Source organism: Candidatus Accumulibacter phosphatis (genome assembly GCF_000024165.1).
GTDB lineage: Bacteria > Pseudomonadota > Gammaproteobacteria > Burkholderiales > Rhodocyclaceae > Accumulibacter > Accumulibacter phosphatis.
This window is the reverse complement of record NC_013194.1, coordinates 2812626-3268037: the sequence shown is the minus strand read 5'-3', so window position 1 is coordinate 3268037 and position 455412 is coordinate 2812626. Positions and strand designations below refer to the sequence as shown.

371 protein-coding genes, 2 tRNA genes, 1 other RNA gene, 7 pseudogenes and 1 riboswitch (1 of these 382 cut by a window edge) are annotated in these 455412 nt (G+C 65.0%); of the genes and pseudogenes, 186 read left to right on the top strand and 195 right to left on the bottom strand.

Annotation, left to right across the window (positions count from 1 at the left end; all coding sequences use genetic code 11):
• Positions 1-651: the 3' portion of a DUF3047 domain-containing protein gene (locus CAP2UW1_RS14040; RefSeq protein ID WP_199931471.1), read on the top strand. It extends 129 nt beyond the left edge of the window; the window shows 651 of its 780 coding nt (coding positions 130-780); the start codon falls outside the window, past its left edge; the stop codon is at positions 649-651.
• 46 nt (positions 652-697) lie between these two features.
• Here CAP2UW1_RS14040 and CAP2UW1_RS14035 read toward each other — a convergent pair whose 3' ends face one another.
• Positions 698-1600 (bottom strand): Tim44 domain-containing protein, encoded by a 903-nt coding sequence (locus CAP2UW1_RS14035; RefSeq protein ID WP_015767280.1) that lies wholly within the window; start codon positions 1598-1600, stop codon positions 698-700.
• Positions 1601-1705: 105 nt separating this feature from the next.
• Positions 1706-2722, bottom strand: coding sequence for a transcriptional activator NhaR (gene nhaR, locus CAP2UW1_RS14030; RefSeq protein ID WP_015767279.1), 1017 nt, complete (start codon positions 2720-2722; stop codon positions 1706-1708).
• A gap of 110 nt (positions 2723-2832) precedes the next feature.
• Between nhaR and CAP2UW1_RS14025 the strand changes: the two genes are divergently transcribed.
• From CAP2UW1_RS14025 to CAP2UW1_RS14005, 5 genes are all read left to right on the top strand, one after another.
• Positions 2833-3219: an HPF/RaiA family ribosome-associated protein gene (locus CAP2UW1_RS14025; RefSeq protein WP_015767278.1), complete on the top strand. Its 387-nt coding sequence runs from the start codon at positions 2833-2835 to the stop codon at positions 3217-3219.
• 114 nt (positions 3220-3333) lie between these two features.
• The gene (gene htpX, locus CAP2UW1_RS14020; RefSeq protein WP_015767277.1) at positions 3334-4212 is read left to right on the top strand and encodes a protease HtpX; all 879 of its coding nucleotides are present in this window, start codon (positions 3334-3336) and stop codon (positions 4210-4212) included.
• 151 nt (positions 4213-4363) lie between these two features.
• The gene (moaA, locus tag CAP2UW1_RS14015; protein ID WP_015767276.1) at positions 4364-5443 is read left to right on the top strand and encodes a GTP 3',8-cyclase MoaA; all 1080 of its coding nucleotides are present in this window, start codon (positions 4364-4366) and stop codon (positions 5441-5443) included.
• Between the two features lie 72 nt (positions 5444-5515).
• The gene (gene moeA / locus CAP2UW1_RS14010) at positions 5516-6811 is read left to right on the top strand and encodes a molybdopterin molybdotransferase MoeA (RefSeq protein WP_015767275.1); all 1296 of its coding nucleotides are present in this window, start codon (positions 5516-5518) and stop codon (positions 6809-6811) included.
• A 61-nt stretch (positions 6812-6872) separates the two neighbouring features.
• The gene (locus CAP2UW1_RS14005; RefSeq protein ID WP_015767274.1) at positions 6873-8402 is read left to right on the top strand and encodes a mechanosensitive ion channel family protein; all 1530 of its coding nucleotides are present in this window, start codon (positions 6873-6875) and stop codon (positions 8400-8402) included.
• 30 nt (positions 8403-8432) lie between these two features.
• On the opposite strand, the gene miaA is transcribed toward CAP2UW1_RS14005, so the two are convergent.
• Complete coding sequence (gene miaA / locus CAP2UW1_RS14000) at positions 8433-9389, bottom strand: tRNA (adenosine(37)-N6)-dimethylallyltransferase MiaA (protein ID WP_015767273.1); 957 nt, start codon at positions 9387-9389, stop codon at positions 8433-8435.
• Positions 9386-11233: a DNA mismatch repair endonuclease MutL gene (gene mutL, locus CAP2UW1_RS13995; protein ID WP_015767272.1), complete on the bottom strand. Its 1848-nt coding sequence runs from the start codon at positions 11231-11233 to the stop codon at positions 9386-9388. Before mutL ends, miaA begins: the two co-directional genes overlap by 4 nt.
• A gap of 78 nt (positions 11234-11311) precedes the next feature.
• On the opposite strand from mutL, the gene CAP2UW1_RS13990 reads away from it, so the two are divergent.
• The 5 genes from CAP2UW1_RS13990 to CAP2UW1_RS13970 are packed head-to-tail and all read left to right on the top strand — an operon-like array spanning position 11312 to position 16291.
• The gene (locus CAP2UW1_RS13990; protein WP_015767271.1) at positions 11312-11950 is read left to right on the top strand and encodes a DedA family protein; all 639 of its coding nucleotides are present in this window, start codon (positions 11312-11314) and stop codon (positions 11948-11950) included.
• Positions 11951-12003: 53 nt separating this feature from the next.
• Complete coding sequence (purN, locus tag CAP2UW1_RS13985) at positions 12004-12657, top strand: phosphoribosylglycinamide formyltransferase (protein ID WP_085953043.1); 654 nt, start codon at positions 12004-12006, stop codon at positions 12655-12657.
• A 12-nt stretch (positions 12658-12669) separates the two neighbouring features.
• Positions 12670-13704, top strand: a complete 1035-nt coding sequence (locus CAP2UW1_RS13980) for a DUF3108 domain-containing protein (protein ID WP_015767269.1) — start codon at positions 12670-12672, stop codon at positions 13702-13704.
• A gap of 2 nt (positions 13705-13706) precedes the next feature.
• Complete coding sequence (locus CAP2UW1_RS13975; protein WP_015767268.1) at positions 13707-14963, top strand: RsmB/NOP family class I SAM-dependent RNA methyltransferase; 1257 nt, start codon at positions 13707-13709, stop codon at positions 14961-14963.
• Positions 14960-16291 carry a mechanosensitive ion channel family protein gene (locus CAP2UW1_RS13970; protein ID WP_015767267.1) on the top strand — a complete coding sequence of 444 codons (1332 nt, stop codon included), beginning with the start codon at positions 14960-14962 and terminating at the stop codon, positions 16289-16291. The genes CAP2UW1_RS13975 and CAP2UW1_RS13970 overlap by 4 nt, the downstream gene beginning before the upstream one ends.
• Before the next feature lie 614 nt (positions 16292-16905).
• Here the strand turns inward: CAP2UW1_RS13970 and CAP2UW1_RS13965 are convergent.
• Both CAP2UW1_RS13965 and CAP2UW1_RS13960 read right to left on the bottom strand, forming a co-directional pair.
• On the bottom strand, positions 16906-18309 hold the full coding sequence (locus CAP2UW1_RS13965; RefSeq protein ID WP_015767266.1) for an ATP-binding protein: 1404 nt from the start codon (positions 18307-18309) through the stop codon (positions 16906-16908).
• On the bottom strand, positions 18296-19018 hold the full coding sequence (locus tag CAP2UW1_RS13960) for a winged helix-turn-helix domain-containing protein (protein ID WP_015767265.1): 723 nt from the start codon (positions 19016-19018) through the stop codon (positions 18296-18298). The genes CAP2UW1_RS13965 and CAP2UW1_RS13960 overlap by 14 nt, the downstream gene beginning before the upstream one ends.
• Positions 19019-19197: 179 nt before the next feature.
• Here CAP2UW1_RS13960 and radC point away from each other — a divergent pair, with 179 nt between their 5' ends.
• Complete coding sequence (gene radC / locus CAP2UW1_RS13955) at positions 19198-19875, top strand: RadC family protein (RefSeq protein WP_015767264.1); 678 nt, start codon at positions 19198-19200, stop codon at positions 19873-19875.
• A 295-nt stretch (positions 19876-20170) separates the two neighbouring features.
• Positions 20171-20474: a transfer-messenger RNA gene (gene ssrA, locus CAP2UW1_RS24575) on the top strand.
• A 152-nt stretch (positions 20475-20626) separates the two neighbouring features.
• Here ssrA and CAP2UW1_RS13950 read toward each other — a convergent pair.
• The 3 genes from CAP2UW1_RS13950 to CAP2UW1_RS13940 form a co-directional block, all read right to left on the bottom strand.
• Positions 20627-20983: a hypothetical protein gene (locus CAP2UW1_RS13950; RefSeq protein ID WP_015767263.1), complete on the bottom strand. Its 357-nt coding sequence runs from the start codon at positions 20981-20983 to the stop codon at positions 20627-20629.
• A gap of 411 nt (positions 20984-21394) precedes the next feature.
• The gene (locus CAP2UW1_RS13945) at positions 21395-22894 is read right to left on the bottom strand and encodes a bifunctional aminoglycoside phosphotransferase/ATP-binding protein (RefSeq protein ID WP_015767262.1); all 1500 of its coding nucleotides are present in this window, start codon (positions 22892-22894) and stop codon (positions 21395-21397) included.
• Positions 22895-22897: 3 nt separating this feature from the next.
• On the bottom strand, positions 22898-25576 hold the full coding sequence (locus CAP2UW1_RS13940) for a cation-translocating P-type ATPase (RefSeq protein ID WP_015767261.1): 2679 nt from the start codon (positions 25574-25576) through the stop codon (positions 22898-22900).
• A 310-nt stretch (positions 25577-25886) separates the two neighbouring features.
• Here CAP2UW1_RS13940 and CAP2UW1_RS13935 point away from each other — a divergent pair, with 310 nt between their 5' ends.
• Positions 25887-26189, top strand: a complete 303-nt coding sequence (locus CAP2UW1_RS13935) for an ion channel (protein WP_015767260.1) — start codon at positions 25887-25889, stop codon at positions 26187-26189.
• A gap of 89 nt (positions 26190-26278) precedes the next feature.
• On the top strand, positions 26279-26428 hold the full coding sequence (locus CAP2UW1_RS25625) for a hypothetical protein (protein ID WP_199931470.1): 150 nt from the start codon (positions 26279-26281) through the stop codon (positions 26426-26428).
• A 41-nt stretch (positions 26429-26469) separates the two neighbouring features.
• Here the strand turns inward: CAP2UW1_RS25625 and CAP2UW1_RS13930 are convergent, their stop codons facing one another.
• Positions 26470-28131 carry a hypothetical protein gene (locus tag CAP2UW1_RS13930; protein WP_015767259.1) on the bottom strand — a complete coding sequence of 554 codons (1662 nt, stop codon included), beginning with the start codon at positions 28129-28131 and terminating at the stop codon, positions 26470-26472.
• A gap of 17 nt (positions 28132-28148) precedes the next feature.
• Complete coding sequence (locus tag CAP2UW1_RS13925; protein ID WP_015767258.1) at positions 28149-29093, bottom strand: fructosamine kinase family protein; 945 nt, start codon at positions 29091-29093, stop codon at positions 28149-28151.
• Between CAP2UW1_RS13925 and CAP2UW1_RS26130 the strand changes: the two genes are divergently transcribed.
• Entirely contained in the window at positions 29077-29706 is a 630-nt protein-coding gene (locus CAP2UW1_RS26130; RefSeq protein WP_412566824.1) for a hypothetical protein, read from the top strand. The two genes, CAP2UW1_RS13925 and CAP2UW1_RS26130, sit on opposite strands and share 17 nt — an antisense overlap.
• A gap of 181 nt (positions 29707-29887) precedes the next feature.
• Here CAP2UW1_RS26130 and CAP2UW1_RS23905 read toward each other — a convergent pair whose 3' ends face one another.
• The 7 genes from CAP2UW1_RS23905 to CAP2UW1_RS13885 form a co-directional block, all read right to left on the bottom strand.
• The gene (locus CAP2UW1_RS23905) at positions 29888-31339 is read right to left on the bottom strand and encodes a diguanylate cyclase (RefSeq protein WP_015767256.1); all 1452 of its coding nucleotides are present in this window, start codon (positions 31337-31339) and stop codon (positions 29888-29890) included.
• Positions 31336-32409, bottom strand: a complete 1074-nt coding sequence (locus CAP2UW1_RS13910; RefSeq protein ID WP_015767255.1) for a GGDEF domain-containing protein — start codon at positions 32407-32409, stop codon at positions 31336-31338. Before CAP2UW1_RS13910 ends, CAP2UW1_RS23905 begins: the two co-directional genes overlap by 4 nt.
• Before the next feature lie 149 nt (positions 32410-32558).
• Complete coding sequence (locus tag CAP2UW1_RS13905) at positions 32559-34703, bottom strand: putative bifunctional diguanylate cyclase/phosphodiesterase (RefSeq protein WP_015767254.1); 2145 nt, start codon at positions 34701-34703, stop codon at positions 32559-32561.
• Positions 34703-37096, bottom strand: a complete 2394-nt coding sequence (locus CAP2UW1_RS13900) for a response regulator (RefSeq protein ID WP_015767253.1) — start codon at positions 37094-37096, stop codon at positions 34703-34705. Before CAP2UW1_RS13900 ends, CAP2UW1_RS13905 begins: the two co-directional genes overlap by 1 nt.
• Before the next feature lies 1 nt (position 37097).
• The gene (locus CAP2UW1_RS13895) at positions 37098-37655 is read right to left on the bottom strand and encodes a YfiR family protein (protein WP_015767252.1); all 558 of its coding nucleotides are present in this window, start codon (positions 37653-37655) and stop codon (positions 37098-37100) included.
• 10 nt (positions 37656-37665) lie between these two features.
• On the bottom strand, positions 37666-39705 hold the full coding sequence (locus CAP2UW1_RS13890) for a TonB-dependent receptor plug domain-containing protein (protein ID WP_015767251.1): 2040 nt from the start codon (positions 39703-39705) through the stop codon (positions 37666-37668).
• A gap of 208 nt (positions 39706-39913) precedes the next feature.
• Positions 39914-41248 (bottom strand): MATE family efflux transporter, encoded by a 1335-nt coding sequence (locus CAP2UW1_RS13885; RefSeq protein WP_015767250.1) that lies wholly within the window; start codon positions 41246-41248, stop codon positions 39914-39916.
• A 179-nt stretch (positions 41249-41427) separates the two neighbouring features.
• On the opposite strand from CAP2UW1_RS13885, the gene paaK reads away from it, so the two are divergent.
• The 6 genes from paaK to CAP2UW1_RS13855 all read left to right on the top strand — a co-directional run bounded on the left by paaK (position 41428) and on the right by CAP2UW1_RS13855 (position 49167).
• Positions 41428-42741: a phenylacetate--CoA ligase PaaK gene (gene paaK, locus CAP2UW1_RS13880; protein ID WP_015767249.1), complete on the top strand. Its 1314-nt coding sequence runs from the start codon at positions 41428-41430 to the stop codon at positions 42739-42741.
• Positions 42742-42930: 189 nt separating this feature from the next.
• Positions 42931-44496 (top strand): DUF3300 domain-containing protein, encoded by a 1566-nt coding sequence (locus CAP2UW1_RS13875; RefSeq protein WP_015767248.1) that lies wholly within the window; start codon positions 42931-42933, stop codon positions 44494-44496.
• Between the two features lie 37 nt (positions 44497-44533).
• Entirely contained in the window at positions 44534-45472 is a 939-nt protein-coding gene (locus CAP2UW1_RS13870; RefSeq protein ID WP_015767247.1) for a DUF2950 domain-containing protein, read from the top strand.
• A gap of 178 nt (positions 45473-45650) precedes the next feature.
• Entirely contained in the window at positions 45651-47477 is a 1827-nt protein-coding gene (locus CAP2UW1_RS13865; RefSeq protein ID WP_015767246.1) for an ABC transporter ATP-binding protein, read from the top strand.
• Positions 47478-47503: 26 nt separating this feature from the next.
• Entirely contained in the window at positions 47504-48562 is a 1059-nt protein-coding gene (locus CAP2UW1_RS13860) for a phospholipase D-like domain-containing protein (RefSeq protein ID WP_015767245.1), read from the top strand.
• A 59-nt stretch (positions 48563-48621) separates the two neighbouring features.
• Positions 48622-49167, top strand: a complete 546-nt coding sequence (locus tag CAP2UW1_RS13855) for a DUF4124 domain-containing protein (RefSeq protein ID WP_015767244.1) — start codon at positions 48622-48624, stop codon at positions 49165-49167.
• 66 nt (positions 49168-49233) lie between these two features.
• On the opposite strand, the gene CAP2UW1_RS23900 is transcribed toward CAP2UW1_RS13855, so the two are convergent.
• The 5 genes from CAP2UW1_RS23900 to nirB form a co-directional block, all read right to left on the bottom strand.
• Positions 49234-51537, bottom strand: a complete 2304-nt coding sequence (locus tag CAP2UW1_RS23900) for a mechanosensitive ion channel domain-containing protein (protein WP_015767243.1) — start codon at positions 51535-51537, stop codon at positions 49234-49236.
• A 351-nt stretch (positions 51538-51888) separates the two neighbouring features.
• Positions 51889-53571: a bifunctional protein-serine/threonine kinase/phosphatase gene (locus CAP2UW1_RS13845; RefSeq protein WP_015767242.1), complete on the bottom strand. Its 1683-nt coding sequence runs from the start codon at positions 53569-53571 to the stop codon at positions 51889-51891.
• Positions 53572-53651: 80 nt separating this feature from the next.
• Complete coding sequence (locus CAP2UW1_RS13840; RefSeq protein ID WP_015767241.1) at positions 53652-54863, bottom strand: nitrate/nitrite transporter; 1212 nt, start codon at positions 54861-54863, stop codon at positions 53652-53654.
• Between the two features lie 22 nt (positions 54864-54885).
• Complete coding sequence (gene nirD, locus CAP2UW1_RS13835; protein ID WP_015767240.1) at positions 54886-55194, bottom strand: nitrite reductase small subunit NirD; 309 nt, start codon at positions 55192-55194, stop codon at positions 54886-54888.
• Between the two features lie 17 nt (positions 55195-55211).
• Positions 55212-57641 (bottom strand): nitrite reductase large subunit NirB, encoded by a 2430-nt coding sequence (nirB, locus tag CAP2UW1_RS13830; RefSeq protein WP_015767239.1) that lies wholly within the window; start codon positions 57639-57641, stop codon positions 55212-55214.
• 416 nt (positions 57642-58057) lie between these two features.
• Between nirB and CAP2UW1_RS13825 the strand changes: the two genes are divergently transcribed.
• Positions 58058-58918 carry a CsgG/HfaB family protein gene (locus CAP2UW1_RS13825; protein WP_049778670.1) on the top strand — a complete coding sequence of 287 codons (861 nt, stop codon included), beginning with the start codon at positions 58058-58060 and terminating at the stop codon, positions 58916-58918.
• Positions 58919-58990: 72 nt separating this feature from the next.
• Positions 58991-59338, top strand: a complete 348-nt coding sequence (locus tag CAP2UW1_RS13820) for an ArsC family reductase (RefSeq protein ID WP_199931469.1) — start codon at positions 58991-58993, stop codon at positions 59336-59338.
• A gap of 12 nt (positions 59339-59350) precedes the next feature.
• Here CAP2UW1_RS13820 and CAP2UW1_RS23895 read toward each other — a convergent pair whose 3' ends face one another.
• The 3 genes from CAP2UW1_RS23895 to CAP2UW1_RS13805 are packed head-to-tail and all read right to left on the bottom strand — an operon-like array spanning position 59351 to position 63502.
• The gene (locus CAP2UW1_RS23895; protein WP_015767236.1) at positions 59351-59749 is read right to left on the bottom strand and encodes an NUDIX domain-containing protein; all 399 of its coding nucleotides are present in this window, start codon (positions 59747-59749) and stop codon (positions 59351-59353) included.
• Between the two features lie 8 nt (positions 59750-59757).
• Positions 59758-60750, bottom strand: coding sequence for a DNA-binding protein YbiB (gene ybiB, locus CAP2UW1_RS13810; protein WP_015767235.1), 993 nt, complete (start codon positions 60748-60750; stop codon positions 59758-59760).
• 19 nt (positions 60751-60769) lie between these two features.
• Entirely contained in the window at positions 60770-63502 is a 2733-nt protein-coding gene (locus CAP2UW1_RS13805) for a nitrate reductase (protein WP_015767234.1), read from the bottom strand.
• Positions 63503-64116: 614 nt separating this feature from the next.
• Between CAP2UW1_RS13805 and rpmB the strand changes: the two genes are divergently transcribed.
• Both rpmB and rpmG read left to right on the top strand, forming a co-directional pair.
• The gene (rpmB, locus tag CAP2UW1_RS13800; RefSeq protein WP_015767233.1) at positions 64117-64350 is read left to right on the top strand and encodes a 50S ribosomal protein L28; all 234 of its coding nucleotides are present in this window, start codon (positions 64117-64119) and stop codon (positions 64348-64350) included.
• 14 nt (positions 64351-64364) lie between these two features.
• Positions 64365-64520, top strand: a complete 156-nt coding sequence (rpmG, locus tag CAP2UW1_RS13795) for a 50S ribosomal protein L33 (protein ID WP_015767232.1) — start codon at positions 64365-64367, stop codon at positions 64518-64520.
• Positions 64521-64645: 125 nt separating this feature from the next.
• Here rpmG and aroG read toward each other — a convergent pair whose 3' ends face one another.
• The 3 genes from aroG to CAP2UW1_RS13780 all read right to left on the bottom strand — a co-directional run bounded on the left by aroG (position 64646) and on the right by CAP2UW1_RS13780 (position 70247).
• A complete protein-coding gene (gene aroG / locus CAP2UW1_RS13790; RefSeq protein WP_015767231.1) occupies positions 64646-65725 on the bottom strand; it encodes a 3-deoxy-7-phosphoheptulonate synthase AroG in 1080 nt (359 codons plus the stop codon).
• A gap of 139 nt (positions 65726-65864) precedes the next feature.
• The gene (locus CAP2UW1_RS13785; protein WP_015767230.1) at positions 65865-69089 is read right to left on the bottom strand and encodes a hybrid sensor histidine kinase/response regulator; all 3225 of its coding nucleotides are present in this window, start codon (positions 69087-69089) and stop codon (positions 65865-65867) included.
• A 51-nt stretch (positions 69090-69140) separates the two neighbouring features.
• Positions 69141-70247, bottom strand: coding sequence for an HD-GYP domain-containing protein (locus CAP2UW1_RS13780; protein WP_015767229.1), 1107 nt, complete (start codon positions 70245-70247; stop codon positions 69141-69143).
• A 337-nt stretch (positions 70248-70584) separates the two neighbouring features.
• Here CAP2UW1_RS13780 and CAP2UW1_RS24570 point away from each other — a divergent pair, with 337 nt between their 5' ends.
• A complete protein-coding gene (locus CAP2UW1_RS24570) occupies positions 70585-70746 on the top strand; it encodes a PEP-CTERM sorting domain-containing protein (RefSeq protein ID WP_015767228.1) in 162 nt (53 codons plus the stop codon).
• A gap of 108 nt (positions 70747-70854) precedes the next feature.
• Here the strand turns inward: CAP2UW1_RS24570 and CAP2UW1_RS23890 are convergent, their stop codons facing one another.
• The 3 genes from CAP2UW1_RS23890 to CAP2UW1_RS13765 form a co-directional block, all read right to left on the bottom strand.
• Entirely contained in the window at positions 70855-71763 is a 909-nt protein-coding gene (locus CAP2UW1_RS23890) for an SLATT domain-containing protein (protein WP_015767227.1), read from the bottom strand.
• A 411-nt stretch (positions 71764-72174) separates the two neighbouring features.
• Positions 72175-73092 (bottom strand): C1 family peptidase, encoded by a 918-nt coding sequence (locus CAP2UW1_RS13770; protein ID WP_015767226.1) that lies wholly within the window; start codon positions 73090-73092, stop codon positions 72175-72177.
• Between the two features lie 189 nt (positions 73093-73281).
• Entirely contained in the window at positions 73282-73761 is a 480-nt protein-coding gene (locus CAP2UW1_RS13765; RefSeq protein WP_199931468.1) for a protease inhibitor I42 family protein, read from the bottom strand.
• 398 nt (positions 73762-74159) lie between these two features.
• On the opposite strand from CAP2UW1_RS13765, the gene CAP2UW1_RS25620 reads away from it, so the two are divergent.
• Positions 74160-74300 (top strand): hypothetical protein, encoded by a 141-nt coding sequence (locus CAP2UW1_RS25620; protein ID WP_199931467.1) that lies wholly within the window; start codon positions 74160-74162, stop codon positions 74298-74300.
• A 10-nt stretch (positions 74301-74310) separates the two neighbouring features.
• A complete protein-coding gene (locus CAP2UW1_RS13760; RefSeq protein WP_015767223.1) occupies positions 74311-75021 on the top strand; it encodes an alpha/beta fold hydrolase in 711 nt (236 codons plus the stop codon).
• Positions 75022-75082: 61 nt separating this feature from the next.
• Here the strand turns inward: CAP2UW1_RS13760 and pcaF are convergent, their stop codons facing one another.
• The 5 genes from pcaF to paaN are packed head-to-tail and all read right to left on the bottom strand — an operon-like array spanning position 75083 to position 80835.
• A complete protein-coding gene (pcaF, locus tag CAP2UW1_RS13755) occupies positions 75083-76288 on the bottom strand; it encodes a 3-oxoadipyl-CoA thiolase (protein WP_015767222.1) in 1206 nt (401 codons plus the stop codon).
• A 22-nt stretch (positions 76289-76310) separates the two neighbouring features.
• The gene (paaI, locus tag CAP2UW1_RS13750) at positions 76311-76838 is read right to left on the bottom strand and encodes a hydroxyphenylacetyl-CoA thioesterase PaaI (protein WP_015767221.1); all 528 of its coding nucleotides are present in this window, start codon (positions 76836-76838) and stop codon (positions 76311-76313) included.
• Positions 76831-78360, bottom strand: a complete 1530-nt coding sequence (locus CAP2UW1_RS13745; RefSeq protein WP_015767220.1) for a 3-hydroxyacyl-CoA dehydrogenase — start codon at positions 78358-78360, stop codon at positions 76831-76833. Before CAP2UW1_RS13745 ends, paaI begins: the two co-directional genes overlap by 8 nt.
• A gap of 5 nt (positions 78361-78365) precedes the next feature.
• A complete protein-coding gene (gene paaG, locus CAP2UW1_RS13740; RefSeq protein ID WP_015767219.1) occupies positions 78366-79157 on the bottom strand; it encodes a 2-(1,2-epoxy-1,2-dihydrophenyl)acetyl-CoA isomerase PaaG in 792 nt (263 codons plus the stop codon).
• 10 nt (positions 79158-79167) lie between these two features.
• A complete protein-coding gene (gene paaN / locus CAP2UW1_RS13735; RefSeq protein WP_015767218.1) occupies positions 79168-80835 on the bottom strand; it encodes a phenylacetic acid degradation protein PaaN in 1668 nt (555 codons plus the stop codon).
• A gap of 250 nt (positions 80836-81085) precedes the next feature.
• Between paaN and CAP2UW1_RS13730 the strand changes: the two genes are divergently transcribed.
• The 5 genes from CAP2UW1_RS13730 to CAP2UW1_RS13710 all read left to right on the top strand — a co-directional run bounded on the left by CAP2UW1_RS13730 (position 81086) and on the right by CAP2UW1_RS13710 (position 87362).
• A complete protein-coding gene (locus tag CAP2UW1_RS13730; protein ID WP_015767217.1) occupies positions 81086-82114 on the top strand; it encodes a hypothetical protein in 1029 nt (342 codons plus the stop codon).
• Between the two features lie 70 nt (positions 82115-82184).
• Positions 82185-83237: a 2Fe-2S iron-sulfur cluster-binding protein gene (locus CAP2UW1_RS13725; RefSeq protein WP_015767216.1), complete on the top strand. Its 1053-nt coding sequence runs from the start codon at positions 82185-82187 to the stop codon at positions 83235-83237.
• Between the two features lie 93 nt (positions 83238-83330).
• Entirely contained in the window at positions 83331-84299 is a 969-nt protein-coding gene (gene paaX, locus CAP2UW1_RS13720; RefSeq protein ID WP_015767215.1) for a phenylacetic acid degradation operon negative regulatory protein PaaX, read from the top strand.
• 134 nt (positions 84300-84433) lie between these two features.
• The gene (gene paaY / locus CAP2UW1_RS13715) at positions 84434-85060 is read left to right on the top strand and encodes a phenylacetic acid degradation protein PaaY (RefSeq protein ID WP_015767214.1); all 627 of its coding nucleotides are present in this window, start codon (positions 84434-84436) and stop codon (positions 85058-85060) included.
• A gap of 151 nt (positions 85061-85211) precedes the next feature.
• A complete protein-coding gene (locus tag CAP2UW1_RS13710) occupies positions 85212-87362 on the top strand; it encodes a carboxy terminal-processing peptidase (RefSeq protein ID WP_015767213.1) in 2151 nt (716 codons plus the stop codon).
• A 3-nt stretch (positions 87363-87365) separates the two neighbouring features.
• Here the strand turns inward: CAP2UW1_RS13710 and CAP2UW1_RS13705 are convergent, their stop codons facing one another.
• Positions 87366-87596 (bottom strand): thioredoxin family protein, encoded by a 231-nt coding sequence (locus CAP2UW1_RS13705; RefSeq protein WP_015767212.1) that lies wholly within the window; start codon positions 87594-87596, stop codon positions 87366-87368.
• 57 nt (positions 87597-87653) lie between these two features.
• Positions 87654-88706 (bottom strand): permease, encoded by a 1053-nt coding sequence (locus CAP2UW1_RS13700; RefSeq protein ID WP_015767211.1) that lies wholly within the window; start codon positions 88704-88706, stop codon positions 87654-87656.
• A gap of 241 nt (positions 88707-88947) precedes the next feature.
• Between CAP2UW1_RS13700 and CAP2UW1_RS13695 the strand changes: the two genes are divergently transcribed.
• Together CAP2UW1_RS13695 and CAP2UW1_RS23885 are read left to right on the top strand one after the other, a co-directional pair.
• Positions 88948-89520 carry a hypothetical protein gene (locus CAP2UW1_RS13695; RefSeq protein WP_015767210.1) on the top strand — a complete coding sequence of 191 codons (573 nt, stop codon included), beginning with the start codon at positions 88948-88950 and terminating at the stop codon, positions 89518-89520.
• An 882-nt stretch (positions 89521-90402) separates the two neighbouring features.
• Positions 90403-93039, top strand: a complete 2637-nt coding sequence (locus tag CAP2UW1_RS23885; RefSeq protein WP_015767209.1) for a caspase family protein — start codon at positions 90403-90405, stop codon at positions 93037-93039.
• Between the two features lie 397 nt (positions 93040-93436).
• Here CAP2UW1_RS23885 and CAP2UW1_RS13685 read toward each other — a convergent pair.
• The 18 genes and pseudogenes from CAP2UW1_RS13685 to CAP2UW1_RS13600 all read right to left on the bottom strand — a co-directional run.
• A pseudogene (locus tag CAP2UW1_RS13685) lies at positions 93437-94264 on the bottom strand (linear amide C-N hydrolase); the annotation flags it as partial.
• A gap of 111 nt (positions 94265-94375) precedes the next feature.
• Positions 94376-94573, bottom strand: a complete 198-nt coding sequence (locus CAP2UW1_RS13680) for a hypothetical protein (RefSeq protein WP_012806121.1) — start codon at positions 94571-94573, stop codon at positions 94376-94378.
• On the bottom strand, positions 94570-95364 hold the full coding sequence (locus CAP2UW1_RS13675; RefSeq protein ID WP_012806122.1) for an ExeA family protein: 795 nt from the start codon (positions 95362-95364) through the stop codon (positions 94570-94572). Before CAP2UW1_RS13675 ends, CAP2UW1_RS13680 begins: the two co-directional genes overlap by 4 nt.
• Positions 95365-95366: 2 nt before the next feature.
• Positions 95367-96689, bottom strand: a complete 1323-nt coding sequence (locus CAP2UW1_RS13670; protein ID WP_012806985.1) for a DDE-type integrase/transposase/recombinase — start codon at positions 96687-96689, stop codon at positions 95367-95369.
• Positions 96690-96818: 129 nt separating this feature from the next.
• Entirely contained in the window at positions 96819-97343 is a 525-nt protein-coding gene (locus CAP2UW1_RS13665) for a DUF6431 domain-containing protein (RefSeq protein WP_012806124.1), read from the bottom strand.
• Between the two features lie 176 nt (positions 97344-97519).
• Positions 97520-97711: pseudogene (locus CAP2UW1_RS13660) on the bottom strand (linear amide C-N hydrolase); the annotation flags it as partial.
• Positions 97712-98069: 358 nt separating this feature from the next.
• Positions 98070-98831 (bottom strand): anti-sigma factor family protein, encoded by a 762-nt coding sequence (locus CAP2UW1_RS13655; RefSeq protein ID WP_015767208.1) that lies wholly within the window; start codon positions 98829-98831, stop codon positions 98070-98072.
• The gene (locus CAP2UW1_RS13650) at positions 98828-99331 is read right to left on the bottom strand and encodes a sigma-70 family RNA polymerase sigma factor (protein ID WP_015767207.1); all 504 of its coding nucleotides are present in this window, start codon (positions 99329-99331) and stop codon (positions 98828-98830) included. The genes CAP2UW1_RS13655 and CAP2UW1_RS13650 overlap by 4 nt, the downstream gene beginning before the upstream one ends.
• Positions 99332-99340: 9 nt before the next feature.
• Positions 99341-99715: a COG4315 family predicted lipoprotein gene (locus tag CAP2UW1_RS13645; protein ID WP_015767206.1), complete on the bottom strand. Its 375-nt coding sequence runs from the start codon at positions 99713-99715 to the stop codon at positions 99341-99343.
• A gap of 307 nt (positions 99716-100022) precedes the next feature.
• Positions 100023-101144: a Fic family protein gene (locus CAP2UW1_RS13640; protein ID WP_015767205.1), complete on the bottom strand. Its 1122-nt coding sequence runs from the start codon at positions 101142-101144 to the stop codon at positions 100023-100025.
• Positions 101145-101467: 323 nt separating this feature from the next.
• Positions 101468-102559: a redox-regulated ATPase YchF gene (gene ychF / locus CAP2UW1_RS13635; RefSeq protein WP_015767204.1), complete on the bottom strand. Its 1092-nt coding sequence runs from the start codon at positions 102557-102559 to the stop codon at positions 101468-101470.
• Between the two features lie 10 nt (positions 102560-102569).
• Positions 102570-103145: an aminoacyl-tRNA hydrolase gene (gene pth / locus CAP2UW1_RS13630; RefSeq protein WP_015767203.1), complete on the bottom strand. Its 576-nt coding sequence runs from the start codon at positions 103143-103145 to the stop codon at positions 102570-102572.
• A gap of 80 nt (positions 103146-103225) precedes the next feature.
• Positions 103226-103837, bottom strand: coding sequence for a 50S ribosomal protein L25/general stress protein Ctc (locus tag CAP2UW1_RS13625; protein WP_015767202.1), 612 nt, complete (start codon positions 103835-103837; stop codon positions 103226-103228).
• 78 nt (positions 103838-103915) lie between these two features.
• The gene (locus tag CAP2UW1_RS13620; RefSeq protein WP_015767201.1) at positions 103916-104866 is read right to left on the bottom strand and encodes a ribose-phosphate pyrophosphokinase; all 951 of its coding nucleotides are present in this window, start codon (positions 104864-104866) and stop codon (positions 103916-103918) included.
• Positions 104867-104953: 87 nt separating this feature from the next.
• Positions 104954-105030: transfer RNA gene (locus CAP2UW1_RS13615), tRNA-Gln, on the bottom strand.
• Between the two features lie 106 nt (positions 105031-105136).
• Complete coding sequence (gene ispE / locus CAP2UW1_RS13610; protein WP_015767200.1) at positions 105137-105997, bottom strand: 4-(cytidine 5'-diphospho)-2-C-methyl-D-erythritol kinase; 861 nt, start codon at positions 105995-105997, stop codon at positions 105137-105139.
• Between the two features lie 5 nt (positions 105998-106002).
• Positions 106003-106626 (bottom strand): lipoprotein insertase outer membrane protein LolB, encoded by a 624-nt coding sequence (lolB, locus tag CAP2UW1_RS13605; RefSeq protein WP_015767199.1) that lies wholly within the window; start codon positions 106624-106626, stop codon positions 106003-106005.
• Positions 106627-106628: 2 nt separating this feature from the next.
• The gene (locus CAP2UW1_RS13600) at positions 106629-108389 is read right to left on the bottom strand and encodes a tetratricopeptide repeat protein (RefSeq protein ID WP_015767198.1); all 1761 of its coding nucleotides are present in this window, start codon (positions 108387-108389) and stop codon (positions 106629-106631) included.
• 97 nt (positions 108390-108486) lie between these two features.
• Here CAP2UW1_RS13600 and mutM point away from each other — a divergent pair, with 97 nt between their 5' ends.
• Both mutM and CAP2UW1_RS13590 read left to right on the top strand, forming a co-directional pair.
• The gene (gene mutM / locus CAP2UW1_RS13595) at positions 108487-109314 is read left to right on the top strand and encodes a bifunctional DNA-formamidopyrimidine glycosylase/DNA-(apurinic or apyrimidinic site) lyase (protein ID WP_015767197.1); all 828 of its coding nucleotides are present in this window, start codon (positions 108487-108489) and stop codon (positions 109312-109314) included.
• Positions 109315-109402: 88 nt separating this feature from the next.
• On the top strand, positions 109403-111358 hold the full coding sequence (locus CAP2UW1_RS13590; RefSeq protein ID WP_015767196.1) for a dynamin family protein: 1956 nt from the start codon (positions 109403-109405) through the stop codon (positions 111356-111358).
• Between the two features lie 54 nt (positions 111359-111412).
• On the opposite strand, the gene pagP is transcribed toward CAP2UW1_RS13590, so the two are convergent.
• The 4 genes and pseudogenes from pagP to CAP2UW1_RS13570 all read right to left on the bottom strand — a co-directional run bounded on the left by pagP (position 111413) and on the right by CAP2UW1_RS13570 (position 114411).
• Entirely contained in the window at positions 111413-111967 is a 555-nt protein-coding gene (pagP, locus tag CAP2UW1_RS13585) for a lipid IV(A) palmitoyltransferase PagP (protein WP_015767195.1), read from the bottom strand.
• A 147-nt stretch (positions 111968-112114) separates the two neighbouring features.
• Positions 112115-112402 (bottom strand): hypothetical protein, encoded by a 288-nt coding sequence (locus tag CAP2UW1_RS13580; RefSeq protein ID WP_291910986.1) that lies wholly within the window; start codon positions 112400-112402, stop codon positions 112115-112117.
• 154 nt (positions 112403-112556) lie between these two features.
• Positions 112557-113601 (bottom strand): annotated as a pseudogene (locus tag CAP2UW1_RS13575) (class II fumarate hydratase).
• A gap of 132 nt (positions 113602-113733) precedes the next feature.
• The gene (locus tag CAP2UW1_RS13570) at positions 113734-114411 is read right to left on the bottom strand and encodes an MBL fold metallo-hydrolase (protein WP_015767193.1); all 678 of its coding nucleotides are present in this window, start codon (positions 114409-114411) and stop codon (positions 113734-113736) included.
• Between the two features lie 377 nt (positions 114412-114788).
• Here CAP2UW1_RS13570 and CAP2UW1_RS23880 point away from each other — a divergent pair, with 377 nt between their 5' ends.
• Entirely contained in the window at positions 114789-115562 is a 774-nt protein-coding gene (locus tag CAP2UW1_RS23880) for an alpha/beta hydrolase fold domain-containing protein (protein WP_015767192.1), read from the top strand.
• A gap of 21 nt (positions 115563-115583) precedes the next feature.
• Here the strand turns inward: CAP2UW1_RS23880 and CAP2UW1_RS13560 are convergent, their stop codons facing one another.
• Positions 115584-116141: a DUF3617 domain-containing protein gene (locus tag CAP2UW1_RS13560; RefSeq protein ID WP_015767191.1), complete on the bottom strand. Its 558-nt coding sequence runs from the start codon at positions 116139-116141 to the stop codon at positions 115584-115586.
• 110 nt (positions 116142-116251) lie between these two features.
• Here CAP2UW1_RS13560 and mtnA point away from each other — a divergent pair, with 110 nt between their 5' ends.
• Genes mtnA through CAP2UW1_RS13545 form a run of 3 tightly spaced genes read left to right on the top strand, consistent with a single transcriptional unit; the run spans position 116252 to position 119693 of the window.
• A complete protein-coding gene (mtnA, locus tag CAP2UW1_RS13555) occupies positions 116252-117349 on the top strand; it encodes an S-methyl-5-thioribose-1-phosphate isomerase (protein ID WP_015767190.1) in 1098 nt (365 codons plus the stop codon).
• Positions 117342-117986, top strand: a complete 645-nt coding sequence (locus CAP2UW1_RS13550; protein ID WP_015767189.1) for a class II aldolase/adducin family protein — start codon at positions 117342-117344, stop codon at positions 117984-117986. Before mtnA ends, CAP2UW1_RS13550 begins: the two co-directional genes overlap by 8 nt.
• A 30-nt stretch (positions 117987-118016) precedes the next feature.
• Positions 118017-119693: an NAD(P)/FAD-dependent oxidoreductase gene (locus CAP2UW1_RS13545; protein WP_015767188.1), complete on the top strand. Its 1677-nt coding sequence runs from the start codon at positions 118017-118019 to the stop codon at positions 119691-119693.
• 31 nt (positions 119694-119724) lie between these two features.
• Here CAP2UW1_RS13545 and dksA read toward each other — a convergent pair whose 3' ends face one another.
• From dksA to CAP2UW1_RS13530, 3 genes are all read right to left on the bottom strand, one after another.
• Positions 119725-120159, bottom strand: coding sequence for an RNA polymerase-binding protein DksA (gene dksA, locus CAP2UW1_RS13540; RefSeq protein ID WP_015767187.1), 435 nt, complete (start codon positions 120157-120159; stop codon positions 119725-119727).
• Positions 120160-120486: 327 nt separating this feature from the next.
• Positions 120487-121506: a hypothetical protein gene (locus tag CAP2UW1_RS13535; protein WP_015767186.1), complete on the bottom strand. Its 1020-nt coding sequence runs from the start codon at positions 121504-121506 to the stop codon at positions 120487-120489.
• 409 nt (positions 121507-121915) lie between these two features.
• A complete protein-coding gene (locus CAP2UW1_RS13530; RefSeq protein ID WP_041568502.1) occupies positions 121916-122692 on the bottom strand; it encodes a ferredoxin--NADP reductase in 777 nt (258 codons plus the stop codon).
• A 99-nt stretch (positions 122693-122791) separates the two neighbouring features.
• On the opposite strand from CAP2UW1_RS13530, the gene CAP2UW1_RS13525 reads away from it, so the two are divergent.
• From CAP2UW1_RS13525 to CAP2UW1_RS25610, 4 genes are all read left to right on the top strand, one after another.
• On the top strand, positions 122792-123718 hold the full coding sequence (locus tag CAP2UW1_RS13525) for a LysR family transcriptional regulator (protein WP_015767184.1): 927 nt from the start codon (positions 122792-122794) through the stop codon (positions 123716-123718).
• 66 nt (positions 123719-123784) lie between these two features.
• Positions 123785-123940: a hypothetical protein gene (locus CAP2UW1_RS25615; RefSeq protein WP_015767183.1), complete on the top strand. Its 156-nt coding sequence runs from the start codon at positions 123785-123787 to the stop codon at positions 123938-123940.
• Positions 123941-123958: 18 nt separating this feature from the next.
• The gene (locus CAP2UW1_RS13520; RefSeq protein WP_015767182.1) at positions 123959-124468 is read left to right on the top strand and encodes a hypothetical protein; all 510 of its coding nucleotides are present in this window, start codon (positions 123959-123961) and stop codon (positions 124466-124468) included.
• A 27-nt stretch (positions 124469-124495) separates the two neighbouring features.
• Positions 124496-124666 (top strand): DUF1330 domain-containing protein, encoded by a 171-nt coding sequence (locus CAP2UW1_RS25610; RefSeq protein WP_015767181.1) that lies wholly within the window; start codon positions 124496-124498, stop codon positions 124664-124666.
• Positions 124667-124673: 7 nt separating this feature from the next.
• On the opposite strand, the gene CAP2UW1_RS13515 is transcribed toward CAP2UW1_RS25610, so the two are convergent.
• The gene (locus CAP2UW1_RS13515) at positions 124674-125633 is read right to left on the bottom strand and encodes a DMT family transporter (protein WP_015767180.1); all 960 of its coding nucleotides are present in this window, start codon (positions 125631-125633) and stop codon (positions 124674-124676) included.
• 319 nt (positions 125634-125952) lie between these two features.
• On the opposite strand from CAP2UW1_RS13515, the gene CAP2UW1_RS13510 reads away from it, so the two are divergent.
• From CAP2UW1_RS13510 to mscL, 10 genes and pseudogenes are all read left to right on the top strand, one after another.
• Positions 125953-127572 (top strand): class I SAM-dependent DNA methyltransferase, encoded by a 1620-nt coding sequence (locus tag CAP2UW1_RS13510; protein WP_015767179.1) that lies wholly within the window; start codon positions 125953-125955, stop codon positions 127570-127572.
• Positions 127562-128707, top strand: coding sequence for a PDDEXK nuclease domain-containing protein (locus tag CAP2UW1_RS13505; RefSeq protein ID WP_015767178.1), 1146 nt, complete (start codon positions 127562-127564; stop codon positions 128705-128707). Before CAP2UW1_RS13510 ends, CAP2UW1_RS13505 begins: the two co-directional genes overlap by 11 nt.
• Positions 128708-128824: 117 nt before the next feature.
• Positions 128825-130147 (top strand): restriction endonuclease subunit S, encoded by a 1323-nt coding sequence (locus tag CAP2UW1_RS13500; protein ID WP_015767177.1) that lies wholly within the window; start codon positions 128825-128827, stop codon positions 130145-130147.
• Positions 130144-131214 carry a virulence RhuM family protein gene (locus tag CAP2UW1_RS13495; RefSeq protein ID WP_015767176.1) on the top strand — a complete coding sequence of 357 codons (1071 nt, stop codon included), beginning with the start codon at positions 130144-130146 and terminating at the stop codon, positions 131212-131214. Before CAP2UW1_RS13500 ends, CAP2UW1_RS13495 begins: the two co-directional genes overlap by 4 nt.
• Positions 131211-134393: pseudogene (locus tag CAP2UW1_RS13490) on the top strand (type I restriction endonuclease subunit R). Before CAP2UW1_RS13495 ends, CAP2UW1_RS13490 begins: the two are co-directional and overlap by 4 nt.
• 165 nt (positions 134394-134558) lie before the next feature.
• Positions 134559-134849: a DUF1330 domain-containing protein gene (locus CAP2UW1_RS13485; protein ID WP_015767175.1), complete on the top strand. Its 291-nt coding sequence runs from the start codon at positions 134559-134561 to the stop codon at positions 134847-134849.
• A 189-nt stretch (positions 134850-135038) separates the two neighbouring features.
• Positions 135039-137180 (top strand): peptidase domain-containing ABC transporter, encoded by a 2142-nt coding sequence (locus CAP2UW1_RS13480; protein ID WP_015767174.1) that lies wholly within the window; start codon positions 135039-135041, stop codon positions 137178-137180.
• A gap of 221 nt (positions 137181-137401) precedes the next feature.
• On the top strand, positions 137402-138682 hold the full coding sequence (locus CAP2UW1_RS13475) for a hypothetical protein (protein WP_015767173.1): 1281 nt from the start codon (positions 137402-137404) through the stop codon (positions 138680-138682).
• A complete protein-coding gene (locus tag CAP2UW1_RS13470; protein ID WP_015767172.1) occupies positions 138679-156243 on the top strand; it encodes a putative Ig domain-containing protein in 17565 nt (5854 codons plus the stop codon). Before CAP2UW1_RS13475 ends, CAP2UW1_RS13470 begins: the two co-directional genes overlap by 4 nt.
• Before the next feature lie 341 nt (positions 156244-156584).
• The gene (gene mscL / locus CAP2UW1_RS13465) at positions 156585-157019 is read left to right on the top strand and encodes a large conductance mechanosensitive channel protein MscL (RefSeq protein ID WP_015767171.1); all 435 of its coding nucleotides are present in this window, start codon (positions 156585-156587) and stop codon (positions 157017-157019) included.
• A 77-nt stretch (positions 157020-157096) separates the two neighbouring features.
• On the opposite strand, the gene CAP2UW1_RS13460 is transcribed toward mscL, so the two are convergent.
• Entirely contained in the window at positions 157097-159868 is a 2772-nt protein-coding gene (locus tag CAP2UW1_RS13460) for a M16 family metallopeptidase (RefSeq protein WP_015767170.1), read from the bottom strand.
• Between the two features lie 461 nt (positions 159869-160329).
• On the opposite strand from CAP2UW1_RS13460, the gene CAP2UW1_RS13455 reads away from it, so the two are divergent.
• From CAP2UW1_RS13455 to CAP2UW1_RS13445, 3 genes are all read left to right on the top strand, one after another.
• Positions 160330-160617, top strand: a complete 288-nt coding sequence (locus CAP2UW1_RS13455) for a hypothetical protein (protein ID WP_015767169.1) — start codon at positions 160330-160332, stop codon at positions 160615-160617.
• A gap of 702 nt (positions 160618-161319) precedes the next feature.
• Positions 161320-162051: a ParB-like protein gene (locus CAP2UW1_RS13450; protein ID WP_015767168.1), complete on the top strand. Its 732-nt coding sequence runs from the start codon at positions 161320-161322 to the stop codon at positions 162049-162051.
• A 49-nt stretch (positions 162052-162100) separates the two neighbouring features.
• Positions 162101-163714, top strand: a complete 1614-nt coding sequence (locus CAP2UW1_RS13445; protein WP_015767167.1) for a methyl-accepting chemotaxis protein — start codon at positions 162101-162103, stop codon at positions 163712-163714.
• A 114-nt stretch (positions 163715-163828) separates the two neighbouring features.
• On the opposite strand, the gene CAP2UW1_RS13440 is transcribed toward CAP2UW1_RS13445, so the two are convergent.
• Positions 163829-164050, bottom strand: a complete 222-nt coding sequence (locus CAP2UW1_RS13440; RefSeq protein ID WP_041567849.1) for a hypothetical protein — start codon at positions 164048-164050, stop codon at positions 163829-163831.
• 274 nt (positions 164051-164324) lie between these two features.
• Here CAP2UW1_RS13440 and CAP2UW1_RS13435 point away from each other — a divergent pair, with 274 nt between their 5' ends.
• The 3 genes and pseudogenes from CAP2UW1_RS13435 to CAP2UW1_RS13425 form a co-directional block, all read left to right on the top strand.
• The gene (locus CAP2UW1_RS13435; protein ID WP_015767166.1) at positions 164325-165512 is read left to right on the top strand and encodes a lipid-transfer protein; all 1188 of its coding nucleotides are present in this window, start codon (positions 164325-164327) and stop codon (positions 165510-165512) included.
• Positions 165513-165577: 65 nt separating this feature from the next.
• Positions 165578-166405, top strand: coding sequence for an SDR family NAD(P)-dependent oxidoreductase (locus CAP2UW1_RS13430; protein ID WP_015767165.1), 828 nt, complete (start codon positions 165578-165580; stop codon positions 166403-166405).
• A gap of 17 nt (positions 166406-166422) precedes the next feature.
• Positions 166423-166905: pseudogene (locus tag CAP2UW1_RS13425) on the top strand (acyl-CoA dehydrogenase family protein); the annotation flags it as partial.
• A gap of 102 nt (positions 166906-167007) precedes the next feature.
• On the opposite strand, the gene CAP2UW1_RS13420 reads toward CAP2UW1_RS13425, so the two are convergent.
• A complete protein-coding gene (locus CAP2UW1_RS13420) occupies positions 167008-168105 on the bottom strand; it encodes a transglutaminase-like domain-containing protein (protein ID WP_015767163.1) in 1098 nt (365 codons plus the stop codon).
• Positions 168106-168115: 10 nt separating this feature from the next.
• Positions 168116-168622 (bottom strand): TlpA family protein disulfide reductase, encoded by a 507-nt coding sequence (locus CAP2UW1_RS13415; protein ID WP_291910970.1) that lies wholly within the window; start codon positions 168620-168622, stop codon positions 168116-168118.
• Positions 168623-168912: 290 nt separating this feature from the next.
• Between CAP2UW1_RS13415 and CAP2UW1_RS13410 the strand changes: the two genes are divergently transcribed.
• Entirely contained in the window at positions 168913-169692 is a 780-nt protein-coding gene (locus tag CAP2UW1_RS13410) for a DUF3313 domain-containing protein (RefSeq protein WP_015767161.1), read from the top strand.
• A 99-nt stretch (positions 169693-169791) separates the two neighbouring features.
• Here the strand turns inward: CAP2UW1_RS13410 and CAP2UW1_RS13405 are convergent, their stop codons facing one another.
• The 17 genes from CAP2UW1_RS13405 to CAP2UW1_RS13325 form a co-directional block, all read right to left on the bottom strand.
• Complete coding sequence (locus CAP2UW1_RS13405; RefSeq protein WP_015767160.1) at positions 169792-170649, bottom strand: F0F1 ATP synthase subunit gamma; 858 nt, start codon at positions 170647-170649, stop codon at positions 169792-169794.
• Positions 170633-171262 carry a DUF4276 family protein gene (locus tag CAP2UW1_RS13400; RefSeq protein ID WP_015767159.1) on the bottom strand — a complete coding sequence of 210 codons (630 nt, stop codon included), beginning with the start codon at positions 171260-171262 and terminating at the stop codon, positions 170633-170635. Before CAP2UW1_RS13400 ends, CAP2UW1_RS13405 begins: the two co-directional genes overlap by 17 nt.
• The gene (locus CAP2UW1_RS13395; protein WP_015767158.1) at positions 171259-172464 is read right to left on the bottom strand and encodes an AAA family ATPase; all 1206 of its coding nucleotides are present in this window, start codon (positions 172462-172464) and stop codon (positions 171259-171261) included. Before CAP2UW1_RS13395 ends, CAP2UW1_RS13400 begins: the two co-directional genes overlap by 4 nt.
• 425 nt (positions 172465-172889) lie before the next feature.
• Positions 172890-173486, bottom strand: a complete 597-nt coding sequence (locus CAP2UW1_RS13390) for a DUF4276 family protein (RefSeq protein WP_015767157.1) — start codon at positions 173484-173486, stop codon at positions 172890-172892.
• The gene (locus tag CAP2UW1_RS13385; RefSeq protein WP_015767156.1) at positions 173483-174676 is read right to left on the bottom strand and encodes an AAA family ATPase; all 1194 of its coding nucleotides are present in this window, start codon (positions 174674-174676) and stop codon (positions 173483-173485) included. The genes CAP2UW1_RS13390 and CAP2UW1_RS13385 overlap by 4 nt, the downstream gene beginning before the upstream one ends.
• 17 nt (positions 174677-174693) lie before the next feature.
• Positions 174694-178272, bottom strand: coding sequence for an Eco57I restriction-modification methylase domain-containing protein (locus CAP2UW1_RS13380; protein WP_015767155.1), 3579 nt, complete (start codon positions 178270-178272; stop codon positions 174694-174696).
• 2 nt (positions 178273-178274) lie between these two features.
• Entirely contained in the window at positions 178275-181661 is a 3387-nt protein-coding gene (locus CAP2UW1_RS13375; RefSeq protein ID WP_015767154.1) for a helicase-related protein, read from the bottom strand.
• 94 nt (positions 181662-181755) lie between these two features.
• A complete protein-coding gene (locus tag CAP2UW1_RS13370; protein WP_015767153.1) occupies positions 181756-183249 on the bottom strand; it encodes a F0F1 ATP synthase subunit alpha in 1494 nt (497 codons plus the stop codon).
• Positions 183239-183985: a F0F1 ATP synthase subunit delta gene (locus CAP2UW1_RS13365; RefSeq protein WP_015767152.1), complete on the bottom strand. Its 747-nt coding sequence runs from the start codon at positions 183983-183985 to the stop codon at positions 183239-183241. Before CAP2UW1_RS13365 ends, CAP2UW1_RS13370 begins: the two co-directional genes overlap by 11 nt.
• Before the next feature lie 9 nt (positions 183986-183994).
• Positions 183995-184261, bottom strand: a complete 267-nt coding sequence (locus CAP2UW1_RS13360) for an ATP synthase subunit c family protein (RefSeq protein ID WP_015767151.1) — start codon at positions 184259-184261, stop codon at positions 183995-183997.
• On the bottom strand, positions 184258-184968 hold the full coding sequence (locus CAP2UW1_RS13355) for a F0F1 ATP synthase subunit A (RefSeq protein ID WP_015767150.1): 711 nt from the start codon (positions 184966-184968) through the stop codon (positions 184258-184260). The genes CAP2UW1_RS13360 and CAP2UW1_RS13355 overlap by 4 nt, the downstream gene beginning before the upstream one ends.
• Positions 184968-185240, bottom strand: coding sequence for an AtpZ/AtpI family protein (locus tag CAP2UW1_RS13350; RefSeq protein WP_015767149.1), 273 nt, complete (start codon positions 185238-185240; stop codon positions 184968-184970). Before CAP2UW1_RS13350 ends, CAP2UW1_RS13355 begins: the two co-directional genes overlap by 1 nt.
• A gap of 84 nt (positions 185241-185324) precedes the next feature.
• Entirely contained in the window at positions 185325-185729 is a 405-nt protein-coding gene (locus CAP2UW1_RS13345) for a F0F1 ATP synthase subunit epsilon (RefSeq protein ID WP_015767148.1), read from the bottom strand.
• Positions 185726-187075: a F0F1 ATP synthase subunit beta gene (atpD, locus tag CAP2UW1_RS13340; protein ID WP_015767147.1), complete on the bottom strand. Its 1350-nt coding sequence runs from the start codon at positions 187073-187075 to the stop codon at positions 185726-185728. The genes CAP2UW1_RS13345 and atpD overlap by 4 nt, the downstream gene beginning before the upstream one ends.
• Before the next feature lie 153 nt (positions 187076-187228).
• On the bottom strand, positions 187229-187597 hold the full coding sequence (locus CAP2UW1_RS13335; protein WP_015767146.1) for a cytochrome b5 domain-containing protein: 369 nt from the start codon (positions 187595-187597) through the stop codon (positions 187229-187231).
• Positions 187597-188850 carry a ferredoxin reductase family protein gene (locus CAP2UW1_RS13330; protein ID WP_015767145.1) on the bottom strand — a complete coding sequence of 418 codons (1254 nt, stop codon included), beginning with the start codon at positions 188848-188850 and terminating at the stop codon, positions 187597-187599. Before CAP2UW1_RS13330 ends, CAP2UW1_RS13335 begins: the two co-directional genes overlap by 1 nt.
• A gap of 18 nt (positions 188851-188868) precedes the next feature.
• Complete coding sequence (locus CAP2UW1_RS13325) at positions 188869-189183, bottom strand: hypothetical protein (RefSeq protein WP_015767144.1); 315 nt, start codon at positions 189181-189183, stop codon at positions 188869-188871.
• 81 nt (positions 189184-189264) lie between these two features.
• Between CAP2UW1_RS13325 and CAP2UW1_RS25605 the strand changes: the two genes are divergently transcribed.
• On the top strand, positions 189265-190131 hold the full coding sequence (locus CAP2UW1_RS25605) for a hypothetical protein (protein WP_199931464.1): 867 nt from the start codon (positions 189265-189267) through the stop codon (positions 190129-190131).
• 185 nt (positions 190132-190316) lie between these two features.
• Here CAP2UW1_RS25605 and arsB read toward each other — a convergent pair whose 3' ends face one another.
• Complete coding sequence (gene arsB, locus CAP2UW1_RS13315; RefSeq protein WP_015767142.1) at positions 190317-191375, bottom strand: ACR3 family arsenite efflux transporter; 1059 nt, start codon at positions 191373-191375, stop codon at positions 190317-190319.
• Positions 191376-191750 (bottom strand): ArsR/SmtB family transcription factor, encoded by a 375-nt coding sequence (locus CAP2UW1_RS13310; RefSeq protein WP_363319293.1) that lies wholly within the window; start codon positions 191748-191750, stop codon positions 191376-191378.
• 196 nt (positions 191751-191946) lie between these two features.
• Between CAP2UW1_RS13310 and CAP2UW1_RS13305 the strand changes: the two genes are divergently transcribed.
• The 3 genes from CAP2UW1_RS13305 to CAP2UW1_RS13295 all read left to right on the top strand — a co-directional run bounded on the left by CAP2UW1_RS13305 (position 191947) and on the right by CAP2UW1_RS13295 (position 195652).
• Positions 191947-192957, top strand: a complete 1011-nt coding sequence (locus CAP2UW1_RS13305; protein WP_015767140.1) for an ArsJ-associated glyceraldehyde-3-phosphate dehydrogenase — start codon at positions 191947-191949, stop codon at positions 192955-192957.
• An 86-nt stretch (positions 192958-193043) separates the two neighbouring features.
• The gene (arsJ, locus tag CAP2UW1_RS13300) at positions 193044-194342 is read left to right on the top strand and encodes an organoarsenical effux MFS transporter ArsJ (RefSeq protein ID WP_015767139.1); all 1299 of its coding nucleotides are present in this window, start codon (positions 193044-193046) and stop codon (positions 194340-194342) included.
• Positions 194343-194512: 170 nt separating this feature from the next.
• On the top strand, positions 194513-195652 hold the full coding sequence (locus tag CAP2UW1_RS13295) for a hypothetical protein (protein ID WP_015767138.1): 1140 nt from the start codon (positions 194513-194515) through the stop codon (positions 195650-195652).
• Between the two features lie 60 nt (positions 195653-195712).
• Here CAP2UW1_RS13295 and eno read toward each other — a convergent pair whose 3' ends face one another.
• The 3 genes from eno to CAP2UW1_RS13280 all read right to left on the bottom strand — a co-directional run bounded on the left by eno (position 195713) and on the right by CAP2UW1_RS13280 (position 201515).
• Positions 195713-197098, bottom strand: a complete 1386-nt coding sequence (eno, locus tag CAP2UW1_RS13290) for a phosphopyruvate hydratase (RefSeq protein ID WP_081444174.1) — start codon at positions 197096-197098, stop codon at positions 195713-195715.
• 236 nt (positions 197099-197334) lie between these two features.
• Positions 197335-200397, bottom strand: coding sequence for an efflux RND transporter permease subunit (locus CAP2UW1_RS13285; RefSeq protein ID WP_015767136.1), 3063 nt, complete (start codon positions 200395-200397; stop codon positions 197335-197337).
• Positions 200394-201515 carry an efflux RND transporter periplasmic adaptor subunit gene (locus tag CAP2UW1_RS13280; RefSeq protein ID WP_015767135.1) on the bottom strand — a complete coding sequence of 374 codons (1122 nt, stop codon included), beginning with the start codon at positions 201513-201515 and terminating at the stop codon, positions 200394-200396. Before CAP2UW1_RS13280 ends, CAP2UW1_RS13285 begins: the two co-directional genes overlap by 4 nt.
• 327 nt (positions 201516-201842) lie before the next feature.
• On the opposite strand from CAP2UW1_RS13280, the gene CAP2UW1_RS13275 reads away from it, so the two are divergent.
• Positions 201843-204422, top strand: a complete 2580-nt coding sequence (locus tag CAP2UW1_RS13275; RefSeq protein ID WP_015767134.1) for a glycogen/starch/alpha-glucan phosphorylase — start codon at positions 201843-201845, stop codon at positions 204420-204422.
• Between the two features lie 114 nt (positions 204423-204536).
• Here the strand turns inward: CAP2UW1_RS13275 and CAP2UW1_RS13270 are convergent, their stop codons facing one another.
• Positions 204537-206498: an alpha-1,4-glucan--maltose-1-phosphate maltosyltransferase gene (locus CAP2UW1_RS13270; protein WP_015767133.1), complete on the bottom strand. Its 1962-nt coding sequence runs from the start codon at positions 206496-206498 to the stop codon at positions 204537-204539.
• A 142-nt stretch (positions 206499-206640) separates the two neighbouring features.
• On the bottom strand, positions 206641-207849 hold the full coding sequence (gene glgA, locus CAP2UW1_RS13265) for a glycogen synthase (protein WP_015767132.1): 1209 nt from the start codon (positions 207847-207849) through the stop codon (positions 206641-206643).
• Between the two features lie 248 nt (positions 207850-208097).
• On the opposite strand from glgA, the gene tsaB reads away from it, so the two are divergent.
• From tsaB to CAP2UW1_RS13235, 6 genes are all read left to right on the top strand, one after another.
• Positions 208098-208775: a tRNA (adenosine(37)-N6)-threonylcarbamoyltransferase complex dimerization subunit type 1 TsaB gene (tsaB, locus tag CAP2UW1_RS13260; protein WP_041567845.1), complete on the top strand. Its 678-nt coding sequence runs from the start codon at positions 208098-208100 to the stop codon at positions 208773-208775.
• Entirely contained in the window at positions 208772-209248 is a 477-nt protein-coding gene (gene rimI, locus CAP2UW1_RS13255) for a ribosomal protein S18-alanine N-acetyltransferase (RefSeq protein ID WP_015767130.1), read from the top strand. Before tsaB ends, rimI begins: the two co-directional genes overlap by 4 nt.
• The gene (locus tag CAP2UW1_RS13250) at positions 209245-210108 is read left to right on the top strand and encodes a uracil-DNA glycosylase (RefSeq protein WP_015767129.1); all 864 of its coding nucleotides are present in this window, start codon (positions 209245-209247) and stop codon (positions 210106-210108) included. The genes rimI and CAP2UW1_RS13250 overlap by 4 nt, the downstream gene beginning before the upstream one ends.
• A gap of 80 nt (positions 210109-210188) precedes the next feature.
• Positions 210189-210845, top strand: coding sequence for a LemA family protein (locus tag CAP2UW1_RS13245; RefSeq protein WP_015767128.1), 657 nt, complete (start codon positions 210189-210191; stop codon positions 210843-210845).
• Positions 210846-210848: 3 nt separating this feature from the next.
• Complete coding sequence (locus CAP2UW1_RS13240; protein WP_015767127.1) at positions 210849-211778, top strand: TPM domain-containing protein; 930 nt, start codon at positions 210849-210851, stop codon at positions 211776-211778.
• A complete protein-coding gene (locus CAP2UW1_RS13235; protein WP_015767126.1) occupies positions 211778-212275 on the top strand; it encodes a TPM domain-containing protein in 498 nt (165 codons plus the stop codon). The genes CAP2UW1_RS13240 and CAP2UW1_RS13235 overlap by 1 nt, the downstream gene beginning before the upstream one ends.
• Here CAP2UW1_RS13235 and CAP2UW1_RS13230 read toward each other — a convergent pair.
• Complete coding sequence (locus CAP2UW1_RS13230; RefSeq protein ID WP_015767125.1) at positions 212272-212793, bottom strand: Lrp/AsnC family transcriptional regulator; 522 nt, start codon at positions 212791-212793, stop codon at positions 212272-212274. The two genes, CAP2UW1_RS13235 and CAP2UW1_RS13230, sit on opposite strands and share 4 nt — an antisense overlap.
• A gap of 121 nt (positions 212794-212914) precedes the next feature.
• On the opposite strand from CAP2UW1_RS13230, the gene ipdC reads away from it, so the two are divergent.
• Entirely contained in the window at positions 212915-214537 is a 1623-nt protein-coding gene (ipdC, locus tag CAP2UW1_RS13225; protein ID WP_015767124.1) for an indolepyruvate/phenylpyruvate decarboxylase, read from the top strand.
• Positions 214538-214555: 18 nt separating this feature from the next.
• On the opposite strand, the gene lplT is transcribed toward ipdC, so the two are convergent.
• A complete protein-coding gene (gene lplT / locus CAP2UW1_RS13220) occupies positions 214556-215818 on the bottom strand; it encodes a lysophospholipid transporter LplT (protein WP_015767123.1) in 1263 nt (420 codons plus the stop codon).
• Between the two features lie 193 nt (positions 215819-216011).
• Here lplT and CAP2UW1_RS13215 point away from each other — a divergent pair, with 193 nt between their 5' ends.
• From CAP2UW1_RS13215 to CAP2UW1_RS13185, 7 genes are all read left to right on the top strand, one after another.
• Complete coding sequence (locus CAP2UW1_RS13215) at positions 216012-216914, top strand: LysR family transcriptional regulator (protein WP_015767122.1); 903 nt, start codon at positions 216012-216014, stop codon at positions 216912-216914.
• Positions 216914-218017, top strand: coding sequence for an alanine racemase (gene alr, locus CAP2UW1_RS13210; RefSeq protein WP_015767121.1), 1104 nt, complete (start codon positions 216914-216916; stop codon positions 218015-218017). Before CAP2UW1_RS13215 ends, alr begins: the two co-directional genes overlap by 1 nt.
• Positions 218018-218019: 2 nt before the next feature.
• Complete coding sequence (gene radA / locus CAP2UW1_RS13205) at positions 218020-219396, top strand: DNA repair protein RadA (protein WP_015767120.1); 1377 nt, start codon at positions 218020-218022, stop codon at positions 219394-219396.
• A gap of 251 nt (positions 219397-219647) precedes the next feature.
• Entirely contained in the window at positions 219648-220775 is a 1128-nt protein-coding gene (locus CAP2UW1_RS13200) for a toxic anion resistance protein (protein WP_015767119.1), read from the top strand.
• A 12-nt stretch (positions 220776-220787) separates the two neighbouring features.
• On the top strand, positions 220788-221492 hold the full coding sequence (locus CAP2UW1_RS13195; protein WP_015767118.1) for a VWA domain-containing protein: 705 nt from the start codon (positions 220788-220790) through the stop codon (positions 221490-221492).
• Between the two features lie 81 nt (positions 221493-221573).
• Positions 221574-222155 (top strand): TerD family protein, encoded by a 582-nt coding sequence (locus CAP2UW1_RS13190; protein WP_015767117.1) that lies wholly within the window; start codon positions 221574-221576, stop codon positions 222153-222155.
• A gap of 64 nt (positions 222156-222219) precedes the next feature.
• Positions 222220-223095 carry a hypothetical protein gene (locus tag CAP2UW1_RS13185; protein WP_199931463.1) on the top strand — a complete coding sequence of 292 codons (876 nt, stop codon included), beginning with the start codon at positions 222220-222222 and terminating at the stop codon, positions 223093-223095.
• A 40-nt stretch (positions 223096-223135) separates the two neighbouring features.
• Here CAP2UW1_RS13185 and CAP2UW1_RS13180 read toward each other — a convergent pair whose 3' ends face one another.
• The gene (locus CAP2UW1_RS13180) at positions 223136-225124 is read right to left on the bottom strand and encodes a site-specific recombinase (protein WP_015767115.1); all 1989 of its coding nucleotides are present in this window, start codon (positions 225122-225124) and stop codon (positions 223136-223138) included.
• 147 nt (positions 225125-225271) lie between these two features.
• Here CAP2UW1_RS13180 and yaaA point away from each other — a divergent pair, with 147 nt between their 5' ends.
• Positions 225272-226048: a peroxide stress protein YaaA gene (yaaA, locus tag CAP2UW1_RS13175; protein ID WP_015767114.1), complete on the top strand. Its 777-nt coding sequence runs from the start codon at positions 225272-225274 to the stop codon at positions 226046-226048.
• Positions 226049-226132: 84 nt separating this feature from the next.
• Here the strand turns inward: yaaA and CAP2UW1_RS13170 are convergent, their stop codons facing one another.
• Both CAP2UW1_RS13170 and CAP2UW1_RS13165 read right to left on the bottom strand, forming a co-directional pair.
• Complete coding sequence (locus CAP2UW1_RS13170) at positions 226133-226564, bottom strand: putative toxin-antitoxin system toxin component, PIN family (RefSeq protein ID WP_015767113.1); 432 nt, start codon at positions 226562-226564, stop codon at positions 226133-226135.
• A gap of 4 nt (positions 226565-226568) precedes the next feature.
• The gene (locus CAP2UW1_RS13165; protein ID WP_015767112.1) at positions 226569-227702 is read right to left on the bottom strand and encodes an NAD(P)/FAD-dependent oxidoreductase; all 1134 of its coding nucleotides are present in this window, start codon (positions 227700-227702) and stop codon (positions 226569-226571) included.
• A 162-nt stretch (positions 227703-227864) separates the two neighbouring features.
• Between CAP2UW1_RS13165 and CAP2UW1_RS13160 the strand changes: the two genes are divergently transcribed.
• From CAP2UW1_RS13160 to CAP2UW1_RS13130, 7 genes are all read left to right on the top strand, one after another.
• Entirely contained in the window at positions 227865-228440 is a 576-nt protein-coding gene (locus CAP2UW1_RS13160) for a DUF1415 domain-containing protein (RefSeq protein ID WP_015767111.1), read from the top strand.
• Between the two features lie 7 nt (positions 228441-228447).
• Positions 228448-228867, top strand: coding sequence for an alternative ribosome rescue aminoacyl-tRNA hydrolase ArfB (arfB, locus tag CAP2UW1_RS13155; RefSeq protein ID WP_015767110.1), 420 nt, complete (start codon positions 228448-228450; stop codon positions 228865-228867).
• A 53-nt stretch (positions 228868-228920) separates the two neighbouring features.
• Positions 228921-229460: a DUF924 family protein gene (locus CAP2UW1_RS13150; protein WP_015767109.1), complete on the top strand. Its 540-nt coding sequence runs from the start codon at positions 228921-228923 to the stop codon at positions 229458-229460.
• Between the two features lie 21 nt (positions 229461-229481).
• Positions 229482-229895 (top strand): secondary thiamine-phosphate synthase enzyme YjbQ, encoded by a 414-nt coding sequence (locus CAP2UW1_RS13145; RefSeq protein ID WP_015767108.1) that lies wholly within the window; start codon positions 229482-229484, stop codon positions 229893-229895.
• 70 nt (positions 229896-229965) lie between these two features.
• Positions 229966-230844: a 2-hydroxy-3-oxopropionate reductase gene (locus CAP2UW1_RS13140; RefSeq protein WP_015767107.1), complete on the top strand. Its 879-nt coding sequence runs from the start codon at positions 229966-229968 to the stop codon at positions 230842-230844.
• The gene (locus CAP2UW1_RS13135; protein WP_015767106.1) at positions 230844-231728 is read left to right on the top strand and encodes an NAD(P)-dependent oxidoreductase; all 885 of its coding nucleotides are present in this window, start codon (positions 230844-230846) and stop codon (positions 231726-231728) included. The genes CAP2UW1_RS13140 and CAP2UW1_RS13135 overlap by 1 nt, the downstream gene beginning before the upstream one ends.
• Positions 231716-232207: an LEA type 2 family protein gene (locus tag CAP2UW1_RS13130; protein WP_015767105.1), complete on the top strand. Its 492-nt coding sequence runs from the start codon at positions 231716-231718 to the stop codon at positions 232205-232207. The genes CAP2UW1_RS13135 and CAP2UW1_RS13130 overlap by 13 nt, the downstream gene beginning before the upstream one ends.
• Positions 232208-232337: 130 nt before the next feature.
• Here CAP2UW1_RS13130 and CAP2UW1_RS13125 read toward each other — a convergent pair whose 3' ends face one another.
• The 9 genes from CAP2UW1_RS13125 to amrB all read right to left on the bottom strand — a co-directional run bounded on the left by CAP2UW1_RS13125 (position 232338) and on the right by amrB (position 242789).
• On the bottom strand, positions 232338-232556 hold the full coding sequence (locus tag CAP2UW1_RS13125; RefSeq protein WP_015767104.1) for a hypothetical protein: 219 nt from the start codon (positions 232554-232556) through the stop codon (positions 232338-232340).
• Positions 232557-232828: 272 nt separating this feature from the next.
• The gene (locus CAP2UW1_RS13120) at positions 232829-235642 is read right to left on the bottom strand and encodes an Hsp70 family protein (RefSeq protein ID WP_015767103.1); all 2814 of its coding nucleotides are present in this window, start codon (positions 235640-235642) and stop codon (positions 232829-232831) included.
• A gap of 26 nt (positions 235643-235668) precedes the next feature.
• Positions 235669-237513, bottom strand: a complete 1845-nt coding sequence (locus CAP2UW1_RS13115) for an Hsp70 family protein (protein WP_015767102.1) — start codon at positions 237511-237513, stop codon at positions 235669-235671.
• Complete coding sequence (locus CAP2UW1_RS13110) at positions 237510-238079, bottom strand: DUF2760 domain-containing protein (RefSeq protein ID WP_015767101.1); 570 nt, start codon at positions 238077-238079, stop codon at positions 237510-237512. Before CAP2UW1_RS13110 ends, CAP2UW1_RS13115 begins: the two co-directional genes overlap by 4 nt.
• 330 nt (positions 238080-238409) lie before the next feature.
• Positions 238410-239687 (bottom strand): phospholipase D-like domain-containing protein, encoded by a 1278-nt coding sequence (locus CAP2UW1_RS13105; RefSeq protein ID WP_199931462.1) that lies wholly within the window; start codon positions 239685-239687, stop codon positions 238410-238412.
• Positions 239662-240330 (bottom strand): dienelactone hydrolase family protein, encoded by a 669-nt coding sequence (locus tag CAP2UW1_RS13100; RefSeq protein ID WP_015767099.1) that lies wholly within the window; start codon positions 240328-240330, stop codon positions 239662-239664. Before CAP2UW1_RS13100 ends, CAP2UW1_RS13105 begins: the two co-directional genes overlap by 26 nt.
• Positions 240327-241448 carry an AmmeMemoRadiSam system radical SAM enzyme gene (gene amrS, locus CAP2UW1_RS13095; RefSeq protein WP_015767098.1) on the bottom strand — a complete coding sequence of 374 codons (1122 nt, stop codon included), beginning with the start codon at positions 241446-241448 and terminating at the stop codon, positions 240327-240329. Before amrS ends, CAP2UW1_RS13100 begins: the two co-directional genes overlap by 4 nt.
• On the bottom strand, positions 241433-241981 hold the full coding sequence (gene amrA, locus CAP2UW1_RS13090; RefSeq protein ID WP_015767097.1) for an AmmeMemoRadiSam system protein A: 549 nt from the start codon (positions 241979-241981) through the stop codon (positions 241433-241435). Before amrA ends, amrS begins: the two co-directional genes overlap by 16 nt.
• A complete protein-coding gene (gene amrB, locus CAP2UW1_RS13085; protein WP_015767096.1) occupies positions 241971-242789 on the bottom strand; it encodes an AmmeMemoRadiSam system protein B in 819 nt (272 codons plus the stop codon). The genes amrA and amrB overlap by 11 nt, the downstream gene beginning before the upstream one ends.
• A 41-nt stretch (positions 242790-242830) precedes the next feature.
• On the opposite strand from amrB, the gene ispD reads away from it, so the two are divergent.
• The gene (gene ispD / locus CAP2UW1_RS13080; protein ID WP_015767095.1) at positions 242831-243529 is read left to right on the top strand and encodes a 2-C-methyl-D-erythritol 4-phosphate cytidylyltransferase; all 699 of its coding nucleotides are present in this window, start codon (positions 242831-242833) and stop codon (positions 243527-243529) included.
• The gene (gene ispF / locus CAP2UW1_RS13075; protein ID WP_015767094.1) at positions 243526-244005 is read left to right on the top strand and encodes a 2-C-methyl-D-erythritol 2,4-cyclodiphosphate synthase; all 480 of its coding nucleotides are present in this window, start codon (positions 243526-243528) and stop codon (positions 244003-244005) included. The genes ispD and ispF overlap by 4 nt, the downstream gene beginning before the upstream one ends.
• A 35-nt stretch (positions 244006-244040) precedes the next feature.
• Here ispF and CAP2UW1_RS13070 read toward each other — a convergent pair whose 3' ends face one another.
• Positions 244041-244538 (bottom strand): OsmC family protein, encoded by a 498-nt coding sequence (locus CAP2UW1_RS13070; protein ID WP_015767093.1) that lies wholly within the window; start codon positions 244536-244538, stop codon positions 244041-244043.
• Between the two features lie 185 nt (positions 244539-244723).
• A riboswitch (cobalamin riboswitch) is annotated at positions 244724-244953 on the top strand.
• 180 nt (positions 244954-245133) lie between these two features.
• Here CAP2UW1_RS13070 and cobO point away from each other — a divergent pair.
• The 11 genes from cobO (at position 245134) to cobJ (ending at position 254978) form a co-directional block, all read left to right on the top strand.
• Positions 245134-245748: a cob(I)yrinic acid a,c-diamide adenosyltransferase gene (gene cobO / locus CAP2UW1_RS13065; protein WP_015767092.1), complete on the top strand. Its 615-nt coding sequence runs from the start codon at positions 245134-245136 to the stop codon at positions 245746-245748.
• Between the two features lie 14 nt (positions 245749-245762).
• Positions 245763-247049 (top strand): cobyrinate a,c-diamide synthase, encoded by a 1287-nt coding sequence (locus CAP2UW1_RS13060; protein ID WP_015767091.1) that lies wholly within the window; start codon positions 245763-245765, stop codon positions 247047-247049.
• Positions 247050-247100: 51 nt separating this feature from the next.
• Complete coding sequence (gene cobM / locus CAP2UW1_RS13055) at positions 247101-247883, top strand: precorrin-4 C(11)-methyltransferase (protein ID WP_015767090.1); 783 nt, start codon at positions 247101-247103, stop codon at positions 247881-247883.
• A gap of 57 nt (positions 247884-247940) precedes the next feature.
• Positions 247941-248867 carry a sirohydrochlorin chelatase gene (locus CAP2UW1_RS13050; protein ID WP_015767089.1) on the top strand — a complete coding sequence of 309 codons (927 nt, stop codon included), beginning with the start codon at positions 247941-247943 and terminating at the stop codon, positions 248865-248867.
• A gap of 6 nt (positions 248868-248873) precedes the next feature.
• On the top strand, positions 248874-249545 hold the full coding sequence (locus CAP2UW1_RS13045) for a precorrin-8X methylmutase (protein WP_015767088.1): 672 nt from the start codon (positions 248874-248876) through the stop codon (positions 249543-249545).
• Positions 249542-250711: a cobalt-precorrin-5B (C(1))-methyltransferase gene (locus CAP2UW1_RS13040; RefSeq protein ID WP_015767087.1), complete on the top strand. Its 1170-nt coding sequence runs from the start codon at positions 249542-249544 to the stop codon at positions 250709-250711. Before CAP2UW1_RS13045 ends, CAP2UW1_RS13040 begins: the two co-directional genes overlap by 4 nt.
• Positions 250689-251984 (top strand): bifunctional cobalt-precorrin-7 (C(5))-methyltransferase/cobalt-precorrin-6B (C(15))-methyltransferase, encoded by a 1296-nt coding sequence (locus tag CAP2UW1_RS13035; RefSeq protein ID WP_015767086.1) that lies wholly within the window; start codon positions 250689-250691, stop codon positions 251982-251984. Before CAP2UW1_RS13040 ends, CAP2UW1_RS13035 begins: the two co-directional genes overlap by 23 nt.
• 84 nt (positions 251985-252068) lie before the next feature.
• Positions 252069-252854, top strand: a complete 786-nt coding sequence (cobI, locus tag CAP2UW1_RS13030) for a precorrin-2 C(20)-methyltransferase (RefSeq protein ID WP_015767085.1) — start codon at positions 252069-252071, stop codon at positions 252852-252854.
• Entirely contained in the window at positions 252851-253594 is a 744-nt protein-coding gene (locus CAP2UW1_RS13025; protein WP_015767084.1) for a cobalamin biosynthesis central domain-containing protein, read from the top strand. The genes cobI and CAP2UW1_RS13025 overlap by 4 nt, the downstream gene beginning before the upstream one ends.
• A complete protein-coding gene (locus tag CAP2UW1_RS13020) occupies positions 253591-254016 on the top strand; it encodes a cobalamin biosynthesis protein (RefSeq protein ID WP_015767083.1) in 426 nt (141 codons plus the stop codon). The genes CAP2UW1_RS13025 and CAP2UW1_RS13020 overlap by 4 nt, the downstream gene beginning before the upstream one ends.
• A complete protein-coding gene (cobJ, locus tag CAP2UW1_RS13015) occupies positions 254013-254978 on the top strand; it encodes a precorrin-3B C(17)-methyltransferase (RefSeq protein ID WP_015767082.1) in 966 nt (321 codons plus the stop codon). Before CAP2UW1_RS13020 ends, cobJ begins: the two co-directional genes overlap by 4 nt.
• A gap of 36 nt (positions 254979-255014) precedes the next feature.
• Here the strand turns inward: cobJ and CAP2UW1_RS13010 are convergent, their stop codons facing one another.
• From CAP2UW1_RS13010 to CAP2UW1_RS23860, 9 genes are all read right to left on the bottom strand, one after another.
• Positions 255015-255215 carry a type II toxin-antitoxin system VapB family antitoxin gene (locus CAP2UW1_RS13010; protein WP_015767081.1) on the bottom strand — a complete coding sequence of 67 codons (201 nt, stop codon included), beginning with the start codon at positions 255213-255215 and terminating at the stop codon, positions 255015-255017.
• 166 nt (positions 255216-255381) lie between these two features.
• Complete coding sequence (locus CAP2UW1_RS23875) at positions 255382-260595, bottom strand: KGGVGR-motif variant AAA ATPase (RefSeq protein ID WP_015767080.1); 5214 nt, start codon at positions 260593-260595, stop codon at positions 255382-255384.
• 21 nt (positions 260596-260616) lie between these two features.
• Entirely contained in the window at positions 260617-261282 is a 666-nt protein-coding gene (locus CAP2UW1_RS12995) for a hypothetical protein (RefSeq protein WP_015767079.1), read from the bottom strand.
• Between the two features lie 36 nt (positions 261283-261318).
• Positions 261319-262623: a carbon-nitrogen hydrolase family protein gene (locus CAP2UW1_RS12990; protein WP_015767078.1), complete on the bottom strand. Its 1305-nt coding sequence runs from the start codon at positions 262621-262623 to the stop codon at positions 261319-261321.
• Positions 262624-263030: 407 nt separating this feature from the next.
• Positions 263031-266447: a PAS domain S-box protein gene (locus CAP2UW1_RS23870; protein ID WP_015767077.1), complete on the bottom strand. Its 3417-nt coding sequence runs from the start codon at positions 266445-266447 to the stop codon at positions 263031-263033.
• Positions 266448-266482: 35 nt separating this feature from the next.
• The gene (locus CAP2UW1_RS12980) at positions 266483-267274 is read right to left on the bottom strand and encodes an ABC transporter substrate-binding protein (RefSeq protein ID WP_015767076.1); all 792 of its coding nucleotides are present in this window, start codon (positions 267272-267274) and stop codon (positions 266483-266485) included.
• A gap of 18 nt (positions 267275-267292) precedes the next feature.
• A complete protein-coding gene (locus tag CAP2UW1_RS12975) occupies positions 267293-268357 on the bottom strand; it encodes an HD-GYP domain-containing protein (protein WP_015767075.1) in 1065 nt (354 codons plus the stop codon).
• Between the two features lie 48 nt (positions 268358-268405).
• Positions 268406-270775 carry a sensor histidine kinase gene (locus tag CAP2UW1_RS23865; RefSeq protein WP_015767074.1) on the bottom strand — a complete coding sequence of 790 codons (2370 nt, stop codon included), beginning with the start codon at positions 270773-270775 and terminating at the stop codon, positions 268406-268408.
• Positions 270772-274131 (bottom strand): bacteriohemerythrin, encoded by a 3360-nt coding sequence (locus CAP2UW1_RS23860; RefSeq protein WP_015767073.1) that lies wholly within the window; start codon positions 274129-274131, stop codon positions 270772-270774. Before CAP2UW1_RS23860 ends, CAP2UW1_RS23865 begins: the two co-directional genes overlap by 4 nt.
• A gap of 231 nt (positions 274132-274362) precedes the next feature.
• On the opposite strand from CAP2UW1_RS23860, the gene CAP2UW1_RS12960 reads away from it, so the two are divergent.
• The 8 genes from CAP2UW1_RS12960 (at position 274363) to CAP2UW1_RS12925 (ending at position 281187) form a co-directional block, all read left to right on the top strand.
• Positions 274363-274599: a Rossmann-fold NAD(P)-binding domain-containing protein gene (locus tag CAP2UW1_RS12960; protein WP_015767072.1), complete on the top strand. Its 237-nt coding sequence runs from the start codon at positions 274363-274365 to the stop codon at positions 274597-274599.
• A 145-nt stretch (positions 274600-274744) separates the two neighbouring features.
• Positions 274745-276415 (top strand): HAD-IIIC family phosphatase, encoded by a 1671-nt coding sequence (locus tag CAP2UW1_RS12955; protein ID WP_015767071.1) that lies wholly within the window; start codon positions 274745-274747, stop codon positions 276413-276415.
• A complete protein-coding gene (locus tag CAP2UW1_RS12950) occupies positions 276415-276651 on the top strand; it encodes an acyl carrier protein (RefSeq protein ID WP_015767070.1) in 237 nt (78 codons plus the stop codon). The genes CAP2UW1_RS12955 and CAP2UW1_RS12950 overlap by 1 nt, the downstream gene beginning before the upstream one ends.
• Positions 276641-277225 (top strand): GNAT family N-acetyltransferase, encoded by a 585-nt coding sequence (locus CAP2UW1_RS12945; protein ID WP_015767069.1) that lies wholly within the window; start codon positions 276641-276643, stop codon positions 277223-277225. Before CAP2UW1_RS12950 ends, CAP2UW1_RS12945 begins: the two co-directional genes overlap by 11 nt.
• Positions 277218-277646 carry a VOC family protein gene (locus CAP2UW1_RS12940; RefSeq protein WP_015767068.1) on the top strand — a complete coding sequence of 143 codons (429 nt, stop codon included), beginning with the start codon at positions 277218-277220 and terminating at the stop codon, positions 277644-277646. The genes CAP2UW1_RS12945 and CAP2UW1_RS12940 overlap by 8 nt, the downstream gene beginning before the upstream one ends.
• A gap of 25 nt (positions 277647-277671) precedes the next feature.
• Positions 277672-278388 carry a class I SAM-dependent methyltransferase gene (locus CAP2UW1_RS12935; RefSeq protein WP_015767067.1) on the top strand — a complete coding sequence of 239 codons (717 nt, stop codon included), beginning with the start codon at positions 277672-277674 and terminating at the stop codon, positions 278386-278388.
• Between the two features lie 120 nt (positions 278389-278508).
• Complete coding sequence (locus tag CAP2UW1_RS12930) at positions 278509-279972, top strand: YbaY family lipoprotein (protein ID WP_015767066.1); 1464 nt, start codon at positions 278509-278511, stop codon at positions 279970-279972.
• A 54-nt stretch (positions 279973-280026) separates the two neighbouring features.
• Entirely contained in the window at positions 280027-281187 is a 1161-nt protein-coding gene (locus CAP2UW1_RS12925; protein ID WP_015767065.1) for a hypothetical protein, read from the top strand.
• Between the two features lie 144 nt (positions 281188-281331).
• Here CAP2UW1_RS12925 and CAP2UW1_RS12920 read toward each other — a convergent pair whose 3' ends face one another.
• Entirely contained in the window at positions 281332-282876 is a 1545-nt protein-coding gene (locus tag CAP2UW1_RS12920; protein ID WP_015767064.1) for a methyl-accepting chemotaxis protein, read from the bottom strand.
• Positions 282877-283318: 442 nt separating this feature from the next.
• Here CAP2UW1_RS12920 and CAP2UW1_RS12915 point away from each other — a divergent pair, with 442 nt between their 5' ends.
• From CAP2UW1_RS12915 to CAP2UW1_RS12890, 6 genes are all read left to right on the top strand, one after another.
• The gene (locus CAP2UW1_RS12915) at positions 283319-284341 is read left to right on the top strand and encodes an AraC family transcriptional regulator (RefSeq protein ID WP_015767063.1); all 1023 of its coding nucleotides are present in this window, start codon (positions 283319-283321) and stop codon (positions 284339-284341) included.
• 147 nt (positions 284342-284488) lie between these two features.
• Entirely contained in the window at positions 284489-285520 is a 1032-nt protein-coding gene (locus CAP2UW1_RS12910) for an NAD-dependent epimerase/dehydratase family protein (RefSeq protein ID WP_412566823.1), read from the top strand.
• The gene (locus tag CAP2UW1_RS12905) at positions 285520-285999 is read left to right on the top strand and encodes a DUF2269 family protein (protein WP_015767061.1); all 480 of its coding nucleotides are present in this window, start codon (positions 285520-285522) and stop codon (positions 285997-285999) included. The genes CAP2UW1_RS12910 and CAP2UW1_RS12905 overlap by 1 nt, the downstream gene beginning before the upstream one ends.
• A complete protein-coding gene (locus tag CAP2UW1_RS12900; RefSeq protein ID WP_015767060.1) occupies positions 285996-286565 on the top strand; it encodes a DUF4166 domain-containing protein in 570 nt (189 codons plus the stop codon). Before CAP2UW1_RS12905 ends, CAP2UW1_RS12900 begins: the two co-directional genes overlap by 4 nt.
• A gap of 72 nt (positions 286566-286637) precedes the next feature.
• Complete coding sequence (locus tag CAP2UW1_RS12895) at positions 286638-286790, top strand: hypothetical protein (RefSeq protein ID WP_199931460.1); 153 nt, start codon at positions 286638-286640, stop codon at positions 286788-286790.
• A gap of 180 nt (positions 286791-286970) precedes the next feature.
• Entirely contained in the window at positions 286971-288728 is a 1758-nt protein-coding gene (locus CAP2UW1_RS12890; RefSeq protein ID WP_015767058.1) for an SIR2 family NAD-dependent protein deacylase, read from the top strand.
• A gap of 61 nt (positions 288729-288789) precedes the next feature.
• Here CAP2UW1_RS12890 and asd read toward each other — a convergent pair whose 3' ends face one another.
• The 6 genes from asd to CAP2UW1_RS23855 form a co-directional block, all read right to left on the bottom strand.
• On the bottom strand, positions 288790-289647 hold the full coding sequence (gene asd, locus CAP2UW1_RS12885) for an archaetidylserine decarboxylase (protein WP_015767057.1): 858 nt from the start codon (positions 289645-289647) through the stop codon (positions 288790-288792).
• Between the two features lie 133 nt (positions 289648-289780).
• Positions 289781-290161, bottom strand: coding sequence for a Card1-like endonuclease domain-containing protein (locus CAP2UW1_RS12880; protein ID WP_291912092.1), 381 nt, complete (start codon positions 290159-290161; stop codon positions 289781-289783).
• Positions 290162-290415: 254 nt separating this feature from the next.
• Positions 290416-291471, bottom strand: a complete 1056-nt coding sequence (locus CAP2UW1_RS12875; protein WP_015767055.1) for a 2-oxoacid:ferredoxin oxidoreductase subunit beta — start codon at positions 291469-291471, stop codon at positions 290416-290418.
• Between the two features lies 1 nt (position 291472).
• On the bottom strand, positions 291473-293311 hold the full coding sequence (locus CAP2UW1_RS12870) for a 2-oxoacid:acceptor oxidoreductase subunit alpha (protein WP_015767054.1): 1839 nt from the start codon (positions 293309-293311) through the stop codon (positions 291473-291475).
• Between the two features lie 11 nt (positions 293312-293322).
• Positions 293323-295167: an FAD-dependent oxidoreductase gene (locus tag CAP2UW1_RS12865; protein ID WP_015767053.1), complete on the bottom strand. Its 1845-nt coding sequence runs from the start codon at positions 295165-295167 to the stop codon at positions 293323-293325.
• Between the two features lie 338 nt (positions 295168-295505).
• On the bottom strand, positions 295506-295757 hold the full coding sequence (locus tag CAP2UW1_RS23855) for a hypothetical protein (RefSeq protein WP_049778574.1): 252 nt from the start codon (positions 295755-295757) through the stop codon (positions 295506-295508).
• A gap of 56 nt (positions 295758-295813) precedes the next feature.
• On the opposite strand from CAP2UW1_RS23855, the gene CAP2UW1_RS25600 reads away from it, so the two are divergent.
• Positions 295814-295990 (top strand): hypothetical protein, encoded by a 177-nt coding sequence (locus CAP2UW1_RS25600; protein WP_199931459.1) that lies wholly within the window; start codon positions 295814-295816, stop codon positions 295988-295990.
• Positions 295991-296229: 239 nt separating this feature from the next.
• On the opposite strand, the gene CAP2UW1_RS25595 is transcribed toward CAP2UW1_RS25600, so the two are convergent.
• Positions 296230-296391, bottom strand: a complete 162-nt coding sequence (locus CAP2UW1_RS25595; protein WP_199931458.1) for a hypothetical protein — start codon at positions 296389-296391, stop codon at positions 296230-296232.
• 310 nt (positions 296392-296701) lie between these two features.
• Here CAP2UW1_RS25595 and CAP2UW1_RS12855 point away from each other — a divergent pair, with 310 nt between their 5' ends.
• The 4 genes from CAP2UW1_RS12855 (at position 296702) to CAP2UW1_RS12845 (ending at position 298468) form a co-directional block, all read left to right on the top strand.
• On the top strand, positions 296702-297511 hold the full coding sequence (locus tag CAP2UW1_RS12855) for an NYN domain-containing protein (protein WP_041567842.1): 810 nt from the start codon (positions 296702-296704) through the stop codon (positions 297509-297511).
• A 124-nt stretch (positions 297512-297635) separates the two neighbouring features.
• A complete protein-coding gene (locus CAP2UW1_RS12850; RefSeq protein WP_015767051.1) occupies positions 297636-297842 on the top strand; it encodes a hypothetical protein in 207 nt (68 codons plus the stop codon).
• A complete protein-coding gene (locus CAP2UW1_RS24565) occupies positions 297835-298050 on the top strand; it encodes a type II toxin-antitoxin system HicA family toxin (RefSeq protein WP_015767050.1) in 216 nt (71 codons plus the stop codon). The genes CAP2UW1_RS12850 and CAP2UW1_RS24565 overlap by 8 nt, the downstream gene beginning before the upstream one ends.
• Positions 298051-298150: 100 nt before the next feature.
• Positions 298151-298468, top strand: a complete 318-nt coding sequence (locus CAP2UW1_RS12845) for a hypothetical protein (protein WP_015767049.1) — start codon at positions 298151-298153, stop codon at positions 298466-298468.
• Between the two features lie 106 nt (positions 298469-298574).
• Here CAP2UW1_RS12845 and CAP2UW1_RS12840 read toward each other — a convergent pair whose 3' ends face one another.
• Complete coding sequence (locus CAP2UW1_RS12840; protein ID WP_015767047.1) at positions 298575-299783, bottom strand: trypsin-like peptidase domain-containing protein; 1209 nt, start codon at positions 299781-299783, stop codon at positions 298575-298577.
• Between the two features lie 68 nt (positions 299784-299851).
• On the opposite strand from CAP2UW1_RS12840, the gene CAP2UW1_RS12835 reads away from it, so the two are divergent.
• Positions 299852-300298, top strand: coding sequence for a rhodanese-like domain-containing protein (locus CAP2UW1_RS12835; RefSeq protein ID WP_015767046.1), 447 nt, complete (start codon positions 299852-299854; stop codon positions 300296-300298).
• A 41-nt stretch (positions 300299-300339) separates the two neighbouring features.
• Here CAP2UW1_RS12835 and CAP2UW1_RS12830 read toward each other — a convergent pair whose 3' ends face one another.
• Positions 300340-300858: an O-acetyl-ADP-ribose deacetylase gene (locus CAP2UW1_RS12830; RefSeq protein WP_041568472.1), complete on the bottom strand. Its 519-nt coding sequence runs from the start codon at positions 300856-300858 to the stop codon at positions 300340-300342.
• 280 nt (positions 300859-301138) lie between these two features.
• On the opposite strand from CAP2UW1_RS12830, the gene CAP2UW1_RS12825 reads away from it, so the two are divergent.
• A complete protein-coding gene (locus tag CAP2UW1_RS12825; protein WP_041568471.1) occupies positions 301139-301522 on the top strand; it encodes a DUF6394 family protein in 384 nt (127 codons plus the stop codon).
• A gap of 13 nt (positions 301523-301535) precedes the next feature.
• On the top strand, positions 301536-303269 hold the full coding sequence (locus tag CAP2UW1_RS12820) for a potassium channel family protein (protein ID WP_015767043.1): 1734 nt from the start codon (positions 301536-301538) through the stop codon (positions 303267-303269).
• Here CAP2UW1_RS12820 and CAP2UW1_RS23850 read toward each other — a convergent pair.
• Together CAP2UW1_RS23850 and CAP2UW1_RS12810 are read right to left on the bottom strand one after the other, a co-directional pair.
• Positions 303266-304609 carry a GGDEF domain-containing protein gene (locus CAP2UW1_RS23850; RefSeq protein WP_015767042.1) on the bottom strand — a complete coding sequence of 448 codons (1344 nt, stop codon included), beginning with the start codon at positions 304607-304609 and terminating at the stop codon, positions 303266-303268. The genes CAP2UW1_RS12820 and CAP2UW1_RS23850 overlap by 4 nt on opposite strands.
• Before the next feature lie 149 nt (positions 304610-304758).
• Positions 304759-305502 (bottom strand): substrate-binding periplasmic protein, encoded by a 744-nt coding sequence (locus CAP2UW1_RS12810; protein ID WP_015767041.1) that lies wholly within the window; start codon positions 305500-305502, stop codon positions 304759-304761.
• An 85-nt stretch (positions 305503-305587) separates the two neighbouring features.
• Between CAP2UW1_RS12810 and CAP2UW1_RS12805 the strand changes: the two genes are divergently transcribed.
• Both CAP2UW1_RS12805 and CAP2UW1_RS24560 read left to right on the top strand, forming a co-directional pair.
• On the top strand, positions 305588-308137 hold the full coding sequence (locus CAP2UW1_RS12805) for an ABC transporter permease (RefSeq protein ID WP_015767040.1): 2550 nt from the start codon (positions 305588-305590) through the stop codon (positions 308135-308137).
• 125 nt (positions 308138-308262) lie between these two features.
• Entirely contained in the window at positions 308263-309243 is a 981-nt protein-coding gene (locus CAP2UW1_RS24560) for a histidine phosphatase family protein (RefSeq protein WP_015767039.1), read from the top strand.
• Between the two features lie 112 nt (positions 309244-309355).
• Here the strand turns inward: CAP2UW1_RS24560 and CAP2UW1_RS25590 are convergent, their stop codons facing one another.
• The 3 genes from CAP2UW1_RS25590 to CAP2UW1_RS12790 form a co-directional block, all read right to left on the bottom strand.
• Positions 309356-309514, bottom strand: coding sequence for a hypothetical protein (locus tag CAP2UW1_RS25590; protein WP_015767038.1), 159 nt, complete (start codon positions 309512-309514; stop codon positions 309356-309358).
• A gap of 166 nt (positions 309515-309680) precedes the next feature.
• Complete coding sequence (locus CAP2UW1_RS12795) at positions 309681-310853, bottom strand: 3-phosphoglycerate dehydrogenase family protein (protein WP_015767037.1); 1173 nt, start codon at positions 310851-310853, stop codon at positions 309681-309683.
• 50 nt (positions 310854-310903) lie between these two features.
• The gene (locus CAP2UW1_RS12790; RefSeq protein ID WP_015767036.1) at positions 310904-312019 is read right to left on the bottom strand and encodes a phosphoserine transaminase; all 1116 of its coding nucleotides are present in this window, start codon (positions 312017-312019) and stop codon (positions 310904-310906) included.
• Between the two features lie 657 nt (positions 312020-312676).
• Here CAP2UW1_RS12790 and CAP2UW1_RS23845 point away from each other — a divergent pair.
• From CAP2UW1_RS23845 to CAP2UW1_RS23835, 6 genes are all read left to right on the top strand, one after another.
• Positions 312677-314314 carry a sensor histidine kinase gene (locus CAP2UW1_RS23845; protein ID WP_015767035.1) on the top strand — a complete coding sequence of 546 codons (1638 nt, stop codon included), beginning with the start codon at positions 312677-312679 and terminating at the stop codon, positions 314312-314314.
• Entirely contained in the window at positions 314311-315951 is a 1641-nt protein-coding gene (locus CAP2UW1_RS23840; protein WP_015767034.1) for a sensor histidine kinase, read from the top strand. Before CAP2UW1_RS23845 ends, CAP2UW1_RS23840 begins: the two co-directional genes overlap by 4 nt.
• Positions 315948-316394, top strand: a complete 447-nt coding sequence (locus CAP2UW1_RS12775; RefSeq protein WP_015767033.1) for a response regulator — start codon at positions 315948-315950, stop codon at positions 316392-316394. The genes CAP2UW1_RS23840 and CAP2UW1_RS12775 overlap by 4 nt, the downstream gene beginning before the upstream one ends.
• A 10-nt stretch (positions 316395-316404) precedes the next feature.
• A complete protein-coding gene (locus CAP2UW1_RS12770; RefSeq protein ID WP_015767032.1) occupies positions 316405-316854 on the top strand; it encodes a response regulator in 450 nt (149 codons plus the stop codon).
• 99 nt (positions 316855-316953) lie between these two features.
• Positions 316954-318273 carry a diguanylate cyclase domain-containing protein gene (locus CAP2UW1_RS12765; RefSeq protein WP_015767031.1) on the top strand — a complete coding sequence of 440 codons (1320 nt, stop codon included), beginning with the start codon at positions 316954-316956 and terminating at the stop codon, positions 318271-318273.
• Positions 318274-318287: 14 nt separating this feature from the next.
• Positions 318288-321308 carry an EAL domain-containing protein gene (locus CAP2UW1_RS23835; RefSeq protein ID WP_015767030.1) on the top strand — a complete coding sequence of 1007 codons (3021 nt, stop codon included), beginning with the start codon at positions 318288-318290 and terminating at the stop codon, positions 321306-321308.
• Between the two features lie 27 nt (positions 321309-321335).
• Here CAP2UW1_RS23835 and CAP2UW1_RS12755 read toward each other — a convergent pair whose 3' ends face one another.
• The 5 genes from CAP2UW1_RS12755 to CAP2UW1_RS12735 are packed head-to-tail and all read right to left on the bottom strand — an operon-like array spanning position 321336 to position 326067.
• Positions 321336-322232 carry a DMT family transporter gene (locus CAP2UW1_RS12755; RefSeq protein WP_015767029.1) on the bottom strand — a complete coding sequence of 299 codons (897 nt, stop codon included), beginning with the start codon at positions 322230-322232 and terminating at the stop codon, positions 321336-321338.
• 19 nt (positions 322233-322251) lie between these two features.
• A complete protein-coding gene (locus CAP2UW1_RS12750) occupies positions 322252-322989 on the bottom strand; it encodes an ABC transporter ATP-binding protein (protein WP_041568465.1) in 738 nt (245 codons plus the stop codon).
• Positions 322989-323855, bottom strand: a complete 867-nt coding sequence (locus CAP2UW1_RS12745) for an ABC transporter ATP-binding protein (protein WP_015767027.1) — start codon at positions 323853-323855, stop codon at positions 322989-322991. Before CAP2UW1_RS12745 ends, CAP2UW1_RS12750 begins: the two co-directional genes overlap by 1 nt.
• On the bottom strand, positions 323852-325153 hold the full coding sequence (gene livM / locus CAP2UW1_RS12740; protein WP_015767026.1) for a high-affinity branched-chain amino acid ABC transporter permease LivM: 1302 nt from the start codon (positions 325151-325153) through the stop codon (positions 323852-323854). Before livM ends, CAP2UW1_RS12745 begins: the two co-directional genes overlap by 4 nt.
• Complete coding sequence (locus CAP2UW1_RS12735) at positions 325153-326067, bottom strand: ABC transporter permease subunit (RefSeq protein ID WP_015767025.1); 915 nt, start codon at positions 326065-326067, stop codon at positions 325153-325155. Before CAP2UW1_RS12735 ends, livM begins: the two co-directional genes overlap by 1 nt.
• 525 nt (positions 326068-326592) lie before the next feature.
• Between CAP2UW1_RS12735 and CAP2UW1_RS12730 the strand changes: the two genes are divergently transcribed.
• On the top strand, positions 326593-327756 hold the full coding sequence (locus CAP2UW1_RS12730; protein ID WP_015767024.1) for a DesA family fatty acid desaturase: 1164 nt from the start codon (positions 326593-326595) through the stop codon (positions 327754-327756).
• Positions 327757-327768: 12 nt separating this feature from the next.
• The gene (locus CAP2UW1_RS12725) at positions 327769-328272 is read left to right on the top strand and encodes a disulfide bond formation protein B (protein WP_015767023.1); all 504 of its coding nucleotides are present in this window, start codon (positions 327769-327771) and stop codon (positions 328270-328272) included.
• Between the two features lie 61 nt (positions 328273-328333).
• On the opposite strand, the gene dut is transcribed toward CAP2UW1_RS12725, so the two are convergent.
• From dut to CAP2UW1_RS12700, 5 genes are all read right to left on the bottom strand, one after another.
• Positions 328334-328795, bottom strand: a complete 462-nt coding sequence (dut, locus tag CAP2UW1_RS12720) for a dUTP diphosphatase (protein WP_015767022.1) — start codon at positions 328793-328795, stop codon at positions 328334-328336.
• Positions 328771-329988, bottom strand: coding sequence for a bifunctional phosphopantothenoylcysteine decarboxylase/phosphopantothenate--cysteine ligase CoaBC (coaBC, locus tag CAP2UW1_RS12715; RefSeq protein ID WP_015767021.1), 1218 nt, complete (start codon positions 329986-329988; stop codon positions 328771-328773). The genes dut and coaBC overlap by 25 nt, the downstream gene beginning before the upstream one ends.
• A gap of 66 nt (positions 329989-330054) precedes the next feature.
• Positions 330055-333198 (bottom strand): bifunctional proline dehydrogenase/L-glutamate gamma-semialdehyde dehydrogenase PutA, encoded by a 3144-nt coding sequence (putA, locus tag CAP2UW1_RS12710; protein ID WP_015767020.1) that lies wholly within the window; start codon positions 333196-333198, stop codon positions 330055-330057.
• 132 nt (positions 333199-333330) lie between these two features.
• Positions 333331-334428 (bottom strand): branched-chain amino acid ABC transporter substrate-binding protein, encoded by a 1098-nt coding sequence (locus CAP2UW1_RS12705; RefSeq protein WP_015767019.1) that lies wholly within the window; start codon positions 334426-334428, stop codon positions 333331-333333.
• On the bottom strand, positions 334425-335117 hold the full coding sequence (locus tag CAP2UW1_RS12700) for a GntR family transcriptional regulator (RefSeq protein WP_015767018.1): 693 nt from the start codon (positions 335115-335117) through the stop codon (positions 334425-334427). Before CAP2UW1_RS12700 ends, CAP2UW1_RS12705 begins: the two co-directional genes overlap by 4 nt.
• A 322-nt stretch (positions 335118-335439) precedes the next feature.
• On the opposite strand from CAP2UW1_RS12700, the gene CAP2UW1_RS12695 reads away from it, so the two are divergent.
• Positions 335440-337656: a YgiQ family radical SAM protein gene (locus CAP2UW1_RS12695; protein ID WP_015767017.1), complete on the top strand. Its 2217-nt coding sequence runs from the start codon at positions 335440-335442 to the stop codon at positions 337654-337656.
• 40 nt (positions 337657-337696) lie between these two features.
• Here CAP2UW1_RS12695 and CAP2UW1_RS12690 read toward each other — a convergent pair whose 3' ends face one another.
• The 6 genes from CAP2UW1_RS12690 to CAP2UW1_RS12665 form a co-directional block, all read right to left on the bottom strand.
• Positions 337697-338035 (bottom strand): cupin domain-containing protein, encoded by a 339-nt coding sequence (locus tag CAP2UW1_RS12690; protein WP_015767016.1) that lies wholly within the window; start codon positions 338033-338035, stop codon positions 337697-337699.
• 153 nt (positions 338036-338188) lie between these two features.
• Positions 338189-339112, bottom strand: coding sequence for a 4-hydroxy-3-methylbut-2-enyl diphosphate reductase (gene ispH, locus CAP2UW1_RS12685; protein WP_015767015.1), 924 nt, complete (start codon positions 339110-339112; stop codon positions 338189-338191).
• A gap of 10 nt (positions 339113-339122) precedes the next feature.
• On the bottom strand, positions 339123-339578 hold the full coding sequence (locus tag CAP2UW1_RS12680) for an FKBP-type peptidyl-prolyl cis-trans isomerase (RefSeq protein WP_015767014.1): 456 nt from the start codon (positions 339576-339578) through the stop codon (positions 339123-339125).
• 46 nt (positions 339579-339624) lie between these two features.
• Positions 339625-340137: a signal peptidase II gene (gene lspA / locus CAP2UW1_RS12675; protein WP_015767013.1), complete on the bottom strand. Its 513-nt coding sequence runs from the start codon at positions 340135-340137 to the stop codon at positions 339625-339627.
• Positions 340124-342952, bottom strand: coding sequence for an isoleucine--tRNA ligase (gene ileS / locus CAP2UW1_RS12670; RefSeq protein WP_015767012.1), 2829 nt, complete (start codon positions 342950-342952; stop codon positions 340124-340126). Before ileS ends, lspA begins: the two co-directional genes overlap by 14 nt.
• Positions 342953-342960: 8 nt before the next feature.
• Positions 342961-343884: a bifunctional riboflavin kinase/FAD synthetase gene (locus CAP2UW1_RS12665; RefSeq protein ID WP_015767011.1), complete on the bottom strand. Its 924-nt coding sequence runs from the start codon at positions 343882-343884 to the stop codon at positions 342961-342963.
• Positions 343885-344087: 203 nt separating this feature from the next.
• On the opposite strand from CAP2UW1_RS12665, the gene CAP2UW1_RS12660 reads away from it, so the two are divergent.
• The 11 genes from CAP2UW1_RS12660 (at position 344088) to CAP2UW1_RS12615 (ending at position 354627) form a co-directional block, all read left to right on the top strand.
• Entirely contained in the window at positions 344088-346538 is a 2451-nt protein-coding gene (locus CAP2UW1_RS12660) for a heavy metal translocating P-type ATPase (RefSeq protein ID WP_015767010.1), read from the top strand.
• 6 nt (positions 346539-346544) lie between these two features.
• Positions 346545-346790 (top strand): cbb3-type cytochrome oxidase assembly protein CcoS, encoded by a 246-nt coding sequence (gene ccoS / locus CAP2UW1_RS12655; RefSeq protein ID WP_049778669.1) that lies wholly within the window; start codon positions 346545-346547, stop codon positions 346788-346790.
• Positions 346791-347086: 296 nt separating this feature from the next.
• Positions 347087-348514, top strand: a complete 1428-nt coding sequence (ccoN, locus tag CAP2UW1_RS12650) for a cytochrome-c oxidase, cbb3-type subunit I (protein ID WP_015767008.1) — start codon at positions 347087-347089, stop codon at positions 348512-348514.
• Between the two features lie 10 nt (positions 348515-348524).
• Positions 348525-349139, top strand: coding sequence for a cytochrome-c oxidase, cbb3-type subunit II (gene ccoO, locus CAP2UW1_RS12645; protein WP_015767007.1), 615 nt, complete (start codon positions 348525-348527; stop codon positions 349137-349139).
• 4 nt (positions 349140-349143) lie between these two features.
• Entirely contained in the window at positions 349144-349335 is a 192-nt protein-coding gene (locus CAP2UW1_RS12640; protein ID WP_015767006.1) for a CcoQ/FixQ family Cbb3-type cytochrome c oxidase assembly chaperone, read from the top strand.
• Complete coding sequence (gene ccoP, locus CAP2UW1_RS12635; protein WP_015767005.1) at positions 349335-350234, top strand: cytochrome-c oxidase, cbb3-type subunit III; 900 nt, start codon at positions 349335-349337, stop codon at positions 350232-350234. The genes CAP2UW1_RS12640 and ccoP overlap by 1 nt, the downstream gene beginning before the upstream one ends.
• Before the next feature lie 229 nt (positions 350235-350463).
• Positions 350464-351879: a cytochrome c oxidase accessory protein CcoG gene (gene ccoG / locus CAP2UW1_RS12630; protein ID WP_015767004.1), complete on the top strand. Its 1416-nt coding sequence runs from the start codon at positions 350464-350466 to the stop codon at positions 351877-351879.
• Positions 351876-352412 (top strand): FixH family protein, encoded by a 537-nt coding sequence (locus CAP2UW1_RS12625; protein WP_015767003.1) that lies wholly within the window; start codon positions 351876-351878, stop codon positions 352410-352412. Before ccoG ends, CAP2UW1_RS12625 begins: the two co-directional genes overlap by 4 nt.
• Positions 352413-352432: 20 nt before the next feature.
• Positions 352433-352573, top strand: a complete 141-nt coding sequence (locus CAP2UW1_RS24555) for a DUF3149 domain-containing protein (protein ID WP_015767002.1) — start codon at positions 352433-352435, stop codon at positions 352571-352573.
• Between the two features lie 141 nt (positions 352574-352714).
• On the top strand, positions 352715-353410 hold the full coding sequence (locus CAP2UW1_RS12620) for a TonB family protein (protein WP_015767001.1): 696 nt from the start codon (positions 352715-352717) through the stop codon (positions 353408-353410).
• Between the two features lie 77 nt (positions 353411-353487).
• A complete protein-coding gene (locus CAP2UW1_RS12615) occupies positions 353488-354627 on the top strand; it encodes an IS630 family transposase (RefSeq protein ID WP_015765997.1) in 1140 nt (379 codons plus the stop codon).
• Positions 354628-354655: 28 nt separating this feature from the next.
• Here CAP2UW1_RS12615 and CAP2UW1_RS12610 read toward each other — a convergent pair whose 3' ends face one another.
• The gene (locus CAP2UW1_RS12610; RefSeq protein WP_015767000.1) at positions 354656-355195 is read right to left on the bottom strand and encodes an NUDIX hydrolase; all 540 of its coding nucleotides are present in this window, start codon (positions 355193-355195) and stop codon (positions 354656-354658) included.
• Positions 355196-355395: 200 nt separating this feature from the next.
• Between CAP2UW1_RS12610 and motA the strand changes: the two genes are divergently transcribed.
• Positions 355396-356253, top strand: coding sequence for a flagellar motor stator protein MotA (gene motA, locus CAP2UW1_RS12605; RefSeq protein ID WP_015766999.1), 858 nt, complete (start codon positions 355396-355398; stop codon positions 356251-356253).
• Positions 356254-356287: 34 nt separating this feature from the next.
• Positions 356288-357247, top strand: coding sequence for a flagellar motor protein MotB (gene motB / locus CAP2UW1_RS12600; RefSeq protein WP_015766998.1), 960 nt, complete (start codon positions 356288-356290; stop codon positions 357245-357247).
• Positions 357248-357293: 46 nt separating this feature from the next.
• On the opposite strand, the gene CAP2UW1_RS12595 is transcribed toward motB, so the two are convergent.
• Entirely contained in the window at positions 357294-357902 is a 609-nt protein-coding gene (locus CAP2UW1_RS12595) for a glutathione S-transferase (protein WP_015766997.1), read from the bottom strand.
• 129 nt (positions 357903-358031) lie between these two features.
• Here CAP2UW1_RS12595 and purB point away from each other — a divergent pair, with 129 nt between their 5' ends.
• From purB to CAP2UW1_RS12575, 4 genes are all read left to right on the top strand, one after another.
• Entirely contained in the window at positions 358032-359399 is a 1368-nt protein-coding gene (purB, locus tag CAP2UW1_RS12590) for an adenylosuccinate lyase (RefSeq protein ID WP_015766996.1), read from the top strand.
• The gene (locus CAP2UW1_RS12585) at positions 359399-359731 is read left to right on the top strand and encodes an ABC transporter permease (protein ID WP_015766995.1); all 333 of its coding nucleotides are present in this window, start codon (positions 359399-359401) and stop codon (positions 359729-359731) included. Before purB ends, CAP2UW1_RS12585 begins: the two co-directional genes overlap by 1 nt.
• Positions 359731-360063 (top strand): DUF2322 family protein, encoded by a 333-nt coding sequence (locus CAP2UW1_RS12580; protein WP_015766994.1) that lies wholly within the window; start codon positions 359731-359733, stop codon positions 360061-360063. Before CAP2UW1_RS12585 ends, CAP2UW1_RS12580 begins: the two co-directional genes overlap by 1 nt.
• Positions 360064-360222: 159 nt before the next feature.
• A complete protein-coding gene (locus CAP2UW1_RS12575; protein WP_015766993.1) occupies positions 360223-360678 on the top strand; it encodes a c-type cytochrome in 456 nt (151 codons plus the stop codon).
• 57 nt (positions 360679-360735) lie between these two features.
• Here CAP2UW1_RS12575 and CAP2UW1_RS12570 read toward each other — a convergent pair whose 3' ends face one another.
• The 15 genes from CAP2UW1_RS12570 to CAP2UW1_RS12500 all read right to left on the bottom strand — a co-directional run bounded on the left by CAP2UW1_RS12570 (position 360736) and on the right by CAP2UW1_RS12500 (position 379662).
• Entirely contained in the window at positions 360736-361437 is a 702-nt protein-coding gene (locus tag CAP2UW1_RS12570; protein WP_015766992.1) for a cytochrome b/b6 domain-containing protein, read from the bottom strand.
• Between the two features lie 116 nt (positions 361438-361553).
• Complete coding sequence (secF, locus tag CAP2UW1_RS12565) at positions 361554-362498, bottom strand: protein translocase subunit SecF (protein WP_015766991.1); 945 nt, start codon at positions 362496-362498, stop codon at positions 361554-361556.
• Positions 362499-362510: 12 nt separating this feature from the next.
• Entirely contained in the window at positions 362511-364388 is a 1878-nt protein-coding gene (gene secD, locus CAP2UW1_RS12560) for a protein translocase subunit SecD (protein ID WP_015766990.1), read from the bottom strand.
• A gap of 58 nt (positions 364389-364446) precedes the next feature.
• A complete protein-coding gene (yajC, locus tag CAP2UW1_RS12555; RefSeq protein ID WP_015766989.1) occupies positions 364447-364773 on the bottom strand; it encodes a preprotein translocase subunit YajC in 327 nt (108 codons plus the stop codon).
• A 48-nt stretch (positions 364774-364821) separates the two neighbouring features.
• Positions 364822-365937: a tRNA guanosine(34) transglycosylase Tgt gene (gene tgt, locus CAP2UW1_RS12550; protein WP_015766988.1), complete on the bottom strand. Its 1116-nt coding sequence runs from the start codon at positions 365935-365937 to the stop codon at positions 364822-364824.
• A 254-nt stretch (positions 365938-366191) separates the two neighbouring features.
• On the bottom strand, positions 366192-368921 hold the full coding sequence (gene ppdK, locus CAP2UW1_RS12545; protein ID WP_015766987.1) for a pyruvate, phosphate dikinase: 2730 nt from the start codon (positions 368919-368921) through the stop codon (positions 366192-366194).
• A gap of 164 nt (positions 368922-369085) precedes the next feature.
• Positions 369086-370708, bottom strand: a complete 1623-nt coding sequence (locus CAP2UW1_RS12540; protein ID WP_015766986.1) for an NAD(P)-binding protein — start codon at positions 370706-370708, stop codon at positions 369086-369088.
• Entirely contained in the window at positions 370708-371721 is a 1014-nt protein-coding gene (locus CAP2UW1_RS12535; RefSeq protein WP_015766985.1) for a thiamine pyrophosphate-dependent enzyme, read from the bottom strand. Before CAP2UW1_RS12535 ends, CAP2UW1_RS12540 begins: the two co-directional genes overlap by 1 nt.
• Positions 371722-371732: 11 nt before the next feature.
• Entirely contained in the window at positions 371733-372986 is a 1254-nt protein-coding gene (porA, locus tag CAP2UW1_RS12530) for a 2-ketoisovalerate ferredoxin oxidoreductase subunit alpha (RefSeq protein WP_015766984.1), read from the bottom strand.
• A complete protein-coding gene (locus CAP2UW1_RS12525) occupies positions 372979-373575 on the bottom strand; it encodes a 2-oxoacid:acceptor oxidoreductase family protein (protein WP_015766983.1) in 597 nt (198 codons plus the stop codon). The genes porA and CAP2UW1_RS12525 overlap by 8 nt, the downstream gene beginning before the upstream one ends.
• A 186-nt stretch (positions 373576-373761) precedes the next feature.
• Positions 373762-374820 (bottom strand): MaoC family dehydratase, encoded by a 1059-nt coding sequence (locus CAP2UW1_RS12520; RefSeq protein ID WP_015766982.1) that lies wholly within the window; start codon positions 374818-374820, stop codon positions 373762-373764.
• Positions 374821-374855: 35 nt separating this feature from the next.
• Positions 374856-375911 (bottom strand): HpcH/HpaI aldolase/citrate lyase family protein, encoded by a 1056-nt coding sequence (locus CAP2UW1_RS12515; RefSeq protein ID WP_015766981.1) that lies wholly within the window; start codon positions 375909-375911, stop codon positions 374856-374858.
• 68 nt (positions 375912-375979) lie between these two features.
• The gene (locus CAP2UW1_RS12510) at positions 375980-377200 is read right to left on the bottom strand and encodes a 2-methylfumaryl-CoA isomerase (protein WP_015766980.1); all 1221 of its coding nucleotides are present in this window, start codon (positions 377198-377200) and stop codon (positions 375980-375982) included.
• Positions 377201-377224: 24 nt separating this feature from the next.
• Positions 377225-378451, bottom strand: a complete 1227-nt coding sequence (locus CAP2UW1_RS12505; RefSeq protein ID WP_015766979.1) for a CaiB/BaiF CoA transferase family protein — start codon at positions 378449-378451, stop codon at positions 377225-377227.
• A 23-nt stretch (positions 378452-378474) separates the two neighbouring features.
• Positions 378475-379662, bottom strand: coding sequence for a CaiB/BaiF CoA transferase family protein (locus CAP2UW1_RS12500; RefSeq protein WP_291912752.1), 1188 nt, complete (start codon positions 379660-379662; stop codon positions 378475-378477).
• A 401-nt stretch (positions 379663-380063) separates the two neighbouring features.
• Here CAP2UW1_RS12500 and CAP2UW1_RS12495 point away from each other — a divergent pair, with 401 nt between their 5' ends.
• Complete coding sequence (locus tag CAP2UW1_RS12495) at positions 380064-380918, top strand: FAS1-like dehydratase domain-containing protein (protein WP_015766977.1); 855 nt, start codon at positions 380064-380066, stop codon at positions 380916-380918.
• A gap of 95 nt (positions 380919-381013) precedes the next feature.
• Here the strand turns inward: CAP2UW1_RS12495 and CAP2UW1_RS12490 are convergent, their stop codons facing one another.
• From CAP2UW1_RS12490 to CAP2UW1_RS12435, 13 genes and pseudogenes are all read right to left on the bottom strand, one after another.
• Complete coding sequence (locus CAP2UW1_RS12490; protein WP_015766976.1) at positions 381014-381463, bottom strand: MaoC family dehydratase; 450 nt, start codon at positions 381461-381463, stop codon at positions 381014-381016.
• Between the two features lie 294 nt (positions 381464-381757).
• On the bottom strand, positions 381758-382735 hold the full coding sequence (locus tag CAP2UW1_RS12485; RefSeq protein ID WP_015766975.1) for an NADPH:quinone oxidoreductase family protein: 978 nt from the start codon (positions 382733-382735) through the stop codon (positions 381758-381760).
• Positions 382736-382869: 134 nt separating this feature from the next.
• Entirely contained in the window at positions 382870-383232 is a 363-nt protein-coding gene (locus CAP2UW1_RS26125; RefSeq protein ID WP_291912749.1) for a CBS domain-containing protein, read from the bottom strand.
• Between the two features lie 159 nt (positions 383233-383391).
• Positions 383392-384624, bottom strand: a pseudogene (gene ccrA, locus CAP2UW1_RS12480) (crotonyl-CoA carboxylase/reductase); the annotation flags it as partial.
• Positions 384605-385654: an ArgK/MeaB family GTPase gene (locus CAP2UW1_RS12475; RefSeq protein ID WP_015766973.1), complete on the bottom strand. Its 1050-nt coding sequence runs from the start codon at positions 385652-385654 to the stop codon at positions 384605-384607. The pseudogene ccrA and the gene CAP2UW1_RS12475, both read right to left, overlap by 20 nt.
• 7 nt (positions 385655-385661) lie before the next feature.
• A complete protein-coding gene (locus CAP2UW1_RS12470; RefSeq protein ID WP_015766972.1) occupies positions 385662-387680 on the bottom strand; it encodes a protein meaA in 2019 nt (672 codons plus the stop codon).
• 2 nt (positions 387681-387682) lie between these two features.
• Entirely contained in the window at positions 387683-388870 is a 1188-nt protein-coding gene (locus tag CAP2UW1_RS12465) for a MaoC family dehydratase (protein WP_015766971.1), read from the bottom strand.
• Positions 388871-388914: 44 nt separating this feature from the next.
• Positions 388915-390591 (bottom strand): acyl-CoA dehydrogenase family protein, encoded by a 1677-nt coding sequence (locus CAP2UW1_RS12460; protein ID WP_015766970.1) that lies wholly within the window; start codon positions 390589-390591, stop codon positions 388915-388917.
• Between the two features lie 32 nt (positions 390592-390623).
• Complete coding sequence (locus CAP2UW1_RS12455) at positions 390624-392066, bottom strand: DUF6986 family protein (RefSeq protein ID WP_015766969.1); 1443 nt, start codon at positions 392064-392066, stop codon at positions 390624-390626.
• Between the two features lie 1002 nt (positions 392067-393068).
• A complete protein-coding gene (locus tag CAP2UW1_RS12450; RefSeq protein ID WP_015766968.1) occupies positions 393069-397271 on the bottom strand; it encodes an SNF2-related protein in 4203 nt (1400 codons plus the stop codon).
• A 33-nt stretch (positions 397272-397304) separates the two neighbouring features.
• Positions 397305-398336 (bottom strand): tRNA preQ1(34) S-adenosylmethionine ribosyltransferase-isomerase QueA, encoded by a 1032-nt coding sequence (queA, locus tag CAP2UW1_RS12445; protein WP_015766967.1) that lies wholly within the window; start codon positions 398334-398336, stop codon positions 397305-397307.
• A 197-nt stretch (positions 398337-398533) separates the two neighbouring features.
• Positions 398534-398908, bottom strand: a complete 375-nt coding sequence (locus tag CAP2UW1_RS25085; RefSeq protein WP_085953041.1) for a hypothetical protein — start codon at positions 398906-398908, stop codon at positions 398534-398536.
• Positions 398909-399142: 234 nt separating this feature from the next.
• Positions 399143-400213: an alkene reductase gene (locus tag CAP2UW1_RS12435; protein ID WP_015766966.1), complete on the bottom strand. Its 1071-nt coding sequence runs from the start codon at positions 400211-400213 to the stop codon at positions 399143-399145.
• Between the two features lie 395 nt (positions 400214-400608).
• Between CAP2UW1_RS12435 and CAP2UW1_RS12430 the strand changes: the two genes are divergently transcribed.
• Both CAP2UW1_RS12430 and CAP2UW1_RS12425 read left to right on the top strand, forming a co-directional pair.
• Positions 400609-400695: transfer RNA gene (locus CAP2UW1_RS12430), tRNA-Leu, on the top strand.
• A gap of 72 nt (positions 400696-400767) precedes the next feature.
• Complete coding sequence (locus tag CAP2UW1_RS12425; RefSeq protein ID WP_015766965.1) at positions 400768-401709, top strand: 1,4-dihydroxy-2-naphthoate polyprenyltransferase; 942 nt, start codon at positions 400768-400770, stop codon at positions 401707-401709.
• A gap of 6 nt (positions 401710-401715) precedes the next feature.
• On the opposite strand, the gene cobA is transcribed toward CAP2UW1_RS12425, so the two are convergent.
• Complete coding sequence (gene cobA, locus CAP2UW1_RS12420) at positions 401716-402501, bottom strand: uroporphyrinogen-III C-methyltransferase (RefSeq protein WP_015766964.1); 786 nt, start codon at positions 402499-402501, stop codon at positions 401716-401718.
• A gap of 209 nt (positions 402502-402710) precedes the next feature.
• Here cobA and CAP2UW1_RS12415 point away from each other — a divergent pair, with 209 nt between their 5' ends.
• The 3 genes from CAP2UW1_RS12415 to CAP2UW1_RS12405 all read left to right on the top strand — a co-directional run bounded on the left by CAP2UW1_RS12415 (position 402711) and on the right by CAP2UW1_RS12405 (position 405392).
• Positions 402711-404393, top strand: a complete 1683-nt coding sequence (locus tag CAP2UW1_RS12415) for a cytochrome D1 domain-containing protein (RefSeq protein WP_015766963.1) — start codon at positions 402711-402713, stop codon at positions 404391-404393.
• Between the two features lie 106 nt (positions 404394-404499).
• On the top strand, positions 404500-404826 hold the full coding sequence (locus CAP2UW1_RS12410) for a c-type cytochrome (RefSeq protein ID WP_015766962.1): 327 nt from the start codon (positions 404500-404502) through the stop codon (positions 404824-404826).
• Between the two features lie 176 nt (positions 404827-405002).
• Entirely contained in the window at positions 405003-405392 is a 390-nt protein-coding gene (locus tag CAP2UW1_RS12405; RefSeq protein WP_015766961.1) for a c-type cytochrome, read from the top strand.
• Positions 405393-405411: 19 nt separating this feature from the next.
• Here the strand turns inward: CAP2UW1_RS12405 and CAP2UW1_RS12400 are convergent, their stop codons facing one another.
• On the bottom strand, positions 405412-407037 hold the full coding sequence (locus CAP2UW1_RS12400; RefSeq protein ID WP_015766960.1) for an MFS transporter: 1626 nt from the start codon (positions 407035-407037) through the stop codon (positions 405412-405414).
• Between the two features lie 225 nt (positions 407038-407262).
• Between CAP2UW1_RS12400 and CAP2UW1_RS12395 the strand changes: the two genes are divergently transcribed.
• The 6 genes from CAP2UW1_RS12395 to CAP2UW1_RS23830 all read left to right on the top strand — a co-directional run bounded on the left by CAP2UW1_RS12395 (position 407263) and on the right by CAP2UW1_RS23830 (position 420812).
• Positions 407263-409080 (top strand): serine protease, encoded by a 1818-nt coding sequence (locus CAP2UW1_RS12395; RefSeq protein ID WP_015766959.1) that lies wholly within the window; start codon positions 407263-407265, stop codon positions 409078-409080.
• Positions 409077-411431, top strand: a complete 2355-nt coding sequence (locus CAP2UW1_RS12390) for a tetratricopeptide repeat protein (RefSeq protein ID WP_015766958.1) — start codon at positions 409077-409079, stop codon at positions 411429-411431. Before CAP2UW1_RS12395 ends, CAP2UW1_RS12390 begins: the two co-directional genes overlap by 4 nt.
• 20 nt (positions 411432-411451) lie before the next feature.
• Positions 411452-412846: an SWIM zinc finger family protein gene (locus CAP2UW1_RS12385; RefSeq protein ID WP_015766957.1), complete on the top strand. Its 1395-nt coding sequence runs from the start codon at positions 411452-411454 to the stop codon at positions 412844-412846.
• 4 nt (positions 412847-412850) lie between these two features.
• Positions 412851-416123, top strand: a complete 3273-nt coding sequence (locus CAP2UW1_RS12380) for a DUF6493 family protein (protein WP_015766956.1) — start codon at positions 412851-412853, stop codon at positions 416121-416123.
• Positions 416124-416607: 484 nt separating this feature from the next.
• Positions 416608-419415: a DUF2339 domain-containing protein gene (locus CAP2UW1_RS12375; protein ID WP_015766955.1), complete on the top strand. Its 2808-nt coding sequence runs from the start codon at positions 416608-416610 to the stop codon at positions 419413-419415.
• Positions 419406-420812 (top strand): DUF3999 domain-containing protein, encoded by a 1407-nt coding sequence (locus CAP2UW1_RS23830; protein WP_015766954.1) that lies wholly within the window; start codon positions 419406-419408, stop codon positions 420810-420812. Before CAP2UW1_RS12375 ends, CAP2UW1_RS23830 begins: the two co-directional genes overlap by 10 nt.
• Before the next feature lie 104 nt (positions 420813-420916).
• Here CAP2UW1_RS23830 and CAP2UW1_RS12365 read toward each other — a convergent pair whose 3' ends face one another.
• The gene (locus CAP2UW1_RS12365) at positions 420917-421699 is read right to left on the bottom strand and encodes a 2-phosphosulfolactate phosphatase (RefSeq protein WP_015766953.1); all 783 of its coding nucleotides are present in this window, start codon (positions 421697-421699) and stop codon (positions 420917-420919) included.
• A gap of 228 nt (positions 421700-421927) precedes the next feature.
• Here CAP2UW1_RS12365 and CAP2UW1_RS12360 point away from each other — a divergent pair, with 228 nt between their 5' ends.
• Positions 421928-422299 carry a CZB domain-containing protein gene (locus tag CAP2UW1_RS12360; RefSeq protein WP_015766952.1) on the top strand — a complete coding sequence of 124 codons (372 nt, stop codon included), beginning with the start codon at positions 421928-421930 and terminating at the stop codon, positions 422297-422299.
• Positions 422300-422323: 24 nt separating this feature from the next.
• Here the strand turns inward: CAP2UW1_RS12360 and CAP2UW1_RS12355 are convergent, their stop codons facing one another.
• The gene (locus tag CAP2UW1_RS12355; RefSeq protein WP_015766951.1) at positions 422324-422839 is read right to left on the bottom strand and encodes a cyclic nucleotide-binding domain-containing protein; all 516 of its coding nucleotides are present in this window, start codon (positions 422837-422839) and stop codon (positions 422324-422326) included.
• Between the two features lie 159 nt (positions 422840-422998).
• Between CAP2UW1_RS12355 and tadA the strand changes: the two genes are divergently transcribed.
• Both tadA and CAP2UW1_RS12345 read left to right on the top strand, forming a co-directional pair.
• Complete coding sequence (tadA, locus tag CAP2UW1_RS12350) at positions 422999-423460, top strand: tRNA adenosine(34) deaminase TadA (RefSeq protein WP_015766950.1); 462 nt, start codon at positions 422999-423001, stop codon at positions 423458-423460.
• Positions 423461-423462: 2 nt separating this feature from the next.
• The gene (locus CAP2UW1_RS12345) at positions 423463-423945 is read left to right on the top strand and encodes a L,D-transpeptidase (RefSeq protein WP_041568455.1); all 483 of its coding nucleotides are present in this window, start codon (positions 423463-423465) and stop codon (positions 423943-423945) included.
• Here CAP2UW1_RS12345 and CAP2UW1_RS12340 read toward each other — a convergent pair.
• Both CAP2UW1_RS12340 and ygfZ read right to left on the bottom strand, forming a co-directional pair.
• Positions 423915-424697 (bottom strand): NRDE family protein, encoded by a 783-nt coding sequence (locus CAP2UW1_RS12340; RefSeq protein ID WP_015766948.1) that lies wholly within the window; start codon positions 424695-424697, stop codon positions 423915-423917. The two genes, CAP2UW1_RS12345 and CAP2UW1_RS12340, sit on opposite strands and share 31 nt — an antisense overlap.
• Before the next feature lie 22 nt (positions 424698-424719).
• Positions 424720-425736 carry a CAF17-like 4Fe-4S cluster assembly/insertion protein YgfZ gene (gene ygfZ / locus CAP2UW1_RS12335; RefSeq protein WP_015766947.1) on the bottom strand — a complete coding sequence of 339 codons (1017 nt, stop codon included), beginning with the start codon at positions 425734-425736 and terminating at the stop codon, positions 424720-424722.
• 201 nt (positions 425737-425937) lie between these two features.
• Here ygfZ and mltG point away from each other — a divergent pair, with 201 nt between their 5' ends.
• The 6 genes from mltG to CAP2UW1_RS12305 are packed head-to-tail and all read left to right on the top strand — an operon-like array spanning position 425938 to position 430453.
• Positions 425938-426939, top strand: a complete 1002-nt coding sequence (gene mltG, locus CAP2UW1_RS12330; protein WP_015766946.1) for an endolytic transglycosylase MltG — start codon at positions 425938-425940, stop codon at positions 426937-426939.
• Entirely contained in the window at positions 426936-427571 is a 636-nt protein-coding gene (tmk, locus tag CAP2UW1_RS12325) for a dTMP kinase (RefSeq protein WP_015766945.1), read from the top strand. The genes mltG and tmk overlap by 4 nt, the downstream gene beginning before the upstream one ends.
• On the top strand, positions 427568-428614 hold the full coding sequence (gene holB, locus CAP2UW1_RS12320) for a DNA polymerase III subunit delta' (protein WP_015766944.1): 1047 nt from the start codon (positions 427568-427570) through the stop codon (positions 428612-428614). Before tmk ends, holB begins: the two co-directional genes overlap by 4 nt.
• 6 nt (positions 428615-428620) lie before the next feature.
• A complete protein-coding gene (locus tag CAP2UW1_RS12315) occupies positions 428621-429001 on the top strand; it encodes a PilZ domain-containing protein (protein ID WP_015766943.1) in 381 nt (126 codons plus the stop codon).
• Positions 429002-429011: 10 nt separating this feature from the next.
• Positions 429012-429794: a TatD family hydrolase gene (locus CAP2UW1_RS12310; RefSeq protein ID WP_015766942.1), complete on the top strand. Its 783-nt coding sequence runs from the start codon at positions 429012-429014 to the stop codon at positions 429792-429794.
• Positions 429791-430453 carry an ankyrin repeat domain-containing protein gene (locus tag CAP2UW1_RS12305; protein WP_015766941.1) on the top strand — a complete coding sequence of 221 codons (663 nt, stop codon included), beginning with the start codon at positions 429791-429793 and terminating at the stop codon, positions 430451-430453. Before CAP2UW1_RS12310 ends, CAP2UW1_RS12305 begins: the two co-directional genes overlap by 4 nt.
• Here CAP2UW1_RS12305 and CAP2UW1_RS12300 read toward each other — a convergent pair.
• From CAP2UW1_RS12300 to CAP2UW1_RS12285, 5 genes are all read right to left on the bottom strand, one after another.
• Complete coding sequence (locus CAP2UW1_RS12300) at positions 430426-431880, bottom strand: 3'-5' exonuclease family protein (RefSeq protein WP_015766940.1); 1455 nt, start codon at positions 431878-431880, stop codon at positions 430426-430428. The genes CAP2UW1_RS12305 and CAP2UW1_RS12300 overlap by 28 nt on opposite strands.
• A gap of 48 nt (positions 431881-431928) precedes the next feature.
• Complete coding sequence (locus tag CAP2UW1_RS12295; RefSeq protein WP_015766939.1) at positions 431929-432816, bottom strand: alpha/beta fold hydrolase; 888 nt, start codon at positions 432814-432816, stop codon at positions 431929-431931.
• A 392-nt stretch (positions 432817-433208) separates the two neighbouring features.
• The gene (locus CAP2UW1_RS26120; protein ID WP_291910803.1) at positions 433209-433343 is read right to left on the bottom strand and encodes a hypothetical protein; all 135 of its coding nucleotides are present in this window, start codon (positions 433341-433343) and stop codon (positions 433209-433211) included.
• Positions 433344-433894: 551 nt separating this feature from the next.
• Entirely contained in the window at positions 433895-436975 is a 3081-nt protein-coding gene (locus CAP2UW1_RS12290; RefSeq protein WP_015766937.1) for an efflux RND transporter permease subunit, read from the bottom strand.
• Complete coding sequence (locus CAP2UW1_RS12285) at positions 436972-438192, bottom strand: efflux RND transporter periplasmic adaptor subunit (protein WP_015766936.1); 1221 nt, start codon at positions 438190-438192, stop codon at positions 436972-436974. The genes CAP2UW1_RS12290 and CAP2UW1_RS12285 overlap by 4 nt, the downstream gene beginning before the upstream one ends.
• A gap of 345 nt (positions 438193-438537) precedes the next feature.
• Here CAP2UW1_RS12285 and CAP2UW1_RS12280 point away from each other — a divergent pair, with 345 nt between their 5' ends.
• A complete protein-coding gene (locus CAP2UW1_RS12280) occupies positions 438538-438873 on the top strand; it encodes a hypothetical protein (protein ID WP_015766935.1) in 336 nt (111 codons plus the stop codon).
• A gap of 84 nt (positions 438874-438957) precedes the next feature.
• On the opposite strand, the gene purM is transcribed toward CAP2UW1_RS12280, so the two are convergent.
• Positions 438958-439995, bottom strand: a complete 1038-nt coding sequence (gene purM, locus CAP2UW1_RS12275) for a phosphoribosylformylglycinamidine cyclo-ligase (RefSeq protein WP_015766934.1) — start codon at positions 439993-439995, stop codon at positions 438958-438960.
• Positions 439996-440141: 146 nt separating this feature from the next.
• On the opposite strand from purM, the gene hda reads away from it, so the two are divergent.
• The 4 genes from hda to folK all read left to right on the top strand — a co-directional run bounded on the left by hda (position 440142) and on the right by folK (position 443544).
• Positions 440142-440798, top strand: coding sequence for a DnaA regulatory inactivator Hda (gene hda / locus CAP2UW1_RS12270; RefSeq protein ID WP_015766933.1), 657 nt, complete (start codon positions 440142-440144; stop codon positions 440796-440798).
• Positions 440799-440819: 21 nt separating this feature from the next.
• Positions 440820-441485: a histidinol-phosphatase gene (locus CAP2UW1_RS12265; RefSeq protein ID WP_015766932.1), complete on the top strand. Its 666-nt coding sequence runs from the start codon at positions 440820-440822 to the stop codon at positions 441483-441485.
• Positions 441486-441573: 88 nt separating this feature from the next.
• Entirely contained in the window at positions 441574-442920 is a 1347-nt protein-coding gene (gene pcnB, locus CAP2UW1_RS12260) for a polynucleotide adenylyltransferase PcnB (protein ID WP_015766931.1), read from the top strand.
• Between the two features lie 99 nt (positions 442921-443019).
• Complete coding sequence (gene folK / locus CAP2UW1_RS12255; protein WP_015766930.1) at positions 443020-443544, top strand: 2-amino-4-hydroxy-6-hydroxymethyldihydropteridine diphosphokinase; 525 nt, start codon at positions 443020-443022, stop codon at positions 443542-443544.
• On the opposite strand, the gene CAP2UW1_RS12250 is transcribed toward folK, so the two are convergent.
• The gene (locus CAP2UW1_RS12250) at positions 443538-443768 is read right to left on the bottom strand and encodes a hypothetical protein (RefSeq protein WP_015766929.1); all 231 of its coding nucleotides are present in this window, start codon (positions 443766-443768) and stop codon (positions 443538-443540) included. The two genes, folK and CAP2UW1_RS12250, sit on opposite strands and share 7 nt — an antisense overlap.
• 326 nt (positions 443769-444094) lie before the next feature.
• Between CAP2UW1_RS12250 and CAP2UW1_RS26115 the strand changes: the two are divergent.
• The 5 genes and pseudogenes from CAP2UW1_RS26115 to panD all read left to right on the top strand — a co-directional run.
• A pseudogene (locus CAP2UW1_RS26115) lies at positions 444095-444763 on the top strand (methyl-accepting chemotaxis protein); the annotation flags it as partial.
• A gap of 45 nt (positions 444764-444808) precedes the next feature.
• Positions 444809-445216 (top strand): CZB domain-containing protein, encoded by a 408-nt coding sequence (locus CAP2UW1_RS26110; RefSeq protein ID WP_412566872.1) that lies wholly within the window; start codon positions 444809-444811, stop codon positions 445214-445216.
• A gap of 33 nt (positions 445217-445249) precedes the next feature.
• Positions 445250-446062 carry a 3-methyl-2-oxobutanoate hydroxymethyltransferase gene (panB, locus tag CAP2UW1_RS12240; protein ID WP_015766927.1) on the top strand — a complete coding sequence of 271 codons (813 nt, stop codon included), beginning with the start codon at positions 445250-445252 and terminating at the stop codon, positions 446060-446062.
• 10 nt (positions 446063-446072) lie between these two features.
• A complete protein-coding gene (panC, locus tag CAP2UW1_RS12235; protein WP_015766926.1) occupies positions 446073-446918 on the top strand; it encodes a pantoate--beta-alanine ligase in 846 nt (281 codons plus the stop codon).
• A gap of 57 nt (positions 446919-446975) precedes the next feature.
• The gene (panD, locus tag CAP2UW1_RS12230) at positions 446976-447359 is read left to right on the top strand and encodes an aspartate 1-decarboxylase (protein ID WP_015766925.1); all 384 of its coding nucleotides are present in this window, start codon (positions 446976-446978) and stop codon (positions 447357-447359) included.
• A gap of 103 nt (positions 447360-447462) precedes the next feature.
• Here panD and CAP2UW1_RS12225 read toward each other — a convergent pair whose 3' ends face one another.
• Both CAP2UW1_RS12225 and CAP2UW1_RS12220 read right to left on the bottom strand, forming a co-directional pair.
• Positions 447463-448845: an NYN domain-containing protein gene (locus CAP2UW1_RS12225; RefSeq protein WP_015766924.1), complete on the bottom strand. Its 1383-nt coding sequence runs from the start codon at positions 448843-448845 to the stop codon at positions 447463-447465.
• A 178-nt stretch (positions 448846-449023) separates the two neighbouring features.
• Positions 449024-450304 carry a PEP-CTERM sorting domain-containing protein gene (locus CAP2UW1_RS12220; RefSeq protein WP_015766923.1) on the bottom strand — a complete coding sequence of 427 codons (1281 nt, stop codon included), beginning with the start codon at positions 450302-450304 and terminating at the stop codon, positions 449024-449026.
• A 775-nt stretch (positions 450305-451079) separates the two neighbouring features.
• On the opposite strand from CAP2UW1_RS12220, the gene CAP2UW1_RS12215 reads away from it, so the two are divergent.
• Together CAP2UW1_RS12215 and CAP2UW1_RS12210 are read left to right on the top strand one after the other, a co-directional pair.
• Positions 451080-451946 carry a patatin-like phospholipase family protein gene (locus CAP2UW1_RS12215; RefSeq protein ID WP_015766922.1) on the top strand — a complete coding sequence of 289 codons (867 nt, stop codon included), beginning with the start codon at positions 451080-451082 and terminating at the stop codon, positions 451944-451946.
• A 65-nt stretch (positions 451947-452011) separates the two neighbouring features.
• Complete coding sequence (locus tag CAP2UW1_RS12210; RefSeq protein WP_015766921.1) at positions 452012-453187, top strand: benzoate/H(+) symporter BenE family transporter; 1176 nt, start codon at positions 452012-452014, stop codon at positions 453185-453187.
• Positions 453188-453275: 88 nt separating this feature from the next.
• On the opposite strand, the gene CAP2UW1_RS12205 is transcribed toward CAP2UW1_RS12210, so the two are convergent.
• Positions 453276-455192, bottom strand: a complete 1917-nt coding sequence (locus CAP2UW1_RS12205; protein WP_015766920.1) for an ATP-binding cassette domain-containing protein — start codon at positions 455190-455192, stop codon at positions 453276-453278.
• Positions 455193-455412 lie beyond the last annotated feature (220 nt).

Sequence of the window (455412 nt, the reverse complement as noted above, 5' to 3'; positions counted from 1 at the left end):
CCGCGTTTTTCGACCAACCTGCCCGGAAAGCGCTTGCCCGCTGGCTGGGCGCATCAGACGCTACCCTCGGTCGAGCGGCGGAACAGCTTTGATCTCCTGGCCGAGGATGACGGAAGCGTGCTGCGCGTGACTTCCGATCGCTCCGCTTCGAGTCTGGCGGTGTCGTTGCGGGTCGATGCCGCGGCCACGCCCCTGCTCAGGTGGCGCTGGTGGGTCTCGCATGCGCTCGCCGGTTCCGACCTGCGGCGCAAAGCCGGAGACGATTACGCGGCTCGTGTCTACGTCCTCTTTGACCTGCCGCTGGATCGGTTGAGTCTCGGCGACCGAATGAAGATTTCCGCGGCGCGCTTGCTGCACAGCGCCGAACTTCCCGCCGCCGCTCTGTGCTACGTCTGGGGAACGGCGCAGGTCGCCGGCGAGACGGGTTGGAATGCCTATACCGATCGCCTGCGGATGATCGTCGTTGATTCGGGGAATGCGCACGCCGGGCAGTGGAGGGAGGTCCGGCGCGACGTTGCTGCCGATTTTCGCGACGCCTTCGGCGCTCCGGTGCCGCCTGTCTCGGGCGTTGCGCTGGCTGCCGATACCGACAACACGGGCGGCACGGTTGAGGCGCGTTTTAGTGATCTCTGGTTCGAGGCGCGCCGGTAGGGCCCACGGCGAGCCCCGGTCGGCGCTCGCCGTGGGCGGCCACAGCCTACTGAACCTGCTGGATGCCGGCAAGGACCCAGCCGCTCTTGCCGTCGCGGGGCTTGATCAGGTGCCAGATTTCGTCGACCGGCTCGGGCGCGGCCGCCTTGTCCTCGCGGATCAGGCCGGTGAAGCGTACGCTGACGAGATAGCGTGATTCCTCTTCGGCGACATCGAGTACCTGGGCGTCGATGGAGACCACATCGGTTTCCTGCGCCACGGGGCCGCGATCAGCGATATTCATTCGTACCTCGGCAAACATCTCCGGCGTCGTAAACTCGCGAATATCGTCGAGGTTACCGGCGTCGTTGGCGGCCTGCAGGCGGATGAAGCTGATTTTGGCGTTGCGCACGAAGCCCTCGACGTCGAAGTCGGCCGGGATGTTGCCGCCGGCGGTGACCGCTTCGGTCGACGTGCCGGCCGGCATCGATGGCCCAGCCTCCACGCGTGCCATACCGCCGTTAAGAGCATCCGGCGCGGCGTACTGAAATCCCCCGGCTCCGGCCAAAGCAGGTTGTTGGGCGGCGGCGCGGCGGCGCATGACGAAGCCAATCGCTACCATCACGGCCACCACCAGCAGACCGATCATAAGCATCGAAGCAAGTTCTTCTCCGAACCCAAAGTGGGAAGCCAGCGCGGCGAGACCGAGGCCCGCGGCAAGGCCGGCAAGCGGACCCATCCACGAACGCTTGGGTTGGGCCGCGGCTGCTGCGGCTGTTGGTGCCTTGGCGGCGCTCGCGGCCATGGCTGGCGAGCCGGCCGGGGACTTGTCTGCGCTCACGGCTTCGCGTTGCATGCCTGACGACTTGCCTGCGCCGAGGCGTTTGCTGGCAGCTTCCGCGTCGCCGATCGTCAATGTCAGTGTCAAGCCGAATGCAAGAACGGCGGTCAGCATCGATAGCATTTTCATCAGTTTCTCCTATAAGTCAAGGGTGTCGACGGACGGAGAATAGGTGTCTGGCTGAAGGAAGAAAAGCAGAATTATGTGGCGCGATAGTTCGAGAAAACAGGATTGTTATCCCTTCTGGCGCATAGGGACCGCGGTCAATGGTGCGGGCGCCCGGGAACGCCGCGCGCGGGCCGGCTTCGCGGTTGGGTCGGTTCTCCCGTTTTCACCGGCGGTCGGCGTCGAGGTGCGGAATACCTCGTCGCGGGCAACCTGGATGATGGCGACGATGGCTGGGTGGCTCAAGCGACGCTCGGTGGTGATGGCGAAGAGCTGTTCGCTGATCGATTCGATGCGTCCAACGACAACGACGCGATACTGATCCGTGACGTAGGCGGCAATCGCCGTTGGTGCGACGAACAGCCCGGCACCGGCTTGTCCGAACGATTTGAGCAGCGCACTGTCGTCGAACTCGCCAACGATTCGCGGGTACACCTGCCTGGCCTCGAACCACTGCTCGAGGCGCGCGCGGATCGCCACGTCGTCGCCCGGCAGCAGGAAAGGAGCGCCCTGGAGCAGATCGGGAAAGCTGCCGCCGAGCGTCTCCGCCAGTTCGGGCGCGGCGAAAACGCTGAGGTCGCTGTCGCCGAGGAGGTGACTGTAGCCGCGTACATTCAGATTCGTGGGCATCGGCCGGTCGGCGATCACCATGTCGAGGCGGTGCACCGCCAGGTCGCCAAGAAGTGCGTTCAGGCGCCCCTCACGACAAATCAGGCGGACCGCTTCCGGCAGGTGCAGGGCCGGCGCAACGAGGCGATGGGCCACCGATTTCGGCACTGAATCGGCGATGCCGACGGCGAACGGGAGAATCTTGCGCGTCGTCTGGTCACGCGCGACGTCGAGAAGTTCGTCGCCGAGCGAGAAGATCTCGTCGGCGTAGCTCAGAATGCGTCGGCCTGCCTCGGTGAGTTCGAGGCCGCGTCCGGCGCGGCGGAGCAGTTCGACGCCGAGCGCTTCTTCGAGCTCGCGCAACTGACCGCTCACCGCCTGCGGGGTGAGGTGCAGTTGTTCGCAGGCGCGCGCGATCGATCCCGACTTGGCGACCATCCAGAAGTAGCGCAGGTGCTTGTAGTTGAGTGCGGACATGTGCGGGATGATGGTAGGAAAACGGAACTTAGAGTACAGGATATTCGATTTGTTCGATGTTTTGCCTTGTCCTAGACTGGTGGCTCTTTCGACTCGGGAGGAGAAATAGCATGCAGATCGTCATCCAGGCCAGGGGCTTTGATCTAAGCGCAGGATTGCGCGAACATGTCGAGCGGCGCCTGCACTTCGCCCTCGACTGGGCGCAGTACCACGTCAGCCGGATTGTCGTCAGCCTGTCCGATATCAACGGCCCACGCGGCGGCGAGGACAAGCGCTGCCAAATCCGGGTTGCCATGGCCGGGGCTCCCGAGGTCGCCATCGACGATATCGAGAGCGATCTTTACCTCGCCATCGATCGAGCCGTCGACCGAGTCGGACGGACGCTCTCGCGCCGGCTCGCCCGCCAGCGGGAGCATCGCCACGACCGTCCTGGAGTGGCCAGGTCGGCCCCCGAGGCGGCGGCGGAAATCATGGTGTCGGCACCTTCAGGCGCATGAGACAGTGGCGCTTGCACCGGTCGTCGCCGCGACTCTCCAGTGCCCGGCGGGCCTCACCGGGTTTGATCGGCAGTTTCGGCAAGCAGGGCATGCTGGCAGCACCGGGATAGATTCATGAAACGTATCATGCTGCTCATTGCAACCAATCTGGCGATCGTGCTGGTGCTCGGCATCGTCAGCACGCTCACCGGGGCGAACAGGTTCTTCACCAGCGGTGGCCTCGATTTTGGCCGGCTGCTCTTCTTTGCGCTGATCATGGGCTTCGGCGGTGCGTTCATCTCGCTGTGGTTGTCGAAGACCATCGCCAAGTGGAGCACCGGCGCCCGGGTTGTCGAATCGCCGGCCAACTCGACCGAGTTCTGGCTGCTTGAAACGGTCGGCCGATTTGCACAGAAGGCCGGGTTGCCGATGCCCGAGGTCGCCATCTACGAGGGCGAGCCGAATGCGTTTGCCACTGGTGCGAGCCGCAACAGTTCCTTGGTGGCGGTCTCTACCGGCTTGCTGCAGAGCATGACGCGCGCTGAGGCCGAGGCGGTGCTCGCCCACGAAGTCGCACACATTGCCAATGGCGACATGGTGACCTTGACGCTCATCCAGGGCGTCGTGAACACCTTCGTGATCTTCCTTGCCCGCGTCGTCGGGTGGTTCGTCGATTCGGCGCTGCGCAAGGGCGGTGACGAGCAGTCGGGGCCCGGTATCGCCTACACCATCACCGTTGTGATTTGCGACATCGCCTTCGGCATCCTGGCCAGCATTATCGTCATGTACTTTTCGCGGGCACGCGAGTTCCGCGCCGACGCCGGCGCCGCGCAGTTGATGGGCACGCCGCGACCGATGGTCGCCGCACTCCGCCGCCTGGGCGGCATGGAAGCCGGCAATCTGCCGCAGAACGTCGCCACGGCGGGCATCAACGCGCGTCCCGGGTGGCTGGATCTGTTCTCCAGCCACCCGCCGATCGCCAGGCGCATCGAGGCGCTGGAGCACGCCGGCTGATCCCCGGCTGCTGCCGGCAGGTGAGGCTTCGCCTCCCGGCAGCACGGCGCAGGAGGGTGAACGGCGGCTTTGCGCCGCGCAAACTCGGCTATAATCGGCCGCGAACCGTTCTCATCTTCGCTTCGCCGCAGGCCAGTCTCGGGGGTCGCCCATGCGCAATGAATCCTTGACGCCGGAAGCCGTGCCCGCTTCGCCGGTCGGCTTGTCGCCGCCGATTTCGCCGGTGACGTCGCGGCACCCGAAAGGCGCGCTGGTAGACAAATTCGGGCGCCACGTTACCTACATTCGGCTGTCGATTACCGACCGTTGCGACTTCCGGTGCAGTTACTGCATGGCCGAGGAGATGACCTTCCTGCCGCGGGCGCAGGTGCTGACGCTCGAGGAATGCCTGCGTATTGCCGGCACGTTCGTCGATCTCGGGGTGACCAAGGTACGCGTGACCGGCGGCGAACCGCTGGTCCGTCACAACGCGATCTGGTTGCTCGAGCGGATTGCCGGGCTCTCCGGCCTGAAAGAGCTGGTGATCACGACGAACGGTTCGCAACTCGATCGCTTTGCTGCCGCCTTGCGCGCTGCCGGCGTTCGGCGGATAAACGTCAGCCTCGATACTCTGCGTTCCCAGCGTTTTCGGGAGATTACCCGCGTCGGCGATCTCGCCAAAGTGCTACGTGGTCTCGATGCCGCGCAGGCAGCGGGCTTCGAGCGCCTCAAGCTGAACACGGTGATGATGCGCGGCGTCAACGACGATGAACTCATTGACCTCGTGCAGTTCGCCGTCGACCGGGCGATCGACATCGCTTTCATCGAGGAAATGCCGCTCGGCGACATCGGCCACGCCCGGCAATCGACTTACTTCGGCAGTGAGGAAGCGCTGGCGCGTCTGCAGACCCGCTTCGTCCTGCTGCCGTCGACCGAAACGACGGGTGGACCGGCGCGCTATTGGCGGATTCCCGGCACGTCGACGCGCGTCGGCTTCATCGCACCGCACAGCCACAATTTTTGTGACACGTGCAACCGCGTACGCATCACTGCACGCGGCGAACTGTACCCGTGTCTCGGCAACAATGATGCCGGCAAATTGCTGCCACTGTTGCGTGCCTACCCGAGCGACGATGGCCCGCTGCGCGCAGCGATCGTCCGCACGCTCGGCATCAAGGCCAAGGGCCACGACTTCGGCAACCAGATGAGCACGCCGCAGGTGGTACGTTTCATGTCGATGACCGGTGGCTGACCGTTCGCCGGCGCGACCTGTCGCGCCTTATGTCAGCCCGTCATTGAAGCCACTAATTGAAGCCAGCCGCCGATGAGCCTTGCCGCCGAATTCAGTTGCCTCAGTGATCACGACCCCGACTCGCTGTCGGCAGACCAGGCACGCGCCTTCATTCGCCGCCAGTTGACGCCGGTGCGCACCCGGGAGCGCGTGGCGCTGCGCGGCGCTCTCGGGCGGGTGCTCGCCTGCGACCTGCTGGCGCCGTTCAATGTGCCGGGGCACGACAATTCGGCCATGGACGGCTATGCCGTTCGCCATGCGGACGTCGCCAACGGCGGCAACACCCGCTTGCGCGTACTGGGGACCGCCCTGGCCGGGAAAGCCTTTGCCCAGCCCATCGGAGAAGGTGAGTGTGTGCGCATCATGACCGGCGCGCCGCCGCCGGTCGGGGCCGATACGGTGGTGGTCCAGGAAGTCGTTGCACTTGACGGCGATCACATCGTCGTGCCACCCGGGCAACGTCTCGGCCAGCATATCCGGCGTGCCGGTGAAGATCTCGCTGCCGGCAAGCCGGCGCTGGTTGCCGGGCGCTTGCTTCGCCCGGCCGAGATCGGGCTGATCGCTTCGCTCGGTTGTGCCGAGGTCAGCGTCTTCCGGCGCTTGCGTGTCGCGTTCCTGTCCACCGGCGACGAGTTGTGCTCGATCGGCACGCCACTCGGCGAGGGTCGGGTCTATGACAGCAACCGCTACACGATCTTCGGGATGCTCACGCGCATGGGCTGCGAGGTGCTTGATCTGGGCGTCGTCCGCGACGACCCGGCGACGATGGAAGCGGCCTTTCGCGAGGCCGCGGCGGCGGCAGATGTGGTGATCAGCAGCGGCGGCGTTTCGGTTGGCGAGGCCGATTTTGTCAAGGGGCTGATGGCGGAGCTTGGCGAAGTCCTGTTCTGGAAGATCGCCATGAAGCCGGGTCGCCCGATGGCTTTTGGCCGCCTTCGTGTGGATGGTGAGGAGATCTGTGGTGAGCGGGGTGGCGCGGCCTGGCTGTTCGGTTTGCCGGGCAATCCGGTGGCGGTCATGGTCACTTTCTATCAGTTCGTTCGTGAGGCGCTGTACGCGCTGATGGGCGCTGACCCGGTGCCGGTCGTACCCTTGCTGCCGGCGCTGTGCACCGGGGCACTGAAGAAGGTTGCCGGACGGACCGAGTTTCAACGCGGCATTCTCAGCCTGGTGGATGGGCAGTGGCGCGTCCGCCCGGCGGCTGCGCAGGGCTCGGGTGTGCTGCGCTCGATGGCGGATGCCAACTGCTTCATCGTCCTCGAGCATGATCGCGGCAACGTCGCCGCCGGCGACCAGGTCGGGGTACAGTTGTTCGACGGGTTGGTCTGAGCGAGTTCCGGAGCGAGTTCCGCACCGACTGCGCGCCATCCGCGTCGGCGAGAGAGATGCCATGAACGAATTGATGAGCAGGACGATCGCCTATTTCTGGCTGCCCGAGACCAAGTACGTCATTGCGGCCATGCTTGTCTTCGCCCTGCTGTCGCTGCATCAGTTGCCCAACGAACGTCGGCGGGTTCGCAACACGGTGGTGCTGTTCGTGATGTGCCTGGCGGGGCAGTTCGTCGGGGCATTGCTCGAGGCCTTGAGTTACTCTCGTGCTGCGGTGGTGATCCACGAGATTTTCGTCATCGGCTCGGGCTTTGCGCTCTTTCGTCTGTTTGGCCATGTCGTCTTCCGGATCGCCCTGCCGCGGCTCGGCATCGTCGTTGCCCGGATTGCCGAGGACATCATCCTGCTGGTCGTTTACAGTGCCTTCGTCCTGGCACGCCTGCACCTCGTCGGACTGGATCCGTCGAGTCTGCTGACTACCTCGGCGGTGATCACTGCCGTGCTCGCCTTCGCGATGCAGGATACTCTCGGCAATGTCCTGGGCGGGGTGGCACTGCAGCTGGACAACTCGCTGCAGACCGGTGACTGGGTGAGGCTGGACGACCTTACCGGCCGCGTGGTACAGATTCGTTGGCGGCAAACGACCATCCGGACGCGCAACGGCGAAATGGTGATCGTTCCCAACAGCCAGTTGATGCGCGGCAGGTTCACGGTCGTCGGCCGGGAGAGTCGACCGGACTCGCCGTCGCGACGCTGGATCTGGTTCAACGTCACCTATGACTCACCAGCGGCGCTGGTGATTCAGAAGATCGAAAAGGTGATCAGCACGGCCGACATCCCGAATGTGGCGCGCGACCCGGCTCCCTCTTGCGTCCTGATGGAGTTTGGTCCCGGGTACGCGCGCTATGCACTGCGCTACTGGATGCTCGACCCCCAGCCCGACGATCCGACTGATTCCGCCGTACGCGTGCACGTGCTCGCCGCGTTGCAGCGCGCGGGAATGCGTCTGGCCGTGCCGGAACAGTCGGTGCACATGACCAAGGAGAACGAGGCGTATCGGGAATCGCTTCGACAGCGCGAGATCGAGAAGCGCATTGTTGACCTGCGCAAGCTGGAACTCTTTGCCGGCATGCAGGAGGCGGAGCTGCGGACGATCAGCGAGCGCATGGTCTATGCGCCGTTCGCCCAGGGAGCGGTCATTTTCGAGCAGGGCGAGACGGCACACTGGCTCTACGTCCTGGCGTCCGGAGACGTGGAAGTGTTGATCGATTTTCCGGGCTATCCGCGCCAGCATTTCCGCACGATTCACGCCAGCAGCACCTTTGGCGAGCGGGGAGTGATGACCGGCGAGCCACGCGGCGATACGGTCGTCGCCAAGACCGACGTGGTGTGCTACCGCCTGGACCAGGCGACGGTTGAGGAGGTCGTCCGGTCGCGGCCGGAAATTGCCGAGGCAATCGCCCACATTCTCTGGCGCCACGAGGTCGAGGTGCATAGCTTCACCCGCCAATTCACCGACGCTTCCGCCACCTTGCCGTCACCGCCGCGAGGGGGGATGCTCGACAAGATCCGCGGCTTCCTGGGGTTATGACGCGAAGCCGGCGGTCCAGGCCAGGGTGTGTCAGCCGAGAAAGGAGCGGACCGCCGTGACGACTTTCGGCAGCAGATCAGCGGCCAGGCAATCGAAGGTCTGCGGCCGCAAACTGTTGCCGAGCCAGGTGATCTGACGTTTCGCCAACTGGCGGGTGGCGTAGATGCCGAGATCGCGCAGCTCGTGGCGTGGCGCGAGTCCCTGCTGGACTTCCCAGACCTGCCGGTAGCCGACGCAACGCATCGACGGCATTTCGGCACGCAGCGCGTACTTCCGGCGCAGCATCTCGACCTCAACTTCCAGTCCGGCCGCGAGCATGGCGTCGAAACGTTCGGCGATGCGCTGGTGCAGAACGCGGCGCTCGGACGGCAGCAGGCCGAGCGACAGGAAGGCGTAGGCGGGCGCCGGCCTCGCCCCGGCGGCGATCAGCGCCGACAGCGGCCGGCCGGAAACCTGGAAGACTTCGAGCGCGCGCTGGATGCGTTGGGAATCGGTGTTGGGCAGCCGGGCGGCCGTCACCGGGTCGATCTTCGCGAGCTCGGCGTGCAGCGCCGGCCAGCCGCGGGCGGCGGCCTGCCGGTCGATTTCGGCACGGGTTGGCGGGTCGGCTGGCGGCAGGTCGACGAGGCCCTCGACGAGCGCCTTGAAATAAAGCATCGTGCCACCGACGAGCAGGGGGACCTTGCCGCGTGTCGTGATCGCGGCCATCGCTGCCAGTGCATCGGCCCGAAAGCGGGCGGCCGAGTAGGCGTCCGGTGGATCGATCAGGTCGATCAGGTGGTGCGGGAATTCGGCGAGCGTTGCGGCGTCCGGTTTGGCCGTGCCGATGTCCAGGTCACGAAACACCTGCGCTGAATCGACGCTGACCAGTTCGACCGGGAAGCGTCGGGCCAGCTCGATCGCCACAGCGGTCTTGCCGCTGGCGGTCGGCCCCATCAAGAGGATTGCCGGCGGCAGCGGGGCACTGCGCGCCGAGGTGACGCTCATCGCCCGCGCTGGAAGTAGCGGTCGAGCTCGGCCATCGAAAACTGCATCCAGGTCGGGCGACCGTGGTTGCAGTGGTCCGAGCGTTCGGTCTCTTCCATTTGCCGCAGCAGAGCGTTCATTTCGCTGAGCGAGAGCAGGCGCCGCGCGCGCACTGCGCCATGGCAGGCCATGCTGGCGAGAAGTTCGTTGCGGTGCGTCGTCATCAGTTGCGAAATGCCGTGTTCGCGTAGTTCGCCGAGGAGCGAGCGCACCAGTGCCGCGGGGTCGCCGCCGAGCAACAGGGCCGGTACGCTGCGCACCGCCAGTTGTCGCGGGCCCATCGCGGCGACATCGAAGCCAAGCCGCTGCAACGCGACGCTGTGCTCCTCGGCGGCGGCGACATCGAGCGCGTCGGCCATGAACACCGCCGGGATGAGCAGCGGCTGTGTCGCCACCCGCTCACCGTCGAGCGCCTGCTTGAGCCTCTCGTAAAGGATGCGTTCGTGCGCCGCGTGCATGTCCACGACGATCAACCCGTGCGTGTTTTGGGCGAGAATGTAGACGCCCTGCAACTGGGCGAGGGCGTAGCCGAGCGGCGGCGCCCGCCCGTCGTCGCCGGCTGCATTCGACAGTTCTTCCGGCGCCGGCTCAGGCGATTGTGTGGCGTCGACGAAGCTCAGGTAAGTGCCGGCTCTGGCGGGTTCGCCAACGTGCAGCGAACCCTGGAAGGGCGTCCGCCGGCCAAAGGCAACCGGTTCGGCAGCGTGCATGGCGGGCGCTGCCGGCCGCTGCTCCGGCCAGGGCGATACTTGCGTGTTCGGTGTCGGCACTTCGCTGCTCGAGGCCGTGCCCAGCGTCGCCAACGGACTTGCCAGCAGTCGCTGCACGGCATGGAAGACGAACTGGTGCACAGCGCGCGCGTCACGAAAGCGGACTTCCGTCTTTTGCGGGTGCACATTGACATCGACGCCCGCCGGATCGATGTCGAGGAACAGGCAGTAGGCCGGGTAGCGGCTGCCGTGCAGCAGGTCCTGGTAGGCCTGGCGTAGCGCATGCCCGAGCAGTTTGTCGCGGACGAAGCGGCCATTGACGTAGCAGTACTGGGCGTCGCCGCGGGCGCGGGAGTACGCCGGCAGCGCACAGTAGCCGGCGACGCGCAGCGGGCCGGCACTGACGTCGAGGCAGCGCGACTCGGCGAGAAACTCGTCGCCGAGGATGGCGCCGACGCGCACGCGGGAATCGCTGGCGCTGAGGTGCAGCGCGACACGGCCATTGTGCGAGAGGGTGAAGGCAACGCCGGGATGAGCCAGCGCAATGCGCTTGACCGCCTCGGCGCAATGCGCGAACTCGCTGCCCTCAGACTTGAGAAATTTGCGGCGGGCCGGCGTGTTGTAGTAGAGATCGCGCATTTCGACCACCGTGCCGGCCTGCAGGGCCGCCGGCTGAGGGCCCGCGCCCGGCTCGTCAGTGAGCCGCCAGGCGTGTTGTCCGGCAGCCCTGTCGCTGCTCGCCTGCCGGCTGGTCAGCGTGAGGCGTGCGACGGCGGCGACCGAGGCCAGCGCTTCGCCACGAAAACCGAGCGTCCCCACGCGTTCGAGATCGGCGAGCGAGTTGATCTTCGAAGTGGCATGGCGGGTGAGGGCGAGCGCCAGCTCGTCACGCGCCATGCCACCGCCGTCGTCGCTGACGCGCAGCAGCTTGACCCCACCTTCCTCGAGCTGGATCTGGATCGTCGAGCTGCCGGCGTCGAGCGCGTTCTCGAGCAGTTCCTTGAGGACCGACGCCGGACGATCGACGACTTCGCCGGCGGCGATCTGGCTGATCAGAAGATCGGGGAGGAGGGCGATTCTCGGTGTTTGGGGCATGGGCGGATTATACCGGCCCGGCTTCCGGTAGAATCGCGGCTTGCCGACGACCCATGATTCTCTTCAACTCTCGCGACGATGGAATACCTGACCAGCTTTTTCGACATCATTCTTCACCTCGACAAGCATCTGGCGGTGCTCGTGCAGCAGTACGGGCAGTGGATCTATGCCATTCTCTTCGTCATCATCTTCAGCGAGACCGGTTTCGTGGTGACCCCGTTTCTGCCTGGCGACTCGCTGCTCTTCGTCGCCGGTGCGCTGGCGGCGCTCGGCGGCATGGAGATCTTGGTGCTGCTGGCCGTGCTGACCGCCGCGGCGATTCTCGGCAACATGTTGAACTACCAGATCGGCCGCTTGCTGGGGCCCAAGGTCTTCCACTGGGAGCAGTCGCGCTTCTTCAACAAGGCCGCGCTCGAAAAAACGCACGCCTTTTACGAGAAGCACGGCGGCAAGACGCTGGTTCTGTCGCGCTTCCTGCCGCTGTTCCGGACCTTTGCGCCGTTTGTTGCAGGCATTGGTGCGATGACCTACGCGCGTTTCACGTTCTTCAACCTGATTGGCGGAGTCGCCTGGGTCGGCTCGCTGACCCTCGCCGGCTACTGGTTCGGCAACCTGCCGTGGATTCAGAAGAACCTGACGCTGGTGATCGTGGCGATCATCGTCGTTTCGCTGCTGCCGGTGTTCATCGGCTGGTGGCAGCATCGCCGGGCGGCCTGAGGCATGCCCGTCGACGTCCATACTGGCGATGAGTCGCGGGGCGGACGGAGCGCCTGATGCGGGTCGTGATCCTGATCTCCGGACGCGGCAGCAACATGGCCTCGCTGCTCGCGGCCACCGCCAGCGGGGCGCTGCCGGTAGAGATCGTCGGCGTTGTGGCCAACCGTGCCGACGCTCAGGGCCTGGCGACGGCCACTGCCTGCGGGGTGAGCACGCGCGTCGTCGATCATCGACTGTACACGGAGCGCGAGGCGTTTGATGCGGTGCTTGCCGCAACCATCGACGACTTCGCTCCGGATCTCGTCGTGCTCGCCGGATTCATGCGGATTCTCGGTGACTCTTTCGTTCGTCGCTACGCCGGGCGTCTGCTCAACATCCATCCCTCCCTCCTGCCGGCGTTTCCCGGCCTGCACACGCATCGGCGCGCACTGGCCGAGGGGGTGCGGATTCATGGGTGCACCGTGCACTTCGTCACCCCCGATCTCGATCACGGGCCGGTCATCGTTCAGGCGGCGGTGCCGGTGCTTGACGGCGACGACGAGTCGGCGCTGGCCGCGCGCGTGCTGGCTCGGGAGCATCAGATCTTTCCCCTGGCGGTACGCTGGTTTGCCGAGGGTCGCCTGCATTTGAACGACGGGCGCGTGACGCTCGACGCCCCGCAGGATGGTTCCGGCGTACTGATCGCACCGCCACTTGGCGGGGGCTGAGCCCGTCGCCCAATGCCCTTCGTCCTGATCATCGCTTTCGCGGCCTCGCTCGGTATGCATGGCCTGGTGCTGTTTGGTCCGGACGTTGACCTGTCGATTGCCAGCGAGCCGCCGCCGCTGTTGGTTGAACTCCAGCCGCTGGTGAAACCTGTGCCGCCGGTCGAGTTGCCGGCGAAGCCGGCTGCGAAAGCAGTCCCGGCAAAACGTCGGCCGGTCTCACGCAAGTCATCGGCGCCGCCGGCCCGCGCGGCGCTTCTCGACACTGCCGATTCCGCGGCGTTGATTGGCCCGCCAGAGGCGGAGTCCGAGGCCGCAGCGGATCCCGAGGCTCCGGCCGGCTCGCTGGCGGAAGACGCCAGCGACCAGGAAGCGGCAGGGGCGTCGCCTTTGGCGACGCCTTCTCCGGTGGAGTCGCCGTTGCCGGCGAGAGGGATGATTCGTTACCGCGTCGATCGCGGTGATCAGGGTTTTCAGATCGGTACTTCGGTACACGACTGGGAGGTCATCGATGGGGCTTACCGGATTACCGCCGTCACCGAGACGACCGGGCTGATCGCGGTGTTCCGGCCGCTACGCGTAGAACTCGAAAGCCGCGGCCGGATGACCGTTGACGGCCTGGTGCCCGAACGTTTCGTGACTCGCCAGCAGGGGCGCGAGATCGGCGCGGGGACCGAGTTCGACTGGGGGCAGATGCAGTTGCGCATGCCGGGTCGGCCGGTGCAGACTCTGAGCCGCGGCGCACAGGATCTGTTGTCCTTCAACTACCAGCTGGGATTGATCGACAATCTCGCTTCGGGTAGCCAGCTCCCGATCGCCACCGGCAAGAAGTTCGCCGCGTATCGCCTCGAGGTGGTCGGTGACGAGGACATCGAGACTCCCGCCGGGACGTTTCGCTGCCTGCACCTGCGTGTACCGGGAGTGGCGACGACCGAGCTCTGGCTGGCCTACGATCGGCACCTGCTGCCGGTGAAGATCCAGCATACCGATCGCAAGGGAGATGTCTTCGTGCAGGTCGCGACCGCCTTTGAATTGCCTCAGGAACCCTGAACGTGCGCTTCTCTCCCGCTCTTTTCCGTCATGCCGAAGTGCTGCTGTCCGAGCTGCTCCGCTCGGCCTTCCCGGCCGACCTCGTCGTTTCGAATTATTTCCGGCAGCATCGCGAACTTGGCCATGCCGACCGTGGTTTTGTCGCCGAGATCGTCTTCGCGGTGCTCCGCCGCAAACGATCGCTGTCGGCGCGCTGTGCCGATGAGGTCACCTCGCGACGCTTGTTGCTGGCCGCCCTTGCCTGTCTGCAGGGAATGAACCGCCGTGAGTTGGCGGTCGTGCTCAACGAATCGGAAAGCAAATGGCTGGCGCACGCCAAGGCTGTGAAGGTCGATGGCCTGCCGGTAGCGGTACGCCTCGATCTGCCGGACTGGCTCTACGCGCTGTTGACCGAGCAGTTCTCCGCCGAAGAGATCGAGCGCCTGGCTGCCGGCCTCAATCAACCGGCGCCGCTCGACCTGCGCGTCAATTCACTCAAGGCGGGACGGCAGGACGTGCTGGCGCGTCTGCTGGCTGATGGCCTGACGGCCGAAGCGTGCCCCTACTCGCCACTGGGTATCCGTCTGGCTGGCAAGCCGGCCCTGTCCAAATACCGGCTGTTCGTCGATGGCAGTATCGAGGTGCAGGACGAGGGCAGCCAGTTGCTGGGTTTCCTGTTGCAGCCCAGACGCGGCGAAATGGTCGCCGACTTCTGCGCCGGTGCTGGCGGCAAGACCTTGCTGCTTGGTGCGCTGATGCGCTCGCAGGGCCGGCTCTACGCCTTCGACGTCGCCGAGAGGCGGCTGGCCAGGCTGAAGCCGCGTCTGGCACGTTCCGGTCTGTCGAATGTCCATCCGGTGCGCATCGACTCCGAACGCGACATCAAGATCCGGCGCCTGGCCGGCAAGCTGGATCGTGTGCTGGTCGATGCGCCGTGTTCCGGCCTGGGGACCCTGCGCCGCAATCCCGACCTGAAGTGGCGGCAGACGCCAGGCAGCATCGCCGAAATGAGCACCAAGCAGGCCGTCATTCTCGCCGCGGCGGCCACTCTGGTGAAACCTGGCGGACGGCTCGTGTACGCTACCTGCAGCCTGCTCGAGGCCGAGAACGAGGAGGTTGTTCGGAGCTTCCTGGCGGGCCATCCCGAGTTCGTCACGTGCTCGGCTCAGGAAGTCCTCGCCACCCAGGGGATCATGATTGACTGTGGCGAGCGGCTGCGTCTGTTGCCACATCGCCACGGGACGGATGCGTTCTATGCGGCTGTGATGGAGAGAAAATGAGCGAACGGGAGATGTTTGCCTTGCTGATGGAGCTGTGGCGTGATCTGCGCGACCCCGGCTTCCTCTGGCAGGTCATGGCATTGGCGATTTGCCTGCTCTTGGCCTGGGCCTTGTCGCGCTACGGGAGGCAACAGGCGTTCGTGCGTGCGCATGCCGAGCATGGCGCCTTGCGAACCTTCGGCACGGGCAGTCTCAAACGCGTCGCCTTTCCTCTGCTGGCACTGATCTTCGTGCTGATTGTGCGCAAGGCATTCAGGCTCTGGCACTTCGCACCGGTCAGCCTGTTCGACTTGGCGGTGCCGTTGCTCCTCTCCCTGGCGCTGGTACGAGCGGCAATCTACATCCTGCGCCACGCCTTCTCGGGCGGCAGTCTGTTGGCGAGTTCGGAGCGCTTTATCGCCACCGCCATCTGGATCTGCCTGGCGCTCCATATCTCCGGCCTCGCGGATCCGATCGTCGAATTGCTCGAGCAGGTAAGCTTCCATGCGGGCAAGCAGAAGCTCGACTTGTGGACCCTCCTGACCGGCCTGGTGACGGTTTGTGTCACGGTCCTGGTCGCGCTCTGGCTTTCCGGCGAGATCGAGCGCCGCCTGTTGGCGAGCGAGAATCTGGATGCCAACATGCGCGTGGTACTCGGCCGTTTGGTAAAGGCAGTGCTTTCGGTGGTCGCGCTGCTGCTCAGCCTTTCGATCGTCGGCATCGATGTCACAGCACTCTCGGTATTCAGCGGCGCCCTGGCCGTCGGCCTGGGACTTGGTCTGCAGAAGATCGCGAGCAACTACGTCAGCGGCTTCATCATCCTGCTTGACCGTTCGATACGCATCGGCAATGTGGTAGCGGTCGATGCAACGACTTCCGGTGTCGTGACGCAGATCACCGCTCGGTACACTGTCGTGCGAACGCTCGCCGGCACCGAAGTGATCATCCCGAACGAGTATCTGGTGTCGAATATCGTACGCAACGAATCGTTTACCGACTCACGGTTGCGCGTAGCGATCTCGGTTCAGGTTGCCTATGGTACCGACCTCGATTTGGCAATGCGCCTGATGCGCGAGGCGGCGCAGGTGCCGGCGAGAGTGCTCACCGACCCGCCGCCGCAAGCGCTGCTCACCACCTTTGCCGACAGTGGTATAAATCTCGATCTGGGTTTCTGGATTGCGGATCCTCAGCAAGGAACCGGCAGTGTCCGCTCGGAGATCAACATGGCGATCTGGCGGGCGTTTCGCGAACACGACATCGAAATTCCTTTTCCGCAACGCGAGGTGCGCGTCATCGGAGCTTCTCCCGCGACGGCTGGAGCGGCCGTTGCCCCCCCATCCGCGGTGTGATATCTCGGCAGAACCGGCTGCCGACTTGTTCCGAAAGAAGGCGCGCCGGGCTGGGAGCGGACTGCCAGGACCATCTGAGGGGCGGTCGCTCAACAGCGCGCCAACCTTGAACACGGAACCCGAAGAAGCGGCGCGGCTACTGGTCGCGCTCAGGTCCGTCTGTCGGCCTTGTCAAGCCCTGAACTGACGATGCGCCACGAGTACGGCGCCGGAGGCTGCGCACGCCATACCATACGAGAGCACCCGCGGCACCGGCCAACAGTGCCTCGAGCAGCTTCAACTCACCCACAGTGAGCAATTCCCATGCAGCAACGCCGATGAAAATGCCGATGCCTTCGGCCACCGGGAAGCGCACAGGAACTCGAGCCACTGCGATCATTTGCCGCTATGGGCTCTCTGCAGAATGTCGCAGCGGTAACTGCCAGAACACTCCTCATCGTCGTCTCGTTGATCACAGTTTCCGTCCGGGCGAGTTGCGAAGAAGTGCTGTCGCGTCGTGGCCAGAATTCGCTCGCAGTTCCGATTGAATTCGCTCATCTTGTTTCCCTCCATCATTGTTATATATACCAATTCAATGATAGAGGCGAACTGGCCGGGAGTCTTGAGCAGTTGCGTCAGCTTTCGGTGACGCTCTGTGACAGTGGCCAGCGCAGCGTGAAGCGGGCGCCGCCGAGCGGCGATTCGCCGGCGCTGGCAGTACCGCGGTGCTGCGCCAGAACCAGACGCGCGATTGCCAGGCCAAGGCCGTAGCCGCCGGTCGCCCGGTCGCGCGAGCGATCCAGCCGGGTGAAGGCCGAGAAGACGCGTTCGCGCTCGTCCGGCGGAATACCGATTCCGTCATCGTCGACGTGCAGCTCGATCTGGTCGCCGACGAGGGCGGCGCTCACGCGGATGCGTGTCCTGGCGTACCGGATGGCATTGCGCAGTAGATTGGTGACTGCGTACGGCATGCTGCGGCAATCGAGTTCAACACGCTGCGCCGGCGGCAGGGCGGAGGTGTCCACCAGTAACTGAAGATTGCGCCCGAGCAGGCGATTGGCCGCTACCTGCTCCTCGATCCATGGAGCGATGTCCACCGTGCTCAGGTGCAGTTCCGGTTGCTCCCGCTCAAAGCGGGCGTAGGTCAGGCTGGAGTCGATCAGTCCGTCGAGTTCATCGAGGTCGCGCTCCATCATCTGCCACAGACGTTGGCGCTCACATGGCTGTTCGGTCCCGGCGAGCATCTCGAGTGCGAAACGCATACGCGCGATGGGAGTTCGCAACTCGTGCGAGATCGCGCTGGACAGTTCCTTCTGCGTGGCAATCAGCCGCTGGATGCGTTCGGCCATGCCATTGAGTGTTTCCGCGAGAGGGCCAAAGGCACTACTGCGCATCGTTGGCGCGCGCGCTTCGAAGAGTCCCTCGCCGAGCGCTCGTGCGGTCTGGCGCATGGCTTCCAGATCTCGCCAGACCGGATGGACCCAGAGCCAGACGACGATCGCCAGGCACAGACCAATCAAGCTCCAGGTCAGCAGACTGATACGCAAGTCGAGCGGCAGGCCCTTCCGGTACTCGGGATTTCGTTCCGGTGAGATCGGGCCGACCACCAGGATCTGCGGCGTCTGCTTGAGGCGGTGGTAGAGGACGTCGCCCTGGGCGTCGATGGCCAGTTCGCCGTCGTCGAGCTTTTCAGCCTGTCCGGGTGGTAGTTTAAGCGTCCACCGATCAACGATATCCAGCTTGTAGGCAAACTTCCGATCCAGCATCTCGACCGTTTTCGGCCATTCGGAACGTGGCTTGCGGAAGAGTTCGTCTTCAATCAGAACGATGGTGCCGCGCATGAACCGGCTGGTGTACTCGTCGGTGATGCCCTTGACGGCGGTCGAAATGACGAAGTCGGCGAAGATCGCGATGGCCACGAAGGAGCCCATGACCAGCAAGTAGAAGTTGAAGAACAGCCGGGATAGGCTGTAGCGCCCTCGCCACGGCGCCGGCGCGTTGGTTCCGAAGAGGGCCAACAGCCTGCTATTGCCAGTCATGTTTGCTGAACAGGTAGCCCTTGCCGCGGACAGTCTTGATGCGCGTGGGGTTCTCGGGATCGTCACCGAGTTTGCGCCGCAGCCTGGAAATCCGAGCGTCGATCGATCGATCGAGCCCGTCAAAGCCGATGCCGCGCAGTTCCTGCAGCAGATCGTCGCGCGACAGGATGTTCCCGGCGTGGCGAGCGAGCAGCCAGAGTAGATCGAATTCCGCCGTGGTCAGGTCGATGCTGTCGCTGCCGAGATGGCTGCTGCGAGTCGCCTGACTGATGCGGAACCGGCCAAAAGCCAGTTCGGCCGGTTCCTCTGCGTCAGGATTTTCTCCGGTAAAGCCGCTACCGAGGGTTGGCGCGCGGCGCAGCAGAGCCTTGATGCGGGCCAGCAGCAGGCGCGGCTGCACCGGTTTGGCAATGTAGTCGTCGGCGCCGAGTTCCAGGCCGAAGATCTGATCGAAGTCTTCATCGCGCGCCGTGAACATCAGGATCACGCCACCATACTGTCCGCGCACAGCGCGGCAGACCTCGAAGCCGTCCCTGCCGGGAAGCATCACATCGAGAATGACGAGGTCGGGTCGTTCATTGAGAATACGCGCTTCGGCGGTGTCGCCACGCGACTCGACGTCGACGTCGAAGTCGTTCTTGCGCAGGTACTCGGCAGTAAGTTCGGCAAGGCGTTCATCGTCCTCGACCAGGAGAATTCGTGTTTTCATGCTCCTATGATAGCGACTTGTTGCTGCGCGATAAACGTCCTCGGACGCTGAGGTCCATATCGACCGGCCGGACGGACGCAGAACCCCTCGGCCGCAGACGTCGCGCGTCGGTGGGTAGCGGATGGTTCTACCCTATCGCGGGTAGAATTGACAGGGCAGATTCTTCTTGGGATGGCGGCATGGCGATTACTGATTGGCCTGAGGATGAGCGACCGCGCGAGCGCCTGCTGGCACAGGGTGCGGCTTCGCTTTCGGATGGCGAGTTGCTGGCGATCTTTCTGCGCGTCGGCAGCAGGGGCAAGAGCGCGGTCGATCTGGCGCGCGAGTTGCTCGGGCGCTTCGGTGGACTTACCCGCCTGTTCGCCGCCAGCCAGCTCGACTTCTCGGCGGTGCCCGGCATGGGACCGGCAAAATACGCGCAGTTGCAGGCGGTAGTCGAACTGGCGCGGCGGGCGCTGGCCGAGGAAATGAAACACGGGATCGCCTTTGCCTCCCCCGGTGCCGTGCGTGACTACCTGCGGTTGCACCTTGCCGGACTACAGCACGAGGTCTTCTTTGCCTTGTGGCTGGATGCGCAGAACCGCCTGATTGCCTCCGAGGAGCTTTTTCGCGGTACCTTGACGCAGACCAGCGTCTATCCGCGCGAGGTCGTCAAGAAGGCGCTGTACCACAATGCGGCAGCGGTCGTTCTGGCGCACAACCACCCGTCAGGCGTCGCGGAACCCTCGCGCGCCGACGAGCTGCTGACCGCCGACCTCAAGCAGGTGCTGGCGCTGGTCGAGGTCCGCGTGCTCGATCATTTCATCGTGGCGGCACAATCGCCGCCTCTGTCGTTCGCCGAACGAGGCCTCCTCTAGCTGACAGCGAGCAGCCCTGAAGCATGAGTGATCCAGCCCAGCCGCTTCACGTCCTGGCGGTGGGATGCAGGCAATGCCGGTCGGACAGGCGAGCGCAGCAGTCGGGCGGACTTCTGGCAGGATAGGTGGAGCGAGTCGATTCGTGTTCCAGCCGGAGGTGCTGCGGTGCACGCCAACGCGCGTGGGTGCCTCAAGCTGCACGTGGTGGTCCGCGACGAAAGGCGGGAGAGGATCGCTGAACCAGTCAGGACCGTCGTCATCGAAACATCGCGTCACACCTGTTGGACGAAGCCGTTACGTCTTGAAGTCTTGAATTCACGGGCCGGTGGCCGCATAATGATCCTACGGTCGTAATTCCGGCAAACCGGAAGCGTTCTGGACGCGGGTTCGATTCCCGCCACCTCCACCACTGCGGGGGTGTACTGGTTTCGACAGGGTGACAGAAGGCGAGCAGGCGGCCCGAGAGGCGACGGACGTAATCCGCGCAAATCCATAAACGCCAACGATGAGCGTTTCGCACTGGCCGCTTAGGCCTGCTGAGGACGTAGCCGTCCAATAAACAGAAAGGCTATCGGCGGGGGCTTCGGCCCCCGCCGTCATTTGGACGACAGGCGGCTTACACGCTGATGCGGCGAGTTCTGGTTGCTGGTGGTCGGGAACGCGGGGAATTTGTGTGCACTGCCGGGAAGCGGGTGCTTCCGCAAACGGCGCTCGCGATCCCGATGCTGGCCGGGCCGGGAGCCTGCCAGGACTAGATCTCCTGGGTTGTCTCGTCTCTTTGCAGAGCGGGGTAGCCCGTCAACTGCGATTCGATTTCGTTGAAGCTCGAAGGCGGTGCCTGGTTAATGAGTGCGAGGCGCCGGATCAGGCGTTGCTGGGCAAACGCCTGTGACGGGTCCGGTTTTCCCAAGACGTACTCGGATCCACGTTTGGTCATTACCACCATCGCGTTGGACTCGAACCTGTAAGCGGTGATCGGTGACGTCCTGATATGCGACGAAGAGGGGAAGCGTGGATTGCTCCCGTACACGCGCCCTTCGATGCAGAGCAGTACCTCCCCTTCACGGGTACTCAGTTCAAGAGTCTTCCAGCTATTGAGAATATTCATGGTGCTCCTCACTCTGAACACGACGCGACAGCCCGCGCTGTGCCGAAGCCAAAGTCGATTTTACCTGATAAACCGCCTTGGCGCGGTCTTTGCGGCGTTGTCCTGAGGCCGTGGCTCGGGTAGCGGACACGGCGGGCACAGGAGGCGATCGTCATCTGAAACAGAAACCAGTGGCCAGTTGCGACGGCCTTCTCCTCATCCTGCCCGAAATCACGGTATACAGCAACGCAGGAAGCAATATCCATGCCCCATTCTCTGATCGGCATGTTGCAAAGAAAAATCAGAGTGTTATGAACGGTCGGCAGGAGCCTGGAAAGGTGGTCTGTAAATTTCTCCGACACTGCGCAGGCGCGCAGCCGGTTTGCTCGCCGGATTCGCGAAGAGTCCAGCGCGTGGCGGACGTCGGTCTGGCTAGAGCAGGAGATCGAGTTCGGCGGGGCTCAGTGCTTCCACGCGGTGCATTTGCTGTTCGAGGACCGCCAGTGTCGCTTCCGACGCGTCGCGGCCTTTCGCCAGGCGGCGGCGGACGCGGGCGCGCAGTTGTGCCGGCGTGGCCTGTGGCGCGAGGACGGAGAAAGCTAGGCCGGCGTCTTCGGCGAGAGCCCGAAACGCCTGGCGGCGGCAGCGTTCGAGGAAGGCGGCGTCGACGATTACCGACCAGCCGGCGGCAAGCAAGATCTGCGCGAGGGCGTACAGCCGCTGGTAGGTGAGTTCGCTGATGTCTTTGGTGTAGATGCCGCCGTCGAGCGGCGAACCGCTGCCGCTGGCCGGTGCGAGACCGCACAGACGCTTGCGCTCGACGTCCGAGCGCAGGCAGAGCGTCGTTGCCGTGGGATCGCTCAGCAGCATTCGCCGTGCGGCGCGGCTCTTGCCGCAGCCGGCAAGCCCGTGCGTGATGATCAAGCGTGCTGGCTGTGGGCTCACCAGTCGATCGGCGAGCGCGAGGTAGGCGCGTGCCTGGCCGGGATCGTCGCCGGCCTGGGCTGCCCGGATCGCCGCGACCTTGGCGCGGACCAGCGCGCGATAGACGGCGTAGAAGCGCAGCACCGGTGCCGCGTCGTAGTCACCGCTGCAGCTCAGCCATTCGTTGATCAACCAGCCGGCCAGGCCCGGCTGACGCTGGTCGAGCAGGTCGATGTAGGTGAAGGCGAGCTCGCTGGCGACGTCGATCCAGCGCAGATCTTCGCTGAACTCGATGCAGTCGAAGAGCGTCACGCGGCCGTCGATGAGCACGAGATTGCCGAGGTGCAGGTCGCCGTGACACTCGCGGATCCGCCCGCCAGCCTTGCGGGCGACCCAGCTGGGCGCCAGACGCTCGAATTCAGCCTGTGTCCAGGCGGCCAGTCGTGCCAGTCGTTCCTGTTCCTGTTCCGCATCGGTCGGCAACAGCGTTTGCAGTTCGCCGAAGTTCTCGAGGGCCTGCGCCAGTACTTGCGGGGGCTGACCGAAAGCGCTGGCCGGTGACGCGCTTGCGGCCTGCGCGTGGAAGGTCGCGACAGTGGTGGCGAGGTCGGAGATCTGTTGTGGCCGCAGTTCGCCGCGCGCGCAGACATGGTCGAGCCGCCCCGCTTCGGCGAAGCGGCGCATCTTCAGCGCGTATTCAATGATGGTGCCGCTGCCGGCGAACTGTGGTTCGTCAGGACGACCGGTGATCGGCACCACGGTGAGGTAGATGTCGGGCGCAAAGCGACGGTTCAGACGCAACTCGGCCGTGCAGCACGCGTGGCGCTTGTCGAGTGTGCCGTAGTCGAGGAAGGGCAGGGTGAGCGGCTTCTTGATCTTGTAGGCGAACTCGCCGGCCAGCAGCAGCCATGAGGCGTGCGTCTCGACGAGTTCGACCTGAGCCGCCCGATCGGGATAGCGTGCCGGGTCGAGCAGGGCGTCTATCAGCAGTGGGCGTGTCCGGGGCATCGCTCAGGCCCCCCTGGTCTGCCGAATCGACAGCTTGCGCAGTTCTTCGAGCACGCACATCAGCGCCGCACAGGCGATCGCCAGCAGCCAGGTAGTGCCGCCGATCGCGGCGGTGCCGAACAGCCAGTTGCCGGACGGGGTATACAGGATCAAGACGATGACCGCCAGCTCGGCGACGATGCCCAGCCACAGGTAGCCATTGCCGCCGAAGCCGCAGGCAAGCAGGGAGCGGCGCGGATGGCGGCAGAGAAAGACGTTGATCACCTGCATCACGACGATCGTCGCCAGACAGGCGGAGGTCGCCTGCAGGTAGACCGGGTCGAAGCGGTCGAGCAACTGGCCGTAGTGCCAGCCGGCAGCGTCGAGGACGAAGAAGAAGGCAAGCATGGCCGCCGCCGCTTCGAGGACGCCGAGGAACAGGTAGGCGCGCGCGATCAGGCCCCATGACAGGAGCCGCTCGTTGGGCGCCCGCGGCGGCCGCTGCATCACCGCGGGATCGGGCTTCTCGGCGCCGAGCGCCAGCGCCGGCAGCATGTCGGTGCCGAGGTCTACCGCCAGGATCTGGATGATGGTCAGTGGCAGCGGGATGCGGAAGAGGACGAAGGCGAGATAGGGGACAAGCTCGGGAATGTTCGAGCTGAGGATGTAGGTGAGGAACTTGCGGATGTTCTCGAACACGGCGCGCCCCTCCTCGATCGCCGCGACGATGCTGGCGAAGTTGTCGTCGAGCAGGATGAGGTCGGCTGCTTCCTTGGCCACGTCGGTACCGCTGATCCCCATGGCAATGCCGATGTCGGCGGTTTTCAACGCCGGCGCATCATTGACGCCGTCGCCGGTGACGGCAACGATCTCGCCCTTCTTTTTCAGCGCCTCGACGATGCGCATCTTCTGCTCGGCGGCGACGCGGGCGAAGAGGATCTCGGGCGCATCGAGCGCCAGTTGCAATTGCGTTGGCGACATCAGACGCAGTTGCTCGCCATCGACCACCAGCGGCTGCTCGCTCCGGAGCAGGCCGATCTGACGGGCGATCGCGACGCCGGTGCGCGGGTGGTCGCCGGTGACCATGATGATCCGGATGCCGGCGGCATGGCAACGCGCGATCGCGTCCGGAACCTCGGCGCGGGGTGGGTCTTCGAGGCCGATCAGCCCGGCGAGGATCATGTCCTGTTCGTCGCCGGGCGATCCCGCCTCGTCGACGGCGCGATGCGCGAACGCCAGGACACGCAGGCCGGCGCCGGCCATCTCGTCCTGTGCGGCCAGCAGGCGTGTGCGGGCGGCGGGATCGAGCGGTGCCAGGCCGGCGTCGAGGTGGATGAAGCGGCAGCTCGTGAGCACGCTTTCGAGTGCCCCTTTGCAGTAGAGCATGCGTCCGTGCGGCGTTTCGGCGAGCACCGACATGCGCTTGCGATCGGTGTCGAAGGGGATCTCGTCGATGCGGGAAAAGGCGGCCAGGTCGCCGGCGATCTCGCGGCCGATCTCGGCCAGGGCAATCTCCATCGGATCGCCGTGCAGCGCCTGCCGTCCGGCTTCTTCGACCGCCTTCAGGTTGTGACACAGCGCGGCATTGATGAACAGTTGGCGATGCTCCTGCAGCACGTGCGCGCGCGTCGGCAAGTCGCTGCGTGGCATGAAGGCGCCGCCTATCCACAGCCGCTGCACGGACATCCGGTTCTGGGTCAGCGTGCCGGTCTTGTCGCTGCAGATCACGGTCGTCGAACCGAGCGCCTCGACCGCCGGCAGGTGGCGCACCAGCGCGTTGCGCCTGGCCATTCGTTGCGTCGCCATGGCGAGCGACAAGGTCACCGTCGGCAGCAGTCCTTCCGGGACATTGGCGACGATGATGCCGATCGCGAACAGCAGGTTCTCCCAGGCCGGCAGCCCCATTGCCTGACCGGCGAAGAACAGCAGGACGCCCATGCCGGTCGCCAGGCCGGCGACGATGCGCGAAAGACGCGCGATCTCGCGCTGCAGCGGTGAGACCGTTTCGCCAGCGGTCTGCGTCAGGTGGGCGATGCGGCCAAACTCGGTGCGCATGCCGGTGGCGTAGACGACGCCGCGCCCCTGCCCGGAGACGACAGAGGTGCCGGCGAGGACGACGTTCCTGGCCTGCAAGGGCGACTCCTCGCTGCTCGACTCGGCGGTGCGCGCCTTCGCCAGCGACTCGCCGGTGACCGTAGACAGATTGACGCGCAGACCGAAAACCTCGGTCAGCCGGCAGTCGGCCGGAACGAAGTCACCCTCTTCGAGCAGCACGATGTCGCCGGGAACGAGTTCGCTGGCGAGAAGGCCGACGATCTCGCCGGCGCGCAGCGCCTTCACCTTCTGCGGTAGCAATTGGCGCAGCGCCTCGACCGCGCGCTCGGCCTTGTACTCCTGCCAGAACGAGAAGATGCCGTTGATGATGACGACGCCGACGATGGCGACGCCGAGGCGCGCCATTCCCTGGCCGGGGTCGAAGTGCTCGGCGACGAATGCGAGGACGGCGCCGATCCACAGGATGATGGCGAAGAAGTGGGTGAATTCCTGCGCAAAGCGCAGCAGCAGGTGCTGGCGCTCGACTTCTTCGAGATAGTTCGCGCCGTACTCGGCCAGTCGGCGCGCCGCCTCGCTCGCGTCGAGGCCGGCGGCGGAGCTGTTCAGGCTGGCCAGCGCCTGCTCGGCACTCAAGGAATGGATACGCAAGCGCTGAACCTCCTGAACGCAAATCGGGTGTCGAGCGGATCGCGCGACGGCGCGCGGCTGCACGGGGTGACGCTGGACCTCCCGCCGCCGACCCCGGCCAGACCGTCCGACCCGTTGCGCAAGCCGGCGCGGCGAGGTGAGCGAGCCAGCGGTGCGACTCCGACGCTACAGTCTACTCTCGTGCGCCGGGCGAAGCACCTGCCGGCTTGGCGCCTCGCCGAGTCTATTACCGCCACGAATTGACGACCATGGCAGGGGCGCGGATACTGGGTATTCGCGGGGGAGACACCCGGCCAGCCGGTTTGCGAAGATGAGAAGAACGACTCCGGGTTTGCAGCGATCGACGTGGCGTCTGATTGGCCTGCTGTTCAGCATGCCGACGGCGGTCGTCCTCTTCGGCACGGTCTTCATGGTTGCCTCGGAATACCTCGAGGGCAAGCCGATGGGCTTCTGGTCGAGTCTCGAATGGGCCTCGGAGACACTGACCACCACCGGCTACGGGGCCTACGCGCCGTGGAGCCATCCGCTGATGATCGTCTTCGTGATCTTCACAGTTCCAGCGGCTTGCCGCCGCTTTCGTCATTTTCGAGGAGGACATGGAACTGGCCCGTAACCTGCGCACCCGCGGTTACGAGGTCGTATTCGGCAAGCTCGACGAACAGCCGGGCGTCCTGGCCGGGGTCGAGCGCGGTGGTACTGGCCTTGAGCAACGACAGCGAGGGGGTGTTCGCCACGGCCGTGGTGCGCGATCACGCGCCGGAGGTCCCGCTGATCGTGCGCGCCAATCGGGCGCCGAATATCCCGCGCCGGCACGAATTCGCGACCTCTCTGGCCGACGGTCAGCGCGCCTGAACCGCCCTAGCCGTACTGCCGTGCCGCGCCAGGGCTGCCCATCAACCAGCGTTCGGTGGGCGCCTGTTGCGCCAGACGGCGACCAGGGTGGCGAGTTTGTCGCGGTGCGACAGGCGTTCGTCGGAGAGCGCCTCGAGGAAGTCCGATAGGGGCTTCGACTTGACGATCGCGAAACCGGTGAGCAGCGCCGAAGGCACGAACACCAGCACGAAGAAGACGAGCCGGACGCTCAGGGGCTCCTGTGCGGCGTCGATCAGATTCATGCCGAGAAAGCCCGTGCTGATCGTCGCGATCAGCCCGGCGGTGGTGACGACGGTCAGGCGGACCACCGTGTTGGCCTGCCGGCGCAGGCTGTCGCTGTCGAGGTACTGACTCATGTCCTGGATTTCCTCGCGCAACTCGCTGTACACGCGCTCGGTGCCCAGGTGTTCGCGGGTCATGGTGAATAGCGCTCGTGCTTGCGCCTGGTCGGAGATTTCGTAGAACCAGTAGCGATGAGTGAAGCGCAGGAAGACTTCGAGGACCTCGCGGATCGCCCGCTTGAAGCGCTTGACCGATTCGGCATTGCCGATCTCGAGACGGTTGAGCGCCGTCACCAGGCGGTCGGAGAGCATCAACAGGGCCGCCTTGTGAAAATGGGGAATCAGTGCCAGCAGGAAGAACTGGTGGCGAAACTGCCCGAGCAGGCCGTTCTCGAGCCCCGTGAAGTACGCGTCGCGGGCACTGCCGACCATGATGAAGGCGTGACCGCAGGAGAGTAGCCGGGTACCTGGCTGTTCGGCCTGCGGGTGCCAGTAGCGGTCGTAGCAGAAACGCGCTTCGAAACCTTCGAGGTGCTGTTCGGAATAGGGTAGCGAGCCGCTCTTGCCGGGCCCGCTGACCAGCACCAGGCGGGCGAAGTCGCCGCGGCTCAGGCGGCGTGGATCGTCCATCGCCAGGTAGGCGAGCAAGGGCATGCGGTGATACTCGATCTGCCGGTAGCGGACCGGGCCGTCCTCGTCGGAATGGTGCAGGACCAGCGGCCGCAACAGGAATTCCCAGTGGGACGAGATGCACGGTGAACGAAAGCGGCTGACGAAGGAGAGGTACTTGCTGCGCTTCTCGTAATCGGAGACAGCCAGTACCTGGCCGTCCGGCGCCAGCCATTCGGCGCGCCGTAGGCAGTGGCCGCCGCTGCCGTCGTCGTCCCAGTAGGGTGGATAGGCGCGGCCAAAGCGGTAGAGCGTGTCCTGGACCCGCCGCAGGTCGAGATCGTCGGCGGCGATCTCGACGACGAGGATCACGACATCGATGTCGTAGAAGAAATACAAATCCAGATGCACGATGTCGAAGGTCGTCGGCGCGTCGTCTTCCTTGTAGGTCATGCGCACTTGCGCCACGTCCTGCCGGCGGAAGATGCGGATCGGCGAATCACCGTAGTGTGCGTCGGCCTCGCCGCTAGCGCACTCGCCGTAGAGAAAGCGCTGCACGTAGGGCAGGAAGGTGACGAACTCGCTGTAATGACGTTCGTGGAACTGCTCCGGGTCGCCGCAGAACTCGTCGGCCAGTTCCCGCCACGGGTTGTCGGGGGTGGCCTGCTCCAGCAAGTGGTAGTGATGCGCGAAAGGACAGCCTTCGGGAAGCGGCATCAACTGCAGCGGCCACAGCAGAATCTGTCGGAAGTGGCTGACCCGTTGATCGGCGGGGGTTGTCGCAAGGTGCATACGCGGCTCCGGCAAGGTCAGCCGCCGATTTCGGCGAGCAGCCTGGCGATCATCCGCTCGGCCTGATGCAGGTAGCCCGTGCCGAACAGGTTCAGGTGATTGAGGACATGGTAGAGGTTATACAGCATCTTGCGCTGCTCGAAACCGTCGGCCAGCGGCCAGGCCTCGCGGTAGGCGGCGTAGAAGCTGTCGGGGAGACCGCCGAACAGCTCGCTCATCGCCAGATCGGTCTCGCGGTCGCCGAAATAGACCGCCGGGTCGAAGAGTGCCAGGGTGCCCGCCTCGTCGGTTGCGGCATTGCCCGACCACAGGTCGCCATGCAGCAGGCTCGCTGGCGGCTGATGGTCGACGAACAAGGCGGCCAACTGCTCGACCAGCCGCTCGCCGCCGGCGATCAGGCGGCCGTGGTGGCCGTGTTGCTGCGCCAGTCGAAGCTGCGGCAGCAGACGCCGGCGGGCGAAGAAGAACGGCCAGGTCGGGTGCGGCGCATTGCCCTGTGGCGTGCTGCCGATGTAGTTGTCGCGCTGCCAGCCATACTGCGCGCCGCGAATGCGGTGCAGTTCGGCCAGTGCCCGCCCGGCGGCGGCGCCCGCGCTGCGCTCGCGCAAGGCGTGCAGGTTCAGGTATTCGAGCACCAGCCAGGCGTGGTGGCCACTGACGCCATGCCCGACGACGCGCGGCACGCGCAGCGCCGAGCACGCCGCCAGAGCGCTCAGGCCGTCGGCTTCGGCGGCAAACATGTCGGCCAGACCGGCGTCGTTGAGCTTGACGAAGCAGCGGACATCGCCGCAGTCGACGAGCAGCGCGCGCGAGATCGAACCGCCGCCGACCTCGGTGGCCTTGTCGATGCCGGCCGGTTTACCGGCGGCCTTGCCGATCGCCTCGCCGAGTGCCTGGCAAAGCGCGGTGTCCAGGCCCGCCAGCGCCGGCCTCACGCGGATCCTCTTGTCGCTGGTCGCCATCCCCGATGGTCTGGCAAGGTGGTCTGGCAGGGTCGGCGATGTACCCGCCGGTGGGACAGCGCTGCCGTCCGCTGCCGGCCGGGTTTACTCGCGCAGGCGAATGTGCTGTGATAGGTGCGGCTCGCCGGGACGGTCGACCGGCCGCCGGCGAGTCGCGATGGATTTGCTCGTCGGCGTTCTCGCGAAATTCTTCCGCCGCTTGTCGTTTTTCCCATCAATCCATCCCCTTCCAGAACTGGAGATCGAAATCATGAAAACCCGCCTGCTTGTTCTTTCCGCCTTGCTCGCCGTGGCCGTTGCCGCCTGTGGTCAGAAGGAGGATGCCGCCAAAGCCGAGGCCGCGCGGCTCGCCAAGGAGTCTGCGCAGAAAGCCGAAGAGGCCGCCAAGAAGGCCGGCGCGGCCGTCGGTGCCGCTGCCGACGCGACCAAGGAGGCCGTCAAGGATGCCGGCGCCGCCGCCAAGGAAAGCGCCGTGAGCGCCGGCACCGAAGTCAAGGACAAGACCAAGGAGGTCGTTGCGGCGACCAAGGAGGCTGGCAAGGAGATGGTCGTCAAGGCCGCCGATGCCACCAAGGAAGCCGCCGAGAAGACGAAGGAGGCGGTGAGCAAGTAGGCGCCGGCAGGTTTCCGCGGGCAGGACTGCCGGTTCGTCCGGCGCCGCCCGCGTCTTCGTCCCGGCACGCGGCAGCAACGCGCGAAAGGCAGTGCCAGGCCAAGCGCACCGGTGCGCCGCGAACCGCCGTGTCACGGCTGGCGGAAGCGTCGGCTGCAAGCCGACCAACCCCCGGTCGATCTCATGCCGATGGCGCTTCGCGGTTCCCGGCAGGCATGGCGCCATGTGCGCGCACGAAAGGAAAGAACTCACGGTCGGCGCCGAGCATGTGGCGGGTGACCACATCATAGGCGAGGAACTGGAAGACATCGCCGACTCCCTGTTTGCCGGCCCGGTAGTCGTCGAGCAGGCGCCGTGCCTGGGTCACCAGTTGGCGATGCAGGACGACGTGCTCGGCAGCGCCGGGATAGCCGGCAGCGCGAATGACCGCTTCCTCGTCGGCAAAGTGTTGGAGAACATCGGCGGTGAGGGTGTCGACAATCGTGTCCACGCGGCTCGCCTCGCGTTCGCCGAGAATGGCCGACAACAGCTCGTTGGCGTCGGCGAACAGCTGGCGATGGCCGCGATCGACGAGTTCGTTGCCGCATTCGTACGCCGAGTGCCAGACGAGCTGAACGAAGTTGGCAACCACGTATTCCTGCGTATCGGCTGTCGGCGTCTTTTCCGGAGCGATCTGGACCTGATTGCGGCCACCGGTCTTGGCCCGATAAAGCGCCTCGTCGGCACGCTGAAACCACTCTTCCCAGGTGTCTCCGGGGCTGCATTCGGCAGCGCCGATGCTGACGGTAAGCTGCCCGATCAAGGGAAAATCGGCGCTCGCGATCTGCCCGCGCAAGCGTTCGGCAAGCAGCGCCGCCGTCGACCGGCCGGTGTTCGGGCAAACGACGACGAACTCCTCGCCGCCCCAGCGCGCCAGAGCGTCCGTGCCGCGCAAGCGGCTCTGCAGCAGTGCGGTGACGGCCTGTAGAACCTGATCACCGGCACCATGACCATGCTGGTCATTGATCGCCTTGAAGTGATCGATGTCGACGACCAACAGGCTCAGCGGCTGGTCGTATCGGTTCAGGCGGTCCATCTCGCTGCGCACGCATTCCTCAATCCGCCGCCGGTTCCACGCACCGGTCAGTTTGTCGGTGCCGGCTACCTGTTCGAGTTCGACGACGGTCTGCTGCAGTTCCTGATTCGCCTGCCGCAGGCGATCGAGTGTCTGCTGCATGGCCGGGATCTCCGGCGACGGAGTCACTTCGTGGATGATCGAGGCAATCGACTGCAGTTCCTGGTCGGCGCCGAGGACCGGCAGTTTGAGCCACAGGCACTGCCTGATCCTGCAGCCGACCGGGAGTTCGACCTCCTCGTACGCGGCCAGCGCACCGTCGATGATCCTCTGGTCGCAACGGGCGAGCTGTGCGAGAAGGCGGGCCGGCAGGACATCGCTCTCCGATCGCCCAGCGAGACGCGTGGCACCCTGACAGAGCAGTCGTTCCATCTCCCGGTTGGCCAGTCGGTAACGACCATCCAGGCCCTTGACGCCGAAACCGACGCCGGCGCTCGCCGGCATCAACAGCGACAGCAGTCCGGCCATCCGGATGACGCCGCCGTCGGCGAGGGCTCGGGTCAGCGCCTCGTCACTCATCGGGGTAGGGGGTCGGCCTGTTTGCCGGCGGCAGGCTGCGGGCGCGGGGCAAGGATGACCCGGTTGCGGCCCTGCGTCTTGGCCAGGTAGAGAGCCCGGTCGGCTCGGTTGACGAAGTCCGTTGGTGACTCGCCGGCGAGGTAGTCGGCAACGCCGATCGACACCGTGATGTTGCCGATCAGCGGTCCCTCGTCGCCAACCCGTCTGATGCGGCTGGCCGCGACCAGCGCGCGCAGTGCCTCGGCCAGGCCGATGGCGCCACCACGTGGCGTCTGCGGCAGGATCACGGCGAACTCCTCGCCCCCATAGCGCGCCGCCGTGTCCTTGCCCTTGACGTTGGCGCGCAGGATCTGGCCGACGCTGCTCAGCACCCGGTCGCCGAAGACATGTCCGAGGCCGTCGTTGAGCCGCTTGAAATTGTCGAGATCGATCATCAGCAGGCAGGGGCCGGGCATTTCGGGGGTCGCCTGTTCCAGGCAGGTCGTTAAAGCCAGATCGAAGCCCTTGCGGTTGCTGAGCCCGGTCAGCCCGTCGATCAGGGCTTCCTCGCGGGCACGTGCGACTTCCTGGCGGAGCTGCTGGGTCTCCCGCCGGCTTTCCTCCAGGCGCGTCTGCAGTGTGCTGATCGCGTTCTGCATGTTGCGCGTGCCGCGCAGGATGTCGGCAACGCCGCTGGCGACTTCGCCACCGGTGGATACCGGCTCGCTCAGGGTATCGCTCCAGCGCTCGAGCGTACTGCCGAAGCGCGAGGCCTCATGACCGGCCAGCGCGGCCGACTCGGAAACCTGATCCACGAGATTGTCGACGCTGTCGCCGATGCGCAGGGCGGTTGCCGCGTCGAATTCGGAGATATGGCGCGAGTAGAGCGCGTACGTGGTCTGCTCGTCGAGCCGGCCCAGTTCCTTGAGTCGGGCATCGAGATCGGCATTGAGCGCGGAGTTGTTGCCTGCGACATACTCGTACCAGATCGCGTAACTCACCGGATGCAGACCAGCCGCCTGTTGCGTCATCCTCTTGACGGCGAGCCGCAGGTATTCGGCACTCGCTGCGGTGGTATGGCGATATCTCATTGTGTCTTTCCCTCCAGAACCTGCGGACCTTGATCCTCGTCCGTCGGCTTACTCGTTTGACAGCTTACCGCATTGCACAGCCTGCGGCGATACTTCGCGGCAAGTCCCGTCGTTCGCTGGGCAGGCCCGGCGCGCCTGCCATTGCGGCTTCACGGCGGTCCGTCCGGAAAGGCTAAACCACCGTCGGAGCCGAGAATGGCCGCGAAGCGATCGGGCGGCAGTGGCGGTGAAAACAGGAAGCCCTGCTGGATCGGGCAGCGGTTGGCGAGCAGGAAGTCCGCCTGCGCGCGCGTCTCGACGCCCTCGGCGACCACGCGCATGCCGAACTGGTGTCCGAGTTCGATGATCGACAGCGCAATCGCCGCGTCCTTGCCGCCGCGGGTGACATCGGTCACGAAGGCGCGATCGATCTTCAGCTCGTCGAGCGGGAAGCGCTTGAGGTAGCTCAGGGAGGAAAATCCCGTGCCGAAGTCGTCGAGGGACAGCGCGAAGCCCTTCTCGCGCAGGCTGTTCAGGCGGACGATGGTGCGTTCGGCGTCGACCACCAGCAGTGATTCGGTCAGTTCGAGAACCACCTGCTCGGGCGCAATGCCTTCCTGGGCAATGATGGCGGAGCACTTTTCGGCGACTTGCTCTTCCAGGAAGCTGGGGCTGGCCAGGTTGATCGACACGCGAACCGGTGCCAGGCCGGCCTCGGCCCATTGGCGCAGTTGTCGGGCCGCGGCGGCCAGCACCCAGTCGCCAAGGGCGACGATCAAGCCGGCTTCTTCGGCGAGCGGAATGAATTCGCCCGGCCCGAGCAGGCCGCGCCGCGGATGCTGCCAGCGCACCAGCGCTTCGGCGCCGCTCAGCCGGCCGCTGGCGGCATCGACCTTGGGCTGGAAGTGCAGACGCAATTCGTCCTGGGCAATGGCTCGCCGCAGTTCGTTCTCCAGGTGCAGTTTGACGCGGGCGGCGGCGTTCATCTCCTCGTCGAAGAAGCGGTAGGTCGCCGGACCCGAGGCCCTGGCCGCGTAGAGCGCCTGCTCGGCGGCACGAGCCAGCGCCTCGACCGAATCGGCGTCGCGCGGAAAGACGGCGATGCCGATGCTGGCGGTCAGCACGACCTCCCGGTCGTCGATCGACAGTGGCCGGGCGATGGTCTGCAGCAGGCGCTCGGCGATGATCGCCGCATCGCCCGCCGCTCGCACTTCGAGTACCAGCACGGTGAACGCATCGCCGTCGATACGCGCCACGGTTTCGGCGGCACGCATCGAAGGATTCAAGGCCAGCAGATCGGCACCGCGCACCGACGAGCGCAGTCGCTCGGCGAGCGTGCACAGCACCTGGTCGCCGGCGGCGTTGCCAAGCGCGTCGTTGACGCTCTTGAAGTGGTCGATGTCGAGATGCACGATCGCGCAGCTTCCGTGGTTGCGGCGGGCACGTTCGAGTTCGACAGCGGCGACCTGGGCAAACAGCTGTCGGTTGGCCAGACCGGTCAGACCGTCGTGCATCGACAAATGCTCGATGCGTTGCTGCGCCTCGATCCGCTCGCTGATGTCCTGGGTGATGCCTTCGACGCGGACGATCCTGCCGGCCGTATCGCGGACTGCCTGCGCCTGCTCGTAGACCTCACGCAGCTTGCCGTCGGGGCGCTGCATGCCGTAGGTGATCTGGTAGGGCTGGCCGTCGATGAGCAGCGCCCGGCGCGCGCTGGCCACCAGTGCGCGGTCGCTCTCTCGTACGGAGGCCAGGAAGCCGTCCAGCGTCGCCGCACCGGCGAGTTGCCAGTCGCCGCCAAAGAGGCGCAGCATTTCGTCCGAGCAGGCGAAACGCGCTTCCGCCACCGACCACTCCCAACTTCCCATGCGCGCCAGACGCTGCGCGTGCGCCAGCCTCTGCTGACTGTGCTGGACGGCCTGGATCGCCTGCCCGGAGCGCATGCCGTAACGTACCCGCTGCGTCAGCAGCAGCCAGTTGACCGGTTTGTTGATGAAATCGGTGGCGCCCGACCGGTAGGCCAGTTCGATCGACTCGCCGTCGTTGAGGCCGGTGAGCATCAGAATCGGCAACCACTGGCCGCGTTCGTGCTGGCGGATGCGCCGGCTGACCTGGTAACCGTCTACGCCGGGCATCATCACGTCGAGAACGATGAGATCAAACTCTTGCGCGTCGAAAAGACGTACGGCCTGCTCGCCGCAGTCGGCTTCGCTGACTGCGAAACCCGCGTGGCGCAGCGACTCGCTGGCCAGCATGCGGATCATCGCGTCGTCGTCTACGAGCAGCACCCGGCCGCCCCGCTGGTCGTCGTCCACTAGCCACCTCCCTTTCGCTCACTTGCCGCCGCGCGATGGCTCGCCAGTGCCTGGCGGAAGCTGTCGTAGGCGCCGTTCAGCAGATCCAGCCAGTCGTCGGCCGGCGCTTCGCCGCTGCGCAAATGCATCTCGATCTGTCTGGCCTGCTCCGCTAGTGCCAGCGCGCCGACCGTGGCGGCCGACGACTTGAGGGTGTGCGCGGCCCGCTGCATGGTCGGCGCATCGCCCGTGTCGGCGGCCTCGGCAAAGCTCGCAAGCAGCTTGCCGGCGCTGTCCACGAACATCTCGAGCACGCGGTCGGCGAAGCCGGGGTTCGAGCCGTCGGCGACCATCGGCAGCGACTGTACGACGCCTGGATCGAAAAGCATCAGGGTGCGTCGCTCGCCATGCCCGGTGGCGCTGTCGGTCGCCGGCTGACCGGCGGCAGCGCCGGCCTCCGGCTCCGCCGGCGCTTCCAGATAACGCGCGAGGGCCGCCGTGAGCTGTGCCCGGTTGATCGGTTTGGCCAGGTAGTCGTTCATCCCGGCGTTCAGGCACAGCTCGCGGTCGCCGGCGAGCGCGTTGGCGGTGAGCGCAATGATCGGCACTTCGGCACGGCCCGCCGCCCGTTCTTCGGCGCGGATCTGGCGCGTCGCCGCGAAACCGTCCAGCACCGGCATCTGGCAGTCCATCAGGATCACCTGGTAGGAGCCACTGCGCCGGGCGCTGACGGCCTGCTCGCCATCGTGCGCGAAGTCGACCGCGCAGCCCAGGCTCTCGAGGATGGCACCGGAAATCTCGCGGTTGACCTCGTTGTCCTCGACCAGGAGCACCCGTCCGGTCATGCGGCGGCCGTTGGCCGGCTGGGTGTGTGCCGGCGGCGGACCGAGGTGGATCGGGACGCGTTGCCGGAACCAGAAAGTCGAACCGAGGCCTTCCGCGCTTTCGAAGCCGACGTGGCCGTCCATGCGCTGCGCCAGTTCGCGGATGATCACCAGACCAAGGCCGGTGCCGCCGAATTTGCGCGTCGTCGAGTCGTCGGCCTGCGTGAATGGGGCGAACAGCTTCTCGCTGGCGGCGCGCGAGATGCCGACGCCGGTATCGGTGACGGCGTAGCACAACTGGCAGTGGGTTCCGTCGGCAGCCGGCGCCGAGTCGCGGTCGGCGCCGGTGGGTTCCTGGCTCAGGGAAATGAAGATCGATCCGTGCTCGGTGAACTTGACTGCGTTGCTCAGCAGGTTGCTCAGGATCTGCTTGACGCGGTAGGGATCGCCGATCACTACGGGCGGTATGTCGGGCGAGATCACGTCGCCGAGGAGAACGCCTTTTGCCGAGGCCATCTCGACGAAGGGTTGCATCACTTCCTCGACCAGGCGTCGCGGGTCGAAGGGGGTGAGTTCGATGTCGAGCCGGCCGGATTCGATCTTCGACAGGTCGAGGATGTTGTTGAGCAGGTGCAGGAGCGATTCGGCCGACAGGCGCAAGGTTTCGGCGTGCCGCCGCTGCTGCTCGGAAAGGCCGGTGTCGAGGAGCAGGTCGGCCATGCCGATGACGCCGTTCATCGGCGTGCGAATCTCGTGACTCATGTTGGCGAGGAAGCGCGACTTGGCGAGGTTGGCGGTCTCCGCCTGTTCCTTTGCCAACTGCAGTTGTGCCGTGCGTGAGGTGACCTGATCCTCGAGCGTTGCGCGGTGCTCGCGCAGTTGCTCGTCGCGGGCCGCGACCTCGTGCAGCATGCTGTTGAAGCCACGGACCAGTTCGCCGACCTCGTCGCGCCGATCGATGCGCAGCCGCCGGGAATAGTCGCTGTCCTGCGCCACCTGTCGCATGACCGAGGTCAGTTCGATGATCGGCTCCGAGACCGATCGCTGCAGGCGTGTGGCGAGGAGCAGGGCGCCGCCGAAAGCGACGAGCGTGCCGGCGAGGACCCACAGCAGCCGGTGCCAGGTGTCCGTCCACATCGGTCGCAGGTTCGACTGCATACTGAGCGTGCCGATGACTTCCCGCCCCTGGCGGATCGGGTAGTCGATGGTCAGCGAGTCGTCCCAGTAGCCGCCCCTGAATACCGGCTGGCGGCCACCCGGGGCGCTGGTCGCGAGCGCCTCGCCGTTCGCCGGGTAGTGGGCGAACACCTTGCCGTTGGGCAGGGTGATGGCGCCGGCCAGGATCTCCGGCCGCGCGCGCAGCCCGGTCAGCGCCTCGCGTGCCGCGGTGGCGTCGTCGAAAGCGACCGCCGAGGCGCTGCTGGCGGCCAGCACCTCGGCCATGCCGGTCAGCTTGTCGATCTCGCCCTGACGGTTGTCGTCGATCTTCGAAAAGGCAAACAGCAGCGTGCTGATCAGCAGGCCGGCGCCGACCGTGAGGCCGATGATCAGCATCAGCTTGGCCTGCAGCGGCCGATCGGTGAAGCGCATCTCAGTTCTTTCCCTTGAAGTCGGCGAGGTTGCGCGCCAGCTTGAGCAAGTTGGCGCTGGCCTTGAGCTGGGCCTGTTCGAGTGTCTGGCGATTGACCTCGAACTGCAGGCGGCCGTCGCCCTGGACGATACCGATCGCCCCCCCGGCATCGATGAAACCGTCGGCGTCGCTGACCGTCAGCACCGCTTGTCCGGCCAGGCTGCGCAGCAGCAGGGTCAGGCGGCGGGTTTCGGAAGCACCGATGAAAAGCACGTGGCAAGGCCGGGCCTCGTCCACGCTGGCGACCATGTGGACGCTGACCAGCCGGCTCTGCACCGGCCGGTTCTCCAGCGCCGCGAGGGCGCTGGCGAGCGAGTCGCGACCGAGCAGGCAGATCAGCAGCGGCGCGTCGCGCGTCGCAAAGCTGCGCTCGGGCCACTCGATGTAACGCGCGAAGTTTAGCACGAAGGCCGCCTTGGCCTGCGCCTCGCTGAGCACGCCTTGCGCCGCCGCGGGGCCGGCGAGCGCGCCGGCGAGCACCGCCAGCAGGGCCGCCAGGCGCCTGAAGGAACGGTTCACCGACGATGCCTCAGAACTGCCACTTGGCCTTGACGTAGCCGCCGCGCTGCAGCTCGATCGTCTGCGAGGGCAGCAGGCTCGGGATGAATTCGGGATGGCTGTTGTCGAGGAGGTTCTGGCCGACCACCGAGAGTTCGAAATCGCGCGTCGGCCGCCAGGCGTAGCGCAGATCGAGCGTCGTGTAGGCGGGGACGGCAAAGGCCGAGTTGCGGTCGCCAAGCTTGCCGACATAGCGCAGCCAGACGTCGAACTGCTGCCGATGCGGCAAGGACATCGACGAGCGCAGGCTCGCCTGTTGTTGCGGCGAGCTGTCGTTGATCAGGCGGGCGCTGTTCTGCGAGATCGGGTCGTCGTTCTTGGCCTCGGTGGTGAGGCGCAGGGCGCTGTAGCTCGGCTGGATGCGCCACCAGCTCAGCGGGTTCCAGTCCACGGCGATTTCGAAGCCGTGCGTGTGTGCCTTGATGCTGTTGTCGGGGAAGATGTTCTGAATGATCGCCGGCGCTGGCGTGAAGGTCAGTCGCCGGTCGCCAAGACCGGCCGAGCGCAGGTCGTCGTACTGGTTGTAGAAGGCGGTGATGTCGAGCGACAGACTGGTCGAGAAGCGTTGGCGGAAACCGATGTCGTAGGCGATGACGGTTTCCGGCTGCAGATCGCCGGAGGGGACGTTGCGGGTCACGAGCGGCAGCGGCGTTGGGTTGCCGGGCGCGCCGGGGGGCAGAACCGCGACGTCGACCTGGGCATCCAGCTCGGCGCGCGAGGGGATGCGCACGGCGCGCGACACCGAGCCCCAGAGCGTCTGCGTCGGGCTCGGTGTCCACATCAGGCGGACGTTGGGCAAAGGCTCGAAGCCGGCAAAGCTGCTGTTCTCCAGGCGCAGGCCGAGCATCAGCCTTAGCGTCTCCGGCGAGAGCGTGATGTCGTCATAGACGAAGGCGCTCGCCAGGTTGAAGCTGCTGGACTTGGGCGCAATGCTGATGATCCCGCCGGAGTCGATGTGATCGCTCGAGTAGCGGTAGCCCAGACCCCAGATCAAGTCGTGGCGCTCGCCCAGGGGTATGCGGTGCTGGAAATCCACGTCGGCGGTCGTGCGCTGTTCCTGGAAAGCCCCCTGCAGATCCATGGTGCTGTACTCGACGTAAGCCTGCAGGGCCGCGTCGGATCCATCGGCGAGGGTCCATTCGCTGCGCCCGAGGAGGTGTCCGCCCTTGCCGTCCTGGCGGCGCTTGCTGAGGGCGACTCCCTGCGGCGAAGTGGTGTCGGCAACTGTAAACGCGTCGCCGGTCGGTGCCGTATACGCCTGGCCGCTGAGCGTCAGCCGACGATTGGCGGCAGGGCTCCAGTCGCTGCGAAAACCGACACGCGCGGCGCGCGAGTAGTCGTTGCCGGTATGACCATAGGTGTCGACCGCTTCGTCGCGCTTGTAGGCCTTGCCCCAGACGCGGAAATGCCCGTCGGCGGTCTGCCCGCCGTGGCGAAAGGCGCCGAACACCCGCTCCTCGCTGCCCGCACCGGCCACCAGCAGGTTGCCCTGGGTATCGCGGGCACGGCGGGTGATGATGTTGATCACGCCGTTGACGGCATTCGCCCCCCACATCGCGGCGCCTGGTCCGCGGATCACTTCGATGCGATCGATGTCTTCGAGCAGGGTGTCCTCGTATTCCCAGAGGACGCCGGAAAAAAGCGGCGAGTAGATGCTCCGCCCGTCCATCAGCACCAGCAGCTTGTTGCCGAAGCGGTTGTTGAAACCGCGCACGCTGACCGCCCAGCGGTTGTTGGCGAGGCCGGCCACCTCGACTGCCGGCGCGAGGCGCAGGGCCTGGGGAATATTCGTGGCACCCGAACGTTCGATATCCTCGCGGCTGATCACGAACACTGCGGCGGCCACCTCGTGCAGACGTTCTGTCTTGCGCGAGGCGCTCGTCACTTCGACGCCGAGGAGAGCCTCCAGGCTGATGTCGGGCGGGTCCTCACGGTCATCGGCGCTTGCGGGCACGCTGGAGAGGGTCAATGTCAGGGAGAGTGTCAGGCAGGCGAGACTCGAGGGACGCATCGACGGGGTTCCTTTTCTGGTGAGCGCGGCGCCGGTGCCGCACCCCCGGGGAGATCGCGGCGGATTATAGGCCATGGCGCGGCCGGTGCCTGTGCCGCATGTGAATGCTGCGGCGCCAGGAGTCACGGCATCCCTGGAATAACGGCAGCGTGTCGGTGAACTTGAGGACTGTCGCCTGGCGGCGTGTCCGACCGAAGAGCTTGGTCGGCTAGCGCTGCACCGCCCGCAGGGCGCGCCACAACAGGGCGCCGAGCAGTGCTGCGGCAAGTACCAGACTGAGTACCGACGCCAGCCAGAAGCCGGCGACGCCCATCGGCCGGGGGGCGTGCAGGGCCAGCCACCAGCCGCCGAACAGTCCGACTCCCCAGAAGCAGACGACATGCACGCACATCGGCACGAAGGTGACGCGGTAGCCGCGCAGGGCGTGCGCGGCGATCGTCTGGACGGCGTCGAAGATCTGGTAGAAGGCGACGTAGCCGACCAGCGCCAGCGCCACAGCCTGGACCGCCCGATCATCGGTGTAGGCGCCGGTGAGCGGCACGGCGATCGACCACAGCAGCAGTCCGAGCAATGCCGACAGGCCGCCGGCGAGGAGCAGGCCGGCGCCGATGGACAGCTCGGCGCGCCGCCAGTGGCGCGCGCCGGCGGCCTGGCCGACCTGCGCCAGGGTGGCGATGCCGAGTGCCAGCGGCAGCATGTAGCAGATGGCCGCGAGATTGGCGACGATGCGGTGGCCGGCGACGGCAGTCGCGCCGAGCTGGGCGACGAAGAGCGCCATCAGAGTGAAGGAAGAAATTTCGACGAAATGCGAAAATCCCATCGGCAGGCCGAGCTGCAGCAATTCACCGAGGGGTTTGCGGCGCGGCCATTGCCAGGCGGCAAACACCGGCCAGGGCCGCAGCGCGCTGCCGAAGCGCAGGTAGGCGGTGGCACAGACCACCGAGAAGGCGCTGACGACGACGTTCGACACGCCGCAGCCGAGGACGCCGAGCGCGTCGCCGCCCCACTTGCCGGTGACCAGGAGGTAAGCCAGCACGCCGTGCAGCAGGGTGCCGCCAAGGCTGATCAGCAACAGCGGACGCGGGCGGCCGAGGGCGTTGCAGAAGGCATGGAAGGTCCGGTAGAGCAGTATCGCCGGCATCCCCAGCGCGAGCAGTGCGAGGTAGGCGCGCGCCTTCTCCTCGACCAGCGGGTCGATGGTCGACAGGGCGAGCAGCGCGCCCGGGTGACGCAGGAAGCAGGCGCCCGGCAGCGCCAGCAGCAGGGCCAGCCACAGTGCCTGCTGCAGGGCGCCGGGGATTTCCTCGTCGCGGCCCGCACCGTGCAGGTGTGCGACGGTGGGTGCGACGGCCTGGACGATGCCCGCCAGCGCAAAGACGACCGAGATGTAGATGCCACCGCCGACGGCAACCGCCGCCAGATCGTCGGTTCCGTGGTGGCCAAGCAGCACGGTGTCGATGATCATCATTCCCATCGACGACAACTGGGCAAGGAGTATCGGCGTCGCGTGCGCGAGAATCTGGCGGAACTGCTGGGCAAGCATGTGCGCAGGGACGGTGGCGGGCCCTTCAGACTACTCCATTTTGTCCGCGCGCGGGCTGCTGGTCTTCTCTCCGGGCACGTCCGTTCGCGAAATTCGGGTCCGCGCACGGCGCTGCCGGTTGAAAGATGCCCGCACATGTAATAGGGTTTGCCCTTTTGGCCATCAGGGAGACGAACGCCATGGTCGCAGCCAGTCGTGCCACCGCCTACGAACCGATTGAAACCGCCAGCCGCGACGAGATCACCGCGCTCCAGGTCGAACGCCTGCGCTGGTCCTTGCACCAGGCGTATGACAACGTCGACCACTACCGTCGCCGGTTCGATGCCCACGGAGTCCACCCCGATGACCTGAAGACGCTCGACGACCTGCGGAAGTTTCCCTTTGCCACCAAGGACGATCTGCGCCAGAACTACCCCTTCGGAATGTTCGCGGTGCCGCGCGACCAGATCGTGCGGGTGCATGCCTCCTCGGGAACCACCGGCCAGCCGACCGTCGTCGCGTACACGCAGAACGACATCGACATGTGGGCGAGCCTGATGGCGCGCTCGATTCATGCCGCCGGCGGTCGACGCAGCGACATGGTGCATGTCGGCTACGGCTATGGTTTGTTTACCGGCGGCCTGGGCGCGCACTACGGGGCGGAGCGGCTCGGCTGCATGGTCATTCCGATGTCGGGCGGGCAGACGGAAAAGCAGGTGCAGCTGATCGTCGACTTCCAGCCGGACATCATCATGGTGACGCCTTCCTACATGCTCAACCTCGCTGACGAATTCAAGCGGCAGGGCGCCGATCCCGCGTCGACCCGGCTGCGCGTCGGCCTGTTCGGTGCCGAACCGTGGACGCAGCAGATGCGCCTCGAGATCGAGAGCATCTTCGGCATTGACGCCATCGACCTCTACGGACTTTCGGAGGTAATCGGGCCGGGAGTCGCCAGCGAATGCGTCGAAAGCAAGGACGGGCCGGTCATCTGGGAAGATCACTTCTACCCCGAGATCATCGACCCGGCTACCGGCGAGGTACTTGCCGACGGCGAACACGGCGAACTGGTATTTACCTCGCTCTCCAAGGAGGCGCTGCCGATGATCCGTTATCGTACGCGCGACCTGACGCGTCTGCTGCCGCCAACCTCGCGCTCGATGCGGCGGATCGAGAAGATCACTGGCCGCTCGGACGACATGCTGATCATTCGCGGCGTAAATGTTTTCCCGTCGCAGATCGAGGAACTGATCCTCAAGCAGCCGAAGCTGTCGCCGCACTACTTGATCGAGGTTTGGCGGGATGGTCACCTCGATTCGGTCGCCATCGATGTCGAACTCAAACGCGAGTATCGCTACCTGTCGGCGGTCGACAAGGAGTACGTTGGGCACGCGCTGCAGCACCACATCAAGTCCTTCGTCGGCATTTCGACGGAAGTGCGCATCGTCGACATCGGCGGCATCGAACGTTCGCTGGGCAAGGCGCGTCGCGTCATCGACAGGCGCCCGCGGGCGTGAGACGAGAAAAACGGGAGCGACCATCTCCTGCCGGATGGGCGACGGCGCGAGAACAGGCTTGCCAAGCGGTTGGCGGGCGGTCTATGCTGATGGTTTGCTGACGGCGTCGTTGCCTGGTCTTTGCCCGAGGGCCCTCGTTCGCTGGCGACGGTTTGTTCGCGAGTCACTTTCCTTGTTCGAGGTCGCTTGATGAAATCAACATGGTCCCGACCCGGTGCGCTGCTGGCGTCCCTTGTCTTCGCTCTTTCTCCCGCCCTGGCGCAACAGCCGCCACCGACTGCGGGCTCGGCTTCGGCCAGTCCGTCGGCGAAGACCTTCTCGCAACAGGATCTCGACCGGCTGCTGGCGCCGATCGCGCTCTATCCTGATCCGCTACTCGCCCAGATCCTGATGGCATCGACCTATCCGCTGGAGATCGTTGAGGCGGCGCGCTGGGTCAAGGCCAATCCCAAGGTCAGCGGCAAGGCGCTCGAGGATGCCATGGCCAAGCAGTCCTGGGATCCGGCGGTCAAGTCGCTCGCCGTCGTGCCGCAGGTGTTGCAGCAGATGAACGAGAATCTCGACTGGACGCAGAAGCTTGGCGACGCTTTCCTGGCGCAACAGCAGGACGTGATGAATACGGTGCAGGGGCTGCGTGCCAAGGCCGATGCGACCGGAAACCTGAAGTCTACCCCGCAGCAGGTGGTGAAGACCCAGACGCAGGGCAGCCAGACGATCTATGTGGTGGAACCGGCCAAGCCGGACGTGGTGTATGTGCCGACGTACAACCCGACGGTGGTGTACGGCAGTTGGTGGTATCCGGCGCCGCCGTATGCGGTTTACCCGCCGGCCTACGTCTATCCTCCCGGCCTCGCCTTTGCAACGGGTGTGGTGGTCGGTGCGGCGATCTGGGGCGCCTGCAGTTGGGGTTGGGGGCGCAGCAGTGTCGACGTCAACGTCAATCGCTACAACTCGTTCAATCGCACGAATATCAGCAACAGCAACTGGAGTCACAATGTCGATCATCGGCGTGGAGTGGCGTATCGGGATCAGGGCGTTGCCAACCAGTACAACCGTGGCGGCAATGCCCAGGCGGCCAAGTCGCGCGAGGAGTTTCGCGGTCGCGCCGAGGCCGGACGCGCGGACCTCAAGGGAATGGACCGCGGCGAGTTGAACAACCGCGTCAAGGACGCTGAGCGCGGGTCGCGGGACAATCTCGGTGGCCGGGGCGAAGCGGGTCGCGGCGATGCGGGCCGAGGCAATGTAGGGCGCGGTGATGCGGGTCGAGGCGATGTGGGTCGAGGCGATGCAGGGCGCGGCGATGCAGGGCGCGGCGATGCGGGGCGCGGCGATGCGGGGCGCGGCGATGCGGGCCGGGGGGATGCCGGCCGAGCCGAGCCGAAGGGAAAGGATCGGGGCGGCGACGTCAGCAATCGCATGCAGGGCGCTGAGCGAGGGGGTGGCGGCGGCAGCTTCGGCGGTGGCGGTGGGGGAGCACAGAATCGCGGCGCGGCAGCGTCCGATCGGTCGGCTGGCGGCGGCTTCTCTGGCGCCGGTAACGGGGCGTCCACGCGTGAGGCGAGCCAGCGCGGCAGTGCCAGCCGGGCAGATGCGGGTAGTCGGGGTGGGGGTGGCACCAGCTTCGGCGGTGGTGGCAGCCGGGGAGGTGGCGGTGGCGCAAGCTTCGGCGGCGGTGGCGGCCGGGGAGGTGGCGGCGGCGGCTTCGGCGGCGGTGGTGGCGGGCGAGGAGGTGGAGGCGGCCGTGGTGGCCGTTAACCCCGACTGCCGATCACTTTCTGCGGAGAAGAGCACGATGAGACTGAAGAACACGATGAAGACGCTGGCTGTCGCCCTGTTGATTGGGATGGCGCCGGCGATCCATGCCGCACCGCCGTCACCGGCTGTACAAACGATCGTTCACAAGACCTTTGCGACGCCGGAAGACGCCGCCGCGGCGCTCGCTGAAGCCGTTCGCGCGCAGGACGTCCAGGCGCTGCTGGGCGTCGTCGGCCCATCATCGAGAAGCTGGTTGTCGAGTGGCGACACCGTTGCCGATCGCGAGGACTGGCGGAAGTTCCTCGCCGCCTACGACCAGAAGCACAGTGTCAGCAAGGTGACCGACAGCCGGGCAGTCCTGCTCGTCGGCGATGGCGACTGGCCGTTCCCGGCACCCCTCGTACGCCAGGGCGAGACCTGGGCTTTCGACGCGGTTGCCGGCCGCGAGGAGATCATCAACCGGCGTGTCGGCCGCAATGAACTGGATGCGATCCAGACCCTGCTGGCGATCGTCGATGCGCAGCGCGAATATGCGGCCGCTGACCCGGACGGCAATGGATCGCCGGACTACGCCCGGCGCTTCATGTCCAGCGAAGGCACGAAGGACGGCCTCTTCTGGCCCGCTGGGGCGAATGAGCCAGCGAGCCCCCTGGGGCCGCTGGTTGGCGCCGCGACACGCGAGGGTTATAGCCCGAAGGCGCAGCCGGAGGCCTATCACGGCTACCGTTATCGGATGCTGACGGTGCAGGGCAAGGACGCCCCGGGCGGGGCCTACGGGTATCTGGTCAAGGACCGGATGCTCGGTGGTTTTGCCGTCCTGGCCTATCCCGCGAGGTATGGCGTTTCCGGTGTGATGAGCTTCGTCACCAACCATGACGGGATCGTCTACCAGAAGAACCTGGGCAGGAATACCGACGCGTTGGCGGCGAAGATGCAGACCTTCAACCCGGATGCCAGTTGGCGGAAGGTCGAGTAGGATCCATCCCCTTGACCGTGTAGGGGTCCGGCGATATAGTCGATTCCTGCACAGGCGAGTTGATTCGCGTTCTACATGGCTGTTTTTTATGTGGATTGTGACGCGGCGGCGCCACGTTTCGCTGCGCATGCCGTCGGCGCGAGCATTTGGCACGGATCGGAAACGAAGGAGCGAATTGATGGCGAGCCCGCTGGCCAAGACGAGTGCACCAGCAGCCGGCAAGATGCGCCTGGTGCGTGAATTGCTGGGTCCCTACCACCGCTGGCTGGCCCTCATCCTGGCCATGATGCTGGTCGAGACGGCCATGTCGGTCGCATCGCCCTGGCCGCTCAAGATCATTCTCGACAACGTCGTCGGCGACCACAAGCCGGCGGCGTGGCTCGATGCACTGCGCTTCCTCGACCTTGGCGGTGACAAAATGGAACTCGCCGCGGTCGCCGGCGCCGCCGTCGTCGTCATCGCCCTGCTTGGCGCCGTGGCCAGCTATATCGACAATTACTACACCGAGAGCGTCAGTCAGTGGGTGGCGCACGACCTGCGCATGCGTGTTTATGATCACCTGCACCGCCTTTCGCTCGGCTATTACGACACCCACCAGTCCGGCCCTATCCTGTCTACATTGACCGCCGACGTGAAGACGATCCAGGGTTTTGCGTCGTCGGGAACGCTCGGCATCCTGGTAGACCTGCTGACCATCGTCGGCATGGTCGGCATCATGTTCTGGCTCGACTGGGACTTCGCGCTGATTGCCATTGGCGCGACGCCGTTCCTGCTGCTGTTCGTGGCGCGTTTCAACAAGGAGGTGAAGGCGGCCACGCACGAAGTCCGCCGTTACCAGAGCGACATCGTTGCCGTCGTCCAGCAGGGTCTCGAGTCGATGCGCATCGTCAAGGCCTTCGGGCGGCAGGAACTCGAGAAGAGCCAACTCGCCGAGGTCAGCCACGCGACCGTGGATGCGGCGCTGGCGGCGCGACGGGTGAAATCGCTGCTGTCGCCAGCGGTCTCGCTGACGGTGGCGCTGTGCACGGGGTATGTCCTCTGGCGCGGCACCGGACTGGTGCTGGCCGATGTGATGACGCTGGGTGCGCTGACCGTCTTTCTCACTTACCTGTCCAAGTTCTTCAAGCCGGTGCAGGACTTGGCGAAGATGAGCAACACCATTGCCCAGACGGCGGTTGCCATCGAGCGCATCCAGGTCATTCTCGACACCGACGACATCCTGCCCGTGAAGCCGGATGCGCGCGACCCGGGAACGCTGCGCGGTGAAATCTCGTTCGAGAACGTGGCCTTTTCTTATACGCCAGAGTCGCAGGTACTGACCGATGTCGTCTGTCACATCGCGCCGGGGCAACTGGTGGGCGTCGTCGGTCCCACCGGTGGTGGCAAGTCGACCGTGGTGAGCATGATTCCGCGCTTCTATGACCCGAGCGGCGGCACGGTGCGCATCGATGGCGTCGACGTGCGCGACTTCGACCTGCAGGCCCTGCGGCAGCAGATCGGCTTCGTGCTCCAGGACACGTCCTTGTTCCATGGCACCATCCGCGACAACATAGCGTACGGGCGGCCGGGCGCGACTGATCAGGAAGTCGTCGAGGCAGCGCGGCTGGCCAACGCCGACGAGTTCATCTCGCGCATGGCGCACGGCTACGACACCATGGTCGGCGAGCGCGGCATGACGCTCTCCGGCGGCCAGCGACAGCGCATCGGCATTGCGCGGGCGATCGTCCGCAACGCGCCCATCCTGATTCTCGACGAGCCTACGGCGGCACTCGACACCGAGTCCGAGAAACTGGTGATCGACGCGCTGGAGAAACTGATGAAAGGGCGCACTGTGATTACCATCGCCCACCGCTTGTCGACGATTCGGCATGCCGACAAGATCATCGTTCTCAAGGGCGGCGTCGTCGCCGAGCAGGGTACCCACGATGAACTGTTGCGGCTCGACGGCGTCTATGCCGAGCTATATCGGACCCAGGTCCAACCCGCGGCGCCAGCCAGCGCCTAGCCTTCACCTTACGGGGTTATCTTCGCATGCACCGCTCACTCATTGTTCTGCCTGACGACACCGGTCAGCCCTTGGTCGACGCCATAGCCGCGGCGAAGGAGTCGCTGCGCATCAAGATCTTTCTCTTCTCGGATCCGGCCCTGCTGGCGGCGGTCCTCGCTGCGCAGCACCGCGGGGTCAGGGTGCGGGTGATGCTCAACCCGGCCCGGCGTAGCGGCGAGGCCGAGAATGAGGCGACACGCGAGGTGCTCGAGGGCGCCGGCGTCGAGGTGAAGGACAGCAATCCCGCCTTCGACATCACCCACGAGAAATCGCTGGTCGTCGACGGCGAGACGGCTTTCATCCAGTCGCTCAACTGGGAGACCAGGAATCTCACGGAGACCCGGGACTTCGCCGTCGTCACTTCGCATCGGCATGAGGTGGATGAAATCGTCGAGTGTTTCGACGCCGACTGGAACCGCGACAAGTTCGATCCGGGTGAGGACTCTCATCTCGTGTGGTGCAACATCAACGGCCGCAACCGGGTCGCTCGCTTCATCGATGCCGCCGAGGAATCGCTGTTCCTGCAGAATGAACGCTACCAGGACGAGGTGATCATCGAGCGTTTGGTGCGCGCGTCGCGTCGCGGGGTAAAGCTGCATGTACTTGCCCGACCGGCCCACTTCCTCAAGAAGGGCAAGCTGGTCGAGGGTGTCGAGGGATTGCGCATTCTGCAGGACCTCGGCGCCAAGGTGCACCGCCTCAAGGGCCTCAAGCTGCACGCCAAGCTGATGCTGGCCGACGGCAAGCATGTGATCATCGGCTCGATCAATCTTGCCCCGGGCAGTTTTGACAGCCGTCGTGAACTGGCCATCGAGGTCCATGACGAATCGGTTGTCAAGCGTGTTCAGGGGGTGGTCCGCCAGGACTGGGAGAACTCGCATCCCCTCGATCTCTCGGATGAAGGGCTGCTCAAGGATCTGCAGGAAAACGAACCCGACGTGGCCGAGATGCTGGCTCTCGACGACCACCAAGTGAACCATGGGCATCACGGGCATGGCGGGCACAACGGCCATGATGCTCACAAAGGGCATAACGGGGGCTGAACTTCGTTCCGGCGTTGCGGCGGGCGGTCATCTGGTGCCCTGGATTGGGGGTTTCGGCCATGCGAGCAAGTGATTTTTTCCTCTTGTTGCTGCTCGTCGTAGCCAGCGCGACGGCGCAACCCGTCTACGAGTCGCGCGACAACGCCGGGCCCGTTTTCTCGGATTCACCGAGCACCGGGGCGCGCGAACTGGTGTTGCCGCCGCTTGCTGATCCCGCGCCGCAGCCGCCTCCAGCGAGTTCGTCAGCGCTGCCAGCGCCGCCCGTGGTCGAGCCCTACACCGCGCTCAACATCGTCGCTCCCGACAACGGGGGCACGATCCATTCGAATACCGGCCAGTTTACTGTCCAGGTGTCCATTCAACCCGACCTGCAAAGCCAGCGGGGCGACGCACTTGCCATCAGCCTGGACAGGACGGTACTGCCTACCACCCGCAGCGTCTTGCAGTTCGACATCACGCCGTCGGAATGGCAGGCGGCGGCTGGCGACGATGCCGAGCACCAGCTTGCGGTCGCCGTTGTCGATCGTTCCGGCGCCGTTCTGATGACCTCCGCTCCAGTGCGCTTCTACGTGCACCGCGCCAGCGTGGCGACGCCGCGAAAATAGCAGGTGCTGCGGATCGTCGAACCGGCCACCCGAAGAAAAGCGGGGGCCGGTTGCGCAGACCGCCGATCAGCGGCCGGTGTCTGGAGCCGGCGTCAGGCGCACCGACAACGGTTGCGAAACGTTCAGGTTTACGTCGCGCTGCGGGAACGGGATCGGAATCCCGGCGGCGCCCAGGCGCTTCTCCATGGCATAGCGCAGGTCGCTGTCCACCCGGCGGGAGACCAGGGTCGGCCCCAGTTCGACCCAGAACACGAGCACCAGCAGCAGAGCGCTGTCGGCGAAGTCTTCGAAGAACACCTCCGGTGCCGGGTCTCGCAAGACCTGTCCATGGTCTTTGGCGCAGCCGGCAACGATCTCGGCGGCCTGCTGCACCGGCGACCCATAGGCAACACCGATCCTGATTTCGCGCCGGATGCGAGGGTTGGAATAGGTCCAGTTGACGACCTGGTTCTCGAGAAAGCTGGAGTTCGGTACCAGCGCTTCGACGCCATCGAAGCCCCTCACGGTTGATGCGCGCAGATCGACGGCGGTGACATGGCCGGTCATGCCGCCCAGGGCGATGATGTCGCCGACCCGGATCTTGCGCTCGAAGAGGATGATGATGCCGCTGATCACGTTCTTGATGATCGTCTGGGTTCCGAAGCCGACGCCGATGGCCAGCGCACCGCCCAGGAAGGCGAAGACGGTGAGCGGGATGCGCGCCAGATTGAGGATGAAGATGACCAGGATCACTGCCAGCGAGATCATCGCCCAGCGGCGAATGACGCTGGCCAGTTGCTCGTTGACCTTGAAGCGGCCGACCATGATTCGCTGCAGCCGTGCCGAGAGCAGCGAGAATAGCCAGTAGCCGAAGACGAAGAGCAGCAGCGCGCCAATGCTCTTGCCGACGGTAACGCCGTAGCTGACGGCTACCGTCTTGCCGTCGACGACGGTCGACTCCTCGACGGCAAACATCTCGAAATCCCATATCGCGCGCAGACGCTTGGCTATCTGCATGGCCCCAAGCTGCCAGTTGTCGACGCTTGCGGCCTTGCCCTGGAATCCGAAATCCTGCAGCCAGCGATCCAGTTGGCGCTCGAGGCCCGCCGCCGCCAGATCGACGCGTTGATAGGCCAGTAGACGCTGCTTCAGCGTGTCGAGCCTGGCCGACTCGTCGGCGCTTGCCGCCTCGTCGAGGAAGGTGTCGCTGAGCCGCAGTTCCTGTTCCCTGACCGCCAGCCGTGCCGCTTGCTGCAGTTCGTGGACGAGTTGCTTGCGGCTGAGCAACTCGTCGCGGGTGGTGCTCAGCGAGGTGATCACCGCTTGCCGCGTTGTCGAGTCCTGCGAGCGGAGAGCCACATAGCGTTGCGCCCACGCATCGCCGACAGCCTGAAGCAGCATCTGCAACCAGGACAGGGTCATCAGTTGCACGCGGTCGGTGTCCATTCGCTCGTCGAGCAGTTGCAGGCGTCGGCCGGCGTCAGGGCCGGCGCCGGCCGACGCGACAAACTTGGCCAGGCGTTCGCGCTCGGCCGTGCGCCGGTTGTTATCGCTAACGAGGCGATCCATTTCGGCAGCCATTTTTCCCAGGCTGCCGAGCAATTGGGCCTGCTGCTGTTCGAATTCTTCCTTGCTCAGGCTCTGTTCCGGCACTACGCGGGCCAGCAGACGCTGCATTTCCGTCGTCAGCGCTTGCAGCGCTTTCGCCTCCAGGCGGACTCGATCGACGGCAATGACGATGTTGGCCAGGTCCGCTTCGGCCAGTTGCAGCCGCAGGGCCGTCAACTCGCGGTTGAGCCGCTGCTTCTCCTTCTCGTCCTGGCCCTGGGCGCGCGCGAGCTTGTCGTCGGCCAGTCGGAGTGCTTCGGCGCCGCGCTTCTGTGCTTCCAGCAGCCCCAGTTTTTGCGCCTCGAGTGCTCGCTCGGCCGCGGCCAGGCTGCGTAGGCGTTCGCCTGTGGCATCGTGCGTGTCGCGCAGTGCGTCGACACGCAGTGCCGAGTAGGGCGGCGGGCCGGCGAATTCGGCCAGCAAGGCCTGCTGGTTCGACGTTTCGGGCGGGGACTTGCCTAGTCTATCGAGGTCGTCGAGGAGTTTCAGACGTTCGCTGTAGGCCGCTACCAGACGATCGAAGAGGCGCTTGCGATCCGTGATCGGCAGACCTTGCGGTCCCGGCGGTGGCGTCGTGCCGGTCTCTAGTTGTTCGGCCTCCTGCTGACGACGCGCCTCAGCCAGTTGCGCCTCGGTTGCGGCGCGCGGGTTGGCGGCTTCCGGCGCCGGGGCTGCGGCTTCGGTCTTGGCCTGGCCGCCGATTACGGAGGGAAGCCCGATCTGCCCGTTGACCAGCGGTGCGAAGGTCATCACGAACAGTGCGACGAGGCACTGCCGCTTCATCCTCGGTCATCCCGATGGCAGGGGGAGCTAGCCGCGTGCTGGCTGGTGGCTCCCGCGGGGACAAGTACACGGCGGTCAACGGCCCAATTCGGCCGGGCAAGAATCGATGGTCCCAAGAGCAGGCTTCCTTCAGGCGGTGCAGTCAGTACGGCTAGCGGAGAGCATCCGGAGTTCGCACAAGCATGCCACGAAACGGCCTGTCGGTGTCGCTTGCGCCGGATTCGTCGGGTACGCGCGGGAACATGGCGCGCAGTTCGCCGCCGACACGCATGCTTGGTGGTGCACCATCAGGACGAACGGCGGCTTGCGCAGCTCCACGCGGCGCCGGTCGGCATGGCAACCGCCGGCAGGTCAACGCGTCAGGAGCATCAGCAACAAGAGGTTCGTCACCAGCGAGAGGCCGGCAATGATCCGCCAGGTGAGCAGGGGATTGCGCATCGCCAGCGGTGTCACTGGCGGTCGGTTGAGCGGCCTGCTGGCGCCGCGTTCGAGCGCCAGCAGGAACTCCTCGGCGGTTTCGAAGCGCTGCGCGGGATCCCGGGCGACGGCCTTGAGCAGGACGTTTTCCAGCCAGCCGGGAATGTCGGGGCGGTAGCGCGTCGGTGGGACCGGCTCCCCGAAGCGCGGATGCTGAAAAGGTTCGATCTCGCCGTAGGGATACTTGCGGGTGAGCAGATGGTAGAGCGTCACGCCGGCGGCGTAGAGGTCGTGCGCTGGGCCGGCCTTGTCGCCGGCGAACAGTTCCGGCGCCATGTAGCTTGGCGTCCCCGGGCTGCCCGCCGTCGCTTCGTCCTCCGACAGGCTGAGCGCGACACCGAGATCGAGAATGCGCAGCCGGCCGTCGCGGCCGATGTGGATGTTGGCCGGCTTGATGTCGCGGTGCGCGACGTCGAGGCGATGCAGGGCGGAGAGTCCTTTCATGAGGCGGATGCCGTGCTGGACGGCGTCGGCAACGGTGAAATGGATATCGGCGTCGAGCATGCGCTGCAGGGTGGCGCCCTCGTGCCAGGTTTGCAGGTAGTAGAGGCAACTGCGTCTGTCGGCCGGTACGAGTTGCGCAAAGAAGGGCGAGACGATGCGCCGTGCGCGCCACTCCTCCATGATCAGCGCGCGAATTTCGTCGGCGTCGTCGGCGAGTTCGGGGCGAAGGGTCTTCAGCACCAGTTGCTGGCCGGAAAGCTGGTCGGTGACGCGGTAGAGCAAGGTCGCGCGCGAATCGTGCAGCACCTCGTCGATCAGCAGTCCGTCGAAGTCCTGGCCCGGTTTGAAGCGCGGCGGCAGTGGCAGCCGGGCGATGCCCTCGAGCGAGTCGCGCAGATTCTCCGGCGGCAAGCCGGTTACCCGCAGGACGACGGCGCTGGCGTTGTCCTGGCCGTCGGCAGCCAGAGCCAGGCTGGTCAGCGATGCCGCGGCCTGTTGCGCGTCGGGATGGGCGAGCAGAACCGTGCGCATCCGCCCGCTGCCGAGCGGCCCCCAAACGCCGTCGGAACAGAGCACGAAACAGTCGCCTTGCTGCAACTCGCCATCGACGAAGTCGAGCTGGAAGTGACGGTCGAGGCCGACCGCGCGCGAGAGGACGTTCTTGAGTTCCGGGTGTTCCCAGACGTGATCGCTGGTCAGCCGTGTGCAGACGCCGTCGCGCAGCAGGTACAGGCGCGAATCGCCGACGTGTGCACAGACATAACGGCGGCCGCGCAACACCAGGACGGTGAGTGTCGTCGCCATGCCGGCGAGATCGGGCTGTCGCCCGGCCTCGGCCATGACCCAGCGGTTGAGCGGGACGACGATCTTCTCGAGGGCGTGCGGCACGCTCCAGGTGTCGGGCGTCGCGTAGTAGTCGGAGAGCAGGCCGCGTACCGTGTACTCGGCGGCCTCGCGCCCACCCTTGTGGCCGCCGATACCGTCGGCGACGGCGGCGATCAGTCCCTTGTTGTCGAGCTCCGCCCCCTGCGGCGTGACCATGCCGCAGAAATCCTCGTTGCGTTCACGGGGACCGGTCAGCGAGGAATGTCCGACGTCGACGCTAAGCGGCATGCGGGATTGGCTCCGGAAAGGGAAGGGCGGCAGGTCCCAGTGTACCGTGCCGCCCCGCCTGCTTCAAAAGAAGCTGCGACTCAGATCCTGGCCGCCGTCAGGTGCGCTGCACCCCAGGTTGTCCGCCAGCGGGTCTTGACGCCGGAGAGTCCGGCGAGGGCCAGCAGGGCTAGCGCGGCGAAGATCAGAAAGCCGATCTGATAGCTGCCGGTGATCTGTTTGGCGTAACCGAGCGAGGAGGCGAGGTAGAAGCCGCCGATACCGCCGGCCATGCCGACCAGCCCGGTCATCACGCCGATTTCCTTGCGGAAGCGCTGCGGCACCAACTGGAAGACGGCACCGTTGCCCATGCCCAGTGCCAGCATCGCGCCGACGAAGGCGAGCAGCGCCATCCACGCTGCCGGCAGACCGATGCTGACGATGCCGAGGAAGATGGCTGCCAGTACGTACATTACCGAGAGGCTCTTGATGCCGCCGATGCGGTCGGCGACGTTGCCGCCGATCGGTCGCACCAGCGAGCCGGCGAACACGCAGGCGGCCGTGAAGAAGCCGGCGGTCTTGGCGTCGAGTCCGTACTGGATGTTGAAGTAGATGGTCAGCGATGAGGCGAGGCCGACGAAACCACCAAACGTTACCGAGTAGAAGAACATGAACCACCAGGCGTCGGCGTCCTTGAGCACTTTCAGATACTCGGCGAGCGACTTCGGCGGTGGGCATTCGGGCGCATCCTTGGCGGCGAACAGGTAGAAGACGAAGACCAGGACCAGCGGGATCAGCGCCAGGCCGAAGACGTTGCTCCAGCCGAAGGCGATTGCCAGGCTCGGTGCGATCAGCGCGGCCAGCGCCGTGCCGGAGTTGCCGGCACCGGCGATGCCCAGTGCCGTTCCCTGATGCTCGGGCGGATACCAGCGCGAGGCGAGTGGTAGCGCGACGGCGAACGAGGCGCCGGCGACGCCGAGGAAGACGCCGAGGATCAGCGTCTGTTCGTAGCTGTGGATGCCGAAATACCAGGCGACGAACAGCGAGACCATGACGATCACCTGGCCGATGGCGCCCGCGAGTTTCGGCTTCAGGTGGTCGACCAGGATGCCCATGAAGATGCGCAGGATGGCGCCGGCAAGCACCGGGGTGGCCACCATCATTCCCTTCTGGGCGTGCGTCAGACCGAGATCCTTGGCGATCTGTACGCCCAGCGGCCCCAGCATGACCCAGACCATGAAGGCCAGGTCGAAATACAGAAAAGCGGCCAGCAGTGTCGGCCGGTGTCCGGCCTTCCAGAATTCAGTGTTCATTGTCCTTCTCCTTCCGTTGAGATCAGATTTGCAGAAAAACCATGCCGCTGTCGACGCGGATCGGATAGCGGCGTGCGCAGCCTTCGTCTGGCGCCACCGCCTCTCCGGAGTCGAGACGCAGTTTCCAGCCGTGCAGCGGACAAGTGACCTGGTTGCCATGTACCAGCCCCTGTGACAGCGGTCCGCCCTTGTGCGGGCACTGGTCGCGCAAGGCGAAAACCTCGTTGCCCGAGGTGCGGAAGACGGCGATGTCGCCGCTCGTCGAGCGGACGACGCGAGAGCCCAGTCGCGGGATCTCGTCAAGGGTGCAAATCGATTTCCATTCAGCCATTTCTGTTCTCCAGTCCTTCATACCGAAAGCATTTCGTACTCGTTCTTCTCGACGCCAGCGATGCGCTCGGCCCAGGGATCCTTCGCATCCTTGAGTTCGGCCAGCAGGCGTCCGTAGAGGGCCTTGCGGTTCTCCTCGTCCTCGACGACGCGGTTCCTGGCGTGTTCGAGACCGACGCGTTCGAGGTAATGGCAGGTCCGCTCGAGGTAGAAGCCTTCCTCGCGATAGAGCTGCAGGAAAGCGCCGGCGTACTCCATCACCTCGTCGTCGGTCTTGACCTTGACGAAGAACTGGGCGACCTCGGTCTTGATGCCGCCGTTGCCGCCGACGTACAGTTCGTAGCCCGAATCGACGCCGATCACGCCGACATCCTTGATGCCGGCCTCGGCACAGTTGCGCGGACAACCCGAAACAGCGAGCTTGACCTTGTGCGGCGAGTACATGTCGAACAGCATCTTCTCCAGCTTGACGCCCATGGCCATCGCCAACTGCGTGCCGAAGCGGCAGTGCTCGGCGCCGACGCAGGTCTTGACGGTGCGGATCGACTTGCCGTAGGCGTGACCCGACGGCATGTCGAGATCCCGCCAGACGTTGATCAGATCTTCCTTCTTGATGCCGAGCAGGTCGATCCGCTGGCCGCCGGTGACCTTGATCGTCGGCACCTGGTACTTGTCCGCGACATCCGCGATCCGGCGCAACTCGGCCGAGTTCGTCAGGCCACCCCACATGCGCGGGACGACCGAGTAGGTACCGTCCTTCTGAATGTTGGCGTGCGCGCGCTCGTTGATCAGGCGCGAGCGCGGGTCGTCCCTGGCTTCCATCGGCCAGGTCGAGATCAGGTAGTAGTTGAGCGCCGGGCGGCACTTTTCGCAGCCATCCGGCGTCTGCCACTCGAGGAAGCGCATGATGGCGTCGATGGTCGTCAGGTGCTCGCCGCGAATCGCGTCGCGCACTTCCTGGTGCGAGTAATCGGTGCACCCGCAGACCGGCTTGCGGTTCGACGCCGCCGGCGTGTAGGCGCCGCCGATGGTCGCCGAGAGAATCTGCTCGCAGAGGCCGGAGCACGAGCCGCACGACGACGACGCCTTGGTGTGCTTGCGGATGTCGTCGAGGCTGAACAGACCTTTTTCCTTGATCGCCTTGACGATCGTTCCCTTGCTGACGCCGTTGCAGCCGCAGACTTCGGCGCTGTCGGCCATCGCCGCTGCCTTGCTGTGCCCCTGATGGCCGACGTCGCCGACGTGCGACTGGCCGAACAGCAGGTGATCGCGAATCTCGTGGATGTCCTGGCCATCGCGCAGCAACTGGAAGTACCACGGACCATCGGCGGTGTCGCCATAGAGAACGCCGCCGACGAGCCGGTTGTCCTTGATCACCAGCTTCTTGTACACGCCGGCAGCGGCATCGTTGAGGACGATTTCCTCGGTATCCTTGCTGCCGAAGAAATCGCCGGCGGAAAAGAGGTCGATGCCGGTCACCTTGAGCTTGGTCGAGGTGACCGAGCCGGTGTAGCGGCTGATGCCGTAGTTGGCCAGATGGTTGGCGGCAACCTTGCCCTGTTCGAAGAGTGGCGCGACGAGTCCGTAGGCGATGCCGCGGTGTGCGACGCACTCGCCGACGGCGTAGACCTTCGGATCGTAAGTCTGCAGCGTGTCATTGACGACGATACCGCGGTTGCAGTGGATTCCTGCCGCCTCGGCGAGCGTCGTGTTCGGGCGGATGCCCACCGCCATCACCACGAGGTCCGCCGGGATCTGCGCGCCGTCCTTGAGGCGCAGGGCCGCGACACGCCCACTCTCGCCGGCGATCAGCATTTCGGTCTGCCTGCCGAGCAGGAACTTCAGCCCGCGGTCTTCGAGCGACTTCTGCAGCATGCGGCCGGCGGTCTGGTCGAGCTGACGTTCGAGCAGCCAGTCGGCGAGGTGAATCACCGTCACGTCCATGCCGCGCAGCTTGAGGCCGTTGGCCGCCTCCAGACCGAGCAGGCCACCGCCGATCACTACCGCGTGCCGGTAGCTTTTGGCGGCATCGATCATGCTGTCGGTGTCGTGGATGTCGCGGTAGGAGATGACACCCGGCAGGTTGTTGCCGGGAATCGGCAGGATGAACGGATTCGATCCCGTGGCCAGTAGCAGCCGATCGTAAGGTGCTTCCGTACCGTCCTCGGCGATCACTCGCCGCTGCACGCGGTCGATCTTGCTTACCTTCTTGCCGAGGTGCAGCGTGATGCCGTGCTCCGCGTACCAGCTGTGATCGTTGAGAATGATGTCCTGAATCGTCATCTCGCCGGCGAGAACCGGCGACAGCAGGATGCGGTTGTAGTTGGGGTGCGGCTCGGCGCCGAAAACCGTGATCTCGTATTGGTCGGGGGCGATCTTTAGTAGTTCCTCGAGCGTGCGCACGCCTGCCATGCCGTTGCCGACCATTACCAGTTTCTTCCTGCTCATCTTTGCAGCTCCCTGTGAGGCGTCTCGACAGGTTTTGAAAAGCAAACGGCGTGCCAGGATGAAGAGGCGCTGATTTCACCGGACTTTCGGGCTTCCTTGCGCGCCGCTGATGGTGCGGCGCACAACTTTGGGGCGCTGCGGGAATCTGCGTGGGAGGTTTGGTGCAATCTAGCAGCAGGTGCCGAAAGTGGGCGGTGGCGGATCCGGCAGGCCCGCAAGCGTAGCCTGCGGGTGGCATTGCCTGCGGGCAGCTTGCTGGGTGGCCAGTCGGGTGCTGGGAAAGCGCACGGCTGTCTCATTTCCGGGTTTCGATTGCCGTCCTTTCTTGGCATAATCGGCCCTTCGTGGGGAGTTGGCCGTGGTCGGCGCCCCGTCATGACTTGACCAACCGAATGGGGAGGTGAGAAATGTCCTTGATGGGTTCTGATAAAGCGGCTCGGTTTGCTTTCGCGGCGGCGGCGGCAACGCTGGTGCTGGCAGGTTGTTCGAATATGCAGATGGGTTCGCCGGAGGCGAAGACCGCCGCGACCGGTTCGGCCGGCGGGGCAAATTCGGAAAATGCCAACAAGCAACTGGAGCGATGCAGCAGTTCCCTCGGCACGATAGCCGTCGTCGAGGATACCAATGCCTCGTGGTATGGCATCCTGACCGGTCAGATGCGACTGGGTTCGACAGCCCCGGTGCTCAAGCTGCTGATCCAGCAGTCGAACTGCTTCGTGGTGGTCGACCGGGGCCGGGCCATGAACAACATGATGGGGGAGCGTGCCCTCGAACAGACTGGCGAACTGCGCAAGGGCTCGAAGTTCGGCAAGGGTCAGATGGTGGCGGCGGACTATTCGATGAGCCCCTCCATCACCTTCAGCAACAACAACGCGGGAGGCATGGGCGGTGGCCTCGCTGGCTTCAGCCGCACTGCCGGGATCCTCGGTGCCGTCGCGGCCAGCGTCAATGTCAAGGAGGCCAGCACGCTGCTCACGCTGGTGGACAATCGCTCGGGCGTGCAGCTTGCCGCATCGGAAGGCAGCGCCCGAAACATGGACTTCGGCGCCATGGGCGGTCTGTTCGGTGGTGCGCTGGGTGCGGCGGGCGGCGGCTATGCCAACACGGCGGAAGGCAAGGTGATCGTTGCGGCGTTTACCGATTCGTACAACGGGCTGGTCCGGGCCGTTCGCAACTACCGGGCGCAGGAAGTCAAGGGGGGCCTGGGAACCGGCGGCAACCTGAGTGTTCAGGGGGCGGATGAAGCCCAGGGATCGACGGGCAAGCGCAGAAAATAGGACGCGGATTGCCGCCTCGGTGATTCACCGCGGGGCCGCCATGTGTGGCCCCGTTCGTTTGCAGGTGTGAGGATGGTGATGACGATCTTCGGCATCAAGAACTGCGACACGATGAAGAAGGCGTTCGCCTGGCTCGCCGCCAACGGTGTCGCCTACGACTTCATCGACTACCGGCAAGCGGGTGTGGCGGCAGCGCACTTGCCGGACTGGAACCGGCGTGTCGGCTGGCAGGCGCTGCTCAACACGCGCGGCCTGACCTGGCGAAAGCTTGCCGCAGCAGAACGCGCCGAGGTCGACGAAGCGAGGGCGCTGCAGTTGATGGTGGAGCATCCGAGCCTGATCAAGCGGCCGGTCCTCGACACCGGCAAGGATCTGCTCGTCGGTTTCAGCGTGGCAAGCTATACCTGCCTGGTGGACTGAGGATCGGCATCGTCAGCGCCAGCAGGCGTTAAACCCCACGCCTTGGTCAGCACGCAGCGCGAGGAAACGTCCGATGATCTCGCGCGTCGCCTGCGACATTCTCCGGCCGGCTGACGGATCGTCGTGATCGTGGAAGTGCAGGAGCATCGCGTCGTCGGCGGCGACCGGCGTTCCCGGTGCGGCGGCCAGGAAGACGTGGTGGTCATGGCTCGCCGACTCGTGGTCGAAGAGGAACAGCAGCGATTCGGCGACCAGGCCGGTTTCTTCGGCGAGTTCGCGCGCCGCCGCCTGCAGGCGGGATTCCTGGGGGTCGATGCCGCCGCCAGGCAACAGTACGAGTCCGCCGCGGTTCTCGACGAGCAGGATCCGCCGGTCGATCTCGACGATTACGGTGGCGCGTTGTCGTTTCACGAGGCGCGCTAGACCAGCGCCAGTCCGTTGTTCTCGACCGCGACGAGCGCCTTCGCCTGGTGGAAATCGCGGGCGCGACCGCTGCCGTAGAGGCAGCAGGCGAGCTGGTTGGCGATTGGCAGCGGCAGCGAAACCTCACCGGCGAGGACGCGGCGCATCCAGGCGACCGTCGGCTCCGCCGCGCAGTTCTCGGGCAGTTGCGGCAGGTTCCTCAGGCTGTCGTGCTCGGCTTCGAAGAGAACGTCGCTGACGCCGTCGTGGACGTGCTCGATCAGCGGCCGCCGTTTCGGATTGGCGAAGGGTTCGCCTTCCGTGCCGCGCAGCAGCAGGGCGTGCGCGCCGCCACTGGCGAGCACGGCACGCATGCTGGTGATGTAGTCGGGATGCGTCGCGGCGGCGAGCAGCAGCCCCTGGCCGGCAAAGGGATCAAGCATTTTGACGAGGCTGTGCGCGCTGTTGCGCAGGCCGAGACGATGGCGAAGGGCGAGCTGCCGGTCGAGACCGGGAGAAAGGGTCGGCAAGGGCAGGTAGGCGAGACCGTGGGCATCGACGGCCAGTTGCGCCTGCGCCAGGCTGTTGCTCGGCGGGATGTCCAGCGCCTTGAAGATCTGCTCGCTGGTGACGCGGCCGAAATCGCTGTCCGCCTCGCCGAGACCGTGTACCAGCACCGGCACGCCGAAGCGTTGCAGCAGCAGGGCCAGCAAGGGCGTCAGGTTGGCGCTGCGGCGGGCACCGTTGTAGCTCGGGATGACGACCGGCCGGACTTTGCCGTGCGGGCGCCGCAGCGTGTGCAGACGCGCATTCGCTGCAGCCAGAAAGCCCACCATTTCGTCCACGGTCTCGGTCTTCACGCGCAGGGCAATGACGATGGCGCCGAGTTCGAGGTCGGGTACCTCGCCGTCGAGCATGGCGCCATAGAGTTCCTGCGCTTCGGCCCGCGAAAGGTCACGCGCGCCACTGGCACCGCGTCCGATCTCCCTGATGAATGCCGCGAAATCCATCTTTACTCCTCTGCTGTCGTCAGACGACGGTTTCGTCGGTGCGAGCTGCCTGGCCGGCGACCATTTGCCGCAGCTCGGGCAGACACGACCCACAGAAGGTACCGCATTTCCGCTTTTCCTGCAGCATCGCCAGCGTCGCGCCGGCGGCCAGGTCGGCGGCGATCTGCGCTTCGCTGATATCGGCACAGTTGCAGACGATACGACTTTTCTGCGGCAGCTTTCCCGGCCGGCGGCCGATCGGCGCCACCGCCCAGCGGATCAGAGCGGCGTCGAGCGCGTCGTCGGCCATCACGTCCTTGAGCCACGACTGGGCCTGCGTCTCGCCGGCGAGGCGAACGCCGATCAGGGTGCCGTCCGGGGCGATGGCGCGTTTGCTGACCTGTCGCCGGTGGTCGGCATAGACGATGGCCGCCGCATCGTCGGCGAGGCCGAAGAGTGTGTCGATCTCGTGCAGCCGGCTTTCCGGCAAGGCCTCGCCGTGCGCTGCCCGCAAGACGACCAGTGGTTCGGCGCGTCCGTAGAGCCCAACGCTGGCGAAGGCGAATTCCGGCAGCAGGCGGCGGGCGCGCGCGAGGAGGGCGAGCGGTGCAAGTTCGCCGGTACCGCCCTTGCGCAGAACGACGAGTTGCCAGGGCAGGTCGGCGCGCTCGACGGCGACGGCGGCGTGCTTGAGTTCCGGTTGAAACGAGAAGGGATCGGTCGCCGCCAGGGTCAGCGCGTTTACTCCGGCACTGTTCATGAACTGGCTGCCCCAGTGCATCGGTAGCCAGGCACGGCCCGGCGCCAGCGCCGCGTCGCTGCCGACGCGGACGACGATTTCGCCGCGTTGACTGCCGACCCGCGCCAGATCGCCGGCGGCCAGGCCGCGCCGGCCGAGGTCGCCGGGGTTCATCGACAACAGGGGTTCTTCGTCGAGATTGAACAGGCGGGCCACCGTGCCGGTGCGGCTCATGCCGTGCCACTGGTCGCGCAGCCGGCCGGAGAGCAGGCTGATCGGGCGCGCTGCGTCGGTCGCCTCGGCGGTGGGCCGATGCTCGACCTTGACGAAGCGGGCCCGGCCATTCGCCGTCGCGAAGATCCCGTCTGCATAGAGGCGCTGGCGGCCGCTGGCGGCTCCTTCCGGTAGCGGCCATTGTTGCGGCCCGAGGGAGTCGAGCAGCGAGTAGCTGAGGCCGGTGATGTCGAGATCGCGTCCGCGAGTCGTCTCGCGATGTTCGTTGAAAATGGCCTCGCAGGTGGCGTAGGGAAACAGTGTCTCGGCCAGGGGCTGTTGCAGTACCCGACCGAGGCGGCGGGCGAAGTCGACAACGATCTGCCAGTCGGCACGCGCTTCGCCGGGGCCGGCGATCGCCGGCGTGATATGCGTGATGCAGCGCTCGGAATTGGTCACCGTCCCCTCCTTCTCTCCCCAACTGGTCGCCGGCAGCATCAGATCGGCGAAGGCGGCGGTGTCGGTGTTGGCGTAGGCCTCCTGCAGCACGACGAAGTCGGCCGCCTGCAGGGCGGCGCGCACGGCCGACTGGTCGGGCAGCGATTGCGCGGGGTTGGTGCAGGCGATCCAGACGGCCTTGACTTCGCCGCTCTGCAAGGCGGCGAAGAGGTCGACGGCGGTCTTGCCGGGTCGCTCCGGGACGGCCGGTACGCCCCACAGGCGGGCCACTTCGGCACGGTGCTCGGGATTGGCGAGATCGCGATGCGCAGAGAGCAGGTTGGCCAGACCGCCGACTTCGCGGCCGCCCATGGCGTTCGGCTGGCCGGTCAGCGAGAAGGGTCCGGCGCCGGGGCGGCCGATCTGGCCGGTGGCGAGATGCAGATGGATCAGTGCCGCGTTGTTGTGCGTGCCGTGCGCCGATTGGTTGAGCCCCTGGCAGTAAAGCGACAGGGCGGCCGCGGCGCTGCCGAAGCAGCGTGCCGCGCGCACGATGTCGGCCTCGGCGAGTCCGCAGATTTCGCCGACGATCGCTGGCGGGTAGCCCGCCACAATCTCGGCCAGCGCGGCGAAGCCCTCGGTATGCTTGTCGATGTACTGGCAGTTGACGAGCCCCTCGGCAAGCATGACGTTGAGCAGGCCGTTGTAGAGCGCGATGTCGGTGCCTGGCCTGAGGGCCAGGTGGATGTCGGCGATGGCGGCGGTTTCGCTCCGGCGCGGGTCGACGACGATGATGCGCAGGTCGGGATTGGCGGCACGCGCGTCCTCGATGCGCCGAAAGACGATCGGATGCGCGACTGCCGGGTTGGCACCGGCAATCAGGAGGCAATCGGTCGCAGCGATGTCCTCGTAACAGCAGGGCGGCGCGTCGGCGCCGAGCGTCTGCTTGTAGCCGGCTACCGCTGACGACATGCACAGGCGCGAGTTGGTGTCGACGTTGTTGGTGCCGATGAGACCTTTGGCGAGTTTGTTGAAGACGTAGTAGTCCTCTGTCAGCAACTGCCCCGAGATGTAGAAGGCGACGCTGTCCGGGCCATGCGCGCGGATGATCCCGGCAAAACGCTCGGCGGCGTGGTCGAGCGCGGCGTCCCAGCCGACCCGCCGCCGCGGCTGGCCGCGTTCGCGGCGCAACTCGGGATGGCGCAGGCGGTAGTCGGGAGCCACCGTCAGGTGCAGCGAAGCGCCCTTGGTGCACAGGCGGCCGGCGTTCGCCGGGTGATCGGGGTCACCGCGCACGCCGACGATGTGGCCGCCTTCGGTGTCGATCAGCAACCCGCAGCCGACGCCGCAGTAACAACAGGTGGATTTGACGGACTTGTTCATGATTTCCTCTCGTGATGATGCAAAGCAACAGGCGTGCCATGCCATCAGGCTTGTGGGCCGCCGGCTGGCCGGGCGTGGGCCGGGGGCCGCGCCTCATCGTGGTGCGCGGATGCCTGCGCTTGCCTCACCGCTGGGCGATGGCGCGACAACGTTGGCGTTCTCGCCGGCCGCTCGGGTCCGCTCTGCCTCGCCGCAGGGTGCTGTGCCGCTGCTGTGGCGACAGCGCGCGGTTCGCCACTGGCCAACTTCTGCTGTCGTCAGGCAAGCAATCTGAGCAGTCTGTCATCGAGGGCGTTTTGCTTCTCGCAAGGCCCAGCCACTGTTGGGCTGTAGACGGGGGCAGAAACGTCGTTACGCAGTCTGGCGCCGGGATAGCGCCCCTCTGGAGGTCGCAGGTCGAGCCGGCATCGATTCCCGGCCCGCTGGGGTCGTGTGAGCAATTGGTGAGAAAAGCTCACGCCTGCGCCAAGGGGCATACCTGGCCGGTGCAGCGCAATGAATCGCATCATTGAGCGCACCGTCAACAGCTTGGGGAGAGCAAAAAACTTGAAATTCACCCGCCGCATGGGCTAAAATCGCGGGCTTTCTTCCCAAAACAAATTGGAGCGACAATCATGGCGCGTGTTTGCCAGGTGACGGGCAAAGGCCCGATGGCGGGGAACAATGTTTCCCATGCCAACAATAGAACGAAGCGCCGCTTCCTTCCCAATCTGCAGTATCGCCGCTTCTGGATCGAGGGCGAAAACCGCTGGGTGCGTTTGCGCGTATCGAATGCGGGTTTGCGCACGATTGACAAGAATGGCATTGACGTTGTGCTCGCCGACCTGCGCGCACGCGGTGAGATCTGACGAGGAGAGAAGCCATGCGTGACAAGATCAAGCTCGAGTCGACCGCCGGTACGGGCCACTTCTACACTACGACCAAGAACAAGAAGACAATGCCGGGGAAGATGGAGATCAAGAAGTACGATCCGAAAGCCCGCAAGCACGTGATCTACAAGGAAATCAAGCTTCGTTAGAGCACGCTCGCGAGGGGCTTTGCTGATTCAGGCCAAGAGCCGCGGCGCCAGCTGCGGCTCTTTTTCACTGGCGAAGGCCTTCTCGCCCTTCGCTGACGCAACCGGCAAGTGCAGGCCGATCCCCGTCACCGTGCGGCTTCGAAAAGGCGGCGGGCACGGACGCCCTGCGCGAGAGCTTCCAGTACCATCAGCGAGTCGTCCCAGCCCAGACACGCGTCGGTGACGCTCTTGCCGTACTCGAGCGGCTGGCCCGGGGCGAGATCCTGACGTCCTTCAACCAGGTGCGACTCGATCATCACACCGATGATTCGCTCGTCGCCCGCCGAAAGCTGGCCGGTGACATCCGTAGCGACCTCGATCTGCTGCTTGAAGCGCTTGTTGCTGTTGGCGTGCGAGGCGTCGATCATGAGGCGGGCGGCGAGACCCGCAGCGGCGATTTCGCGGCAGGCGGCGTCGACGTGCGCCGCGTCGTAGTTCGGTTGGGTTCCACCGCGCAGGATGACATGGCAGTCTTCATTGCCGCCGGTGGACACGATGGCTGAGTGGCCTGCCTTGGTTACCGAGAGAAAATGATGCGGTGACTGCGCGGCGCGGATCGCGTCGATGGCGATGCGGATGTTGCCGTCGGTCCCGTTCTTGAAACCGACCGGGCATGACAACCCGGAAGCCAGTTCGCGGTGCACCTGCGACTCGGTAGTGCGTGCCCCGATCGCCCCCCACGAGATCAGATCGGCCGTGTATTGCGGGGTGATGGTATCGAGGAACTCGGTCGCACAGGGCAGCCCCATGTCGTTGATCTCGAGCAGCAATCCGCGGGCCAGACGTAGCCCTTCGTTGATCCGGAAACTGTTGTCCAGACGCGGGTCGTTGATCAGGCCCTTCCAGCCGACCGTCGTGCGTGGCTTCTCGAAATACACACGCATCACGATCAACAGGTCGTTTTCAAAGCGCGGCACTTCCTTCTGCAGGCGCGTGGCGTACTCGACGGCCGAATCGACATCGTGGATCGAGCAGGGGCCAACCACCACCAGCAGACGGTTATCGGCACCATGCAGGATACGGTGGATGTTCTGGCGTGCGTTGTAGGTCGTCAGCGCCGCGCGGACACCCACCGGGAATTCCCGGAAAACATGTGCCGGGGGCACCAGTTCCTTGATCTCCCTGATGCGGACGTCGTCGGTGTTCGGCTTGCTTTGCAAGGTCATGTGGCTTTCTCCGGGCTACCGGCCTGAGCGGACCGGGCGCTCGATTCTAATGGAAATGCGGCGTCGATGGTGCACTGCAGTATCCTTGTGTCGGCCGGAACTCATGCGCGCACGCGTGGCCTGCCAGGTTCGGCGGGCGTCACGACTCCGATTCTGACAGCGCAAAGGCGTCGTTGGCCTGGCGCAGGGTGCATAGGGCTTTGTCGAACTGAAAACTGTTGATCTCAGCCCCCAGGCGGCTTGCCAATGGGCCCAGTACCGGTTCCAGCGAGGCGGCCGATTCGCCCCAGACGTCGCCGGCGCGGGTATCGTCCTCGGCGAGCAGGAACTCCAACTGCGCCAGCACGCCGCGCGCGCGCGTCCGCGCATCGGCAGGCTCGAGCGGCGTCGCGAGCGACGACGCGGCGTCGGCGCCAAGACCGGCGATCGCGGTAGCCAGGGGCACGAGGCAGCCCTCGACGGCTACGATCGCCGCCTCGCGGGCATGCGCAGGTGCCTGCTTCCGAAGGGCAAAGTCCAGCGCCCGCGCCTGCTCGCAGAGCGCTTCCGCACCGATGGTCGCCGCCATTCCCTTGAGCGTATGGGCGATGCGTTGGGCCTCTGCCGTTTCGCCGTCGGCGAGTTGCCGGCGGATTATCGCGCCATCGTCGGCGTGGTTGGCCACGAACATGCGCAGGAGACGGAGATAGAACAGGCGATCGCCGCCGGTCGCCTGCATGCCTGCCTCGGCGTTCAGGCCGACGATTCCCGGCAGTGCCGCCCACGTGCTGTCGAGCCAGGACGGCTGGTCGTCGGTGCTCCTGTCGGCGAGGGAAACGGGTCTCGGCAGCCAGCGCAAGAGCATTTCATGGAGCCGGGACGGATCCACCGGCTTGCTGAGGTGATCGTTCATTCCTGCGGCCAGGCAGCGCTGGCGATCCTCGTCGAAGGCGTTGGCGGTGACCGCGACAATCGGCAGCGTGCTGCGGCCAGGTAGTTGGCGGATGGCGCGGGACGCTTCGAGGCCATCCATCACCGGCATCTGCATGTCCATCAACACCATCGCGTAGCCGCTCTCTCCATCGGCTTCGGCAGCACGCACGCGGTCGACAGCCTGGCGGCCGTCATCGACCACATCCACATGCAGCCCGACGGCCAGCAACAGGTCGCGCGCCACCTGCTGGCTGACGACATCGTCCTCGGCGAGCAGGAGCCGCATTCCCCGGTAGTGGCGGCTGAGCGTCTCGCGGGCCGGGCGGGAGGCCAGCGGCGCGCTCCCGCCCGCAGTCGCCGGGTCGGCATCGCGGGCGGTGAACGCCGGCCGGGCGTTGTCCACCCGTCCGAGCCGGACCGTGGTCCAGAAAGTGCTGCCGACGCCCGGCTCGCTGACGACGCCGACCTCACCGCCCATCATCGCCGCCAGGCGCCGGCAGATGGTGAGGCCGAGGCCGGTGCCGCCATACTTGCGGGTGGTCGATTCGTCGGCTTGCGAAAAGGCGGCAAACAGACGCGCCTGCTGTGCACCTGTCAGGCCGATTCCCCGGTCTTCGACTTCCAGGCGCAAGGTGGCCACCTTGCCTTGCATTTCGATCAGTCGGGCACGCAAGGTGATCTGCCCGTGGTCGGAGAACTTGACCGCGTTGCTGACGAAGTTGAGCAGGATCTGCCCCAGGCGCAGAGGATCCCCGCGCAGCGGGACGGGGATCGCCGGGTCGATGTCCCGGAGCAATTGCAGCCCTTTGGCGCGGCTGCGCTCGCCGAGCATGCTCAAGGTGTGGTCGATGACGCGTAGCAGCGAAAAGTCCGTTTCCTCGAGAGTCAGCCGGCCCACTTCGATCTTCGACAGGTCGAGAATATCGTTCACGATCCCGAGCAGGTGCTGCGCAGCGTCGTTGATCTTGTTCAACTGGGCGCGTTGCTTGGGGTTCGTGATCTCCTGCTGGAGCAGGTGGTTGAGGCCGATGATGGCGTTCATCGGAGTGCGTATCTCGTGACTCATGTTGGCGAGGAAGGCGCTCTTGGAGCGGCTTGCCGCCTCGGCGGCTTCCTTGGCTTCAGCGAGCTCGGCGGTGCGTGACTGGACAAGCTCCTCAAGGTGGTCGCGGTGCTGCGCGAGTTCGTCCGCGGCGCGATTGCGCTCGGCGAGGTCGACATCGATACAGAAGATCTCGGACGGGCGACCCGGAATCTGGACCAGCACATGGCTCGAGAAGACGGCTACGCGTGACCCGTCCTTACGCTGGAGCGACAACTCTGCCGGTGCTGTCGCCACGCCGGTTCGACACATCTCCCGGATGGCCTGCCGAACGTCGTCGCGCATCTCTGCCGGAACGATCAGGTCCAGCAGATTGCGGCCGATGGCTTCTGCTGCCGAATAGCCATAGAGCCTTTCTGCTGCCGGGTTCCAGAAACGTGTCGTTCCGTCTTCGCGGTAACCCTGCAGGGCGATCGAGTCCACGTCATTGAGGAGCCTGCGGAAGCGCTCCTCGGATTCACGCAAGGCATCGGCAGCCAGCTTGCTCTCGGTGATGTCGCGGGCGTAGCCGACGGTGCCGATGACTCTGCCGGCCAGTGCGACGGGTGACTTGTAGGTTTCCAGCCAGCGCTGCTGGCCACCGCTCTCGACAGGCTCCTCGACGCGCCGCGGGCAGCCGCTGGCGAGGACGGCACGGTCGTCGGCGCGATACCTCTCGGCCAGTTCGGGGCTGGCGATATCGACATCGCTCTTGCCGAGGAGCGACTCTGCCGAAGGCTGCGCAAAGACCTCGACGAAACGGGCATTCACCGCCAGGAAGCGGCTCTCCGTGTCCTTCAGCCAGACCATGAACGGAAAGTTGTCGAGCAGCGCGTGCTGGTATTGATCGCGCGCCTCGAGCGCCGCCTCGGCCTCTGCCAGGGCGCGCAGCGGCAGACGCCGCAGCGGGCTCCAGATCAGCCACGCCAGACCGAGACTGCCGAGCAGCACCGGCAGGCCGGTCAAGAACTCGCTGGTCATCGTCCTCTCGATGGTGAGGCGGCCCACCGCCTGACCGGAGGAGTACAGTGCGCGATTGCGGGACAGCGTTGGTCCGTCGCCACGCTGTGGGGAGGCAAGCAGGATCTTGTCGGCCTGGTTTACGACCGTGATTCGGGTGTCCGCTGACTCGTGACGTTCAAGCAGCTTGGCGAGGCGAGGCGCAGACCGATCCCACTGCTGCGGCTCGCTGGCGATGAAGTCCTCGAGAAGCATTGCCTGGAGACGCAGCGACTCGTTGAGATGCTCGCTGACGCTGGTGCGCACCTGCAGCCAATAGATGCCGCTCGGCAGTAGCGCGACAACGATCGCCAGAGTGGCCGCCAAGCGTGTCAGCAAGCTCACCAGCGACCGGTGGATCGGGAACTTCATGGCGTGTCCTTGCCGAGTCCGGGGGTTGGCGGAAGCCGACGCAGGCCAGCCTCAGGTCTCGGGCGAGATCCCGGGAAAGGCATCGGCGTCGGCGTGCCGCGCAGCGATGGCGACGAACTCGTCCTGACGCGCAAAAAAGGCGTCGACCACGTCGGGGTCGAAGTGGGTGCCTCTGCCCTCCCGGATGATGCTGAGTGCCTTTTCCAGGGTGAACGCTCCTTTGTAGACCCGCTGTGCGATCAGCGCGTCGAAGACGTCGGCCAGCGCCATCAGCCGCGCCGAAATCGGGATCGCGTCGCCGGCGAGTCCTTCGGGGTAGCCGGAGCCATCCCATTTCTCGTGGTGGTAGTGGGCGATTTCCTTGGACATGCTGAGGAACTCGATGGGTCGTTCAGCGTCCTGCTCGGCCTGTTCGATCGCCAGGTAGCCCAGCCGGCTGTGAGTCTTCATGATCACCCACTCTTCCGGCGTCAGCCGGCCCGGCTTGAGCAGGATCTCGTCCTTGATGCCGACCTTGCCAATGTCGTGCAAGGGGGCCGACTTGACGAGGACCTCGATGTGGTGTGGCGTCAGGAATGCGGCGAATCTGGGGTGCGAACGCAGTTCCATTGCCAATGCATGCACATAGCCCTGCGTCCGGCGCAGATGATTGCCGGTCTCGGGGTCGCGGATCTCGGCGAGTCGTGCCAAGGCGCGGATACTGACATCCTGAATCTGGAGGTTGTCCGCCATTCGCCGCATGATCTCCTCGCCGAGACTGCGGTTGTGATCGCGCAGCAAGTCGCGTGCGGCCTTCAGTTCAAGATGCGTCCTGACGCGGGCGATGACGATTGCCGGCCTGATCGGCTTGGTGATGTAGTCGACTGCACCGAGGGACAGACCGTGCTCCTCATCGTCGCTGCTGTCGAGGGCGGTAACAAAGATCACCGGAATGTCGGCTGTTGCGACATCGGCACGCAGGCGCCGGATGACCTCATAGCCGTCCATCTCCGGCATCATCACGTCGAGCAGGATGAGGTCGGGTCGAGGTCGGCTCGCCGCTGCCTGCAAGGCGCGCTGCCCGGAATTCACTGCCCGCACCCGATGCAGCGGACTCAGCAGGCCGTTCAGGACCGCAAGATTCTCGGGAGTGTCATCGACGATCAGAATGGTTGCCATGAGGCTCCGCGCGGGGAAACGGCAATCGGCCGCTCAACATTATTACCGCTTCCGATGCAGGCGTCCATCGCGGCGATCCCACCGGCCGGATGCCAGCGTCACGACCGTGTCTTCGGGCGGCTGCTGTGAAGAAATCCGCGTCCTTGGCTGCAAAGCGCCGGATAATGCAGGATGTGCCGCTGCCCGGGGCTGACTGGACGTGCTCGGGTCGGCGGCGCGCTCGGCTACAGTGGGAGTCTGCCTGATCGCCACGGTGACGAGCATCCATGCTGGTAACCTGCATCGGTCAGCCGGTGATGGTTCTGGACTTCCCTTCAACGTCTCCAGGAGATCGAAAATGCGTATTCTGACGACACTCTTGCTTTCCCTCACGGCTCTCGCCGCGCATGCGCAACTGGAGCCCGGCTCCCCGCTTCCGGAACCGAGCACGATGACCCTGCTGGGCGTTGCCGCGGTGGCGGGAATCGCCGCGGCAATTGCGCGCAAACGCCGGAAGTAAGCCCCCTGCGCGGGCTTGGCAGGCAAGCGGGAACGGGCAGGTGTCTGACACCTGCCCGTTTTTCGTCTGTGCCTGTCGGTAGAGATCGCGGGTGCTCCGCAGCGACGGTCAATCGGGCGCTGGTGGGTTGGCGTTGGTCAGCGCAGCACCTGCTTTCAGTTCGATGTTCGCTTCGCTGGTCTCACCGGATTGCACGCTCACCGTCGCACTGCCCTGCAAGGTGCCGCCGTTCGCCTTGACCGTGACCAGGTGGCTGCCCGGATTCAGTGCCGTCAGCAGCACGCTGCCGCTGTCGGTCTTGCGCACGATTCGGTTGTCGAGGTAAACCTCGGCGGGTCCGCTGATCGCCTCGTCGGAGTGGATGCCGACCACCAGGCTTCCGGGGCGGCGATCTTCCTTGTCCTTGTTGATCGTCGCTTGCAGTTCGGCCAGTTGCTCCTTGAACTGCGAGATCCAGGCCTGGAATTCCTGGTCGACGAGATCGCCGACTTGTTCCTGGAAAGCGGTCAACAGTGAAATGGCGGTGGCTTGCTGGTCTTCGCCGAGATGGGTGCTGTTCGCCCTGATACGCCAGACGCCCCACGACAACTGAAACTTCTCCAGCGCCCGCTGCAGTGCCATCTGTGCCGTCATGTAGCGCATCCATGACGAGGAAAAGCCGAAGTAGCGGTCGAAAACCAGCGACGCCGCGGCCAGCGCGATGAGAATGTAACCCCACTGGTTCGCGCCGGAGAGCGCTGGACTCCCGTCGCCGAACAGAGTCGTCCCGGCAACCAGCGGCGCCAGACCACCAAGCACACCGAACAGGATGGCGAGAAAGCGCAGCAGCCTGGACAGACGGCGCGGCCAGATCTTGTTGCGCAGATACCAGTTCGCCGCTTCCACGGCCCGCGTCTCGAGGTCGGCGGCGAGCGCCTGCAGGGCCTCATAATCGCTTTGTTGTCCGCTGGCCGTTGTCTGGTCGACGGACTCGCGCGGTCTGATGTCGCGCGAAGGCGCTGGCGGCTGGCTACTCATGGCATATCCTCCTCAAGGACAGGGTGGTGCGGTGGATGGGCACGATCCCGATCTTCGCTATGGGCCGATACGCCGGTGGCCCGGCGCGCCCAGGGGGAATCGGTTGCTTCATGTCGACCGTCGGCGGGCCAGGCAGTTCGCTGTTCGCGACGGCCTGTTGCGGCAGTATGCAGCGGTAACGCAATGGATGGCCGGCCGCCCGACCCGGGGAAGCGTGGCGTCTCCTGCCGTGCGCTGGCACCGCCAAGGGGCCGCTGCGGCGGCCGGTGGCACGGCGCCGATGCCGTGCTTTCAGCGCCGGCTCCGTGCACGTCGAGCGACTCGGGGCGGCTAGCCCGCGCCCGGCTGCCAGGCGGCCGGAGCCCGTCATGCCGCGTGGCACTGGGGCCCTGGGCGCGAGCGCCGTTGCTCTTAGCCAAATTTCCCCGTATCGATCCAATCCTGCTTGATCAGTGACCACCAGTCGACAGCCAGTCCGTTAAGGACATAGGCGTACGGTAGCCAGCCGTAACCGCCTGCTCCCCAGCCGGTGCCCCACGAATTCCGGATCAGCAGGGCGCCGGTGGTTTCGCTCGCGCCGGCGTTGGCGTTCTTGATCTTCATGGCGTCATCGTAACCGACGGCGACGATCGCATGCCCGCCGACGATCTTCTCACCCGGCGTCGGATAAGGCAGCTTGCCGGTCGTGCCGGCCTGGTTGTACGACTGATACACCGTAAACCCGAACATCGACGGCAGACCCGCGGCGAGGTTGGTCTTGATCCGGCTGAGCAAGGCGGCACGCGTGGTGCCCGGCGGATCGAGTCGATAGTAATTGATGGCCTGGAAGCTCTGGGCAAAGGCGTAGCAGAACGCCGACGGTTCCTGGTCGAAAGCCGGCGCGGCCGTGGTGTAGGGCCAGTAGTCCTCAGGGGGTACGCCGAAGAGAACCATCGATTCCATGGTGGTGCGCAGGAACGCACCCGTATCGCCCGTCCACTTGAGCAGGTTTCTGGTCGTCTTGTAGAGGAAGAGGCGGGAGGCGTCGATGTGCTTGCCGAACGCCCGGCGTTCGTAGTACTCGACCAGACCCACGCCGGCGTTGGCTGTGCACGAGCCGAGAGCGCCCTGGTTCTCGATCGGCGAGCACCAGGCGCGCAGATCGGCAGTCGTCGCCAGGGTCGCTGGAATCGCCGCGGCGTTCGCTTTGGCCAGCAAGCCCTTGATGGATTCCTTCTGTCCCAGTGCCTTGAGCTTGGGCGCGACGACGTCATCGTCTGCCTTGTAGTCCCGCAGGCTCGGATAGTCCGGCAGCCAGCCCATGCGGAAAGTTTCGTTTGACTCTGCCATGATGGTTTCCCCTTGTAGCGATATTGACTTGTACCGACCGATCAGCCTCTTTGCCGACGAGGCACCAGATCGGTCGCTCGTGTTGCAGGCCATTGCCTGCCTTGCGTCATTACGATTCGATCACCTCCTTCTCGGGAGTTGGTTGCCAGTCGGCTGCCGGCCCCTGGGACGGGCTGCCGGTCCGGCTGCTTATTTCGCATGGATCCTGGCCGTCGCCGTAAACACCTCGACGATCGACGAATCTCCTTCCCACGTGCGCCAGAGCCTGAGCCGCAGTTGCACCACGCCGGCCTTCTCGGCCATGAAAAGGAAGCTGCGCAGGCCGCCGCCGCCAAGCCCGGCAGAGGCGGGCGCAAAGTCCGAATCCTGCTCGACCAGCGCGTCATTGCCGCCTTCCCGCGTCCACGCAAAACCCGTCGTGGGAGATTCCTCGAGGCGGACAAGCAGTCTCTCGCCGACCCGAAGGTCGACCGTGCTGCCGCTATCGGCGCGTGTCAATATCGTCTCGGTCACGGAATGTCCTTTCGTCATCTCGGCAAGCTTGCCCGGCGCGGTCTCGGCGGCGGCGCTGCCCGGACCGCTTGCGAGTGCCGCACACAGCAGCATAGCAAGCCACCGCGACGAGGACGCCCGCAAGGGCGCCGCCAGCGAATGCTTCGTGATGTTCACCGGCCTGGCCAGGCGGTAAGACGCACCAGCAACCGGAACGGCGTATTCGTCGCATGCATCATGCTCTGTCCGATGGGTAAGCCACGCATCTGCTCGTCGCAACAGCGGCGTGGCGCTTGCGGAAGAAAGGCTCGGCGAGCGCTGGCGGCGGTGCCGGTTCAGCAGTCGGTCGCCGACAAGAACGTCTTTATATGAACACTATAGTAGCCGGGCTGAGGAAGTTCAACCCGCCGCCGCCTGACAGCCGTTGCCGCCGCCGCGGCGATCGCCGCCTCGCGCCTTGACCACGCCCGGCGGCCACGGCATGCTGATGCGGCGGCAGACCGCTGCCGGCCGGGCGAGCGCAGAAAGCTGCGAGGAGAGGCGGTATGTTCAATCGACTTGCATGGGGGAGGGCGATGCCCAAACGACATCCGGAGCCACCCGAACGACTGGGCAAGGCGCACGAGCCAGCCTTGCGCCATGTCGGCAATCCGCGCAGCGGCAGCGCTCTTGGAGCCACCGCGCTGGCACTCGCAAGTGCACGCGGCGTGCGCTGACGTGTCGGCGATGAACACAGAGGTCGAGCGCAAGCGGCTGGCCGGGGTGCCGGTGCTGCTCGTGCGACCGGTCGCGGCACGCGGGCCCTTGCCGACGGTGCTGTGGTTTCACGGACTGGCCGCCGACAAGGAAGTGCACCTTCCCGAACTGCATCGCTTCGCGGCGACGGGGCTGCTCGCCGTCGGCGTCGATGCCGTTGGTCACGGAGAGCGGCGCCTGAGCGATTTCGAGCAGCAGTTCGCGCGACCGCCCGAGGACAGTATGCCGCTGTTCAAGTCGCTGGTCGCCCGCACGGTCGACGAAGTGCCGGCACTGATCGATACGCTGATCGCGGGTGGTCTTGCCGATGGCGGGCGGATCGCTGTCGCCGGCGTGTCGATGGGCGGCTGCATCGTTTATGGGGCGGTGCCCAGCGATCGCCGCCTGTGCGCTGCCGTGGCGCTGATGGGGTCGCCCGAACGCACGCAGCCGGGGCCCCACACACTCGCCGATGAGCGCTTCTTCCCGACGGCGCTGCTCTCGATCACCGCCGAACGGGACAGCATCGTACCGCCGGCGGCGGCAGAGGCGCTGCACGAACGCCTTGCGCCACGCTACGCCAGTGCCCCCGATCGCCTGTGCCAGCAAACGATCGCCGGCGCACCGCATTTCATGAGCGTCGAAGACTGGGAGTGCGCCGTCGCCGAGGCTTGCGCGTGGCTGGCTCGCTTCGTCCTGTGAACGTCAGGGCGCAAAGGCGCGGGCGCTGCCCGACGACATGCACCGGGGCAGCGGTCGTTCCTCAGACGCGCTCGATGATCATCGCCACACCCTGGCCGACACCGACACAGAGCGTGCATAGCGCGTAGCGGCCCGCACGGCGGTGCAGTTCCCACAGGGCCGTGGTCACGAGACGCGCGCCGCTCATGCCTAGCGGATGGCCGACGGCGATCGCGCCACCATTCGGGTTGACTCGTTCGGCATCGTCCGCGATCGACAGTTCGCGCAGTACGGCCAGGCATTGCGCGGCAAAGGCTTCGTTGATTTCGATGACATCCATCTGGTCCAGCGTCAGGCCCGTTCTGGCGAGAACCTTGCGCACCGCGGCAGCCGGGCCGATGCCCATGATGCGCGGCGGGACGCCAGCGCTGGCCATGGCCAGGATACGGGCGCGTGGGGTCAGGGCATGTTGCGCCGCCGCGGCTTCACTGGCGACGAGCAGCGCGCAGGCGCCATCGTTGACGCCCGACGAATTGCCCGCGGTGACGGGGAATTCCGGGCCGTTGATGCCGGTACGCCGGGCCAGACTGGCCAGCGTCACTGCCGGGCGCGGGTGTTCGTCGGTGTCGAAGAGGCGCGGGCTGCCTGCGCCGTCGGTCAGGCGTACGGGGACGATCTCGTCGGCAAAGCGGCCGGCCGCCTGTGCCTTCGCCCAGCGTTCTTGCGAGCGCAGCGCGAAGGCGTCCTGATCGGCGCGGGCGATGGCGAAGTCGGCGGCGACGTTGTCGGCCGTCTGCGCCATCGAATGCGTGCCATGCAGTCTGTCCATGAGCGGGTTGACGAAGCGCCAGCCGATCGTCGTGTCGAAAATCGCGGCATGGCGCGAGAAGGCGCTGTCGGCCTTGGCGAGCACGAATGGCGCGCGCGACATGCTCTCGACGCCACCGGCAATCATCAGCTCACCCTCGCCGGCCTTGATCGAGCGGGCCGCCAGGCCGATCGCGTCCATTCCCGAGGCACACAGGCGGTTGACGGTCGTTGCCGGCACGTCCACCGGCAGGCCAGCCAGAAGGGCCGCCATGCGCGCGACGTTGCGGTTGTCCTCGCCGGCCTGATTCGCGCAGCCGTAGAACACCTCGTCAACCGCCGACCAGTCAACCCCGGGGTGGCGATCGACCAGTGCGCGGATCGGCAGTGCGGCAAGATCGTCGGTGCGCACCCCGGCGAGCGAGCCGCCGTAGCGACCGATGGGCGTGCGCAGGGCGTCGCAGATATAGGCCTCGCTCATGCGCTGAACTCCGCGCTGCGCCTCATTGCGGGTTGCCTTCGAACTCGTTGGCGGCTGTGCCGGCAGAGTCGGGATCACGCTCCTCGGCCTCGAGACCGGCGATGACTTCGCCGGCGATGCGGTACGACTTGCCGCGAAAGAGGGCGACGACCTTGCCGCTCGCGTTGCGAATGGTCGTGTCGTACACGCCGGTGCGTCCGGCCAGTGATCGTTCCTCGCACTCGGCTGCGAGCGTTTCGCCTTCGCGGGCCGGCGTCAGGAAGTCGATATGGCAGGCGGAGGCGACCGTGTTGCGGTTGTAGCTGTTGCAGGCGTAGGCGAAGGCAGAGTCGGCGAGAGTGAAGAGATAGCCGCCGTGACAGATGTGGTGGCCGTTGACCATGTCCGGCCGTACGACCATCGTCAGGCGCGAGTAGCCGGGACGGACGGCGATCAGACGCAGGCCGATCAGCTTGCTCGCCGCATCGCGGCTGTACATCGCTTCGGCAGTGCGGGCGGCGAGCAAGGCCGCGCCGGTCGGCTCGGCCACAGGGGTGGGGGCGTCAGACATGGAACTTCTTTCCCGAAAAAACCTTGCGGGCGAGCAGGGGCGAAGCGCGGTAGCGGTCTTCGCCATAGCTCGTGGCCAGGTTGGTGAGTACGCTGTGGACCAGAGGCAGGCCGATCCGCTCGCCCCAGGCCAGCGGCCCGAGCGGGTAGTTGGTGCCGAGGCGCATCGCCTGATCGACGGCGGCGGCAGTGCAGACATTCTGGTAGACCGCATCGGCAGCCTCGTTGGCCAGCATGCACACCGTACGCATCAGCGCCAGGCCGGGCACGTCGGCCAGCCGCGAGACGGTGAAGCCGGCGGCCTGCAGGAGCCCAACCGCAGCGGTGGCCGCCGCCGCATGGCATTGCTCGGCGGTGGCAATGGCCAGGCGCGTGGCGCTGCCGTAGTCGAGCGCCAGGTCGACGAGCACGGTGTTGGCGACACCGCTGCGCGCGCCGCGTTCGCTGGCCGAGCGGCCGTCGGTCAGATAGATCGCCGCGCCGCCGGCCTCGGCAAGGCGTCCGTCCGGTGATGCCGGAGCGTGCTGAAACGTCAGGCCACGGACTTGCAGCCGCTCGCTCAGCGCGCTTGCCAGCGGACAGTTGCCGAAGATGTGCAGCGAGCAGGGTATCGGCTGCGGCTCGAGGTTGCCGGCCTGCGGCATGGTCGCCGCCGGCGCGTGCGGATAGAAGCCGCGCCCACTCTTGCGGCCGAGAAAACCGGCGGCGACCATCTCCTGCTGGATCGGCGACGGCGCGTAACGCGGATCGTTGAAGAAGGCGCTCCACACCGACCGGCTGACCGCCAGGTTGACGTCGAGGCCGATCAGGTCCATCAGTTCGAAAGGACCCATGCGGAAGCCGCCGGCGTTGCGAAACACCGCATCGAGCGTCGCGCAGTCGGCGGCGCCCTCGTTGAGCAGGCGCAGGGCTTCGCCGTAATAGGGACGGGCGACCCGATTGACGATGAAGCCGGGTGTCGAACGCGCCCTGACCGGCGACTTTCCCCAGGCCAGCGCGGTCGCATGGAGGGTGTCGGCCACCAGCGCTTCAGTCGCCAGGCCGCTGATCACTTCGACCAGCGTCATCTGCGGGACTGGATTGAAAAAGTGCATTCCGGCGAGCCGGCCCGGCGCGCTCAGCGCCGCAGCGATCGCCGTCACCGAGATAGACGAGGTGTTGGTCGCCAGCAGGCAGGCGGGCGACACGATGGCTTCGAGCGTGCGGAACAGTTGCTGCTTGGCGACGAGGTCTTCGACGATCGCCTCGATCAGCAAGCCGCTGGCGGCGAGTTCGTCCAGACGCGCCGCGGGGATCAGGCGGGCCCGCGCCGCCTGGGCGGCACCGGCGTCGATCCTTCCCTTTTCGGCCAGCCTGTCGAAGCTGGCGCCGATGCGGGCGATCGCCTGCTCGACAGCCCCGCTACTGGCGTCATACAGCAGCACCCGATGTCCGGCAGCGGCCGCCACCTGCGCGATGCCGCTGCCCATGGCGCCGGCGCCGACGATGGCGACAGGCGTGTCGCTGGCGAGCGCCTGGCCCATGTGGCCTACTCGCCGGTGAAGTTCGGCGCCCGCCGGGTCATGAACGCCGTGACGCCCTCACGATAGTCGTGTGAGTGGCCGAGTTCCTGCATCAGGTCGCGCTCGAGGTCGAGCTGGGTCTCGAGGCTGTTGGTGATCCCCGCGCGCATCGCCTCGCGCGTGCGCACCAGGGCCCGGGTGGGGGCGCCAGCCAGTTGTGCGGCCAGGCGATTGACGGTCGGCATCAGTTCCGCGTCGTCGACGCAGTCCCAGATCAGACCCCAGGCCGCTGCCTTCTCTGCCGGCAGTTTGTCGGCGAGCAGCGCCAGGCCGAGGGCTCGCGCCATGCCGACACGCTGCGGCAGGAACCAGGTGCCGCCGGTGTCGGGAATCAGGCCGATCTTGCTGAACGCCTGCAGGAAACTTGCCGAACGCGCGGCAATCACGATGTCGCAGGCGAGGGCCAGGCTGGCGCCGGCGCCGGCGGCGATGCCATTGACGGCGCACAACGTCGGTACGCGCAGGTTCTGCAGGCGCAGCACGAGCGGCTTGTAGTTGTTCTCGATGGTGACCCCGATGTCGGGCGGCGAATCGCCGATGGCGACCGAACGATCGTTGAGGTCCTGGCCGGCGCAAAAGCCGCGGCCAGCACCGCTGAGCACCAGGGCGCGGACGCTGCGATCGGCGTCGAGCGCCGCCAGGGCCAGGCGGATTTCGGCGTGCATTTCTTCGGTGAAGCTGTTCAGGCGCTCCGGGCGGTTGAGCGTCAGCCGGGCGATGCCGGCCTCGACAACATAGGTAATCGTGCTGAAGGTCATGGCTGGGGCCTCAGAGGTGATAGCGGCGCTGGACGACGCGGAAGCGACTGGCGACAAAGGCGGCATCGGCATACGACGCGTTCGCCGCCGGGTTGCCGCCAGTGCCATGATAGTCCGAGAAGGCTGCCGACTGGTTCACGAAGACGCCGCTCGTCAGGTTGATCGACAGCGCCACCTGGGATCGCCAAGTGGCCGCCGTCATCGCCTCGATGACCTCCTCCGAGGTCGAGTAGACGCCGACGGTGAGCGCGCCCTGTTCGATGACCACTCGCTCGGAGAGGGCGATCGCCGCCGCCGTGTCGGCGACCTTGACGAGAAAACCGATCGGCCCGAAACGCTCTTCCATCCACGCCGCTTCGTCCTCGGCCTGGCAGGCGATGAGGACCGGTGTGCGCACCTCGGCGTCTGGAAAGTCAGGGTGCTCGACCTTGCGGGTCGCCAGGATCACCTTGCCGAGCGAGCCGCCGCTGGCGGCTTCGATGCGCCGCAGGGTGTCTGGCGATTGCACGGCGCCAAGTACGGCAAGAGCGACCTCGGGTTTGCCGAGTAGCGCCTCGATGGCCTGGGCAAGGTCGCCGGCGACGTCGTCGAAGGTCTTGTGGCCCTGATCGGTTGCGATGCCGGCGGCGGGTATGAAAAGCACTTGCGAAGTGGTGCACATCTGTCCCGAGTAGAGCGAGAGCGTGAACGCCAGGTTGCGCAGCATCGCCGCGTAGGCATCCGTCGAATCGATGACGATGTTGTTGACGCCGGCCAGTTCGGCATAGATCTGGGCCTGGCGACAGTTGGCGAGGAGCCAGTTGCCGAAGGCCTTGCCGCCGGTGAAGTCGATCGACCTGACGGCAGGGTGCTGCGCCAGATTGCGGGTGTCTGCACCGTCGGCAAACGCCGCCAGGGTCACCAGATTGGCACCGATGCCGTTCTCGACCAGCACTTCGCGGATGATCCGGATGCTCATCGCCACCGGCAGGATGGCGTTGGGATGGGGTTTGACGATCACCGCGTTGCCGGTTGCCAGCGCCGCGAACAGCCCCGGGTAGGTGTTCCAGGTCGGGAAGGTGCCACAGCCGATGACCAGTGCGATACCACGGCCGACGATCTCGAAGTGCTTGCGCAGCACCAGCGGCGGGTTCTTGCCTTGTGGCTTTTCCCAGATCGCTTCGCGCGGCACGCAGTTCTGCTCGCGCCAGGCCTGGGCGACGGCTTCGAGGGCGCGATCCTGGGCGTGTGGCGCGCCGGCCTGGAAAGCCATCATCCAGCCCTGACCGGTGGTCATCATCACCGCGTGGGCCAGTTCGAAGCTGCGCTGGTTGAGTCGTTCGATGATTTCCAGGCAGATGGCGGTGCGGCCCGCGGCACCTATCTTCTGCCACTCGATCATCGCCCGGCTGCCGGCGTCGATCAGCGCACGCGCATCGCATACCGGATAGCTGACCTTGAGCCGCGGCCCGTAGGGCGAGCGCTCGCTGTCCATCCAGCCGGTCTGGCCGGGCTGATCGAGAGCGAACTGCTGGCCAAGGCAGCTTTCGCAGGCGCGCTTGCCGTCGTCCATCGCCGTTTCACCGTAGACCTTGGGGCTGGGCATTTCCGCATACGCGGCCCAGTATCCACGACTGGCGATCGCATCGACGGCTGCTTCGAGGGTGGGGCGGTGCTTTTCGAAAAGGCTTTGCGACATGCAGTTCTCCTGGAGAGGCCGTGACGGGGCCGTTGACGCCGGCTGGTGCTTACCCTGAAACGTTACAAACGATGCCAAAGCATGTCAATAGCTGTATCGGTCTTCGAGAATTTGGCAGTCATGGTTCTATCCAGATGGGACTGATATGATACGATTCCTGTTGACGATTCATTGCATAAGGTAACATGTTCAGCGAGCCGGAGGCAGGCCGGCGAGCCCATCCAATCGACGCCGACCAGAGGAGATCAGCATGACCGCAGAGAGAGCGCGCTTTGCCGACACCATGGAACTGCCGCCGCCGACCGAACAGCCCAACGTCTACCCGCTGTCGTGGCAAGCGAACACCCGGAAGATGGAAGAGGTGTGGGCGGCGGCCCAGCGCGAGTACTGGGATCCGGCCAAGCTGCCCTGGGATACCTTCGATCCCGACAGCTACAGCTGGGAGGAGCGCGAGGCAATGGCGTACTGGTGGACGCTGCTCTCCGTCTTCGATGCCTCGGCGCCACCGGTATTTGCCACGGCGATGATCAAGACCTACGAGGCGCACGAGGAAGCGCCGGTGCGCAACTGCTTCTTCTCGGTGACTCGTGACGAGCACAACCACGAGATGATGTGCGGCATGGCGATCACCCGCCTGCTCGGTCATCCCGACCCGCTGAGCCATCAGCCGAAGAGCGAACTGGGCAAGCGCCTGCAGAAGAACGCCGCCTGGCTGTACTTCAATGGCGGGCGTTACTGGGAGGGTTACAAGAAGGCCGTTCCGCGCTACTCGCTGGCCGTCCTGTTCAGTTCCTTTCTGATGGGCGAGATTGCCGCGGCGACGATCTTCAAGCAGATGTACGACAACTCGCGCGAAGCGGTCTTCAAGGAAGGTTTCCGCCACATCGGTCGCGACGAGGGCCGGCACATGGCGATATGCATGGCCCTGATGCAGAGGGATTACCCGCGCCTGGCCGAGGAGGACAAGCAGGTGGTTACCCGGCAGATTCGCGCCGGCTACCTCTTCCTGTCGGCGGTACTGTTCGAGCCACCGATGGATTTCTGGGACCTGCCGGCCGACTTCATCGCCAATCAGCGCGAAGGGGAGGAGGTCTGCCGCATGGCCGGCTTCGGTGTTCCGACGTATGACATGAAGCTGCAGAACTGGAAGAACGCGATGCTCAATCTGAAAAGCGTGCTCGACCGGTACGGCATCGAGTTTCCGGCGATCCCCGAAGTCGGGATCACCGGTCGCGAGATCAGCGAGATCGAGATGGCAGACATCATTCCCGTTTTTTGAATCGCGGCCGCTCCGGCATTCGCTCCCCGCGGTCGCAAGCGCCGCAAGAACCCCCTCTGGAGGCAAGCTGATGAGCCGCATCGTCCTTCATCCCTCGGGAAAATCCGTCGATTGCAGCGCTGGCGATACCGTGCTGGCGGCGCTCGAGGCCGCCGGCTATGCTCTGCCGAACAACTGTCGCGCCGGTGCCTGCGGGGAATGCAAGGTTAAGGTTCGCCGTGGCGAATTCGATCAGGGTGTGGTCCTCGACATGGCGCTGTCGCCGGCCGAACGCGGCGCCGGCTTCGGCCTGATGTGCATGGCCAAGCCGGTTTCCGACGAGCTGGTGATCGAATGGGGGAGCGAGGACGCCAGGCCGAAGCTTTTTCCACCGCGCGAGAACGCCCTCTTCGTCGTCGTCGGCAAGAGCCTGTGTGCCACGCGTATCGCCGAGCTGCGCCTGCGTCCGGTTGGTCCGGTCCTCCGCTACTGGCCTGGCCAGTACGTCACGCTCGGTGACGAGCGGGCGGCTATCCCGTATCGCGCGTACTCGATTGCCAACGCGCCGCGCCCCGATGGCGAGATCGTGCTGCAGGTGGCGCGGTCGGACGCGGGTGCCACCAGCATCTGGCTGCATGACATCCTCGGTGTCGGCGACGAGGTCCGGCTGAACGGTGCCTACGGCACTTTCGTCGGCGATCCGACGGTCGATACGCCGGTGCTCTGTCTCGCCGCCGGTACCGGTCTGGCACCCGTTCTGGCTCTCGCCGAGGCGGCCCTGCGGCGCGGCTTCAGGAAGCCGGTGACCTTTCTCGTCTCGGCCCGCAGCGCCGACGAGGTCTACGCGCGCGGCATGCTGTCGTGGTGGCATGCCAAGCACCGCAACTTCAGCTACCAGGTGACGCTGACACGCGAGGAGAAGGCGGGGTATCTGCACGGGCGGGTCGAGGTCGTCCTGCCGACGCTGTTTGCCGACCTCTCGAAGCACAGCGTGTTTGCTGCCGGTAGTCCCGGCTTCGTCGACGCCTGCGTGGCGACGGTAAAGAGGCTCGGCGCCAGCGATCATCTGATCCATAGCGAAGGCTTCCACCACCAGCAGGGTGCTGGCGGCGAGCCGGCCGCGTCCTCCTTGCGCGGTGGCTGATCACGCATCGTCCGCTGGCTCGCCGGGCGGCAGGCGCTGCCGCATGCCCTCGCGCGCCGTTTCGACGGCCAGCGAGCGTGGCGACGAGTGCCGATGAACGAGCCCATCCGCGCCCGCATCGCGAGCTTCTGCGCCCAGAAACGGGTGCTCGCGGGTTCGCTGATCATCTCCCTCTTCGGCGACATGGTCCTGCCGCGCGGTGGCCGGATCTGGATGGGCAGCCTGATTCGCCTGCTCGAACCCCTGGGGCTCAACGAACGCCTGGCGCGCACGGCGGTGTTCCGCCTGGCCAGGGACCAGTGGTTGTGCTCCGCAGCGCACGGCCGGCGCAGCGACTATCTGCTGACACCCACCGGGCAGCGACGTTGCGAGGAAGCGGCCAGGCAGATCTACGCGGCCCGTGGACCGGACTGGGATCGGCGTTGGCGACTGCTTCTCGTCCTCGCGCCGCTCGCGCAGAAGGACCGCGACGGCCTGCGTCGCGCGCTTTTCTGGCAGGGGTTTGGTGCCCTGGGCGAGCAGTGCTTCGTCCATCCCGGCGTGAACTTGTCGGTGGTGCTCGACACGCTGGCGGCCGAGGGCAAGGGCCGCTGGCTGGCTGATCTCCTGCCGCTGGTTGCCGCCGACGCGAGCCTGGCCGGCATGGCCGGTAATGCCGATCTGGTTGCCCGTGCCTGGGATCTGCGCGGGCTGGCGCGCGCCTATGGCGATTTTGTCGCCCTCTACGCGCCTGTCCTCGCAGACCTGCGCGCCGAGCGGCAGGTCGCCATCGACGACGAAGAGGCTTGTCTGCTGCGCCTTTTGCTGATTCACGATTACCGTCGCCTCCTGCTGCGCGATCCCGAACTGCCCGAAGTGCTGCTGCCCGTCGACTGGCCAGGCGAACAGGCGCGCGTGCTCTGCAAGGAACTCTACCGTCGTCTGTTGGCGCCGTCCGAGCGCCACCTCGACCGTCTCCTGTGTACCGCCGACGGTCGATCCCCGACGTTCTCGCCAGCTTTCCTGGCCCGCTTTCAGCCTGACGATCCGCTGCCGATCCCCGAGCGCCGATCCATGCGATGAGCGGCGTCGACGGCTCGCTGCCGCCGACGCGCTGGCGTCCGGCATGGGGCTTTCCGTAGAATGGTGGGCAATTCGGCATCCAGGCGACGCCCGTCTTCCGGCGGCGGCGCGGCCTTTCCTCGAGGAGCATGCGCATGAGCAGTCCCCGTGTTTACGCCATCGACGGCCTTGTTCCGGTCATCGATCCGAGCGCCTATGTGCATCCCTCGGCGGTCCTGATCGGCGACGTGATCGTCGGACCGGGCTGTTATGTCGGCCCCTGCGCCAGCCTGCGCGGCGATTTCGGTCGCCTGATCCTCGGGCGCGGCGCCAATGTGCAGGACACCTGCGTCATGCACGGCTTTCCCGGCACCGACACGGTGATCGAGGAGGATGGCCACATCGGCCACGGCGCGGTGCTGCACGGCTGCCGGATCGGCCGCAACGCGCTGGTCGGCATGAACGCGGTGATCATGGACAACGCCGTACTTGGCGAGTCGTCGATCGTCGCCGCGTGCGCCTTCGTCAAGGCCGGGCTGGAAATACCGCCGCGTTCGCTGGTCGCCGGGGTTCCTGCCAAGATCATCCGGACGCTCAGCGAGCAGGAGATGACCTGGAAGATCGAGGGAACGCTCACCTACCAGAACCTCACTCGCCGCTCGCTGGCGACGCTGGTCGAAACGACGGCGCTGGCTGCCGTCGAGCCGGACCGCAAGCGTCTGGAACTGCCGGGCGTGTTGCCGCTGATCGAACTCAGGAGGCAGTCGTCGGGCAGCGCCTAGGACGGCGCCACGGTAGCGCCAGGGCAGGGGCGAGAATGGCCGCGCGATTGCGGGTGCAGAGCAGTCGCGCGGGCGTGACGATCGCCACACCTCGGCCAGATGTGGGACACTCCGCGTGGCGCGCGGCGCTGCAGATTCCCGGAGAGAGTGAATGACGAAAAGAGCACTATGGCTACTGGTTGCCTGGCTGGTCGCAGCCCAGGCCTTCGCACGCGCACCCCAGGGTGCCGACATGGCGCTGCTCGCGCCCTTGCCGCAGCAGACACAGTCCGCGCTGTGGTCTGCGCAGGTCCTCTCGCGCTACCACTACCGCGCCGCGCCACTTGACGATGCCATGTCGGAGAGGATTTTCGCCAACTACGTCGAGGCGCTGGATGGGGAGAAGAACTTCTTCCTGCAATCCGACATCGACCGTTTCGCCGGTGCCCGTACGAAGCTTGACGATGCGATTCTCGAGCAGGACCTGAGCATACCGTTTGCCCTCTTCAACCTGCAGCGCCAGCGCCTGGCCGAGCGGGTCGCCTATGCCCGCGAACTCCTCAAGCAAAAGCCCGACTTCACCGTCAAGGAAGGCTACCCCTTGTCGCGCAAGAAAGCTCCCTGGGCGAAGAACGAAGACGAGATCCGGGATCTGTGGCGCAAACGCGTGAAGAATGACTGGCTGCGGCTGAAGCTGGCCGGCAAGGACGACGCGGCGATTCGCGCGACGCTCGACAAGCGCTACGAGAACTACCTGACGCGCAACGTCAGGATGAAGAGCGAGGACGCTTTCCAGGTCTTCATGAACGCCTACTCGACGGCCATGGACCCGCATACCAGCTACCTCGGGCCGCGTGCGGCGGAAGATTTCGACATCTCGATGCGGCTTTCGCTGGTCGGCATCGGTGCCGTGCTGCAGGAACGCGACGAGTACACGACCATCCGCGAGCTCGTGCCGGGCGGTCCGGCCGCCTTGTCGGGAAGGCTCAAGGTCGGCGACAGGATCATCGGCGTCGGGCAGGGTGCGCGGGCTTCGGTCACCGACGTGCTCGGCTGGCGTATCGACGATGTCGTGGCGCTGATTCGTGGCGAAAAGGACACCACCGTGCTCCTCTCCGTTCTCCCCGCCGATGCCGGCCCGGACGGCCGGCCGACCTTGATCTCGCTGACCCGTGCGAAGATCAACATCGCCGCGCAAGCGGCCAAGAAGTCGATCATCGAGGCCCGGGACGGCACGACGAAGCGCCGGATTGGCGTCATCTCGCTGCCCACCTTCTATGAGGATTTCGACGCCCGGCGCAAAGGCGACGCAAATTACAAGAGTGCCACCCGCGACGTCGCGCGTCTGCTGGCCGAACTGAAGAAGGAGAACGTCGATGGCGTCGTCCTCGACTTGCGCGACAATGGCGGCGGCTCGCTGAGCGAAGCCGTCGACCTGACCGGACTCTTCATCGACACCGGGCCAGTGGTGCAGCAACGCAACGCTCAAGGCCAGGTGCGCATCGAGAAGGACGTGCACAGCGGTTTCGCGTGGACCGGTCCGCTGGCGGTGCTGATCAATCGCCGTTCGGCATCGGCATCGGAGATCGTCGCCGCGGCCATTCAGGACTACGGTCGTGGTCTGGTCATCGGCGAGACGAGTTACGGCAAGGGCACCGTGCAGGCCATGGTCGACCTGAACCAGATCGCCAAGGAAGAGAAGGCGCGACTCGGCGAGTTGAAGATGACGATCGCCCAGTTCTTCCGCGTCAATGGCGGCACCACGCAACTACGCGGAGTCAGCCCCGACATCGCCTTGCCGAGCATGACCGACCCGGAGGAGTTCGGCGAGTCCAGTTCGGAGAATGCGCTGCCCTGGACGCAGATCAGGGCGGCCGACTTCGCGCCGGCGGGTCGCGTGAGCGCGTTGCTGCCGGCGCTGCGCGCCCGGCATGAGGTGCGCGTGGCCAAGGACAGGGATTTTCAATACCTGCTCGAAGATGTCGCCGAGTTCAACGCCCTGCGCAAGAAGAACGAAATCTCGCTCAACGAGGCGGAGCGTCGCGCCGAGCGTGACAGGCAGGAGGCAAGACAGAAATTGCGTGCCGGCAAGAACGAAGCCGGCGTTCGCAAAGCGTCCCGTCAGGACGATGGCCTGCTCGCCAGCGAACGCGCCCTGAGCGCCGATCTGGCGGAAGAGAAGGAGAACAAGAAGGCCAAGGACGTGCTGTTGATCGAGAGCGCCAACATTCTCAGCGACGAGATCGGCCTGCTGAAGGCGGACACCCGCCTGTCGGCACAGGTGCTGCCCGCAGCGAACGCGGCGGCGACGCGCACGCGCTGAGCTTCAGAGCCAGCCTTCCACCTTGGCGCGGGTCGGCACGCCGCCGGCATGCACCACGCGTCCGTCGATCACCACACCGGGTGTGGACATCACGCCATAGCTCATGATGTCGGGCAGGTCTTCGACCTTCTCGATCGAGATGTCCACGCCCTTCTCCTTCGCCACCGATTCGACGAGGGCGACCGTGGCGCGGCAGTTGGCACAGCCGGTGCCGAGGACCTTGATGCTTTTCATGGCGTTTTCCTTCGCAGGGTCAAGAAATCGTTGCTCGCCGCCAGTGCGGCCCGGGCTTCAAAGCAGCCAGTTGAACACGTAGCCGACCAGCAGAATGCCGGTGGCGACGACGCCGGCGAAGGTCGCGATCAGGGTCGGCTTGAGCGCTTTGCGGAGGATGATCATTTCCGGTGCCGACAGACCGATCACCGCCATCATGAAGGCGAGGACAGTACCCAGCGCCGCCCCCTTGCCGATCAGGGCCTCGACGATCGGAATGATTCCCGCGGCGTTGGTATACATCGGTACCCCGAGCAGAACCGCGGCCGGCACCGCCCACCAGACATCGCGGCCCATGAACGAGGCCATGAAGTCCTCCGGCACATAGCCGTGGATTCCCGCACCCAGGGCAATCCCGCCCAGCACGTAGGGCCACACCTTGCCGACGATCTCGCGCACGTGCGCGGCGCCAGCCTGCAGACGCTCCAGCCAGGAAATCTGCTCACCGGCGGTTTGTGCCACCTGTCCGGCGAGGATCTTCTGCACCCAGTCCTCGAGGAAACGCTCCATCTTCAGCTTGCCGATCACCAGGCCGGCGACGATGGCCACCAGCAGCCCCAGGCCGAGGTAAAGCGCGGCCACCTTCCAGCCGAACATGCCGAAAAGCAGTACCAGCGCGATTTCATTGACCATCGGCGCCGAGATCAGGAAGGACAAAGTCACGCCGAGCGGCACACCAGCCGAGAGAAAGCCGATGAACAGGGGCACCGCCGAGCACGAGCAGAACGGCGTGACGATGCCCAGGGTGGCCGCCAGCACATTGCCGATGCCCTCGCGTCGGCCGGAAAGCAGCGCCCGCGTGCGCTCCGGCGAAAAGAAGGTCTGGATGACGCCCATCACGAAAACGATGCCGGTGAGGAGCAGCAGCACCTTGGGGGTATCGTAGAAGAAGAAGTGGACGGCCTCGCCGAAAGCCGTCGCGCGGGAAAGGCCCAGGGCGCCGACCAGCGCATCGGCAAAGGCGGCGAGCTGGCTGTAGGCGGCCACCCAGAGGGCGCCGCCAAGGACAAGGCCGACCAGCCAGGTGGTGAGCCTGGAACTGGCGCTCCTGTCGATCGCCGAAAGATTCATGCTTTGACTCCAAATGCGTGTGGCACTGTGTTTGACGATGGTCGCGAGGATCCTGGCTTCTGCTTCAGGAGACGATGGAAGGGTGAAAACGACGCACTTTTCCGCGGAGGGAGATACTCGCCACGCCTGTCCGGCAGAATCCACGCCTCGCGCCGTCAGTCGGCCTGCGGGTGAACGGCGTGATCCGCACTTCTCGTCGCCCATGATACGCTTGTCGGATTATCGATTGGAGCCGCCAGGAATGAACCGTCCGTCATCTGCCTGCTGTCTGTTGGCCCTGCTGCTGGGCCTTGCCTCCACTCCGACGCTGGCGCAAGCCGGCAAGGATTTGTCCTGGGAGTACAAAGACTGGCATTCGTCCACCGAGAGCAGTGGCAAGGGTAAGAAAACCTGCCAGGCGTCAACCGGCGGCGACGGCGACGACTTCCTGGTCGTCTCGGCAACGCCGGGCGGCGACATCTCGATTTACTACCGGGAACAGACCTATCGCGGCACCAAGCCGGCCCTGGCAAAAACCGACGCGATTTCGTTCAGACTGGACGACAAGAAACAATCGGTATTCGCCGACGCGCTGGTGACACTCGACGTTGACGCCGAGGGAATCCCCATCGCCATCGCTGGCCTGCCGAGCGGCGACTCGCCGGCAATGGTCGCCGCGATGCGCTCCGCCACCAGCGTGACGGTGTGGCGGGAAAACCCGCGAACGCGCAAGGCGGCGGCGGTGCACAAGTTCTCGCTGGCCGGCTTCACCGCCAACTTTCTCAAGCTGGCGGAGTGGTGCGGATTCGACCCGAACCGGCTGAAGACACCGTGAGGCCGGAGGGAGTGAGAAGGTGAAGGGCGCAACCGATGCGTGACCAGCCGACGCGGGAAGCAGGGCTTTTCCGGTAATGGGTACCGCTGGGCCATGATGTCTGGTTGGCGCCGCATGGGGACCGTCGATCGAGCGTCCACCAGGGGCGCGGTGCTGACCGCTGGCGGGACGGTCGGTTCAACGATGGCCGGTCGGACCGTTGCCGCTACTTCCCGTTGTTGATGCCTCAAGCTGGCGAAGGATCTCTTTCGAGCAAATGCGGTGACGGCTGACGACCATCGGCAGACGAGGGCGACTTTTCCCCGAAGCCGACCTTGACTGCGGGCGATCAACCTTGAGGGGGCATTCGGCTGGGGATGCCAGTTCTCTCGCCTGAGGGACCGTCACGCTTGGGAAAGCTGTCAGTGGGTGTAGCATGGTGTCGGTCGGCAACCGGCCATCTGCGGTCATTAGACATGCCACCTCAAGTCTATCCTGACGGTCTGCACCCAGCGGGACAGCAGTCACCCTCGTCGCATTGGTTTTATTTCCCGTTCTTGGCTCCGTTTCAGTGGTGGTCGCGTGCCGGAGCGAGCCCCAGCCGAACTAGCGCCAGCACCTTTTCTTCTCCTAAGACACGCAAACTGGAGTCTCCTGCTCTTTCATGAACGCCTGGCTTGCGCGCGGGGTTGGGAAGCTGATTAGCAATGAAACGCAGCCACGCCAACCTGGTGAGGTACCCGAAGCCCATTCTGTCCCCATCTCACCACGGAGGACCGTGTTATGGTGTCTCAGGAGCCGCCGGTGGGCCGCCCCCGTGACGTTGCACTCGGTGGCTGACGATCATTGCGGATCAGGCCTTTTCTTGCACCGATTCCATTGCTGGCATAAGATTTGGTTGTCATGTCATCCCGATTTCTTCCAAGCGTGTCCGTCTGCCTGCTCCGGGCGATTGTCATCGCGGCACTCTGCCTTTGCAGTGCCAAGGCGCAACAGGAACCACCGCAACCGGGGCTGTTTGAAATGCTCGGCAAGCTCCTTCAGCCCCGACAGCAAGCCGCGGCTGACACGACCGAGGAAGCCAGGGCCGCGACGCCGGGATCCCAAGGCGAGTCAGCGGAAAAGCAGGCGGTAGGCGTTGGCCAGTCGGGCAAGCGGCTTGCGCTGGTGATTGGCAACGACGCCTACCAGAACGTCAGCAAACTGGAAAAGGCCGGCAGCGACGCAACGACCATGGCGCGCGAACTCAAGGCGGCCGGGTTCGAAGTACTGCTGCACCGCAATCTCAACTACCGTGGCATGGTCAAGGCGATCGAAACCCTCTCGAACAGCATCACCGGGGGTGACCAGGTCGTGGTGTTCTTTGCCGGACACGGCGTGCAGATCAAGACCGGCAGCTACCTGTTACCCATTGATATAGAAGCCAGCAGCGAAAGTGAAGTCGAGAAGACCGCCTACGGGCTGGCCGACCTGACGGACAAGCTCAGCGAAGCCAGGGCGTCCTTCGCGCTGGTGATCGTCGACGCCTGCCGCGACAACCCGCTTAAATCCCGGGGCCGCAGCGTCGGCAGCACGCGCGGACTGGGCCCGATCGAACCGCCAAAGGGCCAAATGGTGGTTTACTCCGCCAGCAAAGGCCAGCAGGCACTGGACCGTCTGAGTGACCGCGACAGCAACCCCAACGGTGTCTTTACCCGGGAATTCGTCGCCCGGATGAAGCGACGCGGCATGCGCATCGAAGATCTGGTGCGGGAAGTCCAGGATGCCGTCGAAGAGCTGGCGCGCACGGTCAGCCACGAGCAGAGACCGGCGCTGTACAACGAAGCGCGGGGCAATTTCTACTTCTATGGGCCGACCACGGTGCAGGTCGCGCCGCAAGTCAGCGGGGCTGCTGCCCCGGCGAGAACGCCAGCCGAGATTGAAGACAGCTACTGGAACACGATCAAGGATGACCGTGATAGCGTTGGCTTCGAGGAATACCTCAAGCAATACCCGAAAGGCCGCTACGCCGGCCAGGCGCGAGCCACCTTGAACAGACTCAAGGCCGAGGCCCGCCGCTCCGCCGCAACCGCCGCTGTGCCCACACCGGCGCTCCCGCCGGTCATTGACGACCCCGAAACCCTGTTCTGGAACGAAGTGAAAGCCAGCGGCGCCAGGGAGTACCTCGACGCCTACCTCAGGCAGTACCCCAGGGGCAAGTATCTCGCGCTGGCGAAGATCGAACTGAAGCAGCTCGACGACCGCGACCGCGAGCAGCGACTCAGGGAGGGGGCGGAGAAACAGCAGGCGGCGGAACGCGAACGGCAGGAAGCGCAACGCACCGAACAGACTGCGTGGGACGAAGCCAAGGTCGCCGCCAGCGTCGCCGCTCATGGCGCCTACCTGGAGCGCTACCCCAGGGGGCGCTACGTGGCGCTGGCACAAGCCGCGCAGCAGAAACTGCAACGCGAAGCGGGCGAGCGGGAGAAACAGGAAGCGGCGAAGCGGCGGCGGGAGCAGGTTGAAGCCGTCCAGCGCGATGATGCCGTGCAATGGAGGCGCATGTTCGAGACAGAGGGCGAGGAAGGGGTGCGGTCTTATCTTGACAAACACCCGACCAAGATCGACGAACTCAAGACGTTGGCCCGTAGGGGAAACGCCGATGCCCAGGCGGACTTGGCACGGATGTACGTTGAAGGATGGGGTGTACCGAAAGATGATTCCGATGGGCTGCGATGGGCGCGCAGCGCGGCCGATCAAGGAAACAGTCGAGGACAAAACACTCTCGGGTACGCCTATTTCAACGGTATTGGCGTAGCCAAGGATGAGGTGGAGGCGGTTAAATGGTATCGGAAGGCGGCCGAGCAGGGAAATGCTAGGGGGCAATCGAATCTCGGGCACGCCTATTTCATTGGGAAAGGCGTTGCCAAGGATGAGGTGGAGGCGGTCAAGTGGTTTCGAAAGTCGGCCGAGGAGGGAGATGCTGGGGGGCAATTGAATCTCGGGCACGCCTATTTCATTGGGACAGGCGTTGCCAAGGATGAGGTGGAGGCGGTCAAGTGGTATCGGAAGGCGGCGGAGCAGGGAAATGCTACGGGGCAATTTAATCTCGGGGTCGCGTATGAGACAGGTATCGGCGTTGCCAAGGATGAGGTGGAGGCGGTTAAATGGTATCGGAAGACGGCCGAGCAGGGAAATGCTAGGGGACAATTGAATCTCGGGTACGCCTATTTCAAGGGTATCGGCGTAGCCAAGAATGAGGTGGAGGCGGTTAAATGGTATCGGAAGGCGGCCGAGCAGGGAGATGCTACGGGGCAATTGAAACTCGGGGTCGCGTATAAGACAGGTACCGGCGTAGCCAAGAATGAGGTAGAGGCGGTCAAGTGGTCTCGAAAGGCGGCGGAGCAGGGAAATGCTGACGGGCAATGGTTCTTAGGTTACGCCTATTTCCACGGTATCGGCCTTGCCAAGGATGAGGTGGAGGCGGTCAAGTGGTTTCGAAAGGCGGCGGAGCAGGGCCACCAAACCGCAATAGACAGGCTCCGAGCGATCTCACGGTGACGCGGACTTCGATAAACAGAAGCGCAGCGGCAGCTGCTTTGCTTGTTGACCTCTTCAACGACGAAAACCGAAGGGAAGGCGTCGCTGATATCAATGACCGCGCAGTCGGCAAAGCGGTCTTGGCTATGTGAATGGCAACAGGCGGTTTTGGGTCGCTTACCGTCAGAAAACCACAAGAAGGGAGTGGCCGCTGATGCTCTGGACGGGCCGCCCAGACGCGCGTCGGCCGAGGCCGAGCGCCAACGGCCCGATCAGACCGAGACCAGTCGTTCAGGGTCATGAGGCCACTCGCAGCCACGGACCCGTTGCCGCCATTCAGCCTTCATGCGATCTGCCGTTCCCCGCCCAGGCCCAACGCCGCTCGAGAGCGATGCGGCGGAGCGAGTTGTCGGTTCGCCTAGAACGGCGTGTTCCTTGCCGCCTTGAACTTGGCCGATACGTTGCCGGCGAGCTCGATATTGTCCGGGTCAAGGATCATCACCGGTGCCCCAGGCTGGAAGTTGAACTTGGCGAGGTCCATCCAGATCACGTTGGGCGTTGTGGTCAGTTCGAAGAAATAGCGACGGTTCGTGAGGTCGATCGCGGTGCGGTACTCCGTGTTGTACAGGGTGCCCGGCGCATTGTTCGGCGCGCCGAAAGGTACTGAGGCATTGCGGGCGATGGCAAGGATTCCCGCGATGGCCTCGCGCTCGGATCTGGGCTCGGGCAGCATTTGCAGGTAGTAGGCCGAGCGGACGAAGCGGTCGCGCGGGTCGACGTTGCCCGGCAGTGGTGTCTGGCGCGTCGCGTTGGTGAAGTCATAGCGAGCCAGATTGGCCAACTGTTCGTCATAGGTCGGATCGTTGGTCATCACGCGATACTGGCGACCATGATGTACCACCGGCTTGCCGCCAATGTATTCGATGATCGCCGATTCGCCGGCGGCGTCCTCGATGGCGAGGTGGACAGTCGCCTTGACGCCGTGCACGGCCACCATCACCGGCTGTATGCCCTTCATCAACTCCAGCGCTTCGCCAACGCTCGCCGCGTTGTCGAGCAGGTACTGGCCCCAGAGTCCGGCGTGCACCCCGAGCTTGCTCGTGTCGCGCGGACCGAAATCGGTTGCGTTCAGATAGAGCATGTGGATCGCGAAGCCTCTTTCATTCACACCGTCGGCCGTGCCGACGCCGTAGATGGTCGTGACCACACTGCCATGTTTGGAGGTCCAGCGTGCGGGGTTGTTACGTCCCGCGATATCTGGAACTCTTCAACCCGAGCCATTCGAGGTTGAGATGATGGCAAAGTCCCACGCTGACGCCGGAAGAAGAGGTTCCGGCGTCAGCGTGGGACGAGAGGGCTAGAAGGGCTCGCCTGGAGGTATTCTCCAAGGGGCTTCGGGATCGTAGAGGTTCATCTGACGGCTGCGGTGGCGGCGAAGCTGGACGAGGTAGCGGGCCTCACAAGCAGCGGCGAGTTGGTGAAGGAACTCGCTGATCGCCGCCGCACTTTCGTCGGAGAGGCCGTCGGGGAAGAGGGAGTGAGGGCGGCGTTTCATCGCAACTCCTCGATAGCCGCTTGCAGCAGATCGTCGGGCAAATGATTGAGTGCGCGCGGCACCGCCAGACGCATGGCGGTGCGCAGGATGCGCCCGGCGTGGCGCGGCAGGCCCTTGCTGGCTTGGCGCAGGAGTTCCAGGCCGGAATCGGTGAGCAGGGTATGCGCACACCCGGCGCTCTTGAGGGCATGGCCGACGAGTTGCGCAAAGCGCTCGCGTTCGAGCACCGGTCGCAGATGCACGCGTGCCTGGATGCGGCCGGCGAGTGCGGCGTAAGACGCCCGTTCGAGGGTTTGGGCGAGGATCGGGTGACCGACCAGCCAGACAGTGATGAGATCGCGCGAATCGAAGGCGAAGTTGAGAAAAGCGGGGAAATCGCGGAAGAATTCGGGTGGCAGATTCTGCGCCTCGTCGAGGATCCAGACCGGCAGAAGTTGCTTGGCGTCGGCCAGATGATGGATATGCGCCTTGATGTCGCGCCACAGTTGGGCGCGACGATAACTCGGCTGAAGGCCGAGGGATTGGGCCAGGCACCGGTAAAGGTCTGCCCGTCCGAAATCGGTCTCGGCATGGTAGATGACTTGGTAGCGATGCGGATTGAGCTTGGCGGTCACGAGGCGCAAGGCGGCCGTCTTGCCCACGCCGGCCTCGCCGGTCAGCAGGCCGAGGCCCGGCGATTGCAGAAGCCACTGGAAGCGCTCGGCGAGTTGCGCCAGCGCACCGTCATCCCACAGCTCGGCGGCGTCCTTGCCCAGAGGCGGATGGCGCAGACCAAAGTGTTGCAGATACATCTTCAGTCTCCTTTGCGGTCGTAATACTGACGATAGGTGAGTTCGATCAGATTCGGGCCAGACGGCGAGGCGGGAGCGGCGTCTGTCGGGTCGGATTTATTTCGTTGGCGATCGAGATTGCCCAGGGCATCGAGCGGGGTCGCGGCGCCGATCCCCTTGCCGTGCTCGTCCTCGACCTCGATGACCGCCCCGCTATGCGGATCGACGACCAGACACACCGTCTTGCCGGAGAGTTCGAAAGGCACTTCGAAGCGCGCCCCCTGATACGACACCGTGCCATCCTTCCTGACTCGACGGCTGACGCGATACCGGAACAAGGCATCGAGCTGCGCGGCCAGCGCTCCCAGCGAACGAATCTTCGACAAATCCTGCTGGTAGCGCGCGAGCGGCGTCATCCCGTCGAGGCCGGCATGCGGCGTATGGTGATAGACCCGCTCCAGCCAGGCCCAGAGACGCGCATTGAGGTCCTCGAAACTGTTGATGTGGCGCTCGTCGAGTTCCGACAGGAACTGGTCGCGGCAGGTCCGGTGCCAGCGCTCCAACTTGCCCTTGCCCTCGGGCGCATAGGGCCGGCAATAGATCAGGTGAATGCCCAGGCGGGCGCAGATCCCCTGCAGGGTCTCAGCGCGGTAGGCCGCGCCGTTATCGACGACGAGCTTGATCGGGATGCCTCGCTTCAGCAGCGCCTGCTTGAGCACCCCTTCGATGTCGAGCGCCGTTTCGCCGGGGCAGAAAGCGCTGTGAGCCACCAGACGTGAGGCATCGTCGAACAGCGAGACGAGATACCCCTTGACGAGCTTGCCCTCGTGAGGCACGCGGGGACCGTGCATCACATCGCCATACCAGATGGCGCCCGCGGAAGCGGCGACGAAGCTGCGCTTCTCCTCGGGCAGGCTGGCCGAGCCGCTGATCCGCGACAGGCCGTGCTGTTGCAGCAGCCGGTGGACCGTCGAGCGCGACAGGCTGCCGCGAGCCACCGTTCCGGTGGCTTCGAGCAACTGGCGAATCTGACGGATCGAGCGGCGCGGGTTGTCGCGCTTCGCGGCAAGGATCGCGGTCTGAATGGCTTGCGATAGCTTCGATTGCCCGCGGTCGATACGGGTCTTGGGTGTCAGGCCATCGATGCCCTGGGCAAGGTAAGTGTAATACCAGCCCTGAATCGTCTTCTCGGCAACATGGCGCCGACGCGTGCCGGGAATGGTGTATTCGCGCTCGGCCAGGGCGCGGATGGTCTGCTGCAATTCGCCGTGATCCAGCCGTTCCCGGCTGGTCAGCGAACCCAGGACGGACAGGCGAAACAAGGCGATCGGATTGATTCGATTCATGACGACTCCTCGGGGTGAATGGGAGTCGTCATCAAAACAAAAGGGCCGAAATAATGCCACGAGCAAACTGTGTGGGGACCCCGCCCGGGCGGGGTCCCCACCGTCCGCCACTCGCTCGGTGTCAGGAAATCATGGGACGCTCATCTCTTGATCGAGCCAGAACATGGCCCGCGGCAGACCCAGGCTGTTGAACACCTGGTGCCAAAAGCCGTGCGTGTCAACGGCCCGGCCGAGTTCGGCAAAGCGCACGCGCAGGTGAAACACAAAGTCCTTTCCCCGCTCCTGCAACCAGTTCCACCAGCGCGCGCCCGTGTGCCGGTCAGGTGGACCGCCGGGGTGCTCTGCCGCGCCGTTCAGCCGCTGCTGCAGGACTTGCTGTTGCACCGACCAGTCATACCAGCGTCGCGGTGCGATACATTCCGGCAGGCGCGAACACGTGCGTCGGCATCCGGCACAACGGTAGCGAAGGATGGGGATCGGGTTGAGCCGTGGCGGCACGGCTCGGCGGTCGGCCTTTCGCTCATAGTGACCATGCTGATGGACCACTCCCAGCCCGCAGTGCGGGCACGACTTCGGTCGATACACTTCAGCGGCCTTTTGAGTCGTCTCAACGTGCTGCTCAAGCGTGGTGATGCCGGCTACAATTCGTTGCATGGGCTGGGCTCTTTTCTATCTCGGTCGTCTCGATAACTTCCCACGATAGCAGAGGTGTTCCAGCCCTTCTCCGTCCTTCTTCATTCCGCCTTCGCTCAGGAGATCCTTCGATCTTCCTGCTCAAAGTACGCGCGATATTCAAAGCCCTTCAATCCCGTTTAGGGGCGGACGTAACAGGGGTTCTCGGCGACGACGGACTGCGGGCCCAGCCGGCCGCCGTCGCGCTTCATCCCCCTGGGAAAGGCGGTGAGCACCGGCTGGGTCGACTCGGGCCAGTCCATCGTTCGACCGACGACCGTAGCCAGCTTGTTGTCGTTCCACAGGATTCGCGTACAGGCCTGCGCCGCCGGGATCGGCGCCACCATCATGGACGCGCAGAGGATTGCATTCAGTACGGCGTGTGAGCGGATGTTTGCTCTCATTCACTGACTCCTTTGGGTTGTGTGGCGCGCCTGGCGGAAGAACTGGACCGGAAAGGGCTTCCTGATCCGGTGATCTCTCCTGCAGGCGGGACACCTTCATGGTTTCAAGGCATCGACACTTGGCACGTCGGCGACTTCCCGCAGCCTACACCAGGATCTCTTCCTGGGCATCGCTGATGGTGGGGGCCAGACAGAGTGGGCGGCGCAGAGGGTGGTTCTTCGGCGCGATCTGAGCCGGATACGGCGCCCCGGCCAACGCCGGGTTGGTGTAACGCCTGCGCTGCTTATGACAGGTCGGCCGGGTCTACCTCGGATACTGGTGATAGACCAGTGTCGCCAGGCGCAGCATGTCTTCGCGCCCGGTGGTGCCCGATAGCGCGTAGCCGAAGCGGCCGTCGGCCCAGTAGAAGACGTCGATGCCGTCTTCGCGCGCGTAGCGGAAAAGCGTGTCGCCGCCGTTCGGCGCAGCGGGGCGAACGTAGAGTGTGAGGCGATTGTGTGCGGCGTTCTCGTACATGAACTGCGCTACTTCTCCTTTGTCGCCGGGCAGCAGGCGGCCGCCGACGAGACGGTAGCCGACTTCGTCCAGCTTCGGCGGCTTGAGTTCCGCGCCGAGCCGCTTGGACAGCCAGCCGACGAGATGAGCCTCCTGATCCGCTCCCACCTCTACCGGATGACGCATTTCGGGGACGAATACCGCGTGCGCCACCGCGGCCTGTCGCGGCAGGGAGACCGTGGCCGATGGCGGCTGTGGATCTCGGGTGGTTTCACCACGCAGGACATAGCCGGTAACGGCGCCGAGCATCAACCAGGCAAGGGCGGCGAGCTTGCGGAGATCGCGCCAGCGCGAGGCATTGGCGGCAGGCAGGACGCGGGCGGGAATCGGCTCGTCGAGAACGCGATCGTAAGTGCGGTGCAGGTGGGCCGAGAGCGCACGCCAATCCTCGACCTGTTGCCGGTGCTCGGGATGCGCGGCCAGCCAGGCCTCGACCTGCGCCAGCCGGGTCGGGGCAAGCTGGCCATCGGCGAAGGCGTGCAGGTCGTCTTCGGAAATCGGCGCACTCATGGCTTGACCACTCGCAAGGGCGCTGTGAACTCGTCGGCAAGCACGGCCCGGAGCCGGCCACGAGCGCGTGACAGGCGCGACATCACGGTGCCCGGCGGAACACCCAGCGCCAGCGCGACATCGGCGTAGCTCAGATCCTCCAGACCGACCAGCAGCAGGACTTCGCGCTGCTCCAGGGGCAGCTGCATCAGCGCGTGCTGCAGATCGCGCAGTTCCAGTGCATCGGCCTGATCGGCCCGTTGCACCGGCACGGGAAGGTCACTGTCGGCGCAAAAGGCGACGCGACCATCGCGGCGACGGCCATCGACGTGGAGGTTGTGCATGATCGAAAACAGCCACGGGCGCAAGTCGCGCTCGCGATGCCAGAAGCGCCACTTGTCGAGCGCACGTTCCAGCGTGTCCTGCACCAGATCGTCGGCGCTATCGCCATGCCCCGTCAGCGCCCGCGCGTAACGGCGCAGACGGGGAATTTCGGCAACGATGGCGTCGCGGCTGCTCACCGCCGAGCGTTACGGCTTCGCGACGTGCCAGACGCCGTTGAAGCCGTCACCGGTCTTGTCGCCGACCTTCTGGTCCTTGGACCAGAAGTAGAGCGGCTTGCCCTTGCTTGCCCACTGCTTGGCGCCGTCGTCGCGCGTGATGATGCTGTAGTCACCGCCGGCGGTATCGCCGGTGGCAGCGGCAAGTGGTGGCCAGTTGGTGGCGCAGGGGCCGTTGCAGACGCTCTTGCCACTACCCGCTGCATCCTTGTCGAAGGTGTAGAGGGTCATGCCGTTGGCGCCGACCAGCACGCCGTCGGCGACCTTGACCGGGGCGTCGGCGGCCCAGGCCGCGGTGGTCAGGGCGATCAGGGAAAAAGCAGCGGCAACTTGTCTGATTTTCATGGCGTTCTCCGTTGAGGGTTGAGGGTGCTACAGGGGATATACGGATGAGCCGTCGGGTTTATTCCACGAGCCGGATCAGACGTTGAACCAGAAGATCAGAGGCAATGTATGGATCTTCAACGTCTTTACTTTCTGTACTCGGAAACCGTGCTCCGATTTGTACTGGTTTGAGATCGGGCTGAGTACGGCGACTACATCAGGCGGTTGAACTGGCCGATCCGCCCGGCGCCTTGAGTACGGACTCAGGCGTGGACGGTGCCAGTCCCAAGCGGCAGCGTCCAGCCTTCGAAGTGGTGTGGGACGCCTATCAAAGAGGCTTCAGATCATAGCTCGTGCTGCGCCCACCGGCCGCGGTTCTCTGCAAGATCCCCCGCTCGACCAGATCGTTGATGTCTCGCAGCGCGGTGTCCGACGAGCAGTTGGCCAGCGCCGCCCATTTGCTGGTGGTGAGCTTGCCTTGAAAGCCATCCAGCAGGCGGTTCAGCACCTTGACCTGACGTTCATTCAACGTGGCACCCTGCAGCCCCTGCCAGAACCGCGCCTTGAACAGGACGGCGTCCAGTACGCCATGCGCTTGGCCCAGCGCCTGACTGAGCATGTCGAGGAACCAACGCAGCCATTCCGTCACATCCATCGAGCCTTTTTGCGTGCGCTCCAGGATGTCGTAATAGGCTTTGCGCTCGCGCTGGATTTGCGCGGACAGGCTGTAGAAGCGCTGAGGGCTGCCGTCGGTACGCGCCAGCAGCAGGTCACCCACAGCACGTGCGATGCGGCCGTTCCCATCATCGAAGGGGTGCAGAGTCACGAACCATAGGTGTCCGAGCCCTGCGCGGATCAGTGCCGGATCGCTGGGGGCAGGGTCATTCAGCCAGCGCAGGAATACGCTCAGCTCCGTCGTCAGGCGATCAGCCGGTGGCGCCTCGAAGTGCACCCGCTGGCGATTCATCGGACCGGAAACCACCTGCATGGGGCCAAGGGCATCGTTTCGCCACGCCCCCGTGGTGATCTTGGTGAGGCCAGAGTAGCCCGTGGGAAACAGCGCCGCATGCCAAGCGAAGAGACGGTTTGGCGTGAGTGGCGCCCCGTGCCGAATAGTGGCGTCCAGCACCATCTCCACCACACCCTCGACGTGCCGGTCGACTGGTGCCAGCGAGCCGATGTCCACCCCCAATCGACGGGCGATGGACGAGCGCACGGAGGCCACATTCAGGTGCTCGCCCTCGATCTCGCTGGTCTTGAGGACATCGTCGGTCAGGGCGGCCAAGCTGGCCTCGTCGCGCAGACCCAAGCCCACGTCGGCGAGCCGACCCAGCAGCAGCCCTTGGGCGCGGCTGACCTGGGCCATGGGCTCAGCCAATGCTGACAGGTCGTAGCGCCAGTGAGGCCAGTCAGGTGCCTGCCAGGCGTAGAGGTAATCGCTGCTATTCATGCGGTGATTGTGGGCCGCATTCGCCGCGCCGGCAAGTTATTTGCCGTATTTGGTGCGGTGAATGTGAGCGCATTCGCCGCGAGAGTGGTCTGTCCGAGATATGGCGCCGTGTCCGTGCCTGCAATCAAACGCGACCGTCATCGAGATGTCTGGGGCTGCCGACGGCCTTCAGCCCCGTTTGGTAGCGATCATCCACCCTTTGGCAGAACTCACCCAGCGAAAGCTCCAGTGCGCCGGCCAGACGATGGAGCGCGCTGATCGCGGGTTACTTGCGTGTGCTCTCGATCAGGGTGATGTACGGACGATCCAGCTCACCTCTGTCTTCAGACGTTGAACAGAAAATTCAGCACATCGCCGTCCTTGACGACGTAGTCCTTGCCCTCGGCGCGCATCTTGCCGGCTTCCTTGGCTCCCTGTTCGCCCTTGCAGGCGAGGAAGTCGGCGAGGGCAATCGTCTGCGCGCGGATGAAGCCCCTCTCGAAGTCGGTATGGATGACGCCGGCGGCCTGCGGGGCGGTGTCGCCGACATGGATGGTCCAGGCGCGGACTTCCTTGACGCCGGCCGTGAAGTAGGTCTGGAGGCCCAGCAACTGGTAGGCGGCACGCACCAGGCGATTGAGCCCGGGTTCGTCGAGGCCGAGGTCGGCGAGGAAGGCTTGCTTGTCCTCGTCGTCGAGATCGGCGAGTTCGGCTTCGATCTTCGCGCAGAGGGCGACGACCGGTGCGCCTTCCGCGGCCGCATGTTCGCGCAGGCGGTCGAGGTGCGGATTGTTGTCGAAGCCGTCCTCGAGAACGTTGCCGACGTACATCATCGGCTTGATCGTCAGCAGGCACAGCGGTTTGAGCAGAGCCTTCTCGTCCGTGGACAGCGCCAGCGTGCGCGCGGGAAGGCCTTCGTTGAGATGTGGCAGCAGGCGCTCGAGAACGCCGACGAGCTTCTGCGCGTCCTTGTCGCCGGCCCTGGCCTTCTTGCTGTCGCGGTTGAGGGTGCGTTCGACGGCGGCGAGGTCGGCGAGGGCCAGCTCGGTCATGATCGTTTCGATGTCGGACAGCGGGTCGACGCGGCCCGAGACATGGACGACGTTGGCGTCCTCGAAGCAGCGGACGACGCTGACGATGGCGTCGGTTTCACGAATGTTGGCGAGAAACTTGTTGCCGAGACCTTCTCCCTTCGAGGCGCCGGCCACCAGCCCGGCGATATCGACGAACTCGACGATCGCCGGTTGCACGCGTTGCGGCTTGACGATGGCGGCGAGCTGCGCGAGGCGGGGATCGGGCACTTCGACGATGCCGACGTTCGGCTCGATGGTACAGAAAGGGTAGTTCTCGGCGGCGATTCCCGCCTTGGTCAGGGCATTGAAGAGGGTGGACTTGCCGACGTTGGGCAGGCCGACGATACCGCACTGGAGACTCATGTTCGGGTTCCTATGGTGAAACGCGCTTGACGTGCAGCAGCCGCTGCGCGGCGGCGTAGTCGCCGGCGGCGAGGTCCGGCCAGGCGAGCAGACAGCGATCGATGGCGCGGTCGATGAGTTCCTGCTCTTCCCGCCGCGGTGCCTTGAGGACATAGCCGACGACCGCGTCGCGCTCGCCGGGATGGCCGATGCCCAGGCGCAGCCGCCAGAAGTCGGGCGTCGCCAGGCGTGCCTGGATGTCCTTGAGGCCGTTGTGGCCGCCGTTGCCGCCGCCCAGCTTGAGGCGGGTGGTTCCGGGCGGCAGGTCGAGGTCGTCGTGCACCACCAGCGTCTCGTCGGCGCCGATCTTGTAGAAACGGGCAAGCGCGGCGACGGCCTGGCCCGACAGATTCATGTAGGTCATCGGCTGCAGCAGCCACAGTTCGCCGACACGGGCGACGCGGCCAAGGAACTTGCCCTGTGGCGCGAGCGGCGCGCGCAGACGCTGCGCCAGTTGGTCGATGAACCAGAAGCCGACGTTGTGGCGGTTGTCTTCGTATTCGCCGCCGGGGTTACCGAGGCCGACGATCAGGCGAGGGGGTGACATGGGATCATTGGGGTGGGGACAAAAACAGGCCGCCGTGGGCACCGGGTGCCGGACGGCGGCCTGGCCTGGGAGCCGCGGACCTAGGTGGCGGCCGCTTCGCCCTCGGCGGCGTCGGTCTCGGCACCGCCCTTGCGGGCCGGGATGGACGCCACCACCGGGTCCTCGTCACCATGCGTCACCGGCTTCACGCCGGCCGGGAAGACAAGTTCCGAGACATGCAGCGCATGACCCGACTCGAGGTTCTTCAGGTCGACTTCGATGTAGGCCGGCAGGTCCTGCGGCAGGCAGGTCACTTCGATATCGTTGAGGATGTGCGCGACATTGCCACCACCGATCTTGACGCCCGGCGCAATGTCGGCGTTGACGAAGTGCAGCGGTACGCGCTGGTGGATGGCGTGCGTGGTGTCGACGCGCTGGAAGTCACAGTGCAGCACCAGCGGTTTCCACGGGTGCCTTTGCGAGTCACGCAGGACGACGCTTTGCGTGGCACCGTCGACATTGAGCGTCAGCACGGAGGCGTGGAAAGCTTCCTTGCGTAGATTGAGCAGAATTTCGTTGTGATCGAGGTCGATCAACAGCGGCGCGGCCGACCCGCCGTAAACGATGGCCGGGACCCGCTTTTCGCGACGCAGGCGGCGGCTCGCTCCGGACCCCTGCAAGGTGCGCTTGCGCGCGTGAAGTTCAAAAGTCATGGACAACTCCTGGGTTGAGGCAATCCCCGCCCGCGACCAGGCGGGGGGTTGGGAAATCCATCGGCAAGACGCAGTGTCTTATTCGATGAACAAAGAGGAAACCGAATCCTCGTTGCTGATCCGGCGAATGGTTTCGGCCATCACCTCGGCGACGGAAAGCTGTCGGATGCGCGGAGAAGCCACGGCATCGTCGCGCAGCGGAATGGTGTCGGTGACGACCAGTTCGTCGAGATCGGAAGCATTGATCCGCTCGACGGCACGGCCCGAGAGTACGGGGTGGACGCAGTAGGCGAGTACCTGCCTGGCGCCGTGTTCCTTGAGCGCGGTGGCCGCCTTGCAGAGGGTTCCGGCGGTGTCGACCAGGTCGTCCATGATCACGCAGGTGCGCCCCTCGACCTCGCCGATGATGTTCATCACCTCCGACACGTTGGCCTTGGGACGGCGCTTGTCGATGATCGCCAGATCACATTCGAGCCGCTTGGCGAGGGCACGCGCGCGGACGACGCCGCCGACGTCCGGGGAAACGACCATCAACTGCTCGAAGTCCTTCTTCCACACGTCGCCGAGCATGATCGGCAGCGAATAGATGTTGTCGACCGGGATGTTGAAGAAGCCCTGAATCTGCTCGGTGTGCAGGTCCATCGTCAAGACGCGGTGGACGCCGGCTGCGGTCAGCAGGTCGGCGACCAGCTTGGCAGCGATCGGTACGCGCGCCGAGCGCACGCGACGGTCCTGGCGGGCGTAGCCGAAGTAGGGGATGGCGGCCGTGATGCGGGCGGCCGAGGCGCGCTTGAGCGCGTCGGCCATGACCAGCAACTCCATCAGGTTCTCGTTGGTCGGAGCACAGGTCGATTGCAGGATGAAGACGTCCATCCCGCGCACGTGCTCCTGGATCTCGACGCTGATCTCGCCGTCGGAAAAACGGCCGACATTGGCGCGGCCAAGCGAGATGTTGAGACGCTTCACTACGTCGGCAGCCAGGGCGGGATTGGCGTTGCCGGTGAATACCATCAGGCTGTCATAGGCCATGGTGTGCTTCCCTCGGCGCCCGGAATGCGGCGCCCATAAAGCAAGACGGGCAGGTCAGGCCGCCTGCCCGCTTTGACGGAGATGGAATGGCTGGGGAAGAAGGATTCGAACCTTCGAATGCCGGAATCAAAATCCGGTGCCTTAACCAACTTGGCGACTCCCCAGCGGTCGCTAATTCGCCTGGGTGGCGAACGAGGCGCGCATTATACCGGGAATTCCTCGGGAAAAGGAAGCTCGCGGACGAGAAATCTGGCGCAGGTGGTCGAAGGTTCAGTCGGCCAGCGCCCGCAGGGGGTGATGGTCGAGACCCGGCGCGAGCCAGCCACGCATCGTCGCGGGCAGTTGCGCCAGTGTGGTCGCGGCCATGTCGAGCGTGGCGAACTCGGCGAAGACGCAGGCGCCGGAACCGCTCATGCGCGCCGGCGCCCACGTCGCCAGCCAGGCCAGGTGTTCGGCAATCACCGGAAAGCGAGCGCATGCCACGGCTTCGAGGTCATTGGTGCCGAAGGCCGGACGCCAGGCATCGACGGCAATCGGCCGTGAATCGCGCTTGAGTTCGGGGCTGCCGAAAATCGCTGCCGTCGGCACCTGCACCGGCGGTTCGAGGACCACGTACCAGCTCGGCGGCAACTCGACCGGTCGCAGCGTCTCGCCGATGCCTTCGGCAAAGGCGTTGCGGCCGAAGACGAATACCGGCACGTCGGCGCCAAGCTGCAGGCCGATTTCCTGCAGCCGGCGGCGCGGCAGAGCAAGCTGCCAGAGGTGGTTGAGGGCCAGCAAGACCGTCGCGGCATCCGAGCTTCCGCCACCCAGGCCGCCACCGAGCGGCAGACGCTTGTCGATGCTGATTTCGACGCCGGCCCGGCAACCGGTTGCCGCCTGCAGCAGGCGCGCGGCACGCACCGTCAGGTCGTTTTCCGGCGGCACCCCGGGCAGTGGCGTCGCCAGGTGTACCGCGCCGTCGGCACGTGGCGCGAAGCGCAGGCTGTCGCCATGCCCAAGAAAGCGAAAGACGGTCTGCAGCAGGTGGTAGCCATCCGCGCGTCGGCCGACGACGTGGAGAAAAAGGTTGAGCTTGGCCGGCGCCGGGTATGCGCTCTGCCAGTTCCATGTCTCTTCAGGTGTCGGCATGTGATTCAGTCCGCTGGCGGCAGTGCCTGCCATTCGTCGATTCGCAGGCGCAGTTGAACGCTTCCTTCCCGCTCGACGAAGAGCCGGTCGGGGAGCGCTTGCGGATCGTCGCCGTCGTAGGCGTAGTCGATGCGCCAGTCCTCCTGGCGCAAGTGCAGCGGGCGTCCCTGCGGGTCCGTGGTCAGCGTGCCGGCGTTCGCGTGACGGCCGCGCAGCCAGTCGACGAGCCTGTCCAGGGGAAGGGGATAACCCAGCACCGCGTGCAGCAGGCTGTCGACAGTCGCAGCGCTCTGCGATCGGCCCTCGCCGGCGGTCAGGAATGCCCCGCTGGCGTCGCTGACGATCTCCGCCAGCGCCTGCCCGAGCGGCGAAGAGAGCACGAGCTCATCGCGATCGCCCACATGTCGCCAGTGGATTCCACCGACGTAGGCCTTCCCCTCGTGGCGCACGGAAAAGCGGCCCACCAACGCGAAGTCCTGCAGGCTGTCACGGTCAATCGGTAGCCGCGCACCGGTCGGTGGCCCGATGGCCGTACAGGCACTCAATGCGAGCAGGCCGAAGAGGAAAAGGAGCAGCTGTCGGTAGCCTGCTGTGGAGGCGCCGGTCGAGCCGCCGTCGCGACGCTTCAAGGTCAGGGCGAGAACTTCTTGACGGCCTCGCCGAGAACCTCGTGCGCAGGATCCTTCTTCTGTGCCTCGCGCAGGATGGCTTGCGCCTCGTTCTTGCGGCCGAGCATCCACAGCACTTCGCCCAGGTGCGCCGCGATTTCCGGGTCGCGGCGCAGGGCGTAGGCGCGCTGGAGGTGTGCCAGGGCACTGTCGAGATCACCTTGGCGATAGAGCACCCAGCCCATGCTGTCGAGAATGAAAGGATCATTGGGGGCGAGCTGGAGCGCCTTCTCGATCAGCTGCTGCGCTTCCGGCAGGCGCAGCTTGCGATCGGCGTACGAGTAACCGAGGGCATTGTAGGCTTGTGCGCCCTCCGGCTGGATCTCTATCAGCTTGCGCAGGCGGCTTTCCATGACCTCCAGCCGGCCGAGCTTCTCGGCGAGCAGGGCCGACTCGTAGAGCAGGTCGGGCTGTCCCGGTTCCGCGAGCAACGCCTGTTCCAGCAAGTCGAGGGCGGCCTCGGTCTGCTTGGCATCACGCAACAGGGCAGCTTCGGCGATTGTGAACTGGACGCGTTGCTTAGGGCTTCTCTCGGCTGCGGCGCGCAGTTCGGCGCGCGCCTCATCGAGCTTGCCTTGCTTGGCGAGGATGCCGGCACTGCGCAGTTGCGCCGGAAGGTAGTGCTCGCCGGCGCCAACCTGCCGATAGTAGTCAAGGGCTTCCTGCGGGCGCTTGTTTTCGTCGGCAAGCTGTCCAAGGTAGAAGTACGGGGCGCTCTTGTCCGGGATTTCGAGAGTCACCAGATGCTTGAGCTGCGCCTCGGCGAGCGCTTGATCATTCTCCTGGAGGGCGAGGAGGGCAACCGGATAGACGACGTCTGGATTGTTCGGGTAGGCCTGCAGCAACAACTCGAACTGGCGCTTTGCCTCCGCATAGCGTTTCTCGCCGACCAGCGCCCGCGCCAGATGAAGCTGGACCTCGCGCGCCTTGGGGTAGCGTTCGACAAAGCCTTGCAAGGAGGCTATAGCCGCGGCGCTTGACTTGCTGGCCAAGATCTGGGCTTCCAGCAGGGCGGCCGTTTCCCAGTCAGGGCGCAGCTCGAGAGCCTTGCGGACTTCGCCGAGCGCCCTTTCATTCTCGCCTGCCGAACTGGCGGCCACGGCGACGGCGTAATGCGCTTCGGCGAGGCCGAAATAAGGCGTGCAGACCTTGCTGACAAGTTGCAAGACCGCCTGGCGATCCGGGGTGCGCGCAAACATCCGGTTGAGACCGAGCAGATTGGCTGGCAATGACGCCTTGTCCGCATCCAGGAGGCGGATCAATTCCGGAGCCAGACCCTCGAGCTGATTGCTCATGATCATCACCCCGACCAGTACCTGCTGCGCGCGCTTGGACTCGGGTTCCACCTGTATCCACAGGCGTGCGAGTTCCTGCACCACTTCAAAACGGCGCGCATAGCTGGCCACCTCGATGGCGCGCGCAATCACCGCCGGGTCGCGCGTTCGCACGGCCAGGTCGGCGTAGGCCTGGCTGGCGAACTCGTTCTTGCCGCGCTGCAGGGCCACTTCGGCAAGCAACACCTGGTATACCACTTGGCCGGTCAGTTCCCCGGGCTTCCTGTCGGTGGCTCGCGGATCCGTTGCCTCGGGAAGGCCGGCCGGCACTTCGCGGATCGTGGGTCGTGCGCGTTTGCTGGCACCGGCCATGTCGCCTGCGGCCTGCGCCGGGATGCCGAAGGCGAGCGCGAGCATGGCGCAGACGAGAGTGTTCTTGATCGGTTTCATGGTTTCCTTGCCTGCCGCAAACAGTCGCGGGAATTGACGGGGCGGATTGCGTCATAATTCCTGTTGCGCATGTTATGGACTTTTCTCGGTAGCAGCAATGCCAGAACTCCCCGAAGTTGAAGTCAGTCGCCAGGGATTGCTTCCCCTATTGCGGGGACAGCGTATTCTCGGGGCGGTTGTGCGCACTCCGCGCCTGCGTCACGAGATTCCTCCCGATCTCGCGTCGCGGCTCACCGGCCTGCGCCTTGACGGCATCCTCCGACGCGGCAAGTATCTGCTGCTGGACTGCGAAAGCAGCGCGCGGGGCGGCTGGATCATTCTCCACCTCGGCATGTCGGGCAGCCTGCGCCTGGTGCCGCCGGAGACTCCACCGCGCAAGCATGATCACGTTGACCTGGTCTTCGGCCAAAGCGTTCTGCGCCTCCGGGATCCCCGTCGTTTCGGGGCCGTGCTGTGGCACGCGGGTGGCGATGTCGAGAGTCATCCGCTGCTCGCTGCTCTCGGCGTCGAACCCCTCTCCGAAGGATTCAGCGGCGATTGGTTGTACGCGGCGACGCGGCGACGCCGTGTAGCGATCAAACCCTTGCTGATGGATAGCCATTTCCTGGTGGGCGTCGGCAACATCTACGCCGCCGAGAGTCTGTTCCGCGCTGGAATCTCGCCGCTGCGGACCGCCGATCGCATCAGTCTGGCGCGCTATCGGCGGCTGGTTACGGCGATCCGCGCCACGCTCGAAGCGGCGATCGCTGCCGGCGGCAGTAGCGTACGGGACTACGTGCACAGCGATGGCGGAGCTGGCTGCTTCCAGCTTTCCTGCGCCGTTTACGACCGCGCCGGCCAGCCGTGTCCGGCCTGCGCCGGGGAGGTGCGCACGATTCGCCAGTCGGGTCGCTCGACTTTTTACTGCCCGCGTTGCCAGCGCTGATTGGCCGCTCGTGGCAAGAAATCCCATGTCGCTGATTGGTCTGGACTTTGTGGTAGAGTAAAGCCTGTACCTTGCGCTGGAACATGCCATGACGCTTGCCCAACATTTTGCCGCCTACAGTGAATGGCGTGTCGAGCTTTCCGGAGTGCTGGAAAAATTCGCAGGCTGGCTGGTCGAGAACGAACTTGCCGACGCCCAGACCGACCGGCGCATCGCCGAGTTGCTCGAGAAGCTGCGCGAAGATCGCCTGCACGTTGCCTTTGTCGCCGAGTTCTCGCGCGGCAAGTCGGAGTTGATCAACGCCCTGTTCTTCGCCAATTACGGCAACCGCGTGCTGCCTTCCACGGCGGGCCGCACGACCATGTGCCCGACCGAGCTGATGTTCGACCGCACGCGGGCGCCGTCGATCGAACTGCTGCCGATCGAGACCCGCGAGGCCAACGCCAGCATCAGCGAATACAAGCGTTTTCCGGACGAGTGGGAAATCATCCCGCTCGACACCGCCTCCGCCGAAGCGATGCAGGACGCGCTTCGCCATGTCAGCGACGTTCGTCGTGTCGATCTCGAAACGGCCAAGAAACTCGGTTTTGCGGTTGGCGAGGGCGATGCCGTGGCGTTTCGCGTCGACGAGGACGGAACGCTCGAGGTTCCGCGCTGGCGTCATGCGATCATCAATTTCCCGCATCCTCTGCTCGAGCAGGGGTTGGTGATCCTCGACACACCCGGCCTCAACGCGATCGGCACCGAGCCGGAGCTGACCCTGTCGCTGCTGCCCAATGCGCACGCTGTGCTGTTCATCCTGGCCGCCGATACGGGCGTCACGCAATCCGATCTGACCGTCTGGCAAGAACACATCGGAGCGCCGGGTGGACGCAAGAAGGGCCGTATCGTCGTCCTGAACAAGATCGACAGCCTCTGGGACGAACTCAAGTCGCCGGCAGAAGTCGCGGCGGAGATCGCCAGGCAGGTCGACACTTGCGCGTGGACGCTCGATCTGCCTGCCGCCCAGATCTTTCCTGTCTCGGCCCAGAAGGCACTGGTTGCCAAGATCAACGATGACGCCGACTTGCTCAGGCGGAGTTGTCTGGGCGAGCTTGAACATGCTCTTTCCGAGGAACTGATTCCCGCGAAGCAGGAGATCGTTCGCGACAACACCGACAGCGAGTTCTCCGATTGCTATCTGCGCACGCGCAGCCTGCTTGAGTCGCGCCTCGCCAGCCTGCGCGAACAGGTGACCGAGCTCACGGAACTGCGCGGCAAGAACAAGGGTGTCGTCGAGTACATGATGGGCAAGGTACGCGTCGAGAAGGAGGAGTTCGAATCGGGGCTACAGCGCTACTATGCCGTGCGCAGTGTTTTCTCGCAGTTGACCAACAACCTCTTTGCTCACCTCGGGCTTGATTCGCTCCGTCTGCTGACCACCGAGACGCGCGATGCGATGCAGCATGCCACCTTCTCGAAAACGCTGTCGGCGGCAATGGCGCATTTTTTCGAGGTCGCTCGCGGCAACCTCAGCCGGTCAGAAGGAGAGGTGGCGGAAATCAGGGCGATGATGGAGGCCATCTACAAGAAGTTCGCTGTCGAGCATGGCCTCAAGCTGGGTTCACCGATCGGTTTTTCCCTGATGCGCTACTCGAAGGAGATCGACCGCATCGATCAGTGGTGCGACACGCACGTCAATACGATGTTTCAGTTGTTGACCCACGAAAAGGGCCAGCTTACGCAGCGCTTTTTCGAGGAGGTCGCGGTGCAGGTACGAAAGAACTTCGAGCATGCCAACCGTGATGCCGAATCGTGGCTGAAGGCGATCATGGCACCGATGGAGATCCAGATTCGCGAGCACCAGATTCAACTGAAACGCCGGCTGGAGAGCATCAAGCGGATCCACCAGGCGACCGATACTCTGGAAGAGCGGATCGACGAGCTGCTCAGTGTCGAGAACAAACTGGTGTCGCAAATGCAGGCGCTGAACCGGATCGGGGAGAGCATTCGCGATGTCCTCCAGCAGACCGTCAGCCTGGAAGGTGTGCGCAACGCGGCGTGAGCCGCTGGCCTGCGCCGCTCCCTGCAAGATCGGGTGTGGCGCGCGCAGAAGCTGTCAGAAGCCGAAGCGGGCCCAGAAGAACAGGACGTTGCCGTTGCCGTTGCCGCCCGGTACGTAGCTCATGCTGAGGGCGCTGCGCCGATAGTTGACCGAGGCGATCGGCAGAATGCCGGGAAACGGGAAATAGTTGGCGATGTCGGAGCGGGCCGTCACGAAGACGGTGTAGCCCAGGCCCGCGTGCAGTCCGTCGCGCTCTCCCCACATCCACTGATATCCGTAGCCGACGATAGGCTCGAACTTGTCGTGGGAATCGCGGAAGCCCATGGCGTACAGGCTGTGCCAGTTGCCTTCGTCGTCGTAGCGGCTGCGCCCATAGCCCAGCCCCCAGGTATTCTGCTCGAAGCTGTCGAGCTTGGCCTGCGAATAGGCGAATGGCATATGGTAGGTGTAGAAGGGGAGGAGCACTTCGCCCTGGCCCTGTTCCCAGGTGTCGTGCAGCCGTTTGCAGAGACTGCCGGTGAAGGTCGTCGGGTCGTCGCATGCGGCCGCTACGGGGTTGGCGAGGCAGGCGGCGAGCAGTGCAGCCAGGGCGTGTTGTGAGCGTCTCATCGGCGAAGTCCGCGATGGCCGCGCGAAGGCGGAGGAGTCGGCAGGGTGCTGGGCGGCACACCCGCAAAGGATGCAATCATACGGCAAAGCGGGCCGCCGGCCGCAGGTCGCGGCGAGGGCCTGCGGCGGTCTGCAGCGATCTCACCCTCACTCGGGGGCGAGATCGCGGTAGTAGACGGCCTTCAGGTAGCGTGCCACCTCGTCGACCTCTTCCCGGCCCCAGCCAAGCGCCATGGTCTCCTGCCAGCGCCGGACTTCCGACCGCAGGCTGTGCCAGTTGGTCACCAGCTTCTTGTCGCGCCAATGCATCTGTTCGTTGTGGCAGGCGATGCAGTGCGTCGAGTAGAGCAACTCGCCGCGACCGGGCGCGGGCAATGGTGGTGTCTCGGCTGTGGCGAGACCGGCCCACAGGGCCAGCAAGACGGTGGCTGACACTCCACGAACCATATTGTTTTCCCCAAGGCGTTGCCGTTCGATGCCCGTCAGCATACATGCATCGGCGCCGCTCACCAAGGTGCCTGCGGCACCCCTCCGGCAAACCTGATATCAGGCGAGCTGCGCGGTCCGTTGCCCAGCCCCGGCCGCGCAGCTACCGCTCGCGGTCGTCGCTGGGGTGCACCATCGCCGCCGGTCGGACCCAACGGTCGAACTCGTCTACTGTCACATACCCGAGCCCCAGCGCCGCTTCGCGCAAGCTGCTGCCCTCACGGTGGGCGCGCTTCGCGACCTCGGCGGCGCGGTCGTAGCCGATGTGCGGGGCCAGTGCCGTCACCAGCATCAGCGAGCGCTCAAGCAGTTCGGCGATGCGTTGCCGGCGTGGCTCAATACCGCGTAGGCAATGCGCCTCGATACTCGTCATGCCGTCGGCCAGCAGGCGTACGCTCTGCAGGAAGCTGTTGGCAATCAGCGGCTTGAAGACGTTGAGCTCGAAGTTGCCGGACGCGCCGCCAAGACCGACGGCCACATCGTTGGCGAGCACCTGGCAGCAAAGCATCGTCAGCGCCTCGCACTGGGTCGGGTTGACCTTGCCGGGCATGATCGAACTGCCGGGCTCGTTCTCGGGAATGGCAATCTCGCCGAGTCCCGAGCGGGGGCCCGACGCCAGCCAGCGAATATCGTTGGCAATCTTCAGCAGTGCGACGGCGAGTGTCTTGAGCGCGCCATGCGCGGCCACGAGGCCGTCGTGTGCGGCCAGCGCGGCAAACTTGTTGTCGGCGCTGACGAACGGCAACCCGCTCTGGCGGGCAAGGTCGGCCGCCACACGCGTGCCGAATTCCGGGTGTGTGTTGAGAGGCGCGGTTGGCCAGGACCTCGTTGATGTTCATGTTGGTCTGCGTGCCAGCTCCCGTTTGCCAGACCGACAGCGGGAACTCCTGCGTATGGCGGCCGGCAAGCACTTCCTCGGCGGCGCTGACGATCGCTGCGGCCTTGTCGTCGGGCAGCAGCCCGAGGTCGCCGTTGACCCGTGCTCCGGCGGCCTTGACGGCAGCCAGCGCACGTAGCAGTTCCTCGGGCATGCGTTCGCTGGAGATCGCAAAGTGTCCGATGGCGCGCTGTGTCTGTGCGCCCCAGAGCCGATCCGCGGGCACGTCGATGGTGCCGAAGGAATCCCTCTCGCTGCGTGTACTGCTCATCGTCCACTCCTCGGCGGGAACATGGGTGGTATGCCGAACGGAAGTATGGTCATGCTGACCGGCGGTGACGTGGACGAAGCGCGTGAGGACCCTGCGTCCTGGGCGTGGCGGGTCGGCGGCGCTGCGGCGTCGTCAGTCTTCGACAAAGCGTTCGATGAAGCCGGCGATCGCGGCTCTTCCGAAAAAGACGCCGTAATGGCCCTCACAGAGAATATCGGCGGCGAGCGCCTCGAGCTTGCGTAGCGACTGCTGGTAGTCGCTACGCTTCGACAACAGTGCCGGGTGGAGCGGTCCATGGACGTCCTGCGCGAAAACCACTCGCCGACCCTCCGACTCGACCAGGTAAGCGAGCGAGCCGGGGGAGTGGCCGGGGATGTGGATCGCCTGAATCGATCGATCGCCGAGAGAAAACCGATCGCCGTCGGCGATCCGGATATCGACAGGGCAGGGGGCGAGGTGGTCACCGTACCACGATGCGGCGCTGACCTGATTGTCGCCGTTCTCCAGATACGCGGCCTCGAGCGCATGGATCGCTACTGGCCAGCCAAAGCGCTGCCGAAGGTCGGCGGCGGCGCCACTGTGATCATAGTGGCAATGGGTGAGCAGCAGGTGCCGGATCTGCTCGGGTGAGACGCCGGCGGCTTCGATGTTCTGCAGGAGCCGATCGGTGGCGCGACCGCAGCCGGCATCGATGAGCGCAGCGACGTTGCCGAAGTGGACGAGGTAGACGGCTGCATCGTTGCCGTGTGTCAGCGTCGGGCCGCCGACCTGACTGATTTCCGAGGTAATCGCAAGAGCCCGCGGTCCCATCCCTGTCCTCCCCATGGTGCGTGTTCGCTTCGTTCGCCGCTTCGGCCAGCGGCACGTGCAGCACGACCGATGTCGCGCTCAAGTCGTGCTGACCGGCTCCGCATGCCGTCCCGGACGCGGCGCTGCAGGCCAGCCATTGTGCCTGATTCTTGCACGGCCGGCCATTCGCCTGCGTGCCTCTAGCGCATGCTCGGGCCGGATCATTCGCCCCGAATGCTGCATCGGCCGTCAGTTCCCGGCAACAGCTCACGCGCGCAGCCGGCATAGCGATGGAGCGCTCACGAGAGACCAGCGGAGCAGATTGGGCCGGTCGGCGTACGGAGCGCGGGTCCTCAACTCCGCGACTTGGCGTAGTCTGTCGCCTCGACAAGGTCGCCATGGACAAACCACCCGACTACCATCGCAGGATCGCACTGTCCCCGAGTTGGCGGACGCGCGCCTTGAACACGCTGCTGCGGCTGACGATGCGCAGGCGGATCACGCAGGAATCCGACGTCAGCGCGTTGCGTCGCGAGTACGAGGAGATCGATGCGCGTTATTTCCAGGTTGCGCCGGACGTCCCGCACGCCGGTCGACTGCGATGGCGTGCCGGCCGAGTGGATCACTTTGCCGGACAGCCGGCACGAGCGCGTCATGCTCTACCTGCATGGTGGATTTTTGCCTCTCGCTTTCCGAATGCGCACGCCGCGCTGGTGTCACGCCTCTGTCGGCGTCTCGGCGCGCGGGCCCTGCTCCCCGACTACCGGCTGGCGCCGGAGCACCCCTTTCCAGCGGCGCCGGACGATTGCCAGCGCGTCTGTCGGGCGCTTATTGCGCAGGGCGTGGTGCCCGCGAGCATGGTTCTCGCCGGCGACTCCGCGGGTGGCAATCTCGCGCTCGTCACGATCCATTCTGCCAAGGCGGCGGGTGAGCCCTTGCCGAGTTGTGTCGTGCTGCTCTCGCCGGCACTCGACTGCACGCTCACCAGCCGGAGCATGGCGGACTACGACGGACACGACCCGATGCTTCAGTTGAGCACCCTGCTCGTGCTCCGTCGATGCTACGGGCAGTCGCCGCACCAGTCAGGCAAGCCGAGCAAGCAGTCGCCGGTATGGCAGACGGGAGCGCGGCAAGGTTTGTCCGACAACCGGTTGTCCAGCATGGCCACCTGACAGCCCGCCCGATTCGATAGACTACTTCTGCCGCTTCATCATCTCCTGGATCTTCGGATCCTTCATCATTTCGTTGATGTTCATCCCGCCGACGTTCGGCATGATCACGTCCCCGGGCTTCTGGCCGGGTTTGCAGGGACCGACCCAACGCGCGTCGAGCGACATTTTCGACTCGCTGGTGCCGTGCATCGGTGGGCTGAAGCGCGTGTGCATGTCACCCTTGTAGGCCGAGTCGAACGAGCCGATGAAAACGGCATCGGTGGTGGCCGTGCTGCCCTGTGCCTTGCAAACGGAGTGGATGGTGACCTTGTTGCCGAGTTGCTTGACATCGATGACGCTGCAGTTCTGTTGTTCCTTCTTGGCTTGCTGTTGCATCAGGTCGTCAGTGCTCTGGTCGATGCACTGCTGCATCGCGCCCATCGCCGGCATCCCCTCCATGCGCGTGCTGACTTCCCACAAGCCGGCTTTGCGCTTGGGCATGTCGGCAGCCTGCAGCTGTCCCGCGAGGCTCGCGGCGACCACAGTGAGCAGCAGTAGTGGGCGAGAAGTGCGGCTGACGGGTCTGGCTGGGAGATTCATGGCGATTCCTTTTTGCGCGTAGGCGGACGGATGGGTGACTTCGGCATATTAAACCCGCAGCGCGCCGCTGTCAGGCGCCAAGCCGCTGGTCGTGGCGCGGCAGGGGTAGAATGGCGGTCATGAGAGTCAATGGCAGGTTCACGCGCACGATCTGGCCGGTGGTCGATGGCTGTGCCGTGGACATCATCGACCAGACCGCGTTGCCGCACGAATATCGCGTGCTGCGCCTGGCCAGCCTCGAGGACGCCGTGCGCGCAATCTGCAGCATGCAGGTACGCGGTGCGCCGCTGATTGGCGTGACGGCTGCGTATGGCCTGGCTCTGGCGCTGGCGAGCCAGGCGGATGATCCGGCCCTGCATGCCGCCATCGAGACACTGGTGGCGACACGACCGACTGCGGTCAATCTGCGCTGGGCTCTGGCGCGACTACAGGCACGTCTGGCACCCTTGCCGCCGGTGGCGCGCGCCGAGGCGGCCTGGCAGGAGGCTGGCAGGCTTGCCGACGAGGACGTCGAGCAATGCCGCCGCATGGGCGACAACGGGCTGCAGTTGCTGCGCCTGCTCCCTGCTGCGCAGCACGGGCGCTTGGCGATGATGACCCACTGCAATGCCGGCTGGCTGGCCACCGTCGACTACGGTACCGCGCTGGCCCCAATTTATGCGGCGTTCGCGGCAGGAATCGACGTGCACGTCTGGGTCTCGGAAACGCGCCCGCGCAACCAGGGCCTGCTGACGGCCTGGGAACTCAGCGAGGAGGGGGTGCCTCACACCGTCATCGCCGACAACGCCGCCGGGCTGCTCTTGACGAGGGGCGAGGTCGACGCGGTCATCGTCGGCGCCGATTGCGTCGCCGCCAACGGCGACATCGTCAACAAGGTTGGCACCTGGCTGAAGGCGCTGGCGGCGCGCGCGGCGGGCGTGCCCTTCTACGTGGTGGCGCCGCGCTCAACGATCGACTTCGACTGCCCGACTGGTGCGGCGATCGCCATCGAGGAGCGCGACGCAGACGAATTGCGCCTCGTTCAGGGCTGCGATTCAGCCGGTCGACCAGGACTCCTACGGCAGTTGGCGGTCGCCGAAAGGGTCGCCAATCCGGCCTTCGACATGACGCCGGCGGCGCTGATCAGTGCGCTGATCACGGAACGCGGAGCGTGCGCCGCCAGCGGCGCCGGCCTGTTGTCGCTGTACCCGGAAGAGCGGCATGGATGAGCTTCGCCGGCAGTTGATCGCGACCGCGCAGCGCACGGATGGCCTTGGGCTGGGACGGGGCACGGCGGGCAACCTCAGCGTTCGCACCGAGGGCGGCGAAGCGGCGGGCTTTCTGATCACCCCCAGCGGCATGCCGAGCGCAGCTCTGGTTGCCAAGGACATCGTCTTCATGCGTTTCGACGGAACGTCCGTGGGATGTCGCAAGCCCTCGTCCGAGTGGCGCTTTCATCGTGACATCTATGTCTCCCGGCCCGACGCGGGCGCCGTCCTGCATGCGCACCCGCCTTTCGCCACCAGTGTGGCTTGCCTGCGCCGCGACATTCCGGCCTTTCACTACATGCTGGCGCGCTTTGGCGGGGACACTCTGCGCTGCGCGGCTTACGCGACTTTCGGCACGCAAGCGCTCTCGGACGCCGTGTTGCTGGCGATGGCCGATCGTCGCGCCTGTCTGCTTGCCAACCACGGCATGCTGGTGTTCGGCGACGACCTGACGCACGCCCTGGCCCTTGGCGTCGAACTCGAGGCACTGTGCGAACAGTACTGGCGCGCCTGTCAACTCGGTCAGCCGGTGCTGCTCGATGCGGCAGAGATGGCGACGGTGCTCGACAGGTTCGCCAGCTACGGCCAACAGGTCTGACCAGGGCACCAACTCTCCGCCGAACCGACGATGCTGCGCCTCAGCGAGATTCGCCTCCCCCTTGACCACGCACGCTCGGCGCTGCCAGCGGCGGTCGCCGACCGACTCGCGCTGTCAACAGCCGACATTCAGCAGTTGAGCGTCTTTCGGCGCAGCCACGATGCCCGCAAGGCCAGTGCGCCGATGTTCATCTACAGCGTTGACGTCGAGGTGCCCGACGAAGCGGGGGTGCTGCGGCGTTTTGCCGGCGACCACCGGCTGCAGGCGACGCCGGACATGCGCTACCAATGCGTGGGGCGGGCGCCGGCGACGCTCGCGACGCGGCCGATTGTCGTCGGCTTCGGCCCGGCGGGTATCTTTGCGGCGCTGGTGCTGGCGCAGGCCGGCTTCCGGCCGATCGTCCTCGAACGCGGCAAGGCGGTACGTGAGCGCACGCAGGATACCTGGGGACTGTGGCGAAAGAAGGTGCTCGATCCGGAATCGAACGTGCAGTTCGGCGAGGGCGGCGCCGGCACGTTTTCCGATGGCAAGCTGTATAGCCAGATCAAGGATCCGCTGCACTACGGGCGCAAGGTGCTCGTCGAGTTCGTCAAGGCTGGCGCGCCGGAGGAGATTCTCTACGTCGCCAAGCCGCACATCGGCACTTTCCGCCTGGTCGGCATGGTCGAGCAAATGCGGCGCGAGATCGAACGGCTCGGCGGCGAGGTCCGTTTCCAGCAGCGGGTGAGCGGCCTGCAGATCGAGCGCGGGCGGGTGCGCGGAGTGACGCTGTCTTCCGGCGAGGAAGTCTCCGGCGAGCAGGTGATCCTGGCTCTCGGTCACAGCGCGCGCGACACCTTCGAGATGCTGCACCGAGCGGGCGTGTTCATGGAGGCCAAGCCGTTCTCGATCGGCTTTCGCATCGAGCACCCGCAGTCGTTGATCGACAGGGCGCGTTTCGGACCGAACGCCGGTAATCCCCTGCTCGGTGCTGCGGATTACAAGCTCGTTCATCACTGCAGCAACGGTCGCTCGGTGTACAGCTTCTGCATGTGTCCGGGTGGGACGGTAGTCGCCGCTACGTCCGAGGCGAACCGGGTGGTGACCAACGGCATGAGCCAGTATTCGCGCAACGAGCGCAACGCCAACGCCGGAATCGTCGTCGGCATTACGCCGCTCGACTACCCCGGTGGGCCGCTGGCCGGAATCGCGGTGCAGCGCGATATCGAGACGCGCGCCTTCGAACTCGGCGGCGGCACCTACGAGGCGCCAGCGCAACTCGTCGGCGATTTTCTTGCCGGGCGGCCATCGACGCGGCTTGGCTCGGTCATTCCCTCGTATCAACCCGGGGTGCGCCTGACCAGTCTGGCGAGCGCGCTGCCGGACTACGCGATCGAGGCCATCCGCGAGGCGCTGCCCGCGTTCGAGCGCCAGATCAGGGGTTTCGCGATGCCCGACGCCGTTCTCACAGGAGTCGAGACACGAACCTCTTCACCGTTGCGGATCACGCGCGGGGCCGATGCCCAGAGTGTGAACGTGCGGGGACTCTATCCGGCCGGCGAGGGTGCCGGCTACGCCGGCGGCATCCTGTCTGCCGGAGTCGATGGGATCAGGGTAGCTGAGGCGGTGATCCGGCAAGCGCTAGCGCAGGCAGCGCCACGGCTTGCGTCAGGCTCCGAGCACGGCGGCTGCGCTGCGGGCGACGACGAGGGGCAGGGTGGCGGGTAGCCACGCTTTGGCGTGCGCTTCTTGGCGGGGGTCAGCCAAACAGCCGCTTGCTCTGTTCGCGGCGCTCCTGGGCCTCCAGACAGAGAGCCGCGGTTGGCCGCGCCAGCAGGCGGGCAATGCCGATCGGTTCACCGGTCTCCTCGCACCAGCCATAGTTGCCGTCGTCGATGCGTTTCAGCGATTCGCGGATCTTTTGCAGCAGTTTTCTCTCGCGATCGCGAACGCGCAGCTCGAGGGTGTGCTCCTCTTCGGCACTGGCGCGATCGTTCCAGTCGGAACTCGTTTCGCTTTGCTGCAGATGGCTGGCCGTCTCTTTCACGGCAGAAAGCAGCGCCTGCTCGTCAGCGAGCAGGCGCCGGCGAAAGAAAGCGAGCTGCCCGGGAGACATGTATTCCTCTGGCGAGGCTGACAGCATCGTTGCCTCGCTCTCTTCGCCAACACCTCCGGCAGGCTTGTTCACGTTCATCTCTCCTTCTACTTCTGATTGACCACCGACCTGTGGTCGCGGGCGGGTTTGCGAGCGTACACCGTTTCACTGGACCGACAACTCCCACAGAACAGCACCCGGAAGTCGGCCACTTTCGTCCTGTTCTCGACGTTGCATTCCGGCTTGGCAAGCGGCCGAGCATGGCAACTTCCTGCCGGTAACAGCGAATGGTATAGCATTGGTGGTCGGCGGCAAAGCTGAAACCCTTGGCTGTTATGGCGGCACCAGCGGCGTGACCGGCCGCTGCTGGTTTGCTCCTCCTGCCTCGGGTCGTTCCCTGCCCGGTCTGCTGGCGATTCAGATTGGCTATTGCCGGCATTGAGCTGCCTCGAGGGCCTCGACGCGCACCTTCAACCTGGCAATCTCCTTCAACGCCTCGTTGAGGAGCGACGACGCGCTGACATTGCCTGCCCGATCGGTGACCAGGACGCCGTTCGCCAGCGCCGCAAAACGCACATTGCGCGTCGTGTGCAGCTGGGCCGTCGGCGCCGAGGTGCCGACGCCGAGCTTGAGCGCTTCAGGGATGTGCCAGGTGTTGCTGCGCGCGGGGTTTGCTCCCCTGCCGATGCCGACGGCGTTGGTTATGCCCGGTTCGGCGTCGGCCGAGGTGCCTATCAGGACCACGTCGGCCGTATTGGCTGCCGCTTTGCCGGCGTTGGCGCCTATGAATACCGGATTCGTCGCGTTCCTCGCCGACTGGCCGGCGGCGGGCCCGATCATTATCGCCGCCGGCGCCTGCTCTGCGTACAGGCCGGCGTCCTGGCCAATCATCACCGAGCGCGGCGAGTCATTCGCCGCATATCCGGCCAGGGGGCCGGCCATGACGGATTGATGGGCGCGGTGCGCACGCTCGCCCGCAGCATAGCCGGCGATGACGCTCTGCTTGTTGTCCCTGATCGATCGCCCCGCGGCATAGCCAAGAAAGATGCTGTGGTCGACCGTGTCAGCGGCGTAGCCCGCTGAGCCACCGATGAATACGGTGTGATCGGCAGTCTTCGCGTGGCGTCCGGCACTGCTGCCGACGGCTACCGCAGACGGTGCGCCGGCGAGTGACTCCCCAGCCGATCTGCCGAGCAGGACCACGTTCGGGGATGCCTTGACGCGGTACCCCGCAGCGTGGCCGGCGATGGTGCTGTAACTGCTGGTCGTGGCTTCGCGGCCGGCCGAATCGCCGAGGAAGAGGCCTTCCGGCGACTCGTTGGCGAACTCTCCTGCATGCTTGCCCAGTTGCGTTGCCGGACCGGGCGAGGTGTCTGGTGGCGATCTTTGCGCGTCGATGCGGCCTGCCGGGGACAGCGAGCAACTCGGGCTTGGCGACCATCTCACGCGTCAGGCTGCGCAGGGCCGAGATCCGCTCGACGACCTGCCGATCGTCCTTGTGTGGAGATGCCCGGGCCGCGGCAATCCAGCGCTCTGCGTTCGTCAGCAGGCCGCCGCGATCGCTGTCTCTGATGCAGGGGGCCAGGCGCTTGGCGTCCTCCACCTGTCTGACGATCACCCCCGCGTCAACCACGAGCTGTTGCGCAGAGCGTTGGCCGACAGGCTCGCCGGCTATGGGAAAGGACGCTGCCAACCCCAGCGCCATCGTTGCACTCCGCGCAAAGACAGTCATCATCTCCCCAGTCCACTCGCATTCAGCCGCAATCCGGCCCGACGCGCTGTTCTGTCGGAGCCCTCGCGATGCGTTAATGGTACTGCAAGCGGCGATCTGCCGGCCGCTCTTGACTTGTCTGGCCTACTTGTCCACGAAAGCTCGTTCGATCACGTAGTCGCCCTGGGCGCCGATGTAGGGAGAGACCTGGAAGCCGCGCCGGTCGAGGAGGGTGCAGCAATCCTTGATCATGGCGGGGCTGCCGCAGACCATGGCGCGGTCGTCAGTCGGGTCGAGTGCTGGCAGGCCGATGTCGGCAAACAGCCGGCCGCTGTCGACCAGTTCGGTGATCCGCCCGCGGTGCTCGAAGGGTTCGCGGGTCACCGTCGGGTAGTAGATCAGCTTGTCGCGGACGAGGTCGGCGAAGAACTCGTGGCCGGGAAGCTCCTGTGTAATGAACTCGCTGTAGGCGAGATCCTTCACCCAGCGCACGCCGTGGATCAGTATCACTTTTTCAAAGCGTTCATAGGTCTCCGGATCCTGGATCAGGCTGATGAACGGCGCCAGACCGGTGCCGGTCGACAGCATGTAGAGATGACGGCCGGGACGCAGGTCGCGCAGCACGAGAGTTCCCGTAGGCTTGCGGCTGACGACGATCTCGTCGCCTACGGACAGGTGCTGCAGCTTCGAGGTCAGCGGTCCGTTGGGCACCTTGATGCTGAAGAACTCGAGATACTCGTCGTGGTTGGCACTCGCGATACTGTAGGCGCGAGTCAGCGGACGCCCCTCCTGGGGTAGGCCGACCATCACGAATTGGCCGTTGAGGAAGCGCAGGGCCGGGTCGCGAGTCGTGCGGAAACTGAACAGCGTCTCGCTCCAGTGGTGGACGGAGAGGACGCGTTGGGCGGAGAAGTTGCTCATCGTCTTGGCCATTTCGTGTGTTTGACCGGAAAGAGGATATTTTGTCGTACCATATTTGTAAAACCGATTTTTTAGATAAACGATATCTATTTCGCTGATATGAGATACTCCCTGCGGCAAATCGGAGTGTTCGTTGCGGTGGCGCGGCACGAGAGCGTTTCGCGGGCTGCCGCGGAACTGTCGTTGTCGCAATCGGCGACCAGCATGGCGCTGGCCGAGTTCGAGCGCCAGTACGACACCCAGTTGTTCGATCGTTTTGGCAAGACGTTGCGCCTTAACGAGCTCGGTCAGACGCTGCTGCCGCAGGCGATCGAGCTGATCGAGCGGGCGGTGGCCATCGAGAGCATGCTCGAGGGTCGCGCCGGCTACGGCAAGCTGACGATCGGTGCGACCCTGACCATCGGCAACTACCTGGCAACGCTGATCGTCGCCGACTTCCTCAAGCGCCACCCTGAGAGCACCTTGCACCTGACGGTTCACAACACGATGACGATCACCGAGCAACTGGCCCGCCACGAGCTCGATCTCGGCTTGATCGAAGGGAGTTGCCATCACCCGGAACTGGTCGTCGAGCCATGGGTGGAGGACGAACTGGTGGTCTTTGCCGCGCCCGGGCATGCGCTGGCCAGCAAACGTTCGGCGACGCTGGCCGAGCTGGCCGAAGAATCGTGGATTGTGCGTGAAACCGGCTCGGGCACGCGCGAGACTCTCGATCGGGCGCTGCGCCATCACCATTGGCCGCTCAAGGTGCGGCTTGAACTCGAGCACACCGAGGCAATCAAGCGCGCTGTCGAGTTCGGTCTCGGCATCGGCTGCATCTCGCGGCTGGCATTGCGCGAAGCGTTCCGGCGCGGCAGTCTGGTGGCCATCGAAACTCCTGAACTCGATCTGCGGCGGCATTTTCACTTCGTTTGGCACAGGCGCAAGTTCCAGACGGCGGGAATGCGCGAGTTCGTCGGGCTGTGCCGCGCGATGACGGCAGGTATTGCGCGCAGCGACCAGATCGAGTGGTCGTTCATTCCGTAGGTACAGCCGCCTATTTTTCCGCCCCGATTGCGCCCATACTAGGCTTTTTTGTCAGGAGAGATTCCCATGACGCTTTGTCCCATTGCCATCGTCGCTGGCTGCCAGAAATGCCCCGCCTTCAAGATCTGCCCGCTCAAGAGCATTCTTGGCGACGCTCCGCAAGCCGCTGAGTCGGAGCCTGCGAGCGGCGCCAGCCCGGGTGCGGAAACCAGCAAGAAATAGGCGCGAGAGGAGCCGGCCATGACATCTGGCGCCAGCGATGAGCCGGCCGAAGCCGACTTGACCGAGGTGCTGCATGAGCCGCGATTGTGGCGCCACAATGGCTGGACGGCCCGCATCATCAAGAACGAAGACGACGAAGGATGGGCCGTGGCGATGATCAAGGACGGCGAACCCGAGCCCGCGCTGGTCGGTCCCTGGACAATGGGGCGAGACAAGCGGAACCCCAAGCCGCTTGACGCCGCGGCGTTCAACACCCTGGTCAAGACCGCCGCGGAGGTTCTCCGCCGTCATGAGCAACAGTTGCGGGCGACGCTGCACAAGAGCGTCACGGTTGCCGCGCCCTGCGGACGGCTCAGTGTCACGCTCGACATCGTCCCCGACGAGGACGATCCGCATGCCCTGCTGGCGGCAGCCGACGCAAACGGCGAGCAACTGGCGCAGGTACGCGTGTCGCCCGGATTCAAACTGAACATGGCCAGCGCCAGCGCATGGATCGATGATGGGTTCCGGCGGCCCGTCGGCGTGTGATCACGGCCTGGCGGACAGCGATGCGTCGTGGTCCAGTGCTACTGGAACGAACTCGCCTGCAACGCCTTCGATTCCTTTGTCGAGCTTGAATTTCCGACGCTGGAAGACTCGGCTCGCTGGGCCGGCAGCGAGGATTACGGGAAACTGCTGGACGTCCGCAGCAGGGCGATGCGGCTGACCCTGTTCGCCATCGAATAAGCGCGTGTCAAGGGATCTTCCCGACCAGGTCCGCGCCTTGGCCTGGCAAGCGGCCGCGACGGTCACGGTCTGAGCCACCTGCCTCGCGAGCGCGCAGCGCCAACGCCTCGTTGGCAATAAGCGCCCCGAGGACGAGGGCGCCGCCGGTCAGGGTGCTGGCGCCCGGCTGCTCACCGGCTCCGAGCCATGCCCAGGCCACTCCGAAGACGACTTCGAGCAGCCCGAGCAGGGCGATCTCCGGCGCCGCCAGGACGCGCGACAGGCGCACGAGCAGCAGGCACGGAATCGCCAGTTGAACGACGCCGAGCATGGCCAGCAGGCCGATGTCGTGCGCCGACGCCCGGAATGGATACGCGAGCGGCAGGGTGAACGCCGAGGACAGAAGTGCGCCGATGAGAACGGCTGGCAACATGTCCTGTCGAGTGGCGGTGTCGCCGTCGACCTGGCGGTGACCGACGTGCTGCAAGGTCGTGAAGTTGAGTGCGGCGGCAAGCGGCACGGCCAGGGCAACGGAGGTGCCGGCCAGCGACAGTCCGCTGTGCGCCTCCTGCCAGAACATCCAGCCAATGCCCACGCCGGCGAGCGCGATGGCCATCCAGGTTCTCGCCGGCAGGCGGTGATTGAGGAACAGTCGGGTGAACAACGCGGTGATCAAGGGCCCGATCGCCATAGTCACCAGGACGTTGGCGACGGTGGTAAGCGTGATCGCCAGCATGAAGGCGGTGAACATCACAGACCAGCAGAAGCCTGAGAACCAGAGCGGCCAGGATGCCTGCGCCAATCCTCGCCAGAGCGCGGGCCCACGCATGGCGAGCAGGGCTACGCTCAGCGCCAGGGTGTTGAACAGGCTCCGCCAGAAGGTGACTTCGAAGCTGCCGGCGCTCTCCAGGTAGCGGGAGACCACTCCGGCGATGCTCCACAACAGGGCGACGAGGATCATCAGGGCAACGGCACGACGGTGCGACATGCACGGGCTTTCTGCCGCGCACGGTGCGGCTGGGGAAAGAGCGCCATTGTGCCCGATTCTGGCGGCGCCGGCGCCACCTCGGTCGTAGTGTCGCTGGCGGCGGTAGCCACCGGCGCCGCCGATGAGCGATTCGACGAGCACGTGGCCGCCGACGTAGCAGCACAGCGGCTGACTTTCCAGGCCTACGACCGCTCCCGCCGCGTGGCGTGCCGGGGTCACAGGCGGTCCAGCATCGCCCATGTATTTGGATCGGCTAAAATGCAGAGGACATTGTACTTACAGTGCCCATGAGAACCTCCTCCATGCCAAAGGCAATCTGATGGCGAAAACGCCGGCCAGAAAAAACGACTCCAGCGCCAACCTCGGCTTCGAAGCCAAACTCTGGCTCGCCGCCGACAAGCTGCGCAACAACATGGACGCGGCGGAATACAAGCACGTCGTCCTCGGCCTGATCTTCCTCAAATATATCTCCGACACTTTCGACGAACACCACGCCAGGCTCGTCGCCGGCTCAGTGGCCAAAAGCGGCGACTACGAAGGCGCCAACCCCGAGGACGAGGACGAATACCTCGCCGCCAACGTCTTCTGGGTGCCGGTGGACGCCCGATGGGCGCAGATCCAGTCCCGCGCCAAGCTCCCCAGCATCGGCAAGGACGTGGACGACGCCATGGTGGCGCTGGAGCGCGACAACCCCCGCCTCAAAGGCGCGCTCAACAAGAACTACGGCCGCGCCGACCTCGACAAACACCGCCTCGGCGAACTCATCGACCTCATCGGCTCCATCCAGCTCGCCGATGTCGCCAGCCGCTCCAAGGATTTGTTGGGCCGCGTCTTCGAATACTTCCTCACCCAGTTCGCCAGCGCCGAGGGCAAGAACGGCGGCCAGTTCTACACGCCGTCCTGCGTCGTGCGCGTCCTCGTCGAGATGCTCGCCCCCTACAAAGGCCGCATCTACGACCCGTGTTGCGGCTCCGGCGGAATGTTCGTGCAGTCGGAAAAGTTCGTCGAAGCCCACGGCGGCCAGCTCGGCGACATCAGCATCTACGGCCAGGAGAGCAACCCGACCACGCGGCGGCTGGCGATCATGAACCTGGCGCTGCGCGGCATCGAGGCCGACTTCGGCGTTGAGAATGCCGACACCTTCCGCCGCGACCTGCATCCCGACCTGCGCGCCGACTACGTTCTCGCCAACCCGCCGTTCAACGACTCCGACTGGTTCCGTAAAGACGACGACGTGCGCTGGCAGTTCGGCGTGCCGCCCAAGGGCAACGCCAACTTCGCCTGGGTGCAGCACTTCATCCACCACCTCGCGCCGGCTGGCTTCGCGGGTTTTGTATTGGCCAACGGCAGCATGTCTTCGAACCAGTCGGGCGAAGGCGACATCCGGCAACAACTCATCGAAGCCGACCTCGTGGACTGCATGGTCGCGTTGCCCGGCCAGCTCTTCTACAGCACGCAGATTCCGGTCTGCCTCTGGTTCCTGACGAAGAGCAAAGCCGCCGAGGCCAAGCGGCATTTCAGGGAACGCCGCAAGCAGACCCTCTTCATCGACGCCCGCAAACTCGGCACCCTGATCGACCGCGTGCACCGCGAGCTGACCGACGCCGACCTGCAGAAGATCGTTACCACCTACCACGCCTGGCGCGGCGACCGTGTGTCTCACTCTCCCCGCGCGGGTGAGGGCCGGGGTGAGGGGGCAACTGCCTACGAAGACCTCGCCGGCTTCTGCAAGTCCGCCACCACCGCCGAGATCGCCGGGCACGGCTTTGTGCTCACGCCCGGCCGCTACGTCGGCGCCGAGGAAGTCGAGGACGACGGCGAACCCTTCGCGGAAAAGATGCCGCGCCTCGTCGCCGAACTGCACGCCCAGTTCGCCGAGTCGGCGAAACTGGAATCGGCGATCAAGGCGAACATGGAAAAGCTGGGCTATGGTCTCTAGCAAGAAAGCGGGCACACCCGCCCTGCGCCCCCAAGCGACCGAGCGCAAGCAGCGCGGTCGCACCGACCGCAGCGCCATGTTCCCGGCAGCGCCCGGCATCGTTGAAATGCCGGCCGGCTACGCCGACTGGTTGACCGACATCAAGACCCGGATTCGCCGGGAACGTCTGCGCATCGTGCTGGCCAGCAACAGCGCCATGCTGCTGCTGTATTGGGACATCGGCCAGAGCATCATCGCCAAGCAGGCCGCGCAGGGTTACGGCACACGCGTCGTCGACCGTCTGGCTGCCGATCTGCGCGACGCTTTCCCCGACATGCAGGGTTTTTCGCCACGCAGCCTCAAATACATGCGTGCCTTCGCCACCGCCTGGCCAGATCTGGATCTTGTGCAACGGGTCGTTGCACAACTGACCTGGGGGCAAAACATCACCCTGCTGGAAAAACTGGACACTCCCGAAGATCGCCTCTGGTACGCCGCCCGAACCGTCGAGCACGGCTGGTCGCGCAACATTCTGGCCATGCAGATCGAAACCCGCGCCCGCCTGCGCCATGGCAAGGCGCAGAACAACTTCCCCGCCACCCTGCCGCCGGAAGACTCGGACATGGCGGCGCAAGTCTTCAAAGACCCTTACCTGTTCGACTTTCTCGGCACCGATGCACCGCGTCGGGAAAAGCATCTTGAGCAAGGCCTGCTGGACCACATCCAGAAATTCCTGCTCGAACTCGGCCAGGGTTTCGCCTTCGTCGGACGGCAAGTGCATCTGGAACTGGGCGACGACGACTTCTACCTCGACCTGCTTTTTTATCACCTCAAACTGCGCAGCTACATCGTCATCGAACTCAAGGCGCGCAAATTCGAGCCCGGCGACGGCGCGCAACTTGGCATGTATATGACCGCTGTGGATCGCCTGCTGGCGCATCCCGACGACAAACCCACCCTGGGCCTGCTGCTGGTGCGCGAAAAGAATCGAGTCTTGGTGGAATACGCCCTGGGTGGCAGCGCCCGGCCGATCAGCGTCGCCGAATGGGAAACCCAACTGACGCGCGCGCTACCCCGCGAACTCCAAGGGAGCCTGCCGACCATCGAGGAGATCGAGGCGGAATTGAGCGGGGATGTGGGGGGCGGGCATGGGTGAGTGGAGCAGGCAGGGAACACGACTGGCAGAAGATGCCGCCGCGGTACCGTCAGCGCCGACTTTTGCGGGTAGACTGAATTTGCTTGCTCGTGCCGCAAGCCTTGCGGGGGCTGGGTTATGGCGAGTGAGTGGGAAGAAACTACGCTTGGCGACTGCGCTGACTGGCTTTCAGGCGGTACGCCATTCAAAGGCAACGATGCATACTGGTCAGGCCCGATTCCTTGGGTCAGCGCCAAAGACATGAAGTCGTTTCGCCTTCACGACGCAGAGGACCACATGTCGCCTCTCGCAGTGGGTAAGGGCGGAAAGGTTGTCCCGGCTGGAACGATTCTGCTGCTGGTGCGCGGCATGACCCTGCACAACGACGTGCCGATTTGCATGGTGACGCGGGAGATGGCTTTCAATCAGGACATCAAGGCACTTCACCCCGCGAAGAACGTGGACGGCGCGTTCCTCGCCTATTGGTTGCTCGCTCACAAGCCGGACTTGTTGGCTTCGGTGGACCACGCCGGACATGGAACCGGCAGGCTTGTCACTGGCACTCTGAAGGGGAAGGCGGTTCAACTCCCACCCCTCGCCGAGCAAAAAGCCATCGCGGAGGTGCTTGGGGCGCTGGACGACAAGATCGAGTTGAACCGGCGGATGAACGCGACGCTGGAGGCGATGGCGCGGGCGCTGTTCCAGAGCTGGTTCGTGGATATCCACCCCGTCCGCGCCAAACTCGACGGCCGCCAACCCGCCGGCCTCGACTCCGCCACCGCCGCGCTCTTTCCTGACCATCTGGAAGGCTCCCCGCTCGGCCACATTCCCAAAGGGTGGTCCGCCAAGTCTCTATCCGAAGTCGTCGAGGTGAATCCACGCCGCACCTTGAGGACTGGAACCATCGCGCCCTACCTCGATATGAAAAATCTGCCCACGCAGGGCCACAGTGCAGACGAAGTGGTTGACCGTGAGTTCAGCTCTGGCACCAAGTTTCAAAACGGTGACACACTCCTCGCGCGCATCACTCCTTGCCTGGAGAACGGCAAAACCGGTTACGTGGATTTTCTGGAAGAAGGCCAAGTCGGCTGGGGTTCCACCGAATACATCGTCCTCGCGCCAAAGCCGCCGCTTCCGCCGCAGTTCGGCTACCTGCTCGCCCGCTCCGACCCACTGCGCACCCACGCCATCCACAACATGACCGGCACCAGTGGGCGCCAGCGTGTCCCGTCGGAATGCTTCAAAAGTTTCCTCATCGCCGTCCCGCCGCCGGCAATCGCGTGTCGCTTCGACGAACTCACCGCGCCGCTGATGACGGAAATTAAAGCTAACGCCAACCAATCCCGCACCCTCGCCACACTGCGCGACACCCTGCTGCCGAAGCTGCTTTCCGGAGAGTTGAGCGTGGGCAGTTGTCCGGAGTTACCGGATAGCGCAAGTCCAAGGGGAGCAAAGCCATGAGCAAAGACAAGCCCACTGCCGGCGGTCGCGCCAAGAAGAAGACCGAGGTCTCGCTCGTGCGCTCGTCGGCGGCCGAATACCTCACCCTTGTGGCTGCCGTCGGCAACTCGGAGGCCAGCGTCGAGATGCGTTATGAGGATGAAAACATCTGGCTGACGCAGAAGATGATGGCCGCGCTTTACGATGTCTCTGTCCCTGCCATCAACCAACACCTGAAGCGCATCTTCAGCGACAACGAACTTGAGGAATCTTCAGTTGTTAAGCAGTACTTAAGTACTGCCACCGACGGCAAGCGCTATGAGACGAAGCATTACAGCCTGCAAGCGATCATCGCCATCGGCTTCAAGATCGAGAACGAACGCGCGGTCCAGTTTCGAAAGTGGGCCAACCAGATCGTCAAGGACTACACCATCCAGGGCTGGACCATGGATGCGGAACGCCTCAAGCATGGCGGTCACATTACGGACGAGTTCTTCGAGCGCCAACTCGAAAAGATTCGGGAAATCCGTCTGAGCGAGCGCAAGTTCTATCAGAAGATCACCGACATCTATGCGACCGCGTTGGATTACGACTCTTCCGCAACAGCGACGAAGCGCTTCTTTGCCGCAGTTCAAAACAAGATGCACTACGCCGTGCACGGCCAAACGGCGGCCGAACTGATCGTGGATCGAGCAAACCACGAAAGGCAACACATGGGCCTCACGAGTTGGGAAGACGTGCCCAAAGGGAAAATCCATCGCTACGACGTATCCATCGCCAAGAACTACCTCTCGGAATTCGAGCTGGGGCAGATGCAGCGCATCGTCTCCGCCTATCTCGACATGGCCGAAATGCAGGCCTTGCGAAAAATTCCGATGACAATGGAAGACTGGGAAAAGCGCTTGAGCGGCTTCCTCCAACTCTGGGATCGAGAAATCCTTCGTGATGCTGGAAAAGTGACGGCGGAATTGGCCAAAGCCCATGCCGAGAGCGAATTCGAGAAATACCGTATCGTCCAGGACAGGCTGTTCGAGTCGGATTTTGATCTGCTGATCAAGCAGTTGCCGGAGAAGAGTGACGAGCCATGAGCGCTCTCAACGAATCCACCGTCGAAGACGCCGCCCTGACCTGGTTCGGCGAACTGGGCTACGCGGTCGGACACGGGCCGCAGATCGCACCGGGTGAAGCGGCGGCGGAGCGCGATTCGTTTGCCGAGGTGGTGCTGGTTGGGCGCCTGCGCGCGGCCCTGCGGCGGATCGACCCGGCGATCCCCGACGAGGCGCGGGAGGAGTCCTTGCGCAAGGTGCTGCGGGTGGCGAACGGCTCGCTGGTACAGACCAACCGCGCCTTCCACCGGATGCTGCGTGATGGCGTCGATGTGGAGTACCAGCGGCCCGATGGCTCGATCAAGGGCGACAAGGCGCGGCTGCTGGATTTCGCCGACGTGCGGGCGAACGACTGGCTGGTGGTGAACCAGTTCACCGTGATCGAGGCGCAGCACAACCGCCGGCCTGATGTGGTGGTCTTCGTGAACGGCCTGCCGCTGGCGTTGATCGAACTGAAGAACGCCGCCGACGAGGACGCGACGATCTGGAGCGCCTACGCGCAGATCCAGACCTACAAGGCGGAGGTGCCGAGCCTGCTGCACTACAACGCGGCGTTGGTGGTGAGCGACGGATTGCAGGCGCGCATCGGTTCGCTGACGGCGTACCAGGAGTGGTTCAAGGTCTGGCGCACGATTGATGGCGAGGGCGATGCACCGAAGACCGCGCTGGAACTGGTGACGCTGGTGCGCGGGGTGTTCGGCCGGCAACGCTTCCTCGATCTGCTCCAGCATTTCATCGCCTTCGAGGAAGACACGGACACGGGCGCGCTGCTCAAGATCATCGCGGGCTACCATCAGTTCCACGCGGTGAATGCGGCGGTGGAGGAAACGGTGCGTGCGAGTGGTAGACAGGAAAGCATGAACGACGCGGGCGTGCTGCGCCAGGACACCGGCCGCAATTGGGCCGGTCGGATGCACGGCGGCAAGCCGGGCGACCGTCGCGCGGGCGTGGTCTGGCACACGCAGGGCAGCGGCAAGAGTTTCACCATTCTGTTCTTCGCCGCGCGGGTGATTCGCGAACCTGCGATGCAGAACCCGACGCTGGTGGTGCTGACCGACCGCAACGATCTCGACGACCAGCTTTTCGGCCAGTTCCAGCGCTGCCACGACATGCTTGGCCAGATGCCGATGCAGGCGGAGAGCCGCGAGCATCTGGCGGAACTGCTCAAGCGGGCGAGCGGCGGTGTGGTGTTTACGACGATCCACAAGTTCATGCCCGAGGGCGGCGGCCCGGGGGTGGCACGCATGGCGGCGCTCAGCGGGCGCCGGAACATCGTGGTCATCGCCGATGAAGCGCACCGCTCGCACTACGGCTTCGGCGGGCGCGTGAACGAGAAGGGCGAGATGTCCTACGGCTTCGCCAGCAACCTGCGCGATGCCTTGCCGAACGCATCGTTCATCGGCTTCACCGGCACGCCCATCGAGAAGACCGACGCCAACACGCGGACGGTGTTCGGCGATTACATCTCCATCTACGACATCCAGCGCGCCGTGGCCGATGAGGCGACGAAGCCGATCTATTACGAGAGCCGCATCGCCAAGCTGGCGCTGAACGCCGCCGAGCTGCCGAAGCTCGATGCCGAGTTCGAGGAAATCACCGAAGGCGAGGAGCTGACGAAGAAGGAGAAGCTGAAAAGCAAGTGGGCCGCGCTGGAAGCGCTGGTCGGCGACTCGAAACGCATCGCGCTCATCGCCGCCGATCTGGTGACGCATTTCGAGAAGCGCGTGGAGGCGCTGGACGGCAAGGCGATGATCGTCTGCATGAGCCGCCGCATCTGCGTGGATCTCTTCAACGCATTGATCACGCTGCGGCCTGAGTGGGAGGCGGAGACGCTGAAAGTGGTAATGACCGGCAGCGCCGAAGACGGCTCCGGCTGGCAGCGCCACATCGGCAACAAGGAGAAACGCCGCAAGCTGGCGAATCGCTTCAAGGATGCCAAAGACCCGTTCAGGATCGTCATCGTGCGCGACATGTGGCTGACCGGATTCGACGCCCCCTGCCTGCACACGATGTATGCCGACAAGCCGATCCAGGGCCACGGCCTGATGCAGGCCATCGCTCGTGTGAACCGCGTGTTCAAGGACAAGCCGGGTGGCCTGATCGTCGATTACCTCGGCCTCGCCGATCAGCTCAAGCGGGCGCTTGCCACCTACACCGAGAGCGGTGGCCACGGCGACCCGACCCACGACACGAAGCAGGCCATCGCCGTGATGCACGAGAAACATGGCGTCGCCTGCGCCATGCTGCACGGCTTCAAGTGGGAGCAATGGACGACCGGCACGCCGACCGAGCGCCTGCAACTCATCCCCGCCGGACAGGAACACCTCCTCGAACAGGAGGACGGCAAGAAGCGCTGGGTGCAGGTGGTCATGGAACTCTGGCAAGCGTTTGCCCTCTGCTCCGCCACCGATGAAGCGAGCGCGATCCGCGACGACGTTTCGTTTTTCCAGGCCCTGCAAGCCGCGCTCAACAAGAAATCCGGCGAGAATCGCAAGTCACCGGAGCAGATCGACGCGGCGATCCGCCAGCTCGTTTCCAAAGCGATCACCACCGACGGCGAGATCATCGACGTCTTCACCGCCGCCGGTTTGAAGAAGCCCGACATCGGCATTCTCAGCCCGCAGTTCCTCGCCGAAGTGCGCGGCCTCAAGCACAAGAACGTCGCCGCCGAACTGCTGGAGAAGCTGCTCAAGGACGAGTTGAAGTAGCGCTCGAAGAAGAACCTCGTGCAGAGCCAGTCCTTCGCCGAGAAGCTCAAAAAGACGCTCAACGCCTACCACAACCGCGCCATCAGCACGATGGAAGTCATCGAGGAACTCATCAAGCTGGCGAAAGACATGGACGCCGCCACCCGGCGCGGCGAGGACATGGGCCTGACCGACGACGAGATCGCCTTCTACGACGCGCTTGCCGCGAACGAATCCGCCGTGAAGGCGATGGGCGACGACAAGCTCAAGGTCATTGCCAGCGAGCTGATCACCCAGGTCCGCAAGAGCGTGACGATCGACTGGACCCTGCGTGAAGGCGCGCGGGCGAGAATCCGCGTGATGGTGAAACGTATTCTGAACAAGTACGGCTATCCACCGGACTTGCAGGACGAGGCGGTGAAGACCGTCCTGATGCAGGCGGAGTTGTTGTCGGCAATGTGGGCGACTGCGTGAGCGTGGGCAGGCCGGTCGCCGGCGTCATGCGGCCGCTCAGGACTGGTAGCGGTGATAGCGGTGATAGCGGTGATAGCGGTGGTGAAGCGCTGCTTCCTGGTAGCCTTGTTGCCGACGGCCAGAAGCCGATAGACTGCAGCCTTCACCAGCCCGTTGGAGAAACCGATGGCAGCCTATTTGGTCGTGGATACTCTGCTCGACAACCCCGAGCGGTACGAACAGTACAAGCTGCGGGCCAAACCGCTGGTCGAGCAGTATGGCGGCGAGTACTTGGCGCGTGGCGGTAACATGACGCTCAAAGAGACCGACCTCTGGACACCTTCACGCCTCGTGTTGATACGATTCCCTGACGCGGAGACGGCCAACCGCTTTTACGATTCAGCGGAGTACCAGGAGGTTCTGCAAATCAGCAAGAAGTCAGCCCGCAGGACGATGATCGTGCTGGAAGGCCTTTAGTCCGTTGCCGACACCAATTGGTGAGGTGAGGCGAGGCGAGGGGAGCGCATAGAAGCGCCGGCTCGCGCTTCTGGATGCCGTTCATCAAACATCGTCAAGGTCTCCGGAAACTCCGGGAAACGTCTCTTGACCGCTGATTATCTGGCCAGTAAAGTCCCCGCATCCTAACGGCGGAACAGAAGCTCGACGATGATGTCTCGACTGGCGGGAATGAGGCGCGAGGATGTCATCTGGCTTCTGGGCAGCCTCAGCGCCCTGTACCGCCTGCCGTTCGAGGCGAGCCTCGTCGAACATGAGTTCCCGCCGCCCTACACGCTTGCCACCTTGCACGAAGCAGCGCGCGCGCTCGGGTTCACGACCGGCGTCGTGGCGCTGGCGGAAGTCGAGTGGCGGAAACTGCCGCTGCCGGCGGTCGGCTTTTTGCGCGCTGCGGCTGTCCCCGAAGGGCGCCAAGCGGCCTGCCAGCCGCTACTCATCGTCAGCACCGACGGCCAGTCGCTGCTCTGCTTCGCCGCCGGCACGCAGAATCCGGAAACGCTGTCGATTGCTGAAGCGCACCAGCAGCTCGAGGCGGAACTCGTTCTGCTGGCCAGAGACACACGCTCCACGCACGCGGAGACGGCCGACTTCGAGAATCTCATCAGCGAGCGCAAGCCCTTCGGTTTCGCCTGGTTCGTTCCCGAGATCCTCAAGCACCGGTCGATCTGGCGCGACGTCCTGGCAGCCAGCCTGACGATCCAGCTTGTCGGACTGGCGACGCCGCTGATCACCCAGGCAATCATCGACAAGGTCGTCGTCCACCAGACACATGGCACGCTGGTCGTTCTTGGTGTGGCACTGCTGATGTTCATGTTATTTGCCGGCAGCATGACCTGGTTGCGCCAGTATCTCGTCCTGCACACCGGGAGCCGGATCGATGCCGTGCTCGGCAGCGAGGTCTTCCGGCACCTGCTGCGACTGCCGCTTCCCTGGTTCGAACAACGCCCGACCGGCACCTTGGTCGCCCGTCTGCAGGGGATCGAAACCATTCGCGAGTTCGTCTCCGGCGCGGCCGTCACCTTGCTCCTCGATCTTCCCTTTCTGCTGATTTTCCTGGCGGTGATGTTCGCTTACAGCTGGCAGCTTTCGCTGATCGCTGTTTTCCTGCTCGGGATGATCGCCACCATCAGCCTCCTCGTCGCGCCGCTGTTGCGCCAAAGACTCAACCGGCAGTTCCTGCTCGGCGCCCGCAACCAGGCGTTCCTGACCGAGTACGTGGCCGGAATGGCGACCGTCAAGTCGCTGCAGATGGAGGCCGACATCGACCGCAGGTACGGCGACCACCTGGCCCAGTACCTCGCTGCCGGTTTTGCGACCAAACAGGTTGGCAACACCTACAACGTGGTGGCCAACGGACTCGAACAGTTGATGACGCTCGCCATCCTGATCACCGGCGCGCTACTGATCATGCGCAACGACGGCTTTACCGTCGGCATGCTGGTCGCCTTCCAGATGTTCGCCAGCCGCATGAGCCAACCTCTGCTGCGCATCGTCGGTCTGTGGCAGGAGTTCCATCAAGCCAGCATCGCCGTACAGCGGCTCGGCGACATCCTCGACACGCCGCGCGAGCCGCACACGGTTGTCCCGCACCGCCAGAAGCTGGACGACGGTCTGCTGACCATCGACAATCTCGCCTTCCGCTACTCTGAACAGCACCCCTGGCTGTACAGGAATCTCGACCTGGCCTTCACACCGGGCCACCTCACCGTTGTCACCGGCCCATCGGGTTGTGGCAAGAGCACGCTGGCGAAGCTGCTGCTCGGCTTCTATCAGCCAGCCGAAGGTCGTATCACGCTCGACGGCAAGGAGATCCGCCATCTCGCCGCCAACGAACTGAGAGCGACTTTCGGCGTGGTGCCGCAGGAGACCGTGCTGTTCGCCGGTACGCTTTACGACAATCTGCTCATGGCGCACCCACATGCCGGTTTCGAAGAAGTCATTGCGGCCTGCAAGGCCGCCGAGATCCACGAGGTGATCGAACAGTTGCCGGGAGGCTATCAGACCGAGATCGGCGAACGCGGCACCGGGCTTTCCGGCGGGCAGCGGCAACGCATCGCCATCGCCCGGGCGCTGCTCAAGCGCCCGCGCATCCTGATTTTCGACGAAGCGGTGTCCAACCTCGATGTGCAAACGGCCGAACATTTCGCGAGGACGATCAACAAGCTGAAGGGGAGGGTGACGATGATCTTCATTACCCACCAGGTGCCGGCCGGTCTGCGGGTCGATGAGGTAGTCACTTTCCGTGTCACGCCAGGCGCATCCGGCGCTACGGTCGTGCAGCACCGGCAGTGAGTACGGTCGGCGGCACGAACGCGGCGTCGTCCCTGCGACCCACCGGCGAAGTCCTGTTGACAGCGCTTTCGCCTCATTGATACTGTATATACTGCCACTAAAAATCACCGGCATGGAGTGCCCGCGTCGACCCGGGACGGCGTCCGGTTCACCCCGGGGTCGGCCGCCATTGTCACCGCTTCACCGTCTTGCACACCGAGCGCAAAGGGGAAGGAAAGTCGATGAGTGCAGCCCAGAGAACACTCCTGTCGTCGGCATGCCGCCGCTCCAGCCGGCTGCTCCTGCTGCTCGCGCTGACCGCTTCGCTTCCCGGCTACGTCGGGGCGGGGCAAGCGGCGACGCCGGATGCTGCGCAGACGGACAAGCCGTCCAACCTCCGCCCGGGGACCGCCAATTGGTTCACGCACCCGTGGTCGGCGCTGCTCGGCAAGTCGCCGCCCCCGCCGCCCGCGCAGCCGAAAGGCCCGATTCCGACGTATCCGCAGGTGCGCTATCCCGTCCTCGATTCCGCCTTCCCGATCGCCGACAAAGAACACCTCTGGTGGCTGGACAACGATCGCGTCGTCTTCATGGGTTACGAGCCCGGCAGCTACGACCCCGGCTGGGAAAAGAAAACCCTCAGCCAGCGACGCGCCGATGGGCGCGAGACGGACATGCGGGTGGGGCACTACGTCTGGGATACGCGGACCAACGAGGTCAGACTGTTTCGTCGCCGTCTCCACGATTTCTGTGTCGAAGAGGGCGTGTCTGCCTTTCTCGAGCTGCCGGACAAGGAAGCGCCTCCGCCGGCCAAGATTACGCCGTTGTGGATCGGACCGCTCACACTGTGGACCGGCCCCTTCGGCAAGGAACGCCCCAAGCCCGACATTGACGCCAACCGACTGGTCGACAATCGTTGGACTCCGGGCCCTTGCGGGGTAATCGCTCCTCCGGGCGGTTTTGGCGCGCGCATTCCGCTGCACGCCGGCTGGGGCGTGCTCGAGCGCAGACGCTTCGACCAGCCGCTCCTCTACACTCCGCGCAAGGGCCCGCCGCGCGAACTGCCGCTGCTGACCAAAGATTGGGGTAGAGTGCTTTACGCCCCCTGGCGCAAGCAGTACCTGCTCAGCGAAATTCACGGCAACAGCGAAATAATGCCGGCGATCTGGTGGTTGTCGCAGGACGGCAGCACGCAGGCGATTGCCATCCCGAATACCGGCTACCTCAGCGCTTCCTTTCGTCCGATCCGCCCCGGCGTGCTGATGACCGGCCGGTCGCGGCCTGGAGAAAGGGTGACTCAAACGCCGGAGAGCTTCATTCTCGGCAACGACGGCAGCGTACGGAGTATCGGCCGCTTCTCGCTCTACAAGTACGGTACCTCACCGAACGGTTGCCGCATCGCTTACCAGAATTCCCGTTGCTTCCCCGACCCCTCACGTTCGGTTGACCGTGCTGCGCCGCGCCATATCGGCTGCGTGACCGCCCATATGATCGACTTCTGCCAGAAGGGAGAAACGCCATGACCACCCCTCTCGACACCCGCAATGCACTGGCAATGGAAATGCTCGTCGCGTGCGATCAATCGTACGTTTACGGCAAGAGCGAAAGCGTCGGTGAAGGCACCCGGATAGGCCCGCTGCCCGACTCGTCCGAGGCCAGCGAAGCGCCCCTGCCTTACGCGCTGCCGGACGCAGGATTCGTCGTCGCCGCAGTGCTCGAAGCTAAAGAAACCGGCTTCAAGAGCGTGCTCTACAAGCACGAGACACGCAACGAATTCATCGTCGCGATGGCCGGAACCGACGGGCCGAACTTCCAGGATTGGGCGCAGAACCTCCGCTGGGGATGGGGACAATGGGATTTCATCGACGAAGCGACTAGCGGGCTCAGCGAAAACAGCGGGAAGTTTAAGGTAACGGACGCACTGAAGAACCTCGCCAAGCCCGACTCAAAGCCGGTGATCCACTTCACCGGCCAGTCACTCGGCGGTGCCCTCGCCGAGTACGCGGCGTTCGACTACTGGCAGACGAACCAGATCAAATATCCAGACATTCTCGACCGCCTTACGCTCACCACCTTCAACGGCCTCGCCGGCGGCGCGGCGCTGACGCGCCTTGGCGGCGCGACGGACGAGCAACTGGCTGCCTTCCGGCCGGCGCGAGCGGCGCATTACGAAGTGGCCAACGACCTCGTCAACCGCCTCGGCGGCAACCATCTGGCCGGGGCAGGGAATTTGTACCGGCTCGACTTTCGCTCCGACCAAACCGACCCGACCAGCGGCGAAAAGCTGCTGCTCAACCCGGTCGATGCGCACCGCATCGAGTCCGGCTTCTACCGCCCGTTTGCCCAGCAGATCGCCAAAGGCGACCATCGGCTGTTCAACCAGGCCAGCGCCAATACCGATTGGCAGCCACTCCCCGTCGAGGGCTTGCAGTCAGAACCCGGCAGGATCATCAGCCTCTTCAACAAAGGGCACGTTACCGAAACCTCCGGCAAGTACCGAGCGATCGCCGGCCTGATCGTCGCCCTCAACAGCGCCACCAGCAGCCGCGACGTCGACGCCCTCTTCAAGCCGGTTCTCGACGCCTTGCTGCACTCCGATCTGTCTTCTTTCGAGGGTGGGGCGGGACCGGTGACTCCCCCCAGGGGATGGTTGAGCAAAGGTCTGGCCAAACTTTCCAGCCACATTTCAAGCGACGATCTCAAGGGCGTTGCCAATGAGGCGAAGGCTCTGGCGCTCAACAGCCTGCTGTCGGCGCTGGCCATCGAGGCCCTGGCCGAGAAGGACAAGCGCCCCGACGTCGGGCGCCTTGACGCCCTGCTCGAAGGGACGCCGGTCGATCCGGCAGTCAACGCCTACGTCGGCCTACCCATCGACGCGGCCACTCGTCTGCAGCAGATCGCAACCGGCGCCGAAATGATCGATCTATCGGCCAGCGGCCTGCGTGATGTCGACCTCGCCATCCTGCGCGAACTGGGTGTGGATGCGGATGTCATCAAGGAAGCGCTGCTTGGTGAGGCCGCCGCGTCCGACAACTGGAAGCGCGTCTTGTTGGAAGTGGTGGTCAAGGCCTATCCCGGCCTTGAGTGGGAGGTCAAGAAGGACGGCGCCGAGCGTTTGATCAAGACCGTGATCGCCGTCGACAAAATCATTGCGCGCAACATCTTGGAGGCCGATGAGTGGTTGCTCGACCAGGCCGCCAAACCTTGGCGCGAACTGGCGGAAGCGGTAACTACGGTCGCCCGCGCAGTCGCTGACGCGATTCCCGATTACGTCCCCGACTACAGCGGCGACCTTGAATTCCCCGAAATCGCCGCCTTCACTGATCAACAGCCGATCGTCAGCCGATTCGCCGAACACCTCTGGGCCCTCGCCGAGCAAGTCGCTTCCGCGCTCTCCGGCAGCGCTGCCGCCGCGGAGGTCGCGACGCAATACAAGGACGCCCGACGCCTCATCCTGGATGCCGGCCAGACCCTCGTCATCACGCAGGACAAGCGCAACCCCTTCGCCGGCGGCGCTCTCGATCCCGATGCGATCGCGACCGCCAGCCTGCGCGAAGGTCACACGCGAGGCTTCACTCTCTTTCTTCCCTTCCTTGCCGGCGACGCTGGCCAGGTGGTCAAGCTGACACTGGCCGGCGCCAGCGCCGACACCTTCAGCGTGCTCGACCGGGGCAAGCGCGTCGACCTTTCCGGCGACGGCAGCTTCCGGCTCACCATTCCCGCGGGCGAACGCCAGGTCTCCTTCGCGCTCTGGGCGCGAGACGACTTTGACAGCGACGACTCGCTGACGCTCCGGGCGCAGCTCACCGACGCCGACGGCACGCCCACTCACCGCGAACACGGCGAGCTGACACTCACCCTGGACGCCGCAGACGAAACCGAACCCGACGACCCGGCAGCGATCGTGCGCACCCTTCTCGGGGATCTCGCGCCAGTCGACTTCGACCCCGACCGCACCGACGTCCAGATCAGGTACGACGATCTTGGCAACGTCATCACCGACCCAGGCATCGCCGAGGTCGGCCGTCGCGACGTCGTCTACGACAGTAGCGCTGCCGACCGGATCGCCACCGGCGGCGGTGACGACAATGTTTATAGGAAGCGAGGTGGCGACGACGTCGTCGACCTTGGCGAGGGCAATGACGACTTTTGGACCCTCGACGGTACGTCCGGGCGCGTACATGCATTCGGCGGCGCCGGGCGCGACTACCTCGGCGCCGGTTCGGGCAGGGACACCGTTGAAGGCGGTGAGGGTGGAGATTTCGTTTATGGATCGTCCGACGACGACCAGCTCTACGGCGACGCCCAGGGCGAAACCGCCGACCTCATCGCTGCCGGCGCCGATCAGGCCGCTTCCGGCGCGCAGGGCGACCTGGTGGATGCCGAAGACGGCGACGACGAGGTGTTTACCGGTGCCGGCAACGACCTGATCGCCGGCGGTGATGGCGACGACCTCATCGTCGCCGGTGGCGGCGACGACTGGGTCTGGGGTGACTGGAACGTCTGGGCGCCTATCGAGGAACCGTGGCGCGACTGGACCGTTACCGAAAAGGCGGCGCCGACGTCAACTGGCGACACGTACTACTCCTACGATCTCGCCCATATCTTCGACGAGAGCACAGACGGATCGGGTGACGACACCATCTACACCGGGGCCGGTGACGATGTCGCCATGGGTGAGGGCGGTGACGACATCCTCATTCTCGAGGACGGCGACGATCGCGCGTGGGGCGCCGCCGGTGACGATCTGCTCCTCGGCGGCGCCGGCAAGGATTTCCTGGTTGGCGATACCCGTGCGGACCTCGCCGGCGCCGATTACCTGGACGGCGGCGACGGCGATGACGTGCTCTTTGCCGGCGCCGGAGAAGACGTGCTGCTCGGCGGCGCCGGCGACGACAACCTCTGGGGAGACGGCCGCGCCGGCTTTGCCATGCACGGCTGGACGGTAAGTCGTCAGGTGGCAAGGTTCGACAACCTCACCCGCGTCCAGACGGTCTTCGAGCAGGCGGCTTACGGCGTCGGCCCCGGCGCCAACGATCTGCTGCTCGGCGGCGCCGGCGACGACTGGCTGTTCGGCAACGGCGGCAACGATTTGCTCGACGGCGGTGCGGACAATGACGTCGCCTTCGGCGACGATGGCGACGACGAACTCGTCGGGGCTGCTGGTGACGATGCCCTTAGCGGCGACGACCTCGATGATCCCGACGACCCGGACAGCGGTCTGTCCGGCAGCCTGCACGGCAAGGACTCACTGGACGGTGGCGACGGCAACGATTCGCTGTGGGGCAACGGCGGTGCCGACACGCTGCTCGGCGGGGCCGGCGACGATGCCTTGAGCGGGGACGACGGCAAGACCCCAGCGCCTTATCACGGCGCCGATTTCCTCGATGGGGGTTCCGGCAAGGACACGCTGTGGGGCAACGGCGGCAACGACACCCTGCTGGGCGGGCTGGATGCCGACAAACTGCAAGGCGGCGACGGCGCCGATCTCCTCGATGGGGGCACGGGCGAGGACGAGCTGTTCGGCGAAGACGGTAACGACACCCTGCTGGGCGGGCTGGATGCCGACAAACTGCAAGGCGGCGAGGGCGGCGATCTCCTCGACGGGAGTACCGGCGATGACGCGCTGTTCGGCGACGCCGGCAACGACACCCTGATCGGCGGCCCCGGCTGCGACTATCTTGTCGGCGACGCCGGCGACGACGTCTATCTCCTGGCCAGCGGCGACAGCCCGCGCGACGCGAGCGGATTGAGCGAGACCCTGACCGACAGCGCGGGGAACGACACGATCGTCTTTCGCGACGCGAGCGTCGACGCGCTGCGTCTGACGCAGAACGGCGACGCGCTGCTGATCGACTACGGCGCCGACGATCACCTCTGGATCGTCGGCGGTGCCGGCGGTGCTATCGAGCAATTCCGCTTCGCCGATGGCACGACGCTGACGACCGACGAGCTGATCGGTCGTCTCGCCGACGCACCGGTGACTTCGGACGCCGGCGGCCGAAGCGTACGCTTCGGCGGCGCGGGCGACGACCTCCTCAGCGCGCTGCTGCCCGGCGCCCTCCTCGCCGGTGGTCGCGGCAGCGACACGCTCATCGGCAGCAGCGGCAGCGATACCTATCGCTACAGCGTCGGCGACGGCAGCGACCGGCTTGTCGACCCCGGCCCGGCGACCGACGCGGCTGGCGTGCCGTTGGTCGACACGCTGCGCTTCGGCGCCGGCATCACAGCGGACGACCTCACCCTCGGCATCGGTTCGCTGCTGATCCGCGTCGGCAGCAACCCCGACGACGCCATCCACATCGAGGGATTCGACCCCGACGACGCCCTCGCCACGCGCACGGGGCCGGCGATCGAGCGCTTCGAATTCGCCGACGGCAGCGTGCTGACCTACGCCGGCCTGCTCGCCAGGGGCTTCGACGTCGCCGGCAGCGCCGCCAGCGAAACGATCCGCGGCACCAGCGTCGACGACCGCATCGACGGCCGCGGCGGCGCGGACACGCTGCTCGGCGGCAGGGGCAGCGACAGCTACTTCTACGCCGCGGGCGACGGCAACGACGTCGTCGACGACAGCGGCGACAGTGCCGACCACGACACGCTGCGCCTCGGCCCGGGGATCGGCGTCGACACTCTGACGCTGACGCACAGCCGGCATGATCTGACGATCGCTTTCGCCGACGGCGGCAGCGTCGTGTTGCGCGGACAGGTCGACGGCGCCGGTCGTGGCGTCGAGAGCGTCGCTTTCGCCGACGGCGTAAGCTGGTCGGCCGAACATCTCCTCTCGGCGGCGACCTTCGTCGGCGCTGGGCCGCTCTTCCTGGTCGGCAGCGATGGCAACGACAGTCTGTCGGCCGACGACGGCGCCGATAGGGTGCTCGGGTTGCTCGGCAACGACACGATCACCGGCGGCGCTGGCGACGATCTCCTCTACGGGGCCGGCGATACCTCGCCGGGCGACGATGCGGGGGCTTTCGTCGTCGATGATGACGTGATCGACGGTGGTGCCGGCAACGATACCCTCGACGGGGGTTTTCTTGGCGACTTCGATGTCCTGTCCGGGGGCACCGGCGACGACACCTATGTCTTCCGGCGCGGCTCCGGCTACGACCAGATCGTCGAAGAAGGAGACCTGTGGAACAGCGACCGCGTCGTGTTCGAAGATCTACGCCCAGACGAACTGCAACTGAGCCGCGAAGCTTCAGCCCTGCACGTGAGGATCGCCGACCGGGCCGACGAGCTGACGATCATTGGCTTCTTCGACAACGCCGAAGCCATGGTCGAGTATTTCGACTTTCCCGACCCGATGAGGCCGCAGACCTGGTCGGGAGAGGATCTCCGCAATTCCTTCGGCCGCGTGCAGGGAACTCCCGGTGACGACGTCCTCGTCGGTCACGACTGGGACGACACCCTCGCCGGCCAGGCCGGCGACGACGTGCTCGACGGCGGCGAGGGGAGCGACAGCTATTTCTTCGCCTCCGGTGACGGCCGCGACACGGTCAGCGACAGCGGCGTCTCCGGCGACGACGTGATCCGTTTCGCCGACGGCATCGCTCCCGGCGACCTCACCCTGGCGCGCAACGACACCGATCTGCTGCTGATCGTGCGCGCGACCGGCGAGCGCGTGATCGTCACTGGCTGGTACGGCGATCGGGGGCCGTCGATCGAGGCCGTCGAATTCGCCGACGGCACGCGCTGGCTGGCGGCAGATCTCGAAGCACTGGTCGCTTCTCCAACGGCGGTCGGCGATGGCGCCGACATCGTCGTCGGCACGACGGCCGACGACCTGCTTGCCGGCCTCGGCGGTGACGACGAGTTGTTCGGTCAGGCCGGAGACGATACGCTCGTCGGCGGTAGGGGCAACGACGCGCTCGACGGCGGTGAGGGCAACGACACCTACATCTACGCGCCGGGCGACGGTGCCGACCGGATCATCGACACCGCCGGCGGCGACAGCGACGTGCTCGAAATCGGCGCCGGCATCGCCGCAGCCGACCTACGCGTGACCCGCAACGCCGGCGACCTGCTGCTGGTCACGCCCGATGGCGCAACGCTCAGCGTCGCCGACTGGTTTCTGTCGCCCGAACGTCCGCTGACCGCCGTGCGTTTTGGCCGCGGCACCGAGTGGAGCGCTGCCGAGCTCGACGTCAGGGCAGCGACACCGGGCGACGATGCCGACTATCTGGTCGGCGGCGACGGCCCCGATGTGCTCGCGGGCGGGCGCGGTGACGACACGCTCGACGGCGGCACCGGCGACGATACTTACCGCTTCGAAGCCGGCGATGGTGGCGACCACATCGTCGACCGCGACGGCGACGACACGCTGCGTTTCGGTGCCGGCATTACTGCCGACGATGTGCAGATCGTGGCCGGCGAAACGGGAGACGTCGTTCTTCAGCGCTATGGCAGCGCCGACAGCGTCGTCCTGCAGAGGGGTCCGGGCGTGCCGTCGGAACCCCCGCGGTCGCTACCGCTGATCGAGCACGTCGAGTTCGCCGACGGTACGGTGTGGAGCGCGGACGACGTGGAGAACTACGCGACCCGTCCGGCGACGACCGGCAGCGACACGCTCGACGGCTCGTCACGATCCGAGATCATCGACGGCCTGGGCGGCGACGATCTCGTCAGTGGCGGTGGTGGCGGCGATCGCTACGTCTTCCGCCAAGGCTACGGGCGCCTGACGATCAGTGACAGCGGCGCCGACGCCGGGCAGTCGGACAGCGTGCTCTTCGGCGCCGGCCTACAGCCCGACGCGCTCATCGTGCGCCGCGAAGGTAGCGCGCTGGTTCTCGACTTTGTGGATTCCGCCGACCAGTTGCGCGTGCTGCGCAGCTTCGAGCGGCTGGCCTCCGACCGTCAGCGCATCGAGCGCTTTGTCTTCGCCGACGGCAGCGAATGGGATATGGACGAGATCGAGCGGCGACTCGTTCTCGCCCCGGCGTCGGAAGCCGCTGAGTCGATTTATGGTTCGAGTCGGAACGACGTGATCGATGGCCTGGCCGGCAGCGACTGGATCGAGGGCAGCAGCGGCGACGACGTGCTCGACGGCGGTGTCGGCGCCGATCGGCTGTTTGGCGATGCCGGCGACGATACACTGACCGGTGGCGCTTCGGCTGTCGACGATCGTCACTACGAGTATGCCTATGACCAGTACGGCGATGGTTTCCATGTGACATCGCACGACCGCTTGCAGGGCGGCGCGGGCAACGACACCTACGTGATTCAGGCCGACAGCGGCTTCGACGAGATCACCGATGCCGAAGGCGCCAACCGCATCGTTTTCGGCGCCGGCCTGAGCGCCGAAAACGTGATTGTTTCCGAGCGCAACAATCTGGGGTGGCCTGAGACCCGTGTGGATTACGGTCCCGGCGCGTTCTATCTCGCCGCCGGTACGCGCATCGACCGTATCGAGAGCGACGACGGCACGGTGGTGACCGTCACCGACTTCGCCGCCTATTACCGCACGGTGATCTCGGGAAGCGCCGCCGCCGACGTGATCACCGGCAGCCGCGGACCGGACGTGATCGCCGGCGGCGATGGTCACGACCTCGTCCATGCCGGCGCCGGGCGCGACGAAATCGAAGGCGGCGAGGGCGACGATCTGCTCTTCGGCGAGTCGGGTGACGACACGCTGCACGATGACAGGGGATGGAACCACCTGTCGGGTGGCCTCGGCAACGATAACCTTTCCGGAACCGGATACCTTGCCGGCGGTCCCGGGAGCGATACCCTGTCGGGAAGCGGCATGCTCGACGGCGGCGCCGGAGATGACTGGTACGATATCCGTGGCGCTGGCGCGACGATCGTCTTTGCCACGGGTGACGGGCACGATCGGGTGATCGCCGACAGCCGCAGCAGCGGACTACGGATTCGCGTTCAAGCGCTCCCCGATGAGGTGGATCTGATCGGCGGGACGGTCGACGGTGTCGAGTCGTCCTTGCTCATCAGGCTGCGCAGCAGCGGCGAATCGCTCGCGGGCGTCGTCGCTGCCAGCGAGCTGGTTTTCGCCGACGGTACGGTCTGGGGGCGCCTGGAAATCGCCGCGCGGACGCACCTGCCCGAGCCGCTGCCGAGTCTCGCCGACGACGTCCTTTCCGGTGGCGCGCTGGCCGATTCGCTGTCGGGCCTCGCCGGTGATGACCTACTCGCCGGCGGTGGCGGTGACGACACGCTCGACGGTGGCGAGGGGGCTGACCGGCTGTTTGGCGGCGACGGTAGCGATCTGCTCACCGGGGATGCCGGCAATGACCTCATCGACGGCGGCGACGGCGCCGACCAGCTACTCGGTGGCAGCGGGGACGACTCGCTGCGCGCCGGCGCCGACGATACCCTGGACGGTGGCGCCGGGCGCGATAGCTACACGCTTGCCGGTGGCACGCAGACCTTGCGCTTCGGCCCTGGTTCGGGCGCCGACACGCTCTCCTGGAGCGAGTCTTCGCGCCGAGGAGCGCGCCTGATCGTCGAACTGGCGAGCGATCTGCTGCCCGAGCACGTGCGCGTCGAACGGCAGGCGAACGCGCTGTCGATCGCGATCGAAGGCAGCGCCGACGCGCTCTCGCTGGTGTCGTGGTTTACCGACGACGACGAACCGCCGGCAACCGAACTGCGTTTTGCCAGCGGCGCGGTATGGGGAATCGATGAGCTGTTGTCGCTGCTGCCGGCGGCCAGCAACGGTAACGGCGACTTCCGCGACAACGTTCTGACTGGCGATGCCACCAGCCGTCTCCTTGTCGGGCGCGCTGGCAACGATGTCCTCGCTGGTAGCGAGGGGAACGACAATCTCGACGGTGGCAGTGGCGCCGACCAGCTCGACGGCGGTGCCGGCAACGACGCGCTGTCGGGCGGCGACGGCGACGACGTGCTGTTCGGCGGCGCCGGCAATGACCTCCTTGACGGCGGCCGCGGTGCGGACCGGCTCGACGGCGGTGCCGGCGACGACTACGTCAACTCGCGCGAAGCGGCCGGCGGCTCGGCAGCGGCCGACACTATCGTCTTTGCCTACGGCAGCGGGGCGGACACGCTGACCGCCAGCGACTCACTCGATGTGATTGCGCTGGCCGAAGGTGTGGCAGCGGCATCGGTAGCGGTCCGCGCGACTGGCGACGACCTTCTGCTCAGCCTCGACGGCGCGTCCGACACGCTGCGCCTGCGCGGGTGGTTGCGGGCCGGCGATCACCTGACGACCTTGCGCTTCGCCGACGGCAGCGAGCAGGACCTGCGCGAGCGAATCTCATTTGGCTATGGCAGCGGCACGCCGGCACTGGCCGCCGGCGACGTCGGCACGACGCTCCGGCTCACCGAAGGCGTGCGCTCTGGCGACGTAGAGGTCGCCGCGTCGGCCAACGACCTCGTCGTGCAGCTTCGGGACAGCAGCGACAGCCTGCGCCTGAAGGACTGGTCGCTGGCCAGCGCGCACGTCACGACGCTACGCTTCTCCGACGGCAGTACGACCGTACTGCGCTGGCCCAGCCCCAAACCGGTGATCGGCACCGACGGCGCGGAAACGATTGCCGCGGCAGAAGCCAGCCCCTATGACGACCGGATTCATGGGCTCGGCGGCAAGGACACTCTGTACGGCGGGGCCGGCAACGATTCGCTCTACGGCGGCGACGCCGCGGATTTTCTTGTCGGCGACGGCGGCGCAGACCTGATCGACGGTGGCGCCGGCGACGACAGCTATCGGTTCGACGCTGACGATACGCTGGTCTTCGGTTTTGACTCCGGCAATGACCGCTTTTTCGAGTTGCCGAGCCATCTGGAGGCGGCGCCCGGTACCGTCCGCTTCGAGAGCGACGTCTCACCGAGTGATGTCGTGCTCGACCTTCAATCCCTGACGCTGACCGGCGGAAGGCTGTTGGTCCGCCTGAAAGCAGTGCCGTCGACGCTTGGCAGCTTCCTGGTGACGATCGATGCGGCCAGCGGTCTGCCGATCATCGGCACGCGTTTCGTTTTTGCTGACGGCACGGTCGTCGAAGGCCGCGATGCCTTCGCGCGCCTGCATCACCAGCGCACATCGAGCGCCAGCGACACGCTGATCGGCACGACCGCCAGCGACGCGATCGATGGCGGCGCCGGTGATGATGTGCTCTTCGCCGGTGGGGGCGACGACAGCGTGTCTGGCGGTCCCGGACGGGACCTGCTCAGCGGCGGCCCGGGGAGTGATTCGTTGTTTGGCGGCGGCGAAGACGATGCCCTCCACGGCGACGCCGGCAACGACTGGCTCGAAGGTGGTGCGGGCAACGACTGGCTCAGCGGCGGCGATGGCGTCGACACCTACCACTTCGATGGGCACTTCGGCCTGGATACGGTGGCCGGTGGTATGGTCAGGACCAGCGACGACGCGATCGAGTTTGGCGACGGCATCGCGCCGGACGACGTGAGCGTTCGCCTCGCCGCCGGCGGGTCGAGTACGCTGTTGCTCGATGTGCCGGCGGTCGCGGGTCGGGTCCAGGTCGATGAAGGCTGGCAGCCGGGTGCCCCGGGCGAAGGTGCGCGCCTGGCGCTGGCGGAGATCCGCTTTGCCGATGGCACGCGCTGGACAACTGCCGAGGTCGCTGCGAGGCTGCTCGCGGGAAGCGACGACGGTGACCGCCTGTTGGGCAGTGTCGTGGATGATCGAATTGCCGGCGGCAGCGGCGACGACACGATCTTCGGCGCACGTGGCAACGACGCGCTTGCCGGCGGTGAAGGCAACGATCGCCTCGACGGCGGCGAAGGCAACGATCACCTGCAGGGCGATGGGGGCGACGACGCCTTGTCGGGCGGTGAAGGAAACGACCATCTCCGCGGTGGCGCGGGCAACGACGTCCTCATCGGCGGCCCCGGCAGTGACGTTTATCATTTCTCCAGGGGCGACGGGCACGACCTCATCGCCGACTCGACGATCCAGCCGGCGGACGTCGACACGCTTGAATTCGGCCCTGGCATCGCGCCGTTCGACGTGCTCCATCGAGTGGTCGATGGTCAGTTGCTTCTCGACATCGCCGGCAGCGAAGACCGGGTGACCCTCGTCGCCCACGATCAGCCGCTGTCGGGCGTCAAACGCATCCGCTTCAGCGATGGAACGGTCATCGACCCCCGCACATGGACACCGAGCGAACGCAACGTCGTTCTCGCCGTCGGCAGCGGTGCGCAGACGATTCCCGCCGCCGCACGACTCGACACGCTCGTCGTCGGTGCCGGCATCGCTGCCGACACCCTGACGCTGGGCCGCGCCGGCGAAGACCTGCTCGTCGCCGCCGCCGCCGATTCGCTGCGCCTGCGGGGCTGGTTCGCCAATCCGCCGACACAGAGCGTCCTGCAGCTGCGTCTTGCCGACGGCACGCTGTGGAGCGCCGCCGAGATGTCGCGGCAGGCAGCGGCGATGGACGGCGGCGACGGCGACGACGTGCTGTCCATCGCCGCTGCCTGGTCAGGCCGCCTCGACGGCGGCGCCGGCAACGACCGCCTGAGCGGCGGCGATGGCGACGATGAGCTGCGCGGCGGCGCAGGCAACGACGTTCTCGACGGCGGTTTCGGCGCCGACGCGCTGATTGGTGGTCCCGGCGACGATGTCTACCTGGCCGACGAGCTCGACACCGTTCTCGAACTGGCCGATGGCGGCACCGACACACTGCGCATGGTCGCCCTGACGGACGTGGAACTGCCTGCCGAAATCGAAAGTTTCGAAGCGCTGGGCAACGCTGCGATCGATCTCACCGGCAACGCCGCTGATAACCGCCTGCTCGGAACGCGTGCCGCGAACCGCATCGAAGGCGGCGACGGCAACGATACCCTCGACGGCGGCGGCGGCGCCGATACACTGCTCGGTGGCCGAGGTGACGACACCTACGTTGTCGACAATGCCGCTGACACGATCGTCGAACGGCGCGGTGAGGGCAACGACACGCTGCGCTCGTCGCTCAGCCAGGCGCTGACGGCCGAGGTCAGCGTCGAGAACATCGAACTCACCGGTGCTGCCAACCTTTACGCCTTTGGCGACGACGGGAACAACCGACTGCTGGGAAACGCTGGCAACAACGCCTTGCGCGGCTACGCCGGCGACGACACCCTCGACGGAGGCGCCGGCGCTGACGTCCTGCAAGGCGGCACCGGCGATGATGTTTATGTCGCCGACAGCGTTCTGGATCGCATCGAGGAAGCCCCGGGCGCCGGAAGCGATAGCGTCCGGGCGTCCGCCAGCCACACCCTGGCCGACAACGTCGAGAATCTGACGTTGACCGGCTCGGCTGCCATCGACGGCACCGGCAATTCCGGCGCCAATCGCCTGACCGGCAACGATGCGGACAATCGCCTCGGCGGCGGCGGTGGCGACGATGTTCTCGATGGCGGTGGCGGCAACGACATCCTCGACGGTGGGGCGGGGAATGATCGCTTCGTCTTCGCTTACGGCTATGGCCAGGATCTCGTGATCGATAACGGTACCGGGTCGCCTGCCGACGCGCTCGTTCTCGGCGCCGGCATCTCACCCGTCGACCTGATCGTGCGCCGCAACGGCGACGACCTGCTGCTGTCGCTGCGCGGTGCGCGTGATCGCGTGACGATCCGCGCTTATTGGCAGGCCGGCAGCGCAGTGGAGACGATCGTCTTCGCAGACGGCAGCAGCTGGCATGCCGACGACGTCGCTGCCGCCGCAGCGGCCTCCGTCAATAGCCTGCCCTTCATCGCTGCCGCCGGCGGCCGCCAGGTTGTCGACGCCGGCCGCCGCTTCGCGCTCGATCTCGCCGCTAGCTTCGCCGACGCGGACGCGGGTGACGTGCTGATTGCGTCGGCGACGCTCGCCGACGGCGCACCGCTGCCGGGCTGGTTGCGCTTCGACGCCGCCAGCTGGTCGCTCGCGGGAACGCCGGGCGCTGGTGACGTCGGCACGCTTGCCGTCCGCCTGAGCGCGTCCGACAGCGGCGGCGCGACGATCGCGACGTCCTTTGAGCTGACTGTCCACAATCCGAACGATACCTCGCCGGTGGTGGCGAAACCCTTGGCGGACGTCTTAATCGGCCAGGGGGATGCCCTTGCGCTGACGCTGCCCGCCGATACATTCGTCGATGCCGATCCCGGCGACCGCCTGATGCTTGCCGCAGTTCAGGTGGATGGCCGCCCGCTCCCCGAGTGGCTGACTTTCAATCCCGTAACGCAGACGCTGACCGGCATTCCCGGCAAGGGCGATGTCGGCACGCTGGCGATCGCCGTGTCGGCCACCGATACGCGCGGGCGCATCGCTAGCGACGATTTTGCCCTTGTCGTCGGCGATGCCAACGATTCCCCGCGCGTGCGCAGGACGCTCGCCGATCTGGTTCTCCGCCAGGGCGAGGCGATCGACGTGGCCCTGCCGGCAGATCTTTTTGTCGACCCCGAAGGGGATGCCTTCGCCACCGAGGTGACGCTCGCCGACGGTTCGCCGCTACCCGACTGGCTGGCCTTCGACAGCGCCACGCGTCGCCTGAGCGGTATCGCCGACAGCGACGCCGTCGGCGTCACCCGTGTCCGCGTCCGCGCGACGGACACGCACGGCGCCGCGTCCGACGAGGACTTCGATATCGTGGTCGGCCAGAGCAACCAGCCGCCGCGGGTGAACAGGCCGCTCGCCGGGCTGCGCCTTGACGAGGGTGACATCGCCGACATCCGTCTGCCGGACGACCTGTTCGTCGATCCTGATCGCGGCGACACCCTTGCCTACACCGTCGATGTCCTCGCGCGGCCGGCGCACGCCAAGTCCGCCTTCAGCCTCGTCGCCACTGGCGGCGGCTTTGCGCTGCAATCGCGCCCCAACACCAATGACAACGGCTCCGCCTTTACCTACAGCGGCCTGACACCGGGCGACGCCACGCGCATCGGTGGCCTGGACTACTGGGACGTCGGCAGCTGGACTTTCCGGCTGACCGCCGAGGACCGCCTCGGCCTGCGTGCGAGCACCGACCTGGTGCTCGACGTCGACGCCGCGCCCGTCAATCACCTGCCGGTGATCGCGACTTTCCCCGCGGCACCGTGGGCCGTCTTCGGGCAAGTGTGGGTCGCCGGTCGCTGGCAATGGAGCGATGGTGCCGTCAGCGACATCGTTGCCTCGTTGTCCGAGGGCTTCGCGGTGAAACAGCCGACCTTCACCGACGTGGACGGCGACACCCTGGCGATTTCCGTTCTCCCTGCCGAGCCAGCGCAAAGGTCGGACTGGCACTATGATGCGGCCGCTAATCGTTTGCGCTTCGTCGGCAGCGGTCCGGCGCCACGCACTGCCGACTTGCTCATCGTCGCCGACGACGGCCATGGCGAAACGTCGCAAGCGCCCCTTCATCTCATCGCCAACCGCGCACCGACGATTGCGCCGATTCCGGAGATCGTCGTCCGCGAGCACGCGCTCAGCACGATCACGCTGCCGCCCGGAACGTTCGCCGATGCCGACGGCGACCCGCTCCGCCTGACAGCGAGCAGCCTCAGCAGCACCAATCCGCTTACCGGCGGGCAGGAGCTTTGGGGATGGTTCGACACGGACACGCTGCAGATTCATCTTTCCCCAGGCGATTTCGCCGTTGGCACACACGTCCTGGAGATAAGCGCGCGCGACCCCTTCGAGCGGGGCGGGCTTGAGCCGGATGCCAGTGCGCACGACTGGATAGGGACTCCCAAACAGTTGGTGACGATCACCGTGCTCAACGCGTATGACCCCCCGACGCTGCGCTCGCCGTTGCCCGACCAGGTCGTCGAGGAAGGCGCGCCGCTGTTGATCGCCACTGCGGGAGCTTTCCTGGCGGTCGATCCCGGTCAGGCGCTGAGTTATTCGGCGACGCTGGCCAGCGGCGCGCCCCTGCCGGCATGGCTGCGCTTCAATCCGGCGAGCGGCAGGCTCGAAGGACTGCCGCAAGCGGATGACGTCGGGCGTTTCAGCATTAGCGTCGTCGCCGCCGACCCGGCAGGCGCAACGGTGACCGATGAATTCGACATCGCGGTGACCCTCGGCGCGTACAACCATCAGCCCAAGGCGGTACTGCCGGTGGCCGACCAAATCTACCGCCAGGGTCAGTCGTTCAACTTCCGGATACCGCAGACGACGTTCGTTGACAGCGATACGGGCGATACGCTGACTTTCAGCGCCGTGCAGGAGAGCGGTTCTCCGCTGCCGGGCTGGATTCGTTTCGATCCGGCGACGCTGACTTTTTCCGGGTTGGTTCCGGCAGACCAGCGCGCACCGACCGGGATCCGCCTGCTGGCGACAGACGCTGCCGGGGCAACGGCGTTAGTGGATTTTTCGATCGGCATCGACGAGAAGGCTGCACCGCCGGTACTCGTTGTCCCGGCAGAGGATCAGCTGGCGACCGAGGACAGTGCTTTCCACTACGAGCTGCCGCCGGGCGAGTTCAGCGCCGGCTCGTCGAGCGAGCGTTTGTCGCTGAACGTAACCTTGCTCGATGAACAGCCCCTTCCCGACTGGCTGCACTTCGATGCCGACAGCTGGACGCTCTCCGGTACCCCGGAAAACGGCGATGTCGGCGCGCTGGACGTCCGCGTCAGCGCCCGCAACGCTGGCGGCGAGCTTGCTTTCGACAGCTTCCGCCTGCTGGTTCAGAATACCAACGACGCACCCGTCGCCGCCCGCACCCTCGCCGATCAGTCGGCGCTTGTCGATTCGCCCTTCGAGCTGCACCTGCCGGGCGAGACCTTTGTTGACCAGGATCTCGGCGACGTGCTGTCGTACTCGGCAGCGCAGGACAGCGACGAAGCCTTGCCTGCCTGGCTGCACTTCGACCCCACGAGCCGAACCTTCAGCGGCACTCCGGGCAAGGCCGACGTCGGCATGTTAAACGTGCGCGTGACCGCCAGCGACCGCGTCGGAGCCACCGCCAGCAGCACCTTCGCGGTAACGATCGACAAGGTCAATCAAGCGCCGCTCGTCGGCCTGCCGCTAGCCGGGTCGTGGGCCGAGATCGGCTTCCCGTTCGCCCATGCCCTGCCGACGGGCGCGTTCACCGACGCTGATGTCGGCGATCGTCTCACCTATGGTGCCGCGATGGCCGACGGTTCCGCTCTGCCGTCGTGGCTGAGTTTCGATCCGGCCACCCAGACCTTCACCGGCACCGCGACGGGTTTTGCCGGCGACTTGCTGGTCCGCGTCGCCGCGACCGACAGCTTTGGTGCGACGGCAAGCCAGGATTTCGTTCTCACGACGATCAATCCCGCGAACTATCCGGTGATCGAATTCGCTCGCTTCGAGATCGCCGAGGGTGAGTTGCGCCCTCTCGTCGGCGAATTGTTTGCCGGCCCCGGCAGTGCCGGCTCGGACTCGACACCGCGTATCCTCGAAGCGGGTCGTCTTTACGGTACCTACGGCGTGCTGTCGCTGGATGCCACCGGCGGCTTCTCCTACTCGCTGAACAACGCGTTGCCACAGGTACAGGCGCTGGGCGTCGGCGATCAGGGAATCGAACGTTTTCTCTATTCGACTACCGACGACGGCATCAGCACCGGGATGGGCGGCATCCTCGTGCGCGTCGAGGGTACGAACGACGTCCCGGTGCTGCAACGGGGGCTTGAAGATCGCGCGTCGGCACCTTACAGCGACACTCGCTGGCACCTCACGCCAGGGAGTTTTGCCGACGTCGACCGGGCGGACCAGCTCGCCTCGGATGTCTTCCTTCTCGCTTTGGTCGACGCGCCCGCTGGCCGACTGGCTGTCGACGGTGGCGACGGGCAGGCCATGGCCGCGCCGGCGGAAGTTTCGCTCGATGACGATTGGCTGAATAGCTGGCCATCCCGCGGCGAGGGCAGGCAGTTGGCCTTTGTCGATCGCGAGCTGGTCGAACGCCATGATCGGCAGCTCGCCAAGGAGACCTCACCGGACTCCGGAGATCCGGCTGTTAGGCGCCTGTGGGTGGAGGCCGGCGCGAACACGGTGCGTCTGCTCGCTCAGGACGCCGCGTTGTCCGACTGGCTGAACGTGGCGCACGACGCCCCAGCAGACGCCGACTGGGGAGTAGTGCACGGCAGCGACCCGGCATCTCGGCGCCTCGGCGGCGACCCGGCGCTGTTGTTTGCCGAGCCATCTCCTGGCCTGAAGAGCCTCCCTGGCGGGCCGCCAGGACCGGACCGCTGGCTCTGATCTGCCATGGCATTCCGCATGCCGCATGCAACGCCTGTGAAGAGCGTCGCTCGTCGGATCGTTGGTCGTAAGCGCGTTCTTCTTGCCGATGGCGATCGGCCGAAACACATTCTCGACCGGGTTGTTGTCGAGCGGATGGAAGCGGTTCATCGCCTAACGGGCGATGGTACGCCAACGGCGAAGGTCCTGGCGTCGCGTCAGCGGACTTTCGTAGCGCTGCTACGAGCCTGTTCGGACCGCAACCCCCTCACTTCACGAGATGCCGGCATGGCGCCTATAATGCGCCGCTACGAAAGGGGCCAAGCCTCCAAGCTTTACTCAACCGGAAGAAAGGAAACAGCATGAGCATGATGTCAGAATTCAAGGAGTTTGCGATGAAAGGCAACGTCATGGATCTCGCCGTCGGCGTGATCATTGGCGGTGCTTTCGGCAAGATCGTCGATTCGGTGGTCGGCGATCTGATCATGCCCTTCATCGCCTGGATCATGGGGGGCAAGCTGGACTTCTCGGGGATGTTCCTGGTACTGGGCACCATCCCCGAAGGTACGGCGCGGACTGTCGATGCGCTGAAGAAAGCGCAGGTGCCGATCTTTGCCTATGGCAGCTTTCTTACCATTCTGGTCAACTTCATCATTCTGGCCTTCATCATCTTCATCATGGTCAAGCAGATCAATCGCCTGAAGAAGAGCGAACCGCCCGCTGAACCGCCATCGCCGCCCGAACTTGCCGAAGAAGTTCTGCTGCTGCGCGAGATCCGTGACAGCCTGAAGAAATAGCCCGCGTGGTCGGCGCAGGGGTCCCGCCCGGGTGGCGGCCCCGGCGACTTCGGCGCGGCACGTGTGTCGTCGTCGACTCAGTGTTTGACAAGTCGCTCGCCGGATGACTCGGCTGCTATCGCCTTGCGGCTGTCGGCAGCCACCACCAGCGTCAGCCCGTCGGGATCGATGTACTTGCGGAAGGCGGCGTTGACCTCCGCTGCGGTGAGCGCCATCACCTTCGCCTCAAAGTCCTTGGAGAACTGCCAGGTGCGGCCAAGGTCGAGATAGGACGACCAGCGCGAAGCGACTGAACTGTCCTGCGAGCGGCTGAGAGTCCGCGATTCGAGGATGCCCTTCTTGGCTTCCGCGACTTCCTGCTCGGTGAATCCGTCACGCAGCGCGCGCGCGAGTTCCTCCAGGATGGCGTGCTCGGCACGGCCGACATTCTGGGGCGCAACCATCGCGAAAAGCGACCACGTCGATAGCGCTTGGCGACTGCCCATCGACAAGCTGGAATTGACGCTGTAGCTGACACCGTCCTTCTGCCGAAGACGATCCATCAGCCGGCTCGACAGTCCGCCGCTGCCCCCGAAGATGTTGTTGGCCACGTATAGCGCGGGGGCGTCGGCGTCAGCGTCGCGCAACATCAGGGTGCTGCGCGCGCGAAAGAACGCGTTCTCCTTCTCGGGCGTGTCGATGACGATCCGCTTGGCAGGCACGGGGCGGAACTCGCGGTCAACGCGGCCATACGGTGATCGCGAGACGTAGGCGGGAAACAGCGACTGCAGTTCTCTTGCGATGGCTTTCTCGTCGAAGTCGCCGACGATGGCGATTTCACCGCGTGCAGTGCCGATCAGGTCGCGATGATAGCTAACGATATCGTCCAGAGTGGTCCGGCGCACCTGTTCGATACGTTCCGGCAGCGGGGTGTGGTAACGCGGATCGCCGGCGGGATAGGTGTTGAAATGCGACTGCAGGGCGTCGCTCGACAGATCCTCAGGGTTGTCGAGTTGGGATTGCAGCGCCGTCAGATGCTCGCGCTTGAGTTCGTCGAATTCCGCCTCCGGGAAGCTCGGCTTCTGGAGTAGACGGGCCACCAGCCTGAGCGCCTCGGGCAGCTTCTCGCGGGTCGTTTCAAAGTGAGTCAGGCTGCCGCGGACCTTCAGGCGGGTGATTTCGTCGGCGATCTGCTGACGTGTCAACGTTTTGGTACCGCGCGCCAGCATCGCAATCGTCAGTGGCGCGGCGACGTTCCGATGCGCCAGCGACTTTTCGTCACCCCAGCGGAAGCTCATCGCCACGTTGACGGTCCGACCACGGTTGCTTTTCGGCAGCAGAGCGATCTTCAGGTTGCCGAAGCTGTCGAGGTGCGTGCGTGCCGTAATGTTCTCGTGCGAAGGCTCGAAGGCTTCTCCCGCGTCACCCTTTTCCTGCGGCGTGTAACTCGCCAGCACCTGCGCGGCGGTGGGCGCTTGCGGCACCACCGCGCGGCGCGGCGCCTCGTCGGGGATGAAGGTTCCAACTACGCGGTTGTCACGCACGAAATACTTCGTCGCCGCGGCGTCGACCTGTGCCGGCGTGATGTGGTCGAGCTGATCACGGGCATGAAAGAACAGCCGCCAGTCGCCGAGCGCAATGTACTCGGAAAGAAGCACCGCGAACGCCTCGGGATCGGCCAGTGCCCGTTCGTGGGCCGTGCGTGCCTGCTCCACCGCCCGCCCCAGTTCAGAGGGAGTCGCGCCCGCTTGGGCCAGGCTGTTCTCGACCACTTCGATCATCCTGTCGCGCACGCGCTCGATCGATTGGTCCTTGTTGACGGTAGCTCCGAAGACGACAAAGCCGGGCTCGCGGCCGTCAATCGTGTAGGCGAAGACCTGTGCCGCCAGTCCCGGCTGCACGAGTTCCTTGTAGAGCCGGCCGTTGGGCGTGTCGCCGAGGATCTCTGCGGCCATGCCGACGCCATCGGAGTCGGTGTGCAGGCTTGATGGGGTGCGGTACGCCAAGGTGACCAGAGGTATTTCTCCCTTGCGCCGGACGACGAACTGGCGTTCGCCATCGGCCGTCGGCTCGACCGTCCAGTGTTCCGGAAGCACGCGCGAGGGCTTGGGCAGTTTGCCCAGTGTGGCGACGATCCGCTCGATCGTCCTCTGCTCGTCAAACTTGCCGGCCACCGTGAGGACGGCGTTGTCGGGTTGGTAAAACGTGCGGTAGAACGCTTGCAGGTTCTCGATCCTGACGTTCTCGATGTCGCTGCGCGCGCCGATCGTGCTGTTGCCGTAGTTGTGCCAGTCGAAAAGCAGCGACTGCATGCGCTTGAGCATGACGCTTGCGGGATCGTTCTCGCCCATCTCGAACTCATTGCGGACAACCGTCATCTCGGTATCGAGGTCCTTTCGGGCGATGAACGAATTGACCATGGCGTCGGCGCTCCACGCCAGCGCCCAACGGATGTTGTCGTCGCTGGCCGGGAAGGTGAGGTAGTAGTTGGTTCGATCGAGCCAGGTCGTCCCGTTGATCTGAAAACCGCGTGCCTTGAACTCTCGTGCCGGATCCGGGAAATTCCTTGATCCCTTGAAGATCAGATGTTCGAGGAGGTGGGCCATACCGGTTTCGCCATAATTCTCATGCCGGGATCCGACCAGATAGGTGACGTTGACCGTGGCGGTCGCTTTGGCTGCATCAGGAAACAGAATGAAGCGCAGGCCGTTGCTCAGTTGGTATTCGCTTATTCCCTCGACCGTGTTGAGCTTCTTGACGCCAGCTGGGAGTTTCGCTGGCGCCGACGATCCAGCGTAGGCCCATGGCGGTGCAAAACTCAGCATCAGCCACGACAGGAAGCAGGTTGCGGCTTTGATCCATCGGTTCATGACGGCGACTCCACTTGGTAGCCAATGCACTGCGAACGAGATCGTGCCAGCGGCGGCGCGGCTGCCGATGGCGGTAGTGAGGATTATAGGCGGCCTGGAAAAGAAACGGCCCGCTCAGAGGGAGGGCTGGGCGGGCCGGGTGCAACGGCCACTGTCACGCGGGAGGAGGGGGAGGGAAGATTGCGTGGCAGCGACAGGGGGGAGAATAGCGATTCCCGTAAGGCGGATCTGTTGCTGCTCTGTCGCCGTTGTGTAACCGGTTGTGACCTCGCCCGGCGAGCCCGCGTGCGCGATTGGCTGTCCGCGTCCGCGGCGACCTCGACACCGCGCCATTGCCTTTTGTTTGTGAGAGCTGGCATTATCACCAACTCGTGTCGGGGCAGGCGTTTAGCCGCTGGACGTGGTCCACTGGCCCGGCGAGTTTTCCCGGTGGTGGGGTGCTACATGACAAGGAGCAAGCAATGAGTCAGGAATCGGACGATCTCGGAATGGCAATGGTGGTGTTGGAGCGTCTGGAGAAGGAGCGGCTACCGCGTGCGCTCGATCTCAAGGCGAAGGTCGATGCGGGCGAGTGCCTCGATGATATGGATATTGCCTTTCTCGAGCGGGTTTTTGCCGATGGGGAGGACGCCAAGCCATTCCTGGCCCGCCACCCTGAGTATAAAGAGCTGTCGGCCAGAGTGGCCAAGCTGTATGAAGACATCACAACCAGGGCGCTCGCGAACGAGAAGGCTCAGCCGGACTCCTGAGCAGCGTGTCGCGGGTGAGGGATCGTTGGCACGGCCATAGCCGCCAGCACGCGTGTGTTCCTCGTTGACTCGTTTGGCGATCCTTGCGTCGTCGAGTCGGAGCTGACGCTCGGGCGCTCTTCCTCGGTCAAACCGCTCGATCGTGTCGAGGCCGGCGATGTCGAGCGTGGCCATCGGGATCAAGCGCGACGTTCGCCGTGTCGGGGCCGATCATGTTGACGGGAGAGCCCGGCGAGCGCCTATGCGACCATTGGCAGGATCGACGCGTACAGGCCGGTCGACGAGCTGAAACCAGCCGGTTGCGAACAGGCGATGGCCACCGGAATGGTCTCCGCCGCTGCCGACAGCCCGGCTCTGCAAGCGTGTAGTCAGGCGGCCGCGCGCTAGGCTAGTTGAGCCGGGGCTGAGGCGTCTGCAGGAGCTCTTTCAGGCCCTGCGCAATCGCTTGTTGCATGGGGTTTTCCTGACGTTTCGTGAAAACCTTGCCGGCAAGCCGCCGATTGTGCTGAATCGCCGCCGGTGGCGAAAAGGACGCTGTCGCAATCCGGGCGGCATCCGTGTTACGGTCGCAGGCGCGGCTCGTATGGTGCCTGCGTTGAGCAGGCGGGCGTACGGCTAGCGAGCAGGCTGGCGACTCGCGTCGACCGGCCAGGATAGGGGATTCGCTCCGCGCAGCGGGGCAGACACACGAGGAGGAAGGTCATGGATTTCAATTATGAGGAATGCACGCCCCGCGCGCAGCGCGGCGGTCAGTTGTATCAGTTGCGGGTTGCTGACCTGCATCCGACGCAGAGCGGTGTCGGACTCGACGAGGTCGATACCAGGGCGGCGGCGATGCGCAAGAAGAGCCGACAGGAACTCACCGCCTATCTCATCACGCATCCCGTCCCGATCGTCATTGGCAACGGCAACAAGTTCTACCTGACCGATCATCATCATCTGGCGCGTGCGCTTTGGGACGTCGCACAGGGGAAGAACGAAGCGGGAATCGATGCAGGCAACGCGCGGGTTGCCGTCGAGGTTCTGTACAACTGGAGTGTTCTGAAGGACTACGACTTCTGGAAGGCGATGCATGACAACGCCTGGGTCTATCTCTTCGATCACACGGGTGGCGGCCCGGTGCGACCGGACGCGCTGCCCAAACATGTCAAGGATCTGCACAACGATCCCTATCGTGGTCTCGCCTGGTACGTGCGCACCCATTTTGGCTATGACAAGATGGCCGCCGATTTTGCCGAGTTCCAGTGGGCGCAGTTCTTCCGCATGCGTATGATTCTCGACAACCGCGTATTGCGCAACCAGATCGACGACACCGACATTCTGATTTCAAGGATGAGCGACGAGGACAGGCAGGCAATTATCGCGGAGGCAGTGCATCTGGCAAGCTCGCCGGAGGCCGCTGGTCTTCCGGGGTATGTCGGGCGCGGCAGCTGATCGAACGCCAGCAAAGCTGGGAGAGTACTCTTTCCGAAAGGCCTATTGAATGAAGATCAAGACGCTGCTGTGGAGTGGCTTCGCCGTCGTTTGCGCAGTGATGATGGTCCTTGTCGTGGTCAGTGTGGTGCAGCTCAACGTGATCGACCAAGGCGTCGCCAACCTTGTCAGGGCAAGCCGCAACGAATCACTGGCGAGGGAGATCGCGGAGCGGGTGAACAGCATGCGCCGCTATCAACTCAGCGCGCTGGTGGTGGCTGCCGACGAGCGCGACAAGGAATTCGAACGCGTTGCCCAGGCGGGCAAGGAGAGCGCCCAGCTCGCCGATGAGCTGGAGAAATCCCAGCGTAGCCCGGAGACGCGTCAACTGGCCGGCAACATGCGAACGCTCAACGAGCGCTACCTGCGCAGTCACGAGCAGGTCGTCGCACTCGCCCGGGAAGGCAAGATCGACGCGATGCGCGAGCTGATTCAGGGAGACGCGCGCGCTGTGCAGCGCGAACTGGCGGCGGAGAGCCAGAAGTTCATCACCATCCAGCAGGAGCGCAAGGCGCAGGCGGAGAAGGCGGCAGAGGCCGCCCAGTCGTTTGCCGAAACGCTGATGTGTGGCTTGCTGGCCTTGGCCGTGGTGCTGGCGGCCGGCATCGCGGCCTTTGTCATCCGTCGGATTACCGCTCAACTCGGTGGCGAGCCGGAGTACGCGCTGCAACTCGTCCGGAGGATCGCCGACGGCGACCTTAGCCAGGATCTCGCACTGCAGCCCGGTGACACGGGTAGCCTGATGGCGCACCAGCAGGAGATGCAGTCGCGGCTGCGATCGATGCTCAAGAGCATTGCGTCGACGGTCGACAACACCGAGAGGGCTGCGCAAACGCTCGCCGGTTCGTCGCAGCAGGTGGCCGGCGCTTCGCGGACGACCAGCGACTCGGCAACGTCGATGGCGGCGGTGGTCGAGGAAATGTCGGTCAGCATCAGTCAGGTTGCCGCCAACGCCCGCGACGCCCTCAAGACGGCGACGCATGCTTCGCAACTGTCGGAGAGCGGCGGCGGAGTCATCGAGGAGGCGACGATCGAGATCAACCGCATCGCGGACAGCGTTCGTCGCACGTCGGGGGCGATGAGCGTGCTCGATGAAAGCTCGTCACGGATCTCGACGGTGGTGCAGGTGATCAAGGAGGTCGCCGATCAAACCAATCTGCTGGCCCTCAATGCTGCCATCGAGGCTGCCCGCGCCGGTGAGTCGGGACGCGGCTTCGCCGTGGTCGCCGACGAGGTACGCAAGCTCGCCGAACGCACCGGCAAGGCGACCAGCGAGATCAACGCGATGGTCATGCAGATCCAGGAGGAAACCCGCAATTCACTGGGTTCGATGGAGGCCGCCGTGCAGCAGGTCGATCGTGGCGTGGAACTGGCCGGCTCGGCAGGCGAGGCGATCCGCAGCATCCGCGGCAGCGTCGAGCAGGTGCTCGCCGTCGTGAACGACATCGGCGGTGCGATCGAGGAGCAGTCGATTGCCAGCCAGCAGATCGCCCAGCGCGTCGAACAGGTTGCGCAGGCGTCCGAACAGAACAATTCGGCAGCCCAGCAGACTGCCGAGGCAGCGCGCACGCTCAGCGGCCTTGCGGGGGGCTTGCGCAACACGATGGCCAGTTTCCGGACCTGATGATTGGCGGCTGACTTCGGCAGGGAGACGCCGAGCATCCGGTCGCTGCACTTGATCGGCGAGAGATACAGCTAACGATCGCCGTCCGCTTGCCGCGCTTCGAACGTCTTGCCGTCACTGGTGGTTTTGCCGATCTGCTCGCGTGAGTTGCGGGATGCGTTCGCTGATCGGCTTCAGGATGGCCTCCGCCACCGGCTGTGCGAGGACGGGAGCATCCGAGTACCAGAGGGAGGAGAAGCCGTCACCGCCGAGGCGAACGGACAGGATTTCCTTGACGATGCGGTCGATGCCAGCGCGCGGCCGACAGTGGCTGTCAGCCGCGGGCTTGTGGTGCAAACGGTAGGCAACATCGCCTATTGAGAAGGCGCTTGCAGCGGCTGCTCAGCCGCGCCGGTTCGGGCTACAGTGACCCGTAACACATTTAGAGCCCGCCCACTACTATCCAGACAGGCACACTGATTCAATGACGGCTGGAGAGTCCGCATTCCGCGCCGGCATTCCCCGGCGACGTCGGGAACGGATCCCGGATGTGGAACACTGATCGTTGCCGGCGCAGGATCATGAGGCTGGTCCGATGGCAATCGTCCCAGCGAACAAGGAGAGATCGAGCATGCAGGGAAAAGCTTATGTCGCCGGAGTCGGCTCGGTGCCGTTCGGCAAACCGGGGACGACCGAGCCCTACGACAAGATGGCCGCCGCCGCCGTGCGGCGAGCGCTGGATGACGCTGGGCTGGGCTATGAAGCCGTTCAGCAGGCCTTCGCAGGCTATGTCTATGGCGATTCGACGTCCGGACAGCGCGCGCTCTATGGCGTCGGGATGACCGGCATCCCCATCGTCAATGTCAATAACAACTGCTCGACCGGATCGACGGCGCTCTTCCTGGCCCGCCAACTGATCGAGGCCGGGGCGCTCGACTGCGTGCTGGCCTTCGGCTTCGAGCAGATGCTGCCGGGGGCGCTGAGCGAACACTGGAGCGACCGTCCGTCGCCATTCGCGCGCTTCGACCAGTTATGCGAGGAGATCAACCCCTGGCAGGTGCCGCTCGCACTCTGCTACTTCGGTGGCGCCGGCAAGGAATACATGGAGCGTTACGACGTCACGCCGAAGCTGTTCGCCAGGGTACGGGCGAAGGCCAGCCGGCACGGTGCCAACAACCCGGGCGCGCTGCTGCGCAAGGTGCTCAGTGAGGACGATGTGCTGGCGGCCCCGTTGGTCTTTCCGGAAGCAGGCATGACGCGCCTGATGGCTTGTCCGCCCACCTGCGGCGCAGCGGCAGCGATCCTCGTTTCGCAGCGCTTCGCCGAGACGATGAACCTTGATCGGCGCGTCGTCATCGTCGCCCAGGCGATGACCACGGACCGGCCGGGAACGTTCGAGAAACGCAGCATGATGGCACTCGTCGGTGCCGACATGACCCGCGCGGCTGCGGATCTGGTCTACGAGCAGGCCGGCATCGGCCCCGAGGATCTCGACGTGGTCGAACTGCACGACTGCTTCGCACAGAACGAGGTCCTCACCTACGAAGGACTCCGCCTTTGCCCGGAAGGGGGTGCCGACAAGTTCACTGCCGACGGCGACAACACCTATGGCGGCCGAATCGTCACCAATCCGTCGGGAGGCCTGCTGTCCAAGGGACACCCGCTCGGTGCCACCGGGCTCGCCCAGTGTGCCGAACTCGTCGAGCAGTTGCGCGGTGAAGCCGGCGCGCGTCAGGTGGCCAACGCCAGGCTTGCCTTGCAGCACAACCTCGGCCTGGGCGGGGCCTGCGTCGTCACGCTCTATCAGCGCGCCGACTGAGCCTGCCGAAGCCGGCATCGAGGGACGCTGTCAGTCACCCGGCGGCCATCACAGAGGAGATGAACATGGGAAAACTAGCAGGTAAAGTCGCCATCGTCACCGGCTCCGGGCGTGGTATCGGCCGGGCCGTCGCGCTAAAGCTCGCGCAGGAGGGTGCCAGCGTCGTCGTCAACGACCTCGACGCCGCGCCCGCCGAACAGACGCTTGCCGACATCGTCCAGGCCGGCGGCCACGCGGTCGCCTGCATCGGCAGCGTCACCGCGCCCGACTTCGCCGAACGCTTTGTGCAGACGGCGGTCAGCGAGTTTGGCGGGCTCGACATCATCGTCAATAACGCCGGCTACACCTGGGACAACGTCCTCCAGAAGATGACCGACGAACAGTGGTACGCGATGCTCGACGTCCATCTCACCGCGCCGTTCCGCCTCCTGCGCGCCGCCGCCGAGTTCATTCGCGCCGCCGCCAGGAAGGAAGCCGAGGCCGGCCAGGAAAACTTCCGCAAGGTCGTCAATATCTCATCGATCGCCGGCGTCGGCGGCAACGCCGGGCAGGTCAACTATGCGGCGGCCAAGGCCGGGATCATCGGTCTGACGCGGACTCTCGCGAAGGAGTGGGGGCGTTACCGGGTCAACGTCAACTGCGTTGCCTTCGGCCTGATCAGCACCCGTCTGACGAGTGCGCCGGCGAATGGCAGCGCGACTCTCGAGATCGAGGGGAGGACGATCAAGGCCGGTGTCAATCCGGAACTCCTTGGTCAGATGGAGGCGATGATCCCGCTCGGGCGGGGTGGGACACCCGAAGAAGCGGCCGGCGCCGTTGCCATGCTGTGCTATCCGGAAGCCAACTACGTGTCCGGCGAGTTGCTGGTCTGCGGCGGCGGCTTCCGCCTCTGACCGGGTAGGGGACTTCAATGAGTATTGCGCGCACGCTCTTCGGCGAAGAGCATCTACTCTTCCGCGACGCGCTCGATCGCTTCATCAAGCTTGAGGCTGTGCCGAATTACCAACGTTACGAAGAGCAGGGCTACGTCGATCGTGACCTCTGGCTGAAGGCCGGCGCGGCCGGCTTCATCTGTTCGTTGAGGCCCGAGGAGGAGTACGGCGGGGCTGGGGCGGACAAGGTGTACAGCGTCGTCCTCTTCGAGCAAGCGGCACGCCATGCGGTGCAGAACCTCCTGGGATGGGCGCTGCACTCGGAAATCGTCGCCCCCTATCTCCTGCACTACGGCAGCGATTATCTGCAGGAGCGTTACCTGCCGCAGATGGCGACCGGCGATCTGATTGGCGCCATCGTCATGACCGAGCCAACGGCCGGTTTTGACCTGCAAGGGATTGCCACGACGGCTTTGCGAGCCGGCGAATGCTACGTGCTCAATGGCTCGAAAACCTTCATGAAGGAACTCATCGCCAGGCAGTTGCCGTAGGGCCGGGACTTCGGGTGTGCCGGTGTCGCCACCCCTGACCGCCAGGCGCGGTCAGGGGTGGCGAGTCACTTGTCAAGTCGTGATTTCGCGCGCGGTGATGCGGTAGCGGAAGGTTTCCGGATCGAGGCTGTCGAAACGTCCGCCAGCGTTCTCGCCCTGCGGATACATCAGGAAGGGAATCCGCGGGCCTGTCCATCCCGGGAGCGCCAGATCATGGGCGACGTTGTACGCCAGCCAGTTCATCTCCCAGGCACCGAAGAGCTTTTCGCGAACGGGGACGACGACATCGTCCTTGAGCGTCAGGCCGGGCTTTTCTTCAAGAACGACCTTGCGTACGTCGGCCGGATCGACCGGCAGCCAGCCAAAGCCGGCCAGCCAGACTTCCGCCCGGCAATGCTGAGCCTTGCTGATGTCCGCGCTCCTGCCGAGGCTCTTGTAGCCGAACCGCGAATCGGCAACGCGGATGCCGTACACGTCACGCGCCGGCAGGCCGGCGGCGCGGGCAAGGCCGACATAGAGAGCGTTGAGGTCGGCGCACTTGCCGGTCAGATCGCCGGTTTCGAGCATCGCGCGGATGTCGCCGGTGCCGCAGCCGCGCGTCTTGGGGTTGCGCGCCGTGTTGTCGACGATCCATTCATAGATTGCCCGGGCTTTCTCGGTATCGGTACGGCTGCCGCGAGTGATCTCTGTCGCCGTCTTGCGAACGATGCCATCGGTGGGTAGCAGTTCCGTCGGGCGCGTATAGAGCTGCGCGGTTGCTGCATCGAGGGCCGCGACCTTGCCCGGTTCGTTCAGGTTGATGGCGCGGTCGCGCGTGGCGAAGCGACTGGTCACTTCCACCACGGGTGCTGCTGCACCGGCTGGCCAGCTTGCCGCCAGCATCTGCGCGCCATAGGTCGGATCGCGCAGTACCTGTACGCTTGCTGCATTACCCTGCCACAGGTTGCCCATGGTCCGGATCCACGCGGGGTCGTCGACCGATGGCAGTGGCAACCAGACGCGCGTCGCGCTGTCGGTCGTCGCCAGCTCGGCGCGGGTGGTGACTTCGAAGACCCGCCAGCCGTTGGCCGGCGACGGGGTGAAGGGGCTGTCAACGGCCATTGCCGGCCGCCATGCGCTGAGCGTGCCGGCGGTGAGAAGAGCGGTCTTGATGAAGTGGCGACGATCCATGGAGCGATTCCTATTTGGGTGGTTTGAGGAAGGGGTGAAGGTGTCGGCCGGCGGTGGGGGAGTCCCAGTCGATGGCGCCCTGGCCGCGCAGCCGTATGCGGTGATGACGATCGAGAAGCACCGTGCCCGGCAGCACACGGGCGCCCCAGGCGCGGCTGATGACCTGATCGCGATCGTCGACGACCGGTAGCTGGATGGCGTGATCCGCGAGGAATCTGTCGACCTGGTCGAGCCTGTCGGCGACTGCGACGGTGATCACCACCAGGCCAGCACGACGCGAGCGGTCGGCCAGGCGCTGCAGCGACGGCATTTCCTCGCGGCAGGGTTCGCACCACGAGGCCCAGAAATTGACCAGTACGGGTTGACCAGGATGGGTGGCGATGAGCGAGTTGAGGCGGCCATCGATCGGCGTCGGCAGCCGAGTGGCGCGCACTTTCGCCAACTCCGAAGCGTGCACCCCGCTGCCGCCCAGCACTGGCGCGCACGCCATCGCCAGCCCGCCGAGGAGCGCGCGCAAAGACGACAACCAGCATACGCGCGACGAGGGCGCATTCGCGTTGATCGATTTCTCCCGGTTTCGCTGACGTCGCGAGGCGGAAGCCCCCGCGACCTACGGTGCGCCAGCCCGCGGACCGGCGCGATTCAATGGCGGTAACTCAGACCGCCGAAGCCGGATTGTCGCACAGCTGCGGGCGGCCGAACCGACGTCGCCTCGCCTTCCTTCTGACGGCACTTGCGGTTCCAACTGGCGGTGGATACGCCGGAAGTGGTAGAGTCCCGACCCTCCAACATTGAGGGAAGGCTCCGATGTCACACCAAGCGAAGTACGCCACCGCTGCAGGCCTGCTGGTCCTGCTGAGCGGTTGCGCCAACATGGCCGACTCAGGCAGCAACGTCACCGCGAGCGACCCGAAGAAGGCGACTCGCACCGGCTTTCTGAGCGATTACGCGAAGATGGAAAAAGCACCCGGCGGCGACGGCGCACTGTGCTGGCGGCAGCCCGGCCTTGATCTCAAGGCATACAACCAGGTCATGATCAGCCGCATGGTCGTTACCCTCAAGGATGAACAGACCAAGGGCGTTGACCCGGCAGATCTGAAGGCGCTCACCGACTACTTCTACAAGTCGCTGGTCACCGCGCTCAAACCGCAGATGGAAATCGTCGACAAGCCTGGAGCGGGCGTCGTGGTATTGCGCATCGCCCTGACCGATCTGGTACCCACCAGTGTCGGTCGCAGCGCCATGGGAACCCTTATCCCCTACGGATTCGTCGCGGAGGCCGGCTCGGGCGTCGCCGCCGGCGGTCCGGCCGGATCGACGCCCTATCTGGGCCAAACCGGCGTGGAGATCCAGTTTCTGGACGGAGCCAGCGAGGCGATCCTTGCCGAGTGCATCGACACCCAGATCGGCCGGAAGTATGCGGCAGACGTCGAGAGCGGCGCGTCCGGAGCAACGAGCACCTGGATCAGTGGCTACATGAACTCGTTCCAGTCGTGGTCGTATGCACGCAACGCCTTCGACAAGTGGTCGAAACAGATCGCTAAGCGCTTCGCCGAGTTGCGTGGGATCAGTCCGCAAGCCAAGTAGCAGAGTCGGCGAGCGGGCTGCCAGGCGCACGCGACGGCAACTTCGCCCTGGTTCGGAAGGACGAAAGGTGAGCGAGAAACCGGTACGCTCCTGAAGGCATCAGGAGGGCTGTCCGGTTTCCTCGAGCATGTCCGCCGAGAGCAGGATGAGCTCGATTTCCTCGGTGATCTCCTCCTGACGCTGGGTGTTGTAGCGGCGTTTCAGCCGTGCGCTGTCGTCATCGAGTCGCTGCAGGGCGCGATCCATATGCGCCTGCCGTTGCCGGTTTTCGGCCATCAGCGAGCTGTACAGCACCTCGTTGAGGACCGCGTGCAGATAATGCCCGGTCAATCCACGCAGGAACTCCGTGGGAGGCAGATTCAGTTCCGCCGCGTGGGCGCGCGCCCGTTCGGGTGCGGGCAGGTCGCGCAAGGGCAGCAAGTGACGCATGCGGAGATCGCCGGTGGCATCACAATGATAGAGGGCTGAGAGCCCGTAACCGGCGAACTCGTCGCGGGCCATGAAGCCGCTCAGCTCGCGCGTCAAGCGCAGCAGGACGGCCGGCACTTCGTCGGCGACAATGGCCCCCGGCTGGGCCAAATCGACGCCGTCACGTTCGCCGATTCGGGCCGCCAGACGGCTGCCGACAACAAGCCAACGAACGGGCGTCGCCTTTGCCTGACACACTGCCTCCATGCCTGCCAGCAGCGCTTCGTTGAAATCGCCGCAGAAGCCCTGTTCCGAGCCCACCAGTACGCAGAGTTCCCGCCCTGCGAACGGTTCGCTGACAAGTTCGGCGTGCCAGGCCAGGAAATCGGCAGCGGCCGTCTCGATCCCCGCCACCATGCGCTGCTGGCTGACGAGGAAGTCCGTCAGGATGCGGGTCTCCATCAGCGCCAGGCCTTTCATCGCCGACATGATGCCGCCGATATCGGACAGCGCGTCCAGCCGCCTGGCGATCTCACGCCGGCGGCTCATCGCCCACCTCCTGCAACCCTGCACATGCGAAGGCCATCTGCCTTGCCCACTCGCTGCAAAGCTTGCGAAAAGACTGGCTGTGGGCGTATGCCTGCTGCAGGTCCATGCGCGCCGAAAAAGCCGGCTGGTCGGTCGTTTCTCCGTAACTGCCGCCGCACATGTGCGCCGTGATCCACCCCTTGGCGTTGCGCGGACCTTCGGCATCAATCGCTTCAGCAGGCTTGAATGCGAAACCGCGTTGGCCATCGAGCGATTCAGCTGCGGCGATGAACCAGGCCTCGTATTCCCTGTTGGCCAGTACGACCGACACCCGACGGTGCGGAACGTATGCAGTTGCACGCTCGAGAATCTGTTGGCCCAACTCAGCCGGACAGTCATCGTCGGCGTCGAGCAGCACGAGAATCCAGCCTTGTTCGCCACACTTGGCGGCGGCCAACAGCAAGTGCCGGCGGAACTCATCGTCCCGATTCAGGAATCGATCCCGGTGAACGCGAATCGGCGGGGGCGCCTGCAAATGGACATCCGGAGTGCGCCAGTCGTTGATCCGTCGCAGCAGAATCGGCAGCGCGGCCACCTCGCCGGCACCCTCGACGATCGCCGCAACCGCAATCACGGCTCGACCTGGCCAAACAGATCGGCTTGTTCCTGTTCTTGGGCGGCAAGCACCGCCCGATCAGGCGCCAGTTGATTCAGCCGGAAGAGTTCTCCAGCCGAAAAAAGCTGGTCGCGCATAGCCATGCGCGCGGCTTCGTCCAATGGCGCAATCCGCGTCTCGCCGCCCTCGGAAACCACTGCCAGCAGGGCGTCGGGACTCAGTTCCCGGTCGTCCAGCAAGTCTGGGCTGTGGCTGGTAACGATCACCTGGGTGTCTTCCGAGGCGCGCGCAAGCGCCTCGCGCAAGGCAGCGCTGGCGGCCGGGTGAAGCGCTGTTTCCGGTTCCTCGATACCCACTAGCGATGGCGCGTAATCCCGGTTTCCCTGGAACAGCGCAGTCAACACGCCAAGTGCTCGCAGCGTGCCGTCGGACATGTTCTGTGCCGGAAATCGCCAGGGATGTTTTGCTCCAGCCATGTCCTGGCGGAACTCCAGGGTTTCCATCGGCCCGATCGGCTTGCGCTCGACGCCGTGAACCATCGGCGCAACCATCTGAAGATACTCCTGGATAATCTCCAGCCTGTCGGTTGCGACCCGTTCCAGATGTCCGATCACGCTCGCGATGTTTTCCCCCACGGGCTTGAGCAAGCGTCCTTCCTGTGGCTTCTGCAGCTCGCGCATCAACTTCGGATTCAGGTTGTAGAAGCCCATCGCCGTCAGGGCATCGAACACCGGGCGAAAGACCGCCATCCCCGACGCGGCCACCAGCGCCAGACGATCGGCGGTTACCGCTGGAAATGTCGTCTCGCTGCTTGCCTTGAGGTTGCCGCGTTCGATACGGAAAAACGGACCCTTGCCGACACCGCCAAGCACGCACTCCTCGAATTGCACCTCGTAACCGCGGCCCGCCAGCGCGCCGATATTGAAAGCGTAGTGGCCGGCTTGCCCGTTGTTCAACGCGAACTCGAGCCGGATGCCGAAGTTCGTCGGATGACCACTGGAGCGCCGCCGCACCTCGTTCAATCCGCCACGTTCGTTCAGGGCATTGTCGAGAGAACCGGCCAGGGCATCCCGTACCAGGTGCAGGGCGTCCAGGAAGTTGCTCTTGCCCGATCCGTTGGCCCCCACCAGATAGGTGAGTGGATTGAGTCGCACGTCGCAGTAACCAATGCTCTTGTAGTTGCGCAGGACCACACGCGTGAGAAAAACCGGGTCAATCATTGTCTTGCCCCTTCAAGTTCAGTGCGGGTTGAAGCTTCGCTGCGCTCGGCTGATGCCACTCCTTGCTCTCCCGGTTCAGCCCGTTGAGGCTGGTAGTGTATCGGACAGTGCTTCCAGCCTTCTGGCGATCTCATGCCGGCGGCTCATCGTCCGCCTCTTGCAGCAAGGCTGCACGCGACCAATGTCTGCTCACCGATCCCGTGCGCGCCATCTTCCAGAAACCAAGTGGTGAACAACGTTCCAAGCATCGCATTGAATTATTGAGAAAATCAAATTTCTGCGGATTTGTTATCCATACCTTCAGATAACAAATCCGGCTCCTTGGCGGATTTCCCCTACGCGATGTCGCGCTTGGCCATGGGTTCTAGCGGTATGGGAGCGGGAAGGCGCTCCGTGGCCGTTTGGATGATCGCTCTATGCCAACTTCAACAAGACTGCGTCAATGATCGACCAAGCCTCTTGAAGGCCCTGAGCTTGCCCAGCATGCCGAAATTGGCGGGCACCTGCTTGATGATGGCAAGCGCATCGGTCTTTGGCGTATAGCTACGTCCGTGCTGTCCAAAGATCCTTTCCAGTCGCTTCTTCGGATTGGTGTTGTGCTCGACATTTCTTGTGTGCCCGATGATCACTGGGTGAGTCGGTCGCGAGAGCGTGGCGGACAGTGCTGAGCCATCCGCCAGCAGCCACGCTTCGAGTTCGGCCTGGATCGCCACCAGAAACAGGCAGGGATGGTCTGCCAACCCTGCTTGCGTCAATATGGCCCGAATATCGGCGATATCCTGTTCTTCGCCGTCCGGGCGGCCCCAACGGGGAAATACGTCCCAGACAACCAATACCCGTTCACATCCGGAATCGAACAGGGCCTGGGCCACTTGGCCGCACTGCGCAATCAGGTCCGGTTTCCTTCCCAAAGGCCGAATCATCGGCGTCGCGTCGGGGCGAATGCGCCCTGCGAGATGGCGAAGAACCTGCTCATCCTCCGAGCCCAACCCCGCCTCGCAGATGATGCCGATCGTGCTCACTCGTCTTCTCCCCAACCGCCTTCCGGCGCCTCAGGTTCTTGCTCAACGGCAGGGTGGGCTACGAGCCGCTGCAAGGCGTTCATGGTGTAGAGCCGGCCGGGCAGGAAACGGGTGCGCCAGGGTTCCATGTCATTTCGACCCGCAGGCCAGGTAAACTCCGGGCCGCCGGGGCCACGCTCGCAAAGCAGTACATCATCGAGGTCAAGCATGTCCAGCAGATAGGGTGAATGGGTGGTGGCGATGACTTGGGTGCGCCCGCTGCGCGTGGCATCTCGCATCAGGTCGATGACCAGACCCACGGTGCGCGGGTCGAGGCCGTTTTCCAATTCCTCTATGAACGCCACCGTCGGCGGGTCCGGGTCCAGCAGGGTCGCTACCAGAGGCAATACGCGCAGGGAGCCGGAAGACATCAACCAACCGGGGATCTCGTAGCGGTCTTCCAGCAATTGCACATAACCCCTGCGCAGCAGGCCGGCATCCATGATCTTCGGCTCCACATCGAGAGCGTAGGGCAACACGAAGCGCATCGCCTGGGCGACCGTGTCGAACGCGCTCGGCGAACGTTCGCGCAGGTCGATGAGATATTCCGCCACGTTGGCGCCGTCGCCGGACAAGCGCATGCGCCCACCAGTTCGTCTGAGCGGCTGCAGATTGCCTATGGCATCCGGGTTCAGGCGAAGAAATAAAGTCTCACGGAGGGCTTCGGCGGTTTCTGCCAGAGCCGGCACCCCGAACATGGCCGACCGGTCTTCAGCCAAGGCTTGCGGATGAATGACTCGCTCGCGGGTCAATTCCGGCTCCTTGCCTATTCGGAAGCGCTCCTCCTGGATGTAGAGTCGATTTCCTGCCTCCCGCACATTCACCTTGAGGCTAAGGTCAACCGGCCCAAAAGGCATGGCCAACTTCAACTTGAAACTCATGGCCCCATGCTGCCGCGTGGGGTCAACGCGAGCAGCCGTGGTCAAGCGAGATACCGCTCCCTTGTGGCGGATATGCTCGAAGCCTTGCCAATGTTCCATCGCCGCATCGACGCCCTCCAGCACGACCTGGCGATAGGTTTCCACCGCCTCCAGCAGACTGGATTTGCCGCTACCGTTATTGCCGATTAGTACCGTGAGGGGCTTCATGCGGACGACGCCGCTGTTCTTCAATGATTTGAAGTTTTCGATGGCGATGGACTTGATGTGCATGATATTTTCCCTTTGGCTCAGGTGACCAACCCTTGTGCCACACGGCGGTAGGCATTGTGGGCGTCAAGTTTCACTGGCTCAGGCACCAGCGGGAAACTCCCGAGGACGTGGGCGAATTCGGCTTCGTTGAGGCCGTAAAGATGTGCCACCAGGCCGTCGAGTTCGGCGCGAAGGTGTGCACGTTCGAGGGTGTTTAGGGGCTGGTGATGTTCCAGTCCAACCTCTCTAGCCAGCGCGTCGAATTCGGGGGTGGTGCAAATGAGGCGGGCGGCACGCTTCGCTAAGGAATCACATTGGCGGTCGCCCGACCGTAAGCGCGGCACAGGCAATTGGTATAGAAAGAACATATTGATGGTGGTGGTGACACTTTGCCTCAGCATCCAGTCCAGAACGAAGCTGTTGGAAATTGCGCACCAATAGCACATCTCTATGTAGTTCATGCCCGTGGCGGCGACATTCAGTGTCGTGCTGTTCATCTCCGTGAAGACCTTGGGGGGAGCAATTGTCGTAATTAGTGTCCGAGAGTCAGTGTTGCGAGCAATTCGACGGTGAAGCCAGCGATAGCCCATGTAATCCATGTGTTGACCAACATCCGGCTCACCTTTGAGAAGCGCACTCCTTCCTTCGGATTCCTCTATCCAATAGCCAGAATGCCCTTCAGTCGCCTGGAACTGGTGGAACATCTTGCCGGTGAATAGTGGAAGTCGTCCTGGTCCTGCCTCGTTCCTGAAACGAAAAGAATCATCAGTCATGTGAAACTCGCGCGTAAGACGCAGATTCCACGTACCGTTGACATGCTCGCCAAGAGAGGGGAAGCGAAGCATCTTCTCCACAATCTGGATATCCATTTCTCCCTTGAATTCCATAATGGAGTGGCTATCTGGCGAGAGACGTTTAATAAGTTCGACATCCATCTGGATGGCGCCTTCGCCGGGGAAACGATCAAGCTCGGCCAAATCCAGGCGCATGAAGGCGGCGGGGAAACAGGTCGTGCCGAGTTCGCCAGTGCGCGCAGGTGATAGCAGATCGTCCGGGGGGGCGCTGGCGTTCATTTCGCCGGACTGTTGCACGCGCAGCGAGGCGGTTTTTTCAAAGGTCAGCACGACAAATTTGAAGCTGCGATGTACCCCTTCAAAAATTTCCTTACGGTTCTCGAAGCAGAACAAACCTTCGATGCGGGTTCTGTTGAACAGAAGGTCACGCAGGCCCTTGGCGCCCAGATCCGTGTAGATGCCACTGGGAATGACGATGCCGCAGTGCCCGCTGGGGCGCAGCAACGAGAAGCAACGTTCAACGAACAGCTTGTACAAGTTTAAGTCAGTGGGCACCTTGCGTCCGTCAACCCAGGCTACCTGATGACCGTACTCTGGCGCACTACGGAAGAATTTGTTGATATGCGGAAAGCGGCTCTCATACTCCAGCCACGCTTCTCGGATAGACTTGTTCTTGAGCAGCTTGCCCTGCTCCTTCTCGAACTCCTTGATCGTCATCTTGTTCTTCGTCACCAGTTCGGAGTGGTCGGCGAAGAACTCCTTGGCCTGCGGCTTGAACACCTCCCACGGTGGGTTGGTGAGAATGATGTCGAAACCGCCGCGCTTCTGCATGACCTGGTCGAAGACATAGCCCCAGTGCAGCGGGGTTTGGGCGTCGATGTGGACACGCTCGATACGGATTTTCTTCGTCTTTCCCAGTCCCTGCTTGTCCGCATCCCAGGTGGCTTGTTCGTACTTCACGCCCAGTGCTTCGAACTGGTCACGCAGCAACTCGTTGAGAATTCCCGCTGCGTAGTCCATTTCGGCGTCGATGTCGTCGCGCAGGACACGCAGGTCCGTGCTCTTGCCTAAGTCGGCGGCGGTATGGCGATAGACGTCGAGCTTGCGGCTTTTCTCTTCGAGCAGGCGGCGAAAGGGGGGCTTGAAGAGGTCATCCTGCCGGCGGTCGAACTCGTGCTCGTCCACCCGCATCAGGCCTACCAGGGAGTTGCCGGGCAGGATGTTGAAGTCGATGTTGGGCAGTGGCTCCAGGTCTTCCACTCGGTTGACCGACGACACCATGGCCAGGAACAGCCGCAGCTTGGCGATCTCGCAAGCCTCTTCCATGATGTCTACACCGTACAGATTGTCGCTGACGACACGGCGCTTGATGTAGTAGCCGACGCTGGGATGGCTTTTCTGGATGCCGCGCAACCAGGTTTCCAGTTCGCGGCTGGCGCCCATGCCCGCGCGTCCGACGACAGCGTAGTAGATGTTGATCAGCGCCTTCAGCGCGGCCACCAGAAAAGCGCCGGAACCGACCGCCGGGTCGAGGACGGTGATCGAGGGGAGCACTTCGCCTACCAGCTTCAGCGCGGTACGGGTGTCCATGCGCGCCAGGAGTTCGGCGACCGAGTTGAAGTGGATGGCGGGAAGATTGAATTCCGGCAGCGCCGGGACGTTGATGCGCTCCAGCACCAGCTTGTGGATGCTGCGCTCGGCGAGATAGCCGGTGATCTCTGGCCGCGTGTAATAGGCGCCGAAGGCTTTCTGGTTGATGTATTTCTCGAAGATGTAGCCCAGCACGTCCGGGTTGATTTCTTCCGGGTTACCGGCGGAGGTGTCGTCCAGATGCCAGGTGAAGGCGGCGAAGACCTCGAACACGCCGGCAAAGGCGGCATCCGGAATGCGCAAGCTGGTACCGACACGTGGCTGGCGGTTGGCGTCGAGTTCCAGCTTGTGATGCAGGAACAGGCCGCCGTTGAGGAACGGGATGCAGCCGGTCAGGTTTCTTGCTTGCGCGCTGCGCTGATCTTCGGGTCGGGCGAAGGCATCGAAGAAGAGAGCGTTGAGGAATTCGCCGAAAAAGCGATTTTCCCCGCGTGCGCGTGATTCCTGAAGTTTGCTTGGCAGGTAATCGTAATCACCGCAATTCAGAAAGCCCTTCTTTTGCAGGAACCAGACGAACATCAGCCGGTTGAGGACGACCGAGGCATACCAGCGGCGGTCGCGCTCGTCGGCGATGCCTTCGATGGCTTGCAGCAGCGCGGCGTGTTGTTCCTGGTAGCGGGTAAAAAAGCGCTTGGTGGTTTTCTCCACGTCCAGGGCGGCGGCCAGGCGGCGCGCTACTTCCAGCACCGGCAACCGGCCGCCGGCATCGAGTTCGGACAATTCCACCACCAGAGCGTGCAGCTTCGAGGCGAACAGGTCCACTGGCTGGCCGCGAAAGTATTCGTGGCGGCGGGCGGTAGTTTTAGGCTTGCCAGTACTCGTGTCCTTGCCACGTTTGACCCAGAACCAGAGGCTTTGGCCGGGGTCTTCCCGCCGGTCGGTGAAGATGATCAGATTTTCATGGTGCCGCTGGCTGACGTGACGCCAGATGGCCATGCGTTGGCTCTCATCGGGCCAGGTGCTGTCTGCCACCACTTGGAGCACCGCCACCCCGGCCAGTTCGGCGACCATGCGGCGGGAATAGGTGGAATGGGTGCCTGCCTTCACCTGATCGATTTGCCAGTCGCGCTCACTGGCGGCGGGGTGATTCCAGCCGAGGACTTCGACGAACAGCGGGGTAAAGGCGAAAGCGGAAAGGTGTTTCTGGAAGGCAGGGAGGTCGAGTTTTGACATGGTTATTGGCCAACTAGGAGCCCCAGCGAGCACACCACGCGCGGCTCACGAAATTGTGCGTCTTCTTCCGTGTAGGTCAGGCGGCCCTCCTCGCGCAAGGTCTTCACTGCCCCGGCAAGCTCCTCGTCGTTGACGCCACCGCGCATGAGTCGATTGAGAAGGTCGGCGGCAGTTTCCAGCAGGGGGCGGGCGTAGAGGTCATCGAGCGCACGTTCCAGTTCTTCGTCGCGAAACAGGGTGTGCCTCTGGGCTTCCGCGTAGCGCTTGAGGCGCTCGTAGGCACGGCGGCGGGGGCTGGAGGGCCGACCCAGGCCGCCGCCGATCGCCTTGTCCTGGTGTACCGCCAGCTTCAACCCTTCGGCGACCAGTTCGTGGTGGTTTTCGGCACGGGGCACGGCGGGGGTGTCTGGTGCACATTCAGCCACGCGCAGGATGGTGAACTGGGATTCGGTGACGGTCTTGCCGTCAGGGCTGATCCAGGCGAGGTGATCGTTGCCTTCGGGTGACTTCACATACACCAGTGTGCCACCGCGCGCGGCATCGCCACCGACTGAGGGCAACGTAGTCTCGTCGAACGCGAAGGCGCGCGCCGAGTACACCACCGGCGGCATGGATTCGACCGCGTGCGCGAGTTCAGGCTTGTCTTGCGTGGCTTGTTTCCAGATCTGCCAAGCGTAGGAAGCAAGATCGACTTCGTCGTCACTATCGTCAAGGACACCGGACTTCTCCGTGTAGAGGTCGCGGATGGTGTTGGCGTCGTCGTCCTCGAAAAAGGCTTCGTCGGTACCCACGACTTCGGCGTTTTCCAGCAGGCGCTGCTGAATGCGGGCGCGCAAGTTGATGAGGCGCTCGACACCTTCGGCGGGCAAGAAAGAATAACAGTGGATTTCCTCGGCGCGCTGGCCGATGCGGTCCACTCGGCCGGCACGCTGAATCAGCCGGATGATCGCCCACGGCAGGTCGAAGTTGACCACCACGTTGCTGTCTTGCAGATTCTGGCCTTCCGAAAGCACGTCGGTACAGATGAGAACTCGCACCTCGTCGGACTTGCTGACGCTCTTGTTATTCGACTTGGGCGAGAAACGACACGCCAGCGCATAGGGGTCGGCGCTGGCGCCGGTAGCGACTTCCACTTGAGTGATACCGGCGCGGCGTACTTCCCGCGCCAGGTAGCGCGCCGTGTCCGCGAATTGGGTAAAGATCAGCACCTTGTCCTTGGCGTGTGTACGTTCGACAAGTCGCTGCAGCGCGATCAACTTCTGGTCATGTTGTGGAGCCCATCGTCCGTGCGCGCGCAGCAGATCAAGGAGGGCTTGCGTGTCCGCAGCCAGATGTTCGGAGAGCGACCGCTTGAACAGGGTGGGGCGTATCCACTTGAAGCGCTTCTTGTATTCACACGCATATTGCTGATAGACGACCCTGGCGCGCGCCAGGCTGTCGGGTGCGGCGTCCGCCTCGACCACAGGTTCAACCAGGCCGTCGAGCAGATCTTCGGGGTCGCCTTCCAGGCCTTCAGCGTCTTCGTCCACCCTTCCCAGGTCGAGCAAGCCGGCGTCGAGCACACCTACCGGGAGGTCCAGCCCGTTTTCGATGGCATAGAGGTAAATCTGGTTGCGCAGAACGTGCCGGTCGATCGATTGCAGGAATGAAAAGCCGTTGGATTCCAGGCGCTTGAAGAGGTTGGTGCGGCAGAACCCCATCAGCCGCTTGCCAGCGCGGCCCAGGTTGTCGATCAGCTTGCGCTCCGCGGCCGTGGCGGTCTTTTCCGCCAGCGGGTCGACATACAAACCCATGCCGTAGCGGGGCACATGCAGGGCATTGATCTGATCGACCATCTCGGCCGAGTAGAGCCTCGCATAGCGGTCATCCGGGTCGGCCTCGTCGACGGCGAATTTCAGCGAAATGGGCATGCGTTTCGGGAAGTAACGTTGCTCGCCATCGTTGTCGGCGATGTAACGGCGGCCGTTGTCATCTTCCGCCGTGTAGTGCTCGATGATGAAGCTGCGCGTGCGTCGAACCATGTACAGGCGGATCAGCTCGCGCCAGTCGTCAAACTCTTCGCTCTTTTCGATGGCGAGAATCGAATTGACCTTGCACTGGTGCCGGCGCTCGAACTCGGGTTCGCTGATGCCATGCTTGCGCATGTGCCGCTCGGGTCGAATGCCGATGTTGGCCTTTTCGTCGATGAACAGCCGTAGCTGGCTCGACAAGTCGGTCTTGGTCTTGTTGTAGGGAGTGGCGGTGAGCAGGATAACCTTGGAATCGCAACTGCGGATGTAATCGGCAATCGCCTTGTAGCGTCGCCCCTCCCTGTTGCGCAGATTATGGCTTTCGTCGATGAGCACCAGACGATAGCGCTTGAGGCCGGGCAGCCTCCTGGACACTTGGCTGATCGGCACGACCGTGCCGCGCAGGCCGTATTCGGTGCGGTGCCGCTCCCACATCGGTTCCAGGTTCTTCGGGCAAATGATGAGGGTCTCGTAGCCGAGATCGTCTTCAAACATGCGCGCCAACGCGGTTGCCATCATGGTCTTGCCCAGACCGACGACGTCACCGATCATCACCCCTCCGCGCCGGTGCAGATGGCGCGCGGCGATTTTCACCGCGCTCTTCTGAAAGTCGAATAGGTCCTGCTCGAAGCGCGCCGGCAAACGGAATTGACTGAGACCGGCGCGCGCTTCAGTGCTGAGGTGGTAGGCGATGTTGAGGTAGATCTGGTACGGGGGAATGCTCGCTTCGCGCGCCCAGCTCGATTCGATGATGGCTGCGAGGTCTTGCGAGACGTCGATGGCCCAGCGGTCTTTCCAGCGCTCGTCGAACCATTCCGACAAGCGCTGGGCCGCATGGTGCTCCAGCACATCAACGTTCAGTTCGCCCTGCTTGGAGAGCCCCTGCAGCGTCAGGTTACTGCTGCCGACGAAGCCGGTGATGGGGTTGTTCACGTCGTCGCGAAACAGCAGATAAAGCTTGGCGTGTAGCGGATACGGCAGAAATAGTTTGACGATGGCCTGGCCCGCTCGTAGTTGCCGGGCGAGTCGGCGCAAGCCGGCTTCGTCCTTGCCGGAGGGAATGCCCAATGTGATTTGTTCGCGCAAGTGGGCCCCGAACTGCGTCTTGAGCCGAACCGCCGTGCCTTGGTCAATCAGGTTGTCACCTGCGACTGCGCGGTAAAGCTCGCGAACTTCCTCGTGAGGGGGGCGTTGCATACCAACCAATACACGGCAAACCTGGCCGTTAGCCGGTTGCCAGGGCTGAATCAGGTCATCGATGGCCTGCCAGCCGCGCAGATTGAGGTAGCCCACGCAGAAATCGGCCCGGTTCGAGACTTGCAGGGTGGCTCGTAAGGCTTTGAGCAGTTCTTGTTGGATGTTGTCGAATATGCGAGGCATGGACGGGAAATTCCTACTTTGATTCGCCGATGGAAGGTAGCACGAAAAATGTCACGGCCGACCACAGATGCGCCGTTACAGAGCGTATTCCACCTCACGCCGGCGGCTCATCGCCCGCCTCCCGCAACCAGCCGGCGACCGCATCCCGCCACGCATCCCGACCAGCCGCCAGTCCCGGCCCCCCAGCCGCCGCCTTGTGCAGCAGACTCGCCAGCCGTGCCTGGACCGCCGCACCCGCCAAGGCGTCGAATGCTCCCTCGTTGTAGGCGACCAGCCAGGCCAGTTGCTGTTCCGGCGACAGCGGTGCCAGGCGTTCCTGCTTGAGCAGTTCCCGCAGCAAGCGGCCGCGCCGGATCTTGGCGTCGACGCCGGCCTCCAGACGCGAGCCAAAGCGGGTGAATACTTCCAGCTCGAGAAACTGCAGGAAGTCCAGCTTCATGCGCCCGGCCTCGGCCTTGATGGCCGGCAACTGCGCCTTGCCGCCGATCCGCGAAACCGAGCGGGTGATGTCGATGGCAGGCAGGAAACCGCGTGCGTAGAGCGCCGGGTCGAGGTAGATCTGGCCATCGGTGATCGAGATCAGGTTGGTGGGAATGTAGGCGGCGATCTCGCCCTGTTCGGTTTCGACGATCGGCAGGGCGGTCATGCTGCCGCTACCGTAGCGCGCTGCCAGGCAGGTCGAGCGTTCGAGTAGGCGCGCGTGCAGGTAAAAGACATCGCCGGGGTAGGCTTCTCGCCCCGGCGGGCGACGCAGCAGCAGCGAAAGCTCGCGATAGGCCCGCGCATGCGTGGTGAGGTCGTCGTACACCACCAGCACGTCGCGGCCGCTCCACATCCATTCTTCCGCCAGGGCGCAGCCGGCGAAGGGCGCGAGGAACTTGAGCCCGGGGGTAGTGGTGGCCTCAGCGACGACGACGCAGCTGATGTCGAGAACTCCGGCCCGGCGCAGGGTCTCGATGGTGGCGATCACCGCCGAGCGCTTCTGGCTGATCAGCACATAGACGCAGAGGACATCGCTCCCTTTCTGGGCGATGAGCGTGTCCATGGCCAGCGAACTCTTGCCGGTGCCCGCGTCGCCGATGATCAGTTGCCGCTGGCCTTTGCCGATCGGGATCATGGTATCGACCATCTTGCTGCCACTCAGCAATGGGCGCCTGACGAAATCGCGGGCCGTGATTGGTGGCGAGGAGACTTCGAGGGGGCGCCGGCGATTGAATTGCGGTTGCGGACCGCCATCGAGGGGATTCCCCAGCGGGTCCACCACGCGGCCGAGAAAGCCGTCACCGACGCCGATATCCAGTCGCCGTCCGGTCAGATGGGCCGCCGCGCCGGCGGCGAGGCCGTCCTCCTGACCGAGCAGGATGGCGCCGATACGCTTGCTGCCGAGATGGAACACCAGCGCCTCGCTGCCATTCTCGAAACGCAGGATCTGATCCATCGCCGCCGAGGGCAGGCCCTCGATCCAGGCGATGCCGTCGCCGATCGCCGCCAGCTTGCCGATTTCGCTGATCCGCAATTGCGGCTGGTAGTCGGCGATCCACTGGCTGCGCAGGCCGCCAGGGTTTCGGGCTGAGTGCTCAGTGCTCAAGCCTGGCGGCTTCCGCGAAGACGCCCAGTTCGCCGGCCAGACTGAGATCCAGTTGCCAGGCCCCGAGCGATAGCCGAACGCCGGCCAGCAACTCGCTGTCCTCGACGAAATCGATGTGGACGAGCTTTCCCAGCCGGGCATCGACGGCACCGGAGATCTGCCGGCGTTGTTCCTCCGAGAGCGGATGGGCGCTGCTCAACACCCCTTGCCCATGACCATTTTGGCCCGTCCGCAAAGGCTCCAGACGTTCTTCGGGTAAAGCCGACAGTTCCTCGACGAAGATTTCTACCAGCCGCGCTTCGATCTCCGGTCCGGCCAATCTGGCCAGTAGTGCGCTGGCGAACTGGCGGGCGAGGGCGCCGGACTGGCTGGCGAGTTCGCGCTGCAGGGTCTCCTGACGGTGCGCGTCGCGGGCGGCGCTACGTTGCCGCTCGGTAGCCAGATCCCGGTCCAGCGTCTCCATCTGTCGCGCGTGCTCTGTCGCCATCTGGGCATCGAACTGGCTGCGGGCTGCCGCCTTCTCTCGCTCCCAGTCCGCCAGACGGCTTTCAAACTGGCTCTGCAGGGCCGCGGCCCGTGCTTCCGTCGCGCGTGCTTCGTTGAGGGAGCCCTCGATGCCAGCGCGACGCTCAGCCAGGGTCGCCAGCACCGGGCGGTAGAGAAAGCGTTTGAGGATCCAGATCAGCGCCAGGAAATTGATGATCTCGAGGGCAAAGGTGGTCCAGTCCAGATCCATCGCTGCCTCCTACTTCAAGAGGTATTCGAGCAGCGGATTGCGGAAGAGGATGATCAGCACGATCACCAGGACGTAGATGGCCAGTGACTCGATCATCGCCAGGCCGATGAACAGGGTGCGGGTGATCGACTTCTCCGCCTCCGGCTGCCGCGACAGCGCTTCGAGCGCCTGCGTGATCGCCCGGCCCATGGCAATGGCCGGGAAGATGATGCCGATCGCGATGGCCAGCGCTGCTGCCACGGTAGAGACCAGGACGAACCAGTGCATGTCGCTCATGGGGTGCTTCCTTTCGTGTCGTTCGATGAGGGCGCTTCGGAGTGCTCCGCTGCGGCGTGGGATTGCATGCCGCCGGCGATGTAGATCAGGGCCAGCGTGCCGAAGATATAGGCCTGGACCAGGGCTTCGACGATGTGCAGCATGAGCACCGGTACCGGTACCAGCAGCCCCGCAACCAGGAGGACCAGCAGCGCGGCCATTTCGAGGCTCATGATGTTGCCGAACAGGCGCATGGCCAGCGCGATGGTGCGCGAAAACTCGCCGAGCAGATGGAACGGCAGGAGGATCGGGCTGGGGATCAGGTAGTGGCGCAGATAATTCGTCAGGCCTTCGCTGCGGATGCCGAACCAGTGCACCGAGACAAAAACCAGACAGGCCAGCGCGGCGGTGGTCGACAGGTTGCCGGTAGGCGCATGCAGACCGGGCACGATTCCCGTCAGGTTGGCGACGGCGACGAACAGCCAGAGAGTGCCGACGAAAGGCAGCAGCAGGCCGGCGCGGCCCGGTAGCACACCTTCGATGGCCGCTTCGATCGACTGGACGACACCTTCCAGCGCTGTTTGCACAAGACCCGGGTGGTCGACCGAAAGTCGTCGGGTGGCCAGCCAGCAGGACAGTCCGAAGGCCAGCAGGATGCCCCAGGTGGTGACCACCGTCGAGCTGATCCGCAAGCCTCCCAGACTGAAAACAACGCTTGCCGCTTCCATTACCAGTACTTTCGGATGAAGAGATAGACGTTGAAGACGCCGAGCGCGAGGCCGAGGACGATCAGATTCACCGTCCAGCGCACCGTGTACCCTTCACCCAGGCTGTCGAGCCAGCGCCCGAGATAAGCGCCTGCCAGCAATGGCGCCAGGAAGAGGACCGACAGACTGCCGAGGAAGACCGTCTGCGCGAGAAGTGAGCGGCGACTCCGTTCGGCTTCCTTGAGCCTTTCGCTGTCGCGGGAAACCTCGCGACGCCATCTTTCGTCGTTCATAACGACTTGCAACAGTGGTCGGTCATATTGACCTGCGATGATGGTCGTTCATAATGACTTACGGAGATGGTCGTAGATGGTCGTTCATGACGGCCACCGATCCAGGGTGCGCAAGCGCCGGAAAAGCTCCTGCTCGAGTTTTTGCAGATTGTCTTTGACGCTCCTGAGTTCTTCTTCTTCCTGCGCCAGTTGCCCAGCCAGCAGTTCCGAGATCCGTTCGTAGTCGTCGTCACAAAGGTAGCGCCGAGTGCTGATGGTCAGTTGATCGTCGGCAAAGCGCAATACGGCGCCGGGGCAGGCGAGATACTGCCACGCAACCTGCGTGGTGCGAAAACGCGACAGCCCATAGTCGAGCACCGTCATGAAGCGGGCACGTCCCGGCTGAATGCCGAAGCTGCCACTCGCATCGCTGCCGACAAAGCTCTGCACTTTGTCGATGCGCTCGCAGCGCAGCGCGCTCTGCAGATGCAGGGTGATCCCGCCGCTCATCGCACGCCCTCCATGCCGGCGCGCATGTAGCAGCGATCCTCGGGCAGGTCGTCGTAGGTTCCCTGGATGAAATCCTCGCAATCGGTGAGGGTCGTTGCCAGAGGTACCGAAGCCCCGGCGATGCCGGTGTGGTCGGCAACGACAAAGAACGGCTGGGTGAGATAGCGTTCCAGCAGGCGCGCCCGCAGCACGGTGCGCCGGTCGGCTTCCGACAGGGCCTCGATGCCCAGCATGGCGATGATGTCCTCCAGTTCGCGGTAGCGGGCGAGATGCTCGCGCACCGCTTGCGCCACTTGGTAGTGACGGTCGCCGAGGGTAACGCGATCCATCATGGGGCTACCCGAAGCCAGGGGATCGACGGCCGGGTAGATCCCCTTGGCCGCCTGGTTGCGCGAAAGGATTACGGTGGTGTCGAGGTGAGCGAGGATCGCCCCCACGGCCGGGTCGGTCATGTCGTCAGCCGGCACATAGACGGCCTCGACGGCGGTGATGTTGCCGCTGCGCGTGGAAGAAATGCGCTCCTGCAATTCCGCCACTTCGGAGAGCAGTGTCGGCTGATAGCCGACCGTCGCCGGCATGCGCCCGAGCAGCCCCGAGAGTTCGCTGCCCGCCTGCACGAAGCGGAAAGCGTTATCCATCAGGAACAGGACTTCCTTGGCGACGTGGTCGCGCAGGTATTCGGCGTAGGTCAGTGCCGACAGCCCGATGCGGAAGCGCACTCCCGGCGACTCGTCCATCTGGCCGAAGACCATCAGCGAACGCGGCATGACGCCGGCGTCCTGCATGTCGTGCCAGAGCTCGTGTCCCTCGCGAATTCGCTCACCGACCCCGGCGAAGACCGATACCCCCTGGTGCAGGCGGACGATGGCGTTCATGAATTCCATGATCAGCACGGTCTTGCCGACGCCTGCACCACCGAACAGGCCGGTCTTGCCGCCGCGCACGAACGGGCACAGCAGGTCGATCACCTTGATGCCGGTCGGCAGGATTTCGCCCATGCCGAGCTCTTCGGCGAGTGGTGCCGGGGCAGCGACGATGGGGCGAAATTCCGTTGCCTCGAGTGCCGGGCCACCATCCAGCGGCTGGCCGAAGATGTCGAGCAGCCGGCCGAGACAATCCGGGGTCACCGGTATCTGCAGCGGCCCGCCGCTGTCGAAGACCGGCAGCAGGCGGCGCAGGCCTGCCGTGCGATGCAGGGCGATTGCCCGCGCCCGCGATTCGTCGAGGTGGCGATGCACCTCGAAGGTGTAGCGCTCGCCATCGAGGCAGACGTACACGGCCTGATGCAGCGGTGGCAGGCGGCTGCACAGGATGTCGATGACCGGCCCGTGCACTTCCTCGATCACCCCGAGCGGCGGCGCTGCAGGTGCCGGGCACGGTAGCTCTGGCCCTGCGAGGCCTGTCGGTTGGGGTGAGGAACGCACCCCAATGTCCCCATGTTGAGGATTGCGTTGGGGTTCGTTCCTCACCCCAACCTACGCGTCCTGCCGGCTCGGCCGTCATTGTTTGTCGGTAGCCAGGCTACCGATCCGGTACGTGGCGAGTAGCTCATCAGCATAGGCGGAATGTGGACGTCCCTTGGTCTTGGTGTCATACGCCTCGGTGGCCTCCTTGCCGCACCAGGGCAGAACGAGATCTGGCCGCGAGGGATGCTCGGGCAGATAAGCGCTGACATCATAGACCTTGCCGCGAATCGCCATCCAGCAGTTGTCCGGCAATGCGTGCCTGACCAGTTCGCTCTGTGTGATGACCTTTTCGGCCGCTACTGCGACGCTTTCTTCGGCCGACGGCAACCACAGGCTGCCAGCCCAGAAGGCTGACACCAGCAGCCAGAAAATGAGGGTGGTGGCTAGGTAGACTCGGCGCATCAGCGGAATCCGAAGTTCTCAAAATGGATATGGCGGGGCGTGATGCCCCGCTTGTGGAGGGACTGCCTGACTGCTGCCAGCATGCCCGGCGGCCCGCACAGATAGCACTCGTGCTGGACGAGCTCGCCTGCGGTGGGCAGGAGTGAATCGAGATTCGGCGGCTCGTTGCCGGTGGCCACCGCCTGCAGGGAAAGGTGTGGATCGCGTGCAGCGAGCGCGCGCAACTCCTGCAGAAAGGCAGCGTCGGCTTCGGCGCGATAGAGATAGACCAGCGTCGTCTCCTGACTGAGCGGGCCCGTCCGTAGCAGCGCCAGGAAAGGCGTGATGCCGATGCCGCCGGCCAGCCACAGTTGGGGCGCCGCAGGCCGTTCGGCCAGGAAGGTGCCGAAGGCACCATGCACCCGCGCCAGGACGCCCGGTTCGATGGACTGGATGCGCCGGGTGCAATCGCCCAGGGCCTTGACGCCGACGCGGATTTCCCGGTCGGCACCAATCGAACTGACGGTAAAGGGGTGAAATTCGCCGCAACCCCGGAAGGTCGGCCCGGCAAAGAAGGCGACCAGGACGAACTGCCCTGCGGTCGCGGCAATCGGCTCAGCCAGGGGCTTGAGAGCGATCTCGACCATGCCGTCGGCAACCGGAGTGGCCGATTGCACGATGTACGGCCGGGCGGCCAAGCCGCTGTCCTCCCGGAGGATTCGCCAGCCGAGGAACAGGGCGGCCAGCGCGAGGATCGGCAGTACCGGTTCCTCGATACCGAGCTGCAACAGATGCCACAGGCCGACCAGTACGCCGACACCCAGCGAAACATGCAGCCAGCGCCAACTTCGATGGGGTAGGCGCGTCGCGAAAGTGGCGGCGAGTCCGAGCATCAGCAGCAGCAGCGATAGCCAGCCCAGCCTGACCGGCCAGCCCTGGCTGAATGGTGAAAGCGTCTGCCAGGCGAGAACTGGGGAAGCGGGCCAGGCATCGGCGGCAAGCACCAGCGGATGTGCCAGCAGCAGGACGTAAGCGGCCATGCCCACAAGGTGATGCCATTGGTACATCCTCTCCAGTCCCCCCAGCCAGCGGGACAGCCAGGTTTCCCGCAGCATCAGCAGCAGGCTGGCGAGCAGCAGACCACATCCCGCCCAGCCCAAGACAATGCCCAGACTACGTGCGGGCGACAGACCCTCCGGAAAGGCCCAGTAGACGGGGCCTGCGGTGCTGGCCAGGAGGAGCAGAGGAATCGATGATCGGCGGAGGAGGGACATCAAGGGCTCGCGCAGGGTTCAACCGGCAGTCTGACGGGAGTCCTTTTCGGGGTGCAAGTGCTCGCAGATATCGCGTCTTCCTCGCGGCAACTCGACGCCTCGCTGCCGGGCACGCTCCTCCATGAGCTGGTGATGCGCGACCTGGTACTTCCGGCAGTCGTCGTAAGTCCTGAAGCTACGAATCATCGCCTGATGCTCAATGCGCTCCTCGGGCGTCATGAGCTGCCAGCCGCGGGTGTTCCCCTCGCTGGCCCGCACGGGGCCGCGCGCCTGTGCGCTTGCCGCCAACGAAAGCAGCAGCGCGATCAACAGTCTGGTCTTGTGCAGCCCCATCGCGATTCTCTCTGCACCGATTGGCGGCTATCCCTATCCCTGCTGTGCCAGTGTCAGGCGCAGTCCGCCCGAAACGTGTCGATGAAGTATATCGTCATCCCTGCGCAATCGCATGCGGTCTGGTCTGGCATATCGCCGCATGGCGGGGTCTCAGCGGCGGCAATGGATCGCTTCGGTAACGCCGGCCGTGGCGTTTTCCCTGTCGGGTTTCTTTACAGCGATGCCCTCGGCCATCCTTGGGTTGCCCGTGAATCAATGGGTTGTATGTATGGCATGTATCCTGCTTTCATGCCTCGTCCCGCAGTTGTCTGCACACCAGGTCCACAAGGGGGGTTCGTCATGAAGTTTGCGCACAAATGCGTTGTTGCAGCGATGATGGTTGCCTGCGGTACTGTCGCAGCGGCACCGACGCCAGTCGACTCGATAAATGGCGGAGCTTCGCCCGCCGCAACCACGTGGTCAGCGGCGGAAGCCGGATGGTTGTATTCGCCGACGGAATCGTACTCGTTGTTGGAAGTCCAGACCCGTTTTGCGTCGACCGACGGCCGCACGGTAACGATGGAAATCTGGGACCAGGCACCAGTGAACGGCGGTCACTTGCTGCGTGCCGCCTCGACCAGCCTGACCGGCGAGCCGTTCGCAACCTGGTCGTTCGCCGCCCTGGATCTTCGGGCAGGTGAAGACTACTTCTTCGGTTTCCGCAACATTGTCGGGCTGGACGTCAACTTCACCAGAGACGCTGGCGCGACCAACCTGGGACGCTACTACTTCTCTTTTGCCGATGCCGGCGAATACGAGAGGGAAGTCGTTTCATCGACCATTTCCGGTGCGCAGCCAATCCTCCGATTCTCAGGAACACGCGCCATTCCGGAACCAGCTACGAGCGCGTTGGCGGCGCTCGCCTTGTCACTCCTGCTCGTTCGCGTGGGCAAGCGAGCTGACCGCTGAGCGCTCACCGCGTTCATCGATGATCGGGGTACTACCAAGAAACCCCGATCATCGGCACTGAACAGTCCATCAACCCGACGTGGTCGCCGCTACCTGTGCGTGGTCAGGCGCCGAGAAGATCATGAGCGTCCCAGGTGCTTGTCAGCTTCTGGGCGGCAGCCACCCGGACCACGATGTAAACACGCTCACGCTCTGCTGCCTTCCGACGCGAAATACCGCTTCTGGAACCACAGCGACACACTCACCAGGCCGATCATCGCCGGCACTTCCACCAGCGGACCGATGACGGCGGCGAAGGCGGCACCGGAATTGATGCCATAGACGGCGACGGCGACGGCAATGGCCAGTTCGAAGTTGTTGCTCGCCGCGGTGAACGAGAGGGTGGCGCATTTCCCGTATCCGGCGCCCACCTTCTTACTCATGTAGAACGAAATCAGGAACATCAGCACGAAGTAGATCAGCAGCGGGATGGCGATGCGCATCACGTCCATCGGGATGGTGACGATCAGCTTGCCCTTGAGGCTGAACATGACGACGATGGTGAACAGCAGGGCGACGAGGGTGATCGGGCTGATCTTCGGTACGAATCGCTGGTGATACCACTCCTTCGAGACAAAGCGCAGCATGATCACCCGCGTCAGCACGCCGGCGACGCAGGGAATTCCCAGGTAGATCAGGACGCTCTCGGCAATCTGCCCAATCGAGACATCGACCACCGAGCCCGAGAGACCGAAGAGTGGCGGCAGGACCGTCACGAAGAGCCACGCGTAGACGCTGTAGAACAGCACCTGGAAGATCGAGTTGAAGGCAACGAGGCCGGCGGCGTACTCGGTCGACCCCTTGGCAATCTCGTTCCAGACGATCACCATGGCGATGCAGCGGGCGAGGCCGATCATGATCAAGCCGACCATGTACTCGGGTTTGTCGGGCAGGAAGATGATCGCCAGCGCGAACATCAGGATCGGCCCGACGATCCAGTTCTGAATCAGCGACAGGCCAAGGACTTTCCTGTCGACGAAGACATCGGGCAGTTCCTCGTAACGGACCTTGGCGAAGGGTGGGTACATCATCAGGATCAGGCCCAGCGCGATCGGAATGTTGGTCGTTCCGACCTGGAAGGAATTGATCCGATCCTCGATGCCCGGAACGTAGAAGCCCAGGCCGACGCCGAGCGCCATGGCGGCGAAAATCCAGACCGTCAGATACCGGTCGGGGAAAGACAGCTTCCGGGTGACAGCGCTCATCTACTGCACCCCTGGCCGGCAGACTTCCGGATGCCCGCCACAGCAATTGTCGGTCAGAAACCCGATCAGCCCATCGATCCTGCCCATCTCGGCGCGGCAGCGGACGAAACGTCCCTCCTGTACCGTGCTGATCAGGCCGGCGTGGGTCAAGGTCTTCAGGTGGAAGGACAGCGTTGGCGCGGGCAACTCGAGTTGCTCGGCAATTACCCCGACCGTCAGGCCGGCAGGGGCATTCTGTACGAGCAGGCGGAAGATGGCGAGGCGGCTGTCTTGCGCCAGCGCGGCCAGCGCGGTGACGGCATCGGAATTGGTCATCTCGCCAACGATACCGAAGTCTTGTCCAAGTCGCAAAGCGTTTTGGCCAGCCTTTCGCATTCGATTTCCCCATATCGGGTCATACAGCCGCATCGTCTGGCTTGTCGTCGTGTCCGGGCCAGTGAGCCGGGGTTTACATACTTCTAATATTCTAGCAATATAAAAATGTTTCGCAAAGAGACGTCGCGTGTGACGTTCTGTCTTCGGCTCGCTGGCTGTCCAGCCGAGCCTCACTTACCATTCGGAGGAACGGGAAATGACTGTCAGGGTTGGTATCAACGGTTTCGGTCGTATCGGCAGGCTGGCGCTGCGCGCAGCGTGGAACACCCCGGAACTGGAGTTCGTGCACATCAATGAGGCGAACGGCCCGGTCGACTCCGCGGCGCACCTGCTCGAGTTCGATTCGGTGCAACGCCGCTGGCAGCACGAGGTAAGCGTCAGCAATGGGCGGATGGTGATCGACGGCGAATCGATCGGCTATAGCAGCGCCAAAGATGTCGCCGGCGGACCGTGGCGCGAGGCCGGAGTGGACATCGTCCTCGAAGCCAGTGGCAAGTGGCGGACGGTCGAGGAGCTGACGCCCTACTTGGCGGCGGGGGTGAAGAAGGTGATCGTTGCCGCGCCGGTCAAGGGCGGCGATACGCTGAACATCGTCATGGGCGTCAATGACCAGCTCTACGACCCGGCGCGTGACCACATCGTCACGGCGGCCTCGTGCACCACCAACTGCCTGGCGCCGGTGGTCAAGGTCGTGCATGAGGCAATCGGCATCTCGCATGGCATGATCACGACGATCCACAGTTCGACCAACACGCAGAGCGTACACGACCAGATGCACAAGGACCTGCGTCGCGCGCGCGCCTCGAGCCTGTCGCTGGTGCCGACGACGACCGGTTCGGCGACGGCGATCGCGCTGATATTCCCGGAACTGAAGGGCAAACTCGACGGCCACGCGGTGCGCGTGCCGCTGCTCAATGCCTCGATTACAGACTGCGTCTTCGAGATGCGGCGCCCGACCAGCGTCGAGGAGGTCAACGGCCTCCTCAAGGCGGCTGCCGAAGGCGCTCTGAAAGGCATCCTGGGCTACGAGGAGCGGCCGCTGGTGTCGATGGACTACGCCGGTGATCCGCGTTCGTCGATCGTTGACGCCGCGCACACGCTGGTGATCAACGGCACCATGGTCAAGATTTACGCCTGGTACGACAACGAATGGGGTTACGCCAATCGTTACGTCGAACTCGCGCGCAAGCTTGCCTTGTCGATGTAGGCGCGCTTCCCGACATCGCTGCCGGCGCCGTCACGCCGCGACGCGGATGACGGCAGGGCCTACCCGCACCCCACAGGAGGAAAACGATGAGCGATCCATCCCCGCCCAGGAGCGACGCTGCGCGCGCCGGCTTGCGCAACTACGTGCTGGTGACCGGCGCCTACTGGGCCGACACGGTGACCGACGGCGCGACGCGCATGCTGGTGCTGTTCTATTTCTACAACCTTGGTTACACCCCGTTGGCCGTCGCTTCGCTGTTCATCTTCTATGAAGTCTTCGGCATCGTCACCAATCTCTTCGGCGGTTACATCGGTGCCCGCTTCGGGCTCAAGACGACGCTGTTCATCGGCCTCGGCACGCAGTTGGTGGCGCTGTCGATGCTCGCCTTCGCACCTCAGGGCTGGCTCGTCGTCGCCTGGGTGATGGCTTCGCAGGCCTTGAGCGGGATCGCCAAGGACATGACCAAGATGAGTTCGAAGAGCGCCGTCAAGCTGATCGTTCCCGAGGATTCGTCGGCGACGCTTTATCGTTGGGTCTCGATCCTCACCGGGTCCAAGAACGCGCTGAAGGGAGTCGGCTTCTTCCTGGGTGGCCTGTTGCTGACTTTGCTCGACTTCCAGACGGCGCTGAAACTGCTCGTCGCGCTGGTCGCGAGCACCCTGGTCCTTGCCGCTTTCCTGATGCGGGGAGGCCTCGGTCTGGCCAACAAGAAAGCGAAGTTCGGGCAGATGTTCTCCCGCAACGGCGCGGTCAACAAGCTGGCCGCGGCGCGCATCTTCCTCTTCGGGGCGCGTGACGTGTGGTTCGTCGTCGGGCTGCCGGTGTTCCTGTCGAGCGTCCTCGGCTGGACTTTCTGGCAGTCCGGCGGCTTTCTCGCGGTGTGGGTCATCGGCTATGGGATCGTCCAGGCGGCGACTCCCGGCCTGTTGCGCAGCCGCGTCGAGGGGCAGCACGAACCGGACGGGCGGACGGCGACGATCCTGGCGTTCGTCCTTGCCGCGCTGCCGGCCAGCATTGCCCTCGGACTCACTGCCGGGGTGGCACCGAGCACCGTCGTCGTCGCCGGACTCATCATTTTCGGCGCGGTGTTTGCGCTGAATTCGGCGGTGCACTCGTACCTGATCCTGGCCTACACCGATAGCGACAAGGTGGCGATGAACGTCGGCTTCTACTACATGGCCAACGCCGCCGGTCGCCTGGCCGGCACGGTGCTCTCGGGCGCTCTCTATCAGTGGGGGTTGCAGAGCGGGCCGAGCAACGGCCTAGTCGCCTGCCTGTGGGCGTCGTCGGCCTTCGTTTTCGTCGCCGGTCTGCTGTCGCTGCTGCTGCCGCGCCATATCGGTCCGCGCTCGAAGCCGATCAAGCTCGGCGATCTGGGGGATTAGCGCGCACGCCCCGGCGCTCGACAAGGCGCCGCTGCTCATCGTCAGCCACCGCGCAAACCGTCGCCGGGGCTGCTGACGACTTTCTGGCCGGCGCGATTGACCAGGTTCTTCCGGGCTGTCTATACTTCAGACGCTGTGGTTTGCCCATTCCTCATCGCCAGTCCAAGCCCATGAGCGAGTACCAATACTACGAATTCCAGGCCATCGACCGGCCGCTCACCGCTGCCGAAATGAGCGAGTTGCGCTCGATCTCGACACGGGCGCGCATCACGCCGACGAGTTTTGTCAACGAGTACTCCTGGGGCGACTTCAAAGGTCAGCCGGACGTGTGGATGGAGCGCTACTTCGACGCCTTCCTCTACCTCGCCAACTGGGGCTCGCACCGCCTGAAACTGCGCCTGCCGCCGCGCCTGCTGAATCCGGCGAGCGCCCTGACATACTTCGGCAGCGACAGCGCTTTCGTCAATGTGAAATCCGGCAAGCTCATCCTCTCGTTCGCCTCCGACGAAGAGGAGGGTGGCGAATGGGTGGAAGGCGAGGGCCGGCTTTCGTCGCTGATCTCCGTACGGGCCGAGCTGGCGCGCGGCGATCTGCGGGCGCTCTACCTCGGCTGGCTGCTGCGGGTGCAAGCGGGCGAGATCGACCACAAGGAACCGGAACCGCCGGTGCCGCCGGGCCTTGGCCAGCTCAGTGCCTCGCTGGTCAGTCTGGCCGAGTTCCTGCGCATTGACGATGATCTGCTGCATGTCGCCGCCAAGGCGAGTTCGCCGCTCTCGGACCTTGTGCTCGATCGCGACGAGTTTCTTGTCTGGGTTGGCACGCTTGCCGCCCCGGAAAAAGACGAGCTGCTCACGAGACTCGTCATCGAGTCGGAGCAAGTCGCTGTCACGGAGCTGCAGCAACGCTTCCGCCAGCAGCGCGGCGCCGCTGGGTCAGGGCCCGTGACCACGGGCAGGACAGTCGGGCAACTGCTCGCGGCTGCCAAGGCGCACGCGCAGCAGAGGAGACGCATCGAGACCGAGAAGCGGGCCGAGGAGAAGATGCGGCGCGAGCGGGAGGAGGCAGTCGCCAGGGAGAAACATCTGGACAGTCTCGTCGGCCGCGAGGCCAGGCTATGGGCCGAAATCGACGCGCTCGTCGCCACCACGCAGGCGGCGGGCTACGATCAGGCCCTGCGGCACCTGGTCGACCTGCGAGACCTCGATGCGCGCAGCAGAGGCGGCGACTTTCGGCTGCGCATCGCGTCACTACGTCAGGTGCACGCGCGCAAACTCGCCTTCATCAGACGGCTCGACAAGGCGGGCTTGTGATGGACTGGGACGAAAAAAAGGCACCGCCAGGGCGATGCCTTTCTTCTGTGAGCAGTCAGCTTAGAAGCCAGCGCCCTTGATCGACTTCAGACCCTTGTAGACGGCCTTGCTGCCCAGTTGCTCCTCTATGCGCAGCAACTGATTGTACTTGCAGATGCGGTCGGTACGCGACAGCGAACCGGTCTTGATCTGGCCGGCGCCGGTACCGACGGCCAGGTCGGCGATGAAGGAGTCTTCGGTTTCGCCGGAACGGTGCGACGAGATGACGCCGTAGCCCGCCTTCTGCGCCATCTTGATGGCGTCGAGAGTCTCGGTCACCGTGCCGATCTGGTTGACCTTGATGAGGATCGCATTGGCCGCCTTCATGTCGATGCCCTGCTTGAGGCGAACCGGGTTGGTGACGAAGAAGTCGTCGCCGACGATCTGAACCTTGTCGCCGAGCGCCTTGGTGAGCTTGACGTAGCCTTCCCAGTCGCTCTGGTCGAGACCATCCTCGATCGAGACGATCGGGTACTTCTTGCACCAGTCCGTGTACACCGCGATCATCTCGTCGTCGGTGAACAGCTTGTCAGGATTCGACTTCCAGAACTTGTAGCCCTTGCGGCCACCCTCGTCGAAGAGTTCGGAAGACGCGCAGTCAAGGGCGATGGCGATCTGCTTGCCGGGCTTGTAGCCAGCGGCGACGATCGCCTGCATGACAACTTCGAGGGATTCGTCGTTGGTCAGGTTGGGGGCGAAGCCACCTTCGTCACCGACGGCGGTGACGTGGCCGCCCTTCTTCAGGATCGCCTTCAGCGCATGGAAGACTTCGGTAATCCATTGCAGGCCTTGCGAGAAGGACTCGGCGCCCACCGGCATGATCATGAATTCCTGAAAGTCGATCAGGTTGTCGGCATGCTTGCCACCGTTGATGATGTTCGCCATGGGCGTCGGCAAGGCGAAATCGCGGTTCTTGTGAATCTTGCCGATGTACTTCCAGAGCGGCATCTTGCTGACGTTGGCGCCCGCCAGGGTAATCGCCATCGACGCTCCCAGGATGGCGTTCGCACCCAGGTTGGACTTGTTGGGCGTGCCATCCAGCGCGATCATGGCTTCGTCGAGTTCACGCTGGTTGAGCGGGTTCTTGCCCTTGAGGAGCTTGGCGATCTGGGTATTGACGGCGCCAACAGCCTTCAGAACGCCCTTGCCGAGGTAAACCTTCTTGTCGCCATCGCGCAGTTCGCACGCTTCGAATTCGCCGGTCGACGCCCCCGACGGTACGGCGGCACGCGCCATGAAACCGTTGTCGAGGGTAACGTCGACCTCGATGGTCGGGTTGCCGCGCGAGTCGAGGATCTGGCGACCGACGACCTTGGTAATCTTGACGAATTCAGGGGTGGCGACAGGTGCCACCTCTTCGGTTTGTTCAGCTTTCGGGGTCTTCTTTGCTTTTTCGGCTTTTGCCATGATCGAGCTCCGTGGGAGTGGTTTGGAGGAAACGTCGCGGGAAACTGCTGCGGTCGATCATACCGAATTCGGATGACACGGTGCAATGCCTACAGGCCCGGAAAGGGAACTTGTGCCAAGAAATATGCGAGCCACCCGGATGCCGCTCGCGAACCATGCGACATGGGCGAGAAACGATCTCGCCGGAACCTGCGACGGTGAGGTGAATGGACGCCCATCACCCGGCTGGCGTTCGATCAGGCGTGCGGTCCCGGCAGCAGCTTCTTGAGTTGGTGAATGGCGTCGTCGACGTAGGTGAAGACGACCGGAACGACCAGCAGGCTGAGGAAGGTCGAGGTGATCAGCCCGCCGATGACGACGATCGCCATCGGTGCGCGGAAGCTCGGATCGGTGCCCAGGCCGATGGCGATCGGCAGCATGCCGGCGCCCATCGCGACGGTCGTCATGACGATCGGCCGGGCACGCTTGCGGCAGGCGTCGAGCAGTGCGCTCCAGCGGTCCAGCCCGTGCTCGCGGCGGGCGAGGATGACGTAGTCGATGAGCAGGATCGAGTTCTTGGTGGCGATTCCCATCAGCATGATCAGGCCGATCATCGACGGCATCGACACGGCGGTCTGCGTGACGAAGAGCGCCAGGAAGGCGCCGGGCACCGAGAGGATCAGCGCGGCCAGAATGGTGGCCGGCTGCACGAAATCCCTGAGCAGCAGCACCAGCACGATATAGATACAGAGGACGCCGGTGAGCATCGCCAGACCGAAGCTCTGGAAGAGTTCGCCCATCGCTTCGGCGTCACCGACCGTCGTCTGCAGGATGCCGGCAGGCAGGTGCTTCAGGCTCGGCAGGGCGAGCGCCAGCTTCTCCACTTCGCCGAGCGGTTGCTGGTTCAGTTCGATCTCGAAGTTGATGTTGCGCAGGCGGTCGTAGCGGTCGATCTCGGCCGGTCCGCCGGAGAGGTTCAGGCTGGCGACGGCTCCTATCATCACCGGGCCGTTCTTGCCGGGCACGGTCAGACGTTCGAGCAGGCTCAAGTCCTCACGCGCTTCTTGCGGCAGCTTGACGACGATGGGGATCTGGCGCTGCGCCAGATTGAGCTTGGCCAGACTCTGGTCGTAGTCGCCGGCGGTGGCGATGCGCAGCACGTCGGCGATCGCCGCCGAGGTCACGCCGAGATCGGCGGCGGCCGCAAAATCCGGGCGGACGACGAGTTCCGGACGGACCAGGCTGGCGGTGCTGGTGATGGCGCCGATACCCGGCAGGGTGCGCAGTTCGCGTTCGACGGTGCGGGCATGTTCGGTGAGCAGCGGGCCGTTCTCGCTGGCCAGCACCAGCACGTACTTCTCGCTCGAGCCACCGAGGCCGACCCTGACCTGGACGCCTGGCAACACCTCCAGGGCCTCGCGCAACTGCCGCTCGACATCCTGCTTCCGAACGCCCCGACGCTCCGCGCGCGGCGTCATATTGATGGTCAGCGTCGCCTTGCGCGCCTCGGCGGCGCCGCGCGGCGCAAACGGATCGCTGCCGGTGGCGCCGCCGCCGATGGCGGTATAGACCAACTTGACATGCGGGTTGGTTTCGACGACGCGGCGGGCCGTTTCCGCGGCGGCGAAGGTCTCCTTGAAGGTGCTGCCCGGCTGCAGCGAGAGGTAGACCTGGGTCTGCGAGAGGTCGTCCGGCGGGATGAAGCCGGTCGACAGGAGCGGCACCAGCGCGAAGGAACCGAAGAAGAAACAGACCGTGGCGAGTACGGTCTTCAGCCGGTGCCGCAGGCACCAGGCAGCCCAGCCGGTGTAGATTTCCAGCCAGCGCGCTTCGCCGTGCTCACTCCTCGGCGGGCGCAGGAGGTAGGCGGCCATCATTGGCGTCAGCATGCGCGCGACGACCAGCGAGAAGAAGACGGCAATCGCTGCCGTCCACCCGAAGTGAACGAAGAACTTGCCGGCTACGCCACTCATGAAGGCGGTCGGCAGAAAGACGGCGATCAGCGCGAAGGTCGTGGCGATGACGGCCATGCCGATTTCGTCGGCGGCTTCCATCGCCGCCTGATAGGGCGTCTTGCCCATGCGCAGGTGGCGCATGATGTTCTCGATCTCGACGATGGCGTCGTCCACGAGAATGCCGACCACCAGCGACAGCGAAAGCAGGGTGACGACGTTGAGCGTGAAACCCAACAGGTGCATCGCCGCGAAGGTCGGGATCATCGACAGCGGCAGCGCCGTCGCGGAAACGAAGGTGGCCCGCCAGTCGCGCAGGAAAAGCCAGACGACGATGACGGCAAGAACGGCACCTTCGATCAACAGCCACATCGATCCCTCGAAGTTCTCGACGACCGGGTCGACGAAATTGAAGGCTTCGGTGATGTCGATGTCGGAATGCGTGGTCTGCAGTGTCGCCAGGGCGAGGCGCACGCCGTCGGCGACATCGACTTCGCCGGCACCGCGGGCGCGCACGATTTCGAAGCCGACGACCGGCTTGCCGTTGAGCAAGGCCGCCGATCGTTGTTCGGCGACCGTATCGGTCACCGTCGCCAGTTGGTTGAGGCGCACCCGGCGACCGTCCGTGAGAGCGATTTCAATCGCGCCAAGCTCTTCGGCACTGCGGACGGTAGCGATGGTTCGCACGGCCTGTTCGGCGCCGCCGACGTCGGCGCGGCCGCCTGAACCCTCCTGCTGAATCTGTCGCAGTTGGCGGGAGATATCGGCTGCCGTCGCGCGCAGCGCGAGCAGACGCGCCGGATCGACCTCGATGCGGATCTCGCGGCTGACGCCTCCGACGCGGGTTACGGCGCCGACACCGCGGACATTCAGAAGGGTCTTGGTGACGGTGTTATCGACGAACCACGACAGAGCCTCGTCGTCCATCCGGCTTGCTGCCACGGTGTAAGTGAGAATCGGCGCCCCGGCCAGACTGACTCGGGAAATCACTGGATCCTTGAGGTCGCCCGGGAGGTCGGAGCGAATGCGGGAGACGGCGTCGCGAACGTCGTCGACCGCTTCCTGTGTCGGCTTCTCGAGACGGAATTCGACGGTGACGGTCGCTGTACCATCCTGCACCTTGGTATAGATGTGCTTGACGCCCTGCACGGTGGCGACGGAATTCTCGATCTTGCGTGCCACCTCGGTTTCCATTTGCGCCGGCGCGGCGCCGGGCAGAGTGGCACTGACCGTCACCGTTGGCAGGTCGACGTCCGGGAACTGCTGGATCTTCATGGCCTTGAAGGACATCACGCCGAACAGGGTGAGCATGACGAACAGCAACACCGCCGGAATCGGGTTGCGTATCGACCAGGAGGAGACGTTCATGGCTGCTGATCGGCGGCGACGATGCGCACGCTGTCGCCGTCGGCGAGGAAGCCGCCGCCGCTGGCGACGACCTGTGCCGAGGGATCGAGTCCGCTGGTGATCTCGATCCGATCGCCGCGGCGGCGGCCGGTGGTGACATTCGCTTGCGTCACCTTGAGCAGCGCGTTACCTGCCGGCTGACTGGCGGACTCGACGCGGAACACGTAGGCAAAGCCCTCGCGCAGGTGCACCGCCGATTGCGGCAAGGTCAGCGCCGGGCGCTGCCCGAGTTCGAACTGGCCGCTGGTGAACATGCCGGCGCTCAAGGTCCGGGCAGCCTGCAGGGGGAGATCGACATAGACCAGTCCGTTACGGGTTTCCGGATCCACGGTTGGCGCGACACTGCGAACACGGCCGGTAACGCTGACGCCGTTCGGACTCTCCACGCGTGCCGCCAGGCCAGGTGTGAAGTGTCCGAGTTCGGCAGCCGTGACTTCGGCCCGCCACTCCAGGCGCCCACCGCGAATCAGGCGAAACAGTTCCTCTCCCGGCTGTGTCAGCGAACCGACGGTCGCGCCGCGGGCGGAGACGATGCCATCATCGGGCGAAAGGACTACGGCCTTCGAGCGGCGCAATTCGGCGGATTGCTGCCGCGCTCTCGCCGCGTTCAGGCGGGCGAGCGCGGTCGCCGCCGCGGTCTGGCTCTGGATGCCCTGCTGCGGGCTGTAGAAACCCTGCTCCCGCAACTGCCGCGCGCGCTCGTTGTTGGCGCGCGCCTCGGCCAGCGTCGCTTCGGCTTCAGCGACGCTGGCGCGGGCTTCCGACAGTTCGCTGTCCACCGCGTCGCTGGCAATGCGGGCCAGAACGTCACCTCTCTTGACCTCGTCGCCGATGCTGGCGCGGACCTCGGTAATGCGGTAATTGCTCAGTTCGGCGCCGATGACCGCTTCCTGCCAGGCGGCGACGTTGCCGCCGGCGGCAAGGGTCAGCGGCCAGTCGAGCAGTTGCGGGGTCGCTGTGGTGGCGGTGAGGGCCGGCTTGGTGGCGGGGCTTGCCTGGGACGACGCCGCTTTTTCCTGGCAGCCCGGGAGGGCGAGTGCGGTGAAGGCCGCCAACAGCAATACGGTGGTCTTGTTCATTCTTCGTTTTCAGACGGATGGTCGGCAGGGAAGGAGTCGCGAGGCGCTGGCCCCCCGCCTATTGTCGCCGAACTTCACGCGTTTGGTGTTTCCGCGACCGACGCCGATCGTCAGGAGGATGGCTTCCTGGGGACGCTCTCCGCCGTGGTGTCGAAACCGCAGGGCCCGGCGGACGAAGCACCGGGAGCAACGTCCAAAAAAATCCGTGCCCGGACCATGGGTGCGAACTTCGGCGCAATGCTATAGACTCGACGCCGGCGTGGATCATGGGCAGGAGATTCACGGTTACTCACTCACCGGAGACCAGGAAATGGAGGAGGTATTGAAATGAACGATGAACAACTGGGAGCAAGCGGGGCCTCACCGCCGGCGGCTGCGCTGCCGCTTGTCGGCCGGGAGGACCGGCGCACCGGGCTGGGCGTGGACGCGCTGAAGCGTGCCCTGCTCGACAAGCTGGTGTATGTGCAGGCCCGTTTCCCCGCTGTGGCGACGCGCCGCGACTGCTTCCATGCGCTCGCGCAGGCAGTGCGTGACCGTCTGCTGCAACGCTGGGTGCAGACCGCCCGCACCTACCGCGAACGTGGCAGTCGTACCGTCTGCTACATGTCCGCCGAGTTCCTGATCGGTCCGCAACTCGGCAACAACCTGATCAATCTCGGCATCCACGAGACCGCCCGGCAAGCCTTGAGCGAGCTCGGGCTCGATCTCGATTCGCTGCTCGATGAGGAAGGTGAGCCTGGCCTCGGCAACGGTGGCCTTGGGCGCCTGGCGGCGTGCTACCTCGATTCGCTGGCCACCCTCGAGATTCCCGCCATCGGCTATGGAATTCGCTACGAGTTCGGTATTTTCACGCAGACGATCCGGGATGGCTGGCAGGTCGAACTGACCGACAAATGGTTGCGTGCGGGCAGTCCATGGCTGATCCATCGTCCGAACATTGCTTTTGACATCAAGCTCGGTGGCCATACCGAACATCAGTACGAGGCTACCGGTAGTCGTCGCTTGCGCGTCCAGTGGGTCCCCGGAAAACTCGTGCGCGGTACCGCCTGGGACATGCCCATCCTTGGCTATGGCGTGAACACGCCCAATCGGCTCAGGCTGTGGGCGGCAGAGGCGCCGGAGGAGTTCGACTTCGCAGCGTTCAACGCCGGTAACTACGATGAGTCGGTCAATGCACAGATCTCGTCGGAGACAATTACCAAGGTACTGTACCCGAACGATGAACAGGAAGCGGGCCAGATACTTCGGCTCGAACAGCAATACTTCTTCGTTTCCTGCTCGCTGCAGGACATGATTCGCCTGCAACTGCAGCGCGAGAAGAATCTCGATCACTTTCACGAAAAGTTCGTCGTCCAGCTCAACGATACGCATCCGTCGATTGCCGTGGCCGAGTTGATGCGCCTGCTGGTTGACGAATACGGCATGGAATGGGCCCAGGCCTGGTCGATTACGCGCAAGACGTTTGCCTACACCAATCACACGCTATTGCCCGAGGCGCTCGAGAAATGGCGGCTGCCGCTGTTCCAGCGCGTGCTGCCGCGGCATTTCGAGATCATCTGCGAGATCAACGAGCGTTTCCTCGACGATGTGCGAATTCATTTTCCGGGCGATGATGCCAGGCTTCGGCGGATGTCGCTGATCGACGAGGATGGGCCACGCTATGTGCGCATGGCACATCTGGCAGTCGCCGGCAGCTTCGCCGTCAATGGCGTGGCGGCACTGCACACCGAGTTGCTGAAGTCTGATGTCCTGAGGGACTTCTACGAGATGTGGCCGGAAAAGTTCACCAACAAGACCAACGGCGTGACACCGCGCCGCTTCGTGCTCCTGTCGAATCCGACGATGTCGGCCCTCATCGACGAAACGATTGGCAGCGGCTGGCCGAAGGACATGGCGCGCTTGCGCGAACTCGAACCGTTTGCCGACGATCCGGCCTTCCGTGAGGCCTGGCGCAAAGTCAAGACAGGGAACAAGAACCGGCTCGTCGGCGAGATCAAACGCGTGGCCTTCGTGGATGCCGATCCGGCGTCGATGTTCGACGTTCAGGTCAAACGCATCCATGAGTACAAGCGGCAGCACTTGAACCTGCTGCACGTCGTGTCGCTGTACAAACGCCTGAAGGACAATCCTAACCTCGAGGTGGCGCCGCGCACGGTGATCTTCGGCGGCAAGGCGGCGCCGGGTTACTTCATGGCCAAGCTGATGATCAGGCTGGTCACCGCCGTTGCCGATGTGATTGGTCGCGATCCAGCCATGCGCGGCAAGCTGCAGGTCGTCTTCGTGCCGAACTACAACGTCAAGAACGCGCACCTCATCTTTCCGGGATCCGACCTGTCCGAACAAATCTCGCTTGCCGGCAAGGAGGCCTCGGGGACGGGCAACATGAAGTTCCAGATGAACGGCGCGCTGACCATCGGCACGCTCGACGGCGCCAACGTCGAGATCCGCGAAGAGGTCGGCGACGAGAACTTCTTCCTGTTCGGAATGACCACCCCCGAGGTCAAGGAAGTCCGGCGCTTGGGTTACCGACCCCGTACCTACTACGAAACGAACCCGCACTTGCGTGAAGTGATCGACCTGATCGACTCCGGTTTCTTCACCAAGGGGGATCGCGACGTCTTCAGGCCGATGATCGATCACCTGCTCAATCACGACGAGTACATGCTGCTTGCCGACTTCCAGTCGTATATCGACTGTCAGGCCAGGGTGTCGGCCGCTTATCTCGACCGCGAGCACTGGTCGCGCATGTCCATTCTCAACGTGGCGCGTTCGGGATTCTTCTCGTCCGATCGGGCCATCCGCGAGTACTGCGAGGAAATCTGGAAAGTGAAGCCGGTACGCATCGAGCTCACCGAACTCTCCGCCGAGGACATGCAGTTCAGGCGCGCCACCGCGGGAGCCGGGTAAAGCAGGGCGGGGGGAGCCTTCCCCCCGTCATTGCTCCCCGAGGACCTGCCTCGGCCGGGGTGGGGTCGGTCGCTCCACCCGGCAAGGTGCTTGCGCACCTTGCCGGGTGACCTCCTACCAGCGACGGATCTTGATGATGTGCGCCATTTTGGTGCTCGGGCTGAGTTCGACGTAAGCCGTCGGCCCGCGCCAGCGGTAGCGTTCGTCGGAAAGCAGGTCGTGCGCCTGGTATTGCTCGTCCTCGTCGATGCCGAAGGTGGCGAGTGGCACATGCAGCGTCGTGTAGTGTTTGTGGAAGGGGTCGAGGTTGACAATGCAGACGATGATGTCCGACCTGTCCTCGGTCATCTTGGCGTAGGCGATGATCTTCGGGTTGTCGGTGGTCAGGAACAGCACATTGTTGTACGTCTGCAGGGCGGGCGAATCGTGGCGGATGTTGTTGATCAACGTGATGATCTGCACGATGTGTCCGGGTGCCTTCCAGTCGCGCACCTTGATCTCGTATTTCTCGGAGTCGAGGTATTCCTCCTTGCCGGGAATCGCCTGGTTTTCACATAGTTCGTAGCCACTGTAGATGCCGTAGACGCTGGACAGTGTTGCCGCCAGAACAGCCCGGATGATGAATGCCGGCCGGCCACCGTACTGGAGGATAGGCGGCAGGATATCCGGCGTGTTGGCGAAGAAGTTGCCGGTGAAGTACTCCTTCATTTCGCCGCTGGTCAGCTCGTTGACATAGTCAGTGAGCTCCTGCTTCTCGTTGCGCCACGTAAAGTAGGTGTAGGACTGGGCGAAGCCTACCTTCGCCAGTAGTCGCATCATCTTCGGCTTGGTGAACGCCTCGGCCAGGAAGATGACTTCCGGGTGTTGCCGGTGGACTTCGCCGATCACCCATTCCCAGAACGGCACCGGCTTGGTGTGCGGGTTGTCGACGCGGAACGTGGTGACGCCCTTGCCGACCCAGAACAGGAAGATCTTGAGCATTTCCTGCCAGAGCCCGGCGCGATCGCTGGTGCCGAAGTTCAGCGGATAGACGTCCTGGTACTTCTTCGGCGGGTTTTCGGCGTACTTGAACGACCCGTCGGGACGATGGAAAAACCAGTCCGGGTGCTCGCTGACGTAGGGATGGTCCGGCGAGCAATTCATGACGTAATCGAGGGCAATCTCGATCTCCAGCTCGCGACAGGTGGCGACGAACTGATCCCAGTCGTCCCACGTTCCGAGCTGCGGCTCGAGCGCCATGTGGCCGCCATGCTCGTTGCCGATTGCCCACGGACTGCCGACATCGCCGGGTATGGACACCAGACTGTTGTTCTTGCCCTTGCGGAAGCTGACACCGATAGGGTGAATGGGTGGTAGGTAGACGACGTCGAAGCCCATCGCGTGGATTGCGCGCAGGCGACGAATACAGTCCTGCAGCGTGCCATGCCGGTACGGCACGGTGCCCTGCGAGCGCGGAAAGAACTCGTACCACGACGCAAAACGCGTGATCGGCCGATTGACCATGATTTTCAGCGCCGGCGCCAGTTCGTAGCCCTCGCTGCGATCTGGATATCTGGCCATCATGCTGCGCATGACGGTACCGATCCCCATGTCGATGGCACCTTGCTGCTCGCCCGCGGCGAGTGCGCTCTCCATGGCGGCGATGATACCGTTCATGCGCGTGCGGTCACCGCCCGCCGCCGCCGCCGCCGCCGACTTCTTGAGAATCACCAGTCCCTCGAGCAACTCGCTGCTCAAAGTGGCACCGCCTACGTTCTTCTTGGTGATCTCGTCCACCCATGACAGGTAGCGCTCGGCGTAGCCCTCGATGGTGTACTCCCAGCGACCCACTGCGGTAACCGTGAACTCGCCCTGCCAGCGGTCGTTGTCGCCCTGGGTCATCGGGCTTTCCTGCCACTTCTTCTCGCCGACCTTGCGCACCTTGAGCACAGCCGCCAGCTTGTCGTGGCCTTCCTTGTAGATGTCGGCGCTGACGGCAACCTTCTCGCCGACGACGCGTTTGATGGGGAAGCGACCGCCGTCGACTTGCGGTTCGACCGCTTCGATGATCACACGTGGGTAGTCTTGGGGAACCATTATGCTGCTCCTAAATACTGAACCGGCGAGGCCGGAAGAAAACAGTCAAACCTGATCTGAAGCGGCCCTCGCGGGACGCCACAGTGCCACCCGCTCGCCGCGCGGCGACCGCCGTGCCGTGCAGCGAAGGCGTGCAGGGGGGTCATTTCAGCAGCGAATCGTAGAGATCCTTCGTTTGCTGTGCAATGCTCGCCCAACTGAAGACGTCGCGCGCACGCTTCTGGCCGGCGGCGGCCATCGCGTCGGCCAGTTGCGGGTCGTCGAGCACCTTGTTGATGGCCGCAGCCAGGTCACGCGAGAAGACGTCGGGGTCAACCGGTTCGAAGGGTGCCACGTGCAGCTGCTCGAGTGGCACGAGGTAGCCGGTGACGCCGTCGATGACGACCTCCTTGATGCCGCCGACAGCGCTTGCGACGACTGCCGTGCGGCAGGCCATGGCCTCCAGGTTGATGATGCCGAAGGGCTCGTAGATCGACGGGCAACAAAAGACGGTGGCATGCGAATAGAGCTGGATGGCCTCGTCCTTGGTCACCATCTCCTGAATCCAGATGACGTTCTTGCAGCCTTCCTGGCGCACATGCTTGACCGCCGCTTCCATTTCGGCGAGAACCTCTTTGGTATCGGGAGCTCCGGCGCAGAGGACTACCTGCGCGTCCGGGTTGATGTACTTCACCGCGTTCACCAGATGAACGATTCCCTTCTGACGAGTGATCCGGCCGACGAAGAGGACGATTGGCTTGTTCGGATCAACGCCGTACTTGTCGAGTGCGGCGGTCTCGTCGGTGGGGTGGTACTGGTCGACGTTGATACCGTTGTAGATCACGGTGATCTTGGCCGGGTCGATGTCGAAATGCTCCAGGATGTCGTCCTTGGTTCCCTGCGATACGGCGATTACGGCATCTGCCAGGCCGAGCGAGGTACGCTCGATCCATGACGACATGTCGTAGCCGCAACCGAGTTGCTCGCGCTTCCACGGCCGCAAGGGCTCCAGCGAGTGCACCGTATGCACGAGCGGAATGCCGTAGAGAGTCTTCGCCAGGATGCCGCCGAGGTGTGCATACCAGGTGTGCACATGCACCAGGTCGGCGTCGACCTGCTCGCTCAGCGTTTCGAGGTTGGTTTCGAAAGTGTCGAGTGCGCCGCTGAGCTTCTTGTCAACGTGTGCGAAGCTGCCCTTGCCGAAGGGAAAGCCCTTGACCCGAACACCTTCGTTTACAGTGTCCTGATCGCCAAAGCAGCGGACTTCGACATGCATCAGTTTGGCGAGTTCGCCGGCCAGATACTCGACGTGAACACCGGCTCCGCCGTAGACATAGGGAGGGTATTCTCGCGTGAATAGGAGTACTTTCATCGAGGCACTTTCTAAGCTGTGGTTGTGGGGTGGGACGCGCTCCTCGCGCGTCTTCCGAAGGCCCTGCCATTGTATCGGGAAAGGCGTTGGCCGACCAATCCGGCAGTCTATTCGGCACGCCAATTTCGGGATTCGGGCGGCAAAGACGCTGGCCAGCAGCTGCTGCCGACGAGCCGCCCAGGCAAACGCAGGGCTGCCAAGTGGTGGTCCAGGCGACGCCGGCGAGGAGGACGGGTAGAATGTGCGGGATGAACCTACTCGCCATCGAGACGTCGACCGCGCTGGGCAGCATCGCTGTCTGGCGGGACGGGGACATCCTGCAGCGCGCTTGCCCTGCCGACGTTTCGCACTCGGCGACTCTCCTGCCGCTGATCCGTGCCACCATGTGCGAAGCGCGTCTCGGCTTTGCCGATCTGCATGCGATTGCCTTCGCGGCCGGTCCCGGTTCGTTCACCGGTTTGCGCGTCGCTTGCGCCGTTGCCCAGGGTCTGGCTATTGCGCACCAGCTACCGGTCATTCCGGTCGGTACGCTCGATGCCATGGCGCTCGCAAGCGGCGGGGCGCGGGTGATCGTTGCACTCGATGCGCGCATGGGCGAGGTCTATTGCGGCTCCTGGGTCGCGGGAGTGCCGCAGGGTGCGGTGAGGGTCTGCCATCCGTCCGAGGTTCCGGTTCCTGATTCGTCTGGCTGGCTGGCCTGTGGTAATGGACTCGCCGCCTATCCGCTGGTGCGTGACCGGCTGTCAGACTGCGTGGCGATCTGGGAACCTGAGCGGATGCCCGACGCCGGCGCCGTCGCGCGTCTCGGTGCGTTGCGCCTGGCGCGCGGCGAGGGCGTCGATGCGGCTGATGCGGCGCCGCTCTATGTCCGTGACCGGGTGGCGCTGACGGTTGCCGAACGCCTGGCCAGCGGAGGCAAGGCGTGAGCGCCGTACTCCTCCCGGCGATCGAGGGGTTGCCGATGCGCCTCGATGATGTCGACGAGGTGCTGGCCATCGAAGAGGATCTCTATCCGTTTCCCTGGACTCGCGGCAACTTCGTCGATTCGATCGCTTCCGGCTACAGCGCCTGGGGTTATCGAGTCGACGGCGAATTGGTCGGCTATTTCGTGCTGATGATGGCAGTCGATGAAGCACACTTGCTCAACATCAGTGTGGCCGCGCAGCGCCAGCGGATGGGTTTCGGTGCCCGCCTGCTGAATCACGCCAGGCAGGGCGCGCGTCAGGCAGGAGCGACGAGTCTCCTGCTCGAGGTGCGCCCTTCGAACGAGAAGGCCCTGGCGCTGTACCGGCGCTTCGGTTTCCGGCAGATCGGTGTGCGCCGTGCCTATTACCCGGCGGCGCAGGGGCGCGAGGATGCGCTGGTGTTGAAGCATGTCCTGGCAGAGGACTCGGCATGAACGCGAGCCAGCCGCCAGATTCCCGCTGGCAGCGCGCGCAGTTGTTGCGCGAGATGGGCTTCTCTCCGCAGTGGCGGCTACGCCAGCAGCCTGCAGTGGGGCGTCAGCCATCTGTAGTGCTTGCCGATGCGACACGGGCAGGGCTTCATCAGCAGGCGGTGGAGCAGGCGCGACCTTTACCAGGCGGCGCTTCTGCCGACGTGCCGTCGGCCGCGCGGACCGAGCGGACCGAGCGGACCGAGCGGGCCGAGCAGATTGCCCGCCTGGGTTGGGACGAGTTGGCCGAGAGCGTTGCTGCCTGTCGCGCCTGCGGCCTCTGCGAGCAGCGGCGGCAGGCCGTTCTCGGTGTCGGCGATCACGGGGCCGACTGGCTGTTCATTGGCGAGGGGCCCGGAGCCGAAGAGGATGCGCGTGGGGAGCCCTTCGTCGGCCCCGCCGGCAAACTGCTCGACGCGATGCTGGCGGCTATCGATCTTAGGCGTGGTGCAGATGTCTATATCGCCAATGCCGTCAAGTGCCGCCCGCCCAGCAACCGCACCCCTGAAGCTGTCGAAATGGTGGCCTGCGCGCCCTACCTGCGACGCCAGATCGAGCTCATCCAGCCGCGCCTGATCGTTCTGCTGGGTCGTGCGGCGGCGCATGCCCTGCTCGGCGATGTCGGCTCGCTGGCCAGCTTGCGTGGGCGGCCGCTCGAGTATCGTGAGGGGGCAGGTGGCCGAGTGGCGATTCCGGTGGTGGTGACCTATCATCCTGCCTACCTCCTGCGTACGCTGCCGGACAAGGCAAAGGCCTGGGAGGATCTGTGTCGCGCCCGCACCGTGATGCGCATGGCCAAGGGGGCCGCCACACGACCGGCGTGAGCGGCCCTTGCAGGCCAGCGAGAAATCGTCGAAAGTCGCCTCCCATCACCCGTTTACTATTGTCCATTGAGGAAACCGTCATGCGCTTGCGAATTCCCGCGATCTTCGCCCTGCTGGCCTTTCTGCTTTCCGGTTGCGGCTACAACACGTTTCAGACCGGTGACGAGGCGATCAAGTCGGCATGGTCTGAAGTGCTCAACCAGTACCAGCGGCGAGCCGACCTGGTGCCGAATCTGGTCGGCACCGTCAAGGGTTACGCCAGTCACGAGAAGGACGTCCTGACGCAAGTTACCCAGGCGCGCGCGCAAGTTGGCGCGATTCAGGCAACGCCGGAGCTGGTCAATAACCCGGAAGCCTTCGCCAAGTTCCAGCAGGCGCAGGCGGGTCTGTCCAGCGCGTTGTCGCGCTTGTTGGTCGTCGCCGAGAACTACCCGCAGCTGAAGGCCGACGCCGCGTTCCGGGACCTGCAGGCGCAGCTTGAAGGCACCGAGAACCGCATCACCGTTGCGCGCAACCGCTACATCAAGGCGGTCGAGGGCTACAACGTCTCGGTGCGCACCTTCCCGAACAATCTCACGGCGATGATGTTCGGTTACACGGTGAAGCCGAATTTCAGCGTCGACAACGAGAAGGCGATCTCGACGGCTCCGAAGGTGGACTTCTCGGCCGCGCCTCAGCCGCCGCCTGCGACGGCCAGGCCGTCACCCGCAGCGGGCTCGCCGGCGCCCAGCTACTAGGCGATGCGCCTCACTCTTGCCCGGCTGCCGGCCTGGTTGCTGAGCCTGTGGCTGCTGTGCGGTGCCGGATTCGCCGCCGCTGACGAGCCGCAAGCGGTAGCCAGGCTGGTCGCGCGCGTCAACGATTCCACGGCGACGCTGACCGCCCAGCAGCGTGGCCTGCTCGAGGCCAAGCTGAGCGCTTTCGAAGGCGAGAAGGGAGCGCAGATAGCGGTCCTGATCGTCCCCACGGTCAAACCGGAAACGGTCGAGCAGTATGCGCTGCGCGTCGTCGAGGCGACGAAGCTGGGCCGCCGGGGCACCGACGACGGTGCGCTCTTGCTGGTCGCCAAGGATGACCGGAAGCTGCGCATCGAGGTGGGCTACGGACTTGAAGGCGCGCTCAACGACGCCACCGCGAAGCGAATCATCAGCGAAACGATCGGCCCGCGCTTCAAGCAGGGCGACTACTACGGCGGCATCGATGCCGGTGTCGACGCGATGATCAAGGTGATCGGCGGTGAGCCGCTGCCGGCGCCGGCGGTGGAGTCCCTGCGTGCGCGGGCGGCTGTCGACGATAACTTCGAGACACTGTTGTTCGTCGGTTTCATTCTGGTGTTCGTCGTCGGTGGGGTGCTGCGAGCCATCTTTGGGCGCGTCCTGGCAGCCGGCATGGTGGGTACCGCCGCCGGCTTCATCGCTTCGCTGTTGATTTCGTCGGTGCTGGTGGCGGTGCTCATCGGCTTCGCGGGCTTCATCGCTTCTCTCTTTGTTGGCCTGTTTGCTGGGCGGGCCGGCTCGCCCACCGGTGCCTGGTCGGCGGGTGGTAGCGCGGGGGGCTATTCGGGCGGCGGCAGCAGTTCGGGAGGCTTCTCCGGCGGCGACGACAGTTCGGGAGGCTTTTCGGGTGGGGGTGGCGATTTCGGTGGCGGTGGCGCGTCGGGAGACTGGTGATGCAACTGAAGCGAATTTTCCGGCACCTGATTCTGCCGCATTGGTGGGTGCGGCGTGTGTTCCCCCCGGATCTGCTGCGGCGTGTCGAGCAGGCGATCACGGCGTCGGAGTCGGCGCATCGTGGGGAATTGCGGGTGGTCGTCGAAGGCAACCTGCCGCTCCCCGGGCTGCTGCGCGGCCAGTCGGCGCGCGCGCGCGCGATCGAGCTGTTCTCGCAGTTGCGTGTCTGGGACACTGCCGAGAACAGTGGCGTCCTGATCTACCTGCAACTGATCGATCGACGAGTCGAAATCGTTGCCGATCGGGGAATCGATGCCAGGGTCGGCCAGGAGTTCTGGGACGGCGTCTGTCGCCAGATGGAAGGCGCCTTCCGCGCAGGGGATTTCGCCGAAGGCACCCTGCGTGCCTTGACGGCGATCACCGAAGCGCTGCGAACACACTTCCCGGCGTCGGGTGGAAATCCCAACGAGTTGACCGACGCACCGCTGCTCCTCTAGCTTTCGGCGTAGCGGATGCGCTTGCTCGACTTGTTCGGCTGAGTCAGGTGATCGAGTGGCAGTACGTGCGTCTGCTTCACCGTCTGCAGGGCGATGCTGGTCTTGATGCGGGCGACTCCGGGCAGGCGTAGCAGGCGTTTCATCATCAACTCCGAGAATGCCGCCAGATCGGGGACGACGATCCGCAGCATGTAGTCGGCGTCGCCGCTGACCGAGAAGCAGTCCATCACTTCCGGCATTGCCGCGATGGCGTTTTCGAAAGCTTCGTTGGTGCTATCGCCATGTCGTTCGAGGATGACCTGGGCAAACGCCGTGACACCCAGTCCCAGCGCCGACGGGGCGAGCATGGCCACGTAGGCGGCGATGACTCCGTCTTCTTCGAGGCGCTGGATGCGACGGCTGATCTGCGAAGCGGAAAGGCGGATCTGTTCGCCGAGGGTGGCGTTGGTCGCGTTGCCCTTGCGCTGCAATGCGTCGAGCAGCGCAAGATCGTAACGGTCGATGGTTATTTTGGACATGTAGGACCTGATTCATGCACGAAATGTGCGAAGTATAGTGATTTCTGCGCTCATTACAACCACATCTTGCGCGCCATTGCTGCCATCATTTGTTCTTCCCACGACGCTGGAGACCCCTCGCATGAAGCTCACCGAATCCCTCCTGGAGGCGCTAAAGGCGCATGGCGCCCGGCAGATTTTCGGCATCCCGGGCGACTTCGCCTTGCCCTTCTTCCGCATCATGGAGGAATCGCAGATCCTGCCTCTGTACACGCTCTCGCATGAGCCGGCTGTCGGCTTTGCTGCGGATGCGGCGGCGCGCATGCTTGGCGGACTCGGTGTCGCGGCGGTGACCTATGGTGCCGGGGCGCTGAACATGATCAACCCCGTCGCCGCAGCCTATGCCGAGAAGTCGCCGCTGGTCGTGCTCTCCGGCGGGCCCGGCAAGAACGAAGCCAAGTCCGGACTGTTGCTGCATCACCAGGCGAAGACGCTGGATTCTCAGTTTCAGATCTACCGGGAGATTACCTGCGATCAGTTACGTCTCGATGACGCCGAACGCGCGCCGACCGCGATCGCGCGCGTTCTCGCCAACTGCCTGCGCCACTCGCGACCGGTGTATATCGAGCTACCGCGCGATATGGTCGCCGTGCCCTGTCAGCCGGTGCTCGCCGAAGCCCCGCCGGCGGTCGATCGGGAAGCTCTCGATGCTTGCGTCGAAGAAATTTGCGAGCGCCTGGCGCTGGCGACGAGACCGGCCCTGATGGTCGGCGTCGAAGTCCGTCGTTTCGGGCTTGAAGGGCGCGTTGCCGAGCTGGCGCGTCGGCTTGACTTGCCGGTGGTGACCAGTTTCATGGGCCGCGGTCTGCTCGCCGATGCCGATGCGCCGCTGGTCGGCACCTACATGGGTGCCGCCGGTCTGCCGGAAGTGACCGAACTGGTCGAGAACTCGGATGGCCTGTTCCTGCTCGGGGTGATCGTTTGCGACACCAACTTTGGCGTCTCGGCGAGCAAGATCGACCTGCGCAAGGCGATCAAGGCGCTCGATGGGCAGGTGACGATGGGTTACCACACGTACCCGCAGATTCCCCTGACGGCGCTCGTCGACCGCCTGCTCGCGCGTGTCCCGCAGGGCAAGCGGGTGCACCCGGTGGCGCATCGGCCGTGCCCACGCCATATGCCTGCCGATCAGGCAACGCTGACGCCGACCGATATTGCGACGGCGGTCAACGATCTGATGTCCGAACACGGCAGAATGCCCATCGCATCCGACATGGGGGACTGCCTGTTTACCGCCATGGACATCGAGCATACCGCACTGGTTGCTCCCGGCTACTACGCGACGATGGGTTTCGGCGTGCCTGCAGGTCTCGGCCTGCAGGCGGCGACCGGGCAGCGGCCGCTGATCCTGGTTGGCGACGGGGCTTTTCAGATGACCGGCTGGGAACTCGGCAACTGCGCCCGCTATGGCTGGGATCCGATCGTTCTGGTGTTCAACAACGCCAGTTGGGAAATGCTGCGCACCTTCCAGCCGGAGTCGTCGTTCAACGACCTGGGGCATTGGGGTTTTGCTGAAATGGCGGGCGGACTCGGTGGTGACGGCGTACGGGTGACCACGCGCGCCGAACTGAAGGCGGCTCTCGACCGGGCGGTGGCGACGCGTGGCCGCTTTCAGCTGATCGATCTGACGATTCCCCGCGGTGTTCTGTCGACCACCCTGGCGCGCTTCGTGGCCGGCGTCAAGCAGTTGAACGCAGCACGCTAGAGGCGTGCGAGGTGCTTCTCAGAGCGCGCTGTCGTCGAGGTGAATGACATCGTCGCGAAGGCGCTGGTTCGCCTGATGGCGGAGCTTGACGAGGTACATCGCGCCGCTGACGAACAACCCGAAGAGGGTGATCACCCAATAGATTGACAGGTCGGCTCTGATCATCAGGTAGTAGAGACCGGTCATCGCCAGGATCGACAGATTTTCGTTGAAGTTCTGGACGGCGATCGAGTGACCGGCACCCATCAGAATGTGTCCTCGGTGCTGCAGCAGAGCGTTCATCGGCACCACGAAGAAGCCGGAGAGCGCACCGATCAGCACCAGCAGGGGAACGGCCAGCCACATGTGCTGGACGAAGTTCATCACCAGCACGATGACCCCCATGGCAATTCCCAGCGGGATCACGCGCACCGACTTGCGCAAGGTGATCATGCGCGCCGCGCCGACGGCCCCGAGCGCCACGCCGACCGCGACGACGCCCTGCAGCATGCTCGACTTCGACAGGTCGAGCTGCAGTGCGACTTCCGCCCATTTGATGACGATGAACTGCAGCGTGGCGCCGGCGCCCCAGAAGAGAGTCGTCACGGCCAGCGACACCTGACCGAGACGGTCGCGCCACAGGAGGACGAGGCAGTGATTGAATTCGCGCAGCAGATACCAGGGGTTCTTGTGCAGTACGCGGTGATCGACGCCGGTGTCGGGGATATACAGATTGAACAGTGCGGCCAGCAGGTAGAAAACGGCGACGAAACAGAGCGCCATCTCGCCGACCGAATCGACACCCGTATCGATCAGCGGGAAGTCGAAGCCCAGCAGAGCGTCGGCGACTTCCGGCCGGATCAGCATGCCGCCGACGACGACACCGAGAATGATCGCGCCGACAGTCAGGCCTTCGATCCAGCCGTTGGCAACGACCAGCAGACGGTGCGGCAGGTACTCGGTAAGAATACCGTACTTGGCCGGCGAATAGGCAGCGGCGCCGAGACCGACGACAGCATAGGCCAGCAACGGGTGAACGTCCCAGTACATCATCGCGCAGCCGACGATCTTGATGCCGTTGCTGATGAACATCACCCGCCACTTCGGCATCGAGTCGGCGAAGGCACCGACAAAGGCTGCCAGGGCGACGTAGGAGACCGTGAAGAAGGTCTTCAGCAGTGGTTCGTAGGCGCTCGGCGCGTGCATGTCGCGCAGCGCCGAGATGGCAACGATCAGCAAGGCATTGTCGGCGAGCGCGGAAAAAAACTGCGCCGCCATGATGATGTAGAAGCCGAAAGGCATGGGTTGGTCTTGGCGTATTCTGAATGCGGCTGTTCTTTGAGTCCTGGGCTTATACCACGAAAGAAGCCGAGATGTTAGCGTCGTGGCCCCGGCCCGCTGTACAGGCGAGTGCCACGTGACCGACCGGATCTGGTCCACGTCCCGATTTTGTGATTCAATGCCCTTATATAAGGAAAAAAAGGGGAGAGGGCTTATGGCTGATCGTCGCTTGCAGGTGTTTCATGCTGTTGCCAAACACCTTTCGTTTACCAAGGCGGGCGAGGCACTGCATATGACCCAGCCGGCGGTGACGTTTCAGATCAAGCAACTCGAGGAGCGTTTCAATACCCGACTGTTCGATCGGGGCGGCGGCCGAATCGCTCTCACCCAGGCCGGCGAGTTGGTGCTTGACTACGCGGAGCGCATCCTCGGGCTATCCGCCGACCTCGACCTCCGCGTCGCCGAGATGACCGGACAGATGAGTGGCAGTCTGCTGGTGGGTGCGAGTACCACGATCGCCGAGTTCATGCTGCCGCCGATCCTCGGCGAGTTCAACGTGCGTTACCCGCAGGTCCGGGCGCGGCTGACCGTTGCCAATTCCGAGGCGATCAGCAATGCCATCGCCGCGCATACGCTGGACATCGGACTGGTCGAATCCCTGGTGAACCACCCCAGCCTGCAATGCGAGGTTTGCGGCGATGACGAACTGCAGGTGATCTGCACGCCGACGCATCCGCTGGCGCAACGTACCGACGTTGACGCGAGGAGTCTGATGGCGCACGACTTCATCGCCCGTGAGCCGGGTTCGGGTACGCGCGAAGTCACCGACGATTACTTGCGCGCTTGCGGTGTCGAGCCCGCCCAGATCAAGACGCTGATGGAACTGGCGAGTCCCGAGGCCTTGAAGGGTGTCGTGGCGACCGGACTCGGATTCTCGATCGTCTCGCGCGCGAGTTTCGAGAAGGAGCGGCAACTGGGCAGTCTGGTCGCGATTCCGCTGCGTCCGCGCCTGAAGCGCACGCTGTCGCTGGTCTACCAGAAGGAGCGTTTCCGCTCGAAGGTGGTGCTGACCTTCGTGGACTTTGCCCGGAACAAGCTCAGGGAGCTCTCTGCCTGATGCCGCGGCCGATTGCCGCCCGCATCGACGGCGGAGCACTGCGCCACAACTACCTGCTGGCAAGGAACCAGGCCAGGCGCGGCGAAGGCAGGGCAAGAGCCTGGGCCGTGGTCAAGGCCAACGCCTATGGGCATGGCTTGCTGCGCGCGGCGCGGGCGCTCGCCGATGTCGCCGATGGCTTCGCCCTGCTTGATCTGGAGGAGGCGGTAAGGCTGCGCGACGCCGGTATCCGTCAGCCGATTCTGCTGCTCGAGGGCTTCTTCGAGGCGGCCGATCTGGCCGTCTGTGCCGCCCACGATCTGACGCTCGTCGTTCATCGTCTCGAGCAGCTGCAGATGCTGCGCCGGGCTTCCCTGCCGGTGCGCCTGCCGATCTTTCTGAAACTCAACAGCGGCATGAATCGCCTCGGCCTGACGGCAGCCGAGTTGCCGGCCGTCAGGCGCGAACTGGCGGCGTCGCCGGCGGTGAGTGCGGTCACCCTGATGACGCACTTTGCCGAAGCTGACGGTGACGGTGGCGAGGCGTGCATCACCTGGCAACTCGAACGCTTCGCCGGCATGCTCGCCGACTGGCCCGAGGCTGCCACCTGGCCGGTGTCGCTGGCCAACTCGGCGGCCATCCTGCGTTACCCGCAGACGGCGCGCGACTGGGTGCGGCCGGGAATCATGCTCTACGGCGGCAGCCCGTTTGCCGACCAGGATGCCGCGAGCCTCGGTCTCAAGCCGGTGATGACGCTGCACAGCCGCATCCTGGCGGTGCAGGAAATCGCCGTTGGCGAGCGGGTCGGTTACGGCGGCACCTTTGTCGCGCGTCGGCCGACGCGCGTCGGCGTCGTCGCCTGCGGTTATGCCGACGGTTACCCGCGCCACGCGCCGGGCGGTACGCCGATCGTTGTCGCTGGGCAAGCAACCACGACGCTGGGGCGGGTCTCGATGGACATGCTCGCCTGCGACCTGACCGACCTGCCGGCGGCCGGCGTCAATAGCCCTGTCGTCCTCTGGGGCGAAGGACTGGCGGCCGATGCGGTGGCCGCCGCCGCGGGCACCATCAGCTACGAGCTGTTCTGCGCCCTCGCGCGGCGCGTGCCGGTGGTCGAAGTCTGAGCATGGCGCGCGCGCCGGGCAGTCAGAAGACGGTTTTCGCGTGCAGCGAGTGCGGCGCCAGCACCGCCAAGTGGCAGGGGCAATGCCCCGGCTGCGGCGTCTGGAACACGCTCGTCGAGAGCGTTGCCGAACCGGCGGCCGGTAGCCCGAGGCGCTTTGCTGCCCTGGGTGGCACTAGCGGGCTGCAGAGCCTCTCCGAGATCGAAGCGCGCGCCGAGGACCGCTTGCCCACCGGCATCGGCGAGTTCGATCGCGCTCTCGGCGGCGGGCTGGTCAGCGGTGGTGTCGTGCTGATCGGCGGCGATCCGGGAATCGGCAAGAGCACCTTGCTGTTGCAGGCGCTGTCGTCGATGTGCCTGACCCGCACGGTGCTCTACGTCAGCGGCGAGGAATCCGGTCAGCAGATCGCGATGCGCGCGCGGCGCCTGTCGCTGGAGACACGGCGGCTCGGTTTTCTCGCCGAAATCAATCTCGAGAAGATCGTCGCGGCGCTGCAGTCCGCAAAACCACAGGTGGCGGTCATCGACTCGATCCAGACCCTGTGGTCGGAGCAACTCAACTCGGCGCCGGGCTCGGTCGCCCAGGTCCGGGAATGTGCGGCGCAGCTTACCCGCCTCGCCAAACAGACCGGGATCACCGTGATCCTCGTCGGTCACGTGACCAAGGAGGGCGCGCTGGCCGGGCCGCGCGTGCTCGAACACATCGTCGACACGGTGCTCTATTTCGAAGGCGACACGCATTCGAGCTTCCGCCTGATCCGCGCGGTCAAGAATCGGTATGGCGCGGTCAATGAAATCGGCGTCTTTGCGATGACCGACAGGGGGCTGAAGGGCGTCAGCAACCCCTCGGCCATCTTCCTGTCACAGCACGGGACCGATGTTGCCGGGTCCTGCGTGCTGGTCACCCAGGAAGGCACGCGTCCCATGCTGGTCGAGATCCAGGCCCTCGTCGATCAGGCGCACGGCAACCCGCGACGGCTGACCGTCGGCCTCGATGCGCAGCGGCTGGCGATGCTCCTGGCGGTCCTGCACCGGCACGCCGGAATCGTCTGCTTCGATCAGGACGTCTTCGTCAACGCCGTCGGCGGCGTCAAGATCGGCGAGCCGGCGGCCGACTTGGCGGTCTTGCTGGCGATCATTTCTTCATTGAAAAACAGAGCGTTGCCGGCGAAGCTTATCGTGTTTGGCGAAGTCGGGCTGGCAGGTGAGATCCGTCCCGCGCCGCGTGGCCAGGAGCGTCTCAAGGAGGCAGCGAAGCTCGGTTTCACGCGCGCGATGATTCCCGAGGCCAACAAACCCCGCCAGGCCATTGCCGACATCGAGGTGCTTGCCGTGCGACGGGTCGAGGAAGCGGTCGAGCGTCTGCGCGATCTCGAGTGAGCGCCGCCGGCTTGACGAGGCCGCACGGTCTGAGCCGGGTCCTGCTTGAAATCGCCGGCGTCTGTCCGGCGCCGGAGACCCTGGCCCCCTGGCCCGTGACTGAGCCAAAGGCATGACGGGATGCGGCAAGCCTTGCCTGCCCCTTTTCCCGGCCCGATCTGCACCTTATACTGCGGCACGCCAAGCGGCTCACGCTTGGCGGGCAGTGCATACCGACGCTACCGATCAATACCTCATGTCCGGGAGTCGCCATGAAACCGCTTTTTGCCGATGCTGCCCCCGCCAACAAAGCCACCCCGCCGGTCAGCCCGACGGTCGAGTTGCCGCCCGCGACGCCACCGGCGGGCGGCGATCTCCAGGCAGCGGCGCCGGCGCGCCCGGTGTTGCCCTTGCCGGTGAGCGTCAGTCCACCGCCTGCACGGGTCACCGTCAACGAGTCCGACCTCGCGGCGCTCGGTGAGAAGTCGACCAAACGGGTGGCGGCGATTTCCGAGCAATTGCTGGGAATGGTGCGCGGTACCGGTGCCGATCAGTTCGGCGTCTCGCTCAGCCAGCTGGTTGCCACGGCCCAGCAACTCGATCCCAAATTGTTGTTCGACAAGTCCTTGCTCGGCAAGCTCAAGGGGCTCTTCGTTTCCGCTCGCGAGCAGGTCAAGTCGCAGTTCCGGTCGGTCTCCGGCCAGCTCGATGCGCTCGTCGGCGAACTCGAACGTTCAGCACGCACCTACGAGCAGCGGATTCGCGAACTCGACGAGATGTACGCCGCCAATGGCGAGGAGTACAACGCGCTGGGCGAGGCGGTGCTCCGGGGCCAGGAACTGGTCGCCGCACTGAACGAAGAACTGGCCCGTACTCCCGAGACGAGCGACCCGATGGCAGCGCAGGCCATCGCCGATCGTCGCCAGTTCGCCGTACGCCTGGAGAAGCGGATCGACGATCTGAAGCGGGCGCAGATGATCGCCATGCAGACGGCGCCCGAAATCAGGCTGTTGCAGAACAATTCGCGGATGCTGATCGCGAAGTTCCAGGACATCGTCGCGGTGACGATTCCCGCCTGGAAAAAACAGTTCTCGCTGCACATCCTGATGGAGGAGCAGGCGAAGTCGGCGGCGCTGGTGACGGCCATCGACGACGCGACGAACGCCGCACTGCGCAAGAACGCCGACCTGCTGCGGCAGAACACCACCGAGATCGCGCGCGCCAACCAGCGGGCGCTGGTCGAGATGGAAACGCTCGAACACGTGCAGAAGCAGTTGCTCGGCGCTTTCGAGGATGTGCAAAAGATCAACGAAGAGGCGGCGGCAGCCAGGGCACAGACCGACGCCAAGCTCGGCGCGTTGCGCGACGAGTTGATCACGCGCTTCCAGAAGACCACCTAGAAAGGAACGGCCATGTCGCTGATCGACCTCAAGAAGAAGACCCGGATCGTCCTCGACAAGCGTGCCTTGCCGCAGCCGCCGCGCTGTCGGGTGGGGCTGTGCATCGACATTTCGGGATCGATGCATAACGAATACCAGGATGGCCTGGTGCAGGAGACGGTTGACCGTCTGCTCGCCGTCGCCGGCACCTTTGACGACAATGGCGAGATGGAGGTTTGGACCTTCAACCAGAAATACTCGACGCCGCCGGTGGCGCGCGCCGCGGATTTCGGCAACTACGTGAAGAAGGCAATCCTCGACAACCCGGACGTAGACAAGTGGGGAGGCACCAACTACGCGCCGGTGATGAATGCGGTCCTCGACACGTACTTCCGCGGTGAGCGCGTCACCTCGGGTGGCTTTCTCGGCATGTTCAAGAAAACCGAGCAGCGGGCGCCCAGGGATATCCACATCCCGGCGCTGTGCCTGTTCATCACCGACGGCGACAACACCGACGAAGCCGAGGCCGAGAAGATCCTGCGCGAGGCCCGCCAGCACCAGATCTATTGGCAGCTCATCGGTATCGGTACCGACACCGACTTCCGTTTCATCAAGAAGATGGCAGACGATCTTCCCAACGCGGGTTTCTGCGTTTTTCCAAGTCTGCGGGTCAGCGACGAAGCGATCTACGAGGCGCTGCTGACCAGCGAGCTTTGCGACTGGCTGCGCAAGCTCTGACCCGCGCAATGCGGTGAGCACGCGGCAAGCCGTAACTCAGCGACTGTTTTTTCCGATTCACTCCGAGCAAAGGACCGCCATATGGCCATCAATCTCAAGAAGGGGCAGGGGATCAATCTGACCAAAGCCGCGCCCAAACTGCGTATCGTCCGCGTCGGCATTGGCTGGGACATCACCCGCGTCCTTGGGCAGTGCGACCTCGATGTCTGTGCCTTTGTGCTCAAGACGGTGGGCGACGCCCCGGTCTGCCTGTCGGATGGGCACTTCGTCTTTTTCAACAACCTGCAGAGTCCCGAGGGTTTTCTGACTCACACCGGCGACAACCGAACGGGTGCCGGCGAGGGCGACGACGAGACGCTGAAGGTCGATCTAAGCGCGGCACCTGCCGAGGCCGTGGAGGTCTCCTTCATCGTCACGATGCACGACGCGCTTGCCCGCCGTCAACACTTCGGCATGGTGCAAAACGCGTATCTGAAGGTCTACAACGACGAAACCGGCGAGGTCCTCGCCGCCTACGATCTCGACGAGGAGTTTGCCGGCCAGACCGCGGTGCAGATCGGTTCGCTGTTCAAGGCTGGCGATGAGTGGCAGTTCCAGGCGGTGGGTGCCGGTTATCAACGCGACCTGCTCGACTTCGTGCGGGGTTATGGCCTCGAAGCCTGAGTCCCGCCCACGGCCACTCTTCGCGGATGCGGGCGCGCCGCCCGCACCTCCTCGCGACGTGCCGGTGCCGCACTCTGCTCAGCCGACTCCACCAGCGCCGGTGCGTCAGGTGCGGCCGCTCGACCTGCCACCGGCGCCGCCGCCGGTGGTGCAGACGCGTGTCGCCGCCGTGAGACTCCCCGCGCCCGCGCCGCCACCGCTGCCCACACCAGTCTCGGTGAAGGCGCTGGTGCTGCCGGATCCGGCGCCGGCGGCGGCCTCCACGCCTGCATACGCGCCGGCATCGCTGCTCTTCGACGAGGGGAAGGGCTCGGATATCGAACGCCTCAAGCGTCAGGCCATTGCGTCGTTCACGGCGATCGCCACCGGGCAGCTCGAGGCGCTCGATGAAGCGATCCGCGACCTGCTGCCGGTAGACGTCGCGAACCTCGCCGCCTGGGGGAATACGTTGCTGCGGCGCGTCGAAGCGATGACCGTCGAGCTGCAGCGCTTGACCGCCGCCGTCGCGAGCTGGAACGTCGGCGAGGTGATCGAGAAGTGCAACGCGGCGATGGGCGCTGCTGGGCTATGGAAGATCTTCAAGCGAAACTCGCCGGGATCGCTGAAGCCGGCGTTCGAGCTGATCCTCGCCCAGGCGCCGCCGACGCTTGCCGCCCTTGACGACCTTGCGCAACGCGTCGCGCCTTGCCGCGACGCGTTTGTCGCCTGGCTGCTGTTGCTGAAAGTGGTGCCTCAGGTGCTGCCGTTGCGCGACATCGAAGCCGAGGCCTTGTCGCGTCGCGGCCACCTGCTGACCCTCTCGGCGCAGCACTTCGATCTCCTCGAGCCGCAGCTCGAACAGCTGCGGCGGCAGGTGATCACCTGGCAGAGTGAGGTCGAGCAACTCGTCCGGGTGACCCTTCCGGTCTGGGAACTCGCCAACGTCAGGCCGGCCCGCTGACCCTGATGCGCCATCCGGCGGCGGCGTTACCGCGGCTTGGTCAGCCGGCTTTTCTAGGTGGCAGGAAGAAATCCCTCGGCTGGCGGAAGAGATGCGCGACGACCGATCGCGCCAGCGTCTTCCACTGCGCGTCGGAAACCTCCCGCGAGCGTAGGGCGACGTTGAGCGCGAGCGCAAAGCTGACCGTCAGGTTCATGAAACCGATCGCGGCGACGCCGAGTGCCGCCCAGAAAAACAGCCAGAGGCCGGGCGCCAGATCGAGACCGACGCAAGCGATGCCGATGAAGGCCGATGAGAAGGCGACATGGCGGATGTCGATCGGCAGGCCGACGAGCAGACCGAAAAGCGTCGTTCCGCCGAGCAGAAAGCCGAACAGCAGGTTGCCGGCAAGGGCGCCGAGGTTGTCGCCTGTGTAGGCCGCGACACGGCGCATGCGTGCTTCACCGAGAAGCCGCTTCGGCCAGCCGAGTTGCAGGATGCGCTCGGGGATTCGGTTGTAGGCGGCGTAGTTGTCGTAGTAGCCGCTGATCAGGCCGGAGATGAACAGGCAGGCGCCGGCGATCGCCGCGTAGAACAGCGCGCCGCTGTGGATCAGGCTCTGCTCGGCGAGCAGGTGCTGTGACTTCTCGGGGCTCGTGAAGTGCTCGCCGCTGATCGTCAGCACGGCAAATGCGATCAACGCCGAGAGGGGGATGGCGATGCCGACGTTGCCGAGAATGGCGATGATCTGACTGCGGCAGGTCCGGGCGATCAGACTGGTCAAGGCCTCGATGTTGCGCAGCTTGCCGCCGGCTTCGCTGATGCTTGCGGCGATGGCGTTGGCGGTCATCGCCGGCTGCTTGGTGGCGACGGTGCCGTGCAGGATGTGGATCAGGCAGAAGCCGAGCCCGTAGTTGAGGCAGAAGGCGATCGCACCGGTCAGCGGCGGCATCTCGGCCTTGGCGAGGACAATCTTCAGACAGGCCATGAAGGAGATGACGAAACCGCCGATCATCGCCGACCGCGCCATCGACCAGTACTCCTCGCGCGTGTCGGTGATGTAGTGCTCGCCATGCTGGCCGGCGTTGTCGGTGACTCGCAGGGCGATCAGTTCGGTGTTCTGACGCCAGTGCCGGACCAGATTGTTGCGCAGGCATTCTTCGCGGACCAGTTGGGTAAACAGCCTGACCATCGGCGGATAGGCCGCCGCGCCGCCGGGGTCTGCCTGGAGGCCGGCGAGGATGTCCAGCAGTTGCTCGCTACGCCGCAGGAGCTGCCGCAGGCGTTGCAGGTGATACGTCAGACGAATGCTGGTGCCGTTTCTGGCGGCATTCTTGCGCACTCGCTGGATCACGTCCTGGCACTGGCTGTAAAGAACCCGCAGGTGACGGTCGTCGGCGTCTTCCGCGACCGGCTTGCACCAATTATGCGGGTAGGCTTCGATGTAGGCCGTGGTCTCCCGGTTCTGCGCGACGAAGGGCGATTCGTAGTTCTCGAGCGACGGCTGCAGGCGCAGCAGTTCCGGTTCCATGCCGCAGGCGGCGATCCAGTACGAAAGCACGCGCAAGGACCCGAGAATTTCCGTCAGCGACTGCGGCAGCGAATCGCTGGCCGGAAGTTCATCAAAACGCAGAGCTTCGATGAGGTGGAGCCAGGCGTCTTCGCCGACGCCGATTACCCAGTGCCGGTCGCTCGACCGGTCGAACAGCGTGCGCAGGACGCTACGCAGCAGGCCGGGATCGAGCACGCCGGGGAGCAGCGTGTGGCCGATGCGGTGCAGACCTTCGGCGATGAAGCCGGAATTCGGCAGGATGCCGGTTGCGGTGTATAGCTCGGTATGGCGATGCGTTTGCACCAGCGTGGTCAGGCAGTCGCGCAGACCGCAACGCAGCTCGGGGTGGGTGCTCAGGATGTAGCAGAGGGCTTGCAGGTTGCGCCGCGCGGATTCGGTATCACGCGCATCGGCCGGGCGGAGTTCGTCGACCAGCAGGGCGAGCAGGGGTGTGCAATCGTTGTCCGGAGTGAGAAACCGGCTGAGGATCTGTTCCATGAGTTAGGCGTTTTCGCTCGCAAACACGGGGCGGCAGGAGCAGACGGAGCCGCGCGAGAAGTCGTTGCCGCCTGCCGGCGTCGATTACAATCGGTGAATCTTAACAAACTATTCCGCAGGGGATTCTCCCGCGACGGGAAGCCGCCGATGATCATTGTCCTCTCACCCGCCAAGAGCCTCGATTACCACCGCCCGCCGACACTGGTCGAGCATACTGAACCGGCCTTTCTCGATCAGTCGCAATTGCTCATCGACAAGCTGCGCGCCCTGTCGCCGTCGGCGCTTGCCAGCCTGCTGAAAATCAGCGATCAACTGGCGGTTCTCAACGCCACCCGCTACGCGGAGTGGGCGCGACCCTTCACGTCGGACAACGCCAAGCAGGCCATCCTGGCCTTCAATGGCGATGTCTACGCGGGACTTGCCGCAGCGACGCTGACGCCGGCCGACCTCCACTTCGCGCAGACGCATCTGCGCATCCTCTCGGGCCTCTACGGTCTGCTGCGGCCGCTCGATCTGATGCAGCCCTACCGGCTGGAAATGGGGACGCGCCTGGCGAACCCCCGCGGCAGGGATCTCTACGCCTTCTGGGGAGATCGCCTCACCGAGGCGCTCGATTCGGCGCTGCGTGAAGCGGCGGCAGCGGTTCTCGTCAATCTCGCCTCGGAGGAGTATTTCAAGGCAGTCAGGCCGAAGAATCTGTCTGTGCCGGTGGTGCAGCCGGTTTTCGAGGACTGGAGTGGCGGCAGGTTCCGGGTGGTCAGCTTCTACGCCAAGCGCGCGCGTGGGCTGATGGCGCGCTTTGCGATCGTCAATCGCCTGCGCGAAGCGGCGGGTTTGCGGGATTTTGCCGTCGATGGCTATGCCCATGTCGCCGAAGCTTCCGACGAGAAAGTCTGGGTCTTCCGGCGCCGCCTGGCGCGGTGAGTCGGCCATCCCGCCGGCGGCCTGGCCGATAGCCCGTAAACCCGTTTCCGGGCTGCGGACCGACGCGGTAGCGTGTCCTGGCGGTCAGTGGCTCGCGATCAGCGAGCCGGCGGCCTCCGCCGTGACGATGGCGTAGGGTAGAGGTCGGCGGCGCTGGCGGGCGAGGGTCAGCAGCCCCCGGTCACGGGTGATCAGCAGTTCGGCGCGGCAGCGGACGGCGAGGACCAGGAACTTCTGGTCGTCGGGGTCGCGGCAACGCGGCAGCGCGTAGTCCTCCGGGCCGTCGGCTTCGCACACCCCGACGAAGTGGCGGTAGTTTGCCAGCAGTTCTTCCCTGGCGTCGTCATCGAGAGCGAACTGCGGGTAGGCCGCGACGCGCTCGAGTTCGGCGAGGCAGGGCTGGTCGGTAAAACACGTCAGCTCCCCACGGTCGATGGCCTCGCGCAGCGTCCGTGCGCGTGGGTCGGCGAAGTGCAGCAGGTCGATGACGATGTTGGTGTCGAGGACCGCGTGCATGTCTTCAGTCGAGTCCAAGTTCGGTGACAACGTGTTCGGCGATGGCCAGGCAGGCCGTCAGCCCTGGCGACTCGATGCCGAACAGGTTGACCAGCCCGGCGATGCCATGCTGCGCGGGTCCCTGGATGAGGAAATCGGCGGCCGGCTCGGCGCACCCGGCGATCTTCGGCCGCACCCCGGCGTGAGCGGGCGCCAGGGCGTCGTCTGGCAAGGCCGGCCAGTAGCGGCGGATCTCGGCGTAGAAGGCCTTGCCACGAGCCGGGTCAACGCGGTAGTCGAACTCGCCGACCGCTGTTCGCGGGGGCGGGTCGGCTAGCCACTCGACGTCGGGGCCGAAGCGCGCCTGGCCGCCCAGGTCCAGCGTCAGATGAACTCCGAGGCCACCGGCCGCCGGTAGCGGATAGACGAGTCGCGAGAAGGGCGCCCGCCCGGCGAGCGCGTAGTAGTTCCCTTTGGCGTGGAAGTTCGCCGGGATCAAGGCAGGCGGGAATCCGGCTAGCGAGGCGGCGACCTGCGGCGCCCAGGGCCCGGCGGCATTGATGACGATCGCCGCGTGCAAGTGCAAGCGATCGTCTCCGCCGGCCTCGAGCACGATGCGGTGAGGCTCGATCGACCCGCCATGCAGTGGGCTGCGCAATGCAAGCCAGGCACCGGCATGCTCGGCGTCGCCAAGCAGCGCCAGCATCAGAGCGTGGCTGTCGATGATTCCGGTCGACGGCGAGAGCAGGGCGGCGCTGCACTTGAGCTCGGGTTCGAGCGTGGCCGCCGCCGTGGCGCCGAGGAGTTGCAGGTCGTCGACACCGTTTGCCTCGCCCTGCTGCTGCAGAAGTCCGAGGCGGCTCTCCTGGGCGCTCGAGGTGGCCACGATCAGCTTGCCGCAGCGCCGGTGGGCGATGCCGCGCGTGCTGCAGAACGCGTAGAGTTGCCGACGGCCGGCAACGCACAGGCGGGCCTTCAGCGAAGCGGTCGGATAGTACAGCCCGGCATGGATCACCTCGCTGTTGCGGGCGCTCGTTTCCCTGCCGAAAGCGTCATTGCGTTCAAGAATCAGCGTTTCGATGCCACGTTGCGCGAGGGCGCGCGCGCAGGCCAGTCCGACCACTCCGGCGCCGATAACCGCCGCGCCAACGCTCTCCATTGCTCGCACTCCGGCTGCAGAATGCCGCATTGTAATGCCGCGGCCGGCGACCCGCCCATTGTCGATCGATTGGACAACCGCCGGCCCTTTGCCTGGATCGGCGCGAATCGCTACACTGGCGAGGATGTCCCCTACGTTGCAGCGAACGCGAACCCCCTGATCATGATGGCAGACGTACCCAGCCCAGACGAAGTCGTCGCCGCCACCCGCGACTGGCTGGAGCGCGCCGTGATCGGCCTCAACCTCTGTCCGTTCGCCAAGGGCGTCCATGTCAAGGGGCAGATACGCTACGTCGTCAGCGAGGCGCGCAATGACGAGAGCCTGCTCGCCGACCTCGAGCGCGAGTTGCACGCGCTGGTGGGGGCCGCGCCGGCGGCGGTCGACACGACGCTGCTGATCCACCCCTGGGTACTGAACGCTTTCGACGACTTCACGCGCTTTCTCGATCTCGCCGAGGTGGTGCTGCGCATGCATCGACTCGATGGCATCGTGCAGGTCGCCAGTTTCCATCCGGACTACGTTTTCGCCGATACAGAGCCGGACGACATCACCAACTGCACCAACCGCTCGCCCTTCCCGACCTTGCACCTGCTGCGCGAAGCCAGCATCGACCGCGCGGTTGCCGCCTTCCCCGACGCTGCGGCGATCTACGAGCGCAATCTGCAGACGCTCCGGGATCTGGGCATCGACGGCTGGCGGAACCTGGGCGTCGGCACACCGCCGGGCGAGAACGGGTAGGCCGACGATGCCCGGGGTGTCGACACCGGTCGAACTGCGCGAGGACGAGATCGAGTTCCTCGCCATTCGTGCGCAGGGGGCGGGCGGGCAGAACGTCAACAAGGTGTCGAATGCCATCCACCTGCGTTTCGATATCGGCGCCTCGTCGCTCCCCGAAGACCTCAAGGAGAGCTTGCGGCAACTGCGCGACCAGCGGATCAGCAACGAGGGCGTCGTGATCATCAAGGCACAAGCGCACCGCAGCCTCGAACGCAATCGCCTCGACGCACTCACACGCTTGCGCGAGCTGATCGCGCGGGCCGCGTACACGCCGGCGCCGCGCCGACCGACGCGGCCGAGCCACGGGTCGCAGCGGCGGCGCGTCGACAGCAAGCTCAGGCGCGGTGTCGTGAAACTGCTGCGGGCGAAAGTCGGCAGCGACAACTGATCGAGGACGAAATTGATGCGTATGGCGGGCCGCACGGCGGCGGGAGTGTTCTGATGACACCCACTGAGGTAGTGGCCTTCTGGTTCGACGAGGTAACCCCGGCGCAGTGGTGGGCCAAGTCGGATGCCTTCGATCGCCTGGTCAGCTCGCGCTTTGGCAGCGCGCATGCGGCGGCCACGCGTGGCGAACTGTACGCGTGGCGCGCCACCGCTGATGGCCGGCTGGCTGAGATCATCGTCCTCGACCAGTTTTCGCGAAACATCCATCGCGGTCGTGCGGAGGCTTTCGCCGCCGACGGCATGGCCCTGGTGCTCGCCCAGGAAGCCGTCGCCGCCGGACTCGACAGGGCGCTCGACGCCGGCCGCCGGGCGTTTCTCTACATGCCCTACATGCACAGCGAGTCGGCGGCAATCCATGCCCTGGCTGTCAGGCTGTTCGCGACGCCGGGCATGGAAGGCAATCTCGACTTCGAACGGCGACACCAGGCGGTGATTGAGCGTTTCGGGCGCTACCCGCACCGCAATGCCGTCCTGGGTCGTACATCGACGCCCGCAGAACTCGAGTTCCTGAAAACGCCGGGGTCGGCGTTCTAGTGGTAGACGGAGGACGAAGGCATGGCTTACCAGCAGAGTTTTGACGTCCATAGTCGCGGTCGCGGCACCATCGAGATCACCGACGAGGTGGCCAGGATCGTCGGCGCGGCAGGATTCGCCGTGGGCCTGGTCAACGTTTTCGTCCAACACACCAGTTGCTCGGTGGTGCTGACCGAGAACGCCGATCCCTCGGTGCGCCGCGATCTCGAGACGCTGGCCGCGCGCTGGGCGCCGGATGGCGACGCTGCCTATCGGCACGACGACGAAGGCGATGACGACATGGCGGCGCATGGGCGCAATATCCTGGCCGGGGCATCGCTAAGCGTGCCGGTCGGCAACGGTGAAATGCGGCTCGGAACCTGGCAGGGGATCTATCTCTGGGAGCACCGGACGATTCCGCATCGGCGCCGGATCGTCGTCACGGTGATCGGCTGAAGCGTTGCGCCGGCCGCGTTGTTGTTAGACTGCCAGGCTTTATCGTCAGGTGCACAGAAGGGATACGGCAATGAAAATCGGATTCATCGGTCTGGGTATCATGGGGCGCCCGATGGCGCTGAATTTGCTGCAGGGGGGGCATCAGGTCAGCGTCTGGGCGCGCCGGCCCGAATCAATGCAGCCGCTGCTCGATGCCGGCGCCGCCGGCGCGGCGAGTCCCGCCGCTCTCGCCGAGGCGGCCGATATCGTGATCTCGATGGTCGCCGATGCTCCTGACGTCGAACAGGTGATGCTCGGCGAGCAGGGCGTCGCCAATAGTCCTCGGGCGGGGCTCGTCGCCGTCGATATGAGCACCATTCGGCCGGCGGCCGCGCGCGACATTGCCGCCCGCCTGCACGCGCGCGGGATCGACTTTCTCGATGCTCCGGTGTCCGGCGGCGAGGTCGGCGCAATTGCCGGGACCCTGTCGATCATGGTCGGCGGCAGCGCTGCCGCTTTCGACAGCGCGCGGCCGGCTCTTGCCTGCATGGGCAAGAACATCGTTCATGTCGGCGATTCGGGTGCCGGGCAGGTGGCCAAGGCGGCCAATCAGATCGTCACCGGTGTCGGTGTGCTGACCGTCGCCGAAGCGCTGAACTTCGCCGCCCGGAGTGGCGTCGATCCCGCCCGGGTGCGCGAAGCGCTGCTCGGCGGCTTTGCCTATTCGAAGATTCTCGAGAATCACGGCCAGCGCATGCTCGATCGCAACTTCAAGCCGGGCTTCAAGTCCTGGATGCACCAGAAGGACATGAACATCGTCATGCAGAGTGCGCATGAACTGGGTCTGTGCCTGCCGGTGTCGGCGGCGACCGCGCAGATGTACAACGCCATGGTCGGTTCGGGACTCGGCGAAGAGGATTCGATCGCCATTCTCAAACTGCTCGAGCGCCTGTCCGGCGGCGAGTCGTGATGCGCGTCGGTTTCGTCGGCCTTGGCGCGATGGGCCGGCCAATGGCGCTGCACCTGCTGCGCGCCGGGCACTCGTTGGCGCTGTGGGCGCGCCGACCCGAGGCCGCCGCGCCGCTGATTGCTGCCGGCGCGGTCCAATGTGCCAGCGCGGCGGATGTCGCCCGACGTTCCGAGGTGGTGTTCACCATCGTTACCGGCAGCGCCGACGTCGAGCACGTGGCGCTCGACGCCGGCGGTCTCGGCGAAGGCTTTGCGGCCGGTTCGATTCTCGTGGACATGAGCACCATCGCTCCCGAGACGGCTCGGTCGCTGGCGCGGCGCCTGTCCCGGCAGGGCGTCGAGATGCTCGACGCGCCGGTTTCCGGCGGCGAGCAGGGCGCTATCGCCGCGACACTGGCGATCATGGTCGGCGGCAAGGCGGCCGTCCTCGAACGGGTGTTACCCCTGCTCGAATGTCTCGGCAAGACCATCGTGCATGTCGGCGACAACGGTGCCGGGCAGGTCGCCAAGGCGTGCAACCAGATGGTCATGGTCGGCGCGATCCAGGCGGTCGCCGAGGCGCTGCACTTCGCCGCCGCGGCCGGAGCCGATCCGGCGAGCGTGCGGCGGGCACTCGCCGGTGGCTCGGCCTGCAGCCGGGTGCTCGAAGTGATGGGCGGCAGGATGGTCGACCGCGATTTTTCTGCCGGCGTCGAGGCGCGCCTGCATCACAAGGACTACGGCGTCGTGCTCGCCGAAGCCTATCGCCTCGGCGTACCGGTGCCGGTTGCCGCCGCCGTCGGCCAGCAACTCAATGCGTTGATGGCCAGGGGTTGGGGCCATAGCGACACGGCCAGCCTGTTGCGCGTCCTTGAATCTGTTGCGAGCGCGGCATGCGAGCGCTGATCATCGTCCTGGTCGCCTTGCTGGCCGCTTGCGCGAATCTCGCCGGGCTGTCGCAGAAACCCGAAGCCAGCCTGGCCGGCCTGAAGCTGACTCAGCTTGGGCTGTTCGAGCAGCGCTTTTCCCTGCAGTTGCGGATCCAGAATCCGAATGATGTTGACTTGCCGATCGACGGACTGACGTTCGAAGTCGAACTCAACGGGCAGCCCTTCCTCAAGGGCGTGTCGGACAAGACCGTCAGGGTACCGCGCTTTGGCGAAGCGGTACTCGAGCTCACCGCGACCAGCACTCTGGGGAACGCGCTGAAACAGCTCCGCGAGCTGCAGAAGGGGGGGCGCGACCGGGTGGACTATCGTATCGTCGGCCGTTTCAGCCTGACGGGCCTTGGCAGCATTCCCTTCGAGCGGCGCGGCGACCTGCAGATGCCGGCCGTCGACAGTTCCCCGAAGAAGCCCTTGCCGCCGGGATCGGAGCGGACCTGAGCGGCTCCCGCCGGCTGTGTCGCTGCGAGACTTTTCAGGACTAACCCAGCGTTCGCGCGGTTTCCGACGGGACCGACGCCGGTGACTGCGGTGGCCGCTGGTCAGCGCCGCAGCGCCCGATCCCTGCTGCCTACTTCACTGGAATGACCAGCTTGTCCCAGCCTGAGCCGTCGTTGGCGACTTCGTCCTCTTCGTCGGGTGCCAGGGCGGCCAGACGCTCTTCGAGTCTGGCGATGGCTTCGGCGGTAAGCTGGAGCTTGCGGCGCTCACTTCCGCAGCGGCGCTCAAGCAGCCCGTCCGGTGGTCCCGATTGGTTCTGGCGGCGGTCTGTTTCTCGTTGCGGGCGCATCGCTCACTCCTTGAAGATTCCCTGCGTTGGCTAGGCGCTGGTTGACGGCATCGGCAAGCGCCCGGCCACCCGCCGTGAAGCAGTCGCTCCGCGTCGTGCGCAGGCGCACAGCTTGCTTTCCCCCGCTCAGCCGCTCGTGGCTCGCGCATGGCTGCAACCAGTCGCTTGCCAAAGCCATTGCCAGCGCGATGCCAGATACCGCCACATTATGGGCAAAAGCGGAGTCGAACGCCAATGCAGCGGGCTTATGGCGAGAAATCTTGTTTTATTAGCTACTTGCTGGCCAGCTCGGCGGAGCTGTCGGAGACTCGACAGTTGCTGCCCTCGGCCATGAGCCGCAAGCCCGCCGGCAAGGACTCGCCGAAGGCGCGGCGCTCGTCGGCCCGGTCGAGTGCCACGACGGTCCGAATCTGGTTGATCCAGGTGACGCTGGCATTGCTGGCCGTCAGGCGCGTCAGCACCCTTTCACGCACCGGCTCGGGCAGATCGCGCGCCCGGTCGCCAGTCAGGCGGGCGAGTTGCGTCGCGGCGAAGGCCGCCGGCTCGACTTTCTTCCAATCGACAGCCAGTAGCGCGTCGAGCCAGCGCTCGGCGACTTCGGGCGGGACCACCTGGTGGGCGCTGCCGTAGAGCGACTGACGCGCGCCGAGGCGGCCGAGCGCCCACCAGCCCAAGGGTTTCTCGGAGGCCCTGCACAGTCTGTCGAGCAGCCAGTCTCCGATCTCGACCTTGCTGTCGGCCGGCAGTTTTTCGAGCGACGCGACCAGGCGCAGCATGTCGTCGTGACTACCGGCGATTGCCGCCGACAGCCGGCTGCGGGTCTTCACCGCGTCGCTGCGCAGCGCCGGAACCAGCTCGCCGAGCAGCTTCTCCTGGATCGCTGCCGGCAAACCGCCGGCAGCGCGCCGCCAGAGTGTCCACCACTCCGACCAGTTCTGGCTCTCGCCGACGTACTCGATTCCCTGGCCAAGCAGCGGGCACAGTTGCTCGATCCGCCAGTCGTCGAGCGCGTAACCGAGGCCCGGGCGCAGACAGTAACCGGCGAGATTGAGCCACAGCCGTTCGTGCTCCGGCGAACGGCGCCGCCGCCGGGCGCGTTGCATCAGCGCGTCGAACAGTGCCCGCAGCAACGGCATGTCCCAATCCTCGCGTTTGCCGAGCAGGTGCTCGAGCTGGCCGCGCAGGCGCCGTACCTCCTTGCCTTCGACGGGCTGCGCGCGCGCTCCGAAAATCTGCTCGATGCATTGCACGGCGTTGGCAAAGCGCGGCGGCAGGGCGGCCGGCGAGACCGCCGTCTCGCTGCCTTCGCCGCGCAACTGGAATTCGAGCAGCCAGCGGCGAGCGGCATCGTCAAGGCTGACACAGTGCAGTTCTAGCGTGCCGACCTCGGTCATCGCAGTGATCAATTGCACGCGCACCTCGCGCTGGTTGCTGCCGGCATGTGGCTGGACGACGCTGGCGATCGGCGGCAGGCGGACGAATTCCTCGTCGCCCAGTTCGGCGATCTCGCCCGGCAGGTAGCTGGTGTCGGCAACCGACGAGGCGAGGTGAAAGCGTACCGGCTGACCCAGGCGCAGGCTGAACGTGCGCTCGGGCAGGCGGATTTCGTGTCCTTCCTCGCTGCCGCGCGGCAGCAGGCAGATGCCGCGTTTCTGCCCACCGGCGTCGTCGAGGACGAGAAAGTAGCTGCGCGCCGATCCGCCACCGATGCGCCGGCCATGTCCCTGCCGGACGAGCGCGTAGGCGACGGCCCCACGCGCGACGGCGACGTCGGGATTGTCGTTGTGCAGGACGCGCAGCGCCGCGCCGCGCCAGTTGCCGAGCGTGCTCTGCAGACGTTCGGCGAGCGCAGCGGCACGAAAGACGCCGCCGTTGAGCAGCAGCGTATCGGGAACCGGCAGCCGCTGCGTGTCGGCGTCGTCGGCCAGTGCCCGGTGCGCTGCCTGCGCGTGGCGCTTGAGGAAGGCGGCGACATGGCGCGTGATTGCCGGGTCGGCGGGGTAGGGCAGACCGAACTCGACGATCGCCGCCCGTCGTTGCTGTATCGGTTCATCGGCAGGCACCGCCGGAAAGAAACCATCGACGATCACCTGACGGACTTCGTCGCACTTCAGTTCGACGGTGCGCGCGCCGCCGATCAGCCGCGCGCCGCCGCCGAGCAGCGTCAACAGCACCGTTTCGGGAGCGCCGTCGGCCAGCAACTGTTCCTTGGCCGCCCGGCAACGTGCGGTGAGCTGCGAGAAGCGCGCCGCCGAGAGGCGTCCCTCACTCGCGGGCAGACGGCCTTCGACGAGATGCGCGAGAGCGAGATCCATGTTGTCGCCACCAAGCATCAGGTGGTCGCCGACGCCGATGCGCGTCAACTCCGGCTCGCCGTCCTGGAGCGCCACCTGGATCAGCGTCAAGTCCGTCGTGCCGCCGCCGACATCGCAAACGAGCAGCAGCCGCGTACCGGCGAGTTCCTCGGCGAGGCTCTGCTGGTGGCGGAAAAGCCAGTCGTAGAAGGCCGCCTGCGGCTCTTCGAGCAGGCGCAGATGCGGCAGGCCGGCCTGTCGCGCGGCTTCGAGCGTCAGCGCGCGCGCACCTTCGTCGAAAGACGCGGGAACCGTCAGGATCACCTGTTGCTCTTCGAGTGGCGCTTTCGGGAAGCGGTGCCGCCAGGCGGCGCGAACATGCGCGAGGTAGCTGGCGCTGGCGGCGACCGGCGAGACCTTGGCGACATCGTCTTCGGCACCCCAGGGCAGGATCGGCGCCATCCGGTCGACCGAGGCGTGCGACAGCCAGCTCTTGGCGCTGGCGACCAGGCGACCGGGAACCTGGGCGCCAAGATCGAGCGCCAGGCGGCCGGTGAGCGCCGCTTCGCCGCCGTCCTCAGCGTCCCACGGCAGTTGCAGATCGCCCGGGCTGAGTTCCCCGGGTGCCGGGTGGAAGCGGACCGACGGCAGCAGCGGCCGCGCGGCAACCTGCCCGGGAGCGACCAGCTGTTCGATCTCGAACAGCTCGACCTGCTGTTTTCCCGGCGCCGTGTAGGCGACCACGGTGTTGCTGGTGCCGAGATCGATGCCGACGATGTACGTCTTCTTCATGGCCTGCCGGAGACTTGCCGACACCCCTAGGTGGCACCGCCGCGCACGTCGAACTCGACCTTCCAGTACTCCTTGCCGCCGTGCGGCAGGGCCTCGAGTTCGAGGGTGCCGGCTTCGGTCACCCGCGCATGCAGCTTGACGCGCACCACCTCGCCGGCGGCACGGCCTTCGCTCGGCAGCGTCGTCTGGATCTCGTCGAGTTCCTGCAGTTCATCGGGTTCCCAGTCGTCGAGCAGTGTTCCGACCTCGTCCTGACGGCGGACCGACGAGCCGAAGAAGCGGAAGCGGACCTGCTCGCCGACGACGAGGCCGAACTCTTGAGCCGACAGGGCGGCCTCGGTGCCTTCCTCCATGCCGAACGGCGCCAGGCACAGCGCCTGCACCGGTGGCTGCAGGCCGGGTACGGCGGGCATCACGGACTCGACGGCGACGTAGTAGGCACGCGCCGTACCACCGCGGATACGCACGCCCTGGCCGCGGCGAACGTAGCCGTAGTAGGCGGCGCCACGGGCGACCGCCAGGTCGAGGTCGGCACCTTCGAGCAGGCGGGCGGCCGGCGCGCCTTCGCCGGCGAGCCAGGAGTTTATCGTCGCCAGCGTCCGCTCGGCGAGCAGGTCGGACTTGAAGACGCCGCCGTTGAAGAGCACGGCGGTCGGATGCAGGAAGGTGGCGTCGTCGGGCAGGTCGCCGACGAAGCCCTCGAGATCGGCCGTCGCGGCGAGCTGGCGGGCCAGGAAAGCGGCCAGGTGGCGGGTAACCGCGGCGTCCTGGGCATAGGGCAGTCCGAGTTGGGTGAGGCCACCGCGTCCGCGTCCCTGCGGGCGATCGGCGATCGCCGCCGCCGGGAAGAAGCCTTCGAGCAGCGTTGCCGTGAGTTCCTCGCGCGTCAGCTCGCTGCGGATCGACCCGCCGATCAGCTTGGTGCCGCGACTGGCGACGACGAGCGGTACGGCAGCGATCTCCGGGTCGCCGAGCAGCGTTTCCTTGGCTGATCGGCAGGCATGCGTCAAGGCGCGCAGTTGCCAGGCGTCGAGCTTGCTGCCCTGCGCCGCCAGCTTGCCGGCGACGGCATAGGCCAGCGCCAGATCCATGTTGTCGCCGCCGAGGAGGATGTGCTCGCCGACGGCGACGCGGTGCAGTTCGAGGTTGCCGTCGCGCTCGAGGACGGCGATCAGCGAAAAATCGCTGGTGCCGCCGCCGACATCAACGACCAAGATGATGTCGCCCGGCCGCACCTGCTTGCGCCAGCCTCCGGCGCTCTTCTGGATCCAGCTGTAGAGCGCCGCCTGCGGTTCCTCGAGCAGGATCATGCGCTCGCAGCCTGCCGCCTTGGCGGCTTCGGCAGTCAGCTCGCGGGCTGCCGGGTCGAAGGAGGCGGGAATCGTGACGACGATTTCCTGATCCACGAAGGGGGCCGCCGGCTGCGCTTCGTCCCAGGCGGCGCGCAGGTGCGCGAGATAGCGCAAGGAGGCGGCGAGCGGCGACAGACGCGCGACTTCCGGCGGTGCGTCGTTCGGCAGGATCGCCGCCCGCCGATCGACGCCGGCGTGGCACAGCCAGCTCTTGGCGCTCGACACCAGGCGGATCGGTGTTGCTGCGCCGCGGCTGCGCGCCATTTCACCGACGGCATAGTCCTGCTCGGCGGTCCACGGCAGGTTCAGGTCGCCGCTCGCCAGTTCGCTCGCATGCGGCAGGTAGATGAACGACGGCAGCAGGCCGAGTTCCTCGACCGCCCCGGGCGCGGTCAGCTGCGGGATGGGCAGCACCTGCTGGACAACCTGTTCGCCGTCACTGCCGTCGATATCGACGTAGGAGAGGGCGCAGTGGGTCGTTCCGAGATCGATCCCGATCGCAAAGCGTGGCTCGCTCATAGTTCCACCTCCGCCGGCGCGACGATGCGCAGTTCGTGGCTATCGGAGAGCTTCGGCAGCCGGGTTTCGACGACCCGCCAGCCGCGGTGCGCGAGGCTGCCCGTGAACGGTGGCTGACCGACGACGTTGCCGGTGACGCGAATCGCCGCGGCGTCGAAACCTTCGGGCAGCGTGATCCGGCTGCCCTCGGCCTCGTCGCGCACCGGGCTGATCGCGAAGTTGTCGCGCAGCACTTTGCGGCAGCCTTCATGGACGACGCGCGCGGCGGCACCAACGTCGGCATCGGCATACGCGGCGACGTCCTCCTGGATGAAGTCGATGAAGCGGGCTTCGCGCTGCAGCAGGCCGAGGAGCTGCAGCGCACCGTCGGGTGCAGCTTCCCGCAGCGGCGGTGCGGCAGGTCTGGGTGTGGCGGGTGCCGGTGCCGGCGTCGACGGTTCGCTGCGCTGTGCGCCGGTGCGCAAGGCCTGGACGCGTCCGGCGAACCGAGCATCGGCGATGATCGCGAAGAAGGTGCCGAAGGCAAGGGAGATTCTGCTCAACAAGGATGGAGGGTCTTGTTTCATGGAATGGGTCCTGGTTTGGGCCGCCGCAGCGGCTCGGTGAGACGTACGGTGTTCGGGGGTCGCACGGCAAACGCCGGGCTTGGCAGACGAGCGACGCGCCGGGTCTCCTGCGGCGTGCGGGCAATCCATCCGGCTTGCGCTTGGGTCTGATCGCCGGGCCATCGATGGCGCTTCAGGCGCGTCTGTTGCGGTGCAATATAAACCATTTTGCCGCTTTCGGGTAGGTCCGGCCGGCGGCGTGCCGTTGCCGCGCGTGCCGTGGCCCGCGCCGTCCGCCCCGGTGCCGAACTGGCCGCGCCGGCCTGCAGCGCTCCCGGACCGAGCCTGGCCTTACAGTTCCAGGAGGCGAAACTCCTCGCTGTCGGCGATACGGATGACATCGCCTGGGCGCAGGGCGGTCGTCCCGATGATGCGGTCACCGTTCACGAAGGTGCCATTGCCGCTTCCCCGGTCGGTGATCCGGCAGATCTGCATCTCGCGGGTGATGTGCGCATGGTAGCGGCTGACCAGGGCATCGCTGATGACCACATCGTTCTCCGGCGCCCGGCCGATGGTCGTCACGCCTTCACGGACCGCGTGCCGCACCAGTGCGCTGGTGCGCGAAAGGAGGATGAAGCCGGCCCCCGAAAACTCCGTCGCGGCGCGCCCAGGGGGCTCCGCCAGGCGCATCACCTGCGTCGCTGTGGTGTCGAACATCGGCAACTTGCGCTCCCAGTCGCTCTCGAACACGGCCTGCAGTCGTTGTAGCACATCGCCATCGTCGACCATGATGCCCAGCTCGCGGCGGCGGTCGAGGCTCTCCGTGCGCAGGTTCATGCTGCCGATGACGGCCGTGCTGCCGTCGACGATGGTGCACTTGGCGTGCAGCTTGTAGCGCGGTACTGCCCGGAAGGCGATCTCGGCGGGCAGCCCGTTGCCATGCGCTTCATCGCCCAGGACGCGCACCGGGATACCGCTCGCGGCCTTGTGCACGAGCAGGCGGACGATGGCCGGATCCTGGACCTTCGCGTCGGCGATCTGAATCGAGCGTTCGGCGGCCGCCAGCCACCCTTCGATCTTCTGCCGACTGTTGAACGGGCTCACCAGCAGGGGCGAATGCGCGTCGGGTACGAAGGGACGATCGTCCCAGTCGGCGTCGAACAGCCGGTTGATCTCGGCGGCGATCGTCGGGTTGAAAAGCTCGACGCCGAAGTCGCGCGTGTAGTGCAGATTCTCGCGCGTCGGGTTGAAGGTAAACACGAACGCTTCCTCGTCGTCCACCGTCATCACCTTGTAGTGATAACGAGCGCGCTTGCTGTCACCGGGAGGCTCGCGGGTGTCGATGCCCGCCTCGCTGGCGTCCCTGAGGAGCTTGCGGTTCCTGTCCGCCCAACCGCGCGCGCTGCTCGAAATGAGCACGCGGATGCGCACGCCGCGTTGGCGAGCCTCGATGAGTGCGCGCTGAATGATCGGATCGTCCATGCGAAAGGCCGTCAGGTTGATCGAGCGATGCGCACGGTCGATTGCGCGCACGATCGGGAAGAAGCTGTCGCCGGGTTGCACGATTAGGGAAATCTTCTGACGCATCCCAAGGATCCTAGGGTCAATGGCCGTGGTAGAGGTGGTCAACGAACCAGTGCACGGTGGCGCGCGCGACACACTCGAAGGCGACCGCCGAGTCAGGCGAGAGAACACTCGCGGGTAGCGACTGCAGTTCCTGCCGGCATGACAACTCGCGCAGGGCGCGCCGGTTGCTCATCGTGCCACCTGCGTCGTTCTCGTCGACGAGAACCAGCAGCGGCGCGGTGAGCGAACGCAGGTAAACGACGCCGGCGAGATCGATCAGGCCGCCGCGGCAGACGAGTGCGAAGACGTCGTGGTCGCGCAACGCGGCCACGCGCAGCACCACCGGTGAGCAGTCGCCGACGCCGCAAAGGCCGATCGGCAGCGTCGGCAACTCGCCGACGAGCATTCGTTGCTTGACCAGGTTCAGTCCCTCGAGCAGGCGCCGGGAGAGCAGCGAAACGTTGTGGTGGATATCGGCGAAACGCTCCTCCGAGTCGGTCAGGAGGTCGAGACTCAGCGTGCCGATGCCGGCGTGCCGGAGAACGGCGGCGAGAGCGTCGTCGCGCGCCTCGGGAGTCGGGCCGGCGTGCGTCAGCACAACCAGCGCCGCGGTCGCCGCCGGCAGCGTCAGCACGCCGTGCAGCGGCCCGTGTCCGGTGGCAATCGAGATCGGCGTGCTGCCTGACGGGATGGTCGCGTCGTTCAACGACGTACCAGTCTGACCGGCACGCGACGCGGTCCGAAAGGCTTGCCGAAGCGGGCGAAATGGCCGGCAAGGCGAGTGCCGCAGTGCGGACAGCGACCGTCTGCCGGCAGGTCGTAGTGACGGATGTTGTACCAGTCCCGCTCGATCAGTGCTGCCTGGCAACCCGGGCAGAAGGTGGTGCCGCCTTCGGTGTCATGCACGTTGCCCGTATAGACGTAATGCAGGCCGGCGTCGAGCGCGATGCGCCGCGCCTGGGTCAGCGTCGACGACGGCGTCGGCGGCAGGTCGTCCATCTTCCAGTCGGGGTGGAAGGCGGTGAAGTGCAGCGGCACGTCCGCCCCGAGTTCGCGTGCCACCCATGCCGCGAGCGCCTTGATCTCGGCAGGCGAATCGTTCTTGCCCGGAATCAGCAGGGTGGTGATCTCGAGCCAGCACGTCGTTTCGTGATGGATGTAGGAGAGGATGTCGAGCACGGGCTGCAGGTGACCCGCGCAGAGCTTGAAATAGAAGTCGTCGGTGAAGGCTTTCAGATCGACGTTGGCGGCGTCCATCACGGCGTAGAACTCGCGTGCGGGCGCCGGATGGATGTAGCCGGCCGTCACGGCGACCGTCTTGATGCCTCGCTCATGGCAAGCGATGGCGGTATCGATCGCGTACTCGGCGAAGATCACCGGATCGTTGTAGGTGAAGGCCACCGACTGGGCGCCGTAGGCGAGCGCCGCGGCAGCAATCCCGTCCGGGCTGGCGGCGTCGAGCAGGCGGTCCATGTCCCGGGACTTCGAGATGTCCCAGTTCTGGCAGAACTTGCAGGCCAGGTTGCAGCCGGCGGTGCCGAAGGACAGGATGGCGGAGCCCGGAAAGAAGTGGTTGAGCGGCTTCTTTTCGATCGGGTCGATGCAGAAGCCCGACGAGCGGCCATAGGTGGTGAGCACCATCTGGCCGCCGACGTTCTGGCGAACGAAGCAGGCGCCGCGCTGGCCCTCGTGCAACTTGCAGTCGCGCGGACAGAGGTCGCACTGAATCCGCTGGTCCTCGATCGCGTGCCACCAGCGACCCGGGTGGGCGGATTCGGGCACCTTCGGCGCGTCGTTTGCGTCTCGATCTACGTCTCTTTCCATTTGCGTACTCCGTAGCGCGCCAGGACCACCTGGTCGTGCCAGAAATCGCCGGGCAATCCGGCCTTCAGCTTGAGCTGCACCAGGAACTGGCGCGGCTCGGGTAGCGACTCCCAGACCTGCGGCAGGAAGGTGGCGCGCCGCCTGCCGTAGCTGAAGATCAGTCCATCGATACCGGGGCGCAGGCGGGCCAGCGCGTCGGCCTCGCTGAGCACGGGAAAGGGCTCGGCCGGCGTCAGCAGCGAAACCTCGACGCGTGTGCGCGGCAACTCGTCCTGACCGAGCGGCGCAAAGCGGTGGTCCCGAAAAGCGGCAGCGACGGCGTTCTCGGCGACGTCGGTGGCGAGCGGCCGGTACGCTTCCAGGCTACCGATGCAGCCTCGCAACTGGCCTTGCTGGGTCAGCGTGACGAAGGTCGCCGCGGGCTCGGCAAGCTCGGGCAGCGCGTCGACGACTTGCCTTGCCAACCCGAAACGCTCGCCAATGGCGTTGCGTGCCGTTACCAGCAGGGCGCTGCCGAGGGGGTCAGTGGTCATGTGCCGACTCCGCGGTGAAGGCAAAGGCGCCGTAGCCGACGACGCGCGACCTGTCGCCGGCGGTGTCTCCCGAATTCCGCAGATCGACGAGCTGCGCTCGCAGGCCGTGCCGACGGGCAGCCAGCAGCAAGCCATTGACCGGCGTTGCACCGCAGGCCTGCTGATGGTCGATGCGTGCGTCGAGCGCGACGATGCGCCGCGCGGTATCGGCATCGGTCTCGCGTGCGACGCGGTAGGGCAGGTAGTGCGACAGGTCGGAGCTGATCACGATCAGCGTCTCGTCGCCGCCCCACAGACATTCGAGAACTTCAGCGACCTCTGCCGGCGAGGCGCGGCCGACCGCCAGCGGCACCAGCGTGAACTCGTCCAGCACCGTCTGCAGGAACGGCAACTGCACTTCCAGCGAGTGCTCCAGGGCGTGCGCGGCATCGCTGACGACCACCTGCGGCAAGGCCTCGATCAAGGCCAGCGCCTGCGCGTCGACCGGAACCACGCCGAGCGGTGTGGCAAAGGCCGTCGAGGCGGGGAATGCCAGCCCGTCGACGGCGACGCGGTGCGTCGGGCCGAGCAGTACGACGCGCCGAACGCTCTCGCGCAAGGCGGCGATCGGCGCATAGACGCTGGCAGCGATCGGACCCGAATAGATGTAGCCGGCATGCGGCACGATGACGGCCTTGGGTCGCCTGCCTTGGGCCGGTCGGCTGTCGTTCAGCAAGTCGCGCAGATCGCGGGCGAGAACGCTCGACGATCCGGGGTAGAACATACCGGCGACGGCGGCGGGTCGCACATGTGGTGGCGGGTGGCTCATATTCCTGCTCCTTGATGAGTAGCATGCCCTAAAATTAGACCATGGTGAGCCACTACGCAATCGTTCCTGCTGCCGGCACCGGTGCGCGCTTCGGCGGCGAGACGCCGAAACAGTACCAGCTATTGGCCGGGCGCCCCCTGATCTACTACAGCCTCGCCGCCCTTTGCCGCCAGCAGCGCATTGAGCGTGTCTGGGTCGTCCTCGCGGCGGACGATATCTGGTGGCGCCAGCACGACTGGACAAGCCTCGGCTACAAGCTGGAGACCGTCTTTTGTGGCGGCGCGACCCGTGCCGAGAGCGTCGCCAACGGCCTGCGCGCCGCCGCCACGGCCGCCGATGACGACGACTGGGTCCTCGTGCATGACGCGGCGCGCCCCTGCCTGTCGCAGGCGATGCTGGCCGCCCTCTGCGACGAACTCGCCGACGACCCGGTCGGCGGCCTGCTCGCCGTGCCGGTGGCCGACACCTTGAAGCGTGCCGACGACGCGGAGCGCGTGGCGCGTACCGAGCCGCGCGACGGACTCTGGCAGGCGCAGACGCCGCAGATGTTCCGCTACGGCCTGCTCAGCCATGCCCTCGCCGAGCACCCCGGCGGTACCGACGAAGCGTCCGCCATCGAGGCCGCCGGTTTGCGGCCGCGGCTGGTCCGTGCCGACGCCAGCAACCTCAAGGTGACTTATCCGGCCGACCTGCGTCTGGCGGAAATGATCCTGCAGGCGAAGGTACGGGTAGACGAATGATCCGCATCGGCCAGGGTTGCGACATTCACGCACTAGTACCGGGCCGCCGCCTGATCCTCGGCGGCGTCGACATTCCGCATCACGCCGGACTGCTCGGCCATTCGGACGCCGATGCCCTGCTGCATGCGCTCACCGATGCGCTGCTCGGCGCCGCCGCCCTCGGCGACATCGGCCGCCACTTCCCCGATACCGACGAGCGCTATCGCGGCGCCGACAGCCGCCAACTCCTGCGCGCGACGGTCGCGCTGCTGGCGCAGGCGGGCTGGCGAGTCGGCAACGTCGATGCGACGATCATTGCCCAGCAGCCCAAACTGTCGCCGTATCTGCCGCAGATGGTGGCCAACATCGCCGCCGACCTGCAGATTCCCGCCGACGGCGTCAACGTCAAGGCGAAAACCGCCGAACGGTTGGGCTTCGTCGGCCGTCGCGAGGGAATCGCCGCCGAAGTGGTGGTGTTGATCAGCCGGGAAGCGTAAGCGGGTACCTGCTGCTCCGGCCGTCGACGCCGGCATCAGTCGTCCGTTGACGAGTCAGCCGTGCCGGCAGCGAAAACGGGCTCGCAGCGGACTTCGGTCTTGACCGAGTTGGCGATGAAGCACTCCGCGTGCGCCTGATGGTGCATCTCCACCACCTCGGCAGGGGTCGGCAGCCGACTGCCGGAGAAAGCGACTTGCGGCCGCAGCGTGACGACGGTCATGGCCAGCTTGCCCTCGCTGTTCCTGGCCATGACGCCCAGCGGGCTGTCGGCGTAGCTATCGACGCAGAACTTGCGGCGGGCGGCGATCGACAGGAACCACAGCAGGTGGCAACTCGCCAGTGCGGCGACGAAGGCTTCTTCCGGGTCCACGGCCGCCGGATCGGACATCGGTACCGGTACGACGTGCGGTGAAGACGAAGCGGCAATCTCCACACCGCCGTCGAAGCGCAGCATGTGCCTGCGGCTGTAACGGTTGCCGAGAAAATCCTGCTCGCCGCGCAGCCAGAGAAGTTGTGCGCCATAGTCAGCCATGCTCGGACTCCGTTGGTAGGTTGATGGGGTGCGGCCAGGGGCCGTGAGGGCGGTGGTGCGGCAGTCGCCATCTTCGCACGTCTCGTCTCGGAGCGTACTTCCTCGGCGTTTTTCCCGTCTGTCCGAGGCCAGGCCGCCCGCGCCAGGGCGCCGGCGAGCTTGACAGCGCGGCCTTGGGCAGGGTAAAAGTCGCGCATGCTTCAGGTGTCCCGACGGTGTCTTCCCGAGGGATGAAATGGGAAGCCGGTGCATCTGGCCTGTCTTGCAGGCCATGACCATCCCGGCGCTGCCCCCGCAACGGTAAACGAGAGCAAGGATCTGCAGTAAGCCACTGTGCCAGTGCACGGGAAGGCTCAGGTTCAGGGAGACTTCCTCGCTCGTGAGCCCGGAGACCGGCCTGAGACATGCGAATCGGCATTGCGGCGGGCGATGTTTCGGTGGTCTGGGGTCTTCCTCATTTCTCCGTCATCCCCTGCTCGATGTGCCGTGAAATCATTGAACGCGAACTCGCGCGGGTGTGCGGGGAGGGGAACAAAGTGCATTCGTCTTGCTTTCCGGTCCTTTTCGGTCGGCATTCGCGCGAGCGGCTCACGGCATGAGCGACGACGAGGTCCACGAGGTCGACGAGAGCCACCGCGCCCGCATGCAGCGGAAGAAGGCGGTGGTCGACGCCGCGATTGCGCGCGCCGATCAGGACAAGGGTGTGCTGCTGGTGCTCACCGGCAACGGCAAGGGCAAGTCGAGTTCGGCCTTCGGAATGGTCGTCCGCGCCCTCGGTCACGGCATGCGGGCCGGCGTCGCGCAGTTCATCAAGGGGCGCTCGGACACCGGCGAAGAGGCCTTCCTCCGCCGCCAGCCCGAGGTCGTCTGGCACGTGCTCGGCGAGGGCTTCACCTGGGAAACGCAGAACCTCGCGCGCGACCGTGAAACGGCACAACGCGGCTGGACGGTGGTGCGCGCGATGTTGCGCGACTCCTCGCTGGGCCTGGTCGTTCTCGACGAACTGACCTACGTGCTGAAACGCGGCTGGCTCGACCTGGCGGCCGTTCTTGCCGACCTCGAGGCCCGCCCGCCGATGCAGCACGTGGTGATCACCGGCCGTGGCGCCCCGCAAGCCCTCTGCGACGCGGCCGATACGGTCAGCGAGTTGCGCGACGTCAAGCACGCTTTCCGCGCCGGCGTGCGCGCTCAGAAGGGGGTCGATCTGTGAGATCCGTCCCGGCGATGTTCGTCTCGGCGCCTGCCTCGGGCCAGGGGAAGACCACCGTCACGGCGGCTCTGGCGCATCATCACCGCCAGCAGGGGCGGCGCGTACGCGTCTTCAAGAGCGGCCCCGACTTCCTCGATCCGATGATCCTCGAGCGGGCGTCGGGTGCGCCGGTCTATCAGCTCGACCTGTGGATGGGCGGTGAGGATCACTGCCGCCAACTCCTCTACGACGCGGCGGCTGAGGCCGACCTGATCCTCGTCGAAGGTGTCATGGGGCTCTTCGACGGCGATCGCTCGAGCGCCGACCTGGCCATGCTGTTCGGCATCCCGATCCTCGCCGTCATCGACGGCGGCGCCATGGCGCAGACCTTCGGTGCGCTCGCGCACGGGTTGGCCACCTACCGGCCGGGCTTGCCGTTCGCCGGCGTGTTCGCCAACCGGGTCGCCGGCGAGCGTCACTACGAGATGCTCGCTGAGAGCCTGCCACCGGGACTGCGCTCGTTCGGCTGGCTGGCGCGCGACGGCGACGTCGCGCTGCCCGAACGACACCTTGGCCTGGTCCAGGCCGCAGAGGTCGCCGATCTCGATGCGCGCATCGCCCGCGCCGCCGCCGCGCTCCATGGGGTCGAGCAGGTGATGCCGGCGCCGGTCACGTTCCGTGCGGCGGTCTCGGAGCCGCCGTCGCGTTGGCTCGCCGGCGTGCGCATCGGCGTCGCGCAAGATGCCGCGTTTGCCTTCCTGTATCGCGCCAATCTCGATCTGCTGCGTGCCCTGGGCGCCGAGCTGACTTTCTTCTCGCCGCTCGTCGACGCGACGCTGCCCGCGGCGGATGCGCTGTACCTGCCGGGGGGCTATCCGGAACTGCACCTCGACCAACTCGCCGCCAATACCGGGATGCAGGCCGCGTTGCGCGCGCACCATGCCGCTGGCAAGCCGATCGTCGCGGAGTGCGGCGGCCTCCTGTATCTGCTCGAGTCGCTCACCGACGCCGAGGGTCGGCGTGGCGAGATGGTCGGGCTGTTGCCGGGGCAGGCGACGATGCTCGCACGCCTTGCCAACCTCGGGTTGCACAGCGTCGAGCTGCCGGAAGGCAGTGTTCGTGGGCACACCTTCCACTACTCGCGGCTGGAGTGCCCGCTCGCGCCGATCGCCGTCAGCGTCGGCGCGCGTCCGGGGCGGCGTGGCGAAGCCGTCTATCGCGACGGGCGTCTGCACGCTTCGTATCTGCACCTCTATTTCCCGTCCAACCCCGAGGCCGTGGCGCACTTGTTTGCACCGGGCCCTTCCCACTTTCCAGGCTGAGGCAGTCGTCATGCGTAGCGAAACCCCATCAATTCACCGCTCGCCGGTCCGATGAGCGTCGGCAAGGTATGGTTCGTCGGCGCTGGCCCGGGCGATCCGGACCTGATCACGGTCAAGGGCCGCGATCTGATCACGCGCGCCGGGGCGATCCTGTTCGCCGGTTCGCTGGTTTCGGAAGCGGCGATGCGCTGGGCGCCGGCGGGCTGCGAGGTTGCCGATTCGAAGGATATGGCGCTCGAGGAGATCATTGCCTGGTTGATCGCCAGGGCGCAGACCAACGCGGTCGTCCTGCGCCTGCAGACCGGTGATCCGTCGCTCTATGGCGCATTGATCGAGATGGCGCAGCCACTCGATGCCGCCGGTGTCGATATCGGCGTCGTGCCGGGCGTCACCTCGGCCATGGCCTCGGCGGCCGCCGCGGTGGAGAGCCTGACCTTGCCGGAAGTCACGCAGACGGTGATCCTGACGCGTGTCGAGGGGCGTACGCCGATGCCGGCAGGCGAGTCGCTCGAGGATCTGGCGCGCCATCACTGCACGCTGTGCGTCTACCTCTCGATCACGCTGCTGCAGCGCGTGGTCGGCGCGCTACGCGCCGCCGGCTGGCCTGACGACGCGCCGATGCTGGTGGTGCACAAGGCGAGCTGGCCGGGCGAGGAAAAGATCATTCGCGGTTGTATCGCCGACATCCGCGACAAGTGCCGCGCGGCCAAGATCAGCAGCCAGGCGATGATCATCGCCAGCCCGGCGCTCGGCGCGCGCGAGTGGCCGGATCTGAAGAAATCGAAACTTTACGACGCAACATTCACGCACCGCTTCCGGCGCGCATCGGAGTAAGACAAATGGAAAACCCGCATGGAAAACTCGCATGGATAGCTCGCTTGGATAGCTCGCATGGATAACTCGACAACCTTCCTGCTCGCCGCACATGGTTCGCGCCACCCCGAGGGAAACGCGGAAATCGAGAATTTTGCCGCGCAGTGGCGCGAACGTCACCCGAACTGGCGGATCGAGGTCTGCTTCATCGAGCACGCCGAGGTGCTGCTTGCCGAAGGGCTCGAGCGCGCCGCCCGGGGAGCGCGCCAGGTGCTGGTCATTCCGTTCATCCTCAACGCTGCCGGTCACGTCAAGATGGAACTGCCGGCGGCGATGGAGACCGCTCGCGCCAATCATCCGGAGGTGAGTTTTCAGTGCACCCGTCATCTCGGCATGGGGCGCGAGGTCTTCGCCGTCCTGCAGTCCCAGCTCGATCGCCTGATGAAATCGCTGGCCATGCCCGACCCGCAGACTACCGGCGTCGTCCTGCTCGGCCGCGGCTCGTCGGACGCCGGCGCCAACGGCGAACTCGCCAAGGTGGGGCGCTGGCTGTTCGAGGCCAACGACCACGAACTCGTCGACCTCGCTTTCACCGGCGTCACCTGGCCGCGCCTGGAGACCGTCGTGCAGCGCCAGGCGCGCCTGGGGATGACGCAGATCTGCATCGTGCCGGTGTACCTGTTCAACGGGGTGCTGATCGAGCGCATCAAGGCCCAGGTCGAGCGGCTGCGCCAGCACTATCCGCAGATCGCCTTTGCGCTCGGCAGCTATTTCGGCTTCGACAAGGGCATTTTCGACCTGCTCGATGCCAAGGTCGCCGGCCGTGAGTTGCCGAGCGGCGGGCTGCTCGAATGCGACGGCTGCAAGTACCGCGAAGCGGCCGAAAGCGAACACCTGCACGACCACAGCCATACCATTACCGTCAGCGCCGTGCCCGTTCATGCCCATGGGCAGGGGGTCGATGCTCACGATCATCAACACGACCACCAACACGCCCACATCTGAACCGCCATGACAGCCATCCATCCCATTACCGAACAACTGACCGCCGCCGGCCGCGCCATCGAGCATGGATCCTTCGCGATCATCGACGCCGAAGTCGGGCCGCATGCCTACACGCCCGAGCAGTGGCCGCTGGTCCGTCGCATGATCCACGCCAATGCCGACTTCGACTTCAACGGCCTGACGGTTTTTCACCCGCAGGCCATGGCGGCCGGGCTGGCTGCCGTGCGCAAGGGCGGTACGCCAATCGTCGCCGACGTCGAAATGATCTGCACCGGCCTGTCGGCGCCGCGCCTGCAGCATTTCGGCCTGACCACCCGGCACTACATCTCCGACGCCGACGTCATCGAACAGGCGCAGGTCGAGGGAACGACGCGTGCCGTCCAGGCGATGCGCAAGGCGCATCGCGAGGGCCAGCTCGCCGGGGCGATCGTCGGCATCGGCAATGCGCCGACGGCCTTGATCGAGGTTGTGCGCCTGATCCGCGAGGAAGGCGTTCGCCCGGCGCTGGTGATCGGCATGCCGGTCGGTTTCGTCTCCGCTGCCGAGTCCAAGGATCTCCTGATGCAGGTCGATGAGGTTCCCTGGGTCGCCATTCGCGGTCGCAAGGGCGGCTCGACGCTGGTTGTCGCGGCGATTCACGCGCTGCTTTCCTTCGCCGAGAGCCAGCCCGCCGCATGAGCGAGCTGGGGCACGCGCAGCGCAAGGTCCGCAAGTCCGACACCCGGCGCGAGCGCGGCAACCGGACGGGTTTCACCACCGGCGCCTGTTCGGCGGCGGCGGCGCGCGCGGCGACGCTGGGGCTGCTCACCGGCCAGGTGCCGGAGAACGTCGTCTGTCTTCTGCCGAACGGGCGTGAGGTCAGCTTCGCCGTGATCGACGGCCGCGTCGACAACGACGGCCTCGAGCGCTGCGCGCATGCGGCGATCGTCAAGGACGGCGGCGACGATCCGGACGCCACGCACGGCGCGCACATGACGGCCGATGTCAGGCTCCTGCCGCGGCGTGCCGGCGAGATCGAACTGCGGGGCGGTCCGGGCGTCGGCACCGTCACCCGCGAGGGGCTCGGCCTTGCCGTTGGCGGCCCGGCGATCAACCCGGTGCCGCAGCGCAACATCCGCGACAACGTGCGCGCCGTCGGCGGCGAGTTGCTCGCGCACGACGGCCTGATCGTGACCGTTTCCGTTCCGGGCGGCGAGGAGATGGCAAGAAAGACGCTTAATGCCCGCCTCGGTATCCTCGGCGGCATCTCGATTCTCGGCACCACCGGCATCGTCAGACCGTACTCGACCGCCGCTTTCCGGGCGAGCGTCGTGCAGGGCGTCGATGTGGCGGCGAGACAGGGTCAGACCAGCGTCGTCTTCACCACCGGCGGGCGGACCGAGAAGTTTGCCATGCGCCAGTTGCCGGAACTCGACGAGGCCTGCTTCGTGCAGATGGGCGACTTCGTCAAGGCCGCTTTTCAGAGCGCCGTCAAGCGCAAGATCGCGCAGGTCTACGTCGGCGCGATGGTCGGCAAACTGACCAAGATGTGCCAGGGACTGGCCGTGACGCACGCCTGGAAAGCCGAGATCGACCGCGACCTGCTCGCCGAAGCGGCTCTCGCGGTGGGCGCGCCGGCGGACCTCGTCGAACTGATCCGCGCTGCCGAGACTGCCCGCTTTGCCGCCGAGCGCCTCGCCGTCCTCGGTCTCACGGAAGCCTTTCACCGGCAACTGGCCGGGCGCGCCATCCGTAGCCTCAGAGCCTGCTACCCCGGTACGTATCGACTGACCATGCTGGTCTGCGATTTCGAGGGGCGCTTCATCGTTCGCGTCGAAGAGGATGAAGTCCTTGCCGCGGCCTGACGCCTGCGCGCTGGTCGGCATCCTCGACGACGGCTGGACGGGCTTGTCGGGGGCTGCCCGGCAACGCCTCGCCGGGGCGGATCTGGTGATCGGCGCCGGTCGCACGCTCGAACTGGTGCGCCCGCACCTGCCGTTCGGCAGCGTCGTGCGGGCAATGGACGGAGCCCTCGGGCAGGTGCCGGAGTGGATCGCCACGGCGCGTGCGGGCGGCAAGTCGGTCGCCGTGCTGGCCACCGGCGACCCCCTGTGCCATGGCATCGCCGCGTTCCTGACCGGCAAGCTCGGCGCGGCAGAGGTCGATATTCTGCCGGCGCCGTCGACGGTGCAGATTGCCTGCGCGCGTTTCCGCAAGCCCTGGCAGAACCTGCGGATCGCCTCCTGCCACAGCGCCGACGCCGGCGAGTGGTTCGTCGGCGCGATGCCGGCGCACGGCCTGTACGCGGTGATGCGCGCCATCGCACTGCAGCCGCTGGTGGCGGTATTCACCGGCCCCGAGAACGGCCCGGCCCGCCTGGCGCGGGCGCTGATCACCGCCGGCTATGGCGAAGAGGTGAAGTTGTCGGTTGCCTGCCGTCTGCTGCTGCCCGACGAGCAGCTCTTCGCCGACCTGGCTGCGGCGGATGCCGCCAGCCGCGAGTTTCCCGAGCCGAACGTCGTGCTCGTCGAACGCCCGGGCGATTTTCCGCAGCCCGCTTTCGGTCTCGACGACCTGGAATACCAGCAGCGCGCACCAGACAAGGGGCTGATCACCAAGCAGGAAGTGCGCGCCGTGTCGCTGGCGCGCTTGCGTCTGGCGGCTGACGCGGTCGTCTGGGACATCGGTGCCGGCTCCGGATCGGTCGGGCTGGAAGCGGCGCGCCTGGCTCCCCTCGGACACGTCTGGGCGATCGAGAAGAACAGCGCCGATGCCGCCAACGCGCGCGCCAACGCCGAGCGCTTTCGCGTCGGCAACTACACGCTGGTCGAGGGCAAGGCGCCGGCCCACCTCGACACCTGGCCGGATCCCGACGCCGTTTTCATCGGTGGTTCGGGCGGCGAACTCGGCGAGCTGATCCGCCTGATCATGGCCCGCCTGAAGCCTGGCGGCCGCCTGGTGATCAACCTGGTCACCCTGGAAAACCTCGCCACCACCCAGGCGGCGCTGGCGGCTGCCGCTGTCGCCTGGGACGTCGTGCAGCTCCAGGCCGGCCGCAGCCAGCCGATTCTCGACATGCACCGGCTGGTGGCGCAGAACCCGGTGTGGATCGTCACCGCTACCCACGAACACGGATGACCGCCGCTGAGAGTCCGACCAAGTCCGGCCACGTCCGGCCAAAGCCGGCTGAATCCGTCCAATCCCCGCCACGAAGGAAGAAGAATGACCACCTCTTACGGAAAACTGATCGGCGCCTCGCTCGGCCCCGGCGACCCCGAACTGATCACCCGCCGCGCCTGGACGATCCTGCAGTCCGGCGCGCGCTGGCTGTACCCGGTCAAGAAAGCCGAGGAGACCTCGTACGCGCTGTCGATCGTCGCGCGGGGCGGACTCGCCATTCCGGACGACGCCGAGCAACTGATCTTCCCGATGACGCGCGACCCGGAGATCCTGACCAAGGCGTGGGCGCGCGCGGCGGCCCACACCGTTGAACTGCTCGCCGCCGGGCGCGACCTCGTCTTTCTCGTCGAAGGCGACGCCTCGACCTTCTCGACCTTCGGTCATCTGGCGCGCGTCGTCCGCGAACTGGTGCCGCAAGTCGAGGTGGAGACCATCCCTGGCGTCAGCTCCTTCGCCGCCGCCGCTGCCAGCACCGGCGTCACGCTCGCCGAGGAGGACGAGACGCTGGCGGTCATTCCCGCCGCCTACGGCGTCGGCGTCATCGACCACCTGCTCGACGAGTTCGACACCGTCGTCCTGCTCAAGGTGAAGCCGCTGGTCGACGAGATCATCGAACTGCTCGATCGCCGCGACCTGCTGGCGACCAGTTGCTTCGTCGAAAAGGTCGGCGCTCCCGACGAGCGCGTCGTTCGCGACGTAACCAGCCTGAAGGGCGAGAAGGCCAACTACCTGTCGCTGATGCTGGTCCAGAACCCCAAGCGCACGCGTGGCGAACTGCGGCGCGGCTGCCGCTCGCGCAAGGAAGCGCTGGAGGCGGCCAGCGCATGAAGGTTGCCGTCGTCTCGATCACCCGCCACGGCATTGCGCTGGCCGGCAAGGTGGTCGCCGCGCTGCCGGGTGCGCAGTTGTTCGCCCCGGAGAAGTTCGCCGCCGAGGCCGAAGCCGCCGCAGCGGGTGCCGCGCATTGCTACACGGGCAAGGTCGGCGACCAGGTGCCGGCGCTGTTCGCCGCGTTCGACGGCATCGTCGCCATCGTTTCGCTCGGCGCCGTCGTCCGCCTGATCGCGCCGCACCTGCGCGGGAAGGACACCGACCCGGCGGTGGTGGTGATCGACGAAGCCGGCCAGTTTGCCATCCCCGTGCTCTCCGGCCACCTCGGCGGTGCCAACGCCCTGGCCGGCCACCTCGCCACGGCGCTCGGCGCGACGCCGGTGCTGACCACGGCGTCCGACGCTCGCCAGACGCTGGCCGTCGACCTGCTCGGCCGCGAGCTTGGCTGGACCTTCGAGGCGACGCATGGCGAACTCGTCCGGGCGAGCGCCGCGGTGGTCAACGACGAGCCGGTGGCGCTGGTCCAGGAGGCCGGCAGCCGCGACTGGTGGACGCATCACGCCAACGGCCGCAGCGTTCCCCTGCCGGCCAACCTGCACTGTTTCACGCGCCTCGAAGACGTCGATCCCGATCGCTTTGCCGCGGTTCTCTGGATCAGCACGCGCGCGCTGCCGGCCGACTACGCCGGCCGCCTGGCCGGCAAGCGGATCATCTACCGGCCGGAGAGTTCGGCATGAGCCCGGCCCGGGCGGGCGCCGACCCGCGGCCGATCGCCCTGGGTCTCGGCTGTGATCGGGGAACACCGGCGTCGACGATCGTCCGCGCCATCGACGAGGCCCTCACGGCCTGTCGCGCCAGCCTCGCCGACGTGCGGGCGGTGGCGAGCATCGACCTCAAGGCCGACGAAGTCGGGCTGCTGCACGTGGCCGCGACCAACGGCTGGCAGATCCGCTTCTACGCGGCCAGCGAACTCGCGCGCGTCGACGTCCCCAACCCCTCGGAAACGGTGCGCCGGTACACCGGCACGCCGTCGGTCTCCGAAGCCGCCGCGCTGCTCGCCGCCGGCGCCGGCAGGAACCACCTTCTGATCGAAAAACACAAGGCGCAGGGCCTCGATGGCCGCAACGCCACTGTCTCCATTGCACGGATCGCCCAATGAACGCACCCGACACGACCCAGAAAACCGGCAAGATCATTCTCGTCGGCTTCGGCCCCGGCGCCCAGGAACACATGAGCTACCGTGCCCGCGCCGCCATCGCCGAGGCCGACGTGGTCATCGGCTACGCGACCTACATCAAGCTCGTGCAGGATCTTCTCGACGGCAAGGAGGTGATCCGCAAGGGAATGACCGAGGAACTCGATCGCTGCAACGAAGCCTGGGAGCACGCGCGCCAGGGCAAGACCGTGGCCGTGATCTCGTCCGGCGACATCGGCGTCTACGGCATGGCCGGGCCGACCTACGAAGTCCTGCTGCAATCGGGCTGGCGCCCGGGTTCGGGAATCACCGTCGAGGTCGTCCCCGGCGCCACGGCCCTCTCGGCGTGCGCCGCGCTGGTCGGCGCGCCGCTGACGCACGACTTCTGCTCGATCTCGCTCTCCGACCTGCTGACCCCCTGGCCGGTCATCGCCCGCCGGCTCGAGGCCGCGGCGCGCGCTGATTTCGTCGTCGCCCTCTACAACCCGCGCAGCGGCCGGCGCACCGGACAGATCGTCGAAGCCCAGCGCATCCTGCTCAAGCACCGCTCGCCGGAGACGCCGGTGGCGGTCGTCAAGTCGGCGTACCGCAAGAAGCAGACGATCCAGCTCACCACCCTCGCGCAGATGGCCGACTGCGACATCGGCATGCTCACCACCGTGCTGGTCGGCAACAGCAGCACCTTCATCGGCGAGGGCCTGATGATCACCCCGCGCGGCTACGCCAACAAGTACGCCGAGCTGACCGGCGAAACGGTCGTCGGCGAGAAGGCAGGACGCTCGCTGAGTCTCGGGCTCGACGGCTGGAAGGCGGATGTGCGCGAGCGTCTGGCGCAGGGCGAGAGCGCCGTGGACATCGCCCGCTTTTTCAACTTGCCGGTGAGCGAGATCGAGGCGGTCATTGGGGACAAGTCGCCGCCCGAGTGAGCACCGTGCGCGGCGTACTGCCGACAGGGGAATCGACTACGAGCGCTTGTCGGCCCGCATGGTATCGAGGTTACCCTGCCAGTTCAGCTTGCCGCGGCAGCCTCGTATCTCTTCTTGTTGGCGCAAGCGCAGCAGGGTGCGCAGCCCGAGTTCGACCGCTTCGCGCTTGGTTTGCAACCCCGTCGCAAGCAGAGCGTCCTGCATCCGTTGGTCGTCGATGACGATTCTTGTCCGCATCGTGAGTACCCGGTTGAAGAAGCCTGCACATTGTAGGCGACGACCGCTTTTTCGCACTGGTCCAGCGCAACTGGGCGCGGAAGGTGAATTCGAGGCATCCGCCGGGCGCCAGCGCTGCGGTCGCTCCGCTCGGCGACCAGGCAAAGCAGCTACCGCGGACGACGCCTCAGGCCGCCGGAAACCATAGTTCGGGCAGGTCGTCGGCGAGCCAGTGGCGGGGGATCCACGGTGCCGGTGGAATCTGCTCGATCGCTTCCACAAAGGCCAGCGGCAGCGGCCCGCGCCCGCGCAGGATGGGCTGTGCGAGTGTGGCGAGGTTGGCGCCGGGCTGGAACGGAGTCATGTCGAGCGAAAACCAGCGCTCGCCGTTCGCCCAGCAGCAGCGCAGTTGCTGGCCGGACTCGGCATCCCAGAGGCGCAACGTCCCGTCATGACTGCCGGAGAGCAGGCGTCGGCCGTCGGGCGAGAAGGCGACGCTAGCCACCGGACCCTGATGGCCGGCGAAGGAGCGGATCTCCTGGCCGGTTTCGGCATCCCAGAGGCGTAGCGTCTGGTCGCGGCTGCCGGAGAGCAAGCGTCGGCCGTCGGGCGAAAAGGCGACGCTCGTCACCGGACCCTGATGGCCGGCGAAGGAGCGGATCTCCTGGCCAGATTCGGCATCCCAGAGGCGCAAGGTCTGGTCGTCGCTGCCGGAGAGCAGGCGTCGGCCGTCGGGCGAAAAGGCGACGCTCAACACCCAACCCTGATGGCCGGCGAAGGAGCGGATCTCCTGGCCGGATTCGGCATCCCAGAGGCGCAGCGTGTGGTCGTGGCTGCCGGAGAGCAGGCGTCGGCCATCGGGCGAAAAGGCGACGCTCGTCACCCAATCCTGATGGCCGGCGAAGGAGCGGATCTCCTGGCCGGTTTCGGCATCCCAGAGGCGCAGCGTGTGGTCGTCGCTGCCGGAGAGCAGGCGACGGCCGTCGGGCGAAAAGGCGACGCTCGTCGCCGGACCCTGATGGCCGGCGAAGAAGCGGATCTCCTGGCCGGTTTCGGCATCCCAGAGGCGCAGCGTGTGGTCGTCGCTGCCGGAGAGCAGGCGTCGGCCGTCGGCCGAACTGGCGACGCCAGCCACCGGACCCTGATGGCCGGTGTAGGAGCGGATCTCCTGGCCGGTTTCGGCATCCCACAGGCGTAGCGTCTGGTCCCAGGTGCCGGAGAGCAGGCGTCGGCCGTCGGGCGAAAAGGCGACGCTAGCCACCGGACCGTGATGGCCGACGAAGGAGCGGATCTCCTGGCCGGTTTCGGCATTCCAGAGGAGCAGGGAGTCGTCCCAGCTGCCGGAGACCAGGTGCCTGCCGTCGGGCGAAAAGGCGACGCTGGCCACCACACTCTGATGGCCGGCGAAGGAGCGGATCTCCTGGCCGGATTCGGCATCCCAGAGGCGCAGCGTTTGGTCGCCGCTGCCGGAAAGCAGGCGTCGGCCATCGGGCGAAAAGGCGACGCTCGTCACCCAACTCTGATGACCGGCGAAGGAGCGGATCTCCTGGCCGGTTTCGGCATCCCAGAGGCGTAGCGTCTGGTCGAAGCTGCCGGACAGCAGGCGTCGGCCGTCGGGCGAAAAGGCGACGCTCGCCACCCCACCCTGATGGCCGGTGAAGGAGCGGATCTCCTGGCCGGTTTCGGCATCCCAGAGGCGTAGCGTCCGGTCGTGGCTACCGGAGAGCAGGCGTCGGCCGTCGGGCGACAGGGCGACGCTGGTCACCGCACTCTGATGGCCGGCGAAGGAGCGGATCTCCTGGCCGGTTTCGGCATCCCAGAGGCGTAGCGTCTGGTCGCGGCTGCCGGAGAGCAGGCGTCGCCCGTCGGGCGAAAAGGCGACGCTCAACACCCCACCCTGATGGCCGGTGAAGGAGCGGATCTCCTGGCCGGTTTCGGCATCCCAGAGGCGCAGCGTCTGGTCGTCGCTGCCGGAGAGCAGGCGTCGGCCGTCGGGCGAAAAGGCGACGCTCGCCACCCCACCCTGATGGCCGGCGAAGGAGCGGATCTCCTCGCCGGTTTCGGCATCCCAGAGGCGCAGCGTCTGGTCGTGGCTGCCGGAAAGCAGGCGTCGCCCGTCGGGCGAAAAGGCGACGCTGTTGACCAAGCTGCTGTGGCCCTGGCGTAGCCAGGGACACAGCAAGGCCTCGGGGCGGGCGGGCAGGCGGGGCAGATCCGGGTGCTCGGCGCCGGCTGCGGTGGCGCCGTCGAGTCGCGCGCCGGCGAGGTCGGGGCGGCCACGGCTGGCCGCCAGCCGCGCGCCACGCAGGTCGGCGCCAGTGAAGTCGGCGTCGTTCAGTTGCGCCCGCCGCAAGTCGGCGTTGATCCAGACGCTCTCGCTGGCCTGCACTCCGTCAAGAACGGCATTGCTGGCGGCGACATCGTTCAGGGAGGCGCGCTGCAGCCGGGCGCCGCGACAGTCGGCAGACTCCAGCCGAGCCTTGTCGAGGCGGGCATCGTCCAGGCAGGCGTCGGCCAGGCAAGCGAAGCCCAGATCGCAGCCCGTGAGGTCCGCTTGCTGCAGTTGCGCGCGCCGCAGGTCGACGCCGGCAAGGTTGAGGCCGGCGAGGTCGGCGCCCTGCAGTTGTGGGGGCGCGGGCCAGGCCTCGGCCGGCGCCGGCTGCCGGCGGCGGCTGGGGCCGTCGCGATGCCCGATCAGGTAATGGCGCAGCAGCAGGGCGTTCTCGCTGACGCCCTTGCGGTAGGGCTGCGCCAGCAACTCGCCGGTCGCCTTCAGGAAGCCGTGATAGCCGGTGGCGGGCTGGTCTGCGCCGGGAGGCAGGTTGGCGAGCAGCAGATCGCCGAGCATGGAGACGCTTTCGCGGTTGAGGCGGGCGGTGTCGAGGGCCGTGGCGAGCTCGTCGCCGGGGTACTCGCGGGCGTCGATCTGCCACAGGCGGCGGGCAATGAAGAATTCGAGAAAGCTCTTGTGCGAAAAGCGGTAGTAGCCGTCGCTGCTGCGTACCAGGAAAGCGGCGGTGCGCAGCTCCAGATCGACGCGCTCGTGATTCAGGCCGGCGGCGAGGCCTGGGCTGTGCTCGCGCACCAGGCGGGCGAGGTCGCTGTAGTGCAGGCGCTGGTCGGCGCGCGCCCAGAGCGCGGTGGACAGCGTTTCGAGAAGCAGGGCGATCTGGCGCGCCGAGAGCTGCATTTCGGCCAGCCGCAGGCGCGGGTCGTTGAGCCACTGGTCGGTGTAGATCAGGTAGAGGGCGCCGGGCGTCGCCGCCCTGCCGCCGGTCTTCAGGGTGGGCAGGCCGTGCAGGATGATGTCCAGCAACTGCGGCACGCGCGCCAGATCTTCGAGGCCGTAGATGCTCTGGATGTCGGCCCAGGCTTGCTGGCCGTGGATGCGGCCGAGGCGCTTCTCCAGGTATTCGCCGATCTGCGCTTCGTCGAAGGGCAGCAAGTCGTCGAGAGTGGCCTGGAAGCTGCGCGCCGCCTGGCCGAGTGCGGACTCCGGATTGACCGCGTCGGCCATGCCGAGCCCGGCCGTGCGCGCCTGGCCGCGGTCGCGGAAGAAGTGCGTGCGCGAGGTGATGAGTACCCGGTTGGCCTGTGGCGAGCTGCCGGCCTGCGCGGCAGGGGCGGCCAGTTGGCGGAACTGTTCCTCGACACTCTTGCCGACGGTGGCGACGCCCATTTCGTCGAAGCTGTCGAGCAGCAGGACGATGCGCCCGGCGGCCAGCAGGTGCAGCAGGATGGCGGGGTTGACGGCGAGCTTGAGTTCATGCCGCAGGTGCTCCTGCAGCAGCTGCTCCAGCGTCACCGCGTTGGGAAAGTTCTTCAGATTGACGGCGATCGGTACCGGCGCGTCGGCGTCGCCGGCGCAGTCGTTGGCCAGGGTGTAGGCGAGGTGCGCCATGAAGGCGGACTTGCCGGTGCCGTAGTCGCCGAGCAGCAGCCACAGCCGGCTGCCAGCACCGCGCGCCCAGGCACGCGCGTGCGGCAGCAGATCGGCCACCGGGCTTTCTGCCTGGTCGGTGAGGCGGACCTTCTGCTGCACGTACCAGCGGGCCAGCGAAGCCGACTCGTAGACCTGCCGCAGGCGAGCGAGGTAGGGAGTGAAATCGAGCAGGCTCCGCTCGAGCTGGCCGTAGGTGAGGGCGACCAGGTTGCCGTGGCTTTCGCAGAAGGTCGCGGCGGCGGCGCTGAACGCCTTTTCCGCCACCAGCATTCCCTTGGCGCGGCGGCCACGCGCCTGATCGCCGTCCAGCCAGACGGCAAGCTTCTCGGCGGCTTCCTTGGGTACGGCGCCGGTGTAGGCCTTGCACTCGACCAGATAGGTGGTGACTTCACCGAAGTCGCCACGTTTGCTGGCGATGAGGTCGATTTCGTTGCCGTCGAGCAGTTGTTTCTGCTCGACGCTGTAGCCGAGCAGTTGCAGCAGATAGGCGACCTTTTCCTCGAAGGTCTTGCCACGTTGCTGCGCGGAGCCGCGCTCACCCGGGCCATAGACGTCGGGGCGCGCGGCATGGCTCAGCGAGACTTCGCGGCTGGTCAGGAGATTGGCCCGGTAGTAACTTTCGAGTGCCTCGTCGATCGCCAGGTAGTCCTTGACGATTCGCCGCTCGGACTCACGGGTGGCGACCATCAGGCGATCGGTGAACAGAACGTCCTGGTCGAAGCTGACGGTCTTCAGCCTCTCCCTGGCGTCGAGCCCAAAAGTTTGCCGCCACTCCTGTTCGGCGACTTCGCGGCCGGCGAAGTCGGGCGGGATCGGCGAGGCGACGAGCAGACGTTCGAGCGGCGGCAGATCGCCGCGGATCGGCATCTGCCGCTCGGCCAGCGGTTGCAGCGACTGCCAGATGCCGGCCAGCCCGGCCAGATTCTGCGCGCCGTAGTTGCCGACGAGGACGGTGACGTGCGGCAGCAGGGCGGCAATCAGGCCACCGAGGTCGGTGAGGCCGGTGCGTGCGTCGAGCAGCACGGTCTCGTAACCGGCGTCGCCGAAGGCGTCGAGGGCTTTGGCGAAAAGGTGGTAGCCCTGGTCGATGTGGATGTGCAGGAAATCGTGCCAGTCGATGCTCTGGTACAGCAGCGCCGGATTGGCGTCGTCGCCGTGCGCGGCGAGAACGTGCAGGTGCTCGCTGACCCGGCTGGGCCGGATGCACTTGAGCAGGGCAGGGTAGTCGGCGGCGCCCTTACCGGCCTTCTGCCAGGCGTCGATCCACTCGAAGAGACCGCACTCGATCCGGCCCTGCGGCCTGAGGTCGGGGATGCGATGCAGGCCTGGCGCTTCGATGTCGAGGTCCCAGATCAGCGTCTTGCCGCGCCGCGCGCGCAGGACGCCGAGGTTGGCCGCCAGCAGCGTGCGGCCGACGCCACCCTTGTAGCTGTAGAAGGTGATGGTGAAGGGGCGCATGCGGGTTCGGCCCTTACCGGCCTAGGCCACCAGTTGCCCGAGTCGTTCGGGGGAGGTGCTGTAAAGACGCAGATCGCCCATGCCAAAACCTCTGACCGGTGCGCGCGCCCGCTCTGCCGGAAAACGCTTCGCGAGAACTTGTTGTCCGCTCTCGGTCAGCCGCCAGTCCTTGTACTTGCCGCGCTTGCGATGGCCGATCAGGCCGTGGTCCTCGATCTGGCCGAGGAGCTGCGACAGGCGCGAATCGCTGAATCGCTTCTCCTGCGTGGCGAGCGCTGCTTTCACCTCCCATTGCGGGAAGAATTCGCCGTTCGCCGGCAGCGTGCGCAGGAGTTCGACGACGTGCGGCCGGTTGAGCAGCAGCTCGATTTCGGCTGCGTTGGTGAAGCGCAGCGTGCGGGCGTTGAGCAACTCGAGGTAGCCCTGCCAGCGGTGCCGGTAGCTGTCCGGCAGGCTGCGCGAGTTGGCCAGGCGGTCGCGCGGCGCCCGGATCGCCACGGCGAGATCGGCGGTGCCTTCCGGGTCCTCGTTCATGCACGCGCGTAGCGTCCAGGCGTTGAGCAGGCAGTCGGCGCTGGCGGTGGCAGCCTCATCCCAGGTCGCCAGTTGCTCGGCGGCAGCGATCAGGTCCTGCGGTCGCCTGTCGTCAATGTACAACTCGGGGTTGGCGGTGTGCAGATCGAGCATGGCTAAAGCGTGCTAAGTTGTTTGTGCAATTTCAGTTTAGCATGGTTTATCTGGCGGGTGTTCGTCTGGATGTGGCAGTGAAACGGGGTGCACCGAAAGCGTCTCCGAGCGCTTGGGCAGGCGCATTTGGTCGCTGCAGACATAACCGTAGACGGGGTCGGCGGCCGATCCGTCATCGGGAAGGTGATCCCGGTCGAGCGGCTGGTTGGCGACGACGCTGATGCAGCGGTGGCGGTTCCAGAGCCGGCGGCTGGCCTTGGCATGTTCGCTGGCCGAATCGCTGAGGCTCGGAACCAGCAACCAGTTCGGCCCAAGCTTCTCGAGCCAGATGCTCGCGTAGTCGTCGATGATGTCCTTGCAGATGGCCAGCGAGATGTTGCCGATCGGCGTGCACAGGAAGACGGCGGTGGTACCCGGCGTGAAGTCCTCGGTCAGTTCGCCGAGCGTCGCTGGCGAGAACTTGTCGTGCGCGGCGATGGTGGACCCGTCGAAACCCCACAGCAGACGCGCCCGGTTGCGCTTGCAATCGTCCCGGCTGTCGTCGTGGCAGTGAAAGCTGCCAAGCAGAATCAGGGCGATGCGGCAGGGCTCGCCGTCGCACCAGCGTCGAAAGAGGTCCTGCTCGATCGCCCGCTGGTTGTCCGGCGACAGGGTCAGTTCGGGAAAAACCAGCAACTCGACGTCGGCAGCTTCGGCTTGCCGGATCTGTTCCCGGGCGCTTGCCAGACGCGCAGCGTCGTCGGAGGTGGCGGTGAAGAAGGTTCTTTGGCGGGCTGCGTCGGTGCGGATGCTCTCGCCCTGGAGGCGGTGCCGATCCGGAAAGAGGCCGAGACCAATCTGCAGCGCGGGCAGGTCAGCGTGGACGATGTCCTCGAGCTGCTGCTGCAGGCGGGCGTGCTCGCAGAGATCGCGAACGCTGGCCGTGACGCCGCTCGGCAAGCGATCCGGGATGATGCGGTGATGCCGCATGTAGTTGGCGAAGCGTACCGGTTGCTCCTGTTCGAAGCCGTTGTGCGAGGTGCAGGGGACCAGGAAGTAGCCGCGGCCTTCGATGACGAGGCGCGTCGGTCGGGAAGCTTTCCGTCGCTCCTCGTGCAGCCGCTGGTCGAGGCGGCTGACGACCTCGGTTGGCCGCGACTGCAGCGCCTGCAGCGTAATCCCGGGTTGACCGAAGGTGAAGAAGTTGGCGATGCGCTTGTCGGCCAAGGCGTCGACCGGCAGGGAGGCCCATCGATCGAGAGTTGTCCCGCCCGCGTCGCCGAGTTGCTCGGCCAGGTGCCAGAGCCGGACCAGCGCGCTCTTGTATTCTCGCCGGGCGATCAGGTCGCAGACTTGTTGCATGGCGTGACCTTGGGCAGGCCGGCCTCAGCGAGACGCGCTGGGCGGCGCGCCGCGCGTCCGCCGCTGGCCTCTGAGCGAGCGGGCCGATTGGTCGGGGAATACCGGCCCATTGCCGAAGAGGTCAACCAGTTGCTCGGGCACGGGATCAGCAAGCTTGTTCCGCACATTGAGCTTCCCGGTAAGAATCGCCCTAGTCTAATCGAAGCGATGCCATTCTGGCGAGTGTGGTGAATGCCGGTTGGCGATGCGGATCAGGCTGCCCGGACTCGCGAGTGACGGCTCTTGCGGGGGCTACCTCTGCTCGTGCTCGTGCCGCTGGATTTTCTGTCGTTTGCAGTGTGCTGATTACGCCCCGGATCCGCTGCCGGCATCGCGCCTGCGTCGCCGGCGGCCGCCGGCCGCCGCGGCTACGCCGGACGCTCGGCGACGGCTGCGGCACCTGTGGTGCGAAGATCGGCTTCTGCCGCCTCGTCTGGCTGGCTGCCGAGAAAGCGACCGACGACGTCCTGGAAGCGGCGGACGTCGAGTGGCTTGCTGAGGTAGTCGGCAAAGCCGGCAGTGTCGCCGTGGTCGACGTCGCGCCGCATGGCGTCGGAGTCGGAAGTGACGGCGATCACCGGCACCGCTGCGGTTGGCGCGTTTGCCCGCAGCCGGCGCAGGGTGGCGAAACCATCCTGACCGGGCAGGTCGATGTCGAGAAGGATCAGATCCGGGGTCGTCGCGCAGGCCAGCGCGAGGCCGACCTCGCCGCTGCCGGCGTCGTCCACTTCGACGTCGGAGCGGCCGCCGAGGAGCTTGCGTACGAGTTTGAGGGTGGCTGGATTGTCCTCGATGTGCAGCACCCGGCGCCGCTGTCTGCCGGCGGTGGCGAGGGTGGCCGTGTCGGCAGCGACGGCTGGCGGCATGCCCGTATTCGCGGCCTCTGCCGCCGCAGTTGCGGCGGGCACTCGGGCCAGCGGCAGGTCGAAGCTGAAGGTGCTGCCAACGCCGATGCGCGAGTCGACGCGGATGCTGCCAGCCATCATCTCGACCAGACGCTTGCTCAGGGCCAGCCCGACGCCACTGCCTTCGATTCCCTCATAGGAGGATTCCAGTCGCTCGAAAGGCTGAAACAGTCGCGGCAGGTGCTCGCTGGCGATGCCGCGGCCGCTGTCGGTGACGGCGAAGCGCAGCCGCTCGCCTTCGCGTGTGTTGTCGAGGCGGACCGTGCCGTGCTCGCGGTTGTACTTGATGGCGTTGGAGAGCAGGTTGAGTATCACCTGTCTGAGGCGCGTCGGGTCGGCCTGCAGCATGCTGTCGTCGATGGCCGCGTCGATACTGACGCCGCGCGCCTCGGCCAGCGGTCGCACGAGCGCGACACACTCGGCAACGACGGACGACAGCGGCACCGCTTCGAGGCTCAGCTCGATGCGTCCACTCTCGATGCGTGCGAGGTCGAGCACTTCGTTGACCTGCTCGAGCAGGTGGCGGCCGGCACGGAGAATCTCCTGCACGTTGTCGGCCTGCTGTGCCGACAGGGGCGCGTCGCCAGGCAGCGCAAGCAACTGGCCGAAGCCGAGAATGGCATTGAGTGGTGTGCGCAGTTCGTGGCTCATGCGCGAGAGAAACTCCGTTTTCGCGGCGTTCGCGGCCTGCGCGTCGGCGATCGCGGTGCGCGCCTGGGCGAGCGCGGTGGTGCGTTCATCGACCAGGACCTCGAGATGTTCGCCGTATTCGGCGAGCTGTTGCTCGGCCCGCTTGCGGTCGCTGATGTCGATCGCCGTGGCGAGGATCCGTTCGACACCGCCGATGGTGACGCGGCTGAGCGTGACGTGCTCCCAGAACAACTCGCCGTCGCGCCGCTGGTTGCGCCACTCGAACTGCTGCTTGCCGTGCGCGGCGGCCTTCCTGATCCAGCTCAGCGCTTCGGCAAAGGAGTAGGGGGGGGCGAGCCAGAAGTCCGACGCTTGCAGCTCCTGCAGGGAGCTGAGGCCGTAGGCTGTCCAGGCGGTCGGGTTGGCGTCGATGATTTCGCCGCTTTCCCGGTCATGGACGAGAATCGAAACCGGTGAATCGGCAAACAGGGCGCGGAACTGCTGTTCACTCGCGCGCAACTCGGCCTCGGTCCGCTTCTGCCGCGTTACGTCGTGAAAGCACCAGACGCGACCGACGATCTGCTCGCCGATTCGTTGCGGCTGCGAGTAGCGCTCGAAAACCCGGCCGTCGGCCAGCTCGATCTGATCGAGGCTGCCGGCAGCCGGGTTCGGATGCGGCCCGGTGACCTCCGTCAGGCCGCGTCCCGAGCTGGCGAGCTGGCCCAGTGCCTGCGCGACGACAGCTTCCTCATTGTCGGCGGCGGCAGCGACCGCAGGCGCTTGCCACATGTCGAGAAAGGCGCGATTCCATTTCGCCGCCTTGCCGTTACGGTCTACGACCAGAATTCCGTCGGTGGTCGAGTCGAGGGTGGCGTCGAGCAGCGAGAAGGAGGCGCGCAAAGCCTGTTCCGCCAGCTTGCCTTCGGTGATGTCGGGTGCGACGCCGATGAAATGCGTGATCTTGCCGTGATCGTCGACGACCGGCGAGATGGCCAGGGCCTCCCAGTACAGCTCGCCGCTCTTCTTGCGGTTCTGCAGTTCCCCGCGCCAGACGGCACCGTGGGAAATCGTCTCCCACAGATCCTCGTACGTCTGCGGCGGGTTGAGTCCCGACTTGAGGATGCGCGGATTGATGCCGATGACTTCCGCTCTCGAGTAGCCGGTGATCTGCTCGAAAGCGGGATTGGCGGCCAGGATTTCGCCCGACGCCGTGGTGATCAGGATTGACGCCGCGCTCGCCTCGAAGACGCTCGCCACCAGCCGGCGCTCGCGCTCGAGTTCGCGTTGCTGTGCCGCGATTCGCTGCTGTCGGTACCAGAGGGCTATCGCCGCGCAGCTCAGTGCCAGCATGATCGGCACGACGATGCCGGTCAGCCGCCACGCTTCGCTTTGCCAGGCCGCCAGTACGTGTTCGCGGTCGAGATGCACGGCAACGACGACCGGGAACTGCCTCGACGCACGGTAGGCCGTCAGGGCTTCCCGGCCGTCGCCGAGCACCTGTACGAGTTCGCCATGTTCCAGGCTGCGCAGGAGTTCACCGACCGCGCCGGCGGCGCCGCTGATGCCGGGCAGCTCGTGCGGCGCCGTTGAGGCCAGCAACACGTCGTCGTAGCGCAGCCATTGAATGCGGCCGCTCTCGGCATCGAGCAACTGCGTGCCGTGATTGATGAAGTAGTCCGGATTGAGGGCTGCGAGCAGCCAGAGACCGCCATCCGCGGTCAGACGCCGCAGGACCGGGATGAAGCTCGCCTCGGCGGCGGTGACCGGCGACGTCGCGCTGGCCGCGGAGCCGCCTGCGAAGTCGCGACCGAGCCAGGGGCGACCGACACGCAGGATCTCCGCGCTCGGTACTGCTGCCGGAAAGAAGCCTGTCTGCTCGACGGCGACGCCGAGGTTTTCCGGGTTGGAGCTGGCGATGATGCGCCCGCTTGCGTCGAGCAGCGAGAGCGAGCGCAGGAACGGGTTGGGCCGCAGTGTGGCAGCCAGTCGCTGGCCAGTCTTGACCTCGTCCTGCGGGTCGTCGCCCCGCGGCTCGAAACCGCCAGCCATCAGATCGATGACCTGCAGGCTTTGCGTCAGGTGCTCGGCGAAGTTGCGGGCATGCATGCGGGCCGTCTGCGCCCCATTGTCCAGCGTCTCGCCGTGCAGCCGCCAGAGCATGAAGCCGAACGCCGCCAGCCAGCTCGCCAGCAGGAGGAGCAAAGCGAGGAGGAGGGCGGCGCGGCGTTGCGACGGTGGTAGCGGCGACACGGTGTGGCGATGTCCTGCGAGAGGTCCGGCGGCGTTCAGCGGACGAGCATCGGGTCGAGGCCATGACGCCGGACATTGGCGAGCAGACGACCATCACGCTTCATGTCGGCGAGCACCTTGTCGACGCGGGCATGAAAGCGGTCGTCGCCGGGTGCCATTGCCCAGGCATAGGGGGTGACATGGTAGCTACCCGCGGGCGATATCAGGCGCGCCCAGTCGCTGTTGTCGAGCATCCGCCGGCTGAACGCGTAATCGGTCATGAACACGTCGGCGCGCCCTGACTGCACTTCCTGCTCACGGGCTGCCGGTGTGTCGACGACGCGCAGTTCGGCCGCCATCAGTCGGGTCTTCATGACGGTCTCGTGCAACGTTCCCCTGGCGACCACGACGACGGTGCCCGGCTTGTCGATGTCCGCCCAGGAGTGCAAGCGGCGATTGGTCTTGGTCGTGATGGCGTAGATGTCGCTGGCGAGATGTGGCTGGGTGAAGCGCAGTTTCTCCTGCCGTTGCGGCGTGATGCCGATGGCGAACATGGCGATGTCGCAGCGGTCGGCGGTGACGTCGGCGACCAGGCGGGCGAAGGAGCTGTCGATGAACTGCACCTCGACGCCGAGCTCGCGGGCGAGTTCGCGCGCGTTGTCGATGTCGACTCCGGCGAGTTCCTGGGTCTTCGGGTTGCGGAACGATATCCCGTAGTAATCCGGCCAGATGCAGACGCGCAACTGCTTGCTGGCGGCGATGCGCGCGAGGCGATCCGGCGCCTCGCCGGCGAGGACAGGCTGTACCAGGCAGAGCATGGCGAGGAAGCGGCAGAACGTTTCTTTCATCGGTGGCCTCGGCTGCGCTCAGTCATGCGGTTCCTGATGCTGGTCGCGGATGGCGAGGATCTGCGGCAGTTGCTGCTCGAAGCAGCGCACGACCTCCGGGTCGAAATGCCTGCCGGCGTTGTCAAGGACATGGCTCACTGCTTCGCCGACTGCCCACGCTTTCTTGTACGGGCGGCGCGAGGTCAGCGCGTCGAAGACATCGGCGACAGCGACGATGCGCCCGGCCTGCGGGATGGCGAGACCGGCCAGGCGCGCAGGGTAGCCGCTGCCGTCCCACTTCTCGTGGTGGGTCAGCGCGATCGACCGGGCGAGGCGAAGCAACTCGGAGTCGTCGCCGGCGAGAATGCTTGCGCCGATTTCGGGATGCGTGCGAATGATCGCCGTTTCGTCTGCATCGAGCCTGCCCGGCTTGAGCAGCACGGCGTCAGGGATGCCGATCTTGCCGATATCGTGCATCGGGCTGGCGTTGAGCATCAGATCGCCAGCTGCATCGCTCCAGCCGAGGTGGCGGGCGAGCAGGGCCGAGTACTCGCTCATGCGCAGGATGTGGTAGCCGGTCTCGTTGTCGCGGTATTCCGCCGCGCGGCCCAGGCGCCGCACCACCTGCAGCCGGGTCTGGTTCAGTTCTTCGGTGCGGCTGCGCACCATTTCCTCGAGCAGGCCCTTCTGATCGTGCAGCATGCGGTGCGCCAGGTGCGCGTCGAGCAGGTTGTTGACCCGCATCAGCAGTTCGGCCATGTCGAAGGGCTTGCCGATGAAATCGCGCGCGCCGGCAGCCAGTGCCTTGAGCAGGGTCTCGCGCCCGTGCTGGGCGGTGAGGATGACGATCGGCGGCAGCAGAGGATCGTTCAATGCCTTGAGCTGAGCCATCACCTGATAGCCGTCGAGGTGTGGCATGTTGATGTCGAGCAGGATCAGGTCGGGGCGCTCCGCAGCGTAGCGATCGAGTACCTGGCGCGGATCCTGGATCGCCACCAGATGCTCATAGTTGCGGCTGCCCAGCATCTTGCCGAGCAGCTTCAGATTGGCCGGCTCGTCGTCGACCATGAAGATGCGAGCCTGCCGGCGCAATGGGTCGTTCATCCCTTCTCCTTCCGGCCAGTAGCGAGCGCGCCCGTGCGAGCTCAAGGGTTACGTACCTGTCTGTGGGACGCCGTCGGCGTCCGGCCCGACGGCGTCCGCCGGCAGTGCGGCGGCATCCTGCGCTGGGTTCGCCAGTGGCAGATCCAGGCTGAAGGTGCTGCCGACATCAAGCTGACTGGCCACCTGGATTATGCCACCCATCGCTTCGACCAGTCGTTGCGTCAGCGCCAGCCCGACGCCTGTGCCCTCGATACCGTCGTACGCCGACGCCAGTCGCTCGAAAGGCTGGAACAGGCGCTGCAGGTGTTCGCTGTCGATGCCGCGGCCGCTGTCGCTGACGGCGAGTCGCAGCCGCCCGCCGTGACGCGTGCCGGCAATCCGGATCGTGCCCTGCTCGCGGTTGAACTTGATGGCGTTGGAGAGCAGATTGAGGAGCACCTGTTGCAGGCGCTTGGCATCGGCGCGCAGAGGCGCGTCGTCGATGTCGGCGTCGATGCTGATGCCGCGCGCCTCGGCGAGCGGCCGGACGAGCGCAACGCAGTCGGCGACGATGGGAGCGAGGGGTACTGCCTCGAGCTTCAGCTCGATGCGCCCGCTCTCGACTCGCGCCAGATCGAGCACTTCGTTGACCTGTCCGAGGAGGTGGCGGCCGGCGCGCAGGATTTCCTGCACGTTGTCCGCCTGCTCCGCCGACAGCGCTGCGTCGCCAGGCATGGCAAGCAACTGGCCGAAGCCGAGAATGGCGTTCAGTGGCGTCCGCAGTTCGTGGCTCATGCGCGACAGGAACTCCGTCTTCGCGGCATTGGCGGCTTCCGCCGCTTCCTTGGCCCGGGCCAGCGCCGCCGTTCGCGCCGCGACCAGCGCCTCGAGATGGTGGCGGTGCTGTTCGAGTTCGTCTTCCACCCGCTTGCGCTCGGAGATGTCCTGACAGAAATCGATATAGCCGATGAAATCGCCAGCACGGTCAACGCGCGGGGTGCCGGCATCCTCGATCCAGCGGTACTCGCCATCGCTGGCGCGCAGGCGATAGGCCATCCGGAACGGCTGCCGGCGGTCGAAGTGACTGTCGTAGGTGCGCCGGCAGTGATCGAGGTCCTCCGGATGAATGCCTGCGGCCCAGCCCGCGGCAAGCTGGCCTGCCGGCGACTGGCCGGTAAAGCGCAGCCACGGTTCGTTGAAGTAGGTGGCGTGGCGGTCCGTGCCGGAGGTCCAGATCAGCGCCGAGCCGCCGTCGGCGAGTGTGCGGTAGTGCTGCTCGCTTTCCTTCAGTGCCGCCTCGCGCTGCGCCAGGGACTCGAGCAGCAGGTTGAAGCTGTGGATCAGTTGCCCGACTTCGTCGTTCGCTGTCGTCGGCAAGGGCTGCAGCAGCGGCTCGCCGGCATGCGACATGTCGACGAGCAGTGTCGACGCGGCGAGCATCGGCGCAAACTGCTGGCGCAGCAGGCGACTGAGGAACCACCAGCCAATGGTGCCGACGAGCAGACTGAGGGCCAACGCCGCCAGCAATACCCGTTCCTGCATCGCAGCGATGGGCTCGTAGGCCTCCGCCGTTGGCAGCACACTGACGAGAAACCAGCCAGCCACCGGGATTCCCTTGGCTGCGGCGAGCTCCTCGACGCCACGCGAGTTCACGGCGACGCCATAACCCTCGTAGCCGCCGACGAAGCGGTCGTGGTTGCGGTTGACACCGGGGCCTGGCATGCGTGACATGGCGCGCGACTTGTCCGTTCCGGTGACGATCAGATCATGCTGTGGAGCGATGATCAGATAACCACCGGACCTGCCGTAGCGCTGGTCGACGATGCGGTCGACGAAATTCGCCTGACCGAGGTCGACGACTCCGGTCACGGCGCCGATGACTTGCCCGGCCGGGTTGCGGATGGGCGCCGCCAGAGCGATTGCGGGTGACTTGAGCGTGCGGCTGATGACCGGCCGGCCAATGTTGCCACGGCCTTGCTGGAGGGCGGCGATCATGTAGTCGCGGTCGGCGTAGCTGTTGCCGATCTGCTCCGGCAGGTAGGGAATGCTGGCGAGGGTCAGGGCATTGATGTCGCGGATTCGCGTGCCGCCATTGAACAGCTTCTGCAACGTCGAGTGCTGTTCGAGAAATCGCTGCAGTGCGGACCGGTTGTCGAGCAGGGTCGGGGAAATTTCGCCAGCCACCAGCGTCAGGGCCTGCAGCCGGCTGTCGAGTTCGGCATTGAGCTGGGCGGCAATGATCGAGGTCGTCGAGAATTGCTGCTCGCCGAGGAGATGCGTCATGTCCTGACGCAGGCTGCGCGTCGCGTACAGGGTCAGCGACCAGATCGCGAGCAGGAACACGGCCAGCGTCATGGCGGTGATGCGCGTCTTCAACGACCAGCCCGCACGCCGCGCGGTGGCCGTGCTGCTGGTCGTCCGGGGGCTTCCCGGGTTCACGTGGAGCGCGGCGATCGTGGATTCTCCAGTGCCTCTTCGACCACGCGCAGGAAGCCGGCGACGTCGATCGGCTTCGTGACGTAGTCGACAAAGCCAGCGGCGCGGCCACGCTCGATGTCGCGTGCGAGGGCATTGGCGGTGATGGCGATGACCGGCGTGTGGCGGGTGAGCGGCTCGCGCTGCAACACGGCGAGCACCTCGTAGCCGTCCATTCCCGGCATGTTGATGTCGAGCAGTATGAGATGCGGACGGTGCGCGAGGGCCAGCTCGATTCCCAGTCGCGGCGCATGTGCCGTGAGCAGGCGAAGATTGCCGCGGCGGCCGAGGATCTGCGCCATCAGCTTGAGGTTCGAGGGGTTGTCGTCGATGCACAGGACGCGCTGGCCGTCGCTGGCCGTCGGCTGCTCGTCATGCGGGCCGTCGCTCCTGGCCGTGCTGTTGTCGTGGTGGACGCTGGTACCGGCGGGCAGGTCGATCCAGAAGCGGCTGCCGACGCCGATCTCGCTCTCGGCAGCAATCTCGCCACCCATCAGTTCGACCAGACGCTTGGTGATGGTCAGTCCGATGCCGCTGCCTTCGATCTCGCTGTTCTCGGCCAGCAGGCGGGTGAAGGGCTGAAAGACCTCGTTCAGGCGTTGGGGAGCAATACCGATGCCGGTATCGGCGACGCAGATGCGCTGGCGAAGTCCGCTTGCCGTGAGCTGCTGTTCGACGTCGATCTGAATGCTGCCGCGCTCGCGATTGTATTTGACGGCGTTCGACAACAGGTTGAGGAGCGCCTGTTTGAGGCGGGTGCGGTCGGCGTGCACCGTCGCGCCGGCAGGCACGAGCGTGCTCAGCGTGATGGCGAGCGGTGCCGCCAGCGGTTCGATGAGGTGCCGGCAGTCGTCGACGACGGCAGCGATGTCGGTCGTCTCGAGCGACAGTTCGATGCGTCCCGACTCGATGCGGGCGAGATCGAGAACCTCGTTGATGAGGTCGAGCAGGTGGCGGCTCGCCTTGAGGATCTCATGGACGCTGTCGTGCTGGTCGGCGCTCAATTCACCGTCGTACTCGAGCATCTGGGCGAAGCCGATGATGGCGTTCATCGGCGTCCGCAGTTCGTGGCTCATGCTCGAAAGGAACTCCGACTTGGCCCGGTTGGCACGCTCCGCGGCTTCCTTGGCCAGCGATAGTTCCGCCGTTCGCTGCGCGACAAGGGTCTCGAGGTGGGCGCGGTAGCGCTCCAGTTCGGCCTCGACCTCCTTGCGCTCGCCGATGTCGGCTCCCGAACTCAGCGTGCCGATGATGCGCCCGGCATCGTCGGTCAGGGCACCGGTCTTCCAGCCGATCAGCCGCAGCGAGCCGTCGCGGCAGAGGACACTGTCCTCGGCCGAGAAGCTGGCATCGAGTTCGCCGGCGATGATGCGCCGGAAGGTCGGCAGGCCCCGCTCTGTTCCACTCGGCTGTGGCAGGCAGGTGCTGAACCAGCAGCGGCCAAGCAGTTCGTTCTCCGTATAGCCGAGCAGATCGCGGCCGGCGCGGTTGATCATCGTGATCTGCCCCTCGGTATCGAGCGCCAGCATCAGGCTCTGCACCGTGTCGAGGTAGCGTTGCGCGAGGTTGTGCTGCTGCCGCAGGAGCTGCTCGGCGGCCTTCCGCGCAGTGACGTCACGCAGCACCAGCAGCAGATGGACACCGCCGCTCGGCGGGCTGACGAAGGTGGTGTGCACCTGCACCGTCCGGCGCTCACCGTCCCGGCGCCGAATCGTCCATTCGTCGCCGCGCAGGTGGTCGCCACGGCGCATTCCCTCGGCACGCTGCCGGGCGTCCTCCTGCCGCTCGTCATCGACCTGCAGCGCACGTTGCCAGCCAAGCTCATTGACGTCGCTGAGGCTGTAGCCGGTCAGCTTCTGCATCGCCGGATTCCAGACGGTGAAGCGAACCTGTGGTGGCTGCGGGATTTCATGGCAGACGGCGATCCCGTCGACCATCGCCGCGATGATGCCGTCGGTGAATGCGGCCTGCTGTTTCAGTGCCGACTCCATGCGCATGCGCTCGGTGATGTCGAGCATGACGCCGACGAGGCCACCGAGGCCGCCGTCGGCCCGGTTGAACGTCGCCTTGTTGAAGACGACCTCGCGCAGCGAGCCGTCGGCGTAGCGCACTTCCGCCTGATAGGTCTGTGTTCCGCGCTGCTCGAACAGCGCCCGGTCGGCTGCCAGATACTTGTCGGCGAGACTGCTCGGGACGATGTCGTGCACCGAGCGGCCGATCAGGTTGTCGCGCTCGATCCCGATGTACGTTTCGAAGGCGGTGTTGCAGCCCAGGTAGCGGCCGTTCTCGTCCTTGAAGAAGACCGGGTTGGGAATCGTGTCGATCAGCTGGCTGGTGAAACGCAGCTGGTCGGCCAGGCGCTGGCGCTCCAGGGCCAGCTCTTCTTCGGCCCGCTTGCGCTCGGTCACATCGCGTGCCGAATAGAAGAGCAGGCGCTGTCCTTCGATCAACACCGGCACGCCACTGACGTCGACCGGGATCAGGCGGCCGTCCCGGTGGCGATAGCGGGTGTGCAGCACACGCCGCTGGGGACTGTCGAGTTCCTGCCGCAGTCTGCTGGGCCCGTCGTCGTCGGCAAAACGCGCATCCCGGCCCGCCATGTTGCTGCCGATCAGTTCCTCACGCGAGTAGCCGAGCATCGCGCAGAAGGAGTCGCTGACCTCGACGAGGTTGCCGGTGGTGTCGAGGACATGGACGCCATCGCTGGCGGAGCGCAGCAAGGCCCGGTTTTTCTCGGACTCGTGCCGCAGTTCGGTTTGCGCGCGGCGCAGTTCGGCGAGTTCGGCCATCAGGTGCAGGGCATTGGTGACCGGCGTCGCATTGATCGACAGAACGATGTCGGCGAACCTCCGCGCACCGCGGGCCATCTCCGCACTGGCGTGCGCGCGTGCCGCTTCGCGGGACAGGCCGGCGCGCAGCGCCAGGGTAGTGCAGGCCATGTAACGGTCGCTCTCGAGAATATGCGAGATCAGCCAGCGGGCCAGGAAAGCCAGGGTCTCCTCGGCAGCCCGCTGCCCATCAGGCTGCCCGCGCAGCCGTGACACCTCCTGCACAAAGCTGGCGTGGATCGCCTGGTGATCGACTTCCGACTGATCGCCGGCGAGGTGCTCGTGCCAGACCGCCTCCTCGGTCCGGAAGTGGTAGACGGCATAGTCGGCGAGTTCATCGAACATCTCCTCGAGTTGTGGGATGTGCGTCCTGAAGGCGACATGGCTGGCGAGGACGTTGATGAGTTGCACCAGTCGGCGGTGCTGCTCGTCGACTTCCGGCAGGCCGGTGTCGAAGGTTTCGTCCCAGGGCAGAAAATCGATGGTGTTCATGGGCTCAGTGTGCCTGGGAGTGCTTGCAGGCGAGGAGATTCGGCGTGCGTGAACCAACGGCAGCGCGCCGGAGAACTTGAGGGGAATCGTCGGCTGTGCAGCCAGCAGTTCGGAACTGGAGAAAGGCGAGCAGACCCATCAGCTCGTACTGAGGTGGGATCCGCATGACGGCGCCAAGACCGCGGTGTCCAAATTCGAGATTGACGCTACTTTACGGAGGCTCATATACTCTTGCTCCTGTTGTTCGGTTTCCCATCCTTCAGCGCTGAGGCGCAGCGCCAATACGGAATCACCCTGCCGGGCGCCTTGCCCGATCGTGGCCTGCACGACGCTCTGGTGGTGGCCGTGGCGCATGACGAATTCAAGCGACTGAGCATTGCCAGCCCGCGCCGGCTGGCCAACGGGTGGACGGTGGTTCATGACATCAAGGGGATGTATGGCAAGGACGAGGTTGCAGGCCGCCTCTGAACCACCGGTTGATGCGCCGACTACCTGCGTGCCGTACCGCATTGGTTCTCATCATCACTCGATTGGCTCTGGATTCGGGATGCCGGCTGGGTGGCTGATGTGCAGTGCCCCGATATCCTCAAAGATCCATTGATCTGACGCAACAATGGAAATTCAAACGACCAGATATGAAGCACAGGCAATACTTTTCTCTGCGAAAATTCCTCGCCTGGCCTTGTTGAATTTGAGTATCGGGAAGTGTCATGATCGATTGCCGACCGTCAATGTATGGAGAAATCATGGTATTGAATCATTGATACCCTTGACGACCCCATTCTTTGATTATCAGGACTGGAAGGTTGATTTTCGACTGGGTGGCTACGACGACACTCTCATGTTTGGCACGTGGCAAGCTGCGGATGCCGAAATATTGTGGCTAGATAGCGTCCGTTTCCTGGTCAATATGTCGTTTGGCGAGTGGCTGGCGTGGTTGGCGCAGCGGCTTGCGGCTCTCCGGGCGGTCTCCAGAGCACCGATCATCCTGGCGACCTGGAGCAATGAGCCGCGTGGCACCGAACGGCTGCAGGCAGTGGCGGACGGGCTGCCTGCCGTCTATTTCGCCGACCTGCAGGCGGCCTGCGGCGAGTTCAACGTGCCGCTTCTCGACTCCCGCTCAGCCGCTTTGGCTGGCACACCCTTGAGCAGTTTCGCCCAACTGGTGTTGGCGCGAGCGCTAGCCTGCCACTGGTTGCCGGCGGCTCTCTCGCCACCGATCAAGGCCGTGGCCCTTGACCTGGACAATACCTTGCATGAAGGCGTCCTTGGGGAAGACGGCGTTCACGGGGTGCGGCTGACACCGGGTCATGCGGCACTCCAATCCTTCGTCAAGTCACTGAGGGCACGCGGCATTTTTCTCGCCTTGGTATCGCGAAACGAGCTGTCGGATGTGGAGGCGCTGTTTGCGGCGCGGCGGGACTATCCTTTGTGCTTGGCCGACTTTTCCGCCGTGGAAGTTACCTGGGGCGACAAGGCAGCGGCCTTGTCGCGTATCGCCAGCGCTCTGCGCATCGCGCCTGACGCCCTGGTTTTTGTGGACGATAACCCGGGGGAACTGGCCAGCGTCGCCATGCAATTGCCTCAGGTGCATACCGTTTACGCGCACCCGGATGCCGATCTGACTCGCCGGGTGCTAGGTTTCTACCCGGGTCTTTGGCGCTGGCGGGTGGAGAGTGAAGACACCAAGCGTGTTCAAGACCTTCACGCCAATACCGAGCGGGAGGCGCTGGCCGCCGAGGTAGCCGATCCGGCAGACTACTTTCGAGGTCTGCAAGTGAAGTTGACCTTCCGCAGTGATCCGACCGAGCAGCTTGCCCGCCTCGCAGACCTCTGCAACAAGACCAATCAGTTCAATCTCGCGTTGCGCCGCTTCAATCTGGCCGAAGTGGCCGCCTGCGTGGAACGGAGCGATGCCCGGGTCACCAGCGTACAACTGACCGACCGCCTCTCCGACAGCGGCGTAATTGCTGTTATCGTGGCCATGAGTCAGGGGGAGCAGCTCGTTGTGGATGAGCTTTGCATCAGTTGTCGGGCCATGGGCCGACAACTGGAAGACACCATGATTTTGACCGCCCTGCAGGAAAGTGCAGCTTTTTTCGGACATACGCAAGTGGCTTTCCGGGTGAGAATCGGCCCACGCAATCAACCGGCACTCGCTTGGCTCGCCCGGCTAATCGGCCAGAGCGATACACCAGCTGCCGGCCTGCATGTATTGCCGGTCGACAAACTCCTGGAGTTCCCGCCTGCCGAAGGTGTTGTCATTGCCTGGAATGATCAGTGATGGATTACAAGAGTATCGAAGAGGTGGTATTAAAGGCTCTCGCAGCGGTCTTGAAATGCGAGGTGACAAGTGATTTTTCACGGGAGAATACCCCGCAGTGGGATTCACTGAAGCATATTGAAGTCATATTCACCGTGGAGGATGAACTGGACATACAGTTCACCGAAGACGAAATGGGTGGCCTGGACAGCGTGAGTTCCATTGTCGGGACGATACTGACTCGCCATGCGACATGAGCTGTCAATTGCCGGGCCAGCCTTCCGCTTGCGGCCCGTCGTCGATGCCGATGCCGATTTTATCCTGGCTCTGCGCGGGAACCCGGCGTTGAATCGATTCCTGCACTCAACCTCGGGCCGCTTGTCCGATCAACTGGACTGGCTGGCCCGTTACTATGAGCGCAGCGGTGACTACTACTTTGTCGTGGAGCGCCTTGCCACAAGCGCACCAGAAGGCGTCATCTCCATCTACGACATCGACCCACAGGCCTCGAGCGGTGAATGGGGTCGATGGTTGCTGCGGCCGGGTTCCCTGGCAGCGGTTGAAAGTGCGTGGCTCATCTACCGTTGCGCTTTCGAGCAATTGAGTTTGCAGGAGGTTTACTGCCGTACCGTTGCCGACAACAGCCAGGTGGTTTCGTTTCATGACTCTTGCGGCATTACCCGACGCCATCCGCTGGCTGGGCATTTCGACTTTGACGGACGTCAGGTGGATGCAGTGGAGCACCGCCTGGATGCGCTGGCATGGCGTGAAGTTGCTCCACGTCTCGAAAAGCTGGCCGGCCTAGCCGCTCGAAGACTGCACCATGGCTGAACTGGCAGTGGCGCTCCCGGATCTCCAGGCCGGGTTCGAATTTCATCACGTTGGGTATGCATCGGTGTCCGTGGCCCGTGAGCGGGATTTCTTTGCCTTGCTCGGTTATCAGCAAGAGGGAGAAGCGTTTGTTGATCCGATCCAGGGCGTGGCAGGGTGTTTTCTCACGGGTCCGGGTCCGCGCATCGAGTTGCTGGAAAACTTGCCCGAGGCCAAGACGCTCACGCCATGGCTTGCATCCGGGATCAAGATGTACCACCTGGCCTACCTGGTGACGGATCTGGAAGCATCGCTGGATTGGGCGCGCGGTCAGCGTGCAAGAGTTACCGTGATGCCTGTCGCTGCCGTGGCTTTTGGCGGTCGGCGAATCTCTTTTGTTATGTTTCGCAATGGCCTGATGCTCGAATTCATTGAACGATAGGGACGGCAATGCACGCCGGTAGACGATGAGCAGCGAAGAAGAAGAGAAACTGCAGAGGATATCCGAGACATCCCTGTATTCGGCAGGTGTCATGCCGCTGGCTATTGGCTACTGCTTTCGCATCCTTTGCCGCCATCTGTTGGGGGAAAACCTCCTTGAAATGGGGCCCGCAGAAGGTGTGATGACCGAACTGCTGGCCACCACCGGCAAGTCGATGACTGTTGTCGAGGGCTCGGCCCTTTTCTGCAATGACTTGCGAGCGCGCTTTCCCCAGGCGCAGGTCATTAACGCGCTATTCGAGGATTTCGAGCCGACTGAGCAATTCGACACCATCATCATGGGCCATGTGCTGGAGCACGTGCAAGAGCCGGTGGATATCCTGCTCAGGGCACGGGGCTGGCTGAAGCCTGGTGGTCTGATTTTCGCCGCAGTACCCAACGCGCAATCATTACATCGCCAGGCAGCCGTGATCATGGGCATGCTGCCGAGGGTGGATGCGCTCAACGCCATGGATTTGCATCATGGTCATCGTCGTGTGTTCAATCCTGAAACGTTCCGCTTGGCGTTCACGCAGGCCGGCCTGCAAGTTGACATCTTTGGCGGATATTGGCTCAAACCTCTAGCCAATGGTCAGATCGAGAGCCACTGGAATTCGGCCATGATCGAAGCCTTCATGCAGCTCGGTGAGCGCTATCCAGATATTGCCGGTGAACTCTACATAGTCGCATCAGTCACATCATGAATAGTCGCTTCAGCGCGTCTTGACGCAAACGAGCCGAAGGCGATCAGATCAACGCCGCTACGCGGTCGCGCCGGGCCGATCCGATCCTGATGGCACGGCATCTTGAGGAAGGCTGTTGCGATGCGTGAGCCGATGTCGAAAACCCTGTGCTGGTGGGCAAGCGTTCTGGTGTTTTTCTGCACGGCTGCCGTGCCTGCCCAGCCGGCGGCTGACTCGGTGACGGTCAGCGGCAGCGCTGCCTATCTGCAGCGCATGGCGATGCCGCCCGATGCGGTGCTGACGGTGCGCGTCGAAGACGTGTCGCGTGCCGATGCCGCGTCGCCGGTATTGACCGAGACGCGTGAGCCCTTCGGCACGCGCCAGGTGCCGATCCCGTTCTCGCTCACGCTATCGAGCGCCGCCATCGATCCGCGCTCCAGCTACGCCGTGCGGGCAACGATCACGGTGGGCGGCGAGTTGCGCTTCACGACTACCCGCCGCTATGCCGTACTGACACGCGGCGCGTCGAATCAGGTCGACCTGATACTGGACGCCGTGCAGCCGGCGCCGCCACCGGGCCGCAAGGTGTCGGCCGGTCCCGCTGCCCAAGCGGCGGCGACTTCTCTTGGCTTCGAACTGCCCGCCACTTTCGTCGGGGTCGTACCGTGCGCCGACTGCCCGGGTATTGCGCAAACGCTGACCTTGCGTGCAGATGGTCTGTACCGCCTGCGGCGCACCTACCTGAGCAAGCCCGAAGGGCCTTTTTCCGAGCTTGGTCGGTGGACCGAGGAGGCGGGCGGCAAGGTGTTGAGACTGCGCAGCGGTTCGCAGGCAACGCTCTTCGCCGTGCACGACGATGCGTCCTTGCGCCTGCTGGATCGCCTGGGGCAGCCGATCAGGTCGACTGCCAACCTCGACCTGCGCCGCAGTGCAGCAGTCGATCCGATCCGCGAGTCCTTGCGCTGGCGCGGCGAGTTTCTCTACCTGGCCGACGCGGCGACCTTCACCGATTGCGCCAGCGGCCTGCGCTGGCCGGTGGCGATGGCCGAGGGCTACCTGGCCGCGGAGCGCGACTACGTGCAATCGCGCAGCGGTCCGGGAGCGCCGCTGCTGGTCGTTCTGGATGGCCGGCTCGAATGGCGGCCGGCGATGGAGGGTGAACCGCGAGAGCACCTGGTGATCGAGCGCTTCGCCGGCTCGCAGCCGGGAGCGACGTGTGACTCACCAGCCCCCGGCAAAGCCCGCGTGGCGACCAGCCTGCAAGACACCTACTGGAAGCTGGTCGAGCTCGACGGCAAGAGCATCGGCATGACGTCGACGCAAGAGCGCGAGGCTCGCCTGACGCTGTCGAGCGTTGATGCGCGCGTGACCGCTTTTGCCGGCTGCAATCGACTCAGCGGGGCTTATGTACAGGACGACAACGGTCTGCGCTTCACGCAGATGGCGGGTACGCGGATGGCCTGTGCAGCCCCGCTCATGGAACTCGAGCGGCGCTTCTTGCTGGCGCTTGGTGCTGCCACGGCCTTTCACATCGAAGGCGAGCAAATGATTCTGCTCGGGGGCAGTCAGGTTCTGGCGCGCTTCGAGGCGGTCTCGCTGCGATGAATCTGCTACTTGGCTGGCCACCGAGCTTGGGAGTAATGGCGACAGGGGCCTGAAATGGCGAACGCACCTTCGATGTCTGGTCACGTCCTGCTTGCGATGGCGACTTGCAAGCTGCGCTTGGGCGTCGTCGGCCTGCTGGTGGTACTGCTGGCAGCTTGCGCCAGTCCGCAGCGCGCCCCTGAGGCGACTCCGCCGGTGCAGGTCTCGGAGACTGTCTGGTGGCAGGTCGAAAGCGACATCGTCGGCGCGTCGCGGGCCGCGACCGGGCCGGCCACCAACTACGCGCGCGGCTTCATGGAGAGTTGGCGAAGCCGCGTCGCCAAGCGCATCGAGACGGACTTCATTCCGTGGTTCACCGGTTACTGGACGCAGCAGTGGCTGGCGATCAAAGTCGCCTGGTACCAACTGAGCATCGGGGCAGGGACGGATCCAGCCACGCTGCGACTGGCCGCCTATCTGCAGGAACAATTCCGCGAGCGTGTGCTGGACCCCGTCGCCCGGGAGATCGATCCCGATGTCGTGCGAGGGAAAGCCACCCGGCTCTACATTCAACTGCTCAGTGAGCAGGTTCAGGGAATCCCGCGGCGCTACGGTGTTCCGCGCGACCAGTTCGACCGGCGTCTCAAGGCCTTTCCGGCGATTGCGCTGGGCCCTCCAGCCGCCCATGACGCGTCGCTCTACGAGCTGGTAAACGCCGTCCCGATCGACGCGCTGCCCGCCTATGTGGCGCTCACCGCCCGGATCCGCAAAGGCAGCGGTGGCGTGGGAGAGGGCCCGTCGAGCGTGAGGATATCCCCAGTGGCGAAGCGGGCCAGCGAGAAACTGATGGCCAGGCTCGCCACGAGCGGTGGGGCGAGTGCTGCGGCGGCGGCCGTCGGCGGCGTCGCCGGGATGGTGATTTCCCTCGGCTCGCTCGGTTTCGGCGCTATCGCGCACGCGAACGAGCGGCCGCAAATGGAAGCGCAGCTTCGCCAACACCTTGGCGCTGCGCTGGACGATATGTGGCACGCCCAAATGCTGGATCCCGCAAGCGGGGTGATGGCCGGGGTAAGCTACCTGTCCGGACAGATCGAAGGAAACCTTGCGCAAACCGTGGTGCGACCCGTCGAGTTCGAACCGGGGCCGCGGGAAGTCCCTCTGTCGATCGAAGAAGATCTCCCGGATGACGACAGCGGGGATGCCGCTCTGCGCGACGAAGAGCAGGCGGCTGAATGACCCGACGGGAGCGCTGCCAGTCATTCCTTTCCTCGCGTGGCGCGGAGGTGGGCGACTGCCGTCGACCAAGGCGATAGCGGTCTGCAGCGGCGAGGAGGGCACCCACCGGCAAGGCGGCCCGAGTTTCTTCCCCGTTGAGCGCGTTCAGCAGCGAAAACTGCCGGTCGATTGCTGCATTCGGCGTGCCGCCTCGGCGAGGCGGCTGGCCGCCGCGGCGAGTTCTCCTGCGCCGGCCGAGTTCTCTTCCGCGGCCTGTGCCACCCTCTCGATTTCGTCGGAAATACTCTGGCTGCCGGACTGCTGCGATTGCAGACCGGCGGTAACGTCGCGTATTTCGGCGACCAGGGAATGCGCGGTGCCCTCGATGCCGAGCATCGTTTCGCGCGAGCGGCTGACCGCTTCGGTGCTGACCTGGGCCTTGGTCGACTCCTCTTGCATCATCGCCACGGCCGTGTCGATCCCCGAGCGAATCGCAGCGACCACTTTGCCGATCTGTTCAGTAGACTGCGCGGTGCGCTCGGCAAGTCTGCGAACTTCGTCGGCGACGACCGCAAAACCGCGGCCTTGCTCGCCGGCGCGCGCCGCCTCGATCGCAGCATTCAGTGCCAGGAGATTCGTCTGGTCGGCGACTTCACGGATGACGCCGACGATCGCCGAAATCTCGCGCGAGCGTTCGCCGAGCGCCGCCACGGTCGTTGCCGACGACTGGACGTCGGTCGCCAGTTCGCCGACGATCTTCGCCGTCCGCTCGATCTCGCTCGATCCGGTCCGGCACTGCTCGCCGGAAGCCAATGCCCGCGTTTCCGAGCTATCGGCAAGTGTCGCCATGTGCGCGATGCCGGTCGACATTTCCTCGACGGTCGCCGCCATCGCCGAGACCGCAGCGCTCTGCCGTGTCGAGGTGCCCGCCAATTGCGCCGTCGTCGACGACAGTCGTTCGGCCTCGGCGCTCAGCGAATCGGCGTTGTTGCGAATCGAACTCACCAGGGTGGCGAGTTGTCCCGAGGTATCGTTCATCGCGTTGAGCAGACCACCGATCTCGTCGGCGCGCCGATGTTCGGTGCGCATCGACAGGTCGCCTGCGGCGATGGCCGTGAGGTGCCGGCGCGCGCAGTCGACGCCATCGAGAGGCGAAACGCTGAGGAACCAGGTGCTGCCGACCGCCGTGCCGAGCGTGATGAAGAAGACGACGCCGAGGACGAGCGAGTTCCGGGACGTTGCCGCTGCGGTTTCGGCTTCGACCGCGGTCTGGTGCTCGGTAGCCTGCTTGACGACATCGTCGATCGCCTTGCGGTGCATTTCATAGAGCGCTTCGAGTTTGACCATCGCCGCCTTCACCTGCGCCGCGTTGTTCCCGGTCACCGCCGGCAGGTCCTGTTTGAGCCAGAACTCGTGGCGGGTGTCGTATTCCTTCTTCAGGATCGCGAGTTTGTCGAGGAGTTCCTTTTGCTGCACGGCGCGGTCCGGGTCGGCAAGCAGCAGTACGGTCAACCACGACTCAATGATGTAGTTGGGCGGCGGCAGGATGTCTGCCACCAAATCCTTGTCGAGCACGATGCGCTCGTAGAGCGGGCCGCCCACCTTCACCTTGCCGAGGCCGTACAAGGTCTGAAAACCGAAGGCAGCGAAGCCGGCGAGAAGCACCAAAGTCAGCAAGAAGAACTGGATTCTCAGTTTGCATCGGGTCATGTCAAAATCTCCCGATGGCTACGTTGTGCGGTGCAAGCGGGTTCTAAACGTATCGAACCTCGTCCGACGTGCCAGGAACGTCAGCGAGGGGCGAGCTGGCCGCGAGGAATGTGCCCGAGGGAAGGACATCGCGACGGAAATAGGGTGTCAGCGCGCCGTCAATGCGGCGTCGGTTGATCATCGCAAGGATGCTGATCAGGACGAGCGACGCACGACCGGCCGCGATCGAGCGCTTGCCAAGGCCAGCACCCAGCTAGTCAGGAGTGCTATTCTTGGCTGATCGGCAGCTTTGCCGCGGCAGGTGTTGCTGGGCGTCGTACGGCGTCTGGCGGCAGCGATCCGGCAGCGGTGCTGGCGTCCTGGACGATGGGCGACCACTTCGCGCCGCATGCCGACAAGACTGCTGGCGACTCGCCATGGGCTTCATTGATACGTACTCGACTTGACCTCACTCGCGCTGCTTCTCATCGGCTTCTCGCTATTCAGCGCGCTCACCCTTGCGCTGACACATTTCCGTCGCGAGCACTATCAGGGCCAGGCGCTGTCGAGAGCGATGGGGCTGGTGCTGCTGCTGGCGTTGAGCGGCTTGCAGTCGGCCCATTTTGCGTGGCTCTACCTCGATCGGCCATGGGTGGAGACAGTCCCGTACCACATGACGCTGTTTGCCGTGGCGCCAGCTTTCTTCCTGTTCAGCCAGCCGCTACTGCGCCCGCAAGTTCCAGGTCGGAACAAGGTGGCGCTGCTCGGGCATGCGCTGCCCTTCGCGGTGTCCCCCTTGCTTCCGGGCGAACTGGCTCTGCCGCTGGCGTTCATCGTGGGCGCCGGATACTTGTCGTGGCTGGGGCGCAGTCTTTATGCGCTGCGTCGCGAACGAGCCGGCTTCCATCAGGAGATGCTGCTGCTCGGGAGCGTCTTCGCGATTGCCGTTGGCGTTTCCGTTCTCGGATTGTCACAGCAGGCGTTGCCGGACAAGCTGTTTTACTGCCTCTATGCGATCTCGATAGGCGTGGCGTTCGTGCTGGTGCAGACGACGCTCGGCCTGCGGCCGCAGCTTTCCGCCGAAGTCAGGGAGACGGTCCAGACGGCCTATGCGAGCTCCACGCTCACCAACGTGGACTGCGATACGCTGCTGGTCAAACTGGCCACGCTGATGAGCACCGACCGGATCTACGCCGATTCGGAATTGAACCTGCGACGTCTGGCAGAACGCCTGGGACTCAGCACCCACCAGTTGTCGGAGTTGATCAATGCGCGGCTGGGCAAGGGCTTTTCCCGGTACTTGCGTGAACAGCGCATTGACGCTGCCAAGGCCATGTTGTGCGCCGAGCCATCCGCCTCGGTCCTGTCCGTTGGGCTCGGCGTTGGCTTCACCTCGCAATCGAATTTCTACGAAGCGTTTCGCGAGATCGAGGGAATGACACCCGGCCAGTACCGCAAGCTGAATGCCAAGCTTCGGACGCCCTGATGGTGCCCTGATCGCGGCTTTGGTGGCAATTCCTGTTCCGAAATGATCTTTCCGGAGCAATAAGCGGTTCCGCTTCGATCGGATCGGAAGAATCTCAAGGCGCCAGTCGCCAAAGTGAAGGCTCCAATTACTGATCAGGAGCCCATCATGAACGATCGTGCCGGCGGTGGAGATATTCACGCACTTCGGCGACCCGCTGGACAGCCGGCGTTGCGTGCTGGAGGCTGCCAGGTGCGGCTTGCCGAGCGGGCTGCATTCGATCGGCAAGCGCCTGGGCCAATTCGTGAAGGCCTGGGAACCGCCGGGGAACGCGGCTTGAACGTGCTGCTTACCGGCGCCAGCGGCTTCATCGGCCGCAACGTTGCGAGCGCTCTGGCAGCCGCCGGTCACCGGTTGAAGCCGGCGTCACGTCGCCACGGCATCGACTATTGCCGCATGCAGGCCGAGGCGGATTGGTTGCCGCATCTCGCAGGGGTCGATGCCGTCATCAACAGCGTCGGAATCATTGGCGAAAGCGGCTCCCAGCGATTTGAGCTCCTGCATCGCACGGCCCCGAGCGCCTTGTTTCGCGCGTGCTCGCAGGCAGGGATTCGCCGGGTGCTGCAGATCTCGGCGCTGGGCGCCGATGCGAGCGCGTTCTCTGCCTACCACCTGAGCAAGCGTGCCGCCGACGACTGCTTGCGCAGCCTCGACCTCGACTGGTTCGTGCTGCGTCCTTCACTGATCTATGGTCGGGGCGGCAAGAGCGCCGACCTGTTCATGCGGCTGGCGACATTGCCGCTGATTCCGGTGATCGGCGACGGGCAGCAAGCGCTGCAGCCGGTCCACATCAGCGATGTGGTGGCGACGGTGCTGCAGAGCCTCAGCACATCGACGACACGACAGACGCTGGACGTCGTCGGCAACGAAGCGATCACTTTTGCCGACTGGCTGCAGTCGATGCGTCAGGCCCAAGGCTTGCCGCGTGCCGCGATGTTCCACATACCGTTGCCGCTGGCGCTGGCGCTGGCGCGCCTGGGGCGTCATTTCAGTCCCCTGCTGCAACCCGAGAATCTGCGCATGCTGCAAGCGGGCTGTCGGGCCGATGTTCAGCCGCTGACGCGCTTCCTGGGGCGTATGCCGCTGGCCGTCGAAACGCGCCTGTTCTTCTCGGACCTCGTTCCCACCGGGAGGCCATGATGGCCTACACCGCTCTCAAGACACTGCACATTCTCAGCATGGTGTTGCTCTTCGGTACCGGCCTTGGCAGTGCGTTCTACAAGTGGATGGCCGACCGTAGCGGTAACGTCGCGCACATCGCCGCCACGAATCGGCAGGTCGTTCTGGCCGACTGGATCTTCACGACGCCGACCGTGATCTTCCAGCCGCTGAGTGGCCTGTGGATGGTGTATCTGCTCGATCTGCCGCTGTCTACCCCATGGATCGTAGCCAGCTTCAGCCTGTTCGTCCTCGCCGGGGCTTGCTGGATCCCGGTGGTCTGGCTGCAGATCCGCATGCAGAGCCTTGCCGCCGACGCGGTCGCCCACGAGTCATCGCTGCCCGAGATCTACTGGCGAATGGCGCGCTGGTGGTTCTGGTTGGGCGTCCCGGCCTTTACGTCGATGGTGCTCGTCGTGGCGCTGATGGTTTCCAAGGACATACCGGGAGTTGGATCATGAACAGCCTGATGCAGTGTGCACTTGGCGCCGACTGGGACAAGCTGCCAGCGGCCTTGCAGGCGCACCATCGCTTTGGCACGACGCGGGATAGCGGTCACCTGGATATCGAGTATCCGCGATTCATTCAGCCCTGCCTGAGTCTGCTGCGCGTCATCGGAGCCCTCGTCGATCGCGGTGGTCGGCACGTGTCCACGCTAGTCGAGAAGAGCGTCGTCGGCGATCGACAATACTGGCGGCGGACCATCACCTACCCCGACGGGAGGGTGCTCACCTTCGACAGCTTCTGGGTTGTGGCCGGCGGCAATCAGATCATCGAGTTCGTCAATCCGCTACTCGGCCTGCAGATGGCTGCGCGCGTGGTGGGTGGTCAGCTGCATTACTGCGGCGTCAGGTTCGTCGTGAAACTGGGGCCGCTGTTGCTACCGATCCCCGAATGGCTGCTACTCGGGCGTACCAGCATCGTCGAGGAGGCCGTGGACGCAACCCATTTCGTCATGGATTTCCGCCTGACGCACCCGCTGTTCGGTCAGGTATTTCGCTACTCGGGAGAGTTCGAGGCGGCCTGAGGATCTGCCCGGAGGAAATCCGTGACGAGGGTGGGTTGAATGCGAACGGCCGGGAAGGTGGGTCATCCAGCGATGCGATCTGAGATCCGCCAGCGCGGCCGGCTCGGCGAGATGCTCGACACCACGATGGGCGAGCCCGAACCGCCGCCTCAACCGGTGCTCGAATACGAGGTGGATCAGCGTACATCGCCTGGTTGGTGGCAGGCTGAAGGCGCCAACGCGTAGCCCTCGAAGCCAAAGAGAGACTGTTACCGTCAGCGCCGTGGGACGACGCAGGCGCTGAACGGGGCGGACGGCGGACGACTTTCCAGGGGGCTCACGCGAGTCCGTCAGAGATTGACGCCGTTTCATGGGGCTCCTATTGTTGAGGTGCCCTGGATTTCCTGTACTTGCGGAGGTGCCCTCATGCTGATCCCTGATTTCGAGACTGTGTTGCCGCGCTTGGTTTCGACCTTTGAATCAGGGCGTCTCGTGCCCTTCATTGGCGCCGGCATGAGTGCTCCGGTCTGCAACGGTTGGCCGGCGTTCATCCAGGCCCTCGAACGTGCGGCCGGGATGGCCGAGATGCCACTTGCCGCCGATGCTCCACGGGAAACCCTGGTCAGGCGCGCCAACCTTGCCGTGCGCATGCTCAAGCGCGCCGCACCCGGGAAGTTCGCGACCGCGGTGCGTGCCAGTCTGCTCACCAGGCCAGACGAGAGTCCGTCGGCGCTGGCACAGACAGACGCTCTGGCGCGTCTCGGCTGGCCGCTGGTCGTGACGACCAACTACGACAACTGCTACGCCGCCGCGCTCTGCCGCTTCGCGGCGGGACGTGACTTCGCGGTGCTCGGGCGCAGCGCCGAGGATTGCCAGCGCGTTCTTACGTCGCTGACTAACGTTGGCCGCCCGCTGCTGTGGGCGTTGCAGGGCTATCTGGCCGACCTGCCGCACCTCGGCGTGCATGCGGAGGACCTGACTGCTCTCGAGCAGCAACTCGTGGTTGGCCACGAGGAGTATCGGCGGGTTACCTATCGAGATGCGCACTTCCGGCGCGCGTTCGCCGAGGTGTTCCGCCAGCGCTCGTTGCTGTTCCTGGGAGCAGGCCTGCAGGAAACCTATCTGCAAGAGCTGTTCGGGGAAGTCCTCGAGTTCTACGGGCCCGGTGCGCGCACCCACTATGCCTTCATCCCAGAGGGCGAAGTGGATCCAGAGTTCATGTTGGCGCGCTTCCAGATCGTCGTCGTCGAGTACCCGAAGGGTGAACACGGTCAGGTCTGCGCTCGGCTGAACGCCCTGGCCGACCAGTTGTCGCGGCCGCACCGCACGGCCACAACATGGAGCTGGGGTCGCATCGAAGATACAGGCACCGAGCACTGGAGGAGCGTTCCCGACCTCGAGGTGATCCGTGGCCCTTTGCCCACCGCCGCAGCCGACGGCGAGTGTCTTGCGGTAAGTGCGGGTGGCAGCGGCGACAACTTCTTCTTCTCGCCCGGCATTCGCAGCGTGCTTTGCCAATGGCAGGCCGTGCAGCCCATGCCGGACCGGCTGCCGTCGCCGTACCTGGGGCAGTTCGGTGCGTTGCCGGTGTTTGCCGTACGGGCGCGCAACGAGGCCGACGAGCGGAGCCTTGCGGAGGTCCGCGACGCTTCGCTCGCGCTGTTCGAATGGGTCGCACCGCGCTTCCGATGCATCCGCATGCAGTTGCTCGCCACCGGCGGGCAGGATAAGGTGGACCTCGCGCACTGGAAGGTGCGCAACTACCCCGAGCGCTTCTCGTTCGTCCAGACAGTGACCGCTTGGGCGAGCTGGCGGCGCGCGCATCCCCACGTCGACTGCCGGCTCGTGCTGCATGTCGTCGCGGACTCGGTGTTCCGCGAGATCGCAAGCGGCCGCATCGATGTGCTGGAGTTGCTCAGTTGCACGGACAGCCGCTTCTTCGTCGAGGTGGTCGGCGAGCGCGGCGAACCAGAGCGGCGACTATTCCAGACGATGCCGGAAGTATCGCTCGCCCACGTGGCCGAAGACCTGCAACTCGCCCCAGGGATGTGGCAAGCGAAGGTCACGCCGCCACCCGACATCCAGGACGCCTGGCATGCGCTGGATGATGCGACGCTCGAGCGGACTCTGGCGAGCTTTGGCGTGGTTCCCGGAAGCACACTGCACTTCAGCCGCCGCCCTTGAGTGGCGCGTCGCCAGCTCGCTCCCGCCTCAGTCTGTGCCGCGATCGCAGGATCGCCGACTTTCAGCTCGCTGCGCCAGCCTTGCAGGCCATCGCTTCACCCATGCGGATCGCGCGGGTGGCGGTCCAGGTCGGGTTGAAGCGCAAGGTATCTCGCGGGAAAAGCATGACCACCGTCGAGCCGAGCAGGAAGCGGCCCATTTCCTCGCCCTGCTTGAGGAGAACCTGCTGGTCGTCATAGAGCCACTCGCGAATCTGGCTGCCGCGCGGTGGGTTGACCGTGCCATGCCAGACCGTCGCCATGCTGCCGACGATGGTGGCGCCGACCAGGGTCAGCACGAAGCTGCCGAACTCGGCATCGAAGACGCAGACGACTCGCTCGTTGCGCGCGAAGAGGCCGGGGACGCCGCGTGCGGTTGCGGGATTAACGGAGAACAACTCGCCGGGAACATGGATCATGCGCCGCAGGCGCCCGCCGACCGGCATGTGAATCCGGTGATAGTCACGCGGGCTCAGGTACAGCGTGGCAAAGGCCCCGTCGGCGAAGCGCGAGGCGAGTTCGCCGTCGCCGCCGACGAGCGCTGTGGTCGAGTATCGATGACCCTTGGCCTGGAAGATCTGGTCCTGCTCGATGCCGCCGAACTGGCTGATGGCGCCGTCGACCGGGCAGATGAAGTCGGCGTCGGCGAGCGGCCGTGCTCCAGCGCGTAGAGGCCGGGTGAAGAACTCGTTGAAGCTGCGATAACTGACCGGGTCAGAATCGACGGCTTCGCTGAGATCGACGCCATAGCGCTGCACAAACCAACGAATGACGCTGGTGGTGAGGCTGCCTGCTTCGGTGTCGGCGAGCCTGCCGGCGAGTGTGGTGAGTGCCTGTTTCGGTAACAGGTACTGGGCCAGTACGGCGAGACGGTCGGACACGAATTGAGCCTGCGGGAGAGAATCTGCAATTATACGGGTTGGCTCCGCTGCGCGGATTCTTTCACTGCACGAGGCGTCCGAAATCCGCCGTTGAGGTCGTCGCGGGGCAGTTGCGGCAGTGGGCCAGCGTGGATCAGAAGAGGGTTCTGAGATGCGGCAGCAGGCCTTGCTCGCTGACGAAGGTGAGGTCGTACATCGCCGTCAGCCCTCTGGCGTGTTCGTCACTGAGGCCCGCCACGCACATGACGAGCTTCTTGCCGGTCAGCCCGAGGCGCTTGCGCAAGCTGACGTATCTGTCGATGTCCTGGCGATATTCACCGCTCTTGCACTCGATGCAGAGAGCCAGTTGGTTATCGATGAGCATGAATACGTCGAGTTCGCAGTGTTCCTCGTCGCTCAGCGTGATGACCAACTGGCGGGCACAGGAAAATTCCTTCGCGCGTTCCTGGCAGTAAGCCAGGCAGGTCATCATCGCGAACCACTCCAGCCATTCACCGTTGAAGAACTGGCGGATGGTCGACGCCGTTGGGCGTCAAAGTACTTCTCGAGGAGCCTGCCAACAAAGAAGAGAGTCGGATAGACCGGGGTGGTACTGCCGCAACGAGGGCAGGCGACAGTGGCGCCGATCTGGCCATCTGCTTGTTCCTCGAGATGAGCGCACTTGTTGCATCGAGAGATGGCCATGGCTGGAGCGATGAGGGAGGAGGCGCCAAGAATACGCGGAACCACTCCCGGCCGCCAGACCGGCGAAAACCTCGGACCTCCTCGCTAGCGCAGCGACGCGTTGATCTTCTCGAGGGCAGCCAGTCCCGGGCAGAGTTCGGCGGCGCCAAGTGTGTTCAGTGGCGCGTCGACGGTTCCGAGCTGCTCGTGCAGGTCAGCGGAGTCAACGTCGAGGTAGAGCAGGCCGGTGACGACCTCACCGCGCGCCGCGTGCTCCTGGATGTAACTCATCGCCCGGATGCGGTCGGTGGGATCGTAGTCGGCGTGCAGTTTGCGCAGGCGGACGACCGATCCGTCGTGCTGGCGGACTTCGGTCACCTCCCCCTCGCCATATTCGGCCGTGATTTCTTCGCGCTGCGGCCAGAAGTCGAGGCGGTTGACCGCCTCGTTGTGCTCGCGCACGTAGTCGTAGCTCTTGGTACTGCCGGTGTGGTTGTTGAAGGCAAGGCATGGCGAGAGGACGTCGATCACCGCCGCTCCCTGATGTGCGAGGGCGGCCTTGATCAGCGGCACGAGCTGCGTCTTGTCGCCGGAAAAGCCGCGGCCGACGAAGGTTGCTCCCATGACCAGGGCGAGGGTCACCAGGTCGAGCGGCGCGTCGTTGTTCACCTGCCCGCGCTTGGATTTCGAGCCCTTGTCGGCGGTGGCCGAGAACTGCCCCTTGGTGAGTCCATAGACGCCGTTGTTCTCGACGATGTAGGTCATGTTGACGCCACGGCGCATGACGTGCGCGAACTGGCCGAGGCCAATCGATGCCGAGTCGCCATCGCCCGAGACGCCCAGGTAGATCAGCTCGCGGTTGGCCAGGTAGGCGCCGGTGAGAACCGAAGGCATGCGACCGTGGACGGTGTTGAAGCCGTGCGAGTTGCCGAGGAAGTAGTCGGGGGTCTTCGACGAGCAGCCGATTCCCGAGAGCTTGGCGACGCGATGCGGTTCGATGTCGAGTTCCCAGCACGCCTGGATGATCGCCGCCGAGATCGAGTCGTGGCCGCAGCCGGCGCAGAGCGTCGAGATCTTGCCCTCGTAGTCGCGGCGCGTGAAGCCGACGCGATTCTTCGTCAGGCTAGGGTGGTGCAGCGTGGGTTTGGCGAGGTAGGTCATTTCAGGCCACCATCCCTTCACGAAGTGGACGCACATTGATGCGCGAGACGCGTTCGGCGATTTCCTGGGTGATGAAGCGCGCGGTGATCGGCGTGCCGTCGTAGTGCAGGACACGAATCAGGCTCGCCGGGCTGACGCCGGCTTCGTTGATCAGCAGCGTCGTCAGTTGTCCGTCGAGGTTCTGCTCGAGCACGAAAACCTTCGAGTGGGCGGCGATGAAATCGGCGATCTCGTTCTGGAACGGGAAGGCGCGGATGCGCAGGGCGTTGATGTAGATGCCCTGCTCGGCGAGCGCGTCGAGCGCTTCGTGCATCGCCGGGCTCGTCGAGCCATAGAAGATCGCCGCGAAGCGCGCCGGGAATTTGGCCGCGGTGAGCACCGGCAGCGGCACCAGCGACTTGGCCGTCTCGAATTTGCGCAGCAGCCGCTGCATGTTGTAGACGTAGTCGGCACCGGCTTCCGAGTAGCCGGCATAGGCGTTCTTGGTCGACCCGCGCGTGAAGTAGCCGCCCTTGGTCGGATGGGTACCCGGATACGTCCGGTAGGGTATGCCGTCGCCGTCGACGTCGAGATAGCGGCCGAAGTCGGTGCCGGCGTCGAGCGCATCGCGCGTCATCACCTTGCCGCGGTCGTACTCGCGGCTCTCATCCCAGGCGAACGGCCGGCACAGGCGCTGGTTCATGCCGATGTCGAGGTCGCTCATGACGAAGATCGGCGTCTGCAGGCGTTCGGCGAGGTCGAGCGCCTGTGCCGACATTTCGAAGCACTCGTAGGGATCCTCGGGAAACAGCAGCACGTGCCGGGTGTCGCCGTGCGAGGCGTAGGCGCAGGCGAGCACGTCAGCCTGCTGCGTGCGCGTCGGCATGCCGGTTGACGGACCACCGCGCTGGACGTTGATCAGCACGGCCGGAATCTCGGCGAAGTAGGCGAGGCCGATGAACTCGGTCATCAGCGAGATTCCCGGCCCGGAGGTGGCGGTGAACGAGCGCGCACCGTTCCAGCCGGCGCCGACTACCATGCCGATCGAAGCCAGTTCATCTTCGGCCTGGACGATGGCGTAGCGATGCTGGCCGGTGGCCGGGTCGACGCGCAACTTCTGCGTGTAACGAATGAACGCCTCGGCGACCGACGACGACGGCGTGATCGGATACCAGGCGCAAACCGTCGCGCCCCCGTAAACGCAGCCCAGCGCCGCGGCGCTGTTGCCGTCGACGAAGACCTTGTCGCCGACCGCGTCGCGGCGCTCGACCTTGAGCGCAATCCGCTTGAGATGCTGTTGCGCGTAGTCGCGGCCGAGGTTGAGCGCCTGCACATTGGCGTCGAACAACTTCTCCTTGCCTTTGTACTGTTCGCCGAAGAGCTTCTCGATCTCGGCCGGATCGATCTCGAGCAGTTGCGTCAACGCACCGATGTAGATGATGTTCTTCAGCAACTGGCGCTCGCGCGAGTCGGTGTAGGCGTTGTTGCAGATCTCGGTGACCGGCATGCCGATGACGTGGATGTCGTCGCGGAAGCGGGCGCGCGGGACGGGCTTGGAACTGTCGTAGAAGAGGTAGCCGCCGGGATCGATTTCGCGGACGTCCTGGTCCCAGGTCTGCGGATTCATGGTGACCATCATGTCGACGCCGCCACGCCGACCGAGGTAGCCGTGCTCGGTCACCCGTACTTCGAACCAGGTCGGCAGGCCCTGGATGTTCGACGGAAAGATGTTGCGCGGCGAGACCGGCACGCCCATGCGCAGGATGGCGCGCGCGAAGAGCTCGTTCGCCGAGGCCGACCCCGAACCGTTGATGTTGGCGAACTTGACGACGAAATCATTGACCGCTTCGATCTTCTGCATTCTCGCTCTCCTCAGGCGGTTTGCTGCTGGGAAGCCTGCGTGCCGCCGCCGCGGCAGGCCGGCCCGGCGTGCGTCATGGCGAGCAGGAACTTCTGCATGTCCCAGGCGCCGGTCGGGCAGCGTTCGGCGCACAGGCCGCAATGCAGACAGACGTCCTCGTCCTTGACCATCACCCGCCCCGTCTTCAATATTTCCGAGACGTAGAGATCCTGGCTCGTGTTGAGCGCCGGCGCGCGCAGGCGCGGGCGCAGTTCGTCCTCCTCAGCGTTGCCGGTGAAGCTGATGCAGTCCATCGGGCAGATGTCCATGCAGGCGTCGCATTCGATGCACAGCTTGGGCGCGAATACCGTCTGCACGTCGCAGTTCAGGCAGCGCTGCGCTTCCTTGAAGGCCAGTTGGGGGTCGAAACCCAGCTCGACTTCGATCTTGATGTTCTTCAGTGCCGCACCGATGTCGCGCAGCGGCACGCGCAGGCGGCGGTCGACCGAGATGGCATTGTCGTAGCGCCAGGCGTGGATGCCCATCTTCTGCGAAATCAGCGTGGTCATCGGGTCGGGCCGGGTGGCAATCTCCTCGCCGTTGAGCAGGCGGTCGATCGAAACCGCCGCTTCGTGGCCGTGCGCGACCGCCCAGATGATGTTCTTCGGCCCGAAGGCCGCATCACCGCCGAAGAAGACGTTGGGCAAGGTCGATTGCATTGTCTTTGCGTCGAGCTTGGGCAGGCCCCACTTGTCGAACTCGATGCCGATGTCGCGCTCGATCCACGGGAACGCATTGTCCTGACCGACGGCGACCAGCACCACGTCGCACGGAAAGTGAGCGTCCGGCTCGCCGGTCGGTACGAGGCTGCGCCGCCCCTGCTCATCGTAGACCGAACGCACCTTCGAGAAGGTCACGCCGGTCAGTCGGCCGCCGTTGTGAGTAAACGCCTTGGGCACCAAATTGTTGAGGATCGGGATGCCTTCGTGCATCGCGTCTTCCTTCTCCCAGGGGCTGGCCTTCATCTGCTCGAAGCCCGAGCGGACGATCACCTTGACGTCATCGCCGCCGAGGCGGCGTGCCGAGCGGCAACAGTCCATCGCCGTATTGCCACCGCCGAGGACGATGACGCGCTTGCTGATCGATGTCGTATGGCCGAAGGCGACGTTGGCCAGCCAGTCGATTCCCAGATGAATGTGTTTCGCCGCCTCCTTGCGCCCCGGAATGTCGAGATCCTGACCGCGCGGTGCGCCGGATCCGACGAACACCGCGTCGTAGCCTTCCGCGAGCAGGTCGCGCAGCGAGCTCACGTACTGGCCACTGCGGAAGTCGACACCGAGCCCGAGAACATAGCCTGTCTCCTCGTCGATGACTTCTTCCGGCAGGCGGAACTTCGGAATCTGGGTGCGCATCATGCCGCCGGCACGGGCGTCGCCGTCGTAGATCACCACTTCATAGCCGAGCGGTGCGAGGTCGCGGGCGACGGTGAGCGAGGCGGGGCCGGCGCCGATGCAGGCGATGCGCCGGCCATTCTTCTGCTCGGCTGGCTGCGGCAGCAGGCCGCGGATGTCCTGCTTGTAGTCGGCGGCGACGCGCTTCAGCCGGCAGATGGCGACCGGCTCCTTGCGGTTGTGGCCGTCCGCCGTCTCCTCCTCGACGCGGCTGCGCCGACACGCCGGTTCGCAGGGGCGGTCGCACGTTCGCCCGAGGATGCCGGGAAAAACGTTCGACACCCAGTTGACCATGTAGGCATCGCTGTAGCGGCCGGCGGCGATCAGGCGGATGTACTCGGGGACGGGAGTGTGGGCCGGGCAGGCCCACTGGCAATCAACGACTTTGTGGAAATAGTCGGGCGCGGCGATGTCGGTGGGCTTCAAGACGAACGTATCCTTTCCTGGAACGAGTCCGGAGCCACACTCTCTGGCCCCACAAGAAATGAACTCCCATACTAACTCGCCGCCGAGACCCTGAAAAGGCCTATGTTTCATGGCGATGTCGTGGCCGACAGCTTCGCCTTCGTTCAGGGTCAGACAGGGCGTGAAAGGCTGCGCTGGCGGGCGCCCAGGCTGCCTGCAACAGGAGGCCGATGGCCGGCAAGGGGCGCAGCAGCGCTTTCCGCGGCAACTCGCCATGAATGAGGGTGGCCAGAAGAATGGTAGGTAGCGGCTGGCGTGCGGCGCAAGATTCTGCCGTGCCGATCAACATTTGTTGCCCATCACCAGCAGATGCCGCTACGAGCCAGACGCTCGTATCCACGACCTTTGCGGCCGACGCCATCGTGCCTGTTGAGGCAGCCATCGCTACGCTGGCCGAGAAACTCGCTCCGCTCATCGAACTGTCGATCGACTTCCGCCGCAGCCTCGCCAAGAAGGGCGAGAAGTCCGAGTTGTTGTGCCGCCAGACGCTGATGCAGCTCGACCAGAATATGCAGCTCATTTCTCCCGGTTGCGAACTGGCTGAAGCGCAAAGCGATCTCGACACCTCGACCTCCTGGTCCCCGGTTTCAGCCGCCTGCGGCAGTTGTTGCGCAAGGCCGACGACACCGAAATGGCCCTCGGTAGCGACATCCTGAGCGCTGCCCTCGAGGGCTATGCGATCGCCAAGGCCTTCGGCAAAGGCGCCGGCGTGGACGCCCTCAAGGAAGCCATGGCGACCCGTTTCAGCGGCCGGCGCCGGGCGGTCAAGCCAGACGCCGAGTAGATCAGCGGCGAGGCTGAACCCTCGCGAGCCCGCTTCCGGGCGGCTAGCCAGGCACAAGCCACGTCCGGACTCGCCGGCATGCCGCCGACGCACCGGCGTCGTTGCGGTGAACCACGCCATCGTCGCCCGAAGACTCGTGTTCGAGGCTTTGCGCTACGGCATCGTGACTCCGAGCGACGGCAGCGTGGCCTTGAACCACGAAAGCGTCCCCTTGCGCGCCGATGTCGTCCTCCCGGACATCAGGTGCCGACTCTCGTAACGACGAAGTCGTCGATGCGGGCGACGACGGCGTCGTTCTTCGCTGCGGCACCGTCGGTCTGAGCGACGATGTCGTTCTGCCGCGCGGCGCTCGCGCTGCTGTAGACGACGGCCGCGTAGCACTCTTCGCTGACGGTCGCCAAGGTGCGCTGCTTGCTTCCCGATGTCGGCTTTGTAGTACGATGAACCAATCGCTGGTGTCGGGCAGGAATGGACGGTGAAGAAGTTTGCCCCAGGCAGTCGTTGAGGCACCCCGGTTTAGGCTATCGACCTGGCTTGCGAACTGCCGCCTTTGACGATTTTTCGTACTGCATAGAATCAGCTAAGATGCGGCGCAAAACCTGCCATGGTAAGGCTTCCAGTGTATCGAGCAGCGCCGAGTTCGGGATCCGGCGGCGGAGTTATGGCGCAAAACTGTCTCCCGATAACCTAGACACCCGAATTGCCCTCGCCATGTCTCCACCCAAGAACGCCAGCACCGACGAGCCGACCAAGCGGCTTGCTGTACTCATCGACGCCGACAATGCCCAGCCTGCAGTAATCGAGGCATTGCTCGAAGAAATTGCCCGGTTTGGCGAGGCGACAGTAAGGAGAATCTACGGCGACTTCACGAGCCCTACGAGTTCCTCATGGAAGAAGTTTCTTAACAAGCACTCGATCAAGCCCATTCAGCAGTTCGCATATACGACCGGGAAGAATGCTACTGACAGTACGATGATCATCGACGCGATGGATTTGCTGTACACGCGGAGATTTGATGGCTTCTGCCTTGTGACCAGCGACAGCGATTTCACCGGCTTGGCAGTCCGGCTTCGCGAGGAGGGACTCCAAGTCTTCGGCTTCGGTGAGCAGAAGACCCCAGAGCCCTTCCGAAACGCCTGCCACAAGTTCATCTTCACGGAAGTCCTTCGCAAGCCTGAGCCAATGCCAGTGGTGGGTCCGGCACAGGCACTAACGACACCGGTTAGCGATCAAACTCGGACATCTGAGGCTTCACTTGCTGCCTTGGCGCGCCCGCCGTTTCCGGAGAAGTTCTTGATTGAGGCGCTTGACAAATCAGTAGATGATTCAGGGTGGTCGCAACTAGGCACCTTTGGCAGCTACCTGCAGAAGATTCAACCGGACTTTGACTCGCGTATCCATGGCTTCAAGAAACTGTCCGATCTCGTACGAGCACGGACGGACCTGTTCACCACGGAAGAACGGCCTGCGCTGGGCAGCAACTACAAGGTGCTGTACGTGCGTGCGCGCACGGGCGTCTAGCCGGTCGGTCAACCGGACCGCATCCTGCGGTATCCGTAGGCGCGGCCCGTTACCTCGGTCGTTGGGCACCACTTCCACGAGCCGGAATGAGCGACAATCTTGCTTTCTCCACCGGAGTTACCTTATGGAACTGACCGCCGTACTCACTCCCGCCGAAGAAGGCGGCTACGTTGCCTTGAATCCAGAGACAGGCACCACTACCCAAGGTGAAACTGTCGAAGAAGCAATTTCCAATCTGCGAGAGGCTACGGCGCTCTATCTGTCGGAGTTCCCCATTCTCGCTCCAGGTCATCCGCTGATAACAACGTTCAGCGTTCCCGTGCATGCCTAAGCTACCGCACGTTTCGGGAGCCGCCGCGATACGAGCGCTGGAGCGTCTCGGTTTCGCGAAGGCTCGCCAATCCGGAAGCCACGTCATCATGCGCCGTGGCTCCAGAGGCTGTGTTGTCCCCGTGCATAGCGAAGTAAAGGCGGGCACCCTGGCGGGTGTCCTGCGTCAAGCGGACGTATCGGCTGAAGAATTCATTTCGGTCCTGTAACCGTGGTGCCCAACCCGGCGGTGCAGCGGACGATGTGCGGCAAAGCGTCGCGCCGCGTCGCTGACCTTGAGCGTTGGACCTCGGAGTAAGCTCACTTAGCATGGCCAGCCAAGGTGATCGCTCAGCCGCGCAGCCGTCGCTCAAGGCCCGGCTGTTGCTGGGCCTGCTTTGCGGGGGCATCGGTCTATTCATCATCCTCAGCTACTTCGGCGTCATTCCCGATAGCTCGGTCGGCCGCTGCCGAGCAATTTTTTGCGACCCGTACCACTGGCAGGTGCTCAGCTTCGGTATCGCTTTCCTTTCTACCGGGCTGGCTTTTGTCATCCCACCGACCTGGCCTCGTCTTGGCCGTCTGGCTTCACTCGGGGTAGTCGGTGGCCTTCTTGCCGGTCTTGTGGGTACATTCTTCTTTCGATGAGTCTGTCCAGGCTTGTCCAGGGTTACGCCTTGCCCATCGAGGTCCAATCGGTTGGCCGGAGGTTTCTCTCCTCCGGCCCCCACACCACCCGGGGCTTCGCCGGCGCTCAGTAGTTCGGGAAGTACTGGGCCGGCGCCAGCGCGATCGGGAACAGCGGTTTGCCGATGAGCGCGCGCGCTGTCGCTTCGGTCACCGAAATGCAGTCGCGGTACTGGCGCGTATCGCCGGCCCTGGACTGGAAATAGCGCGTGGCCATGACGATGCCGACGAGGCGCCCGTCCTTGTCGAGCAGGGGGCCGCCGGACGAGCCGGGCCGGCAGTTGTTGTTCGAGAAAAGGAAGGTTTCGCGCTTGAGTTCGACGCGGTCGAGAAAACGCCCTTCGGACCAGATGACATCGCTCGAACCGCCCGGATGGCCAAAGGTGTGCACGGTGTCCCCGGGGCGCAGGCTGGCCGAATCGCCCCAGGCGATGGTGTCGTTGCCGGCGCCGGGAGCGAAAAGCAGGCAGGCATCCTCGTCTTCGAGGCGCGCATACTTCTCCACTCGGTGGAGCGTTCGCGTGACGCTGTGGATGGCCACCAGATTGTTGGTGGCGCCGCCTGCGAGAACATGGCAGTTGGTGAGGATCCGGTCAGGCCCGATCAGCACGCCGGAGCCGGTGCGACTGCGCTGCTGGATGAAGAACACGGACCAGGCGAGGTAGCGTGCGTCGAAGCCGGGTTGCTTGGCGGCGCGGCTGGGGCGGGTGGCGGCTATGGCCGGCGCGAGGGAATCCGCCGCTGCCGCTGCCGTCGCCGATGTCACGGGAAGCGCAGCGGCGTTGGCGTCAGGGCTTGCCGGCAATTCGGGTAGTGGTGTGGCTGCGGGGGCTTCGGCCGCGGTGGGCGGCGCCTCCGCTCGGGCTTCGTCCGGCGGCGTTGCGGCCGCTGCGGGGACAGGCGCCGGCACTGGCGGCCGATCGGCTGCGGCGAAAGCAGGTGCCGGTGCAGGTCTGGCGCGCCAGAGAAGGACTGTCAGCGTCGCCACCAGGAGCAAGGCGACCCAGGCGCCCGGTCGCAGGGCGCGGCGAGCGGGCGCTTTGGCAGTGGCGCTGCCGAGCGGTTCGGCAGTGGCCGCGCGACGTGCCAGCGCGCGGTCATAGGCGGCGCGCCGCGCGGGATGGCGGAGCGTGTCATACGCGACGGCGAGCAGCGAGAGATCGTCTGGACTACCCTCGAGTGACTGCCGACGGGTCGTGTAGGCGGTGTCGATTTCCTGGCTGTTGGCTTTCGCGGCAACGCCGAGAACATCATAGAGCGTGCTGGAGGAACTCATGCTGTTGATCGCTGGAGGAAATCGGCATTGTAAAATAGCCCTAGCAGTTTTTTTCGGGAGTCTCGATCATGTTGCGCCACCGGTTTGTTTGTGCTTTCGCCTTGCTGGTCGCGCTGTCGGCGCGTGCCGATGTAGTCGACATCGACAATGCCGAGCTCGCCCGTCTTGCCGCCGCCGGGGTGCCGGTGATCGATATCCGCACCGAAGGCGAGTGGAAGGAGAGCGGGATCATTCCGGGAAGCCGGCTGCTCACCTTCGTCGACGAGCGTGGCCGCACCGATGCAGCCGCCTGGCTGGCGAAAGTGCAGGCGGTAGCAAAGCCCGAGCAACCGGTGATCGTCATCTGCCGCAGCGGCAACCGGACCCGGGCAGCGAGCCAGTTGCTGGCGCAGCAGGCCGGCTACCAGAAGGTATACAACGTCAAGGACGGCATTCGCTCCTGGGCCGGCGACGGGCGGCCGCTGGTGGCGGCGCCGACCGCCCTGGTCACCTGTGCGGCCGGATCCCGCTGCTGAGACGGCGCGCGGCGCCGGCCTGCCGCGGGCAGTGTGGCAACTCAGGCGGCCGTTTCGCCGAGAAGCCGCTCATAGACCCGCAGGTCGCCCGGCGAGAAGCAGCAGAACACCACCTCCCGCAGGCGCCCGAGTTCGCGCACCGATGCCCGGACGGTGGACACGGCGACTTCGGCGGCCTGCTCGATGGGGTAGCCGTAGATGCCCGTGCTGATGCTCGGGATGGCGAGCGTCACGAGATCGTTGGCCACGGCCAGTTCCAGCGAGCAGCGATAGCAGGAGGCCAGTCGTTGCGCCTCGCCGCTGCCACCGCCGTGCCAGACCGGTCCGACGGTGTGGATGATGTATCTGGCGGGCAGGCGATGCGCGTGGGTAAGCCTGGCCTCGCCGGTCGGGCAGCCGCCGAGGAGGCGACATTCCGCCAGCAGGCCGGGGCCGGCGGCGCGATGAATCGCCCCGTCGACGCCGCCTCCGCCAAGCAGCGACGAGTTGGCGGCGTTGACGATGGCGTCGACGGCCAGGGTGGTGATATCGGCGCAAATGGCGCGAAGCATCGTGGACATGGCATGGCCCGGCAAGGAGATGGTGTTGCCGCTGCTCGGGAAGTGCCGGTTGCCGGCGCCGCTCTGGCGCGACAAGCGACCCTCTCCGACGGCAGTTCGAAGAGCGGTTCGTTCGGCAATGGTAGGCCGCGCTCTGGGCTGCTACAAGGGCCATGCGAATAGGGTGCGCCAGAGGCGCGCCGGCACTCCCCGGTTTTCTTTCGGCAGGCCCCGGAGTATGCTCTCGAACTATGCCCATACGGTTGGCGTGGCGGCGGTCCCTGGCGTGGAGAGGGTGCTCATGAACCTGGAAAAGGTGGTCTTCGGTTTCTTCATCGTGCTCGCCGCAACGCTCAATTTCGGTTTCGTCATCGGCGAGATCGACAATCCGATGCATCACCACATCTACGAGTTGTTTGCGGCGATCGTCGTCAACCTGATCGCCACCGTCCTGAAGTTCGGCGATCGTACGCAGATCGGCGCGGTGCACCTGTCGACCAGCCTGGTCGCCGACCTGCAACTGGTGGCCGCCGCCTGTGTGTGGGCCATCGCTTTCCACGTCACCGGCGAGGGAATGTCGCGCGAGATCACGACCAGCGTCGTCTCGCTGAGCGCCGGCGCGCTCCTGGCGAACATCGTTTCAGTGGTCCTGCTGATTGCGGAAACCGTGATGTTGCGGCGCTGACGGGCGCAGCGGCATGAACAGCAGCGTGTTCTTCCTGGCCCTGCGGCGGATGCGCGCGCCGTTGATCGTCCTGATCGTCATCTATGCGGTATCGACACTGGGCCTGACCTTGATTGCCGGGGTCGACGCGCAAGGCCAGCCGACGCCACCAATGAGCTTCTTCCACGCGTTCTATTTCGTCAGCTATACGGCGACGACAATAGGTTTCGGCGAGCTGCCGAACGCCTTTTCCGACGCGCAGCGGATGTGGGTCACCGTGTCCATCTACCTTTCGGTCGTCGGCTGGTCGTACTCGATCATCAGCCTGCTGGCGCTGGTGCAGGAGAAAGGCTTCCAGCAGGTATTGCTGACCGGTCGATTTGCCCGCCGCGTCAAGCTGCTCGGCGAACCTTTCTACATCATCTGCGGCTGTGGCGAGACCGGTTTGCTGATCGCCCGGGCGCTCGATCGTGAGGGAATTCGCGTCGTTGCCGTCGAGCGCAACGAACTGCGCATCCAGGAACTCGAGCTGGAGGATTTTTCGGCCGACATTCTCGCGCTTTGTGCCGACGCGGCGCAGCCGCAGCACCTGCTGATGGCCGGACTGAAGCACCGCAGCTGCCGCGGCGTGCTGGCGATGACCGATGACGATTCGGCCAATCTCGCGGTGGCGATTGCCAGTCGCCTGATTAGCCCACGCCTGCGCATCGTTGCCCGCGTCGCCAGTCCGTCGATCGAAGCTAACATGATGTCCTTCGGTACGCACTACGTGGTCAATCACTTCGAGAAGTTCGCCGACTATCTGGCGCAGGCGATCCAGTCGCCGAACTGGTATCGTCTGGTCGATCTGCTCACCGGCCTGCCAGGTCAGGAAATTCCTGAGCGGCACGACCCACCCGCCGGCGACTGGGTGGTCTGCGGCTATGGCCGTTTCGGGCAGGCGGTGGTACGCAATCTCGCGCGGCACGGGGTTGGCCTGACGGTCATCGACCCGGACCCGAACCTGTCGGTCGGCGTCCATCACATCGTCGGTCAGGGCACCGAAGCGGCGCCGCTGCGCCAGGCCGGCGTGGAAACGGCGGTTGGACTCGTCGCCGCCAGCGACAACGACACCAACAACCTGTCGATTGCGATTACCGCCAAGGAGGTCAACGCGGACCTCTTCGTCGTCGTGCGTCAGAACCGGGTCGCCAATCAGGTCCTTTTCGACGCCTACGACGCCGACTTCACGATGGTGCCGTCGCGCATCGTCGCACGCGAGTGCCTGGCGCTGATCACTTCGCCGCTGCTGTCGCGCTTTCTGCACCTCGTTCGCGCTTGGTCGGAAGCGCGCGCGGCAGCGCTCGTCGGCCGGATCGAGGGGCTCTTCGGCCAGCGAGTTCCCGTGATCTGGGGTGTCCGGCTGAATGCCGCCGACGCGCCGGCCGTGCACAGGTTGTTGGTGATGGAGGAGGCGAAGATCGCCCTCGGCAGCCTGCGGCGCGATCCGGCTGCCCGTCAGGAGCCCTTGCCGGTGTTGCCGCTGCTGCTGGTGCGCGACGACCGCGACGAGGAACTACCTGACGACGAGACACTGCTCGAAGCGGGCGACGAACTCCTGTTTGCGGGAACGCGCGCCGCCAAGGCAGCGCAGAACCTGACTCTCGACAATCGCACCGTCCTCGACTACGTCCTTACCGGCGAGGACACGCCCGGCTGGCTGTGGGGCTTGTTGAGCTGTAACAGCAAGGCGGCGAGTCGGCGCCTCGGCGTGCGGCGTCGCGTCTAGGTCGACGCCGTGTCGACGGACGGCGGAGCGTCTCCGTTGAACGGCTGCCGAGCGGTTTCTCCCGTGGCATGGCCGACCGGCGCTGTGACCACCCGGTTGCGTCCCTGCTGCTTGGCGTCGTAGAGGGCCGCATCGGCTCGCTGCAGAGCGATCTCGAGCGGGCACGACGAGGCGTCGGCCAGGCCGAGGCTCAAGGTGATGTCGACGCGGCTGCCGTCAGCCAGCGCGATCTGGCTGGCGGCGGCACTCTGCCGCAGGCGTTCGGCCAGGCGATGGGCTTCCCGGAGTCCGGTTTCCGGGAAGACGAAGGCGAATTCCTCGCCTCCAAAGCGACAGCCCCAGTCCGAGTGACGCAGGGTGCGCGCGAAGATCTCGGCGACTGACTGCAGCACCAGATCGCCGCTGGCGTGTCCATGGCTGTCGTTGATGTGCTTGAAGAAGTCGAGGTCGGCCATACCGACGCAGATCGGCCGGGAATAGCGCTGGGCGCGCTTGATTTCCTCCTCGGCCACCGCCAGGAAATGCCGCCGATTGAACATGCCGGTCAGGCCGTCCGTGGTGGCCAGACGTTCCAGTTGCTCTCGCGTCGTCTCGTTTTCCTGCATCACCTCCCGCAGTTGCCCGATGGCGCGCTCGACCGCGCGGATTTCCAGCATAGATGCTGGGGCGAAGGGTGTGACCGCCTGCCCGGAGCCCAGGGCCGACAAGGCCTGGTCGATCGCCTGCAGGGGCTGGATCAGATGGCGGCGGATGAGGAACACGAAGCCACCGACAAAGACGGCAACCAGCGCCAGGACGAGCAGCAGTTTGCTCCGGCTTTGCAGCATGGTGGCCGACATCCGGTGCAAGTCGGCGGTGGCCAGGTTGACGCCCTCGCTGGAGACGTCGTCGGCGAGCAGCGTCAAGCGGCTTGCCAGCATCGCCCATTCGGCGTGGCGCGCTTCGCTCATGCCTTCGTGCATGGAGCGGCTGAGGAAACGCTCGACTTCTCCGGCCAGGCCGGCGGCGCGTGCATCGGCCAGCACGGCGGGATGGCTGGCCAGCAGGCTGACGATGAACAAGGCCTGCTGGCGGGCGACGGGCGTCCGGCCCGAGAAGACGTGCTCTCCCTCGAGACGCAGTTGTTCGACGTTGCGGGCCAGACGAAAGCGTTCGAGGGTGGCGGGCACGGCGTGGTCGAGCAGGCGCTGCGATCCATCGAGCACCAGATGCTGGTCGACAGCCAGCCAGAACAGCAGAGCCAGGAAAGTGCAGCCGAAAGCACCGCCGACCAGCGCAAAGGCTTTGCCAGCAGGCCATGCGCGCCGGCTCAGGCGCGCGATCAAAGATTGACGTTGCATGCTCGGTGGAGATCGACAGGAAAGCGCTGCCGCCAGTTGCGCTGATCGCTGCCATGCGGACGCCTGGCGAGCGGCCGAGCGAGCGCGGCGCAGCTCGCTACGCACAGTCGAGCGGTGCAGCACAGGACGGTGTGCGGCCTCGGCATTGGCTACTGCAGGCGGAAGGGAAGGTATTCGCTGTTCAGGCGGTCGAACCGGCCATCCCGCTTGATCCTGTCGAAGGCCTTGTTGATCTGGTCGCGCAGTTCCGGGTTTTGCGGGTCAATGCCGAAACACACCTCGCCACTCAGTTCGGGTCGCTGGATGACAGTGGTCACCAGGCCCAGTGACTGGATCGATGGTTCCTGGCGCAAGGTCAGGGCGCTGGCCATCGGCAGCAGCACGGCGTCGGCCTTTCTCTCGGTCAGCAAGGCGGGGAACTCGGCGTGATGCGGCACGTTGACGATGTTCCAGCCGTGCGCCCGGGCGTAGCGCGATTGTGCGCTGCCGGTGACGGCGGCGACGCGAATCCCGGCAGCCCCCGGCTCGACTCCCGGCCGGGCAAACCAGATGCTGCTCGAGCGATAATACGGCTTCGAGAACAGGATCCGGGAGCGCCGTTCCGCCGTATCGAGCAGGCTTACGGCGGCGAAGTCGAATTCGCCTGCCGCTACCGCATCGACCACGCGCTCGAGCGGCATCGCCGTCAACTCGCAGCGCACGCTCATCACATCGCACAGGGCATGTGCCACGCGTACGTTGAAGCCGGCGAGCTTGCCGGCGGCGTCGACAAAGGACATTGGCGGCGATTTGCTCAGCACGGCGACGCGTAACGTCCGCTCGCTGGCGCCGACGGGAAGGCTCAGCCCGAGGGCCAGCAACAGCAGGCAAGCTTGACTACGGATGCCGGGCACGATATTTCACTCCCTTGGTCGTACTACGCTGAAGTCTAGCATTTCTGCATGACCATGTAGTCGGACACACTCGAAGAGGCGCGCTATGCCGAACCTGCAACTGTTGTTCTTCTCCGCACGCATGCTGCGTCGCGATGCCCGTGGCGGTGAGCTACGGCTGCTGGCGGCGGCGCTGGCGGTGGCCGTGGCGGCGCTGACGGCGGTCGGCTTCTTCGCCGACCGTGTTCGCCAGGCGCTTGACCGTGAGTCCCACCAGTTGCTCGGTGCAGACCTGCTGCTGACGGCGGATCATCCGTGGCCGGCGGAACTGGCCGCCGATGCGCGCGCGCGCGGGCTGCAGGTGGTCGAGACGAGGACCTTCCCGAGCATGGTGACGCGCGCTGCAGGCGACGACCTGCGCGCGCAATTGGCCGAGATCAAGGCGGTGGAGACCGGTTATCCGCTGCGCGGGACACTGCGCACGGCCCCGGCGCTGAATGTGGCCGACGCTCCGGCGCGCGGCGTACCGGCCGCCGGCACGATCTGGATCGACGAGCGTCTGGCCTCGGCGCTGGCGGCACGCGTTGGCGATCCGGTCGTCGTCGGGCGGGCCTCGCTACGCGTCGCTGCGGTGCTGACGCTCGAGCCTGATCGCGGCATCAATTTCTTCAGCGTCGCCCCACGCCTGCTGATGAACCTCGACGATTTGCCGGCGACCGACCTGCTGCAGGTGGGTAGCCGGGTCGGCTACCGCCTGCTGCTGGCCGGCGACCAGCAAGTCGTGCAGCGCTTCCAGCGCGAGATCGAGCCGCGCCTGGCGCGCGGCGAACGGATCGAAGACCCGCAGAACGGCCGGCCGGAGATCCGTGTCGCGCTCGAACGGGCGCAGAAATTCCTCGGTCTCTCGGCGCTGCTGACCGTCGTCCTGGCCGCCGTGGCCGTGGCGCTGGCGGCGCGGCGCTACGTCCAGCGCCACCTCGACCCGTGCGCCGTGATGCGTTGTCTTGGTGCGACGCAGGGCCTGCTGCTGCGCCTATATCTTGGACAGTTCGCCGTTCTGGGTGTGTTGGCGGCGGCGCTCGGCTGCGGGCTCGGCTACCTCGCGCATTTTGCCTTGTACGCCTGGCTGGCGCAGTTGCTGGCGACGCCGTTGCCGTCACCGGGTCTGTTGCCGGCGGTGCAGGGCGTCGTCGTTGGTCTGGTGCTGCTCTTCGGTTTTGCCGTGCCGCCCCTGCTGCAGCTCAAGAAGGTATCGACGCTGCGCGTTCTGCGCCGCGAGTTGGGCAGTCCGCGCAGCGCTCTCCTGGGCGGCTACGTGGTCGGCTTCCTGGCACTCGCCGGCCTGATGTTCTGGGTGGCCGGCGAGGTCGAACTCGGCACCTGGGTGGTCGGTGGTTTCAGCGTTGCGCTACTCGTGTTTGCCGGGATCGCTCGTCTGGCCGTCAGGCTCGCTGCCGCGGCGCGCGGCGGCGGCCGCTCGGGCAACGGCGGACAGGCCGGGATCGGCTGGCGCTATGGCCTGGCGAGTCTCGAGCGACGGGCGAGCGCCAGCGTCGTCCAGATTGTCGCGCTGTCCCTCGGTCTGATGGCCCTGTTGCTGCTCACCGCGATCCGCGGCGACCTGCTCGATGCCTGGCGGCGCGCCGTTCCGCCGGAAGCACCGAACCGCTTCGTCATCAACATCCAGCCGGAGCAGGTGGCGCCGGTGCGTGCGGCACTGACGGCGCAGGGCCTGTCGCCGGAACTGGCACCGATGGTGCGTGGGCGCCTGACCCGCATCAACGGCGTCGAGGTCAGTGCCGCCAGCTACAGCGACGACAGGGCGCAGCGGCTGATCGATCGCGAGTTCAATCTGTCGATGCGCGCCGGTCTACCCGAGGGCAACCGGCTGAGTGCGGGACGCTGGTTCTCGAGCGCCGATCTCGCGGGCGATGGCGATGACGGGGCAGCTTCCGTCGAGGATGGTCTGGCCAAGACGCTTGGCCTGGGAGTCGGCGACCGCATCGAGTTCGTCGTTGCCGGCGAGGCGATCCGCTTGCGTGTGGTCGGTCTGCGCAAAGTCAATTGGGATACCATGCGTGCCAACTTCTTCGTCCTGACGCCGCCCGTGGTTCTCGATGGCTACCCGGCCAGCTGGATCACGAGCTTCTACTTGGCTCCCGAGGAAGCGGATTTCGTCAATCGCCTGATTGGCGAGTTCCCCAATCTGACGGTCATCGATGTCGCGGCGATCCTGCGTCAGTTGCAGTCGATCATGGATCAGGTGGCACGCGCGGTGCAGTTCATTTTCCTGTTCACGCTCGCTGCCGGCGTCATCGTTCTCTATGCCGCATTGGCTTCGGCAGCCGAGGAGCGCCGCTACGAACTGGCGGTGATGCGCGCCCTGGGCGCCCGTCGCGAGCAGTTGCGGCGAGCGCTGCTGGCCGAGTTCGCGGCCATCGGTGCGCTCTCGGGGCTGATCGCCTCGCTGGGCGCGATCGCCGTCGGCCAGTTTTTGGCGCGCCAGGTATTCCGTTTCGAGGTGGCGATCGATCCATGGCTGCCGCCGGCGGCGATTCTCTGCGGTGCCTTGCTGGTCACCGGAGCAGGGTGGTTTGCCGCCGCACGCTTGCTGCAGGCCGCGCCGCTCGAAGCGCTGCGGGGAGGCAGCGCCTAGCCGGCAGTGCTGGCGACGCCGCCTTATCCGTTATCATACGGATCGCCGTCAAAAGCGGCCGTAGACCATCGGTGCGCGGCCGTTGCCGTGGCGAGTGTGTACCAACGGGGAGAAGGAGTTTCGACATGAAGGGCAAGACATTGCTGGTATTGCGGCACGGGAAGTCGGATTGGACTACCGGTCACGAAGATTTTCATCGCCCACTGGTCAGTCGTGGTGAGGTGGGTAGCCGCAAGATGGGGGCGTGGATCAAGCACGAGAAGTTGCTCCCCGACGCCGTTCTCAGTTCGCCGGCGGAGCGTGCGCGGGCGACCACGGTGGCGGCCTGCAAAACGATGGGACTGTCGTTGAACAAAGTGCGCTGGGACGAGCGCCTCTACGCGGCGCCGGTCGAGGATCTGCTGGCGGCACTGGCCGAGTGCCCGAAGAACGTCCATCGGGTAATGTTGGTCGGCCACAATCCCGGCCTGGAAGAACTGGTCGAGTATCTGGCGGCCGGCGGCTTCACCGTTCCCGATGACGGCAAGGTGTTGCCGACCTCGGCACTGGCCCGACTGGAAATGGTCGAGGACTGGCAGAACCTCGGGCGTGGCTGCGCCAGCCTGATCTCGCTGACGCGGCCTGGCCAGGTGCCCGACGACATTGCGGACAGGGAGCCCAAGGTCGACGACGATGAGCCGCGAGGGCCGGTTCCCGACTATTTTTTCACCCAGTCGGCGGTTCTTCCCTATCGCCTCGTCGACGGCAAGCTGGAGCTCATGGTGATCGCTTCACGCAAGGCGACCCGCTGGGTCATTCCCAAGGGCGTCAAGGAGCCCGAGCTGTCGCTGCGCGACTCGGCGAGCAAGGAGGCACTCGAAGAGGCGGGAGTGCGTGGTGAACTCGACGCCGAGCCGATTGGCCATTACGACTACGCAAAGTGGGGCGGCGTGTGCAAGGTGGCGGTGTTCCCGATGGCCGTGAGCGAAAGCGTTCCTGAAGACGAGTGGGAGGAGAGCCATCGGGAGCGACGCTGGGTTGGGCCGAAAGAAGCGAAGCGCCTGCTCGACGAACCTGCCCTGCGCAAACTGGTCGGCAAGTTGGCCAAGCGGCTCCTCGAAACCTGAACTCGCGACTGGAATCGCGCAGGTCAGCGCGGCAATCCGGTTCGGCAAAGCGTTGCCGGATGTTCCTGACGCCGCGCCGGGCTGACATCCGGCGCTCCGCGTCAGGCGGCGGCTACGAGTCCGCTTTGCTGCTGGTGAGAATGCCGACCAATTCCAGGTAGTCTTTCTGATTCTGGCGGATGACCAGGAAGAACACCACGCCAAGAAGCCCCGCGAAGATCAGAATCGGCAACTCGTGCCAACCGAGACTTGCCAGCAGTTGGAGATTCATGGCTTCCTCCTGTCAAGGGATTGCCGCAATCGGCTCCGGCCCCGACCGTCCATAACGACTCTACGACCGCTGGTCACATTTCTTGGTTCCGGTTCGGCTAAGCAGCAGCCGATCGCGTCCAGTGGAGTGGGCGAGCCGCGCCGGCCCGCCCTTTTCGCAGGCCGGGTCAGATCACGCGCACGCGAATCACGTGCGCAGACGTCTTGATGGCGTCGATCACCGCGTCGCCGGGCTCGCGCTCGACGTCGACGATATTGAAAGCCAGCTCGCCGCGGCTCTTGTTCATCATGTCGACGACGTTCACCTTGTTGTCGGCAAGCACGGAAAGAACGTGCCCGAGGACGCCCGAGACATTTTCATTGGCGAAGGTGATGCGCGATGTACCGGGGCTGCGCTCCATGCTGATCTTCGGGAAGTTGACCGAGTTAACGATGTTGCCGTTCTCGAGATAATCCACCAGTTGGTTGGCCGCCATGACCGCGCAGTTTTCCTCGGATTCTTCGGTGCTGGCGCCGATGTGCGGCATGGCTATGATCTTCGGATGGCCGAGCAGCGTCGGTTCGGGAAAGTCGCAGACGTACTTGCCAAGCCTGCCGCTGTCCAGACTGCGCAGGATGGCCGCCGAATCCACGATCGCGTCGCGGGCGAAGTTGAGCAACACGGCTCCTTCCTTGATCACCGCCAGCGTATCGCTGTTGAGCATGTGCCGCGTCGCGTCGACCGCCGGCACGTGCAGCGAGACGTAGTCGGAGCGGGCCAGCAGCGATTGCAGGTTCTCCATGCGGCTGACTTCGTTCGACAGGCGCCAGGCGGCGTCGATCGACAACACCGGATCAAAGCCGACCACCTGCATGCCCATGGCCAGCGCCATGTCGGCAACCATCGAGCCGATCGCCCCCAGACCGACGATGCCGAGCGTCTTGCCGCTGATCTCGTGACCGGCGAAGCGGGACTTTTCCTTCTCGAGGCGTGCCGACATCTCGGCGGCATCGTTCAGCTCCCCGAGCGATTGCACGAAGTTCATGCCGTCGACGATGCCACGAGCGCTCAGCAGCATGCCGGCCATCACCAGTTCCTTGACCGCGTTGGCGTTGGCACCCGGGGTGTTGAAGACGACGATTCCCTGCTTGCCATATTCGGCGACCGGAACGTTGTTGACGCCCGCACCGGCGCGCGCGACGGCGAGCAGCGACGCCGGCACATCGATGCCCTGGAGCTTCTGACTGCGCAGGAGGAAGGCGTCGGGGTGGGCGATGTCACTGCCGACTTCGTACGCCTGACGGGGGAATCGATCGAGGCCCTTGACCGAGATCTTGTTGTAGGTTCTGACCTTGTACATGGAAATGTCGCTCTGAAAGGGGGTTGTGGTAAGGGTGCGGCGCCGCGGAATCAGGCGGCGACCTGCTGGTAGGCCCAGGCAAGCCATGGCATCAGCGCCTGCAGGTCGGCCGTCTCGACGGTCGCCCCACACCAGATGCGGATGCCTGCCGGTGCGTCCTTGTACGAGCCGATGTCGAACGCCACGCCTTCGCTGTCGAGCAGCTTGACCAGCTTCTTGACCTGCTCGGCGTCGAGTTGCACACTCAGGCAGACGCTGGTGTTGGAGCGGGTCGCCGGATCCTTGGCCAGGAAGGAAATCCAGTCGTTGGCGGCAACGAAATCGGCAATCACCGCCAGGTTGGCTTCACTGCGGGCGATCGCTGCCTTGACGCCGCCAATCGCCTCGATCCAGGTGAGGGCGTCGAGATAGTCGGCAACGCAGAGCATCGACGGCGTGTTGATCGTTTCGCCCCGGAAGATACCTTCGCTGAGCTTGCCGCCCGAGGTGAGGCGAAAGACCTTCGGCAAGGGCCAGGGTGGGCTGTAGGACTCGAGACGGGCGACGGCGCGCGGGCCGAGGATGAGCATCCCGTGTGCACCTTCGCCGCCCAGCACCTTCTGCCAGGAGAAGGTCACCACGTCGAGCTTCGCCCAGGGCAAGTCCATGGCGAAGACGGCCGAGGTCGCGTCGCAGATCGTCAGGCCGGCCCGGTCATCCGGGATCCAGTCAGCGTTGGCGACCTTGACGCCGGAGGTCGTGCCGTTCCACGTAAAGACGACATCGTTTTCGAAATCGACCTGCGAGAAATCGACGATGTCGCCGTAGTCGGCTTTCAGCACCCTGGCGTTCGCAAGCTTCAGTTGCTTGACGACATCGGTGGCCCAGCCCGAGCCAAAGGACTCCCAAGCCAGGACGTCCACGCCGCGCTGGCCGAGTAGCGACCACATCGCCATTTCCACCGCCCCGGTATCCGAACCCGGCACCACACCGACCCGGTAGCCTTCGGGCAGGCCGAGGATACGAGCGGTCTCCGAACACGCCAGGCCCAAGGCTTTCTTGCCGAGCGCCGAGCGATGCGAGCGCCCCAGCGTGTCGAGCTTCAGGGCACTGACGTCGTAGCCCGGCCGCTTGCTGCAGGGCCCCGAGGAGAAATTCGGATTCTTGGGTTTTGCTGTGGGTTGCATGATTGCCTCTGTCTTGGGGGAAAGGGAACGAGGGGGCCGGCGCCTGCCTGCAGGTCCGGGGGGCGCCAGCGAGCCAGCCCCGAATTGTAACAGACTGAGTTTTCGCGGGAAGCAGGAGCCCGCTGCAACGGGGTTTGCGGCCGTTGCCGTGCGCGCCCGGAGCGGGCCCGCGCCGGCAGTGCTGGCAGCGTGCGTCAGAGTGCTGGGGGGACTTCCTGGATCCCCTGTCAGCTCGTATTGCCGCTTCCGGGTTTGGCGATGCGCGTTGAGGAATTGACTGGCGGACCCTAAAGTAAACCGTTTTCGTGCCGTTTCTGGCTTAGGGAGGTCATCGAAGCCTCAGGCAAACTGCACAGGTCGTTCCCGGTGGCTGTCGGGAGCGTGGCCGCCATGGTTGTCTGCTGCATCGTATCGGCCATGACAGGGAACGCTGGGCGAAGCGTTTCGACATCAGAAGAAAGGTTCCATCGAATTGGTCATCGCGGCGGGTGGCTCTTGCGGCGGCAGTTGGCGGTGTCTGTGCGGGGTTGTCTTGCACGGGCGGTTGCTTGCGGCCAGCCGGTTGGCGGCCTCTGTCTTGCCGCGGGGCAGCGGACCGGCACCTCCGGACCGCCGTGCCGCGGTTCGCCGACGCGGTTTTCGCCTGGAGGTTCCACGATGAGTAGCGGGGCCACGCACTCTGATCTGCTTTCGGACCTGTTCCTGCCGGCAGCGGGGGAGGCGGCAACCGCCGCTATGGGCAATCCCTGGAAGGTGTTGCTGGTCGACGACGAACAGGACGTCCATGCCGTGCTCCACCTGGCTCTGCAGGACGTCGTGATCGACGGCCGCCCGTTACTGCTGCTCGATGCCCTGTCGGCGCAGGAGGCGAGAACCGTGCTGGTCGCCCATCCCGACGTCGCCCTGATCCTGCTCGACGTCGTGATGGAGTCCGATCGGGCCGGCCTTGACCTCGTTCGCCACGTTCGCGACGACCTTGGCAACCGCAGCGTGCAGATCGTTCTGATTACCGGGCAGCCGGGTTACGCACCCCAGCGCGAGGTGGTCATCGGCTACGAAATCGACGGCTACCGACTCAAGTCGGAATTGAGCGCCGACCGAATCTGCGTTTCGGTCTACTCGGCTATCCGCACGCACCGCCTCATCCGCGCGCAGGAAGCGCTGCAGGAGGAACTCCATCAGAAGGTCAAGGTGCTCGACGACACGCTGCGTGCTCTGCGCGAGAGCGAGGACAACCTGATCCGGGCGCAGTCCGTCGCCCATGTCGGCAGTTGGACCTATGACCTGGCGAAGGACGAGATGCACTTGTCGATGGAAACCTGCCGGATCTATGGTCTGGCCGGCGGTAGCGTCGGTAGCTACGCGACGTACCTGGCGCGTGTCGTGCCCGAAGATCGCCAGTCGCTCGTCGCCGCCTGGCAATGCGCGCTCGACAAGGGTGGGGCCTTCGAAAACGAGCACCGCGTCCGGGTCGGCAAGAGCATTCGGCAGGTTCGCGTCAATGCCGACGTGCTCCGCGATGCCGATGGCCGGCCCGTTCGGGGCCTCGGCACGACGCAGGACATCAGTGAGCGCAAGCAGGTGGAGGGGGAACTCAGACGTTCGAACGCCGAACTGGAACAGTTCAGCTACGCGATTTCGCACGATCTACGGCAGCCCCTGAGAATGATCTCCAGCTACCTGCAACTGCTTGGCATCAGCCTGGGCGACGGACTCGACGCCGAGTGCCGCGAGTACTTCGGGTTTGCCATCGACGGCGCCAAGCGCCTCGATCGCATGCTCGTTGCGTTGCTCGAGTACTCGCGCGTCGGCCGTCTGGGTGAGCCGCCGACATGGGTCGACAGCCGAGCCATCCTCGACGAGGCATTGCTGTTTCTCCAACCGGCGATCGCCGAGGCGGAGGCCACCGTCAAGGTCCACGGGACCTGGCCACGGGTCCTCGTTCGGCCGGACGAGATGCTGCGACTGATCCAGAACCTGATCGGCAATGCAGCCAAGTTCCGCGTCGCCGGGCGGACGCCCGTGATCACCATTGCCAGCAGGGTAAGCGCCAGCGACTGGTCGCTCTCGGTGGCCGACAACGGAGTCGGTATCCACCACGCTCAGGTCGGGCGCCTGTTCCAGATGTTCCAGCGTTTGCAGAGCCGTGCCATCTACGAAGGCAGCGGCGTCGGCCTGGCACTCTGCCGCAAGATCGTCGAGCACCATGGCGGGCGCATCTGGGTCGAGTCGAGCGGCGAAGGCGAGGGCAGCCGCTTCTGCGTCGTGCTGCCGCTGGCCGAGGGGGGAGTATGAGCGGACCGGCGACTGGACTTGCGCCGGCCAGGGACGGGCTGTTCTGCCGGCCGGCCTACGTGGCCCTGTTGGTCTTCTCGCTGGCGGCCGCGGTAACTGCCGGGCTGATCTGGCGTTACGAGGCCGACCGCCGGCAGGCAGAGCGCGCTGCGCTCAGCGGGCTGGCGGCTGAGCGCGCCTGGGCGCTGCAGACCAGTATCGAGCACGCGCTGTCCCTGACCGACACCTTGGCAGTGATGCTGCGCCAGGGCAAAGGCAGCATTCCCGACTTCGAGGCGACGGCGGCTCGCTTGCTGCGTCTCTACCCTGGCGCCGTGGCGCTGCAACTGGCGCCGCGAGGGGCCCTTGCCCTGACGCTGCCGTCTGCGGTCAACGCGGAAAGGATGGGTCACGACCTGCTGCGTGATCTGGAATCGGCGAACGAATCGCCAGCGGCCGGTGACGGACGTCGCTTGACACTGAGCGGTCCCCTGACGTTGCGCGAGGGCCGGCAGGTGGCTGCCGGTCGCCTGCCGCTCTTCCTCGATGATGGCCAGGGTCGGGAAGCCTTCTGGGGCTTTGCTGTCGTCCTTCTGGCGATTCCGGAAGTGCTGGCCCAGGCGCGCTTGGCGGAACTGCAGGAACGTGGATACGCCTGGGAACTGTCGCGCGTCGATCCGACGACGCGCCAGGAGCAGGTGATCCGCGCGTCGTCGTCACCTCTGGTCGCTCCCGTCGAACGCAGCCTGCCTGTCGCTGACGTGACCTGGACGTTGCGGATCGCTCCGGTGCTGGGCTGGCAGGACGTGTCAGGCGTGTTGTGGAAGTGCGCCGCCGCCCTGCTGCTCAGTCTGCTGCTCGCCTGGCATGCGGCATGGCAGGCAAGACTGTTCGCTGCGACCAGGGCGCACGGGCGGAATCTCGAGCTGCGGGTCGCCCAGCGAACGGCTGATCTGCAGCGTTTTGCCGAGGTTACTGCCCATCACCTGCAGGAGCCGGTACGCCGGGTCGCCAGCTATGCCGGCCGCCTGCGCGCCCAGTTGGCCGGGCGCGTCGACGATGCGGAGGTGCAGGCTTCGCTCGACTTCATCAACCAGCAGGCGCTTCGACTGCAGGAACTGCTCCGCGATGTCGAGCTGTATCTGGCTGCCGATCAGCCGCGCGGCAGCATCGAGGCCTGCGATGCCGAGCAGACGCTGAGCAGGGTACTGGTGGAATTTGCCGACGTGATCGCCCAGGCGGCGGCCCGGGTCGAAGTGGGCAGGCTGCCTGCGGCCATGATCGACTCGCCGCGCTTGCGCGAACTCTTCCGGGTCGTGCTCGACAACGCCCTGCGCCATGGGCGCGGTGCCCAGTCCTTGCGGATCGAGATCGCCGGCGAGCGAGTCGGCGCCTCGGTGCGCTATCGCATCAGCGACAATGGTCCGGGGGTCGAAGACGAATACCGGCAGCGCGTGTTCCGGGTCTTTGAACGGCTGGCAACGAGTGGCGGAGGGACCGGCGTCGGCCTGGCCATTCTCCGCCGCATCGCCGAGAGTGCGGGCGGTTACGCCTGGCTCGAAGAGGCTGCCGGCGGTGGCTGCAGCGTGCTGATCGAACTGCCCGCGGGGGATGTCGCACCGACGGCGCCGCACGCTACCCTGGAAGCGCGGCCGTGACCGGAGTGGCTTCCCCGCTGCGCATTCTGCTCGTCGAAGACGATGCGGCGGATGCCCACCTCGTCCGGCTGGCCATGGCCGAGACCCGCATCAACGCCACGCTCGAGCATGTCGTCGACGGTCGTGAAGCACTCGAGTATCTGCGCCGCGAGACCGATCGCTTCAAGGAAGCGCTGCGTCCCGACCTGATTCTTCTCGATCTCAACATGCCGCGCCTGGACGGCCGGGAGTTTCTCGTCGCCGTGAAGGCGGACGTAGCGTTGCGGGCCATCCCGGTGGTCGTGCTGAGCACCTCTGACGTCGAGCGGGATGTGCGGGGGGCGTACCGACTCGGGGCGGCCGGATACGTGGCCAAACCGCTGGATGTGAGCGAGTTCATTGCCGAGATCCGCCAACTCGGTGAATACTGGACCTCTCTGGTGCGGCTGCCTGAACGCCGGTGAGCCCAATCACATGAACCAGCGACTACAAACCAGGCGCCTCCTGATTGTCGAGGACGAGCCCGGCGACGCCCGGCTGATGCAACTGGCGATCGTCAGGAACGGTTTCGCTACCGAGATGAGCAGTGCGGCCGATGGGCGGGAAGCGATGCGGTGTCTGCGCCGGGAGGGAGCACGCTGGGCCGGGGCGGTACACCCCGACCTGATTCTGCTCGATCTCAAGATGCCCGGCCAGGGTGGCCTCGAGTTCCTCGCGGCAATCAAGCAGGATGAGACGCTGCGCGCGATTCCGGTGGTCGTGGTGACGACGTCGCTACTGGAAGCTGACGTTCGCCGCGCTTATGAGCTTGGTGCCGCCGGCTATGTGCAAAAGCCGGCGGACCTGCGCGAGTTCATTGCCACCGTGCGAATATTGGGCGAGTACTGGTTCAAACTGGTGCGCCTGCCGCAAAATGGCGAATGAACCTGGGCGGATACGCGTGCCAGGTAGTGCACCGCGGATGCCGGCGATGCGCGGCGACGCACTCGCCGCGTCGCCGGTGCGGGTGATGGAGAACGGGGAATGAGTACAGCGATCCAACAGCGGATTTCCATTCTGGTGATCGAAGACGACGCCGGTGACCTGGGCCTGATCCGGGCCCACGTTCGCCTTGCCGGTCTTCGCTGCATCGGCGACAAGGATCCGGTGACCTGGGTACCGACACTTGCCGAGGGGGTTGCCGCCGCCACGGCGAGCCGGCCGGACGTCGTGCTGCTCGATCTTTCGCTGCCGGACTCGGCCGGACTCGCCACGGTGCAGGCGATGCGCCGGGTGATCCCGGATGTGCCGATCATCGTGCTTACCGGTCGCGACGATCACCAGCTCGCCGAGGCAGCGCTGCGGGCCGGCGCACAGGACTACCTGGTCAAGGGCCAGTTCGAGCACGACGCCCTCGGTCGCGCGATACGGCACGCGCTGGTCCGCCAGCGGCTGGAATCGCGATTGCGGCTCTTCGAGGCGGCATTGAATTCGGCCGCCAACGGCATCGTCATCACCGACGTCAATGCGGCCATTGAGTGGGCCAATCCGGCGTTCACGGCAATGACCGGGCGAACGCTGGCGGAAGCCGTCGGCCGCACTCCCGGCGAGGTGCTCAAGTCGGGCAGGCAGGACGCGGCGTTCTACCAGCGGATGTGGGCAACGATCCTCGCCGGTCAGGTCTGGAGCGGGGAACTGGTCAACCGACGCAAGGACGGCAGCGTCTACGACGAGGCGCTGACCATTTCCCCGGTTACCGACATGAACGGCAGGATTCAGCATTTCGTCGCCATCAAGCAGGATATTTCCGAACGCAAGGTGACCGAGGAACGCGTCCAGCACCTCGCCCATCATGATCAACTGACCGATCTGCCGAACCGCGCCCTGCTCAGCGACCGGCTGGCGCAGGCTGTGGCGCAGGCGCGGCGGGACCGCGGGACGCTGGCCCTGATGTTCCTCGACCTGGACCAGTTCAAGCCGGTCAACGATACCCTGGGTCATGACGTCGGCGATCTTCTGCTGAAGGAGGTGGCGCTGCGTCTGCAGAGTTGTGTGCCCCGCGAATCGGACACCGTTTCACGCCTCGGCGGTGACGAGTTCGTCATCCTGCTGGCGCAGATGGACAAGGCGGCGGATGCTGTCGTCGTCGCCGGCAAGATCCTTGCGGCGCTTCAACGGCCGTTCGCCATCGGCCCCCACGAGATCGGCATTTCGGCCAGCCTCGGCATCGCCGTCTATCCGCAGCACGGTGAAGACGTCAACCGGCTCCTCAAGAACGCCGACACGGCGATGTACCACGCCAAGAAGGCAGGGCGCAACTGCTACCGCTTCTTCCGCGCGCTGACCGATCAGGCTGGAGGCTAGACTGGACAGCGGCGATGACTGAGGAATTCGCCACGGGCACGAGTCGGCCCGACGACGCGGGCTTCCGGCAGCCTTCACAGGCGTTCCTGAGATACTGCGCCTGGTCGATTCTGGCTGCCGCGACGGCGGCCGCGTCGACCATTCTGTTGACCATGGCCGACCAACCGTGGCGGGTCAGCGGTCCCGTGCTCATGGCCTTGGTCGCCCTGGCTGCCTTGCGCCTCTTGTCGGCCGGCCGTCAGCGAGCCGCGCAGACGGTTCTCGTCTGGGGATCCTGGGTTGCCGTGACCGGGGTTTCGACGTTCTTCGGTGGTCTGCGCGCCCTGCTGGTCGTCGCCTATCCACTGCTGATCCTGATGGGCGGCTGGCTGCTTGGCCTGCGTGCAGCGGCCGTTCTGGCCTCGCTGACCGTGCTCGCGATCGTCGGCTTCGTGGTCGGCGATGCATGGGCCTGGCTGCCGACGCCACCGCCCACTCCGGCCGTGATGCATGGTCTGGTGCAAGGCGCTTGCAGCCTTGTGGCCCTGCTCCTGATCGTCTTTCTGGTGCGCTCGTACCAGAGCCGGATCGATGACGTCCGTCGCTTGGCCAGCGATCTCGCCCAACGGACCGCGGAACTGCAGGCACGCGAAGCCGATCTCAACCGCGCGCAGGCAGTTGCCAACGTCGGTAGCTGGGTCTACGACCTGGTCAGCGGCAGGATAGACATGTCGGCCGAAACCTGTCGCATCCTGGGTCTGCCCACAGGAACGGTCGGCAGCCTGGACGCCTTCATGGCGCGCGTCCACCCCGACGACCGCGACACCCTGCAGCAGGCCGCCGCCGCCGCCCTCAGGGGCGAGCCGTTCGACAACGAGCTGCGCCTCGTCTTTGGCGAGACGACACGGTGGATAACGCAAAGGGCGGAGGTGGAGTTCGACGAGGAGGGCAAGCCGCTGCGCAGTCTCGGCACGACCCAGGACATTACGGCGCGGAAGCAACTGGAAGCCAGCCTGCGCGAACAGAAGGAGTTCTTCCGACTGATTTCGGAAAGCATTGGCGAGCACATCGCCGTCCTCGATCTGCAGGGCCAACGACTTTACAACAGTCCTTCGTATGGGCAGTTTTTCGGCGATACCAGGGATCTGCGTGGCAGCGACTCGTTTGCCGACGTCCATCCCGAGGACCGCGAGCGGGTGAAGCGGGTATTCAGGCAGACGACCGAGACTGGCCGGGGCCAGGAGATCGAGTATCGCCTGGTGCGTAACGATGGCAGCGTCCGCCACATGGCGTCGGCCGGACGCGTTCTCGGGGACAGGCAGGGGGAGGCGGCACGCGTCGTCGTCGTATCGCGCGACGTTACCGAGCGCAAGCAGGCCGAACAGTGGGAGCGGATCGCCGCCACCGCTTTCGAGTCCCAGCAGGGCATGTTCATCACCGATGCCAATGCCGTCATCCTGCGCGTCAACCAGGCGTTCACCGACATCACAGGCTACGCCGCCGACGAGTGCATCGGTCAGACGCCGAAACTGCTCAGTTCGGGAAGGCACGACGCGAGCTTCTACGCAGCGATGCGCGAGAGCATCGAACGCAACGGCGTCTGGCAGGGCGAGATCTGGAATCGCCGCAAGAATGGTGATGTCTTCCCGGAGTGGCTGACGATTTCCTCGGTCAGGGATGGCGACGGCGTGGTGACCCACTACGTGTCGGCACTCACCGACATGAGCGCGCACAAGGCGGCACAGGAAGAGATCAGGCATCTCGCGTTCTATGACGCGCTGACCGGCTTGCCGAACCGCCGCCTGCTGCACGATCGTCTGCGGGTAGCCATCGCGTCGAGCGTGCGCAGCGAGCGCCAGGGCGCCCTGTTGTTCATCGATCTCGACAATTTCAAGACGCTCAACGACACGCTCGGGCACGACATGGGCGATCGCCTGCTGCAGCAGGTCGGCCAGCGGCTGAGCAGCAGCGTGCGCGAAGGGGATACGGTTGCCCGTCTCGGGGGCGATGAATTCGTGGTCATGCTCGAGAACCTCGGCGAGCGGCCCGAGGAGGCGGCCGGCCAGAGCCGGATCGTCGGCGAGAAGATCATCAAGCTGCTCAACCGCCCCTACGACCTGTCGGGTCACGACTATCACAATACGCCGAGCGTCGGCATTACCCTGTTTGGCGGGCAGCAGGTCGGCATCGACGAGTTGATGAAGCGAGCGGACCTGGCCATGTACGAGGCCAAGGCGTCGGGCCGCAACGCCCTGCGCTTTTTCGACCCGCGCATGCAGGCCGTGGTGACTGCACGTGCCGACATCGAGAAGGATCTGCGCGCAGCCGTCGGACGGCAGAGCTTCTTCCTGGCCTACCAGCCGCAGGTGGACGCGAGCGGACAAGTCATCGGTGCCGAGGCGCTGCTACGCTGGCAGCATCAACAGCGTGGCACCGTCTCGCCCGCCGAGTTCATCCCGGTTGCCGAGGAAACCGGCCTGATCCTGCCCCTCGGCCTGTGGGTGCTGGAGACCGCGTGCGCCCAGGCGGCACTGTGGGCCGCCAGGCCGGGGAGGGAACGTTTCACGGTTTCGGTCAACGTCAGTGCCCGGCAGTTTCGGCAAGCGAACTTCGTCGACCAGGTGTTGGCCGTTCTCGCCAGAAGCGGCGCGCACCCGCGCAATCTCAAGCTGGAGCTCACCGAGAGCATGCTGCTCGACAATGTCCAGGACATCATCGCCAAGATGAGTGCCTTGAAGGCACGGGGCGTGGGCTTTTCGCTCGACGACTTCGGCACGGGTTACTCGTCGCTGTCGTACCTGAAGCAGTTGCCTCTCGATCAGCTGAAGATCGACCAGTCCTTCGTGCGGGATCTGCTGACCGACCCCAACGACGAAGTGATCGCGCGCACGATCATCGCTCTCGCCAGGACCCTGGGTCTGTCGGTCATCGCCGAGGGGGTCGAAAGCGTCGAACAGCAGGATGCGCTGGCGGCGCAAGGCTGCCTCGCCTACCAGGGCTACCTGTTCAGCCGGCCGCTGGCGCTCGCCGACTTCGAGGCGTTCCTGCGACGGTAGTGAGCCACCGGGTGGAGCCGCCGCGCACTACTTGCCCTCACCGCGGGCCGCCAGGTAGATGCCGACGAGCAGCAGGACGAAGCCGGTCGCCTGTAAAGGCGCGAACGATTCGCCGAAGAAAAGCCATGCCAGGGCGGCGCTGCCGACCGGCTCGCCGAGCGTCACGACGGCGATGAAGGTGGGCGAAACGTGCTTGAGTGACCAGTTGTACGAAGTATGCCCGAGCAGTTGCGGGCCGAGGGCCATGCCCAGCGCGACCAGATAGGCGGCGTCGGCATAGCCGGTGATGGCCGTGTCGCTGGCCTGGCAGGCGAGCAGCAGAAGGATCGCCGCGCTGCCATAGGCCAGCCAGACGTATGCCGGCAGCGCGAGGCTGGCACGCAGGCGGCGGCCGATCAGCAGATACGCCGAGAAGCACCAGCTGCCGGCGATGGCCAGGAAGTTCCCGAGCAAGGGATTCGTTCCGGGCGCGCTCGTGCGGCTGTCGCTCCAGAAGATCAGCAGGCTGCCCGACAGCGAAAGGACGATGCCTATCACCATCAGGCGGCTTGGGCGATCACCGAAAAGCAGGAAGGAGGCGATGCCGATCCATAGCAGGTTGGTCGTCACCAGCGCCGTGCTGCTGGCTACCGACGTGTACTCCAGCGAGCTGATCCAGGTCGCGAAATGCAGCGCCAGGAAGAGGCCGGCGCCGCCGGTCAGCAGTCCCTGCCGCGGCTTGAGCATGCGCAGGGCCGAGCCCGACTGCCAGAGGGCGAGCGGAGTGATCAGCAGCGCCGCCAACCCGAGGCGCAGGGTGGCAATGGTCAGCGACGGCAGTCCGTAACCCTGCGCGATGCGCGCCAGAATGGCGCCGAACGAAATGGCCAGCAAACCGATGCCGAGCACCAGGAACGGCAGCCAGCGCGGTGGCGCCTTGTCCACGACTTCGCCAGACGCCCGCTCAGGCCGCGGGCTGGGCAGCCGGGGCCGCGTGCCCGCCTTCGAGGTAGGCGGCGTGTACCTCGGGGTTGGCCAGCAACTCGCGACCAGTGCCGGAGAGAATGATCTGACCGTGTTGCAGGACGTAGCCGCGATGCGCGACGCGCAGCGCGTGGTGTGCGTTCTGTTCGACGAGGAGGATCGTCATCCCGTGGTCGCGATTGAGTTCGCGCACGATCTGGAAGATTTTCTTGATGTACAGGGGTGCCAGGCCGAGCGAGGGTTCGTCGAGCAGCAGGAGCTGGGGCCGGCTCATCAGCGCGCGGGCGATCGCCAGCATCTGCTGCTCGCCGCCCGAGAGGGTTCCGGCACGCTGCGTACAGCGTTCCTCGAGGATCGGGAAGAGGGTGTACATGCGCTTCAGGTCGACCTCGAAGTTCGTCTCCTCGCCGAGGACGGCGCCCATCTGCAGGTTTTCCATCACCGTCATGCGCGGAAAGATGCGCCGGCCTTCGGGAACCAGTGCGATGCCGCGGCGGGCGATCTCGTGCGTCGGCAGACCGGTGATGTCCTCCCCGTCGAAAACGACTCGCCCGCTCGAGGCGCGCGGCTGACCGAAGATCGCCATCATCAGCGTCGACTTGCCGGCGCCGTTGGCGCCGATCAGCGTCACCACCTCGCCGACCTGTACCGACAGATCGACGCCGTGCAGCGCATGGATCGCACCATAGTGGGCATGTACCCCGGACAGTTGCAGCATCATCGGACAGCCTCCGGATCGGTCGGTGCGTCGGTTCGCATTTCGTCCGCACGCAGTTCGTCAGCATCTTCCTCGCCAAGATAGGCCTTGATCACATTGGGATCCTTCTGGATATCTGCCGGCGTGCCTTCGGCGATCTTGCGGCCGTAGTTGAGGACGCAGATGTGGTCGGAGACGTTCATCACCACGCTCATGTCGTGTTCGATGAGGAGTATCGCGATTCCTTCGACGCTCGCCAGATGCTTCAGCAGTTCGTTGAGTTCGGACGATTCACGCGGATTGAGTCCGGCAGCCGGCTCGTCGAGACAGAGGAGCAGCGGGTCAACGCACAGGGCGCGGGCGATCTCGATGCGCCGCTGCATGCCGTAGGGCAAGGCACCTGCCGCCGTGTCGGCCTTGTCGAGCAGACCCAGGCGCTGGAGCCAGCCGACGGCCTTGTCCATGGCGGCGGCTTCGGCCCGGCGATAGCCGGGCAGTCCGAGGAGGCCGGCGAGCGAGAAGCGCGACGCGTGCTGCAGCGCGTTGTGCTGGGCGACGATCAGGTTTTCCAGCACCGTCATCTGCGGAAACAGGCGGATGTTCTGGAACGTACGCACCACTTGGGCCGAGCGCGCCACCTGATGGCTGGCCAGTTGTTCGAGGCGCAGCACGCCGCGCTGCGGGTGGTTGAGGCGGACACTGCCCACCGTCGGCTTGTAGAAACCGGTCAGGCAGTTGAAGAAGGTCGTCTTGCCGGCGCCGTTCGGACCGATGACGCCGGTGATCTTGCGCGCGGCGACATCGAGCGACAGGTCGTCGATGGCGAGCAGGCCGCCGAAGCGCATGGTCAGCCGCTCGACGCTGAGCAGCGGTGGCGGGGCGCTCATCGGCGTCCCCCGTCGGCACGGTAGCGCAGCGTCGGTTCGCGGTGCGAGAGGATGCCGCCTGGCTTCCAGATCATGATCAGGATCATCGCCGCGCCGAAGAGCAGCATCCGGTATTCGGCAAAGTCGCGTCCCAGTTCAGGCAAGAGGACCAGTACCAGCGAGGCGAGGACGACACCGAGCTGGCTGCCCATGCCGCCGAGCACGACAATCGCGAGAATGATCGCCGACTCGTTGAAGGTGAAGGACTCCGGCGAGATGAAGCCCTGGCGGGCGGCGAAGAAGACGCCGGCGAAGCCGCCGAGCATGGCGCCGATGGCGAACGCCGAGAGCTTGACGTTGCGCGCATTGATTCCCATCGCCTTGCAGGCAATCTCGTCCTCGCGAATCGCCTCCCAGGCGCGGCCGATCGGCAGCTTGCGCATCCGCGAGACGAAGAGATTGGTGAGCAAGGCCAGCGCGAGAATCAGGTAGTAGAGAAAGACGATCCGATGGTTGGTCGAAAACTCGAGGCCGAAGAACGAGGCGAAGGTCGGGTCGTCGCCGGGTGGTTTGAAAGGCAAGCCGAAGAACGACGGGCGCGGAATCGACGCGATGCCGTTCGGACCGCCGGACAGTTCGGTCCAGTTCACCAGGATGATGCGGATGATTTCGCCGAAACCGAGAGTCACGATCGCCAGATAGTCGCCGCGCAGGCGCAGCGTCGGCCAGCCGAGGAGGATGCCGAAGCTGGCGGCGACCGCGCCGGCGAGCGGCAGCGCCTGCCAGAAGCCCCAGCCGAACTGCGTCGAGAGCAGGCCGTAGGTGTAGGCACCGACGGCGTAGAAGGCGACGTAACCGAGATCGAGCAGGCCGGCCAGCCCGACGACCACATTCAGGCCCCAGCCGAGCATGACGTAGATCAGCACCGTGGTCGCCGTATCGACGACGTAGCGGTTCTCCGAGAAGAGCATCGGTAGCGCCACGGAGATGCCGAGCGCCGCCCAGCCGATCCAGGTCAACAGCGGGCTCGTCGCCTGATCGACGGTCGGTGCCGAGACGGCGCTGCGTTCGCGCGCCTGCTTGCGCGCCCGCAAGCGGTCGATGGCGTAGCGCAGGAGCAGGCGCCCGGCAAAGCAGACGCCGACGAAAATGCAAAGGGTCGGCCAGCGCGTGGCGATCCGCAGTGCTCCCCCCTGGTCGACGGTCGTCAGGCCGATCATCGGGATGCCGAGCAGGAGCGCAATGAAGGCGACTGCGGCGGCGTCCTTCAGACGTTCGGCGGGCGAGGTGCTGTGCTGCGCGAGGACGAGGGCGGCCATCACACCTTCTCCACTTCAGGGCGCCCGAGCAGGCCGGAAGGGCGGAACATGAGCACCAGGATGAGGATCGTGAAGGTCGCCACGTCCTTATACTCGGCCGACAGATAGGCGGCCCAGAAGGCCTCGATCAGGCCGATCAGCAGGCCGCCGAGCATCGCCCCCGGCAACGAGCCGATACCGCCGAGGACGGCAGCGGTGAAGGCCTTGATACCGGCCACGAAGCCGATGAAGAAATCGACGACGCCGTAATAGACGGTGACCATGACGCCGGCGACGGCCGCCAGCGCGGCGCCGAGCATGAAGGTCAGGGAAATCGTCCGGTCGACATTGATGCCGAGCAGCGCCGTCATCGTCCGGTCCTGCTCGCACGAGCGTTGCTGGCGGCCGAAGGAGGTCTTCGTGATCAGCCAGGTGAAGCCGGCCATCAGCGCCACGGTGACGACGACGATGAGGACTTGCGAATAAGCCAGCCGCACCGTGAAGCCGTCGATGGTCAGGATGTCGATGCCGCCGACGAGTACCGGCGCGACCGGCTTGACGCGTGCGCCCTGCGTCAGTTGCACCATGTTCTGCAGGAAGATCGACATGCCGATCGCCGAGATCAGCGGCGCCAGGCGCGTCGAGCCGCGCAGTGGCCGATAGGCCGTTCGCTCGACCGTCCAGCCATAGATCGAAGTGAAGAAGACGGCGACCAGCAGCACCACCAGCAGCGACAGCGGTACCGAACTGATGCCGAAGCTGGCGAGCAGCGTGAACACGGTTACCGCAATGAAGGCGCTGACCATGTAGATGTCGCCATGCGCGAAGTTGATCATGCCGATGATCCCGTACACCATCGTGTAGCCGATGGCGATCAGACCATAGACGGCACCCAGGGTCAGGCCGTTGATCAGTTGCTGAAGTGCGAGAGCCATGCGTCTCCTCCTTGTTATCTACGCGTCAGCGATGCGTCTCGGCGTGGTGGGAGCGGGCGGCGAAGCCGAGCGTTGAGGCAGCTGGGGCACCAGCCGGCGTCGGCAGGCCCCTTCTTGGAGCGAGCGGCGACCGTGCCAGGCAGCGGGCTTCCCGACAGCATGTTACGGTGCCCCGAGGTTTTTGTCATCCGCCACGCCGGCGTTGCCGCGCGCCGGCAAGTCATATGCCTGCGGCAACTCGCTCGCGGCGTGCGTTGTCTCAGGGGTGGTGACCTACCGATTGGCTCTGGGGACGACGACAGAGCCCCACGCGACAGGCGGGAGAGGGCGCGTCGCCGACACCCCGGCAACCGCGAGCGCGACGATCTCGATCTCACCGAGTTTCTGCCGCAGCGCGTGGCGGCGGGCAGGTTGCCAGTACTGCAGCCTTCTCTGGCGCTGAACTCTCGTGCGTCGGCAAATCCGCAATTGGCGCGTGCGTGCTATTGCCTTAGAATCGCGGGCTCGATCTCTTGAGGACAAGCAATGTACGCGGGAATAGTCGATTGGCCCTGGTGGGCATACGTATTGACCACACTGGCTCTGACGCACGTGACCATTGCTGCGGTGACCATTTTTCTGCACCGTCATCAGGCGCACCGTGCCCTGGATCTGCATCCGCTGGTCGCGCATTTTTTCCGCCTCTGGCTGTGGCTGAGCACCGGGATGGTGACCAAGGAGTGGGCGGCCATCCACCGCAAGCATCACGCCAAGTGCGAGACTGCCGAGGATCCGCACAGCCCGCAGGTTTTCGGCATCAACCGGGTGCTCTGGGGTGGCGTCTTCCTTTACGTCAAGGAGGCCAGGAACGGTGACACCCTGCAGCGCTACGGTCGGGGGACGCCGGACGACTGGCTCGAGAATCATCTGTACTCGCCATGGCACAAGCTCGGTATCGTGATCATGCTGGCCATCGACGTGGCGATCTTCGGCGTGTTTCCAGGGGTGCTGATCTGGCTGGTGCAGATGCTCTGGATTCCGTTCTGGGCGGCCGGGGTGATCAACGGTCTCGGCCATTTCTGGGGCTACCGCAACTTCAATTCCCCCGACGCCAGCACCAACCTCTTCCCCTGGGGAATCCTCATCGGCGGCGAGGAACTGCACAACAACCATCACACCTTCGCCACGTCGGCGAGATTGTCGAACCGCTGGTACGAATTCGACGTCGGTTGGCTCTACATCCGCATCCTGGCGGCGCTGCGCCTGGCGCATATCAAGAAGGTGGCGCCCCGGCCGCGACTCGGCACCCTGCGCCCGGTGGTGGATTTCGACACTTTGCAGGCGGTGATCGCCAACCGTTACGACGTCCTTTCGCGCTATGCCAAGTCGCTCAAGCAGGTCTATCGCGAAGAACTCGACAGATTGCAGGACGGCAATCGCTTCAAGGGCCTCAAGCGCTGGCTGGCCGCCGACGCCGGTGCCGTGCCGCAGGAAATGCGCGGACGGCTGGAATCGCTGCTCGGCGAGAGTCGGGCACTCGAAACGGCTTACGCCATGCGCCAGGAACTGGCAGCGGTCTGGGAACGTTCGAATGCGTCGCGCGAGCAACTGCTGCAGGCTCTGCAGGACTGGTGCGAGCGTGCCGAGAACTCGGGAGTTCGGCAACTGCAGGAACTGTCGATGCGCTTGCGCAGCTATGCGCTGGCCTGATCGCGCGGCTTGATGCATCTCTCGCTGCGTGCCCGCTTTGGCCTGGTGGCGCTGGCGGCGTTTGGCCTGACTGCAGCCGGCTTGCTGATCGGGGAAGTAATGAATCTGCAACCATGTCCACTGTGCATCTTTCAGCGGCTACTGTATTTGCTGATCGGTTGTCTGGCGGTGGTCGGCGCGTTGCTTCCCGGCTGGGGACGCCTGTGGGCGGCGCTGCTTGGCCTGACCGCGGTGGGCGGGCTGGCGACTGCCGGTTACCAGAGCTGGCTGCAGTATTTTCCCACGGCGAGCATGGAGTGCGGTTTTGGTGAACCGACGCTGATCGAACAGATCGTCGACTGGTTCGGCGTTCTCTGGCCAGCCGTGTTCATGGCCACTGGCTTCTGCTCGAGCAAGGACTGGATGTTTCTCGGCCTGTCGATGGCCAACTGGTCCGGTCTGTGTTTTCTGGCCTTTGCCATCGTTGCCGGGTCAATGCTGGCCAAGCCGGCCGCCGCTGGCGTTCGTGCCGCTTAGCCGGTGATCGTGTAACTCGTCGTCGGGGTTTCGTTCGCGCCGCCACGCGCGGGCGCCGGTTTCATGACTGTCCGGTGCTGCCGAAACCGCCGTCACCGCGTGCGCTGGCGGCGAAGTCGTCGACGATGTTGAAGGACGCCTGCAATACGGGGACGATCACCAGTTGCGCCAGTCGATCGAGCGGCTGCAGGGTGAAGGGACGCTGACCGCGATTCCAGGTGGACACCATGATCTCGCCCTGATAGTCGGAGTCGATCAGCCCAACCAGATTGCCGAGCACGATTCCATGTTTGTGGCCCAGGCCGGAGCGCGGCAGGATCATGGCGGCAAGGCCCGGGTCGGCGAGATGAATCGCCATACCGGTGGGAATCAATACCGTTTCCCCCGGCTGAATGTCCATCGGAGTGGCGATGCAGGCGCGCAGGTCCAGGCCTGCCGCGCCGGCGGTCGCGTAGTGCGGAGGCTGGTCGCGCAGACGCGCGTCGAGCAGCTTGACGTCTATCCGGTGCTGGCTGGCGTGCATTGACGTTTCTCGAGCAGGGCGGCGATGTGCGCCACGAGGTGGCGCGCCAGATCAATCTTGGGCGCGACCGGCAGCGCGTGCTGGCCTTCGTCGTCGAAGAGGACCAGCCGGTTGTCGTCACCGCCAAAGCCGTCATGGATCAGGTTGCCGACGATCAGTGGAATCTTCTTGCTGCGCCGCTTGCTCTCCGCGTACTCGGCCAGCTTCTCGCTTTCTGCAGCGAAGCCGACGCAGAGCGGCGGCGCCGGTAGCGCGGCGATCTCGCCGAGGATGTCGGGATTCTGCACCAGTTCGATCGCCGGTGGGGCAGCCTGGGCGGCCTTCTTGATCTTCTGGTCGAGCGGTTCGGCCGGTCGATAGTCGGCGACGGCCGCGACGGCAACGAAAACGTCGTTATCCGCAACCTGGCCGAGAACGGCGGCGTGCATCTGCAAGGCGCTGGTGACGCTGATGCGGGTGACGCCGCGCGGGCAGGGCAGGCTGACCGGACCGGAAACCAGCGTCACCTGTGCTCCTGCCTCGCGCGCCGCACGGGCGATGGCGTAGCCCATCTTGCCCGACGACAGGTTGGTGATGCCGCGCACCGGGTCGATCGCCTCGAAGGTCGGCCCGGCGGTCAGCAGCAGGCGCTTGCCGGCCAGCAGCTGCGGCTGGAAGTGGGCGATCGTTTCGTCGACGATTTCCTCGGGCTCGAGCATGCGGCCGGGACCGGTCTCGCCGCAAGCCTGGTCGCCACAGGCCGGACCGATGACACTGACGCCGTCGCTGCGCAAGACGGCGATGTTGCGCCGCGTCGCCGGGTTCTCCCACATCTGGCGGTTCATGGCCGGAGCGACCAGTAGTGGGCAGTCACGCGCCAGGACCAGCGTCGTCAGCAGATCATCGGCCAGGCCGCCCGCCAGTTTGGCGAGAAAGTCGGCCGAGGCCGGCGCGACCAGTAGCGCGTCGGCTTCACGCGACAGGTCGATGTGCGCCATGTTGTTGGCCACCCGCGGGTCCCACTGGTCGGTGAACACGAGTTTTCCGGAGAGTGCCTGGAAGGTGACCGGCGTGACGAAATGCGTCGCCGCCTCGCTCATCACGACGTGCACCGAGGCGCCTTCCTTGATCAGCAGCCGGACCAGTTCGGCGGCCTTGTACGCGGCGATGCCGCCGGTGATGCCGAGGACGATGCGTTTTCCTGCGAGCTCCATGAGCGCTGCTCTTCAGTCGTTGGTGAGAATGTGAAACTGCGGCAGCATTCTACTCCCGGATCTCCCTCAGTCGCCTGCGTCGAGCGCCATCAGCCCGGCATTGCCCCCGGCTGCCGTGGTGTCGACCGAGAGCGTGCGCTCGCTGGCGAAACGATACAGATAGTGCGGCCCGCCGGCCTTCGGACCGGTACCGGAAAGCCCCTCGCCGCCGAAAGGCTGGACGCCGACGACGGCGCCGATGACGTTGCGGTTGACGTAGGTATTGCCGACGTGCAGGCGGCTGGTGATGCGCCTGATCGTTTCGTCGATGCGGCTGTGGATGCCGAGCGTCAGGCCGTAGCCGGTGTTGGCGATGGTGTCGCATACCTGATCGAGATCCTCCGCCCGCCAGCGAATGATGTGCAGGATGGGCCCGAAGACTTCGCGTTCGAGTCGCGACAGGCTGTCGATCTCGTAGGCACGCGGCGCGAAGAAGGTGCCGTGCGCGGTCGCCTGCTCGTCGAGCGAACAGGTGTGGATAGACGTCGCAAAGCTGTCGAGCCAGCGGGAGTGCGCTGCCAGGATGCCGCGCGCGGCCTCGTCGATGACCGGGCCGACATCGGTGGCGATCTCGCTCGGGGTGCCGACGCGCAGCTCCTGCATCGCTCCGGCGAGCATCTCCTCGACCTTGTCGGCGATGTCGGACTGGATGAAGAGCACGCGCAGCGCCGAGCAGCGTTGTCCGGCCGAATTGAACGCCGAGGCCACGACATCGCGGACGATCTGTTCGGGCAGCGCCGACGAATCGGCGATCAGCGCGTTCTGCCCGCCGGTTTCGGCGATCAGCGGCACGATCGGGCCATCCTTGTCAGCCAGGCTGCGCGCGATGATGCGGGCGACCTCGGTCGATCCGGTGAAAGCGACGCCAGCACACTCGCGGGCGGCGACCATCGCCGCGCCGATGCGGCCGTCGCCGGGCAGAAAGGCCAGCGCAGCGGCGGGGATGCCGGCCATGTGCAGCAGGTCGACCGCCAGCGCGGCGACCAGGGGCGTTTGCTCGGCCGGCTTGGCGACCACACAGTTGCCGGCGGCCAGCGCCGCGGCGATCTGGCCGACGAAGATGGCCAGCGGAAAATTCCATGGGCTGATGCAGACGAAGACCCCGCGGCCGTGCAGCGACAGACTGTTGCGCTCGCCGGTGGGACCAGGCAGGAGGATCGGCTCGGAGAATTTCTCACGCGCCTGTGCGGCGTAGTAACGACAGAAATCGATGGCTTCGCGCACCTCGGAGACGGCGTCGGCCTGCGTCCGGCCACCTTCGCGGACGATCAGCGCGACCAGTTCCGGCAAGCGCCCCTGCATGCGCTCGGCGGCGCTGTCCAGCGCGGCCGCTCGCTCACTTGCGGGGGTGCCTTCCCAGGCCGGGAAGGCCGCCTGCGCGGTGGCCATGGCGTCGCCGACGTCGGCGATGCTGGCCTCGATCACCTGACCGACGACTTCGCGCTGATCGGCGGGCGACAGCACCGGCTTGCCGGCGCCGCCGCGCGGCTTGCCGCCGATCAACGGTGCGGCGACGTAACTGACGCGGGCGCTCTCCATGATGGCGCTGCGCAGGTCTTCGAGAATAGGTTTGTCGTTCATGTCCAGTCCTTCGCTGTTGGCGCGTTCGGCACCGAAGAGGTCGCGCGGCAGGGGAATGCGCGCCTGACGTTTGCTGGCCAGCGCGGCTGCTCTTTCAACGGGGTCGGCGATCAGCGCGGCGATCGGCAGCGTGGCGTCGGCAATGCGATTGACGAACGACGAGTTGGCGCCGTTCTCGAGTAGTCGGCGCACCAGGTAGCTGAGCAGATCTTCGTGACTGCCGACAGGTGCGTAGACGCGGCAGGCGCGGCCCCACTTGTTCTCGCCGACGATCTGGTCGTACAGCTCTTCGCCCATTCCGTGCAGCCGTTGGTACTCCCATTCGTCGCTGCCGCCGGCGCTGACGGCGATCTCGGCAACGGCGGCCAGCGTGTGCGCGTTGTGCGTGGCGAACGCCGGGTAGAAAGCCGCCGGGTCGGCGAAGAGGCGTCTGGCGCAGGCCAGGTACGAGACGTCGCTCGACACCTTGCGCGTAAACACGGGGTAGTCGGAGAGTCCGCGCTCCTGCGCCATCTTGATTTCGGCGTCCCAATAGGCGCCTTTGCACAGGCGGACCATAAGTCGCCGGTTGGCGCGGTGCGCCAGGTCGGCGAGCCAGTCGATGACCGGCAGCGCGCGTTTTTGGTAGGCCTGGACGGCGAGCCCGAGGCCGTTCCAGCCGGCAAGTTCGGGGTCGATGGCCAGCGCCTCGATCAGGTCGAGCGATAGTTCCAGCCGATCGGCTTCCTCGGCGTCGATCGTGAAGCCGACGTTGCGCGCCTTGGCGCGCAGCGCCAGCGCCTTCACCGCCGGCAGCAGTTCGTGGCGAACGCGCGCCTCGTTGGCGACTTCATAGCGTGGGTGCAGCGCCGAGAGCTTGATCGAGATCGACGGCGCGTCGAAAGCTGGCCGGCCGGTCGCTGCCTTGCCGATGGCGGCGATGGCCTTGCTGTAGGACTCGAAATAGCGCAGCGCGTCGGCACCGGTGCGGGCCGATTCGCCGAGCATGTCGTAGGAGTGGCGGTAGCCGGCCTCCTCGGCGCTGCGCGCACGCTCGAGCGCCTCGTGGATGTCGCGTCCCATCACGAACTGCTTGCCGAGGATGCGCATCGCGGTGGTTACCGCCTGGCGGATGACCGGTTCACCGGCGCGCGCGACCAGGCGCTTGAAGGTGCCGCGCAGGTTGCGGTCGTCGTTGTCGAGATTGACGATGCGGCCAGTGAGCATCAGCGCCCAGGTGCCGGCGTTGACGAAGGTGCTGTGCGAGGCGCCGAGGCGCTTTTCCCACTCGGTGCTGCCGATCTTGTCGCGAATCAGGCGATCGACGGTCTCCGCGTCCGGAATGCGCAGCAACGCTTCGGCGAGGCACATCAGGACAACACCTTCGCGTGACGAGAGGTCGTAGGTGACTAGGAAGGCGTCGATGCCGCCGGTATTCAGGCGGCTGTCACGCACCGTCTGTACCAGCGGAGTGGCGCGTTGCTGGACTCCCTCCTGTTCGGCATGGCTGAAGCGGGCCAGATCGATCAGGTCATCGACGACCGCGGCTTCGTCGATTCGGTGATAATCCCGCAGACGTTGGCGTAAGGCATGGGTATTGGCGACGTTCATGCTGCCTTCCAATCCGAATGGGCGTCGACACGGGGTGTCGCGCAGGGTACTTGAAATGTTCGTCCGCTGGCGGACAGGACTTCGCGGTCGTGGGCACACCGGGCGACGCCTGCCGCCCGGTGTGCCCGGCGACTACTTCTTCACGTAGTCGTACTTGCCGTCCTTCCACTGGTACACAACGAAGGCGGGAGCCGAGCTGTTGCCATTGGCGTCGAACGAGATCTTGCCGATGACGGTGTCGAAGGTGCCGCTGCGCAGCGCTTTTTCGAGGTCGCCGTACTTCGTGCTCTTGGCCTTGACGGCGGCCTGATCGAAGAGCTGGAAGGCGGCATAGGCGTAGAGGACGTAGCCTTCCGGCTCGATCTTGGCATCGTGGAACTTCTTCACCACCGCGGCGGCGCTCGGGTTCTTGCGGGCGTCCGGGCCGAAGGTGAACAGCACGTTGTTGGCCTGCGCGCCGGCGGCGGTCGCCAGTTCGGAGTTGGACATCGTGTCGCCGCCCATGATCGTGAGCTTCAGCCCGGCCTGCTGCGCCTGGCGCAGGATCAGCGCGACTTCCGTGTGGTAGCCGCCGAAGGCCATCACTTCGACGCGGGCCGACTTGAGCTTGCTGACCAGGCCGGAGTAATCCTTCTCACCGGCGGTGATCGACTCGCGCAGCGCCGGCTTGGCGCCCTTGGCCTCCATCGCCTTGGCGACTTCGTCGGCGAGACCCTTGCCGTAAGCGCTCTTGTCGTCGACGACGGCAATCTTCTTGCCCTTGAAGTTCTCGGCGAGGTAGGCGCCGGCCACTTGTCCCTGCTGGTCGTCACGACCGGCGATGGCGAAAATGTTCTTCAGGCCGCGGTCGGTGACCTTCGGGTTGGTCGACACGGTGACCATCGGGATCTGCGCCTCGTTGTACACGTCGGACGCCGGGATCGTCGATGACGAACACCAGTGGCCGTGCATGAACACGATCTTCTTGTTCACCATCGTGTTGGCAACCGCGACGGCCTGCTTCGGATCGCAGGCGTCGTCACCGATTTCGAGTTTCAACTTCTGGCCGAGCACGCCACCCTTGGCGTTGATGTCGGTGATGGCCATCTCGGCGCCCTTCTTGATCTGGTCGCCCGCCGAGGCGTACTGGCCGGTCATCGGTCCGGCGATGGCCACGGGATGATCGGCCCAGGCGTTGGCTGCGGCCAGGGCGAGCAGGCTGAAGCCGGCTGCCAGGATACGTTTGCTCATTTGTTTCCTCCTTTGCTACGGTGGTCGTTAAGGTAACTGACAAGTGACGCACCCGCATCGAGCACGTGTGCCCGAGTGAGTTCTGCCGCCGCGTCGGGGTCCCGGCGGACAAACGCACCGAGGATCTCGGTATGTTCGTGCTGGGTCTTGGGCATTTCGGTGGTAACGGACAGGAGCGCCCGCACATAGCGCTCGACCTTGTTGTAGAGGGAGCGGATTTCGGCGAGCAGGATCGGTCGTCCCGCCGCTGCGTAGAGCGTCGAATGGAACAGCCAGTTCAACTCGCCCCAGCGACCGGCGTCGGTGGCCTGTCCGAAGGCGTCGAGATGCTGGCGTGCCACTTCGATCGTCTGCTCGCTGATCAGCGGTACGGACAGGCGCGCCGCGCGGGCCTCGAGCATCGCCCGAATCTCCATGTACTCGTCGATCTCGTCCGCCGAAAGCGAGGCGACGACGGCGCCCCGGTTGCGCAGAAAGGTCACCAGGCCTTTTGCCTCGAGGTGCTTGAGCGCTTCGCGAACCGGGATCTTGCTGACATGGAAATGGCCAGCGATCTCGTCCTGCCGGAGCACTTCCCCGGCCGGCAGGAGGCCGTCGACGATCGCCTTCTTGAGCGTCTGTGCGACATGATCCGACGCGCTGAGGCGTGGCACCTTCTGGGCGGAGATCAGTTCAAGGGCCGAGGGCATCGTCAATGGCAGATCCGAATATCGTATACGATATATGTTGCAGGCCGCGACCATACAGACAGATTCCGCTCGTGGCAAGCTGCAGTGCAGCAATCTGCCCCGGCAAGGGACGTAGGGGCGTAGGCGTAGCCTGGATGGAGTGCAACGGAATCCAGGGAAGGATGGCCTCGCGCACCGCCTTGCTCCCCGGATTCCGTTGCACTCCATCCGGGCTACGGTCTCTGTTTTCGAGGGTCGACGAGCTTGGCATCGCGGCGATTGCCCTGACGACATTCGCGGGGTGGCCGGGCGGCCTCGGCGCTTCCTGTAGAATCCCGACCCCATGAATACACAGAGCAGCAGGGCGTGCCCCGGGGTCCCCAGGAATCTCTTCTCGTACCGCAAGTACTGGGCCAATCGCTTCGGCATCGCGCCGTTTCTGCCGATGTCGCGTGCCGAAATGGATGAACTGGGCTGGGACTCCTGCGACATCATCCTGGTCACCGGCGACGCCTACATCGATCACCCGAGCTTCGGCATGGCGCTGGTCGGGCGACTGCTCGAGGCACAGGGTTTTCGCGTCGGCATCATCAGCCAGCCTGACTGGCTGTCGGCGAAGGACTTCCGGACGCTCGGCAGGCCGAACCTGTTCTTCGGCGTCACCGCCGGCAACATGGATTCGATGGTGAATCGCTACACGGCCGATCGCAAGCCGCGTTCCGACGATGCCTACACACCCAACGGCGAGCCGAACAAACGACCCGATCGTGCCGTCGTCGTCTACGCGCAGCGCTGCCGGGAGGCTTTTCCCGGCGCCAATGTGGTGATCGGTTCGATCGAAGCCAGCCTGCGGCGGATTGCGCATTATGACTACTGGTCGGACAAGGTTCGCCGCTCGGTGTTGCCCGATTCGAAAGCCGATCTCCTGATCTTCGGCAGTGCCGAGCGGGCCGTCGTCGAGCTCGCGCACCGTCTTGCCGCCGGCGAAAGGATCGCCGACATCCGCGACCTGCGCGGGACGGCGTTCATGGTCGCGCGCGGCTGGCTGCCCGACAGCGGCTGGGCCGAAATCGATTCTTCCGCGGTCGATACGCCCGGGCCGCTGGTCCGCCACCCGGATCCCTATGCGATGACCGCCGAGATTGGCAAGGAGGCGGCCTGTGGTGCGCCGCCGGCGAGCCCGCAGGCGCGGCAGGGCGAGGCGCGAGCGCAGGTGATTCGCGTCGAGTTCCAGTCGCATCAACGGATGCCCAGGCTGGACCGGGCGCGCACGGCGATTCGCCTGCCTGCCTACGAGCAGGTTGCCGCCGACCCCGTGCTCTATGCGCACGCTTCGCGCACCTTCCACATCGAGTCCAACCCCGGCAATGCGCGGGCGCTGATCCAGGCGCACGGCGAGCGCGACGTCTGGCTCAACCCGCCGCCGATCCCGCTCAGCACGCCGGAAATGGACGGCGTCTTCGCCGCGCCCTTCCAGCGCCGGCCGCATCCATCGTACGGCGAAGCGAAGATTCCGGCCTTCGAGATGATCCGCTTCTCGGTCAACATCATGCGCGGCTGCTTCGGCGGCTGCACTTTCTGCTCGATCACCGAGCACGAGGGGCGAATCATCCAGAGCCGCTCCGAGCAGTCGATCCTGCACGAGATCGAGGAAATCCGCGACAAGACGCCGGGCTTCACCGGCGTCATTTCGGATCTCGGTGGCCCGACGGCCAACATGTATCGCCTGGCGTGCAAGGACCCAACGATCGAGTCCTCGTGCCGGCGCCTGTCGTGCGTCTTCCCGGGCATCTGCGAGAACCTGAATACCGACCATACGCCGTTGGTCCAGCTCTACCGCAAGGCGCGGGCACTGCCGGGGGTGAAGAAGGTGCTGATCAGTTCGGGCCTGCGCTACGACCTGGCAGTGCGCGATCCCCAGTATGTCAAGGAGTTGGTCACCCATCACGTCGGTGGCTACCTCAAGATCGCTCCCGAGCATACCGAGGACGGGCCACTGGCGCACATGATGAAACCCGGCATGGGTTCCTACGACCAGTTCAAGGCGATGTTCGAGAAGTTCTCGAAAGAAGCGGGCAAGGAACAATACCTGATCCCGTACTTCATCGCCGCGCATCCCGGAACGACCGACGAGGACATGCTCAATCTGGCGCTGTGGCTCAAGCGCAACGGTTTTCGTCTCGATCAGGTGCAGACGTTTCTGCCGACGCCGATGGCGATTGCCACGGCGATGTATCACACGCGCAGGAATCCGCTGAAGAAGGTCGGCCGCGCTTCCGAGACGGTCGAGACCGTCCGCACGGGCCGGCAGCGCCGCCTGCACAAGGCTTTCCTGCGTTATCACGACCCCAACAACTGGCCGCTGCTGCGGGAAGCGCTCAGGCAGATGGGACGGGCCGATCTCATCGGCAGCGGCAAGAAGCAACTGATTCCCGCGTTTCAGCCACCGGGGACCGGGCTTGCCGCACGCGTGGCGCGCGATCCGCAAGCGCAGCGGCGTCCGACAGCGAGCGCAGCGACCCGGATGCCGAGGTCAGCGGCCGCCACGCGGAAGCGCTGACCGTTCGCGAGGGTCGCTGGCCGCAAGCGCATGCGCGGGCTCAGCCGGCGACCGGTGGCAATTGGTAGTGAACGGCAAGCCAGACCGTTACCGGATCGTCGCTGGTCCAGTCCACGCGGTGCCGACGATGCGGTGCGATGTCGACGTAGTCGCCGGCCTTCAGGTGGCGGGCTTGCGGCTCATCCGCGAAACGCAGGCCGGCTTCTCCCTGGACGAGCAGCACCCATTCGCCCTGCGGCTGGTCGTACCAGAAGCCCGGCGGACTGGCCTGACCCGTGGAGACGATACGTTCGATCCGGAGACCCGGCTGAGCCAGCAATTGCCGGAACTCCTCCTCGGGCGCGCTGGACGGCGGCAGTCTGGCGAACAGGTTATCCATCGGGCGGAATCATAACCCGGGCAGGCTGCGTGCGTGACCCAGCCGGGTGTGCTGAGGCGGCCGGCAGTGCCTCCGCCGGATACCCCTCAGGCTTGTCGGGCTTTCTACGCCTTTGGTATCACGGCCGGCGTTCGGCCGGCCGTCCGCCGACGGTCAGGGCTGCAGTTCGCGCGGCAGGGCGAAGGTCACGTTTTCCTCGGCGCCATCAAGTTGGGCGACTTGCCTGCTGTCGCCGCCCGACAGGCGATTAGCCACGTTTTCGACCAGGATCTCCGGTGCCGAGGCGCCGGCAGTGACGCCAACGCGGGTCGCGCCTGCAATCCAGGCCGGGTCGATCTCCTCGGCCCGATCGACGAGGTAGGCGCGGGCGCCGATCAGCTCGGCGACTTCGCGCAGCCGGTTCGAGTTGGAGCTTGACTGGCTGCCGACGACGAGCACGACATCGCTGTGCCTGGCCAGTTCCTTGACCGCGTCCTGGCGGTTCTGGGTGGCGTAGCAGATGTCATCCTTCTTTGGGCCGATGATTTGAGGAAACCTCTCCTTCAAGGCCGCGACCACCTGCGCCGCGTCGTCCACCGACAGCGTGGTCTGGGTGACGTAGGCTAACCGGGCAGGGGACCTGACGATGAGGTGCCTGGCGTCGGCAACGGTCTCGACGAGATACATGCCCTCGGCGCTCTGACCCATGGTTCCCTCGACTTCCGGATGCCCCCTGTGGCCGATCATCACGATCTCGCGGCCGTCCTTGCGCATTCGGGCGACTTCGACGTGCACCTTGGTGACCAGCGGGCAGGTAGCGTCAAAGACCTTCAGGCCGCGCGCGGTCGCCTCGTCTTGCACGTTCTTGGAGACGCCGTGGGCGCTGAAGATCACGGTGCTGCCGGCAGGCACCTCGGCAAGTTCGCTGACGAAGATGGCGCCCTTGGCGCGCAGATTGTCGCAGACGAACTGGTTGTGCACGACCTCGTGGCGCACGTAGATCGGTGCGCCCTGTGTTTCGATGGCACGCTCGACGATGGCGATGGCCCGTTCGACGCCGGCGCAGAAGCCGCGCGGGTTGGCGAGAAGTATTTGCATGGGCTGGCCTTCACATGATGGCGATGACTTCGACCTCGAAGCGGACCGGCTTGCCGGCAAGCGGATGGTTGAAGTCGAAGAGGGCACTGGTCTCGCTGAGCTCGCGCAGGAAGCCGGCGAAGCCGCCGGTGCTGCCGGGTGAGCTGAACTCGATCAGCGAGTTGACCTCGAGGTCGATTTCCGGAGGCAGGGCGCTACGCGCGATGCGTTCGACGAGCCGTGGGTTGTGCGGGCCAAAGGCCTTGTCCGCGGCCAGTTCGAAGACATGGCGTTCGCCGGTCGCCAGTCCGATGAGGCAGCCTTCGAGTGTTTCGGCGAGTTGACCGCTGCCCATCTGCAGGGTCGCCGGGGACAGGTCGAAGGTGCTGACATGCTCGGTACCATCGAGGTCGGCAAGGCGGTAGTGCAAGGTCAGGTAGCTGTCGGCGGCGACCGTCGCGGGGTTGCCGGTGGGGGCAGGCGTCATGCGCTTCTCCGTACCGCAATGAACCGGGGGCCGGGGCGGTGGCGGCTCACGACTGTTCCCCCGCGCCAGGGCGACCGAGATCGTGCCGGGCAGGTCTGGCGGCGAACTGGTCCCAGGCCATCAACACGGCGCCTATGCAGATCGCCGAGTCGGCCACGTTGAAGGCCGGCCAGTAGAAGCCGGCGGCATGCCATTGAATGAAGTCGACCACGGCGCCGAAGCGCAGGCGGTCGATGACGTTGCCAAGCGCGCCGCCGAGGATCAGTGTCAGCGCCAGCGAAAGTCGGAACTCCGCACTGTGCCGGGGCAGGATACTGACGATCCACGCCGCGACGCCGAGTGCCAGGATGGTGAAGAACCAGCGCTGCCAGCCGCCGGCGTCGGACAGGAAGCTGAACGCGGCGCCGGGGTTGAAGGTCAGCACCCAGTTGAAGAAGGGAGCGACGTAGATCGTCTCGCCAGGTTGCATCGAGGCAAGCACCAGCCACTTGCTCAGCTGGTCGAGAACGATGACGATGCCGGCCAGCCAGAGCCAGCGGTCGACCTTACGCGAAGGCACGCGTTTCACCCTCCCCGTAGAGGTTGCTGATACAGCGCTGGCAGAGGCCGGGATGGTCGGGGTGTGCGCCGATGTCGTCGCGTACGTGCCAGCAGCGCTCGCACTTGGCGTGCGGCAGCGCGGCGCAGAACAGTTGCTCGTGGGCGTCATCGACGAGCACCGTCCGCGAGCAGATGAGGACAAAGCGCAGGTCGTCAGCGAGCGACGCCAGGATGCGGTGCTTCTCGCCGCCGCAATGCAGGCGAACCTCGGCCTGCAGCGACGAGCCGATCTGGCCGGCGATGCGGAGATCCTCGAGTGCTCGCATGACCTCCGCACGATAGCCGCGAATCTTGCGCCATTTGTCGAGTAGATCGCCTTCACCGGCCGGCTCCGGTAGCGGCTGCCAGGTCTGCAACATGATCGACTCTCCGCTGTCGTCACTCTGCAGTTGCCAGATCTCCTCGGCGGTGAAGCAGAGAATCGGCGCCATCAACTTGATGAAGCATTGCAGGATGTGCCAAAGCGCGCTCTGCGCCGAGCGGCGTGCGGTGGAAGCGGCCGCTGTGGTGTACAGCCGGTCCTTGAGGATGTCGAGGTAGAAGCCGCCGAGATCCTCGGAACAGAAGGTCTGCAGCGACTGGACGACGCGGTGGAACTCGAACCTGTCGTAGTCGGCTTCGCATTGCGCCTGCAGTTGCCGTGTCATGGCCAGTGCATAACGGTCGATTTCCAGCCAGTGCTCGACTTCGAGCATGTCGCGCGTCGCGTCGAAGTCGGCCGTGTTGGCAAGCAGGAAGCGCAGCGTATTGCGGATCCGGCGGTAGGCTTCGACGACGCGCTTGAGAATCTCGTCGGAGATCGACAACTCGCCCGAGTAGTCGGTAGCCGCCACCCACAGACGGAGAATATCGGCGCCGAGCGTGTCGGCAATCTTCTGCGGGGCAATCACGTTGCCCTTGGACTTCGACATCTTCAGGCCCTTGCCGTCGACCACGAAGCCGTGCGTCAGCAGTGCCTTGTATGGGGCACGGCCGTCCATGGCGCAGCCGATCAACAGGGAGCTCTGGAACCAGCCGCGATGCTGGTCCGAACCTTCGAGATAGAGATCGGCCGGATACGCCAGTTCGTCGCGGTGCGAGCCGCGCAGGACGCTTGCGTGTGTGGCGCCCGAGTCGAACCAGACGTCGAGCGTGTCGCTCATCTTGCGGTAGTGCTCGGCATCGGCGCCGAGTAGTTCGCTCGCCTCGAGGGCGAACCAGGCTTCGATGCCGGCCACTTCGACGCGCTTGGCGACGGCCTCGATCAGCTCCGGGGTGCGCGGATGCAGGGCCGCGGTTTCGCGATGCAGGAAGAAGGGGAGTGGAACTCCCCAGTTGCGCTGGCGCGAGACGCACCAGTCGGGGCGAGTCCTGATCATCGCTTCGAGGCGCGCACGGCCCCAGGTCGGGAAGAACTGCGTTTCGTCTACCGCCCGTTCGGCGCACCAGCGCAAGCTGGGTGCCTCGTCATTGGTGGGTGTCGGCACGTCGTCTGGCGAGGTCGCACGCTGCTCCATGCCGACGAACCACTGCGTCGTGGCGCGAAAGATGATCGGCGTCTTGTGCCGCCAGCAATGCGGGTAGCTGTGCTGGATCTTCTCGGTGTTGAGCAGGTGGCCGCTCGCCGCGAGTTCCTCGACGACCAGCGGGTTGGCGTCCCAGACGCTTCGTCCGGCGAGTTCGCCGACGGTCAGCGCCGGCGTCCCGGTGACGAAAGTGCCGTCGTCGCCGACCGGGTTGTTGACCGGCAGACCGTAGATCTTGCCGATCAGGTAGTCGTCGGTGCCATGCGCCGGCGCCGTGTGCACCAGTCCCGTTCCCGCCTCGAGCGTTACATGGCGGCCGCAGATGATCGCCACATCGCGCGCTTGAAAGGGATGCTTGAGCAGGACATGTTCGAGCGCGCCACCTTTCGCCGAACCGAGTACCCGACCCGTCAGTGCGTAACGCTGCAGGCACGCTTCGGTCAACTCGCGAACGAGGATCAGCGCGCCTTTCGCGGTGTCGACCAGGTCGTAGTCGAAGTCGGGATGGGCACTGACCGCCTCGTTGGCCGGCAAGGTCCAGGGGGTAGTGGTCCAGATCACGGCGAAGGCCGGGCCGCGCAGGTGCGTCAGGCCGAACGCCCTGGCCAGCTTGTCGGCGTGATTGGGATGCACCTCGAAGGCGACGTCGATGGCCACCGAACTCTTGTCTTCGTACTCGACCTCGGCTTCGGCGAGTGCCGAACGGCAATCGAGGCACCAGTTGACGGGTTTGAGGCCCTGGTAGAGGTAGCCTTTGTCCAGAATCCTGCCCAGCGTGCGGATTTCGTTGGCCTCCGTCCGGAAATCCATCGTCAGGTAGGGCCGTCCCCAGTCACCGAGGACACCGAGGCGGATGAAGTCCTTCTTCTGACGCTCGATCTGCTCGGCGGCGAAAGCGCGGCACAGCTCACGCACACGGTCGGCGGGGACGTGCTTGCCGTGCCGCTTCTCGATCTGGTGTTCGATCGGCAGGCCGTGACAATCCCACCCCGGGACGTAGGGCGCGTCGAAACCGGCCAGCGTCTTCGAACGAACGATGATGTCCTTGAGGATTTTGTTGACCGCGTGGCCGATGTGAATGTCGCCATTGGCGTAGGGCGGACCGTCGTGGAGAACGAAACGCGGGCGGCCTTGCGAGGCCGCGCGGATACTCTCGTAGACGTTGCTCTCCTGCCAGGCGGCAACCCAGCGCGGTTCGCGTCTGGCGAGGTCTCCGCGCATGGGAAATGGCGTGTCAGTCAGATTGAGGGTTTTCTTGTAGTCGGCCATGGCGGTTCTCACAACTGGAAGTAGGCTTTCGCCGCTTCGACGTCGCTGGCGATCTGCGCTTTCAGGGCGTTGAAGTCGGGAAACTTCACTTCGTCGCGCAGCTTGTGCAGGAAGCGGACGTTCAGATGGGCGCCATAAATGTCGGCAGAGAAATCGAACAGGTGCACCTCGAGCAGTGGGCGCACAACCTGATTGGCGCTCGGGCGGTAGCCGAGGTTGGCGGCGCCGCGGTGCGGTCCACCGGGCAGTCCCTTGACTTCGACCGCGAACACTCCTTGCAGCGGTGGGCGCTCGTGCTTGATGCGGATGTTGGCCGTCGCGAACCCCAGTTGACGGCCGATCTTGTCGCCGTGCACGACGCGGCCGTCGATCGAGTAAGGCCGGCCGAGCAGGCGGGCGGCGTGTTCGAGCCGGCCTTCCTGGAGTGCGTCACGAACCGCCGAGCTTGAAGCACGCTCGCCGTTGAGCGTCACGCTCTCCATGGCTTCGACCTGAAAGCCAAGGTGGGCACCGGCCTCGCGCAGCAGGGCGAAGTTGCCGGCGCGTCGGGCACCGAAACGAAAGTCGTCGCCGACGATCAGATGGCGTACGCGCAGGGCACCGACCAGCACACGTTCGATGAATTCCTCCGGGGCGAAGGCCGCGAAGCGGGCGTTGAAGTGGCAGACGTATGCCAGATCGACTCCGTCGTCAGCGATCAGTTCCAGCTTTTCACGCAACGTGGAGAGGCGCGATGGCGGCGAATGCGGAGCGAAGAATTCGCGCGGGTGCGGCTCGAACGTGAGGACTGCGGCCGGCAGGCCGGCCTTGGCTGCAGCGGCCGTCAGGCGCGCGAGCAACGCCCGATGGCCGAGATGTACGCCATCGAAGTTGCCTATGGTGAGTACTGTGGCACTGGGCGCTGTCTGTGCAAAACCGCGATAGACGAGCATCGGAGGGTAGAGGGGACGGACAAAACATGCGATTATAACCGGCTTTGTGCGGTGCCGACCGGTGTCGCGCGCGTCCCGACCTTCTGCCGAGGCTGCGGGCGTGTTCAGATGGCGCCGCGGACAACACCTTCCCTGCGCTTGCTGTGCCGTCTGGCTCAGCAGGGACCAGTCGGCATCTTGCGTTTTCCCTGTATGCTCCAGCGATGAACATCGACAATTGCTACCATTGCGGTCAGGCGGTACCGAACGGCGTCGATCTCGCGGTGAGTATCGACGGCAAGCCACGTGCGATGTGCTGTGGCGGTTGTCAGGCGGTGGCGCAGGCGATCGTCGCGAATGGATTGGCGGAGTACTACCGAAATCGTGACGCTCTGCCGGACTCGCCGCGCGAGGCGCTTCCGGCGATTGTCGATCGCCTGCAACTGTACGATCACGCGGATTTCCAGAAGAGCTTCGTGCGTCTCGTCGGGGAGGGTGGCAGCGAGCGCGAGGCGGCATTGATCCTCGAAGGGATCACCTGTTCCGCCTGCATCTGGCTCAACGAGCAGCATCTGTCGCAACTCGCCGGGGTCACTGCGGTGGACATCAACTATGCGACGCGGCGTGCCCGCGTGCGCTGGGACGAGCGGCGCATCAAGCTGTCCGACATCCTGGCGGCGATCGCTGCGATCGGCTATCGCGCCTACCCGTACGATGCGGCACGCAGCGAGGCTCTGGCGCGCCGGGAGCGGCGGAGCGCGCTCTGGCGGGTTTTTGTCGCCGGCTTCGGCATGATGCAGGTGATGATGTACGCGGTGCCGGTGTATCTGGCGGGCGCCGGCGAAATGACGCCGGAGGTCGAGCAGTTGATGCGCTGGGCGAGCCTGGCGCTGACGCTGCCGGTAATCTTCTATTCGGCGGCGCCGTTCTTCGGCAATGCGTGGCGCGACTTGCGGCTGCGCCGTGTCGGCATGGATGTGCCGGTTGCTCTGGGAATCGGCGCCGCCTTTGCGGCCAGCGTGTGGGCGACCCTTGTCGGCGGTGGCGAGGTCTATTTCGATTCGGTGACGATGTTCGTTTTCTTCCTGCTCAGCGGCCGCTTCCTGGAAATGACGGCGCGCCAACGCGCCGTCAGCGTCACCGAAGCGTTGGCCCGATTGATGCCGGCAGTTGCCGAGCGCGTGCCTGCGTATCCGGCCAGCCGCGAGATCGAGCAGGTCATGGCCGCCGACCTGCGCCGTGGCGACGTCGTTGTGGTGCGGCCCGGCGAGACTATCCCGGCCGACGGAGAGGTGCTTGAGGGGGAGAGCTGCACCAACGAGGCCCTGCTGACCGGCGAGAGCGCGCCGGTCAGCAAGCGCCCGGGAGCGGCGGTTACCGGCGGCTCCGTCAACATCGAAAGTCCATTGCTGGTCCAGGTCGTGCAGGTTGGCGAGGGAACGCGACTGTCGGCGATCGTCCGCCTCATGGAGCGTGCGGCGGGCGAGAAGCCGCGGATCGTCGAACTCGCTGACCGGATCGCCGGCCGCTTCATCATTGCTCTTCTGATCCTGGCGGCGGCGGTGGCCGTTAGCTGGTCGTTCATCGATCCCGGGCAGGCGCTCTGGATCACGGTGTCGGTTCTGGTCGTCACCTGCCCCTGCGCCTTGTCACTGGCGACGCCGGTGGCACTCACCGTGGCCAGCGGGGCGATGGCGAAGGCCGGCCTGCTGGTGACGCGTAGCCATGCGGTCGAGACGCTGGCACGCGCCACTCACTTCGTTTTCGACAAGACCGGTACGCTTACCAGCGGCCGTATGCAGTTGCTTGCCGTGCTGCCGCTCGGCGCACTCGACCCGAACGAGAGTCTGGCACTGGCGGCCGCTCTCGAGCAGGCATCGGAGCATCCGATCGGTGCCGCCTTGCGGGACGCGGCCATCGGTGATGATCGACCGGCTGTCACCTCACTGATCAATGAGCCGGGCTGCGGAATAAGCGGGCTCCATGGTGGTCGTGGCGTTCGCCTTGGCCGACCCGACTATGTACAGGCCTTGCACGGAAAATCCTTGCCGGAAGCGGGACAGGCGATGCTTGCCGTTGGCGATACGGTGATCGCTCTTGGCGACGAGGCAGGCTGGGTCGCGCTGTTTCGCATCGGCGACGATCTGCGACCGGAGGCAGCCGTGATGGTCGCCGCGCTGCAGGCGTCCGGCCAGCAGGTGACCTTGCTCACCGGTGACGCGGCGCCGGCTGCCCGTCGCGTCGCGCTGGCGCTGGGGATAGATGAGGTGCAGGCGGAGGCGTCACCACAGGCCAAGCGCGATTACGTGCGCCGCCTGCAGGCGAGCGGCGCCGTCGTGGCGATGGTCGGCGATGGCGTGAACGATGCGCCGGTGCTGGCACAGGCGCAGGTCTCGGTGGCCATGGGTGGGGGCTCGCAGTTGGCGCGCACGCAGGCCGATCTGGTTCTGCTCTCGGAGAACCTCGATCACCTGCGGCGCGGCGTTTTCGTCGCCCGTCGTGCCTTGCGTGTGCTCCGACAGAACCTGATGTGGTCCTTCGCCTACAATCTGGTAGCGCTGCCGCTGGCCATGAGTGGCTTCATCACACCGTGGATGGCCGGTATCGGCATGTCCGGGAGTTCCTTGCTGGTCGTCGCAAACTCGCTACGGCTGCAGAAAACGGAAGGGAACTGAGCGATGATGGAAACCCTTTACCTGCTGATTCCGATCTCGGTCGTTCTGGTCTTCCTGATCGGTATCGCGTTCTGGTGGTCGCTGCGCAATGGGCAGTTTGACGATCTCGAGGGGCCAGCCTATCGCATCCTGATGGACGACGACAGGTCACGCCCGGTATCGCCGGCCGACGACGCTCCGGACAAGTCACCGGACGCACAGGCAGAGCACGCCGGCGACGGATCTCCGGTCACGAATCGAAGCGGCTCTTGACTCAGGTCAAGAGTTTCTCCCTGAGCTCTGCGATAATTTCACGCAATGAATGCGCCGATGCCGCGGCATCCGCGCGCAGGTCTCGGCTCTGGTGAGGTGTTTCTCTGTTGGGGTTCGGGTGCGTTTCGACGCACCCGTTTTTTTGCGCGCAGTCAGGGTGCCGTCACCGCGGGCGAGCTTGATCTGTGTCAAATTGAGCCCTCGCGGGTTAGAATACCATCCTCAAAGTCAGTGGTCGCAGCAAGGGCATTCGGGGCGGTGAAAGCCGGTTTTTTGGTCAAGAAAGAGGTGAGTCCATGTCGGTAACTCAGTCAACATACAACTACAAGGTGGTGCGGCAGTTTGCCGTGATGACCGTAATCTGGGGGATTGTCGGAATGCTGGTTGGCGTGATCATCGCCGCCCAACTGGTCTGGCCAGAGCTGAATCTGGGCTGGCTGCATTTCGGGCGTTTGCGTCCCCTGCACACGAACGCGGTGATATTTGCCTTCGGTGGCAGCGCCTTGTTCGCCACCTCTTACTATGTAGTCCAACGGACCTGTCACACGCGGATCTTCTCCGATGGCCTGGCGGCCTTCACGTTCTGGGGCTGGCAACTGGTCATCATCCTGGCCGCCATCACCCTGCCGCTGGGTTTCACCTCGGGAAAGGAGTACGCCGAACTCGAGTGGCCGATCGACATCCTGATCACCGTGGTCTGGGTGGCCTACGCGGTCGTTTTTTTCGGCACCATCGCCAAGCGCAAGGTCAGTCACATCTACGTGGCGAATTGGTTCTACGGGGGGTTCATCCTTGCCGTTGCCTTGCTGCACGTCGTCAACAGCGCCGAGATTCCGGTTTCCTTGACCAAGTCCTACTCGGCCTATGCCGGCGTTCAGGACGCGATGGTTCAGTGGTGGTACGGCCACAACGCGGTCGGCTTCTTCCTCACCGCGGGCTTTCTCGGCATGATGTATTACTTCGTCCCGAAGCAGGCCGGGCGGCCAGTGTATTCGTACCGCCTGTCGGTCGTGCACTTCTGGGCGCTCATCTTCACCTACATGTGGGCCGGCCCGCACCATCTGCACTACACCGCGTTGCCCGACTGGACCCAGTCGGTGGGCATGCTGTTCTCGCTGATTCTCCTTGCTCCCTCGTGGGGCGGCATGATCAACGGTGTGATGACGCTCTCGGGCGCTTGGCACAAGCTGCGCGATGATCCGATCCTCAAGTTCCTGATCACGTCGCTGTCCTTTTACGGCATGTCGACCTTCGAAGGTCCGATGATGGCGATCAAGACGGTCAACGCCTTGTCCCACTACACGGACTGGACGGTCGGACACGTGCATTCGGGTGCCTTGGGCTGGGTGGCGATGGTTTCGATCGGTTCGATCTACTACCTGTTGCCGCGTCTGTTCGGCAAGCCGGAGATGTTCAGTGTCAAGTTGATCACGGTGCACTTCTGGGTGGCGACGATCGGCGTCGTTCTCTATATCGCCTCGATGTGGATTGCCGGTGTGATGCAGGGCCTGATGTGGCGCGCGGTCAATCTGGACGGTACGCTGACCTACAGTTTTGTCGAATCGGTGAAGGCTTCGTATCCGTTCTGGGCGATTCGTTTCCTCGGTGGCGTTCTCTTCCTGGTCGGCATGTTGATCATGGCCTACAACATGGTCAAGACGATTGCCGGCGGCCGTACGGTCGATGACGCGCTGGTGCTGCAACCTGCTGCACACCACGCCTGAGGGGAATGAAATGAAACTTACGCAAGATGCAATTGAGCGCAATGTCGGATTGATGGTCTTGCTGACCCTGCTGGTGGTCAGCGTCGGTGGTCTGGTCGAAATCGTGCCGTTGTTCTTCCAGAAATCCACTACCGAACCGGTGACTGGGCTCAAGCCCTACGATCCGGTCCGCCTGACCGGGCGCGACGTCTATATCCGTGAAGGCTGCTTCCTCTGCCATTCGCAGATGATTCGTCCGTTCCGTGCGGAGACCGAGCGTTATGGTCATTATTCGGTGGCGGGCGAGTTCGTCTATGACCATCCCTTCCAGTGGGGCTCGAAGCGTACCGGCCCGGACCTTGCGCGCGTTGGTGGGCGGTATTCCGATGAGTGGCACCGCGCTCACCTGATCAATCCGCGCGACGTCGTGCCGGAGTCCAACATGCCGGCTTTCGCCTTTCTGGAGAAGGCTCCGGCCGACGCGAACAGCATCGAGGCCAAGATGCGTGCTTTGCGCATCGTAGGTGTCCCCTATACCGACGAGGAGATCGCCGGAGCCAAGAAGCAGCTTGAGGGCAAGAGCGAACTCGACACGCTCATCGCCTATCTGCAGGGGATGGGCCTTGAGATGAAGAACGCGAAGTAGGCGCATGGACATCAACGATCTGCGCTCCATCGTGACCGTCGTTTCCCTGCTGACCTTCCTTGGGATCGTCTGGTGGGCCTACGGTGTGAAGGGCAACAAGAAGCGCTTCGAAGAGGCGGCGATGCTGCCGTTCTCGGACGAGGCAGCGGATCGGGCTGAACTCGGCCTGGATCGCATCGAACAAAGGAAAGCATGATGAACGATTTTGTGAATCAGTTCTGGAACTGGTACGTCATTCTGTTGGTGCTGCTCAGCATCATTGCCTGTGGTGTGATGCTCTGGTCGCAGAGTACGCCGCCACCTGCCAAGGTGGACACCACTGGTCACGTCTGGGACGAGACTCTCGAGGAGTACAACAATCCCTTGCCGAAGTGGTGGATGTGGCTTTTTTATCTGACCGTTATCTTCTCGCTGGTGTACTGCGCGCTCTACCCGACGCTGGGCAGCTATCAGGGCATGCTTGGCTGGTCGTCCAGTGGGCAGCTTGCCAAGGAAGTCGCCAAGGCCGACGAGCAGACGAAGCCCCTGTACGACAAGTATATGAAGATGGACCTGCAGGCGCTGGCTGGCGACAAGGAAGGCAACGAAACGGGCAAGCGGCTTTACCTGACCTACTGCATGCAGTGCCATGGTGCCGACGCACGGGGTTCGAAGGGCTTTCCGAATCTGGCCGACAATGACTGGCAGTGGGGCGGCGAGCCGGCGGCGATCGTCGAAACAATCACCAACGGTCGGATGGGGGTGATGCCGCCGCACGCACAGCTTGGCGCCGAAACAGTCAAGGATCTCGCCAACTACGTGCGCTCTCTCTCGGGCCTGCCGGCCGATTCGGTGCGCGTTGCCAAGGGGCAGGAAGCCTTCAATACGGCGGGATGCTCAGGTTGCCACGGACAGGATGGCAAGGGCATGCACGCGGTCGGCGCCCCCAACCTGACCGACAAGATTTGGCTCTACGGTAGTTCGGAGGCGACGATCATCGAAACCATCACGAAGGGTCGGACGAACCAGATGCCGGCCTGGAAGGAGTTTCTCGGTGAGGCCAAGGTGCACGTGCTCGCCGCCTATGTGCTCAGTCTGAGCGCCGGCAGCAAATAGCAACAAGGCCGCAACAACGGAGCGGCGCGCCTCGCCGCTCCGTTGTTTTTCCGTCGCTGATTCCCTTCTCGCAGCTTTCCAGCGGTCGCGGCCAGGTGCCCCACGCCCGTTGTGTTGCCGGGAATCGCGCGCTGCAATTACTCCGGGCTGATTCAGATCAAGATCAGCATCACGCCAAGATGTAATATTAGAGTTTGGTGTAATTCTGAAATGGATCGGAGCTGAAATCATGGACCAAGCGGCCGGCAACAAGGCCAAGGCAATTCCCATCAACATCGACGGCCTGTACGAAAAGCACAGAACCGTCCACGCACGCAGCGTAACAGGGGTCTTCAACAACTGGCGCTGGGCGATGGTCTTCTTTACGCAGGCATTGTTTTATGGCCTGTGCTGGATCGAGTGGGGCGGTCGGCAGGCAGTCCTCTTCCACATCGTTGAACGCAAGTTCTACATCTTCGGCCTGGTGTTCTGGCCGCAGGACGTTATCTACCTGGCCGTTCTGCTGGTGATTTCCGCGTACGCGTTGTTTCTTGTCACCGCGATTGGTGGTCGCCTGTTCTGCGGCTACGCCTGCCCGCAGACGGTGTATACCGAGATACTGATGTGGATCGAGCGCAAGATCGAGGGCGAACGTCCAGCACGCATCAAGCTCGATGCGCAGCCGATGAGCATGCGCAAGTTCCGCCTCAAGTTGATCAAGCATTCGCTCTGGCTCGTTGTTGCGTTGTGGACAGGGATCACCTTTGTCGGCTATTTCACGCCGATCAAGGAACTCCTTGGCGAGTTGCTCTCTTTCAGTCTGGGACCGTGGGAGGCTTTCTGGATTTTCTTCTATGCGGCCTTCCTGTACCTGATGGCCGGTTTCATGCGCGAGCAGGTCTGCAAGTACATGTGCCCCTATGCCCGGTTCCAGGGGGTAATGTTCGATCCGGATACCTTGATCATCAGCTACGACCCGGAGCGGGGAGAGCCGCGAGGTCTGCGCAGGAAAGGTGCCACGCCGAAGACGGAGGCGTTGGGCGACTGCGTCGACTGCAGCATCTGTGTACAGGTGTGTCCGACGGGGATTGACATTCGCAATGGGCTGCAACTCGAGTGCATTGCCTGCGCGGCGTGCATCGACGCCTGCGATCAGGTGATGGACAAGGTCGGTTCGCCGCGTGGCTTGATTCGCTACTCGACCGAGAATGCTCTGGAGAAACATTACTCCCCGCGCGAGATGTTCGCGCACCTGTTGCGCTTCAGAACGCTTCTCTATACGAGCATACTGCTGGCGATCATTCTGGGGACAGCGTGGAGCCTGGCTCACCGCGTGCCGCTCAAGGTGGATGTCCTGCGCGACCGTTCGACACTGTCGCGCGAGGCCGAGGATGGGCGTATCGAGAACGTGTACCGTTTGCACATCTCGAACACTGACGATTCGCCGCATCGTTACTTGATTGGCGTCAGCGGCATCGAGGGTGTCGATATCGTCGGCAATCGTAGCGTGGACGTTCCGGCGGCGTCTTCGACTACGCTGGCGCTCTCCGCGCGGGTCGAACCCGGGGTCGGCAGGAAGGGGTCGAACGAACTCTTCTTCGAGGTCAGGGCCGAGGATCGCGACGCGATCGCGGTTCGGGAAAAGACGAGCTTCTTCCTGCCATGAAGCGAGAGCAGAGCGCCAAGGCAGCACCGTGGTACCGCGAGCCATGGCCATGGTTGCTGATGCTCGGTCCGGTAATTGTCATCATCGCCGGAGTCATCACCGCCTATCTGGCGGTCGTGACCAGTGATGGACTGGTGGAGGACGACTACTACAAGCAGGGCCTGACGGTAAATCGGCGCACGGAGCGTGATCAGCGCGCCGCCGAACTGGGAGTCGCGGCAGACTTCGTGCTTGGTGAGGAGGGTAGGCGGATCCGGATCCTGCTGCGTCTGCACGCCGGAGTGGCCTTGCCGGATGCGCTCAGCCTGCGCATTGCGCATCCGACGCGCCCGGGTTTCGATCAGGACGTGGCCCTGCGTGCCGAGGGCGGCGGTGTCTATGTGGGCACGCTCGCCCCCTTGACTGGTGGTCGCTGGCACGTCAGCCTCGAGGACGAAAAGCGACAGTGGCGCTTGGTGGGAGATTGGGTGACGGGAACAGAATCGGCGCTGCGGTGGACCCCGTTATCCAGGGTGACGGCAGCGGGTAACTGATTTTTTCAGGGAGGTAGACGATGGCTTGGGACTTGTTGTTTTCGAGTGACTACGGGCTATTCAGCCTGTTCGTGATTCTTTTCGTGGTCGGTATGGCGTTCTGGTTTTCCTCCTTCTTCAGCAAGAAGATACGTGAGGACGAAGCACGAGCCGGAAAATAGGTCGATGGTCGGGGTGCGCCCGGCCCCGGATGCTGAAGACCAGATTGGCTATCACCGGCTCTGGCCGTTGGGAGCGGCGAGCCGGCGAATCTCCGGCAGGCAATCGCCGCTTGCCGGTGGCCGCAACGCACTGCGACGGCAATGCGGCGTGAAGGCGTTCGCCGCCTGCTGCTGGCTGTGGTCGCCTCGCTGCTGGCGCATCTCGTACTACTCGTTCGTGTCTACCCAGGCCTGCCGGTGCGCATTGCGCCCGCCGGGAAGCCACTCGAGGCGGTGATCGGTACTCGCAGCCAAACGATTCCGTCGCACGCGGCGGGGCCAAAGGCGCCGGCGCCGGTCGGTGTGCCGCCACCTTCCCGGATGACCGCGCGGTCGGATGGATCGACAGAGCACCAGCGCCAGGTAACGGCGCCGCGAGTCGTTGTCCCGTCTGCCGTGATGGCTCCGGCGGCGGTGGGCAAGGCTGCTCCAGAGCAGACCGCCGAGGCGCCGGTGGGGGCGGCCCCGACCGTAGCGACACGGGATGGCGTCAGCGCCGACGACCTGCGCCAGTATCGCGTGGCACTGGCGATCGCCGCCCGCCGCTTCAAGCGCTATCCTCCGGTAGCACGCGAGAGTCTTTGGGAAGGCACGGCCGAGGTTGCAGTCAGCATGAGCGCTTGGGGGCATGTTCCTGAGCTGTCGCTCGTGCGGTCCAGTGGGCGCGCCGTGCTCGATACGCAGGCCATGTTGATGATCGAGCAGGCGGCGGCGGCAACAACGCTGCCCGAGGCCTTGCGGGGCCGGGCGTTTCGGGTGTTGTTGCCGATCGAGTTCTCGCTTGATCCGGGCCACTAGTAGTTCGTTTCAACAATAGACATGAAGATTCGGCGATACTGACATGATTTCAAGACGTTTGTGTGTGAGGTGTGGTCATGTCGGGAAAGACGAGTCGGGTGGCACTGGCCTTGACGGCGGCGGAAGAGGAGATGCTCGGGGATCTGGCCCGGTCGAGAACGGCGCCGGTACGTGAAGCCGAGAGGGCGAAGATTCTCCTGGCGTACGTGGAGAACCGGTCGATTACTGAAGTCATGCGTCGAGTGGGAGTCGGACGTTCGACGGTGTACAAGTGTATCGACAAAGCCCTGGCCGATGGTGTGGCGGCTGGCCTGAAGGATGCCTATCATCGCCCGCATGAGCCTGAGATTGGCGAGGAGGCCAAGGCTTGGGTCGTCAGTTTGGCGTGTACCAAACCGAAAGATCATGGACGGGCAGCGGAAGTGTGGTCGATTTCGGCGTTGGCGGAATTTGTCTCGAGCCATGCCGAGGAGGTCGGCCATCCGCGTTTGGCGCAAGCGGGCAAGAGTACCGTCTGGCGGATTCTCAACGAGCGGCAGATCAAGCCGCACAAGATCCGCTATTACCTGGAGCGGCGTGACCCGGATTTCGACCGGAAGATGCAAGAGGTTCTGATGGTTTATCAGGATGTGGCTTTGTACCGGGAGGGGGCTGTTCATGATGCGCGTCCCAATCCGATCTACACCGTGAGCGTCGACGAGAAGCCAGGTGTTCAGGCGCTGGGTCTGACGGCGCCGGACTTGCCCCCGGTGCCTGACAAAGCGGCCACCCTCGGGCGCGATTACGAGTACGTTCGCCATGGCACCGTCTCGATTCTGGCTGGCATCGATCTGCACTCCGGTCATATCTTCGAGCGAGTCGAGGATCGGCACCGTAGCGCCGAGTTCATTGAGTTGCTCAAGGATATCGACGCCCACTATCCTCCAGAGGCGCTTGTTCGTCTCGTCCTCGACAATCATTCGGCACACATCTCGAAGGAAACCCGGGCGTTCCTTGCGACGCGTCCTGGGCGCTTCGAGTATGTCCACACCCCCAAACACGGCTCGTGGCTCAACCTCATCGAGTGCGCCTTCTCGAAGATGGCTCGCACCTTCTTGCGACATATCCGCGTCAGTTCTCTAGACGAACTCAAGACACGCATCCGCCAAGGGGTCGACGAGATGAACGCGGCCCCAGTCGTCTTTCGTTGGAAGAAGTTCGATCTCGCCATAGCCTAATCTGTATAGGTTTTAACGGAACGCACTACTAGCCGATTGGCGGCCTGATTTCGTCTTCGTGGAAGACGAACCGACCGGTCTTGCGGTCCGCAAAATACGCTCGCAGGCAGCGCGTGACGGTCTGGAACGCGAGTTGCTGCCAGGGAATCGTCTCTTCGCTGCAGAGCGCTGCCTCGAGGGTTTCCAGGCCGGCGGCGAAGCTCCCGTCGAGTAGGCGAGCCCGGTAGAAGAGGTGCACCTGATTGATGTGCGGCACACTGATCATCGCGAAGGGCTGGCTGATCTCGACCTGGGCGCAGGCCTCTTCGAGCGTTTCACGCCTTGCCGCATCGGCAGTCGTCTCACCGTTCTCCATGAAGCCGGCGGGAAGGGTCCACAAGCCGTAGCGGGGGGCGATAGACCGCCGGCAGAGCAGGATCTGGTCACGCCACTCGGCAATGCAGCCGACGACGAGTTTGGGGTTCAGGTAATGAATCATGCCGCAACTCTGGCACACGTGGCGGGCCAAGTTGTCACCGTCGGGAATCAGGAGGCTCAGCGCTTCGCCACATTCGCTGCAGAACTTCATTGGAGAGACTCCCTCTTGCCTGGCTTGATCATCCGGCTAGTTTATATATGATTCGGGTCGGCAGGGAAGCGGCTGTCGGTTGTCCGATCGTCGGCAAGGCGCCTGGTGCGCTGCCTGAGGTGGGGAATCTCGCTACAATGCGCGACAATGCTGATCTGCGCTAGGCGGCACTGACGGCGCGCAATGACAAGGGGAACCGGATGTTTCTGATCGTTGGCTACGTTATCATCCTGGCGGCAGCACTCGGGACCTACTCGGTGCACGGCAGCTTGGCCGCGCTGTGGGTGCCCCTCGAGTACGTCGCGATCGTCGGCCTGACCATTGGTGGCTTTGTCGCATCCAACGATCTCAAGATCATCAAGACGACTGTCGGCGCGTTGCCCGGGATCTTCAAGGGCTCGAAGTTTACGAAAGTCCTTTATGTCGACCTGTTGGCGATGCTTTTCGAAGTGCTCGCCAAGGTACGCAAGGAAGGGCTGATGTCGATCGAGAACGACGTCGAGAATCCCCAGGACAGCCCGATATTCAGCAAGTATCCGTCGCTCGCGGGCGACCATCACGTGATGGAGTTCATTACCGATTATTTGCGGATGATGGTCGGGGGCAACCTCAATGCCATCGAGATCGAGAACCTGATGGACATCGAGATTGAAACTCACCATCACGAGGTCGAGACGCCAGGTCACGTCGTATCCAAGGTCGCTGATGCCGTGCCGGCGTTCGGCATCGTCGTCGCGGTGATGGGTGTGGTCAACGTCATGGGCTCGGTTGGCGAGCCCCCCGCCGTGCTCGGCAAGATGATCGGGGGGGCGCTGGTCGGTACCTTCCTCGGCATCCTGATTGCGTACGGCTTCGTGTCCCCGGTGGCCAGCCTGCTGGAACAGAAGGCACAGGACGGCACAAAGATCTATCAGGTGATCAAGGTCGTCTTGCTGGCGTCGATGTCCGGCTATGCACCGCAGGTAGCGGTCGAATTCGGACGTAAGACGCTCGTCTCCGGGCTACGCCCGACGTTCCGCGAGCTTGAAGAGGAACTCAAGGCGCGCAAGGGCAAGTAGGTCACGCTGTCGCCGCTGATCGGAGGGGCTAGGGATGGAAGACGTACGACCGATAGTCATCAAGCGGATCAAGAAGGTCGCCGGCGGTCACCATGGCGGCGCGTGGAAGATTGCCTATGCCGACTTCGTAACGGCGATGATGGCTTTCTTCCTGCTGATGTGGCTGCTCGGATCGACTGCCAGTGGGGACCTCAAGGGTATCGCCGACTTTTTTCAGAATCCGCTGAAGATTGCCTCGACGGGTGGTTCCGGAACCGGCGACAGTTCAAGCGTTCTCAAGGGGGGTGGCAAGGACTTGACGCGCCGCTCCGGTCAGGTCAAGAGTGGCGATATCGACAGCAAGAGCAAGACCGTAAACCTCAAGGAAACCAACGCCGAGCAGGCGCGCAAGGAGTTCGAGGAGCGCGAGAAGGCGTTGCTTGGTGAACTCAAGGAGAGCATCGAGAAGCTCATCGAAAGCAACCCGGCGCTCAAGCAATTCAAGAGCCAGTTGCTGATCGACATTACCAGCGAAGGGCTGCGTATTCAGATCGTCGACGAGCAGAACCGCCCGATGTTCGATACGAGCAGTGCGGAACTGAAGCCGCATACGCGAGTGATCCTGCGCGAGATCGGCAAGGCCCTGAACGCGGTGCACAACAAGTTGAGTCTTTCCGGCCACACCGATGCCGCACAGTATGGCGGGGGAGACAAGGGGTTCTCGAACTGGGAACTTTCAGCGAATCGTGCGAACGCTTCCCGGCGCGAGCTGATTGCTGGGGGCATGGATGAGCACAAGGTATTGCGCGTCGTCGGCTTGGCGTCCACGGTGCTGTTCGACAAGAACGATCCGCTGAGTTCGATCAATCGCCGAATCAGCATCGTCGTCCTCAACAAGCGCGCGGAGGAATCGCTGCTACAGGAAGACGGCAAGTTCGATGCGGTGGAAGTCGGCGGCGAAGGGCTCGACACCAAATCGATCAATTCGCCCACAATCTCAGCCGGCAAGGGCTGAAGCGCGTCAGATCACCACAGGTCGCGCCGGATCGGCGTCCAGCCCCTCAACCCTGCGGAATCGTTTCCACAAAAGCCGCGCGCCGCATCAGCTTGTCGTAAAGGCGAGCGAGATTAGGGTGCTTTTCCCGCCAGTCGATGGCGGGAAAGCGGAACAGCAGGTAACCGAGTGCGCATCCGACAGTGATATCGGCGAGCGAGAAGTGAGTGCCCATGCACCAGGAATTTTCGCCAAGCTCTCCAGACATGAATTCCAGGCTGCGGATGATCTTGTCTTCCTGGCGAGCGATCCAGTCAGTACCCTGTTGCGCAGCCGGCCGCTTCTTCTCGAGAAAGACCAATGCGGCGGCATCGCACACGCCATCGGCCAGGGCCTCCCAACGCTTGATTTCGCTACGCTCGCGATTGGGGCCGGGCATCAACTTGTTGTTGGGGGCAACGTTGTCGAGGTACTCGACAATGACGCGTGAATCGAAGAGGACAGTGTTGTCGTCGAGGACGAGCACCGGGATTTTGCCCAGCGGATTGACGTTGGCCACCTGCGTCTCCGGCGTCCACGGCGAATCGAGCTCAAAGTCGTAGTCGATCTTCTTCTCGGCCAGAACGACGCGCGCCTTGCGGACGTAAGGACTGGTCAATGATCCGATAAGCTTCATGTGCTTCCTGAATGTAAAAAATCCTAAGCAATTATAGCATCGCGGCGACATGCGGTTTGTGGGCCTGTCGCGCCGACCGCTAACGGGTAAAATACCACGCTCCTCTGTTCTCGCCTCAAGGATGCCTGGATGTCTTCTTCTTCGCTCACTTCGCTCTCCCCACTGGACGGTCGTTACGCCGGCAAGCTCGATGCGCTGCGACCTCAGTTTTCCGAGTATGGCCTGATTCGCCGTCGCCTTCAGGTCGAGATCGAATGGCTCAAAGCGCTCGCGGCTGAGCCGAATTTTACCGAGATCCCGGCGTTTTCATCGGCAACGCTGAACGAGCTGGGGACTTTGCTTGCCGATTTCGGCGTACGGGAGGCGGCAGAGGTCAAAGAGATCGAGGCGGTGACGAATCATGACGTCAAGGCGCTGGAGTACTGGATCAAGAAGCGCCTGGCCAACAACGCGGAGGTGATGCGCGTCGGTGAGTTCATCCACTTCGCGTGCACTTCCGAGGACATCAATAATCTGGCGCACGCTCTGATGCTGCAGGCGGCGCGTGCGGAGATACTGTTGCCGGCGCTCGACAAGGTTGTCGAGCGGCTGCGGGACCTTGCGCACGGCTTCGCCGAACTGCCCATGATGTCGCGCACGCACGGCCAGCCAGCAACGCCGACGACGCTCGGCAAGGAAATGGCCAATGTCGCCTATCGCCTTGGCCGCGCCCGCTCGGCCATCGCCGGTGTGCGACTGCTTGGAAAAATGAACGGTGCCGTGGGCAACTACAACGCCCATCTGGCCGCCTACCCCGGCTACGACTGGCAGGAACTCGCTCGACGCTTTGTCGAGTCGCTGGGTCTTGAGTTCAATCCTTACACGACACAAATTGAGCCGCATGACACGATGGCGGAATTGTTCGACGCGTTTGCGCGAGCCAACCTGATTCTGGCCGACCTTAACCGCGACGTCTGGGGCTACATCTCGCTTGGCTACTTCAGGCAGAAGCTCAAAGCAGGGGAGATCGGCTCCTCGACCATGCCGCACAAAGTCAATCCGATCGACTTCGAGAACTCCGAGGGCAACCTGGGCCTGGCGAACGCGCTACTGCGCCATCTTGCCGAGAAGCTGCCTGTCTCGCGCTGGCAGCGCGACCTTACCGACTCGACGGTATTGCGCAACATGGGGGTTGCCCTCGGCTACACGCTGCTCGCCTACGACTCGCTGTTGCGAGGACTGAACAAGCTCGAAGCCGATGCGGATCACCTGCATGCCGATCTCGATGCCAACTGGGAACTTCTCGCCGAACCCGTACAGACCGTGATGCGCCGCTACGGCGTCGCGAATCCCTACGAGAAGCTCAAGGAACTGACCCGTGGCAAGCGAGTCTCGCGTGAAGACATGCACAGTTTCGTTGCCTCACTGGAGATTCCCGCGGCCGCCAAAGCTGATCTGCTGGAACTCACCCCATGGGACTACACGGGCATGGCCGCCCTTCTCGCGAGGAGGATCTGATGCGTACCGAGGAAGCGCCCCTTGATGCGCCGGAGCAGCGGCAGGCCGGGGATGGGGCCGAGATGATGGTCTGCCCGAGCTGCGAGCAGGAAGTCCCCAAGGGGTCGCTGTATTGCCCTTTTTGTTGCGGTGAGGACGGACGACGCGGTGCGGTCAAGCGCGGTGCTTTCGTCGGCGGGGTTTTCGGCTTGCTGGCCGGAGGCTTGCTGACCGCGGTCTGGTCTTCCGCTGTCGGACCCGAACAGGCGAGTTGGGGACCGGTCCTGTCGATCACTCTTGCCGCCGCCTTGGCCGGCATGGTCGTCGGGGCGATCAGCAATCGGAAGGGATGATGGTGGGAGAAATGAACCGGTTCTCCGACAACTTGAAGAAGTTACCAGGTATATCGCACCTCGCGGCGATCGGTTTGCTCGATGCCGGCGGGGAAGTTGTGGCCAGCATCGAAAACAAGTCCGGCAGTCAGGGATCGCTGGCCGTCTACAACCATCTCGCGCAGACCTACGGGGCGATTACCCCGGAGGCAGCAAAGAAAGGGCTTGAGATCTTTGCCGAGCACGCCGAGGACGCGCGCGCCAATCCGGGAAAGCATCCCAATGTCGATCGCCTGCTGGCACTTCTTGATGAAGGAAAGACCCTGCGCACCAAACATGTGTTTGCCGTCTGAAGGGGAGACGCCCGGCCGGCCGTAGCGGTTCTTCGTGACCGCAGTTACTGACGGTGGCGCGGACGTCCGCTACAATCAAACTGTGAGGGAGCAGATTGCCTCGTGTCCTTGCTCACCGAACGTCTCGCAAGCGTGTTGTCAACCTAACGGAGAGAAAAGATGAAGAAAGTCGTGGTTGCCCTGGTGCTGACCAGCTTTGCCGGTGCCGTTCTCGCGCAGCAGGCCCTGAAGCCGGAAGAAATGATCAAGACCCGCAAGGCTGGTTACGGTTTCATGGCGTGGAACATGGGCAAGATCAAGGCCAACCTGGAAGGAACGTACAACAAGGAACAGGTCATCGCTGCCGCCAACGTCGTCGCGGCGACGGCCAATTCGGGGATGGGTGCGCTGTTCGGGCCGGGGACCGACAAGGAAGTCGGCGGCCAGAAGACGCGGGTCAAGCCCGAGTTCTTCAAGGAGCAGGACAAGGTCAAGGAGTTGGCGATGGCCTACATCAAGGAAGCCAATGAATTGCAAAAGGTCGCCGCCGGCGGCGACGCCGCCGCCGTGAAGGTGCAGTTCGGGAAGACGGGCGAAAGCTGCAAGGCCTGCCACGACAAGTACCGCAACGACTGAGTTCGAGCGCAACCGCTGGCGGGCTTTTGCCAGGGGTTGCCCCTGGACAGTCTTTTCTTACCAGGACGGCGTTGCTGGCGCCGAAACAGGTGGTGGTGGCGGTGTCGGGAGCCAGGCGCCGGAGCCGCCATAGACCGTGGCGACAGCGACAAGCAGTGCGACCGCCAGGGGTAGCGCGCCGCCGCCCGAGGCCGATGCGCCTTCGCCTGGAGCGACATCCTTCCAACCGGTGAGCATCGGTCTGATCAGGTCGTCCTTCTTGACCCGCACGTAGAACGCGATGGCGACGATGTGCAGCGTCACCAGGGCGATCAGAACGTTCACCGATAACTTGTGGAGACCCGTCAGTCGGTCGCTCAAGTCCTTGCTGATCAACTCGTACAGCGGACCCCGGAAAGCGATGTCGTCGTTGCCAAACAGGCCGGTTCCAACCTGGAAGGCGAGCAGAAGCAGGAGTCCGAAGACCGAGAACGCTCCGAGCGGGTTGTGGCCAACGCCGCGCCATTGACCCCTTAGATAGGCGAGAACCTTTGCCGGCGTCGGGAGGAAGCTGACAAAGCGAGCGTAGGTAGAGCCGGCGAAGCCCCAGACGAGACGGAAGGCCAGCAATCCGAGGATGGCCAGGCCGAACTTGCCGTGCCAGTCCATGGCGTTGCCGCCGATCTTGCCGCTGACGAAGGAGGCGACCACCAAGCCTGCCAGCAACCAGTGGAAGAGGCGGGTCGGCAGGTCCCAAAGCCGGATTCGCTGTTTGCTCATGAGCATCTCCATCTGATGAGACAGGCGGTGACACGTTGCCACTTCTGCCGGCCCGAACCCCCAAGGTACTCTCTTACGGCCGGCAAGCTTCTGGCCGTTGGCGTCGGCAAAGCCTGCTAGACGACGGCGCCATCCTCGTTGGCGCCCTCGATCTGTTTCTTGGGTCGGACGAACTGCTCGCGCGAGACACCGAGCCACATGACCAGCGGACTAGCCACCAACACGGAAGAGTAGATTCCGAAACAGATACCGATGGTCAGCGCCAGGGCGAAGTAGTAAAGCGTCTCGCCGCCGAAGAGCAGCATGGACAGAACCATCATCTGGGTCGAGCCGTGCGTGATGATGGTGCGTGAGATGGTGCTGGTGATCGCGTGGTCGAGGACCTGCGGCGTCGTCAGTCCGCGTACTTTCCTGAAGGTTTCGCGCACGCGGTCGAAGACGACGACAGACTCGTTGACCGAGTAGCCGAGGACGGCAAGCACCGCCGCCAGCACCGACAACGAGAACTCCCACTGGAAGAAGGCGAAGAAGCCGAGAATGATGATTACATCATGCAGGTTGGCAATGATCGCGGAGACGGAGAAACGCCACTCGAAACGGAAGGCCAGGTAGACGACTATGCCGATGACCACCAGCAAGAGCGCCAGGGCACCGTTTTCGGCCAGTTCCTTGCCGACCTGTGGTCCGACGAACTCGACCCGGCGCAGCGAGGCTCCCGGGGTCTCGGCGTTGAGAGCCTGCAGGACAGACTCGCCGATTCGCGTCGTGTTCTGATCGGCCCGGAGGGGCAACCGGATCAGGACGTCCTGGCTGGACCCAAAGTTCTGTACCGAGAAGTCACTGTAGCCGGCCTTACCAAGCCCCTCGCGCAACTTCTCGAGGTTGGCGGCCTGGCTGTAGTTGAGTTCGATCAGCGTTCCTCCCGTGAACTCGACCGAGAGATGCAGCCCGCGGCTGAACAGGAAGAATACGGCAAGCAGGAAAGTGAGCAGCGAGATGACGTTGAACACCAGCGCGTGGCGCATGAACGGGATGTCTTTTCTGATCCGGAAAAATTCCATCTTGGCGTTTCCCTATTTGGCTGCCACATTGGCGGTGTTGCCGGGTTTCCAGATCTGGCCGATGGCCAGCGACTCGATCTTGCGACGGTTGCCATAGATCAGGTTGATGAGCGCGCGCGAGACGACGACCGCAGAGAACAGGGAGGTGAGAATCCCGAGACAGTGTACGACAGCGAAACCGCGCACCGGACCGGAGCCGAAAATCAGCAGGGCGATGCCGGCAATCAGCGTCGTGATATTGGAGTCGAGAATAGTACCGAACGCCCGCTCGTAGCCAGTGTGGATCGCCAGCTGGGGCGTCGATCCGTTGCGCAGTTCCTCGCGAATCCGCTCGTTGATCAGGACGTTGGCGTCGATGGCCATGCCGAGTGCCAAGGCGATGGCGGCGATTCCCGGCAAGGTCAGCGTCGCCTGCAGGAGCGAGAGCAGGGCAACCAGGAAGAGCAGGTTGGCGGCCAGGGCAATCACCGACACCAGGCCGAACAGGACGTAGTAGGCGATCATGAAGACGGCAATCGCGGCAAAGCCCCACATCGTCGAGTGGAAGCCCTTCTTGATGTTCTCGGCGCCGAGGCTCGGACCGATCGCCCGCTCCTCGATGATCTCCATCGGTGCGGCCAGGGAGCCTGCGCGCAGCAACAGCGCCGTGTCGTTGGCTTCCATCGTGCTCATGCGGCCAGAAATCTGTACGCGCCCGCCGCCGATTTCCGCCCTGATCACTGGTGCGGTAACCACCTCGCCCTTGCCCTTCTCGATCAGCACGATCGCCATTCGCTTGCCGACGTTGTCGCGCGTGACATCCTTGAAGATACGTGCGCCGGCCGAGTCGAGCGTCAGGTGGACGGCCGGTTCGTGCGTCTGGTTGTCAAAGCCGGGCTGCGCATCGGTCAACCGGTCGCCGGTGAGTACCACCTGCTTCCTGACGAGAAGGGGCAGGCCGCCGCGTTCGACATAGAGTTCGGTGCCGAAGGGGACCTGGCCGGCCTGGGCCGCCTCGAGGGCTCCGGCGGTCTCCTCGACCATGCGGATTTCGAGCGTCGCCGTGCGCCCGAGGATGTCCTTGGCCTTGGCGGTGTCCTGAACCCCAGGCAACTGCACAACGATACGATCGGCACCCTGCTGGGCGATCACCGGTTCGGCGACCCCAAGTTCATTGATGCGGTTGCTCAGCGTCGTCATGTTCTGCTTGACGGCGAATTCCTGGATGCGCTTGATCGCTTCCGGCTTCAGGGTGGCGACCAGTTTGAGATCGTCGCCTTCTCCCTGATCAGCCAGCAGCAGATCGGACTGATTGTCCTCGAGGACGATTCGTGCTTTGGCGCGGGTATCGCCGTCGCGGAAGCGAATGGTCAGGCGTTCGCCCTCGCGGGTGATGCCGGCATGCCGGACATTCTTGTCGCGTAGCAGACTACGCAAATCGCCGCTGATCGAGTCGAGACGCTTGGTCAGCGCGCCCTTCATGTCCACCTGAAGCAGAAAATGTACGCCGCCGCGCAGGTCGAGGCCGAGGTACATCGGCAGCGCATGCAGGTTGGTCAGCCATTGAGGCGAACTCGACAGCAGATTCAGGGCGACGACATACTGGGGGTCGGTGGGGTCCGGGTTGAACTGCTTTTCAAGCAGGTCCTTTGCTTGCAACTGACTGTCGGCGTTGAGCAAGCGAACCTTGACGCCGTTGCTGTCGAGGAAGATGCCGCTGTTCTCGATGCTGGCGCTCCGTAGCGTGCTGGCGACCCGTTCTCGCGTCTTCTCATCAACCTTGAGAGTGGCTTTGGCGCTGGAAACCTGGACAGCCGGCGACTCGCCGAAGAAGTTCGGCAAGGTGTAAACCAGACCGAGCACCAGTGCGATGGCGACGAGAACGTATTTCCAGAGCGGGTAGCGGTTCATGGATGCATGCAGTCAGAATGGCGCGGGCGACCACGAGGGGGCGGCGCCCGGCGGTTGGTTAAAGCTCTTTCAGAGTGCCTTTTGGCAAGACAAGCGTAACAGCCTGTTTCTGAACGTGTATTTCGACGGCTTCGGCGATCTGGAGAGCGATGAAGCTGTCGCTGACGCGAGTGACTCGGCCGGCGATGCCGCCGCCAGTGACCACTTCATCACCCTTGGCGAGGCCTTCGATCAGGGCCTTGTGCTCCTTAGCTCGCTTCATCTGCGGCCGAATCATCAGGAAGTAGAGGACGACGAACATCAGAATGATCGGCAGGAGTTGCATGAAACCACCGGTTGGGTCGGTCGCTGCAGCAGTCTGGGCGTGGGCAGTGCTGATTAGCACATCAGTCTCCTAAGATGAATAATTTCAACGAAACCAACAATTATACCACTATGCTGTCGTCGGCTGAGCGCGTGCGCGCTGGAAGGCCGAAACGGTTGACGCCAGCGTCCCGCTCGCTATCGCCTTGCGCAACTCGTGCATCAGGACCTGGTAGTAGTGGAGGTTGTGCAGCGTGCCGAGATGCGCGCCGAGGATTTCGCCGGTGCGGTTCAGATGATGAAGGTAGGCGCGCGAGAAGTTCCGGCAGGTATAGCATTCGCAACTCGCGTCGAGTGGGCGCGGGTCGCTCTTGTGGCAGGCGTTCCTGATCCGGATGTCGCCGTAGCGGGTAAAGAAGTGGCCGTTGCGTGCATTGCGCGTCGGCAGTACGCAGTCGAACATGTCGATGCCGGCGCCGACGGCGGCGACGAGATCCTCAGGTGTGCCGACGCCCATCAGGTAGCGTGGCCTGTCCTGCGGCAGGCGCGGTGCGGTGTGCGCCAGAATTCGCGCCATGTCGTCCTTCGGTTCCCCGACTGACAGGCCGCCGATCGCGAAGCCCGCGAAGCCGATATCGATGAGCGCGGCCAGCGATTCGTCACGCAAGTCTTCGTACATGCCGCCCTGGACGATGCCGAACAGGGCGTTGGCGTTGCCGATTTCGTCGTGCCGGTCACGCGAGCGCCGTGCCCAGCGCAGCGACAGGCACATTGACGCGGCTGCCACTGCATGGTCGGCGGGGTAGGGCGTGCATTCGTCGAGGATCATCGCGATGTCGGAGTTGAGCACGTGCTGGATGCGCATGGATTCCTCGGGCGTCAGGAACAGGCGGTCGCCGTTGACCGGCGACTGGAAGCGGACTCCCTCCTCGCTGATCTTGCGCAGCGCACCGAGGGAAAAGACCTGGAAACCGCCGGAGTCGGTGAGGATCGGCCCATTCCAGCCCATGAAGCGGTGCAGGCCGCCATGCGCAGCGATGACTTCGAGCCCGGGGCGCAGCCAGAGGTGGAAGGTGTTGCCGAGGCAGATCTGCGCGCCCGTCGCGGTCAGGTCGCGGGGCGTCATTGCCTTGACCGTTCCGTAGGTGCCGACCGGCATGAAGGCCGGCGTGTCCACTGTGCCGTGGGTGAGAGTGAGGCGGCCGCAACGAGCAGCACCGTCACTGGCCAGAAGCTGGAAGTTCATGTCATCAAGGGAGTGTCAGCGAGCTCCAGCCGCCGGCCGCAGAAAGCGGACAGCGCGGACGTTCGGCGTTGCACAAGCTCAGTCAGCGGCAACCCCAGCCCTTCATCGGGCTTGCCGGCGAAGCAAAAAAGAGCACCCCTGGGGGCCAGGGGTGCTCGTCGTCTTGAAAGGTCGAAGCGCCAGCCCCGACTCGCTTCCCCGTCCTGCACAGCAGCGTACAGGTGGGGAAGTGGCCTGCCAGCCGACCCGGGAGTCTACTCGTTGTTGATGGCTGCCTGGGCAGCCGCCAGCCGGGCGATCGGCACCCGGAACGGCGAGCAGCTCACGTAGTCGAGACCGCTGCGGTGGAAGAACTCGATCGATGCCGGGTCGCCTCCGTGCTCCCCGCAGACGCCCAGCTTGATGCTCGGGCGGACCGAACGACCTTTCTCGACGGCCATCTTCACCAGCAGGCCGACGCCCTTCTGGTCGATCGACTGGAAGGGGTCGCGCTCGTACATGCCATCTTTCAGATAGCTCGGCAGAAACTTGCCGGCGTCGTCGCGCGAAAAACCCATGGTCATTTGCGTCAGGTCGTTGGTGCCGAAGGAGAAGAACTGCGCCTGCTGGCCGATACTGTCGGCGATCAGGGCGGCACGAGGGGTTTCGATCATCGTCCCGAGCAGGTAGTCGAGTGCCTCGCCGCGCTCATGGAAAACGGCCGCTGCGGTCTGACGGATGACACGCGCCTGAGCGTTGAATTCGCGAACGGTGCCGACCAGCGGAATCATGATTTCGGCCTTGACATCGAAACCCTTCGCCTTCATGTTCAGACCGGCTTCGAGGATCGCCCGCGTCTGCATTTCGGTGATCTCCGGGTAGCTGATACCGAGGCGGCAGCCGCGATGACCCATCATCGGGTTGAATTCGTGCAGGTCGTCGACGCGCATCTTGATCACGCCCAGTGGAACGTTCATCTCGTGAGCCATGATCTTCTGGTTGGCTTCATCGTGAGGAACGAACTCGTGGAGCGGCGGGTCGAGCAGGCGAATGGTGACCGCCAGGCCGCTCATCTCGCGGAACAGTCCTTCGAAGTCGCCACGCTGCATCGGCAGCAGCTTGGCCAGCGCGCGGCGCCGTCCGGCTTCGTCGTCAGCAAGGATCATTTCCCGAACCGCCTTGATACGTTCCCCCTCGAAGAACATGTGCTCGGTACGGCACAGGCCGATACCCTTGGCACCGAAGGTGCGTGCCGCCCTGGCATCGTCGGGCGTATCGGCGTTGGCGCGCACGGCCAGTTTCTTGTGATGATCGGCCAGATCCATCAGCGTTCCGAAGTCGCCGGTCAGTTCCGCTTCCTTCGTGGCTACCTGGCCCAGGTAGACTTCGCCGGTCGAACCGTCGAGCGAAAGCCAGTCTCCTTCCGCCCAAGTCTCGTTGCCGACCGACATCGTGCGTGCATGGTAATCGACGCGCACCGCGCCAGCGCCAGAGATGCAGCACTTACCCATGCCACGTGCCACAACGGCTGCGTGCGAGGTCATCCCGCCGCGGGCGGTCAGAATTCCCTTGGCGACACTCATTCCGCGCAGGTCCTCAGGAGAGGTTTCCTGGCGTACCAGGATCACGTCCTTGCCCTTTCTGACCCATTCCTCGGCTTCGTCGGCGAAGAAGACGATCTGACCGGTCGCGGCGCCGGGCGAAGCCGGCAGGCCGTGCGCGATGGAACGTGCCTTCTTGATCTCGATCGGGTCAAAAACCGGGTGCAGGAGTTCGTTGAGGCGCTCCGGGTCGACGCGGCGCAAGGCTTCCTTCTCATCGATGATGCCCTGGCGCAGCATTTCCATGGCGATGCGCACCATCGCTGAACCAGTGCGCTTGCCGTTGCGGGTTTGCAGCATCCACAGGCGGCCTTCCTGGATCGTGAACTCGACATCCTGCATGTCGGAGTAGTGCTTTTCGAGCTTGGTTTCGGCCTGCAGGAGCTGCTGGTAGATGTCGGGCATCAGTTCCTCGAGCGACGGGAACCTGGTCCGTCGCTCGTCTTCGCTGACCATCGCCAGTTTGGCCCAGCGGCGCGAACCCTCGAGAGTGACCTGTTGCGGCGTGCGGGTACCGGCGACGACGTCTTCACCCTGGGCATTGACCAGGAACTCGCCGTTGAACAGGTCCTCACCAGTCCCTGCGTCACGCGTGAAGGCGACGCCGGTGCCGCTGTTGTCGCCCAGATTGCCGAAGACCATGGCCTGGACGTTGACGGCGGTGCCCCACGAATCCGGGATATCGTTCAGCTCGCGGTATACCTTGGCGCGGTCGTTATTCCAGCTCTGAAAGACCGCATTCACTGCCCCCCAGAGCTGTTCCCAGGGATCGGTCGGGAACTCACGGCCGACGCGGGCACGAATCAAGCCCTTGAAACGCAGCACCAACTCCTTCAGGTCGTCGGTGTCGAGATCGGTATCGAGTTCAACACCCTTCTTCTCCTTGAGCATGTCGATGACGACTTCGAAGGGATCGTGATCTTCCTTCGATACCGGCTTGAGGCCCATCACGACGTCACCGTACATCTGCACGAAGCGGCGATAGGAGTCCCAGGCAAAACGCTCGTTGTTGGCCTTGCGAGCCAGTCCGACCACCGCCTCGTCATTGAGGCCGAGGTTGAGGATGGTGTCCATCATGCCTGGCATCGACGCGCGCGAACCCGAACGCACCGACAGTAGCAGCGGATCCGACGAGTCGCCGAAATTCTTCCCCATTTCCTGTTCAACGAAAGCCACGCCCTGCAAGACTTCAGCCTCGATCAGCTTGAACACGGCGTCCTTGCCCTGCTCGGTATAGACGGTGCAGGCTTCGGTACTGACCGTGAAACCGGGAGGTACTGCGATTCCCAGTCGGCACATTTCGGCAAGGTTGGCGCCTTTGCCTCCGAGTATATTCTTCATCTTGGCGTCGCCGTCGGTTCGGGCGGCACCAAACACGTAGACGTTCTTTGTTTCAGTTGGCATACATACCTCGCGGGTTGGGGAAGAAGGAAAAGACACTTCGAGCGTTATGCCCGAAGTGTCCCCAGAGTGGGTGACCCAGACAACGGCACCGGGTCGGGATTGATTGTTGCGCTTCTGTCGTTGCGCCGGGTGACAAGCTCCGCGGCCTCATAACCACGCCGCGCTCAGATTTCTTCGGCCTCCATCTTGATCGCACCGCAGGGACATTCGGCGACGCACATGCCGCAACCCTTGCAGTAGTCGTAGTTGAACTGGAAGCGATTGCCTGGTCCGAGCTTGATTACGGCGTTGTCGGGGCAGACACCGTAACAGTTGTCGCATTCGAAACAGTTGCCGCAGGACAGACAACGCCGGGCCTCGAAGAGGGCATTGCTCTCGTCGAGTGCGCCCTGGACTTCATCGAAGGTCGATTGCCGACGAATGATGTCGAGCATGGGGCGAACCGTCTTGGGTGCATCGGCGTAGTACCAGGTGTTGAGCTTGTCGAAGGTCGCCACTTCGCGCTGGACCGGCGGGAGGTACTGCTCGCCGCGCAACCAGCCATCGATGTGGCGCGCCGCCTGTTTGCCGTGGCCGATTCCGACGGTGACGTTGCGCTCGGCCGGAACCATGTCGCCGCCCGCGAAAATCCCCGCATAACCGGTCATCATGTTGGGGCCGACTTCGACGACACCATCGGTCACCTTCAGCCCCGGAACCCCCTCGAGCAGCCCGAGGTCGACGTCCTGGCCGAGCGCGAGCACCAGAGAATCGGCCTCGATGGTTTCGAACTCGCCGGTGGGTTGCGGGAAACCCTTGCTGTCGAGAGCCATCTTTTCGATGGTCAGCGAGGACTCATGCGCCTGTTTGATGGTCGACAGCCACTTGACCATGATGCCTTCCTGCAGCGCCTCCTCGAGTTCGAAGTCGTGTGCAGGCATTTTGTCGCGCGTGCGGCGATAGACGATCAACGGTTCGGCACCCATGCGCTTGGCCGTTCGGGCCACGTCTATGGCCGTATTGCCACCGCCATAGACGACGACGCGACGACCGAGCAGCGGCTTGTCTTCACCTTCCATGCTGCGCAGCAGCGAGATGGCGTCGATGATTTTCGCTGCGTCGCCGGCCGGGATCATCGCTCGCTTGCCGATGTGCGCCCCGACCGCCAGGAAGGCGGCATCGAACTTGCCTTCCTCCATGGTCTTCAGGATGTTGTCGACCTTGCTGTTCAGCTTCACCGTGACGCCGAGGTCGACGACCCGTTGCATCTCCGCTTCCAGGATATCGCGCGGCAGGCGGTACTTGGGAATGCCGAAGCGCATCATACCGCCGAGCAGGGGCCCAGCCTCGTAGAGTGTGACGCTGTGCCCGAATCGGCGCAGGTGGTAGGCCGCCGACATTCCCGACGGGCCTGCGCCGACCACCAGGACGTGCTTGCCTGATTCGCTGGCCGGCGGCGTGAGCTTCCAGCCTTGCTTGAGCGCTTCGTCGCCGAGAAAATGTTCGACCGAATTGATGCCGACCGGCGCGTCGAGTTGCCCGCGATTGCAGGCACCCTCGCAGGTGTGATAGCAGACGCGCCCCATGATGGCCGGGAAGGGATTGTCTTTCGTCAGATGCCGCCAGGCGCTTTCGTAGTCGCCGGACTCGGCGTGGAACAGCCAACCCTGGATGTCTTCGCCGGCTGGGCACTGCTTGTTGCAGGGCGGTAGCCGGTCAAGATAAACCGGGCGGGAAGTCCGCCACGAACCGGTGTGATTGGCCAGCGACGAGCCGGGGTCTAGGGTAATGGCAAAGGGTTTTTCCATCAGTTCGCCTCCTGGTCGAGCAGTCCGTATTTGCGAATGTTCTTGTCTGCCGCCGCCTGCAGGCGAGCGATCGTTGCTACCGCCGGCGTCTTGCCGAACAGGTGCGCGTAGCGCTTCTGGAGTTTCAGATACTCTTCAACAGGCTGCTGGCGGCGGATCTTGAGCGAACTCGTGAGTTCGCCGCCCTCCGCTTCGAAGACCGGGAAAATACCGGTTTCCTTGGCCAGACGCGCCAACTTGATGGTGTCTTCGGAGGCCGCTCCCCAACCGAGCGGGCAGGGGACCAGGATGTGGATGTAGCGCGCACCGCGCATTCCCATCGCTTTGGTGACCTTGTATTCGAGATCGCGGAGGTCGGCGACGGTGGCGGTCGCGACATAGGGGATCTCGTGGGCCATGGCGATCGCCGGCACGAACTTGCCCTGCCCGAAGGCATTGCCCGGCTCGGGGCCGACCGGCATGGTGGTCGCTGTGCGGGCTGCTGGTGGGGTGGCGGAACTGCGCTGGACGCCGGTGTTCATGTAACCGCCGTTGTCGTAGCAGATGTAGAGAACGTCGTCGTTACGTTCGAACATTCCCGACAGGCAGCCGAAACCGATGTCCGTGGTCCCCCCGTCACCACCCTGGGCGACGACGCGAACATCGCCCATCTGGCCTTTGTGGCGCTTGACCTTGATGGCTGCGGCGATGCCGGTGGCCACCGCCGCCGTGTTGCCGAACAGCGAGTGGATCCAGGGGATCTGCCACGAAGTTTCCGGGTAGGGCGTCGAGAAGACCTCGAGGCAACCGGTAGCATTGGCGGCAATCAGGCGACCGCTGGCGGCTTTCATCGCGGCGTCAATGGCATAGCGAGCGCCAAGCGCTTCACCGCAGCCCTGACAGGCACGGTGTCCGGAGTTGAGTGAATTGGTACGTTCCATGTTGGCCTGGACACTGCGTTCTTCCTGAGCCAGCAGGCGATTACCGACCGTGAAGGTGCCGGTCTGATAGAAATGAACGGGTTGGAAGCTCATCGTGGGTCTCCTCAGACAATACCGGTGGCAATGACACCGATGTCGCGCAGCATGCTTTCCGCTGCCGGACCCGAACGGCGCGTCGTGCGCTCGCGTTCGAGTTGCTTGTTGACGACGTTCCAGTCGAGGTCGAGGAAGGTGAGGTGGCCCAGTTCGCCGCGAACTGCCTTGGCAAACAGAGCACGCAACGATTTCCGGGTGATTGCCCGGCCACCAAGGCCGGCGACCACCGTGTGTCCATGCAGTTGCAGACCCGACATTGCCATGCGTACGTCGGTGGAGAGAACGCCACCGATGCCGACCGCCAGACTCTTTTCCAACACGACCACGCGCTGCGCGTTCTGCAGCGCGGCGCGGACGTTGTCGAGCGGGAACGGACGATAGGAAGTGATCCCGAGCACGCCGATCTTCTCGCCGGCAGCACGCATCTCGTCAACCGTATCCTTGATCGTTCCGAGCACCGACCCCATCGCCACAACCACCGTTTCTGCATCGTCGAGGAGGTACGAATGGGTCAGCCCGCCTGAATCGCGACCGAAGACCGCCTTGAACTGCTCGGCCAATCGCGGGATCAGTTCGAGAGCCTGCATCTGCTTGGCGTGCGCCAGGTAGCGCACCTCCGAGAACGCTTCCGGACCGACCATTGCGCCGATCGATACCGGGTCGGTCGGGTCGAGAACCTGACGTGGCTCGTAAGGCGGCAGGAAGGCATCGACCTGTTCCTGGGTCGGTACGTCCACGCGCTCGTAGGCGTGCGTCAGAATGAATCCGTCCATGCAGACCATGACCGGCAGGCTGACTTCCTCCGCCAGCTTGAAGGCCTGGATGTGCAAATCCAGCGCTTCCTGATTGGTTTCGGCGAAAAGCTGGATCCAGCCGCTGTCGCGTTGCGAGAGCGCATCGGTGTGGTCGTTCCAGATGTTGATCGGTGCGCCGATGGCCCGGTTGGCGACCGTCATGACGATGGGCAGGCCAAGGCCGGACGCGTTGTATACCGCCTCGGCCATGAACAGCAGGCCCTGCGAGGCCGTGGCCGTGTAGGTACGGGCGCCTGTTGCCGACGATCCGATGGCGACACTCATCGCCGCGAACTCGGATTCGACGTTGATGAACTCGCAGTCCTGGATTTCGCCGGCCTTGACCATTTCACCGAGGCCTTCGACGATGTGCGTCTGCGGAGAGATCGGATAGGCGCAGATCACTTCTGGCCGGCAAAGGCCGACGGCTTCGGCAACAGCGTGTGAACCTTCAGTCTGTTTAAGCATGTGCGGCCTCCTCATGACGCGCCGCCTTGATCTCGTCGGCAACGAACTGATAAGCCTCGGTTGCCGCAGCGCTGTTGTTGCTCGCCACTCTGTCCGAGAACTTGGCATTGATGGCTTTGATCACTGACTCCAGCCGAATGATGCCGGATGCGGCGGCAAAGCCGGCCAGGAGTGGAACGTTGGGCATTGGTCGGCCGACGTGCTTGCGGCTGAGGTCGGTGGCGGGAACCGTGCACAGCCTGTCTGCTGGCCAGTCTCGGACGTAGTCACCGAGGCCCAGTTCGGCAAACGTGCGGCTGGTGTTGATCAGGATGTATCCGCCCTTCTTGAGGCCAGAGAAGACGTCGACCTGGAGCAGCAGAGTAGGATCCTGGATGATCAGCGCATCGGGTTCCATGATCGGTTCGCGCAGGCGGATCTCCTCATCCGCGATACGGCAAAAAGCGACCACCGGGGCACCGGTTCGTTCCGAACCGAAACTCGGGAAGGCTTGGGCATGGCGGCCTTCCTCAAACGCAGCAATAGACAACATCTCGGCAGCCGTAACCACGCCTTGGCCGCCGCGACCGTGTATGCGGACTTGGAACATGTTTCCTCCATTGTTTTCCATCGTTTTTTGACGCCCGCGCAGCATAGCTTAGTTCGAATCGATTGAAAACAACGATACCTTTGCGTATGGGCGGCAGTCGCGGGCCGTCGCTCCGGGCCGGTGGCCGGGCCTGCCATTGGCTGGCCGGGTTCATGCGGGCGGCGCGGTAGCCGCCCGCGCTGGACGTTACGCTCTTCGGGGGATCAGCGTAGTGTAGTCGAAGTCGAGGACCACGCTCGGATCGTAGCTGCCATCGGCCGTCTTGCAGGGGAAGTCGGCGCACGGTCGATCCTTGGTCGCGACGGTACGCAGGCGCAGTGCGCCGAGGTCGTTGCGGCCCGGCAGGACCATTTTGTCGACGACCTCTGACCAAGCGTAGATCGTATCACCGGCAAAGGTCGGCGTGACATGCCGACCGCCGTTGATCGCCGCGACGAGGAAGGCATTCGCCAGGCCGTTGAAGGAGAGCGAACGTGCCAGACTGATGATGCAGCCCCCGTAGATGATCCGGCGGCCAAAACGCCCGGCGCTTTCCGCCTGCTGATTGAAGTGCACCCTGGCGGTGTTCTGGTAAAGACGCGTCGCCATCATGTGCTCGCTCTCTTCGATCGTCATCCCGTCCACGTGGTCGATCCGCTCACCGACCTCATAATCGTCCCACAGGTCAGGGTTGCCGGACAGCGTGCAGTCGTACTGATCGACGCGGATTCCTGCTGGAACGATCAGGTCTCCCGCAGCGACCGCCTCGGGGAGGTCGGGTACGCAGGCTGGCGGCGCTGGCGACTTTGGCTCGCGCTTGCGCACCATCACCCAGCGACAGTAGTCAAGGGCGATCTGCTGGTGCTGATTGATCCCGCACGAGCGCACATAGACGATCCCGGTCTGGCCGTCCCGGTTTTCCTTGAGACCGATCACCGTCGAGTCGGCCGTCAGCGTGTCACCGACGAAGACCCGGTGGCCGAAGCGGCCAGCGGCATAGCCGAGGTTGGCAACCGCATTGAGCGAGATGTCGGGAACCGTTTTGCCGAAGACCACGTTGAACGCGAGCAGGTTGTCCACCGGCGCACGCGGGAATCCCAGGCTATACGCGAAGGTGTCCGACGATGTGATGGCAAAGCGCGAGCCGGTCAACGCGGTGTACAAAGCCACGTCGCCCTCGCTGATCGTTCTCGGTGTCGCATGGGCTATCGTCTGCCCGATCTGGAAGTCCTCAAAGAAATTCCCCAGTCTGGTCTTCTCGCTCATCAGGTGCCTCCTCGTTGTGCCGACCAAGCTCTTTCCTACCAACCGTAAGCCGCCGCGAGTTCCGGGTCGCGCCTGGCCACCAGACGCGCCAGATCGACGATGACCTTCGCCTGCTTCCAGGTCGCGTCGTCCTGCATCTTGCCGTCGATTGTTGCCACGCCGCTGCCGTCTGGCATCGCTTCGAGGATGCGTTTGGCAAACAGTACCTCCTTGACGTCGGGGCTGAAGACACGCTTGGCAATCGCGATCTGGTTGGGCGCCAGCGACCAGGCGCCCGAACAGCCCATCAGGAAGGCATTGCGGAACTGTGCCTCGCAGGCGGCTTCATCCTTGAGGTCGCCAAACGGGCCGTAGAACGAGCGCAGACCGTGCGCCACGGCCGCATCGACCATGCGCGCGACGGTGTAGTGCCAGAGATCCTGCTGGAAGAAGGCGCGCTGCTTCTCGCCTCCATCCTGGCCGGCTTCAGGGTCGGCGAGGACGCCGTAGCCGGGATGTCCGCCGCCGACGCGCGTCGTCTTCATGCCACGCGAGGCGGCAAGGTCGGCCGGGCCGAGGCTCAGACCATGCATGCGCGGACTGGCGCCGCAGATCGCCTCGACATTGGTGACTCCCTGCGCGGTCTCGAGCAGCGCATGCAGGAGGATCGGCTTCCTGATGGCGTACTTCGCTTCCAGTAGCGAGACGTACTGATCGACGAAGTGGATGTCCCAGGGTCCCTCGACCTTGGGAATCATGATCACGTCGACCTTGTTGCCGACGTGCTTGATGATCTCGTTGAGGTCGTCGAGTACCCAAGGGCTGTTCAGCGCATTGACCCGCACCCACATGGCGGTGTCGCCGAAGTCGTGCGCGGCCAGCAGGTCGATGAAGCCGGCGCGTGCCGCGTCCTTGGCTTCGATCGGAATCGCATCCTCGAGATTGCCGCACATCACATCGCACTGCCGGGCCGTCTCCGGTGCCTTGGCGCGGATCTTGTCGATGTGTGGCGGAAAGAAGTGGATCATTCTCTCCGGCCTGACCGGAAGCTCACGCAGGGGTTGTGGGGCGCCAATGGCGAGCGGTTTGTAGAAGTGCACTGGTAGCTTCATGGCAGTTTCCCTGGTAGAAAGAAGGCTGGTTGTTTCTGCGGTCGCGGGCAGGTTTGCCGGCGACCGGCTCAGGTAGGTCCGGCGACGACGCGCGCGTCGTGCAGACGGCCGACTTCGGCCTCGCTCAAGCCGAGGATGTCGAGCAGAATCTGATCCGTGTGTTCGCCGAGTCTGGGCGCCGGCATCGCCGGCAGACGGGGTACGCCGGCAAAGTCGAGCGGCGTCGACGGCATCAGGTAGCGCCCGATGCCTGGCTGCTCGGTGAGTGTGAACATCGGATTGTCGGTGGAGCAATCCGGGTCGGCGGCCACTTCCTCCCGCACGCTGCGGTAGGGGCCCCAGGTGACGCCGTGGGCATCGAGGGTCAGCGCGGCTTCCGCCAGCGTGCGGGCATGGAACCAGGGTTCGAACAATCGGGCAATTTCCTGCCGTGCGCGATAGCGATTGCCCTCGTCGTCGAAGTCGAGGCCGAGTCGCGCAGCCAGTTCGCTGATTGGCTCCCGGAGACCGGTGGCCTTGACGAGGCGGCGCCATTGCATGCCGGTCAGGCCGACGACCATCAGACGCCGGCCGTCGAGCGTGCCGAAGTCGCGGCCAAAGGCGCCGTAGAGGTAGTTGCCCTGGCGCGGCCGATCGGCCCCATTGACCATGGCTTCGGCGAGCATGCCGAAATTCCCGAGCATGGCCAGCGCCACATCCTTCAAGGCCAGACGCACCAGTTGTCCTTCGCCGGTCAGCCGCCGGTGCCGTTCGGCAGCAAGGAGGCCCAAGGCGATCATTTGACCGCTGATGAAGTCCCAGGCGGGAAAGACGTGGTTGACGACTTCCGGGGAACTCGTTGGTCCGGTCATCAGGGGCAGGCCGAGCTGCGGGTTCAGCGTGTAGTCTACTTCGGACCCACCGTCCCGCCGCCCCGTCAGGTTCACCATGATCAAGTCCTGCCGGTGCGCTTGCAGCGCTTCATAGGCAAGCCAGCCTTTGGCCGGAAAATTGGTGCTGAAGAGGCCTGCATGGTCCCCGGGCGCGCAGATCAGCTGGGTCAGCAACTCCTGCCCGCGGGGCAGGCGAAGGTCGACGGCTATCGAACGCTTGCCCTTGTTCAGTCCGGCCCAAAACAGGCTGTGCCGACCGTCGAGGGTGAGTGGCCAGCGACGGTAGTCGAGGCCGCCGCCGATGGGGTCGAAGCGGATGACGTCCGCGCCGAGTTGGGCGAGAGTCATGCCGCCGAGTGGCGCGGCAACGAAGGCCGAGCCCTCGACGACGCGCAGGCCCTTGAGAATTCCGTCCATTGTCTCCAATCACCCCGCTTGTGGTCAGATTACACGCTTCTTGCGCAGCGCGTCGATCTCGTGCTCGTCCAGGCCGAGCAAGCCGGACAGTACTTCGTCGGTATGCTGCCCGAGTCGCGGCCCGAGGTGCTTGATCCTTCCCGGTGTCGCCGACAGGCGTGGCAACACCGATGGAACGATCACCGTCTCGCCGATGTCCGGCTCATCGATCGCGACCAGGTTGCGCCGCGAATGAAATTGCCGGTCGCCGAAAATGTCGGCGATGCTGTTCAATGGTCCGGCCGGGGCACCGGCGGCGAAGCAGCGGGCAAGGATTTCCTCCCGGTGCAGCGAACCGCACCAGTCCCTGACGATTTCGTTCACGTCATGCCGGTTGTCAAGCCGTGTCTTCTGGTCGCCGTAGACATGCGGCGCTGCCAGTTCCGGGCGGCCCATGGCAATTGCCAGGCGCTCGAAGAGCTTGTCGGTGACGCACGAAATGGCTACCCATTTGCCATCTTCCTTGGTCGGGAAGTGGCCGTGTGGGCAAGCGAAATCGTTGTGCGTTGGCCCGTGCCTCTCGCGCACGCGACCGAACATGCCATAGGCCGGCGCCAGTTCTTCGGTGCAGCGAAACACCGACTCGTACAGCGCAGCGTCGATGTACTGTCCCTTGCCGGTGCGCTCGCGGTGGCGCAGGGCCATCAGGATGCCGATACAGCCATAGAGGCCGGTCAGGTAATCGCCGAGGGTGGTCGAGCCCGGGGTCACCGGCGTTCCTCTCGGCATTCCCGAGAGAAAGGCGATGCCGCCAACGGCGTGTGCGACGCGGGCAAAGCCGGGACGGTCCTTGTAGGGGCCGGTCTGCCCATAACCGGTAACGCGCAACATGATCAGGCCAGGGTTGATCTCGCGCAGCACCTCCCAGCCGAGTCCCCACTTCTCGAGGGTGCCCGGCCGGAAGTTCTCGCACAGCACATCCGATTTCTCGATCAGCCCCTTGAACAACTCGACGCCTTCCGGCAAGTGCAGGTCGAGCGTCACCGATCGCTTGTTGCGGGCTTCGCTGAGCCAGGCCAGCGTGTCCTTGCGGTTGGTCGGCGTACCGAAGTAGCGCAGGGGATCGCCGCCTTTCGGGTTCTCGACCTTCAGGACATCGGCGCCGAACTCGCCGAGGATGCTGGCACTGTAAGGTGCGGCGATGACCGTGGCGGCATCGATGACGCGAATGCCTTCGAGCGGCAACCGGGTCTCGGTCTGATCAGTGGTCATGGGAGTTCTCGTGAAAAGGCCGGTCAGATGATCTTGCGCTGGCGCAGTCGCTTGATCTCCTGCGCCGAAATACCGAGTAGTTCGCGCAGGACTTCATAGGTGGCGTTGCCCAGCGGTGGCCCGAGATTCGAAATCCGCCCCGGGGTCTCGGAAAGCGTCGGCACGACGCCCGGAATCACCACTTCCCCCAGGCCCTCCTCGGTGAGGCGGGCGAGATTGCCGCGGGCTTTGAAATGCTCATCCTCGAACATGTCGGCGATGCTGTTGAGCTTGCCGATCGGTACCTCACCATCAATACAGCGCTGCATCACCTCGTTGCGGGTCAGCGAACCCACCCATTCGATGACGATCCGGTTGACCTCGTCACGCGCTGCCAGACGCTTGCGTTGGTCGCCGTAACGGTCGGCCGCAGCGAGCTCGGGCTTCTCCATCGCCGCGGCGAAACGTTCGAACATCTTGTCCGTGGTGCACGCGATGGCGACCCATTTGTCATCAACAGTCCGGAAGTGTCCGTGCGGAACGGCGACGAAACTGCCGGCACCTTCGCGTTGCCGGACCTTGCCGAACAGTCCGTAAGCGGCGGCGATCTCGTCCATCTGGCGGAAAACCGCCTCGTAAATTCCGATATCGACGATTTGCCCTTCGCCGGTCGCCTCGCGGTGCCTTAATGCCAGCAGGATGCCGATAGCGCCATAAAGGCTGGACAGGTAGTCGCCAAGCGGCGCCGTTCCCGGCAGTACTGGCGTCTCGCCCGGAAAGCCGGCGAGGTAGGACAGACCGGCAAAGCCATGGGCGATATGCGCGAAACCCGAGCGTCGACGATACGGTCCGGTCTGCCCGTAGCCGGAGACCCGTAGCATCACGAGTGCGGGGTTGGCCTTGCTCAACTCGTCCCAGCCGAGTCCCCATTCCTCCATCGTTCCCGGCCGGAAATTCTCGATCAGCACGTCCGACTTGGCCACCAGCTTGAGGAACAGCTCGACACCCTCCTGCTGGCGGAGGTCGAGGGTGACCGATTTCTTGTTGCGGCCTTCGCTGAGCCAGGCCAGGGTCGCATCGTGGCGTTTGGAGGCCGTTCCGAAGTGCCGCATCGGATCACCGGCGATCGGATGCTCGACTTTCAGAATCTCGGCGCCGAACTCACCCAGGATGGATGCCGCATAGGGCCCGGCCAGAAAAGTCCCGACATCGATGACGCGCAAGCCGCTCATCGGTAGTTGGTCGTTGTCCGCTGACTGCTCCTGATCCTGCTCCAGAGGATTCTGCGACAACTGGGCGTTCGCTGCGGGGTTAACTGCTGCAGGCCCGGTTGGTGTTGGCGCCCCAGTGCCCGTGGGGGCTGGCCGCGACGCGGCGGACTTCGTTGAAGCAGCTTCCTCTTTCATGGCCCATCCTCCCGACTGTCGAGCCGGAAAACCTCCCAACTCCCTTACCCTGCGCCAGGCCCGGCACCGGCATAACCCCCACAGTATATGGGCAAACACGGTCATGGGCGCAAGATCTCAGGGCGTCGGCCAATGGACGCATCGACTGCTGGCGACTTGAGTTTGCCAGCGTGCTGTGCTGTACTTGTGCGTCCGCCGCCGGAAACTCTACCGAAAGAACCCCAACAATGACCGAATCGAGGATACCCTACACGCAGTGGATTGGCCGCCATGAGATCACCGACGATGACCTCGGTCTGGCCCCGGCGCTGGCAGCGGCGGCGACATTCGACGATACGGTGACGCCTCTTGGCAACGGCAGCGCGTTGCCACCACTGTGGCACTGGTTCTACTTTCTGCCGAAGACGCCGCAGGCGCTTCTCGGGGTCGACGGGCACCCACAGCGCGGAGGATTCATGCCGCCGATTCCGTATCCGCGGCGCATGTTCGCCGGCGCGCGCTTGCGCTTCCACCGCCCGTTGATCATCGGCCAGCCCGCCCGCCGCGAGGCGGTGATTCGCGACATCAAGGAGAAATCGGGACGTTCCGGCTCACTCGCCTTTGTCTCGGTCCTCTGCCGCTTCTACCAGGATGGAGCGCTGTGTATCGAGGAAGAGCAGGACATCGTCTATCGCGAGCCGGGGCCAGCCGTTGCCTGTCCGCGCGTAATCGATTGGCCGCCGCTGCCGTCTTGCGTCTGGTCGCGCATTGTGGAGCCTGAGCCGCGACTCCTGTTCCGCTTCTCGGCGTTGACCTTCAACGCGCACCGGATCCACTACGATCGTCCCTATGCGATCAACGAGGAGGGCTATCCCGGTCTGGTCGTGCATGGGCCGTTGACCGCGGTCCTGCTGATGGAACTGCTGCGCCGGGAAACAGCTCAGGCGGTGCTCGACTACAGCTTCCGGGGCCTGGCGCCGCTGTTTGATCTGGCGCCGTTTCGCCTCGTCGGCACGCTGGTCGATGGCCGGGTGTCGCTCGAGGCGCAGGGCCCAGATGGCGCTGCGGCAATGAGAGCCAGCGCCGAGCTGGCGCCGGCGTAGCACGGGTACTGCACAAGCGAAGCGAGCGGGGGACGGCAACAAACAGAGACCAAACCGACGGGCTCGGCTGCCCGGCCCGTCCGCTCGCTGGCAGGCTACTTGCCGGCTGCTTCGCGTTTTTGCCGCGAGGTGGTCATCAGCGTCGCTTCGCCGTCGATGACCACCTTGTCGCCGACGGTGCACACGGTATCGACTACGACACGGCACTTTTCGGCAACGACTTCCTTGACTGTCACCTTGGCATGAACCGTGTCACCCGGCCGCACCGGCGCACGGAAGCGCAAGGACTGGCTCATGTAGATCGTGCCAGGACCGGGCAGACGATTGCCGAGTACCGCTGAAATCAGGCTCGCCGACAACATGCCGTGCGCGATGCGGCCGCCAAACATCGTCGTCTTCGCAAAATCTTCATCCATATGCACCGCATTGACGTCCGTGGACACGCCGGCAAAGAGGACGATGTCCGCATCCGTAATGGTCTTGGCGATCTCTGCGCTCATGCCGACCGACAAGTCTTCGATGTCGTAACCGTTTTGGGGATTCATGCAAGTCCTTTCAGGTAATCATCAGCGCAGGTATCGCCGCGCCAGGGGAATACGGCGTTGGTTTGCTGCCAGCGCCAGTTTGAGTGTCTTGAAGTTTCCGGGTGCCCCGCGCCTGGTCTGCCGCCACGACAGGAAGGTCATCCGGACCATCAGAAGTATATATGGGGATCTCCGTGCATGGCCAGTCTTCATTGTCGAATCACCGAGAAATGTTTTGCGTCTTCTGGCCGCCACAATGGGTTTCGACAAGTGGCGAATACGCCACGCGCCGGATGCACAAAGCATTAGACCGGTCTAATCCGGAGTAATAACGACTTTACCCGTGGACTTGCGACTAATCAGGTGATTGAGCGCATCGACAGCCTGTTTCAGCGGATAAGTGGCGGAGACATGCGGTTTGATCGCACCCTCCAGATACCACTGGATCAGTGTCCGGAAACTCTCGGTCATCACCTGCGGATTCAATTCCGCATAAGCCGGCCAGTTGAGACCAATCACGTCCACATTCTTGACCAGAAGATGATTGGCGGGAATTTGCGGCACGCTACCGCCTGCAAAGCCAATGACCAGTAGGCGCCCTTCAAACGCGATGCTGCGCAGCGAAGCCGCGAACAAGTCGCCACCTACAGGATCGTAGACGACATCCGCACCGCGACCAGCGGTTAACTCCTTGATTCGCGTGCGCACGTCCTCACGACTCGAATCAATCAGATGGTCGGCGCCGTGTGCGCGCGCTACTTCGAGTTTCTCGGGGCCGTTCGCTGTGGCGATAACCGTCGCTCCCAACTGCTTGCCGATGGCGACGGCGGTCAGACCGACCCCGCCCGAGGCACCATGCACCACGAGCGTCTCTCCTGGCCGTAACCGCGCCCGATGCGACAAGGCGACATGCGAGGTGCCGAACACCACGGGAAAGGCCGCGCCGTGTTCCCATGACATCGCCGCCGGCATCGGCACGCAGCGCTTCGTGTCGGCAATGACTTGTTGGGCATAGCCACCGTGCGCTGTCATGGCGATCAGGCGATCGCCAATGGCGATCCCTTGTACGCCGCTGCCAAGTTCCAGCACCTCTCCGGAAACCTCGAAGCCGGGACTGAATGGTGGTTGTGGTTGCTTCTGATACTGGCCGCGGGTGATCAGGCTGTCGGCAAAATTGACTCCACAGGCGCGGACCCGGATCCGTACCTGCCCGGGTCCGGGGCGCGGTTCCGGAACGTCATCCAGGCGTAACGCCGCGGGACCGCCAAGTTCGTGGCAGACAATGGCTTGCATGGCAGGAACCTCTCGGGGTTGTAAAAAAAACCCTTCTCCATCCTGACGGACAAGAAGGGCGTCTTGAGAAATCCCCCTTCCCAAGCAGGAAGGGGGTGGGCGCGACGTGTCGCTTTGGTGCGGGCGAGCGCTGTTTACTCGCCGATGATCTTGCGCACCACGTCGGTCATGGAGATGACGCCCACAGGCCGATCGTTTTCCGTTACCACCAGGCGATGCATGCGCCGGCCCGTCATCAGGCTGACCGCGTCGCTCAACAACATCTCGGCATCGCATGTTGCACAGCCAGGGGTCATGATGTCCCCGGCGCGCATCGAGCGCGCTTCCTGCGGGCTCCGGCCCTGCCGCGCCAGAACCATATCGGTCTGCGATACGACGCCGATCGCCTTGCCTTGTCCATCCATCACCACTACCGCGTGGATCTCCTTGTCCACCATGATCTTGGCCACCGTCCCGAGGACATCGTCCGGCGTACAGGAAATGATGCCGCGATGCATCAGGTCGCTGACCTTGCTGCCGTCGTCGGCAATAGTGATCGCTTCGCCCTCGGCGATATCCGGCAGCGGGGTGGACATCGGATAGGGATGCGGCGTGGTATGCACGTCGCCCTTGGGCAGCGTCGGATGAACGATCGCCACGGGCGGCTTGCCGCTGGTGCCCAGGCCGAACTCGGTGGCACCAATCAGCACCGACATGTTGCCGTGTGGATGTTTGTTGTCATGCATCAGTTGGTGGGCAAGCGGCAACTCTTCGTAGGTGAAAGCCCGCGACATGCAGGGATCGATCAGGCCACGCAGCGCCAGTTCGTTCATTTCGTTGCACTGCACGGCATTGGCGAAATGTGAGCCTTGCAGGCGCTTCTGCCGCATCCACAGATAGCGCAAATCGACGGTAGCGTTATAGCCCGAGGTACCGGCGCAAACGACGACCATACCGCCGGTTTCGCAAACGAAAATCGAAGAAGGGATGGTGGTCTCGCCAGGATGTTCGAAGACGATGTTCGGCGCGCGCTTCTCGCCGAGAACTTCCCAGATCTTGGCACCGAAGCCCCGCACGCCCTTCAGCCACTTTGCATAGCCCGCGTTGTCCTTCCAGTGCGGCAACATGCCCCAGTGATCGAAGTCGTTGCGATTGATGCAGCCTTTGGCGCCCAATTTCATGCAGTAGTCGAACTTGTCCTCGCCTGACACCATGGCCACGGAGGTCGCGCCGACCGCCTTGGCGATCTGGATCGCCATCGAACCGAGGCCGCCCGCGCCGCCCCAGATCAGAGCGACGTCCCCCTTCTTGATGGAGTTGGCGCCCCAGCCATGGAGCATCCGCCAGGCCGTAGCGGCGACCAGCGTATAGGCCGCCGCTTCTTCCCAGTTCATGTGCTTTGGCTTCGGCATGCACTGGTGGCCCTGGACCTTGGTGAACTGGGCGAAACTACCGTAATTGGTTTCGTAACCCCAAATCTTGAAAGAGGGCGAGTACATCGGATCGCCGCCGTTCTGGACCCACTCGCAATTACGGTTCCATTGGCCGCAGTGCATTACCACTTCGTCGCCCACTTTGACGTTGGTCACGTCCTTGCCGATCGCGTAGACGATGCCGGACGCGTCGCTGCCGCCGATGTGGAAGTCTTCAGGCTCGCCGCCCTTGTTACGGGCAGCGATGACATTGACCGGAAAGCCGAGGCCCGCCCAGACGTTGTTGTAGTTGATTCCCGCCGCCATCACGTGCACCAGCACTTCGTCGTCGGCGATGGCAGGGGTATTCACCACTTCCTTCTGAAACGCCTCCGTCGGCTTGCCGAAACGGTCCGCGCGGATCAACCAGGCGTGCATTTTCTCCGGAACTTCGCCCAGGGGAGGCCTATCACCTAGTTCATACAATTGTTTGCTCATCAAGATGCTCCTTCTTGGTTAGACTGCTCGGTTGATTTACCGACATGAATCTGGAAAGAATATGTTGCCGCAGGCGCTCGTACTCTGCAAACTGGCTGGATGGATTTTCCCTCAGCCGCTCGCCGACAACAGCACGGCCGCCGGCAAGTTCGAGGCCAAAAGTTCCGAATTCCTCTTTCAGCAAGCGTACTACCCAGGCGCTCTGATGGCGCGTGCGCAGTTTGCCGAGCAAGCCGGCATTGGCGAGAAACTCCCGGTGTCTCTCGCAATGCTCCTGCAATTGCCTGATTCCTGTATTCATCGTCGCGCTCACCAGACACACCGGGTAATCCCAATTCTCCCGGCGATCGTGCCTGGGCGCGCTCCGGCCAATTTCGCTCGCCGTTTTGCGCGCCGGGGCACCAAGGTCACACTTGTTGACCGCGAAAATATCCGGAATCTCGATGATACCCGACTTCAGATACTGGATTGTGTCACCGGAGGCCGGCTGGGCGACATAACAGACCGTATCGCCAATCTCGGCAATATCGATCTCGGTTTGGCCGACGCCCACCGTCTCGATGATGACAATATCGAAACAGGCCAACATCAGCCAACTCATCGGCCAAACCTCGGTGGCGACGCCGCCCAACTGATTCCGACTGGCCAGCGAGCGGATGAAGAGACCTTCGTCGTGAGACGAATTCTTGATACGAATGCGATCGCCCAACAAGGCGCCACCGCCCAGTTCGGGGCGACTGGAGGGATCGACTGCCAGCACTCCGACGGTCTTGCCGGAGAGGCGCCACTCCCGAATCATGGCGGAGACGAGCGAGGACTTGCCGGCTCCGGGAGGACCCGTGACCCCGATCAGGTGACCGCGACTGAGCCAGCGCTCGCCGGAAAGAGCCGCCAGCAAGCGAGCCGAACGGTTGCGCGCCTCAGCCAGCTTGTTGTCCAGCAGGTTCAGGCCGCTGGCGACCGCAGCCCTTTCCCCGCGCAGTATCCGTGCGGCTAGCTGCTCAGGATCGGGAAGAGTGGGTGAAGTCATCGACCTGTCAATGCAGCAAGCCAATCCGGTCGAGCCCGTTGCACTCGCGGATCACATCCACGATATCCCCCATGATGGCGTTGAGACTGAAGTCCTTCGGTGTATAGACGGCGCGCACACCGAGCGCCATCAGCCGTTCGGCATCCTCGCGCGGGATGATGCCGCCGGCAATTACCGGCACGCTTGCCAGATCGCGCAGGCGCAGTTCCTGCAGGACAGACTCCACCAGTTCCATATGGCTGCCTGACAGTATCGACAGGCCCACCACATGCACGCCTTCCTCCTGAGCGGCCTGGGCAATCTGTTGCGGCGTCAACCGGATGCCGTCGTAGACGACCTCGAAGCCGACGTCTCTGGCCTTCACGGAGATCTGCTCTGCGCCATTGGAATGTCCGTCGAGTCCGGGTTTGCCGACCAGTAGTTTGAGTGGACGACCCAAGGCGTTGCCGGTGTTGGCGACGCGCTCCCTGAGATCGGTGACCTGATCCTTCTTGCCGAGTACCTCGCGGCTGTCGATGGCGATATCGATTCCCGTCGGTGGTCTGAACTCACCGAAGACCCCGCGCAGCGAGTCTCCCCATTCGCCGGTGCTGACTCCCGCCAGAGCACAGCGAATCGAACTTGGCATGATGTTCTCGCCGCTCTTGGCGGCATCGGTGAGTCCTTGCAGGGCGGCTCGGACCTCGCTGTCGTTTCGGCTTCTGCGATGCGCCTGCAGCCTTTCGATCTGCTCACGCTCAGCGGCCGGATCGGTCTTCATGATGCCGCCATCACTGCCGACAGTCAGCGGCGATTCGGCCGTTTCCTGGAAGCAGTTGACGCCGATGATCTTGAGATCACCCGACTCGATGGCGCGCAAGCGGTTCATGTGGCTACCGACCAGTTCGCGCTTGACATAGCCGGACTCGATCGCGGCAATGATGCCACCCTGGGCTTCGACATTCTCGATTTCCCTCTTGGCGCCCTCGATCAGTGCCTTGACCTTGGCGGCAATGACCGGCGAACCATCGAAGATGTCCTCGTATTCCAGCAGATCCGTTTCGAAGGCCATCACCTGCTGCATGCGCAGCGCCCACTGCTGGTCCCACGGGCGCGGCAAACCCATTGCCTCGTTCCACGCCGGGAGCTGGATGGCGCGGGCCCGTGCGCGCTTGGAAAGCGTCACCGCCAACATCTCCAGAACGATTCTCTGGACATTGTTTTCCGGTTGCGCCTCGGTCAGCCCCAGGGAGTTGACCTGTACGCCATAACGGAACCGGCGAAGTCGTGGGTCCTCGACCTTGTAGCGGGTCAAAGTCAGTTCGTCCCACATTTCACCGAATGCCCTGAGCTTGCAGCATTCCTCGACGAAGCGCATGCCGGCATTGACAAAGAACGAGATGCGCTCGACGACTTGCGGGAAAGCCTCCGGCTTGATCTCGCCGGAAGCCTTGACGCGGTCGAGAACCGCCATCGCGGTGCACAGGGCGTAGGCCAGTTCCTGAACGGGCGTTGCTCCCGCCTCCTGCAAATGGTAGCTACAGATATTGGTGGGATTCCACTTCGGAACATGCTTGACGGTGTAGTTGATCGTATCGGCGATCAGGCGCATCGACGCACCTGGCGGATAGATGTAGGTACCGCGTGAGAGATACTCCTTGATGATATCGTTCTGGGTGGTGCCGCTCAGCCGGGTCGGGTCGATCCCGCGTCGTTGCGCCAGGCCGATGTACAGCGACAGCAGCCATGCGGCCGTCGCATTGATGGTCATCGAAGTGTTCATCTGATCGAGAGGGATCTGATCGAACAACTGATCCATGTCCTCGATGTGTGATATGGGCACGCCGACCTTGCCGACCTCGCCCTTGGCCAGAGGGCTGTCGGCGTCGTAACCGGTCTGCGTCGGCAGGTCGAAGGCTACCGAGAGACCTGTCTGGCCTTTGGCGAGATTGGTCCGATAGAGGGTGTTGGATGCCTTGGCCGAGCTGTGACCGCTATAGGTCCGCATCAACCAGGGCTGATCCCGATTCTTCCGGGCGGCAACCATGACTAACTCCTCTTTCTGATCAAGAGACGTCTCTCGATCTCAAAAATCTTCTCATCAATCTTCTCCTTGCCCATCTCTTTCTTGTCGTTCTCCTTGATGAACAGGTCCTCGCCATATTTGGCCAAAGCGTTCGCCGCACTGATGTTCTTGACACCGATCAGCTGAAGACTGACGACGCCGAACTGCCGGGCCAACGCGCCAGGAGCATCTTCGGCCGCCAACACGCGCGACAGGGCGGCAACCGTATCGCCGGCAATCGAGGGCTGGGTGTGGTAACCCTCGGTAAAACCAAGTTCCCAGATGCTGTTCTCGCTGACATCGCGGCTGGCCAGTCCTTCCAGCCACGCGAACACCAGTCCGCCATAGACGATGGGATCGCCGCTCATCTTGCCCGACAAGCCGGAACTGAAGACCCGGTCGAAATGCAGGGGATGAGTATTACCCACCGCATAGGTCAGCGGCAGATGCTCGTCGGTTATCGTTCTGCCGTTGGCGTGCACGATGACCTCGCCGACGGCGAAATCCTCGAACCACGAGTTGGGACCGGTGAGGCCGCCGGGGAGTCGCTCCGGAAAGTCGGGCAGGATCACATCGGCATCGTCCACCCAGGGGAAACTCGGCATCAGGCCGTCGGCCGACGTGGGCAACGGGGTGGTTGGCGGACGGTCGCCCTGACCGGCAACCATGATCTTCCTCTCGTACTGCAGTACCACTTCGCCGTTCTGGTTGACGCCCAATGTACGTATGGTCACGATGCCGGGCTTGCCCGCGCCGCGCTCCTTGCGGTCGATGACCTTGGTCAGCGAGCGAATGGTATCCATGGCCTGGACCGGCCGCAGGAACTGGGCATCGTAGTAACCCAGGTTGGCCATCGCCTTTTCCGAATCGTTCTGCACGCCCAGCGAAAGGACGACGTTGAAGACCATCTGCGGCGAAGCGAGCAGGCCGGAGAAGCCGCTGGCCCGCGCATACTGGTCATTGAGGTAAAGCGGATTGCACTGCATGTAGGTCCGGGAGAAAGTCTCCATCTGGGCGCGCAGGAACGTGAAACCGCGCGGGTGAACGAACACCTGCCCCGGTACGAACTCCTCCAGATAGCGGCCGTAGTGGGGATGGCGTACCTTTTTCAGGTCCACGCCCACCTTTTCGGCCAGTTCGACCTGTGGTCGGAAACGAATTGCCTGCGACATTGAATGTTCCTCGTGGCGTATCCATCTGCCCGTGTGGACGGGGCCTATACGGAGTCAATAAGAGAGCGTGCGATGACCTTCAGGGCCAGCGTTTCTTCGGCTCCCTCGAAAATCGACAGCACGCGTGCATCAAGGAAATACCGACTGACGGGCGACTCCTCGGCATAACCCATGCCACCGTGAATCTGCATCGCTTCGCGGGTGAGCCACTCGGCCGTGCGGCAGGTGAACAGTTTCACCATGCTGGCTTCCATCTGCCCCTGACCCTGATCCATCAAGGCCCCGACCGCGTAGGTAAACTGGCGGGAAACGGTCAGCAGCGTCGCCATGCGCGCCAGCTTGACGAGCGTCAGCTGGAACTCACCTATCGGTTTGCCGAAGGCGTGTCGTTCCTGGGAATAAGACACCGCGCGCTCGAAAGCCGCCTGCATGACGCCAATGGCGCGTGCCGCCGTCTGAATGCGCCCGCCGGCAAATCCGGCCATCGTGAAATAGAAGCCTTTCCCTTCGCCTTCCGGCCCGCCCACCAGGTTCTCGTCCGGAACGAAGACGTGGTCGAAGAAAACCTCGTAGGAATGCATGCCGCGGTAACCGATGGTCGAAATCGCGCGCCCGCTCAGCACGCCACCCTGTCGCTGACGGTACTCGAAATCGTGTCCGTCATACGAGTCCTTTTCGACCAGGAACATGCTCAGCCCCTTGTGACCGAGCGAACGGTCGGGATTGGAGCGTGCCAGGACCAGCAGGACGCCCGCCTTGCCGGCCATCGTGCACCAGGTCTTGACGCCGTCGAGTATCCAGCCGCCCTCGCACTTCGTCGCCTTCAGACGCATGGCGGCGACATCGGAGCCGGTATCCGGTTCGGTGACGGCAATGGCACACAAGGGTTCACCGACGGCTACCTTCGGCAACCACTTCTCTCGCTGTGCTTCCGTTCCTCCCTTGAGCAGGGAGCGGCTGAGGATTTCCGGGCGGGTAATCAGGCTGCCCGCTCCCCCGAGCGAGCCGCGCGAAAGCTCCTCGGTGACCACGATCATCCCCATGTTGTCTTCATGATCGTCGCTCTGGATGCCGCCGTAACGTTCGGGAATCGACAGACCGAAGCAGCCCATTTCGGTCAGCGGCTCGAGGATTTCCTGGGGAATGATGCGATCGTGCCGATGGATCTCCTCGGCCAGCGGCATGACTACGTTGGTTGCCAGTTTGCGGAACGAGTCCTGCATCATCGTCGCGTCGTCACCCAGCATGTACGCACCGCTGGCGCCATTCAGCGCGATGACCTGCCTGCCCAAGGCTTCCAGATTGCCGGCATCCAGTTGTGTCTGGCAATAGTAGCTGAGGCTGGACGAGGCCAGGGCGGCCACGTCGGCCTCCTTCAGACCGAAGCTCTGCGGCCGCGCCCACAGGCGATGGTGAATGTTCTGCAAGGCTTCGGCACAAAAGACCAGGGCCATTCGTTCCTCAAGGCAGGCACCGGCGCCCGCCGCACCGGCGGCGACCACCTTGCCGGCATAGTCCACCGCAAAGCGCGCGGCCGTCGACTCAGCCGCACACCACGCCAGATCGAAGCTGGCCATCTGATGCCCGTCCAGTTTCTCGTTCGAGACTCCCTTGGTGGTCGCGCATTGCTGCTTTATCCAGATCAGCGATTTCCTGATCACTGCGTCGGCTGATTCGAGATGCTGCAGTGCCACCTGCATCCCGTTCTTTACCTCAGTCATGGCTCATCCCTTTCTTCTTGGCCTCTCGGCTGCTACTTTTTGGTCCGATTGTTGACGATGCGAACAAACGAACGCGAGCGCAGTTCGTCCAGTGTGATTCCGGTCGCCAGCACTTCCTGCTCGGTGATCGCTCCGCACGCCATCCCACGCAGGAAGAAGTTCAGGAGCCCCTGACCAGTCGCCGCATCGTCGAAGGTGTTGCCCACCAGCGTTGCCTGGGCGGCCTTGTTGAGGAAAGCGTTCAAGCGCGCCGAGGCATCCTGCAGGCCGCTGAGGAAGAAGGTGTCGACGGCCGCATAACGCACCGGCAATTGCCCCGGATTCAGATCCCAGCCCTGATAGTAGGCATGGCGCATCGAATGCATGATATTGTCATAATGCAGCTTCCAGGCACCATGCACCACCGCGCGGTTCTCATCCATCTGCTGGGGCGACAGCGGCGCGTCCCTGGTGGCCTTGTGCGGTCCGATCGGCATGCTCGTGGTCGCGCCGTCGCTGATCGTGATGCCGGTTCCCGCGAGGCTGACCTGCAGCACATGGCGGGCAAAATCGCAGGTCGGATGGGTGTGGCTCTGGTGCGCCGCCGTGATGTTGCACGACGCCGTGTAATCATAAGTCCCGAAAATCGCTGAACGGCAGCGGTGACCGGCGGCTGCCACGAGCAGCGGCACCGTGTTTTCGCCCTTGTGGTTGATGATCGACTGCGTGGTTTCGATCATGATTTCCATTCTCAGCGAATCCTTTGGGAAGCCAAGCCTGGCTTCCAGATTCTCCAGTACCTTCGCGCAGGTGGAAACCTGAGTCGGCGTGGTGACCTTGGGGAGCGTTACGATAAAGTTCTGCGGCAGTTTGCCGCCGGTTTTTTCGGACAAACGGGTCAGGAAGATGTCCAGGGTACGAATCGAGCGAACCTTGCACTCGTCCGAAAAGGTTTTTACCCGAATACCGATAAACGGTGAGAGCAGATTTTCGCTCATGCCTTTGGCCACCTCGTCGGCAGCCGCGACGGCATGGCCGTCTTCCTCCTCGTCCGGGCGGTTGCCGTAGCCATCCTCGAAGTCGATGCGGTTGTCTTCGATGGGCTCGCTTTGCAGCTTCTTCAGTACCCGGTTGTATACCGTGAAGGCCAGCCAGGCGGCCGGCTTGATCTCGCGCACGTAGTCGGGATTCGCTTCCAGCGCACGCGTCAGACTTTCGATATAGATGGGGTTCGTCGGCAGCGCATCGGCGCCCGGCAGACCCAGCACACGGGCAAATACGTGGTAATTGGGCGCATAGGTGTCGAGCGTCTTGAGCGCAACTTCACCCAACTTGCCGGCAAACCCTGCCTTGAAGAGGTTGGCCCCCCCGTAAACGGTGTGAACCGGCTGTCTCTCAAAGGAATCCGCTGGATAGTGAGACTTGAAATCGGCATTCGAATCGTGCAACTCGTTGTAATAGCCATGCAGTTCATCAGGGGTCAGCGTGAGCTTCATATGTTGCCTCCGTAATCGTTGCTGGGAATACACCTACATCAGGGGGTCCGAAAACACCGCTCCCGGAACGCGCGCGGCTTACGCCGACGGTCTCGATGCACCGAAACGCGCGCTCCGGGCAATGGGGGATAATACGAGCCAGCACCCGAAGACGTTCCTCCGGTCGAAGCAAGACCGTTGCGTACGGCTCGCTTGACGGCGGGTACTGAAGGGGAAAGAAGGATCCTCCGGTCGAGACGATCAACGCGGAGGGCGGCCCGAATGCCGACGCTGCTGATTCGGCAAGCCGGCGTGCGCAGCGCAGACTGGCCGATCAGCGCGCCCGGTCGGGCGCCTCTACGAAACAACAGGATGGGATTGGTAAGGTCGGCGACTCGGCGAGTGCGCAGATCGAATGCATCAAGCAGCGCCAGCGTTGGCTGTGGGGCAAAGGCGGCACGGAAAAGCCCGACCGGAGGGTGCTGTTGCGGGAGCACGGCGTCCGATTCCTCGCGGTCAATCGATGCGCGCCATAGCACTACAGGACGCTCCCGGGGGGCTGTTGAGTCGGGCCGGTTCCACCTGCGGCCTGACGCTGTCGCGGTACCACGGATTCCGGCTGGTCGTCGGCGGGCACCCCGGGCTGAGGAATTGCCGCCTTCTTTCGTGCCTCATCAGTCTTTTTTCCTCATGACAGCGCTCAGTACGGATGCCTGGAAACCGGGATCGAGTATATAAATTCTAGCCCTTCCTGCTGTTTCTCCGCAAGATGATTGTGGACATTGTTGCAATCTGCCGGCACCCACGCGGCTGGGGTGAAGAGCGTGATTCCGAGAAACGTTCAGGCGCTGTGATCGCCCTGGCAGCGGTACCCTGCCAGGGCGACCACGGGCCGGCGAAGTCGAACGCACCTGGGGTGCGAAGCACTCGTGGCCAGCGTGGATGGCCACGGCTTTCGTCTGATCCAGTCCAGCACCCGGTGTTCCCCAGATTCACATTGCCTTGCCGCCGGCCTACTGCCCCTCATTCCCCGCGAATCAGCGCCACCAGGTCCTCGGTCGAGGGTAGGGCGCTGGCTTCGCCTTCGGCGAGGATGCTGTCGGCGAGGGCGCGTTTTTCGTGGTGCAGGTCGACGATGCGTTCTTCGACGGTGCCGCGGGTGACCAGACGGTAGACGGTGACGGGGCGTAGCTGCCCGATGCGGTGCGCACGACCCATGGCCTGATCTTCGGCGGCCGGGTTCCACCACGGGTCGGTGATCACGACGTAGTCGGCGGCGGTGAGGTTGAGACCGAAGCCACCGGCTTTCAGGCTGATCAGGAAGAGGTCGCCTTCACCCGCCTGGAAGGCGGCGACACGCCGGCTGCGCTCGGCGGCAGGAGTGGCACCATCCAGGTACTGATAGTGAACTCCCGACTCGTCGAGCGGTTCGCGCAAGACCTGCAGGAAGTCGACGAACTGGCTGAAGACGAGGGCCTTGTGGCCGTTGGCGATCAGTTCGCTGGCGAGCTCGGCAAAGGCCTGGACCTTGGCACCCGTGATGCCGAATTCCGGGTTGCACAGTCGCGGGTCGCAGGCCGCGCGACGCAGACGGGTGAGTTGCGCGAGGATATTGAAACGTGCCTGCGCCTCGGGGGCGGCGTCGAGCGTTGCGTCGATGTCGCTCGCCGCCTCGCGGCGCAGGGCTTCGTAGTGCGCCGCTTCGGCGGCTTCCGGCGTGACGGTCAGGATCAGCTCTGTACGCGGCGGCAGGTCCTGCAGCACTTCCGACTTGGTGCGCCGCAGGATGAACGGGCCGACCAGACGCTTCAGGACGTGCTGCGCCTCGCGATCGCGGTTGCGCTCGATCGGGCCGGCGAAGCGTTCGTTGAAGCGGTGGACGCTGCCGAGCAGCCCGGGGTTGGCAAAGCGCATGATCGACCAGAGGTCGGCGAGGCGGTTTTCGACCGGCGTTCCGGTCATCGCCAGGCGAAAATCGGCCGTGAGCTCGAAGACCGCCTGCGAACGCTTCGCTGCCGCGTTCTTGATCGCCTGGGCTTCATCGGCGACGAGCGTGTGCCAGGTGCGCCCGGCGAAACGCTCCTGCGCCAGCAGGAGCAGGGTGTAGGAGACGATCAGGACGTCCTGTGGTCCGGCCTGACTGACCAGCTCGTCACGTTCGCTGTCGCCGGCTTCGCTGTAGATGCGAGCGTTCAGGGTGGGGGCGAAGCGCTGTGCCTCGGCCAGCCAGTTGCCGCAGACCGACGTCGGCGCGATCACCAGCGCCGGCCCGCCGGCGGCGCGCTCGAGAAGGACGCCGAGCGCCTGCAGGGTCTTGCCGAGGCCCATATCGTCGGCCAGGCAGCCGCCCATGCCGGCCGTCGCCAGGCGAATGGCCCACTGGTAACCGTCTTCCTGATACGGTCGCAGTGTCGCCTGCAACAGGCTCGGCAGTTTCGGTTCGATTGCCTGGGCGCCGCGCAGGCGATCGATGGCCTGGCGAAAATCCTTGCCGGCCTCGGTTTCGGTACCCTCGAGGACCTCGTCGAGCCAGGCGGCGGCGATCATCGGCGCCTTGCTGCCATCCTTGTCGGTTTCGAGGACGGCGGCCAGATCGCCCAGCTTCTGCTTCAGCGAACGCGTCAGCGCGGCGTAGACGCCATTGCCCATCGGCACGAAACGGGTCTTCTCGCGCGCCGCGGTAATCAGAGTTTCCAGCTGCAGCACCAGTCCTTCGTCGAGCGTTGCCTGCCCGGACAGGCGGAACCAGTCGCGTTCGCGGTTGATGCGCAGGCCGAGCTGCCGGCTGTCTACGCTGATGACGCGAACACTCTTGCCCTTGGGCCACTCGACCGCGGCGATGGCCGGTAGCGTCGGCAATGTTTCGACGAGGCCGAGTGCCTGCTCGGGGTCTTCGATCAACCACTCGTTGACGCCGTCGCTGCTGTCGAGGAAGGGCAGGGCGTCGAGAACCGATTCGAGGTTGCGGCGCTCGCTCGTCAAGTCGCGTTCGGTGCCCACCGTCTCGCTTCCATGCACGGCCATCAGGCGGACCCTGCCGGCCGCCGCGGGAAGCCGTGGCCCTTCCGGCCCGAGCGGCGCGACGACCAGACGCAGCGACAGGTCGTCGCCGACTGGCGACAGCTCGGCGTGCAGGCGCGAGTCGCTGTCTACCTGCCGGGTCGCCTGCGCCGAGTCGGCATGCACCTGGAAATGCGCGGCCAGTGCGCGCAGCGTCTTTTCGAGCTCGGGCTGTGCCTCCGGGGTATCGGTGGGTATCGCGAAGCGCCCGGAAACGAGACGGGCGGCCTGTCGCTGAGTCGCTGTGAAGCGCACCAGTCGCAAGCGTTGCGGCCCGTCCGCAACCAGCGTGATCAGGCTCAAGGCTTCCGTTTCGCGCCGCTCCTCGGCACTCAGCGGATAATACGCGTGGCTGGTACTTGCCGGCCGGAGCGGCGGCTCGATGCGCATCACGAAGCGGTCGCCCTGGCGGACCAGTTCGAGTTCCGGTGCCGATTCGGTCAGGTCGACGAGTTGTCCGGGCGATTCCGCCAGAGCGACGCAGGGGTGACCGACGAGGGCGACTATGGCGGCGGCGAGGTCGACGTGATAGCGACTGGTGTAGCCAGGCTCGGGGCGCAGCGCCCGCGCAACCTTGGCATCCCAGGAGGGCAAGTCCTCGTTGCCGGCGATGCGGGCGAGGCTGATCACCTTCGGTCGGCTCCAGCCGCGCGGGCCGCGCTTTTGTTCGAGCGGCTTGATCGCCAGCAGGCTTCCCTGCGCATCGATCTCGAGGGCCCACAGCAGTCGGGTCGCTTCACCGCCGGCGTCGCTCACTTGCGCGTCGCCAAGTGCTTGCAGGGCCGTGAGGACCTCTCGCCACTGTTCGCCGATACCGGCGACAAAGAACCCGCTGGGTGGATCCTGTCCCTCGAGTACCGCCTGGGCACCGTCGAGTATCCGCAGCAGTGCGTTCAGACGGCAGCGGGTCAGTTGTTCGCGCAGGGCCTGGATCACTTCGCGCCACTCGCTGGCCGGCAGCCCGGGGTCGCCTGGCAGGATCGCTTCGCCGCCGAGCCAGGCGGCCAGCAGAATCGGCCACAGCGCATCGAGGCGCAGGTCGGCAGTGGCATTCGGCCCTGGCCGGAAAGCGGAGCCGACGATGGCCGCCTTGCCGAGACGCACATCGATGGCGTGCGCCCAGTTTCCCCACGGCTCGTAGGGGTTGGGTTCGCGCCTGCCGGATTCGCCGAGGCAGAACTTGCGTGCCAGTTCCAGGTGTTTGGGTGTTTGCTGGGCCAGCAGTGCCAGCGGATAGAGCCAGGCGTAGCTCTTCGGCAGCAGATGCTTGTTGCCGCCGATTTCGCCCTTGCGTTGCTTGAGTGCGGCTTCAAAAGCCGTCTGCCCGGCTGCCCACTGGCCGTCGATGACCAATTGCGCCGCGCGCATGGCGCTGGCCAGGCCATTGTCGAATCCGTCGAGGGCCAGTTCGAGCGACTCGCGATCGCCGCGTAGCAGCGCCAGATCGCCAAGTGCGGCGCGCAGTTCGCGGATCAACTCCTCGGGGTGCTGGCGCAGTTGCTCGAAGGCCCAGTCGGCGACCGGCTCGAACTCGCTCGACCAATGTACACACAGGGTGGCCACCGCCTGGTAGGCGATCTGCCAGCGCCAGTGGGGTTCGATGCGCGCGAAACTCTCGCCATCGAAACCCGACAGGACGGCCCGCATCAGGACGGTTCCCCACTCCATGGACCGGGCGATGGAGTTCCTGATGTGCGTCAGTTCCTCGCTTGGCGCACCCGAGAGGAACTTGGCGCGAACGTAGGCGATGGTTGTCGGGATGCTGCCGATGGGCCAGTAATAGCTCGAGCGGGCACGAGCCGGGTCGAAGGACTCGGTTTCGGCGACCAGGCGCGCCAGTCGGTCACCCGGATGGGTTTCGAGCAACTGGCGGTAGAGTGGTGCGCGTAGCGAGTCCACCAGTTGAAAGGCGGCCGGGCGCCGCGGATCGTCGACCAGCAGCTCACGGCGACGGAGTTCAGTGAGGGCAGCCTTCACGTCACTGGCCGCGAACGTTCGCCCGGTCTGCGTCGGCAGGCCGCACAGCCGCATCAGCTGATGCAATTCGCTCTGATTCCGGTAGGTCCAGAGGAGCGCACTGCCCAGAGCCACCTTGTACGTGTCCGGGCTGAGTCCGTGGCGGTCGAGCTGTGCGAGGGCGGAAAGGTCGAGTGTCGTCTTGTTCATCGATGGGTGTCTGTGGGGCCGCAGGAAAAGGAATCACTCGCGACTCAGCAACATCGCGTCGCCATAGCTGAAGAAGCGGTAGCCGTGCCTGATCGCGTGCGCATAGGCGGTGCGGATCGCGTCGAGACCGGCAAACGCGGAGACCAGCATCAGCAAGGTGGACTTCGGGAGGTGGAAGTTGGTGATCAGGCGGTCGACGACCTGGAACCGATAGCCGGGGGTGATGAAGATGTCGGTCTCGGCGGCACCGGCGCGCAACTCGCCGTCCTGCGCCGCTGCTTCGAGCGCGCGCAGACTGGTCGTCCCGACCGCGATCACCTTGCCGGCGCGGGCGCGCGTGCGGGCTATGGCGGCAATCGTCGCCGGCGGAATCTCGAAGCGCTCGGCGTGCATGCGGTGTTCGGCAACGGCGTGCACGCGCACCGGCTGGAAGGTCCCGGCACCCACGTGCAGCGTCAGCCAGGCGACTTCGACGGAACATGCGGCGAGTTGCCCGAGCAGCGCATCGTCGAAATGCAGGCCGGCGGTGGGCGCCGCCACGGCGCCGGGCTGGCGGGCAAAAACCGTCTGGTAGCGCGCTTCGTCGTCGCTGCCCGCGGCGTGGGTGATGTAGGGTGGCAGCGGCAGCCGCCCATGTCGTTCGATCAGCGTCCACAGATCGCCTGGGCCGGCGAGTTCCAGCGCGAAGAACTCGCCGTGTTTGCCGCTGCGTCCGCACACGTTGAGGGCGATCGCGTCTTCGAGAACGATCCGGCTGCCCGGCTTTGGCGACTTGCTGGCGCGGATCTGCGCCAGTGCGTGGCGAGCGTCGATGATGCGCTCAATGAGGACCTCGATCTGGCCCCCGCTCTCCTTGTGGCCGAAGAGGCGTGCCCGGATTACGCGCGTATCGTTGAACACCAGCAGATCGCCGGCGTCGACCAGTTGCGGAAGCTCACTGAAGCGGCGGTCGTGCAAGCCGCCATCGGCGAGTTCCAACAGGCGGCTCGCCGTACGTTCGGGCGTCGGCTGCTGGGCGATCAGCTCAGTGGGGAGGTCGAAATCGAAATCGTCGATGGTGAGCATGTGGGGTTCTGTCGGGTGAAGCACGCTGGGGAATCGATCAGGCCGTCGAGGCGGCCGGTGCCTGCGGGCCAGTGGTCCTCGCAAACTCGCCGCCGGCAGCCTTTGCCGAGGTCGTTGCACAAGGTCTTCGAGCCAATCAATTCGTTGCTTGGGTTCATCTTCCGGCGAATCGGCAGTGGCCCGCAAACGCTCGGCAATCAGCTCTTGGCGGCAAACAGCCGTGCGACATCGGCGAGCATGCGATGATACTCAATCTCGCCGAGATACGAGTTGAAGATGTGCATGGGTCGAAACAGCGCCTTGCCGCTGGCCTTGGCACTTGCCATTGCTTCGATGACTTCGATGACTTCGATGAAAGCTCGCCGGTTATCCAGCGGCAGGTCCCAGCCCATCCCTTTCTCCTGCAGGTTTCGCCATGGCGTCTTGTCGGAAATCAGTACCGGCACCCCAACCGACAGGGCTTCATTGATGGCGTGCCCAAAGTTCTCCGAAAACGGGGGAAGGAAGAACCGGTCATAGCCAGGAAGCACCGTGTGGACTAGCTGTTGGCAGTGACCCCGCGCACTCGCCATAGACCAGTCCTCACAAAGAAGGTCGGCGACCGGGTGGCGAGATGTCGTTTTCCGGGGCGGCGCATGAGAAGGCCAGCGGACGCGTGCCGAGTGTAGGAGGCGCGATCGAGCCCTGTCAATCCGGGGTCCCTGCACGGGCAGGGGATGTGTCATGCGGGCATGCTCGCGTGGCACATCGCTCGGGACGTTCCAGGTGCAAGCGAAGCGGAGCGCCGAACTCGCGTTCCTGTCGTATTACGACTCCATGGTTGGGTAGTCGGTATAGCCTTCGGGTCCCGGTGTGTAGAAGGTGGCGGCATTAGGCCGATTGAGCGGTGCGCCCGCCTTGATGCGTGCTGGCAGATCAGGATTGGCGAGGAAGCTGGTGCCAAAGGCGACGGCGTCCACTTTCCCTTCCGCAATGGTCTGGTCCGCTTCCATGGCAGTGTAGCCCATGTTGCCGATCAGCGTTCCCTTGTAGTTGGCTCGGACAGGCGTCAGCACGTCGCCGCTTTGCTGCTGGAAGAAGTCGCCGCGCATCAGGTGCAGGTAAGCGAGCTGAAAATCGTTGAGCCGCCGGGCGAGCCAGGTGGCAAGCCCGATCGGGTCGCTGTCGATCATGCTGTTGTAGCTGTTGAGCGGCGAAAGGCGCAGGCCGACCCGCTCGCTGCCCCAAACGCCGATGACCGCGGCGATGACTTCGAAGAGCAGGCGCGCGCGGTTCTCGACCGGGCCGCCGTAGGGGCCGGTGCGCTTGTTGGCGCCGTCGCGCAGGAACTCGTCGAGCAGGTAGCCATTGGCACCATGCACTTCAACCCCGTCGAAGCCCGCCGCCCGGGCATTCTCGGCCGCTTTCGCGAAGCCGGCGACGATGCCGGGCAGTTCGTCGTCGCGGAGTTCCCGAGGGGTGACGTAGGGCTTCTTGCCTTCCGGCGTGTGTACCTCGTCGCCGGTGATCGGTATGGCGCTGGGGGCGACCGGCTGCGCGCCGTTGTTGAGCAGCGGATGACACGCCCGCCCGCCGTGCCAGATCTGGAGGAAGATGCGCCCGCCGGCAGCGTGCACCGCCGCGGTGGTCCTCCGCCAGCCGGCGACCTGGGCCGCCGAGTGAATTCCGGGCTCCATCCAGAATGATGAGTTGCCCGGCATGGCCATCGTCGCTTCGGCGATGATCAGTCCGGCGCTCGCCCGCTGGGCGTAGTACTCACTCATCAAGGCGGTGGGGACGTGCTCGGCATCAGCCCGGCAACGGGTCAGCGGGGCCATGAAAATCCGGTTTGGCGCCGTCAGGGCGCCAACTGTAAGCGGGCTGAAAAGCGTGTTCATTTGCTACGAGTCTCCAGAGAATGGGCGGGACGACGACCAACTACGGGTCGACCACCGATAGATGCGGGGAACGAGAATCGTCCAGGCAGCGCCGCCTGTCAAGCCAACCAATGCCCCGACGATGAACAAGGTTCAGTCGTCCGGCTTGAGCGCCCTGACGCTGACGATCAGAACAAGACGGCAAGTCGCGAAAGTGCGTCCAGGTCGGCGTGTTTCGGCGTGCGCCTGATCGAATCGGGCCATGCCGTTCCCCACCGGTAGTGCCTGCGGGGTGCGCCGGTGCAGGACCGAGTATAGCCGGGTAAGGGTCTTGCCGGGTAAGACTTGTGCTTGTCGGCCGCCCGAGAATCGGCGATAATCGTCGCCTCTTCCGGCGCGCACCGCGCGCGCCAGCAGCCGAGATGGCGGAATCGGTAGACGCAGCGGACTCAAAATCCGCCGATGGAAACATCGTGGGGGTTCGATTCCCCCTCTCGGCACCATCAAGACCACTAGCCCGTGCCAGCAAAGTCGCGGTTCATCACACCTTCGCAGACCCATGGTCGGTGCGGGCGATGCGGCCGCTTCCCGGGCGCCGCGTGCGCCGTGCTCTCCTGGTGAGCGCAAGCGGGCAACCAAGCCGACTCGGCTGCTGGTGGCTGGCCATCCGGCCGAAGACGTTGACCGTTTCCCTCGTCCCGGTGCTCGTCGGGCACGCGCTGGCCTGGTCGCAGCAGGGCCACCTGTCCGGGTGGCCGGCGCTTGTCGCGCTGCTGGCGGCCTTGCTGATCCAGATCGGCACCAACCTGCACAATGATGTCTCCGACTTCGAGCGCGGCAGCGATACCCCGGAGAGGCTCGGGCCGCCGCGTGCCACGGCCATGGGCTGGCTTCCGGGGGCTGTTGTACGGCGTGCGGCGTGGATCGCCTTTGCGCTGGCGTTCAATTTCGGGATCTACCTCGCCTGGCATGGCGGCTGGCCGATCGTCGTCATCGGTCTGGCTTCGCTGCTCGCCGGCTGGGCCTACACCGGCGGACCGCGGCCAGTAGCCTATACGCCGCTCGGCGAACTGTTCGTGCTGCTCTTCTTCGGGTTGGTGGCGGTCGGCGGCAGCTACTACCTGCAGACGCTGTCGATCCGCTCACCAGCCTTGCTCGCCGGCGCCATGGTCGGATTGTTCGGCGCTGCCGTGATCACGGTCAACAACACGCGCGACCTTGCCATCGACGCGCGGGTTGGCAGACGTACCCTGGCCGTCGTTCTCGGCCGGCGGTCGGCGGCCTGGGTCTATACGGCCGAGATGTTGCTGCCTTTTGTCCTGCTACCCGGGCTTGCCGTACTCGCCGGAGGCGGCTTGCAACTCGCCGTGCCGCTGTTGTTGCTTCCGCTCGCACTGCGCCACATCGGCCGCTTCCGGCGCGCGGCAGACGGACCGGTCTTCAATGCACTGCTGGCGGCTACGGCAAGACTGCAGTTGTTCTTCGGTGTCCTGCTGACGCTGGCGATAGTGGTCTGACGGTTCTCAGTCCCGCTCGCCGGACGGCCGCGGGCGGAACCACGCGAGTTTCTGCTGCAGGCGGACGACCGTGCCGACGATGATCAGCGCCGGCGACCTGATTCCGGCTGCCGCGACCTTCTCCGGAAGGGTTCCCAGATCGGCCGTGAGGACCCGCTGGCGACTGGTCGTGCCGTTCTGCACGACGGCGGCCGGATGGTCGGCGGGCAGGCCGTGCGCGATCATCTGGCGGCAGATCTCGGGGAGACCACCGACGCCCATGTAGAAGACGACGGTCAGGCGCGGGCGAGCGAGCGAGGGCCAGTCGAGGTTGATCGTCCCATCCTTGAGGTGGCCGGTGGCGAAAGCCACCGCCTGCGCGTGGTCGCGGTGCGTCAGCGGTATGCCGGCATAGGCCGCACAACCGGCGGCGGCGGTGACTCCCGGAACCACCTCGAAGGGAACGCCAGAGTCGACGAGAGTCTCGATCTCTTCGCCGCCGCGCCCGAAAACGAAGGGGTCGCCCCCTTTCAGGCGGACCACTTTCTTGCCCGCACGCGCCAGGCGCACCAGGAGGCGATTGAGTTCGGCCTGCGGCACCGAATGATTCGAGCTTTCCTTGCCCGCATAGATCTTCTCGGCGTCAGGGCGCGCCAGATCAAGCACCCCCTCGGCAATCAGGTGATCGTAGACGATCGCATCCGCCTCGCCGATCAGCCTTGCCGCGCGCAGGGTCAGCAACTCGAGTTCGCCCGGGCCGCTGCCGACGATATACACGCTTCCGACTGACTGCGACGAGGGCGCTTGACTCATGTTGTTGTTCCATCCTGGGCTGAGTTGCAAGCATAAGCGTCGAGCGCGGGTCTTTTCAACCCGAATTCACGACTGCCGATTGATCGGCATGGACGATTTGATTGAAGTCAAGGAATCCGGGGGTGCAGGCATGCCATCCTGTGCGGAGTCTGACATGGATCTGACCAGGGGCGACAGCCGAGCAATTTCACGAGGAGAGGGAACAAGGAATGCAGAAGGGAATCCGTAGCGTATTGATGCTGGCAGTGCTGCCGGTAGCGATGAATCTGGCATTTGCGGCGCCGGCCGAGAAAGCCGCCGCGCCGGCAGCGGCCCCTGCCGCCGCACCGGCCGCGCCGACGCTTTCGGCCGAGGACAAGGCCGCCTCCGGCAAGACCTACTTCGAACGTTGCGCCGGCTGCCACGGCATGTTGCGCAAGGGTGCGACGGGCAAAAACCTCGAACCGGCGAATACGACCAAGCTCGGCAGTTCACGTCTCGAAAAGATCATGTCCTACGGCACCGAAGGCGGCATGCCCAACTTCGACGACATCCTGACGAAGAAGGAAATCGCGAACATGGCGGCCTACGTCCAGATGCCGGCCGAAGCGCCGCCGGAGTGGAGCCTGGCCGACATCAAGGGCAGCTGGAAACTGCTGATCCCGGTCGACAAGCGGCCGACCAAGCAGATGAACAAGGTCAACCTGGCCAACGTCTTCGCGGTCACGCTGCGTGACTCCGGCGAAGTGGCGCTGATCGACGGCGACACCAAGAAAATCTGGGTGGTGATCAAGACCGGCTACGCCGTTCACATCTCGCGTATGTCGACTTCCGGCCGCTACCTGCACGTGATCGGCCGCGATGGGCGCTACGATCTGATCGACCTGTGGAGCGAGACGCCGACCACTGTCGCGACGCTGAAGGCCGGCTTCGAAGCCCGTTCGATCGAGACCACCAAGTTCAAGGGCTACGAGGACAAGTACGCCGTCGTCGGTTCCTACTGGCCACCGCAGTACACGATTCTCGACGGCCTGACGCTCGAACCGCTGAAGAACGTGTCGACGCGCGGTAATACCGTTGACGGCAACTACCATCCGGAACCGCGCGTCGCGTCGATCGTCGCTTCCGAGAGCAAGCCGGAGTGGGTGATCAACATCAAGGAAACCGGCATGATCCGGTTGGTCAACTATTCGGATCTCGCCAATCTGAAGGAAACCACGATCAACTCGGCCAAGTTCCTGCACGACGGTGGCTGGGATTCGAGCAAGCGTTACTTCCTCGTCGCTGCCAACGCGTCCAACAAGGTGGCCGTGGTCGATACCAAGGAAGGCAAGCTGGCGGCGCTGGTCGATACCGCCAAGATCCCGCACCCGGGTCGTGGCGCCAACTTCAAGCATCCGAAGTATGGTCCGGTGTGGGCGACCTCGCACCTGGGTGCCGACGTGATCAGCGTCATCGGTACCGATCCGGCCGGCAACCCGCAGTCGGCCTGGAAGGTCGTTCAGGAACTCAAGAACCACGGCGCCAACTCGCTGTTCGTGAAGACACACCCGAAGTCCGAGAACCTGTGGGCTGACGCGCCGCTGAACCCCGATCCGAAGCTGGCCGGTTCGGTCACCGTGTACAAGATCGCCGATCTCGGCAATCCTGATCCCAAGCCCGAAGTGCTTGACCTCGCGGCGGCGGCTGACCTCGGCAAGACCAAGGGCGTGCAGCGCGTCGTGCACGGCGAGTACAACGAGAAGGGTGACGAGATCTGGTTCTCGGTGTGGACCGGCAACAAGACCGAGCCGTCGGCCATCGTCGTGGTCGATGACAAGACGCGCAAGGTCAAGACGGTGATCAAGGATCCGCGTCTCGTCACGCCGACCGGCAAGTTCAACGTGTACAACACGATGCACGACATCTACTGATCGTCTGCCATCGTCTGAGGCAAGTTGGGGGGCTGCGGCCCCCCGCTTTTTGGCCGGGCTTCGCTGACACCTTCACCGGCAAGCGATCTACCGGAAGGAGGGACCGATGAAACTGCAATTCCTGCTGCTGGCCTGTACCGTCGCCTCGCCGCTGGCGCTTGCCGCGCCACCGCCGGTCGATCCGGCGATGCTCGAACTCGCCGACAAGAGCCGTTGCCTGACCTGCCACGACGTCGACGAAACCGTCCGCGGGCCGGCCTGGCGGGACGTCGCGAAGCGCTATCGGGGCAAGCCGGAAGTCGAGGAGGTACTGGTCGCCAAGGTCTATGAAGGCGGTGGCGGGGTCTGGGGTAACGACTACATGTCGGCCAACAAACGCGCCGGGATCGACAACATCCGCATTCTCGTGCGCTGGATTCTCTCGCTGCCGTGATGCAAACGGGGACTGGCCAGCGGCCCGAACGCCGACCCCATCGGGTCGGGCGCAGCCGGGGCGACGACGTAGAATGTGCGACTGGTGTCGATCGGTTTCAGCTCGTAGAACTCGCTGACCCAGATTCGAACACGGCAGCAAGCTGTCGCCGCAACCTCTTTGCCAACTCTCGCCCCATGCCGTACGCCATCGCCCTTGCCCGCGCGTGTTTCCTGGCGCTGCTTCTGCTCCCGGCCGCTGCCCGGGCGCAGGCCGTCGTAGAGCCGGCTGCGCCGTCGCCAGAGCGTCGCAAGCAACTCGTTCATCTGGTTCGTCAGGATTGCGGATCGTGCCACGGCATGACGCTGCAGGGCGGCCTCGGCCCCTCGCTGAAACCCGATGCCTTGCGCGACAAGCCAGTGGACTCGCTGGTCGCGACCATCCATGGCGGCCGGCCGGGGACGCCAATGCCGCCCTGGCATCGCTTTCTGAGCGAGGACGAGGCTCGCTGGATCGTCGAGCAGTTGCTGGCGGGCTTTCCCGAGTCGGCGAGCGCGACGCAGCGCGATGCGGCGCCCGGGCAGTAACGCGACTCGGAACAGCTGTTCAGGCGCTGCGCAGCTTCAAGGTACGCGTCAGCCAGATCGCGGCAAAGGGAAGGACCAGCCCAAGCACGATCGACACCATGAACAAGCTGCCCAGCTGGCTGTAGTCGGCCGGCGTCGTGAGCGCACTCGTCAGCGGGTCGCGGACCTCGCGGTTGACCTCGAAGATCTGGTTGAGATAGCGGGTGCCCAGTTGCGAGGCGGACAACGCCAGGTTGGTAAACGAGGCCATGACCGCGAAGTAGGTGGCCTTGAGGTTTGCCGGCGCCGAATTGGCGATCCACGCCAGCATCGGTACCATCGCGATCTGTCCCAGCGGGGACTCCAGCGCCGTGTCGATAAGGGCGATGAAACGCGCGTCTACGATCCCGCCGGTGTGCGCGGCGGTCCATTCGTGCAGGCCGTAGTACATGCCCAGCGTCGGCAGGCTGAGCAGCGTGCCGGCGAGTGTCAGGAAACCCGCGATGTAGGCGATCGAGCGTTCGGCCATGAAGCGGCGGAAGGTGAACAGGCCGAGCAGCGTCAGCACGCTGGCGATCAGCGACAGCTTCGCCAGGAAGGACTGGTCGAAACCCAGCGCGTCGATCATCCACCAGGTCGAGCCGGCGCCGGGGCCAGGGACGGCGCGGAAGACGAAGATGACGATGGCCGTGCCGAGCAGCGTGCGGCGCGAGTCGCCGTCCAGTTCGCGGAGCAGTCTGCCCATCAGAAAGACGATCACCACGAAGGAAGCGAGGAACACGATCTCCTCGCCGAACGGAAGTTGTGACAGCCCGACCGAGAGGCTGATGACCACAAACACCAGGCTGCCCCCGAGGATCCACCAGTTGGGCTGCACCGGCTCCAACGGTGGTTCGAGGAGCTCGCGCAGCCGCGCTTCGGCGAAACCGCGAGCGCGTAGCCGCTGCCGCTCCCGGCGCTGGAGCAGGGCGGCCAGCAGCACGCCGGCGACCGAGATCACCGGGATCAGCAGCGCAAGGGCGTAGACCTCACTGTAGATGGCCGCCTTGGCGTTTGGCGGCAGAGACTCGACGCCAGCGAACATGAGCACGTTCACCAGCGAGACGAGGACACCGCCGCCGATGATGGCAACTCGGCCAAGCGTCTGCAGCGTGGTGTTCATCAACCGTCGCGTCGCCGCCGGCAGAGGCTGACCGTGTTCGTCCACCCGCGGCACGGCCTCGACGGTCATGGCGTCGGCGACCACATCCTGGAGAACATAGCCGACGGGCGAGAGCAGGGCGGAGAGGACGAACCAGGCTTCGATCGACATCACCGCGCGCATGCGCAGCGGCTCGGTCACCAGCCCGAGCATGATCAACAGGCTGGTGGCGATCAGGCCGGCACCGAGCCACACCAGCCCTGCCTTGTGTCGCCAGATCAGATCGACCAGATGTCCGAGCGGCATCTTCAGCGCCCACGGGATTCCGGCCCAGAAACCGAGCGCTGCGAGGAAGGCGGCGGAGAGGCCGAGGTATTCCTTGACGAAGAAGGTGCCGACGATGCCGGTCAGCCCGGAAACTCCTGCCGCCACATAGACCATCAGCGGCGGCAGGTAGGAGAGCCGCATCTCACGGCCGAGTTCGACGAAATTGTCAACAAACCAGTGACGAATGGTGGCCAGCACGGCAGTGCTCCTTCAGGAAGCGAGGCTCGGACCGCCGGGCCGACTGCGCCACCGTTTCCGAGGGCGCGATGATAAGCGCTCGGCGAAGGCAGCAGCAAGGCGGGCGCGCCCGACCGGTAGGCGCCGACACGCCGCGATGGGTTCCCCTCGGCGAACGTTATCGCTTGTCGGCAGGCCGGTGAGCCGCTATCTTGCGGCTTTCGCCCATCTTCAGGAGCAGGACCGGTGTCCCTGCCGCTTCGCTCGCTCGCCCTGCTTTCCGCCGTCGCCGTCCTGCTGTCTGCCGGCCCACCGGCCTTTGCCGCCTCGCCGCAAACGGTATTCGAACAGGTCGCGGGGCAAGTGCGCGAACTCGAAGTTCTGGATGCCGCCGGCCAGGTGCTGGCCGCGCTATCGGCGGTGACGATCGGTGAGGCGCAGGTCGTTACCCAATGCGACCTCGTGGACGGCGCGGCGGGCTTGCGGCTGCGTGCGGAGGCTTCGCCACGGGTCGCCCGGGTGGCGCATGCGGACGTCAGGCGCAATTTGTGCCTGCTCGACGTTCCCGGTCTGCCGGGGCCACCAGCCGTCCTCGCGACGGGTCTGCCGGCCGCCGGCGCGCGCGTGCTTGCCGTCGGCAATGCGCTCGGCCTTGGCGTCGGCGTCTCCGACGGCGTCGTCGCGGCGATCCGCGAAATCGGCGGCGAGCGCCTGATCCAGCACACCGCGCCGGTGGCGCCGGGCTCGCAAGGCGGCGGCCTGTTCGACGATGGCGGTCGCTTGGTCGGGGTGATTCGCTATCGCAAGCTTGCCGGCCAGAACGTGAACTTCGCCGCACCGGCCGCGTGGATCGCCGAAATCGCCGAGCGCGCGGCGGCGCAGGGCGAACTGCGCGAATGGCGCAGGCAGGCGGTCGCGCTCGAAGGCGAGGCGCGCTGGGCAGAACTCGCGGCGCTTGCCGCGCGCCGCAGCGAGCGCGTCGCCGACGATCCGGAAGCCTGGTTCTGGCTCGCCGTCGCCAGCGAAGCGCAGGGCGACTGGCCGGCGGCCGAGCGAGCGTATCGCCAGGCGCTGGTGCGCGCTCCCGGCGACGTGACCTCGGGTCTCGGCCTGGCACGTGCACGCATCAACCAGGAGCGCTTCGACGAGGCGCTCGCCGGCGCGCGCGAACTGCTGGCGAGCCAACGCGAGGACACGCGCGTCTGGACGATGATCGGCTGGATCGAGATCCGTCGTGGGCAAGCGCCGGCCGCCGCCGACGCGCTCGCCGAAGCGATGCGGCTGGCGCCGTGGAACACGGGTGCGCAGCACCTCGCCGCGACGCTGGCGGTGAATCGGCGCGATTGGCCGACGGGCGTACGGTTGTTCCGCCAACTGACGCGCGCCGAACCGGCGAACGCCTTGTTGTGGATCCAGCTCGCCGAGGCGCAGTATGGCGCGCAGGACTACGAGCGGGCGCTGGCCGCCGCCGAGCAGTTGCTGGCGCTGTCGCCGGAACACGCCGACGGCTTGCTCTGGAAGGGTGCCGCGCTGTCGGCACTCGGCCGTCGCCAGGAAGCCATCGAGGCGCTCAGGGCGGCGCTGGCCGGCGCTCCGGCGAGCCCCGTGTTGGCCTGGCTGGCGCTCGCCAATACCTACTACGCACTGCGCCTGTTTCCTGAGGCGATCGCGGCCTATCGCCAGGCGGAGAAGTTCGCGTCGCATCGCGAAGCGGCGCAGGACAGCCTCGGCATCGCGCTCAAGGACGCTGGCCAGTTCGACGCGGCGCTGCAGTTGTTCGAAGCCGCGAAAGCGAAGCGACCGGAGGATCCTTTCGTCTGGCGCCAGATCGGTTTCGTCAATGCGGCGCTGGGCCGCAGCGAACTGGCGATCGCGGCGCTTGAACAATCGCTCAAGCTCGATGCCAAGCAGGCCAAGGTCTGGCACGCGCTGCTCGAGTCCTATCACGCCGCCGGTCGTCCGGACGACGTGCGCCGCGTCCATGCACGCCTGCTCGAACTCGACCGCGTGCATGCCGAGCAGGCCTATCGGGACTACCTGTTGCCCTACGAGTCCGCCCGATGAGAGCGATCGGCCGCTTCGTCAGCCTCGCCTGGCTGCTGCTGGCGGCGACCAGCGCGCACGCCGACCAGGCACAGGACCTCCTGGCGCGCGTGCGCGCGCAGGTGGTCACCGTTGCCGCACTCAATTCCCGCGCCCAGGTCGACAGCGAGGGCAGCGGCGTCGTCGTCCACGCAGGTCGGGTGGTGACCAACTGCCATGTCGTCGCCGAGGCGCATTCGCTTCGGCTGACGCTTGCCGACGGCCGCCAACTGGTGGCGACGCGGCTGCGTGAAGACCCGGTACGCGATCTGTGCCTGCTGGAGGTGCGGGAACTGACGGTGGCAGGAGTGGCTCGGCGTGCCCTGGCTGACGTCGGCCAGGGCGAGGCGGTCTTTGCAGTCGGCAATCCGCTTGGCCTCGGTCTGGCGGTGAGCGCCGGCGTCGTTTCGGCGATCGACCGGCGCGGTGCCGAGCCGCGCATCATCACCAGCGCCGCGGTGTCGCCCGGGTCGAGCGGCGGCGGCTTGTTCGACGGCGCCGGCCGGCTGCTCGGGATCACCAGCAGCGTCCTCGAACTCGGGCAGAACGTCAGCGTCGCGATTCCTGCCGACGCGATCGCCCGCCTCGAGCGCGACGGCCACCCGCCGGTCATGCCGCTGCCGGTCACGCCCGAGCCGGACTGGCTGGCCGTGGCCGAAGAACTGCGGCTGCGCGCCGACTGGAGCGGCCTGCTGGCACACGCCGAGCGCTGGCAGCAGGTTTACCCGACTTCGGCGGACGCGCTCGCCTCGGCCGGCTTGGCCGAGGGCAATCTCGGTCGCCTGGCGGCGGCGCGTGAGCGGCTGGTGCGCGGCGCCGCCGCCGCACCCTGGCACGCCTTGACGAGTGGCTATCTGGCACGCACGTATCTGGCCCTCGGCGATTACGCCGCGGCAGAAGCAGAGGCACGCCGGGCGACCCGCCTGCAGCCGTCCGGCGGCTACTACTGGGGTCTCCTCGGTGACGCGCTGCGTGGGCTGGCGCGCCCGGACGAGGCGGCGAGCGCCTACGCCACCGCGCTGCGCTTTTCTCCCGGACAGGCGTCGGTCTGGGAGGGCTGGGCAGATCTCGCCGCCGCTGCCGGCCAAGGCGATGAAGCTGCCGAGCGCTATCGCGTCGCCGTCCGCCTGGCGCCCAACGCCGACGGACTGCGCCGCAAACTGGCACAGGCGCTGGTACTGCGCGGCGAGGGCGCCGCCGCCGGTCGCGAACTGGCGGCCGTCAAGGACAGCGGCAAGGCCGATGACGCCAAGGCGTGGAACAACGTCGGCACCGGCGAGGAGAAGGCGGGTCGCTACCGTGAGGCCGAACAGGCCTATCGCAAGGCGCTGGCGATCGACCCCCGGCTGCCCGAGGCCTGGCACAACCTGGGCCTCGTGCTGCGCCGCTCGGGGCGTGACGACGAGGCCGCCAAGGCCTTCGAAACGGCCATCGAGCTGAATCCGCGCGCGACCGGTGCGACGATCATGCTCGCCGAGTTGCGACAACGCGCCGGGCGCACTGCCGAAGCTGCCGAACTGGCGGCGCGCGCGTGTGAGGCAGCGGACGCCCAGGTGGCCGCCTGCCGTCTGCTCGGCTCGATCGCCAGCGAGCGACGCGAGTGGGAGCGTGCCGAAAACGCCTACGCGCGCGCCACGCAGCTCGACGGCAAGCTCGCCGATGACTGGGTGGCGCTCGGTCAGGCGCGCGTGCAGCGCGGCAAGGCGGCGGAGGCGGCGGAAGCCCTGCAACGGGCTCTCGCCATCAACCCGAGCCAGGGAACGGCCTACCAGGCGCTGTCGGCGCTGCACGGGCGGCGCGGCGACTATACGAAAGCGCTCGAATACGGCGAACGCGCAACGCAGCTCGAGCCGACCGATTACCAGGCGTGGAGCAACAAGGGCTACAGCCTGCTCAAGCTGCAACGCCCGGGCGAAGCCGTGCCGGCCTTCGAGACGGCCCTGCGGCTGAAGCCCGACTTCGCCAACGCCTGGATCAACCTCGGCGAGGCGAAGATTGCGCAGCGCCAGATGGGCGAGGCGATCGCCGCACTGCGCAAGGCGCTCGAACTCTCGCCCGGCGCCAGCGACGCGCGGCTCTATCTCACCTCGGCCTACATCGGCGCCGGTCAGTTCGCGCTTGCCCGGGAGCAAGCGACATTGCTCGCCGAGAAGGTCCCGCAAGTGCCGCAGGTCTGGTATCTGATGGCGGTGGCCAATGCCGGGCTCGGCGACCGGGAAGCCGCCATCGCCGCGCATGCGCGCCTCAAGTCGCTCAATCCGGCTGCCGCCAGCGAGCTGCGCGCACGCCTGGCGGCGCTGCCCGGCAGCAAGGCCATGCCACTTCCCGAATAGTCCAGGCGAACAAGGATCGCATGTCGGCAAGCGCCCTCAACTTCACCTACCGCTACCCCTGGGCATCGGGCGTCGTCGCGTGGCCGCAGGCGCAGGCGCAGACGCTGCAACTCGCCACCTCGTCGAGCGGCGACGAACATCCGCACTTCTTCCACGGCCGCATCGAGCAGCCGCGCAGCGTTGCCGACATGCTGCTGGCGCTGCTCGACGTCGTGCGCACGCATTACTTTCTGCCGCGGCCGCCGCAGATGGACCCGGTAGTGACCAGCAACGACGCGATGTTGCGCTTCGAGGGCTTCAGCGGCTGTTGTGGCGTCTATGTGCGCGTCGATCTCGACACCGCCGGTCTGGCCGCCGAGCGGCTCGGTCGCGGAACGACCAACGTCGACTTCAACATGCCGATGCGCGCCGCGCTGATGCGCCTGCAGGACCGGGAGCGGGTCGAGTTTTCCGTTGGTCGCGAAGCCTTCACGCTGAGTCGGGGCGAGGCCCGTGTCGTCGAAAAGAAGGTGCGCCTGCCGCTGCGCTGGATCAAGGGGTTCAGCGAGGTGCAGGCTTACCTGCCGCGGCTGGTGCTGATGATCGACGTTGCCGGCGCCGAAGCGCGCCGCTTCGCGCACGGCCTGCCACTCGGCAGCATTCCCCGGCAGCCCTCGTTCATCGTCCAGTCGGGCGCTGCGCTGCGCCTGAGCCAGCGGCCAGCCGACGGCGCGGTCGCGGTCAGCGGCTTGCAGCGTCTCCGCACGCTGCCCGGGCTGGCGCAGCGCGCCGAACGTTTGCGGATCTGGAGTGACGCGGCTTCCGGCGCTTCGGCGTGGGAAGTCGTCTTCGCGGTCGGCCGGGTGACGCTGCTGGTCAGCCCGGAGACGCAGCGCGGCTTCTCGGGCGAAGGCCAGGTGTTGTCGTCGCTGGCCTCCGCCGCCTGGCAGAAAGCCCTGCCGAAGGTGCGCGCGCAACTGCGCTGGCAGAACGAGATCGACGTTGGCGAGGTGGCGCGGGCGACCGCCCTGACTGCCGGCGAGGTGGAGGCCGCACTCGCGGCGCTCGGCGCGCGCGGTCTTGCCGGCTACGATTGCGGCACCGGTCGCTACTTCCACCGCGAACTCCCCTTCGATCTCGAGCGCGTCGAGGCGATGCAGCCGCGCCTGCTCGGCGCCCGCCAACTGCTGGCCGAGAACAGGGTACGGCGGCTGGCCGTCGTCGACGCTGACGGCCATGACTTTGCCGTCGACGGCAGCGACGTCGTCCACCACGTTCGTTTGCGCGCCGACACCGACCGCTGCTCGTGTCCGTGGTTCAGCAAGCTGCACGGCGAACGCGGACCGTGCAAGCACATCCTCGCCGCGCGCCTGTTGCGTGACGGCGATGCGGATGCGCCAGCGCCTGCAGGAACGACCGGCCGAATGAGCGAGTGAGCGCATGACCGAGAAGGACTTCGCCGCTCTCGTCGTCCGCCAGTCACCGGCGGAGATCGTCGATGCCTTGCTGGCTTTGCCGGCTGAAACCCGCCGCGCGCTGGCACCAATCGCCGCCGATCTGTGGAAAGCGGTCGACGGCGGGCGCTTGCTCAACGAGTGGTTGGTCCTGCTTCCCGGGGCGTCGACGACGCGCAGCGGAAGCCTCGGGCGAAAGTGGCGCGAGCAGCACGCGAAACTCTCGCTGAGTGTCCTGGCGCTGTGCCACATCGACAAGGCCAAGCGCGTGCACTGGCTGGGTCAGCGCGATGCTGAGGTACTGCTGCGCCGTGTCTTCGCGGCACGCGACCCGGCCTGGCGCGACGCCTGGCTGCGCCATCGCTTGCGGGACGAGTTCCCGGGAGTCCCCTGGAGCTTCGTGCGTGGTCTGGTGCGCGACGGACTGTGTCGCCGACCGGAGGAGGGCGACTCACTACGCGGCTATCTGCGGCTGATGGTCAGCAACCTCAATCCGGGCTGGTCGCGGCCCGGCGTCCAGTACATTCCCCTGCGTGCGCAACTGCTCGCCGACCCCAGCCTGCTCGACGACGAGATCTGGCGGCTCTTCGAACTCGACACCAACGTCTTCGACGACGCCTGGACGCGCGGGCATCCGCAATGCCCCGCCGACTACGAGAGCTGGAGCGACGCGTTGATCGGGCTCGCCAGTGAAGGGCGTGTCGACCGGCGGCGGCTGCTCGACGCGAGTCTTGCCGGCGTGTGGACGAGCAGCAACAACAGCGTCCTCGCCGGTTACCACAAGCTGCACTCCCGGCTGGCGCCGAGCGCCGACGAACTCGACGCGCGAGAGACGGCGTACCGGGAGTTGCTCGGCCACCGCACTGGCCATGTCGTTGGTTTCGCGCTCAGGCAACTCGGGTTGATCGTGCGTCGGCGGCCGCTGCCCGGCGAGCCGACGCTGGCCGCGATGCCGCCACTGTTCGCGCTGCCGGCCAAGGCGCAGCCGTTGGCGGCGCTGAAGCTCGTCGGCCGGCTCCTGAAGCAGGAAGAGCTGGCGGGCGATCTGGCTGAGGCCGCGCACGCCGTGCTGTGCGAAGCACTGCGACATCCGGCGAGCGAAGTTCAGCAGGTGGCAGCGCAGTTCCTCTGCGCGTACGTCGGCGCCTGGAGCGACGACCAGCTCGAACGCGTGCGCCGCTTTGCGGACGAACTGGCGCCGCTGGCGCGCGCGCAACTTGCCGGGCTCGGTGCCGAGGTGGCAGCCGTCCACCCGGCGCTGCGGCTGGCGGCCGATGCCGCTGCCGAGGCGGCGGCGAACTCGGCAGAGCAACAATGGCGCACGCGCCTGCAGGCGCTGCCGCCTCGCCTGCGCACTTTGGGCGGCATGTGTGGATTGGGCGGATCGGCCGGCGAAGTCGACTTCTCCCGGCCACCACCGCCCCTGGCCTTCGCGCTGAGCGACCTGCCGGTCCTGACGAAGCTGCCGCCACTGCTCCCCATCACCAGCGTCGACGAACTGATCGACGGCGTCGCGCACGCCATCGAGGCGATCGATTCGGTCGACGAAGTCGAGCGCCTCGTCGACGGCATCGCGCGCCTCTTCGACGACCGGCCCGCCGACTTCGCCGCGCGCACGCAGGCGCTGGTCAAGCGGATGTACACCGGTGCGCTCGCCGACGCGCGCGGCCTCGTCCTGCCCGGCGCTCCGAACGGCCTGCGCGATCTGGTGCTGACCTGGCTCGAAGGCCGCCTGCAGCATACCCACTATCCCTTCTGGCGGCAGGTGCGCGGGCCGATGCGCTTCGTCGACCGGCGACTGCGGGAGCTTACCCGGCACCTCGACCGGCACGGCGCGCTGCAACCGCTGGCGACGCCGACGCATGCGCACGGCTGGATCGCGCCGTGTGTTCTGGTCGAGCGCCTGACCGGCTACGAACTGGCAGGCCGGCGACCGCTCGCCAGCGACCTCCTGCAGGCCCTGCTGCGCCTGGCGCCCGATGGCCGTGGTGAAGCGCTGGCGCTGGCCGGTGAGCTGCGCGGCGACTGGGCGCCGGCAGTACGTTGGGCGCTCGGCGGCGCGGACGGTGCGCACGCGCAGGACAGGAAGCAGACGGCCCTGTGGATCGCCGCCGGCCGCGCGCGCGCCCCGCACGCCGATCTGAGCGGCCCGCTGGCGGCGCTCGACTTGCGTCTCGACTGGCCGGACGTTCTGCGCCCCGCCAGCTATCAGTGGCAAGCCGGGACGCGCACGCTGCGCCGGCATCGCCGTGAAACGACCTACCCGAGCCTCGACCTGCACGTCTCGCCGGCGTACTCGGCAGCGCCACAGGCGCCAACGCACGCCTGGGGAGCGAGGGCGAAGCTTAACGCCGGCGCTGCCTGGCTGCGGCGTTGCGCCGGCTGGCTGCGTCTGGCGGCCCCGGCGCTGGCGCTGCGCACGCTCGACCCGAGCCTCGCCGTGCCGACCTGCCTGGCGCACGAGTCGGCGCCGCACCGCTCGCTGGCCGTCGGCTACTCGGCGCCCTGGCTGATCGAATGGACGCAGATACTCTGGCCACTCAATGTCGACGCGTCGCTGGCGCTCGGCGCACGCCTGATGGTCGAGCGTATCGACCTCACGGCGAGCTCCGGCGAACCCCTGCATGCTTTCCTGACGCCGCTGTTCGAGAGCAACCGGCCGTGGTCGGAGATGGGAAAGCTGGCGCTGTCGATCGCCCTGGCCAGCCGCGACGGCGATCTGCGCCGGCTGGCGACGGACCTGCTGATCGAAGGCATCGCCGACGGCCGCGCCGATCCCGGCGAGCTGGCCGGCGTGCTGCGCCGTCTGGCCGCCGGCGGTTGGCTGAAAGCCAATCGCCTGAGCGAGACGCTCGGCGAAGTCGCGCGCGTTTCGCCACTGCACCAGTGGGCGGTGGCCGGCATCATCGAGGGTGCGCTCGATGTCTTTCTGGCGCAGACCGGCAAGGCCAACGTCGCCCTCGAACTGCTGCATGAACTGCTGGTTGACCTGAACTGCGGGCCCACGGCGGAAACGGCGCAAGGCCTCTCCGCAATCACCAGCGGCAAGGCGGGAATCGCTGCCAGGGCAATCGCCGGTCTGGCCGAACGGCCTTCGCTGCGAACTTCGCCGAAAGCCCTGTGTCATGTTTGGGAGGCGCGACTGGCGCGGCTTGACGCCTGGGCGCTGGCCGAGAGGCGCTACGTACGGGACGTGCGCGAGATTCCGGCAAGCTCGATGGTCAGCGGGCAAGGCCCGGAAGACGGTCAGTGCGGTTAGGGGCGACAGGCGGAACCCGGACGGTGAGCGGCAGAAATCATGACCTGGGGTCGAGGGAGCCTGACTCAGGTCTTCATGGATTCTTTCGACCGGGCGCTTCAGGCCGACGCTTTCCAGCCGCAGTCGCTCGCCGGGACCGACGCTGACTATCTACTGAGCACGCTTTGTTCAGGCGGTGGAGTGTCATGCGCTCACCGACGCGCCGTGTCATCGAACGAGGCACTGGCGATTGCTTGGCCGTCCGCCAGGCGTGTTCGGTGTCCATGTGTCTTGCCGCCTGTCGAGGCGGCGTCGGGTGGAATGTCGGTGTTTCGCTGCTAAACTCTGCCTCCAGAGGCTGAAGGCGTGGCGTGTTGGGTTACGGCCTGCGGCCTAACCCAACCTACGAGTGCACGGCGGGGGATGGTCAGGGGGCACGGGTGGCCAGGGGTGCAGGAATCAACGGCGAAGTGCGGCTGGCGGCGACAAGGGGAGGTGTGATCGAATGTGGTTCCTCGGGGCAGTGCTGGGGGCGATTCTTGCCGGGAGCATTCATTTCAGCCTGGCGATTGTCGGGGCCCTGATCGGCGGGGTTCTGGCCTGGCGCCTGAGCGCCAGGGGTCAGTCAGCGGAAGTGGATCGCCTGACGGCAATCGAGGCGCAGTTGGCGCGGCTGGAATCGAGGCTGCAGCGCTTGGAGCAGGGTCCGCTTGCGCCGACAGCGATGGCGGGACAGGGCGGCTCGCAGGAAGCGCTGGCCGAGGCCGGCGCGGACTCGCGATCGACGCCGATGCCGCAGGCCACGGAAGCTCTCCCGGTGGACGAGCCGATCCCCGCGCACGTGGCGGCGACGCCCGCGATGCCCTTGGCGGCGAGGGAAGCGGAAGGCCCGTTGTTCGACGTTCCAGCCTCTCGGGCGTCGACGGTCGGGCCGCCGCCCCCAACCGCGTCCCCGGTCCGCCCGCCCGCTCCCCCGGCGGAGGCCGCCGCCCCGCTCTGGGACCGGCTGCTGCGCGGCAACCTGATGGCGCGCGCCGGCGTCGTCGTGCTCTTCTTCGGCGTTGCTTTCCTGCTCAAGTACACCTATCAGCACGTGCAGGTGCCGATCGAACTGCGCCTGGCCGGCGTGGCGCTGGCGGCGGTGGTGCTGCTGGCCATCGGCTGGCGGCTGCGGCTGACGCGGGAGGGCTATGGGCTGGCGCTGCAGGGTGGCGGCGTCGGCCTGCTTTACCTGACGATTTTCGGCGCGTTGCGGCTGTTCGAGCTGCTTCCCGCCGGGCCGGCGTTCGCGCTGCTGCTGGCGGTGGCGGGGCTGTCGGCGGTGCTGGCGGTGCTGCAGGATTCACGCGCGCTGGCCGTGCTCGGCGCGTCCGGCGGCTTCCTGGCGCCGATCCTGGCGTCGACCGGAGCCGGCAGCCACGTTGCGCTGTTCAGCTACTACGCGGTACTCAACGGCGGCATTCTGGCGATCGCCTGGTTCAAGTCCTGGCGCGTGCTCAACGTCACCGGCTTCGTCTTCACTTTCGGCATTGCGACGGTCTGGGGCGTGCTGCGTTACTCGCCCGACGTCTATGCGACGACGGAGCCTTTCCTGGTCCTGTTCTTCCTGATGTACGTGGCGATTCCGGTACTCTTCTCGCGGCGCGAGGCCGGGCGTGTCGAGCGTTACCTCGATACGACACTGGTCTTCGGCGTGCCGCTGATCAGCTTTGGCCTGCAGGTCGGGCTGGTGCGCGGCTTCGCGTACGGCTCGGCATGGAGCGCGCTGACGCTCGGTACCTTCTACCTGGTGCTGGCACGCGCGCTGTGGGCACGCCGCGGCGAGGGGCTGCGGCTGCTCGTCGAGGCCTTCCTGGCGCTCGGCATGGTCTTCACGACGCTGGCCATCCCGCTCGCCTTCGACGGGCGCTGGACCTCTGCGGCGTGGGCACTCGAGGGCGCGGCGATCGTCTGGGTCGGCGTGCGGCAGCAGCGACTGCTGGCGCGGCTGTTCGGCATTCTGCTGCAGTTGCTCGGCGGTTTCTTTTACCTCGACGACCTGCACCAGCCCGTGGGTGCCTGGCCGGTAGTGAACAGCGTCTACCTCGGCGCTCTCTTGCTGGCCGTCGCCGGGCTGTTCTGCGCCTGGCTGCTGCAGCGGTGGCGGCACGAGCTGCGGCCTGCCGAGCGCTGGCTGGCGCCTGCCCTGTTCGCCTGGGGAGTCGCGTGGTGGGTCTTCGGTGGCCTGCACGAGATTGATCAGCACGTGCGCGTGGCGCTGCAGGGGAATTCGGCGCTCGCCTTCTTCACCGCTTCGTGCCTCGCCTTCAGCGGGCTGGCGCGGCGCTTGCCCTGGCCGGTGGCGCGCTATCCGGCGTTGGCGCTGCTGCCGCTGATGGGCCTGATCGCACTCGGCACCGTCGCTCAGGACGCGCATCCTTTTGCGCATCTCGGCTACCTGGTCTGGCCTCTCGCTTTCGCCGTTCACCTTGTCCTGCTGCGCCGACACGAGGCGGTGGGCAATCGCTGGTGCGAGTGGCTGCATGCCGGCGGCTTGTGGCTGCTGGCGGCACTTGGCGCCTGGGAAGTGAGCTGGGCGATCGACACCTGGGTCGCGGGCAAGGCGGCCTGGCCGTTGATTGCCTGGGCGCTGGTCCCCGGCGCGCTGCTCGTCCTGCTGGCCCTGCGCGGCGAACGGATCGCCTGGCCGGTGGCCGCTCACCGGCGCGCCTATCTGGTGATCGGAGCCTTGCCGCCGGCGCTTTTCCTGGCCGGCTGGTTTGTCCTCAGCAACGTCGTCTCCAACGGCGACCCGTGGCCGCTGCCCTACCTGCCACTGCTCAACCCGCTTGATCTGGCGCAGCTCGGTGCGTTGCTCGCGGTCGTCACCTGGTTCGTCGAAGTCCGCCGTCTCGGCCTGCCGCCGCTCGCCTCGGCACCGCTGTCGGCGGCCTGGGGCCTGGCCGGCGCTGCAGGCTTCTTCTGGAGTAACGCGACCTTGCTGCGCACCTTGCACCACTGGGCCGACGTACCGCTGCGGGTCCCGGATCTGATGGCCTCGGAACTGGTGCAGGCCTCGCTGTCGCTGTTCTGGACGCTGCTCGCCCTTGGCGCGATGCTCATCGCCACCCGGCGTTCCCGGCGCCCGTTGTGGCTGGTCGGCGCCGGGCTGATGGCGGTGGTGGTGGGCAAGTTGTTCCTGATCGACCTGTCGAATGTCGGCACTATCGCGCGTATCGTCTCCTTCCTCGGGGTTGGCGTGCTGATGCTGGTGATCGGCTACCTGGCACCGGTGCCACCGAAGCGCGAAGAAAGGGGGGCGGCATGCGATTGATGTTTACGGTTCTGTTCTGGCTGCTCAGTGGCGTGGCGGTCGCCGAGCAGCCGGGCGATTTCGCATTCGGCATGCCGATCGAGGTCAGCGGCGCCCAGGCCTTGTTCGAGGTCGAACTGCCGGCGGCGGTTCATGAAGGGGTAATGCGAGCCGATCTGGGCGACCTGCGGGTGTTCAATGCCGCCGGCGAGCCGGTGCCGCATGCCTTCCTGCCGAGGCCGCGCGCCTCGCGCGAGAAGGGCAAACCAGTCAGCCTGCCGTTCTTTGCCCTGCGTGGCGATGCCGTCGGCGGCGTCGAGGGCGTTGAAGTGCGGGTCGAACGGGGAACCGGCAAGACCGTATTGACGATGAAACCCGGTGATGGCAAGCCGCTGCGCCCGACGGCACTGCTCGGCTATGTGGTCGATGCCTCGCTCGTCGAGTCGCCTCTGCAGGCCCTGGTCCTCGAGTTGCCGGCGGGCGCGGACGATGTCGTGACGCGGCTGCGGGTCGAGGCGAGCGACGATCTGGCCAGGTGGACGACGCTGGTCGTTGACGCTCCGGTGGTCTATCTGGCGGCCGGCGGCCAGCGCCTCGAACAACTGCGTGTCGAGTTCCCGCCGCGCCAGGCCAGGTATTTCCGCTTGTCCTGGCCGGCGGCGGCGCGGCCGCTGGAGCTGCGCGGGCTGACGCTGGAACCGGGTGAAGCGGTAGTCGAAGCGCCGCGGCGATGGCGACAGGTACCCGGCAGCGCAGCCACGGACAAGGACGCGCGGGCGGGAGACTATGTCTTCGATCTTGGTGGGCAGTTCCCGGTTGATCGCTTGCGTGTCTCGCTGCCGCAGATCAATAGCGTGGCGGCGATCGAAATCCTGGCGCGTGCCGGCGCCGGCGACGCCTGGCGGCGCGTTGCCGTGAGCACGGCATACCGGCTGGGTGCGCCCGGCCAGGAAGTGGTGAGTCCAGACCTGCCGGTGTCGCTGACGACCGATCGCTACTGGCTCTTGCGGGTTGATCAGCGTGGCGGCGGGCTCGGCGCCGGCACGCTCGAACTCGGCGTCGGCTGGCTGCCGCAGCGCCTGGTTTTTGCCGCCCGCGGAGCGGCACCCTTTCAGCTTGCCTATGGCAGCCGCCGCGCCAGCCCCGTCGCCTATCCCGTGTCTACGCTGGTTCCCGGCTACCGCGCTGACGACGACGGCGCACCTGCTGCCATCCCGCTGGGCCGGGCGACGACGGGTGCCGTGTTGACGCTGGCCGGCGACAGCGCGCTGCGCGAGCCGGTCGACTGGCAGCGCTGGACCTTGTGGGGAAGCCTGCTCCTGGGCGTGGTGTTGCTCGGATGGATGGCGCTGCGGCTGGGCCGGCAACTGTCCGGGGCGAGGAGCGAGCCGCCAGGGAACGGCCCGGGCGCCGCCTGAGGCGTCTCCCGGCAAGTGGTCTCCGGCTCGTCACCTTCTCGGGCGGCGGCGGCCTTCGTCGTGGCGGCGGCAACTCGCTGGGTGTGCTCTCGTTTCCGCTATGCTCAGGACCAGGCCGGCGTGCGCCCGTTCTCGTGCAGCATCAGGCCATTACGGAGTGCGCCGCCGGTGGGCAGCTGGCCCTCATGGCGGGTGGGCGAGCGATGCAGTTGCAGTTGGCCGTACCTGTGCGAGGCAAGCAGGGCGAAGTCGAAACGATCGACTTGCGCGCAGAGTGCGAGATCGTCGGCCGGCAGGTTGCGGTTGGTGCCGGCCAGAAAGCGGCGACCAAAATCCGAGTTGCGCACGCGCGCGGAGTACAGCTCGGGGTCGGGGTCTTCGCCGTGCAGCAGCGCATCCAGATAATCGGCACAGGCGATGTCTTCATCGCCGTCGCGGTCGACCCATTCGCCGGTGACCACGAAGCAGACTTCGGCCGGATCGAGTTCGAGCAGTGCCCTGGCGGTGGCGCGACCGAGGACCAGACTGCCGGCGAACAATGCGCGTGCATGCCGGAAACGTGAGAGACCGCGCACGCCGGCGGCGGTCGTCTGAATCAACGGCCGGCCGGCCAGATTGGCGCCTCGGAGGGCCGACGGCGAATTGCCGAAATCAAAGCCCGGGATCGGGTCGCCACCACCGATGGCGCCGGTGGTGACGGCATCCGGCAGCTGCCGCTGCAGGCGGAACGCCCCGGCGATGGTGTCTACCGGGTAGATGGCGCTGGCACCGGCAGCAAAGCCGTAGGCGGCGGTCGTGAACGAGCGCAACACGTCGATGACGACGACCGCATCGGTGGGCTCGTGTGCCGGATCAAGGCGATTCAGGAAAAGGCGGCGGGTGCGCATGGGGCTGGCATTCCTCGGCTGGTGGGTGGCGCGGTGCAAGGCTCCGAAGTATCCCCGATCGCGGCAGACGGGTCAAACCTGGCGGGCGACAGCGGCAATCCCCTGCCGGGAAGCGGCGTTGTCGATGCCGGATCGCCGGCGACGGTAGATGGGCCGTGCGCTCGCTTGGCCCGGAAGTCTGTAGAATCCGTGCAGCGACGCACCGATGACGCACTTGGGGGAGAGGCGATGGACAAGCTGGTGGAGATTGAAGAGGCGATCGGCAAGCACGCGACGTGGATGTCGCACATCCGGGAAGCCGTCCTCGAAGCGCCGGCGGGGATCGACGTGGAGAGCATTCGGGCGGACGACCGGTGCGAGTTCGGACAGTGGCTTTACGCCTCACACTGGCTGCCGGAGGAACGTGCGACCGAATACTATCAGGACGTACGGCGCGTGCACGCGGCTTTCCACGACTTGGCGGCCAAGGTCGCCATGTTGGCAGCTTCCGGCCGGGCGGTCGAAGCCTACACCCTGCTGTACGGCGAGTACGTCACCATGTCTGGACGACTGGCGATTGCCCTGCGCGCGTGGCAGGCGGCCTTGCGGCGTGGTGACTGACTCGAGAGGATAGCCCCTCTGCCGTCAGAAACGAGCGTGCAGACGGTTGCGCGCATCTCGAGCCACGGGATCGACGCAGCCCATCGCCATGCAGCGTACCGCGAGCTCATCGATGCGGCGCAGACGACGACTGAGCTCGCGGGCCAGATTCAGGACGATCAGGGTAAAGGTCGGCATGTCGGACTCATAGATGCGGAAGAGGTCGCCGTTGCAGAGCGCCAGCGCCGTGACGGGTTCGAGGGCACTTACCGTTGCCGATCGACGCTGCATGTCGATCACCTCCATTTCGCCAAAGACATCGCCGACGCCCAGCACGGCGATTCGCCTGCCGGGCCCGTCATCGACCTCCGGGCCGGCTTTCAATACCTCGACCGCGCCCGTGCAGATCAGGAACATGGTGTCGCCGTCGTCGCCCTCGCGGACGATGACCTCGCCGGCAGCGAAGGTCACTTCCCGCAACAAAGGCACGATCGCCTCCATGGCATGGTCGTCAACGCCGCCGAACAGCGGCTGCTCCTGCAGGAATTGGGCTGTCGTCATCGGGTCCCCCTCATGGCGCATCGGGTTTCGCTAATGAGCTTCCCATTGTGCACCGCGCGCGCGCGAAAGAGAAGGTCAAGAACCGCTGGCGATGACCACAGGCGGCTGGACGTCCTCTCAAGACGCAGCGAAAGCGCTGCCCTGGGGTAAAATCGGGCAATGGACGACGAATACTTCATGCGCGAGGCGTTATCCCTGGCGCAGGCGGCCGAGTGCCTCGGTGAAGTCCCGGTTGGTGCGCTGGTCGTGCGCGATGGCGTGATCGTCGGCCGCGGCTTCAACTCGCCGATTGGCGAGCACGATCCCACCGCCCACGCTGAAATTGCCGCCCTGCGCGACGCGGCACGCACGCTACGCAACTATCGCCTGCCCGGTTGCGAACTGTTCGTCACCCTGGAACCCTGTGCGATGTGCGCTGGGGCGATGCTTCAGGCACGCCTCGCTCGACTGGTCTATGGCGCCCGTGATCCGAAAACCGGCGTCCATGGCAGCGTCGTCGACCTCTTTGCTGTCGGACGCCTCAACCACCACACCCAGGTCGTCGGCGGCGTTCTGGCCGCGGAGTGCGGCCGCTTGCTATCCGATTTCTTTGCGGCGCGGCGTCGCGGGAGGAGCGAATGAGCCTGCAGATCCGCATTTCGATCGGGCGCCAGACCCTGACCTTGCTCGACGGGGCAGGGGAGGTTCTGCGCGTCTATTCGGTGTCCACGGCGGCGAAGGGGCCTGGCGAACTCAGCGGCAGTCATTGCACACCGCGCGGTCGGCATCTCGTACGAGCCAGGATCGGTACCGGCCAGCCGGAAAACACGGTTTTCGTCGCCCGCCGGCCGACGGGCGAGATTTACAGTCGGCAACTGGGCGAGCAGTTTCCCAGGCGTGACTGGATTCTGACGCGGATACTCTGGCTGTCCGGCTGCGAAGCGGGGCGCAACCGGCTCGGCGAGGTCGATACGATGCGTCGCTACGTCTACATCCATGGCAGCCCCGACAGTACGCCGATGGGTCGCCCCGGCTCGATCGGCTGTATCCGCATGCACAACGCCGATATCATCGAGCTCTTCGATCTGGTAGCGCCCTACACGCCGGTCGATATCACCGAGGACTGAAAGGTCTCGCAGACTTCGCCGATAGCCACGGCGCCGGCGCCGAAGCTGCGTTCGGCGAGGCTGGTCTGCCCGTCCCGGCGCCTGGTGATGAGTGTCGCCGCGCGCGTCCCGTAGTTTGCCGAACTGACGAAGACGGCCGAGAGAATACGCTCCCATTCGAGCGGCACGCCGGTTGCCGGCAGATGGGTGTCGGCAACGATTTCCTGGTCGCCGAGCAGCGAGAAAAAGGCCGCCTGCGCCGGCAAGGTGGCCAGCGCGTCGGCAAAGGCCGCTTTGGCGCTGGCGAGTTTTGGCCAGGGCGTATCGAGGAGATGGTTGGACAGGCCGTAGATCCCGGGCGGCAGCCAGCGGGGCCGCCGGTCGCCACGGTTCGAGTAGTAGCCCAGCGACTCATGGTCGCCGACGAAGAGGTTGAAGCCGTTGTAGGCCGCGCCAGCGGCGGCTGTTTGCGCCAGATATGCGGCCGGGGGATCGTTGCCGGCGAGGAAATCGGCGACCAGGGCACCCCGCGAGCGAGCGGTGGCGACTGGCTGGGCGCCTTCGCGGTAGTTGGTCAAGGCGGCGAATCGCTGGCCGCGGCTGATTCCCAACCAGGTGCCGCCGGCTTCGAGATCGCGCCCGGCGAGAATCTGGGGGGCTTCTGGCCAGAAAGCGGCAGGTGCCGAGGGACGTACGAAGAACTCGTCGCGATTGGCGGCGACGACCAGCGGGTAACCGGGGTGCACCCGCCAGGCAAGCAGGATCAGGCACATCGGCGATGCGTCCGGGCTGGCGCTAGCCGTCGAGCAACTCGAGGTCGACACGCGGCCCGCCCGGAGCGGCCAGAGCCAGATCACCGCCGGCGACAAAATTCTCCTGCACCACCGCCAGCGCATCGTATCCGCCGGCGGGCGCCGGAGCGGCATTGGTGACCATGCCGCAGGGATGGTCCGGGCTGGTCGCCGAATAGATGGTGTCGCCAGCCGCCAGTGGGCTGGCCGAATGCGCACGATAGAGGTGGCGCTTGACCTTGCCCAGATACTGCGTGCGGGCGATGATTTCCTGGCCGGGATAGCAGCCCTTGTGGAAACTGACCCCGCCGAGCCGTTCGAAATTGGCCATCTGGGGAACGAATTCCTCGCGGGTGCGCTCGGTGATCAACGGAATGCCGGCCTGGATGTCCAGCCATTGCCAGACGGCGGTGCCCACCGGGCGGGCGTGCGCCGCCAGTCGCCGCCAGAGCGCGGCGGCGTCCTCGGTGCTGGTGACGATCTGGAAACGAGCACTATCGAGACGGATGACCAGGCCCGCACTGCCAACCGCAGTGTTCAGCGGCCCGTCAGGAACCGGCAGGCCGAGCGCCTGCAGGGCTTCGACCGCGTGCGGCCCGGCAAGGCCGAAGATTTCGCGGTTGCCGGAAAGGTCGACGATCGTCACCTTGCTGCGCAGGACGAACATCTGCAGTCGCTTGACGATCATCGTCAGCAGATCGGCGGAAAGCTGCAGCTGATAGTCGGCGCCGCTACGGAAGACGAGAAAACTGGCGAGCATGCGGCCCTTGGCGGAACACCACGCGGAATGCTGCGCGGCATCGGTCGCCAGATGCTTGATGTCGCTGGTGACCTGGTTGTGCAGAAAGACGGCAGCCTCAGGCCCGCCAACCGCGATCAGCCGCAGATGGGTCAAAGGCGAGACGATCGGTGCGGTGCAGGCTGCGCTCAGTTCGCCCGGCGGATCGCCGAAATCGGTGACCAGATCCTGGTCGATGCGAGCACCGGTCGCCGCGAGGAATTCATGCCAGATCGAGTTCATCGTTGTTTCGTTTCCATCAAGTACAGGTAGAGAGTCGCCGGCGGGGCGGCCGATGTCGGGTCGGGTAGCGCCTTGGCAGCACCAGGGCATCGACCGCGGGTAGCGGCAGGCGCTTGCGTGCCATGGGTTTCGGCTATTATAGAGCCTCTCGCCGCCCATTCTCCCGTCCCCGCCCCGCGGCCTCCTGGCTGCGCTGCATTGATGCACAAACTCCTCGGCAAGCTGTTCCTTCTCGGTGCTCTCGTGCTCGCAGTTCTGGCTGCCGCTTTCGCGTGGGTGGCGCTGTCACCGATCGGGATGCAGCGCGAACCGGTCGAGTTCACCGTCGCCCCCGGCAGCAGTCTGCGCGCCGTCACCCGTGAGATCGCAGCGGCCGGTGCAGACCTCGACCCCTGGCTACTGCTGTTGCTCGGCAAACTGATGCGCGTCGAGGCGTCCATCAAGGCCGGAAGTTACCAGATCGGACAGGGCGTCACGCCGCTCGATCTGTTGCGGAAACTCAGCCGCGGCGACGTCACGCAGGCCGAACTCGCCTTCATCGAAGGGTGGACGTTCCGGCAGATGCGCGAGCGCCTCGATGCGCACCCGGACCTTCGCCACGAGACCGTCGGACTGTCCGAACCCGAGATCATGCGCCTGCTCGGGGCGCCGAACGATGCCGCCGAGGGCGTCTTCTTCCCCGATACCTACCTCTTTGCCAAACGCAGCAGCGACGTCGATCTGCTGGCCCGGGCCTATCGCGCGATGCGCCGCCATCTGGCGCGCGAGTGGCCGGCCAGGGAGGAGGGGCTTCCCTACCGCGATGCCTACCAGGCCTTGATCATGGCGTCGATCGTCGAGAAGGAAACCGGGCGCGACGTCGATCGAGCGCAGATCGCCGGCGTATTCGTCAACCGCCTGCGGCAGGGCATGCTGCTGCAGACCGACCCGACCGTAATCTACGGCCTGGGCGAGCGTTTCGACGGCAATCTGCGCAAGCGCGACCTGCTCGCCGACACGCCCTACAACACCTATGCGCGCGCGGGTCTGCCGCCGACACCGATCGCGATGCCCGGTCTGGCGTCCCTGCAGGCGGCGTTGCATCCGTCGCGCACCGAGGCCTTGTATTTTGTCGCACGCGGCGACGGCAGCAGTCATTTCTCACGCACTCTCGACGAACATCGGCAGGCCGTGACGCGCTATCAGCGAGGTGGCAAGTCTTGAGTTCAGACGAGAGCCGACGGCGCGGCAAGTTCATCACTTTCGAGGGGATCGACGGGGCGGGCAAGAGCAGCCATATTGCGGGGGTGGCCGCTTTCCTTCGCCGGCGTGGTCTGCAGGTTCTGACAACCCGTGAACCCGGGGGTACGCCACTCGGCGAAGCGCTGCGCGAACTGCTGCTGCACGAAGCGATGCACCTCGAAACCGAAGCGCTGCTGATGTTCGCCGCCCGGCGCGAACACTTGGCACGCGTCATCGAACCCGCCCTGGAACGGGGCGACTGGGTCGTCTGCGACCGCTTCAGCGACGCCACCTATGCCTACCAGAGTGGCGGACGCGGGCTTGAACGCAAGAAGTTCGCGCAACTTGAAGAATGGGTGCACTCCCACCTGCAGCCGGACCTGACCCTGCTGTTCGACCTGTCGTCTTCGATTGCGAGCGGGAGAATCGTCGCGCAAGCGCGCGAACTCGATCGCTTCGAACAGGAGCGGAGCGACTTTCACGAGCGTGTGCGACGCGCCTATCTCGAGCGCGCCATCGCAGCGCCACAGCGCATACAGATCATCGACGCCGAGCAAGCGCCGGAGGCAATCAAGAAAATGATTGAAGATATCATTGCAATACATTGTTTATGAATATTATTCAATTACACGACCAGGTCTGGCAACAGTTGCGCGCGCGACGAGCACAACTGCCGCACGCGCTCCTCATCACCGGTCAACGGGGTATCGGCAAGTTCGATCTGGCCCGCCGCTTCGCCGAGTCCCTGCTCTGTGAGAACGTCACGCCGGCCGGTAGCGCCTGTGGCAGTTGTCTGGCCTGTGGCTGGCTGGCCCAGGGCAACCACCCGGACCTGCGCCTGTTGCAGCCGGATGCGCTGGCCGAAAACGAGAGCAGCGAGGCGGTCGAAGGCGAGGGCGGCGGCGGCAGGAAGAAGGCGAGCCAGCAGATCACCATCGATCAGGTGCGCGGCCTCGACGCCTTCCTGCATCTCGGTACCCACCGCCACGGAGTGCGTGTGGTGCTGCTCAGTCCCGCAGAAGCGATGAATCGCGCCACCGCCAATGCACTTCTCAAATCACTCGAAGAACCAATCGCAAATACTCTATTTATATTGGTAGCAAGTGAACCCCACCGCTTGCTGCCGACCATCCGCAGCCGCTGTCAGTCGGTTCCGGTGCGACGGCCATCACGACACCTTGCGGTGCAATGGCTGGGCCAGGCCGGCGTCAACGACGCCATTGACGACTGGCTGGCACTGGCCGGCGGCTCGCCCCTCCTGGCGGTCGAGCTCGCCGGCAGCGGCGAGCGAGCGTTGCTCGATGCGCTGCTCGCCCAGGTCGCGCGCACCGAGGGGTTTGACCCGCTGGCGGCGGCTGCCAACCTGGACAAACTGGTCAAGGCCGACAAGCGCCCAGCGCCGCTCAAGAGGACGCTCGATTGGGCGCAGAAATGGCTTTTCGACCTGACTCTGGCAAGTGCCGGCCTTTCTCCACGCTATTTTCTGCCGCAGGCGTCGCTACTCCAGCGTCTGGCACGGGCGACCGATACGGGCAAGCTCTTGGCATTCAACCGAAAGGCGCTACAATACAAGGCCCAGTGCGAACAACCCTTGAATAGCCGCCTGTTTCTTGAAGACTTTTTTCTGAATTACGCGGGGCTTTTCCGAACCTCCTGAGGGGACATGCCAGAACCAGACCAGCCGAAGGCGGCCGCACCCGCAGGACCGAGGCCGACAGTCCTGTCGCTCAACATCAACTCGAAGTCGGCACTGTATGCGGCGTTCATGCCCTTCCTGCGCCATGGCGGCATCTTTGTTCCGACGACCCGCAACTATGCGCTGGGCGACGAAGTCTTCATGCTCCTGTCGCTGATGGACGATCCCGCGAAGCTGCCGATCGCCGGAACGGTGGTCTGGATTACTCCGGTGGGTGCGCAGAACAACAAGGCGCAGGGAATCGGTGTTCATTTCAAGGGCGACGATTCCGGCATCGAAGCGCGGCGGCGGATCGAAGGTCTTCTCGGTGGGGTGATGCAGTCCGGCCGCCCGACTCACACCATCTGACGGGATGCGGATGCTCGTCGATTCGCACTGTCACCTGGATTTTCCCGAGCTCGCGGCGCGCCTCCCGGCGATCATCGACTTGATGACCAGCAACGGGGTCGGCTGCGCCGTCTGCATCGGCGTCACCCTGGAGGAGTTGCCGCGCGTTCTGGCGCTCGCCGAGGCGTGGCCGCCGCTGCTGGCTTCGGTCGGTGTGCATCCCGAGTCGACCGGGGTGCGCGAACCGACAGTCGGCGAACTCGTCGAACTCGCCCGCCATCCGCGAGTCATCGCCATTGGCGAGACCGGCCTGGATTACTACTGGCACAAGGACGCGCCGGAGTGGCAGCGCGAGCGCTTTCGCACCCATATCCGCGCCGCCCGCGCCGCCGGCAAGCCGCTGGTGGTGCACACTCGCGATGCCGGTGCCGATACCTTGCGGTTAATGGCAGAGGAGGGCGCCGGCGAGGCCGGCGGGATCATGCACTGTTTCACCGAGACCTGGGAGGTTGCCGCGGCGGCACTGGATCAGGGTTTCTACCTCTCCATGTCGGGAATCGTCACCTTCAGGAAGGCTCTGACGGTGCGGGAGGTGGCACAGCGCATCCCGCTCGACCGCCTCCTGGTCGAGACCGACTCACCGTACCTGGCGCCGGTTCCCTATCGCGGCAAGATCAACCAGCCGGGCTACGTGAGGCATGTCGCCGAAGAGATCGCGCAATTGCGTGGCCTGCGCTATGAAGACGTCGTCGACGCTACGACGGAGAACTTCTTTCGCCTGTTTCCTGAAGCCCGTACGAAAGTTGCCCAATGAAAAGAACCCTCGCCGTACTGTTTGCCCTGCTGCTTCTGCCGATCGTTGCCGCGGCGGGCGTCTATGAAGACATGGAAGAAGCCCTGATTTCCGGCGACACCGCCTGGGCGATCAAGCTGATCAACCGCGGCATGGACGTCAATTCAGTGGATGCCGCAGGCAACACGCTGTTGATGCAGACCGTCAATCGCGACAACCAGGAATTCTTCGATTACTTGTTGAAGCGCCGCGCCCGCATCAACACCCGTAACCGCAATGGCGAGACCGCGCTGAGCCTGGCGGCCTATCGCGGCAAGCTGCATTTCGTGCAGCGCCTGGTCGACTCCGGCGCCGACGTCAATCTCTACGGCTGGCCACCGCTGATCTACGCGGCCTTCAATGGTCACACCGCGGTCGCCGAGTACCTGCTGAAGAAGGGCGCCGAGGTCAACGGGACGACCGAGAACGGTTCGACGGCGCTGCTCTTTGCCGCTCGTTTCGGGCACATCGAAGTGGTCGAGCTGCTGCTGCTGAACAAAGCCGATCCGAACATCGCCAATGAGCGTGGGGCGACTGCCATCGACTGGGCTCTGAAGACCGACAACACCGATATTGCCGATCTCCTGCGCAAGGCCGGTGGGCGGGCCGGCGATCAGCCCGCCGGCCCGCCTTCACGATGAACAGCAGGCAAGGGGCGAATGCGCACCTTGCCTGCCTGTAGTGCCCGGCTGAGGATGCGGTAGATCTCGGGGTCGAAGCGGCGGTGCCAGTGCGGTCCGTCGGCCAGGTAGGCCTGCAGGGTTTCTTCGCAACGCGCTGTGCCGATATGGCGCCACCGGTCGATCAAGTGAATGTCCTCGCGCATCCCGAAGTCGTCGCGTTCGAGCAGGGCAATCGGCCCTCGGTAGGGCCAGGCCCGCAGCCTGAACTTCGCCAGCGCGGTCAGCAAGCGGGCACCATGCACGGCGGCGGCCTCCTTGCCGATACAGGCGCCACGGCAGTTCTTCTGGCGGTAAGCGGAACAGGCCTCGCCTCTGGCCGTTTCTTCGAGCCCCAACTGCTGGTGGCACAAGCGCTGGCCATCGGCCAACCGGCGCAAGGCGCGCAAGGCCTCGCGACGATTCGGGTACACGCCGAACAGGTCGTCGGCAACAGCAAAATCGCGATCCGCGGAGAAAACGAGTTGCGGCCGGAAGCCACCCCCTGCGCTTCGCTGAAGTTGCCAGGAACAGAGTTCGCCGGCGGCGTCCCCAGGTTCCGCCGCAAGCCCGGACTCGGTGGCGGTCGCGCGCGCGAGTTCGATCTCGTGCAAGCGAGCGCCGACTTCGCCGGCGGCATCGCGCCACTCGATGCGCCAGGTGTCGCGAATGAGCGCCGTGTCACGGTTGGCGGCGGCAAAATGTGCCAGGACCTGCTGGCGGACATTACCGGTTCGCCTGACCAGCAAGCGTCGACCATCAGCGCCGAGGAAGGCATAGGCGCCTGCCGCCTCGGGCAGGTCGTCGATCACGGCGGCATCGATCTGCGGCGGCAGCTCGGGTCGGCCGACGATGGTGGCCACGGCACTGCGCACGGTTTCCGATGCCAGATCCTTGTGCCAGCACTGCCACAGCTCCCACAAGATGCGCGCATCGGCGAGGGCCCGATGGCGATTCCCTGCAACTTTGAGGCCATGGCGGGTGACCAGCGCATCGAGGTTGTGGCGATGGTGTTCGGGGAACAGCTTGCGCGAAAGCTTGACCGTACAAAGCGTCGGGGTTCGGAACTCGACACCTAGTCGTTTGAACTCGCACTGCAGGAAACCGTAGTCGAAGCGCGCGTTATGCGCGACCAACAGCCGCCCGCGCAGCCTGTCCAGCAAGGTTGGCGCCAGTTGGCGAAAGGTCGGTGCACTGCCGACCATCGCATCGTCGATGCCGGTCAGCCGCGTGATGAAAGGCGAGATTGGTGCTTCGGGATTGACCAGCACGCTCCACTCGCGCACACCGTCGGCGTCCACTTCGACCAGGCCGACCTCAATCACCCGGTCGCTGGCGAAGTTCGCTCCACTCGTCTCGAGATCGACAAAAACCAGAGGTTCCAGCGCAAGAAGAGGATTCAACGGCATGGGCAGGCCGCCGCGGCGAATGCTGGAACCTGCCGCTCGCCGGTCAACTCAGCGCCCGGCACGCTGCGCCACGGCGGCGATCGCATCGGCGAACACGTCGGTCAAGGCCAGGGGTAGGTCATGCCCCATTCCCTCGATCACTTTGATCTCCGCACCGGGGATGTGCGCGGCCACATCGTGGCCGCAGGCGACCGGAATCAGGGGGTCCTCGGCCCCGTGCAGCACGAGGGTTGGCGCACGGATCGTTTGCAGCATCTCGCGGCGATGATCGCTGGCGAGAAAAGCCGCCAGTTGGCGGGTAACGCCGCGCGGGTGGAAGGCGCGCTCATGCTCTTCGGTGATCAGGTCGCGCAGACGCTGCGGACAGCTCGGGAAATCGGGGCTGGCGACCGCCAACTGGCGCCTGATGGCGTCCTCGACCAGACTCTCCTTGTCACGCGCCGCCGGCAGAGGCGCAAACAGCGCCTGGGAAGCCGCGCGCGTCGGTGGCGGCAGGTCGGGATGGCCACTGGTAGTCATGATGCAGGTCAGCGACAAAACCCGCTGCGGATAAAGTGCGGCAACGATCTGCGCGATCGCTCCGCCCATCGACGCGCCGACGATGTGTGCCTGCTCGATGGCCAGCGCGTCGAGCAGGCCGACGCTGTCAGCCGCCATGTCTTCGAGGGTGTAAGGAGCCAGCAGTGGCTGGCCCGTACGCAGCGATTTGCCGACATCAGGTACGCCTGCCTCGTCGAGTTTGCTCGACAGACCGCAATCGCGGTTGTCGAAGCGGATCACGCGGTAACCGCGGTCCACGAGGGCCTCGCAGAGTTCGACGTTCCAGCGACTCAGTTGCGCGCCGAGTCCCATGATCAGCAGGATGGCCGGCGCTGACGGCCCGTCGCCGAAAATTTCGTACTCGATTTGCAGTTGGTTGGCGGTAATCTGCGGCATCGGCGAACACCGGATCTAAGGTGGGGGAAGGCGGGCGAAGGCGGCTGTCGGCAGCGACCCGCGTAGCCCTGTAATTTACCACTGAATGGATCCTGGAGGCCTGGAAAAGCGCGCGTGCGCAACCCTCGGGAGCTGATCGTTCGCCCTGCTGGAGTGATGTAAAGGATGAGATATAGCCTTGAGATAACTTATATAACAAGGGTTATAAAGTTGTCCTTGGCGCGCTGCAGGAGTTTGGCCCGGGCTTGCGACCGACAGCCGAGTTCAACGAGCCAAACGTCACAATCTGCATTAGCATTAACCTTTACTGGCATACTTTAACAAGGCTTCATACTGGATACTCACGATCGATTCGGTCACCGAACCGATCTGGTGCGCTTTCATCCCGCCTATCATGCGCTGATGGAAACGGCGATCAGCGGGGTCAGGCCTACGAACTGCTCGGTCACAAGTTCTTCGTACTCGCCGATGCCGCGGCTGTTCCGTGAGTCACCGGTCAACGCGATCTGGGAAGGCAGCGGGAACATCAAGTGCCTGGACGTGCTGCGCTCGGTGCATGAGGCCCCTGAGATCCTCGAAGTTCACTTCGCCGAAATGGCGCAGGCGTGCAGCGGCAATGCAGCCCTCGATCGTCATGTCACCGCCCTCAGGTGCGACTGGTCGGCGGTGAAGGATCGGTGGTTTTCTGCGCGCAGTCCGGCCGATCGCCTGGCGCTCGGTCTGCTGGCGAGTCTGCTCGTACGCCATGCTAGTCCAGGCCACTGGCAGTACGGTAGCTTGCCTCTGGCAACGATTGGCTGGGGATCATCGAACGGGCGATGCCCGCGGCCGACGCCTGAGGGATTTTTGGCTGGCCCTCCGGTTAGCGTGGCGCAAGAGCCGATCCCAGGCGACCCGCCACATCTCGCCGTTAAGTACGCATAATTTGTATTATGTAAAGTCCAGGGGATGACGCACCCGGTCTGCACTCAGGAATCCCAAGGAACTGCCCCACTGAGCCAGCCAGTGGAACTCTCCGCGGCCGGCTATTGATCGTCGGACGGATTTGCTACGCCGTGAAGGGGTAATGCGCGACGGCTCAATCGGTGATCTGGTGGGCATTTCGCTCGTCGGACACCTCTCTTTTCGTGCGCTTGGCCAGCAGCGTATAGACCGTCGGTACGACGAACAGTGTGAACAAGGTGCCGAGCAGCAGGCCGCCGACGATGACCCAGCCGATCTGCTGGCGGCTCTCGGCGCCGGCACCACGGGCCAACGCCAGGGGAATCGCCCCGAGCACCATCGCGCCGGTGGTCATCAGGATAGGCCGCAGACGCAACTCGGAAGCGTCGATCACGGCCTGTTTGATCGCACGTCCCTGTTCCTGCAACTGGTTGGCAAACTCGACGATGAGGATGCCGTGCTTGGTGATCAGGCCGACCAGTGTCACCAGGCCGATCTGGCTGTAGACGTTGAGCGTGCCGCCGCTAAGCAGTAGCGCCAGCAGCGCGCCGGTCATCGACAGCGGCACGGTCAGCATGATGATGAAGGGATCGCGGAAACTCTCGAACTGGGCGGCCAGCACCAGATAGATGAAGGCCAGCGCGAGCACGAAAGTCAGCGCCAGCGACGATGACGAAAGCCTGAACTCGCGCGACTGGCCGGCGTAGTCGATGGCATAGCCCGGCGGCAGAACGCGTCCGGCGGCCTCCTCGAGGAACTTGAGAGCTTCGCCCATGGCGTAGCCGGGAGCCAGGTTGGCGGTAATGGTGACCGCGCGCCGTTGCGCGAAGTGGTTGAGCTCACGTGGGCTGACCGACTCGTCAACGGTGAGCAGATTGGCCAGCGGGATCATGCTGCCGTCCCGGGCGCGAACGAAGATGTCGCGGATATCGGAAGGCGTTGCCCGATCGGCGTTCGCTACCTGCACGATCACGTCGTACTGCTCGCCCTCACGCTTGAAGCGAGTCACCTGACGACCACCGAGCATGGTCTCGAGCGTCCGGCCGACGGTTTCGATCTGGACGCCGGTGTCGGAAGACTTGTCGCGGTTGACGATGATCGACAATTCCGGCTTGTTCAGCTTGAGGTCGGTATCGACGTTGGTGAAGCCCGAATTCTTCGCGACTTCTTCGAGGATCTTGCTGGTCATCCGGTCCAGCTCAGCGTACGACGCCGAGGTGACGATGACGAAGTTGATCGGCCGCTCACGCGGGCTCTGCCCCAGTGAGGGAGGCAGGACCGGGAAGGCCAGAACGCCGGGAATCCCCATGAACTTCGGGAACAGTTCCTTGACCACGGCTCCACTGTTGCGCTGGCGTTCCTGCCAATCGCTGAGGCCGATGAAGGAGATACCCTGGCTGACGGTCGGGTTGCCGGCGACGACGAAGTAGCGTTCGACATCCTTGGTATTGGCGTAGATGCTCTCGAGTTGCCTCGCATACTTGTCGGTGTAGTCGAGAGTCGCGCCCTCCGGACCAAGGAAGACGCCGAGAATGACGCCGCGATCCTCGATCGGCGCCAGTTCGGATTTCAGCGCGCCGAGGAGGACGACGTTTGCCGCCGCCACCACGGCAAAGGCCAGCATGACCAGCCAGCGGCGCGCGAGCGCCGCGGTCAAAACGCGGCGATAGCCGCTTGTCAGCCGGTTCAGGGCGTTTTCCACCCACACGTAGGCCTTGCCGTGGCGGGTCTCGTGTTTGAGGAGTAGTGAGCACATCATCGGTGACAGGGTCAGCGCGACGAAGCCCGAGACCAGCACGGCGCCAGCCAGGGTCAGCGCGAACTCGACGAAAAGCTTGCCGGTCCGCCCGGTCATGAAAGCGACCGGCGCATACACGGCCGCCAGCGTGATGGTCATCGCGACGACGGCGAAGCCGATCTCCTGCGCGCCCTGGAAGGCCGCTTGCCGCCGTGGCATGCCCTCCTCGATGTGCCGGAAAATGTTTTCGAGGACGACGATCGCGTCATCAACGACGAGGCCGATGGCCAGCACGAGGGCCAGCAGCGTCAGCGTGTTGATCGTGAAGCCGAGCACCAGCATCAGGGTGAACGCACCGATCAGCGATACCGGGATCGTCACCAACGGGATCAGCGTCGCCCGGAAGTTGCGGAGAAAGAGGAAGATGATCAGCAGGACCAGCGCCATCGCTTCACCGATGGTCTTGAACACGGCGTCGATCGAGCGATCGATGAATACCGACGAGTCATAGGCGATGCTGGCCCGCATTCCCTGCGGCAGTTCGCTGATCACCTTCGGTAGTTCGCCACGCAGCGCCCGCGAGAGTTCGAGCGGATTCGCCGTCGCCTGCTTGATGACGCCGAGGGCGACTGCCGGCCGCCCGTTGAAGCGTACGCTGCTGCGCTCGGAAGCGGCGCCGATCTCGACCCGGCCGAGGTCGGCGATGCGCACCGGGTAGCTGCCCTTGGCGTCGGTCGCCTGCTTGACGATGATCTCGGCAAACTGCGCCGGCTCGGTGAGATCGGTGCGGGCGACGACGGAGAACTCGCGACTCTGACTTTCGATTCGGCCAGCCGGCACTTCGACGTTCTGCCGGCGCAGCGCGTCCTCGACATCCTGTGCCGTCAGGTTGAAGGCGGCGAGCCGGTCGCGATCGAGCCAGATGCGCATTGCAAACTTCCGCTCGCCGAAGACGCGCACGTCGGCGGCACCAGGCAGCGTCTGCAGGCGTGGCTTGACGATCCGGTTGGCCACGTCGGTGACTTCGAGCGCCGAGTGCTGGTCGGAGGAAAAGGCGATCCAGATGATCGGGTTGGCGTCGGCCTCGACCTTGGCGATGACCGGTTCGTCGATGTCGGTCGGTAGCTTGTTGCGCACGCGCGAGACGCGGTCGCGCACATCCGATGCCGCCGAGTCGGGGTTGCGTTCCAGCTTGAAGCGCACCGAAATCTGGCTGTTCTCCTGGCGCGAGATCGAGGTGATCACGTCCACCCCCTCGATGCCGGCGAGCGAGTCCTCGAGCGGCTTGCTGATCTGCGACTCGACGATCTCCGCGGAGGCGCCGCGATAGGTCGTGTCAACGGTCACCACCGGCTCATCGATCTTGGGATACTCGCGCACCGGTAGTCGGGTGTAGGAAACCAGACCGACCAGCATGATCGACAACGAGAGTACCGTCGCGAAGACCGGACGACGGATGCACAGATCGGAGATCTTCATTTCCCCGGTCCCGCCGGGGTCGCTGCCTTGCCGTCGGTCGCCACCGCCTTGTCGGCACCGGGCGGCGCGCCCTCAGGGGGGGGAAGTGGTGGCGCCCCTGGCGCACCGCCCTGCCCCGCTGCGCGCACCGCCGCACCGTCGCGCAGCTTCAGTTGACCGGCGATGACCACCTCGTCACCAGCGCTCAGGCCCTCGATGACTTCCACCTGACCGTCGCGGCGCAGGCCGGTCTTGATCGGTGCGCGCTTCGCCTTGCCGTCGACGAGGCGATAGACGTAGGGCGCCTTGCTGTCCGGCACCACCGCCTGCTCCGGAATCAGCAGCACGTTGTTGCGCTGCTCGAAGATCAGGCGAACCCGCACGAACAGGCCGGGGCGCAGCCGACCCTCGGCATTCGGCAAGTGCGCCCGCAAGGAAATGGCTCGGCCGCCCGCCTCGACCAGCGGATTGATCGCATCGAGCACGGCCGGAAAAAGCTGGCCCGGTATAGCGTCGCTGGCCACCTCGAGCCGCTGCCCGGGGCGAAGCTGGGTCAGATAGGACTCGGGCAGGCGAAAATCGATCTTCAGCGTGCTGATGTCCTCGAGATTGACGAGTTCCTGTCCTTCCTTGACATAGTCGCCGACACTGACATTGCGTATGCCGACGATTCCCGAGAAGGGGGCGCGGATATGCATCTTTTCGAACCTGGCCTGCGCCACGGCAACGGCAGCTTCCTGCACTTTCAGTCCAGCCTGCGTGTTGTCGAGCGCCTGGCGGCTGATGAACTTCCTCGCGAAGAGGTCCTGATTGCGCTGATGATTGGCTTGCGCCAAGCCCAGGCTGGCCTTGGCCTGATCGAGTTCGGCCGACTGCGTCGCGGCATCGAGAGCGATCAGCAGGGCGCCCTTGCCGACGGCGACGCCGTCGCGAAAATTGATCGAGGCGATGCGGCCTGGCGTCTCCGGCCGCAGGATGACCGACTCGTTGGAGCGCAGCGAACCGACTGCCGTCGCCTCGACCGCGAGTTCGGCGGCGAGGACCCGGGCGGTTTCGACGGGGGTCGGAAAACCACCGGGCGGGCCGCCGGCCGCCGCCGGCTTGCCAGCACCACCGGGCGCCGCCGGCAGGAGCGCGCCGCCCGGCTCGCGAAAGCTCGTGTACGCGAAGTAGCCAAGCCCGATCAGGCCGGCAGCGACGACGGCCAACAACACAAGGCGATTTTTCCTGCTCGGCATGATGATCCGAATCCCCCGCCGCAGCGGGCAAGTAAAGGCGATTTGCAACGGGTGAGCCCAGGGACCGGGCAGGCAGCGGAGTGTACCGAAGCCAGAGCGAATCGGAAACCCTGATTCATCTGGCTGCTCGCCGGCGTGAGCGAAAAGGCTGCCAGGGTGAGGTGCGCGATCAGCGTGTCGGTTGCCCGCCGACACGCACCGGGAACCAGCAAGCCATTGGTAAGAAATGGTTTATCTTCCAATGAGGGAGTGCTAGAGTGGCAATTCAAGCCGATCTGGAGCGGTTCGTCGTCGAGGAGTCGACGGGTTACACCGCATGGCACGCGCCTGAAAGGGAACTGGACGATGAGGATTCCCGCGGAAGCAATTCCGCCTGTGACCAACCTGAACAAGGATCTCGACGTCGGCAGGAAAGCCGAACCGGTCGGCGCTTCCGGCAGATTGGGCAACGAGCTATCGGCCTCCGCGCAGGGTGAACCGGCTCTTCCCGGTGATCAACCCGCGCGCCGGCCGCCACGACCCCCGGCCGGACCACTGGCTCCGCCGCAGAGTACGCCGGTGACCGGCGAGCGCCGACAGGCCGAGCGCCGGTCCGAAAAACGGCCGGTCCTGCTCGACACGCGCTCTCGCAAAGGTCGCCGGCAAACGCCCGGGGAAGGCGGCATCAACATCAAGGTGTGACGCGCGCCCCGCCGGGTTACGCGCGTGCCGGCCGGTTGCCCCGCTCGAGCCACAAGGCAGAGGACGCGCCAGCGGCGTCGTAGCTTACACGACAGTGGTCGGTGCTTCGTCCTCGCGACGGACCTTGATGCTGCCGATCACCAGGGCCGGTTCGCCGGCGTCGCGCAGGACTTGCATCGCCTGCTGCACGCACTCGCGGGAAACGACGACGACCATGCCGATGCCGCAGTTGAAGACGCGGTGCATTTCGCTCTCGGCAACGCCGCCTTCGCGCTGCAGCCACTCGAACAGCTTGGGACGCGGCCATGCCGCCTGGACGATCTCCGCCCTGACGTGCGCCGGCAGGATGCGGGGTACGTTGCCGGTCAGGCCGCCGCCCGTGATGTGCGCCATGCCCTTGACCGGTAGCGCCCGCAGCAACGCCAGCAGCGGCTGCACGTAGATGCGCGTCGGCGCCATGATCGCATCGCCGAGGGTCCGCTCGCCGTCGAAGGCCAGACCCAGATCCGGCTGCGCGCGGGCGATGATCTTGCGCACCAGCGAGTAACCGTTTGAATGCGCACCCGACGACGGCAGGCCGAGGACAACGTCACCCGGGACGATCGTCGACCCGTCGATGATTGCCGCCTTCTCGACGACGCCGACGGCAAAGCCGGCCAGATCGTACTCGCCGTCGGGATACATCCCGGGCATTTCGGCCGTTTCGCCGCCGATCAGCGCGCAGCCGGCCAATTCGCAGCCTCTGGCGATGCCCTTGACGACATCGGTGGCGACGTCGACGTCCAGCCTGCCGCAGGCAAAATAGTCAAGAAAGAACAGCGGCTCGGCACCCTGGACGAGGATGTCGTTGACGCTCATTGCCACGAGATCGATACCGATCGTGTCGTGCTGTCGCAACTGGAACGCCAACTTCAGCTTCGTGCCGACGCCGTCGGTACCGGAGACGAGGACGGGCTGACGGTACCTGCCGGGCACTTCGAACAGGGCGCCAAAACCGCCGATACCGGCGAGGACACCTTCGCGCATCGTTTTCCTGGCGAGCGGCTTGATGCGTTCAACGAGTTGATCGCCGGCGTCGATGTCCACACCGGCATCGCGATAGGAGAGAGATTCCTGAGTCATCTGGTAGGGCGTCCCAAGCAAGGCTGGCGAATGCTGCGCAGTGGTAGAATGGTCCACCCCGATCGCCTGCGATCCCGAATCTTATCCGAAAAGCCTCCTGCGCGCGCTGATCGCAGCGTCAGCGCCGGAGGTCGAAGCCTCTCTTGATGCGCCAGTTGATCCTCGACCTGCTGCCGGAAGTGCCACCCAGCCTCGACAACTATGTCACCGGCAGCAACGCGGAAGCGCTGACCGGACTGGCGTCCTGGCTGGCGCCAGTCAATCGCGAACCCGTATTCTTCCTCTGGGGCGAGGCCGGTGCCGGCAAGTCGCATCTGTTGCAGGCCAGCCAGGCCAGCTACAGCGATGCTCGGCAGGACCCCGGCTTGGCGGCTGTCGACCTGCAAGACACGTTGCACGCGATCGACAACATCGAAGCGCTCGACGCGAGCGGACAGGTCGCCGCTTTCAACCTGATCAACCGCCTGCGCGCCGATGGTGGCCGGCTACTGGTGGCGGCCAGCGTCCCGCCCTTGCGCCTCGCCCTGCGCGAAGACCTGCGCACCCGACTGGGTAGCGGTCTGGTCTACCGGCTACAGCCACTGAGCGATCCGGAGAAGCTGGCCGCGCTGGCCGAACAGGCGCGCGCGCGTGGGCTGGTCCTGCCGGCCGAGGCCTTCAACTACCTTTTCGCGCGCGCGCCGCGCGACATGCGCAGCCTGACGGCCCTGCTCATCGCTATCGACCGTTACTCGCTCGAGCACAAGCGGCCGATCACGCTGCCGCTGCTGCGCGAGGTTCTGCAGTCATCCCTGGATTTCTGACCTGCCGGAAAGAAGCAAACGATGGATCTTGTCCTTTTCGACCTCGACAACACACTGATCAGCGGCGACAGCGACTTCGAATGGGCGCAGTTCCTGATCAACAAGGGGGTTCTCGATCGCGAACTGTATGAAGCGAGGAACCTCGAATTCTACGAGCAGTACAAGGCCGGCACCCTCGATATCGATGTCTTCCTCGATTTTCAGTTGCAGCCTCTGGCGCGCTACCCACGCCACCTGCTCGACGCCTGGCATCAGGAGTTCATGGCCAGGCACATTCTGCCGATCGTCAGCCACAAGGCACGCGCACTCGTGCGCGAGCACCTCGACAGCGGCGCTCTGTGCGCCGTGGTCACCGCCACCAACAGCTTCGTCACCTCCTCGACCGTGCGTGAGTTCGGCATCGCGCATCTGATCGCCACCATCCCGGCGCAGGAGAACGGCCAATTCACCGGTCGGCCGCGCGGCATACCTTCCTTCCGCGAAGGCAAGATCCTCCGTGTCGAGGCCTGGCTCGAGGCGATGGGACTCTGGTGGAGCAGCTTCGAGCGTTCCTGGTTCTACAGCGACTCACAAAACGACCTGCCGCTCCTTTCCCGGGTCAGCAACCCGGTCGCCGTCGACCCGGACCCGACCCTGCGCACGCACGCCGAAGCGGCCGGTTGGCCGGTCATCAGCCTCCTCGCTTGAGCGCATGGCGAAGGGAGCGCTGCCGGCCGGCGCAATATCCGCTATCATGCCGCGCCTATAGCGCACGACGAGCCACGAGCCACCAGCGATGATCCGCAAGTTCATATCCCGCGTCCTCGGACGAAAAGGTACCGGCAGCCCCAGTCAGCCGGCGGTGATCGGCGCTGCCCAGCACGGTCTGCAGCGGGAGCAGATCAGTCGTGGCTGTCGGCGCACGATCGAGACCTTGCAGGAGGGCGGCTATCAGGCCTACGTCGTCGGCGGTGCCGTGCGCGACCTGCTGGCTGGTCTGGTACCGAAGGACTTCGACGTCGCCACCAATGCCACGCCGGAACAGGTCAGGCAGTGTTTTCGGCGCTCGCGCATCATCGGTCGTCGCTTCCAGATCGTACACGTCAACATGGGCGTGGAAACCATCGAAGTGACCACTTTCCGCGGTCACCACGGCGAACAGGGCGGCAACAAGGCGCAGACCGACGACCAGGGCCGTGTCCTGCGCGACAACGTCTTCGGCAGCCAGGCCGAGGATGCGGCGCGGCGCGACTTCACGGTGAACGCGCTGTACTACGATCCGACTGCCGAGACCATCATCGATTACCACCATGGTGTCGCCGACCTGAAGCAGAAGACCCTGCGCATGATCGGCGACCCCAAGACGCGTTATCGTGAAGACCCGGTGCGCATGTTGCGCGCCGTCCGTCTGGCCGCCAAGCTGGGCCTGATGATCGATCCCGAAGCCAGCCGACCGATCCGCGAGATGACCGACCTGATCGAGAACGTGCCGCCTTCGCGACTGTTCGACGAGATGCTCAAGCTGCTCACCTCCGGGCACGCGGTACGCTGCGTCACGCGCCTGCGCGAAGAGGGTTTGCACCACGGCCTGCTGCCGCTGCTCGATGTCATTCTCGACCAGCCGCTCGGCGAACGCTTCGTCATGCTGGCTCTCGAGTCCACCGATGCGCGCGTCGGCGCCGGCAAGCCGATTTCCCCCGGCTTCCTCTTTGCCACCCTGCTGTGGAACGAGGTGCTCGTCAAGTGGGAACTGCTGAAGCGTCGCGGCGAGCCGGTCATCCCTGCCCTCTTCCAGGCAATGGACGAAGTCCTTGACGTGCAGGCCGAGAAGCTCGCGATCACCCGTCGGATTGTCGGTGACATCAAGGATATCTGGGCACTGCAGCCGCGCTTCGAGCAACGTTCCGGCAAACGGCCCTACGGCGTTCTCCAGCAGCCACGTTTCAAGGCCGGCTACGACTTCCTGCTGCTGCGCGCCGAGTCCGGTGAAGTCGATCAGGCGGTCGGTGCGTGGTGGACGGATTTCCTGCACGCCAGTGACGAGGGGCGTGCCGCCATGCTGCTGCCGCCGCCTGGCGAAGCCAGAAAGCGCCGGCGGCGTCGGCGCCCGCCAGCGGACAGCGCGCCGAACCTCCCTGAATGAATCGCGGCAAGGACGTTACCGCAGGTCCGGGAAACGGGCGCGGGCAACGCGCCGCTCGCTGCCCGGCAGCCAGACAGCCTACCGGTCCGGCGGCTGCAGATGCCAGGTACGCGCCGATGGTCCAACGTGGCTAGTTCGTCACACCTGGCTTTCGTCGCTCTCGGGGCCAACCTCGACGACCCGTTGGCGCAAGTGCGCGCGGCGGGCGATGCGCTCGCCGGCGTACCCGAATCCCGTCTGCTGTACCTGTCCTCGCTTTACCGCACGGCGCCGGTGGGAATCCGCGGCCAGCCCGATTTCATCAATGCCGTCGCCGCCCTGACGACCGAACTGGCACCGCTGCGACTTCTCGATGCGCTGTTCTCGGTCGAACGCCGCTTTGGTCGTCGCCGCGAGTTCCACCAGGCACCGCGCACCCTCGACCTCGACCTGCTGCTCTACGATCAACTCATCGTCGATAGCCCACGGCTGAGCCTGCCGCACCCGCGCATGCACTTGCGCGCCTTCGTCATCGCGCCCTTGCTCGAGATCGCGCCGCACTGCCACATCCCGGGTCGCGGCAGCGCCGCGGCCTGGCTACCGGCGGTGAGCATGCAACGCATCGAAAGAGTGCCGACTCAATAGTAAGGACGGTAGCGGGGAGGCCCATAGCCGTAGCCATGGCGATAACCACGGCCGTAGCCGTAGCCTCGGCCGTAGCCGTAGTACTGCCCTCCCGGGACGACCACCACCGGCGGTGGATTGATGTAGGCACGCGGAGGGGCGACAACGAGCGCCGGTTCAGCGGGAACAACGACGCAGCCAGCCACACCGGCAGCGGCAAGCAGAGCAAGGACAAGAGTTTTCATGGGGTTCTCCGACAGGTCACACCCTCTTAACGCAGCACGGACAGATTGGTCGGTAACCGCTTGTTACCGGATGTTTCACGCCGGGACCACAGGTCCATGCGGGCGATGCCGTCTGACGCACCGCCTGACGCGCCGCCTTGCTCGGTACCGCTCGGGCAGTCGCCTCGTCGCCTTCGTCCGGGGTGCGGCGAGTCGCATTTTTTTGCTGGAGGCGCGCAAACTTGAACATCTTGGCGCTGCTCTGTGTATCCTTGGCGCCGTCCGACTTCGCTGACGGTTCGCTCCCCGCGACACCGGTCGGCTCGGTCAAACAAAGGGAGAATTGGATGATTTTCGGGAGTGGGGAGAAGATCCGCAGCCTGCAACAACGCGTCGACGAGCTTGCCGCCGAGAACGCCGGTCTGCGTGACCAGCTTTCGACGATGCACTCCCGACTCGCCCAAGGCGATCAGGTGACGGCTGCGGCGCTAGGCCACGATCGTGATCGGCAACGGCTGTTTGCTTCGTTCCGCTCGTATCGACAATCGCTGGCCGAGTCGCAGCAGACCCTCGCCGCTCTCGCCCACCGACTGCGTGACGAGCAGCAGGAAACGGTGGCCGCGGCCGGCCTGGCCTCCAGCAGTCGCGAGTTGGTACAGGCAATCAGCAGCGAGTTGAACCGGCTCGCCGAAGACTCGCGCGACGCTCTGGGCAAGATCCTTGGCCTGCAGGGCAGCACCCAGAAGATCGGCGGCATCGTGCATCTGATCAAGGAAATCGCCGACCAGACCAACCTGCTGGCGCTCAACGCCGCGATAGAAGCTGCTCGCGCAGGCGAGGCCGGCCGCGGCTTTGCCGTGGTCGCCGATGAGGTTCGCAAACTTGCCGACCGCACCACGCACGCGACCAGTGACATTTCGCAACTGGTGACCACCATCCAGGGTGAAACTGCCTCCGCCCAGAGCAGTATCGGCAACCTTGCCGAGCAGTCGGACTCGTTCAGCGAGCAGGGCCGGCAGGCTTCATCGACGATCGGCGGGATCACCGCGCTCGCCCAGAAAATGGAGCAGACCATCGGTCTGGCTGCGCTGCGCAGTCTTGTCGAGTTGGCCAAGATCGATCATCTGCTATTCAAGTTCGACATCTATCAGGTTTTCCTCAACACGTCCGACAAGCGTGCCGACGACCTCGCCACGCACACCGGCTGCCGTCTGGGCAAATGGTATTATGAGGGCGAGGGCAAGACCTGCTTCTCGCAGCTTGATGGCTATCGAGGGCTGGAGAAGCCTCACATCGACGTTCATCGGCAGGGCCGTGCCGCTGTCGAGGCATTGCATGCCGGCGATCTTTCTGCCGGCGTCGATGCGATCGAGCAGATGGAAGCTGCCAGCATGCTGGTTCTGCAGAACCTCGAACGGATGGCTTGTGACGGCGACGCCAGACCCGACTCGCTTGTCCGCGCACGCTGACGCGCCACTATCTCAAACCCGGAGAGCAAACCCATGTCCACCCACGTTGCGACGCGCCGGCTGACGCAGCTCGATCTCGCCCGGATGCGCGTCAATGGCGAGAAGATCGCGGTCCTCACCTGCTACGACGCCAGCTTCGCGGTGGTCTGCGATGCGGTCGGTGTCGACGCCTTGTTGATCGGCGACTCGCTCGGCATGGTCCTGCAAGGCCATGACTCGACGCTGCCGGTGACCCTGTCCGACATCGCCTACCACACGGCCAGCGTCGCGCGCGGCAGCCGGCGCCCGCTGGTGATCGCCGACATGCCTTTCGGCAGCTTCCAGGAGAGCCCGCAGCGTGCGCTGCGCAACGCCGTCACGCTGATGGCTGCTGGCGCGCAGATGGTCAAGATCGAAGGCGGTGTCGAATTGGCGGAAACGACACGCTTTCTGACCGCCCGAGGCATCCCGGTATGCGCGCACGTCGGGCTGACCCCGCAATCGGTTCACCAGCTTGGTGGCTACCGCGTCCAGGGGCGGGACGATTCCGGCGCCGCCCGTTTGATCGCCGATGCGCTGGCTCAACAGGAGGCGGGTGCCGGGCTGATCGTCCTCGAGGCCATCCCGCAGGCGCTGGCTGCTGAAGTGACCGGCCGGCTGACCATCCCTACCATCGGCATCGGCGCCAGTCGGGAGTGCTCCGGACAGGTGCTGGTCCTGCACGACATGCTGGACGTTTCCGCCGGCAAGAAGGCACGCTTCGTCAGGAACTTCATGGCCGGGCAGACGTCCATCGCCGGCGCCATCGCCGCCTACGTCAATGCCGTCAAGGACGGCAGCTTCCCCGGTCCGGAAAACTGTTACTGACTGAATAGCCATGCAGATCCATTCGTCGATTGCCGAACTGCGCGCAGCGCTGAAACATCGTGGTCGTGTCGCCGTGGTGCCGACGATGGGCAACCTGCACGCGGGCCACATCGCCCTGATGACGGATGCGCGCACGCACGGCGACACAGTCGTCGCCACGATTTTCGTGAACCGCCTTCAATTCGGGCCGAACGACGACTTCGACCGCTATCCACGCACCTTCGTGGCCGACTGCGACAAACTCACCGCGGCCGGCGTCGACCTGCTGTTTGCACCCGCGGAGACCGATCTCTATCCAGAGCCGCAGCAATATCACGTCGACCCGCCCGAAATCCAGAATCAACTCGATGGCGAGTTCCGTCCCGGTCATTTCCGTGGCGTCGCCACGGTGGTCCTCAAGCTGTTCAATATCGTGCAGCCGCAGGTAGCGCTGTTCGGCAAGAAGGACTACCAGCAGTTGATGGTTCTGCGCAACATGACGCGGCAACTCGCCTTGCCGATCGACATCGTCGGCGGCGAGACGGTGCGTGCCGACGACGGCCTGGCGCTCTCCTCGCGCAACGTCTACCTGTCGGCAGCCGAGCGCGCCGAGGCGCCGCGCCTCTATCGCCTGCTCGGCCGCATCAGCGAAGCAGTACGTTACGGCGAACGCGATTTCCTGCGCCTCGAACGGGACGCCACCGCCGAACTCGACCGCAACGGCTGGAAAACGGACTACGTGGCGGTGCGCCGGCAGTCCGATCTGCAGTGCCCGCAACACGGCGAAGACGGCCCGCTGGTCGTCCTCGCTGCCAGTCGGCTGGGCGCCGCACGGCTGATCGACAACGTCGAAATCGCCGGCCCCGGAGGTCGTTGACAGGCGGCCATTAGTCGCTACAATGCGCTTCCCCCCCCACTCCGAACTGGTGATTCCATGCAGAGAACAATGCTGAAGTCGAAGCTGCACCGCGTAAGCGCCACGCATGCCGAGCTTCACTATGAAGGGTCATGCGCGATCGACGAGGACCTTCTCGAGGCGGCAAACATCCGTGAATACGAACAGATCGACATCTGGAACGTCAATAACGGTGAGCGCTTCACGACCTACGCCCTGCGCGCCGAGCGAGGATCCGGAGTCATTTCGGTGAATGGTTCGGCCGCACGACGCGCCGCGCCGGGTGACATCCTGATCATCGCCAGCTTTGCCGCGTACAACGAAGTCGAACTGGCGAAATATGCGCCGCAGCTCATCTACGTCGACACCCAGAACCGCATTGTCCGCACCGCCGGCAAGATCCCGGCGCAGGCCGCTGCCTGAAGGCGGGTTCTGCCGCAACCATGGAAAAGCCGCGATGCGAGTCGCGGCTTTTTTGCTTTCACACCCCTGGCGGCCGGCTGCTCGCGCAGCGTCGGTTTGCCCGCTAGGCGCTTTCCGGCGCTTCCTTGGGCTTGCGTGGGCGGCGACTGCGACTCGCCGGTTTCTTGGCAGGTTTGCTGGCCTCCGCTTCCGCCTCGGCCTCGGCTCCAGCGTTGGTGACAGGCCTGTCCTCGATTTCGGTTGCCGTCTCTGGCGGCGGCGCCAGTTCGCTGGTGCTCGCCGGTCCTGAATCGGTGACCACCAGCGACCTGTCCTCCACGAACGCGAAGCCCGCTGTCGGCATCGGTGCCTCTGCTGGTCCACGCTCCTCGACGGACTCAGGCCGGTCGGGCAAGGGTGCCGACTCGCCGTCGCCGAACGGCGTGGCTTCGCGGGCCGGCTCGCCGGATTCGGCTGCTCCGGCTTCTTCCTTGACTTCTCTGGCCTCGCCGCGGGAACGTCGGCCCACCTTCTCCCCTGCCTTGCGCCGGCCCTGCCCTTTCCGGCGCGTATCGGCCGGTTCAGCCGCCGTCACCTCGCCGGGAATCCCTTCGCTGTGCAGCTCGGCGCCGGTGCCCGGTGTCGGCTCGGCCGCCATCTCGACGGGCAACTCCGCCCGCGCCGCGATGCCGTTGCTGCGGAACACATAAGTGCCCGACTTCTCGTCCCGACCGATCTCCAGCAGGCCGCGTGCCTGCGCTTCCTCGAGCAGGTTGCCGAACGCGCGGAAGCCGTAATACGACTCGCTGAAATCGGGCTTGCGCCGCTTGATCGCTTCCTTGAGCATCGACGCCCAGATCTTGCTGCTGTCGCCGCGCTCGGCGACGAGCGCATCAAAAGTGGCCACAGCCAGTTCGATCGCCTTGCTCCGCCGCGCTTCCAACTCGGCCTTGCGCTGCGCATCCTCTTCCGGCGAGCGCCTGACCACGGCTTGAGCCTCTCGGGAATCACGCCGCGCCGCCCGCTGGCTCTCGCGCACCAGATCGTCGTAGAAGATGAATTCGTCGCAGTTGCCGATCAACAGATCGGAAGTGGACTGTTTGACGCCGACGCCGATCACGTACTTGGCGTTCTCGCGCAGCTTCGAGACCAGCGGTGAAAAGTCCGAGTCGCCGCTGATGATCACGAAGGTATCGACATGCGACTTGGTGTAGCACAGGTCCAGCGCATCGACGACGAGCCGGATGTCGGCCGAGTTCTTGCCCGATTGACGCAGGTGCGGAATTTCGATCAGCTCGAAACTCGCTTCGTGCATGGTCGACTTGAAGCCCTTGTAGCGCTCCCAGTCACAGTAGGCCTTCTTGACAACGATACTGCCTTTGAGCAGCAGACGTTCGAGGACCGGCTTGATGTCGAACTTGTCGTACTTCGCGTCGCGTACGCCAAGTGCCACGTTCTCGAAGTCACAATACAAAGCCATGATGGCGGTTTCCGGCGCTACGGCCATGATTCGTGCTCTCCCATAGTCTGCGAGAACCGGAGGATACACCGAGGAGCGCCCGTCCGGGGGCAGAGCCTGCGGGACCGCCTCCAGAATACCGAAAAGCCAACCAAGCTCCGCAATCGATACGCACGATAGACAAGGGCGGGTCTCCCCGCCCTTGGCGCCTGCGGCAGACGATCTATCAGCTCCGGGTGTTGCCCTTCCTCCGCAGCGACCTCATGCCGAGCAGAGCGCCGGCCAATAGCGCCAGCGTACCGGGTTCGGGCGTGTCGCCACCATCGGGAATCACGGTGCCACCCAGGATGGGCAGATAGAAGGCAGTCGCCAGCGGATCGGTCCAATAATCAGCGCCAGCCCAGCTTCCATCAGTCCTCTGATTACTGACCAACCATTCGTTATAGTCCTGCCACCAGTTGCAATCCGTGCCCCTATCGCCGCCACAGTCGCCGGGCCGAAGATTCGTAATGGTTGCTGTGTCAGTGAGCCCGATGTTCGTTTCAAGACCCTTGTAGATCGACCACATGGCATAGGGGTGCCCGAAGTTGCCGTACCAGCCGCTGCCGGCGTCTCGCCAGTTGCTGTTTACAAAACTCAGTGCCTTCTGGACAGCGCCATCGCTGACGGGTTTTCCGATCAGGCCCAGGCCGACCAGAAGGCCGCCGGTGTCGGCGTGATCGCAAAGGCCACTACCAGGTCCCTGGTAGCACCCTGCACCCGATGTCGGATCTTGAGCAAAAGCAAGCCATTTGGCGAGATCGGTGTTGAGAATGGCGGGCTGACTTGCCCCCAGGGTCTTGTCATAGGCCAGGGAAATGATCCCCCATTGCGTCGTCGACATATCTGAGTCGTAGCCGTCGTTGAGGCCATAACGCCAGCCGCCTATCAAGGCACCCTGGTTGGCGGTACTCTGGCTTGCCGCCCATGTGTTGTTGATGCTCTGTGCAATATCGCCCCAGGTCTTGCCCACCAAAGGCCCGCTGGTGGCGCTCGATACACCCGCCGGATTTCCCGCCGCGTAGAGGGCAATCGCCGGCGCGATCAGTCCGGTGGTATAGCTGCTTTCGCCGTTGCCGTACCAGTAGGCCGCGGCGCAGCTACCACCGCCGGGGCAGATGTTTACGGCATCGTTTCTGGTGCTGACGGTCGCCCCAAGGGCGTTGTTGAGAAGAAACCTGATGGCCTTGTCCACATCGGCCTGATAGGCCGCCGCGTTGCTTCCCCAGTGGCTTTTCTGGGTGAGCATCGCATACGCGGCGGCACCGGTGGCGGCATCGTCATAGGTACCACCCCAATAGCTCCAGTTGCCGCCCGCTTGTTGTTGGGCGTGCAGGTACGCAAGACTCTTGTCGATGGCGGTAACGATCTCGGCGTCCGTTGCCGCCTGGGCGCTGCTTGTACCGAAAGCGGCACACACCAGGGTAACGGCCAATGCCAGCTTCGTGATGCTCTTCTTCGTGTTCATGATCAGTTCCCTTGCATTTCCTTGAAAAGTATCTGATTTTCCAACCAGTGGTAGCTTCGATTACTCGAGGCCCGACAGACCAAGTGAGAAGTGTTCCAGTCACCAGAATTCGTTCATGACTCCTCCCCAGAATGCGCAAATCGAACGGCGCCGAAAACGACCGAACCAATCGTGCTGTCCAGATCCACTCGTTGAGGGCGATGGTTTTCCCACCGAACGACAAGCATAAGCCATGCCCCTAGCAGAACTATTTTGCTATAGCCGTATTTAAAAAGTGGTTTACACCTCCTGAGCGAGTCGCCGAGGTCTGGATGGCGATTCGCGAGCAAACGTGTAAAATTCGTCGACATCCATGGGTGCGCGTTGACTGGTCCCTCTGGGCTGAATCCCACCTGTAGCAAGGATTCGTGCCCACGCGTGCCGTCACCTCATACTTGTCCCGGCCGTTTTGGCGGCGGCGAGGGGTAGGTGCCCGCCAAGCCCGTTATGGCAGCGCAGGCGGATGTAAAAATCGTCGACACGTCGGGGTTCGAAATCGGGGGTGCAGCCTTGGTCAGCGCGGCATGCCCCCGGAAGGGGGTGGGCCCGGCTCCTCCGAGCAGGACGCCGCGCCGGGCTGATCGCCGACTTCGAACCGAAATTAGTCGTACCATTGCCACTCGCTTCAACTCGCTCGCCATCGTGGCAACAGCGCTAGCGGACGTCGGCGGCCTGCCCAGCGCACCACGCCGGGATTTTCCACTCGCGAAAACCGATACCTGTAGAACGGATGCCCATGCGTCGTTACTTGCTGTTTGCTGCCACGCTCGCCATCGCTGCCCTGGGCGGTTGTGCCGGCACCCCCACGCCGCCGCCGGTGGCCAAACCCGTCAAGCTGGCACTGGCGCTCGGCGGCGGCGCGGCGCGCGGCTTTGCGCACGTCGGCGTGATCAAGGCGCTGGAAAGTCAGGGAATCTTTCCCGACATCATCACCGGCACCAGCGCCGGGGCGGTGGTCGGCGCCCTTTACGCGGCCGGCAACAACGGTTTCGAGCTGCAGAAGCTGGCGCACCGGCTCGATGAATCGAAGATCAGCGACTGGTCGCTGCCCGATCGCGGTGTCCTCAAGGGCGAGTCGCTGCAGCAGTTCGTCAACGATGCCGTCGGCCAGCGGCCGCTCGAGTCCCTGAAGAAACCGTTTGGCGCGGTCGCCACCGATCTGCACAGCGGCGAGAGTATCGTCTTCCGTACCGGCAACACCGGCATCGCGGTGCGCGCTTCAGCGACGGTACCGGGCGTCTTCCAGCCGGTCAAGGTGAGCGGACGCGAATACGTCGACGGCGGCCTGAGCAGCCTGATTCCGGTTCGCGCGGCGCGCCAGATGGGTGGCGATGTGATCATCGCCGTCGACATCTCGGCGCGGCCCGGCAACCAGCCGGTACGCAGCACGCTCGACATCCTGATGCAGACGTTCACGATCATGGGCCAGAGCCTGGCTCGCTACGAACTCAAGGAAGCCGACGTGGTGATTCGCCCGCAGGTCGGCAGCGTCGGCTCGACCGATTTCCAGGCCCGTCACGACGCCATCCTCGAGGGCGAGAAGGCCGCCCAGGCCGCCTTGCCGCAGATTCGCGAAGCACTGCGCAAGGCGGGCCGGACCTGAAACCGTTCGACTGACTCCCCTGGGCGCCCGCCAGGTGCCCGCTGCAAGAGACCACGACAAGAACGATGCGACTGCTCAAGGAGTTCTCCGCTTCGGCCGTGATTGCTGGCTTCGTCGCCGTGCTCGTCGGCTTCACCAGCTCGGCGGTGATCGTCTTCCAGGCCGCCCAAACGCTGCACGCGAGCGCTGCCGAGATCGCCTCGTGGATGTGTGCCCTGGGGGTGGGCATGGGCCTGACCAGTATCGTGTTGTCAATGCGCTTCCGCGTGCCGGTCCTGACGGCCTGGTCCACGCCCGGTGCGGCAATGCTGATCACCAGCGCGGCCGGCGTGTCGATGGGCGAGGCCGTCGGCGCCTTCCTCGTCTCGGCGGCGTTGATCACGCTGTCGGGGTTCAGCGGCTGGTTCGAACGAATGATCGGCCGGATTCCGATCTCCATCGCCTCGGGCATGCTCGCCGGCGTTCTCCTGCGCTTCGGACTCGACGCCTTTGCGGCCATGCGAAGCCAGTTCGCCCTGGTCTTTCCCATGTTCTGCGCCTATCTGATCTGCCGCCGGCTGCTGCCGCGCTACGCCATCGTCGTCACCCTGCTGCTCGGCATCGTCCTGGCGGCGACGCAGGGGCTGCTGCGCGTCGACGACGTCCGTCTCGAGCTGGCGACGCCGGTATTCACGGTGCCGGAGTTCTCGTGGCAGGCGCTGGTCGGTGTCGCCCTGCCCTTGTATGTGGTCACCATGGCCTCGCAGAACGTTCCCGGCGTCGCCGTGATCCGCGCTTCCGGCTACCAGGTGCCGATCTCGCCGCTGATCGGCTGGACCGGTGCGGCCAACCTCCTCCTGGCTCCCTTCGGCGGCTTTGCCCTCAACCTGGCGGCGATCACTGCGGCGATCTGCATGGGCCGCGAAGCGCATGAAGACCCCGCCAGGCGCTACGTCGCCGCCATGGCCGCCGGTGCGTTCTACCTGCTGATCGGGCTGTTCGGGGCGACCGTCGGCTCGCTCTTCCTGGCTTTCCCCAAGGAACTTATCCTGGCGATTGCCGGCCTGGCCCTCCTCGGCACGATCGGCAGCGGTCTGGCGGCGGCGCTGGGCAACGAGAGCGAACGCGAACCAGCGCTACTGACTTTCCTTGTCACCGCGTCGGGAATTGCGCTCGCCGGCATCGGCTCCGCCTTCTGGGGCCTGCTAGTCGGCGTGTCGGCGCTTGCCATCCTGCGGACCAGACCGCCGGCGCGACCGTAGCCCGGATGCAACGCAGTGAAATCCGGGAATCCGCGAAACCCCTATCCCAACAGCCTGCTAACCCCCCCCGCCTCGCACCTCCGCCGCCTCAGCCCTCGAGCGCCTCCCAGCGTTCGAGCAAGCCGAGTAGCTGCTCATCGATTTCGCCGAGGCGTGCCGACAGGCGTTGCGCCTCCTGCCCTTGCGACTGGTACAGCGCCGGATCGGCCAGACGCTCGCCAATCGCCTTCTGCTCCGTCTCGAGGGCCGCGATGCGCTCTGGCAGCTCGGCGAGTTCGCGCGCTTCCTTCCACGACAGCTTGCCGGCAACGGCCGCCTTCGGCCGCGCCGGTTTCGCGACGTCGGCCGGGCGCAGATCGCCGCGTTTACCCGCGCCCGCCGGCGGTATCTCGTTCCCGCGCCGAGCGGCCTGGTAGTCGGCCCAGTCCTGATAGCCTCCGGCATATTCACGCCACGACCCGTCGCCCTCGGAGGCAATCGTCTGGGTGACCACATTGTCGATGAATGCGCGATCGTGGCTGACCAGAAACAGGGTACCGGGGTACTCCTGCAACAACTCCTCGAGCAATTCGAGCGTTTCGATATCGAGGTCGTTGGTCGGCTCGTCGAGCACCAGAACGTTCGCCGGCCGCGCGAACAGGCGGGCCAGCAGCAGGCGGTTGCGTTCGCCGCCGGACAGCGAGCTGACCAGCGAACGCGCACGCTGGGGCGCAAAGAGGAAATCGCCCAGGTAGCTGATCACGTGTTTGCGCTGGTTGCCGATCTCGACAAAATCCGACCCCGGCGAAATGACGTCGATCAGCGTCGACTCCTCATCGAGCTTGCTGCGAAACTGGTCGAAATAAGCCACCTCCACCTTCGTCCCGAGGTGCACCGTCCCCTTGTCGGGCTGCAACTCGCCGAGGATCAAGCGCAGCAGCGTCGTCTTGCCGGCACCATTGGGACCGATGACGCCGATCTTGTCGCCACGCTGCAGGCGACACGAAAAGTCGCGCACCACCGTCTTGTCGCCGAAGCTCTTGCTGACGTTTTCGAGCGCCGCCACGAGCTTGCCGCTGCGCACACCGGCGTCGAGCGCCATCTCGACCCTTCCCTGGCGCTCCCGCCGCGCCGCACGTTCGCGGCGCAACTGTTCGAGGCGCAGCACGCGGCCCTCGTTGCGCGTCCGACGCGCCTTGATTCCCTGTCGGATCCACACCTCTTCCTGCGCGAGAAACTTGTCGAACCTGGCGTTGTTGATCGCCTCGTCGTGCAGCATCGCCTCCTTGCGCGCCTGGTACTCGCTGAAGCTGCCCGGACACGAAAGCAGTCGGCCGCGGTCGAGTTCGACGATGCGCGTCGCCACGCGTTCGAGGAACCGGCGGTCGTGGGTGATGAACACCAACGTCACGCCGGAAGCCACAAGCATCTCCTCGAGCCATTCGATAGCGGCGATGTCCAGGTGGTTGGTCGGCTCGTCGAGCAGCAACAGATCCGGCGACACCGCCAGTGCCTGCGCCAGGGCCAGGCGCTTCTTCTGGCCGCCGGACAGCGTCCCGACCAGCGCGTCGGCGTCGAGCGAGAAACGCTGGATGACACGCTCGGCCTGCGCCTCGAACGACCAGGCATTGCGCGACTCGAGTTCACCCTGCAGGGACTGCATCCGTTCGAGCAGGCTGGCCTGGTCGGCCTGCGCGTCAGCAAGCGCGTGCGAAACCGCGTGGTAATCGGCGAGCAACGCCGACAGCTCGCCCATGCCGGCGACGACCGCCTGGAAAACCGTCAACTCGGCGGCGAAGGGCGGTTCCTGGGGGACATAGCCCACGCGCAATCCCGGCTGTTGCCAGACCTTGCCGTCGTCGAGGCCACCCGTGCCCGCCAGGGCGCTCAGCAGCGAGGACTTGCCCGTACCGTTGCGACCGATCAGAGCGACCCGCTCACCCGGGTCGAGCTGGAAATCGGCATGATCGAGGAGCGGCACGTGGCCGAAGGCAAGCGAGGCATCGGAGAGAGTCAGGTAGGGCATGAGTGCTTACGTTGTCCTGTGGGTGGGTGATACTGAAGCGAAATCACCGCCGACGCCATGAGCAAGTGCTCGCGGCAGCCGGCTGGCGGCGACTGCGCGCGATTCTACTCTGCGGAGACCGTTCGGGAAGCCCTGAACTACAGCGGGATCGCGCCACATCGGGTGGCTGCCCCTGTTTCAGCGCGCGCACACCCCATCCCCCACCTCAGGGTCCGGCCAC

What these genes read in the sequence shown, in the direction of transcription:
- CAP2UW1_RS14035 (WP_015767280.1), bottom strand. Translation starts at nt 1,600, where the DNA reads ATGAAAATGCTATCGATGCTGACCGCCGTTCTTGCATTCGGCTTGACA.
- nhaR (WP_015767279.1), bottom strand. Translation starts at nt 2,722, where the DNA reads ATGTCCGCACTCAACTACAAGCACCTGCGCTACTTCTGGATGGTCGCC.
- CAP2UW1_RS14025 (WP_015767278.1), top strand. Translation starts at nt 2,833, where the DNA reads ATGCAGATCGTCATCCAGGCCAGGGGCTTTGATCTAAGCGCAGGATTG.
- htpX (WP_015767277.1), top strand. Translation starts at nt 3,334, where the DNA reads ATGAAACGTATCATGCTGCTCATTGCAACCAATCTGGCGATCGTGCTG.
- moaA (WP_015767276.1), top strand. Translation starts at nt 4,364, where the DNA reads ATGCGCAATGAATCCTTGACGCCGGAAGCCGTGCCCGCTTCGCCGGTC.
- moeA (WP_015767275.1), top strand. Translation starts at nt 5,516, where the DNA reads ATGAGCCTTGCCGCCGAATTCAGTTGCCTCAGTGATCACGACCCCGAC.
- CAP2UW1_RS14005 (WP_015767274.1), top strand. Translation starts at nt 6,873, where the DNA reads ATGAACGAATTGATGAGCAGGACGATCGCCTATTTCTGGCTGCCCGAG.
- miaA (WP_015767273.1), bottom strand. Translation starts at nt 9,389, where the DNA reads ATGAGCGTCACCTCGGCGCGCAGTGCCCCGCTGCCGCCGGCAATCCTC.
- mutL (WP_015767272.1), bottom strand. Translation starts at nt 11,233, where the DNA reads ATGCCCCAAACACCGAGAATCGCCCTCCTCCCCGATCTTCTGATCAGC.
- CAP2UW1_RS13990 (WP_015767271.1), top strand. Translation starts at nt 11,312, where the DNA reads ATGGAATACCTGACCAGCTTTTTCGACATCATTCTTCACCTCGACAAG.
- CAP2UW1_RS13980 (WP_015767269.1), top strand. Translation starts at nt 12,670, where the DNA reads ATGCCCTTCGTCCTGATCATCGCTTTCGCGGCCTCGCTCGGTATGCAT.
- CAP2UW1_RS13970 (WP_015767267.1), top strand. Translation starts at nt 14,960, where the DNA reads ATGAGCGAACGGGAGATGTTTGCCTTGCTGATGGAGCTGTGGCGTGAT.
- CAP2UW1_RS13965 (WP_015767266.1), bottom strand. Translation starts at nt 18,309, where the DNA reads ATGACTGGCAATAGCAGGCTGTTGGCCCTCTTCGGAACCAACGCGCCG.
- CAP2UW1_RS13960 (WP_015767265.1), bottom strand. Translation starts at nt 19,018, where the DNA reads ATGAAAACACGAATTCTCCTGGTCGAGGACGATGAACGCCTTGCCGAA.
- radC (WP_015767264.1), top strand. Translation starts at nt 19,198, where the DNA reads ATGGCGATTACTGATTGGCCTGAGGATGAGCGACCGCGCGAGCGCCTG.
- CAP2UW1_RS13950 (WP_015767263.1), bottom strand. Translation starts at nt 20,983, where the DNA reads ATGAATATTCTCAATAGCTGGAAGACTCTTGAACTGAGTACCCGTGAA.
- CAP2UW1_RS13945 (WP_015767262.1), bottom strand. Translation starts at nt 22,894, where the DNA reads ATGCCCCGGACACGCCCACTGCTGATAGACGCCCTGCTCGACCCGGCA.
- CAP2UW1_RS13935 (WP_015767260.1), top strand. Translation starts at nt 25,887, where the DNA reads ATGAGAAGAACGACTCCGGGTTTGCAGCGATCGACGTGGCGTCTGATT.
- CAP2UW1_RS13930 (WP_015767259.1), bottom strand. Translation starts at nt 28,131, where the DNA reads ATGCACCTTGCGACAACCCCCGCCGATCAACGGGTCAGCCACTTCCGA.
- CAP2UW1_RS13925 (WP_015767258.1), bottom strand. Translation starts at nt 29,093, where the DNA reads ATGGCGACCAGCGACAAGAGGATCCGCGTGAGGCCGGCGCTGGCGGGC.
- CAP2UW1_RS23905 (WP_015767256.1), bottom strand. Translation starts at nt 31,339, where the DNA reads ATGAGTGACGAGGCGCTGACCCGAGCCCTCGCCGACGGCGGCGTCATC.
- CAP2UW1_RS13910 (WP_015767255.1), bottom strand. Translation starts at nt 32,409, where the DNA reads ATGAGATATCGCCATACCACCGCAGCGAGTGCCGAATACCTGCGGCTC.
- CAP2UW1_RS13900 (WP_015767253.1), bottom strand. Translation starts at nt 37,096, where the DNA reads ATGCGCTTCACCGATCGGCCGCTGCAGGCCAAGCTGATGCTGATCATC.
- CAP2UW1_RS13890 (WP_015767251.1), bottom strand. Translation starts at nt 39,705, where the DNA reads ATGCGTCCCTCGAGTCTCGCCTGCCTGACACTCTCCCTGACATTGACC.
- CAP2UW1_RS13885 (WP_015767250.1), bottom strand. Translation starts at nt 41,248, where the DNA reads ATGCTTGCCCAGCAGTTCCGCCAGATTCTCGCGCACGCGACGCCGATA.
- paaK (WP_015767249.1), top strand. Translation starts at nt 41,428, where the DNA reads ATGGTCGCAGCCAGTCGTGCCACCGCCTACGAACCGATTGAAACCGCC.
- CAP2UW1_RS13875 (WP_015767248.1), top strand. Translation starts at nt 42,931, where the DNA reads ATGAAATCAACATGGTCCCGACCCGGTGCGCTGCTGGCGTCCCTTGTC.
- CAP2UW1_RS13870 (WP_015767247.1), top strand. Translation starts at nt 44,534, where the DNA reads ATGAGACTGAAGAACACGATGAAGACGCTGGCTGTCGCCCTGTTGATT.
- CAP2UW1_RS13865 (WP_015767246.1), top strand. Translation starts at nt 45,651, where the DNA reads ATGGCGAGCCCGCTGGCCAAGACGAGTGCACCAGCAGCCGGCAAGATG.
- CAP2UW1_RS13860 (WP_015767245.1), top strand. Translation starts at nt 47,504, where the DNA reads ATGCACCGCTCACTCATTGTTCTGCCTGACGACACCGGTCAGCCCTTG.
- CAP2UW1_RS13855 (WP_015767244.1), top strand. Translation starts at nt 48,622, where the DNA reads ATGCGAGCAAGTGATTTTTTCCTCTTGTTGCTGCTCGTCGTAGCCAGC.
- CAP2UW1_RS23900 (WP_015767243.1), bottom strand. Translation starts at nt 51,537, where the DNA reads ATGAAGCGGCAGTGCCTCGTCGCACTGTTCGTGATGACCTTCGCACCG.
- CAP2UW1_RS13845 (WP_015767242.1), bottom strand. Translation starts at nt 53,571, where the DNA reads ATGCCGCTTAGCGTCGACGTCGGACATTCCTCGCTGACCGGTCCCCGT.
- CAP2UW1_RS13840 (WP_015767241.1), bottom strand. Translation starts at nt 54,863, where the DNA reads ATGAACACTGAATTCTGGAAGGCCGGACACCGGCCGACACTGCTGGCC.
- nirD (WP_015767240.1), bottom strand. Translation starts at nt 55,194, where the DNA reads ATGGCTGAATGGAAATCGATTTGCACCCTTGACGAGATCCCGCGACTG.
- nirB (WP_015767239.1), bottom strand. Translation starts at nt 57,641, where the DNA reads ATGAGCAGGAAGAAACTGGTAATGGTCGGCAACGGCATGGCAGGCGTG.
- CAP2UW1_RS13825 (WP_049778670.1), top strand. Translation starts at nt 58,058, where the DNA reads ATGGGTTCTGATAAAGCGGCTCGGTTTGCTTTCGCGGCGGCGGCGGCA.
- CAP2UW1_RS13820 (WP_199931469.1), top strand. Translation starts at nt 58,991, where the DNA reads ATGGTGATGACGATCTTCGGCATCAAGAACTGCGACACGATGAAGAAG.
- ybiB (WP_015767235.1), bottom strand. Translation starts at nt 60,750, where the DNA reads ATGGATTTCGCGGCATTCATCAGGGAGATCGGACGCGGTGCCAGTGGC.
- CAP2UW1_RS13805 (WP_015767234.1), bottom strand. Translation starts at nt 63,502, where the DNA reads ATGAACAAGTCCGTCAAATCCACCTGTTGTTACTGCGGCGTCGGCTGC.
- rpmB (WP_015767233.1), top strand. Translation starts at nt 64,117, where the DNA reads ATGGCGCGTGTTTGCCAGGTGACGGGCAAAGGCCCGATGGCGGGGAAC.
- rpmG (WP_015767232.1), top strand. Translation starts at nt 64,365, where the DNA reads ATGCGTGACAAGATCAAGCTCGAGTCGACCGCCGGTACGGGCCACTTC.
- aroG (WP_015767231.1), bottom strand. Translation starts at nt 65,725, where the DNA reads ATGACCTTGCAAAGCAAGCCGAACACCGACGACGTCCGCATCAGGGAG.
- CAP2UW1_RS13785 (WP_015767230.1), bottom strand. Translation starts at nt 69,089, where the DNA reads ATGAAGTTCCCGATCCACCGGTCGCTGGTGAGCTTGCTGACACGCTTG.
- CAP2UW1_RS13780 (WP_015767229.1), bottom strand. Translation starts at nt 70,247, where the DNA reads ATGGCAACCATTCTGATCGTCGATGACACTCCCGAGAATCTTGCGGTC.
- CAP2UW1_RS24570 (WP_015767228.1), top strand. Translation starts at nt 70,585, where the DNA reads ATGCGTATTCTGACGACACTCTTGCTTTCCCTCACGGCTCTCGCCGCG.
- CAP2UW1_RS23890 (WP_015767227.1), bottom strand. Translation starts at nt 71,763, where the DNA reads ATGAGTAGCCAGCCGCCAGCGCCTTCGCGCGACATCAGACCGCGCGAG.
- CAP2UW1_RS13770 (WP_015767226.1), bottom strand. Translation starts at nt 73,092, where the DNA reads ATGGCAGAGTCAAACGAAACTTTCCGCATGGGCTGGCTGCCGGACTAT.
- CAP2UW1_RS25620 (WP_199931467.1), top strand. Translation starts at nt 74,160, where the DNA reads ATGCCCAAACGACATCCGGAGCCACCCGAACGACTGGGCAAGGCGCAC.
- CAP2UW1_RS13760 (WP_015767223.1), top strand. Translation starts at nt 74,311, where the DNA reads ATGAACACAGAGGTCGAGCGCAAGCGGCTGGCCGGGGTGCCGGTGCTG.
- pcaF (WP_015767222.1), bottom strand. Translation starts at nt 76,288, where the DNA reads ATGAGCGAGGCCTATATCTGCGACGCCCTGCGCACGCCCATCGGTCGC.
- paaI (WP_015767221.1), bottom strand. Translation starts at nt 76,838, where the DNA reads ATGTCTGACGCCCCCACCCCTGTGGCCGAGCCGACCGGCGCGGCCTTG.
- CAP2UW1_RS13745 (WP_015767220.1), bottom strand. Translation starts at nt 78,360, where the DNA reads ATGGGCCAGGCGCTCGCCAGCGACACGCCTGTCGCCATCGTCGGCGCC.
- paaG (WP_015767219.1), bottom strand. Translation starts at nt 79,157, where the DNA reads ATGACCTTCAGCACGATTACCTATGTTGTCGAGGCCGGCATCGCCCGG.
- paaN (WP_015767218.1), bottom strand. Translation starts at nt 80,835, where the DNA reads ATGTCGCAAAGCCTTTTCGAAAAGCACCGCCCCACCCTCGAAGCAGCC.
- CAP2UW1_RS13730 (WP_015767217.1), top strand. Translation starts at nt 81,086, where the DNA reads ATGACCGCAGAGAGAGCGCGCTTTGCCGACACCATGGAACTGCCGCCG.
- CAP2UW1_RS13725 (WP_015767216.1), top strand. Translation starts at nt 82,185, where the DNA reads ATGAGCCGCATCGTCCTTCATCCCTCGGGAAAATCCGTCGATTGCAGC.
- paaX (WP_015767215.1), top strand. Translation starts at nt 83,331, where the DNA reads ATGAACGAGCCCATCCGCGCCCGCATCGCGAGCTTCTGCGCCCAGAAA.
- paaY (WP_015767214.1), top strand. Translation starts at nt 84,434, where the DNA reads ATGAGCAGTCCCCGTGTTTACGCCATCGACGGCCTTGTTCCGGTCATC.
- CAP2UW1_RS13710 (WP_015767213.1), top strand. Translation starts at nt 85,212, where the DNA reads ATGACGAAAAGAGCACTATGGCTACTGGTTGCCTGGCTGGTCGCAGCC.
- CAP2UW1_RS13705 (WP_015767212.1), bottom strand. Translation starts at nt 87,596, where the DNA reads ATGAAAAGCATCAAGGTCCTCGGCACCGGCTGTGCCAACTGCCGCGCC.
- CAP2UW1_RS13700 (WP_015767211.1), bottom strand. Translation starts at nt 88,706, where the DNA reads ATGAATCTTTCGGCGATCGACAGGAGCGCCAGTTCCAGGCTCACCACC.
- CAP2UW1_RS13695 (WP_015767210.1), top strand. Translation starts at nt 88,948, where the DNA reads ATGAACCGTCCGTCATCTGCCTGCTGTCTGTTGGCCCTGCTGCTGGGC.
- CAP2UW1_RS23885 (WP_015767209.1), top strand. Translation starts at nt 90,403, where the DNA reads ATGTCATCCCGATTTCTTCCAAGCGTGTCCGTCTGCCTGCTCCGGGCG.
- CAP2UW1_RS13680 (WP_012806121.1), bottom strand. Translation starts at nt 94,573, where the DNA reads ATGAAACGCCGCCCTCACTCCCTCTTCCCCGACGGCCTCTCCGACGAA.
- CAP2UW1_RS13675 (WP_012806122.1), bottom strand. Translation starts at nt 95,364, where the DNA reads ATGTATCTGCAACACTTTGGTCTGCGCCATCCGCCTCTGGGCAAGGAC.
- CAP2UW1_RS13670 (WP_012806985.1), bottom strand. Translation starts at nt 96,689, where the DNA reads ATGAATCGAATCAATCCGATCGCCTTGTTTCGCCTGTCCGTCCTGGGT.
- CAP2UW1_RS13665 (WP_012806124.1), bottom strand. Translation starts at nt 97,343, where the DNA reads ATGCAACGAATTGTAGCCGGCATCACCACGCTTGAGCAGCACGTTGAG.
- CAP2UW1_RS13655 (WP_015767208.1), bottom strand. Translation starts at nt 98,831, where the DNA reads ATGAGTGCGCCGATTTCCGAAGACGACCTGCACGCCTTCGCCGATGGC.
- CAP2UW1_RS13645 (WP_015767206.1), bottom strand. Translation starts at nt 99,715, where the DNA reads ATGAAAATCAGACAAGTTGCCGCTGCTTTTTCCCTGATCGCCCTGACC.
- CAP2UW1_RS13640 (WP_015767205.1), bottom strand. Translation starts at nt 101,144, where the DNA reads ATGAATAGCAGCGATTACCTCTACGCCTGGCAGGCACCTGACTGGCCT.
- ychF (WP_015767204.1), bottom strand. Translation starts at nt 102,559, where the DNA reads ATGAGTCTCCAGTGCGGTATCGTCGGCCTGCCCAACGTCGGCAAGTCC.
- pth (WP_015767203.1), bottom strand. Translation starts at nt 103,145, where the DNA reads ATGTCACCCCCTCGCCTGATCGTCGGCCTCGGTAACCCCGGCGGCGAA.
- CAP2UW1_RS13625 (WP_015767202.1), bottom strand. Translation starts at nt 103,837, where the DNA reads ATGACTTTTGAACTTCACGCGCGCAAGCGCACCTTGCAGGGGTCCGGA.
- CAP2UW1_RS13620 (WP_015767201.1), bottom strand. Translation starts at nt 104,866, where the DNA reads ATGGCCTATGACAGCCTGATGGTATTCACCGGCAACGCCAATCCCGCC.
- ispE (WP_015767200.1), bottom strand. Translation starts at nt 105,997, where the DNA reads ATGCCGACACCTGAAGAGACATGGAACTGGCAGAGCGCATACCCGGCG.
- CAP2UW1_RS13600 (WP_015767198.1), bottom strand. Translation starts at nt 108,389, where the DNA reads ATGAAACCGATCAAGAACACTCTCGTCTGCGCCATGCTCGCGCTCGCC.
- mutM (WP_015767197.1), top strand. Translation starts at nt 108,487, where the DNA reads ATGCCAGAACTCCCCGAAGTTGAAGTCAGTCGCCAGGGATTGCTTCCC.
- CAP2UW1_RS13590 (WP_015767196.1), top strand. Translation starts at nt 109,403, where the DNA reads ATGACGCTTGCCCAACATTTTGCCGCCTACAGTGAATGGCGTGTCGAG.
- pagP (WP_015767195.1), bottom strand. Translation starts at nt 111,967, where the DNA reads ATGAGACGCTCACAACACGCCCTGGCTGCACTGCTCGCCGCCTGCCTC.
- CAP2UW1_RS13570 (WP_015767193.1), bottom strand. Translation starts at nt 114,411, where the DNA reads ATGGGACCGCGGGCTCTTGCGATTACCTCGGAAATCAGTCAGGTCGGC.
- CAP2UW1_RS23880 (WP_015767192.1), top strand. Translation starts at nt 114,789, where the DNA reads ATGGACAAACCACCCGACTACCATCGCAGGATCGCACTGTCCCCGAGT.
- CAP2UW1_RS13560 (WP_015767191.1), bottom strand. Translation starts at nt 116,141, where the DNA reads ATGAATCTCCCAGCCAGACCCGTCAGCCGCACTTCTCGCCCACTACTG.
- mtnA (WP_015767190.1), top strand. Translation starts at nt 116,252, where the DNA reads ATGGCGGTCATGAGAGTCAATGGCAGGTTCACGCGCACGATCTGGCCG.
- CAP2UW1_RS13550 (WP_015767189.1), top strand. Translation starts at nt 117,342, where the DNA reads ATGGATGAGCTTCGCCGGCAGTTGATCGCGACCGCGCAGCGCACGGAT.
- CAP2UW1_RS13545 (WP_015767188.1), top strand. Translation starts at nt 118,017, where the DNA reads ATGCTGCGCCTCAGCGAGATTCGCCTCCCCCTTGACCACGCACGCTCG.
- dksA (WP_015767187.1), bottom strand. Translation starts at nt 120,159, where the DNA reads ATGAACGTGAACAAGCCTGCCGGAGGTGTTGGCGAAGAGAGCGAGGCA.
- CAP2UW1_RS13530 (WP_041568502.1), bottom strand. Translation starts at nt 122,692, where the DNA reads ATGAGCAACTTCTCCGCCCAACGCGTCCTCTCCGTCCACCACTGGAGC.
- CAP2UW1_RS13525 (WP_015767184.1), top strand. Translation starts at nt 122,792, where the DNA reads ATGAGATACTCCCTGCGGCAAATCGGAGTGTTCGTTGCGGTGGCGCGG.
- CAP2UW1_RS25615 (WP_015767183.1), top strand. Translation starts at nt 123,785, where the DNA reads ATGACGCTTTGTCCCATTGCCATCGTCGCTGGCTGCCAGAAATGCCCC.
- CAP2UW1_RS13520 (WP_015767182.1), top strand. Translation starts at nt 123,959, where the DNA reads ATGACATCTGGCGCCAGCGATGAGCCGGCCGAAGCCGACTTGACCGAG.
- CAP2UW1_RS13515 (WP_015767180.1), bottom strand. Translation starts at nt 125,633, where the DNA reads ATGTCGCACCGTCGTGCCGTTGCCCTGATGATCCTCGTCGCCCTGTTG.
- CAP2UW1_RS13510 (WP_015767179.1), top strand. Translation starts at nt 125,953, where the DNA reads ATGGCGAAAACGCCGGCCAGAAAAAACGACTCCAGCGCCAACCTCGGC.
- CAP2UW1_RS13505 (WP_015767178.1), top strand. Translation starts at nt 127,562, where the DNA reads ATGGTCTCTAGCAAGAAAGCGGGCACACCCGCCCTGCGCCCCCAAGCG.
- CAP2UW1_RS13500 (WP_015767177.1), top strand. Translation starts at nt 128,825, where the DNA reads ATGGCGAGTGAGTGGGAAGAAACTACGCTTGGCGACTGCGCTGACTGG.
- CAP2UW1_RS13495 (WP_015767176.1), top strand. Translation starts at nt 130,144, where the DNA reads ATGAGCAAAGACAAGCCCACTGCCGGCGGTCGCGCCAAGAAGAAGACC.
- CAP2UW1_RS13485 (WP_015767175.1), top strand. Translation starts at nt 134,559, where the DNA reads ATGGCAGCCTATTTGGTCGTGGATACTCTGCTCGACAACCCCGAGCGG.
- CAP2UW1_RS13480 (WP_015767174.1), top strand. Translation starts at nt 135,039, where the DNA reads ATGATGTCTCGACTGGCGGGAATGAGGCGCGAGGATGTCATCTGGCTT.
- CAP2UW1_RS13475 (WP_015767173.1), top strand. Translation starts at nt 137,402, where the DNA reads ATGAGTGCAGCCCAGAGAACACTCCTGTCGTCGGCATGCCGCCGCTCC.
- CAP2UW1_RS13470 (WP_015767172.1), top strand. Translation starts at nt 138,679, where the DNA reads ATGACCACCCCTCTCGACACCCGCAATGCACTGGCAATGGAAATGCTC.
- mscL (WP_015767171.1), top strand. Translation starts at nt 156,585, where the DNA reads ATGAGCATGATGTCAGAATTCAAGGAGTTTGCGATGAAAGGCAACGTC.
- CAP2UW1_RS13460 (WP_015767170.1), bottom strand. Translation starts at nt 159,868, where the DNA reads ATGAACCGATGGATCAAAGCCGCAACCTGCTTCCTGTCGTGGCTGATG.
- CAP2UW1_RS13455 (WP_015767169.1), top strand. Translation starts at nt 160,330, where the DNA reads ATGAGTCAGGAATCGGACGATCTCGGAATGGCAATGGTGGTGTTGGAG.
- CAP2UW1_RS13450 (WP_015767168.1), top strand. Translation starts at nt 161,320, where the DNA reads ATGGATTTCAATTATGAGGAATGCACGCCCCGCGCGCAGCGCGGCGGT.
- CAP2UW1_RS13445 (WP_015767167.1), top strand. Translation starts at nt 162,101, where the DNA reads ATGAAGATCAAGACGCTGCTGTGGAGTGGCTTCGCCGTCGTTTGCGCA.
- CAP2UW1_RS13435 (WP_015767166.1), top strand. Translation starts at nt 164,325, where the DNA reads ATGCAGGGAAAAGCTTATGTCGCCGGAGTCGGCTCGGTGCCGTTCGGC.
- CAP2UW1_RS13430 (WP_015767165.1), top strand. Translation starts at nt 165,578, where the DNA reads ATGGGAAAACTAGCAGGTAAAGTCGCCATCGTCACCGGCTCCGGGCGT.
- CAP2UW1_RS13420 (WP_015767163.1), bottom strand. Translation starts at nt 168,105, where the DNA reads ATGGATCGTCGCCACTTCATCAAGACCGCTCTTCTCACCGCCGGCACG.
- CAP2UW1_RS13410 (WP_015767161.1), top strand. Translation starts at nt 168,913, where the DNA reads ATGTCACACCAAGCGAAGTACGCCACCGCTGCAGGCCTGCTGGTCCTG.
- CAP2UW1_RS13405 (WP_015767160.1), bottom strand. Translation starts at nt 170,649, where the DNA reads ATGAGCCGCCGGCGTGAGATCGCCAGGCGGCTGGACGCGCTGTCCGAT.
- CAP2UW1_RS13395 (WP_015767158.1), bottom strand. Translation starts at nt 172,464, where the DNA reads ATGATTGACCCGGTTTTTCTCACGCGTGTGGTCCTGCGCAACTACAAG.
- CAP2UW1_RS13385 (WP_015767156.1), bottom strand. Translation starts at nt 174,676, where the DNA reads ATGCACATCAAGTCCATCGCCATCGAAAACTTCAAATCATTGAAGAAC.
- CAP2UW1_RS13380 (WP_015767155.1), bottom strand. Translation starts at nt 178,272, where the DNA reads ATGTCAAAACTCGACCTCCCTGCCTTCCAGAAACACCTTTCCGCTTTC.
- CAP2UW1_RS13375 (WP_015767154.1), bottom strand. Translation starts at nt 181,661, where the DNA reads ATGCCTCGCATATTCGACAACATCCAACAAGAACTGCTCAAAGCCTTA.
- CAP2UW1_RS13365 (WP_015767152.1), bottom strand. Translation starts at nt 183,985, where the DNA reads ATGGATCTGGACTGGACCACCTTTGCCCTCGAGATCATCAATTTCCTG.
- CAP2UW1_RS13360 (WP_015767151.1), bottom strand. Translation starts at nt 184,261, where the DNA reads ATGAGCGACATGCACTGGTTCGTCCTGGTCTCTACCGTGGCAGCAGCG.
- CAP2UW1_RS13355 (WP_015767150.1), bottom strand. Translation starts at nt 184,968, where the DNA reads ATGGAAGCGGCAAGCGTTGTTTTCAGTCTGGGAGGCTTGCGGATCAGC.
- CAP2UW1_RS13350 (WP_015767149.1), bottom strand. Translation starts at nt 185,240, where the DNA reads ATGAACGACGAAAGATGGCGTCGCGAGGTTTCCCGCGACAGCGAAAGG.
- CAP2UW1_RS13345 (WP_015767148.1), bottom strand. Translation starts at nt 185,729, where the DNA reads ATGAGCGGCGGGATCACCCTGCATCTGCAGAGCGCGCTGCGCTGCGAG.
- CAP2UW1_RS13335 (WP_015767146.1), bottom strand. Translation starts at nt 187,597, where the DNA reads ATGCGCCGAGTCTACCTAGCCACCACCCTCATTTTCTGGCTGCTGGTG.
- CAP2UW1_RS13330 (WP_015767145.1), bottom strand. Translation starts at nt 188,850, where the DNA reads ATGTCCCTCCTCCGCCGATCATCGATTCCTCTGCTCCTCCTGGCCAGC.
- CAP2UW1_RS13325 (WP_015767144.1), bottom strand. Translation starts at nt 189,183, where the DNA reads ATGGGGCTGCACAAGACCAGACTGTTGATCGCGCTGCTGCTTTCGTTG.
- CAP2UW1_RS25605 (WP_199931464.1), top strand. Translation starts at nt 189,265, where the DNA reads ATGAAGTATATCGTCATCCCTGCGCAATCGCATGCGGTCTGGTCTGGC.
- arsB (WP_015767142.1), bottom strand. Translation starts at nt 191,375, where the DNA reads ATGAGCGCTGTCACCCGGAAGCTGTCTTTCCCCGACCGGTATCTGACG.
- CAP2UW1_RS13310 (WP_363319293.1), bottom strand. Translation starts at nt 191,750, where the DNA reads ATGCGAAAGGCTGGCCAAAACGCTTTGCGACTTGGACAAGACTTCGGT.
- CAP2UW1_RS13305 (WP_015767140.1), top strand. Translation starts at nt 191,947, where the DNA reads ATGACTGTCAGGGTTGGTATCAACGGTTTCGGTCGTATCGGCAGGCTG.
- arsJ (WP_015767139.1), top strand. Translation starts at nt 193,044, where the DNA reads ATGAGCGATCCATCCCCGCCCAGGAGCGACGCTGCGCGCGCCGGCTTG.
- CAP2UW1_RS13295 (WP_015767138.1), top strand. Translation starts at nt 194,513, where the DNA reads ATGAGCGAGTACCAATACTACGAATTCCAGGCCATCGACCGGCCGCTC.
- eno (WP_081444174.1), bottom strand. Translation starts at nt 197,098, where the DNA reads ATGGCAAAAGCCGAAAAAGCAAAGAAGACCCCGAAAGCTGAACAAACC.
- CAP2UW1_RS13285 (WP_015767136.1), bottom strand. Translation starts at nt 200,397, where the DNA reads ATGAACGTCTCCTCCTGGTCGATACGCAACCCGATTCCGGCGGTGTTG.
- CAP2UW1_RS13280 (WP_015767135.1), bottom strand. Translation starts at nt 201,515, where the DNA reads ATGAACAAGACCACCGTATTGCTGTTGGCGGCCTTCACCGCACTCGCC.
- CAP2UW1_RS13275 (WP_015767134.1), top strand. Translation starts at nt 201,843, where the DNA reads ATGAACGATGAACAACTGGGAGCAAGCGGGGCCTCACCGCCGGCGGCT.
- CAP2UW1_RS13270 (WP_015767133.1), bottom strand. Translation starts at nt 206,498, where the DNA reads ATGGTTCCCCAAGACTACCCACGTGTGATCATCGAAGCGGTCGAACCG.
- glgA (WP_015767132.1), bottom strand. Translation starts at nt 207,849, where the DNA reads ATGAAAGTACTCCTATTCACGCGAGAATACCCTCCCTATGTCTACGGC.
- tsaB (WP_041567845.1), top strand. Translation starts at nt 208,098, where the DNA reads ATGAACCTACTCGCCATCGAGACGTCGACCGCGCTGGGCAGCATCGCT.
- CAP2UW1_RS13250 (WP_015767129.1), top strand. Translation starts at nt 209,245, where the DNA reads ATGAACGCGAGCCAGCCGCCAGATTCCCGCTGGCAGCGCGCGCAGTTG.
- CAP2UW1_RS13245 (WP_015767128.1), top strand. Translation starts at nt 210,189, where the DNA reads ATGCGCTTGCGAATTCCCGCGATCTTCGCCCTGCTGGCCTTTCTGCTT.
- CAP2UW1_RS13240 (WP_015767127.1), top strand. Translation starts at nt 210,849, where the DNA reads ATGCGCCTCACTCTTGCCCGGCTGCCGGCCTGGTTGCTGAGCCTGTGG.
- CAP2UW1_RS13235 (WP_015767126.1), top strand. Translation starts at nt 211,778, where the DNA reads ATGCAACTGAAGCGAATTTTCCGGCACCTGATTCTGCCGCATTGGTGG.
- CAP2UW1_RS13230 (WP_015767125.1), bottom strand. Translation starts at nt 212,793, where the DNA reads ATGTCCAAAATAACCATCGACCGTTACGATCTTGCGCTGCTCGACGCA.
- ipdC (WP_015767124.1), top strand. Translation starts at nt 212,915, where the DNA reads ATGAAGCTCACCGAATCCCTCCTGGAGGCGCTAAAGGCGCATGGCGCC.
- lplT (WP_015767123.1), bottom strand. Translation starts at nt 215,818, where the DNA reads ATGCCTTTCGGCTTCTACATCATCATGGCGGCGCAGTTTTTTTCCGCG.
- CAP2UW1_RS13215 (WP_015767122.1), top strand. Translation starts at nt 216,012, where the DNA reads ATGGCTGATCGTCGCTTGCAGGTGTTTCATGCTGTTGCCAAACACCTT.
- alr (WP_015767121.1), top strand. Translation starts at nt 216,914, where the DNA reads ATGCCGCGGCCGATTGCCGCCCGCATCGACGGCGGAGCACTGCGCCAC.
- radA (WP_015767120.1), top strand. Translation starts at nt 218,020, where the DNA reads ATGGCGCGCGCGCCGGGCAGTCAGAAGACGGTTTTCGCGTGCAGCGAG.
- CAP2UW1_RS13200 (WP_015767119.1), top strand. Translation starts at nt 219,648, where the DNA reads ATGAAACCGCTTTTTGCCGATGCTGCCCCCGCCAACAAAGCCACCCCG.
- CAP2UW1_RS13195 (WP_015767118.1), top strand. Translation starts at nt 220,788, where the DNA reads ATGTCGCTGATCGACCTCAAGAAGAAGACCCGGATCGTCCTCGACAAG.
- CAP2UW1_RS13190 (WP_015767117.1), top strand. Translation starts at nt 221,574, where the DNA reads ATGGCCATCAATCTCAAGAAGGGGCAGGGGATCAATCTGACCAAAGCC.
- CAP2UW1_RS13180 (WP_015767115.1), bottom strand. Translation starts at nt 225,124, where the DNA reads ATGGAACAGATCCTCAGCCGGTTTCTCACTCCGGACAACGATTGCACA.
- yaaA (WP_015767114.1), top strand. Translation starts at nt 225,272, where the DNA reads ATGATCATTGTCCTCTCACCCGCCAAGAGCCTCGATTACCACCGCCCG.
- CAP2UW1_RS13170 (WP_015767113.1), bottom strand. Translation starts at nt 226,564, where the DNA reads ATGCACGCGGTCCTCGACACCAACATCGTCATCGACCTGCTGCACTTC.
- CAP2UW1_RS13165 (WP_015767112.1), bottom strand. Translation starts at nt 227,702, where the DNA reads ATGGAGAGCGTTGGCGCGGCGGTTATCGGCGCCGGAGTGGTCGGACTG.
- CAP2UW1_RS13160 (WP_015767111.1), top strand. Translation starts at nt 227,865, where the DNA reads ATGATGGCAGACGTACCCAGCCCAGACGAAGTCGTCGCCGCCACCCGC.
- arfB (WP_015767110.1), top strand. Translation starts at nt 228,448, where the DNA reads ATGCCCGGGGTGTCGACACCGGTCGAACTGCGCGAGGACGAGATCGAG.
- CAP2UW1_RS13150 (WP_015767109.1), top strand. Translation starts at nt 228,921, where the DNA reads ATGACACCCACTGAGGTAGTGGCCTTCTGGTTCGACGAGGTAACCCCG.
- CAP2UW1_RS13145 (WP_015767108.1), top strand. Translation starts at nt 229,482, where the DNA reads ATGGCTTACCAGCAGAGTTTTGACGTCCATAGTCGCGGTCGCGGCACC.
- CAP2UW1_RS13140 (WP_015767107.1), top strand. Translation starts at nt 229,966, where the DNA reads ATGAAAATCGGATTCATCGGTCTGGGTATCATGGGGCGCCCGATGGCG.
- CAP2UW1_RS13135 (WP_015767106.1), top strand. Translation starts at nt 230,844, where the DNA reads ATGCGCGTCGGTTTCGTCGGCCTTGGCGCGATGGGCCGGCCAATGGCG.
- CAP2UW1_RS13130 (WP_015767105.1), top strand. Translation starts at nt 231,716, where the DNA reads ATGCGAGCGCTGATCATCGTCCTGGTCGCCTTGCTGGCCGCTTGCGCG.
- CAP2UW1_RS13125 (WP_015767104.1), bottom strand. Translation starts at nt 232,556, where the DNA reads ATGCGCCCGCAACGAGAAACAGACCGCCGCCAGAACCAATCGGGACCA.
- CAP2UW1_RS13120 (WP_015767103.1), bottom strand. Translation starts at nt 235,642, where the DNA reads ATGAAGAAGACGTACATCGTCGGCATCGATCTCGGCACCAGCAACACC.
- CAP2UW1_RS13115 (WP_015767102.1), bottom strand. Translation starts at nt 237,513, where the DNA reads ATGAGCGAGCCACGCTTTGCGATCGGGATCGATCTCGGAACGACCCAC.
- CAP2UW1_RS13110 (WP_015767101.1), bottom strand. Translation starts at nt 238,079, where the DNA reads ATGAAACAAGACCCTCCATCCTTGTTGAGCAGAATCTCCCTTGCCTTC.
- amrS (WP_015767098.1), bottom strand. Translation starts at nt 241,448, where the DNA reads ATGGAAAGAGACGTAGATCGAGACGCAAACGACGCGCCGAAGGTGCCC.
- amrA (WP_015767097.1), bottom strand. Translation starts at nt 241,981, where the DNA reads ATGACCACTGACCCCCTCGGCAGCGCCCTGCTGGTAACGGCACGCAAC.
- amrB (WP_015767096.1), bottom strand. Translation starts at nt 242,789, where the DNA reads ATGAGCCACCCGCCACCACATGTGCGACCCGCCGCCGTCGCCGGTATG.
- ispD (WP_015767095.1), top strand. Translation starts at nt 242,831, where the DNA reads ATGGTGAGCCACTACGCAATCGTTCCTGCTGCCGGCACCGGTGCGCGC.
- ispF (WP_015767094.1), top strand. Translation starts at nt 243,526, where the DNA reads ATGATCCGCATCGGCCAGGGTTGCGACATTCACGCACTAGTACCGGGC.
- CAP2UW1_RS13070 (WP_015767093.1), bottom strand. Translation starts at nt 244,538, where the DNA reads ATGGCTGACTATGGCGCACAACTTCTCTGGCTGCGCGGCGAGCAGGAT.
- cobO (WP_015767092.1), top strand. Translation starts at nt 245,134, where the DNA reads ATGAGCGACGACGAGGTCCACGAGGTCGACGAGAGCCACCGCGCCCGC.
- CAP2UW1_RS13060 (WP_015767091.1), top strand. Translation starts at nt 245,763, where the DNA reads ATGTTCGTCTCGGCGCCTGCCTCGGGCCAGGGGAAGACCACCGTCACG.
- cobM (WP_015767090.1), top strand. Translation starts at nt 247,101, where the DNA reads ATGAGCGTCGGCAAGGTATGGTTCGTCGGCGCTGGCCCGGGCGATCCG.
- CAP2UW1_RS13050 (WP_015767089.1), top strand. Translation starts at nt 247,941, where the DNA reads ATGGATAACTCGACAACCTTCCTGCTCGCCGCACATGGTTCGCGCCAC.
- CAP2UW1_RS13045 (WP_015767088.1), top strand. Translation starts at nt 248,874, where the DNA reads ATGACAGCCATCCATCCCATTACCGAACAACTGACCGCCGCCGGCCGC.
- CAP2UW1_RS13040 (WP_015767087.1), top strand. Translation starts at nt 249,542, where the DNA reads ATGAGCGAGCTGGGGCACGCGCAGCGCAAGGTCCGCAAGTCCGACACC.
- CAP2UW1_RS13035 (WP_015767086.1), top strand. Translation starts at nt 250,689, where the DNA reads ATGAAGTCCTTGCCGCGGCCTGACGCCTGCGCGCTGGTCGGCATCCTC.
- cobI (WP_015767085.1), top strand. Translation starts at nt 252,069, where the DNA reads ATGACCACCTCTTACGGAAAACTGATCGGCGCCTCGCTCGGCCCCGGC.
- CAP2UW1_RS13025 (WP_015767084.1), top strand. Translation starts at nt 252,851, where the DNA reads ATGAAGGTTGCCGTCGTCTCGATCACCCGCCACGGCATTGCGCTGGCC.
- CAP2UW1_RS13020 (WP_015767083.1), top strand. Translation starts at nt 253,591, where the DNA reads ATGAGCCCGGCCCGGGCGGGCGCCGACCCGCGGCCGATCGCCCTGGGT.
- cobJ (WP_015767082.1), top strand. Translation starts at nt 254,013, where the DNA reads ATGAACGCACCCGACACGACCCAGAAAACCGGCAAGATCATTCTCGTC.
- CAP2UW1_RS13010 (WP_015767081.1), bottom strand. Translation starts at nt 255,215, where the DNA reads ATGCGGACAAGAATCGTCATCGACGACCAACGGATGCAGGACGCTCTG.
- CAP2UW1_RS23875 (WP_015767080.1), bottom strand. Translation starts at nt 260,595, where the DNA reads ATGCGCCCCTTCACCATCACCTTCTACAGCTACAAGGGTGGCGTCGGC.
- CAP2UW1_RS12995 (WP_015767079.1), bottom strand. Translation starts at nt 261,282, where the DNA reads ATGCTCGATCTGCACACCGCCAACCCCGAGTTGTACATTGACGACAGG.
- CAP2UW1_RS12990 (WP_015767078.1), bottom strand. Translation starts at nt 262,623, where the DNA reads ATGCAACAAGTCTGCGACCTGATCGCCCGGCGAGAATACAAGAGCGCG.
- CAP2UW1_RS12980 (WP_015767076.1), bottom strand. Translation starts at nt 267,274, where the DNA reads ATGAAAGAAACGTTCTGCCGCTTCCTCGCCATGCTCTGCCTGGTACAG.
- CAP2UW1_RS12975 (WP_015767075.1), bottom strand. Translation starts at nt 268,357, where the DNA reads ATGAACGACCCATTGCGCCGGCAGGCTCGCATCTTCATGGTCGACGAC.
- CAP2UW1_RS23860 (WP_015767073.1), bottom strand. Translation starts at nt 274,131, where the DNA reads ATGAACACCATCGATTTTCTGCCCTGGGACGAAACCTTCGACACCGGC.
- CAP2UW1_RS12955 (WP_015767071.1), top strand. Translation starts at nt 274,745, where the DNA reads ATGGAAATTCAAACGACCAGATATGAAGCACAGGCAATACTTTTCTCT.
- CAP2UW1_RS12950 (WP_015767070.1), top strand. Translation starts at nt 276,415, where the DNA reads ATGGATTACAAGAGTATCGAAGAGGTGGTATTAAAGGCTCTCGCAGCG.
- CAP2UW1_RS12945 (WP_015767069.1), top strand. Translation starts at nt 276,641, where the DNA reads ATGCGACATGAGCTGTCAATTGCCGGGCCAGCCTTCCGCTTGCGGCCC.
- CAP2UW1_RS12940 (WP_015767068.1), top strand. Translation starts at nt 277,218, where the DNA reads ATGGCTGAACTGGCAGTGGCGCTCCCGGATCTCCAGGCCGGGTTCGAA.
- CAP2UW1_RS12935 (WP_015767067.1), top strand. Translation starts at nt 277,672, where the DNA reads ATGAGCAGCGAAGAAGAAGAGAAACTGCAGAGGATATCCGAGACATCC.
- CAP2UW1_RS12930 (WP_015767066.1), top strand. Translation starts at nt 278,509, where the DNA reads ATGCGTGAGCCGATGTCGAAAACCCTGTGCTGGTGGGCAAGCGTTCTG.
- CAP2UW1_RS12925 (WP_015767065.1), top strand. Translation starts at nt 280,027, where the DNA reads ATGGCGAACGCACCTTCGATGTCTGGTCACGTCCTGCTTGCGATGGCG.
- CAP2UW1_RS12920 (WP_015767064.1), bottom strand. Translation starts at nt 282,876, where the DNA reads ATGACCCGATGCAAACTGAGAATCCAGTTCTTCTTGCTGACTTTGGTG.
- CAP2UW1_RS12910 (WP_412566823.1), top strand. Translation starts at nt 284,489, where the DNA reads ATGAACGATCGTGCCGGCGGTGGAGATATTCACGCACTTCGGCGACCC.
- CAP2UW1_RS12905 (WP_015767061.1), top strand. Translation starts at nt 285,520, where the DNA reads ATGGCCTACACCGCTCTCAAGACACTGCACATTCTCAGCATGGTGTTG.
- CAP2UW1_RS12900 (WP_015767060.1), top strand. Translation starts at nt 285,996, where the DNA reads ATGAACAGCCTGATGCAGTGTGCACTTGGCGCCGACTGGGACAAGCTG.
- CAP2UW1_RS12895 (WP_199931460.1), top strand. Translation starts at nt 286,638, where the DNA reads ATGCGATCTGAGATCCGCCAGCGCGGCCGGCTCGGCGAGATGCTCGAC.
- CAP2UW1_RS12890 (WP_015767058.1), top strand. Translation starts at nt 286,971, where the DNA reads ATGCTGATCCCTGATTTCGAGACTGTGTTGCCGCGCTTGGTTTCGACC.
- CAP2UW1_RS12875 (WP_015767055.1), bottom strand. Translation starts at nt 291,471, where the DNA reads ATGACCTACCTCGCCAAACCCACGCTGCACCACCCTAGCCTGACGAAG.
- CAP2UW1_RS12870 (WP_015767054.1), bottom strand. Translation starts at nt 293,311, where the DNA reads ATGCAGAAGATCGAAGCGGTCAATGATTTCGTCGTCAAGTTCGCCAAC.
- CAP2UW1_RS12855 (WP_041567842.1), top strand. Translation starts at nt 296,702, where the DNA reads ATGTCTCCACCCAAGAACGCCAGCACCGACGAGCCGACCAAGCGGCTT.
- CAP2UW1_RS12850 (WP_015767051.1), top strand. Translation starts at nt 297,636, where the DNA reads ATGGAACTGACCGCCGTACTCACTCCCGCCGAAGAAGGCGGCTACGTT.
- CAP2UW1_RS24565 (WP_015767050.1), top strand. Translation starts at nt 297,835, where the DNA reads ATGCCTAAGCTACCGCACGTTTCGGGAGCCGCCGCGATACGAGCGCTG.
- CAP2UW1_RS12845 (WP_015767049.1), top strand. Translation starts at nt 298,151, where the DNA reads ATGGCCAGCCAAGGTGATCGCTCAGCCGCGCAGCCGTCGCTCAAGGCC.
- CAP2UW1_RS12840 (WP_015767047.1), bottom strand. Translation starts at nt 299,783, where the DNA reads ATGAGTTCCTCCAGCACGCTCTATGATGTTCTCGGCGTTGCCGCGAAA.
- CAP2UW1_RS12835 (WP_015767046.1), top strand. Translation starts at nt 299,852, where the DNA reads ATGTTGCGCCACCGGTTTGTTTGTGCTTTCGCCTTGCTGGTCGCGCTG.
- CAP2UW1_RS12830 (WP_041568472.1), bottom strand. Translation starts at nt 300,858, where the DNA reads ATGTCCACGATGCTTCGCGCCATTTGCGCCGATATCACCACCCTGGCC.
- CAP2UW1_RS12825 (WP_041568471.1), top strand. Translation starts at nt 301,139, where the DNA reads ATGAACCTGGAAAAGGTGGTCTTCGGTTTCTTCATCGTGCTCGCCGCA.
- CAP2UW1_RS12820 (WP_015767043.1), top strand. Translation starts at nt 301,536, where the DNA reads ATGAACAGCAGCGTGTTCTTCCTGGCCCTGCGGCGGATGCGCGCGCCG.
- CAP2UW1_RS23850 (WP_015767042.1), bottom strand. Translation starts at nt 304,609, where the DNA reads ATGCAACGTCAATCTTTGATCGCGCGCCTGAGCCGGCGCGCATGGCCT.
- CAP2UW1_RS12805 (WP_015767040.1), top strand. Translation starts at nt 305,588, where the DNA reads ATGCCGAACCTGCAACTGTTGTTCTTCTCCGCACGCATGCTGCGTCGC.
- CAP2UW1_RS24560 (WP_015767039.1), top strand. Translation starts at nt 308,263, where the DNA reads ATGAAGGGCAAGACATTGCTGGTATTGCGGCACGGGAAGTCGGATTGG.
- CAP2UW1_RS25590 (WP_015767038.1), bottom strand. Translation starts at nt 309,514, where the DNA reads ATGAATCTCCAACTGCTGGCAAGTCTCGGTTGGCACGAGTTGCCGATT.
- CAP2UW1_RS12795 (WP_015767037.1), bottom strand. Translation starts at nt 310,853, where the DNA reads ATGTACAAGGTCAGAACCTACAACAAGATCTCGGTCAAGGGCCTCGAT.
- CAP2UW1_RS12790 (WP_015767036.1), bottom strand. Translation starts at nt 312,019, where the DNA reads ATGCAACCCACAGCAAAACCCAAGAATCCGAATTTCTCCTCGGGGCCC.
- CAP2UW1_RS23845 (WP_015767035.1), top strand. Translation starts at nt 312,677, where the DNA reads ATGAGTAGCGGGGCCACGCACTCTGATCTGCTTTCGGACCTGTTCCTG.
- CAP2UW1_RS23840 (WP_015767034.1), top strand. Translation starts at nt 314,311, where the DNA reads ATGAGCGGACCGGCGACTGGACTTGCGCCGGCCAGGGACGGGCTGTTC.
- CAP2UW1_RS12770 (WP_015767032.1), top strand. Translation starts at nt 316,405, where the DNA reads ATGAACCAGCGACTACAAACCAGGCGCCTCCTGATTGTCGAGGACGAG.
- CAP2UW1_RS12765 (WP_015767031.1), top strand. Translation starts at nt 316,954, where the DNA reads ATGAGTACAGCGATCCAACAGCGGATTTCCATTCTGGTGATCGAAGAC.
- CAP2UW1_RS23835 (WP_015767030.1), top strand. Translation starts at nt 318,288, where the DNA reads ATGACTGAGGAATTCGCCACGGGCACGAGTCGGCCCGACGACGCGGGC.
- CAP2UW1_RS12750 (WP_041568465.1), bottom strand. Translation starts at nt 322,989, where the DNA reads ATGCTGCAACTGTCCGGGGTACATGCCCACTATGGTGCGATCCATGCG.
- CAP2UW1_RS12745 (WP_015767027.1), bottom strand. Translation starts at nt 323,855, where the DNA reads ATGAGCGCCCCGCCACCGCTGCTCAGCGTCGAGCGGCTGACCATGCGC.
- livM (WP_015767026.1), bottom strand. Translation starts at nt 325,153, where the DNA reads ATGGCCGCCCTCGTCCTCGCGCAGCACAGCACCTCGCCCGCCGAACGT.
- CAP2UW1_RS12735 (WP_015767025.1), bottom strand. Translation starts at nt 326,067, where the DNA reads ATGGCTCTCGCACTTCAGCAACTGATCAACGGCCTGACCCTGGGTGCC.
- CAP2UW1_RS12730 (WP_015767024.1), top strand. Translation starts at nt 326,593, where the DNA reads ATGTACGCGGGAATAGTCGATTGGCCCTGGTGGGCATACGTATTGACC.
- CAP2UW1_RS12725 (WP_015767023.1), top strand. Translation starts at nt 327,769, where the DNA reads ATGCATCTCTCGCTGCGTGCCCGCTTTGGCCTGGTGGCGCTGGCGGCG.
- dut (WP_015767022.1), bottom strand. Translation starts at nt 328,795, where the DNA reads ATGCACGCCAGCCAGCACCGGATAGACGTCAAGCTGCTCGACGCGCGT.
- coaBC (WP_015767021.1), bottom strand. Translation starts at nt 329,988, where the DNA reads ATGGAGCTCGCAGGAAAACGCATCGTCCTCGGCATCACCGGCGGCATC.
- putA (WP_015767020.1), bottom strand. Translation starts at nt 333,198, where the DNA reads ATGAACGTCGCCAATACCCATGCCTTACGCCAACGTCTGCGGGATTAT.
- CAP2UW1_RS12705 (WP_015767019.1), bottom strand. Translation starts at nt 334,428, where the DNA reads ATGAGCAAACGTATCCTGGCAGCCGGCTTCAGCCTGCTCGCCCTGGCC.
- CAP2UW1_RS12700 (WP_015767018.1), bottom strand. Translation starts at nt 335,117, where the DNA reads ATGCCCTCGGCCCTTGAACTGATCTCCGCCCAGAAGGTGCCACGCCTC.
- CAP2UW1_RS12695 (WP_015767017.1), top strand. Translation starts at nt 335,440, where the DNA reads ATGAATACACAGAGCAGCAGGGCGTGCCCCGGGGTCCCCAGGAATCTC.
- CAP2UW1_RS12690 (WP_015767016.1), bottom strand. Translation starts at nt 338,035, where the DNA reads ATGGATAACCTGTTCGCCAGACTGCCGCCGTCCAGCGCGCCCGAGGAG.
- ispH (WP_015767015.1), bottom strand. Translation starts at nt 339,112, where the DNA reads ATGCAAATACTTCTCGCCAACCCGCGCGGCTTCTGCGCCGGCGTCGAA.
- CAP2UW1_RS12680 (WP_015767014.1), bottom strand. Translation starts at nt 339,578, where the DNA reads ATGACGCCTGCCCCCACCGGCAACCCCGCGACGGTCGCCGCCGACAGC.
- ileS (WP_015767012.1), bottom strand. Translation starts at nt 342,952, where the DNA reads ATGGCCGACTACAAGAAAACCCTCAATCTGACTGACACGCCATTTCCC.
- CAP2UW1_RS12665 (WP_015767011.1), bottom strand. Translation starts at nt 343,884, where the DNA reads ATGCTCGTCTATCGCGGTTTTGCACAGACAGCGCCCAGTGCCACAGTA.
- CAP2UW1_RS12660 (WP_015767010.1), top strand. Translation starts at nt 344,088, where the DNA reads ATGAACATCGACAATTGCTACCATTGCGGTCAGGCGGTACCGAACGGC.
- ccoS (WP_049778669.1), top strand. Translation starts at nt 346,545, where the DNA reads ATGGAAACCCTTTACCTGCTGATTCCGATCTCGGTCGTTCTGGTCTTC.
- ccoN (WP_015767008.1), top strand. Translation starts at nt 347,087, where the DNA reads ATGTCGGTAACTCAGTCAACATACAACTACAAGGTGGTGCGGCAGTTT.
- ccoO (WP_015767007.1), top strand. Translation starts at nt 348,525, where the DNA reads ATGAAACTTACGCAAGATGCAATTGAGCGCAATGTCGGATTGATGGTC.
- CAP2UW1_RS12640 (WP_015767006.1), top strand. Translation starts at nt 349,144, where the DNA reads ATGGACATCAACGATCTGCGCTCCATCGTGACCGTCGTTTCCCTGCTG.
- ccoP (WP_015767005.1), top strand. Translation starts at nt 349,335, where the DNA reads ATGAACGATTTTGTGAATCAGTTCTGGAACTGGTACGTCATTCTGTTG.
- ccoG (WP_015767004.1), top strand. Translation starts at nt 350,464, where the DNA reads ATGGACCAAGCGGCCGGCAACAAGGCCAAGGCAATTCCCATCAACATC.
- CAP2UW1_RS12625 (WP_015767003.1), top strand. Translation starts at nt 351,876, where the DNA reads ATGAAGCGAGAGCAGAGCGCCAAGGCAGCACCGTGGTACCGCGAGCCA.
- CAP2UW1_RS24555 (WP_015767002.1), top strand. Translation starts at nt 352,433, where the DNA reads ATGGCTTGGGACTTGTTGTTTTCGAGTGACTACGGGCTATTCAGCCTG.
- CAP2UW1_RS12620 (WP_015767001.1), top strand. Translation starts at nt 352,715, where the DNA reads ATGCGGCGTGAAGGCGTTCGCCGCCTGCTGCTGGCTGTGGTCGCCTCG.
- CAP2UW1_RS12615 (WP_015765997.1), top strand. Translation starts at nt 353,488, where the DNA reads ATGTCGGGAAAGACGAGTCGGGTGGCACTGGCCTTGACGGCGGCGGAA.
- CAP2UW1_RS12610 (WP_015767000.1), bottom strand. Translation starts at nt 355,195, where the DNA reads ATGAAGTTCTGCAGCGAATGTGGCGAAGCGCTGAGCCTCCTGATTCCC.
- motA (WP_015766999.1), top strand. Translation starts at nt 355,396, where the DNA reads ATGTTTCTGATCGTTGGCTACGTTATCATCCTGGCGGCAGCACTCGGG.
- motB (WP_015766998.1), top strand. Translation starts at nt 356,288, where the DNA reads ATGGAAGACGTACGACCGATAGTCATCAAGCGGATCAAGAAGGTCGCC.
- CAP2UW1_RS12595 (WP_015766997.1), bottom strand. Translation starts at nt 357,902, where the DNA reads ATGAAGCTTATCGGATCATTGACCAGTCCTTACGTCCGCAAGGCGCGC.
- purB (WP_015766996.1), top strand. Translation starts at nt 358,032, where the DNA reads ATGTCTTCTTCTTCGCTCACTTCGCTCTCCCCACTGGACGGTCGTTAC.
- CAP2UW1_RS12585 (WP_015766995.1), top strand. Translation starts at nt 359,399, where the DNA reads ATGCGTACCGAGGAAGCGCCCCTTGATGCGCCGGAGCAGCGGCAGGCC.
- CAP2UW1_RS12580 (WP_015766994.1), top strand. Translation starts at nt 359,731, where the DNA reads ATGGTGGGAGAAATGAACCGGTTCTCCGACAACTTGAAGAAGTTACCA.
- CAP2UW1_RS12575 (WP_015766993.1), top strand. Translation starts at nt 360,223, where the DNA reads ATGAAGAAAGTCGTGGTTGCCCTGGTGCTGACCAGCTTTGCCGGTGCC.
- CAP2UW1_RS12570 (WP_015766992.1), bottom strand. Translation starts at nt 361,437, where the DNA reads ATGAGCAAACAGCGAATCCGGCTTTGGGACCTGCCGACCCGCCTCTTC.
- secF (WP_015766991.1), bottom strand. Translation starts at nt 362,498, where the DNA reads ATGGAATTTTTCCGGATCAGAAAAGACATCCCGTTCATGCGCCACGCG.
- secD (WP_015766990.1), bottom strand. Translation starts at nt 364,388, where the DNA reads ATGAACCGCTACCCGCTCTGGAAATACGTTCTCGTCGCCATCGCACTG.
- tgt (WP_015766988.1), bottom strand. Translation starts at nt 365,937, where the DNA reads ATGAACTTCCAGCTTCTGGCCAGTGACGGTGCTGCTCGTTGCGGCCGC.
- ppdK (WP_015766987.1), bottom strand. Translation starts at nt 368,921, where the DNA reads ATGCCAACTGAAACAAAGAACGTCTACGTGTTTGGTGCCGCCCGAACC.
- CAP2UW1_RS12540 (WP_015766986.1), bottom strand. Translation starts at nt 370,708, where the DNA reads ATGGAAAAACCCTTTGCCATTACCCTAGACCCCGGCTCGTCGCTGGCC.
- CAP2UW1_RS12535 (WP_015766985.1), bottom strand. Translation starts at nt 371,721, where the DNA reads ATGAGCTTCCAACCCGTTCATTTCTATCAGACCGGCACCTTCACGGTC.
- porA (WP_015766984.1), bottom strand. Translation starts at nt 372,986, where the DNA reads ATGCTTAAACAGACTGAAGGTTCACACGCTGTTGCCGAAGCCGTCGGC.
- CAP2UW1_RS12525 (WP_015766983.1), bottom strand. Translation starts at nt 373,575, where the DNA reads ATGTTCCAAGTCCGCATACACGGTCGCGGCGGCCAAGGCGTGGTTACG.
- CAP2UW1_RS12520 (WP_015766982.1), bottom strand. Translation starts at nt 374,820, where the DNA reads ATGAGCGAGAAGACCAGACTGGGGAATTTCTTTGAGGACTTCCAGATC.
- CAP2UW1_RS12515 (WP_015766981.1), bottom strand. Translation starts at nt 375,911, where the DNA reads ATGAAGCTACCAGTGCACTTCTACAAACCGCTCGCCATTGGCGCCCCA.
- CAP2UW1_RS12510 (WP_015766980.1), bottom strand. Translation starts at nt 377,200, where the DNA reads ATGGACGGAATTCTCAAGGGCCTGCGCGTCGTCGAGGGCTCGGCCTTC.
- CAP2UW1_RS12505 (WP_015766979.1), bottom strand. Translation starts at nt 378,451, where the DNA reads ATGACCACTGATCAGACCGAGACCCGGTTGCCGCTCGAAGGCATTCGC.
- CAP2UW1_RS12500 (WP_291912752.1), bottom strand. Translation starts at nt 379,662, where the DNA reads ATGAGCGGCTTGCGCGTCATCGATGTCGGGACTTTTCTGGCCGGGCCC.
- CAP2UW1_RS12495 (WP_015766977.1), top strand. Translation starts at nt 380,064, where the DNA reads ATGACCGAATCGAGGATACCCTACACGCAGTGGATTGGCCGCCATGAG.
- CAP2UW1_RS12490 (WP_015766976.1), bottom strand. Translation starts at nt 381,463, where the DNA reads ATGAATCCCCAAAACGGTTACGACATCGAAGACTTGTCGGTCGGCATG.
- CAP2UW1_RS12485 (WP_015766975.1), bottom strand. Translation starts at nt 382,735, where the DNA reads ATGCAAGCCATTGTCTGCCACGAACTTGGCGGTCCCGCGGCGTTACGC.
- CAP2UW1_RS26125 (WP_291912749.1), bottom strand. Translation starts at nt 383,232, where the DNA reads ATGCATCGCGGCATCATTTCCTGTACGCCGGACGATGTCCTCGGGACG.
- CAP2UW1_RS12475 (WP_015766973.1), bottom strand. Translation starts at nt 385,654, where the DNA reads ATGACTTCACCCACTCTTCCCGATCCTGAGCAGCTAGCCGCACGGATA.
- CAP2UW1_RS12470 (WP_015766972.1), bottom strand. Translation starts at nt 387,680, where the DNA reads ATGGTTGCCGCCCGGAAGAATCGGGATCAGCCCTGGTTGATGCGGACC.
- CAP2UW1_RS12465 (WP_015766971.1), bottom strand. Translation starts at nt 388,870, where the DNA reads ATGTCGCAGGCAATTCGTTTCCGACCACAGGTCGAACTGGCCGAAAAG.
- CAP2UW1_RS12460 (WP_015766970.1), bottom strand. Translation starts at nt 390,591, where the DNA reads ATGACTGAGGTAAAGAACGGGATGCAGGTGGCACTGCAGCATCTCGAA.
- CAP2UW1_RS12455 (WP_015766969.1), bottom strand. Translation starts at nt 392,066, where the DNA reads ATGAAGCTCACGCTGACCCCTGATGAACTGCATGGCTATTACAACGAG.
- CAP2UW1_RS12450 (WP_015766968.1), bottom strand. Translation starts at nt 397,271, where the DNA reads ATGAACAAGACGACACTCGACCTTTCCGCCCTCGCACAGCTCGACCGC.
- queA (WP_015766967.1), bottom strand. Translation starts at nt 398,336, where the DNA reads ATGCTCACCATCGACGATTTCGATTTCGACCTCCCCACTGAGCTGATC.
- CAP2UW1_RS25085 (WP_085953041.1), bottom strand. Translation starts at nt 398,908, where the DNA reads ATGGCGAGTGCGCGGGGTCACTGCCAACAGCTAGTCCACACGGTGCTT.
- CAP2UW1_RS12435 (WP_015766966.1), bottom strand. Translation starts at nt 400,213, where the DNA reads ATGAACACGCTTTTCAGCCCGCTTACAGTTGGCGCCCTGACGGCGCCA.
- CAP2UW1_RS12425 (WP_015766965.1), top strand. Translation starts at nt 400,768, where the DNA reads ATGCGGCCGCTTCCCGGGCGCCGCGTGCGCCGTGCTCTCCTGGTGAGC.
- cobA (WP_015766964.1), bottom strand. Translation starts at nt 402,501, where the DNA reads ATGAGTCAAGCGCCCTCGTCGCAGTCAGTCGGAAGCGTGTATATCGTC.
- CAP2UW1_RS12415 (WP_015766963.1), top strand. Translation starts at nt 402,711, where the DNA reads ATGCAGAAGGGAATCCGTAGCGTATTGATGCTGGCAGTGCTGCCGGTA.
- CAP2UW1_RS12410 (WP_015766962.1), top strand. Translation starts at nt 404,500, where the DNA reads ATGAAACTGCAATTCCTGCTGCTGGCCTGTACCGTCGCCTCGCCGCTG.
- CAP2UW1_RS12405 (WP_015766961.1), top strand. Translation starts at nt 405,003, where the DNA reads ATGCCGTACGCCATCGCCCTTGCCCGCGCGTGTTTCCTGGCGCTGCTT.
- CAP2UW1_RS12390 (WP_015766958.1), top strand. Translation starts at nt 409,077, where the DNA reads ATGAGAGCGATCGGCCGCTTCGTCAGCCTCGCCTGGCTGCTGCTGGCG.
- CAP2UW1_RS12385 (WP_015766957.1), top strand. Translation starts at nt 411,452, where the DNA reads ATGTCGGCAAGCGCCCTCAACTTCACCTACCGCTACCCCTGGGCATCG.
- CAP2UW1_RS12380 (WP_015766956.1), top strand. Translation starts at nt 412,851, where the DNA reads ATGACCGAGAAGGACTTCGCCGCTCTCGTCGTCCGCCAGTCACCGGCG.
- CAP2UW1_RS12375 (WP_015766955.1), top strand. Translation starts at nt 416,608, where the DNA reads ATGTGGTTCCTCGGGGCAGTGCTGGGGGCGATTCTTGCCGGGAGCATT.
- CAP2UW1_RS23830 (WP_015766954.1), top strand. Translation starts at nt 419,406, where the DNA reads ATGCGATTGATGTTTACGGTTCTGTTCTGGCTGCTCAGTGGCGTGGCG.
- CAP2UW1_RS12365 (WP_015766953.1), bottom strand. Translation starts at nt 421,699, where the DNA reads ATGCGCACCCGCCGCCTTTTCCTGAATCGCCTTGATCCGGCACACGAG.
- CAP2UW1_RS12360 (WP_015766952.1), top strand. Translation starts at nt 421,928, where the DNA reads ATGGACAAGCTGGTGGAGATTGAAGAGGCGATCGGCAAGCACGCGACG.
- CAP2UW1_RS12355 (WP_015766951.1), bottom strand. Translation starts at nt 422,839, where the DNA reads ATGACGACAGCCCAATTCCTGCAGGAGCAGCCGCTGTTCGGCGGCGTT.
- tadA (WP_015766950.1), top strand. Translation starts at nt 422,999, where the DNA reads ATGGACGACGAATACTTCATGCGCGAGGCGTTATCCCTGGCGCAGGCG.
- CAP2UW1_RS12340 (WP_015766948.1), bottom strand. Translation starts at nt 424,697, where the DNA reads ATGTGCCTGATCCTGCTTGCCTGGCGGGTGCACCCCGGTTACCCGCTG.
- ygfZ (WP_015766947.1), bottom strand. Translation starts at nt 425,736, where the DNA reads ATGAACTCGATCTGGCATGAATTCCTCGCGGCGACCGGTGCTCGCATC.
- mltG (WP_015766946.1), top strand. Translation starts at nt 425,938, where the DNA reads ATGCACAAACTCCTCGGCAAGCTGTTCCTTCTCGGTGCTCTCGTGCTC.
- holB (WP_015766944.1), top strand. Translation starts at nt 427,568, where the DNA reads ATGAATATTATTCAATTACACGACCAGGTCTGGCAACAGTTGCGCGCG.
- CAP2UW1_RS12315 (WP_015766943.1), top strand. Translation starts at nt 428,621, where the DNA reads ATGCCAGAACCAGACCAGCCGAAGGCGGCCGCACCCGCAGGACCGAGG.
- CAP2UW1_RS12310 (WP_015766942.1), top strand. Translation starts at nt 429,012, where the DNA reads ATGCTCGTCGATTCGCACTGTCACCTGGATTTTCCCGAGCTCGCGGCG.
- CAP2UW1_RS12305 (WP_015766941.1), top strand. Translation starts at nt 429,791, where the DNA reads ATGAAAAGAACCCTCGCCGTACTGTTTGCCCTGCTGCTTCTGCCGATC.
- CAP2UW1_RS12300 (WP_015766940.1), bottom strand. Translation starts at nt 431,880, where the DNA reads ATGCCGTTGAATCCTCTTCTTGCGCTGGAACCTCTGGTTTTTGTCGAT.
- CAP2UW1_RS12295 (WP_015766939.1), bottom strand. Translation starts at nt 432,816, where the DNA reads ATGCCGCAGATTACCGCCAACCAACTGCAAATCGAGTACGAAATTTTC.
- CAP2UW1_RS26120 (WP_291910803.1), bottom strand. Translation starts at nt 433,343, where the DNA reads ATGTTCCCGCTGCCTTCCCAGATCGCGTTGACCGGTGACTCACGGAAC.
- CAP2UW1_RS12290 (WP_015766937.1), bottom strand. Translation starts at nt 436,975, where the DNA reads ATGAAGATCTCCGATCTGTGCATCCGTCGTCCGGTCTTCGCGACGGTA.
- CAP2UW1_RS12285 (WP_015766936.1), bottom strand. Translation starts at nt 438,192, where the DNA reads ATGCCGAGCAGGAAAAATCGCCTTGTGTTGTTGGCCGTCGTCGCTGCC.
- CAP2UW1_RS12280 (WP_015766935.1), top strand. Translation starts at nt 438,538, where the DNA reads ATGAGGATTCCCGCGGAAGCAATTCCGCCTGTGACCAACCTGAACAAG.
- purM (WP_015766934.1), bottom strand. Translation starts at nt 439,995, where the DNA reads ATGACTCAGGAATCTCTCTCCTATCGCGATGCCGGTGTGGACATCGAC.
- hda (WP_015766933.1), top strand. Translation starts at nt 440,142, where the DNA reads ATGCGCCAGTTGATCCTCGACCTGCTGCCGGAAGTGCCACCCAGCCTC.
- CAP2UW1_RS12265 (WP_015766932.1), top strand. Translation starts at nt 440,820, where the DNA reads ATGGATCTTGTCCTTTTCGACCTCGACAACACACTGATCAGCGGCGAC.
- pcnB (WP_015766931.1), top strand. Translation starts at nt 441,574, where the DNA reads ATGATCCGCAAGTTCATATCCCGCGTCCTCGGACGAAAAGGTACCGGC.
- folK (WP_015766930.1), top strand. Translation starts at nt 443,020, where the DNA reads ATGCCAGGTACGCGCCGATGGTCCAACGTGGCTAGTTCGTCACACCTG.
- CAP2UW1_RS12250 (WP_015766929.1), bottom strand. Translation starts at nt 443,768, where the DNA reads ATGAAAACTCTTGTCCTTGCTCTGCTTGCCGCTGCCGGTGTGGCTGGC.
- CAP2UW1_RS26110 (WP_412566872.1), top strand. Translation starts at nt 444,809, where the DNA reads ATGGAGCAGACCATCGGTCTGGCTGCGCTGCGCAGTCTTGTCGAGTTG.
- panB (WP_015766927.1), top strand. Translation starts at nt 445,250, where the DNA reads ATGTCCACCCACGTTGCGACGCGCCGGCTGACGCAGCTCGATCTCGCC.
- panC (WP_015766926.1), top strand. Translation starts at nt 446,073, where the DNA reads ATGCAGATCCATTCGTCGATTGCCGAACTGCGCGCAGCGCTGAAACAT.
- panD (WP_015766925.1), top strand. Translation starts at nt 446,976, where the DNA reads ATGCAGAGAACAATGCTGAAGTCGAAGCTGCACCGCGTAAGCGCCACG.
- CAP2UW1_RS12225 (WP_015766924.1), bottom strand. Translation starts at nt 448,845, where the DNA reads ATGGCCGTAGCGCCGGAAACCGCCATCATGGCTTTGTATTGTGACTTC.
- CAP2UW1_RS12220 (WP_015766923.1), bottom strand. Translation starts at nt 450,304, where the DNA reads ATGAACACGAAGAAGAGCATCACGAAGCTGGCATTGGCCGTTACCCTG.
- CAP2UW1_RS12215 (WP_015766922.1), top strand. Translation starts at nt 451,080, where the DNA reads ATGCGTCGTTACTTGCTGTTTGCTGCCACGCTCGCCATCGCTGCCCTG.
- CAP2UW1_RS12210 (WP_015766921.1), top strand. Translation starts at nt 452,012, where the DNA reads ATGCGACTGCTCAAGGAGTTCTCCGCTTCGGCCGTGATTGCTGGCTTC.
- CAP2UW1_RS12205 (WP_015766920.1), bottom strand. Translation starts at nt 455,192, where the DNA reads ATGCCCTACCTGACTCTCTCCGATGCCTCGCTTGCCTTCGGCCACGTG.